Genomic DNA, 459583 nt, shown 5'->3' with positions numbered 1-459583 from the left:
TGCTGGGTTGCCTGGGTTGCTGTCGTGTTCGTGGTCATGCCTCCTACTGTTCGCCGCTCCGGTGGCCTCCGGCTTGGATATTCCGGCACTCTTCGGCGAGCCAGGCGGTGGGGCTGACGCCGGTGTACTGGTGGAAGTCCCGTACCAGGTGGGAGTGGTCGTAGTAGCCGCAATCGGCCGCGATCCGCGCCAGGTTCGGCGAGGCTCCCTCGGTGACGCCGCGGACGACGATGCTCTTCGCGTGCTCGAAGCGCATCAGCCGGGCGGCCTGCTTGGGGCTCAGGCCGGTCTCGGCCCGGAAGAGCGTGGTGAGGCGGCGCGGACTGAGCGCCACATGCTCGGCCAGCCCGTTCAGGGTGCCGGCCCCGCGGTGCCGGGCCAGCCAGGCCCAGGCCTCCCCGACCTCGGGCCGCACCCGCCCGCCCTCCTCCGAACGGGACACCTGCCCTCTCAAGTACGAGGCGAGCAGGGCGAACCGCGCCTCCCACCCCGTCTGCTCCAGCAGCCGCTCATGAAGCTCCGCACCCCGCCGGCCCAGCACATCCGTCCCCGACACGACGATCTGGTCCGCGAGCGCACCCGCCGGCAGCCCGAGCAGCCTGCGCGCCGCCAGGGGATGCAGGGCCAGCTGGATGCCTGCCTCGTGCTCCGGCTGGATCACATACGCCGGGCGCTGGTGCAGCCCGCCCATCACGATGTCGGTGCGTACCGCGTCGTCGCCGCGCGCCTGCTCGGGGGTGAGCCCGCTGGTCACGGGCCCGTCCAGCGAGAAGATCAAGGTCAGAAACGGTGAGGGCAGCCCTCGGTGCAGGGCGGGCTGCACCCCTCGGGAGCGGTAACCCACCGCGGACACGACCAGGCCCGAGAGCCCGGGCGCACCCCGCACGAACTCCCGCACTGCCTCGCCGTCCCACCCCGATCCGTGCGCCATACGGCCAGTATGCGAGGCCCGACCCGGGCTTGCCGAGTGGGCGGGAATCACCGCTGCCCGCCCGCTGTTGCCTGCCAGAGCAGGCACCGCAGGACGCCCCAAGGAGGCCGAACGTGTACGGCGACTCAGCTACGGTCCGCAAGATCCTCACCGAGCTCGGTGACACCTGGGCGGTCGTCGGACTGTCGACGAACGAGCGCCGGGCGGCCTACGGAGTCGCCGACGTCCTGAAGCGCTACGGCAAGCGCATCGTCCCCGTACATCCGAAGGCCGAGACGGTCCACGGGGAGAAGGGGTACGCGTCGCTGGCGGACATCCCCTTCGACGTGGACGTGGTCGATGTGTTCGTCAACAGTGACCTGGCCGGTCCCGTCGCCGACGAAGCCGTCGCCATCGGTGCGAAGGCCGTGTGGTTCCAGCTGGGCGTCATCGACGAGGCGGCGTACGAACGCACTCGCGCGGCGGGGCTCGACATGGTCATGGACCGCTGCCCAGCCATCGAGATTCCGCGGCTCGGCTGAGACCGGCATTCCGGCTCGCCTGAGACCGGCCACCCCTCGGCCGAGTCCGGCGAGCCATCAGCCCGTTCTCAGCGATTCTGGCGCGAGGTCACGGTGAACTGCGCCCCGTCGGGATCCCGGAGCACCGCCTCCGTCGGGGGCACCTCCGTGTGTGAGGTGCCGACCCGGACGACGGTGCCGCCGTGGGCCCGCGCGGCGGCGACGCAGGCCTCGACGTCGGGGACCGCGAAGTGGATCTGCCAGTGCGGCCGGATCGTGGGATCGGGCGCCGCCTCCACGGCGCCGGAGTGGATCCGCGCCACGACTCCGCCCTCACTGCGCAGGACGACCTCGTCCGCCTCGTAGTGGACCTCGCAGCAGCCGGGCTTCTTGGAGGCCCACTCGAGGACCTCGCCGTAGAACATGGCGGCGTCGAAGGCGTCGCGGGTGTGCAGTCGTACGAAGGCCGGGGCGGCCCGGCGCCAGGACTCCCAGCCGGAGATCAGCCGGCCCTCCCAGATGCCGAACACCGCTCCGTCGCGGTCCGCGAGGAGTGCGGCCCGGCCCGGCGGGAACGCGATCGGGCCGACCGCTGTCGTCCCGCCGCGTTCCTGCCCCCGGGCCACGGCCTCGTCCGCGCTGGACACGGCGAAGTAGGGGGTCCAGGCGACGGCCATCTGCCACATGGACGCCACGGGCGCGATTCCCGCGACCGGCACCTCGTTGGCGTAGGCGATGCGGAACCGGTCGCCCAGCGGGATCGACCGGAACTTCCAGCCGAAGACCGCGTGGTAGTAGTCCTCCGCGGCGGCTTCGTCGCGTGCCGTGAGGCTGACCCAGCACGGGGCGCCGAAGACCGACTGACTGGTGATGACATCGTCTTGGACTGTGGTGTCACGGTTCATGGCCGTTCCGTCCTGCGTTCCTGGCTTCCTGACCGGTGTACTCAGCCACCGGTGCCGAATCGCTCCCAGACGCGGTGCTCGCCCAGCAGCCGGGTGATCTGTTCCAGGGCGCTCGTGCCGCTCTGCGCGGACACGACGCCCGGCGCACCGGCCGGGACGCCCGCGGCATCGAGGGCGGTTTCGGCACCCGCCCAGCCGCCGATGGCCTTCCCGTGCCGGTAGGCCTCCGACAGCATCAGAAGCACCCGCGGGTCCGTGGTTGCTTCCGTACCAGCATCCCCCGCCTTGGCGTCTCGCGCTCCATAGGCGTCGGCGCCGGGTCCCGGAGCGCCCGCCAGCAGGACGGCGTCGTACTCCACTGACCGGGCCGTCGCGAAGGTGCGCTGCACCTGGACGGGCTCGCCCTCCGCGTCGAGCTTGCCGCCGGCGGGGGCGATCACCAGCGGGACCATGCCCGCGTCGAGGACGGCCCGGCGCACGGTGCGTACGCCGTCGAGGTCGCCGCGTTCGTCGGTGACGATGCCGATGACGCGCCCGTCCAGCGGCCAAGTGTGGCCCAGCTGGGAGAGGGCGGGGCTGGGTTCGGCGTCCGTCAGCGGAACGGTGGCCTCGGGTGCGGGCAGGCCGAGGCCGGTGGCGACCTGCTCGCACAGTTCGGGGTCGATGTTGGCGAGCACCTGGAGCCCGCGCTCCTTGACGGCCTGCTCGTAGCACTTGCCCAGCTCGAAGGTGTACGCCGCGATGATGTGCTCGCGCTCCACCGGGGACATGCTGCGCCAGAAGAGCCGGGGCTGGCTGAAGTGGTCCGAGAAGGAGGCCGGGGCCTCGCGTTGCTTCCGGCCTGTCGGCACCTCCACGGGCGTCTCGATGTACGCGCCGGTGTCGGCGCCCGCGAGGAACGGGCAGCCTCCGTCGAGGGAGTTGGGCCGGTAGGGCGCGGCTCCGGTGTGGACGGCCGTCTGGTGCATGCCGTCCCGGTGCATGTCGTTGACCGGGGTGTGGGGGCGGTTGACGGGGAGCTGTGCGAAGTTCGGCCCGCCGAGGCGGCTGATCTGGGTGTCCAGGTAGGAGAAGAGCCGGCCGGCCAGCAGCGGGTCGTCGGTGATGTCGATGCCGGGCACGAGGTGGCCGGGGTGGAAGGCGACCTGCTCGGTCTCGGCGAAGAAGTTCGACGGGTTGGCGTTCAGCGTCAGCAGGCCCACGGGCTGTACGGGCGCCAGTTCCTCCGGGACGATCTTCGTCGGGTCGAGCAGGTCGATGCCCTCGAAGGTCTGCTCGGCGTTGTCTGGGAAAGTCTGGATACCCAGCTCCCACTGCGGGTAGGCGCCCGCCTCGATGGCGTCGGCGAGGTCGCGCCGGTGGAAGTCCGGGTCGATGCCGTTGATGAGCTGCGCCTCCTCCCACACCAGGGAGTGCACGCCGAGCTTCGGCTTCCAGTGGAACTTCACCAGCGTGGTGGCGCCCTCGGCGTTGACCAGCCGGAAGGTGTGGACGCCGAAGCCCTCCATCATGCGGAACGAGCGCGGGACGGCCCGGTCGGACATGTTCCACAGCGTGTGGTGGGTGGCCTCGGTGTGCAGCGTGACGAAGTCCCAGAACGTGTCGTGGGCGCTCTGCGCCTGCGGGATCTCGCGGTCCGGGTGCGGCTTTCCGGCGTGGATGATGTCCGGGAACTTGACCGCGTCCTGGATGAAGAACACCGGGATGTTGTTCCCGACGAGATCGAAGGTGCCCTCGCCGGTGTAGAACTTCGTCGCGAAGCCCCGGGTGTCGCGCACCGTGTCCGAGGAGCCGCGCGAGCCGAGCACCGTGGAGAACCGTACGAACACCGGGGTCTCGGCCTCGCCGGTGAGGAAGGCCGCCTTGGTGACCTTCGCGGCGGTGCCATAACTCCGGAAGACACCGTGCGCGGCGGCCCCGCGCGCGTGCACGACCCGCTCGGGGATGCGCTCGTGGTCGAAGTGAGTGATCTTCTCCCGCAGATGGTGGTCCTGCAGCAGCACCGGCCCGCGCTCACCGGCCTTCAGTGAGTGGTCGGTGTCGTAGAGCCTGGCTCCCTGGGCCGTCGTCAGGTAGGCGTCACCCTGGGCGTTGGCGGACGGGTCGGCGCCGGTGGTCTGTCCGGTGGGGCTGACCGTCTCGGGGGCGCTCTGGTCGGGCTTGGGCGGGAGGGGTGCGTGGGGTTCGGTCGGTTCGGCGACCGACGGCGTGTGCGGTCCTGGCTTGCCGGGGACGCCGTCCGCCGGGCCGTCTTCGCGCAGTACGTCGGCGGCCTTGTGCGCAGCGGTCTTCAGCGGGTTCTTGTCGCTCATCGCACTTCCAACTGTCGGGGAGTGGTCTGCGCCGCCTGGGTACCCGCGACCGGCCCCCTGAACCAACCGGACCTCGGCTGACCCCGTGCCGCGCGGAGCGCTCAGTCCTCGCCCAGGACGATGTTGCTCTGCAGGTCGCCCGGCTCCTGCTCACCCCGCTCGTCCCGGCGGGCCCCGCGAGCGGCGGGGACAGGGCGCGTACCGTCTTCGGTCCCGCGCTCCGTGATCTCCGGCTCGACGCCGGACGGCTCGAGGTCTGCACCGGTGCCGGTTTCCATGGGGGCACCTCCTACGTCAAGTGCTCGTGACTGCGAGTACCCGGCGCCCGCGTTCGAAACGGGCGGTGCGTTCCGCGCCCGGCCGGAGCGGAGGCTTCGGTCCGCGGTTCGGGGGGACTCGGGGCGCATGACCGAGAAGGCAGACATCCGCGGCTCGTACTGGATCGACACGGCGCCCGGTGAGACGTATCCGCCGCTCGAGACGGATGTGACCGTCGACGTGGCCGTGGTCGGCGCGGGCATCGCCGGACTGAGCGCTGCCTGGGAGCTCGCCCGCGCCGGGCGCAGTGTCGCGGTCCTGGAGGCCGACCGGGTCGCCGCGGGCGTCACCGGCCACACCACAGCGAAGCTGTCCGCCCAGCACACGCTGATCTACGACCGGCTGCGCCGCACCCGTGGCCCGGAGGCGGCGCACCTGTACGCACGCTCGCAGACCGAGGCGATCGAGCACGCGGCGGCCCTCGTCGACGAGCTGCGCATCGACTGCGACTGGGAACGCAGGAGCGCGTTCACCTACACCCGCGACGAGCGCCGGGCCGGCGAGATCCGTGCCGAGGCGGAAGCCGCCCGCGAGGCCGGACTGGACGCCGAGTTCGTGACCGAGACCGGTCTGCCGTACCCCGTGGCGGGCGCGGTACGGGTCGCGCACCAGGCCCAGTTCCACCCGCGCAAGTACCTCCTCGCCCTCGCCGACGATCTACGGGCCCGGGGCGCCCACATCCACGAACGCACCCGGATCCTCGGCCTCGAAACGGGCTCCGCCTGCCGTCTCACGGCCGAGACCGGCGCACAGGTGACCGCCGGCGCGGTCGTGATCGCCACGCACTACCCGGTCTTCGACCGGGCGCTCCTGTTCACCCGGCTCTCCCCGCGCCGCGAACTCGTCGTGGCCGCACCGATCGCGGCGGACCGGGACCCCGACGGCATGTACATCACGCCCGAGGAGGACACCCGCTCGGTCCGCACCGCCCCCTACAAGGACGGCCAACGGCTCCTGATCGTCACCGGCGAACACTTCACCCCCGGCACCGGCGACACCGACAAACGCTTCGCCCGCCTCACCGACTGGGCCGAGGAGCACTTCCCCGACATCACGCCCACCTACCGCTGGGCCACGCAGGACAACGACTCCACCGACACCGTCCCGCTCGTAGGCCCACTGCCCCCACTCTCCCGCCACGCGTACGTGGCGACCGGCTTCGGCGGCTGGGGCCTCAGCGGCGGCATCATGGCCGGCCGCCTCCTGTCCGGCCTCATCACCGGCGACCGCCCACCGTGGGCCGAACTGTACGATCCGCGCCGCCTGCGCTCCGTACTCCGCGAGGCCCCCGCCTTCCTCAGGCACCAGGCAACCGTGGCCCGCCACTTCGTAGGCGACCGCATCCCCCCGTCCCACGCGGACTCCCTGACCGACATCGCCCCCGGCACGGGCGCCGTAGTCCGCCACGGCGGCCAACGCTGCGCTGTGTATCGCGACGAGGACGGCAGCCTGCACTCCGTCTCCGCGAGGTGTACGCACATGGGGTGCCTGGTCGCGTTCAACGCGGCAGAACGCGCCTGGGAGTGCCCGTGCCACGGCTCCCGCTTCGACACGGACGGCAGGGTGGTACAGGGCCCGGCGACGCACGCCTTGGAACAGCGCGAAGTCCGCGAGGCGGAGCCGCAGGAGGACTGACGGTTCCTGTGCGATACCGCGCCCCTAAGGAGGCCGCAGGCCTTCTTAGGGGCGCGGGGAACTGCGCGACCAGCCACGACGAACCCGCAGCGTCAAAACTGCCCTACGCAGCGCAGCTAGTGCCGCATCAGGCAAGGTTCGCCCTGTCGTGATGTGTCGCCCGCGCAACTGCCCCGGCCAGCCCGCCGGGTTCGGGGACCAACGCCTCGAGGGAGGCAGATGAGGGTAGGCTCCTCTCGTCAGGCCCATCTTGCCGTCGAAGATCCGATTGATGAAGCGCTTTCGAATTGAGTAGCACCGAGCGCGGGGCAGCACCCGGGACGGAGAGTGCTGCTCGCATGTATGCAGCACCGACTCGACGTCCTCCGGGTGTTACGCCACAGTCCCTGCCCTCGGCGTGGCTCGTCGCTTCTTCCACCGGCCCCACGTCGAGGGGGACGTGTCGTGGTCCTTCTGCGTGGCCTGGGTCGGATCCTTATGCTCCGCCTTTGCGGCGGCGAGGTGCGGCCGAGCGAGACGGCGTCGAGCGCATGTGGTCGCGTACCGGCGCCAGCAGGCCGGCGAGAGCCTTGACGTCGTCGCGCGAAAGCGGCTCGAACAGGAGGCCGCTGACTACCTCGACGTGACCCGGCAGCACCTTCGCAAGCAGCGCACGCCCGGCATCGGTGATGGTGACGGTGATGCTCCGCTCGTCGTCCGGCGAGGGAGCGCGGATGACCAGGCCCTTCTTCTCGAGCAGATCCACCTGGTATGTCAGGCCGCTGCGGCTGTAGACGACGCCGTCGGCCAGGTCGGTCATGCGGTGACTGCCCGTCGGCGAGTCCCCGAGGCGGGCCAGGAGCTGGAACTGCACATAGCTGAGTTCGCCGGCCTCGCGCAGCTGCTGCTCGACGGCATGCCGGAGCAGGCTGGTCACCTCGATGAGGTCGAAGTAAGTGCCGAGCTGCACGGGGTCGAGCGACGGCGGTGAATCAGGCATGACCGTAGTCTACTGCTTCGAATTCGAAGAGTGTGGGGTGCCGACTTCCAGTTATCGCAGGCGGCGTTGGAACCGAACTTCTCCGCGTGTTTCGATGCCATCCCGGCCGGGTGTATTGAGCCGGACGCGAGGGACTCACGGGTCTGATGTCGTGACCTCGTGCGCGCACGGTGTGGGCAGTGTTGGGCCCGGCTGAGCACCGCAGAACATGGAGATCGGGCAGTGGTGCGGCGCAGGGTTACGAGCAGAAGGACGGCGCCGCCGCCCACAGATCTCGAGGACCGGCCATGAACATCCCTTACCTCGCGCAACGTCGTCCGCGGCCCTCCCCGGTGACGGCACGACGGCCCGGCCGCGAGGAGGAAGCCATGAACACGATGCCGGGATGAACACCGCCGCGTGGAGCCCGGTGTCTCTGGCCGTCCTGTGCGCCGGCGTCGGCTACGGGCACCCGACCCGCTTGCTCGCGGACTGGGTGGCGGAGGCTGTGTGCCGATCACTGGCGGCCGGAGGTGCGCGCGCCGAGGTGGAGGTGCTGGAGCTGCACCGGCTGGCGCCCGACCTCGCTCAGCACTTTGCCCAGCGCCGCGCCAGCCTCGACCTGCGAGAGGCGATCGCGGCGGTCGTGGCGGCCGACGGGCTCGTGGTGGCGACCCCGGTGCTCGCCGCCTCCCCGAGCGAGGTATTCGACTCGTTCTTCGCCGTCCTCGGGGACGGAATCCTCTCCGGCATGCCGGTGCTGCTGGCGCTCAACAGCGGCTCCCGCCGGCAGCCGCCCGACCTCACGCAGGTGCTACGCAGGCGCCTGACCGACGTGCACGCCGACCCCGTGCCCACGATCGTCGTCGCCGACCCCGCCGACTGGCCGGCCACGGCGCGCAGCGACGCGGCGCGGCTGCGCGCGTGCATCGACCAAGCGGCCGCCGAACTCGCCGTGGCGATGCGCTCGCACCGGCAGTGATCGACAACACTTGCTTCGAATTCGAAGTAGAGGTATCGTCATCACAGTTGCTTCGAATTCGAAGTAATATCGACCGTAGTGAAGGTGAGAACCGAAATGAAGGCAGTACGTTTCCACGAGTACGGCGACCCGAGCGTCCTGAGCTACGAGGACGTGGAGCAGCCCGTCCCCGGGGCCGGTGAGGTCCGGATCCGCGTCGCCGCGACGTCGTTCAACGGCGTCGACGGCAACATCCGCGGCGGCTTCATGCAAGGCCCCATCCCGGTGGTGCTGCCGCACACTCCCGGCCTCGACGTCTCCGGCACCATCGACGCGCTGGGCGAGGGCGTGGACGGCATCGCGGTCGGCGACGACGTCATCGGCTTCCTGCCGATGGACGGGAACGGCGCCGCCGCGCAGTACGTCATCGCCCCGGCCGAGGTCCTGACGCCGGCGCCCAAGAGCATCCCCCTGCCCGACGCCGCAGCGCTGCCGATAGTGGGCCTGACCGCGTACCAGGCGCTGTTCGACCACGGCAAGCTGACGGCCGGGCAACGGGTGCTGATCAACGGCGCGGGCGGAGCGGTCGGCGGCTACGCCGTGCAGCTGGCCAAGAACGCCGGAGCCCACGTCATCGCCACAGCCAGCCCACGCAGCAGCGAGGCGGTCACATCGGCCGGCGCCGACGAAGTCATCGACCACACCACCACCAGCGTGAGCGCGGCGGTGACCGAACCGGTCGATCTCGCACTCAACCTCGCACCGGTCGACCCGGCCGAACTCGCCGCGCTCGTCACACTGGTCCGTCCGGGCGGGGGCCTGGTCAACACCACGGTATGGATGCCCGCGCCCTCCGACCAGGAGCGCGGCGTGCGCGGCATCGACCTGTTCGTCCGCAGCGACGCCGACCAGCTGGCGCAGCTGGTAGCGCTGATCGACCGCGGCGAGCTGCGCGTCGACGTCGCCGAGCGGGTGCCGCTGGCCGAGCTGCCGGCACTCCACGCCCGGGCCGCCGAAAACGCGGTGCACGGCAAGGTCATCGTCGTCCCGCCCGTCGCCTGACGCCGATCCTCCACCGAAAGGAAAAGGCCATGGCACTGAGTTTGGAGTTCACCTCCGACGTCGCCCGCCGCGCCATCGCCGACCGCATCCGCGTCCTCAAGTCGATCTGAGCCGGCACCGAGCGCGCTCACCCCGTGCCGCAGGAGGGGTATGCAAGCGCTCCATACAGGTGGCCCCTGATCCTCACCTGACTGACCCTTGAAGGAGACGATTCCGATGATCCCCGACGACGACCCGTCCCGCTCGCTGACCGTCGCGAACCCCGACGATCCCGGCACGACGTACATCTCTCTGGTGGGCAACACGTACGCCATGCTGGTCACCGGCGAGCAGACCAACGGCCAATACTGCCTGATCGACATGCGCATCCCCGACGGCGGCGGCCCACCGCCGCACCGGCACGACTTCGAGGAGATGTTCACCATCCTCGAAGGCGAGATCGAGTTCACCTTCCGCGGCGAGAAGCACACCGTAAGGGCCGGGTCCACGGTCAACATCCCGGCCAACGCCCCGCACAACTTCCGCAACGCTTCGGGGGCGCCGGCCCGCATGCTGTGCATGTGCACCCCCGCAGGCCAGGACGAGTACTTCACGCGCATCGGCGATGTCGTCGCGGGCATGGACGCGCCGCCGCCACAACTGTCGGAGGACGAGCTCGCGGAACGCCGCCGCCGCGCGGCCGAGTTGGCCTCGACCTACCGGAGCGAGTTCCTGTGACTCGCAGGGCCGGCAAGCCCAGCACCGGTCGACAGGGGGAAGTTCCCCGCTGAGCTGGACAGCCAGTACCAGATCGTTCGGGGCCGCCGACGACCGCCTCGAGGTCGTCAACCGGGCGAACGTTGCCTGATGCGGAGCTAGTCGTGCGCAGGCCGACCGCTCAATCGGTGGTCGGCCAGATTGAGCGCCTCGTCAACAACCCGGCGCAAATGTCCATCCCGCAGGGAGTAGATCACCCGCCGCCCCTCCTTGCGCGTGCTCACCAACCCCGCCAACCGCAGCCGCGCCAAATGCTGACTCACCGCCGGCCGCGCGGCCCCGCACCGCTCCGTGAGCGAGGTGACATCGGCCTCGCCGTCGGCCAGCGCGTGCAGCAGCGCAAGCCGAGTCCGGTCTCCGAGGAGGGCCAGAACCTCGGCGGCAAGGGCGAACTGCTCCTCGCCCGGGCTACGCGGATGCGCATCCTGCGCAGGTGATAGGTGCATGCGTGCGCTCATACGCACATAATGGCTCCGTGGACCTCGCCGAGTCCACTCCCGCGTACGGAAAGGGGACCCTTGTGAGCGCCGAGCACCACACCCACGGCCATCCCGAGCACAGGCATCACGGGCACGGACGCAAAGGGCGCGACCACGAGCACGGGCATCGCGGGCGCCTCGCCCGCCCCCTCCACCGGCTGAGCCACCTCCTCAAACCCCACTCCCACCAGACCACCGACAAGGTCGACACCGCCCTGGAGACCTCCGCCCGCGGCATCCGAGCCCTGTGGATCTCCCTGGCCGTGCTCGGCGTGACCGCCACGGCGCAGGCGGGCGTCGTCGTGGTCTCCGGCTCGGTCGCGCTGCTGGGCGACACCGTGCACAACGCCGCCGACGCGCTCACCGCCGTACCCCTCGGGATCGCCTTCGTACTGGGCAGGCGCGCGGCCACACGCCGCTTCACATACGGCTACGGCCGGGCCGAGGACCTGGCCGGCCTCGTGATCGTGCTGACGATCGCCGCATCCGCGGTCTTCGCGGGCTGGACGGCGATCGACCGCCTGCTCGACCCGCGCCCGGTCGGGCACATCCCGGTCGTAGCCGTCGCCGCCGTCATCGGCTTCGCGGGCAACGAATGGGTGGCCCGCTACCGCATCCGCGTCGGCCGCGACATCGGCTCCGCCGCACTCGTCGCCGACGGCCTGCACGCCCGCACCGACGGCTTCACGTCACTCGCCGTCCTCCTGAGTGCGGGCGGCGCGGCGCTCGGCTGGCAACTCGCCGACCCCATCGTCGGGTTGGCGATCACGGCGGCCCTGCTGCTGGTGCTGCGCGACGCCGCACGCGAGGTCTTCCGCCGGGTCCTGGACGCGATCGACCCGGCGCTGGTGGACCGGGCCGAGCGAGCGCTACGGGAGGTCCCGGGCGTACAGTCCGTCGGCGAACTCCGGCTCCGCTGGATCGGCCACCGGCTACGGGCCGAGGTGGCGGTGGTCGTGAACGGCGACATGACCGTACGCGAGGCGCACCGCGTAGCCGTCGAGGCCGAGCACGCCCTGCTGCACGCCATCCCCGGGCTCACCGCGGCCACGGTCCACGCCGACCCCTCCCCCACCCCCGGCGAGACGGATCCCCATCTGGCCCTGGCCCACCACGCGACCGCCTGACCAATGGGATCAGGGGATCAGGCGACGCCGAGCCCCTCCAGCACCACGGCGTTCGGCAGCTCCGCGAACGCCTTCCCCGGCACCAGCAGCTTCCCGCGCCGGCGGCCGCTGCCGACCAGGACGTACGGCAGATCGACGACCGCCGAGTCCACAAGGACCGGCCAGTCGCCCGGCAACCCGAGCGGCGTGATCCCGCCGTACTCCATGCCGGTCTCCCCGGTGGCGATGTCCATCGGCGCGAACGACGCCTTGCGCGCGCCCAGTTGACGCCGGACCACGCCGTTCACATCGACCCGGGTCGCGGAGAGCACGACGCAGGCGGCGAGCGTGCTCTCCCCGCCGCGCTTGCCCGCGACGACCACGCAGTTGGCCGACTGGTCGAGCAGTTCCGGACCATAGTGCTCGAGGAACGTTGCGGTGTCGGCCCACTCCGGCCTGGTGTCGACGTACACGATCTGCTCGGCGGGGACGTTGCCGCGCCAGTGGCGTACGGCGTCGGCGACCGGGCGGGTCAGTTCGTCCAGGCAGTCGGGCGCGGGCGTTGCGTTGTCGAAGTGGCCGATGGGTGCGCGCATGACCGCACGCTAACAGGGCGGCCGGGGCCGCGCGCCGACGTCGCCTCAGCGCACGGGCGGGACCGAGACGGCCAGCATCCACTCCGTGGGGACGTCGCCCTGGTTGCCGTAGGTGTGCGGGGCGTCGGCCTCGAAGGTGGCGCTCGCACCGGCCGGGACGCGGTACTCCGTGCCGTCGACCGTGAGGGTCAGTTCGCCTGCGGTGACGTGGACGATCTCGACGGTGCCGACGGGGTGCGGGTCCGAGGTGCTGCTCTCGCCCGGCATCACCCGCCAGTGCCACATCTCCAGTGGGCCGGGCGCCTCGGTGCCGGCGAGGAGCCGGCTGTGGCTGCCCGCGTCGGTGTGCCACAGCCGGACCACCTGCTCGGCCGGGACGATCCGCACCTTCGGTCCCTGTTCGTAGTCGAGCAGGGTGGTGATGCTGACGCCGAGCGCGTCACCGATCTTGATCACCGTGCCGAGGCTGGGGTTGGTGCGGGCCTGCTCGATCTGGATGAGCATGCCGCGGCTGACGCCGGCCCGGGCGGCGAGCACGTCCAGCGTGAAGCCGCGCACCGCGCGCCAGTGCTTGACGTTGCGCGCCAGGGACTGGGTCAGCAGATCGAGGTCCGACACATCACGTCCAATAACTTGAGTTCAACATTCTGCATGACAGAGTTCAATATCTTGCACTACGGTGTGGTGCACCCGTTCGTTCACTGCACAGTACTGCGAGGCATTCGATGACAGCAGTCTTCGCCCTGGCCACCAGCCTCCTGTGGGGGCTGGCCGACTTCGGCGGCGGGCTGCTCACCCGACGTACGCCCGCGCTGACCGTGGTGGTCGTCTCGCAGTCGATCGCCACCGTCGTGCTCGGCGCGGTCGTCGTGGCGACGGGCGCCTGGAGCGAGGCGGGCCCGCAGCTGTGGTTCGCGGTGGCGGCGGGGCTCGCCGGGCCCGTCGCGATGCTCGCCTTCTACAAGGCGCTCGCCCTGGGCCCGATGGGCGTCGTCTCACCGCTCGGCTCGCTCGGCGTCGCCGTCCCGGTGGCCGTGGGCCTCGTCCTCGGCGAACGCCCCGGGCTGCTGCAGTTCGCGGGGATCGCGGTCGCCGTCGTGGGCGTCGTACTCGCGGGTGGCCCGCAGTTCAAGGGCGCCCCCGTACAGCGGCAGGCCGTGCTGCTCACCCTGCTCGCGGCCTTCGGCTTCGGCGCGGTGATGGCTCTGATCGCCGAGGCCTCGACCACGCTGACCGGCCTCTTCCTCGCCCTGTTCGTCCAGCGGGTGACGAACGTCGTCGCGGGCGGCACAGCCCTCTACGTCGCCGTCCGCCGCGGCACCGAGACTCCCCCGAAGGTCGCGCCGTCCGCGCTCCCGGCCCTCGCCTTCGTCGGCCTCGCCGATGTCGCGGCCAACGGCACCTACGCACTGGCCGCCCAGAACGGCCCGGTCACCGTGGCCGCCGTACTCGCCTCGCTCTACCCGGTGGTCACGGCCCTGGCCGCACGCGGCTTCCTCAGCGAACGGCTACGCGGCATCCAGGCGGCGGGCGCAGGCCTGGCCCTCGTCGGCACCGTGCTGCTCGCGACCGGCTAGAAGTCGGCGCGTACGTCAGCAGAGCGGTTGCGCGGCGTCCAAGCGGCGGGCGCAGGCCTGGCCCTCGTCGGCACCGTGCTGCTCGCGACCGGTTAGGAGTCGGCCCGTACGTCGTCGACGGCGCCCTCCGCGCCCAGCGCGGCGAGGCGGGCCGCGGCCTCGGCGTCGAGTTCGGTCAGCGCCAGCAGCTGGTCCGGGGTCACGCCTTCGGGAATCGGCACCGGCGCCGGCGTACGCAGGGGCGGCTGCCAGCCGTCGCCCGGCGACCAGCGCCGTACGACGCGTGCCGGCGCCCCGGCGACGACCGCATGGTCGGGCACCACGCCCCGTACCACCGCCCCCGCCGCCACCACGACGTTCCGCCCGATCCGCGCCCCAGGCAGGATCACCGCCCCCGTCCCGATCCAGCAGCCCGAGCCGATCTCCACCGCCTCCATCCGCGGCCACTGCTTGCCGATCGGCTCGTGGGGATCGTCGTACGAGTGGTTCGTGGACGTCACGTACACATACGGCCCGAAGTAGCAGTCACTGCCGATCGTGACCGTCGTGTCGGCGATGACATGGCTGCCGCGGCCGAGCACGACACCATCGCCGATACGCAGAATGGGATCGGGGCCGAGGTCGAGGTCGGGCATCAACCCTGCGGTCAGCGTGACCTGTTCGGCGACGATGCAGTGGGCGCCGAGATGGATCCACGGTTCACCGAAAACGGTGCCGAGCGGGAAGGCGAGCCTGGTACCTGTTCCCATCGCACCGAAGCGGAACCGCCCCGGGCTCTCGGCGCTCACGGAGCCCGTGCGCTGCACCCAGGCCCAGCCCGCATGCACGGCGCGCTGGACGAGGCGGCGCCGCCATGACGAGAACGTGTTCCTGCTCCTGGGCACCCGCTCACCGTACTCAGCGGGCGCCGCACTCAAGAGGCCGTACGCCTGTGATCTTCGCCCCACCCGGCCATGCGAACCGATGGCTTACGGTGCCGGTAGCGACGAGACGAGGAGTTTGACGATGACGCACAAGGCGCTGATCGCGAGCGTGGGCGGCAAGGATCCGAAGGTGGATCCGGAGGCGTTCGCCGCCCCCACGTCCGTGGTGCTCGGCGATGTGACGCTGCACGCGGGCGCCAGCGTCTGGTACGGCGCGGTACTGCGTGCCGAGTTCGAGCCGATCGTCATCGGCACGGGCAGCAACGTCCAGGACAACTGCACCCTCCACGTCGACCCCGGCTTCCCCATCACCATCGGCGAACGCGTCTCGATCGGCCACAACGCCGTGGTGCACGGCGCAACGGTGGAGGATGGCTGCCTGATCGGCATGGGCGCCACCGTGCTGAACGGCGCGGTGATCGGGGCGGGTTCGCTGGTCGCCGCCCAGGCACTGGTACCGCAGGGGATGCAGGTGCCGCCGGGCTCACTGGTCGCGGGCGTACCAGCGAAGGTACGACGCGAGCTGACGCCGGAGGAGCGCGAGGGGATCGCGCTGAACGCGGCGGTTTATACGGAGCTGGCGCAGACGCACCGGGATGTGGGCGCCTCGTAGGGGTGCGGGCGGCGCCCCTTAGGGGCGCGGGGCTGTGACATTTTGCGGCTCCGCCGCGTGGGCGCGACCAGCCACAACGAACCCGCAGAGGCGCACCGAGCAGGGACGTCAGCCCGACGCCCGCGGCGAAAGCGTCGCGGTGAACGGCGTGACGGGCCGCTCCAAACGCTCCCCGTCCACGGCAATATCAACCGCCTCGTTGTAGAAGGCAAGCCGCCCCTTGATGGCAGCCACCGCAGGCAACGGCTCCGGATAACTCCACACGATGTTCGCAGGCACCTCGGCGTCACCCGCCCACGACCAGTACTCGGCGGTCCCCTTATAGGGACACCCCGTGCTGTGATCGGTGGGCCCGAAGAGGTCGAGCCGAACATCCTCGCGCGGGATGTAGTACCGCACCGGCAGCCCGGTCTCGAAGAGCAGCACCGGCCGGCGAGTGTCGGCGACGAGAGTGCCGCCGATCTCGACCTGGACGTGGCGGCTGCTGACGAGGGCATCCACCCGATGGTGCGGATCCTTCGGATGGATGAAGATCTCTTCCTCCTCCTCGAACCAGCGGTCAAGCCCCCGCCCGCTGCGCTCGGCCCACTCAAAGGCGATATGACCGGCCAGGTCCTCGGCCGGGTAAGTCCAGGCCGCGTTCTCGAAGAGTTCGCCGTCGATCTCCAGGTCGTAGAAGATCTGCGATCCGGAGTGCTTGCCCGTACGCGGGTTCTTCGCCGGCCGAAGCAGATCCTCGCGTACCTCCTCGCGGGGAAACGCGTACAGCGGGACGGGCCAGTCGGGCTCCCAGACGAGTACGGGATGGCGGCTGTCTACGACGGTGACCTCGCCCTTGCGGCCACGGACCCAGCGTTCGCCGGGCTCCCACAGGAAGCCCTCCGGAGTGGTCCGTACGGATCGCATGGTGAACAGCACACTCATTACCCCATGCTCACCGAGGTCCCCGCCGAGGACAACAAATCGAGGCCAAAGAAAGAGGCCAAAGAAAAACACGGCCATATCGGGCCGAACAACTTCTCCGGCGCCGGTGATCGCCTGGGTTGCGTCAAGTCGAAGATCATGTACCGGTCAGCCCCTATGCTGACTGAGCGCACCGTTTCACGCGTGCAGAGTTGCGTTCACCGCAAGGAGCATGCCCATGGGCACCACAGAGGCCGCACATTCACCGTCCGACACCGAAATCCTGAACGGCCCGTCGGGCGTATCGGCCGGCCCCATGGTGCCGCGCCTCGCCCTGGGTTCACGGCTCCGCCAGCTCCGGGAGGAGCAGAACATCTCCCGTGAGACCGCGGGCCACGTCATCCGCGCCTCACAGTCCAAGATCAGCCGACTGGAGACCGGCCGCCACGGCTGCAAGCTGCGGGACGTGGCCGATCTGCTCACGCTGTACGGAGTCACGGACCAGGCCGAACGCGCCACCCTGCTGGCCCTCGCCCAAGAGGCCAACACCCCCGGCTGGTGGCAGGCCTACAACGACGTGGTGCCCAGCTGGATGCAGGCCTACCTGGGCGTCGAGCAGGCGGCCACGCTCATCCGGAGCTTCGAGGTACAGCGGGTTCCCGGCCTGCTCCAGACCCCCGACTACGCCCGCGCCGCCCTCCGTCTCGACCACCCGGACGCCTCCGCGGACGAGCTGGACCGGAGGGTCACCCTGCGGATGACCCGCCAGCGGATCCTGCGCCGCCAGCCGCCGCCTCAGCTCTGGGCCGTGATCGACGAGGCGGCGCTACGTCGCGCGGTGGGCGGTACGCACACGATGCGCGCCCAGCTCCAGCACCTCATCGAGGTCTCCCAACTCCCGCGGGTGACCGTCCAGATCATGCCGTTCCGCGCCGGTGGGCATGCCGCGTCCGGCGGTCCGGTCAGCATCCTGCGCCTGCCCGGCGGCCAACTGCCCGACGTGGTCTACCTCGAGCAGTACGCCAGCGCCCTCTACCCCGACAAGCCCGCCGAGATCGAGTACTACTGGGGCGTCATGAACCGCCTGGTCGTACAGGCCCAGTCCCCGGAGACGACCCCCACGATCCTGCACCGGATCTTCAAGGAGACCTGACCTCCGGACCCGTGCGTTGAGGCGCCCCTGAAGAACGCAGTCCTTCAGGGGCGCGACTGGCGGGCCTCAGCTCTTCCGAGCGACGCCCCCGTACTGGTGCACCTCCGCCGGGAGGCCCCACGCGCTGGTGTCGGGGCGCCAGCGCGAGCAAGACGCGACACCGGGTTCGAGCAGTTCCAGACCGTCGAAGAAGCGCGCGATCTGCTCGGGGCTGCGCAGGATGTACGGGATCGAACCGCCCTCGTTGTACTGCTGGATGGCCGTGACGTACTCCTCGCTGGTGTTGGTGCTGTCGTACTGCACCAGGTAACTGCCCGGAGGCAGGGCGTCCACCAGTTGCCGCACGATCGAGCGGGCCTCGTCGTAGTCCTCGATGTGCCCCAGGATGCCCATGAGCATGAGAGCGATCGGCTGGTCGAAGTCCAGCGTCTTCCCGGCCTCCCGCACGATGGTGGCCGGATCGCGCAGGTCGGCGTCCACGTAGTTGGTGACGCCCTCGGGAGTGCTGGTGAGCAGCGCGCGGGCGTGTGCGAGCACCAGAGGGTCGTTGTCGACGTAGACGATCTTGCATTCGGGGGCGACCCGTTGGGCGATCTCGTGGGTGTTGTCCACATTGGGCAGCCCGGTGCCGATGTCCAGGAACTGCCGGATGCCTTCCTCGGCGGCCAGATGCCGGACGGCGCGGGCCAGGAAGTACCGGGCGGCACGGGCTCCGGTCTCGATCCCGGGGAAGATCTCGCGGAACGCGTCACCGGCTACGCGGTCGACCTCGTAGTTGTCCTTCCCGCCCAGCCAGTAGTTCCAGATGCGGGCCGACTGCGGCACAGTGGTGTCGATCTTGGAGAGCGCCTCCGGGTCGGAGATGTTCGGCTCATCAGTCATGGACGCTCCTGTGAGTGGTCGGTGCGGGGACCGCGCCCCCGTTTGAACAGACGTATAGGCAATAGGCGAATACCAGCCGTGGCGCCCACGTTATTCCTCACGGCTCGGCGCGGGTAAGTTCACCGGTCGCCAACTGCCCATGTTTCGCTGATCATTGGCTGGATTCCCGCGTATCGAAGGGCGGGGGCGTACGCATCCGGCCATCCCGTCGTACGCCACAGTGCGGGGCGCCCCGGAGAGGACCCCGGGGCGCCCGCCCAGCGCCGCGATGGCCGCTTTCTTACATCGCAGCGATGCCGGCCTCGTCTCCAGAGGGGGCGAGAGAGGCAAGCCCGTGGCCCTGGTGGCCTTCGCTCGCGAGCCGTCCCTTCTGGCTCACGCCCGGTCCCGGGGCCCTCACCGCCAAAGTGGGCCGGTGACGTGAAGAACCATAGTGGCCTGTGTGACGGGTGGGGCAACATCGCTGGGTACGGCGTCAGTTCCTCGTAAGGACCGGGGCGGCAGCGGGCGGGATCGATCCCACCGTTCCGGGAAGGGGTGGGACTTTTCTCCTAGCGACCGTCCAGGCGGCTGATCCCACCGTCGCCGCCGATCCGGTGGAGCGCGCGGGCCCGACGGCGGGCGTCGCGGATGCCCTGCATGGCGGCCAACTCGATCCGGTGGGACTCGGCGGTCAGTTCGGGGCGCCGACGTTCCCGCCGAATCAGCACGGTCGTCGCCCAGGCGACGAGGCCGAGCAGCGCGACTCCGACGATCACCACGAGCACCATCGCAACCCCCGTTCACGACCGGCCTCGCGCTTCCGGAGGCCTGGGAGCGCGGAACGCTCCACGCTCCCCATCGTGCGGACTCCCCGGGTACGAATCACCGCTGGCCGTCGGCAGCTTCGTACGCGGGGATCTGCCGGGACTCGGCAACCAGCCCGCGAACGAACTCAGTTGTTCGGGCGCAGCGTCCAGACGACGGTCATCTCACCGGTGACGGCGCCGTCCTCCCGCTGGATGGCGACGGTCACCGGGAACTCGGGGCGCCGGCCCTCGTCGAGTTCGGCGATGACGTCGGCGGCGGGGCGGCCGAGCGTCGCCGTGGCCGTGACGGGTCCGCGCGCGAGCTTCTTGTACGCGATCTCGGCGCTGACGGCGAGCGGTACGGCGCGCGAGAGCTGGTCCCCGAACGCGGCGAGGACGACAGCGCCGCTCGCCGACTCCCCCAGCGTGAACATCGCTCCGGCGTGCGGCCCGCCGACGTGGTTGTGGAACTCGCTCTGGTCGGGCAGGGCGAGAACGGCCTTCTCCGGCGTGGTCTCGAGGTACTCGAGATTCAGGGTCCGGACCATCGGCACCGTGGCGGCGAGCATCTCGCCGATCGACATCTGGTCTGCGCTCATGCGCGTCACGTTACCCGCGAGTAGCCTTCCCGGCCAGAAGCCGACGATGTGATCGCAGTATCGTTACCGCCCATGTGGCCAGGAGAGCAGCCGCCAGGCGGTGGGCAGCCCAACCCCTACCAACAGCCCGGCTATCAGCAGCCGAACCCGTATCAGCAGGGCCAGCAGCAGCAGAGTCAGTGGAACGCCCCCACCGCCCCGATGAGCACGCCCGCGCCGCCCCAGGGCAGCGGTGGTGACAACAAGACGAAGCTCGTCGCCATCCTCGCGGCCGCCGCCGTCGTGGTCGTCTCGGGCGTCACCGGATTTGTACTGCTCGGCGGCGACAAGGCGGACAAGCCTGAGCCGACTCCCGCCAACTCCCGTGCGGAGCCGACCAGTTCGGGCAACGCACGCGGATCGTCCGGGGAACAGCCGACCGTCGCAGGCTGGAAGGCCGTGGTGAATCCCAAGACCGGCATCGCCTTCGACGTGCCGCCCGGCTGGGAGCTCGAGTCCCCCGACTGGGTCTCGTACGTCGCCGAGAACGGTGATCCCGAGGAGAGGCCTCTGGTCGCCATGGCGGCCCCGGCATTCCTCAAGTCGAAGTGGTGCGCATCGGACGAGGACAGGAACGGCACTGAGGACTACACGCCGCTGGCAGGCACCGGCACCCGGGGCAACAACGGCGCCAAGAGCACCGAGGAGATAGCCCGCGCCGACTCCAGCTCCTGGGTCTACGGGGCGTACGCGCAGCCGGAGAAGGCGATCATCGACTCCGATGCCGTGAAGCCGTGCACGACGAAGTCTGGCATTACGGGCAGTGTGGGCTCGGCGTGGTCCACGGGCGTGAAGAAGTCGGGGAAGTGTGACAGCGACAGCAAGTCGACCGTCTTCGGCTTCAAGAACGCCGAGAACGACTTCGTCTCATGGTCGTTCCATGGGGCAAAGGGCGTATCCGGGGAAGCATCGGACGCAACGGTGAGGAAAATCCTCAGCACCGTGCGGCTGTACGAGGACCCGTCGCAGCCCTGACCGGTACCTCGCTGACGATAGTCAGTGACAAAAACGTGTCCCCGCGCCGCTAGGGTGGGCGCACATGTGGCCAGGACAGCAGCCGCCCGGGGGCGAGCAGAACCCGCAGGACCCGAATCAGAATCCGTATCAGCAGCCGGGGTACCAGCAGCAGCCGAATCCGTATCAGCAGCCCGGATATCAGCAGCAGCCCAACCCCTATGCGCAGCAGCCCGGTCAGCAGGGCTGGCATACGCCCGTTGATCCGCTGGGGGCTCCCCAGCCACCGCAGGGCGGTGGCGGCGGCAACAAGACGAAGGTCGTCGCGATCGTGGCGGCAGCCGCGGTCGTCGTCGCGGCCGGCGTCACCGGTTTTCTGGTGCTTGGCGGCGACAAGGACGACACGGCGAAGGACTCCGACAAGAAGGCTCCCGCCACCTCGGCCCCCGCTTCCAAGAAGCCGAGCGCGCCGGCGTCCGGCGGTGCGGACAATCCGCGCGGCAGCGAGAGCGAGAAGCCGACCGTTCCCGGCTGGAAGGTCGTCGTGAACCCGCGGTTCGGCACCAAGTTCGACGTGCCCGCCGACTGGGAACTCGAAAGCGCGGACACCAGCGTGGGCTTCGAATGGGAAGAGAAGGGCAAGCTGGACCGGACCACCGTCACGGCTCCCGCCTCTCTCAAGTCCAAGTGGTGCACGGACGACTCCGACAAGGACGGCCGCGAGGAGGACACCTCTCTCGCCACCGCCGGAACGCGCGGTGAGAACGGCGCCACGAGCACGGCTCAGGCCGCCGAGACCCGGGTTCCTTGGTGGATCTTCGGCGGCTATACGCAGCCCGACAAGAAGAGCGTGAAGCCCGGCAAGCCGAAGCCGTTCACGACGACTTCGGGCCTGAAGGGCAGCGTCGCCACGGCCTATTCGCAGAACACGCCGCAGAAGGGCAAGTGCGCCACCGACGGCAAGGCCATCACCTTCGCGTTCAAGAACGGCGACGGCGATTACGTCACCTGGAATCTCTACGGCGCCAAGGGCGTTGACGAAGAGCTTCCGGAGGCGACGATTCAGAAGATCCTCCTGACGGTGCGTCTGACGGAAGACGCTCCCACGGGTTCGTAACTCGACTGGCCCTGCGGGGCTTTGAGGTGTCCCCGGCCTTCTGGCGCTGAATGCGATTGGCAAGTCGGGGCGGTGACGCGATAGTTCACGAGTGACCAGTTCCGCCGCCGCCCCGAAACGTCTGCGCCGCCCGACCTGGGCGGGCCGGAACTACACGCTGCTGACGGCTGCCTCGGTCGTGACGAGCCTCGGCAGCCAGGGCGCGCTGATCGCGGCGGCGTTCGCCGTACTCGACGCGGGCGGCGACGGCGGCGACGTGGGCCTGGTGGCGGCGGCCCGTACGCTCCCGCTGGTGCTGTTCCTGCTGATCGGCGGCGCCGTCGCGGACCGGCTGCCCCGGCACCGGGTGATGGTCGCGGCCAACACCCTCAACTGCCTTTCGCAAGGGGCCTTCGCGGTCCTCGTGCTCGCCGGGGAGCCACAACTCTGGCAGATGATGCTCCTGACCGCGCTCGGCGGCACCGGCCAGGCGTTCTTCGGCCCCGCGGCCGAGGGCATGCTGATGTCGTCCGTCAGCGGTGATCAGGTCGCCCGCGCCTTCGCGTTGTTCCGGCTGGCCACGCAGGGGGCCGGGCTCGGCGGCGCCGCGGTCGGCGGGGCGATGGTGGCGGTGATCGGCCCCGGCTGGGTGCTCGCGGTGGACGCGGCGGCGTTCGCGGTCGCCGGGGCGCTGCGGGCCTTCCTCGACGTGAGCCACATACCGCCGCGCGAGCCGGGCGAGGGCCTGCTCGCCGATCTGCGGGACGGCTGGCGCGAGGTCGTCGGCCGGCCCTGGCTGTGGTCGATCGTGGCCCAGTTCTCCGTCGTGGTGGCCGTGGTCGGCGCCGCCGAGTCGGTGTACGGGCCGCTGGTCGCCCGGGACAGCCTGGGCGGGGCCGGCCCGTGGGGGCTGGCTCTCGGCGCGTTCGGCGCAGGGAACGTCGGCGGCGCGATCCTGATGATGCGCTGGAAACCACGCCGCATGCTGCTCGCGGGCACCCTCTGCGTCTTCCCCCTGGCCATGCCGTCGGCCGCGCTCGCGGTGCCGCTGTCGGTGGCCGGGCTCTGTGCGGTGATGTTCGTGAGCGGGGTGGCCCTCGAGGTGTTCGGGGTTTCCTGGATGACCGCACTGCATCAGGAGATCCCCGAGGACCGGCTCTCCCGAGTCTCGGCCTACGACTGGTTCGGCTCCGTTTCGATGGTCCCGCTGGCCACGGCCCTCGCGGGCCCGGCGGAGGAGGCCTTCGGGCGTACGGCGTCCCTGTGGGGCTGCACCGTGCTGGTCATCGTGGTGACGGCGGCGGTGCTGTGCGTGTCGGACGTACGGAACATGACGCGCCGTACGAAGGAAGTGGTGCAGGGAGCGCCGGCGATAGGTGAGCCGGCCGGCTCGAAGGGCCCGGCGGACGCATCCTGAGGGACCCGCTGCGCAGGCCGCGTCAGCCGATGCTGAACGCGCCGTCGGGCGGCTCGGGTGACGGGACGGCATCCTCGTCCCGTACGGGTTCGGCGTCCCCCATGAAGTCGCGCAGCGCGGCTCCGTGTTCGATACGGGCCGGGAAGGCGTCGGAGGCCGTACGGCGGGCGAGGGTGGCCGAGTCGACGGGCCGATGGGCGGCGACGAGGATCGCGTTGCCGAACCGGCGACCGCGCAGCACACCCGGCTCGGCGATCAGCGCCAGTTCCTCGAACACCGTGGAGAACGTGGCGAGTTGGGAGCGCAGGAAGGCGAAGGGCGCGGTGTCGGCGAGGTTCGCCAGGTAGACGCCGTCGCGGCGCAGGACGCGCTCGGCCTCTCGGGCGTACGCCACCGAGGTCAGGTGCGCCGGGACGCGTGAGCCGCCGAAGACGTCGGCGATCAGTACGTCGACGGAGTCGGAGGCCGCGCTTTCGCTTTCCAGCCAGGCGCGGGCGTCTGCGGCGTGCAGTCTGATGCCGGCGTCGTCCGGGACGGGGAGGTGCTCGTTCACCAGGTCGAGCAGTCCCCCGTCGGCCTCGACGACGTCCTGGCGGGAGCCCGGCCGGGTCGCGGCGACATACCGGGGCAGGGTGAGCGCGCCGCCGCCGAGGTGCAGCACGTCGAGGGGGCGCCCGGGTGGGGCGAGGGTGTCCAGGACGTGCCCGAGCCGTCGGGCGTACTCGAACTCCAGGTGCGTCGGCGCGTCGAGATCGACGTACGACTGCGGAGCGCCGTTCACCGTCAGCAGCCAGGCGCGCTTCCGGTCGACGTCCGGGAGCAGCTTGGCGGTTCCGTGGTGTACGGGGCGGGTAACGGGTATCCGTTCATCCACGGGGTGCCTCCGGCGGTTGGGCGGTTGGGTTCGTTGTCGACTGACGGTTCGTCGTGGCTGGTCGCGCAGTTCCCCGCGGGGTGCCTCCGGCGGTTTGGCGGGTGCGGGTTGAGTGTGGCTGGTCGCGCAGTTCCCCGCGCCCCTTAGGTGCGTGGTGGGTACGGGGCCGCGGACCGGTGCGTCAGCCCGTCGCCAACAGGGCATACGGCCCCTTGCTGATACAGGGCGCAGGTATGCCCAGACAGAACCTACGCGACGGGCATACGCACCGGCCCACGTCCCCTCCCGCCGGCGGGAAGCTGCCGGTTTCGTGGTGGCTGGTGTGCATGATGACGGACGGCTCGGGGAGCGCCCCTCAGGGGCGCGGGGAACTGCGCGACCAGCCACAACGCACCCGCAGCCGCGACACGACTGTCACCCCCACCCCGGTAGGCACCCACCCACCGCCGAAGGCACCCACCCACCCCGCCGGAGGCAGGGGGCCTGGGGGCGCAGCCCCCAGTTTCGGGAAGGGGCGGGGCTGGGGAAAGAAAACCCTCCCCCAGCCCGCCCCGAACGGTCAGCCGACCGACGTCACCGTGCCCGCACCAACCGTCCGCCCGCCCTCGCGAATCGCAAAGCCGAGCCCCGGCTCCAGCGGAACATCGCGGCCCAAAGACACCGTCATCGAGACGGTCTCACCGGGCCGAGCAACAGCCCGCTCACCAAGATCGACGTCACCGACCACATCCGCGGTACGGATGTAGAACTGCGGCCGATACCCGCTGGACACCGGCGTCGTACGCCCACCCTCACGCGTCGACAGAACGTACACCTGCGCCGAGAACCGCCGACTGGGCACGACGCTGCCAGGCGCCGCGACGATATGCCCACGCCGCACCGCGTCCCGCGGAACACCGCGCAACAGCAACGCCACGTTGTCCCCGGCCTGAGCCTCCTCCATCGGCTTGCCAAAGGTCTCCAGACCAGTGACGACGGTGTCCACGGAAGCCCCGAGCACTTCGACCCGGTCACCCACCCGAATCGTGCCCCGCTCGACCGCACCGGTCACGACGGTGCCCCGCCCGGTGATGGTGAGCACGTTCTCGACGGGCAGCAGAAACGGCGCGTCAAGATACCGCTCGGGCATCGGGACGTACGTGTCCACGGCGTCCAGCAGAGCGTCGATCGCCGCCGTCCAACGCGGCTCCCCCTCAAGCGCCTTGAGCCCGGAGACCCGTACAACCGGTACGGAGTCACCCCCGTACCCGTGCGCGGAGAGCAGCTCGCGAACCTCCAGCTCGACGAGGTCAGTGAGCTCCTCGTCACCGGCGTCGGCCTTGTTGAGGGCGACGACGATGTGGTCGACGCCCACCTGCCGGGCGAGCAGCACATGCTCGGCGGTCTGCGGCATGATCCCGTCGAGCGCGGAGACGACGAGGATCGCGCCGTCGAGCTGCGCGGCCCCGGTGACCATGTTCTTGACGTAGTCGGCGTGGCCCGGCATGTCGACGTGCGCGTAGTGCCGGGTGTCGGTCTCGTACTCGACGTGCGCGATGTTGATGGTGATGCCGCGCGCCGCCTCCTCCGGCGCCCGGTCGATCCGGTCGAACGGAATGAAGGTGCCGGAGCCGCGCTCGGCGAGGACCTTGGTGATGGCGGCGGTCAGGGTGGTCTTGCCGTGGTCGACATGGCCCATCGTGCCGATGTTCAGATGCGGTTTCGTCCGGACGTAAGCCGTTTTGGACATGGCGATACCTCGAAGCCTCTCAGTGGTGGAACCGAGTGATGGTCCCGGCGATGCGGGACGGGGACCCCAAGGAACTTGCCGACCCTCCCCCTGCGGGGTCCGCCGGACGATCCGGAGAGGGTCAGCTTCGGGCGCCGTCGACGGCAGCCACTGTGGTCACGACGGCAGCCTTCGGGGCATCCGCGAGTGCGGATGCTGCGAGGAGGAAGGCGTGCCGGAACATGGGGAGATCATTGCTGACGTATCGGCCCACGTCGAATGATTTTCGGCGGCCGGGAGGCGGACGTGAGCCGGGGGCTCACCGGTGTTTCTGCTGGTCCGTCAGGGGCCGATGTTCTTGAGTGCCTCGCGGACCGAGAGCGGGGAGAGCCGGTCCTTCTCGCGAGCGACGAAGGCCCGTACCGCCTCCGGGTCGGTCTTGGCGTACTCGCGCAGGCACCAGCCGATCGCCTTGCGGATGAAGAAGTCACGGTGCCCGGACTGGCGGACGCAGTACGTGAAGAGGCGTTCGGTGTCGGTGGCGTCCTTGTAGCGGAGCTGGTGGAGGAGGGCCGTACGGGCGATCCACAGGTCGTCGTCCTCGATCCACGCGTCCATGTCGGCCCGCAGCTTCGGGTCGGCGGCGACCAGGCCTCCCACCACGTGGCAGGCGAGCAGGTCGACGGTGTCCCACCAGGGGACCGTGGAGACGAGGTGGCGGGCCACCGGCAGGAAGCCGGACGAGAGACGTGTCACATGGCGGCGCAGATAGTCGACTGCGAAGTAGTGGTACTCGCGTTGCGGCAGACGCCAGCAGCGGAGTGCCACCGCCGTGCAGTCCGCCTCGTCGGGGCGGGGTGTGCCTGCCAGCACGATACGGGAGAGCGCGCGGCGATCCGGCGTGGTCAGGCCGAGGAAGGGCGCGATGTCCTTCATGTACGCGCGCAGCGACTCGGCCCGCTCCGGATCGGCCGCCGCCGCGTAGGTGACAGTGAGCCGCTCCAGGAGAGTGTCCGCGACGGCGCTGCGGGGCGGCTCCGAACAGCCGTCTGACGTTCCGGTAGCTGTGACGCCCATGAGACGAACCATACGGCGATCACACATGTCGGTCAGTTAGTGTCGCCGGATGCTCGATGCCACCACCCGCTCTGGGGGCACCGCGACGGCTGCTCCCCCGGCCGCCGCCACGGAGCTCGGCTCCGCCGAGTTCGCCGCCCCCGCGCTCGCAGCCACGCCCACCGGTCTTGCCGCGCGCTGCACGAGAGCACTGCTCTCGCCGTGGTCCCGGCTGTCCCTGCTCGTGACGCTGCTCATGGCCGCGGCCGCGACCGTGCTGCTCTTCCAGCCGCAGAAGCTGCTGGCGGACGGCTGGCCGCCACAGCTGAACGGTGCCGCGGCGGCCGTGGTGTTCGCGGTGGCGTACGGGCTGTGCACGGTCGCTTTCGTGCCCCGGCCGCTGCTCAATCTCGCGGCGGGCGCCCTCTTCGGCTCGCAACTGGGGCTCGGGGCGGCGCTCAGCGGCACGGTGCTGGGGGCGGGGATCGCGTTCGGGCTCGGCCGGATCCTCGGGCAGGACGCGCTGCGGCCCCTGCTGCGCGGACGCTGGCTGAAGCTGGCCGACGGCCAGCTCAGCAGGCACGGCTTCCGCTCGATGATGGTCGCGCGGCTGTTCCCGGGGGTGCCGTTCTGGGCGGCGAACTACTGCGCGTCCTTCTCCCGTATGGGCTACTTCCCCTTTCTCCTCGCCACGGGCCTCGGCTCGATCCCGAACACCGCGGCCTACGTCGTCGCCGGCGCCCGCGCCTCGACCCCGACGTCCCCGGCCTTTCTGATCGCCATGGCCTGCATCGCTCTCCCGGCCCTGGTGGGGGCGGCCATCGCCTGGCGCAAGCGTCACCATTTCAGCTCAAAAAGGGCGTGAGTCGGTGGGTTGGAGAAACCAACCCACCCCCTAGGCTGGCCGTATGAAGAACGCCCGCCCCTGCTCGATCGCCGACACCCTGGCTCTCGTCGGCGAGAAGTACTCCCTGCTCGTCCTGCGCGAGGTGACCCTGGGCGCCACCCGCTTCGACCAGCTGGTCCGCAACATCGGCGCCCCACGCGACGTACTCACGACCCGCCTGAAGCGGCTGGTCGACGCCGGGATTCTGGAAAAGGTCGCCTACAGCGAGAGGCCCCCGCGCTTCGAGTACCGGCCCACGCAGGCCGGCCTGGAGCTGGAGCCGGTGCTCCTCACGCTCATGGCATGGGGCGACCGCCATCTCAACGCCGACGATCGCCCCATGGTGCTCGAACACACCGCTGACAACGGTTCCGTCGGCGGCCACGAACTGGTCCCGGTCGTCGTCTGCGCCGAGTGCGGCAAGGAGGTCCGGCACGAGGACTTGGCGGCCCATCCGCAGACCCCGGGCTGGACGGTGACGGGGCCCGCGGTGGCATAGAGCCGCGCTTACGTGCCTTTACGCTCCCTGATTCACGTCTACGTTCCCTGATACACGTCGAGCCGCCCGCACATCCCGAACTTGCCGTACGCCGACGGCTGTTCGGCGCGTACGGCCGCGTCGGCGAGGTGGGACACGTCGCCCTTCTCCAGCCGGTCGAGCTGGTCCCCGGTGGCCGCGGCAGCCGCCTGTGCGCCGCGTTCCCAGCGCTCGCGCCAATCGGCGAGCCGGGGCCGTACGAGCGCGGCGGCGGCCCGATGGAACGCGGCCAGCGCCTCGGGTCCGTCCGCGTCGCGCAGCGCCCGGTAGCCCTCGAGGGCGAGGTCACGCCGGGCGCGGGCGATGCGCTCCCGCTCATCCTCGGGCGCGTCCGCCGGGATGACGGTGGCGGCGGCGTAGGCCTCCGGGTCGGTCAGGTACTTCGGGGGCAGCGTGAGCACCGCGTCCCCGGCCTCCGGCAGGCCGTTGTTCTGCATGAGGACGGTGATGCGCAGGTCGTCCTCGTTGACGAGCCGGTGGATGGTGCCGGGCGTGAACCAGGCGACCGTGCCGGGTGCGAGGGGCGTCACCTCGTATCCGGACGTCGTCAGGGTCTGCACCGCGCCGCGCCCGCCGGTGACGACGTACGCCTCCGAACAGGTCAGGTGCAGATGGGGAGTTCCGCCGCAGACCCCGTCCGCGGCGGGCCAGTCATAGACGGACAGATGCGAGACGGCGACGGCTCCGGGGAGTCCGGTGAAGCCGGGCGCGGGGCTCACCACGGGTGCTCCTTCAGGTACTTGGCGATCTCCTCCCGCTCCCATGCGCCGTCGGCGACGACGACGCGGTAGCGACGGGTGAGGGTGTCGCCGGGCGCGAGTTCCAGTTCGTCGAAGAAGGCGAAGGAGGGGGCGACGGCCGCGAAGGGCTCGTTGCGGACGAACCAGTGGGCCGGGTGGGCTCCGCCCTCGCCGGTGTGGTCGTTCTCCGGGGCGTGCGCGAAGACGAGGGTCGCGTGGCCGTCGGTGACGTCGTGCTCTCCCGAGTACGCGAGCCAGGGCGCCTGTTGACCCATCATCTCGGGCCCTTCGCTGTCGGGCCCGATGATGCGCCCGTCCCGGAAGGCCCGAGGACCGCGCCAGAAGAGGCCCGTATAGCCGGCCATCTCCCGCCCGGCCGTCGTGGGACTGCCGAACCGCAGGGGCTCGGCCCGCCGGTTGGTGACGGCGGTCGTCCAGGTCAGCGCCCAGGACCCGGACGCGGGGTCGACGTCATGCACCTCGATACGGCGCTCTTCGTCCGCCCAGAGCGTGCCGTCGTACGGATGCCAGGTGAGCCGCTCGGCGATCACAGTACGGCCACTGTCGGTACCGACCTCGTCGAACTTGACGTGCGCCATCGACCCGACGCGCTCCGGGAGTTCGAGGTACCCCTGCCCGTGCACATACGAGTTGCCGCCCCACAGGTTCGCCCCCGACAGATGCGAGGCGGTCATCTGGAGGCCCTTGTGCCAGCGGTGGTCGTTGGGCCGGTAGTCGGTGACAACGTTGCCCGCCAGGGTCCTGAGCGGATGCACGTACGGCTTCGGGGCCTCCCAGGCCGCCTCGGGGCCGTACACATAGCTGAACAGCTCGACGCCGGTGGTGGGTTCGGTGATCGTGATGCGGTCGCCGTGGGCGTGGACGACGCGCAGGTTGTTGTCCTGTGCGGTCATGCCGGTACCTCCTTCTCGTGCGTCGCCGGTGCCCAGCCGGGGGCGCCGCCGTGCAGGGCGGTGTAGTAGGGGTCGCCGGGGCCGATCTCTCCGGCCCGTACGGTCCTGTCCGTGAACGCCGACTTGTAGAGCGCGGTGATCAGCTCCAGGCTGGTGCGCCCGTCGGCGCCGCTGCTGCGCGGACGCTCGCCCGCGCGCATGCTCGCGACCAGCTCCCGCAGCTGGGCCAGATGTGAACTGGGCTCGTCCGGGCCGAAGTTGGTCCAGGCGGCCACGTCCTCGGCCGGGGCGTCCGGCGCCGGGATGACGCGCCAGTTGTCGTTGCTGTGGCCGTAAAGGTGGGTGAGTTCGACCGTCGCCCGCTCGCAGTCGATGCGTATGCGACTGACCTCGTCCGGGCTGAGCACACTGTTGACCACGGTCGCGAGAGCACCGCTCTCGAAACGTACGAGCGCGGTTGACACATCCTCGGTCTGCACGTCGTGCACCAGGCGTCCGGCCATGGCCCGTACCTCGGTCCACGGGCCGAGCAGATCGAGCAGCAGATCCATCTGGTGGATTCCATGCCCCATGGCGGGCCCGCCGCCTTCGGTCTGCCACTTTCCGCGCCAGGGCACGGCGTAGTAGGCGGCGTTGCGGTACCAAGTGGTCTGGCAGTGCGCCACGAGCGGCCGGCCCATCGCCTGCTCGGCGATCAGCTGTCGTACGTGTCTCGATCCGGAGCCGAAGCGGTGCTGGAAGACGATCGAGGCGTACGGCCCGCCGTCCAGCCCTTCCTCGGCCTCCACCGCGTCGTAGTCGGCGAGCGACGGCACAGGGGGCTTCTCGCACCACACCCAGCTGCCGGCCCGCAGCGCGGCGACGGTCTGCGCACGGTGCAGGGTCGGCGGGGTGCACACGGAGACGAGGTCCGGGCGCTGCTCGGCCAGCATCCGGTCGAGATCGGTGTACGCGTGCGGGACGCCGCCCTCCGCGCAGAACCGCTTGACCGCGTCGGCGTCGATGTCGACTGCCGCGACGATCTCCACCTCGCCCTCGGCGGCGAGTGCGGCGAGGGCGGGCAGGTGGCTGCCGGCGATGGCTCCGGTACCGACGATCGCGGCCTTGATGCGGCGGCCGTCGAACGCGGCCGCGGGGCTCTGCTCGGACGAGGTCCGAAGCGAACTCTGCTGCGGGATCGTCTCGCTGGGGGTGGCGTCGCGGGGGGTACGCATCTGCGTGATCAGCACTCCATCGGACGTGATGTTCGGCTCTGGCGGACGCCCGCCGACCCCGGTTGGCCACCGATTTTCAGCAAGCGCTTTCACTCCTCGCGGAAACGTAAGCGCCGAGGTCGGGGCAGGTCAACACCCTGTCCACCGTTGCAGAGCGTGCACTGCTGGGCGGCGCGCGGGGCGTACGCCGGTGCGCGCTGGGAAGGGCCCGGCCGCCCGCACTTTCATCGCGGGACGCTACGCTGCCCCGGTCGCGTCTGATCACCACATACGGCAACACGGCGCGTACGTCCGCCTATTCGCTCCGCACCCGCCCTCAGCACTTGGATCACGTAACTTCATGTCTTGGTTTGAATCCCTCATCCTCGGACTCGTCCAGGGGCTGACCGAATTCCTGCCCATCTCCTCCAGCGCACATCTGCGGCTGACCGCGGCCTTCGCAAGCTGGGACGACCCGGGGGCGGCCTTCACCGCGATCACCCAGATCGGCACGGAGACCGCGGTACTGATCTACTTCCGCAAGGACATCGCACGGATCATCAAGGCGTGGTCCCGCTCGCTGGTCGACAAGACGATGCGACAGGATCACGACGCGCGGATGGGCTGGCTGGTGATCATCGGCTCGATTCCGATCGGTGTGCTGGGCGTCACGCTGAAGGACCAGATCGAGGGACCGTTCCGTGATCTGCGGATCACCGCGACCACGCTGATCGTGATGGGCATCATCCTCGGCATCGCGGACCGTCTCGCGGCGCGCGAGGAGGCCGGCGGCAAGCACCGCGTACCCAAGGAGCGCAAGTCGCTCCAGGAGCTGACCGTCAGGGACGGGCTCATCTACGGCATGTGCCAGGCGATGGCCCTCATCCCCGGCGTCTCCCGCTCCGGCGCCACCATCAGCGGTGGCCTGCTGATGAGCTACAGCCGCGAGGCCGCGGCCCGCTACTCCTTCCTGCTCGCCATCCCGGCGGTGCTCGCCTCCGGCCTCTTCGAGCTGAAGGACGCGAGCGAGGGCGGGCATGTGTCCTGGGGGCCGACGATTTTCGCGACGATCGTCGCCTTCTTCGTGGGGTACGTGGTCATCGCGTGGTTCATGAAGTTCATTACGACCAAGTCCTTCATGCCCTTCGTCTACTACCGCGTGGCCCTTGGTCTGGTCATCATCGTGCTGGTCAGCATGGGTGTCCTGAGCCCGCACGCGGCGGAGTCGGCGGGCTGACGTCCGCCGGGCCGGCCGTGGGCGTGACCAACCACATACGTTCTGGGTAGTCGTCTGGTAGCGGGCTGTCAGTCCTTGCCCCTACGCTTGTTCGCATGTCCCCCGATTCCGTGACCCCTGGTTCCGTGCGGTCCGCTGCCGCGCTGAATGAGCAGATCCGCGACCTCTGGATACGGTCGGGCGGCACGTTGTCGCCTCAGGAGCGGGCGGAGTATGAGGCGCTGGTGGTGCAGTGGGCGGAAGCGGTTCGGCTGCCGCCGTTGGTTGAGCAGGGGGCCTAGTAGCTCGGGGCGCTGAGGTTGTGTGGCGGCTGCCGGCTCGTTGTGGCTTGTCGCGCAGTTCCCCGCGCCCCTTCAAGAAGCGGCTGCGCCGCTCTTGAAGGCGCGGACCGCAGCGGTGAAGACGCGGACCCCAGCGGACACCGCGCGCCCCGCGGCGGATCCGCAGATGCCATCGCCCCGTCCCGCCGCGCCCCGCGGCGGCAATGTCACCGCCCCGCGCCCCTTCGGGCCCGAGTTCAGCGGCCGCCCGCCACCCGTAGCACCGTCCCCGTCGCGTACGACGCCTCCGGGGACAGGAGCCATGCGATCGCCGCGGCGATCTCCTCTGCGGCGCCTGCCCGGCGGAGGGGGATCGTCGGGATCAGGCGGGCTGGGCGGTCCGGGTCGCCCATCGCCGCGTGCATGTCGGTTTCTACGAGGCCCGGGGCCACCCCGTTGACGCGGATTCCGTCCGGGCCGAGTTCCTTCGAGAGGCCCATGGTCAGGGTGTCGATCGCCGCCTTGGTCGCCGCGTAGTGGACGTACTCTCCGGGGCTGCCCAGCGTGGCCGCGCCCGACGACACGTTGACGATGGCGCCGGTGCCGCGGGGCACCATGTCGCGGGCGGCGCGGCGTGAACAGAGCAGTGTGCCAAGGAGGTTGACCTCCATGACGCGGCGCAGGTCTGCGGTGTCCGTGTCGACGAGGCGGCCGAGCGGGCCGGTCACGCCTGCGTTGTTGACCAGGCCCGTCACCGGGCCCAGCCGGTCCGCCGCCGTGTCGAAGAGCGCTTCTACGTCGCTCTCGTCGGAGATGTCGACCCGTACGGTGACGCAGCGCGTCCCCGCCTCGCGTACGGCCGTGGCGGTGCGCTCGGCAGCGGCGTCGTCGTTCGCGTATCCGATCGCCACGTCGTGTCCGTCCGACGCCAGTCGCAGGCAGGTTGCGGCGCCGATTCCCCGGCTGCCGCCCGTGACGACCGTGACTGGACGAGACATCTGGGCTCCCTCATGATCAACGCGTGTGCGCCGCCAACGATCGCAGATCCGCCGGGATGTCGGCACATGAGGCCCTGCGTACCGGTTCGACCGTACGGACGGCACACGGCCGGTGAATATCACCGCACACCCCTTGGCGATGTCCGCCCCGTGGCCAACACTGAGCCGATGACTCAGCGTGTGGAACTGGCGACGGTGATGGACCGGCTCGCGGTCGACGGACTGATCACCGAGTACGCGGTGGCGGTCGACGACGGGGACTGGCAGGCGTACCGGGGCCTGTTCACCCCGGACGGGCGGGCGGACTATCGGTCGGCGGGCGGTATCGAGGGGGATGCGGCGGCGGTCGCCGGGTGGCTGGCGCAGACCATGGAGCTGTTCCCGATGCGGCAGCATCTGATCGTCAACCGGCTCCTGCGGTTCGGGCTGCTTGAGCATGACATCGGTGACACGGCGCAGGTGCGGGCGGACTTCGTGAACCCGATGCGGTTCGCCGGTCACGACGGCGGCTCCGCGGCGCCGGACTTCGTGTGTGGCGGCCGCTACGACTTCGAGCTGCTGCGTACGGACAGTGGCTGGCGACTGCGCGGCGTGGTCGTCCACGAGAAGTGGCGCCGGGTACCGCAGAACCATCAGGAGCCCGCCGCGACCTGAGGGGTCCGCCCTTACGGAGATCGTCCCCGTCGCGCACACTGGAGGTAGGCAAACAGAGGTACGCACCGGGCGTCGGGGGGCCGAGGGAGGCGCTGCATGCAACTGTCCGCCACTGACTGGCGCCGGCGTCTGGATTCCCCCCGGTGGCGCGGCGCCGCTGCCGCACTCGCCGGGGCCCTGCCCATGCTGAGCTTCCCGCAGCCGTCCCTGTGGTGGTTCGCGTATGTCGCGCTGGTGCCGTGGATGCTGCTCGTGCGCTCGGCGCCGACGGCGCGACGGGCGGCGTACGACGGCTGGCTGGGCGGGTTCGGTTTCATGCTGGCCGTGCACCACTGGCTGCTGCCGAGTCTGCATGTCTTCACGTTCGTCATAGCGGCTCTGCTCGGCGCGATGTGGGCCCCTTGGGGCGTGCTGGTGCGCCGGTTCCTGGCGGGTGTGCCCTCGCCCGGCAGGGTAGTAACGGCGCTGTTCGTGCTGCCCTCGGGCTGGCTGATGGTCGAACTCGTGCGCTCCTGGGAGGGCTTGGGCGGGCCGTGGGGCATGCTCGGCTCGAGCCAGTGGAACGTGGAGCCTGCGCTGCGGCTCGCCTCGGTCGGCGGGGTGTGGCTGCTCAGCTTCCTGATTGTCGCCGTGAACGTCGCGGTGGCCGTCCTCATCGCGATACGCGCCTCACGCCTCCCAGCCCTCGCCGCACTGGTGGCGACGGCCGTCGCCACCTCGGCGGCCTGGGTGTGGTCGCCGCGCCCCGACGTCGACGACCAGGTGCGGATCGCCCTGGTGCAGCCAGGACCGATCAACGGCGTCGGGGGCGCCGAGAAGCGGTTCGCCCGCGAGGAGGCGCTCACCCGCCAGCTGGCCGGGCAGGACGTGGACCTCGTCGTCTGGGGCGAGAGCAGCGTCGGCTACGACCTCACCCGACGGCCGGACCTCGCGAACCGCATCGCCGCGCTCTCCCGCCAGGTGGGCACCGACATCATCGTGAACGTGGACGCGCGCCGCTCCGACCGGCCCGGGATCTACAAGAGCTCGGTGGTCGTGGGTCCCGAGGGCCCGACCGGCGACCGCTACGACAAGATGCGGCTGGTCCCCTTCGGCGAGTACATCCCGTTCCGTTCTGTCCTCGGCTGGGCCACCTCCGTCGGCAAGGCCGCAGGTGAGGACCGCAGGCGCGGCACGGAGCAGGTGGTGATGAGCGTCGGCAACGGGCTGAAGATGGGCCCGATGGTCTGCTTCGAGTCGGCGTTCCCCGACATGAGCCGCAATCTCGCGCGCAACGGCGCCGACGTGCTGCTGGCCCAGTCGTCGACCTCGACGTTCCAGCAGAGCTGGGCGCCGGAGCAGCACGCGTCGCTGGCGGCGCTGCGGGCCGCCGAGACGGGCCGCCCGATGGTGCACTCCACGCTCACCGGCGTCTCCGCCGTCTACGGCCCGAGCGGCGAGCGGGTCGGCGACTGGCTCGGCACGAGCGAGAGCGCCTGGGAGGTGTACGAGATACCGCTGGCCGACGGCGTCACCCCGTACGCCCGCTTCGGCGCGTGGCCGGTCTACGCGGCGCTGCTCATCCTCGTGACCCTAGGCGCCACGGAGGGCATTCGGTCGCTGCGGATCAGGCGGGCGGCTCCTGAACCGCGCGTACCACCCGCTCACACAGCTCATGGGTCGCCAGCGCGTCCCGGGCGCTGAGCACCTTCCCTGCGCGCACGGCGTCCAGGAAGGCGAGCACGGCCTGCTCTATGCCGCGCTGCCGGGACACCGGCACCCAGTCACCACGCCGCCGCACGGTCGGCTGGCCCTTGTGGTCGATGACCTCGGCGAGATTGACGACCTGCCGCTTGGTGTCCTGACCCGACACCTCGAGGACCTCCTCGTTCGAGCCGCTCAGCCGGTTCATCACCCCGAGCGCCGTGAACCCCTCCCCCGCGAGCACCAGCACCACGTGGTGCAGCAGCCCGCCCTCGACCCGGGCTCGTACGGTCACATCGTCGACCGGGCCCGGCACCAGGAACCGCAGTGTGTCCACGACATGGATGAAGTCGTCGAGGATCATCTTGCGGGGCTGCTCCGGCAGGCCGACGCGGTTCTTCTGCATCAGGATCAGCTCGCGCGGATGGTCGGCGCACTGGGCGTAACCGGGTGCGTAGCGCCGGTTGAAGCCGACGGCCAGGCTGGTGTCCCGCTCCTCCGCGAGCCGCACCAGGCGCTCGCTGTCGGCGAGTTCGTACGCGATCGGCTTGTCGACAAACGTCGCGACGCCCGCCTCCAGCAGCTGTCCCACGATCTCGGGATGCGCGGCGGTGGGCGCGTGCACGAACGCCGCGTCGAGGTCCTGGGCGAGCAGGTCCGAGAGGTCGGTGTGGCGGCGCTCAGCCGGGATGTGCAGGCTGTCGGCGACCCTGGTGAGGGTGGCGGGCGTCCGCGTGTGCAGGTGCACTTCGACGCCCGGCTGGGTGGTGAGCACCGGCAGATACGCCTTCACCGCGATGTCGCCGAGTCCGATGCAGCCGACCTTCACAAGGGTCTCCTCAGGGTCCTCAGGGGCGCCTATGCGGGTGTCTCACGGGTGCGTGCCCGGTCCGAAGCATACGGCGGCTGTGGTGGCCGCCAGTCGGCGATCGAGTCGAAGCTCCGCAGGAAGAGGCCCGGTCCGGCCTTGGAGACCACCGCGATCGCGGCATTGCGCAGGACGATGCCCGGGCGGCTGCGCATCATGTTGAGGCGGGCGGCGCCGACGGCCTGGCGGACGATGGCGGTCGTACGCGGCTTACGGTCCGCCGTGTACGTGGCGAGGTCGGGCCCCTCGAGGTCGGCGCGGTGGGCGAGTACGACGGCGTCCTCGATGGCCTGGTTCCCGCCCTGGCCCAGCGTCGGCGGCATGGCATGCGCGGCGTCGCCGAGCAGGGCGACCCGGCCGCGGTGGAAGGCGGGCAGGGGCTCGCCGATGTGGTGGACGTCGTGGCGCAGGACGTCTTGGGGGCGTGCGGCGGCGATGACGGCGGGGATCGGGTCGTGCCAGTCGCCGAAGAGCCGGACCAGTTCCGCGCGCTCATCGTCGGGTGCCCGTCCGCCGGCCGGGACCATGGCGGCTGCGTACGCGTAGACCCTGCCGTCCTTGAGCGGATGCGTGCCCCAGATACGGCCCCGGCCCCAGGTCTCGTGCGAGGCGAAGACGGCGCCCGGCACTGGGATGACGAGCCGCCACGTCGTGAACCCGGAGTAGACCGGCCCGCCGTGCTCCGGGAACAGGGAGCGCCGTACGGCGGAGTGGATGCCGTCCGCGCCGACGACCAGCTCGGCCTCCAGCTCGCCGTCGGGTGTGGCGACGCGGGCAGGGCGGCCGACATCGCCGGCGTCCCCGGGGTCGCCCGGGTCGATGAGGCTCGCCGGAGCGGTGGTGCGCACGGTGCCTTCGGGGAGCTGTGCGGCCAGGTGGTCGATGAGTGCGGCCCGGTGCAGCATGACGAGCGGCCCGCCGAAGCGTTCGGTCATGGCCGCCGCGCTGGTGCGCATGAGCCAGCGGCCTGACGGGGTGCGCAGGCCTCCGTCGCCCTGCCAGGCGGCCAGTTCGCGGATCTGATCGCCGAGTCCGATGACGTCGAGGGCGCGGAGGGAGTTGGGCGCGAGGGAGATTCCGGCGCCGACGGGTTCGAGCGAAGCGGCCCGCTCCAGGACGGTGACCCGCCAGCCGCGCCGGTGCAGCGCCACCGCCGCGGTCAGGCCGCCGATGCCGCCGCCCACGACGACCGCGCGGGGTGCCTGTGCCATGTCTCCTCCTGCGGTTCCGGCTGTTCTCAAGGCTGCTGAGGTCTGCGATACCGACGTCACTACATCTGTAGTGACCGACCGCGTCGACCGTACTACAGGTGTAGTGCGACCGGTAGGTTGGACCTCATGCCCGTACGCAGCACCGGCCCGACCCGCGCCGAACTCATCACCGACACCGCCATCGACCTGCTCGCCGAGCGCGGCATGCGCGGCCTCACGCACCGCGCGGTCGACGAGGCGGCCGGGCTGCCGCAGGGATCCACGTCGAACCACGCGCGTACGCGGCTGGCGTTGCTGGAGGCCGCGGTGCGCAGACTCGCGGAGCGCGAGGCGCAGGTGCTGGCGATCCACGAGATGCCGGACCCCCGGGGCGGGCGTGACGCGCTCGTCGAAGCCCTGTCCCTGGCGGTGCACCGCTCCCTCACTGGCCATCGTGAACTGGTCGTCGCCCGCTACGAGTTGGCCCTGGAGGCAACGCGCCGCCCGGAGCTGCGCGCGTTCTACGACGCACAGGGACAGCTCTTCCGGGACGCCCTGACCACCATGCTGACGGCAGTGGGTTCACCGTCCCCGGCGCGGCATGTCCGGTCGCTGGTCGCCTGGTTCGACGGCTTGATGTTCGCCTGCGTGGCGGGCTCGTACCACGCGGAGGTGCCGAGCCTCGACGAGGTGCGGGAGGGGTTGCGGGAACTGCTGGAGGGGATGCTGGGTGGCTGATCCGACCGAGGCCGGCGAAATCCCCTGGCGCCGCGTCAACGGGCGGGCGAGGATGCGCAGATGACGACTGAACGCCGTGAGCCCGCCACCACCGCCGACGAGCGCACGATGCTGGAGGGCTGGCTGGAGTACCACCGGCAGACCCTCGCCTGGAAGTGCGAAGGCCTCACCGACACCCAGCTCAGGACCGCCTCCGCGGAACCGTCCGAGCTGACCCTGATGGGACTGGTGCGGCACATGGCGGAGGTGGAGCGCGGCTGGTTCCGCAAGGTGCTCGCGGACGAGGACGCCGGGCCGATCTACTACACCGAGGAGGACCGGGACGGGGAGTTCCACCTCTCCGAGACGGACACCTGGGAGGAGGCGTACGCCACCTGGCAGGCCGAGATCGACGTCGCCCGGCGCAACGCGGCCCGATTCGGCCTCGACGACATCTCCGAGGGCAAGCACCGGCGGACCGGCGAGCGGTTCAACCTGCGCTGGATCTACACGCACATGATCGAGGAGTACGCCCGCCACAACGGCCACGCCGATCTGATCCGTGAGCGCATCGACGGGTCCACCGGCGACTGAGGCACCTGGACCGGCCCGAGGCACCCTCGGGCCGTTCACCCGTGCGGGGCATCCTGCGCTCCTCCGCTCCCCAACGGGCCCCGGACACAGCAGAGTTGCGCGGGTGCATCGTACGACCACCACCGCAACGCTCCTCGTCACCGTGGCCGTCTCGGCCCTCTCCGGCTGCGTGACCATCCAGCACCCGCCCGCCCCGGGTGCGCCGGACCCTTCGAGCCGCCCCTCGGCACGGCACCCCGAGGTCGAGTCCGACCAGCACCTCGTGCAGGCCCCGGCGCAGGAGGCCCTGGAACGCGTAGGCCCACCCCGTCGGCCCTCGACGCCGACGGCAACGCCCCGCCCGGCAGTGCCCCCATCCCCCACGACCGCCCCGCGCCAGACGCCCTCGGGCCCACCGAAGACCCCTGAACCCCAGCGCCCCGAACAGCGCCCCACGCAGCGCGACCTCCCACGCATCCCGGACCGGCCGGGCAGGGCGAACCCGGGTGTATGCGACCTCGGCCGAAAGTACGGCAGATGGCAGCCGGACAGCCCAGAGGCGACCATCTGCCGGGACACGTACGGGAGTTGAGCCCGAGGTTGAGGCCGGTGGTCAGCCCAGGTCCGGGATTCGCCAGTCGATCGGGGTGTGGCCCTGCCGGGCGACCGCCTCGTTGATCTGGGTGAACGGGCGCGAGCCGAAGAACTTCTTCGCGGACAGGGGCGAGGGGTGCGCGCCCTTCACCACGACGTGCCGCTCTTCATCGATCAGGGGCAGCTTCTTCTGGGCGTAGTTGCCCCACAGCACGAAGACCGCCGGGTCGGGCCGGGCGGCCACCGCTCTGATCACCGCGTCCGTGAGCTTCTCCCAGCCCTTGCCCTTGTGTGAGTTGGCCTCGCCGCCACGGACCGTGAGGACCGCGTTGAGCAGCAGGACGCCCTGCTCGGCCCACGGCATCAGAAAGCCGTTGTCCGGGATGGGCGTGCCCAGCTCCTCGTGCATCTCCTTGTAGATGTTCCGCAGCGATGGCGGGACCTTCACCCCTGGGCGGACGGAGAAGCACAGGCCATGCCCCTGGCCCTCGCCGTGGTACGGATCCTGGCCGAGGATCAGTACCTTCACCCGCTCGTACGGTGTGGCGTCGAGCGCGGCGAAGACCTCTTCGCGCGGAGGGTAGACGGGACCCTTCCCGCGCTCCTCCTCGACGAACTCGGTGAGCTCCTTGAAGTAGGGCTTCTGCAGCTCTTCGCCCAGGACGCCGCGCCAGGACTCGGGCAGCATGGCGGTGTCGGTCACGTGAACTTCCTCCGGTTTGCGGTCACTTGCCGACCACAGAACCTACCGCCACCCACTGACAACCGGCCTCGGAGCCGGGGCCGGCCGCGGACGACCGGCCCCGGAACACCCGACGGCTACCAGCTGGTCTTCCAGTACAGCTCCCACATCGCCATCATCGTCGCCGGGTCGATGGAGTTCTCGGCACCGGCGATCTCCTCGTTCGCGGCCACGAACGACTTGCCCTGCCACAGTGGCAGCAGCCGCGCGTCGTCGACGAGGATCTGCTGGGCCTTCTCGAACTGGGCGGCCACGGCGCCCCGGTCGCTCTCGCGGCGGGACTCGGGGATCAGCTGGCCCGTGATCTCGGGCGACTCGTAGGGGGTACCGAGCGCGTTCTGCTCGCCCACGAAGGGCGCGATGAAGTTGTCGGCGTCGGGGAAGTCGGGGTTCCAGCCACGGCCGAACACCGGGTACTCGCCGTTCTGGTAGCCCGGGGCGTAGGTCTTCCAGGGGCGGCTCTTCAGCGTGACGGTGAACAGGTCCGAGGCCTCCAGCTGCCGCTTCAGCTCCTCGAAGGCCGGCTTGGTCTGGGAGCCGTAGCGGTCGGTCGTGTACCAGAGGGTGAGCGGGACGCGCTCGGTGATGCCGTCCTGCTCGAGGATCCGCTTGGCCTTGGCGGCGCTGGGCTTCCCGAAGTCGTCGAAGAAGGCCGTGGTGTGGCCGACCAGGCCCTTGGGGATCATGGAGTACAGCGGCTCGACGGTGTCCTTGTAGATGTTGTGGACGAGCGCCGGGCGGTCGATGACCTGGGCGATCGCCTTGCGGACCGCGGGCCTCTTGGACCACGGGTCCTTGGGGTTGAACACCAGGTAGCTGATCTCGGTGGTGGGGTTCTCGACGAGCTGGAGCCCCGTGTCGTCGCCGCTCTCCTGGATGTCCACGACGTCGGTGGCGCCGAGACCGCGGTAGATGACGTCGATCTGCTTCTTCTTGAGGGCGTTGACGACCTGGGACGACCCCGGGAAGTACCGGATGGTCACGGCGCTGTTCTTGAGCTTCGCGATGCCCTTGTAGCTGTCGTTCTTGACGAGCTGGGCTTCCTTGCCGTCGTCGTAGGACTCCAGGCGGTACGGTCCCGCGCCGGTGACCCCGCCGTCGCTGCGGAGCTTGTTCGCGGGGTAGTCCTCGGGATCCACGATCGACATAGCGGGCGTGGAGAGCACGAAGGGGAACGTCGCGTCGGGCTGGTTCAGACGGAAGACGACCTCGAGGTCACCCTTCGTCTCGACTCGGTCGAGGGTGGTGAGCAGACCGGCGGGACCACCATTGAAGTTGATCTTCTTGATCCGGTCGATGGAGTGCTTGACGGCCTTCGCGTCCAGCGTGTGTCCGTTGGAGAACTTCAGGCCCTCCTGCAGCTTGCAGCTGTACACCGAGCTGGAGCTGTCGGTGAACCTGCAGCTCTCGGCGGCATCGGGCTCGGGCTCGGACGCGCCGGTGGGGAAGTTCAGCAGCGTCTGGTGGACGTTGCGGAACAGCTCCCAGGAGCTGTCCCAGGCGGCCGCCGGATCCAGGGTGCTGGGCTGGCTGGTCGTCCCCACGACGATCGGCTTCCCGTCGTCGGAGGAGTCCGAGGAGAAGACACCGCATCCGGCGACCAGGGCTATGGACGTGATCGCCCCCATCTGACGCAGGTACCTGTCCCGCTTGAACACGCGCACGCTCCTCGATCGGCCATACCACAAGGGTGGCCAGACGATACCGCAGCGCCGGGCCCCATGGGACGTCGCCCTGGCAGTGCCCTTGATCAGCGGCTATGTCCGTGCCGTGTGGGAATGGTGTTCATCTTTCGCACGACCGACAATGGCGGGCGCCCGCGCGGCTTCGCACCGGCCGCACAGGCGCCCACCGTGACCGTCAGCCGACCCCCGCGTTGAGGAAGATCCCGCCGTCGACGACGAGCGTCTGGCCGGTGATCCAGTCCGACTGCTCCGAGGTCAGGAAGGCGGCGGTGCCCCCGATGTCCGAGGGCATGCCGAGCCGACCGAGCGGGTAGCCCGCGGCCGCCTCCTCCTCGCGGCCCTCGTAGAGAGCCTTGGCGAACTGGGTCTTGACCACGGCCGGGGCGATCGCGTTGACGCGCACCTTGGGCGCGAACTCGTGCGCCAGCTGGACGGTCAGGTTGATCATGGCGGCCTTGCTGATGCCGTACGCGGCGATGAAGGGCGAGGCCGAGACGCCGGCGACGGAGGAGATGTTGACGATCGCGCCGCCGTTCTCGCTCTGCCAGGCCCGCCACGTCTGCTGGGCGAAACCGAGCGCCGAGATGACGTTGGTCTCGAACACCTTGCGCGCGACATTGAGGTCCAGCTCGGCGATCGGCCCGAAGACCGGGTTCGTACCCGCGTTGTTGACTAGGAAGTCGACGCGGCCGAACGCCTCCATGGTGCGCTCGACGGCGGCTGCCTGGTGGGCCTCGTCGTGGGCCTTGCCCGCGACGCCGATGACGCGGTCGGCGCCGAGCTTCTCCACGGCCTCCTTGAGCGCGTCCTCATTGCGCCCGGTGATGCACACCCGGTCACCGCGGGCGACCAGCGCCTCGGCGACGCCGTAGCCGATACCGCGGCTCGCGCCGGTGATGAGCGCGACCTTGCCCGAGAGTTCCACAGTCGTCATGTCTCTTTTCCCCGGCTCTAGTTGAGCGGTCCGCCGGCAACGTACATCACCTGTCCGGAGACGAATCCGGCGTCGTCACCCGTGAAGAAGGCGATCGCATTCGCGACGTCGTCCGGCCGGCCGACGCGCTGTACGGGGATCTGCGTGGCGGCCGCGGCCTGGAACTCCTCGAAGCCCATGCCGACCCGCTCGGCGGTGGCGGCGGTCATGTCGGTGACGATGAATCCGGGCGCGACGGCGTTCGCGGTGACACCGAACTTGCCGAGCTCGAACGCGAGCGTCTTGGTGAAGCCCTGCAGACCGGCCTTGGCGGCGGAGTAGTTGACCTGACCGCGGTTGCCGAGCGCCGAGGACGAGGAGAGGTTGACGACGCGGCCGAACTTGGCGTCCACCATGTACTTCTGGACGGCCCGCGTCATCAGGAAGGCGCCGCGCAGATGCACGTTCATGACCGTGTCCCAGTCGGACGCGGACATCTTGAAGAGGAGGTTGTCGCGGAGCACGCCCGCGTTGTTCACGAGGATGGTCGGCGCACCGAGCTCCTCGGCGATCCGCGTCACGGCGGCCTCGACCTGGGCCTCGTCGGAGACGTCGCAGCCGACGGCGATCGCCTTGCCGCCGGCGGAGGTGATCTTCTCCACGGTGTCCTTGCACGCGGCCTCGTCGAGGTCGATCACCGCGACGGCACGCCCCTCGGCGGCCAGGCGTACGGCGGTCGCGGCGCCGATTCCGCGCGCGGCACCGGTGACTACTGCGACCCGCTGCTCAGTGGTGGACATGGCTGGTTCTCCTCGCCTTTGAAAAGCCTCATACGGTACGCCCCTGCAGTGAGCGACCGCTTAGTACCCTCAGCGCCAGTGACGCTAGAAGCCCTGGCACTCGGTGTCAACGGAACACCACGCACATGTGATCCATCACCTCACCAGCAGTTGGAGAAGCCGCTCGACCTCGGCTTCGGGATCCGCGGTGAGCCCGGTGTGCACGGGCCCCGGCTGGACGACGGTCGAGCGGGGCGCGATCAGCCAGCGGAAGCGCCGCCCCGCGTCGTCGCGCGCCGCCTGCCCCGCCGCCGCTCCCCCGGCGCAGACGCCCTCGACGGCGCTCAGCGCGGCGCGTACGCCGGCCACGTCCGCCGCCGGGTCGAGCGCCCGCAGCTTGCCCTCGTCGAGATGCATGCGGGCAGCCACGTACGACTTCGCGCGGCAGTACACCAGCACGCCCGCGTTGAAGCACTCCCCCCGCTCGACGCGCGGCACGACGCGCAGCAACGCGTACTCGTAGACGTCACGACCGTCGCGCCCGCCCGTTTCGCGCCCGCTCACTTCGCCCTCACCTCGCCGGTCTCGATGCGCTCATGAATCGTGGCGGCCCGTGCCAGCAGCGGCTCCGCGTACGCGCGCCTGAGTGCGTCGGACGAGTCGAACCCCGGCTCGTCCGTCAGCCAGACCTCGGGGATCTCGGCGGTCACCTCGGCGAGCAGTTCCTCGGTGACCAGCGGCGCCAACTGAGCGGCGGCGGAGGCGATATCGGGGCCGAAAGGCGCGAGGGCGTGGTCGGTGGCGTCGTACGGCCTGGCCGCGGAGGCGGGTGCGCCGGGCCAGTTGTGGTGCCAGATCATGGTGGCGCCGTGGTCGATGAGCCAGAGTTCGCCCTGCCACATAAGCAAATTGGGGTTACGCCATGATCGGTCGACGTTGTTGACCAAGGCGTCGAACCAGACGATCTTCCCGGCCTCTTCAGGGCTCACCCGGTGCGCGAGAGCGTCAAAGCCGATCGCGCGGGACAGGAAGTCCATCCCGAGGTTCAGCCCACCGCTCGACTTGAGCAACTCCTGCACTTCCTCGTCCGGTTCACCGAGTCCGATGACCGGATCGAGCCCGATCGTGACCAGTCCGGGCACGCGCAGGCCCAGGCGCCGGGCGAGTTCACCGCAGACGACCTCCGCGACGAGGGTCTTCCGCCCTTGTCCGGCGCCGGTGAACTTCATGACGTACGTCCCGAGATCATCGGCCTCGACGAGGCCGGGCAGCGAGCCGCCCTCACGCAGGGGCGTGATGTAGCGGGTCGCGGTGACCTCTTTCAGCATTTTCCCAGGCCACCCGTCTCTTCAGGCTTACAACGAAGAGCATAGTAATCAAGGGTGATCGCGGGCCAGGGTGTGCTCTCCGCGCCTGCTGGCTTCGCTCTAGCTGCCTTCGCTCCTGCTGGTTTCGGCGCACAACCTCGTATGAGGCAGTGCCGCTCGCGCATGGCTCTACGACCGCGGCGTTTGGTGAGGTGGACGACACGGGGCGACGTGGGTTCAGGGGGCTCGGTAGCGCCGTCGCGTTGCCCGTTTACGTGTAAGGAAACCCCTTGTGGACAAGCTTCGTGTGCTGATCGTCGGCGCTGGAATCTCCGGTTTGGCGCTGGCCAAGGTGCTGCTGGACCGCGGATTCCTGGTGGACGTCGTCGAGCGCCGCGCCGACGACGGACTGGCCCTCGGCAGTGGCCTCTACCTGCCGGCGAACGCCGTGCGGGCGCTCCAGGCCATCGGGGTGGGGGACGAGGTGGCCAAGCGGGCGGAGCCCGTGGCGCGGCAGCGGCTGCTCGACCACCGCGGGCGGCCGCTCGCGGAGTTCGAGGTGGAGCGGATCTGGGGCGGGGTCGGACCCTGCCTGGCGATCACCCGTGACGATCTGCGTGAGGTGCTGTGCACGGCCGTCGCCAGCACCGTCATCCGCTACGACACCGAGGTGACCGCGGTGGCCGACGACGGGACCGTGACCTTCGCGGACGGCGCCACCGACGCCTACGACCTGGTGGTGGGCGCGGACGGCATCAACTCCGCTGTGCGGCGCTCCCTCTTCGGCGGGCCGGAACCGCGCTTTCTGGGGCAGGTGTGCTGGCGGTTCATCGCCGATGACACCGCGATCCCGGCCATCACCGAGTGGACCGGCCGGATGGGCACCAAGGGCCGTACGTTCCTGACCGTGCAACTCGGTGGCGGCCGCGTCTACTGCTACGCCGACATCAACAGCCCCGTTCCCGCGGCTCCGGACGGCGATTGGCGCGGGCTCTTCACCGACTTCGGCGGTCCGGTCCCCGAGCTGCTGGAGCAGGGCGAGGACGCGTACTTCGCCGCGCTGTACGAGAGCGAGAACCCCGTCTGGACGCGTCACCGCGCCGTCCTCGTCGGCGACGCCGCGCACGCCTTCTCCCCGAGCATGGCCCAGGGCGGCGCGATGGCGCTTGAAGACGCCCTGGTACTCGCCGACACCCTCACGACCACGCGTGACGTCACCACGGCCCTCGCTGCGTACGAGACCCGGCGCGCGCCGCGGGTGGCCTGGGTGGTGCAGCAGAATCACCGCCGCGACAAGGCCCGCAACCTGCCCACCCCACTGCGCAACTTCACCCTCCGCCGAGCCGGAGAGCGCATCTTCAGGGCCAACCACGCCCCGCTGCACGCCCTGCCGTAGCTACTCGTGGCTGAGGTCGCCGATGAATTCGGTCAGCAGGGCGGTGAACTGCTGCGGTGCCTCTTGGTGCGGAGCATGGCCGACACCGGGGATGACCTGAACCTCGCCGCGCCACAGCGCGGGAATGTTCAGCATTCGCAGGTAGTCAAGGCTGACCAGCTGCTCGTCGGCGCCCTGCACGATGGCGAGCGGCCGGCGGAGCGCTGAGACGATCGCGATCTCATCCGCGAACCGGCCCGCCCCAGCACTGGACCCGAGCCCGGCGCGCGCCGCGCCGTCGGTGGCCAGGATGTCGGATACGAAATCGCCGGTGTCCAGCGTCGAACCAGGCGCGGTGAAGCATTCCGCGGCCAGCTTTGCCTCCGATTCACTGACGTGCGCGCTGAAGAGGGCGCCCATCGCCGGGTTCGGCAGGAACGCCTCCGCCATCTCTGCAGGCGATGCGACCGGCGGCGCACCGAAAACGACGAAGCCACACGCATCCGACAGCTCAGGCGCGGCCTCCATCACGATCTGCCCGCCCATGCTCCAGCCGACGACGACCGCGTCGGAGACACCGAGTTCCTTGGCGAAGCCGATGAGCACGGCCGCGTATCCCGGCAGCGAATAGTCGGCCAGGACTCTGGCCGACTCGGACTCCCCATGACCGGGCAGGTCCAGCGCAATGCAGCGGAACCGCCGGCCGAATTCACCAGTCATCACCGGCAGCCAGGTCCTGGCCGAAGCCGAATTACCGTGAACGAAAATGACCGTCCGGCCATCATCACTGCCCAGGTCGGCACCGCCCAGGTCGGCCGGACTCTCCAGATAACTAATCCGCTGTCCATCGATTTTGACGCTCTGCCGCTTCACTCGATGCCTCTCGGTTGCACTGGCCGTTTTTTGAATACCTCGATCGGGAGATCGCTGCTTGCCCCGTCAGAGGAAAACTCGAGCAATATCAAGCCACTTCTGCGCATCCTCGCCGACCGCCGTGAGGTCGGTCTCGGCTCGGGATCTGCGCTGGGTGACGCGAAGGCAGAAGTCGAGGGCGCTGCCCTGCACCCGCTGCATGGCATCTTCCGGGCCCCACACCCAGGTTTGGCCATCAGGACCAGTCAGCTCGACACGGAGCGGCTCGGCCGGAACAGGCAACTGGGCGGCATAGAACGACAGTTCTCGCCCTATCACTCCCAACGAGGCCACATGCCGGAGCCGACCCGTGGGACGGCGCGAGACACCCAGTGCATCGAAGATGTCCTGCCCGTGAGCCCACGTTTCCATGAGTCGAAGCGGCACCATGAGCGCTGCGGTCAGCTGCGATCCGTACCACGGAAACGCATGGCCATCTGGAATGTCACGTAGCGCCGCCGCCACCTCGGTTCGGCCGGCACGCCATTGTTCCAGCAGTGCTGATCGCGGTTTTTCTGCTCCCGCGGCGGCGTCGAGATCGGCGTATTGGCTGCCTGCGGCTTCTGCCTGTTTGAGCACGGCGCCGAACGCATCGGGGGTCCGTAAGGCGATAAGGAGGTTCGCATCAGCTGCTGCAAGATGAGCGATCTGGTGGGCGATCGTCCAGCCCGCTGCCGGCGTAGGCGTGGACCAGTCAGTCTGCGCTGATACCAGGGCGTCCAGTTCATCGCCTTCAGCCACCAAGTCGGGCAGAGCGAGGTCGTGTTCTACGCCGGAGAGGTCAAGGCCGTAGTCCAACATCCGTGTTGCCTTTACACATTGACGGCAACGGGATTGTCCCGTTGGGTGCGGTCGCGGAAACGTCCGGGTGAGATTCCGTACTCCCGGCGGAATGCGGCTCCGAACGCGAATTCCGTCGAGTAGCCGACCTGGCGGGCTATCGCCGCAAGCGGTGCCTTGGTTTCCCGGAGGAGCCGGGCGCCGTAGCTCAGACGCCAACTGGTCAGGTAGGTCATGGGCGGTTTTCCGACCAGCGCGGTGAACCGTTTGGTGAACGCTGTCCGCGACATTCCGACGGTCTCGCCGAGCTGCTGTACCGTCCACGGCTTGTCCGGGCTCGTGTGGATCTCACGCAGCGCGACAGCGATGGCGGGATCGTCGATCTCCGGCCGTTCCACATCGCGATTCTGCTCGAGCCACTGACGCAGGACATGGGTCAGCAGTAGGTCCAGTAAGGCGGCACGGGCCGCCCTGCTCCCGGGTCGCGTATCGGACATGTCCACAGCCAGGAGATTGGTCAGCGCCCCCAGTTGTGAGGTGCGGCCATGGTCCGCCGACACCGCGATGACCTCAGGTAGCGCTCTGAGGAAGGGGTGTACTTCTCCATGGTCGAGCCAGTAGGCGCCGCAGAGGATCTCGACCTCGGCCGGACCAGGATCGTGCGGGACCACCCGCGGCAGGTTCTGGAGCAGGCATGGTGCGTGGCTCAGTCCACGCTCGGCTCCGAACGGGCTGAGCACGACATCGCCCGCCTTGAGCGCCCGTGGCCGACCGTTGGCCGTGATCAGCCATGCGCTGCCCCGCAGGAGGATGTGGAAGCCGCTGCCTGCGAAGGCGGGAAACCGTATGCCCCAAGAGCCCGCCCCCCTGACCCGGCAGGCCCGGGCGTGCCCGATCCGCACGCTCCCGATCGCCTCGCTGAGGATGTCCGTACCCGCGTCGGTATGGGCATGAGCGATGGAGACTGCACGGGTGGAATTCTCTTGGTCCACGACTTTCTCGTCTTTCATCTGCGCCGGGCCCACAACGGCCCAGGTCCGCCCCTGCCTCCGTAGCCTAGGAAGATTGGTATGGCGGGCACTTGAACGACTGCGCCGTCAGAGCAGAACATCTGCGCCATGTGGCGATCACCGATGTGGTGACCGTCAGGGTTGGTGCGTGACGCTCACCTGCACGGTCAGCTGGCCCCTGTTGTCCTCGAGACAGGTCCCGTCGCCGTCGTTGATCCGCAGTTGCAGGGTGCCGTTCCCGGCCGCCTGGAAAGTCAGCTTCCGCCCAACGGCGTGAACGGGGACGTTCTTCGCACCCTCCAGGCGTGTCAGCAGGGTGCCGAACGGCAAGTCGGGCTTGATCTTGCAGCTCTTCGCGAAGTCCAGCGCCCTGTCGGTGTTCGCGTCGTAACCGGCCGGCCCGGTCATGGGCATGTTCCGGTGGTCGACCGTCCACGTTCCCGAAGCGAACCGCACGCTGACGCGGTCTCCCCGCTGGACGGACACCGCGGTCACTCCCTGCCAGCCGGTTGTGGACTGGATGACCTGGCTGGTGGTCGTCGTCTTGGGCGCCTTCTCGGGCGGCAGCACCCCGGCGATGAAGAGACCGCTCGTCGCGAACCCGGCCAGTACGACCACGCCGGTCATGGCCCACAGCAGCCGCTTCGGTCCGCTCGACCGGGACGCGGGCCGGTGCGCGGGCGTGAGTGACGTGGTGTGCCGCGCCGTCGGCACGGTCTCCCCGGCCGGGACGGCCAGCCCCCGGCCGCTGGTCACGGTATCGGCGTCGGTCAAGGACACCGGAGGCCGCGCCACGCGCATCGTCGCCGATGGCAGCGGCCCGGCGTCCGCCTCGCCCGCCGCGACGCGCTGCAGCGCGGACCGTACGACGGCCGCTGGCGGGCGCTCGTCCGGGGACTTGCCCAGCAGTGCCTCGACGATCGGGCGGAGCGGGCCGAGCCGCTCGGACAGGGCGGGTTGCTCGTACGCCACCGCGTGGAGCGTCGCGGGCCGCGCCGGTCTGCGGAACGGGGACTGCCCGCCGCAGACCGTGGCCAGAGTCGCGCCCAGTGACCACAGGTCGGAGGCCGGTCCGACCTCCGCACCCATCACCCGCTCCGGCGCCATGAACTCCAGGGAGCCGACCAGTTCGCCGGTGGTCGTCAGGAACTCGCCGTCGTCCAGGGCCGCGATACCGAAGTCGGTCAGGACGGCGTTGCCGTCACGGCGCAGCAGTACGTTGGCCGGTTTCACGTCGCGGTGCAGGGTACCGGCCGCATGTACGGCCTCCAGCGCGGCCAGCAGTTGCAGGCCCAGGGCGGCGGCGTGCTGCGGTGTCAGCGGTCCGGTCTCGTTGATCCGTTGGGCCAGCGAGGGACCGTCGACGAGTTCCATGACGATCCACAGCCGGTCCTCGGACTCGACCAGATCGTGGACGCCCACCACGTGCGGGTGCGGCACGCGTGCGACCGCGCGCGCCTCGCGGATCGCGCGGCGCATCCGAACGCGGTGCTCCTCGTCGCCGTGGATGAGGATATGCAGTTCCTTGGCCGCGACCGGACGGTCCAGCAGCTGATCGTGCGCGCGCCAGACCGTGCCCATGCCGCCTCTGCCGAGGACGTCGTGGAGCAGATATCGACCGGCGATCAGCCGTCCTGATGCGCGTTCCGCACGCGTCCCCACCTGGTGATCGCCATCTCCGGATATCACGTGCTCTCTCACGTTCCCCTCCCGGCGAACTGGGCGTCCGCCGGTCACCATTCGCTCGAATGGAGCCGAGCATAGAGGAGTGCATGACCTCACATGTCGTCAACTGTCATGCAGAGCAAGACCCTTGCGGCAAAGTCCCGGACCGCGTGCACATACACGTATGGCTCCGCATCACCGGAGTATGGCTCCCCCCGATCGACCGCTGGTTGAGTCAAGCGCGGCCAAGCCCTTTGCCCGAAAAAACGGACATCGTCGGGCGACATGACACAGCATCATGAGGAAAGACCAGACAACACAATGACCGGGACAACGCCTCGAAATCCGTGGGACGCACTGGTTCCCACCTACGAGCGGTGGATGGAGCCTTGCTCGGCGGTGCTCGCGAAGGCGGCACTGGACCAGGCCGCGCTGAGCGCGGGCTCGGCTGTTCTGGACGTGGCCGCGGGCACGGGCGCGTTGGCCGTCGCGGCGGTCGAGCGTGGACACAGCGTCGACGCGATCGATACGTCGTCGTCGATGGTGGGCCGCCTGACCGAGCGTTTGAGGCCGTACTCCGGATGTTCCGCCGAGGTGATGGACGCACGGGACCTGCGCTACGGCGACGACGTATTCGACGCGGCGTTCTCGATTCTCGGCGTGCTGGACTGCGGAGCCCAAACGGCGAATGCGCTCGCCGAGATGGTCAGAGTGGTACGTCCTGGCGGCATCGTCAGTGTGGCGCAGTGGGCGGCCCCCGTGGGAGCTCCGTTCCTCGCACCCCTGGCCCGGGCCGTCAACCGCCTGAACGACCCCGGGCTGGGCGAGTTCGTGGCCCCGTTGAGCGAGTATCTGAAGCAATCGGAAATCGAGCACGCGCTGAGCCGAGCCGGATGCGATGACGTCCGCGTGGAGACCATCCAGGTGCCGTGCGTCATGCCCAAGCCCGAGACATTCGTGGACGAGCTGCATCCGATCTTTCGCATGCATCCTCAGTACCTCGCCGCGGTTTCCCTCCATCGGGACCGCTTCCGGATGCTTCTGGCCGAGGAAGTGCGCGCCTTGGAGACCGGAGAACACGGCCACCCCATCGCACGAGCCCATATCGCGTCAGCCCGTGTCACTCACGACGCCGCCCAGGCCAAACCGTCCCTCATCAAGCCGTCCATCATCGAGGCGCCACACGATCTCCCCGGTCGCCGCGAATCCGCTCGTCATGGATGAGACGAGCGGATGAAGGTCGCCGCTTTGGCACCTCACTTCGCACCTCCGTCACGCCTGGCCGGCGTTGCCGCGCCGCTTCGGCGTCTCGAAGTCCACGGCCATCGCCGATTGTTCAACAGCCTTCAGGGAGGCTTGTCCAATGCCGATCGACGAACTGAGCGGCGCCGTCCAGTACGTGATGGATCTCTTGGGCATCTTCGCCTTCGCCCTTTCCGGGGCGTTCCTCGCGGTGCGCAAGGACTTCGACATCTTCGGGACGGTCATCCTCAGTGAGGCGGCGGGCCTCGGCGGCGGCCTTTTCCGAGACATGGTCCTCGGGGTCACCCCCGTCGCCTTCACCGACCTCGGCTACTTCTTCACACCCTGCGCCGCCGCGGCGATCGTGTACTTCGGCCACCGCCTCGTCCACGACGACAAAGTGCGAGAAGGCAAGCTGTTCGACGCATCCGACGCGGCCGCACTCGGACTCTTCAGCGTCACCGGCACGGTCAAGGCGCTCGACCATGGCTTCAACATTCCCGCCGCCGTCACCCTCGGCTGCGCCAGCGCCTTCGGAGGCGGCGTGCTCGCCAGTCTCCTCGCGCTGGAAATGCCGACGCTGCTCCGCTGGAACCACGACCTGTACGCGCTGCCCACCCTCGCCGGCGCGACCTCGACCGCCCTGCTGCACCACACCGGACTGCTCAATGTCGGCACCGCCATCGGCACCGCGCTGTTCGCCTTCGCACTGCGGCTTCTCGCCCTACGCTACAACTGGCGCACCCCGCGATCCAACTTCTGGCGCAACCCGTTCGCGGGAATGCGGCAACAGCCGCCGCCCGCGAACCCGGACCCCGCCCCACCGCCCCCACCAGCCATCGAAGCCGACACAGTAACGCTGCCACCCATGGACGCGGACCAATTGATCCAGCGCAGAGACGACACCCTCCGCTTGAAACGACGCCCGGACCCCCGGCTCCTCCTCAACCGCCCCGCGAAACGGAAGACTGACGACCGGGAGCAGACGTCCCCAAAGCAGCCGTCAGAGGACTGACCGAGCGTTCGGGCCTACGCGCTGGGCCCGGTCGTCGCCCCGCGCCCCAGACCGACGGCACGCGCATGGCGTACGAGACCGACGGCGCCCTCCGCGTCGTACGCACCGACACGCACTGGACGAGTGGTTCCTCGGACATCCGGACGTGTCGCCGGAGAATGGCGAGCGCTGTTCCCTGGTGGCGCTGCTCGCGGCGGGCCGTCCGCACAGGGTGCCGCAGCCGCCCGGTTCGACCCGTTTGGTCACACAGGAAGGCGTGATAGATACGCTCCTCCGGCTTGATCTCGATTTCATCAAGAACTCAAGCACCTTATGAACGACCCTCGTGACGTGCGCGTACACCTTGATGTGGATCAGCGCACTCCGCGTTGGTCCGCAGCACATCTGTACATCTGTGGAAGGGACCGCCACATGTCCAGCGAATCACTTCAGTCCGCTCAACCCGCGCCGGCGATCTGTCGTCGCACCATCCTGGCGGCGCTCGGCGTGGCCGGCGCCACCGCCGCGTTGACCGCGTGCGGAGGCTCCGACGACAGTTCGTCCGGCTCCTCGGGCGCTTCCGAATCATCCAGTTCCGCCGGCTCGGGCGGCGGCGGCGAGGCCCTGGCCAAGACCAGTGAGATCCCGGAGGGCGGCGGCAAGGTGTTCGCCGACCAGAAGGTGGTCGTCACCCAGCCGACGGCCGGCGAGTTCAAGGCCTTCTCGACGGTATGCCCGCACCAGAACCAGCAGATCAACGCCGTCGACAAGGGCCTGATCACCTGCCCCGCGCACGGCAGTCAGTTCAGCGTCACGGACGGCAGTGTCGAGAAGGGGCCCGCGACCAGTGCGCTGACCACCGCGAACATCAAGGTCGAGGGAGACTCGATCATGCTCGCGTGATGGTGCGCGGCCTTTTGAAGCAGGCCAGCACCTCGTCCGTGGTGGTGATGGTGGCCACCAGGGCGAGCGTGTTACGGATCATCGCGGGGGTGTAGTCGGAGGGCACCCCCGCGATGGCGTCCCTGGGCACGACGGCGGTGTAGCCGCGGTTGACGGCGTCGAACACGGCGTTGGGTATGGCCACATTGGCCGAGACCCCGGTGACGATCAGCGTCCGGCAGCCCAGGTTGCGCAGCAGCGGGTCCACATCGGTGCCCGCGATCGGCGACAGCCCGTGCAGCCGCCGTACGACGAGATCCTCGTCCGCGACCTCGATGGGTGCCGCGACACGCACCGCCGTACTCCCCGACAACTGCTGCACCGGCAGCCGCTCGGCGGCCCGGAACAGCCGGGCATTGTGATTGGCGCCCCGCCCGTCCGGCCGACGCTCGGCGATCGCATGAATCACCTGCACCCCGCACTCGTGCCCCGCCGCGACCAGCTGGGCGATACGGGCCAGCACCCCCGACGCACGAGCCTCCTTGGCAAGTTCGGGCAACGCACTGTCCGGCCCGACGACCCCCTGCTGACACTCGACGGTCAGCAAGACCGTGCTCGCAGGGTCGAGAATCTCCCTGAGCTCTTCGTACGAAGGCATGACTCCCCCTGTCGCGGAACACGGACCGCGGAAAACGGCTGGCGCTGCGGTGGCGGGCGAGCGTAGCGACCATTGCGTGAGGGCGGAAGACACCGCATGATTTCCTGACGCCCAGTCAGAAACGAGGGATGCACGTGACCACCACGCAACGCCGGGGCCGCAAGATCATGATGACCCCCGAGGAACTGGACGAGTTCCTGAGAACCCAACGCACCTGCCGAGTAGCAACGGTCTCGGAGGACGGCGCCCCCCACCTGAGCGCCCTCTGGTTCGGCTGGGACGGCACGTCCCTCTGGCTCTACTCGATCACCCGCAGCAAACGCTGGGCCGACCTGCGCAGGGACCCCCGCATCGCCGTGGTCGTGGACGCAGGCGAGGAGTACGGCGAGCTACGAGGCGTAGAGCTCTCGGGCACAGTCGACTTCATAGGCGAGGCCCCACGCACAGGCGAACCATGCCCCGAACTGGACGAACCGGAGCGCCTGTTCGCCCAAAAGAACTTCGGCCTGGAAGAGATGCCCCACGACGGCAAACACGCATGGCTCCGCCTGACTCCGGGGTCAATCAAGTCCTGGGACTTCCGCAAACTGGCGGCGCTTTGATGAGAGACGGTTCCGGTAGCGCCCCGTTAAGGGGCGCGGGGAACTGCGCGACAAGCCACAACGAACCCGCACCCGACCCAAAACCCCCTTGGGGGGCCTGGGGGCACAGCCCCCAGTTCCGGGAAGGGGCGGGCTTGGGGAAAAAAACCTACGAACCCCCAGCGGAGCGCAACGCCTCAACGGCCGCCCGAACAGAAGGCCGCCGATCCCCATCGGCACGCCACACCGCATACACATGCCGAGTAACCCGCTGCCGAACCGGCACAGCACGCACCCCCTCCGGCACAACCCCCCGCCCAAGCCGAGGCGCAACACAAACCCCCAACCCCGCAGCGACGAGCGCCAGTTGCGTCTGATGCTCCTCGGCCCGATGCGCGACAACCGGCTCAATCCCCTTGGCCCGAAGCGTAAAGAACAGCCACTCGTGGCAGAACTCCCCCTCGGGCCAGGCAATCCATTCATCGCCGGCGAACTCCTCGAGATCCACCTCATCCCGCCCGGCAAGCGGATGCCCCGCGGGCATCGCCACATCCGCCGCATCCTCAAGAAGCGACGCTTTGACCAGCCCCTCCGGCACAGGCAACGGCTTGTTGTACCAGTCGAGCACAACGGCCATGTCGACATCCCCCCGGACGACCGCGAAGACGCCCTCTTCGGGCTCCAACTCCCGCGAGCGAACCCGTAGCCCAGGATGCTCAGCCCGCAACGCGGCAAGCGCAGCGGGAAACAGCCCGCGAGCAGCCGTAGGGAACCCGCTGAGCCGCAACTCCCCCACCACCTGGCCCCGCTGCGCCTCCAGATCGGACTGCGCAAGCTCGACCTGGGACAGAATCCGCGCGGCATGCTCGGCGAGCAGCCGCCCCGCGTCGGTGAGCCGCACCCCCCGCCCGTTCTTGACGACGAGCCGCTGCCCCACCTCCCGCTCCAGCTTGGACATCTGCTGGGACACGGCCGAGGTCGTGACATGCAGCCCTTCGGCCGCACGACTCACCGAACCGTGCCGGGCAAGGGCATCGAGGGTACGCAGGCGCTCCAGGTTCAACACCTAAGCAATGCTACGAGATACCGGCCAAAAAATCTCACTTGTGCTACGAGATCCCCAAGGCCATCGTGGACGACATGAGCGCCGCCACCTCAAGCCGCACCGGCACCCGCACCCGACCACCAGACATCCCCGCACCAACCCCCCGCCGCACCCTCGACTGGCGCCTCCGCTTCGCCTTCCTCTCCCTCATCTGGGGCTTCAGCTTCCTCCTGATCAAGGTCGGCACGGAAGGCTACGCACCCTTCCAAGTGACTCTGGGCCGACTGGTGTTCGGCACCCTGGTACTCGCGACCGCACTGGCCTGGAAGCGCGAGCGGCTGCCACGCGGGACGCGGACGTGGGGGCATCTGACGGTCACGGCGTTCTTCCTCAACGCCCTCCCCTTCTCCCTGTTCGCGTACGCCGAGCTGACGATCCCATCCACGCTCGCCGGCATCTGCAACGCGACCTCGCCCTTGTGGGGCATGGCCCTGTCGCTCGTCGCCCTCTCCGAGGACCGCCCCACCCGCCGCCGGGTCGCCGGTCTCGGCATCGGCTTCCTCGGCGTGCTCACGGTGCTCGGCGCCTGGCAGGGCTTCCAGGGCCTGGACGCCACGGGCACGGCGATGGCCCTCCTGGCCTCCCTCAGTTACCCGATCGGCTGGATCTACCTCAGACGCACCCTGGCCGGCTCCAGCCACTCGAACCTCTCGCTGACCGGCGCCCAACTCCTGCTCGCGACCGTCCAGTTGGCCGTGGTCACGCCGCTGTTCACCACTTTCCCGACCCGCTTCGCGGTCCTGCCCCTGCTCGCGATCGTCGCGCTCGGCGCGCTGGGCACGGGCGTCGCCATGCTCGTCCAGTACGGCCTGGTCGCCGAGGTCGGCCCGACGACGGCCCAGATGGTCACGTACTTCATCCCGGTCATCGCCACCGCCGCCGGCGTCGCGATCCTCGGCGAGTCGCTGACCTGGTCGACACCCGTGGGCGCGGCCATCGTGCTGGCGGGCGCGGCTCTCACGCAGTCCAGGCCCAAGGCACGTATGCAGTCCAGACCCAAGTCGCCTTCCTAGGCCGCGAGTTCAGCCGTAACGCCGCGCGGGCGCCGGGTCGATGGCGGAGGCGACCGCGTCCGCGAGCGGCCCGATGTCCTGCGGGGCGAGCGTCGAGACGGTGATCCGCAAGCCGGGCGGCGAGCTCACCCGGAAGCCGGCGCCCGGCGCGACGGCCCAGCCGGAGTGCAGCAGCCGTGCGACGGGGCCGGTCTCGTCCGGCACGGGCACCCACACGTTCATCCCGCTGCGCCCGTACGCCTCGATGCCGCGCTCCGCGAGCGCGCCGATCAGCGCGTCCCGCCGCCGCCCGTACGCGGCCGCCACCGCCCGTACATCCACCGCATCGCTCGCCCACAGCCGTACGACGGCCCGTTGCAGCAGATGGCTCACCCATCCCGGGCCGAGCCGTTGCCGCCCTTGGACACGGTCGGCGGTGACGGGATCACCGGTGAACACGGCGAGCCGCAGGTCGGGGCCGTATGCCTTGGCGACCGAGCGTACGAAGGCCCAGTGGTGGGTGACTCCGGCCAGCGGGTGCAGGGGCAGGTCGACGATGCGATGGCCGTGGTCGTCCTCGATGAGCAGGGTCTCGGGGTGCTCGCCGATCACAGAACGCAGGGCACGCGCGCGCGTGGCGCTCACGGCGGCGCCGGTCGGGTTCTGCGCGCGGTCGGTGACGATCAGCGCGCGGGCACCCGAGCGCAGCGCGCCCCGTACGTCGTCGGGCAGCGGCCCGTCGTCGTCGACGCCGACCGGGAGCGTACGCAGCCCGAGCGCCGGGGCCAGGTCGAGGACGCTGCGCCAGCCGGGGTCCTCGACGGCGACCGCGTCTCCGGGCCTGAGGTGGACGGCCAGTACGCGCTCGATGGCGTCGAGCGCTCCGGAGGTGACGGTGACGGGGCCGTCCGGCACCCCGTCCGCGTCCAGGTCCGCGCGCGCGAGGCGCGCCAACTCCGCGTCCACGGCGGCCTCTCCGTAGAGCACCGGCTCGCGGTCCGCGTGGGCCGCTGCCGCCGCGAACGCCTCGGTGAGTGCGGGCAACAGGGCGGGATCCGGGCTTCCGTCGGACAGGTTCCGCACCCCGGGCGGCACCTCCAGGCGGGAGAGCTCACGGGCCGTCGTGACCGGCTTGCGGCGTACGCGGCTGCCGCGCCGGCCCGCGGTCTCGATGACCCCACGCTCCCGCAGCGTGCGATACGCGGCCGCGACGGTATTGGGATTCACGCCCAGCTCTTCCGCCAACTCCCGCATGGGAGGCAGCAGTTGGCCGGGCTCAAGACCTCCCGCGCCCACCGCACGCTCGACGCTGGCCGCAATCTCGGCTGCACGTCTTCCTTCGATCCGATACTCTCCTAGCACAAAGCAGATTATGCACTAGTGCAATACGCGACGCAAGCGTTGCGCACCGAGCACGCGAGCGACCGAAGCAACGAACGACACGGAGAGCTGGAGACACCCATGACGCAGACGGCCCCGCGGCCCGCCGCCTACACCCCGACCGACCGCACCGTCCCCACCCGCTCCCGCGAGCGTGCCGCGTACGACCACGAGACCGTGCACTCGGTACTCGACGAGGGGTACGTCTGCCATCTGGGCTTCGTCCGCGACGGAGCACCGGTCGTGCTGCCTACGTTGTACGGCCGGATCGGTGAGCGTCTCTACGTGCACGGCTCGACGGGTTCGCGTCCGCTGCGGATGGCGGGCAAGGCCGAGCCGGGGCTTCCGGTCTGCCTCACGGTCACGCATGTCGACGGTCTGGTGCTGGCCCGTTCGGCCTTCCACCACTCGCTCAACTACCGCTCCGTGGTGGTACACGGGATCGCCCACCAGGTGACGGACCCCGACGAGAAGCGCACGGCCCTCGACGCCCTCGTCGACCAGGTGGTCTCGGGCCGCTCGCAGGACTCCCGGCCCGCCAACGCCAAGGAGTTGGCTGCCACGTCCGTACTCCGACTCGACCTCGACGAGGTCTCCGCCAAGCTCCGCACGGGCGGCCCCAACGACGACCCCGAGGACCTGGACCTGCCGCACTGGTCCGGAGTGGTGCCGCTCCGCAAGGAATACGGCACCCCCGTACCGGCCGACGACCTGACCCCCGGCGTCGAACTGCCCGATTACTTGACGACGCTCTGAGGCTCCTCCTCAGGCGTCTCGGACACTTCCTGCGTGCGCTCCGCACCCCCTCGCGCCTCCGCCACCGCCAGCCCCGCGACCGACCCGAGCATCAGCAACGTACCCACGAGCGTCGCCGCGGTGAGCCGCTCGCCGAGCAGCCCCACGGCCAGTACCGCCGCGCTCACCGGCTCCAGGAGCATGATCACGGAGACGGTGGCCGAGCGGACGACGGCGGCCCCCGCGAAGTACAGGGCGTATGCGAGGGCGGTCGGGATAGCGGCGATGTACGTCAACAGAGCCACCACCTGGGCGAGTTCGGCGGTGCGCGGCACCAGGCCCTCGGCGAGGCCGAAGGGCAGCAGGCACAGCGTCGTGACGGCGAACGCGCCCAGGGTGGTGGAGGACGCGTCGGCCCCGCCGTCGCGCCCCCACCACCGGGTCAGCAGCGTCATCACGGAGTACCCGGCGGCGGACACGAGCGCGAGAGTGACACCCCAGGGCCGCACCGTCGCACCCTCGCCGCCCAGCACCAGCACCGCGAGCCCGGCGAGCGCCCCGATGACGGCGGCGGTCCCGCCCCGCCCGAGCCGCTCGCCCATGGTCAGCCGCGCCCCGAGCGCGATGAGCACGGGACCGGCGCCGAGGGTGACGACGGTGGCCACGGCGAGCCCGGTCGCCTCGACGGCTGCGAAGTACGCGGTCTGGAAGACGGCAAGGCCGAGCCCGGTGATCCCGATTCGCAACAGGGTCGTACGAGGACGAAGGCGCGGCCGTTCGGTGCGGCGCGGCCGGGGCCGCAGCAGCCGGGCGGCGAGGAGCAGCAGGAGTCCGCCCGCACAGCGCCAGAACGACAGGGCGATGGGGCCCATGTCGCTTGCCCGGTAGACGAGTGAGGCGGCCGCGCCCGCGGTGCCCCAGGCGGCGCCGGCGACGGTCAGATAGAGGAGGCCTCGCCCGATGGGCAGGCCGGAAGCAGCATTCGACACGTGTTCTCTCCGCAGATACGCAGTTCGGAAAGGACCACGTCACGCGGGCAGCTCAGTGGGGAGCTCGGCGGCGCGTGGAAGGTCCTCGGACTCGTCTGCGGGCAGCACCGTTCCGCCCGGCCGTCGGCCGGGCGTGGATTCCGGAGGGCCCGCCTCAGGCGGCCGGGGGAGGAAGAACGAGTGCGTCTGATGCGTCCGAATGCATGATCGGCAGCCTAGGAGGCGCTGCCCCGCGCCGACAACTCCTTTTCGGTGTCGCCTCCGCCGCTGATCACCGGCCCGTCCGATGCCTTGGCGGGCGTCGACGACTGCGCGATGAACGCGCCGAGCAGCACCACCGCGCCACCCACGAGCTGCGGCGCCGACAGGTGCTCGCCGAGCAGGATCCAGGCGAGGACGGTCGCGATGACCGCTTCGAGGCAGGCCACGACGCCCGCGACCTGCGGGGAGAGCCGGCGCACGGCCAGCACACCGGTGACGTACGCGAGAACGGTGGCGATGAGGACGATCCAGGCCAGCAGATATCCGGCGGCGACCGTCGTGCCGTTCATGTTCGCGCCGCCGCCGAGGACCGACCAGTCCATGCCCCAGGGGCGTGCGACGAGCGTCAGCACGATCGCGCCGATGAGCAGGCCGTACGCGATGACACCGAGCGGGTCAGGGGCCTGATCACCCGCGTCGCCGCCCTGGTCGGACAGAACGAAGTAGCCGACCTGGCAGCAGGCCGCGCCGAGCGCCAGCAACAGTCCGAGGAGGTCGAAGCTCAGCCCCGCCCACACCTCGACGACGCAGGCGAGCCCGCCGACGGCCAGAACGACTCCGAGCGCGGCGGCACGCGTCACCGGCCGCCGCTGCACGAACCGCACCCAGCCGAGAACCAGCGCCGGCGCGAGGTACTCGACGAGCAGCGCGACGCCGACGGGGATACGGGAGATCGCCGCGAAGTAGCAGGCCTGGACACCGGCCACGGCGAGCAGCCCGAACCCGGCGAGCAGCGCGGGGCGCGTGCGCAGCAGCCCCCGGTGGCGTACGGCGAGCGGCAGCATCACGATGGCGGCACCCGCGACGCGCAGCCACACCACGTGGAGCGGGTCGAGGCCCGCGTCGATCAAGGGCTTGGCCGCGACGCCGGAACCCCCGAAGGCGACCGCCGACACGAGCGCGAGGCTCAGGCCGACGCCTCTTCTCCGGGTGCCGTGACTGCTCTCAGACGTACGCATCGGCACATGATGACAGGCGATGACAGGAGCGTCATCCCCACTGACACCTGTCTCGACGGCTGGACGCACACGACTGCGGACGTACCCCCGGAAACCGCCGCAGGGCATCCCTCGAGCACCGACCGCGGCCACTCAGGAGAACGTCAGGGAACCTCAAGGAACCTCAATACGTAGCGACGCTACGGGCTCGTCTCGACGCCCGGCCCCACCGCCGCGTCGAGACGGGCCCGTAGCGTCGCTACGTCGATGCCCGCCCGTCCCAGCACCTCAACAGCGCGGGACTCGGGATCGGCGACGATGGCCGCGAGCAGATCGATCCCGTCCGCCGGATCGCCGCCACGCCGCGCGGCGAGCGCGCACGCATGCTCCATGGCACCGGCCGCCACCGGGGACCAGCCGTCCTCCCGTACGGTCGGCACGGCACCGGAGTCCTCCACGCCGGTCTGCCAGCGCAGCCCGTAGCCGATGCTGCGCTGTACGAGATAGCCGAGCAGCCGCGCGATCCGAGGCCCGTCGTCGACGACCGCACGCACCTCGGGATCGGACTCCAGGAGCGTATGCAGCAGATGAGCCGTGTCGATCTGCCGGTCCCCGTCCCGCAGCGCCCTTCTGCGCGCACCGGCGACCACCGCCGCCAGCTCCTTACTGAGCCCGGCCTCGATGTCCATGCGGTTCAGGCCATGATCGGCGGCCTGTTGCCGGGGAATACGGGGTTGCACACCCCTTACCCCATCAGTCCCGTCGAGCCGAGTCATCCTCGCCGGGAAGCATTTTCGCGTCCGACACAGGTTGGGCGGGCGTAGGCGGATTCTCCTCCTTACGGATGACATCACGCCCTTGTCCCTGACGGAGCGCGCGCCGTCTTGCCTCGCACCCCACGCGCGACCACCCTGCCCCGGCGCACATCCGCCGGGTCTTCGGATTTCCTGACGGTTCATCAGTATTGAATGTTGCGGGCCCTGCGGCTACGTTCCGCGACACCGTAGCTGCGCCCTGCGCAGCGCCTGACACGAAGGGGTGGTCGCATGGCCGAAGTCAGCGCGGAAGCACGGATCGAGGCGCCCGCCGAGAAGGTCTGGGCGCAGCTCACGGACTTCTCCTCCTACAAGGAGTGGAACTCCACGCACACCAGCTTCCCCAAGGGCGGCCCTCAGGTCCTCGAAGTCGGCGGCACCTTTGAGGAGCACATGAAGCTGATGAGTTTCCCCGCTGAAGTCAACTGGACCATCGAGCAGTTGGAGCCCGCCCGTACGCTGGCGATCCGCGGCAAGGGACCGATGTCCGTGACCGTCGCCACGCGCTACACGCTCACACCGGACGGCGAGGCCGCCACCAAGGTCCGTATCGACGGGGAGTTCACCGGCGCCGCCGTCTCACTGATGGCGGGCAAGCTCAAGGACTCGGCCACGGCCGCCCTCAATGAATCGCTGCGCAAACTGGGCGGGTTGGTCACCTAGAGCCACGCCACAACCGGCTCGGTCGCCGCCAACACATGCCGAAGGGGGTACTTCGCCGGCGAAGTACCCCCTCTACACGCCATCGGACATCGGACCGTGATCATCGGTCCTCATCCCGTCAGTCCTCGTCGGCGAGGATCAGATACAGCTTCTTCCGGGCGTCGTTGATGACGGAGAGCGCCTTCTCGCGCTGCTCCTTGCTGCCGGTCTTCCAGACCTGGCCGAACGCCTCCATCAGGCCGAAACCGGCCTGCCGGATGTCGCTCAGCGCCTCCCAGTCGACCCCGCGCCCTGCTTCTTCCCAGGGCGCCTCGGGACCCTCGTCGGCCGCGGTGCGGCCGGCCTCGGTGAGCGAGAACAGCTTCTTGCCGCCCTCGGTCGCGCTGGTGATCAGGCCTTCGTCCTCCAGCAGTTGGAGGGTGGGGTACACCGAGCCGGGGCTGGGCTTCCATGCCCCGCCGCTTCGCTCGGCGATCTCCTGGATCATCTCGTAACCGTGCATGGGCCGGTCCTTGAGCAGAGCCAGGATCGACGCGCGTACGTCGCCGCGCCGCGCCCTGCCTCGCGGTCCACCCCGTCCGCCGCGGCCACCCCAGGGCCCCGGGCCGAAGCCCGGCCCAAAGGGACCGAAGGCGGAACGGAACCCTTCGAAACCTCCCCGGCCATGCGGGCCGGGTCCACCGTGTCCACGTCCGGGACCAGGCCCGAAGCCCGGTCCGAATTCCTCTCCATGGGAACGCATCGCCATCACTCCATTCCATCGTTGATCGATCGCGATGCGTCAACGATATATCGGAATAGCTCGCCTGACAAGCCCCGCCCGGCACCGATCACGTCCACACCCCGCCACAGAAAGAGCCAGTTTCCGGTCCACTCACCCCGAATTGGCCTTGGCCTGCGGCTTCGATCCGCGCTTAGCGTCGGCGTCATGCGGATTCGAATCGTCGACGCCTTCACCGACCGCCCCTTCGCCGGCAACCCGGCCGGGGTCCTCCTCCTCAACGCCTTCCCCGACGACGCCTGGCTCCAGAACGTGGCCCTGGAGGTCAACCACGCGGAGACGGCCTTCGCCCACCCCCTCCCCGAGGGCGGCGAGGCCGACTGGGCGCTGCGCTGGTTCACGCCCGTCACCGAGGTCGCGATGTGCGGCCACGCGACCCTCGCCACCGCCCACGTGCTGGCCACCACGGATGCCGCCGAGGGGCCCGTACGGTTCGCGACCAGGAGCGGCGTACTCATCGCCACCACGAACGACGACGGGTCCATCACGCTGGACTTCCCGACCGCGCCACTCACTCAGGTCGAGGTCCCGGCGCGCCTGGCCGAGGCCCTGGGCGCCGAGCCGCTCAGCGCCCACGACACGGGGCCGAACGTCGGCGACCTCCTTGTCGAACTGGCCGACGAGAAGACCGTCCTGGGCCTCGCCCCCGACCACAAGGCCCTCGCCCGGCACTCCGAGCGCGGCATCATCGCCACCGCCCGTGCCGAAGACCCGTCACAGGGCCATGACTTCGTCTCGCGCTGCTTCTTCCCGAGGATGGGCATCGACGAGGACCCGGTCACCGGCAGCGCCCATACGGCACTCGCCCCCTACTGGTCCGAGCGCCTCGGCCGCCCCGACCTCACCGGCCTCCAGGCATCCCCGCGCTCGGGCCTGGTCCGCACCCGCCTCAACGGCGACCGCACCCTGCTCACGGGGCGCGCGGTCACCGTCATCGAGGGCGAACTCCACGCGTGAACAGCGCAGAAGGGGCGTACGAGATCCCGTACGCCCCTTCACATCGACTCAAGCGGTGGGCAGCCACCCCACCTTGCCCGCCAGCAGCGCGTACCCCACGAATGCCCCGATGTCGAGCAGGGAGTGGGCGACCACCAGCGGTCCGACGCGGCCCCAGCGGCGGTACAGGTAGACGAAGACGACGCCCATCACCATGTTTCCGATGAACCCGCCGATGCCCTGGTAGAGGTGATACGAGCCGCGCAGTACGGAGCTGGCCATCAGCGCGGCTACCGGCGTCCACCCCAACTGGTCGAGCCGGCGCAGCAAATAGCCGACGACGATGACCTCTTCGAGGACGGAATTCTGCACCGCGGAGAGGATCAGCACCGGGTACTTCCACCACACATCGGGCAGCGATTCCGGCACCACGGTGAGGTTGAAACCGAGGCTGCGGGACGCCAGGTAGAAGGCGATGCCCGTGCTGCCTATAACCGCGGCGATCGCCGCGCCACGGCCGAGATCAGGCCACGGACGGCTCCGGTCGAAGCCGATGGTGCGCAGCCCCGCCCCCTCGCGGAGCAACAGGTGCGCGACGAGCAGGACCGGCACCAGCGCCGACGCGATCCCGAACAACTGCCAGGCCAGATCAAGCCAGGGACGCCCCGGTGCCGCCGAGGCGTTCAGATTGGCCGCCTGATCCTTCAGGCCGCCGGGTTTCGTCACCGACCCGACAAAGCTGATCAGCGCGGAAACCCCGCTCGCACCGAGTGACACCCCGAGCACGAGCAGCGTCTCGTCGCGGAAAATTCGCCGCGTCGGCCGCTCCGCTGGAAAAGAATCGGCCACCGACCCCGCCTCCGCCTGCACACGTGCCTCCAGTTGTGTAATCCCGTCCCATGCCCATCCTGGCCCCGCTAAGGTCTCGAAAGAAGTTACGAAGATCGTGCGCGAGGCCGTCGATGGACGGACGCCGTACGGGGCGTACCTCCCTTTCAAGCCACGTGAAACGGCCGCCGTACGGCTCACGGCTCACGCAGGTCGAGCAAGGGAGGGCACCACCGCATGGGACGTCACAGCTTGCCCGACCGGCCCGGGAGGAGGACAACCGCCCCCCGTCCACGCACCCGACGCCGCAAGGTGGCCATCGCGGCGGTGCTCGTTCTCTCCGTCGCCGCGGGCACGGTTGCGGCGATCGAAGGCGGGCTGCTGTCCTTCCGGCCGACCTGCCAGGACAGCGCGGTGCGCCTCAGGGTCGCGGCGGCCCCGGACATCGCCCCCGCCCTCAAGTCCGCGGCCGACTATGTCCACGCCAAGGACGTGACCTCCGACGGCCACTGCATGGACATCGAGGTCACGGCCCAAGAGACGTACGAGATCGTGGACGCCCTGCGGTCGAAGGACACGAGCGGCACCGACTTCGAGATATGGGTGCCCGACTCGAGCCTGTGGGTCGACCAGATCACGGCGGACACGAAGGCGACCCTGGTGACACAGTCGGGCTTCGTCGCGTCGTCGCCGGTCGGCATCGCGATGGTCCCGTCGGCCGCGAAGACGCTGGGCTGGCCGGAGAAGACGTACACCTGGACCGAGCTGACCGGCGCGGCCCTGCAGGACGACTCGCTCAGACTCGGGGCGGGCGACCCGGCGCGCAGCGCCACGGGCCTGCTCGCCCTGACCCGGCTGACCAGCGCCGCCGGACAGACCACGGACGGCGGCACCCAGGCGGCCGCCCTGGCCCAGGCGCTCTCGCAGCGCACCGCCGAGAGCGACAGCCAGCTCCTGGAAACCCTGCCGCGCGACCTGTCCGGCACCGAACAGGGAAACCCGAAGCGCAACCAGGCCCTGATCCTCTCCGAGCAGGCGGCGTTCGCGTACAACACGGAGGCGGACGGCGGCGACGACCTCCAGTTGTTCTATCCCGAGGACGGATCGCCGCACCTCGACTACCCGTTCACGCTGGTCGACGAGACCAGGCTGACCACGGACGAGAGCCGTGCCGCGCTGCGTTTCATGACGCTGCTCGGCGAGCCCGAGGGACGCCGGATCCTGGAGAAGCACGGTTTCCGTACGGACGACGACGAGACCCCGGACGCCCTGGTTACCCGTGCGGGAGGGCGGGCCCCGCAGCCGTATGCCGAGACGGCGGCCCAGCCGGCCTCGGCGAGGGAGGTCCAGGAAGCCCTCGGGATGTGGACGATCACGGTGCAGAGCGCCCGGCTCACCACGGTCGTCGACGCCTCCGCGTCCATGGCGAACCCCGTTCCGGGCACCGACCGCTCCCGGATGGACGTGACGAAGGCGTCCCTGCTGCAGGCTCTGGCCACCTTCTCGCCGGAGGACGAGATCGGCCTCTGGGAGTTCTCCACGAAGCTCGACGGCGAGCGCGACTACCGCGTCCTCGTCCCGACCGAGCGGCTCGGCGACCGTGCCGGCGACGGCACCCAGCGCGCCCGGCTGTCCGCGGCCTTCAGCGACCTGGAGCCGGTGCCGGACGGCTCCACCGGCCTGTACGACACCACGCTCGCCGCCTACAAGGAGGCCATCGCCTCGTACGGCAAAGGCAAGTTCAACGCGCTGGTGATCCTCACCGACGGGGTGAACGAGGACCCGGGCAGCATCTCGCGCTCCGAGCTCATCTCCGAGCTCCAGAGGCTCACCGACCCTGAGCGCCCCGTGCCTCTGATCGCGATCGCCGTGGGCCCGGACGCCGACAAGGACGAGGCCGACCAGATCGCGAAGGCGACGGGCGGTTCGGGCCACCTGGTCACCGACCCGTCCGAGATCCACTCGGTGATCCTCAAGGCCATCGTGCTGGCGGGCAGCCGGAGTTGACCGCCTCAGCGGGATCGCGGGCTTGCCAAGCGGTTCCGCCGACTCGCGAAGCCGGATCGCGGCCTCACCCCAGCGGGACCGCCGGCTCCGGCAGCCCCACCGGCCAGGTGTGCACCGGCTCACCGAGGTGCATCAGCTCGCAATAACGTTTCGTCATGGCCGCCAGCGCCGCCTCCCGGCTCATGCCGGTCTCCAGCGCCCGGTGGAACGTACTGGCCTGCCAGGACGCCCCGTTCACCCGACGTCTGCACCTCTCCTCGATCACCCCGAGGCAGAGGTCCCGGTCGGCCGGCTCGACACCCCACGCGTCCAGGCCCGCCTCCGCGAGCGGCAGCAACTCGTCCAGCACCAGCTGCACCGCGGGCACCCGCGTCGTCCCGCCGTAACGGCCGCGCCTCGGCCACTGCAGGTGTGCGTCGATGCCGTACCGGCACGCGTGGTCGAAGTTGGACGCGGCGGCCTCGAAGGGCAGCCGCGTCCACACGGGCCGGGCTTCCTCGGCGAGGGCGCGTATGAGCCCGTAGTAGAAGGCCGTGTTGGCGATGACGTCGGTGACGGTGGGACCGGCGGGCAGGACACGGTTCTCGACGCGCAGATGCGGGACGCCGTCGTCGATGCCGTACACCGGGCGGTTCCAGCGGTAGATGGTGCCGTTGTGCAGCACGAGTTCGCCGAGCCGGGGTATGCCGCCGTCGTCCAGGACCTGCTGCGGATCCTCGTCGTCGCAGATCGGCAGCAGCGCCGGGAAGTAGCGCAGGTTCTCCTCGAAGAGGTCGTACGCCGACGAGATCCACCGCTCCCCGAACCAGGTGCGCGGACGGACGCCCTGGGCCTGCAACTCGGGCGGACGGGTGTCGGTGGACTGCTGGAACAGCGGCGGCCGGGACTCGCGCCACAGCTCCCGGCCGAACAGGAACGGGGAGTTGGCGCCGACCGCGACCTGCACGGCGGCGATCGACTGCGCCGCGTTCCACACGTCGGCGAAACGGCCGGGCGTGACCTGGAGGTGCAGCTGCACGGAGGTGCAGGCGGCTTCGGGGGCTATGGACGCGGACGTACAGCTGAGCCGCTCGACGCCGTCGATGTCGAGTGTGAAGTCCTCGCCGCGGGCGGCCACGATCTGATCGTTGAGCAGGGTGTAGCGGTCCACGTCGGAGAGATTCGCGGAGACCAGATCGTCGCGGGCGAGCGTGGGCAGAATGCCGATCATCACGACGCCCGCGTCGACCTCGTTCGCTTTGCGATGGGCATATGCGAGCGAGGTGCGCAACTCCTCCGCGAGGCGGTCGAATACGCGGCCTCCCAATCTATGTGGGGCAATGTTGACTTCCAGATTGAACATGGCGAGTTCTGTTTGGAAATCACGGCTGGCTATACGTTCAAGTACTTGAGCGTTCATCATGCGCGGCATACCGTCCGGTCCCGCGAGATTGAGCTCGATCTCCAGGCCCATGAGGTTCTTCGGGCGGTCGAACCGCTCCTGAGCCAACAGCCGCTCGAGCCCCGTCAGGCACTGCCGGAGCTTGCCGCGGTAGCGCTGCCGATCGGACAGTCCGAACGACGCTGCCTCGACCTTCTCCCCCATCGAAGCGTCCCTCCTCGACTGGGCAGCCCGACGAACCGGCCGCTGAGGTGTCCCGGGTCACGGGGGATGATGCCCAGGCAATGCGATCGATAACGTCCTGGACAGGCCTGTCGGCCGCTACCCTGAGCGCAGGATCTCCGGGCACATTCACGCGGCATGAGGCAGAACACGGTTTTCAGCCGGGCGATGGCCACTTCTTCGGCGCGTTGCGTTCTCGTGAAAAACGCCGACGACATTTGGCCGACCGTTTCGGTGAGGTATCCCGAGGTCGTCGCCTGGCATCCATGGAGAATCGGGAGGAAAGGCACTTATCGACGACCGAATTGTGCCTGGCCCTTAATCTGCGCAACGGCTAGACGAAACACTGCCAGAACGTGCGTCGTATAAACTTCTCGAACGAGGCAGAGAGTCGGCGCTCGTGGTCGCCGGACCTGTCGTCACAGTGACGCCATTCACCTAGTGGTGAACCGCGCAGCGTCTGATGTGTGCGATCGCAAAGCGATAGCAGAGCCTCATTGCGAGCGTACGCGCCAGACGCCGCGCGACAGGCGCCGCGGTGATCCCACAGGCCGGGAACCCCCGCCCCTCTGCCCACGAGTGCTGACAGCGTCGTCCGCCCCCGTCCTCGCGCCATCTGTGCCTGTCGAATGAGAGGCGACCCACCATGCCGCTGCATGTCCCTCCGGCTCCCGCGCCCGCTGTACGTAGCGTCCTCACAGCCCTCGGTTCCCCCACCGCCGTCCGCGAGGCGCCCACCCCGTCCCTGCGCAACGCCCAGGGTCCCGCAACCACCGACCTGCCGCTGCCCGTCCACGTGCTCGACCGGATCACCCCGGAGGGCGCCTCGGCCACCCGTCTCGCCGGGTGGCGCTTCCTCATCCGCTGCGGCGGGTCCGCCGTGGCGGCCGCCGAGACCAGGCTGACCCCTGACGGCTGGGCCTTCTCCCACTTCTTCGAGGGTCCGTACGTCGCGGCCACCGAGCATGCGCTGCGCCAGGCCGAGTCCATGACGCAGTCGCAGTCGTACCAGGCCCGCCTGCTGTCCGTACCCGAGCTCTACATGCTCACGCTCTGGCTGCACGGCGACTGCACCGCGGACGGCGCCGAAGGTCACCCCGCCGCCACCGATCTCCTGGTGCCCCTGGCGCCCGCGCCGCCCGGCATCGCAGCACATCGCCCACACCGCGTGGCCGAACTGCTGCCCGTCCTCACCAACCGGCTCACCCCCGCCGCCACTCCCCCGCTGCTCGGCTCACCCGCCTGAGCGCACCCGGCTTCCGTGCCCCGCGGCCCCACTCGGGTCGCGGGGCACACTGCTGCGCGCAGTGATGTACTGGCGACGCAGCGCAGACCCGGCCCATTCTGACTAGACCTATCCGACCATTGAGAACCACCCGAACGGGCAGCCCGGTTGGAATGAACCATCCGCACGAGTGGTGCGTCTTCAACCTGTGAGGAGCGTCACCGCGAAATCCCTGCGGGCTGACGTTTATAGGGCAACACTGGGTTCCGTACCGACTGACAACGGGGGGCGGCCATGAACACCACGTCTAGCCGCAGCACAGACAACAAGACGATCACCGATCTCACTGCCGAGACTACCCAGCGAAAGATCCCATCAATGTGCCAGCACAAGCCACCGTGTCCGACAGCCGACTCCGCCGACCGGGAAGCAGCGCTCCTCGTGGCGCACCACCCGGAGCAGGGATGGAGCCTGCTGTGCAACGGCGTCCTGCTCTTCGAGGACACCGGTGAGCTCCTGCCGGACGGGCGGATCATCGACCCTCACCGACCGGTGATCAGCGCGCAGGTGATGACCGCCGCCTGAGCCGCGCGGCCCACCGCGGGCGACGCCAGCACGCTGCTCAGCCATATTGCTCAAAAAGTTCGGACATACGAGGGGCCGGCCCGGGAGCTCCCGGATCCGGCCCCGACGCGTGTCCGCACCCGATCACACGTCTACTCGTCTGCTCGCCTACTCGTCGTAAGCGTCCAGCGGCGGGCAGGAGCAGACCAGGTTCCGGTCGCCGTACGCCTGGTCGATCCGCCGCACCGGCGGCCAGTACTTGTCCGCGGCCGACACTCCGGCCGGGAAGACGGCCTCCTCGCGGCCGTACGCGTGCTCCCACGTGCCGCCGAGCACGGCCGCCGTGTGGGGGGCGTTCCGCAGCGGGTTGTCGTCCGCCGGCCACTCCCCCGAGCCGACCCGCTCGATCTCCGCACGAATCGCGATCATCGCCTCACAGAACCGGTCGAGTTCGGCCAGATCTTCGCTCTCGGTTGGCTCGATCATCAGCGTCCCGGCCACCGGGAACGACATGGTCGGCGCGTGGAACCCGTAGTCGATCAGTCGCTTGGCGATGTCGTCGACGCTCACGCCGGTCGCGTTGGTCAGCGGCCGCAGATCGATGATGCACTCGTGCGCCACCAGCCCGCCGGGACCGGTGTAGAGCACGGGGTAGTGCGGTTCCAGCCGCTTGGCCACGTAGTTCGCGCTCAGCACGGCGACCTGCGTGGCCCGCTTGAGTCCCTCGCCGCCCATGAGGCGTACGTACGCCCAGGAGATCGGCAGAATCCCAGCGGAACCCCAGGGAGCGGCCGAGATCGGGCCGACGCCCGTCTCGGGGCCCGCGGCGGGCTGCAGGGGGTGATTCGGCAGATACGGCGCGAGATGCGCGCGTACACCGACCGGGCCGACGCCCGGACCGCCGCCGCCGTGCGGGATGCAGAACGTCTTGTGCAGGTTGAGGTGCGAGACGTCACCGCCGAAGCGGCCCGGCTTGGCGAGGCCCACCAGCGCGTTCAGGTTGGCGCCGTCCACATACACCTGGCCGCCCGCGTCATGCACCTGCGCGCAGATGTCGGCGACATGCTCCTCGAAGACGCCGTGCGTCGAGGGGTACGTGATCATCAGCACCGCCAGCTCGTCGCGGTGCTGCTCGATCTTGGCGCGCAGGTCCTCGACGTCGATCTCGCCGTCGTCGGCGGTGGCCACGACGACGACCTTCATGCCGGCCATGACGGCGCTCGCCGCGTTCGTGCCGTGCGCGGAGGACGGGATGAGGCAGACGGTGCGCTGCTCGTCGCCGTTCGCGCGGTGGTAGCCGCGTACGGCGAGCAGGCCGGCCAGCTCGCCCTGCGAACCGGCGTTGGGCTGGAGCGACACCTTGTCGTAGCCCGTGACCTCGGCGAGCTGCTCCTCCAGCTCACGGATGAGCGTGAGGTAGCCCTGCGCCTGCTCGGCGGGCGCGAAGGGGTGCAGCTGCCCGAACTCCGGCCAGGTGACCGGCTCCATCTCAGTGGTGCCGTTGAGCTTCATGGTGCAGGAGCCGAGCGGGATCATGCCGCGGTCGAGCGCGTAGTCACGGTCGGCGAGGCGCCGCAGATAGCGCAGCATCGCGGTCTCGGAGCGGTGCTGGTGGAACACCGGGTGCGTGAGGTACTCGTCGGTGCGCAGCAGCGCGGCGGGCAGCGTGTCCTCGGCGGAGGCGTCCAGGGCCTCGATGTCACCCTCAACACCGAACGCGGTCCAGACGGCGCCCAGCTGGGTCCGCGTGGTGGTCTCGTCGCAGGCGATGGACAGCTGGTCGGCGTCGACGAGGCGCAGGTTGACCCCGCCCTCGCGCGCCGCCGCGACGATCTCGGCGGCCCTGCCCGGCACCCGGACGGTGAGCGTGTCGAAGTACGCCGCGTGGACGACCTCGACTCCGCCCGCCTTCAGACCGGCGGCGAGGATCGTGGCGTACCGGTGAGTGCGCTGCGCGATCGACCTGAGGCCCTGCGGGCCGTGGTAGACGGCGTACATCCCGGCCATCACGGCGAGCAGAACCTGAGCCGTACAGATGTTGCTGGTCGCCTTCTGCCGGCGGATGTGCTGCTCCCGCGTCTGCAGGGCCAGCCGGTACGCGGTGTCGCCGTCCGCGTCCAGTGAGACCCCGACGAGACGGCCCGGCAGGTTGCGGGCGAACTTCTCGCGCACCGCCATGTATCCGGCATGAGGCCCGCCGAAGCCCATTGGCACGCCGAAGCGCTGCGTCGTACCGACCGCGATGTCCGCGCCGAGCTCGCCCGGCGAGGTGAGCAGCGTCAACGCCAGCAGATCGGCGGCGACGGTCACGATCGCGCCCAGGTCATGCGCCTGCTCGATGACGGGCTTGATGTCCCGTACGGCACCGGAGGCGCCCGGGTACTGGATGAGCACGCCGGTCACACCGCGCTCGGCGACCTCGGCAGGAATGCCCTCAGCGAGATCCGCGACGACGACCTCGACGCCGATCGGCTCGGCGCGCGTCTCGATGACGGCGATGGTCTGCGGCAGCGCGTCGGCGTCGACGAGGAAGACGCCGTTCTTGACCTTGCCCACGCGCCGTGACAGCGCCATGGCCTCGGCGGCGGCGGTGCCCTCGTCGAGCAGCGAGGCACCCGACGTCGGCAGGCCCGTGAGGTCGGCGACCATGGTCTGGAAGTTCAGCAGCGCCTCAAGGCGGCCCTGCGAGATCTCCGGCTGGTACGGGGTGTACGCGGTGTACCAGGCCGGGTTCTCCATGACGTTGCGCAGGATCACCGGCGGCGTGAACGTGCCGTAGTAGCCGAGCCCGATCATCGAGTCGAGGACTTCGTTACGGTCCGCGAGGGAGCGCAGCTCGGCGAGAACCTCGGCCTCGGAACGCGCGGCCGGCAGCCCGAGCGCCTCGGCGTCCTTGATCACATCCGGCACCGCGGCGGCCGTCAGCTCCTCGAGCGAGCCGTACCCCACCTGCGCGAGCATCTTGGCCCGGGCCTCGGTGTCGGGCCCTATGTGGCGCTGCTCGAAGGGGATTCCCCGTTCGAGCTCGGAAAGCGGAATGCGATGGGCGGTCATGTACGGAGGCCTCCTGGTCTGAAACGACCTTCGAGGGCACCACGGAGCGGGTGCCCGGACGGCCTCCCCCTCTGTCATCTCAACCTGAGAGCTTCACCGGCCCGCCGGCGTACGGCGTCCCGGCTTTCACCGTCGGTGAGAGCGGAAGCCGTCAAACACCCGCTCTGCTTTCCAGAGTGGCCTCGTCCGCGCGGTACGTGGGCCTGAGAGATTCCGGGGAGGATTTGCTCCTTCGGCGCCTCCGATGATGCCTTGGAGGACTCTCCCGCACGGGGTCAGCGGCCGTTGACAGCGTACCAGCGGGCATCCCCCGAGTGGCCGCCCGCCGCAAAGTGCCCTTTCGTAGTGCGTATGGATGCGTACTCCTGACGGATGAGTTGCGAGCAGCTGGAGGGCCCGTGCAGACCGACATCGATCCGCGCAACCTGATCGGCCGCAAGGCCTTCGACCGCGACGGCCACAAGATCGGCACCGTCGACGAGGTCTATCTCGACGACGCGACCGGTACGCCGGAGTGGGCGGCCATACGCACCGGCCTGTTCGGCAGGGACGCCTTCGTGCCCCTGGAGCCCAGCGAACTGGTCGAGGGCGCCCTGCGGATCCCCTTCGACCGCGCCCTGATCAAGGACGCCCCCGACTTCGGCGTCGGCCGCCACCTCTCACCGGAACAGGAACTCCAGCTCTACCACCACTACGGCCTCGACGTGACACCCCCGCCTCCCCCACCGGACCGCGACTTCGGCCACTTGGCAGGCTCGGACGAGTCCTGAAGCTCCGCTCCACTGGAGGCCAGTTCGACGGCTGCGGGTCAGTCCGCTTGCGAGGCCTCCTTGGGTCTTCGTCGCACCAGCGGGAGCGGTTCCGCAGGCTCCAGCTCCGGATCGTCGACCCGGAAGGTGCGTACGCGCCCAGGCTCGGAGTCGGGCGTCTCGAACCGCACCGTGACCCGCCCGATCCCACTGCCCTGCACCCACCCGTGCCCGAACTCCGCATGCCGTACGTCATGCCCCGCGGCCCAGCGCCGCAAGGCGGGCGCCTCTTGCTCCCCGGCCGACTCCTGCGGCTCGTCGTGCGCCGGATGCTCCGGCTCCCCCTCGTGTGCCCGTGCCTCCTCCTGTGCCTGAACCTGGGCGAAGAGATCCTCCTGCGTGTAGTCGGCAAGCCCCGAGACCCCGACTCCCAGCAGCCGTACGCCTCCTGTGGTGTCCACGGACTCCAGCAACCTCGCGGCCGCCTCCCGCACCACCGAGGGGTCGTCCGTGGGCCCCCGCAGCGTCTCGGAACGGGTCAGCGTCGAGAAGTCGTACCGCCGCACCTTGAGCACGATGGTCCGCCCCGACAGATGCGCGCCACGCAGCCGCCGCACACACCGGTCGGCGAGCCGCTGCACCTCCATCCGCACCCGCACCCGGTCATGGATGTCCACGTCGTACGTGTCCTCGACAGACACGGACTTGGTGTCCCGCTCGGCCACCACGGCCCGCTCGTCGTGCGCCAGCGCCATGGCGTACAGCCCGGTCCCGTGGGCCTTCCCGAGGAGCCGTATGACCTCGTCCTCACCTGCCTCGGCGATCTCCCCGACCGTCGTGATCCCGGCCCGCCGCAGATGGTCCCCGGTGGCCGGCCCCACCCCGGGCAGTATGCGCACCGACATGGGAGCGAGCAGTTCGCGCTCCGTCCCCGGATCGATCACCACCAGCCCGTCCGGCTTGGCCTGCTCGGAGGCGATCTTCGCCAGCATCTTGGACGCGGCGAGCCCCACCGACCCGGTCAGCCCGGTGACGGCCCGGATGTCCGCGCGCAGCTTCGCCCCCGCCAGCCGCGCCGAAGCCTCGTCCCAGGCTGCTCCCCCGGCCTCCAGATCGACGAACGCCTCGTCCAGACTCAGCGGCTCCACCAGCGGCGACAGCTCCCGCAGCAACCCCATGACCTGCTCACTGATCTCCCGGTAGAACCCGAAACGGGGCACCAGATACGCGGCGTTCGGCGCCAGCCGCCGCGCCTGCGCCATGGGCATCGCGGAATGGACCCCGAAGACCCGGGCCTCGTACGAGCAGGTCGCGACCACACCGCGCGGCCCGAGCCCACCGACGATGACCGCTTTCCCGCGCAGGCTCGGCTTGGCCGCCTGCTCCGCCGAGGCGAAGAAGGCATCCATGTCGAGATGCAGGATCGTGGGCGCGGTTCTCACATCTCCGATGCTGCCCTACGCCACTGACAATGGCCTCGTACGCAGGAACCTTCGCCTCTCGGTGCGCAGATCCCGGGCCCTCGATATGTGGGCCCTTCTGGACCGCTCGCTCAGACCGCGCGGTTGCGGCGCCTGGCCAGTTCATCGGCGGGATGGTGCCCGACGAGCGTCTCGCCCGTGTCGACGCGCTCCCCGTGCAGCTGCGAAAGCGCGCTCTCCACGTCCCGCCAGACCACTCCCACGGCGATCCCGAAGATGCCCTGCCCACCCTGGAGCAGCGCATGGACCTCGTCGGGCGAGGAGCACTCGTAGACCGTCGCCCCGTCGCTCATCAGCGTCATGCGCTCGAGGTCACGGAATCCGCGCTCCCGCAAGTGCTGGACGGCGGTACGGATGTTCTGCAGCGACACACCCGTATCGAGAAACCGCTTGACGATCTTCAGGACGACGACGTCCCGGAAGCTGTACAGCCGCTGCGTCCCCGACCCGTAGGCGGGCCGCACACTCGGCTCGACGAGGCCCGTCCGGGCCCAGTAGTCCAGTTGCCGGTAGGTGATGCCCGCGGCGGCGCAGGCCGTGGGACCGCGGTAGCCGATCTCCTCGGAGGTCACCCCGCTATCGCCCGACACCGGTTCCGGCCGCTGCTGCGGAGCATGATCGGCCACGCCGCCCTGCTGGGGATACCCCCTGCCCGGGCCGAGCCGAGAGCTTGGGGGAGGGTACGGGCCGCTCTCCACCGGACTGCGTCCGGGGGCGCCCCCAGCCGTACCGTCGCCGCTGCTTCTCACGCCGACCTCCGTCCCCTTGACCTGCCTTCTCGACGGTAGGCAGTCACCGGGGGTGCGTCAACGACCACCGCACTCGGCACGCCGAGTGATAATCACCCTAAGAGTGGTTTCCCGTGCCTCACCGCGGGGAAAGGCTAGCCGAATGCTCTCGGCGCGACCCCCGCACGCCCTGTCGTCCGGCGGCCCCGGAGGGTCACGGGATATGCGTCCCGAAGCCGGGGCCCAGGTGGTGCGGGCCGGGCCGGATCACTGGCTGTTGGTGCCGAAGTCCTCGGGCGAGATCTGGTCGAGGAACTCGCGGAACTTCTCCACCTCGTCCTCCTGCTCGTCCGGAATCGCGATCCCCGCGTCGTCCAGCACCCCGTCGCTGCCGTAGATCGGCGTTCCGGTGCGCAGCGCCAGCGCTATGGCGTCGGACGGCCGGGCGCTGACCTCGACCCCGCTGGCGAACACCAGCTCCGCGTAGAACACACCGTCCCGTAGGTCTGTGATGCGTACTTCGGTGAGCTCCTGGCCGACGGCCTCCAGCACGTCCTTGAACAGGTCGTGGGTCAGCGGTCGCGCGGGAGCCATGCCCTGCTGTGCGAAGGCGATCGCCGTCGCCTCCCCCGGCCCGATCCAGATGGGGAGGTAACGGTCGCCTCCCACTTCACGCAGGAGCACGATCGGTTGGTTGGAGGGCATTTCGACCCGGACACCTACGACGTCGAGCTCGTTCACACAGCAACCCTAGGCCGTGCTCGGCATCTTTGGGTAGTCGAGCACGGAACGGGCGGCCGATCCGGCCTCGGCACAGGCCTCCGGTTCAAGGCAGCCGTACGCCGAGCGCGGACTGCACCAGCGCGGCGTGCAGCTTCACCGCGAGTCCCGCCAGCTCCTTGGTGCGCGCCTCCGCATGTGCCCTGGTCTGCGGATTGCGGTGCAGACGCAGCGGGGCTACGACCTGGACGACGAGCCCGGCCTCACGGTCGGCGGCGGCCTTCACGGCGCGCAGATGCCGCGGCTCGATCCCGAAGCGCCCGAGTTCCACGACAAGGCCAGCCACGGTCACCGCCTCGGCGTCGTAACCCCCTTCCGGCAGCGGCGTGATGAGGCCGTACGACTCCCACTCGTCGAGCTCCTGCTCATCGATCTCGGCGGCGGCCAGCAGCTCGGCCCGCCCGATCCGCGCCGCGGTCAGCCCCTCCGGCTCGTCGGCAGGCTCCCCGTCACGCTGCCGCCCCAGCGACGGCAGCTGCACCGCCTCACCACGCTCCATGGCGTCCAGATGTTCGCGGATCACCTTCAGGGGCAGATAGTGGTCCCGCTGCATCCTCAGTACGTGGCCCAGGCGCTCGACGTCTTCCGGGCTGAACTTCCGGTATCCCGACGGGGTCCGCTGCGGCTCGATGAGCCCTTCCGACTCCAAAAAGCGGATCTTGGAGATGGTGACTTCGGGGAACTCCTCGCGCAGCACGTTCAGCACCGCGCCGATACTCATAAGCCCACAGGCGGCGGCGCCGTTCTCGGCACCGCCGCTCGGTGTTCGAAGCATGGCCCTTCCCTGGGGTCCCCCGGACGGATTCTGGGGGAGGGTCAGATTCCTCGCTGGCTCGCATAGAAGACCAGCCGGTACTTGCCGATCTGTACCTCGTCGCCGTTCGACAGCGAGACGGAGTCGATCCGCTCCCGGTTGACATACGTGCCGTTCAGGCTGCCGACGTCCGCCACGGTGAAGGTGCCGTCCGGCTGCCGACGGAACTCCACATGGCGACGCGACACGGTCACGTCGTCCAGGAAGATGTCGCTCTGCGGGTGCCGGCCCGCCGTGGTCAGGTCGCTGTCCAGCAGGAAGCGGCTGCCCGAGTTGGGGCCACGGCGCACCACCAGGAGCGCCGAGCCCAGCGGCAGCGCGTCAACGGCCGCCTGCGCCTCGGGAGAGAGCATCGGCATCTGTGTCTGGCCGGTGGCCTCGGCGTCATAGGATTCGATGCCCGAGATGGAGATCGTCGAGGTGGTCTCCGAGGGGCGCTCGGCTGCCGCTCCGGCCCGCAGGGGCGCGCCACAGTTGGAGCAGAACCGGCTGTTCTCCGCGTTGCGATTCCCGCACCTCGTGCACACCAGGGCCGACATGGACGGATCCTCCTGCCGCGGCTGTCCTGCCTGGGCATTGGACGCGTACGGATCGGGGGAGAACCCTCCACCCGCACTTGAGGTTGACGGTTCCCCGAAACCTATGCGGCCGGACTGGGCAGGGTCAACAGACGGCGCGCCCTGACCACCGGGAATGTCACCACCCTGGCCACCGAGCTGATCTCGGAACAGCGGGCGGTCTCCCTGCCCTTCGGCATCCTCATGGCGCGACGCGCGATGCCGGGCAGTAGCACTGTCGCTGCCCTCTTTCGCGCTCTTGCCAAACCACTTCGCAAACAACTTCACGGGCGATTCCCCTTGACCGAAACAGACCCGCCCGTGGGGCAGGACGAACCCTGATTACACACACCGGTCGAGCCGGACATCTTCACAACGTCGGCATCCACCAGACAGTTTCCACCACGCACCACCCATTCGGTGCGTCGACCCCCCGCAACGTCATGCCCTCGACGAGCGGCCCGCATGCGCCCCCGCCTCACTGGGAGGACGACCGAGCGTAGTCAGGCTGCTTCGCCGGTCGCAAGGCATCAACGATGATCTTGTTGGAGCGTTCCACCGTGACAGTGGCCTGCTCCTTCTCCAGAGTCTGCACCACTCCGCCGGGGATGTTGAGTGCCGGTTCGAGGTCCTGCGGCTTGCCGATGACCTTGAAACGATAGGGCGCGCTGATCTTGTTCCCGTCGACGCTCACTCCGCCTCCGCTCGCGTCCGTCAAGTAGGTGCTGGCGACGACCCGTACGCCATTGACCTGGATCGCCTCCGATCCGGCCGCGCGCAATTCCTGGATCGCGTCGAGCAGCATGTCGGCCTCGACCGTCCCCTTCGTGTCGTCGATGGTCAGCGTGATGCCGGGCCCCTGCGCCGCCACGGTGCCCGCGAGTATGCCGAGCTGCTTCTCCTTCTCGACCGTCTGCTTGCGGGCCTCCTCGGCCTGGTCCGAGCTGTTCTCCAACTCGGTGCGCTGATCTTCGAGACCCTGCTTCTCCTCTTCCAGACGCTGAGTTCGGTCATCCAGTTCATCGAGGATGCGTACGAGATCTTCCTGACGCGCGCCGCGCAGCGCGCCGTCGCCGTCGCTGTTGGACGCCACCTGAACGGCCAGGCCGAAGCCAAGACCGAACAGCAGGAGGGCGACGATGAACTGCGCACGCGAGAGACGTGGCGGCCACAGACCGTTCACCAGCCGCTGACGACCGGACAGTGGAGGCTCGGGCTGCTCCGGCTCGGCCTCCGGTGACTCGGAGGCTTCGCGTTCCGGCTCCTGACTCGACGTCTGAGGGGCCTCGCCGTTCGGCGTCTCCCGGGCCTCAGACTGCACCTCTTCGGGCAGCTTCTTGCGCAGTGGGTTCTCGAGGGCCGCCTTGGGGGCCTTCTCGGTGGTCTTGTCGGTCTCGTCCTGGTTACTCATCTGCCTCACGCCCGGAATACGTGCCGGCGGATCGCCGCGGCGTTGGAGAAGATGCGGATGCCGAGGACGACCACGACGCCCGTGGAAAGCTGAGCGCCGACGCCGAGCTTGTCGCCCAGGAAGACGATCAGCGCGGCCACCACGACGTTGGAGAGGAAGGACACCACGAAGACCTTGTCGTCGAAGATGCCGTCGAGCATCGCGCGCAGCCCGCCGAACACGGCGTCGAGCGCCGCGACCACGGCGATCGGCAGGTACGGCTCGACCACCGCCGGAACTTCGGGACGGACCAGCAATCCAGCCACGACTCCCACGACGAGGCCCAGTACGGCGATCACGATGTGCCCTTCTCTGTGCTCGGTTCTGCTGTTCGTACGATCACGCTCGGCGCGGCGGGCAGCCGGACGTCGTCCTCGACGGAAAGGGCGGTCCGGATCCCGTAGCTCTCGTGCAGCGCCTCCAGATACAGCCCGTCGGCACTGCTCTCGAATGCGCTGCTCAGCCCCTTGCCGTCGCCCACCGCAAGCACCGTGTACGGCGGCACCATCGGCTTGTTGTCGACCAGTATCGCGTCGCCCGCCGCCCTGATCGCGGACAGCGCCGTCAGCCGCTGCCCGTTGATCGAGACGGCTTCGGCACCCGATGCCCACAGCCCGTTGACGACCCGCTGCAGATCGCGATCCCGTACGCGCCCGGTGTCGGAGAAGCCCGATGTCTCACGCGCGTCCCCGTCACCGCTCTGGTCGGCTGCCTGCGCGTCATCGACGACCAGCTTCACGCCGGGACCGTGCACTTCGACTGCTCCCGACAGGATGCCGACCAGCTCACCCCGTTCACCACCGTGCTGCTTCAGCGCCTCACGCTGCCGAGCGCCCACGTCGTCACGCAGTTCGTCGACATCGTCCTCGAGCTCGTCGGCCACCGCGTTCTCATGGTCGATACGGTCGATGAGTTCCTCGCGCTCCTTCGCGACAACCGGAGCCTCGATCCGCGCCTGTGCCGCCCCCACGGTGACCACCAGGGCCGCCAGTACCAGTCCGACCGCGAGACCGACCTTGGCCCGCAGGGTCTTCGGCATGCCGCCGGCATTCTCGGCCTTCTTGCGGGCTGCCGCCTCCGCATACCCCTCGTCCAGGCTGTGGTCCATGACGTTGGTGAGGAGCGACATGGAGGCGTCCGGCCGCGGAGGGCGCGTGGGGGTGCTCCGAACGGGGGGGTGCTGCGGCATGCCGCACATCGTCGCACGTCGCGACCGCCACCTCCGAATGACCCCGTCGACGTGCCGAACGGGCCCCATGGGGGCGCCGTTCGGCACGCGCGCGTGCTCAGCGCCCGGCGCTGTCCACCACGGACGACCACTCGTCGAGCAAGGCCTGGGCGGACGCGTCGTCGGGTCCCTCGGCCCACAGATGCGTGGCTGCTTCCGCAGGGTCGGGCAGCACCATCACCCAACGCCCGTCGGTCTCCACGACCCGTACGCCGTCAGTTGTATCGACAAAGCGATCCCCGGCGGCCTCCACGACCCGGCGCATCACCAGGCCCTTGACGGCCCAGGGAGTCGCCAGATCGCGCTTGAGTACGTGCGCCCGCGGAATCCGCGCGTCGATCTGGCTGAGAGTGAGCTGCGTGCGCGCCACCAGACCGATGAGCCGTACGAAGGCCGCCGTACCGTCGAAGACGCTGCTGAACTCCGGCACGATGAACCCGCCGCGCCCATCGCCCCCGAAGATCGTCGAGTCGTCGCGCCCGACCCGTGTCAGATCATCCGGCGAGGTCGTCGTCCAGTCGACCTGAGTCCCGTGGTACGCGGCGACCTGCTCGGCAATCCTTGTGGTGGTCACCGGCAGTGCCACCCGCCCACTGCGCCGCTCGGCGGCAACCAGGTCGAGCATCACCAGCAGCGCCCGGTCGTCCTCGACGATCCGCCCCTTCTCGTCGACGAGCGAGAGCCGCTCACCGACCGGGTCGAACCGCACCCCGAACGCGGCCCGCGCCGAGGCCACGATCTCCCCGAGCCGCACCAGCCCCGACCTGCGCGCATCCGCTGTCTCGGTCGGCCTTGACTCGTCGAGACCTGGATTGATGGTCAACGAGTCCACACCGAGCTTGCCCAACAGACTCGGCAGCACCAGTCCGGCGCTCCCGTTCGAGGCATCCACGACCACCTTCAGCCCGGATTCAGCAATCCCAGTGGTGTCGACATTCCGGAGCAAGGATCCGGTGTACGAGTCGAAGACGCTGGCCGGAAAATGCAAGTCCCCGATCTCGCCCGGGAACGCACGCCGGTACTCCTGCCGCGCAAAAACCCGGTCCAGCTTGCGCTGACTCGCCTGCGACAGATCCGCCCCACGCCCGTCGAAGAACATGATGTCGACCGAGTCCGGAACCCCAGGCGTCGTCCGGATCATGATCCCGCCGGCACTGCCCCGCGCGGTCTGCTGCCGCGCCACCGGCAGCGGTACGTTCTCCAGGTCCCGTACGTCGATGGCGCTGGCCTGAAGTGCCGAAATGACCGCCCGCTTCAGCGCACGAGCACCCCTGGAGTGATCGCGGGCCGTGGTGACCGTGGAGCCCTTCTTGAGCGTCGTCGCGTAGGCCCCCGCGAGTCGCACGGCGAGTTCCGGAGTGATCTCCACGTTGAGAATCCCGGAGACCCCGCGGGCACCGAAGAGATGTGCCTGACCGCGGGACTCCCAAATGACCGACGTATTGACGAAGGCGCCGGCCTCGATGGTCTTGAACGGGTAGACGCGTACGTTCCCCTGCACGATCGATTCTTCGCCGACGAGGCACTCGTCACCGATGACGGCGCCGTCCTCGATACGCGCGGCACGCATGATGTCGGTGTTCTTTCCGACGACACAGCCGCGCAGATTGCTGTGCTGGCCGATGTACACGTTGTCGTGCAGAACGGCCTTGTGCAGAAAGGCTCCGCTCTTCACCACGACGTTCGAGCCGACGACGGTGTGCTCACGGATTTCGACGTCGGCCTCGACCTTGGCGTAGTCCCCGATGTACAGCGGCCCCCGCAGCACTGCGTCGGGATGCACCTCGGCGCCCTCCGCCACCCACACGCCGGGCGAGATCTCGAAACCGTCGAGCTCGACATCGACCTTGCCCTCCAGGACATCGGCCTGTGCCTTCACATAACTCTCGTGCGTACCGACGTCCTCCCAGTATCCCTCGGCGATATAGCCGTAGATCGGCTTGCCCTCCTTCATCAACTGCGGGAAGACATCGCCGGACCAGTCGACGGGAACATCAGCCTCGACATAGTCGAAGACTTCGGGCTCCATCACATAGATGCCCGTATTCACGGTGTCCGAGAAAACCTGGCCCCAGGTCGGCTTCTCCAGGAAGCGCTCGACTTTGCCTTCTTCGTCGACGATCGTAATGCCGAATTCCAGCGGATTGGGTACCCTCGTCAGACAGACTGTGACGAGCGCGCCCTTTTCCTTGTGGAAATTGATCAACTCGGTGAGATCGAAATCGGTCAGAGCATCACCGGAGATCACAAGAAATGCATCGTCCTTCAACGCCTCTTCGGCGTTCTTGACGCTGCCGGCAGTACCGAGTGGCTTCTCCTCGTTGGCATAGGTGAGCTCCATTCCGAGCTCTTCACCGTCGCCGAAGTAGTTCTTGACGAGCGATGCCAAGAACTGAACAGTAACGACGGTTTCGTTGAGTCCATGCCGCTTGAGCAGCCGCAGCACATGCTCCATGATCGGGCGATTGGCCACGGGAAGAAGCGGCTTGGGCATGCTCGAGGTCATAGGACGAAGGCGTGTGCCTTCGCCTCCGGCCATCACGACGGCCTTCATGTCGGAAGCGTCCTCCTTGAAGAGATGACGGTCTAGCCGACTTCACCCGTCCCAGATTGTCCCGCACATTCGGTCTGCGGGCCATCAGAGGCCACTACGACTGCCCATTCGGCGAGCTCAATCGGCCATGGCGTCCGCGCGGACAAGGCGGCGGACCTGAACCACGTAGAGGATCCCTGCCCACCAGTAGAGCGTTGTACCCCATCCTGCGAACGCCCATCCGAAAATAGCAGCGAGTGACGCGATCCATCCACTTCCGTCACTGAGCAACAGCAACGGGAAGGCATACATCAAGTTGAACGTAGCTGCCTTCCCAAGGAAGTTCACCTGCGGCGGCGGATAGCCATGGCGCCTGAGGATGCCCACCATCACCAGCAGAACCAGCTCTCGCGCCAACAGGACGGCCGTCAACCAGAGTGGCAGAATCTCGCGCCAGGTGAGACCGACCAAAGTCGACAGAATGTAGAGCCGGTCGGCCGCGGGATCGAGCAGCCGGCCGAGACTGCTGATCTGGTTCCAGCGCCGGGCGAGCTTGCCATCCAAATAATCGCTGATCCCGCTCAGCATGAGCACCAGCAGCGCCCACCCGTCGCTCTTGGGCCCGCCGAACTCAGGCCGGAGGATCAACCACAGGAAGACGGGCACGCCTACAAGGCGCGCCATGCTGAGGATGTTCGGGATGGTGAGGACCCGATCTGTCTGGACGCGGGTCTCCTGGACCTCCACCCGGGGGCCTCCTGTGGGAGCGTGCCAACGTTGCCACCTGACCTTACCCGCAGGCATCTCCCTGCGGCGCGGAGGGGGTTCGGGTAGCACCCTGGAAACAAAAGAGCTCCGGTCGTTGGACTTATCGTCCAACGACCGGAGCTCTAAAGGGAGTTCGGCGGTGTCCTACTCTCCCACAGGGTCCCCCCTGCAGTACCATCGGCGCTGTAAGGCTTAGCTTCCGGGTTCGGAATGTAACCGGGCGTTTCCCTCACGCTATGACCACCGAAACACTATGAAACACGCAACCGGCAACCGTCCTGTGGCCCAGGACAGGGGTTGTTCGTGGTTTCAGAACCAACACAGTGGACGCGAGCAGCTGAGGACAAGCCCTCGGCCTATTAGTACCAGTCACCTCCACCCGTTACCGGGCTTCCAGATCTGGCCTATCAACCCAGTAGTCTCCTGGGAGCCTTAACCCCTCATAGGGGGTGGGAGTCCTCATCTCGAAGCAGGCTTCCCGCTTAGATGCTTTCAGCGGTTATCCCTCCCGAACGTAGCCAACCAGCCATGCCCTTGGCAGAACAACTGGCACACCAGAGGTTCGTCCGTCCCGGTCCTCTCGTACTAGGGACAGCCCTTCTCAAGACTCCTACGCGCACAGCGGATAGGGACCGAACTGTCTCACGACGTTCTAAACCCAGCTCGCGTACCGCTTTAATGGGCGAACAGCCCAACCCTTGGGACCGACTCCAGCCCCAGGATGCGACGAGCCGACATCGAGGTGCCAAACCATCCCGTCGATATGGACTCTTGGGGAAGATCAGCCTGTTATCCCCGGGGTACCTTTTATCCGTTGAGCGACGGCGCTTCCACAAGCCACCGCCGGATCACTAGTCCCGACTTTCGTCCCTGCTCGACCCGTCGGTCTCACAGTCAAGCTCCCTTGTGCACTTACACTCACCACCTGATTGCCAACCAGGCTGAGGGAACCTTTGGGCGCCTCCGTTACTCTTTAGGAGGCAACCGCCCCAGTTAAACTACCCATCAGACACTGTCCCCGATCCGGATCACGGACCCGGGTTAGACATCCAGCACGACCAGACTGGTATTTCAACGACGACTCCCCCACCACTGGCGTGGCAAGTTCACAGTCTCCCAGCTATCCTACACAAGCCGAACCGAACACCAATATCAAACTGTAGTAAAGGTCCCGGGGTCTTTCCGTCCTGCTGCGCGAAACGAGCATCTTTACTCGTAGTGCAATTTCACCGGGCCTATGGTTGAGACAGTCGAGAAGTCGTTACGCCATTCGTGCAGGTCGGAACTTACCCGACAAGGAATTTCGCTACCTTAGGATGGTTATAGTTACCACCGCCGTTTACTGGCGCTTAAGTTCTCAGCTTCGCACGCCCGAAAGCGCACTAACCGGTCCCCTTAACGTTCCAGCACCGGGCAGGCGTCAGTCCGTATACCTCGCCTTACGGCTTCGCACGGACCTGTGTTTTTAGTAAACAGTCGCTTCTCGCTGGTCTCTGCGGCCACCCCCAGCTCACCGTGCAAAACGGATCACCAAGAATGGCCCCCCTTCTCCCGAAGTTACGGGGGCATTTTGCCGAGTTCCTTAACCATAGTTCACCCGAACGCCTCGGTATTCTCTACCTGACCACCTGAGTCGGTTTAGGGTACGGGCCGCCATAAAACTCGCTAGAGGCTTTTCTCGACAGCATAGGATCATCCACTTCACCACAATCGGCTCGGCATCAGGTCTCACCCACAAGTGCGACGGATTTGCCTATCGCACGGGCTACACCCTTACCCCGGGACAACCACCGCCCGGGCTGGACTACCTTCCTGCGTCACCCCATCACTCACCTACTACCAGATCGGGTCACCGGCTCCACCACTCCCCTCAACTCCGAAGAGATCAGGGCGGCTTCACGGGCTTAGCATCACTGGATTCGATGTTTGACGCTTCACAGCGGGTACCGGAATATCAACCGGTTCTCCATCGACTACGCCTGTCGGCCTCGCCTTAGGTCCCGACTTACCCTGGGCAGATCAGCTTGACCCAGGAACCCTTAGTCAATCGGCGCACACGTTTCCCACGTGTGAATCGCTACTCATGCCTGCATTCTCACTCGTGAACCGTCCACAACTCGCTTCCGCGGCTGCTTCACCCGGCACACGACGCTCCCCTACCCATCACAGCGGGCGTTGGCCCTCATGCTGCAATGACACGACTTCGGCGGTACGCTTGAGCCCCGCTACATTGTCGGCGCGGAATCACTTGACCAGTGAGCTATTACGCACTCTTTCAAGGATGGCTGCTTCTAAGCCAACCTCCTGGTTGTCTCTGCGACTCCACATCCTTTCCCACTTAGCGTACGCTTAGGGGCCTTAGTCGATGCTCTGGGCTGTTTCCCTCTCGACCATGGAGCTTATCCCCCACAGTCTCACTGCCGCGCTCTCACTTACCGGCATTCGGAGTTTGGCTAAGGTCAGTAACCCGGTAGGGCCCATCGCCTATCCAGTGCTCTACCTCCGGCAAGAAACACACGACGCTGCACCTAAATGCATTTCGGGGAGAACCAGCTATCACGGAGTTTGATTGGCCTTTCACCCCTAACCACAGGTCATCCCCCAGGTTTTCAACCCTGGTGGGTTCGGCCCTCCACACGGTCTTACCCGCGCTTCAGCCTGCCCATGGCTAGATCACTCCGCTTCGGGTCTTGAGCGCGCTACTATGTCGCCCTGTTCGGACTCGCTTTCGCTACGGCTCCCCCACACGGGTTAACCTCGCAACACACCGCAAACTCGCAGGCTCATTCTTCAAAAGGCACGCAGTCACGAGAATGAAGACAAGTCTTCATTCCGACGCTCCCACGGCTTGTAGGCACACGGTTTCAGGTACTATTTCACTCCCCTCCCGGGGTACTTTTCACCATTCCCTCACGGTACTATCCGCTATCGGTCACCAGGGAATATTTAGGCTTAGCGGGTGGTCCCGCCAGATTCACACGGGATTTCTCGGGCCCCGTGCTACTTGGGTGTCTCTCAAACGAGTCGCTGACGTTTCGACTACGGGGGTCTTACCCTCTACGCCGGACCTTTCGCATGTCCTTCGCCTACATCAACGATTTCTGACTCGTCCTGCCGCCGGCAGACGACAGAAGAGAGATCCCACAACCCCGTACACGCAACCCCTGCCGGGTCTCACACGTATACGGTTTAGCCTCATCCGGTTTCGCTCGCCACTACTCCCGGAATCACGGTTGTTTTCTCTTCCTGCGGGTACTGAGATGTTTCACTTCCCCGCGTTCCCTCCACACCGCCTATGTGTTCAGCAGTGGGTGACAGCCCATGACGACTGCCGGGTTTCCCCATTCGGAAACCCCCGGATCAAAGTCTGGTTGACGACTCCCCGGGGACTATCGCGGCCTCCCACGTCCTTCATCGGTTCCTGGTACCAAGGCATCCACCGTGCGCCCTTAAAAACTTGGCCACAGATGCTCGCGTCCACTGTGCAGTTCTCAAACAACGACCAACCACCCGTCACACACCACAACCGTGATGCTGCACCGGGGCCGGCAACCGAAGACAACCGGGCTTCCGCCCGTGCCTTCAGACACCCAACAGCGTGCCCGACACCCTCGCCACTGCCCGTTCCGATCCACGCCCGAAGGCAGTACTAGGAAGAGAAGCTGGTCGAGTGTGCCGAATAATCAACGTTCCACCCATGAGCAACCACCGCAGAACATTCGCCTGCGTTGTGGCCCTGGACGCCGACTCCAGTGGAGTGGGCGCCTAGATGCTCCTTAGAAAGGAGGTGATCCAGCCGCACCTTCCGGTACGGCTACCTTGTTACGACTTCGTCCCAATCGCCAGTCCCACCTTCGACCGCTCCCTCCAGACAAGCTGGTTGGGCCACGGGCTTCGGGTGTTACCGACTTTCGTGACGTGACGGGCGGTGTGTACAAGGCCCGGGAACGTATTCACCGCAGCAGTGCTGATCTGCGATTACTAGCAACTCCGACTTCATGGGGTCGAGTTGCAGACCCCAATCCGAACTGAGACCGGCTTTTTGAGATTCGCTCCACCTTGCGGTATCGCAGCTCATTGTACCGGCCATTGTAGCACGTGTGCAGCCCAAGACATAAGGGGCATGATGACTTGACGTCGTCCCCACCTTCCTCCGAGTTGACCCCGGCGGTCTCCCGTGAGTCCCCAACCCTCCGAAGAGGTTGCTGGCAACACGGGACAAGGGTTGCGCTCGTTGCGGGACTTAACCCAACATCTCACGACACGAGCTGACGACAGCCATGCACCACCTGTACACCGACCACAAGGGGGGCACCATCTCTGATGCTTTCCGGCGTATGTCAAGCCTTGGTAAGGTTCTTCGCGTTGCGTCGAATTAAGCCACATGCTCCGCTGCTTGTGCGGGCCCCCGTCAATTCCTTTGAGTTTTAGCCTTGCGGCCGTACTCCCCAGGCGGGGCACTTAATGCGTTAGCTGCGGCACGGACAACGTGGAATGTTGCCCACACCTAGTGCCCACCGTTTACGGCGTGGACTACCAGGGTATCTAATCCTGTTCGCTCCCCACGCTTTCGCTCCTCAGCGTCAGTATCGGCCCAGAGATCCGCCTTCGCCACCGGTGTTCCTCCTGATATCTGCGCATTTCACCGCTACACCAGGAATTCCGATCTCCCCTACCGAACTCTAGCCTGCCCGTATCGACTGCAGACCCGGGGTTAAGCCCCGGGCTTTCACAACCGACGCGACAAGCCGCCTACGAGCTCTTTACGCCCAATAATTCCGGACAACGCTTGCGCCCTACGTATTACCGCGGCTGCTGGCACGTAGTTAGCCGGCGCTTCTTCTGCAGGTACCGTCACTTTCGCTTCTTCCCTGCTGAAAGGGGTTTACAACCCGAAGGCCGTCATCCCCCACGCGGCGTCGCTGCATCAGGCTTGCGCCCATTGTGCAATATTCCCCACTGCTGCCTCCCGTAGGAGTCTGGGCCGTGTCTCAGTCCCAGTGTGGCCGGTCGCCCTCTCAGGCCGGCTACCCGTCGTCGCCTTGGTGAGCCATTACCTCACCAACAAGCTGATAGGCCGCGGGCTCATCCTTCACCGCCGGAGCTTTTAACCTCCACTCAGGAGAGTGGAAGTGTTATCCGGTATTAGACCCCGTTTCCAGGGCTTGTCCCAGAGTGAAGGGCAGATTGCCCACGTGTTACTCACCCGTTCGCCACTAATCCCCACCGAAGTGGTTCATCGTTCGACTTGCATGTGTTAAGCACGCCGCCAGCGTTCGTCCTGAGCCAGGATCAAACTCTCCGTGAATGTATTCCCGTAATCGGGGATGACACCACGAGAGCGGAACCCCCCGCGGAATAAACGGGAAGGGTTCACAGCGTCCTCGCTGTGTTCTTTTTCAAAGGAACCTCGCCACCAGGAACAATCCCGGTGGCGGGGTATCAACATATCTGGCGTTGATTTTTGGCACGCTGTTGAGTTCTCAAGGAACGGACGCTTCCTTTGTACTCACCCGAGATACCTAATCTCGCGGCTTTCCTCCGGGCGCTTCCCTTCGGTGTTTCCAAACTCTATCAGGGTCTTACCGTCTCACTGACCATGGTACTGCGGGCATGCAGAACCAGGCCCCGAGATAGGATCTGACAAGTTGGATGCTGCCGGGCAAGGACGCTTGGCCGCGTCGCCCGCCTCAAGCAGGGGTACGACCCTACAGCGGGCTCGGGAGTCTGCGCAAATCGTTTGTGCGGGGTCCTACGGTCGCCAACCGGGACCTCTCCGGCGGACCGGGACTTCTCATGACTTACGCTGCTGAACAGTGCGCCAGCCTGTACAAGCAGTGACGACCCATATGAATCTTCGCCCCTGGGAGGCCTCCCCATGACCACTGTGACGTCCCCGCTTGCAGGGCGTGCCATCGGGCTCGCAGCCGTACCCGATCCCGTCTTCTCCGGAGCGATGGTTGGGCCTGGCACTGCGATCGATCCCGTACGTGAGCCCTCCGAGGCCGTCGCCCCCATCGACGGCGTGGTTGTCTCGCTGCATCCGCACGCCTTCGTCGTGGTCGACGAGCAGGGCCACGGCGTACTCACGCATCTCGGTATCGACACTGTTCAGCTGAATGGCGAGGGCTTCGAACTGCTGATCAACAAGGGTGACACTGTGCAGCGCGGGCAGGCCATGGTCCGCTGGAACCCGGTTGCCGTCGAAGCGGCCGGCAAATCCCCGGTGTGCCCCATCGTTGCGCTCGAGGCTGCGGCCGAGTCTCTCTCCGACCTCAACGTTGACGGCGATGTGAAGGCTGGCGACGCTCTCTTCAGCTGGCACTGACTTCAGTGCTGTCATGAACGACAGGCAGGACGACCACCGCGGTGGCGGGACCCGCCGCTCTATCGGAGACAGGTGACATGGAGACAACGCTGCGAGGGGTCGGCGTGAGCCACGGTGTGGCGATCGGCGAGGTTCGGCACATGGGGACGGCGGTTCTCGAGCCGCCTGCCAAGCAGATCCCGGCGAAGGACGCGGAGCGCGAACAGGGGCGCGCCCATAAGGCCGTCGAGGCCGTGGCGGCCGATCTGATGGCGCGCGGCAATCTGGCGGGCGGCGAAGCCCAGGCGGTGCTCGAGGCCCAGGCCATGATGGCTCGGGACCCGGAGCTCATGGCCGATGTCGAGCGGCGTATCACTGTCGGAAGCACGGCGGAGCGCGCGGTGTACGACGCCTTCGCCGCGTATCGCGCTCTGCTTGCGGGTGCTGGCGAGTACCTCGCCGGTCGTGTGGCGGACCTCGACGATGTGCGGAATCGTATCGTCGCCCGTCTGCTCGGTGTTCCGATGCCGGGCGTCCCGGACAGTGACGAGCCGTACGTCCTTATTGCTCGTGACCTTGCACCTGCCGACACTGCGCTGCTGGATCCGGCTCTGGTCCTCGGTTTCGTCACCGAGGAGGGTGGGCCCACCAGCCACAGCGCGATTCTGGCGCGGGCGCTGGGCGTGCCCGCCGTGGTCGCGTTGCCGGGTGCGGGTGAGCTCGCCGAGGGCACGATGATCGCGGTGGACGGCAGTACCGGTGAGATCTTCGTGAACCCGAGTGCCGAGAAGAAGGCGGCCATGGAGGCCGCGGCCGCCGAGCGCAAGGCGGCGCTTGCCGCGTCGACCGGCCCCGGGGCCACCTCGGACGGGCACAAGGTGCCGCTGCTGGCCAATGTCGGTGGTCCTGCGGATGTGCCGGCGGCGGTCACGGCGGGTGCGGAAGGTGTCGGTCTGTTCCGTACCGAGTTCCTCTTCCTTGATGACAGCAAGAGTGCGCCGTCTGAGAGCAAGCAGGTAGAGGCATATCGCAAGGTGCTTGAGGCCTTCCCTGAGGGTCGTGTCGTGGTGCGTGTGCTGGATGCGGGTGCCGATAAGCCGCTCGACTTCCTGACACCGGCCGACGAGCCGAACCCGGCACTGGGCGTGCGTGGTCTGCGGACGCTGCTCGATCACCCGGAGGTGCTGCGTACGCAGCTGACGGCGCTTGCGAAGGCTTCCGAGGGACTGCCGGTCTATCTCGAGGTGATGGCGCCGATGGTCGCGGACCGTATCGACGCGAAGGCGTTCGCGGAGGCGTGCCGTGAGGCCGGGCTGCAGGCGAAGTTCGGTGCCATGGTCGAGATTCCGTCGGCCGCTTTGCGGGCGCGGTCGATCCTGCAGGAGGTCGAGTTCCTGTCGCTGGGCACCAACGATCTCGCTCAGTACACCTTCGCCGCCGACCGTCAGGTGGGCGCGGTGTCCCGTCTTCAGGACCCGTGGCAGCCCGCACTACTTGACCTGGTCGCGCTGTCCGCCGAGGCGGCGAAGGCCGAGGGCAAGAGCTGTGGTGTCTGCGGCGAAGCGGCGTCGGACCCGCTGCTCGCTTGTGTGCTGACCGGTCTGGGGGTCACCTCCCTTTCCATGGGTGCGGCGTCGATTCCGTACGTCCGGGCGACGCTGGCGAAGTACACGCTGGCGCAGTGCGAGCGTGCCGCGGCGGCGGCGCGCGCATCGGACACCGCCGAAGAAGCGCGCAAGGCTGCTCAGGCGGTGCTGTCCGGCGAGTAGGACAGCACCGTTACCCCGAGCAGTGATCGAGGGGTGCCCCACCTACGGTGCGGCACCCCTCGCCGCGTTCAGTGCGTGTGTGCCGTCGCAGGGCCGTCGTCCCTCAGGTCGGGTGGCACGCAGTAGTCGACGCCCGATTCCGGGGAGACGAGGTCGCCGGATTCGATGTCGGTGCAGTAGGCGTCGAAGACCTCTCCGGCGGTCAGCGGTTCCAGGCCTTCGCCGCGCAGGCGCCAGCCGCAGACGCGGTCGGTGGCGTCCGGGGCGCTGGTGCGCATGACGAGGCCTCCAGCGCTCTGGGTGGCGATACCGACGGCCAGGACGGTGGTGAATTCGAGGGCCTCGGCCTCGTCGAGCTGGGGTGTGCCTTCCTCGTCGTCGTCGGCATGGAGCACGGCGGTAAGTGTTTCCGGCGCGGTCGAGACGCTGCACACGAGATGGCGCTGGCCGGGGCCCGTGCTTTCGAGGATGCGCACGAGCAGGTCGGAGGCTCGGATGAAGGCCGCACGGCCGATGTCCTCGCCGCAGGACGCGCAGTTTCCGATGCGGGACAGGAGCGTGGTCGCGTACTCCCAAGTGGCTTGTCGGACGGCCTCGTCGACGAGGTCCGGGACGAGCTCGGCGAGGGGTTGTCCCTCGTACGGGAGGGTGGCGCCCGTCGAGGCGAGCTCCGCTGTGAAGCGGGTGCGGCTTGTCGGGGCGTCGGGTTCCAGGCCGTGCTCGGCGCAGAACTCCGCGTACTCCTCGGGGTCGAAGAGTGCCACTGTGGTGTGGCCGCCTTGGGAGGACAGTGTCCTGAGCAGGGATTCCACCTGCTGGAGGTAGCTCTCGTGGTCGGCGAAGGTGAACGTGCGGTAGCGCCGCATCGCCGTGAAGTCCTGTTCGTCCGTCAGCAGGCCGATGGTGCCGGCGATTTCGCGGCGCAGTACGCGTCGCATGCTGTGGTGCTGGATGTGCGCCATTCTTTCCCCCTGAGTGCAGTCGATCAATGCTCACTCACCGTAACCGGCGGCACTGACAACGGCCGTCGGGCGAGGGGGTCACGCACCCGGTTGTGCGACAAATGCGCTGGTCAGTGCCCTGATTCTGCGCGCTTGCGGGCCAGGTCCTGGTAGAAGCGGAGCAGCTCCACACTGTCCACCGAGCCCACGTTGACGGCCTTTTCGAGGGGGGCGCCTTGGAGCAGGCGCTTGACCGGGACCTCGATGCGTTTGCCTGTGAGGGTGTGCGGAATGCCGGGCACCTCGATGACCTCGTCGGGGACGTGGCGGGGCGAGAGCTGTTCGCGGATCGTCTGCTTGATACGTCCGAGGAGGGCTTCGTCGAGTACGGCGCCCGGCGCGAGGTGGACGAACAGGGGCATCCAGTATCCGCCGTCGGGCTGTTCGACGCCGATGACCAGGGATTCGCGGATCTCGGGGAGGCGTTCCACGGCTTCGTAAATGTCGGCCGAACCCATGCGCACGCCTTGGCGGTTGAGCGTGGAATCGGAGCGGCCGTGGATGATGACCGAGCCGCGGGAGGTGACGGTGATCCAGTCCCCGTGGCGCCAGGCTCCGGGGTACACGTCGAAGTAACTGTCGTGGTAGCGGCTGCCGTCGGGGTCGTTCCAGAAGTGGATGGGCATGGACGGCATCGGGTTGGTGACGACCAGCTCGCCGACTTCGTCGGTCAGGGGTTTGCCGCTGGGGTCCCAGGACTGGAGGTCGGTGCCGAGGCAAGGTGCCTGGAGTTCCCCGATGTACACCGGGAGCGTGGGTACGCAGCCTGCGAAGCAGGAGCAGACGTCGGTGCCGCCGCTGACGGAGGCGATCCACAGGTCGGCCCCGCTCTCCGCGAACTCGTCGTGCAGCCAGCGGAATCCGTCGGGGGGGAGGGGCGAGCCGGTGGTGGCGACGCACTGCACACGGGAGAGGTCGAAGTCACGGGCGGGGTGCACGTCCGCCTTGCGGCAGGCCATGGCGTACGCGGCGGAGGTGCCGAAGAGCGTGGTTCCCGTGAGTTCGGCGATGCGCCACTGGGCGGCCGTGCCCGGGTAGCCGGGGCTGCCGTCGTACAGAACGATGGTGGTGCCCGTCAGGAGGCCGGAGACGAGGAAGTTCCACATCATCCAGCCGGTGGAGGTGTACCAGAAGAAGCGGTCCTCGGGGCCCAAGTCGCAGTGCAGGCCGAGCTGTTTGAGGTGCTCGACGAGGATGCCGCCCTGGGACTGGACGATGGCCTTGGGGAGGCCGGTCGTGCCGGAGGAGTAGAGCACCCACAGGGGATGGTCGAAGGGAACCGCTTCGAAGACGGGTTCCACGTCCGCGGAGGTGAGCGCGGACCACTCCAGGGCGCCTTCGGGAGCCTCGGTGCCGAGGAGTGGGATGTGGATCACGGCGCGCAGCGTGGGCAGTTCGCGGCGCAGCTCGGCGACGGTGTCGCGGCGGTCGTGCTCCTTGCCGCCGTAGCGGTAGCCGTCGACGGTGAACAGGACGACCGGTTCGACCTGCTGGAAGCGGTCGAGGACGCTGCGGGCTCCGAAGTCGGGCGCGCAGGACGTCCAGACGCCGCCTACGGCGGCCGTGGCGAGCAGGGCGACGACGGCCTGCGGAATGTTCGGGAGGTAGCCGCTGACGCGGTCTCCGGGGCGTACGCCGAGAGTGCGCAGCTCGGCGGCCAGGGAGCCGACCTGGCGGCGCAGTTCGGACCAGCTGACGGGGCGCGGTTCGTGGGTTTCGTCGACGTGGAGGAGGGCCGGGGCGTCGGCGCGGGTCTCGGCCGCGCGCAGGGCGTGCTCGGCGTAGTTGAGCGTGGCCCCGGGGAACCACTGGGCTCCCGGCATCGAGCGGTCGCCGAGCACGCGCGCGTAGGGGGTCGAAAACCGTACGTCGAACCAGTCGGTGACGGCCTTCCAGAAGGTGTCCAGCTCGTCCACCGACCAGCGGTGCAGGGCCGCGTAGCCGCCCTCGGAGGGGGCGCCGTGGTGCTGGGCTGCCCAGGCCTGGAACTTGGTGATCTGTGCCCGGGCGATGCGTTCCCGGTCGGGCTGCCAGAGCGGTGAGGCGTTCGCTGAGGACATGAGGCGGCTCCCGGGGACTGTGCGCGTCTTATGCGTGTATCACACACGGGCTGGGGTGTGCGCGTCACGCGGCTGACACGGACGATGCCATGTGATCGACTTCCGCACCAGAGCGCGCCACGGATGGTCCGGGTCGTGAAGATGTGGTCCTGTCGCAGGTGAACGGCAGTTGAACGACTCACACATGCGGGCAGGTCAATGGCAGGCTGAGCAGCATGGACGGTCGTGACCTGGTGCGCTCGGTGAAGGCGGTCGGCTCTACGGGGGCGTCCCAGGGGTGGCGTACCGTGCGGGCCGCATGGCGCAGAAGGCGCGCCGACGCCTCCGGGCTTGCGCCCCGTGGTGCCGAGCGCGCGCGGGTGCCCGGGCCGGTGCTGGGCGTGGAGCCGGGGCCCGGCGGCGGACTGGTCCGGTTCACCCGGTCGGAGCTGCGCATCACCGTCGCCGTGAACGGAGCCGTCTTCTGGGGCTGGGACGGGGCCGGACCGGAGCCGTCGTACGCGCTCGTCGGCCGCTCCCCCAAGGCGGACCCGAGGGCCGTTCTGGAGCCGGACAAGAACGGCGGCTGGCGGGTGGTGGCCGAGCGCGTGACGGTAGTCGTCTCGCGGAACGGCGCCGTGGAGGTGCGTACGCCGGGCGGGGTGACCCTGCGCCGCGATCTGCCGCCCCGATGGTGGGAGCCGGTCGGCGGGGGCGCCGCGCGGTGGATGCAGCGGTCCGAAGTGGCCGCGGACGCACGGTTCTTCGGGCTGGGCGGTCGCGCGTCGGGACCGCGGCTGCGGGACGGCACGTACCGGCTGTGGAACACCGACCCCGGCCTCTCGTTCGGTCCGGGCGACGATCCGCTGTACATCACCATGCCGGTGCAGATGGTCGTGGCCGATGCCGGCACGCATCTCGTGTTCCACGACAGCACCTGGGACGGCACCGTGACCTTGCGCGAAGGTGAGGAGGGCGCGGGATCCGGGCACGACCGGGCCGGGACGAGCGAGCTGCGGATGGACGGCGGGCCGCTGCGCTGCTGGGTGATGGTGGGCACCCCCGCGCGCGTGCTGCGTACTTGGGCGTCGCTCACCGGGGCCGCCGCGCTGCCGCCCACGTGGGCGCTGGGGCACCATCACGCGCGGTGGGGCTTCGGCAGCGAGCAGGAGGTGCGGCGGATCGTCGCCGGATATCAGGAGCGCGGGCTGCCGCTGGACGCGGTCCACCTCGACATCGACCACTTCGACGCGCACCAGGTGTTCACCGTCGACCGGGAGCGCTTCCCCAAGCTGCCGATGCTCGCCAAGGAGCTGCGCCGGGACGGGATCCGGCTGGTGTCGATCGTGGATCCGGCGGTCAAGGCCGAACGGGGCAACGCGGTGTACGACAGCGGGTCCACGGTGGACGCCTTCGTGCGGGACTCCGCGGGAAGGCCGATACGCGGTGTCGTCTGGCCCGGCGAGTCGGTGTATCCGGACTTCACGCGCGCGTGGGTGCGCCAGTGGTGGGGTGAGCTCTACGAGGAGCGGCTGGCGCAGGGTTTCGCGGGCTTCTGGCACGACATGAACGAGCCGGTGTCGTTCACGGCCTTCGGGGAGAACACCCTGCCTCGCTCGGCACAGCACGACCTGGAGGGACGCGGCGGCGACCATCGCGAGGCGCACAACGTGTACGCGCTCTGCATGGCGCGGGCCGGCTACGAAGGGCTGCGCGAACTGACGCCCGGAGAGCGCCCGTTCACGTTCTCGCGCTCTGGGTGGGCCGGAATGCAGCGCTACGGAGGGACCTGGTCCGGGGACGTGGCCACCGGCTGGCCGGGGCTACGGGCCTCGTTGTCGCTGGTGGTGGGGCTCGGACTGTGCGGGGTGCCGTACTCGGGCCCCGATGTGGGCGGATTCGACGGCAACCCCTCGCCCGAGCTTTATCTGCGCTGGTTTCAACTGGCCGCGTATCTGCCGCTGTTCCGTACTCACGCGAGTCTGCGGGCCGGGCGCCGGGAGCCCTGGGAATTCGGCGACGAGATCCTCGAGCACGCGCGCGTGGCGCTCATCGAGCGGCGGCGGCTGCTTCCGTACTTCGTGACGCTGGCGCATCTGGCGCACCGTACGGGGGCGCCGTACGTGCGGCCGGTGTGGTGGAGCGCGCCCGAGGACAGGGCGCTGCGCGACTGCGACGACGCCTTCCTGCTGGGCGACTGCCTCCTGGTGGCCCCGGTGCTGGACCCGGGGACGGACCGGCGCGCGGTGCAGTTGCCGCGCGGGTGCTGGTACGACACGGAGACCGAGGAGCGCTACGAGGGGCCCGCTCAGGTGCTGCTCGATGCCCCCTTGTCGCGCATTCCGGTCCTCGCGCGCGCGGGTGCCGTAGTTCCCGTACGCGGCGCCGACGGCGGCCTGGAGCTGGAGGTGTGGGCGCCCGCCCCTGGAGGTACCGGAGGCGGGCTCGTGGTTCCGGACACGGGCGACGGCTGGGACGAACCGGAGATCGAGCGGTATGTGACGCGCTGGGAAGGAAAGCACGTGATCGTCGAGCAGGACGGGGAGGACGGCCCGAGCGAGCCGTCACGCCCCCTACGGGTTCGCGGGCTGGGGGCCCTGTGAAGCGCTCCTGAACAGCCCTTCCAGCGCCCTGGACGACGCGTCAGATGTACCGGCCTTCGAAGAACGCCCGAGCTGCCAAGGTGTGCAGAGGGAAGGCGAGTTCGGTCGCCGTACGGAGCAGGTGCCAGCCCTCGGTCTCGTCCGTCGCGGAAGGCGGTGGCAGTGTGGCGGCCGGGCGCTCCGGAAGCAGGCCGAAGAGCAGGAGGTGCCCGTCGGGCGAGCTCATCGCGTCGGCGAGCCGTACGTCGTGGGCTGCCGCATCGATGCCCGTCTCCTCCTTGAGCTCGCGGACGACGGCATGCCGCCAGTCCTCCCGGTGGTCGATGAACCCTCCGGGCAGGGCGATTCCCCCGCGCGCGGGGGCGATGGCTCGGGTGATGACGACCAGGGCGGTGCCCCTGACGTCGTACACGGGCTGAAGGGCCACCGCGACGGGCAGCGGATTGCGGTAGGCCACGGCGCCACAGGAGGTGCAGGTGCGGGGCCAGCCGGAGACGCCCACTCCGTAGGGCGCTCCGCAGCTCGAACAGTGGGAGTCCGGCGCGGAATCGGCGGGCGGGTTCTGGGTCGGGGACACGCCGCGGACTGTAGCCGATCATCACATGGGCCCCTCCGGAGGGCCCGCTCCATGGGAGGAGATGGGAGACGGCCGGAACCACCCCCGTGAGCCCCGGCCGCCCCTACCGATACTCCGACGCCCAGGAGGCCCCAGCGGTTCTCCTGATGCACGGACCTGTCCGCCGACTGATGCACGGACCTGTCCGCCGACGCCCTGCCCAATCGGCGCGCCCCATGCCACACTTCTGACGAGCCGTCAGATATGCAGCACTGGAGGGATCTTGTCCCACACCCGCACACCCGTGGTCCCTGGCTGGTTCGCCGGCGAGGGAGATGACTTCCGGCTTCTGGGTACGCGCTGTTCCGCCTGTGCATCGGTGTTCTTCCCCCGAGAGGACGCCTTCTGCCGCAACCCGGGTTGCCCGGGCGGCGAACTGGCCGAGATTCCGCTGTCCCGGAGGGGTCGTATCTGGTCGTACACGGACAGCCGGTACCGGCCACCGTCACCGTATGTGTCCGACCCGGAACTCGAATGGCAGCCCTACGCGTTGATCGCTGTGGAGCTGGAGTCCGAGCGGATCGTGGTGCTCGGACAGGCGGTTCCCGGGGTCACCGTCGCCGATCTGACGGTGGGCATGGAGGTGGAGGTCGTCCCGGGCGTGCTGAACGAGGACGCGGAGACGACCTGGACGACCTGGCACTGGCGGCCGACGGGGGTGGGGGCATGACGGGTGACGTGGCGGTGCTCGGCGCGGGCATGCATCCCTGGGGCAAATGGGGACGCGGTTTCGTCGAGTACGGGGTGACGGCGGCGCGTGCGGCACTGGCCGACGCGGGGGTCCAATGGCGGGACGTCGGCTCGATCGTCGGCGCGGACACGGTCCGTGGCGGCTATCCGGGATACGTGGCGGGGGCGACGTTCGCGAAGGCGCTGGGCTGGCAGGGCGCCCGAGTGGCGAGTGTGTACGCGGCGTGCGCGTCGGGGGCACAGGCCGTCAACACGGCGCGGGCGCAGATCCTTTCGGGTCTCGCGGACGTGGTCCTGGTGGTGGGAGCGGACGCCGCTCCCAAGGGGTTCTTCCGGCCCGCGGGCGGGAATCGGCCCGACGATCCGGACTGGCTGCGGTTCCGGGTCCTGGGGGCGACGAATCCGACGTACTTCGGGCTGTACGCGCGGCGTCGGATGGCCGTGCATGGGGACACTCTGGAGGACTTCGCGCAGGTCAAGGTGAAAAACGCCGCCCTGGGGGCGCTGAATCCGAACGCGCGGTACCGCAAGCGGGTCACCGCCGAGGAAGTCGCCGCCTCGGCCGTCGTCGCCGATCCACTGCGGCTGCTCGACATCTGCGCCACCTCGGACGGGGCCGCTGCGCTGGTGCTGTCCAGCATGGAATTCGCGCGCCGTCATGGAGCCGCGGATCCGGTGCGGATCCGCGCGGTGTCCACGGTGACGCCGCGCTTCCCCAACACGGTGCTCGATCTGCCGGACATCGCGACGGACTCGGCGGTCGCGGTGGAGCCGGCGCCCGAGACGTTCCGCGCGTCGATCGCGCGAGCGGCGTACGAGGAGGCGGGCATCGGTCCGGAGGATCTGTCGCTCGCCGAGGTCTACGACCTGTCCACGGCCCTGGAGTTGCAGTGGTACGAGGACCTGGGGCTGTGTGGGGAGGGCGAAGCCGCCAAGCTGCTCAGAGAGGGTGCGACGGCCCCAGGCGGGCGCATACCCGTGAACGTCAGCGGCGGACTCGCCTCTTTCGGGGAGGCCGTTCCGGCCCAGGCCATCGCCCAAGTCTGCGAGCTCACCTGGCAGTTGCGTGGTGCCGCGGGCGAACGGCAGGTCACCGGCGCGCGGGTGGGGATCACCGCGAACCAAGGGCTGTTCGGGCACGGATCGTCCGTGATAGCCGTCCGGTGAGGGCAGGGTGCCGGTACGGGCGGACTGAGGTGGACTTCCGTACGCTGAGTGACCGGCCCGGAATCCTGCGTGAACAGCTCGTGAACTGGGCTTGGGCGCCTGCCGGAAGCGTCATTATCCTTCCGTGCGCTCCTGGACGGATACTCTCCGCTTCGCCTTCCAGCCGATCGTCAACCTGACGACCGGAGGGGTCGCGGCGCTGGAGATACTCGCCCGCCCGGAAGCCGGTGACGTCCTCGCACAGGCCCGCCGTGATCCCGAACTCGACGGGCGGCTGGCCGCGTTGGCGATCCGGGCGGCCTCTCGTCAGGAGACGCTGCTCCCGCTCCACGTCAACGTGTTCGCGGGCACCCTCGCCGACCTGGGAGGGCTCGCCGGGCTGCGGGAGGCCGTGCGCGAGGCGGGGCGCATGCCGTGGGAGGTGACGGTCGATGTCGGCCCGCCCTTCACGCACGTGCCGCACCGGGCGCTCATCGAGGCTGTCACGGCGCTGCGCGGCGAGGGCTTCCGGATCTGCGCGGACGGCATCGGCGATGGCGACGTACCCCTTCGGCTGCTCGCGGATCTCGCGCCCGACCTGGTCAAGCTCGATGCTTCCCTGCTGACGCGTCCTGCGGTCGTACGGGCGATGCGGACCCTGTGCGAGCAGCTCGGCGCGCTGCTGTCGATCGAGGGCGTCGAGACGGAACTGCAGTGTTCGGCGGCGCTGTCGGCGGGCGCGCAGCTGGCTCAGGGCGAGCTGTTCGGTCCCCCGGCACGCCGTCCGGCAGCGGACGTATACGTTCCGGCGCTCTCCCAGGCCACCGCGGCGACGCCTCCGTACGGGCCTTCGGTGCGGCAGTTCGTACGCCCCGCGGCGCTGTTGCCCGCAGGCGCGTCCGCAGGGCAGGTGCGGGCGCTGCTGACCGGGTCGCCGGAAGTGTCCGGGGTGCTGCTCGTGGACGCGGCCGGGGTCCCGGTGAGGTCGGTGCACCGTTCCCGGTTCCTGCTGTCGCTGTCGGGCCGCTACGGGCATGCGCTGTACGCCGACCGGCCGGCCGCCAAGCTGGGCGATCCGCCGCGTACGGTCGGCGTGGACGCCACCGCGTGGGAGGTCCTCGACGTGGTGGCGGACGGGGACCGCGACCGTACGTCCGATGACGTGGCGGTCGTCGACCGACTGGGGCGGTGCGTGGGAGTCGTACGACTGGCCGATCTGGTACGGGCGTTGGCCGAGAGCCGCGTCGAGGAGGCGGCCGGGCTGAACCCGCTGACGCGGCTGCCGGGTTCCGACGCGATCACCGCGGAGGTGGACCGGCGGATCGCACAGGGGCGGATCTTCGCGCTGAGCTGGCTGGATGTCGATGGCTTCAAGCAGGTCAATGACGGTGCGGGGTTCGCGGCGGGCGACGAGCTGATCCGCGGAGTGGGGCGGGCGCTGCAGGCCGCGGCGTCCGAAGCCACGCGCGTGGGGCACATCGGCGGCGACGACTTTCTCGTGCTGACAGATCCGGAGGGGCTCGATCCGCTGGCCATATCGGTGCTCGACACGCCGTGGTCGGCCGGTGGCCTCGCCGTCACGCTGTCGCTGGCCACAGTGCTGTGTGCTCCGGGGAGCTTGACCGACCACCGCCAGGCGGCCGCGTGTCTGGCGCCGCTGAAGCAGGCAGCGAAGTCGCTGCGGGGCGCGAGCTGGGTGCTGGGCCACGCGGGCCTGCCCGGCCATGAGATCCGGCGCGGCTCGGGGGCGGCGCCCGCACAGGCCGGATGCGGGGCCGGCGGGCCGGGCCTGGGCTGAGCAGTTTTTGCGCCACCGTGTCCGCCGGGCCCGGCAGTTGACCCGTGCGGCACCGCCGTACAGCGGTTGCGGAACCCGACCGTCCCGGGTCAGGCAGTCTTGCGGGCAAGAACCGTTGCCGCCCGCGACCTTGACGGTCGTTGACCACCGGTGAACACTTCCGGATGTCAGTCGGCGTCGCCGCATTCCGGCGTATCACGCACTGCGCCGCGCGGGCCCTCGCCTGCGCCAACGGGTCATCCCCCAGGGCGATTCGGCTGCCACGGCACGCTCGTCACGGACGCCGGGCGGGGCGCGGGACTCTCCCTGCCTTCGGCAGAAGTAGCCATGGGAAACGCACCCTGCACGGTGGTCCGGGGCCGATCGCCCCGGGCGAGGGCCTAGGAGCCGCCATGAGCAATGGAGACATCTTCGTCGGTGAGATCATCGGCACAGCCATCCTGATTCTGTTCGGCGCCGGAGTCGTCGCCGCCGTCGTACTGAACGGCTCCAAAGCGAAGGACGCGGGCTGGGTCGTCATCGCGTTCGGCTGGGGCTTCGGTGTGATGGCCGGGGCGTACACCGCGGCCCCGCTGTCCGGCGGGCATCTCAACCCGGCGGTGACACTCGGCATCGCCATCGACACCGGGGACTGGGACAAGGTCCCCATCTACGTCGTCGGACAGATGATCGGCGCGATGCTCGGCGCGGTCCTGTGCTGGCTGGTCTACCTCGCGCAGTTCCAGGCCAACGCCGAGGAGAAGAAGTCGCAACCGACGCTCGGGATCTTCTCCACGGCACCCGCAATCCGTAATCCCATGGCGAACCTCATCACGGAGATCATCGCCACCATCGCTCTGGTTCTGCCGATCCTGGCCTTCGGCCTGACCAAGGGTCTCGGCGAGTCCGGCACCGCGATTCTGATCGTCTCCTTCCTGGTGGTCGGCATCGGCCTGTCGCTCGGCGGTCCCACCGGATACGCCATCAATCCGGCCCGTGACCTGGGGCCGCGCATCACCCACGCCCTGCTCCCGATACCCAACAAGGGCACCTCGGACTGGGGTTACGCGTGGATCCCGGTGGTGGGGCCGCTGATCGGCGGGGCGCTTTCGGGGCTCATCTTCAACGCGGCCTTCTGAAGAATCCGACGAAGGGGACGTCATGACAGACAAGTTCGTCGCCGCAATCGACCAAGGCACCACCTCGAGCCGCTGCATCATCTTCAACGAAGCCGGCGCGATCGTCGCCGTCGACCAGCGTGAGCACCGTCAGATCTTCCCGAAGCCGGGCTGGGTGGAGCACGACGCCACCGAGATCTGGTCGAAGGTGCAGGCCGTGGTGGCCGGGGCGATCGCGAAGGCCGGGCTCCGCGCCGACCAGCTCAGCGCGCTGGGCATCACCAACCAGCGGGAGACAACAGTCCTTTGGGACCGCGCCACAGGCAAACCCGTGCACAACGCGATCGTGTGGCAGGACACCCGTACCTCCGCGCTCTGCAACGAGCTGGGCGGCTCGGACGGGCAGGACCGTTTCCGCGAGCAGACCGGCCTGCCGCTGGCCAGTTACTTCTCCGGACCGAAGGCGGCCTGGCTGCTGGACAACGTGCCGGGGCTGCGGGCTCGCGCCGAGCGGGGCGAGATCGCCTTCGGCACAATCGACTCCTGGCTGATCTGGAACCTCACCGGCGGCACGGACGGCGGCCGTCACGTCACCGACGTGACCAACGCCGGGCGCACCATGCTGATGAACCTCGAGACCCTCCAGTGGGACGCCTCGATCTGCTCCGCGATGAACGTCCCCGAAGCGATGCTCCCGGAGATCAAGTCCTCCTCCGAGGTGTACGGGACTGCCGTGGGCCAGCTCGGCGGGGTGCCGGTCGCCTCAGCGCTCGGCGACCAGCAGGCGGCGGTCTTCGGGCAGGCCTGCTACGACGTGGGCACGGCCAAGAACACATACGGAACCGGCAGCTTCCTGCTGCTCAACACCGGGAACCGGCCGGTTCCTTCGAAGAGCGGGCTGCTCACCACCATGGGCTACAAAATCGGCTCCGAGGCGCCCGTGTACTGCCTGGAGGGCTCGATCGCGATCACCGGCGCCCTGGTGCAGTGGTTCCGCGATCAGCTCGGCATCATCCGTACGTCGGACGAGATCGAGACGCTGGCGGCGAGCGTCGAGGACAACGGCGGGGCGTACATCGTGCCCGCGTTCTCGGGCCTGTTCGCGCCCTACTGGCGCTCCGACGCACGCGGAGTCGTCACCGGTCTCACGCGGTACGTCACGAAGGGGCACCTCGCGCGCGCGGTGCTCGAAGCGACGAGCTGGCAGACCCGTGAGGTCGTGGACGCCATGTTCCAGGACTCCGGGGTGCACATCACGACCCTGAAGGTGGACGGCGGCATGACCAAGAACAACCTTTTGATGCAGCACCAGGCGGATGTGCTCGGGGTACCGGTGATCCGTCCGAAGGTCTCCGAGACGACCTGCCTGGGCGCCGCTTACGCGGCGGGCCTCGCGACCGGTGTCTGGAACGACCTCGACGAGCTGAAGTCGCATTGGGCGAAGGACGTCGAGTGGACCCCGTCGATGGAGGACGCGGTGCGCGAGCGTGAGTACCACAACTGGCGCAAGGCGGTGGAGAAGAGCTTCGGCTGGCACGAGGACGGCCCAAGCTAAGCGCTCCGCGGGAAGTGCGGTTGCGGAACTGCGGGCCCGTCGTGGCTGGTCGCGCAGTTCCCCGCGCCCCTGAAGGGGCGCGGTACAGCACCGGAACTCGGCAAGTCCGCTGAGACTACGGCCCGTACCCCAGTCGGCGGGGGTACGGGCCGTACGCGTGGCAGGCCGGGCTCGGCCTTCAGGTGGTGACGGTCTGGCGGCGCTCGGCCGCGTACGCCATCGCGTGCTGGACGACGCCGATGAGGACCTCCTTGACGGACTCCCGGTCGCGCGCGTCGCACAGCACGACCGGCACGTCGGGGTCGAGGTCGAGGGCCTGGCGGACGTCTTCGGTGGGGTAACGGGCGGCGCCCTCGAAGCAGTTGACGCCCACCACGAAGGGGATGGAGCGCCGCTCGAAGTAGTCGACCGCGGCGAAGCAGTCCTCCAGGCGGCGGGTGTCGGCGAGTACGACGGCCCCCAGGGCGCCGGTGGAGAGCTCGTCCCACAGGAACCAGAAGCGGTCCTGTCCGGGTGTCCCGAAGAGGTACAGGACCAGGTCCTCGCGGAGCGTGATGCGGCCGAAGTCCATGGCGACCGTGGTGGTGTTCTTGCCCTCCACGCCGCTGGTGTCGTCGACGGGGCGGCCGGCCTCGGTGAGTACTTCCTCGGTCCGCAACGGCTTGATCTCGCTGACCGCGCCGACCATCGTCGTCTTGCCCACGCCGAAGCCGCCCGCCACCAGGATCTTGAGCGTGACGGGCTCGACTGGGGCCTTGCCGCGCTCAGAACGCCCGAAGATCATCGATCTTTTCTCCTGCTTCAGTGGTGTCGTACGGGGATGGGGCGGGGGGTGGACCATATCCGCCGCCTCCAGGTGTTTCGATGACCAGTACGTCGCCGGGGCCGACGTCCGCCGCGTCGCTTCCGCCGAGTTCGGTGACCGTGCCGTCCGCGCGTTCCACGCGGTTGGCGCCCAGTGCTCCGGGCTCACCGCCCGCCATGCCGTAGGGCGGGACCCTACGGTGCTGGGAGAGCGTGGAGACGGTCATGGGCTCGTGGAAACGGATGCGGCGTACGGCGCCGTCTCCGCCGCGCCACCGTCCGGCCCCACCGCTGCCGCTTCGTACGGCGAACTCGTCGAGCTGGACGGGCAGTCGCCACTCCAGCACCTCGGGGTCCGTGAGCCGCGAGTTGGTCATGTGGGTCTGGACGACGGATGCGCCGTGGAAGCCGTCACCTGCGCCGGAGCCGGAGGCCACGGTCTCGTAGTACTGGTGGCGCTCATTGCCGAAGGTGACGTTGTTCATGGTGCCGGAGCCCTCCGCCTGCACTCCGAGGGCTCCGTAGAGGGCACCCGTGATGGCCTGCGAGGTCTCGACGTTGCCGGCGACCACGGCGGCCGGGGGCTCGGGAGCGAGCATTGAGCCAGGGGGCACGATGATGTCCAGGGGGCGCAGACAGCCGTCGTTGAGCGGGATGTCGTCGGCGACCAGGGTGCGGAAGACGTACAGGACGGCGGCGTTGACCACGGAGAAGGGTGCGTTGAAGTTGGTGTCGAGCTGCGGCGACGTACCGGTGAAGTCGACGGTGGCGGAGCGCTTTCCGCGGTCTACGGAGATGCGCACCCGGATGACGGCGCCGGAGTCGGTCTCGTAGGTGAACTCGCCGTCTTCCAGGGCGTCGATGACCCGGCGTACGGATTCCTCGGCGTTGTCCTGGACGTGCTTCATGTACGCCTGGACGACGTCGAGGCCGAAGTTCTCGATCATGCGGGCGACTTCGTCGACGCCCTTCTGGTTGGCGGCGATCTGGGCGCGCAGGTCGGCGAGGTTGGTCTTCGGGTTACGCGAGGGGTAGGGCGCCTCCGTGAGCAGCCGTCGTGTCTCCGCCTCGCGGAGGTGGCCGCCTTCCACGAGCAGCCAGTTGTCGAAGAGGATGCCCTCTTCCTCAATGGTCCGGCTGTTGGCCGGCATGGAGCCGGGGGCGATACCCCCGATCTCGGCGTGGTGGCCGCGCGAGGCGACGTAGAAGAGAATCCGGTCACCCTCCGTGTCGAAGACCGGAGTGACCACCGTGACGTCGGGGAGGTGGGTGCCGCCGTGGTACGGATCGTTGACGGCGTACGCGTCCCCGGGGCGCATCCCTGAGCCCCGGCGGCGGATGACTTCCTTGACGCTGGTGCCCATCGATCCCAAGTGCACAGGGATATGGGGGGCGTTGGCGACCAGGTTGCCTTCGGGATCGAAGAGCGCGCAGGAGAAGTCGAGGCGCTCCTTGATGTTGACCGACTGGGCGGTGGACTCCAGGCGGGCACCCATCTGCTCGGCGATCGACATGAAGAGGTTGTTGAAAACCTCGAGGAGAACAGGGTCGGCTTCCGTGCCGAGATCGGAACTCTCCGTGACCGCCACGCGTTCCATGATCAGATGCCCGTCGTCGGTCATGGCCGCCTGCCAGCCGTCGTCGACGACGGTCGTCGCGCTGGCCTCGGTGATGATCGCGGGGCCGGTGACGGTTTCGCCGGGGGGCAGTTCCTCCCGACGGTGCAGGGGTACGTCGCGCCAGGCGCCGCCCGTGTGGAGGCTGACGGTCTCCGGGGTGCCGGGGGCCGAGTACGGGGTGGCGAGGGCGGAGAGATCGGGGGGTTCGGTGAGACCGGTGGCTTCCACGGAGAGGGCTTCGACGACGACCGGACGGTCGAGGGTGAAGGAGTATGTGGCGCGATGGCGGTCTTCGAAGGTGCGGATCATGGTGTCGGGCTCGGTCAGCTCGACGACGAGTGCCGTGTCCGTGCCGTCATAGCGCAGCTGGGCCCGGCGGATGACCCGGATGCGGTCCTCGGGGACGTCCTCGGCGAGGAGTTCGGCGCGGGCAGCGGCCTCCAGGTCGTCCGCGGTCTTCAGGACGCCGGGCATCGAGGACGCCTCCAGGGGGGCCTCGACGGACTGTTCGCGCATGGCCGTCGTGTCGGCGAGCCCGATGCCGAGCGCGGAGAGCACACCGGCCATGGGTGGCACGAGGACGGTGCGGATGCCGAGCGAGTCGGCGACCATGCAGGCGTGCTGCCCTCCCGCGCCGCCGAAGGTGGTGAGCGCGTACCGGGTGACGTCGTGGCCCTTCTGCACCGAGATCCGCTTGACGGCGTTGGCGATATTGGCGACCGCAATCTGCAGGTACCCCTCGGCGACCTGCTCGGGGGTGCGGTCGTCGCCGGTCCTCTCCCGGATCTCGCGTGCGAGGGCGGCGAACCGTTCGCGGACCAGGGCGTCGTCGAGCGGCTGGTCGCCGTCCGGGCCGAAGACCCTTGGGAAGTGGGCGGGTTGGATGCGGCCCAGGGCCACATTGGCGTCGGTGACGGTGAGCGGGCCGCCGTTCCGGTAGCAGGCGGGCCCCGGGTCCGCGCCCGCCGAGTCCGGCCCTACGCGGTAGCGGGAGCCGTCGAAGTGGAGCACCGAACCGCCGCCCGCCGCGACGGTGTGGATGTCCAGCATGGGCGCGCGCAGCCGTACGCCGGCGATCTGGGTGGTGAAGACGCGTTCGTACTCGCCGGCGAAGTGCGAGACGTCCGTGGAGGTGCCGCCCATGTCGAAGCCGATGACTCGGTCGAAGCCGGCGAGCTGCGACATCCGCGCCATGCCGACGATGCCGCCCGCGGGCCCGGACAGGATGGCGTCCTTGCCGCGGAACTGTCCGGCCTCGGCGAGCCCTCCGTTGGACTGCATGAACATCAGCCGCACGCCCCGCAGTTCATCGGCGACATGCTGGACGTAGCGGCGCAGCACGGGCGAGAGGTAGGCGTCGACGACGGCCGTGTCGCCGCGCGGGACGAGCTTCATCAGCGGGCTGACCTCGCTGGACAGCGAGATCTGAGGGAAGCCGATACGGGTGGCCAGCTCGCCGATGGCCTGCTCGTGGGCGGGATGAAGGTGGCTGTGCATGCAGACGACGGCCAGGGCGTGGATTCCGTCGTCGTACGCCTCCTGGAGCGGCCCGGCGAGGGCGTCCAGATCGGGGGCACGCAGGACGGTTCCGTCGGCGGCGATGCGCTCGTCGACCTCGACGACCCGTTCGTAGAGCAGCTCGGGCAGCTCGATCGCGCGGGCGAAGATCCGCGGACGGTTCTGGTAGGCGATGCGCAGGGCGTCCCTGAAGCCGCGGGTGACGACGAGGAGGGTGCGCTCGCCCTTGCGCTCCAGAAGGGCGTTCGTGGCGACGGTGGTGCCCATGCGGACGGCATCGATGGGGCCGTCATCGCGGAGGAGTTCCCGTACGCCTGCGACGGCGGCGTACCGCGCCGGGTTGTCGGAGAGGAGCTTGTGCGTGAGCAGGCGGCCGTCGGGGCGACGCGCGACGATGTCGGTGAACGTGCCACCTCGGTCGACCCAGAACTGCCAGCCTGTCACTTCTGCTCCCCGCTTCCGCGCTGCTCAGAGCGCCCGGAGCCCGCTGATCACGTCGCGCAGAATACTCTCGTCCGGCAGCTCGGCGGGGGGTACCGGACGCGTCACATGGACCATTTCGTCAGCCACGAGATCTCCTATGAGGACACGTACCACTCCGATGGGGAGGTCGAGTTCGGCGGCGAGTTCAGCGACCGACTGCGGGGTGTCGCGACAGAGTCCGACGATGTCCTCGTGCTCCGGGGACAGCGTCTGGGCCCCCGCCTCGTCGGCATGCGGTTCCGTCACGACGACCGCGATCAGGTCGAGGCGGTGCTGGGCCGCGCTGGTGGTGCGGCCGCGTGTCATGGCATACGGACGGACCACCGGTCCGGCCTCGTCGTCGAACCAGTGGGACATCCCCTGACCGTCTCCGCTCATGCCATCCCACTACCCGCCTGCGGGCAGATCGGTGCGCGGAGCCTGTGCCAGATGTGCGCCGACCCTCTTGACCAGCAACGTCATCTCGTACGCGACCTGCCCGACATCCGAATCGGCGTCCGAGAGGACGGCGAGACAGCTACCGTCGCCGGCGGCGGTGACGAACAGGAACGCGTCGTCGAGCTCGACGATCGTCTGCCGGACACTGCCCGCCTCGAAGTGGCGGCCGACGCCCTTGGCGAGGCTGTGGAATCCGGAGGCCACGGCGGCGAGATGCTCGCTGTCCTCCCTGGTCAGGTCCTTGGAGACGCCGGTGGGCAGACCGTCGCTGGAGAGCACCAGTGCCTTGCGGATGCTGGCGACGCGGTCCACGAGGTCGTCGAGGAGCCAGTTGAGTTCGCCGGACACCTTGTTGGTCCTGATGTGGCCGGCGTCCTTCGGTGCGGTCATCGACCGTCCCCCTTAGTCGTTCCTTGTGCTGTGCCGCCCTGGGCCCCGTCGCCCGCGGCGTTCTCCCCACGGCCGCGCTGCCAGCCGCGCTGGAGCGAGGCCATGCGGTTGCGTACCTGGTCGGCGTCGCGCTCGGTGCCTTCCGTGCCGCTCCCGGTGCGGGACGCGTCGCGCTCGGCACGCCGGTCGGGTCCGTCCTTCAGCTGCGGGGCCAGATTGGCCTGCCGTACGCGTCGGGGCAGTGGGCCGGTGTCGCCGCCTGAGGGCGGGGCGCCGGTGCGGCTGCCGCCCGTCGCGCTGCTGCGACGCGACTCCCGCTTGGGGAGGGGCGGGGCTTCGCCGGGCTCACCGCCTCGGGCCGAGGCTTCGGTGCGTTCGGCTCCGCGTGTGGGCGCATCACCAGGCTCAAGGCGGCGGCCTCCCGATTCCAGGCCTCGGCCGACTGGCCGGGTGCTGCCCGAGGGCCCGGTGTCACGGTCCGAGGTTCTGCCGAGTGCGGCGTCGCGGTCCGGTGTCCCGCTGGGCCCGGCCCCACCGCCCGCCGGCGCTGTATCGGCGTCTGGCGCGGCCTCGGAATCGGGCTCGCGCCGACGGCGGGGGAGCGGATCCGCCGCTTCCCGACGTGACGGCAGCCGATCGGCATTGGTGGTTCGCGTGCGCTTGGGCAGCTCCGCCGGCGCGCCCGGCCGTGCGGACGTCCCCTCGGCCGATTCCGCCCCTTGCGTCGATTCCTCGGCGTCAGCGCGTTCCAACGGCTCCACGCGCCGCGGCTTCGTCTGGGTGACGGGGCGGCCGTGGGAGCTGACGAGTTTCGGGGCCCGGCGGCGCGGGAGCGGCACGGGCTCGCCTGGGTGGTCGCCATCGCCCGGGCGAGCCGACTCCCCAGGGGTCTCGCGCGCCTGCTGGTGCTGCTCCACGGGCACGCCGGCGATGGAGCGGCGCGGGCGGAAGATGCCCCCGCGCTCGCTGTCCTCGTCATCGAGACCGGCCGGGAAGTCGTCGATGGCGTCCAGATCGACGGGAGACTCCAGCTCGATGGGCCCGTCCAGAATGGAGGCCGGCAGGCCCGGAAGCTGGACCGGTACCTGGGAGAGCGCGGCCTTGCGGTTGTCGTCGCCCTCCTTCGGCTGGAGCGCCCGGTCGAGCCGGAAGCCCACGCCGTTGGTGTCGGGCACATCCTCCGTGAGCAACGCGTCGGGGATGAACACCACGGCGGTGGTCCCGCCGTACGGGGACGGCTGCAGGGAGACGCGTACGTTCTGCCGCTGGGCGAGGCGGCTGACGACGAAGAGTCCGAGTCGGTCGGTGTCCGACAGCTCGAACTCCGGGGTCTCGGCGAGCCGCAGGTTGGCGTCGAGGAGCGCTTCCGGCGCCATACCCAGACCGCGGTCGTGGATCTCCAGCGTGAAGCCATTGGCGACGCGTTCGCCGAGCACCTGGACCGCGGTGTGCGGGGGCGAGAACACCGTGGCGTTCTCCAGGAGTTCGGCCACGAGGTGGGTGAGGTCGGCGACCGCGGGACCGGTGACGGCCATGCGTGGCAGCCGGCGTACCTCGATACGTTCGTAGTCCTCGACCTCGGCGACGGCGGCGCGGACGATGTCCATCAGCTGGATGGGCTTGCGCCACTGCCGGGAGGGGGCAGCGCCGGAGAGGATCACCAGGCCTTCGGCGTGACGGCGCATGCGGGTGGTCAGATGGTCGAGGCGGAAGAGATCGGCGAGTTCGTCGGTGTCCTCGGTCCTGCGCTCCATGCTGTCGAGCAGGGTGAGCTGCTTGTGCAGCAGGACCTGGCTGCGGCGGGCGAGGTTCACAAAGACTTCGGAGACGCCGTCACGCAGTTCGGCCTGCTTGACGGCGGCCTCGACCGCGGCGCGCTGGAGGGTGTTGAGGGCCTGGCCGACCTCGCCGATCTCGTTCTTGTCGTACTCCAGGCGCGGCACCTCGGTCTCCACGTCGACCTGTTCGCCCGCGGACAGCCGGCGCATCACGCTGGGCAGGCGCACCCCGGACGCCTCGTGGGCCTCCAGTCGCAGCCCGCGCAGGTCGCGGATGAGGCCGCGGCCGATGCGTACGGAAAGGAAGAGCGAGACCAGGAGGGCGATCAGGCCGAGGACGCCGGCGACGGCCGCCCTGACGATGACGTCGACGGCGATCGGCTGGACACGGTCCTGGTAGCGGTCGCTCGCCTCGTCGTTGAGCGTGCCCAACTCGTCGAGGACGTTGCCGGCTTCGGTGTCCCAGCTCTTCGCGGTGACGCCACGGGGCTTGCCAGCCTCGGAGGAGATGACGGCTTGTTCGGCCGCCCGCAGTGGGGCGGGCGCGGCGTTCTTCCAGAACAGCTCGTAGCGTTCGCGGTCCTCGGAGGGGAGCTGCGGCAGGTTGGTGTCGTACAACAGCTCGCGCTGTGCCACGAGGTCGGAGATGTTGCGGACCTCCTCGGCGGAGAGCCTGCCGACGACCAGCGCCGAGCCGAGCAGGGCGTCCTCTCGGGAGAGCAGTTCGCGCGCGAGGGCGACGTTGACGAGGGCGCGGGCCTGCTTGTCCATGTCCACGTCGTCGACCACATGAACGTTTGAGAGCACGTCGAAGCAGGGCTCGACGAGGCTGTTGTAGCGCTGCAGGGCCTGGGATCGGGTGACGGTGCCCTGTTCGACGCTGCGGCGCAGTGACTCGACGCCCTCCAGGGAATCCAGCATCGCCGTCAGCCGCCCGCCGGTGTCCTCTCCCATCGCGTCCTGCACGTCGGAGTTCTTGGCGTTTCTGCGGATCTCGGCGATGGCGTCGTCGGTGGCCGCCCGGCTGCGGCGGAGTGCGGCGAGACCGTCGGAGGCACGAGGGTCAGCGAGATAGACGAGGGTCTGACGGCGTTCCTGCTGCAGGACGCTGACGGTGTCCTCGGTGGGATAGGTGACCTTCTCCACGACGGACGAAGCGTCGAACAGCTCACCTGCCTCGCGCCCGGTGAGGAACGTAGCGAAGCCCCAGATCGCGGTCAGGGACACCAGCGGCACGATGAGCAGCGCCACGATCTTCCGGCGGATGGACTTCCCGCGAAAGCGCATGGCCTCCCCCAGCTCGACCCCCTCCGGACGGGGGTACACATGTGCGTCAACAAACGGCGCGAGCCTACTACCGACACACGGGGAACTCGAAGACCCGTCCGGACGGAGTCCTTCCGTTTCATCGATGCGACAGGAACAAGACATCCGCAGTTGTCCGTTCATTGGGGGAGATTGCCTCCCCGAATCCGGCACAGAACGCCGGACGCCAACCTCCCAATAGGCTTGGTCAGTTGGCTGAAATTTTTCGCCGGTTGGGAATCTTCGGGGTACGTCGATCGTCTTTCTGTATGGGAGTTGGGGACGGAATCGGCTCAGGCGCCGCATGCCGCACCCAGGTGGCATAAAACGGCGTAAGCCGGGCAGCCGTGTGACGTTGATGGCTCGTGACACGAAGCGAGGGGCTGCTGGGCGGTGGGGAGTGACAAGTTGATGGGCACGGCAGAGCGGCGCGAGGCACCCGAGCTGAGCGGCGGGGCGGTGGCGGTGGCGGAGCGGGACGCCCAGGCAGAGGCGCCGGATCGCGACATTCCGGCACAGCGGGAGCAGGAGGCGGAAGAGCGGACGTACTACCGGCAGTTGTGGGTCGAGGAGCCCGCACGCAAACCACGACTGCCCGATCCGGTGCGTACGTCCGCCGTGCGAGCCGTCATCATCATCGCCGTCACCTTGGTCCAGGCGATGGTGGCCTTCCTGTGCACGCTAGCCGGTTCCTGGCTGGCGTTCCCTATGGTCCTGAGCAGTGTGGCGAGCACGGTGGTCGCCACGTGGGGCGCGCTGGACGTGTGGGTGACCCGGCAGGTGTGGCTCCAGCGGAACGGCGTGGTGTCGACACCGAGCAGCACGGCGCGCGCCCTGCGACGCGAGCGGCGCAAGGCACGGCGCCAGGAGCGGGCATCCGAGCGCGCCAAGGAGCGGATACGCCGGCGGGGTGGCGCGGGGCAGTTGTCGCACTCCTGATGTGCTCCCGATGAGCTGGTCCGGAACTCCGGGCCACGCCCATCGGTGAGGTGACGGCCGCCTCCACCATGCTTGCCCCACGCGCCACTTCGCGCTTGGCCCGCATGAAGGGCCGCGGGCGGTCACAGCCGCGCAACGGCGGTGCACTTCGGTCGGACCAGAAGTCGCGCTGCGCCAGGGCACGGTCTGGGTCAGCGACCACCACCCGTACGTCCCGCAGGCGGAGTTGGGCGGCATCAAGCAGTCCGGCGTGGGGCGGGCACTCGGCCCGGCCGGTCTCGCCGAGTAGCGCGAGGCGAAGCGCATCTGACGGACGACGAATCCCAGCGCACAGGGTTGGTTCGGGTAGCCACGCGTAAGATCCGGAGCTCGTACGTCCGTATGATTCTGGCCACGTACATCACCAACAAGTCCCAGAGCCAGAGGACAACGATCAGGTACGACACCGACCGCGTACGGCCACGTCCCCCCACGAGCCGCGCTCCCCTCCCCTCCGGGACAGCTCCCCCACTCCCCAGGAGTCCGCGCATGACAGCCACCGCTCAGCCACCCGAGCAGCACAACCACGACGATTCCGAGCTTGCCGAGTTCGGGTACAAACCCGAACTCAAGCGCACGCTCGGGAACTTCCACACCTTCGCCGCAGGTATCAGTTACATATCGATCCTCACCGGCACCTTCCAGCTCTTCTACTTCGGTTTCGCGAGCGGCGGTCCCGCCTACTGGTGGTCCTGGCCGATGGTGTTCGTGGGCCAGTTCATGGTCGCCCTGTGCTTCGCCGAGCTGGCCGCCCGTTATCCCGTGGCCGGTTCCGTCTACAACTGGTCGAAGAAGGTGGGTAATCCACATATCGGCTGGCTGGCGGGCTGGATGATGCTGCTCGCCTCGATCGTGTCGATCGCGGCCGTGGCGCTCGCCTATCAGTTGACGCTTCCTCAGATCTCCTCGTTCTTCCAGTTCGTGGGCGACGGCACGGGCACATACGACGTGGCGACGAACGCGGTGATCCTTGCCGCGGTGCTCATCCTGTTCACGACGCTGGTCAACGCCTTCGGCGTGAAGCTGATGGCCACCATCAACACGGCGGGCGTGTTCATCGAGCTCCTCGCCACCGTCGTCCTGATCGTGCTGCTGGCCGTCAACATCACGCGCGGTCCGCAGGTGGTGACCGAGACTCAGGGCACCGGATCGGGCCAGTCGTTCGGCTACCTCGGTGCGTTCCTCGTGGCCTCGCTGGCGTCCGCGTATGTGATGTACGGCTTCGACACGGCCGCTTCGCTCGGCGAGGAGTCGCTCGACCCCTCGCGCAACGCGCCGCGTGCGATCATCCGCGCCATCGTCGCCTCGTTCGTCCTCGGCGGGCTCATCCTGCTCTTCGCGCTGATGAGCGTTTCCAGCCTGCGGGGCGAGAAGTTGTCCACGGACGGCCTGCAGTACGTCGTCCTCGATGTGCTCGGCTCGACAGCCGGCAAGGCGATGCTGTGGTGCGTGCTGATCGCGGTCACCGTCTGCGCCCTGGCCGTACACACGGCGGCGATCCGGCTGGCCTTCGCGATGGCCCGCGACAACAACCTGCCCGCCGCGTCCCTGCTGGCCAAGGTCCATCCGCGGTTCCAGACACCGGTGCTCCCGGCCGTCATCATCGGGATCCTCGCGCTGGCGATCCTGGTGGTCAACATCCGGCAGCCGCAGATCTTCACCGTGGTGACCAGCATCGGCATCATCATGATCTACCTCGCGTACCTGATGGTCACAGGACCGATGCTGGTGGCCAGGCTGCGCGGCAAGTGGCAGCCCGCGGGCGACGGCAAGTTCTCGCTCGGCCGCTGGGGACTGCTCGTCAACATTCTCGCCGTGATGTGGGGCACGGCCATGACGGTCAACCTGATCTGGCCCCGCCCGGAGGTCTACAACGCGACCGCCCCCTACCACTGGTATCTGCGCTGGGGCGCCGTCCTGTTCGTCGGCATCGTCGCCGCGGGCGGCTTCGCCTACTACTGGTTCGTGCAGCGGCACCGCACCGGCGTGCTCGCCGAGCACCAGTTGCAGCAGACAGCGCCCGGGCAGCCCGCCGCGGCGCCGGCGTCCGAGTAGGCGGGACCGACCGCGCCCCTACGCGGTGCTTGTCGGTGCCGGGCGCTTGAACATGCGCGTCGCCGTGATCTCGCTGTGTACCGACTCCCCCTCTCCGGCCGGTGGCTGCTGCGGCAGCCCCGGCCGGAGGTGTTCCTCGACGCTGATGTACTTGAGGCCGGCGCGGAGGTCTGCGTCGTTCCGCAGCCGGATCACCAGGGGGAACTCCGCCAGCGCGGTCGTGTCGAACAGGCCGGTGGTGTAGAGGAGTTGGACACCCAGCGCGTCCGAGACGGCCCGTTGGAGTTCCAGCAGGTACGTCGCGTTGGCGCGGCCGATGGGGTTGTCGAGGAACAGCGTGCCCGCGTGACGGTGCTTGTCGCGGCCCCGGTCGTTCGAGCGGAGGGCGGCCATCGTGCAGTACAGAGCGATGGCGGCGGTGAGCAGCTGACCGCCGGAGAACACATCGCCCATCTGCCCGACGGGGACACGCTCGGCGCGCAGTACGGCGTCCGGCTTGAGGATCTCGACGGCGACGCCCTTCGGCTGGAGTGCCGCGCCGACGCCGCGAAGTAGCAGCGACATGCCGTCGCGGCGGAGGTCGGAGTTCTTCTTGACGGCCGCGCGGGTCGCCTCGTCGATGACCTCGCCGAGCCGCTCGGTGAGCGTGGCCTGGTCCGGCTCCTCGAAACGGATGCGCAGGAACTCCTGCCCCGACCACTCGCCGAGCCCTTCAGGAAGACGGGACAGCCGCTGGGCGGACCGGAGCGTGGCCAGCGCGGACTCCACGAGCCCCCGCAGCCGGTCCACGATCGAGTCCCGGTTCCGCTCCAGCTGCGCCAACTCGTCGGTCAGGACCCGGAGTCGGGGCGCGAAGGCGTCCGCCCACTTCTGGGCGTGCTCGGGCAGCGCGGCGGCGGGCAGCTCGCGGATCTGCTGCCGAGCCGGGGTGCGGACCTGCTCGTAGCGTGTCGAGTTGGCATGCCGTACGAGGACATCGCTCGCTTCGCGTACAGCTGCCTCTGCGGCGGAGAGGTCCGCGGCACAGCCCCGCAGGGAGCGGCGGGTCTCGGCGGCGGACTGCCGGGCCTCGTCAAGGGTGCCCGGGTACGGCTCGGGCTCCTCCTGCTCCTCTTCCGTCGGGTGCTCGCGCAGGAGGTCCCGTAGGAGAGCGGCTGTCTCGTCGAAGCCGCCGACCGCGTCCTCCGCGGCTCGGTGGGCGCCGAGGAGTTCGGAATGGGCCTCGCGTGCCTGGCTCAACGCCTCGGTTCGGGAGGCGAGTTCGGCCGTGGCGGTACGCAGCAGGCTCTGCGCGTGCTCGGCGTCGCGTGGGACCAGCTCCTCGGGCAGCTCGGTGTGAGCCTCGCCGTCCTCGGGAGCGTGCCGCTCGGCCTCACCGCGGAGCCGGCCCAGCTGCTCGCTCGCGGTCGACATACGGGTCTCCAGCAGCTGAACAAGCTCCTCGGCGCGGGAGACGGCGGCCTGCCGGGACGGCCCGTCGGAACCGTCCGGGGACTCCAGAAGCTGGGCCGCGCGTGTACGCACCTTGTTGCTGAGCCGGTCCAGCTCGGCGAGCGCGGCGCTCTCGTCGCTCTCGGCCCGCGCCTGCTCGGCACGCAGATCGGCGCCGACGCCGACCTTCTCGTAGAGCTGCGACGCGGCGCGGTAGGCCTCGCGGAGGGCGGGGAGCGAGGGCTTGGGGCCGCCCTCCGCCGCTCCCTCTTCAGGTACGTCGTCGGGGACGCCTGCGATCTCCGCGCGCTCGGCGCGCAGGGTGCGGGCCGTGCGGCGGGCGTCGTCGGCGGCACGCTGGGCGGCGCGCCGGTCCTCGTCGGCGGCGCGGGCCCGCTCCAGGCAGGACTGGGCGCGGGCCTCCGACTCGGTTGCCTCGTCGGCGAGTTCGCGCAGTCTGGCCTGCCAGCCGGCCCGTTCACGCAGCCGGAAGGCCAGTCCGGCGAGGGCGTCGGCGGCACGCCGGGCCCTCTGCGCGGCGTCCTGGCGCTCGTCCCGTACCCGGGCGGCGTCCGATGCGGCCTCGTCGGCCTCGGCCCGTACGGTGCGCGCCTCGGCGAGTTCGGCGTCGGTTTCTTCGGCGAACGCGCGCGCCTCGCCGGCCGCCGCGGCGAGTTCGGCGAGCCGGCCCGCCGGGCATCCGGTGCGCCAGGAGGCTAGGCGCGCTGCCAGCTCGCGGTCCTTGGCCAGCCGGGCCGCCAGCTCCCGGATCTCCTCGTCCCGTTCGGTCGCGCGCGTGCGCAGCGTCTGCCGTTCCTCGTCGGCGGCGTGTTCGTCGTGCATGGCCGGGTTCGGCGGTACGAGGAATACGTCGCTGCGCCCGCCGTCGCCCGCGTCGTGGGCCGGTGTCGGGGCGAGCAGCGCGGCGGCCGTGCCGACGGCCACGGCGGACCGGGGCAGCAGTGCGGCATCGGTGAGGGCTTCGCGGGCGCGGGCGTGGGTTTCCGGGTCCGTGATGATGACGCCGTCGACCAGCTCGGGCCGGGCGATCAGCACGCGCGCGTGGTCGACGGGATCGACGGCCTGGGCGAGATAGCGCCAGCCGGGGAGCGCGGGGATGCCGCGCTCGCCCAGGTACTCCACGGTGGCCAGGACGTCCGGTCCCGGTGGCAGCAGCCCGCCGTCACCGAGGGCGCCGAGAATCCGCGCATCGTCGGCCGCCGCGGTGCGCAGCTCGAAGAGCTGCCGCTCGGCGGAGGCCACCCCGTCGTCGAGCAGCTCCCGCAGTTCGTCGGCGTAACGGTCCAACTCCTCGGCGGTGAGGGGACCTTCGGCCATGGGTCGGGCGGCGGTACCGCGGCCCTGGGCGGCCGCCGCATCCCGGCCGGCACCGGGCACACCCGCGCCATCGGCCGAGCCCGGTGCGGAAGCCACACCCGGCAAGGGATCTGCAGAGCCGTCCGCGCCCGCTCGGGGCATCGGCACCGCGGCGCGGCCCGGACCGGAGGCACCCGCTCCTGGGAGGCTCAGCAGTTCGGCCAGCCGTTCCTCGCTCGCCAGGGATTCGGCGGTTCGCCGCTCCGCGTCGTACGCGCGCTCGGCGGCCGTCGCGGCATCCGCCGCGCGGGCAGCCGTGAGTTCGGCGCGGGACTCGGTCGCCGCGGCCTCGCGGGCGTGTTCCGAGGCGCGGCGGGATGCCTCGCGTGCGGTGTCCCAGGCGGCGACGGCGGACTTCTCGGCGTCGCTGGCCTCCAGGGCCGCGCGCGCGGGGTCGGCGTCGGGGGCGGTGTCGTCGAGCCATCCGGCGCGTACCGCCTCGGCGGTTTCCTGCTCGACCTCGCCGAGCCGCTCCCGCAGGTGACCGGCCTCGCTGCGGGCGCGCTGCGCCTCCGTGGCGGCGGCCGTCGCGTCGCGGTGGGCGGCCTCGCCGGTCTCCTGGAGCGCGGCGGAGCGCTCCTCCTGCTCGACCGCGACCGCCTCTGCCCCTTCGGCCGCGGTGTGCAGCGCGCGGACCAGGTCGACGGCGGCCTTGGCGCGCGCGGCGAGCGCCGGCGCGGCATCCCGCTCGGCCTCGCGGATCGCGGCCGCCACGCGCGCGGAGCGGTCCGCCGCGGCCCGGTGGCGCAGCACCGCCTCGGCTGCCTGCCAGGCGGAGTGCAGCGTGCGCGCGTCGGCGAGCTCGCGCTTCTGCGCCGCCGCCGCCTTCTCGGCGCCCGCGAGTGCCAAGGATGCGTGCCGGTAGGCGAGTTCGGCCGCGATCAGCGCGCTCTTGGAGCGGGCGCCCTCGGCCTCGGTCACCGTGTGCGCGGCGTCGGTGACCCGCTGGGCGAGATCGGCAGCCCGGGCCCGCTCCTGTACGGCGCGCGCGGTCAGCCGCCGGGCCAGCGTGCGCGTACGCCGCTCAGCGGCCGCGTGGATGTCCCGCGCGCGCGAACGTGTCCCGGACGCCTCCACGATCCGCCCGAGCAGGTCCACGGACCCCGCCGTGAACTCCCGCTCGGCAATCAACTCGGCCCGCCGGCCCAGCTTGTTGCCGAACCCGCTGACCAGGTCCGCGAGCCCGTCGGTGTCCCGGGTGTCGGTGACCGCGCGCAGCAGCAAATCGGTGAAGTCGGAGTCCTTCTTGACCGCGAAAAGCCCGGCCGCCTCACCTTCGTCGGAGTTCATCTCCCGCTGGTAGCGGAAGAGTTCGGGATCCAGGCCGAGATCCCCGAGGTGCTCGTTCCAGCGGTCGTGGATCTCCTCCCAGTGCACCTCCAGATGCGGATACGCCTTCCCCGCCTCCGTGATCGCGTCCCGGAAACCCTTCATCGTGCGGCGCCGCCCCTGCGCCCCGGACACACCCTCCACGTGCGGCCGTACGGCGGTGGCCTCGGCGACCGGCAGATTGTCCAGGCTCAGCCCGGGGCCGGGCCGGAACGAGTACCACGCCTCCGCGAACTTCCTTGGATCGTTGGAGACTTGGCGCCCGCGCCACTCGCTCACCTTGCCGACCACGACGCACTCACCGGTCAGCGTGTGCTGCCACTCCAGCGCCACATGCCCGCAGTCGTCGGCGAGCAGGAACTTCCGCAGCACACCCGAACTGGCCCCGCCCAGCGTGTTCCGGTGCCCCGGCAGCATCACCGAGAAGATCAGCTTGAGCAGTACGGACTTGCCGCCGCCGTTCTCCAGGAAGAGCACGCCCGCGGGCGCGGGACGGCGCGGCGGCCCGGCCGGCTCCTCCTCGAAGAACTCCGCCTGGGTGGGCGCGGGGTCGGGCACGGGCTCGCCGACACCCCGCAGGTCCAGCACGGTGTCGGCGTAGCGCGCACCGGCCGGCCCGATGGAGTAGAGGCGGACCCGGGACAGCTCGTACATGGCGGCGGACTCTCGTAATCGGACGTCGTCGGAAGGGGGTTGGGCTCGGTCGGGGTCGGGCGTGGTCGAAGTCGGAGGTGGTCGAAGTCGGAGGTGGTCGAGGTCAGGGGTCGTCGAGGTCAGGAGGCGGCGTCAAGGACTGGAGTGGAACGGCAGCCCCGCGTCGGCCGCCAGCTCCAGGTCGTCGGTGTCCTCGGCGGGCAGCAGGGTCGCGGTGCCGTCGGTGACCGGCACGATGCCCAGCTCGAGCAGCTCGGCCATGGCGGCGCTGCCCGCCATGTCGCGCACCTGGAGCTGGTAACGGGCGGTCGTACGGTACGTCCCTCCGCCGTCATCCCCGGTGCGCTGCAGAAACCCGGAGTCGGTGAGGAACGCCACGGCCTTGCCCACTATGCCGGTGGTCGAACCGGCGAGGCGGCGTGCGTCCTTGGTCGCCCCGGTCGCGCTGCGTCTGGCCCAGATCCGCCAGGCCGCCTCGAGGCCGGGCGCGTCGGTGGCCGGGTCGGTGTTCTCGCCCTGCTCCTCGGCCCGCTCCTCCAGGCGCCGGCAGGCCTGCCGTACGAACGCGTCCACTCCGTTGACCGAAACCCGCCCGATGTAGCCGTCGTCGGCGAGGTCCTCGGGCCGCGGAAACGCCATCGCGGCCACCGCGAGATGTGCGAGCCCGTGCAGGAATCTGTCCCCGGCGTCCGCCGAGGCCCGTCGCGCGTAGTCCCCCATGCGCACGGCGAACACCGAGTCCTCGGCCGCGGTCACCGCCATTCCCGCGCGCGGGGACACCTCCAGCACGACCAGCCCGAGCCCCGCGGCAACGGCGTCGGCGAGCCGGGCGAACGCCGGGACCTCGCGATAGCGCCGCAGCAGTTCGGCGTACTCCTGGTCGCGGGCGGGCTGCAGCTTGGGCTGCAGCCCAAAGGCTACGAGCCGGGCCGCGTCGGCGGCGTCGGCTGGAGTGACGGCGGCGGACGCCGGGGCGGCGACGGCCTCCGGCTCACTCCACTCGACGTGCTCGGTCACGGCTTCGGCTCCTTGTTCAGAGGTACGGCGGCGAGAGCGCCCCGGTAAGGGGCGCGTGACATATGCGGCTCCGCCGCATGGGCGCGACAAGCCGCCGACGGCCCGCAGTCAAACGACAACCCGCGCTTCATCGGCCGTCCAAGCGGAGCGTCGCCGTCCCCACGATCAAATCCGCCCCACCGAACTCCGAGTCGTCCAATTCCGTCCCGTCATCCACCGAGAACAACAACTTCTCCTCCCCCTGCCGATAGGCGGTCCCCACCGGCGGACTGGCCGCGTGCACGGCCAACAGCGCGACGAGGTAGGGCAGTTCAGGATCCTGACGCCGGGCTTCATCCAGCAGCCCGGACAACCGCCGCGGCGCATCCGCCGGCAAGTCCAGCAACTCCATGGCGGCAGCCAGCTGCTCCTCGCTGAACCGGCTGTCGTCCGGCGTAGCGATCAGATCCGGCTCCGGCATCTCCGCCCCGAGATGCTCCCGCTCCATGGGGGGCGTCAGCAGTATGTCGACCAGATCCCCGACCCGTACGGACACCGGAGTGCGCAGTCCCGTCCCGCGTGCGAAGAACGCGTCCGTCACGCGCAGCGCCTGCTCCACGGGCAGGGGCAGCACCGGCGCCACAAGGTGCCCGTACAGGTCGATCCCCGACGTCGCCATGGGCGCGGCGAAGGCCTGTCGGTCCTGCTCGGCGCGGAACAGCGGGCCGGCCGCCAGGAGGCGGGACTGCAGCTGTGTATGGCGGCGGATGCAGTCCTTGACGATGTCGACGAGTTCGGCTGCGCGGCGCTTGTGGTCGGGGTCCTCGGACTCGTCGCGGGCCTTGCGGATGTTGGTGAGGATCGCGTTCTCGTGGCGATAGCGGTCGGCCACGTGGTCCAGCGCCTCGGCGATCATGTCGGGCACGGCCTGCAGCCAGTCCACCGCGCGGACGTTGCGCCGCGTCGCGTCCAGGGCCTTGCGGAGTGTCTCGGAGTACTGCACGGTCCGGTAGCGGGCCTGTTCGGCGGCCAGTTGTGCGTCGGCGAGCCTGCCGCGGCTGATCAGCACCTCCAGCTTGACCTCGGCGGCGATCTGAGCGCTGGTGACGTCTGTGTCGAGGGCGCCCACGAGGACGTTGACCGCCTCGTCCGTCGTACGGAGATACACGCTCCCTCCGTAGCCGGGCACCTCCTCGATCAGCTTGAAGTCGTAGTCGCGGCGCACATAGGAGCCGTCGGGCGTGAACGTGCCGTACACGGCCCGGAAGCCGCGGTCGACGCTGCCGACGTTGATCAGGTTCTCCAGGACCCAGTGGGCCACCCGCTCGTGCTCGGCGACGGGGCGGCGCGGGGCCTGCGCGGCGATGCGCGGGATGAGCCTGGCGACGATCTGGTCGTGGTCGGCGCCCGTGTCGAAGTCCATGTTCAGCGTGACGAGGTCGATGGCCGCGAGGGCGACCTCCGCCATGCCGTACACGGAGTACTCACCCGCGAGGTTCGCCTTGCGCACGTCGAGGTCGTGCAGGGGGGCGGTGCAGGCGAGCGCGCGCAGGCGCCGCGCCAGCCCCTCGTCGGCGGCCGGGCCCGGTGCGGGGCGCGGCCCCGCGCTGAGCTGGGGCGGAACACGGTCCGTCGAGGCAGGCGAAGTCACGAGGCAAAGACTAGGTCCTGGGTCTGACAACGCCCCAAACGCCCAAGAAGGGCGCCTGCGTCACCCGAGTTTCCCGCCCAAGAGGGGCGCCCGCGTCACCCGAGTTCCTTCTCCGCCACCCGTTGCCCGTAGACCTCCACGACCCGCCTGCGCGAATCGGCCAGGTAGGCCGCGAGCAGTTGCTCGGCCTCGTCCCGGTCGCCGTTCTGGAGGGCCGTGAGGATCTGGCCGTTGCGGGCGAGGTACGGCTCGTGCAGCCGTCGTGGGTCGTCCACCAAGTGGAAGGCGAGCCGGAGTTCGGCCAGGACCCCGCTCATCAGCTCGTCGGTGCGGGCGCTTCCGGCGAGCGCCACCAGCTCCCGGTGGAAGCGGATGTTGGCCGTACCCAGGGCCTTCCAGTCCTTCTCACTCATCGCCTCCTGCCCGTCCGCGACAGCCCGGGCGAGACCGTCCACGGCGTACGGCGGTTTGCCGAGACCTCGGACGACGGCGCATTCGACGAGGCCCCGGGTGCGGTAGATGTCCTCGACGTCCTCGACGGTCGGGACCCGTACGAAGACACCGCGGTTGAGCTCGTGCATCAGCAGGCGTTCATGCGTGAGCAGCCGGAATGCTTCGCGCAGGGTGTTGCGCGAGACGCCGAGGGCGCCGCCGATGCTTTCCTCGGACAGCCGGGTGCCGGGCGGGAAGAAGCCCTCGGCGATCCGGTTCCTGAGGATGTCCGATACCCGCTCCGCGGTGCTGGTGCGTCCCAACAGTGCGCGATCGTCCGCCAGTCCGTTCAATTCGGCCATCCCCGGATTCAACCGCAGACACAAGAACGAAACAACACAGGTATTGAGGGATTGTTCAACGATCCCTTACCTTGCTGGAATAGGCGCCGCCCGCTCGCCCCGGCACCGACGGCTTTCGCACGCCGGTTCAGCACCCCAGCGCTTCCGCACGGCACGGCTCATCAGCACTGAAGCACGAAGGAGATCCTGTGAACCGCACTCAACTCCGGCACCAGGATGCGCTCGACGAGCACGCGCACGCGTGGAGTCCCCGCGAAGCGCGCGCCCTCTTCCGTACGGGCCTGTCGGGCCCCACCGCGGGCTGCGCGGCGGGCCACACCCAGGCGAACCTGATCTCGGTGCCCGCCGACTGGGCATACGAGATGCTGCTGTTCTGCCAGCGCAACCCGAAACCCTGCCCTGTCCTCGACGTCACCGACGCCGGCTCCTGGACCACCGTCCTCGCCCCGGGCGCGGATCTGCGCACCGATCTGCCGCGCTACCGGGTGTGGGAGCACGGCGAGTTGGTGGAGGAGCCCACGGACGTGCTGGACCACTGGCGCGGCGACCTGGTGTCGTTCCTCATCGGGTGCAGCTTCACCTTCGAGTGGGCGCTGACCGAGGCCGGCGTGCCGCTGCGCCACATCGAGCAGGGGCGCAACGTCTCCATGTACGTGACGAGCCGTCCGTGCCGTCCCGCGGGGCGGCTGCACGGCCCCATGGTGGTGTCGATGCGCCCGGTGCCGCCCGCACATCTGGCCGCGGCGATCCGGGAGAGCAGTCTGCTGCCCGCGGTGCACGGCAGCCCGGTCCACTGCGGCGAACCGGGCGGGCTCGGCATCGGGGACCTGGGGCGCCCCGACTTCGGCGATCCCGTGGACGCCGGTCCCGACGACATCCCGGTGTTCTGGGCCTGCGGGGTGACGCCGCAGGCCGCGGTGATGGCCTCGCGCCCGCCGTTCGCGATCACCCACGCACCGGGCCAGATGTTCATCACCGACGCCCGCGACGAGCAGTACCGCGTGGCCTGACGCGAGGAATCGAAGTCCGGCGCCGCGCCGCGCCCTTCAGGGTCGCGGGATTGTGACATTGCGCGACTCCGTCGCCTGCGCCCGACCAGCCACGACGGACCGCTCCTACGAACCGCCCAGCCCAGCCCACGGAGCGTTACGCCACGTCGGGCTGTTCCGTCGTCACCGACAGCGCCGCCAGCGCCGACGCCACCGCATGAGACGCGCTCAGGTCGAGCCGGGCGCTGGTGCCGCGGGCGCGGTGGCTGATCTCGTCGGCGGCGAGGGTGAGGAGTTGGGGCAGGAGGTCGGTGCAGCGGCGGGCCACCCAGCCCGTGCCCGCGGTGGCCATCCACCACAGGCTCGCCGAGCGGGTGGGTGCGGGGAATTCGGGCTTCTCAGAAGGTGCGTACCCCGTCGCGATGCCCGCCTCCGCGAGCAACGCGTGGAAGCGTACGGCGAGTTGCCGGTGCCCCCGCTCCCCCGGATGCAGCCGGTCCGCACTCCACATGGCGCGCTCCTCGAGCCACGCCCCTTCCGCGGCGTGGAGATGGACGGCGCCGTACCGCTCGGAGAGCGCGTGCACCACCGTGTTCACGGCCCGCTGACGGCGTGCGAGCGGCCGGGCCAGCGCCCCGGGCAGCCCCAGCATCGCGCCGGGGTCGGGCAGGCAGGCGGTGAGCAGCATCGCCCCCTGCCGGGTGAACGCCGCGTACACCTCGTCGAGCCGCGCGGCCACCGCGTGGATGTCGAAGGTGCACCTCAGGGTGTCGTTGACGCCGATGACGACCGAGGCGACGTCCGGCCGTACGGCCAGCGCGGCAGGGGTCTGGCGCTCCAGGACGTCGCGCGTCTGGGCGCCGCTGACCGCGAAGTTGACGAACTGTGCGGGCGCGTCGGCGGGGGCGATCCCGTCGGCGAGCAGTGCGGCCCAGCCGCGCCACCCTTCGCCGACGGGATCGCCCACTCCTTCGGTCAGGGAGTCCCCCAACGCCACGAACCGCAGGGGTCTCATGCCACGCCCTCCCGGGCCCTTCGCGCGGAGGAGGTGCCCGCCTGGGACGAGGCCCGGTCGACGCGTACGGCCGCGTCGTGCGCCGTGAGGAACGCCTCTACAGCGGCCGACCAGCTGAAACAGGCGGCACGCGCGCGTGCCGCCTCCCGGCGCTCGCCCTCGGGACGGTCCAGCAGCAGCCGCACCTTGTCCGCGAACGACTCTCCGTTGTCGGCGGCGGTGGCTCCGGCGGAGCCGATGACCTCCGGGAGTGCGGAGGAGGCGCTGGCGACGACGGGCGTGCCGCAGGCCATCGCCTCCAGGGCCGCGAGCCCGAACGTTTCGGCGGGCCCGGGGGCCAGGCATACGTCGGCGGAGGCCTGAAGGCCGCCCAGGAGCGCGCGGTCGCCCACATGCCCCAGGAAGGTGACCGGCAACCGCCGCTCGCGCGCCCGCTGTTCGAGCCGGGCCCGCAGCGGCCCGTCTCCGGCGACGACGAGCACCGCGCGCTCCCCACGGCGCAGTAGCGCCTCCAGGGCGTCCAGCGCGGTGCCGGGCCGCTTCTCGACGGACAGCCGGGAGCACATCACCAGCAAGGTCTCGTCCACGCGCGCGTGCCGGGCGCGCAGCCCCGGGTCCCGCAGCGAGGGGTGCCGGCCCTCCAGGTCGACGCCCAGCGGGGCGCGTACGACATTGCGGGCGCCGATGCGGACGAACTCGCGCTCCGCGAACTCCGTGGTGCACACCACGCGTGCATAGTGGTGCGCGGTACGGAGGTTGAGGGCGTCGGAGGCCCGCCGGGCGATGCCTTCGGACAGGCCCCAGGTGCGCAGTACGCCGTCGGCGGTCTCGTGGGAGACCATCACGGCGGGCACCCGGGCGCGCCGCGCCCAGACGCCGGTCCAGCGCAGCGTCGTACGGTCGGAGACCTCGAGCCGGTCGGGCGCGAGCTCCTCCAGGAGTGCGGACACGCGCTTCTTGTCGGTGAGAACGCGGTAGCCGCCGGTCCCGGGCAGCAGCGGCCCTGGCAGGGTGATCACCCGGCCCTGCTCGGTCTCGCGGTCGGTGGCGCGCTCTCCGGGCACGATCAGCACCGGCTCGTGCCCGGCCTCCCGGTAGCCGGCGCCCAGCTCCCGCAGCGCGGTCCGCAGGCCGCCCGAGGCGGGGGCGACGAAGTTGGCGAGCCGGACGATCCTCAGCGACTCGCTCATGCCGCCACCGCCGTCCGGCCGGTGAGCACGTCGGCGTAGTGCCCGATGAGCTGGTCGCCGACGGCCGCCCAGGTGCGGCCCTCGACGGTACGGCGCGCCTCGGCGCCGTACGCGGCCCGCAGCGCGGGATCGGCGGCGAGCGCCGCCACGGCGTCGCGTACGGCGCCCTCGTCGCGCGGCGGGACGAGCAGCCCGGTGCGCCCGTGGGCCACCAGGTCGAGCGGTCCGCCCGCGGCGGGGGCGACCACGGGAACACCGCTGGCCATCGCCTCCTGCACGGTCTGGCAGAAGGTCTCGAAGGGTCCGGTGTGTGCGAAGACGTCCAACGAGGCGAAGATCCGGGCGAGTTCGTCACCGGTGCGACGGCCCAGGAAGACGGCACCGGGAAGTGCCCCCGTCAGACTCGGCTGGCTCGGGCCGTCGCCCACGACCACGACGCGTACGCCGTCCAGGCCGCAGACCCCGGCGAGGAGTTCGACCTGCTTCTCGGGGGCGAGCCGGCCGACGTAGCCGACGATCAGCTCGCCGTTCGGCGCGAGTTCACGACGGAGTGCGTCGTCCCGGTGTTCCGGGCGGAACCGGACGGTGTCCACGCCGCGCGGCCACAGTCGTACCCGGGGCACACCGTGCGCCTCCAGGTCGCGCTGGGCCGCGCTGGAGGGGGCGAGGGTCCGGTCGGCGGCGGCGTGGACGGAGCGGATGCGCCGCCAGGCGGTGGCCTCGCCCGCGTGCACATAGGTACGGGCGTAGCCCGCGAGGTCGGTCTGGTAGACGGCCACGGCGGGGATGCCGAGCCGGGTGGCGGCCGCCATTCCGCGGACGCCGAGGACGAAGGGGCTGGCCAGGTGGACGAGGTCGGCGCGGTGTTCGGTGATGGCGGCGGCGACACGGCGGCTGGGGAGGGCGACGCGGACCTGGGGGTAGCCGGGGAGCGGTAGGGAGGGGATTCGGACGACGGGGCACGGCGCGAGGGCGTCGGGCCCGTTGCCGGCGGCGGTGGCCGGGGCGACGACGAGGGGAGCGTGACCGCGGTCGACGAGGTGTCGGGCGGTCTGGAGCGCGCAGTGGGCTACGCCGTTCACGTCGGGGGGAAAGGACTCGGTCACGATGACGACACGCATACCCGTGTTGTCGTCGTGCTGGACGTGGCCGCGTCAACGTGGATCTTTCCGGAATGGGAACGTCCCATGAGCGTTGCGCTGCGTGCGCCCCCGGATCACGCCCCGGTCACGCCCCGGCATCCAGCCTCGTACCAACGGGCTACGGGCGGGCGACAACACGCTCACACGACGGTCGCATCCCGCACCGCGCCGCGGAGGTGCGCGATCTCACACGTGGACTCTCCAGACGTGGACGTTCCAGCCTTCACACGGCAGTCGCGTCCGGGCCGATTCTGCTGCGGACCGCCGTCTGCACCTCGGCCTCCTCGGCCGGATCGGCGGCGAGCCGACGGAGCTGGTCGACCACCCGGGCGTCACCGGTCTCGGCGTGCCGGGCGGCCACTTCCCGGGTCGTCTCCTCGCAGTCCCAGAGGCATTCGACGGCGAAGCCGGCGGGAAAGGACGGATCGGTGGCGGCCAGCGCGCGAGCCGTCCGCCCGCGCAGATGCGATGAGGCCGTCTCCCGGTAGACGTGGCGCAGCACGGGGGCGGCACAGGCGATACCGAGCCGTCCGGTGCCGTCGACGAGGGTGTACAAGGTCGACGCGTCCGGCCCGTCCCCTCGTACGGCCTCGCGCAGGGCGCCCAGCACCAGTTCGCTGTCCTGTGCGCCGCCTCGGCAGGCGAGCACGCGTCCCGCGGCCTGTCCGAGCGCGTCGGGCCGGTGCGCCCACCGTCGCGCCCGCTCCACGGCCGCGACGCTGCGCATTCGCTCGAAGGCGTCCACGGCTGCGTCCACGACGAGTCGCGAGCCAGCCGCCTGGGCGGCCTCGATCAGGTCCAGTACGTCGGGATCGTGACTGTCGGCGAGATAGCGCAGGGCCGTGCAGCGCGCGCCGTCGTCGCCGTGCCGGGCCGCGTCGATGATCTCCGCGCGGTCCTCGGGTCCTGCGACGGCGGTGAGGCAGCGGGCGGCGGGGACATGGAGCGCGGCTCCGCGTTCGACGCCCTGCTGGGCCCATTCGAAGACGGCCCGCACGCTCCAGCCGGGTCGGGGCCCGGAGGGTCGCATCTGCCGCTGCCAGCGGTCGAAGGAGCCTGCTTCTTGGGCGGCACGCACGCGTGTGGCGATGGATGCGCGGGGGTCCTCGGCCCACAATCGCCAGGGCCGGGGTTCGAAGGCGTCGCGCACGGCGGCGGCGAGTTCGGCCTCGCCTTCGGGGTCTGCCGGGAATCTGGCGAGGACGGGCGCCGCGAGGGCGCGCAGTCCGGCGTCGTCGTCGCGGAGCGCCAGTTCGTCCAGGGCCCAGGCCCAGTTGCTGCCGTGGGCGGCGTACCGCCGCAGCAGTTCGAGCGCGTCCCGCCTGCCGTACGAGGCGAGATGTCCGAGCACGGCGAGCGCAAGGCCCGTGCGTGACTCGTCCGTGTCGAGGATGTCCTCGGCGTCGAAGAGGTGGGCCTCGATCTCGTCCAGCTCGCCGTTCAGGTCGAGATAGAGACGGGCGTAGTACAGGGAGCGGTTCTCCACCTGCCAGTCGTGGCGGGGGTCGTGCAGCACACACGTGTTGAGCGCGGCGAGCGCCTCGGGGCGCGGTGCGGTGAGCGCGTGCAGCGTGCCGTCGCCGCGGCCCCTCTGGAGCAGGCCGAGCAGCGTACCGCTGGGCGCTATGACCGGATCGAACATGGGAAACAGCCTCACATCAAGCGTCGGCGCAACCGGGGATCGTGCTTTACCTGGTCGCGTGACAACACGTCGGGACGCCCGTCGTTTCTTGCTTGCTGTAGACCATCTTCCTCTGCCTCTCGTCGGTGCCCGTAAGGGCCGCATCACGGCCCGCGCGGTGCGGCAACACCTGCCCAGCCATCGCGTCCGTGAATCACGACGTCATGATGACCCAGCGGTTCTCGCTACCGCGACCGCATTTCCGGCGGCTGGGTACCGCCTCCCCCAAAATCGTTGTTGCGCCTGGTCAGGATGGTGCTTCAGTTCACTCCGAACAGGCCGAGCAGCTCGGCCTTGCCGAACATCCGTGCCGTGTCCACGGCGGACGGCGTGCCCGCGGAAGGGTCGGCGCCGGCGTCCAGAAGGACCCGGACCACCGCGTCCTCGCCCTTGAAGACCGCTCCGGCGAGCGGCGTCTGACCCCGGTCGTTGATGCGGTCGGCCTCGGCGCCGCGCTCCAGGAGGGCACGTACCGCTTCCGCGTGGCCGTGGTAGGCGGCGAGCATCACAAGGGAGTCGCCGCGGTCGTTGGTGAGGTTGGCCGGGACGCCCGCGTCGACATACGCGACGAGCGCCTCGGTCTCCCCCCGGCGCGCAAGATCGAAGATCCTGGTCGCCAGCTCCACGACCTCGGGGTCGGGGGCTTCACTCATCGCCGGACCACCTCTCGCTGCGCAAACTCGGGGACTTCGGGTCTCGTACGGCCATGAGCGGTGCGTCCGTACGAGTGATTCGCCAGCGTACTGGCTTGACCGGCCACATGACCGGTCCCGGCCGAGGCGAAGATCACCGCGAAGCCTCCGGCCGACCTCTGATGACCGGGTGTCCGCTGGTCCAGGACCATCAGGGCGAAACGAAGGGGAAATTCACCTAGTTGCGCCTTTTGTCCTACGGATACATGCTGTGACCCTGGAAGTACTCATGGTGACTGTCCCTATCGACGTCCCAATCGACCAGGAGAACCATCATGATCCTGTCCATCTCAGGTGTCGTCTTGCTCGGCGTCATCGTGTTCCTCTTCTTCCGCAAGGACGGCCTCAAGGTCTCGCACATGCTGGTGTGCGCGCTCTTCGGGTTCTATCTGGCGAGCACGGCCGTCGCCCCGAGCATCAAGGCGGGCGGCGAGAGCCTGGCCAGCATCCTCGGCGGCATCAAGTTCTGACCGCCCCTCCCTCCGCGCGCATCGTCAGGAGACAGCAGTGGCCCGGCGCCCTCTCCCTCGCATTCTCAGCAACGGCAGCGACCGGATCGTTCGCGGCCGAGAGCTGGCCCGATCGGCCGCCGAGAGTGCCACCGACGTTCTCCACCCGCTGATCACGATCACCCGAGGACTGCGTCGGCTGGCGACGGCGGGGCGGCACAGATGGTCCGGCACCCCAAAGGACCGGCGCGGGCCGCTGCTGTTCCTGCTGGCCGCGATCGTGCTGGTCGTCGCCTTCCTGCCGTTCGGGCCGCTGCTCGCCACGATCACCATCATGGCGGCTGCCGCCTGGCACGGCCGGGACCGCACCGGGTCCCGGCCGGCGGGCCCCGACGAGACGCAGACCAAGCGCCTGGAGTCGCTCTACGAGGCGCTCGTCCCGTACTTCTCGGTCCCCGAGGACCCCGCTCCCCTGTTCACCCACGGCGGGGACTGGTCTAAGGCCTTCGTCTCGTACGCGTTCGACGGCACCGGCCGCGTTTCGCAGCTGACGATCCGCTACCCGGCGTACTTCACGGACGGCGAGGCGGCCTCCCGCGCGCGTATCGAGCAGTTGCTGCATACGAAGTCGGGGCGTGGCCGGGAGTACCGCTTCGAATGGGACGAGGAGGGCAACCAGCTCGCCGTCACGGCCCTGCCGCCGCTTCCCGTCGACATCGGCGCTCAGCACTTCGTCACGGCTCCGGGCGAGACGGTGCTCGGTTTCACCGACCCGGCGGGCGTCCAGCGGACGCTTCCTGTCATCTCCGGTGCCGGCAGGCGTGACGTTCCGCCGGTCGTCTGGCGGACCGGTGTGCGCTCGACCGAGCCGCATCTTCTCGCGGTCGGCGGTCCCGGGAGCGGTACGACCACCCTCCTGAGGTCGATCGCTCTGCAGGCCCTCCGGCATGGTGATGCGCTGATCGTCGAGGGCGGCGGCGCGGGCGAGTACGCGTGCCTCGTGGGCCGCGTCGGCGTACTGGCCGTCGAGTGCGAACTGACCGGTGCCCTGGCCGCTCTGGAGTGGGCGGCGCACGAGACAGAGCGGCGTCTCATCGCGTTGAACCGGGCCCGTCAGGCGGGCCAGCCCCCGCCGGAGGACACCCGGCGTCCGCTCTGGCTCCTCCTGGATCGCCCGACTGTGCTCGGGCAGCTGGCGGCGACGGAAGGGCGCCGGGATCCACAGTCCCTTCTCCAGGTGCCGTTGCGGCACGGACGTGCGGCCGGTGTGGCGGTGGTGGTGGCCGAGCAGTTCGACGGCATGGAGTGCCTCATCGAGCCAGTACGTCAGCACACGCGCGCGCGTGTGCTGCTCGGCCCGGCTTCCGCCGCGCAGCTCGAAGCGGTGCTCGGGACGCGTCCGTCCACCACACCCACCCCGACCGTGCCCGCCGGACGCGGCTACGCCCGGCTCGGCACGGCCCCGGTGCACCGCCTCCAGGTTCCGGCGACCCCGGACCCGTACGACGAGGCGACGAGCGAGGCGCACCGCCAGGCGGTCCTTAGCCTCCTACCGGAGCGCACGGCCCCGGCGGACCCGGAGCCCGCGGAGCCCGCCGACGTCACGGACATCACGGCGGGAGACCGTACGGGTCCCGAGGCGGGCGCAAAGGTCACGAAGGTCACGGCGGAAGGCTGACGGGTCGCGGCGGAAGCAAGCGTCACGCCACGAACGTGCGCGGCGTCTCCGTCGCCCCGTTCCCTCCCGTCTCCACCAGCCGGGCCGCCGCGGCCAGGCGCGCCGCGGCCTCCTCGGCCACCGCGCCGCCGACCGTGAACGGCAGTCGCACATAGCCCTCGAAGGCGCCGTCCACGCCGAAGCGCGGACCCGAGGGCACCCGTACGCCCACCCGCTCGCCGGCCTCGGCCAGACGCGAGCCCGACAGCCCTCCGGTGCGCACCCACAGCGTGAGGCCGCCGTGCGGCACCTCGAACTCCCAGCTGGGCAGCTCGCGGCGTACGGCGGCCACGAGCGCGTCGCGGTTCTCGCGGGCCTGGTCGCGGCGCACGTCCACGGCCTTTTCCCAGCCCCCGGTGCTGAGCAGCCAGTTGACGGCGAGCTGTTCCAGTACGGGGGTGCCCAGATCGGCGTACGCGCGTGCCACGACCAGGCTGCGGATCACATCGGGTGCCGCCCGTACCCAGCCGATCCGCATACCGGCCCAGAACGCCTTGCTGGCCGAGCCCACCGTGATGACCGTCGATCCGCCCGGGTCGAAACCGCAGACGGGGCGCGGCAGTTCGAGCCCCTCGTCCAGATGCAGCTCGCTCATGGTCTCGTCCACGACCAGCACGGTGCCGGCCGACCGCGCCGCGTCCACGAGCCGCCGCCGCTGGTCCTCGCCGGCGAGCGCGCCGGTCGGGTTGTGGAAGTCGGCGACGACGTACGCGAGCCGGGGCGCCGCGTCGCGCAGCACCTGCCGCCAGCGGTCCGTGTCCCAGCCCGTGAGCCCCTCGGCCATGGCGACCGGCACCAGGCGGGCTCCCGCCTCCCGCATCAGCTGGAGGATGTTGGCATAACTGGGCGACTCGACGGCGATGCGTTCACCGCGCCCGGCGAAGAGGTGGCAGATGGCGTCGATGGCTCCCATGGCGCCGGTGGTCACCATGATCTGCTCGGGCATGGTGGGGATGCCGCGCGCGGTGTAGCGCTCGGCGAGCGTCGTGCGGAGCGCCGGCAGCCCGGCCGGGTAGTCGCCGTGCGTGTGGGCGTACGGCGGCAGCTCCTCCAGGGCGCCCTGCACGGCACGGGTGAGCCAGGGCTCGGGCGCGGGCAGGGACGCGGTGCCGAGGTCGATCATGGAGCCGAGCGCATCGGGCGGCAGTGGTTCGAGGCCGCGGGCGGGCAGCGGATTGCCGGCCGGTACGGAGGTCCAACTCCCCGCTCCCCTACGGGACTCCAGGAACCCCTCGCTACGCAGCGCCTCATAGGCGGCGGCCACGGTGGTGCGGCTGACCGACAAGGAGAGGGCCAACTCGCGCTCGGCGGGCAATCGCGCGGCTACAGGGACGCGTCCTTCGAGCACGAGCAGCCGGATGCCGTCGGCGAGGGCGCGATAGGCGGGCGGACGGCGTGTGCCGGGACCGGCAGGGCGCTCCTGCTGCGAGTTGAGCAGCCGCGCAAGCTGCGCGGCACCGACCGCCGAAGTCCACTGCGCCATGATCCTCAGTCCACCTTCCCCGAATTGGCCACGGATGGCATTCCACTACCAAGCCACAGGGTGCCATGAACCAGGCCACTACCACCATCCAGCAGCTACGCCTGCTGGTGTTCGCCGTCCCCTCGGCAGGCGGCAGCACCGTCGTTGCCGCGGGTCAACCGAAGCGGGCGATACTGCGCGGGTGACCACGCGGATACGTCATCCCTACCTCGACCACCCCGGTCCGATCGCCTTCGCCCACCGGGGCGGGACGGCGGACGGCCTGGAGAACACCGTGGCCCAGTTCCGGCGCGCGGTCGAGGCGGGCTACCGGTACATCGAGACGGATGTGCACGCCACCGCCGACGGCCGGCTCGTCGCCTTCCACGACGCGACGCTGGACCGGGTGACCGACGGGGCGGGCCGGATAGCGGACCTCCCCTGGGACGAGGTACGGCACGCGCGCGTGGCCGGTGCCGAACCGGTGCCCCTCTTCGAGGAGCTGCTGGAGACGTTCCCCGACGTCCGCTGGAACGTCGACATGAAGGCGGAGCCCGCCCTGAACCCGCTGCTCGACCTGATCGCCCGCACCAACTCCTGGGACCGCGTCTGCGTCGGCTCCTTCTCCGAGGCGCGCGTGTCCCGCGCCCAGCGCCTGGCCGGTCCCCGGCTGGCCACCTCGTACGGCACCCGGGGCGTCCTGGGGCTGCGTCTGCGCTCGTGGGGCGTCCCCGCCGCGCTGCGCCTCTCGGCGGTCTGCGCGCAGGTGCCCGAGTCCCAGTCGGGGGTCCCCGTGGCCGACCACCGCTTCGTACGCGCCGCGCACGCGCGCGGGCTGCACGTTCACGTGTGGACCGTCAACGAGCCCGAGCGGATGCACCGTCTCCTGGACCTCGGAGTCGATGGCATCATGACCGATCACATCGAGACGCTGCGCGGGGTTCTCAAGGACCGCGGCACCTGGATCTGACGGGCTCCCGGCGCACCGCGCGGCGTCCGCGTACGGGGACTGCGACGGGGAAGCGAGGGCACGGGTGGGCACCGACACCGTGCGGACGGGGGCGGCCGACGACGCGGCCGGGCGACGCCGCGAACAACACGGCTGGTACTTCTACGACTGGGCCTGCTCTGTCTATTCGACGAGCGTCCTGACGGTGTTCCTCGGCCCCTACCTGACGTCGGTCGCCGAGTCGGCAGCGGACGCGGACGGCTTTGTGCACCCCCTGGGGATCCCGATCCGGGCGGGTTCCTTCTTCGCGTACTCCGTGTCCGCGTCCGTAATCCTGTCGATCTTCGTGATGCCACTGGCGGGCGCGGCGGCCGACCGCACCGGGCGCAAGAAGCCGCTGCTTGCGGCCGCCGCCTATGTGGGCGCCGCGGCCACCACCGGCATGTTCTTCCTGGACGGCGACCGCTATCTGCTGGGCGGCTTCCTGCTGATCGTGGCCAATGCCTCGGTGGCCGTCTCGATGGTGCTCTACAACTCGTACCTCCCACAGATCGCCCCGCCCGAGGAGCGCGACGCCGTCTCGTCCAGGGGCTGGGCCTTCGGTTACGCCGCGGGTGCGCTGGTTCTGGTGGCGAACCTGGTGCTGTTCACGGCCCACGACAGCTTCGGCATCTCGGAGGCGATGGCCGTACGCATCTGTCTGGCTTCCGCGGGCATCTGGTGGGGCGCCTTCACGCTCGTACCGCTCAAGCGGCTGCGCGACCGCCGTGTTACGTCTCCGAAGGGGACGTCCGCGAACGGCTGGCGTCAACTGGCCGCCACCGTACGGGACATGCGGAGCAAGCCCCGGACACTCGCCTTCCTGCTGGCCTATCTCGTCTACAACGACGGCATCCAGACGGTCATCTCACAGGCCTCCGTGTACGGCTCCAAAGAGCTGGGCCTCGGCCAGTCGACCCTCATCGTCGCGGTGCTTCTCGTCCAGCTGCTGGCCGTGGGCGGGGCGCTCGGCATGGGCCGGCTCGCGCGTACGTACGGCGCCAAGCGCACGATTCTCGGCTCGCTCGTGGCGTGGACGGTGACGATCGGGGCGGGTTACTTCCTGCCCGCGGGCTCGTCCGTGTGGTTCTTCGTGCTCGCCGCCGGGATCGGACTCGTACTCGGCGGAAGCCAGGCGCTGTCCCGCTCACTGTTCTCGCATCTGGTACCGCCGGGCAAAGAGGCCGAGTACTTCTCGGCATACGAGATGAGCGACCGCGGCATGAGCTGGCTGGGCCCGCTTGTGTTCGGTCTCACATACCAGCTGACCGGAAGCTATCGGGACGCGATCATCTCGCTCGTGGCCTTCTTCGTCATCGGATTCGTGCTGCTCGCGCGGGTTGCGGTGCAGGAGGCCGTGCGGGATGCCGGCAACCCGGTTCCGGACCGGATCTGAGCACGTTTGCCGAGGTCCAGAGCGGTATCGCGCCCCGTCAGGGGCGCGGGGAACTGCGCGACCAGCCACGGACGGCCCGCAGCCTCCGAACCGTATTTCCAGCGGAGCGTCCGTCACCGATTTAGCACCTGGGGCCAAAGGCCGGTAGTGTACGCGTTTGGCCTGCCAGGCGTACCGTTACTGCGCGTCAAAGATGCCGAAACGGTGGGTGACATCTGCTCTCAGATGTGACAAACCGGGCGCTGGTGGGTACAACAAGGGGCGGCTACGACGGCGACGCATGACCCGCAACGGGAATCTTTACCGCCGACCGGACGTTGACCGGATGACGACGACAGCGACACCTGTCCTGTGGGCGACAAGCCCGGGAGGCACGATTCATGAGTGAGCGAGCTCTTCGCGGCACGCGCCTCGTGGTGACCAGCTACGAGACGGACCGCGGCATCGACCTGGCCCCGCGCCAGGCCGTGGAGTACGCATGCGAGAAGGGTCATCGCTTTGAGATGCCCTTCTCGGTGGAGGCGGAGATCCCGCCGGAGTGGGAGTGCAAGGTCTGTGGGGCCCAGGCACTCCTCGTGGACGGTGACGGCCCCGAAGAGAAGAAGGCCAAGCCCGCGCGCACGCATTGGGACATGCTGATGGAGCGGCGCACACGCGAGGAACTCGAAGAGGTCCTCGAGGAGCGGCTGGCCGTTCTCCGCTCCGGTGCCATGAACATTGCGGTACATCCGCGGGACAGCCGCAAGTCCGCGTAGCCCCTCCGGGGGTTGGGCGGCATAGAGAGCGCACCCAGGACCGCGGGTGCCGTGCATTTGCGTGCACGGCACCCGCGGTTCTGTTGTGTTTTTGCGTGCGGCTGAGCGGAGTGGTGGGTTGCTGTCCCTGGGGCTGCGCCCCAGACCCCCCTTCGTCCTAACGGGCTCGTCCTCAAGCGCCGGACGGGCTGATTTTCAGCCCGTCCGGCGTTTGAGGACGAGGGCCCAGCGCGCGGAGCCTTGAGCGCAGCCCCAGCGGGGTCCAGGGGCGAGCCCTCGAGGGGATTCGGGGCGGAGCCCCAGGAGGGGGTCCAGGGGCGCAGCCCCGAGTGGCGGGGCTTCGGGGCGCAGCCCCGAGGATGGGACGGGTAGGGGCGGCGGGGGCGAAGAACCCGGGCCTCAGCCCGTCAGTGGCGGGCGCGCCCCCGGCTCGCCCTCAGGCCCGGGGCCCCGGCGCTCGTCATCGTGGATGACCTCGCCCGGAACGACCTTGCCGTCGGGGCGGTGCATGCGGGCCTGCTGGAAGGCGTCGCCCAAGGTGCCGGTGGTGGCTTCGCGGAGCTTGCGTTCGAAGGTGCGCTCCGCGTAGCGGCTCAGGGACTTCTGGACCGGTGGGATCAGGAGGACCAGGCCGAACGCGTCGGATATCAGGCCGGGCAGCATCAGAAGCAGGCCGCCCAGCATCATCAGACCGTTGCCTTCACTGCCCCGCTCGCCCTGCGGCAGCACCCCACTCTGCTGCTGTTGCAGCGTCTCGCTCAGGGCCCGGAAGGCCCGGCGTCCGGCCCGCTTGATGACCACGGAACCCAGCACGAAACCAGCCACGAGCAGCAGGAAGACGGCCCAGCCGCCCGCCGCGCCCGCCACCACGGTCAGCAGCCAGATCTCCAGGACCAGCCATGCGGCGATGCCGAGCGGGAGGAACGTACGCAACCGGGACCGCCGCGGTCGCGCGGGGTACGTCGGAGTCGGAGCGCCAGTCGTCATGCGTCCAGTGTGCCTGGCCGGGGCTCAGAGCGGGATAAGGGGGAGATCAGCTCCGTCTAAGACCCTGCGGATCAGGGGGACTTGCGGCCCAGGAACCGCCCCGCCCGCTCCCCCACACCCCACGTCGTGACCCGCCACAGCGCCTCGACGAGGATGTCTCGGCTCATCTTCGAGTCGCCAAGTTCGCGTTCTACGAAGGTGATGGGGACCTCGACGACGTGGTAGCCGGACTTGACGGCGCGGCGTGCCAGGTCGACCTGGAAGCAGTAGCCCTGGGAGGCGACGTCGCCGAGGCCGAGGCCTTCGAGGGTCTCCCGGCGGAACGCGCGGTAGCCGCCCGTGACATCGCGGAGCGGTACGTCGAGCAGGACGCGCGAGTACAGGCTGCCGCCGCGCGAGATGAACTCACGGGACTTGGGCCAGTTCACGACCCGCCCGCCCGGCACCCACCGGGAGCCGAGGACCAGGTCGGCGCCCTTGAGCGCGGTGAGCAGCCGGGGCAGTTCCTCGGGCTGGTGCGAACCGTCCGCGTCCATCTCGACCAGTACGCCGTAACCGTGCTCGAGCCCCCAGCGGAAGCCCGCGAGATAGGCGGCGCCGAGACCCTCCTTGCCCTTGCGGTGCAGCACATGGACGTGGTCGTCCTCGACGGACAGTTCGTCGGCGTGCTTGCCGGTGCCGTCGGGGCTGTTGTCGTCGGCGACCAGGACGTGCGCCGTGGGCACAGCGGCCCGCACTCGGCCCACGATCGCCCTGATGTTCTCCACCTCGTTGTAGGTGGGGATGATCACCAAGGTGGTGCCGAGCGGACCGAACTGTCGCCCACCGCCGTCGTTCACAGCTTCCCCTTAAGACATCCGTGCGAGGGGCTCCACCCTAGCGAGCGCCCTCTTCGGCGGAGTAGGGGTGGCGGCACGGGAGACCTGAGAGGGGAAAGGTACTGCGGATCGGGACCCGGCGCCCTTCGGGCCGACCTGGGACCCGCTGGCTGCGGGTCGACCTAGAGCCGTTGTCTACTGAGCGCCGGGCCCCACCCGGGTCACACCTGCCGACCGGCGGAACCTTCCCCCGCCCCCGTGGCGCGAGCGCTGGGCCTGGCTCCCAGTTGTGGTGCGCCGGTGCGGCACACCACCCCTGACACAGCGGCGCTTCGAGGGCTGCTCGGAACCTCCGCGGTCGGACGTCCGGTGGTGGACCCGGCCGAACCTACCCGCCACCCGCCGCTTTCTGTCAACAGCCGTTCGAGCTGCGGACTTTCGCTCAACTGCCTGGTCAGCGCCGAGGACACGCAGGTCGCACCCCGCAGCACCCGGTGATGACCGGCGCCGAGCCGCCCCGCCACATCACCCCTCCGGCCGTACGAACACGGTGCGGCCCCCGACGACGGTCCGCAGACAGACTGGAAGGGGTGTCCCGGGCGTCAGGTCGGGCAGTCCGGGGGTGCCGGAGCGGGGGTCGGTCGACCAGCGGGCGACCCGGTCGTCCGGGGCCTGGACGACCAGCTCCTCGGCGCGCCACACGGCGTAGTCGGCGGGTGCGCCCGGCACCAGAACGCCCGCCTCGTCCCGGCCGATCGCCCGCCAGCCGCCCCGCGTATGGGCCGTGAAGGCGGCGCGTACGGAGATCCGGTGTTCCGGTGTGCGGTGGAAGGCCGCGGCACGGACGGTGCCCCACGGGTCGAGCGGGGTGACGGGACTGTCGGAGCCGAAGGCGAGGGGCACGCCGGTGCGCAGCAGGGCCGCGAAGGGGTTGAGCGTACGGGCCCTTTCGGCGCCCAGGCGCTCGGCGTACATGCCGTCCTCGCCGCCCCACAGCGCGTCGAAGGCGGGCTGGACGGAGGCGGTGAGGCCGAGTTCGGCGAAGCCCGCGATGGTCTCCGGAGTGAGCATCTCGGCGTGCTCGACGCGGTGCCGGGCTGCCCGGATACGCGCCAGGCCGACCTTCTCGGCGGCGGCACGCGTTCCCTCGACCACGGCGGTCACGGCGGCGTCCCCGATGGCGTGGAAGCCGGCCTGGAGCCCCGCCTCCGTACAGGCCACCACATGGGCGGCGACATCGGCAGCGTCCAGGTAGGAGGTACCTGTGTGGCCGGCGTCCGCATACGGCCCGTGCAGGCAGGCCGTGTGGGAGCCGAGCGCGCCGTCGACGAAGAGGTCGCCCGCGGCGCCGATCGCGCCCAGCGAACGGGCCTTCGTGACGTCCTGCTCGGCCCAGTAACCGACGACCCTCGGCCCGGCCTCCTCCGCCGCGAGCCGCAGCAGCCCGGTGAAGTCGTCCTCGGAGGAGATCTCCGGTCCCGCGCACTCGTGGACGGAGCCGATACCGAGCGAGGCGGCGTGCGCCAGCGCGGCACGCTGGGCCTCGGTGCGCTGGGCGGGGGTGACGGCTCCCAGCGCCGCGGCGCGGACGGCGTGGTGGGCGTCCCGGGTGAGGGGTTCCCCGGCCTCGAAGCCCGCCTTTTCCCGCACTCCTGGCGTCAGATCCAGCAGGGCCGTGGTCACGACGGCTGAATGCACGTCGATGCGGCTGAGGTAGAGGGGGCGACCGCCGGTGGCCTCGTCGAGTTCGTCCCGCCAGGGCGGGCGCCGCTCGGGCCAGCGGGCGGCGTCCCAGCCGTGGCCGAGCAGGACCCGGTCGCCGGGGCGGGCCGCCGCGAATTCCCGTACGCGATCGAGGGCCGCCGCCAGGGAGGGCGCGTCGGACAGATCGAGGCCGGTGAGGGCGAGCCCGGTGGCCGTGCTGTGCACATGGGCATCGGTGAACGCCGGGGTGACCAGGGCGCCTTCGAGGTCCACCACCTCGTCGGCCCCGTCCGCGAACGCGTCGGCCGCGCCCTCGGATCCGACCCAGGCGACCTGCCCGCGTTCCACGACCATCGCGGTGGCGAACGGGTCGGCGGGGCTGTGGACTTCGCCGCCGCGCAGCAGCACGGTGCGGGGGGTGGCGGTGCTCTCACTCATGGAGAACAGTCTCGCGCCTCGGCGCCCGCACCCCACTTCCGGGGTTCGGCCGGGCTCGTACGAGGTTCTGCCGGGACTCAGATCCTGGGTGGCCGTGCCTCGTACGGCGTCGACAGGACGACTGTCGTACGGGTCGACACGCCGGCCAGCGAGCGGAGGCGGGCGAGCAGTTCCTCGAGCTCGTGGGGGGTCGAGACGCGGACCTTGAGGATGTAGTTCTCGTCGCCCGCGACGCTGTGGCAGGCCTCGATCTCGGGGACGCCGGCCAGGCGTTCCGCGATGTCGTCCGGGGCACTGGGGTCGAACGGTTTCACCGAGATGAAGGCCGTCAGCGGCAGCCCGACGGCCTCCGGGTCGACGACCGCCGCATAGCCGCGGATCACGCCGCGCTGCTCAAGCCGGCGCACCCGCTGGTGCACGGCCGACGTGGACAGACCGGTGGCCTTGCCCAGGTCGGTGTAGCTCATCCGCCCGTCCTCGACGAGCAGCTGCACGATCTGTCGGTCGAGCTCCTCCATGGCAGGAACCTACAGGGCCCTTGATCCCCACGGGTACCTCAGCGGCGCAGGTCATGCCCGGTTTGTGATCTGAGGGGGCAGAGCCGGCGATCTGTGCGGGGACAAATCCACCGCGTCCGGCACCTGCGGGCGGCATGTGACGAACGCCACAGCATGGCCACGGGTTCCGTGATGGTCTCGTGATTACCGCCGAGACGGGACGGGAAGTGCTTGCTGTGGTCGAGGCCGCAGCGCCTTGTCGGCCCACCCGAGGGGGAGAAAATCTATGCAGAGTTTGAAGCGCCCCGGTCGTTCCGCACACAAGCGGCAGCAGCCGGTCGTCGAGCCCGCGCCGGAGGGTGTTGAACCGGCTGAGGACGAGCTCGACGCGTACGACACCTTTGAGATGTACCGGGTCATCTGCCCGGACTGCGCCCAGCCCATCGCGCTCCTCGCGGACGAGGAGGTGCTGCCGGAGCACGCGCTGTGCGCCACGCCGTGGAACCCGTTCGGGCTCACGGTCTGTGCCGGTACGGGGCGTGCGGCGGCCGAGGCCCGGCCTGCCGACGAGTCGATGGAGGCTCAGGAGCAGGACACCGCGCTGCTGTTGACGCTGCCTCAGGGGCTCGACTGGCGTACGCAGCCCTTCTCGCACGTTGGCGGCCCTGGCTCGCGGCCCATCCGGGTGCCGGTGATGCGCAGGCGCTCCGCTGGGTTGGGCAGTTTCTAAGCTGTGGGTTCGTTGTGGTTGCTCGCGCAGTTCCCCGCGCCCCTAATGGGGCGCTGGTCGCGCCCCCGCGGCAAGGCGCACGTCGATACAGCCCTGCGGCCTTTCGCGACACCGGTCCCGCCACGCAGCAAAGCCGCACATCGATACAGCCCCGCGGCCCTTCGCTGCCCCGGTCCCGCCCGCGCGGCGAAGCCGGACCTTGGCACTGCCCCGCGCCCCTGACGGGGCGCGGTAGACCCCCGTACGGGCTCCGCCGTGAACTGACGGGCGAATTCGTTGCTGGTGACTTGTCCGGGCTCGGTGCGTTGGCCCGGGTATGACCTCCACTTACGCAGAGACGAGTCGGCGCCGCAGGATTATCGTTCCGGCAGCCGCGGAGTCGGCTTCCAAGAGCTCGTCGCAGGAGAGCACGCAGAAGCAGCCTGAGAAGCCGCAGGCGAAGACACCGCAGGCGCAGCCGCCGCAAGCTTCGCGGCAGCAGCCCCAGGATCCGCCCATCTACCGTGCCCTGATGCGTACTTGGGCCAAGCGGGGGCGGACCCTGCCGGGGCGGCACGACCCCGAGTGGGCGCGGCTTGTCGCGCCCTCGGCCATGTACGGCTATGGGTACGGGCGGTTGTTCACCGTGACTCGGGACCAGCGAGGTGACGGGCGATGACCATCCGCTGGATCTGATTGGTGCCCTCGACGATCTGCAGCACCTTGGCCTCGCGCATATAGCGCTCGACGGGGAAGTCCGCGGTGTAGCCGTACCCCCCGAGTACCTGGACGGCGTCCGTGGTCACCTTCATCGCGGCGTCCGTGCACAGCAGCTTCGCCATGGCCGCCTGTTTGGAGAACGGCCGCCCCGCGTCGCGCAGCCGGGCGGCCGCGAGATAGAGCGCCCGGCCCGCCTCGATCTGGGTCGCCATGTCCGCGAGCATGAAGCGCAGGCCCTGGAAGTCCGCGATCCGCCGCCCGAACTGCTCGCGCCCGGTGGCATACGCGACCGCCTCGTCCAGCGCCGCCTGGGCCACGCCGATCGCACAGGCCGCGATGCCGAGCCTCCCGGAGTCGAGCGCGGACAGGGCGATCGCGAAGCCCTGGCCCTCGTCGCCGATGCGCCGGTCGTCGGAGATCCGCACCCCGTCGAGGTGGATCTGAGCCGTGGGCGACCCCTTGAGGCCCATCTTCTTCTCCGGCACCGCCGCGCTCAGCCCCTCGGCGTCCCCGGGCACCAGGAACGCCGTGATGCCACGCGTCCCCTCGCCACCGCTGCGCGCGAACACGGCGTAGAAGTCGGCGATCCCGCCATGAGTGATCCAGGCCTTGGTGCCCGTGAGCAGCCAGTCATCCCCGTCCCGTACGGCCTTCGTGCGCATTCCGGCGGCATCGGATCCGGAGGACGGCTCGGAGAGGCAGTACGCCCCGAGGAGGCCGCCGCCGAGCATGGCCGGCAGATGCTCGACCTGCTGTTCCTTGGTGCCGTAGTGGGCGAGGGCATGGCAGGACAGCGAGTGCACGCTGACGCCGAGGCCTACGGTCAGCCGGGCCGCGGCGAGCTCTTCGAGGACATGGAGGTAGACCTCGTATGGCTGGTCACCGCCGCCGTATTCGGAGTCGTACGGAAGACCGAGCAGCCCCGACTCGGAAAGCAGTGTGAAGACCTCCCGCGGGAAGTGGCCGGCGTCTTCCTCCTCGGCCGCCTTGGGGGCGATCTCGCGCTGCGCGATGTCGCGGACGAGGGAGATCAGATCCCTGGCCTCGTCCGTGGGCAGTTGCCGGTCCACCGGCTGCGGGGCGCGGTCGGGCATGGCGACGCTCTCCTCCCTGTTGGGCACTTCGGCGAACGCCGACCTTGGATGCGGCGGGTCCACCAGGTCTCACAGTGCCCAGCCGATGCTGTCCCTTCCGGGTCGCGGACGGTCCTGACCAGCGGCTGTGCGCTGTGAGTATGCCCGATCCGCGTCAGCGCGTCACCGGTTAACGGTCGTTAATTAGAACACATCTGGATTGGTCCGAACCATTGACGCACTGGTCTAGTCCTCCTACTGTTCCCCCAGCGACGAACGCGTTCATGCCAAGCGGTACGGTCCTGCCCGAACACCCCTCGGCAGGGCCGGCACCACTCCCCCCACGCTCCCCTCCCCCACGAGGAGACCCGATGCTCAGACCGCAACGTCCCCACGCCCGCTTCCGGACACTCCTCTCCGCCCTGTGCTGTGCCGTCCTCGGTGCGGGACTGCTCGCCGGCGCGGGCCCCGCAACGGCCTCGCAAGAGGCCAAGCAAGATGCCAAGACGTCAGACTCGGCAGGGAAATCGCCAAGCAAAGCCGCCGACGGCTCGAAGGTTGTCGGCTACTTCGCCGAGTGGGGCACCTACCAGCGCCAGTACCTCCCCAAGAACATCGACACGTCCGGCTCGGCGGACAGGCTCACCCACATCAACTACGCCTTCGGCAACGTCACCGGCGGCAAGTGCGCCATGGGCGACTCCTACGCGGCGACGGAACGGACGTACACCGCGGCCGAGTCCGTCGACGGTGTCGCCGACACCTGGGACCAGCCCCTGCGGGGCACCTTCAACCAGCTGCGCGAGCTGAAGAAGAAGCACCCGGACCTCAAGATCCTCTGGTCCTTCGGGGGTTGGACCTGGTCCGGCGGCTTCACCGAGGCCGCCAAGAACCCGGCCGCCTTCGCCCAGTCCTGCTACGACCTGGTCGAGAACTCCAAGTGGGCGGACGTCTTCGACGGGATCGACATCGACTGGGAGTACCCGAACGCCTGCGGTCTGACCTGCGACACCAGCGGCCGCGAGGCGTACGGGAACCTGATGTCGGCGGTGCGCGCGAAGTTCGGCGGCTCCTCGCTGGTCACGGCGGCGATCCCGGCCGACGCCACCAGCGGCGGCAAGATCGAGGCGACGGACTACGCGGGCGCCGCGCAGTACGTCGACTGGTACCTCCCGATGACGTACGACTTCTTCGGCGCCTTTGACGCGACCGGTCCGACGGCTCCGCACTCGCCGCTGACCTCGTATCCGGGGATTCCGAAGGCGGAGTTCCACTCCTCCGCGACGATCGCCAAGCTCAAGGGGCTCGGCATACCGGCCTCGAAGCTGCTGCTCGGCATCGGCTTCTACGGGCGCGGCTGGACCGGTGTCTCCCAGGACGCGCCCGGCGGCTCCGCCACCGGCCCGGCGGCGGGGACGTACGAGCAGGGCATCGACGACTACAAGGTGCTCAAGTCGAAGTGCCCGGCGACGGGAACGGTCGGTGGCACGGCGTACGCCAAGTGCGGCAGCGACTGGTGGAGTTACGACACCCCGTCGACCATCGCCGGGAAGATGGCCTACAAGAACGAGCAGGGCCTGGGAGGCACGTTCTTCTGGGAACTGAGCGGTGACACCTCGGACGGCGAGCTGATCAAGGCGATCAACTAGCTTGTTCCGTACGTCGCTTGGGGCGGGGGTCGGCGGACCCCCGCTCTTCGCTCAGACCTGGCGGGCGGCCTCAGGTGCCGGGCACGAGGGGTCGAGGTCCTCGATCACCCGAAGGGCGCCGCCAAGCATCTTCACCAGCAGTTCGCGCATCATGTCGCGTGGAAGCGCCTGGTGGTCGATCCAGTCGAGGGTGGCGCCCTCGACGCTGCACAGCCAGCCGAGCAGCGCCGTGCGGGGCAGCGCGGCGACCTTGCGCCTGCCGTACGCTCCCTCGGCGATGGTCTCGATGATGGCTTCGCGTACCCCGTCGCGGATGGCGAGGACCTCGGCGTCGAAGCCGACGCCGCCAGTGATGATCGCGCGGTACGCGGCCTGGTGCTGCTCGGCGTACCGCAGATAGCTGTCGATGGTGCGGTGCACCCGTTCCTCGGGCGGCAGTTCGAGGCCGCCGGCCGCGCGGGAGATCAGGTCGGCCACCGAGTCCTCGATGATCGCCAGGTAGTAGCCGCGCTTGGACTTGAAGTAGTAGTAGATCAAGCCCTTGGCGACATGTGCCTGCTTGGCGATGTCGTCCATCGACAGGGTGTCGTAGGACGTGTCGGCGAATAACTTCCGCCCGATGGCGATGAGTTCGGCACGTCGGGCCAAGGAGCGGTCGGTGCCGCGTGTGGGTGGGCGGTCGCCGTGCCGTTGACTTTGGTTCAATTCCAGCCCTGGTCTTCAACTGCCTCCGAAACTTTCGCAGGCAGTATGGCAGACCTCCACCACCTGCCCGTTCGACTCTCTTCGACTGCTGTCGCAGACCCGCAGGCCAGCCGTCAGATCATTCCGAGCTGTGTGACGAGCATCGCGAGCACCACCACGAGGGTCCAGCCGGCAAGGTGCTCGACGATCTTCGGGCCGTCGTCGTCGGGGCCGCCGGTACGGGTCTGAGGGCGTCCGGTCTGAAGGCGTCCGGCGGTGGCGGAGTTCGCGGTCATGGCAGCTCGCTCGTATCGGCTTCGGGTCGGTGGACTCCCCGCGTCCCGGAGGTCACGGGGTGGTCCACCTTGCCACCCGAATCGGCCTGTGCGGGAGAGAGCTTGGTCACGTCCTGAATGACCAGACCCCCAGGTCAGCGCTCCGGTCAGCGGATGCCGACCGCCGCCAGCGCCTTCCGCTGGCGTGCCGTGGGCTGCGCCGGGAAGTAGAGGTAACAGACGCCGCCGGTCCCGGAGACCACCTTCCCGGAGGCGTTGTGCCTCTTGGTGCGGAGCCAGATGTTCTCCCAGGCGCGCCGCTGGTAGACCCGCCGCACCGCCTCGTTGCTCGGTGAGTTCGGGTCGTTGGCGATCACGTCGCCGTCGGCCGTGAACCCGATGACGGTCATCAGATGGCCCGCGGTGCCGTACCCCGCTCCGGGCAGCTCGGACTCGAGGAACGACTGGGAGGTGATGACCGGGATGCCCGCCGCGATCAGCGTCTCCAGATCGCCGAGTGAACCGAGCCGCGTCACCACGCCCTGGAGGTCCTTGTACGTGGCGGCGTACGCGGCGTTGAAGGGCCAGTTGCCACAGCCCTCGTACTGGTAGTCGTAGGTGAACCGGGCGGCATGGCACACCTGCGGATCCGCGAAGTCGGGATTGACCCAGGCCAGGTCCTCGGCCGTGGGCTTACGCCCCCAGTACTCGATGATCATCTGCGAGGAGGTGGGGCTGCACCAGGCCTCGCCGCCGTTGTCGTACTCCGGGTACTGGCCGATGTGGGTTTCCTGCGAGTACCGCGGGACCGTCAGCTCCTTGGCGAGTGCGGGCTTAGAGGCCGGGACGGTGAAGCGGTCCGGGATGTCGGAGCCCATCGCGCCGAGCCGCCACACGGTGGGCGTGATCTTCACGCCGGGCTTGCGGTACAGGGTCAGCCGCAGCCGGTACGAGTCGAGGCGCAGGCCGGAGGCCGGGTCGTCGATGGCGAAGGTGTCCGTCCAGACGCTGCTCTTGTCGTCGCTCTGGTCGTCCACCGAGGTGCGCCTGATGTCCTGGTCGCCGGCCGCCCAGCGGCCCATCACGTACCAGGGGGTCTTGGTGCCGTCGGAGTAGGTGCCCGCCAGCTCGATCTGGAGCCAGGTCCCGGCCGGAGTGCGCGCGTTCCAGGAGGCGATGACCTCGGTCGAGGGCACGGCGAGACGGTGGACGGGCGAGGTCCAGCGCGCGTACTCCCAGGTGGACGTCTTGCCGGTGTGCGGGTCCGCGTAGTCCGTGCGGCCCGCGGGGGTCGCGATCACCAGGCCCGGACGCTTCCCGGAGACGGCGCGGGTGCCCTTCGCGGTGCCGGCGCGCCAGTCGGCGTACGAGGTCCAGGCGCGGTTGTCGACCTGGCGGGACGGCGCCTTGGACGGGGCGTGCGCGGTGCGGGCGGAGGAGCCGGTGGCGGCTGCCGGGCTTGCGGCGCCCGCCGCTGCGGCGGCCATCGCCACGGCCAAGAGGCTTCTGCGGGAGGGCTGTTGGGCTCTGGTCATGTGCGGGCGACCCCCAGGTTTCCGGAACGGGCGAGTCCTTGAGTGCGGGTGTGCGGCCCACTATGGAGGGCCGTGCTGTGTGCTGCCAGCACTTCAGGGGTCGTGGCACCGATCAATATTGGTCACAACCATTGGCACAACGATCGGGAAATACCCTGGCAATGTGCACACCTCGCCCGATGCCCTCGCCTCCCGTCTCCGCCGACTGCCGCCTTCCTGCGGCCCTGTCCGCCTGATCGGCGTCGACGGGCACGCGGGCTCCGGAAAGACGACGTTCGCGGGACGGCTGGCCGAGGCGCTGGGCGGCGCACTCGTACTGCACCTCGATGACATCGCCACGCACGAGGAGCTGTTCGCGTGGACGGAACGGCTGCTCCGCGACGTCGTAGAGCCGCTGACCCGCGGTGAGCGGGCGCGCTACCGGGCGTACGACTGGCAGGCGCGCCGCTTCGGGCCGGTCCGCGCCCTGCCGCCCGCGCCCGTGGTGCTCGTCGAGGGCGTGGGCGCCGGACGCCGAGCGTTGCGGCCGTTTCTCGCGTGCCTGCTGTGGATGGAGTCCGGGCCCGAGGAGGCCTGGGCACGAGGTCGGCAGCGGGATGGTGCGGAGCAGAGCGACTTCTGGGAAGGGTGGGTCGTCGCCGAGCGCCGACACTTCGCCGAGGACCCTTCTCGGCCCTTTGCCGATCTCTTGGTGCGGGGGTTTTCAGAGGGGTTTGAGGTGCTTAAGGGTCCTGCTGGGACTGCTGGACCAGACCAGATTGTCACGCACGGTGACGGGTCATCGCCTGTGTGCTGAACCTGTGAAGAGGCGTGTCCGAGAACTGCCCCAAGTGCTTCAACTCGGCTTGACCGGGGGGCCGTACAGGTCTTACGTTTCCAATGTGCGGCTCTTCGGAGTCGCCGACAGACGCGAAGCCCCCGGTTGTTCCCCCGTGATCGGGGGCTTCGTTCTGTCCTCATTCCGGATTCCGGACGCACTTCGACATGTTTCGCTCACCCTCGGTCACCGAGCTGAGTGCGCCCCATGTGCTCCCACCTCGAAGAACCCGTCGTGCGGGCACTCTTCGGCCGGGCCCCACCCCGCGGGTACGATGCCTCTCGGTGCGACATTCGGACGGCTGCTCTCCGCACCGAACGCGCAACTCCCGTCCACAGCACAGCGGTTCGACGAAGGCTGCCGACGGGCACCGGCCCGACCGGCACTCAACGGGGGCACGGTATGTGGGGGACGTGATGGACTTCGGCACGCAGGGCCCCGAGGCCCCGGCCGACCTCGCCTGGCTGCGAGGTGTGGACGCCTACACGATGGGGGCCTATCCGCAGGCGGAGGAGGAGTTCCGCGCGGCGGTCCGGATCGATCCGGGGATGGCCGACGGCTGGCTCGGGCTGCACGCACTGCGCATCGACACCACCACGGCGCTGCTGCGGATGTTCCGGCACCGCGAGCGCTTCGGAGAACAGCGCGCCCGCCACCGGCGCACGCTCAACTCCTGGTACTGGCTGGGCTGGTGGGTGCAGCCCGTCCTGGAGAGCCCGCGTGATCTGCTGCTCGCGCACGCCTCGCACTGGCTCGACGGCCGCCATGTCCCGGAGCTGGACCGGGCGCTCGCGGGACTTCCGCCGGTGGACGCCGACCGGCAGGTGCGGTTTCTGCACGCCTGCCGGGCCTACCTCGTCAAGGACTGGGAGCAGCTGGTCCGGCACACCGACCCGCTGATCGACGATCCGATGCTCGGCATCGAGGCCGGCCTCTTCGGCGGCATGGCGCGCGTACGCCTGGAGATGTACGGGCAGGCCGAGCCGCTGCTGTCGGCCGCGCTGATGCGTTGTCGCAGCGAGCAGCCACAGCGCAAGGAGCTGCGGTACTGGCTGGCGCGGGCGCACGAGGGAACCGGACGATCGGCGGCGGCGCTGCCCCTGTACCGGGCGGTGCACCGGGTCGATCCCGCCTTCATGGACACCTCGGCGCGGCTCGCGGCGATCTCCGAGGGCGACGGGTACGACGACGCGGCGGATCTCGCGGCGATCACGCTCACCGGCGTCCAGGACATGATCGACGGACCGGATGGTGTGGACGCACTGTTCGGTCCGGAGGGCCGGGATCTCAAGCTTTCCGAGGCCGATCTGCCGCCGCCGGGCGGGCTGTCGCCGGATGCCGACACGGTTCGCGAGAAGGCCATAGTGCCGGTCCGGCCTTCGCATCCGCCGACCGGCCCCACCGATCCCGCGCTGCTCGAGGAGGCGCTCGCCGAGCTGGAGCGGATGGTCGGCCTGGAGCCGGTGAAGCGCCAGGTGAAGGCGCTGTCCGCGCAGTTGAACATGGCGAGGCTGCGGGCCGGCCAGGGTCTGCCCGTGCAGCCGCCGAAGCGGCACTTCGTGTTCTCGGGACCCTCCGGCACCGGCAAGACCACGGTGGCCCGCATCCTGGGCCGGGTCTTCTACGCGCTCGGGCTGCTCGGCGGCGACCACCTCGTGGAGGCCCAGCGGGCCGACCTGGTGGGCGAGTACCTCGGCCAGACCGCCGTGAAGGCGAACGAACTGATCGACTCCGCGATCGGCGGCGTCCTCTTCGTCGACGAGGCCTACTCGCTGTCCAACTCCGGCTACGGCAAGGGCGACGCCTACGGCGACGAGGCGCTGCAGGTGCTCCTCAAGCGCGCCGAGGACAACCGCGACCATCTCGTGGTGATCCTCGCCGGGTACCCGGAGGGCATGGACCGCCTGCTCGCCGCCAACCCCGGGCTTTCGTCCCGCTTCACGACCCGCGTCGACTTCCCCTCGTACCGTCCCCTCGAACTCACCTCGATCGGCGAGGTGCTGGCCGCCGAGAACGGAGACGTATGGGACGAGGAGGCGCTCGACGAGCTGCGCTCCATCAGCGGGCATGTCGTCGACCAGGGCTGGATCGACGAACTCGGCAACGGCCGCTTCCTGCGCACCCTGTACGAGAAGAGCTGTGCCTACCGCGATCTGCGGCTGTCCGGCTACACCGGCGAGCTGACCCGCGACGACCTGTCCACCCTGCGCCTGCCGGACCTGATGCAGGCGTACGGAGAGGTGTTGTCGGGCCGCGGGCCCCAGGATCCGTCGGCGCTGTGACCGAGCGGCCCTCGGGGGACCAAGGCTGTTGCGGGAACTTGTGACACTTGCACGTGCAAGTGTCACAAGTTCCCGCAACAGCCCCCCCTACCCCTCAGCTCGCCAGAGCCTCCTCAGGGGCACCGCTCGGGACGGGCTCCGCCAGCGTCGTCACCTGCTGAGTCTGCTGGATCTCCGGAGCAGTCCGGTGTGCCGGGTCGCGTACCTCGCCGACCAGGAGTTCCAGTACGTCCTCCAGGGCCACCAGGCCGAGTACGCGGCCCGAGGCGTCGGCGACCTGGGCGAGGTGCGTCGCGGCGCGGCGCATCACGGTCAGGGCGTCGTCCAGCGGGAGCTCCGAGCGCAGGGTCGTCATCGGGCGCCAGATCTGCTGCGGCACGGCCCGGTCGGAGTCCTCCAGGTCGAGAACGTCCTTCACGTGCAGATAGCCCATGAAGGCGCCGTTCTCCGCGCACACCGGGAAACGGGAGTAGCCGGTGCGGGCCGTGAGCGCGACGACCTGGCCGGGGGTGACCGAGGGTCCGACCGTCACCAGTGACTCGCTGTCCAGGAGCACATCCGTGACCGGGCGGGAGCCCAGCTCCAGGGCGTCCTCCAGGCGCTCCTGCTCCTCGGGGTCGAGGAAGCCGGCCTGGCCTGCGTCCTCCACCAGACGGTTGAGCTGCTCGCTGGTGAAGACGGCCTCGACCTCGTCCTTCGGCTCGACGTGGAAGAGCCTGAGGATCACTCGGGAGCAGGCGCCGAGGCCCGAGGTGACCGGCTTGCACAGCCGGGCGAAGGCGACCAGACCGGGGCTGAGCCACAGCGCGGTCTTCTCCGGCGCGGCCATCGCCAGGTTCTTCGGCAGCATCTCGCCGACCACTAGGTGGAGGAAGACGACCACGGCGAGAGCGATGACGTAGCCGAGGGGGTGGATCGCACCCTCGGGCAGGTGCACCGCGTGGAAGACGGGTTCCAGGAGGTGGGCCACGGTGGGCTCGGCGACGGCGCCCAGCGTCAACGAGCAGACGGTGATGCCGAACTGGGCGGCGGCCATCATCTGCGGCAGGTTCTCCAGGCCGTACATGACCTGCCGGGCGCGGGCGGTGCCGAGGGGTTCGATCTGGCTGCGGCGTACGGAGACGAGGGCGAACTCGGCGCCGACGAAGAATCCGTTGGCGAGTACGAGCAGGGCGGCGAAAAGGAGTTGGAGCATGCTCATCGGACGGCCTCCACCACGGCGTCCGCGGTCTTGACCAGGCGTACTCGCTCGGCCCGGTAGTGCCCGACCTGCCGCACCGACAGGCGCCAGCCCGGGAGTTCGGCCTTGTCACCGGGGGCCGGGATGCGGCCGAGCAGATCGGCGACGAGGCCGGCGACGGTCTCGTACGGGCCCTCGGGCACGTCGAGGCCGATGCGCTGGAGGACGTCGACGCGGCAGCTGCCGTCGGCGTCCCAGGTGGGGCGGCCGTCCTCGGGCGGGGCCACGGCGAGTTCGGGCAGGTCGTGTCCGTCGTGCTCGTCGCGGACCTCGCCGACGAGTTCCTCGACGATGTCCTCCAGGGTGACGACTCCGGCCGTACCGCCGTACTCGTCGACGACGACCGCGATGGGCTGCTCGCTGCGCAGCCGCTCCAGGAGGGGCTTGACCGGCAGCGTCTCCGGGACGAGCAGCGGGGCTTGCGCGATCCGGGCGACGGGCGTGCGCAGCCGTTCGTGTGTGGGCACCGCGAGGGCGTCCTTGAGATGCACCATGCCGACGATTTCGTCGATGCGCTCCCGGTAGACGGGGAAGCGGGACAGGCCGGTGGCGCGGGTGAGGTTGACGACGTCCTCGGCGGTCGCGGAGGACTGCAGGGCGCTGACCTTCACGCGCGGGGTCATGACGTGCTGCGCGGTGAGGTCGGCCAGCGAGATCGTACGGACGAAGAGGTCGGCGGTGTCCTGTTCCAGGGCGCCGGCCCGGGCGGAGTGCCGGGCCAGCGAGACGAGTTCGCCGGGGGTGCGGGCGGAGGCCAGCTCCGCGGTGGGCTCGACGCCGAAGACGCGGACGAGCCGGTTGGCGACGGCGTTCAGGCCGGCGATCACCGGCCTGAACAGACGCGAGAACAGGTACTGAGGTCCCGCGACGAAGCGCGCGACCTGCATCGGCCTGGACACCGCCCAGTTCTTGGGCACGAGCTCGCCGATCACCATCTGCACGGCCGAGGCCAGCAGCATGCCGACGACCACGGAGACACCGGGTACGGCGCCGTCGGGGATGCCGATCGAGGTGAACGGGCCGCCCAGCAGCTCGGCGAGCGCCGGTTCGGCGAGCATGCCGACGACGAGGGAGGTGATGGTGATGCCGAGCTGGGTGCCGGAGAGCTGGAAGGACAGCTCCTTGAGCGACTCGACGACCCGGTGGGCCCGTCGGTCGCCCTCGGCCGCGGCCTTCTCGGCGTCGGGGCGCTCCACCGTGACGAGGCCGAACTCGGCCGCCACGAAGAAGCCGTTGGCGAGGATCAGGAGGAACGCCGCCGCAAGGAGCAGCAGGGGGATGGTCATGCCGCCGCCTCGATAGGCCGGGAGGGGGCGGCGCAGGTACTACAGGACGATCCGTCCATCGCTGGAGGGAGTCACTCCTCGAGTAGCAGGAGCCCCTGACTTCCGGGGCGGAACATCAGGGGCGGAGGCGCAACGAAAACGCGTCCGGCACCAGATTAATCAAGACACCGGCGAAAACGGCAGGGTGAATTCCTGCGATCAGCCGTGATGTTCGCCGGAGCGGCCGTCGCCCGGTTCGTCGTGCGGTTCGTCGACCTCGCCGATCGCCTGGGCCTCGGCCAGCGCCCGCAGCATACGGGCGTCCCTGATCGCCCGCTGCTTCGCGATGCCCGGCTGGATGCCGAGCGCGGGCAGGCTGGTGCCGTCGCTGAGGTTCAGGAACACCCACGGGTCGCCGGGACGCAGGTTGACCTGCACAATCTCCGCCCAGGCAAGGTGCCGTCGGCTGGCGATGTTGACGACGGTGACCCCGGACTCATCGGCGACGACTTTCGGCCGCGAGAGCAGGACGAGCACCCCACAGAGCAGAGCCCCGGTGAAGACGAAGCTGAGGCGCTCCCCCGGGCTGAGCGTCTCCAGCAGCATCGCGACCGTCGTGATGACCACGAAGATCGTGACACCGGCGCTCAGCAGGACGGCACGGGTGCGTCCCGGCCGGAACGTGACGGGCAGAGCGGGCAGATCCGACATGGGCGTGCTCCGGATCCCGGTCAGAGACGGCAGGCGTGGATGGCCGTGGTCAAGATGGCTCGGGCGCCGATGTCGTACAGGTCGTCCATGATCCGCTGTGCTTCCTTGGCCGGAACCATCGCCCGGACGGCGACCCAGCCCTCGTTGTGCAGCGGCGACACCGTCGGCGACTCCAGACCCGGGGTGAGGGCCACGGCCTTCTCCAGCTCCTCGACGCGGCAGTCGTAGTCCATCATCACGTACGTCCGGGCCACCAGGACGCCCTGCAGTCGGCGCAGGAACTGCTGCACCTTCGGCTCCTCGCCGTCCGTCCCCGTACGGCGGATGACCACGGCCTCGGACTTCATGATGGGCTCGCCGATGACCGCGAGGCCCGCATTGCGCAGCGAGGTGCCGGTCTCGACGACGTCCGCGATGACCTCGGCGACGCCCAGCTCGATCGCGGTCTCTACGGCGCCGTCGAGGTGTACGACGGAGGCGTCGATGCCGTGGTCGGCGAGGTGCTTGGCGACGATGCCCTCGTACGAGGTGGCGACCGTCATGCCGTGCAGGTCGGTGACGCCGTTCGCCGTGCCGGGCTTGGTGGCGTAGCGGAACGTGGAGCGGGCGAAGCCGAGCGGCAGGATCTCCTCGGCGTCGGCCCCGGAGTCGATGAGCAGATCGCGGCCGGTGATGCCGATGTCGAGCTGCCCGGAGGAGACGTAGATCGCGATGTCGCGGGGGCGGAGGTAGAAGAACTCGACGTCGTTCTCCGGGTCGACGATCCGCAGTTCCTTGGACTCCCGGCGCTGCTGGTAGCCGGCCTCATGCAGCATCTCCGCCGCAGGGCCTGACAGGGAACCCTTGTTGGGGACGGCGATGCGCAGCATGAGGTCGGCTTCCTTTGTTCGTTCGTACGGTGCGGGAGTTGGGGTTGCGCGATTACGGCGTGACGGCTCAGAGGTGGGCGTACACGTCGTCCAGGGAAATGCCGCGGGCGACCATCATCACCTGGACGTGGTAGAGCAGCTGCGAGATCTCCTCGGCGGCCGCTTCCTTGCCCTCGTACTCGGCGGCCATCCAGACCTCGGCGGCCTCTTCGACGACCTTCTTGCCGATGGCATGGACGCCCTTGCCGACCAGCTCGGCGGTGCGGGAGGTGGCGGGGTCGCCGTTGGCGGCCTTGTGCTGGAGCTCGGTGAAGAGCTCCTCGAACGTCTTCTTGGACATGGTGGCGCCCACTTTACGCGCAGCCGCCCGTTCCTCAGCGCCAGGGTTCGGATACTGAGCGCAGTGTGGCCGCGGTCGCGACGGCGGCCGTCACCGCCTCGTGTCCCTTGTCCTCGCTGGAGCCCGCGATACCCGCACGGTCGAGGGCCTGTTCCTCGGTGTCGCAGGTCAGCACGCCGAAGCCGACCGGCACGCCGGTGTCCACGGAGACCTGGGTGAGGCCCTGGGTCACCCCCTGGCACACGTACTCGAAGTGGGGGGTGCCGCCGCGGATGACGACGCCGAGGGCGACGATCGCGTCGTAGCCGCGGCCCGCGAGGACCTTGGCGACGACCGGGAGCTCGAAGCTGCCGGGGACGCGCAGGACGGTCGGCTCGTCGATGCCCAACTCGCGCAGTGCGCGCAGGGCGCCGTCGACGAGACCTTCCATCACCTTGTCGTGCCACTGTGCCGCGATCACCGCGACGCGCAGGTCGCCGCAGTTGCGTACGGACAGTTCAGGTGCACCCTTGCCGCTCACGTGTCTCCTTGAGTGTTCTCTTACTGGTTGCCGCAGGGGGACACGGTGGTCGTGTCCAGCCAGGGCAGGTCGTGCCCCATCCGGTCCCGCTTGGTGCGCAGGTAGCGGAGGTTGTGCTCGCCCGCCTTCACGGGCATCGGCTCGCGGTCGGTGACCTTGAGGCCGTGGCGGACGAGGGCGTCGGTCTTGTCGGGGTTGTTGGTCATCAAGCGGACGCTGCGTACGCCGAGATCCTCCAGGATCTGCGCGCCCGCACCGTAGTCCCGGGCGTCCGCGGGCAGGCCCAGCTCCAGGTTGGCGTCGAGTGTGTCGCGACCGCGCTCCTGAAGCTCGTACGCCCGCAGCTTGGACAGCAGCCCGATGCCGCGCCCCTCATGGCCGCGCAGGTAGACCACCACTCCCCTGCCCTCGGCGTGGATGCGCTCCAGGGAGGCCTCCAGCTGGGGGCCGCAGTCGCAGCGCAGTGAGTGGAAGATGTCGCCGGTGAGGCACTCGGAGTGGACGCGGACGAGTACGTCCTCGCCGTCGCCGATCTCGCCGTGGACGAGGGCGACATGCTCGACGCCGTCAACGGTGGAGCGGTAGCCGTACGCCGTGAACTCGCCGAAGGCGGTGGGCAGTTGGGTCTGGGCCTCGCGGCGGACGGTGGGCTCGGAGCTCTGGCGGTAGGCGATGAGGTCCTCGATGGAGATGATGGTCAGGCCGTGCTTGCGGGCGAAGGGGATCAGCTCGGGCAGGCGCAGCATCTGGCCGTCCTCGCCGGCGATCTCGACGATGGCGCCGGCCGGGCGCAGGCCCGCGAGCCGGGCGAGGTCGACGGCGGCCTCGGTGTGGCCGTTGCGGGCGAGGACGCCGCCGGGCTTGGCGCGCAGCGGGAAGATGTGGCCGGGGCGGACGAAGTCACCGGCCTGCGCCGTACCGCTCGCCAGCAGCTGGAGTGTGGTGGCGCGGTCGGAGGCGGAGATGCCCGTGGTGACGCCGTGCGCGGGGGTGGCGTCGACGGTGACCGTGAAGGCGGTGCGCATCGACTCGGTGTTGTGCTGCACCATCTGCGGCAGTTCGAGCCGGTCGAGCTCGTCGCCCTCCATCGGCGCGCAGATCATGCCCCGGCACTCGCTCATCATGAAGGCGATGATCTCGGGGGTCACCTTCTCGGCGGCGATGACGAGGTCGCCCTCGTTCTCCCGGTCCTCGTCGTCGACGACCACGACCGGTCGGCCCGCCGCTATGTCGGCGATGGCCTGCTCGATGGGGTCGAGGCTGAGGTCCTCGAAGCCTTCGGTGCTGTACAGGATCGGTGCCGCAGTCATGCGGGGGCTCCTTCCAGGACGGGCTGCGCGCTCTGCCGCGAGCGCAGCCACCAGTCGCGCATGCCCCACAGGACGAGTGCGCCGTAGATGATGTAGACGAAGCCGGAGAAGGCGAAGCCGTTGGCGAAGTTGAGCGGCACGCCGACCAGGTCGACGAGCAGCCAGGCGAACCAGAACTCGACCATGCCGCGCGCCTGGGCGTACATGGCGACGATCGTGCCGACGAAGATGTACGCGTCCGGCCAGGGGTCCCACGAGAGGGTCGGGTACGCGGTGAAGAGCCCGCCGACCGCGAGGGTGCCGAGCGCGGCGCCGCCCACCAGGTAGGCCCGCTCGCGCCAGGTGGCGAACCGTACGGCCACGGACCCGTCCTGCGCCTTCCGCTCGCCGCGGTTCCACTGCCAGAAGCCCCAGGCGGCGACGGCCATGACGATCACCTGCTTGCCGGCGCTGCCGGAGAGGTGGGCGGTGGCGAAGGCCGTGAGGAGGATGGCGCCGGCCAGGAACTGGGCGGGCCAGGTCCACAGGGAGCGTCGCCAGCCGAGGGCGAGGGCGATCAGACCAATGGTGTTGCCCATCATGTCCGCCCACTTGATGTGCTGTCCGAAGACGGTGAAGGCCTCGGAGTTCAGCCAGTTCACCGCCCGGCCCCCTGGCTGCCGAGCAGTCGCTCGACGTACTTGGCGATGACGTCGACCTCGAGGTTGACCGGGTCGCCGGGCTGCTTGAGGCCGAGCGTGGTCAGGGCGAGGGTCGTGGGGATGAGGCTGATGGTGAAGTAGTCGGGGCCTGCGTCGACGACGGTCAGGCTGATGCCGTCGACGGTGATGGAGCCCTTCTCGACGACGTAGCGCCGGAGGTCCTCGGGGAGCGAGATCTTCACGATCTCCCAGTTGTCGGACGGCTTGCGCTCGATGATCTCGCCGGTGCCGTCCACATGGCCCTGCACGATGTGCCCGCCGAGGCGGTCGCCGACGGCCATGGGGCGTTCGAGGTTGACGCGGGAGCCGACGGTGAGGGCGCCGAGGCTGGAGAGGTTGAGGGTTTCCGCCATCACGTCGGCGGTGAACTCGTCGCCTTCGTGGTCGACGACCGTGAGACATACGCCGTTGACGGCGATGGAGTCACCGTGGCGCGCGCCTTCGGTGACGACAGGTCCACGCAGTCGGAAGCGGGAGGCGTCGTCAAGATTCTCGACGGACGTGACCTCGCCCAGCTCTTCGACGATTCCGGTGAACACTTCCCGGGTCCTCCTGCCTCTTCGGGCACGGACTCCGGGGCCTGTCGATGACGACAGATATGAACGGACGACGACACCGGGAACGACGCCGAATGAGACGTGTCCCTGGGACACGTCGAAACAGACGGCGACGCGCACGAATGCCCGCCCGCCGCGCACTGCCTCCCATCCGGACTTTAACCGTCGGTCCAGGAATTTCACCTGGTCAACCGGCCGCTGGAAGCGACCGGGTCGCGGACTTTAACCGCCGGTTCGGAGTTTCACCGACCCCGGAGTGCGCTGCTTCTAGTACAGAGCCAGTGTGCCACGCCTGATCGATGCCTACGGACCCGTTTCCTGTGGGGTGACTCACAGAGCATCTCGATGGACTTCACGCCACACTCATGACGGCCCAACTTCCGCACAGGCACGGCGCCTTACTATTGGTCCATACCTATTGACGCACTGTTTGAGTCCTCTTAGGGTCTGCGTTCACCGATCCGCCCCCAAGAGCGACCCGGCGGCGGTGACGGAGGCCCTTGCCCCGCCGCCGGGTCTCCGCCCGGACCGTCACGGGGTGAACAGCTCGTCCTGCGCCCCCTCGCGCGCCATCAGCAAGGCCCCGCGGAGCACCGCCCCGCCTCCGAGCGAGCTGGCCCGCACCTCGGTGGGCAGCGGTGACATCCGCGTGAGCCGCTCCTGGACCCGGCCCGCGAGCGTCTCACCACCCGCCTGCCCGATCTCCCCCGCGAGCACCACACAACCCGGGTCCAGCACGGCGATCACGGAGGCGGCGCCTATGGCCACACGATCGGCGAGCACGTCGAGGAACTGGCCCGCCGCGGCAGTCGTCGGCACCTCACCGGCCGCCGCCCGCACCAGGGCCGCCGCTTGCGGCTCGTGAGGCGACGGGGGCGCCACCACCCCGTACCGCTCGGCGAGTTCGACGATCGCCGCCGCCCCCGCGAGCGAGTGGAAGCCGCCGCCGCAGTCGGTCGCCGACGGCAGCCCCGCGGTTCCCGGGACCGGAAGGAAGCCGATCTCGCCGGTGCCGCCCGAGGCGCCCCGGCGCAGGATGCCGTCGAGGACCACGGCGGCGCCGATGCCATGGCCGAGCCAGAGGAGGACGAAGGTGTCCCGGTCGCGGGCGGAGCCGGCGCGCTGTTCCGCGAGGGCCGCGAGGTTCGTCTCGTTCTCGATGAGGACGCGGGCCGCGAGCCGGTCGTCGAGGGCGGCGACGAGGCGCCGGTGCCACTCGGGCAGGCCGGAGGAATCGCGGAGTTCGCCGGTGGCGGGGTCGATGAGGCCGGGCGCGCCGATCCCCACCGTGTGCAGCTTGTCGGCCCCGGCCTCCTTGGCCGTACGTTCGACCAGCGTGACCGCCTGCTCGACGGCGGACCCGGTGCCCGCCTCGTCCCCGATCGGCACCGAGGCCTCGGCCAGCACCGAGCCCAGCAGATCCGTGACGACCACGGACACGCCCTCGGTACGTACATCCACCGCGGCGAGCTGCGCGAGGTCAGCGACGATCCCGTACAACCGGGCGTTCGGGCCACGGCGCTGCTCCCCCGCCTCTCCCACGACCGCGATCAGCCCGGCGGCCGTGAGGCGTTCCACCAGGTCGGCGACCGTGGGCCGGGACAGTCCGGTGAGTTGCTTCAACTGCCCTGCCGTCAAAGGACCTTCCTGCTGCAGCAGCCGCAGGGCGAGCCGGTCGTTGATGGCCCGGGCGGTACTCGGAGATGCGGGCATGCCGGGATCCTTCCAGATTGGAGGGGCGAGGCGACCAGGGCCCGATATCCGCTATCTATCAGGCAGGGACCCTGATAGTTTACGTCAGCGGATCGGCAGAGCGGCCAGACGCGAGGGAGGGCCCGGGACGTGGGTGAAGTGGTCTACGACAAAAGCGAGTTGAGGCGCGCCCGGTACGCCGTGGCGACGGTCTTCGCCGTGCACGGCGCCGTGACGGGCTCGTTCGCGACCCGCGTTCCATGGATCCAGGACCACGCCTCGGTGAGCGCGGGCCAGCTGGGCCTGGCGCTCGCGTTCCCCGCGATCGGCGCCTCCGTGGCGATGCCGCTGGCCAGCGGGATCAGCCATCGCTTCGGTGCCCGTGCGGCCCTGCGCGGACTGCTCGCGCTGTGGACGCTGGCCCTGGTACTCCCCTCGCTCGCGCCGAACCTGCTCACGCTGTGCGTGGCGCTCTTCGTGTACGGCGCCACCGCGGGCATGGCCGATGTGGCGATGAACGCGCTGGGCGTCGAGGTCGAGACCCGGCTCGACAAATCGATCATGTCCGGTCTGCACGGCTGGTGGAGCGCGGGCGCCCTGATCGGCTCGGCGGCCGGCACACTCGCCGCCCACCTGGGCTCGGACGCCCGCCTCCATCACGCGCTGGCGGCCGTGGCGCTCACCGTGATCGGTGTGGCCGCCTGTCAGGGCGTACTGGATCTGCGGCCGACGGAGGGCGAGGAGGCGCCGCCGCGGTTCGCGCTGCCGCCGAGGTCCGCGCTGCTCATCGGCGCGGTCGGGTTCTGCGCAGTGTTCGCCGAGGGGGCAAGCCTGGACTGGTCGGCGGTCTATCTGCGGGACGTGCTCGGCAGTTCGGCCGGGGTCGCGGCGGCGTCCACGACCGGCTTCACACTCACCATGGCGCTCGCGCGCATCGCGGGTGACAGGGTGATCGACCGCTTCGGCCCGGTCCGCACCGTACGCGTCGGCGGCGTCCTCGCGACCCTCGGCGGACTGCTCGTCGTGGTGGCCGAGAACGCGGCGGTGGCGATGAGCGGCTTCGCGCTGCTCGGCCTCGGTATCGCCGTCGTCGTCCCGCTCTGCTTCGCGGCGGCAGGACGCAGCGGCCCCAACCCGGCCCAGGCCATCGCGGGCGTCGCCACCATCACGTACACCTCGGGCCTGATCGCCCCTTCCGCGATCGGCACGATCGCGGATGCCACCAGCCTGGTGGTGTCCTTCGGCCTGGTGACGGCCCTGACCTTCGGGCTCGTCGCGTTCGCCGGCGTGCTGCGCGCCGGCGCCCGGCAGAGTGCCGAGGTCGCTTCACATGAGCCGGTTCAGCGGGCCAAGTCGTAGGCGTAGTCCGGTGCGAACTGCCCCGGCGCTGCCTGGCAGCCATCGGACTCGCCCGGCAGCTTGATCCACAGGTAGCCGTCGATCCGGGCCTCTCCGGTGTTCAGGGTCGGCGCCCGGCCCAGCTTGAGGCCCGCCGGATCGCACCACTCGCCGGGGGGCGGGGTGCGGCCCCCATTGCGGCTGGTGTCGATGACGGCGCCGAGGCTCGCGGGGCCGCCGAGCGCGTCCAGGGTCTGCCGGACGTACGCGATCTCGCCGTTCGTACCGTTGAAGTTGGCGACGTTGCTGAAGATGCCGTCCGAGCTCTCGGCCGAGGCGGCGCCTGCCTGGCGCAGCCGCCCGGCCATGGTCCCGGCGCCGCGCCAGGTGGAGTGGCCCGCGTCGTAGTACACCCGGGCGTTCGGATTCGCGGCCTTGAGGACGCGGCCCGCGCGGGCCAACGAGGCGAAGCGGGCGCCCCGGTCACCTTCGGACATGCAGTCGGCCAGGGCGATGGCGTCGGGCTCCAGGATCACGACGACCTCGCCGGAGCCGAGCCCTGCCGCGAACTTGTCGATCCAGGCGTCGTACTCGCCGAGGCTGCCCGCCCCGCCCTGGGAGGGCCCACCGCAGTCGCGCTGCGGAATCGCGTACGGCACCACGATCGGGACGCGCCCCTGGGCAGCGGCAGCGGATGTGACTGTACGGACCCGCGAGGTGATGGTGTCCGGAGCGAACTCCGCGAACCACACCGCCTGCGGCTGATTCGCCAGCCGGGACTCTATGACCGCGCGGCGCGGGTCGTTGAGGTTCGCGGCGACCCACTGGAGCGCATGGGAATCGGGGTAGCGGTACAGATTCGTGGACACCGCGACAGGCTTCGGCTTCTTCGCCTCGGGCTTCGGGGCCTTCGACGGCTTGGGGCTCGGCTTGGCCGACTTGGACGGCGAGGGGGACGGCGAGGCGGATTTCGAGGGCGAGGAGGTCGGCACGGCCGGACCGGGCTCCAGATACGGGGAGCTGGTCACCTCCGGGCGGGCCTCGTCGCTACCGCCTCGGTCGTCGAGCGCGGACATCATCCCCGTCGCGGTGCCGACCGCCACCACGGCGGAGGCCACCGACACCATGGCACCGCGCCGGGCCGCGCGTCTGCGCTCGGACCTGCGATCGGCAAGGCGCCGGGCACGTTTGCCTGACACTCGGTGTTCCCCCTTCTTCCCGGTCGAGCGCGTTCCCCCGTTCTGGGGAAGCGTTCGGCCCGTCGGACCTTTAGACACCCTAAGGGTGGGACGCTGCATCCATGGTCCAGTTGGAACATTTCGCGACACCCGTGGACAAGGTCGTATCTCGTTTGCGCACACTCAGCGCAACATGGCCGGAGCGGGACGGCGTCGTGGTCTTCAACCGCGTCTACCTCGCCGTCACCCAGGAGATCGACCGGCACGTGGACACCGGTCAATTCCCCGACGCACAGGCCGCGATCACGCTGGACGTACGGTTCGCGGAGCACTATCTCGCCGCCGTCGAGGCGGTGGCCGAAGAGCGCCGTCCGCCCGCCTGCTGGCGCCCGCTGTTCCAGCTCCGGCGCCATCCCGGCGTACGCCCCTTGCAGTTCGCGCTCGCGGGCATCAATGCGCACATCGGGCACGATCTAGCGCTCGCGGTCGTAGACACTTGTCGTACGCTCGACTGCGAACCCGTCGACTTGGAGGACGAGTTCGAGCACGTGGGCGACATCCTCATCACGCTGGAGGAGCGCATCCGCGAGGATCTGATGCCCGGCCCGGATGTCCTCCAGATCGCCGATCCGCTCACCCATCTGATCGGCTCGTGGAGCCTGGAGCGGGCACGGGACGGAGCGTGGTCGGCGGCTCGCGCGCTGTGGGCCCTGCGCGCACTGCCCGACCTCGCCGACGAATGCGCCCGCCGCCTGGATGCGGCCGTCGGTCTGGCGAGCCGGATGCTGCTCACTCCCCTGCCGGATTGATCCGGCCACACCGGCTCGGCACCGCCGAATTGGGGTACGCGGGCGTTAGGTTGACCGTTGAACTGCCTCATGTGAAGCAACGCGAAGGAGCGTAGCCATGGCCACCAAGTTGGGCCTCTGTCTTCCTCAGGCGCCGCAGTACGACATCGGACGGGACGTACCCGATGTGGCGCGCACGGCCGAGCAGATCGGCTACGAGAGCTTGTGGGTGTACGAGCGCGCCCTGTTCCCGGAGCCCGCGACGCAGGGCCTGTACGGGGTGCCGGGCCTGCCCTGGCCCGAGCACTACCGCAGTGTCCCCGACGCCCTGGTCACCCTGACCTTGGCGGTCACGGCCACCGAGCGGGTCCAACTCGGCACCGGTGTCCTGGTCGTCCCGCTGCACGGCCCGTTCCGGCTCGCCAAGACGCTCGGCACGCTGGACGCGGCGAGCGGCGGCCGGGTGGTGGCGGGCCTCGGCACCGGCTGGTCGCTGGACGAGTACGCGGCGACGGGCGTCGCTCCGTTCGAGGAGCGCGGCCAGGTCATGGACGAGTTCCTCGACGTGTGCCAGGCCGTCTGGGGCCCGGACCCGGTGTCGTACGAAGGCCGCCTCACCAAGATCGCACCGTCCGTGGTCGGACCCAAGCCCGCCCGGCCGATCCCGGTCCTGCTGCCCGCCAACAGCAAGAAGGCGCTGACTCGGCTCATCGACCGCGCCGACGGCTGGATGCCGATCGCCATGGGGGCCGACCAACTCGCCACACAGTGGCAGCAGGTGCAGGACATGGCGGCCGAGCGCGGCCGCACGAAGCCGATCGCGACCTCGGTGCGGGTGAACGGGGTGCAGTACACGGCGAAGGCGTACGACGGCGCCGACCGCGCCCCGTTCCAGGGCAACGTCGAGCAGATCGTGACGGACCTCAAGGCCCACGCGGAGGTCGGCCTCGACGAGTTCTTCCTCGACCTCCAGGCCTCGACGCGGGACGCGCAGGAGCTCAAGGACGTGGCCGCCGAGGTGTTCACGGCGGCGCGGGCGGCCGGGATCTGACGTCCGCGTTTCTGTGAGGCGGCCGGCCCGGTCTCAGTCCTCGGGCAGTTCCACCGGCGCGATCTCGTCGTAGACGTCGCCGGGCCCGGGGTTGGCCGGGTCGGTCGCCCCGCCCAGGTGGTGCATGACGCCCCAGACCGCGTTCAGCGCGGTCTGGACGGCGCCCTCGGCCCAGCCCGCCGTCCAGGAGATGTCGTCGCCCGCGAGGAAGATGCCGCGCTTGTCCTCGGGGAGCCGGTCCTGCATGAAGTGCGTGAACAGGCGCCGCTGGTAGCGGTAGTGGCCGGGCAGGTTGGCCTTGAACGCGCCCATGAAGTGGGGTTCGTTCTCCCAGGACACGGTCACCGGGCTGCCGATGATGTGCTTCCGGATGTCGACCTTCGGATAGATCTCGCCGAGCGACTTCAGCATGACCTCCATCCGCTCGTTCGCGGACAGCGGCAGCCACTTCAGGCTGTCGTCGCACCAGGTGTAGGAGAGGCAGATGACGGCGGGACGGTCCGGACCGTCGTCGAGGAGGTAAGTGCCGCGCGTCATACGGTCGGTGAGGGTCATCGACATGACGTCACGGCCGGTTTCCTCGTCCTTGTCGAGCCAGAAGGGCCGGTCGACCGGCACGAAGAGCTTGCTCGACTCCATGTAGTGAGTGCGCTCGATCGCCGTCCAGTGGTCGATCGGGAAGAGCGAGTCGTCGCAGTCGACCTTGGAGAGCAGCATCCAGGACTGGGCGGTGAAGATCGCCGCCTGGTACGTACGGATGTCGCCGTTCGCGTCCGTCACGGTGATCCGGTTGCCTGCGGTGCGGTTCAGGCGGGTCACTGCGGGCTTCGGGGTCCCCTCGTGCAGTTTCGCGAGCGAGCTCCCGTACGGCCAGTGCACGATCTTCTCCGGCTCGCGTTCCCAGAGCCGGAGCGGGAGTTGGCGGCTGCCGCCGACGATGCCGCGGTGGTGGTCGTCGGCCTCGGTGTAGACGACGCGCAGGATCTCGAGGATCGAGTTGGGGAAGTCGGTGTCCCAGCCGCCCGTGCCGAAGCCGACCTGGCCGAAGATCTCGCGCTGCCGGAAGGACCTGAAGGCGTCGGAGTCGCAGAGGAAGCCGTAGAAGGTCTGGTTGTCGAGCTTCTCGACGAGCTTGGCCCAGATCTCGCGGATGCGCGGGACGTCGCGCTCGCGCATGGCCTGGTTCATGTCGGAGAAGTCGGCGCCCGCTTCGAGGCAGGCGTTCCAGGCCGCCGCGACCTGGCGGTAGACCTCGGGCAGGTCTTCGATGGTCCGGGCGTAGTGGGACTCGCCCTTGAGGTCGACGACCGTCGAAGGCGTCACCTCGGCAAGGGGGTTGGGGAACGGGCGGGTCTCGAGGCCCACCAGGTCGATGTAGTGCTGGAGAGCCGTGGAGGACGGCGGGAAGCGCATCGCGCCCATCTCGGCGGTCAGCGAGGGATCACACCCGTCGAAGCCCACCGTCCGCAGTCGGCCGCCGATCTCGCCGGCCTCGTACACGACGGGCTTCAGCCCCATCTTCATCAGCTCGTACGCCGCCACGATGCCGGACAGGCCGCCGCCGATGACCGCGATCTCGGTGCCGTGTGCGGTCGCCGGGATCTGGCCGAGGCCCGCGGGGTGCGCGAGGAAGTCGTCGTACGCGTACGGGAAGTCCGGGCCGAACATGGTGATCGGCGGCTGGTGGTTGTCTGCGTGCTCGATGGCGTTGGGCACGGTGGACGTCATGGGGGTACGGACTCCTTGCGCGAAAGCTGCTGGGTGAGGCGGGGGTGGGGCGGTCGTTCAGATCGTTCGGCTCAGGGACCCGTAGAGGCCGGGGCGGCGGTCCTTCAGGTACGGGTTTGCCTCGCGGGAGGCGGCCAGCAGCACGGGGTCCACGTCACCGAGGACGAGCTCGTCGCCACGGCCCGCGCGGGCCCGGGCCACCCCGTCGGGGCCCGACAGCGTGGAGAGCCCGACGAACTCGAACTCCCCTTCCACGCCGACCCGGTTGACGTACGCGACGTACATCTGGTTCTCGAAGGCGCGCACCGGTACGACCGACTCGGCGACGAACTGGAACGGGTGCATCTGGGCCGTGGGCACCACGAGGAGGTCCGTGCCGGCCAGGGCGTGGGCGCGGACGTTCTCCGGGAACTCCACGTCGTAGCAGATCATCAGCCCGACGCGGAGGCCGCCGAGCTCGGCCTGGACCACCGGCTCGTCGCCCGGCGTGAAGAGTTCGCGCTCGAAGCAGCCGTAGAGGTGCGTCTTGCGGTAGTTGGCGAGACGCGTGCCGTCGGCGGCGATCAACTGGGCGGAGTTGAAGACGGTCTCGCCGTCCCGCTCCGGGTACCCGTACGCGACCGCGAGCCCGTGCCGCCCGGCGATCTCCGCGACCGCGTCGGCGCCGTCCCCATCGGCGGGCTCGGCGAGCCGGCGCACGTCCGCCCCGATCGCGTACCCGGTCAGGTACATCTCCGGCGCCACCAGCAGCCCGGCCCCCGCGGCAGCGGCACGCCCCGCGGCCTCGTCGAGAACCTTGAGGTTCGCGGCGACGGAGCCGGGGCGTCCGGAGCTCTGGAGCAGGGCGGTGCGCATGGGTGTTCCTCACCGGGGCGGAAGGGGTTCGGGGGCCAGATCGACGGTACGGGCGGGGGCTTCGGGCGGACAAGGAGGTGTTGTTGCGCGTTTGAGGGCGGATCGTTGCGTATGTGGGGGCCGATACGGCGATTCGTTGCGCGAGGCGATTTCACGGTCTTGCCTTCGCCGCTGAAGCTCTGGCCACCAGGATCAGCGCCGTGATCAGGTACGGCACCGCGAACCACGCGAAGGCGGTGCCGTGCGCGGTCACCGAGCCGGCCGCGCCATAGGCACCATAGACAGCGATCGTGGCCATGCTGGTGCCGAGACCGGCGACCGAGGTGAGGGTGGCCCGACCGGTCTCGTCGATGCGGTGCTGGAGGCGGGCGTCGGCCAGTACGGTCGCCAGCTGGAAGCCGCCGAAGGCGAGGGCGACAAGGCCGATGCCCAGCGGAGTACCGGCAGCGGCGCCGGCTGCCAGGGCGAGCGCGGAGCCCGCGAGCAGCCCGGCGAATCCGGCCGTTCCCAGGCGTTCGCCGACCCCGGCCAACAGGCCGCCGACGGTGGCCGCCGCCCAGATCAGCAGGAGCAGATACGGGACCATCTCGTCCGGTACGCCGGTGTCACGCACCAGGAGCGGCGAGTACTCGTCGAGCGCACCCCACACGGCGGTCACGACGGGGACGAGCAGCAGGGCTCCGAGGACGGACCGGTTGGTGCGCGCCTCAGTGAGCCCGGCCCGAAGGGTGGCGGCCCAGCCGTCGCCTCCGGTCGCCGCCTTGTGGTGCTCCGGTAAGCGGGTGGCCATGGCCGCCGCCAGGAGGCAGGCCAGCACGCTCACCGCGCCCACCGCCGGGTAGCCGCCGAACGCGAACACCGGCCCGGCGAGCCCCATCGCCGCCATCACGGCCAGCAGGCCCGCCGCCCGGGCCCGGCCCATGACGCGGGCGTATCGGTCGGCTGCGCCGAGCCGGTCCAGTTCGTCGTAGACCAGGGCCTCCATTGCGCCGGAGCCGAGCGCTTCCCCGGCGCCCCACAGGACAAAGCCAAGCGCGAAGGCACCGTACGACGGGACGAGCACCCACAGGGCGAAGCCGGTGGCGGTGAGCAGCGGACCGAGCCACAGCAGCCGTCGACGGGAGAAGGCGTCGGCCCAGGCACCGGAGGGGACCTCCAGCACCAGGCTCGTGAACGACCACAGGGCGAACAGAGAGGAGATCTGCCAGACCGACAGACCGGTGTCGCTGAACAGCAGCGCGTACACCGGGTAGAGCAGGATCAAGTCATGGAAGAACGCATAGCCGTACAACGTCGCCGCAAGCCGCCGGACGCCGACGGCGGGCACACGCGCAGGTGAGAGAGTCATGAGGCCTTCCCGCAGGGCTGGTTCGGACACCGTGGATACGGCGCCCGAGGCGGCCCTCGGGAGGCACGGCTGCTAGGTCAATGTCGCCAGGTCATGGCACCGATATTAAACGCGCGGGCAATGCTGGCCCAAGGGATAACGGTGACCCGCAAACGGAGCGGTTCGGGGAGCGCCCCATAAGGGGCGCGGGGAACTGCGCGACCAGCCACGAACGACTCGCAGACGCCCACGGCGCCAACGAGGCACCCCCTCCCGCGAAGCCATCCGAGCGGCCCAAGCTCTCCTCACCCAGGCGCACCGGAGGAAAACCGCCGCAACAACGGCGACAACACCAACACGGACTTCGTCCGCTCCACAAACGGCTCCCCAGCAATCCGCTCAAGCACCCGCTCAAAATGCCGCATGTCAGAAGCAAAGACCTGAACCACCGCATCCGCCTCACCGGTCACGGTAGACGCGGCCACGATCTCCTGATACCGCTCAAGACCACGCCGAATGGTCTCGGGCGAAGTGTTGCTACGGCAGTAGATCTCGACAAACCCCTCGGTCTCCCAGCCCAGCGCGGCAGGATCCACCCGAACCGTAAAACCAGTGATCGCCCCGGTGGCCCGCAACCGATCCACCCGCCGCTTCACCGCGGGCGCGGACAGCCCGACCTCCTGCCCGATGTCGGCGTAGGAACGGCGAGCGTCCTCGGCGAGGGCATGCACAATGCGTTCGTCGAGCTCGTCCAGCACAGAGCGTCAGCTCCAGCTGGCGTGCAACGGCATGCCCTCCGCGTAACCGGCGGCGCTCTGGATGCCGACGACCGCCTTCTCGGCGAACTCCTCCAGAGAGCTCGCACCGGCATAGGTGCAGGAGGAGCGAACGCCCGCGATGATCGCGTCGATGAGGTCCTCGACGCCCGGCCGGTCCGGGTCGAGGTACATGCGAGAGGTGGAGATGCCCTCCTCGAACAGGCCCTTGCGTGCCCGGTCGTAGGCCGACTCCTCGCTGGTGCGGTTGCGGACGGCGCGAGCCGAGGCCATGCCGTACGACTCCTTGTACAGGCGGCCGTCGGCGTCCTGGTGCAGGTCGCCCGGCGACTCGTACGTACCGGCGAACCAGGAGCCGATCATCACGTTCGACGCACCGGCCGCCAGCGCCATCGCCACGTCACGCGGGTGCCGGACGCCGCCGTCGGCCCACACATGCTTGCCGTACTTCTTGGCTTCAGCGGCGCACTCCAGGACCGCCGAGAACTGCGGCCGGCCGACGCCGGTCATCATCCGCGTGGTGCACATGGCACCGGGACCCACGCCCACCTTGACGATGTCGGCGCCCGCCTCGATCAGGTCCCGCACACCGGCCGCCGCGACGACGTTGCCCGCGACGATCGGGACCTGCGGGTCAAGGGCTCGTACGACCTTGATGGCGGTGACCATCGACTCCTGGTGGCCGTGCGCGGTGTCGATGACGAGGGTGTCCACGCCCGCGTCGAGCAGCTGCTTGGCCTTGCCCGCTACGTCGCCGTTGATGCCGAGGGCTGCGGCGATGCGCAGACTGCCGTTCGCGTCGGTGGCCGGGGTGTAGAGGGTCGCGCGCAGGGCGCCCTTGCGGGTGAGGATTCCGGCGAGGCGGCCGTCCCGGTGGACGGCGGGCGCGTAACGGCGGTTGGCGGTGTCGAGCGTGTTGAAGGCCTCGCGCGGCTCGATGTCCGCGTCGAGCAGCAGCAGGTCGCGGGACATGACCTCGGCCAGCTGTGTGAAGCGGTCGACGCCGCGGAGGTCGGCGTCGGTGACCACGCCGACGGGCTTACCGTCCTCATCCACGACGACGCCCGCGTTGTGCGCCCGCTTGGGCAGCAGCGCCAGCGCGTCGGCGACGGTCTGGTGGGGCGCGAGAACGATCGGGGTGTCGAGCACCAGATGACGGCCCTTGACCCAGGAGACGACCTCGGTGACGACGTCGATCGGGATGTCCTGCGGAATGACGACGAGACCACCGCGACGGGCCACGGTCTCGGTCATCCGGCGGCCCGCGATCGCCGTCATATTGGCGACCACCAGCGGAATCGTGGTGCCGGTGCCGTCCGGCGACGACAGATCGACGTCCTGCCGCGAGGCGACCGCGGAACGGTTCGGCACCATGAAGACGTCGTCGTACGTCAGGTCGTATGCGGGCTGGACGTCATTGAGGAAACGCACGTGCTGCACATCCCAGTAGTTCAGAGGTGGCCCCCGAGCAGGTCAGCGCGAGGGAAGAGCACGTACCTCATTGTCCCATGGCGGTGTCCACGGCCTGCCCGGGCGGATCATCCAGGCTGGTCGGAGGGCCTCTGGTGTGATCCTCCCAGCACGAGCAGGACGGAGAGCCCGGGCAGCCGGTCCACCGCCTCGGTGAACACGTCCTGCGCGATCTCCCACTCGTCCGGCCGGGCCTTGGCGTACGTACGCCAGTCCGTGACGACGATCAGCAAGCCGCGCTCGGCGCCCGCGGGCCACACGGAGCGGTCGGTGAGGCTGTCGGCCAGGGCGTCCCAGTTGCGGCCGAACCAGTCGGGCAGTTCCAGGGCGCGTACGCAGCGCTCCATGAAGCCCGCCTTGTCGGCGACTCCTGCGAGGTCCAGCGTGACCACGAGGCGGTCCGCCACGTCGTCCGTCATGTCACTACCGCCCTGCCTCGAAGGACTCGTCCGACCCGTAAGGGACAAGAGAGCGCGGTCCGTCGGCGGTCGAACCGCCGACGGACCGCTGAAAGATCAGGGCCCGTCGGGGTCGGCCCGGTCCAGGGCCGGACGCGGTGCGGGCCCCGTCGTCATCAGATGGTCCGCGGCCGACGTGTCGGTCACCAGGCTGGTGACCAGGCCGGAGCGGAGCACCGCGTCGATGGCGGCCGCCTTGCGCTGCCCGCCCGCGATCGCGACGACCTCGGGGATACGCCGCAGCCGGTCGGCCTCGACCGTGATGCACCGCTCCCCCAGGTCCCGGCCGACGCGACGGCCCTGGGCATCGAAGAGGTGCGCGGACATCTCGGCGGCGACACCGAGCGAGGCGTAGTGCGAGCGCTCCTCGTCGGTGAGCATGTCGTGCACCGTGGAGATGCCCGCCTCCCAGGAACCGATCGACACACAGGCGACCGTCACCTTGTCGAAGTACTCGAAGGCGCGGGCGATCCCCGTCTGGTTGCGCAGCGCGGCGGCGGTGGCCACGTCCGGCAGCAGCATCGGCGCGTAGATGGGGTGGGCGTCGCCACCCGAGACCTGGGCGGCCCTGCGCACGGCCTCGACCGAGCCGCGCTCGGCCGTCCCGGCGTCGTACACCCCCGTCAACTGCACCACCGTGCACGGTGGCAGCCGGTCGAGGGCCGCCGCCATGTGGATGGTGGACCGGCCCCAGGCGAGGCCGAGCACATCGCCCTCGGTGACCAGTTCGCCGAGCAGGTCGGCGGCCACTTCGCCGAGGTTCTCCGGGTCGGGCGACTCCTCGGCATCGGCCGGGGACTCCACCACGACAGCGTGCCTGAGGCCGTAACGGGCGCGCAGCGCGTCCGAGCGCTCCGCGTCCAGTTCGGCTGGGACACGGATCTCGATCCTGACCAGATCCCGTTCGAGAGCGGTCTCCAGGACCCGGGCCACCTTGAAGCGGCTGACGCCGAACTCCTCGGCGATCTGGATCTTGGATTTGCCCTCGAGGTAGAAGCGGCGGGCCATGGCCGCCGCCTGCACGAGCTCAGCGGGCCCCATCCGCATGGCTGACCGGCCCGCCGACATACCCGACACGGCGATCTCCTCACTGCTGTTCACACTCTGGACTCGCCGTTCATCCTTGCAGATCCGGCGTCCTTGATCAGCCCTGATGGGCGGCGTTCACGTTCCCTTGGCCTGCCGGTGGCTCAGTGGCCGCACGCCCAGGCCGCCTGGGCCATCACCGCCTCCGCCTGGCTGCGCAATGCACGTACCGCTCCTGCCGGGTCCGACGCCCCGTACACCGCCGAACCCGCCACGAAGACATCGGCCCCGGCCTCGGCGCAGCGCTCGATGGTCTCGGCCGAGACACCGCCGTCGACCTGGAGCCAGAGCTCGAGGCCGTGCTTGGAGATCAACTCGCGGGTCCGGCGGATCTTGGGGAGCATGATGTCGAGGAAGGCCTGGCCTCCGAAGCCCGGTTCGACGGTCATGATCAGCAACATGTCGAGTTCGGCGAGGAGATCCTCGTACGGCTCGATCGGCGTCGCCGGCTTGAGAGCCATGGAGGCGCGGGCGCCCTTGGCCCGGATCTCGCGGGCGAGCCGTACCGGAGCGGCGGCCGCCTCCACATGGAAGGTGACGGAACCGGCACCCGCTTCTACGTACTGAGGCGCCCAGCGATCGGCGTCCTCGATCATCAAATGGCAGTCCAGCGGCGTGTCCGTAGCACGCGCCAGGGACTCTACGACCGGCACACCGAGCGTGAGGTTCGGGACGAAATGGTTGTCCATCACATCCACATGGAGCCAGTCGGCCCCCTCAACCGCCTGTGCCTCCTCGGCGAGGCGAGCGAAGTCGGCGGACAAAATGCTGGGGTTGATCTGCACGGCCATGCTCTAAGCGTGCCATGCCCTCCGGGGGTTGGCGGCATGGGTCCTGGATGGGGGCCGGGGCACCGAAGCCGCGGGGGGTGTGTGGCTGAGCGCTCCCGCGCGGCCGGGCCGCGAATACCGCGACCCCGCACCCCTAAAGAGACGTATGGCCACCTAGTCCGTTCTGCGGGTGTTGCTCCCCGTTCGGTCGTGCCATGCTGGGCGGCCCACCGGCTCGAGAAGCGGCTGCGGGGGTGGCCATGACGGACGTACGAGACCGGCAGAAGGACGTACGGGACCGGCCGAAGCGAGGCATCGCGCACCTGGTCTGCGGGCGGCGGGCCAAGTGGCTGGTGGTGGCGCTGTGGGTGGTGGTGCTGCTGCTGACGGCGCCGTTCGCGCAGAAGCTCACGGACGCCCAGGACAACGACGCGGCGTCCTGGCTGCCAGGATCCGCGGAGTCGACCCAAGTCCTGGAAGCCTCCGAGGACTTCAGGCCGGAGCAGATCCCCGCGATCGTCGTGTACGCCCGCGAGAGCGGCCTCACGGCGCAGGACCGGGCGCAGATCTCCGAGGACGTACGCCAGCTCAAGGAGCTGCGCGAGCATGGCATCCGCGGGGCGGAGACCCGGGGCCCGACGTTCGACCGGGACGCCGATCCCCGGGCGGCCCAGGTCTCCGTGCCGATCACGATGGACGAGAAGGGCTGGGAGCGGATCTCGCCCGCGGTCGACTCGATCCGTGCCGATGTAGGTAAGGGCGGCGCCGGTCTGGCCGTGCACATTACGGGCCCAGGCGGTACGTCCGCGGACTTCTCCGAGGCCTTCGAGGGCATCGACTCGACGCTGCTGTTCTCGGCGATGGCCGTCGTCATCGTGATGCTGCTGCTCACCTATCGCAGCCCGACGCTGCTCCTCGTCCCGCTGCTCGGAGTGATCGTCGCGCTGTTCACCTCGCAGGCGCTGATCTATCTCCTCGCCGAGCACGCGGGTCTGACCGTCAACGGCCAGAGCGCGGGCATCCTCACGGTCCTGGTGTTCGGCGCCGGGACGGACTACGCCCTGCTCCTGGTCGCCCGCTACCGGGAGGAGCTGCGCCGCCACGAGGACCGCCACGAGGCGATGGCGCTGGCGCTGCACCGGGCGGGTCCGGCGGTGATCGCGTCCGGCGCCACGGTCGTACTGAGCATGCTGGTGCTGCTCGCCGCCGAGATGAACTCGACGCGCGGCCTCGGCCCGGTTGCCGCCATCGGCGTCGCGGTGGCGCTGCTCGTGATGCTCACCCTGTTCCCCGCCCTGCTCGTGATCTTCGGCCGGTGGATTTTCTGGCCGGTGATCCCGCACTTCGGCGCGCCCGACCCGACCGAACGCGGCCTCTGGGCCCGTATGGGCCGCCGTATCGCCCGCCGTCCGCGCATGATCTGGGGCGTCACGGCGGCGGCGCTCGCGCTGCTGTCGCTCGGCCTGATCCAGATGCGCGCGGAGGGGCTCAGCAACGCCGACGCCTTCACCGACAAACCCGACTCGATCGTCGGCCAGGAGGTGTCCGCACGCTACTTCCCGGCGGGCAGCGGCGATCCGCTCGTCGTCATCAGCAACCAGGCGCAGGCCCGAGAAGTCGGCCAGGCCGTCGCGGGCACGTCCGGCGTCGTGCCGGAGTCCCTCGGTCTGCCACCGGGCGCGAAGCCCCAGTTCGAGGGCAGGGTCATCTTCGAGGCCACGATGACCGCACCCTCGGACAGCGAGGACGCGAAGGAGACGGTGGAGCGGGTACGGGACGCCGTGCACGCGGTGCCCGACGCGGACGCCCAAGTGGGCGGCGGCACGGCGGCTCTGCTGGACATGGACAAGGCGACGACCCACGACAACATCCTGATCATCCCGCTGGTGCTGGTGGTCGTGCTGCTGATCCTTTGCGTCCTGCTGCGCGCCCTGATCGCTCCACTCCTGCTGATCGGCACGGTGGTGCTGTCGTTCGCCGCCGCGCTGGGGATCAGCGTGCTCGCGTTCCGGTACCTCTTCGACTACGCGGGCGAGACGACGGACTTCCCGCTCTTCGTCTTCGTGTTCCTGGTGGCGCTGGGCATCGACTACAACATCTTCCTGACCACCCGCATCCGCGAGGAGGCGGCCCGGCAGGGCACCCGCCCCGGCGTGGTGACGGGCCTGGCCGCGACCGGCGCCGTCATCACCTCGGCGGGCCTGGTCCTGGCCGGCACCTTCGCCGCCCTCGGCACCCTTCCCATGGTGGCCTTCGCGGAGATCGGCTTCGCCGTGGCCCTCGGCGTCCTCCTCGACACGTTCATCGTCCGCTCGATCCTGGTCACGTCCCTGTTCCTGGACGTCGGCCCGAAGGTGTGGTGGCCCCACCGGCTGGCCCGCGAGGACAGCGGGGCGCCCGCGCCGACGACGGTCAGTGGCGCTCCGGAACCGGCGTCGCGGCCGGGCGGACCATCGGAGTAGCAGTCCCACCGGTCGGCGCCCTATGGCTTCACCGCGATGCGGCCTTCGTCCATGCGGAGCAGGAGAAGCCGGGCGCCGGTCTTCTCCAGGAATTCGTCCACGGCGGCTTTCGACCCCTGCCACCAGCCGTAGTCGTCAATGAGGAGAACACCGCCGCTGACCAACCTCGGGTAGAGATACTCCAGTTCATGCCGCGTCGAGGCGTACCAGTCGGTGTCGAGCCGCAGGATCGAAATGCGCTCGGGGGCCTCGGCAGGAATGGTGTCCTCCACAAGCCCCTGAACGAAATGCACGCGATCACCGGGATACGGAATCCCGTCGAAGCCCTCTTTGACATCCTCCAGGGTCGCGACGGCCCAGATCGGTCGGCTCCTGTCCTGTCGGGCGAGCAGATCCGCGGCGGTTTCCCCGTCCCGGCGCAGGTCCTTGTCGGTCGGCGCCGGCATGCCCTCGAACGTATCGAAGAGGTACAGATGCCGCTCGGTGTCATGCAGTCCGAGCAGGGTGCGGGCGGCCGCCTGCATACTTCCGCCCCGCCACACTCCACACTCGACGATGTCACCGGCGATGCTGTGCCGGCTCACGTAACGGGTGGCCAGAATCAGGGCGTTGAGCCGTTCGGGCGAGGTCATCGTGTAGGGGGAAACGGCCCGGATGATGTCCTTCGCCGTGTCATCGTAATCGGCGGGGAATTTGATACCGGGAGCCGACTCGGGCCTTTGCGGAGACCTCTGCTCGGAGCTTTGCGGGAAGCTGTTCCGGGACAATGCGGGCCTCGAGCGACGGAGTTCGTAACCACTGAGCCGCCGCAGAGTGTCATTCACATCCTTACGCCACGTCATAAAGGCAACGTACGTCCCGAACCAGAAACCGGCAGCTTCACCGCCGCCACGTACGTGCAAACAGCAACGCGTCAGCCGTTCCGCCGGATCAGCGCCAGATACATCGCGTCCGTCCCGTGCAGATGCGGCCACAGCTGTACGTCGGGGCCGTCGCCCAACTCCGGTACGCCGGCCAACTGCGGCCGGGCGTCGAGCAGTTCGGCGGAGCCGTCGTACTGCTTGAGGACGTCGCCGACGACCGCGCGGGTCTCGGCGAGGTGCGGCGAGCAGGTGACGTAGGCGACAACCCCACCGACGCGTACCGAATCGAGCGCCGTGCGCAACAGCCCGCGCTGGAGCGGTGCGAAGTCGTCCAGGTCGTCGGGGCGGCGGCGCCAGCGGGCCTCGGGGCGGCGGCGCAGGGCGCCGAGTCCTGTGCACGGTACGTCCATCAGGACCCGGTCGAAGGAGCCGGGCCGCCACGGCGGACGCGTGCCGTCGGCGGCGATGACCTGGTACGGCCCGGGGTTCCCGGCGAGGGCCCTGGCCACGAGCCCGGCCCGGTGCGGCTGCTTCTCGGCGGCGAGCAGTACGGCGCCGCGCTCGGCGGCGAGCCCGGCGAGCAGCGCCGCCTTGCCGCCCGGTCCCGCGCAGCCGTCGAGCCACATCTGGTCGCGCCCTTCGAGGGGCGCATTGGCGAGGGCGAGCGCCACCAGCTGGCTGCCCTCGTCCTGGACGCCGGCCCGGCCCTCGCGTACGGCGTCGATGGCGCCCGGTTCGCCGCCCTCGGAGAGCCGCACGGCGTACGGCGACCAGCGCCCGGGCAACGCGGCCTCGTCATCGAGTGCCTCGCGGAGTTCCTCGGCCGTGGCGCGTCCGGGCCGGGCGACGAGGGTCACCTCGGGCCGCTCGTTGTCGGCCGCGAGGAGGTCCTCGATCCCGTCGCGCCCGCCTCCGAGGGAGTCCCACAGCGCGGAGACGATCCACCGGGGGTGCGAGTGCACGACGGCGAGATGGTCCTCGGGGTCGTCGTCGTACGGCGGTGCCACCCGCTCCAGCCACCCGTCGAGGTCGTGCTGCGCGACCTTCCGCAGAACGGCGTTGACGAACTTGGCCCGCCCATCACCGAGCACGACCCGGGCGAGCTCGACGGAGGCGGACACGGCAGCGTGGCTGGGAATCCGCGTACCGAGCAGCTGATGCACACCAAGGCTCAGCACATCGAGCACAGGAGGGTCGACCTCACGCAACGGCCGGTCCACACAGGCCGCGATGACGGCGTCGTACGTCCCCTGCCGCCGCAGCGTCCCGTACACCAACTCCGTGGCCAGCGCTGCGTCCCGCCCGTCGAAGTCCCCCTTCTCCCGCGCCTTCCGCAGCAGCGGGGGCAGGACGAGATTGGCGTACGCGTCCCGCTCGTCCACCGCCCGCAAGGCCTCGAAGGCGAGCATCCGCACGGGGTCCTTCTTCGGACGGCGGTGAGGCTTGCCCTGCGGGCGACGACGACGGTCCTGCTCGTTCACGTAAAAGGTGCTCCGGATCTTGGAAGGGCTACCCGTCCAGCGTACGTCGCCCTCTCCACGCCCCCTACTGGCCCCCGACCCGCTCTCCGGAGGCGATCCGCACCCCGCGCGCCCAGTCCGCCGCGCGCATCGGCTTCTTGCCCTGGGCCTGGACCCACAGGAGTTCGACGGCATGCGAGCCGGTGCCGACGTACACGTTGTTCTTGGCGACGGACAGCTCGCCCGGGGCGAGGTCCGTGCGCTCGGGCACGAGCGCGACCTGGATCAGCTTGAGCCGCTCACCGCGGAAGACGGTCCAGGCGCCGGGCGCCGGGGTGCACCCGCGCACGACCCGGTCGACGCGCAACGCGGGCGCGGACCAGTCGATCTCCGCATCCTCGACAGTGATCTTCGGCGCGATCGTGACGCCCTCCGACGGCTGCGGTACGGCCTTGAGCGTGCCGTCCTCGATCCCGTCCATCGTCGCGACGAGCAGCCCGGCGCCCGCGAAGGCGAGCCGCGTCAGCAGGTCCCCGCTGGTGTCGGTGGGCCGTACTTCCTCGGTGACGGTCCCGTACACGGGCCCGGAGTCGAGCCCCTCCTCGATCAGGAACGTGGACGCGCCCGTGATCTCGTCCCCCGCCATCACCGCGTGCTGCACGGGCGCCGCCCCCCGCCAGGCGGGCAACAAGGAGAAGTGCAGATTGACCCAGCCATGGGCGGGAATGTCGAGCGCGACCCGCGGCAGCAGCGCCCCGTACGCGACGACCGGGCAGCAGTCGGGCCCGATCTCCCGCAGCCGCTCCAGAAACTCCGGCTCCCGCGGCTTCCCCGGCTTGAGCACCTCGATCCCCGCCTCCTCGGCCCGCTCGGCGACGGGGCTCGCGACCAGCCGCCGCCCCCGCCCGGCCGGCGCGTCGGGCCTCGTGACGACGGCGACGACGTCATGCCGCCCAGAGGCGATCAGAGCATCCAGAGCAGGAACGGCAACCTCGGGCGTACCGGCGAAGACGAGCTTCATGAGCGGGTTAGGGCCTCTCGGGCGAGGGTGGAAGGGGCAACGCACAAGTCTATGGCGGCGGACGGCGAGCGAGGACGCAGCTCCCACGACTACGGAGGGAAAGCCGCTGGTCCCGTGCCCACGGCGGGAAAGCCGCCAACGGCGAAGCACCCCCACAGGAGACGCCCACCCCTCTCCCCACTGGAAACGGGCGGTGCGCGGGTGGGAGACGAAACCCGGCGAAGCCGAAGGCGAGCCGAAGGCGAGCCGAACAGCGCACCCCCACCCCCCAGGGAGCGCACGAACACACGCTCACGCCCCCACCCGTGACCAGCGGAGCGTAATGGCGTTGGGTCAAGAAAGAGTTGACCACAACGGGCCGCACCAGCGGCCCGATCCTTTTCAACTTCAACGCCGGTTCGAGAGGCTTGTTCATGGCCGACCACGCAACCCACGACGCCCAGGCTCGCGCCAGCCTGCACTTGCTGGTGCGGGACATCGAGCGGGTCCGCCGGCAGGTGGACGCACTGCGCACGCTCACCGCCCAGTTGGGCAACGTCTACCGCCCGCGCCGCTCCGGCCCGTCCACAGGCTTCGTCGTCTACGGACGCGCCCCCGCCCCGACCGTCCGCCTCGCCCAGGAGCTGCGGGACAGTGTCGAGACCCTGGTCACGGCCGCCGTGGACTTCGATCGCTCACTGGGTTTCTCGTGGGACGCGGTGGGCTCCGCACTCGGAGTCACCAAACAGGCGGTACACCGCCGTTACGGTGCACGCCGCGCCACCGCCCAGGCCGCAGCCGAGGCCGAGCGCGCCACGGAACCATCGAGCTCCCGCACAGTCACCGCCAACCCAGCGATGCCCCCGGTCCCCGCGGCCCGCTCCCTGCCGCTACCCACCCAGCCGACGGCCGGCAGCTCCACCCTCCGCGACGAGGCAAGGCCAAACGCCTTCCCAGGCCCCCGCAATGGCTGACCCCCGCCGCCTGATAGCCGACTGAACACCCCCTCCGTCTGCCTCCCGACACCCATCGGGAGGCAGACGCACGTCGGCAGCCGAAGGCGCGTCAACGGACGGAAGCCCACCGACGTACAGAGGCGCGTCGGCGAGCAAAGATCCCCCGACAGGCGGAGGCGCATCGCCTCGCCGCCCTCACCGAACGCTCACCACCACCCGCTCACCCAATGTCCGGCGGATCAATCCGAACCCGCACAACCTCACTCCCCCCTTGAGCCATCCGCGCCGCCTGCGCAACCTTCAGTGCAGAAGCCAGCGCCGCCCCACTCCCCGGTGGCACCCGGATCAACACCCGCTCCCAGCGCTCCCCGACCGGCGGCGCCCCGTTACGCCGAGGCCGCCCCGCTTCCGCGACGGGCAACGGCACCGGCCCCAACACCTCGGCGTCGCCGGGCAGTTCGACCGCGGCCAGAAACCCGGCGAGAGCCTCCGGCGTTCCGGACACGGCGGCCATCCGCGACACGGGCGGGAAGCCCAACTCGGCCCGCTCGGCCAGCTCGCGGACCGCATGGCCGACGGGATCCCAGCGCACCAGCGCCTGCACAGGCCGCAGCGTCGGCTCGGCGACGACCACCACTTTCCCGCCGGCTCCCTGCGCTCGTACCAGCGAAGCCGCCCCGATCCACCGCCGAAGCGCGTCCTCGCCCGCCCGCAGATCGGGCCGCCCCAGCATCGCCCAGCCGTCGAGCAGCAACGCCGCCGCATACCCTCCCTCGGCGACGGGCTCCGCTCCCGGCGTGCTCACCACGAGCGCGGGCGCCCCCGGCACCGTGTCCAGCACCTGCTCGCGCCCCGAGGTCCGCACCGGCACGGCGGGAAACGCCCGCCCCAGCTCCTCGGCGGTCCGCCGCGCCCCCACGACCTGCGCCCGCAGCCGGAACCCGCCACATTCGGGACAGTGCCAGGCCTCCTCGCCCCGCCCGCACCAGCCACAGCGCAAGGCTCCGCCGTCCTGTCCCTCCAGAGGCCCCGCGCAGTGCCGGCACCGCGCGGGTTCCCGGCACTGCGCACACGCCATCCGGGGTACGTAGCCACGCCGGGGCACCTGCACCAGTACGGGCCCCTGCCGCAGCCCTTCCCGTACGACCTGCCAGGCGAGCGTCGGCAGCCGGGCCGCCCGGGCCGCCTCGTCCCGTGCGAGATCCCCGTCACTCACGGTGCGTACGAGAGGAGCCGCCGTCCGCACCTGTTCGCGGTCGGCGACGAGCGGCGCCGCCCAGCCGCTCTCGACGAGCTGCGCGGCCTCGACGGTGCAGCTCCAACTCCCCAGCAGAAAGGCGCACTTGTCATGGGCGGCCCGCAGTAGCAGTACTTCCCGCGCATGCGGCTGCGGCGCGTGCAGCTCGCTGTGGCTGTCGTCCCCGTCGTCCCAGATGGCGACGAGCCCCAGATCCCGTACGGGCGCGAACATGGCGGCGCGGGTCCCCACTACTGCCCGTACGGACCCCCGCCGCACCGCGAGCCACTGCCGGTACCGTTTCTCGGGTCCGGCCTCGGCCGTCAGCACCGCATGCCGCCCCTCCCCCAACAGCGAGGTCAGCGCGGCGTCGACCCGGGCAACCGCCCGCCCGTCCGGTACGACGACCAGCGCACCACGCCCCGAGGCGAGCGTCGCCCCGACGGCCCGCGCGAGCTCGTCAGCCCACTCGGGCCCGGGCAGCGCGTTCCACACGGCTCGCGGTGTCCCGCCCGCCGCGAGCGAGCGTACGAAGGCATCCCCTCGCCCGTACCGCCCCCATGACGCAACGTCAGGCATCTCGGGCGCCGGAAGCGGCGCCGGGGACGCCTGACTCTCCGCGCGCGCGTTCCGGGGCGGCACGGCCAGTTGCAGCACATCGGCCAGACTTCCCGCGTACCGATCGGCCACGGCCCGTGCGAGTCCCAGCAGTTCCTCACTGAGCACGGGCTCGGGCGAGACGACCTGGGCCAGCGCGGCAAGGGGTCCGGAGTAGTCGGACTCGGCGAGCCGCTCCACCAGAAACCCGTCGATCAGCCCGCCACCCTCACGCCGCCCGTCCCGCACACGGTGCCGCCCGGCCCCGAACCGCACCCGCACCCGCACCCCGGGCTGCGCGTCGGCGTCCAGCTCCTCCGGAACGGCATAGTCGAAGTACCGGTCAAGATGCAGCACCCCCTTGTCGACCAAGACCCGGGCAACCGGACGCTCCTTGGCCAACGCGGCACCCCGCCACGTACGAGGCTTGGCGCGCGGCTCCTTCGCCTTCCGCACGCTCTCCCGAATGAGCGCAAGCTGCTCGGGCGGCACACTCCCCGCCCCCTCGCCCTGCCCATTCGCGCTGCTCACACCAGCATTGGTACCAGACGGGACTGACAGCGCCCACCGGCGTCAATGATCACGGTGCCGTCGCGGCGCCTGAGCCAAGGGGGTCCCGGCGCTCGCGCCGCTCGGCCAGCACCACTGACACGGCGGCCAGCCCGGCGACCGCGAGGCCGGTGGCGAGTACCGGAGCAGCAGTGAAGGTGAGAGCGAGGACCACCACCGCGGTGCCCGGCATCAACAGCGCGTGCGCGGCCAGCGCGTGGTGCGGGCGGATGTGCAGCAAGTAGAGGACGAGGAGGAAGACCGCCACGGGAACGGTGACCGCCGCACCCGCCGCGGTGTCCGTGATCTTCGTGTGGTGCGTGACATGGTCGACGTTCACCGCAAGGCCCGCGCCGACAGCGGCCGCCGACCCGAAGATCAGGTAGTGGCCGTATCCCCAGGGAAACGCGGCCCGGTCGGAGGTCAGGAAGAGGGCGGCGGGCTTGGCGAAGTACAGCCACCACAACGCCAGGACGATGAGCAGGCCGCCCGCCGCCACGGTGTAGAGGCCGATGGGTGCCTGCCGAGTGTCCAGGGCCTGCTGCACGGCTGTGGTCGCGGCCAGCACCGACTCGCCCAGGACGATCAGCGTGAACAGTCCGAACCGTTCGGCGATGTGCTCCGGATGCCAGGGTGTCCGCCCAGCGGCCTCCGCCCAGACCGGGACGGCGACGTCGACGACCGCCAGGAGAGCGAACATCGGCATCCGTATGCCGTCCGGCAGGAAGAGCCAGCCGATCCAGGCGCCCTGGATCACGATGAGTCCGACGACATAGCGCAGGGCGGTCGTCCTGCCGTCCGGGTGGGCCCGGGCCGCCCGCAGCCACAGTGAGACCAGGCCCAGGCGCATGACGGTGTAGCCGACGACCGGCAGGGTGAAGTCATGGTCCTCGAAGGCCCTCGCCACGCCGGAGGCAAGGATGAGAACCCCGGCGATCTGGGCGAAGGTCGCCAGCCGGTAGGGCACGTCATCGATGTCGTACGCCGACGCGAACCACGTGAAGCCCATCCAGGCCCACCAAATGGCGAAGAACACGGCGAAATAGCTGAGGACCCCTGTCGAGGCGTGGTCCTCGCTCACCGCATGGTGCAGCTGTGCGGCGACCTGCGCCACGGCGACGACGAAGCACAGGTCGAACAGCAGCTCAAGCGGGGTGGCCGCCCGGTGCGGTTCGTCAGGGTCCCGCGCCGTCAGCGTCCGACGCCATGGTCTGAAGAGCTGGGCGTGTTCGCTCACGCCTCATTCTCTGGGGTACGGCCAGGCCCGCGCGACAGAACGGCCATGTCCGCGCGACAGAATGCCGACCTCTGCTCTTGAGCACCCGAACGCACCGAGGCCCGGCGCCCCTAGGGGACACCGGGCCTTGTACAGAGCCGGAATCTACGGCAGGACCGGGGAATTACAGCCCGGCAGCCCTGCGCAGCGCATCCACCCGGTCCGTCTTCTCCCACGTGAAGTCGTCCAGCGGACGCCCGAAGTGGCCGTACGCCGCGGTCTGGGCGTAGATCGGGCGCAGCAGGTCGAGGTCGCGGATGATCGCGGCGGGGCGGAGGTCGAAGACCTCGGTGATGGCCTTCTCGATCTTGTCGGTGTCGATCTTGGCGGTGCCGAAGGTCTCGACGAAGAGGCCGACGGGCTCGGCCTTGCCGATGGCGTAGGCGACCTGGACCTCGCAGCGGGTGGCGAGGCCCGCGGCGACGACGTTCTTGGCGACCCAGCGCATCGCGTACGCCGCCGAGCGGTCCACCTTGGACGGGTCCTTGCCGGAGAAGGCGCCGCCGCCGTGGCGAGCCATGCCGCCGTACGTGTCGATGATGATCTTGCGACCGGTCAGTCCGGCGTCACCCATCGGGCCGCCGATCTCGAAGCGGCCGGTGGGGTTCACCAGCAGGCGGTAGCCCTCGGTGTCCAGCTTGATGCCGTCGTCCAGGAGGGCCTTGAGCTCCGGCTCGACCACGAACTCGCGGATGTCGGGGGCCAGGAGCGAGTCCAGGTCGATGTCCTGGGCGTGCTGCGAGGAGACGACCACCGTGTCGAGGCGGACGGCCTTGTCGCCGTCGTACTCGATGGTGACCTGGGTCTTGCCGTCGGGGCGCAGGTACGGGATCGTCCCGTTCTTGCGGACCTCGGAGAGTCGCTTCGACAGTCGGTGCGCCAGGTGGATCGGCAGCGGCATCAACTCGGGCGTCTCGTCGGTCGCGTAACCGAACATCAGGCCCTGGTCGCCGGCACCCTGCTTGTCCAGCTCGTCCTCGTCGCCCTCGACCCGCTTCTCGTACGCGGTGTCGACACCCTGCGCGATGTCCGGGGACTGGGCGCCGATCGAAACCGACACTCCGCAGGAGGCGCCGTCGAAGCCCTTCTTCGAGGAGTCGTAGCCGATCTCGAGGATCTTGTCGCGCACCAGCTGCGCGATCGGCGCGTACGCCTTGGTCGTGACCTCACCCGCCACGTGTACGAGGCCGGTCGTGATCAGCGTCTCGACGGCGACCCGGGACTTCGGGTCCTCGCGCAGAAGCGCGTCGAGAATGGTGTCGCTGATCTGGTCAGCGATCTTGTCGGGGTGACCCTCGGTCACAGACTCCGAGGTGAACAGACGACGGGACACAACGCTCCCTGGGGTTGCAGCGGCTGCTGGCTGATCATTTGTGGACACATCGGGGGCTGCGCCCGCTGTCGTCCGGGGGTCAGTTTATCGGTCATGCTCGACCGCGGGTCCACCCCGTCTCGCGACTCGGAAGACCTGTGACCTGCGGCACGGGCATTCTGCCCAACGAGGCGCGGTGTCCGCCAGGTTCCCAGGCGCGATTTCGCCGGTTTTGGAATCCGGCGAAGACCGCCCCGACCGGAACGAATCAGGCGTTCACTCCAGGCGTCGCGCCACGAGATCCCACACCGTCTCGGCCAGAGCTTCCTTGGGCCCGTACGGCACGGGGGTCTCACTTCCGTCCGCGCCGAGCACAACCGCTTCGTTCTCCTCGGAACCGAAGGTCTTGCGCTCCCCCACCTCGTTCACGACGAGAAGATCGCAGCCCTTGCGCTCCAGCTTGGTCCGCCCGTTGGCGAGTACGTCGTCCGTCTCGGCGGCGAAGCCGACGATCACCTGGCCGGAGCGGGCCCGCTCGGCGGATATCTCGGCGAGGATGTCGGGATTACGGACCAGGGTGATCGGATCGGGTTCCTGGCCGTCCTTCTTCTTGATCTTTCCGGCCGCGTACGTCGCCGGCCGGAAGTCCGCGACCGCGGCGGCCATCACCACCGCGTCAGCGTCCGCGGCGGCCTTCAGCACCGCCTCGCGCAGCTGGACGGCCGTCTCGATGCGCACCACGTCCACGCCCGCCGGGTCCGGCATCCCGGTGTTCGCGGCGATCAGCGTGACCCGGGCGCCCCGGGCCGCCGCCGTGCGCGCGAGGGCGTACCCCTGCTTGCCGGAAGAGCGGTTGCCGAGGAAACGGACCGGGTCGAGCGGTTCGCGCGTGCCGCCGGCGCTGACCACGACATGTCGGCCCGCCAGATCGGGAACGCCGACGCCACGCGCCAGCACCCGGCGGCAGATCTCGAAGATCTCCCCCGGCTCCGGCAGCCGGCCCTTCCCGGTGTCGACGCCCGTCAGACGGCCGACGGCGGGCTCGATGACGACGGCACCACGGCGGCGCAGCGTCGCGACGTTCTCCTGCGTGGCCGGGTGTTCCCACATCTCGGTGTGCATGGCGGGGGCGAAGACCACCGGGCAGCGGGCGGTGAGCAGGGTGTTGGTCAGCAGGTCGTCGGCCAGGCCGTGCGCCGCCTTCGCCAGCATGTCCGCGGTGGCGGGCGCCACGACCACCAGGTCCGCCCCCTGGCCGATGCGGACGTGCGGGACCTCGTGCACATCGGACCAGACCTCGGTCGAGACGGGGTGCCCGGAGAGCGCGGACCAGGTCGCGGCGCCGACGAAGTGGAGCGCCGACTCGGTCGGTACGACTCGCACGTCGTGCCCCGACTCGGTCAGTCGGCGCAGCAGCTCGCACGCTTTGTACGCGGCGATGCCACCGCTGACTCCCAGCACGACCTTCGGCTTGTCCACGGTCTCTCCCCGGCTCGGCTCACCAGCGTCTGCAACGTGTACGTACTCATGACACACCACAGGCCCGACAGCCGGGCTGCCGGGCCTGTGGAAAAGCCTGCTGCAATCTGCAGATATTACTTACTGCGCCGGGCCCTCCACGGCCTCCGACGTCAGCAGACCCGCGTTGATCTCGCGCAGGGCGATCGAGAGCGGCTTCTCGTGGACGTGCGTGTCCACGAGCGGACCGACGTACTCGAGGAGGCCCTCGCCGAGCTGCGAGTAGTACGCGTTGATCTGACGGGCCCGCTTGGCCGCGTAGATCACGAGGCTGTACTTCGAGTCGGTGGCCTCGAGGAGCTCGTCGATCGGCGGGTTGATGATGCCCTCGGGCGCGGCAATGGAAGAGGACACGCTCTACCTTCCGAAAGATGGGATGAGATCGAAAACGATCACACTACGTGCATCAAGGCTAGCAGCTCACGCGCCACGTCCTCGACGGAGGTGTTGACCAGGGTGACGTCGAACTCCGACTCGGCCGCCAGCTCGACCTTCGCGGCGGCCAGTCGGCGCTCGATCACCTCGGGCGGCTCGGTGCCCCGCCCGGTGAGTCTGCGCACCAGCTCCTCCCAGGAGGGCGGAGCCAGGAACACCAGTTGGGCCTCGGGCATCGACTCGCGGACCAGACGCGCGCCCTGGAGATCGATCTCGAGGAGGACGGGTTCGCCGGCCTCCAGGCGCTCCATCACGGCGCCCCGGGGGGTGCCGTAACGGTTGCCGGCGAACTCCGCCCACTCGAGAAGCTCGCCGTTGGCGATCAGCTTGTCCATCTCATCGTCGCTGACGAAGAAGTACTGGACGCCATGCCTCTCACCGGGGCGCGGCCTCCGGGTCGTCGCCGACACCGAGAGCCAGACCTCGGGGTGTTCCTTGCGCATATGGGCGACGACCGTGCTCTTGCCGACCCCGGAGGGGCCGGAGAGCACGGTCAGCCGCGGACGTGATTCCGGGGGTACGGGGGTCGTCCCCCGGGATGTTGCAGCCATGCAGCGATTATCCAGGTTCTCAGGAGTGCCCGAGAACGTCAGGCGGCACCGCCGCCGAACTCGCGCTCAAGAGACGCGATCTGGTTGGAGCCGAGGCCACGCACACGGCGGCTCTCGGAGATCCCGAGTCGCTCCATGATCTGCTTGGCGCGGACCTTGCCCACGCCCGGCAGGGACTCCAGGAGGGCGGAGACCTTCATCTTGCCGATGACGTCGTTCTCCTGGCCCTGCTTGATGACCTCGTGAAGGGAGGCGCCGGAGTGCTTGAGTCGATTCTTGACCTCGGCCCGCTCCCGGCGAGCCGCGGCGGCCTTTTCGAGCGCGGCTGCGCGCTGTTCAGGGGTAAGGGGCGGAAGAGCCACGCCTACGTCACCTCGGATGTCGAACTTGTCGGATACGGACCGGTGAGGAACCTAGTCGCCCCACACCTGGGGAGCAACGAGCAACGCTTCTTGCCCGTCTCCACTCGTCGGAGACTAGCGGCCAAGTCCGCCGGAGTCAGCGAGAACAGCGGAAAAGTCCTGGTCAGCCTCCATTGAAACCGACATTTGGTACATAACGCTCCGGATTTGAGGGTGTATTCAGCCGTGGGACGTCCACGAGGACCTCACAGAAGAGTCGCTGAAGCCGCTAGTCCGACGCCACGGCCGCCCTGATGTCCTCCGCGAACCGGTCCGCGGACGCGCGTAGCGCGCCGACGTCGGGTCCGTGACGTAGAACACCCCTGCTGACGTTCGGGACCACATGGCGCACCGCCGCTCCGAAGACGCCCGGAAGGTCGGCCGGGGTCGCTCCCTGGGCACCGATGCCGGGCGCGAGGAGCGGCCCGTTGATCTCGAGGTCGTACGAGGAGAGGTCGCCCAGCGTGGCGCCCACGACGGCGCCGAAGGAGCCCATGGGAGTCTCCCCCGCGTTCTCCGCGGCGAGGTGCGCGAGCATGATCGCGCCGACGCTCCTGCCGACCGAACCGGCCGCGTCCGCCGCGCCCTCGGGCCGTACCGCGTGCTGCACCTCGCCGCCCTCCGGATTGGAGGTGAGCGCGAGCACGAACAGCCCGGCACCGCTCTCGCGGGCGAGCTCGACGGCCGGCTTCAGCGATCCGTAGCCGAGGTACGGCGAGACGGTGAGGGCGTCCGAGAAGAGCGGCGAGCCCTTCTCCAGTAAGGCGGAGGCGTACGCGGCCATGGTCGAGCCGATGTCGCCGCGCTTGGCGTCCATGACGACGAGCGCCCCGGCGGACCGTGCCTCCTCGACCGACTTCTCCAGTACGGCGATACCGCGCGACCCGAAGCGCTCGAAGAACGCGCTCTGCGGCTTCAGTACGGCGACCCGGTCGGCCAGCGCCTCCACGACGGTGCGGCTGAAGCGCTCCAGGCCGCCGATGTCGTCGTTCAGGCCCCAGTCGGCGAGCAGCGAGGCATGCGGGTCGATGCCGACACAGAGGGGGCCGCGCTCGTCCATGGCGCGGCGAAGGCGCGTACCGAAGGGTTCCAGGCTCACGCGGGCTCCTTGACGTCGGCGCCGACCGCGTCGGCGAGGGTGGCGTACGGGCTCGTACGAAGGCGTGCCGCGAGCCCCTTGTGGATCGCGCGGCTCCAGAAGGGGCCCTCGTAGATGAAGGCGCTGTAGCCCTGGACCAGGGTGGCACCGGCCAGGATGCGCTGCCAGGCGTCCTCGGCGTTCTCGATGCCGCCGACGCCCACGAGCGTGATGTCGTCGCCCACGCGCGCGTAGAGGCGGCGCAGCACCTCCAGGGAGCGCGATTTCAGTGGTGCACCGGAAAGGCCACCGGTCTCCTCCACGAGGGTGGGTTCGGATGTCAAACCGAGTCCCTCGCGCGCGATGGTCGTGTTCGTGGCGATGATCCCGTCCAGGCCGAGCTCCACGGCGAGGTCGGCGACGGCGTCGATGTCCTCGTCTGCGAGGTCGGGCGCGATCTTCACCAGGAGCGGGACGCGGCGCTCGGTCACGGTCTGGTCGGCGGCCTCACGGACGGCGCTCAGCAGGGGGCGCAGATGGTCCACCGCCTGCAGATTCCTGAGGCCGGGCGTGTTCGGCGAGGAAACGTTGACCACCAGGTAGTCGGCATGGCGGGCAAGCCGCTGCGTCGACTTCACGTAGTCACCGACCGCCTCGGCCTCGGGTACGACCTTGGTCTTGCCGATGTTGACGCCCACGACGGTCCTGAAGACCGCCTCACGGCCTGCCAGGCGCTCCGCGACGGCCGCCGAGCCCTCGTTGTTGAACCCCATGCGGTTGATCAGCGCCCGGTCCGGCACAAGGCGGAACAGCCGCTTACGGGGGTTGCCGGGTTGCGGCTCCCCCGTGACCGTACCGATCTCGACGTGGTCGAAGCCGAGCATCGACATCCCGTCGACCGCGATCGCGTTCTTGTCGAAGCCGGCCGCCAGCCCGAACGGCCCGTGCATCCGCAGCCCGAAGGCCTCGGTGCGCAGTTCCTTGTAGCGGGGAGCGAGAGCCGCCGCGAGGAACGTACGCAGCACAGGGATGCGGGCGGCGAGGCGGATCCACGCGACGGCCAGGTGGTGGGCCCGCTCCGGGTCCATGCGTTTGAAGAACAAACTGAAGAACAGTGAGTACATGGCGTCAGTCCCGCGCCGCCGTCAGGTGCTCCGCGTGTTCCTGGAGCGAACGGACCCCGACGCCACCGTGGTTGAGCGCGTCGATGCCCTGGACGGCGGCGGCGAGCGCCTGCACCGTCGTCAGGCAGGGCACGGAGCGGGCCACGGCGGCCGTACGGATGTCATAGCCGTCGAGGCGGCCGCCGGTGCCGTACGGCGTGTTGACGATCAGGTCGACCTCGCCCTCGTGGATGAGCTGGACGATCGTCCGCTCGCCGTTCGGGCCGGTGCCCTCGCTCTGCTTGCGGACGACCGTGGCGTTGATGCCGTTGCGCTTGAGCACCTCGGCCGTGCCGGACGTGGCGAGCAACTCGAAGCCGTGGGCGACCAGTTCACGCGCCGGGAAGATCATCGAGCGCTTGTCGCGGTTGGCGACGGAGATGAAGGCGCGCCCCTTGGTCGGCAGCGGACCGTACGCGGCCGCCTGCGACTTGGCGTACGCCGTGCCGAACACCGAGTCGATACCCATGACTTCACCGGTGGAGCGCATCTCCGGGCCGAGGATGGTGTCGACGCCGCGCCCGTGGATGTCGCGGAAGCGCGACCACGGCATGACGGCCTCCTTGACGGAGATCGGCGCGTCCAGCGGCAGCGTGCCGCCGTCGCCGCTCGCCGGGAGCAGTCCCTCCGCGCGCAGTTCGGCGATGGTCGCGCCGAGCGAGATCCGGGCCGCAGCTTTGGCAAGCGGCACCGCGGTCGCCTTGGAGGTGAAGGGGACGGTGCGCGAGGCACGCGGGTTGGCTTCAAGGACGTACAGGATGTCCCCGGCCATCGCGAACTGGATGTTGATCAGTCCGCGGACGCCAACCCCCTTCGCAATGGCTTCCGTTGAAGCCCGCAGCCGCTTGATGTCGAAGCCGCCCAGTGTGATCGGAGGCAGCGCGCACGCCGAGTCGCCGGAGTGGATGCCGGCCTCCTCGATGTGCTCCATGACGCCGCCGAGGTACAGCTCGTGGCCGTCGTACAGCGCGTCCACGTCGATCTCGATCGCGTCGTCGAGGAAGCGGTCGACCAGGACCGGGCGCGACGGGGAGATCTCGGTCGACTCGGCGATGTACGCCTCCAGTCGCGTCTCGTCGTACACGATCTCCATGCCGCGCCCACCGAGCACGTACGAGGGCCGTACGAGGACGGGGTAGCCGATCTCGTCGGCGATGGCCTTGGCGCCAGCGAAGGTCGTCGCGGTGCCGTGCTTGGGAGCCGGCAGCCCCGCCTCGGCGAGTACCTGTCCGAAGGCGCCGCGGTCCTCGGCGGCGTGGATCGCCTCGGGCGGCGTGCCCACCACCGGGACGCCGTTGTCCTTCAGCCCCTGCGCAAGCCCCAGCGGCGTCTGGCCGCCGAGCTGCACGACGACGCCTGCGATCGGCCCGGCCAGGGACTCGGCGTGGACGATCTCCAGTACGTCCTCCAGCGTGAGCGGCTCGAAGTACAGCCGGTCGGAGGTGTCGTAGTCCGTGGAGACGGTCTCCGGGTTGCAGTTGACCATCACGGTCTCGTAGCCCGCGTCGCTGAGCGCGAAGGAGGCGTGGACACAGGAGTAGTCGAACTCGATGCCCTGGCCGATGCGGTTGGGCCCGGAGCCCAGGATGATCACCGCGGGCTTCTCGCGGGGAGCGACCTCGTTCTCCTCGTCGTACGAGGAGTAGAAGTACGGCGTCTTCGCGGCGAACTCGGCGGCGCAGGTGTCGACCGTCTTGTAGACCGGGCGCACGCCCAGCGCGTGCCGGACCTCGCGGACGACGTCCTCGCGCAGACCGCGGATCTCGGCGATCTGGGCGTCGGAGAAGCCGTGCCGCTTGGCTTCGGCCAGCAGCGACGGGTCAAGCCTGTCGGCTGCGGCCAGTTCGTCCGCGATCTCCTTGATGAGGAACAGCTGGTCCACGAACCACGGATCGATCTTCGTCGCCTCGAAGACCTCCTCCTGGGTCGCGCCCGCGCGGATGGCCTGCATGACGGAGTTGATCCGCCCGTCGGTCGGCCGGATCGCCTCCTCCAGGAGGGCCTTTTTGTCGCCGGGCTCTCCGACGAACGTGAACTGCGAGCCCTTCTTCTCCAGCGACCGCAGCGCCTTCTGCAGTGCCTCGGTGAAGTTGCGGCCGATGGCCATGGCCTCGCCGACCGACTTCATGGTCGTCGTCAGCGTCGAGTCGGCCTGCGGGAACTTCTCGAAGGCGAAGCGCGGCGCCTTCACGACGACGTAGTCGAGCGTCGGCTCGAAGGACGCCGGTGTCTTCTCGGTGATGTCGTTCGGGATCTCGTCGAGCGTGTAGCCGACGGCGAGCTTCGCGGCGATCTTGGCGATCGGGAAGCCGGTCGCCTTGGAGGCGAGAGCGGAGGACCGGGACACGCGAGGGTTCATCTCGATGACGATGACCCGGCCGTCCTCGGGGTTCACCGCGAACTGGATGTTGCAGCCGCCGGTGTCGACGCCGACCTCGCGGATGACGGCGATGCCGATGTCCCGCAGGATCTGGTACTCGCGGTCGGTGAGCGTCATCGCCGGGGCGACGGTGATCGAGTCACCGGTGTGCACGCCCATGGGGTCGAAGTTCTCGATGGAGCAGACGACCACGACGTTGTCGTGCTTGTCGCGCATCAGCTCCAGCTCGTACTCCTTCCAGCCGAGGATGGACTCCTCCAGGAGCACCTCGGTGGTCGGGGAGAGGGTGAGCCCCTGGCCGGCGATGCGGCGCAGCTCGTCCTCGTTGTGCGCGAAGCCGGAACCGGCGCCGCCCATGGTGAAGGAAGGCCGGACGACGACCGGGTAACCGCCGAGCGTCTCGACGCCCTTCAGGACGTCGTCCATGGAGTGGCAGATCACCGACCGGGCGGACTCGCCGTGCCCGATCTTCCCCTTCACCGCGTCCACGACCTCCTTGAAGAGGTCGCGGTCCTCGCCCTTGTTGATCGCCTCGACGTTGGCGCCGATCAGCTCGACGCCGTACTCGTCGAGCGCCCCGGCCTCGTGCAGCGAGATGGCCGTGTTGAGGGCCGTCTGGCCACCCAGGGTGGGCAGCAGCGCGTCCGGCCGCTCCTTGGCGATGATTTTCTCGACGAACTCCGGGGTGATCGGCTCGACGTACGTCGCGTCGGCGATCTCGGGGTCGGTCATGATCGTCGCGGGGTTGGAGTTGACGAGGATGACCCTGAGGCCCTCGGCCTTGAGGACGCGGCAGGCCTGGGTGCCGGAGTAGTCGAACTCGGCGGCCTGGCCGATGACGATCGGGCCGGAGCCGATGACCAGGACGGACTGGATATCGGTGCGCTTAGGCACGCTGGGCTCCCTTTTCTGCCATGAGCTCTACGAAGCGGTCGAACAGGTAGGCCGCGTCGTGCGGGCCCGCCGCCGCCTCGGGGTGGTACTGGACGCTGAACGCCGGCTGGTCGAGCAGCTGGAGCCCTTCGACGACCTGGTCGTTCAGGCAGACGTGCGAGACCTCGGCACGCCCGTAGGGGGTGTCGCTGACGCGGTCGAGCGGCGCGTCGACGGCGAACCCGTGGTTGTGCGCGGTGACCTCGACCTTGCCGGTCGTACGATCCTGCACGGGCTGGTTGATGCCCCGGTGGCCGTACTTCAGCTTGTACGTGCCGAAGCCGAGCGCGCGGCCCAGGATCTGGTTGCCGAAGCAGATGCCGAACAGGGGCGTCCCGCGCTCCAGCACGGCACGCATCAGGGACACCGGGTGCTCGGCCTTCTCCGGGTCGCCGGGACCGTTGGAGAAGAACACACCGTCGGGGCCGACCGCGTAGATGTCCTCGGCGGTCGCGGTGGCGGGCAGCACATGCACCTCGATGCCGCGCTCGGCCATACGGTGCGGGGTCATGCCCTTGATGCCGAGGTCCACGGCGGCGACGGTGAACTTCTTCTCGCCGACGGCGGGGACGACGTACGCCTCCTCCGTCGCGACCTCCTCGTACAGGCTGGCGCCCTTCATCTCGGGCGCCTGGCGCACCTCGGCGAGCATCGTGCCCTCGTCGGGGAGTGCGCTGCCGGAGAAGATGCCGACGCGCATGGCGCCGCGCTCGCGCAGGTGACGGGTGAGGGCACGCGTATCGATGCCGGAGATCCCGACGACGTCCTGCCGGGCGAGCTCCTCGTCGAGCGAGCGGCGGGAGCGCCAGTTGGAGGGCACGCGCGCGGGGTCGCGTACGACATAGCCGGCGACCCAGATCCGCTTCGACTCGGGGTCCTCGTCGTTGACGCCGGTGTTGCCGACGTGCGGGGCGGTCATCACGACGACCTGGCGGTGGTACGAGGGGTCGGTGAGGGTCTCCTGGTAGCCGGTCATCCCGGTGGAGAAGACGGCCTCTCCGAAGGTCACCCCCACGGCCCCGTAGGCGCGGCCGCGGAAGATCCGGCCGTCCTCCAGGACGAGTACGGCGGGAGTTCTGGAGGCTCCCATGGTGGAGGTGGTCATCGTGCGCCTTCCCTCTTGTCGCTGTCCTTGTTGATCATCTGGTTCAGGGTCTCGACCCACTCGTTGTGCTCGGCCGCGTGGTCGGAGCGGAACCCGGAGTCGAGCAGTCTGTCGCCGTGCTCCCAGGTGAGGATCAGCAGACCGCCCTCGGTGAGCACCTTGCCCGCGATGCCCTTGTCGAGCCGGGCCTCGCGCAGCGCCTCGAGAGGCACGAAGAAGTCGGCCGCTCCGGGGCGTACGACATCCAGGCCCGTGTCCGTCAGCGTGAGTTCGACCCGGCTGCGGGTGCCCAGACCGTGCGCCACGATGCGGTCGAGCCACTGACCAGCAGTGGTGGAGCCGTGGTAGCGGCCGCTCATCGTCAGCTTCACCGGACCGGGCTCATCCGGGGCCTGGGGCAGCTCGGGCAGGTCGCCCTGGAGCGTGCCGCGCCACTTCCAGCCCTCGCGCATCAGCCAGTAAACGAGGGCGACGAAGAGCGCGAGGCCCACGAGCCAGCCGATGCGAGCGGCCCAGTCGGTCACTTCCGCCGACTTCTGTTCCGCGGCGTACGTCAGGTGCGTCAGTGGTGTCACGCGAGCTTCCCGTCGACGAGCGTTGCGCGGCCCCGCAGCCATGTGTGCGTGACACGGCCCGGCAGCTCACGACCCTCGTACGGAGTGTTGCGGCTGCGCGACGCGAAGCCCGTGGGGTCCACGGTCCCACGGTATGCCGGATCGACCAGCGTGAGGTTGGCGGGCTCACCTGCCGAGACGGGGCGGCCGTGGCCCGTCGCCCGGCCGATCCGGGCGGGCTTGAAGGACATACGGTCCGCGACGCCGGCCCAGTCGAGCAGTCCGCTGTCGACCATCGTCTGCTGGACCACGGACAGCGCGGTCTCCAGGCCGACCATGCCCATGGCCGCCGCTGCCCACTCGCAGTCCTTGTCCTCGTGCGGGTGCGGGGCGTGGTCCGTGGCGACGATGTCGATCGTGCCGTCGGCGAGCGCCTCGCGCAGAGCCATCACGTCGCGCTCGGTGCGCAGCGGCGGGTTGACCTTGTAGACCGGGTTGTACGAGCGGACCAGCTCATCGGTGAGAAGCAGGTGGTGCGGGGTGACCTCGGCGGTGACGTCGATGCCGCGGGACTTGGCCCAGCGCACGATCTCCACCGAGCCGGCGGTCGACAGATGGCAGATGTGGACCCGGGAGTGCACGTGCTCGGCGAGCAGCACATCGCGCGCGATGATCGACTCTTCGGCGACGGCGGGCCAGCCGCCGAGCCCCAACTCCGCCGAGACGACGCCCTCGTTCATCTGGGCGCCCTCGGTCAGCCGCGGCTCCTGCGCGTGCTGGGCCACGACACCGCCGAAGGCCTTCACGTACTCCAGCGCCCGCCGCATGATCACGGCGTCGTCCACGCACTTGCCGTCGTCGGAGAAGACGGTGACGCCGGCCGCCGACTCGTGCATGGCGCCCAGCTCGGCGAGCTTCTTGCCCTCCAGGCCGACGGTGACGGCGCCGATGGGCTGCACATCGCAGTAGCCGTGCTGCTGGCCCAGCCGGTAGACCTGCTCGACCACACCGGCGGTGTCGGCGACCGGGAAGGTGTTGGCCATGGCGAACACGGCCGTGTAACCGCCGCTCGCGGCAGCCCGCGTACCCGTCAGGACGGTCTCGGAGTCCTCACGTCCCGGCTCGCGCAGGTGGGTGTGCAGGTCGACGAGGCCCGGCAGAAGCACCTTGCCTTCGGCGTCGATGACCTCAGCTCCCTCAGCAGAGAGCCCGGCACCCACCTCGGCGATGGTGTCGCCGTCGATCAGGACGTCCTGCGGCTCGCCGCCGAGCACCTTCGCACCACGAATAAGGATCTTGCTCATCTGTCTTACTTCTCCTCGGTACGGGTGTGGGTGACGGCGGGCTCATTGCCGCCCAGGAGCAGATACAGGACCGCCATGCGGATGGAGACACCGTTCGCCACCTGCTCGATGGCGGTGCAACGGTCGGAGTCGGCGACCTCGGCGGTGATCTCCATGCCGCGAACCATCGGCCCGGGGTGCATCACGATGGCGTGCTCGGGCATCCGCGCCATACGGTCGCCGTCGAGGCCGTAGCGCCGTGAGTACTCGCGCTCGGTCGGGAAGAAGGCCGCGTTCATCCGCTCGCGCTGGACGCGCAGCATCATCACCGCGTCGGACTTGGGCAGCGTGCTGTCGAGGTCGTACGACACCTCGCAGGGCCAGGTCTCGACGCCGACCGGCAGCAGGGTGGGCGGGGCGACGAGGGTGACCTGGGCGCCGAGGGTGTGCAGCAGGTCGACGTTCGAGCGGGCGACCCGGCCGTGCAGGATGTCACCGACGATCGTGATGCGCTTGCCGTCGAGGTCCTGCCCGAGCCCGGCGTCGCGTCCGACGAGGCGGCGTCGCATGGTGAAGGCGTCGAGCAGGGCCTGGGTGGGGTGCTGGTGGGTGCCGTCGCCTGCGTTGATGACGGCGGCGTCGATCCAGCCGGAGGTCGCGAGGCGGTACGGGGCTCCGGAGGCGCCGTGCCGGATGACGACGGCGTCGACGCCCATCGCCTCCAGGGTCTGGGCGGTGTCCTTCAGAGACTCGCCCTTGGAGACGCTGGACCCCTTGGCGGTGAAGTTGATCACATCCGCGGAGAGGCGCTTCTCGGCGGCCTCGAAGGAGATTCTGGTACGGGTCGAGTCCTCGAAGAAGAGGTTGACGACGGTGCGGCCGCGCAGGGTCGGCAGTTTCTTGATCGGCCGGTCGGCGACCCGGGCCATCTCCTCGGCGGTGTCGAGGATCAGGACGGCGTCGTCGCGGGTGAGGTCGGCGGCCGAGATGAGATGACGCTGCATCTGTCAGGCTCCGTAAGGCAGTTCAGTTCGGGAGGCGAGGGCCCGGCGGGAGGTCGCAGCCGGGCAGGCAGGCACGCAGAGGCGCGCTCGTGGGCTTACGGCAGGGACGTACGCCGGAGTGCTACTGCTGCGCGCCCGGTGCGGGCTGCTTCGCGCCGAGCAGCACGGTGTCGCGACCGTCCTCCTCGGCGAGCTGGACCTTGACCGTCTCCCGCAACGACGTGGGGAGGTTCTTGCCGACATAGTCGGCGCGGATCGGGAGTTCGCGATGACCCCGGTCGACGAGGACCGCGAGCTGCACGGCACGCGGACGGCCGATGTCGTTCAGCGCGTCGAGCGCGGCACGGATGGTACGGCCGGAGAAGAGCACGTCGTCGACGAGGACGACCAGCCGGCCGTCGATGCCGTCGGCCGGGATATCGGTGCGGGCCAGCGCACGTGGCGGCTTCATGCGCAGGTCGTCGCGGTACATGGTGATGTCGAGCGAGCCCACCGGGATCTTGCGTTCGGTGATCTCCTCGAGCTTGGCGGCGAGCCGCTGGGCGAGGAAGACGCCTCTGGTCGGAATGCCGAGAAGCACCACGTCGTCGGCGCCCTTGGCGCGCTCGACGATCTCGTGGGCGATGCGGGTCAACACCCGCGCGATGTCGGGGCCTTCGAGCACGGCACGGGATTCGGACTGCTGTGTGTCCATACGAGACGGACCTCCTTCTCCGCCTCACGGGACGGACCTTAAAGGACGTCGGAATTGCGCCATCAACGGTACCAGCCCGGCAACGGCCCTGATCACCCCCCTGCAGTCACTCCCTCACCACCTGACGTCACTTCTCCCGGCTCCCGCGGATGGGGCGGGCGGGACCATTCGGCTTGACGGGGAAGAGTAACGCTGCGTAACCTCACAGTGAGTCACCAGCCGCGAAGCAAAACCGCACGTCGACACAGTGTCCGGGGAGCTATATGTCCAGCGAATACGCCAAACAGCTCGGGGCCAAGCTCCGCGCGATCCGTACCCAGCAGGGCCTTTCCCTCCACGGCGTCGAGGAGAAGTCCCAGGGACGCTGGAAGGCGGTCGTGGTCGGTTCGTACGAGCGCGGCGACCGCGCCGTCACCGTGCAGCGCCTCGCCGAGCTGGCGGACTTCTACGGCGTTCCGGTGCAGGAGCTGCTGCCGGGCACCACTCCGGGCGGCGCCGCCGAGCCCCCGCCGAAGCTGGTCCTGGACCTGGAGCGGCTGGCCCACGTCCCGGCCGAGAAGGCGGGCCCCCTGCAGCGTTACGCGGCGACGATCCAGTCCCAGCGCGGCGACTACAACGGCAAGGTGCTCTCGATCCGCCAGGACGACCTGCGCACCCTCGCCGTCATCTACGACCAGTCTCCCTCGGTCCTCACCGAGCAGCTGATCAACTGGGGCGTCCTCGACGCGGACGCGCGCCGCGCGGTCTCCCACGAGGAGGCCTGACCGGCCTCGGCCCCTGAAGAAACGTGCCGCCGGGGTGGCCGGAACCTGAGCGTTCCGGCCACCCCGGCGGCATTGTTTTGGCTTCCGGCCAGCGAAGAACACACTGGAGGGCCCGCAGCAGCCGGTGCTACGGGCCCTCCGTGACGACCTGTGGCGCTACTCGTCCCGGCGCAGCGACGGCTTCAGCTCCTTGAAGCGGCCGAGGAGACCGTTCACGAAGGCCGGGGACTCGTCCGTGGAGAACTCCTTCGCGAGCTGGACCATCTCGTCGAGGACGACGGCGTCCGGCGTCTCGTCGACCCAGATCAGCTCGTACGCGCCGAGGCGCAGGATGTTGCGGTCCACGACCGGCATCCTGTCCAGCGTCCAGTCGACCGCGTACTGCGCGATGAGCTCGTCGATGCGCCGCTCGTACTTCGCGTAGCCCTCGACAAGCTGCATCGTGTACTCACTCACCGGCGGCTGCCGGGTGTCGGTCCGGGAGTGCCGGATCCAGTCCGCGAGGACCGTCAGGACGTCCACGCCGCGCTGATCACCCTCGAAGAGGATCTGGAAGGCGCGCTTACGGGCCGTATTGCGGGCAGCCACGGTTAGCTGTTCACCCGGCCGAGGTAGTCGCTCGTACGGGTGTCGACCTTGATCTTCTCGCCGGTGGTGATGAAGAGCGGCACGTTGATCTGGTGGCCGGTCTCCAGGATGGCGGGTTTGGTGCCACCGGTGGACCGGTCGCCCTGGACGCCCGGCTCGGTCTCCTGGACGCTCAGCTCGACGGCGGCCGGGAGCTCGACGAAGAGCACCTCGCCCTCGTGCTGCGCGACGGTGGCCGTGAAGCCCTCGACGAGGAAGTTGGCGGCGTCGCCGACGGCCTTCCGGTCGACCATGAGCTGGTCGTAGGTCTCCATGTCCATGAAGACGAAGTACTCGCCGTCCATGTACGAGAACTGCATGTCGCGCTTGTCGACGGTGGCCGTTTCGACCTTGACGCCGGCGTTGAACGTCTTGTCGACGACCTTGCCGGAGAGCACGTTCTTGAGCTTGGTGCGCACGAAGGCCGGGCCCTTGCCGGGCTTGACGTGCTGGAACTCGACGACGGACCAGAGCTGGCCGCCTTCGAGCTTGAGCACCAGGCCGTTCTTGAGGTCGTTCGTGGAAGCCACGGTTGCGGAATCTCCTGGACTGACGTGGACGACCCCGGGGCAGGCGCACAGCTCGGAGGCTAGAGCGCGAGCAGCTCCTTGGTCGTGATGGTGAGTAGCTCGGGTCCGCCGTCCGCCTCGGGGCGTACGACGAGCGTGTCATCGATCCGGACACCGCCCCGGCCCGGGAGGTGGACCCCCGGTTCGACGGTGACCGGCACGCAAGCGTCCAGTTTACCCATGGCCGCGGGGGCGAGCTGAGGGTCCTCATCGATTTCGAGCCCGACCCCGTGCCCGGTCAGCGGAGGAAGGCCGTGCCCGTACCCCGCGGAGTCCAGCACCTGCCGGGTGGCACGGTCCACATCGCGGTACTCGGCACCGGGCACGAGCGCCTCGCGGCCGGCCCGCTGGGCGGCGAAGACGAGGTCGTACAGCTCGATCTGCCAGTCGGCGGGCGAGGTCCCGATCACGAACGTACGCCCTATCTCGCTGCGATATCCGCGGTAGTTCGCCCCCAGGCATACGGAGAGGAAGTCGCCCTCCTCTACCCGCCGGTCGGTGGGGCGGTGGCCGCGACGCCCCGAGTTCGGGCCTGTGCCGACGGAGGTCGCGAAGGCCGGCCCGTCGGCGCCGTGGTCGACGAGGCGGCGCTCCAGTTCCAGGGCGAGGTGGCGCTCGGTGCGGCCGACGAGGATCGATTCGAGGAGTTCGCTCAGCGCCTGGTCGGCGATCTCGGCGCCGATGCGGAGACAGGAGAGTTCCTCCTCGTCCTTGACGAGGCGCAACTGCTCGACGGCGCCGCCCAGTTCTGCGAGGCGCAGGCGCGGCACCACCGAGCGGATGGATCTGTGCCGGGCCACTGTGAGGTGGTGCTCCTCCACGGCGAGGGAGTCGGCGCCCTGGCCGACGGCGAGGTCGGCGGCGGCCACGGCGGGGTCGCCGCCGGTGCCGGTGCCGGGGAGGTAGTGGAGGCGTAGCGCCTCGTCGGGCCGCTCGTCGTCCGGGTGCGCGCCGAGGTCGCCCGGGCCCGGGCCCGGGCAGACCATCAGGTCCGCTCCCCTGCCGAGCAGCAGTACGGCGCCGCGGGGGGCTGCGCCCGCGAGGTAGCGGACGTTGGCGGGCCGGGACACCAGCGCGGCAGCGCTGCCGCCGGCCGCACATCGCTCCCGGAGCCGCTCGCGGCGGGCCGCGTACACCTCTGACATGATCCGAGCCTACGAGGGGTGGGCGGAGTGTGCCGGTTCAGGTTGGGCCGGGTGGGGATTGCCTCCGGCGGTTGGGCGGGTGCGGGTGCGTTGTGGTTGCTCGCGCCCACGCGGCGGAGCCGCAAATTGACACAGCCCCGCGCCCCTGAGGTGCGTGGTGGGTGCGGGGCCGCGGTCCGGTGCGTCAGCCCGTCGCCAACAGGGCATACGACCCCTTGCTGACACAGGGCGCAACTGTGCCCAGACCGAAGCTAAGCGACGGACATACGACGCACCGGCCCACGTCCCCTCCCACCGGAGGGAAGCTGCCGGTTTCGTCGGAGTGCGGGCTTCTTCGGCTCGCTTGCTCTTCGGGGGTGCGGGCAGTCGCAGGCTTTTTAGGGGCGCGGGGAACTGCGCGCCCAGCCACAACGCACCCGCAGCCGCGACACGACTGTCACCCCCACCCCGTAGGCACCCAACCCACCCACCCGCCGGAGGCGCCCACCCAGCCGGAGGCAGCGGGGCCTGGGGGCGCAGCCCTCAGTTTCGGGAAGGGGCGGGGCTGGGGAAAGGAAACCCCCCGCTCACCACTGCGGCGGGCTCGCAATCGACCGAGCCAGCACATCGTCAAGCACACGCGCCGTCGCCGGAACGTCAAGCTGGGAGTTGTCGATGATGGGCAGCCCGGACCCGTACCACCCGGCCATCCGCCCATGGATACGGGCAACTTCCTCATCGGTGAGCCGACGATTCCCCGAGCGCTCGGCATTGCGCTCCAGGACGATCTCGAGCCCGGGAAGAAGCACGACGGGCAGCAACCCGGGACCAACGTGCCGCTTCCACCCCCCGAGCCCGACAACCGGCCGGTCAGGGAAGACGGCGTCATCGAGGATGCAAGAGATCCCGTTGGCAAGAAAGTTACGTGCGGCAAAGCCGCAGGTGCGGCGAGCGAGCCGGTACTGCGCCTCAGAGTGATCGTTCCACCCCGACTGCGGATCCGCGAAGCCCGAGCGCACCCATTCCCGTACATCATCAAGACTGATGTGCGCGGTGGGCACCCGCCGATGGTCGGCCCAGTACTTGGCGACGCTCGTCTTCCCGGCCCCGGCGGGCCCGATGAGCAGCACGGCCAGCGTGGTGGACGTGGGATCGGGCGCCCCCGCGGCAGGCGGCGGGCTCGGCATCGCGACAGGCCCACCCGGCGGCAACTGCACATGCCCGGTCGTGTCCGGCAACGGCGCGGGCGCGTGCGGCGGCGCCACGTGATGCTGCGGCGCGGGCGCGTGTCCCGGAGGGTGCGGCGCAGCGGGCCCGGGGGGTCCGGCGAAACCCGGCGGCGGGTTCACGGGCGCGGGCCCCGCGGGGGAACCCATGGGCGCACCCGAGTGCCCGCCCGGGTGTTGCGCGCCCGGCGAAAAGCCGGCGGCCGGCTCCTGCCCCGGCTGGTGGGGCGGCGGCAGCGGAGACCCCACTGCGTGCTGCATCCGGTGCCACTCCGTCTCGTGTCTCTTGGCGCTGGCAGCGGAACACTGCCCGCTCCCTACCGAACGGTACCGTCCCCGGCCGTCGTTTGGTGAACGGCCGGGGTGGGTCCGAAGTGCCCATGCACACAAGGCAAATCGGGTGAAGTGGCCTCCTGCGGAGCTATTCGCCCACTTCGCCGTAGGCGGCAAGGAGGACGGCCGGGTCGGGGCCCTCCAGGACGGTGGGCTTGGCCAGGCCGTCGAGGACGATGAAGCGCAGCAGGTCGCCGCGGGACTTCTTGTCGACCTTCATCGTCTCGAGCAACTTGGGCCACTGGTCGTAGCGGTAGTGCAGCGGCAGGCCCACGGACTCCAGGATGGTGCGGTGCCGGTCGGCGGTCTCGTCGTCCAACCGGCCTGCCAGGCGGCCGAGTTCGGCGGCGAAGTGCATACCGACGGCGACGGCGGCGCCGTGCCGCCACTGGTAGCGCTCGTTCTTCTCGATGGCGTGGCCCAGGGTGTGGCCGTAGTTGAGGATCTCGCGCAGCCCCGACTCCTTGAGGTCGGAGGAGACCACTTCGGCCTTCACCTTGATGGAGCGTTCGATGAGTTCGGCGGTGTGCGGACCGGCCGGACTGCGTGCTCCTTCCGGATCGGCCTCGATCAGTTCCAGGATCCGCGGGTCGGCGATGAACCCGGCCTTGATGATCTCCGCGAGCCCGGACACGAAGTCGTTGACCGGCAGCGAGTCGAGGGCGGCCAGGTCGCAGAGCACCCCGGCGGGCGGGTGGAAGGCGCCCACCAGGTTCTTGCCCTCGGCGGTGTTGATGCCGGTCTTGCCGCCGACCGCCGCGTCAACCATCGCCAGTACGGTCGTCGGGATCGCGATCCAGCGCACCCCGCGCAGCCAGCTCGCGGCCACGAACCCTGCCAGGTCGGTGGTCGCGCCGCCGCCCACCCCGACGATCACGTCGGTGCGGGTGAAGCCGGACTGCCCGAGTGCCTTCCAGCAGTACGCGGCGACTTCGGCTGTCTTGGCCTCCTCGGCGTTGGGCACCTGGATGGCCACCGCGTCGAAGCCCTGCCCGGCCAGATCGGCCCGGACCGCCTCGCCGGTCTCGGCCAGTGCCTCCGGGTGGACGACCGCGACACGCTTTGCCCGCGGACCGATCAACCCGCCCAGTTCGCCGAGGAGTTGACGGCCCACCAGCACCTCGTACGGCTCGGTGCCGGCCGTGCCGCCGACCTGGATCCGGGTCACCGTCTGGTCCTGCTCGCTCATGCCTGCTTCAACTCCAAGGCGTCGAGGACCGCTTGGGCGACCTCCTCGGGAGTGCGGTCGTCGGTGGCGACGACCGCACGGGCGACTTCGGTGTAGAGGTGGCGGCGGGCCTCCATCAGCTCGCGCCACTGGCGCCGCGGGTTGACCGCCAGCAGCGGCCGGGCGGTGTTGAGACCGGTGCGCTTGACCGCCTCCTCGACGTCCATCGAGAGGTACACGACCGGGAGTCCGGCCAGCAGCGCCCGGGTGTCGGGGTCGAGGATGGCGCCGCCACCAAGGGCCAGTACGCCCTCGTGCTCGGCCAACGCCTGGTGCACCGCCCGCTTCTCGATCGCGCGGAAGGCAGGCTCGCCCTCCTCGACGAAGATGTCCGCGATGGTGCGTCCCTCGGCGGCCACGATGTCCTCGTCGGTGTCCCGGTGGCGGACGCCGAGCCGCTCCGCGACCAGCGCACCCACCGTCGACTTGCCCACACCCATCGGGCCGACGAGTACGACCACAGGTCCAGCGCTCATCGGATCGCCAGGTTCTCGAGGTACGAAGTGACGTTGCGCCGGGTCTCGGTCACGCTGTCGCCGGCGAACTTCTCCGCCACCGCGTCCGCAAGGACCAGCGCCACCATCGCCTCCGCGACGATGCCGGCGGCCGGGACCGCGCAGACGTCGGAACGCTGGTGGTGGGCCTTCGTCGCTTCTCCGGTCACCACGTCGATGGTGGCCAGCGCGCGCGGCACGGTCGCGATGGGCTTCATCGCGGCGCGTACACGCAGCAGTTCACCGGTGGTCAGCCCACCCTCGGTGCCGCCCGAGCGGCCCGTGGCCCGCTTGATCCCCTCGTCGGTCTGCACGATCTCGTCGTGCGCCTTCGAACCCGGCACCCGGGCCAGGTCGAAGCCGTCGCCGACCTCGACACCCTTGATGGCCTGGATGCCCATCAGCGCGGCCGCGAGCCGCGCGTCCAGCCGCCGGTCCCAGTGCACATGCGAGCCCAGGCCCACCGGCACTCCGTACGCCAGCACCTCGACCACACCGCCCAGGGTGTCGCCGTCCTTGTGGGCCCGGTCGATCTCCTCGACCATCGCCTTCGAAGCGTCCTCGTCCAGACATCGCACCGGGTCCGCATCGAGCTTCTCGACGTCGGCGGGCTTGGGGTAGACGCCGTACGGAGCCTTCGCCGCGGCCAGTTCGATGACGTGCGAGACGATTTCGATGCCGGCCGTTTCCTTGAGGTACGAGCGCGCCACCGCGCCGAGCGCGACGCGGGCGGCGGTCTCCCGCGCACTCGCCCGCTCCAGGATCGGCCGGGCCTCGTCGAAGCCGTACTTCTGCATGCCCGCCAGGTCCGCGTGACCGGGCCGCGGCCGGGTCAGCGGCGCGTTGCGCGCCAACTCGGCGAGCACGGCCGGGTCCACGGGGTCGGCCGCCATGACCTGTTCCCACTTGGGCCACTCGGTGTTGCCCACCATGATCGCGACCGGCGAGCCGAGCGTCAGCCCGTGCCGGACGCCGCCCAGGAAGGTGACCTCGTCGCGCTCGAACTTCATCCGTGCTCCGCGCCCATAGCCGAGGCGCCGCCGTGCCAGGTGGTCCGCCACCATCTCCGTGGTGATCGGCACGCCGGCGGGAAGTCCCTCCAGCGTCGCGACAAGTGCGGGACCGTGGGACTCCCCCGCGGTCAGCCAGCGCAACCTGCTCAACGGTGCTCCTCGATACTCGCGCCCTGGTACTGCGTACTGCCTGTGCGCACGCGCGTCCTCGCGTACGTCGACGGCGCGACCGGGTGCGCGGCCCTGGCCCGCCACTGCCGATCCTCCCACGTCCGCCGCCAGGAACCCGGCGCAGGTCCATCAGGCGGACGCGACTCGATCAGGTCGTGGCGTCGTTGCGTGGCTGCTGGGGAGCGTACGCACCGAGGTAGTCGGCGCCGCGCGCCCCGTCCGGCACATCGGGTATGGGCGTGATCGGGCCGAGCGCCCGTCGAAGGGCGCGTCCGCGACGCCATTTGACGACCTTGAAAACGACAAAGCCGCCGACTGCCAGCCCGATCGCGGTGTACTGCAGCCAGTCCGGCAGGAAATTCAGCGTGGCCTGGAAGATTTCCGACTTCCAGGAAGCCTGCGTGGTCATGAAGATTCCCCCTCGGTCCCGCCCCCTGCGGAACCGGAAAGAATCTTAACGTCCGGCGAGTGCGTGCTCTCCCGCTTTTCGCATGGCGTCCAGCGGGGCAGGCGTACGCCCCGTCATCTGCTCGACCTGGAGTGCCGCCTGGTGCACCAGGAGGTCGAGGCCGCTGACGACGGCACCGCCGTACGCGGACCAGCGGGCGGCGAGTGCGGTCGGCCACGGGTCGTACAGGACGTCGAAGAGCGTGGCGGGGCGCCCAGGGACGGCGGAGGCGAGTGCGTCGGTGGCGCCCGCCGGGGTCGTGGCGACCACCAGCGGCGCATGCAGCGCCCGCTCGGCGTCCGCCCAGTCGGCGATGCGTACCTCAGTCTCCAGGCGCTCGCCCCACTGCCGCATCTCGGCGGCGCGCGCTTCGCTGCGGACGTACGCGACGATCTCGCCCCTGCAGATCCGCGAGACGGCGGCCAGCGCGGACGACGCGGTGGCCCCGGCGCCGAGGATGGCGGCGGAGTCGACCTGCTCAATCCCGTGCTCGCGCAGGGCGGCGACCATGCCTGGGATGTCGGTGTTGTCGCCGACGCGGCGCCCGTCCTCGGTGAACACGACGGTGTTGACCGCCTCGACCGAGGCCGCCGTCTCACTGATCTCGTCGAGCAGCGGAATCACCGCACGCTTCAACGGCATGGTCAGCGACAGCCCGGCCCACTCCGGTCCGAGCCCTTCGAGAAAGCCGGGCAGTGCGGCCTCGTCGATCTCGAAACGGTCGTACGACCAGTCCCCCAGTCCCAGGGCTGCGTAGGCGGCACTGTGCAGGACCGGGGAAAGGGAATGGGCGATGGGCCTGCCGAGCACGGCGGCACGGCGGGCGTCAGTTGCCCGAGCGCGCATTGAACTTTTCCTTGAGCTTCTGGAATTCGGCATGCGTCTTGGCGAATTCGGTCTTTTCCACACCGTCGGTCGCCACGAAGTAGTACCAGCCGTCATCGGTCGGATCGAGCGTCGCCTTCATGGCGACGTCGCCCGGATTTCCGATCGGGCCGGGCGGCAGCCCCTTGTTCGAGTACGTGTTGTACGGGTCCTTGTTGTTGTTGATCTCCGACTCGCTGATGTCGATATTGCTCTTGTTCTTCAGGTAATTGTAGGTCGAGTCGAACTGCAGGGCCCCGTAGGTTTGCGGGTTGGCGAGGTCGAGGCGGTTGTAGACCACCTCCGCCATCTTGCGGTAGTCATCCCTGGTCTTGCCCTCGGCCTGGACGAGGCTCGCCACCGTGACGACGTCCAGCGGGTTGTCCAGCTTGAGTTCCTCGGCCTTCGCCTCAAGGTCGTACGCGGCGTACTTCTCCTTGGCCTGGGCGACCATCTTCTTCAGGATGTCCTCGGGCTTCATGCCCTTTGCCGCGGCGTAGGTGTGCGGGTAAAGGAAACCTTCCAGCGGGTCCTTGATGTCGTCGTTGTTGTTCGCCCAGTCGGGAAGTCCGAGGCTCTCGTATTTCTCCTTGGCCACGTTCGCCGTGGTGCCCTTTTTGAGTCCGAGCCTCGTGTCGATGTTCGCGTAGACCTGGCTGTTGCGATGACCCGGCGCCACGATCATGTTGTTCTGGCTCTTGGGGTCGAGCATCATGGTCACGGCGCTTTCGGCGGACATCTGTTTCTTGAGGAGATAGACGCCGGCCTGGATCCGCTGGCCTTCGGGATTCGCCGAGTGCGCGGACACGAACGCGTCGACGCTCTTCACGACGCCCGCCGCTTTCAGCTTCTGGCCGATCGCGGCGCCGCTCGAGCCCTCGGCGATCTCGACCATCACCGTCTGGCTAGTGCCCCCACCCGCAAAGTCCGGCGCCTCGCCGAAACGGCTTTGGTAGAACTGGTAGCCGTAATAGCCGGCGCCGCCGACACCACCGACGAGGACGAGCGACACGACCAGGCAGGCGCAGCCATTGCGGCTCTTCTTGCCGGTCTTGCCCTTGCCCTTGCCTTTTCCTTTGCCGCGCTTCCCGTCCGACGGGTCGTCGTCGAAGTCGTCGTCATCGTCGCTGCCGCCCGAGAAGAAGGCGTGCTCGCCCTGATCGGGTCCCGGATCCCAGTCGGTCGGCGGCTCGGGCTCGGCTTCGCGTTCGGGCTGGCGACGGCTCGGCGGCTGGGGCGGCGGGTACGCGTCGGGGGTGCCGTAGTAGTCGGACTGGTAACCCTGACCGCCGTACCCGGCCTGCTGATCCTGACCGCCGTACCCAGCCTGCTGGCCTCCGTACGAGTCGCCGGGACCGGCGCCGTACGGGCTGTGACCGTGCTGCCCGGTGTCCCAACCCCCGTTGCCCTGCTGGCCGTTGTGCCCCTGATACGGCTGACCGTTCTGGTCGTAGTACTGGTGCTGATCCGGGGCGCCGTACGGCTGCTGCTGTCCCTGGGCATAGTGCTGCTGCCCCTGGTCGTAGCCGGACTGCTGCCCGTTGCCCCAGTCGCCGTACTGGTTCTGCTGCTGCGGCTGCTGCGAATAGTGCTGCTGCTGGCCGCCGTACGAGGACTGGGCCGCGTGCCCTTCTTGTCCTCTCCATCCGTCGTCCCCGAACAACGGGTCCTCGGGATGCCACGGTTCGGAGCCCTGGCCCCGGCCATAATCAGTCATCGATCCCCTAGAAGCCGCGAGGCGGCGGTCGCGCGGCGCGTGTGGCCCGGCTCCCCATCCGCCTCTCTGCTGTGCGGAGGCTGTTCGAACACCACCGCATCGCGCGGAACGTTACCGTACCGCGATCAGATGACCACTTCGACGCCATCCCCGGGAGCTTTACCTGACACCCGTTCGGATTCCAGCGCCTGCTGCAGGATGATGACGGCGGCGGCCTGGTCGATGACCGACCTGCCCTTCTTGGCTTTCACGCCGGAGGCACGCAGTCCCTGACTGGCCGTGACTGTGGTCATCCTCTCGTCCACGAGTCTGACCGGAACCGGCGCGACCATGCGGGCAAATTCCTGAGCGAAGGCACGGACCTTGACCGCGGCCGGGCCCTCGCCCCCCTTGAGGGAGCGAGGGAGGCCGACGACGATCTCGATCGGTTCGTATTCCTCGACGAGTTGCTTCAACCGCCGGTGGGCGGCCGGGACATCGCGGCCTGGGACGGTTTCCACCGGGGTGGCGAGGATCCCGTCGGGGTCGCAGGAGGCGACCCCGATCCGGGCGTCCCCGACGTCGATGGCGAGCCGGCGGCCGCGGCGCATGACGCGTTCGTCTCCGCTCACTTGGCCGTCTCGGCCACAAGGCGCTCGACGGCCTCGACGGCCTCGCCGATGGCGGCCGCGTTCTGGCCGCCGCCCTGGGCGAGGTCGGGCTTGCCTCCACCGCCGCCGCCGAGGGTCTTGGCGGCCGTACGGACCAGGTCGCCGGCCTTGAGGCCGCGCTCGCGGGCGGCCTCGTTGGTGGCGATGACCGTCAGCGGCTTGCCGCCCACGGCGGTGAACAGGGCGACCACGGCCGCCCGGTCGCTCGGGATGCGGCCGCGCACGTCGAGGACCAGCTTGCGCAGGTCGTCGGCGCCGGTGCCGTCCGGGACCTGGCCGGTGACGAGAGCGACACCGTGTACGTCCTTGGCGCCCTGGGCGAGGCCGGCGGCGGCCTGGAGGACCTTCTCCGCGCGGAACTTCTCGATCTCCTTCTCGGCGTCCTTCAGCTTGCCGAGCATCGCGGAGACCTTCTCGGGCAGCTCCTCGGGACGGCCCTTGATCAGCTCCTGGAGCTGGGCGACGACCGTGTGCTCGCGGGCCAGGAAGTTGTAGGCGTCGACGCCGACCAGGGCCTCGATACGGCGTACGCCGGAGCCGATGGACGACTCGCCGAGCAGCTTGACCAGACCGAGCTGGGCCGTGTTGTGGACGTGCGTACCGCCGCACAGCTCCTTGGAGAAGTCGCCGATGGTGACGACCCGTACGCGGTCGCCGTACTTCTCGCCGAACTCGGCGATGGCGCCCTGCTTCCTGGCCTCGTCGATGCCCATGACATCGGCGCGGACGTCCAGGTCGCGGGCGAGCACCTCGTTGATCTTCTGCTCGACGTCGGTCATCACGGCCGTGGGTACGGCGGACGGGGAGCCGAAGTCGAAGCGGAAGCGGCCGGGCTGGTTCTCGGAACCGGCCTGGGCGGCCGTCGGGCCGAGGGCGTCGCGCAGGGCCTGGTGCGTGAGGTGCGTGGCCGAGTGGGCGCGGGCGATGGCCTTGCGGCGGCGTACGTCGATGACGGCCTGGGCGGAGGCGCCGACGGTGACCTCGCCGACCTGGACGACGCCCTTGTGGACGTACACACCCGGGACCGGCTTCTGGCAGTCGCGGACCTCGATGACGGCACCGGAGTCGACCTTGATGCGGCCCGTGTCGCCGATTTGGCCGCCGCCCTCGGCGTAGAACGGCGTGCGGTCGAGGACGATCTCGACCTCGTCGCCCTCGGTGGCGGCGGGGGACGAGACGCCGTCGACGAGGATGCCGACGATCTTCGACTCGCCCTCGGTGTCCGCGTAGCCGATGAATTTGGTCTCGCCGGAGTTGTCGGCGATCTCGCGGTAGGCACCCAGGTCGGCGTGGCCGGTCTTCTTGGCCTTGGCGTCAGCCTTGGCGCGCTCCCGCTGCTCCTTCATCAGGCGCCGGAAACCGTCCTCGTCCACCGAAAGGCCCTGTTCGGCGGCCATTTCGAGGGTGAGGTCGATCGGGAAGCCCCAGGTGTCGTGGAGCAGGAAGGCCTTGTCGCCGGAGAGGACCTCGCCACCGGCGGACTTGGTCTCGGTGACGGCGGTGTCGAGGATGTTCGTGCCGGCCTTCAGGGTCTTGAGGAAGGCGGCCTCCTCGGCGAGGGCGACGGTCTCGATGCGCCGACGGTCGGTGATGAGCTCCGGGTACTGCTGCCCCATCACCTCGATCACGACGTCGATCAGGTCCTGGACGACGGGACCCGTGGCGCCGAGCAAGCGCATGTTGCGGATGGCGCGGCGCATGATGCGACGCAGGACGTAGCCGCGGCCCTCGTTGCCGGGTGTGACGCCGTCGCCGATGAGCATCACGGACGTACGGATGTGGTCGGTGACCACGCGCAGGGAGACGTCGCTGTCGTGGGCGTCGCCGTAGCGGACGCCGGTCAGTTCGGTGGCCTTGTTGATGACGGCCATGGAGGTGTCGATCTCGTACATGTTCTGCACGCCCTGCAGAATCATGGCGAGCCGCTCGAAGCCGAGACCGGTGTCGATGTTCTGGGCGGGCAGGTCACCGAGGATCGGGAAGTCCTCCTTGCCGGAGCCCTCGCCGCGCTCGTACTGCATGAAGACCAGGTTCCAGATCTCCACGTACCGCTCGTCGTTGACGGCCGGGCCGCCTTCTTCGCCGAACTCCGGACCCCGGTCGTAGTTGATCTCGGAGCACGGGCCGCAGGGGCCGGGGACGCCCATGGACCAGAAGTTGGGGCCCATGCCCAGGCGCTGGATGCGCTCGGCCGGGACGCCGATGACGTCGCGCCAGATGCGCTCGGCCTCGTCGTCCTCCTTGTAGACGGTGATCCAGAGCTTCTCCGGCTCCAGGCCGTAACCACCCTTGTCCTGGGGCGAAGTGAGCAGCTCCCAGGCGTACTTGATGGCACCTTCCTTGAAGTAGTCCCCGAAGGAGAAGTTGCCGCACATCTGGAAGAACGTGCCGTGCCGGGTGGTCTTGCCGACCTCTTCGATGTCCGGAGTACGAACGCACTTCTGGACGCTGGTGGCGCGGGCGTACGGCGGCTTGACCTCACCGAGGAAGTACGGCTTGAAGGGCACCATGCCCGCGTTGACCAGGAGCAGAGTCGGGTCGTCCGCGATGAGCGACGCCGAAGGGACGACGGTGTGCCCGCGCTCCTCGAAGAAGCTCAGCCAGCGGCGGCGAATCTCAGCCGACTCCATCAGTGGTCCTCATTCCGGTTGTACGAGTACGTCGACCGCTCGACGTACGTCGGGTTCTTGCTGTACTTCGGGTGGTTGCTGTTCTCCAGGGCGGCGACGTGCCGCGGGGAGGGAAGCTCGGGGTTCGCGTTCAGCCCGAGGGCCTCGTCGAGTTCAGCCTCGCGCTGGGCCATGCCGTCGCGGACGTCGAGCGCGAAGTCCTTGAGGCGGTGGCCCGCTTCGATCGCCTTGACCGCGGCCTGGTTCGCGAGGCTCTCGGGCGTCAGCTGCTTGAGCTTGCGGTTGACCTTGGTGGTGGCCCAGGCCCCGGCGGCTGCGCCGGCGGTGAACCAGAACGTACGGCGGAACATCGCTGCGTCAGTCCTTCTTACCCCGGTTGTTCCGGCTGTTCCGCTTCTCCCGTCGCGCGGACGAGACGGTGCGGCCCACGATCACGGTGCGGCGCTCCGGCTTGGCGGGCGCGTCCTCACGTCGGCCGCCGATGGCCCGGCGTACGCCGTACCCGAAGGCCGCGACCTTCACCAGCGGGCCGCCGAAGGTGGAGGCGACGGTCGTGGAGAGCGCCGACGCGTTCGACGTGACCTCCTGGACGTCGGAGGCGATGGCGTCGACCCGGTCGATCTGGGTCTGCGCGGAGCGCACCGCGGCGGAGGCGTCTGCCAGGAGCGGGACGGCCTGGTCGGTCACGTCCGCGACGAGCTTGGTGGTCGCCCTGAGCGTCTGGGCCAGCCTCGCGAGCGCCACCGCGAGGAAGGAGACCAGGATCGCCCAGAAGACGGCCACCAGGATCCCGGCCACCTCTCCACCGGACACTGCGCACCCGCTCCCTGCATTTCGTGCCTGCACATCTGAAAAGTCGTCTCCCGAGCCTATCGCGCTCGGGATGGCGCTCCGTACCGGATTAACGCCCGCCGTCTGCGGATGCGCGAAAGCCCGCCGCCTCGCCGCCGGGAGGGGCGGGAGACGGCGGGCCGACGCGCTGGTGGTGGTGCTACGTCCGCTGTGAGGTGATCAGCGGGCGTAGTACTCGACGACGAGCTGCTCGTCGCAGATCACCGGGATCTCCTTGCGGTTCGGCTCGCGGTCCAGGCGGAAGGCCAGGGCGCGGAGGTTCACCTGGAGGTAGCGGGGGGTCTCGCCGTCGGGGGCGAAGCCACCCTCGCGCGCGACCTGGAACAGCGGCTTCTCGCGGCTGCGCTCGCGGACCATCACGACGTCGTCGGGCTTGACGCGGAAGGACGGCTTGTCGACCTTGTGGCCGTTGACCTCGATGTGGCCGTGGGTGACCATCTGGCGGGCCTGGTAGATCGTGCGGGCGATGCCCGAACGCAGGACGAGCGCGTCGAGACGGCGCTCGAGCTCGATGACCAGGGCCTCACCGGTCTTGCCCTGCGTCTTGGCGGCACGCTCGTAGGCGCGGACGAGCTGGCGCTCGGACACGTCGTACTGCGCGCGCAGGCGCTGCTTCTCGAGCAGACGGACCTTGTAGTCCGAGTTCTGCTTGCGGCCGCGGCCGTGCTCGCCCGGCGGGTAGGGGCGGGCCTCGAAGTACTTGACGGCCTTCGGGGTCAGCGCGATGCCGAGGGCACGCGACTTCTTGACCTTGGGGCGGGACTGATTCGCCACTTCTTTTCCTTTTCCTTATCGGCTGCCTCAGGGTTACGGGAGGTCGCATCCGCAGCCTGGGGATTCCCGTCAGGTCCGCGAGGGACTTGCCGGGCAGCCGCTCCCCTGGTCTGGGCACATACGTGCAGCACACGAACGGCCCACCGACCGGTCCCGGAACTCCGGGTGGTGGTGGGCGGCCCGCGACACCTACAACGGTGCGCGACGCTCCTGGATCAAAAGATCCGGCTGGATGTCCCGCCTGAGGCGCCGACCGGAGCCGGACACGGGACGCAGCACTGTTCAGGAGTCTACAGGGGGTTCAGGACTGCTTCCGACCGAGGTGCTTCCTGGTCCACTCCACCGCGTCGGCATACCGGGCCTCGGCCCCGTGCCTGGTCGGCGTGTAGTACTCCCGCTCCTTGATCGCGTCCGGTGCGTACTGCTGAGCCGCGATCCCCTCGGGCAGGTCGTGCGGATACACGTACCCCTGGGCGTGCCCGAGCTTCGCCGCGCCCTTGTAGTGCCCGTCGCGCAGGTGCGGGGGCACGGGACCGGCCAGCCCCTTGCGTACGTCCTCCATGGCGGCGCCGATCGCCGTCGTCGCGGCGTTCGACTTGGGGGCCAACGCGAGGGCGATGGTGGCGTGGCTGAGGGTGAGCGCGGCTTCGGGGAAGCCGATCATCGCGACGGCCTGGGCGGCGGCGACGGCTATGGGCAGCGCGTTCGGATCGGCCAGGCCGATGTCCTCGCTGGCGGAGATCATCAGGCGGCGGGCGATGAAGCGGGGGTCTTCGCCGGCTTCGATCATCCGGGCCAGGTAGTGCAGTGCGGCGTCCACGTCCGAGCCGCGGATGGACTTGATCAGGGCGCTCGCCACGTCGTAGTGCTGGTCTCCGTCGCGGTCGTACTTCACGGCGGCGCGGTCGACGGTCTCCTCCAGGGTCTGGAGGGTCACTTCCGTCTCTCCCTTGTCGAGCGCGGAGCCGGCCGCGGCCTCCAGGGCGGTCAGGGCGCGGCGGGCGTCACCACCGGCGATCCGCAGCAGGTGCTCCTCGGTGTCCTCGGGAAGCGTGACGGCGTCCTTCAGGCCGCGCTCGTCGGTCAGCGCGCGCTTGATGAGACCGCGCAGGTCGTCGTCCGTGAGCGGTTCGAGGGTGAGGAGCAGGGAGCGGGAGAGGAGGGGGGAGATCACCGAGAAGTACGGATTCTCGGTGGTCGCGGCGATCAGGGTCACCCAGCGGTTCTCGACGGCCGGGAGCAGGGAGTCCTGCTGGGCCTTGCTGAAGCGGTGGATCTCGTCCAGGAAGAGCACGGTCTCCTTGCCGTAGCCGCCGGTGGCGCGGCGGGCTCCGTCGATGACCGTGCGGACCTCCTTGACGCCCGCGGTGATCGCGGAGAGCTCCACGAAGCGCTTGTTGGTGGCCTTGGAGACGACGTACGCGAGGGTCGTCTTGCCGGTGCCGGGCGGGCCCCAGAGGATCACGGAGGAGGGTCCGGCAGGCCCGGAGCCGCCCTCGCCGACCAGTCTGCGCAGGGGCGAGCCGGGCTTCAACAGGTGCTGCTGGCCCACGACTTCGTCCAGGATGCGCGGGCGCATCCGTACGGCCAGGGGACTGCTGGACGGGTCCTTCTCCTGGCGTTCTTCTGCTGCGGCGGTGAACAGGTCGGGCTCCACGGTCAAAACCCTATGTCACGCCACTGACAACGCCCGGGCCGCGGTCAGCCGGTCCGTCCAACTGGTCCGGTCAGCTGGTCCAGAAGTCCCACCAGCGGGTCAGGATCAGCATGCCGATGATCCCGATGTGCAGTACAGGCAGCACCCAGGCGAACTCGCCGAGGAAGCCCCTCAGCCAGCCGGGCGCGGGCAGGAATCCGTGCCGCACGTTGAACGCGGTCACGGTCCAGAACATGACGATCGTGGCGACCCAGGCGAGACAGCACCACAGGCACAGGGAGTTGATGTTGTAGAGCGACTGGTACATGAGCCAGGTGCAGAAGCCGACCCCGAAGAGCGTGCCCGCGTTGAAGGTCAGCCAGTACCAGCGCGGGAACGTGGCCCGGCCCAGCAGGCTCATGCCGACGCCGATCACGATGGCGTAGGTGACCAGGCCCAGCATCGGGTTGGGGAACCCGAAGACCGAGGCCTGGTCGCTCTTCATGATGTTGCCGCAGGAGACGACCGGGTTCAGGCTGCAGCCCGGGGTGAAGTTCGGGTCCTCCAGGAGCTTGAACTTGTCGATCGTGATGATCCAGGAGGCCAGCAGCCCGGCCGCGCCCGTGATCACCAGCAGGAGAGCGAGGGCGCGGCTTCCGCCGACCGAGCGCGGTGGGCCCTCGGAACGTGCCTGGTCGACGGAGACGCCTTCCCTGACTGTCGTCTTGCTCATCACGCCGTTTCCGTAGCTTGAGGGGGGTCGACGGGCACGGTCATTGTGCCGCACGCGCGCGCGTATCCACCGTTCGCTGGGCATAAGGAGGTACGCACAGGGGCCCGGGAACGTTCGCTCGAAACGTCACCCCAGCCGGGCCTCCAGCTCCGCCACGATCTCGTTCACCCCGACGGCTTCCTGCTCCCCGGACTCCATGTCCTTGAGCTGAACGACGCCTTCAGAGAGGTCACGTTCGCCCGCGACTATCGCGTACCGCGCCCCACTGCGGTTCGCGCTCTTCATCGCTCCCTTGAGCCCCTTCCCGCCGTACGAGAAGTCCGCCGCGACGCCGACCTTGCGCAGCTCGGTGACCACCCCGAAGAGCACCCGCCGGGCCTCCTCGCCGAGCGGCACCGCGAACACGCTGGTGGACGCGGGCAGTTGGAGCTCGACACCCTCCGCCTCCAGGGCAAGGACCGTACGGTCGACGCCCAAGGCCCAGCCGACCGACGGCAGCGCGGGCCCGCCGATCATCTCGGAGAGGCCGTCGTAACGGCCGCCGCCACCCACCGCGGACTGCGAGCCCAGACCGTCGTGCACGAACTCAAAGGTCGTCCGCGTGTAGTAGTCCAGGCCGCGCACCAGCTTCGGGTCGTCCTCGAAGGAGACGCCGGCGGCCGTGATCAGCTCACGCACTTCCTCGTGGTACGCCTTGCACGCGTCGCACAGGAAGTCGCGCAGCAGCGGCGCCCCTACGAGCTGCTTCTGCACATCGTCGCGCTTGTCGTCCAGGACGCGCAGCGGGTTGATCTGCGCGCGGCGCAGCGTGTCCTCGTCGAGTTCGAGCCCGCGCAGGAAGTCCTGCAGCGCTGCCCGGTACACCGGACGGCACTCCTTGTCGCCCAGCGAGTTGAGCAGGATCCGGAAGTCGCGCAGGCCCAGCGAGCGGTACGCCTGGTCCGCCAGGATGATCAACTCGGCGTCCAGCGCCGGGTCTTCAGCCCCGATCGCCTCGGCGCCGACCTGGGAGAAGTGGCGGTAACGGCCCTTCTGGGGGCGCTCATAGCGGTAGTACGAGCCCGAATACCAGAGCTTGACCGGCAGATTGCCCAGCTTGTGGAGATTGGCCTCCAGCGCGGCGCGCAGCACGGAAGCGGTGCCCTCGGGCCGCAGTGCGAGCTTGTCGCCGCCCTTGGTCTCGAAGGCGTACATCTCCTTGGTCACGATGTCGGTGGACTCACCGACCCCGCGCGCGAAGAGCTCGACGCTCTCGAAGCCGGGTGTCTCGATATACCCGTAACCGGAGTTCCGCAGCGGCGCGGCGATCGCCTCGCGCACGGCGAGGAACTTCGCGCTGTCCGGGGGAATCAGGTCGTACGTGCCCTTGGGGGCCTTGAAGGTGCTCACGGGAAGTCTCTCGTCACATTCCTCGTCGAGGAGCGGATGTGGGATCCGCTCCCAAGCCAGCCGCCACCTGCCGCAGATACGGATTGGTGGCGCGCTCCTGGCCGATGGTCGTCTGGGGGCCGTGACCGGACAGCACCACGGTCGAGTCGTCGAGCGGCAGGCACACGCGGGCCAGCGAGTCGAGCATCTCGTCCATGTCACCGCCGGGCAGGTCGGTGCGTCCGATGGAGCCGGCGAACAGCAGGTCGCCCGAGAAGAAGATCGGCGGAATGTCCGCCGCCTCGGGCATCCGGAAGGTCACCGACCCCTTCGTATGGCCCGGCGCATGCGCGACGGACAGCTCCAGACCTGCCAGCTCCAGCTTCGCGCCGTCGGTCAGCTCCTTGACGTTGTCCGGCTCCCCCACGGTCAGCTCGCCCAGGAGCGGCATCCCGATGGAACGGCCGAGACCCATCGACGGGTCGTTCATCATGTACCGGTCCTCGGGGTGGATCCAGGCCGGTACACCGTGCGCGCCGCACACCGGAACGACCGAGGCCACATGATCGAGGTGGCCGTGCGTGAGGACGACGGCGACCGGCTTCAGCCGATGCTTCTTGAGCGTTTCCTCGACTCCCTCGGCGGCCTCGTGGCCCGGGTCGATGATCACGCACTCCTCACCTGCGGCGGGGGCGACCAGATAACAGTTGGTGCCCCAGGCCCCGGCGGGGAACCCGGCAATGAGCACGATCGTCCTTCGTTCGTACGGGGGCGGTTGGCTGTGGACCAGAGCCTACCGGCGCTGCCGGAACCACAGCGAACCCATATACGGTACGGGGCACACGCAGGCGGTCGGCTCAGCAGACGCAGGCGTACCACCTGACGTACGAGACGCATGAGGAGAGAACCCGGTGGTCAGCCAGGAACAGCGGCGGCGTCAGCTCGCCCGGGAGAAGTTCTTGCGGCAACAGCAGCGGCGTACGGCCGCGCGGCGCAAGGCACGTGTCCGCAACGCCTCCATCGCGTCGGCGGTCAGTGTGATCCTCGTGCTGGTCGTGGTGGCGACCACGACCGACGCCCTGAAGGGCGACGACACGAAGGACAACGCGAACTCGGAGGTGACTCCGAGCGCCTCCCCCAGCAAGGCGCCGGACCCCTGCGAGAAGCCCGCCGCGGGCAAGGTCAAGCCGCTCAGCTACAAGAAAGAGCCGGCGATGACGATCGACAAGTCGGCGGACTACACGATGAAGCTGCAGACGACCTGCGGCACGATAGACATCGAGATGCCGGCCTCTAAGGCTCCGCGTACGGTGAACTCGTTCAACTTCCTGGTGGGCAAGGGCTATCTGGACCACACCAAGTGCCATCGGCTCGTCCCGCAGGGCATCTTCGTGCTCCAGTGCGGCGACCCCAAGGGTGACGGCACGGGCGGTCCCGGTTACACCATTCCGGACGAGAACCTGAAGGACGAGCGCCTGAAGGGGAACGTGTATCCGGCGGGCACGGTGGCCATGGCCAACCAGTACAACGCGCAGACGAAGGAGGGCCGCGACACCGGTGGCAGCCAGTTCTTCCTCGTGTACCAGGACAGCGAGCTGCCGCCCGACTACACGCCGTTCGGAACGATCTCCAAGGAAGGCATGAAGGTCCTGAAGAAGATCTCGGACGCCGGCGCTCAGCCCGCGGACCCGACGACCGGCACCACCGCACCGAATGCGACGGTCGTGATCAACAAGGCGACCGTGACGAAATCCTGATCGTCGGGTGCCTAATTTCGGTCGCGCGGTATGCGGACAGCCGCCCTGCCGGTCGCCTATGTTGGCCGTGACGAAACTGTGGACGATGCCGGGGGTACAGCCACCCTACGCAGGCATCATGTGGAGGAGGCGCTGTGAGCAGCGACCCGTGGGGCCGCGTCGACGAGACGGGCACCGTGTACGTGCGTACGGCCGATGGCGAGAAGGTCGTCGGTTCCTGGCAGGCCGGTTCTCCTGACGAGGCACTGGCCTACTTCGAGCGCAAGTACGAGGGCCTGGTTGTGGAGATCGGCCTCCTCGAGCGACGAGTGAAGACCACCGACCTGTCGGCGAAAGACGCCTTCGCCGCCATCGACCATATCCGGGAGCAGGTCGACGCCCACCACGCGGTCGGTGACCTGGACGCGCTGCGGGCCCGCCTCGACAAGCTGGTCGAGGCGGTCGAAGCGCGCCGTGAAGAACGCAAGGCCCAGCGGGCGAAGCAGTCCGACCAGGCGCGGCATGCCAAGGAGGCGCTGGTCGCCGAGGCGGAGGAGCTGGCGCAGTCCGACCAGTGGCGGGCCGCCGGTGAGCGGCTGCGGGCCCTGGTGGACACCTGGAAGGGGTTGCCGCGACTGGACCGCAAGTCGGACGACGAGCTGTGGCACCGCTTCTCGCACGCGCGCTCGGCGTTCTCCAAGCGCCGCAAGGCGCACTTCGCGCAGCTGGACGCGCAGCGCGAGGAGGCCCGTAAGACCAAGGAGAAGCTGGTCGCGGAGGCCGAGGCGCTGTCCGGCTCCACGGACTGGGGCCCGACGGCGGCGCGTTACCGCGAGCTGATGTCGGAGTGGAAGGCCGCGGGCCGCGCCCAGCGTGAGCACGAGGACGACCTGTGGAACCGCTTCCGCGGTGCCCAGGACATCTTCTTCGCGGCCCGCAGCTCCGTCTTCGCCGAGCGGGACGCGGAGCAGGCCGAGAACCTCAAGCTCAAGGAGGAACTGGCCCACGAGGCCGAGAAGATCCTCCCGGTGACGGACCTGAAGGCGGCCCGCGCCGCCTTCCGCGCCATCAACGAGCGCTGGGAGGCCATCGGCCATGTGCCGCGCGACGCCCGCCCGAAGGTCGAGGGCCGGATGCACGCGGTCGAGCGGGCCATCCAGGAGTCCGAGGAGACGGAGTGGCGCCGGACGAACCCGGAGGCACGCGCGCGTGCCGAGGGTCTGACCGGTCAGCTCCAGGCCGCCGTGGACAAGCTCCAGCGCCAGATCGAAGCGGCGCGCGCGCAGGGCAACAACGCCAAGGCCGACAAGCTCCAGAAGGAGCTCGAGGGCCGTCAGGCACTGCTGGACCAGGCGCTGAAGGGTCTGCAGGAGTTCGGCGGCTGAGTCCGTCCGGCGGTTTTTCCGCCACTACGTAGAGGGGGCTTCCGTACATTTCGTACGGAAGCCCCCTCTACGTAGTGCTCGTCACGGCCTGCGTGCCGATGTCACCCGGTACACGTCGTACACGCCCTCGACTCCCCTGACCGCCTTCAGGACGTGGCCCAGGTGCTTGGGGTCGCCCATCTCGAAGGTGAAGCGGGAGGTGGCGACACGGTCGCGGGAGGTCTGGACGGCCGCGGAGAGGATGTTGACGTGCTGGTCCGACAGGACGCGTGTGACGTCCGAGAGGAGGCGTGAGCGGTCCAGGGCCTCGACCTGGATGGCGACCAGGAAGACCGAGGACTGGGTGGGCGCCCACTCGACCTCGAGGATGCGCTCGGGCTCGCGGGACAGGGAGTCGACGTTCACGCAGTCGGTGCGGTGAACCGATACGCCACTGCCCCGCGTGACGAAGCCCATGATGGGGTCGCCGGGGACGGGCGTACAACATCGGGCCAGCTTGACCCACACATCGTCGACGCCCTTGACCACGACGCCCGGGTCGGCGCTGGAGCGGCGTTTGCGGCTGCGCCCGCGGGCGGGCGGCACGCTCTCGTCGATCTCCTCGCTGGCGGCCTCCTCACCGCCGAGCGCCTGGACGAGCTTCTGCACGACGTTCTGCGCGGACACATGGCCCTCGCCGATCGCCGCGTACAGCGCGGAGATGTCGGGGTAGCGCATCTCGTGCGCGAGCGTGACCAGGGAGTCGCCGGTGAGGATGCGCTGGATCGGCAGGTTCTGCTTGCGCATCGCACGGACGATGGCGTCCTTGCCGTGTTCGATGGCCTCGTCGCGGCGCTCCTTGGAGAACCAGGCGCGGATCTTGTTGCGGGCCCGCGGCGACTTCACGAAGCCCAACCAGTCGCGGGAGGGGCCCGCGCCGGCCGCCTTGGAGGTGAAGACCTCCACCAGGTCGCCGTTGTCCAGGGTCGATTCGAGCGGTACGAGGCGGCCGTTGACCCGCGCCCCGATGGTCCGGTGGCCGACCTCTGTGTGGACCGCGTACGCGAAGTCCACCGGGGTCGCGCCGGCGGGGAGCGCTATGACGTCGCCCTTGGGCGTGAAGACGAATACCTCGTTACGGGACAGGTCGAAGCGCAGGGACTCCAGGAACTCCGAGGGGTCCTCGGTCTCCTTCTGCCAGTCGAGCAACTGGCGCAGCCACGCCATGTCGTTGATGTGGTCGTCCTTGCCGGCTTTCTTCGGTACGTCGGTGCGCACCTTGGAGGCTCCGGCGGAGGGATCCTGCTTGTACTTCCAGTGCGCGGCGATGCCGTACTCGGCGCGGCGGTGCATGTCGAACGTACGGATCTGGAGTTCGACGGGCTTGCCGTTGGGACCGATGACCGTCGTGTGCAGCGACTGGTACATGTTGAACTTCGGCATCGCGATGTAGTCCTTGAACCGGCCGGGGACCGGGTTCCATCGCGCGTGCACGGTGCCGAGGGCGGCGTAACAGTCCCTGACGGTGTCGACCAGTACGCGGATGCCCACCAGGTCGTAGATCTCCGCGAAGTCACGGCCGCGGACGATCATCTTCTGGTAGACGCTGTAGTAGTGCTTCGGGCGGCCGGTGACGGTCGCCTTGATACGGGCGGCGCGCAGGTCGGACTGGACCTCGTCGGTCACTATGGCGAGGTATTCGTCGCGCTTGGGGGCGCGCTCGGCGACGAGGCGGACGATCTCGTCGTACATCTTGGGGTAGAGGATCGCGAAGGCGAGGTCCTCCAGTTCCCATTTGATGGTGTTCATGCCCAGGCGGTGGGCGAGCGGCGCGTAGATCTCGAGGGTCTCGCGCGCCTTCTTCTCCTGCTTCTCGCGCTTGAGGTAGCGCATGGTGCGCATGTTGTGCAGGCGGTCGGCGAGCTTGATGACCAGAACGCGGGGGTCCTTGGCCATGGCGACGACCATCTTGCGTACGGTCTCGGCCTGGGCCGCCTCGCCGAACTTGACCTTGTCCAGCTTGGTGACGCCGTCAACGAGGAGGGCGACCTGGTCGCCGAAGTCGCGGCGCAGCTGCTCGAGCCCGTACTCGGTGTCCTCGACGGTGTCGTGCAGCAGGCCGGCCATCAACGTGGCCGGGTCCATGCCGAGCTCGGCGAGGATGGTGGTGACGGCGAGCGGGTGCGTGATGTACGGGTCGCCGCTCTTGCGCTTCTGGCCGCGGTGCCAGCGCTCGGCGACCTGGTAGGCCTTCTCGACCTGGCGGAGCGTGGAGGTCTCGATCTTCGGGTCGTTGCTGCGCACTATCCGCAGCAGGGGCTCCAGGACCGGGTTGTACGGGTTGGAGCGCTGGACGCCGAGGCGGGCCAGACGGGCGCGTACGCGGTTGGAGGAGCCGCCGGAGCGGGCTGGCTGGCCGGGCGTGGGGCGGACCGCGGGAGCGCTCGAGGGCGTCGGTGAGGGCGCCGGCCGCTCGCGCTCGGTAGGAGCCGGCTTGGGGCGCGACTGCTCGGCCGCTGTGCCGCCGGGGGCGGGCTGGGCATGCCGGGCCGGCCCGCCGGTGTCGCTTCTCGCGTTCTTCGTGGGCGCGGCCGCGGTGCCCGTCGTCGAGTCGGGCTTGGCGGCTGGGGGTGCCCCCAGGTGTTCAGCCCTGGGAGTCAGTGGCTGGGCCTCGTCTGCCAAGAGGGCTCCTCGTGCGCGATCCGGGTCCCCCGGTCAGGCTCCGGAGATCCCATGGTAGCGATCCCGGGCTCGGGACTTGCCTTCGCCTGGAGAGACGGCCTTGTACTGGAGAAACGCGGGAGGCGGGCACCGGATTCCTCCGGGCCCGCCTCCGCGGTGTCCTACGGGTGTCCCAGGCCTTGCGTACGCCTTGCCTCGGGGTGCCCGGGCGTCGCTCGTACCGCCGCTCGGGCCGTCGCTCAGACCGTGAGGAGCGCCTCCAACGGGGCGCCCGCCAGGGCCGGTTCCAGTCGGCTCCGGCCGCCGAGGAAGCCGAGCTCCATGAGGACGGCCACGCCGGCCACCTCGGCGCCGGCCCGGCGAATCAGCTGGAGCGAGGCTTCGGCGGTGCCGCCGGTGGCGAGTACGTCGTCGACGATCATGACGCGGTCGCCCGCTGTCAGGTCCTCGGCGTGCACCTCGATCTCGGCCGAGCCGTACTCCAGCTCGTACGCCTGGCTGAGCGTCGCTCCGGGGAGCTTGCCGGCCTTGCGGACGGGGATGAAGCCGAGCCCGGCGCGGACCGCCACGGGGGCACCGAGGATGAAGCCGCGGGCCTCCAGGCCGACGACCTTCGTGGCGCCGCTGCGGACGCTGATCTCGGCGAGCGCGTCGGTGAGTGCCGTGAATGCCGCCGGGTCGGCCAGGAGCGGGGTGATGTCCTTGAACATCACGCCCGGCTCCGGATAGTCGGCCACGTCCCGGATGCGGCTGAGGAGCAACTCCGAGATGTCTGTGAGCTCGCTCATCGGCGCTTCCCGGAAGGTCGGCCGCGGCCCCTGTTGCGGGACGACGGCTGGGAACGCTGGCTGCGCGGCGGCCCGACGGCCGCGGGTGCCGCGTCCTCCGGCTCCTCGTCGTCGTACGGCTCGTCGGCAGCCTGGGCTGCCACGGGCTCGCTCTGCGAGGCGGCCGAGGCGCGCTTGGCGAGTACGCGCTTCTTCAGGGCCTTCATCTGCGGCTCGCGCTCCTTGAGGTCGGCGACGAGCGGTGTGGCGATGAAGATCGAGGAGTACGCACCGGCCGCGAGGCCCACGAAGAGCGACAGCGAGATGTCGTTGAGCATGCCCGCGCCGAGCACACCGCCACCGATGAACAGCAGGCCACCGACCGGGAGCAGGGCGACCACCGTGGTGTTGATGGAACGCACCAGGGTGCTGTTGATCGAGCGGTTGGCGACCTCGCTGTAGGTCCAGCGCGTCTGTTTGGTCAGGTCCTTCGTCTGTTCCTTGAGGCTGTCGAAGACGACGACTGTGTCGTACAGCGAATAGCCGAGGATCGTCAGCAGACCGATCACGGTGCCTGGTGTGACTTCGAAGCCGACGAGGGCGTAGATGCCGACCGTGATGGTGATGTCATGGATCAGGGCGACGAATGCCGCGAGCGCCATGCGCCACTCGAAGGCGATCGCCAGATAGATCACCACCAGGACCAGGAAGATCCCAAGGCCTTGCCAGGCCTTGTTGGCGATCTGGTCACCCCAGCTGGGTCCGACGAGTTCGGCGCTGATCTTCTCCGCGTCCAGGTTCATGTCCTGGGCAATTTCCGACTTGATCTGGTCGGACTTGTCCGTGTTCACACCGGCGACCTGGATGCGCAGCCCGCCCGTGCCGAGGCCCTGCACGATCGCGTCGTGGCCGGCCGCCTCCTCGGCGTACTTCTCCGCCTGAGATGCCGAGACGCTGGTCTTCGGGGTGGTGAAGACAGCGCCGCCCTCGAACTCGATGCCCATGTTCAGGCCGCGTACCGCCAGGCCGACGATGGCCGTGATGGTGATCAGGATCGAGACGCCGTACCAGAGCATGCGCTTGCCGACGAAGTCGTAACCGACCTCACCGCGGTAGAGACGGGCGCCGAGGTTGCCGAGCTTCGACATCTCACGCCTCCTTCGGGTCGACGGGAGCGGATACGCGGCGGGAGCGGCGCAGTGGTGGCTTGGCGCCGAGGCGCTTCGGGTCCAGGCCGGACCAGCTGTGGCCGCTCGCGAAGAACTTCTTGCGGGCGAGGATCGTCATCAGCGGCTTGGTGAAGAAGAAGACGACGACCACGTCCAGGACGGTGGTCAGACCCAGCGTGAACGCGAAGCCCTGGACCTTGCCGACGGTGACGACGAACAGCACCGCGGCGGCGAGGAACGACACGAAGTCGGAGACCAGGATGGTGCGCCGGGCGCGCGGCCAACCCCGTTCGACGGCGGGCCGCAGCGTTCTGCCCTCGCGGACCTCGTCTCGGATGCGTTCGAAGAACACGATGAACGAGTCCGCCGTGATGCCGATCGCGACGATGGCGCCGCAGACCGCGGGCAGGTTCAGCGCGAAGCCGATGGCCGGACCGAGCAGCGACATGATCACGTACGTCATGACCGCCGAGACCAGCAGTGAGGCGATGGCGATCAGGGACAGGCCGCGGTAATAGACCAGCAGGTAGATGATGACCAGGGCGAGGCCGATGGCGCCGGCGATCAGACCGGCCTCCAGCTGGTCGCCGCCGAGCGCGGCGTCGACCGTGGTGACGCTCGCCTCCTCGAAGGTGATCGGGAGGGCGCCGTAGGACAAGACGTTCGCCAGGTCCTCGGCGGACTGCTGGGTGAAGCCACCGGAGATCTGGGCCGAACCGCCGGTGATCGCCGCGTTGACCGACGGAGCCGAGACGATCTCGCCGTCGAGCACGATGGCGAACTGGTTCTGCGGCGGCGCCTTGCCGACCAGCGTGCCGGTGACGTCGGCGAACTGGCCCGAACCCTTGTCGTCGAACTTCATCTGGACGATCCAGCCCTCGCCGGTCGTCGACGCGAACTCGGCGCTGGCGTCCTCGACCCGCTCGCCGTTCACGGCGACCGGACCGAGCGCGTACTTGTACTGGGAGTCCGGATCACAGGCGACGATCGGTTCGGATTCCTTGGCCTGGCTGGCCTTCTCGCTCGCCGCCGCGCGGCCCTTCTTCGTGGAGCAGTTCAGTGCGTCCAGCTGCTTCTGCACGTCGGCGGCAGCGGCCTGGCCGGGGTCAGGCGAAGGAGAGGCGTTGCCGCTGGGCGTCGCGGAGGGCGTCGGGTCCGCCTTCTTCGCGTCGTCCTTCGCGGCAAGGCCCTCCGTCACCGCGCGGCCCTGGGTGGTGGCGGTGGGAGTCGGCGAGGGGGACTTCCCGGACGCCGAGGGCGACGGGGACTTCCCGGACGGGCTGGGCGAAGGGGAAGCGCCGGGGTCCGCCGCACCCTGCGCCGGCGCTCCGGTCAGAACCGGGCGGAAGTAGAGCTTGGCGGTGGTACCGACCTGCTCCCGGGCCTGCTCCGAATTCGTGCCCTTGGGGATGTTGACGATGATGTTCTTGTTGCCCTGGGTCTGGACCTCCGCCTCGGAGACGCCCAGGCCGTTGACGCGACGTTCCATGATGCCGACCGCGGTCTTCATGTTGGTCGGGTTGATCGCGTTCTTCTGACCGGGCTCGTTCTGCGCCTCGAGCGTGATGCTCGTACCGCCGGCGAGGTCGATGCCGAGGCGCGGCGTCGTGTGCCCGGAGGCGAACATGCCACCGGTGAGCGCCACGATCGCGATCAGCATCAGGGCCAATGTGCGGCCCGGCCTCCCCTGGCCGCTCTGCTTTCGGCCCTTCTTAGGTGCTGCCACCTTCTCGTTCTCCCTCGTTGTCCGCCCGGCGACGGGGCACCTGCGCGGACGGCCATGAAATGGTGTCGAGATTCCCCGCGAAACAACATGGTCCGGGGACCGCGGTGCGCGAGCGGCGCACTCCGCGGTCCCCGGCCATGACTACTTCGCGTCGGACTCGCCGTCGGACTTCTTCAGCTCTGCGTCATCGGCCTTCTTCGGCTCCTCGTCGGCGGTCTCTTCGGCCGCTTCCTTCTTGCCGAGGTCGATGGGCTGGTCGTCGGAAGAGTCGGCGGGCTCGTCGGTCTCGGTGAGGGAGGAGGCGTCGTCCGGGACGACGGCTTCGTCGGTCTTCAGGTCGTGCTCGACGCCGTGGACGATGCGGTTGTACTCGTCGTCGCTGAGGACGGCACCGATGGCGTTCTTGGCGAAGAGCAGGTCGACACCCGGGCCTGCGTCAAGGAGGACGGTGTCCTCGTTGACCTCCTTCACCGTCGCGTACATGCCACCGATCGTGCGGACGCCGGAGCCTGGCTGCATGTCGTTGCGCATCTGCGCAGCGGCTTGCTGCTTCTTCTTGGCCGACCGGGTCATCAGGAACATGGCCCCGATGAGCACGATGAACGGGAGGAGGGTCACGAGACTCACGGGTCGGAACTTCCTTCATTCGACCGCGTTGCTGAGCGGCCTGATGGATGGGGGTTTATGTGCGCCGCCGACAAGGGCGGCATCGGCGGAGTCTAAGCGAGTCCGCACTCAAGGAACAACGCCCAGCATTGCACCGTGGTTCCAGGTCCGGCGAGTAGGTGCCCCCTCACGCCCCGAACAGGTCCTGTTGTCCGTTTCCACCAGCGGAAGGCCCGGGCCGGGTGAGGCCGAAATGTGCCCATGCGGCCGGTGTGGCGACGCGCCCGCGGGGCGTACGGGCCAGCAGTCCCTCGCGTACGAGGAACGGCTCGGCGACCTCTTCGACCGTCTCGCGCTCCTCCCCCACGGCCACGGCGAGCGTGGACAGGCCGACCGGTCCGCCGCCGAACAGCTTGAGCAGAGCTTCGAGTACGGCCCGGTCGAGGCGGTCGAGTCCTCGGTCGTCCACCTCGTACACGGCGAGGGCCGCCTTGGCGATGTCCCGGGTGATGACGCCGTCGGCCTTGACCTGGGCGTAGTCCCGTACGCGGCGCAGCAGGCGGTTGGCGATACGGGGCGTGCCCCGGCAACGGCCGGCGATCTCCGCGGCTCCCTCGGCGCCGATCTCGACGTCGAGCAGGTGCGCGGAGCGGTGGATGACGCGCTCCAGTTCGGCGGGCTCGTAGAACTCCATGTGTGCGGTGAAGCCGAAGCGGTCGCGCAGCGGGGGCGGCAGCAGTCCCGCGCGCGTGGTGGCGCCGACCAGCGTGAAGGGCGGCAGTTCGAGCGGGATGGCGGTGGCGCCGGGGCCCTTGCCGACGATGACGTCGACGCGGAAGTCCTCCATCGCCATGTAGAGCATCTCCTCGGCGGGCCGGGACATGCGGTGGATCTCGTCGAGGAAGAGGACTTCGCCCTCCTGGAGGGAGGACAGGATCGCGGCCAGGTCTCCGGCGTGCTGGATGGCGGGGCCGCTGGTGATGCGGATCGGGGCCTCCATCTCGGCCGCGATGATCATCGAGAGGGTGGTCTTGCCGAGGCCGGGGGCTCCGGAGAGCAGTACGTGGTCGGCCGTGGCGCCACGCGCGCGTGCCGCGCGCAAGACGAGGTCGAGCTGCTCGCGGACCTTCTCCTGGCCGATGAACTCGTCCAGGTCCTTGGGACGCAGGGCGGCCTCGACGGCCTGGTCCTCACGGTCGGCGGACGCACCGACGAGCCGCTCGGCGGCGGTCTCGTCGGTCGGGTCGTCCCAGTTCATTTGCTCGTGCCTCGGTCTCGTTGTTCGTACGGGCGTGCCTCTTCGCGGAACTCGCTTGCTACCGCGCTCTGTTGAGGGTCTGTAGAGCGGCCTTCAGCAAGTGGCCCACCTGGGGAGCCCCTTCGGACGCCTCCGCCTGGGGCGCGACGGCCGAGACCGCCTCGTCGGCCTCCCGCGTCGCGTACCCGAGTCCGATGAGCGCGGCATGCAACTGCTCGCGCCAGCCTGCGGAGACGGCCGTACCGATGGCCGGACCGCCCGTGCCGAGCGGCTCGCCGAGGCGGTCCTTGAGCTCCAGCAGCAGCTTCTGGGCGCCCTTCTTGCCGATGCCCGGGACGGCCATGAGCGCCTTCTCGTCACCGGTGGAGATCGCGCGGCGCAGGTCGTCCGGGCTGTGCACGGCGAGCATCGCCTGGGCCAGCCGCGGGCCGACTCCGCTCGCGGTCTGCAGCAGTTCGAAGGTCTGCCGCTCGTCGTCGTCCACGAAGCCGTAGAGGGTCAGCGAGTCCTCCCGTACGACGAGGGACGTGGCGAGTTTCGCCTGCTTGCCCATGCGGAGTCCGGAGAGCGTGCCCGGCGTGCACTGGACGGAGATGCCGATGCCGCCCACTTCGACCACCGCGGAGTCGGGGGCGAGGGCGGCGACCGGGCCGCTGACGAAGGCGATCATCGGGGGGCCTTTCGGGCGAGTGACTGGGCCTGCTGCCCGGCCAGTTGGGCCCGGGCCTGAGCCTCGCGGGCCTGGGCGTGGGCCTGTTGGAGGCGGTTGGTCGCCGGGGCGCGCCAGATGTGGCAGATGGCGAGCGCGAGGGCGTCGGCGGCGTCGGCGGGCTTCGGGGGTGCGTCGAGCCGGAGCAGCCGGGTGACCATGGCGCCGACTTGGGCCTTGTCGGCCCGTCCGCTGCCGGTCACGGCCGCCTTGACCTCGCTCGGGGTGTGCAGGGCGACGGGCAGTCCGCGACGGGACGCGCAGAGCATGGCGACGGCACTGGCCTGGGCGGTACCCATGACCGTCCGTACGTTGTGCTGGCTGAACACCCGCTCCACGGCGACGTATTCGGGTCGGTGCTCGTCGATCCACTGCTCGATGCCCTGCTCGATGGCGACGAGGCGGTGGCCGATATCGGCGTCCGAGGGCGTCCGTACGACCCCGACACCGAGCATCGTCAGCGGCCGCCCGGCGACGCCCTCGACGACACCGACGCCGCATCGGGTCAGCCCAGGGTCCACACCCAGTACGCGCACGAGTCGCCTCCCCTGATTGATCTTTGACTGTCGCCAGGCTAGCCGCTGCCACTGACAACAGCGGCGGGCCGGTGGGGACGTATCCCCACCGGCCCGCCTAAACCCGCGGCGCTCGCGGCAGCGTTACGCGCTGGCCTTCTCCATGACCTCGTCGCTGACGTCGAAGTTGGCGAAGACGTTCTGCACGTCGTCGCTGTCCTCCAGGGCGTCGATCAGCTTGAAGATCTTCTTGGCGCCCTCCTCGTCCAGCTCGACCTGCATGGTCGGGACGAAGTTGGCCTCGGCGGAGTCGTAGTCGATGCCGGCGTCCTGGAGGGCGGTGCGGACCGCGACCAGGTCGGTGGCCTCGCTGAGCACCTCGAAGGACTCGCCCAGGTCGTTGACCTCCTCGGCGCCCGCCTCGAGTACGGCACCCAGGACGTCGTCCTCGGACAGCTCGCCCTTGGGGACGATGACGACGCCCTTGCGGTTGAAGAGGTACGAGACGGAGCCCGGGTCGGCCATCGAGCCGCCGTTACGGGTCATGGCGACGCGTACGTCGGAGGCGGCGCGGTTGCGATTGTCGGTGAGGCACTCGATGAGCACCGCGACACCGTTCGGCCCGTAACCCTCGTACATGATGGTCTCGTAGTCGGCGCCGCCGGCTTCGAGACCGGCGCCGCGCTTGACCGCGGAGTCGATGTTCTTGTTCGGGACCGACGACTTCTTCGCCTTCTGGATGGCGTCGTACAGCGTCGGGTTGCCGTCCGGGTCGGCGCCGCCCATGCGGGCCGCGACCTCGATGTTCTTGATCAGCTTCGCGAAGAGCTTGCCGCGCTTGGCGTCGATCACGGCCTTCTTGTGCTTCGTCGTGGCCCATTTAGAGTGGCCGGACATCTGCCTGTCTCCTTCGCGTAACCCATCTCTGTCCGAACGCCAGAGATCCTACAAGGACTCCGCTGTACGGTCCGCGCGCACCATGTCGACAAACAGACCGTGCACGCGGTGGTCGCCGGTCAGTTCCGGGTGGAACGACGTGGCGAGCGCGTTGCCCTGGCGTACGGCGACGATGTGGCCGTCGTGCTCGGCGAGCACCTCGGCCTCGGCGCCTACGGACTCGACCCAGGGGGCGCGGATGAAAACGCCCTCTACAGGATCGCCTTCAACGCCCTTCACGTCGACGGCCGCTTCAAAGGATTCGTTTTGCCGTCCGAAGGCGTTGCGGCGCACGATCATGTCGATGCCGCCGATGGTCTCCTGGCCCGAGCGCGGGTCGAGGATCTTGTCGGCGAGCATGATCATGCCGGCGCAGGTGCCGTAGACGGGCATTCCGGCCCGCACGCGCGCGCGGAGGGGTTCCATCACTCCGAAGAGGACGGCCAGTTTGGAGATGGTGGTGGACTCGCCGCCGGGGATGACAAGGCCGTCGACCTCGGCGAGTTCCTCGGGGCGCCGCACCGCCCTGGCCTCGGCATCGGCCGCGGACAGGGCGATGAGGTGCTCCCGTACGTCGCCCTGGAGGGCCAGGACTCCTATGACGGGTGCTTCAGTCATGGGTGCTTACCAGCCGCGGTTCGCGTAGCGCTCGGCCTCGGGGAGGGTGTCGCAGTTGATGCCGACCATGGCCTCGCCGAGGTTGCGGGAAGCGTCCGCGATGATCTTGGGGTCGTCGTAGAAGGTGGTGGCCTTCACGATGGCGGCGGCGCGCTTGGCCGGGTCGCCCGACTTGAAGATGCCGGAGCCGACGAAGACCCCTTCGGCGCCGAGCTGGCGCATCAGGGCGGCGTCGGCGGGGGTGGCGACACCGCCGGCCGAGAACAGCACCACCGGAAGCTTGCCGAGTTCGGCGACCTCCTTGACGAGCTCGTACGGGGCTCGGAGATCCTTGGCGGCGGCGTACAGCTCGTTGTTGTCGTAGCCCCTGAGGCGGGCGATCTCGTTCTTGATCTGGCGCAGGTGGCGGACGGCCTCGACGACGTTGCCCGTGCCGGCTTCGCCCTTGGAGCGGATCATGGCCGCGCCCTCGGCTATGCGGCGCAGGGCCTCGCCGAGGTTGGTGGCACCGCAGACGAACGGCGTGGTGAAGGCCCACTTGTCGGAGTGGTTGACCTCGTCGGCCGGGGTGAGGACCTCGGACTCGTCGATGTAGTCGACGCCGAGGGACTGCAGGACCTGGGCCTCTACGAAGTGGCCGATCCGCGACTTCGCCATCACCGGGATGGACACGGCGTCGATGATGCCCTCGATCATGTCCGGGTCGGACATGCGGGCCACTCCGCCGTCCTTGCGGATGTCCGCCGGGACCCGCTCCAGGGCCATGACGGCGACGGCGCCCGCGTCTTCGGCGATCTTCGCCTGCTCCGGCGTGACGACGTCCATGATCACGCCGCCCTTGAGCTGCTCGGCCATTCCGCGCTTCACGCGCGCGGTGCCGGTTTCGGGGGCCTGGGCGGGGTTGGAGAGCGTGCTCGACACGGGTTGACCTCACTCGCTGAAAGAGGGTTTCTGCAAACACCGAGGAAACGTGAGGGGACCAGTCCACTGCAAGGGCCAATGGTGAGCGGGTGGCATGTTTTCGCCCCCGCCGCCCTTACCCGTCCCATCCCCGGGGCCAGCCCCGGACCCCGCTGGGGCCTCGCCCCGGACCCCGCTGGGGCCTCGCCCCGGACCCCGCTGGGGCCTCGCCCCAGACCCCTCGGGGCTCCGCCCCAGACCCCGTTTCGGGGGCCAGCCCCCGAACCCCCGCTCCTCAAACTCCCCCAGCTACCGCTGGGGGGACCCCCAAGGGGCTGATTTTTCAGCCCGTCCGGCGTTTGAGGACGAGGCCGTTCAGGCCGATCGGGGGTCCAGGGGGCGGAGCCCCTTGCGGGGTCCGGGGCGGAGCCCCAGGTACGGGACGGGTAGGGGCGGCGGGGGCGAACCCCACGTGCCCAGCCCGCGCCTAACCCGAGCGATCCACCAACGCCGCCGGCGGCTCGTCGTCCATCTCGAAAGCCAGCGGGAACGGCGCGTGCCCGGCCAGCCTGAACCAGCGGACCTTGCGATGGCGGCGCAGGGCGCGGGCAGCGCGTACGGCGTCGTTGTGGAAGCGGCGGGCCATCGGCACCCGACGTACCGCCTGGGCGAGTTCGAGGGCGGCCGCCTCACCGCCGGGGGCCTCACGTACCGCCTCGACCTGCTGTGCCTCCCCGAAAACGGCCCGCAGAGCCTGGCTGAGGTCGCTCTCGGCGACCTCCCGCTGCTCCTCCTCGGCCTGCCGAGCCGCATGCGCCGCTTCGTAGAGCACGATCGAGGCGGCCGGATCGAGCACTCCGGAGGTAGCCAGTTCCTGGGCGACCGACGCACGCCGCAGGAGTTGCGCGTCGAGGGCGGCGCGCGCGGCGTCGATCCGGGCGTGCAGCCGGTCGAGTCGGCCCGCGGTCCAGCTCAAGTAGAGGCCGATCGCCACAAGGGCGACCACGATCCAGATCAGGGTGGAGGTCACGGGCGCACAGGCTACCCGTGCGTGGCGAGGCCTCCGGCGCGGCCCGGGGCAGCACGCGGATCACCCTGGATCAGTCGAGTGCGGCACCCGTCCCGACCACCGTGAAGCGCATGGTGATCGTGTCCTCCGGCACGGCCTCCACGCGGCACCCGAGCCTCTCCTCGATCATCCGCGCCACCGCGTACAGCCGGATGCGCTCCTCCGGGGTGTGGGCCGGAAACGTCGCCCATCCCTGACGGGCCACCTGCGCGCCGATCTCGGTGGCGAACACCGACCGGGCCCGCAGCTCCTCCTCGGCCGTCAGAGGCGTCCTGACGCCCTCCTGCGGCACCTCCCGCACGTTACGCAGTTCCCGCACCAGACGCCCCTCTCAGTCCCGTCCTCAGGCCCGTTCTCAGTCCCGTGCCAGCCCGAACCGCGCCCGCAACCCGCTGCGTTCGTCGGCGGCGACCGCGGCGGCCCCGTCCGTGACCGTCTCGTACACGGAGAGGATGTCCGCCCCGACCGTCGACCAGTCGAAGCGCCGCACATGCGCGCTGCCCCGCTTACGCAACTCCGCTCGGCGCCCGGGGTCAGCGAGCAGCCGTACCGCGGAGGCCGCCAACGCGTCCGCGTCCTCGTTGGCGAACAGCTCGCCCGCCGCGCCCTGGTCGAGGACCTGCGCGAAGGCGTCGAGGTCGGAGGCGAGCACGGGCGCGCCCGCCGACATGGCCTCGACGAGGATGATCCCGAAGCTCTCGCCGCCGGTATTGGGGGCGACGTACAGGTCGACGCTGCGCAGGAACCGCGCCTTGTCCTCGTCGCTGATCATTCCGAGGAACTCGACGCGCGCACGCAGTTCCTTGGGCAGCGACTCGACGGCCTCCTTCTCGTCACCGCGGCCGGCCACCAGGAGACGCGTCCCCGGACGTTCGGCGAGGATCTTCGGGAGGGCCTTCATGAGGACCGGCAGGCCCTTGCGGGGCTCGTCGATGCGGCCGATGAAGCCGATCGTCTCCCCCTGCCACTCGGCCTTGGGCTCGGCCTTCGTGAAGAAGCCGACGTCGACGCCGTTCGGGATGACGACCGCGTCACCGCCCAGGTGCTCGACGAGCGTGCGCCGCGCGTACTCGCTCACGGCGATCCGCGCGCTGATCTTCTCGAGGGCCGCCTGGAGGATCGAGTACGCGGCGACCATCGCCCGGGAGCGCGGGTTGGACGTGTGGAAGGTCGCGACGATGGGGCCCTGTGCGGCCCAGCAGGCCAGCAGGCCGAGCGACGGCGAGGCCGGCTCATGGATGTGGATCACGTCGAACGTGCCGTCGTGCAGCCAGCGTCGCACCCGCGCGGCCGACAGGAACCCGAAGTTGAGCCGGGCCACCGAGCCGTTGTACGGCACCGGAACCGCGCGGCCCGCCGACACGACGTACGGCGGCAGGGGGGTCTCGTCGTCCGCAGGAGCGAGTACGGACACCTCGTGCTCGAGGCGGATGAGGTGCTCGGCCAGATCACGGATGTGGAACTGGACGCCGCCGGGGACGTCCCAGGAGTACGGGCAGACGATGCCGATCCTCACGGGCGCTCCCCGTCGGACGGTTCGGGGCGAGGTTCCAGGTCAGCGAGCCACAAGCGCTGGAGCATGTGCCAGTCCTCCGGATGGTCGGCGATACCCGTGGCGAAGGCGTCTGCCAGCGCCTGCGTCATGACAGACGTCTTCTCGGCCCGGGTACCTGTCTCGGGGACATCTACCGGAGGATGCACTCGGCCCCGCATCACGGGTGAGTCGTCGAACCAGAGCGTCACCGGCAGCAGCAGAGCGCCGGTCTGCTGGGCGAGCAGCGCCGGGCCGGCCGGCATCCGCGTCGTCTCGCCGAAGAACTTCACCTCTACTCCGGAGGCGGACAGATCACGGTCCGCGACCAGGCAGACCAGGCCGCCGTCGCGCAGCCGGCGGGCCAGCGTGCCGAACACGGACGCGTCGTGGGCGAGCACCTCCATGCCGAGGCCCTCGCGATAGGCGACGAAACGGTCGTACAGGGTCTCCGGTTTGAGCCGCTCGGCGACGGTGGTGAAGGGAATGTTCAGATGCGTGGTGACCCAGGCGCCGGCGAGATCCCAGTTGCCCAGGTGCGGCAACGCGAGGATGACGCCCTTGCCGGCTGCGAGCCCATCGGTCAGGTAGTGCAGGTCCTGGGCGGTGAAGCCGCTCGCGATGCGTTCCCGGCTCCAGGCGGGCAGCCGGAAGGACTCCATCCAGTAGCGCAGATACGAGCGCATGCCCGCCCTGGAGAGCTCGGCGAGCCGCTCAGGGCTCGCGTCGGGCACCACGCGCGCGTAGTTGGATTCCAGACGGCGGATCCCCTTACCGCGCCGCTTCCAGGCGATGTCGGCGATGGTCCTGCCGAGTTGTACGGCGACGGGCTCGGGGAGCTTCTTTACGGTGCTCCAGCCCAGGGCGTACGCGCCGTCCGTCAGCCGTCCGCGTACGCCGCTCACGACGTTGCCTCGCTGCTCTGTGAGCTCGTCTTCGAGCTGCTGCGCGAGCTGCCCTGCGAGGCGCCGTCCGAAGCCTGGTCCCGGCCCTGCTCCGAGCCGTTGCCCTGGCCGTCCTGCTGGCCGGCTTCCTGGCCGTTGACAGCATCCGCCTCCGCGGACTCCCTGCGCACCGTCACGACCCGCTGGATCAGCGTGACGACGCTGCCGGCGGCGACGATCCACAGGGCGATGGGCAGCAGCACATGAATACCGGGTACCCCGAACGTCTCGAATCCCGCAAGACCGGCCGCGACGAGTGAGATCACCAGGCGCTCGGCGCGCTCGACGAGGCCGTTGACGGCGACGGGCAGGCCGATCGATTCGCCACGGGCCTTCGTGTACGAGACCACCTGGCCGCTCGCCAGGCAGAAGATCGAGACCGCGCACAGGACGTTGTCGTTGCCGCTGCCCGCGTACCAGAGCGCGAAGCCGCCGAAGATCGCGCTGTCCGCGACCCGGTCGAGGGTCGAATCCAGGAAGGCGCCCCAGCGGCTGGAGCGGCCCATCTGACGGGCCATGTTGCCGTCGACGAGGTCCGAGAACACGAACAGCGTGATGACGATCGTGCCCCAGAAGAACTCGCCCCTGGGGAAGAAGACCAGCGCGCCCGCGACCACTCCAGCCGTGCCGAGGAGCGTGACCGTGTCGGGGCTGACGCCGCGGCGGATCAGAAACGCGGCGAACGGTGTGAGAACACGCGTGAAGAAAGCACGCGCGTACTTGTTCAGCATGGCCTTCCCGAGGGTCGGTGTGGCCGCGCGGCCCCTGCTGGCCACCGGCTGGCCCATCGTAGCCACGCGCGCGCATGGCTGACGGGGCCAGGTCACCCGGACCCGCCACCGCGCCGCCCGTCAGGCACGCGCGCGTGGCTGACGGGCGAGCCCTGAAGGGGGCCTGTCACTATGCCCGTCCGGGTCGCGCGGCCTGATCGGACGCTCATAGCGACAGGCCCCCTGAGCGCACGATCGCGTCCTTTGTATGGACGCGCCGTGACCTGAGTGGAAAGCTCGAAAGGACCGCGGGCGTCACCGGAGCCGCCACACCGCACGCGGCACGCGGGTCCGCATGTCCGCGCCCACACATGACCTCACCGTGCACGGGAGGCAAGGCCATGGGCGACAAGGCGAACGCACACCCCGGAGCCGCCGGCAGGGCTACGGCGGCCGACCACCCCGCGTCCGTACGGAATGTGGTGCTGGTCGGCCACTCCGGATCGGGCAAGACCACACTGGTAGAAGCTCTCGCCCTCACAGCGGGGGCGGTGAACAGGGCGGGCCGCGTGGAGGACGGCGGCACCGTCTCCGACTACGACGAGATCGAGCACCGGCAGCAACGGTCGGTACAGCTCTCCCTGGTGCCCGTCGAATGGGGCGGGTACAAGATCAATGTTCTGGACACTCCCGGATACGCCGACTTCGTCGGGGAGTTGAGGGCCGGTCTGCGAGCAGCGGACGCGGCCCTTTTCGTCGTCTCGGCCTCGGACGGGGTGGACGGCTCGACCCGCATGGTGTGGGAGGAGTGCGCGGCGGTCGGTATGCCGCGGGCCATCGTGATCACCCACCTCGAAGCGGCCAGAGCCGATTTCGACGAGATGACGCGGACCTGCGCGGAGGCCTTCGGCGCCGACGACCCGGACGCCGTACTGCCGCTGTATCTGCCGCTCCACGGAGCGCCGGGCCCCGACGGGCACGCGCCCGTGACGGGCCTGATCGGGCTGCTCTCGCAGAAGCTGTACGACTACTCCTCCGGGGAGCGCAAGGAGTCCGAACCGGGCCCCGACCAGCTGCCGCTCATCGAGGAGGCCCGCAACCGGCTGATCGAGGGCATCATCTCCGAGAGCGAGGACGAGACCCTCATGGACCGCTATCTCGGCGGCGAGGAGATCGACTTCAAGACGCTCGTACAGGACCTGGAGCGGGCCGTGGCACGCGGGGTCTTCTTCCCCGTGCTGGCCGCCGCGCCCGCCGCCGACGGCGCCCGTCAGGGCTTGGGCACGGTCGAGCTGCTGGAACTCATCACCGGCGGCTTCCCGACCCCACTGGAGCCCGAGGCACCCAAGGTCACCACTCCGGACGGCAAACCGCGCGAGATCAAGGCCTGCGACCCGGACGGACCGCTGGTCGCCGAGGTCGTGAAGACGGCCAGCGACCCCTATGTGGGCCGTATTTCGCTCGTACGCGTCTTCTCGGGCACCCTGCGGCCGGACCAGACGGTGCACGTCTCCGGGCACGGGCTGGCCGATCGCGGGCACGAGGACCACGACGTCGACGAACGCATCGGCGCCCTCTCCGCGCCGTTCGGCAAGCAGCAACGCGTCCTCTCGCGCGCCATCGCGGGCGATATGGCGTGCGTGGCCAAGCTGAACCGCGCCGAGACCGGTGACACCCTCTCGGCCAAGGACGACCCGCTGCTCATGGAGCCGTGGGAGATGCCCGACCCGCTGCTGCCGCTGGCCATCCACGCGCACAGCAAGGCGGACGAGGACAAGCTCTCGCAAGGCCTGAGCCGGCTGGTCGCCGAGGACCCCACGATGCGCCTGGAACAGAACCAGGACACCCACCAGGTGGTCCTGTGGTGCCTCGGCGAGGCCCACGCGGATGTCGCCCTGGAACGGCTGCGCAGCCGGTACGGCGTCCAGGTTGATGTCGTACCGCACAAGGTCTCCCTACGGGAGACGTTCGCCGCCAAGTCGGCCGGGCGCGGCCGGCATGTGAAGCAGTCCGGCGGACACGGGCAGTACGCGATCTGCGAGATCGAGGTCGAACCGCTGCCCGGCGGCTCCGGCATCGAGTTCGTCGACAAGGTCGTCGGGGGCGCCGTGCCCAGGCAGTTCATCCCGTCCGTCGAGAAGGGCGTACGCGCCCAGGCCGCCAAGGGTGTGGCCGCGGGCTATCCGCTCATCGACGTACGGGTCACGCTGCTCGACGGCAAGGCGCACTCGGTGGACTCCTCCGACGCCGCGTTCCAGACCGCCGGTGCGCTCGCCCTGCGCGAGGCCGCCGCCGACGCGAAGATCCATCTCCTGGAGCCGGTGGCCGAGGTGTCGGTCCTGGTCGGCGACGACTATGTAGGCGCCGTGATGAGCGATCTGTCGGGGCGGCGCGGCAGGGTCGTCGGCACTGAGCAGGCGGGCGGCGGACGGACGCTCGTACGGGCCGAGGTCCCCGAGATCGAGATCGACCGTTACGCGGTCGACCTGCGCTCCCTCTCGCACGGCACCGCACGGTTCAGCCGACGTTACGCGCGCCACGAGCCGATGCCCGCGCACATTGCGGAGAAGATCCGCGAACAGGCCCAGGACTCCCCCTAGTTGATCTCCCGTAGGGTCGGCGGACAGCTTGGGCTGTCCGCCGACGATTGTCAGTGCCGGGGGCTAGTCTGAGAACCTGATCAAGACTATTGACCTGTTCAACAGGTGTGCGGAGTACGGAAGTCGGGAAAAGCCGCAGCAGCGGAGCATGGCGGCGATGGGGGCGGTCAGTGGCGGACGAGGGATTCGATTTCAGGCCCGGGGCACAGATCCCGCTTCAGGGTGCCGCGGGACAGACGGCGGCGACGTTCGCCCTGGCCTCGGCGGCGTACCGCGACGAACCCGTCGAGAAGATCCTCGAAGCCAACAGCGAATGGCACAAGTCGACGGTCAAGCCGGGCCGCAAGTGGGCGACGATCTGCAAGCCGAACCTGGGCGAGGCATTCGCGCGAGCCGTGCAGCTGAGGATGCTGGGCGGTGCGCGCAAGCCGCTTATCCAGTCGTTCGGCACGGAGCCGCAGGTCGTCGTCGAGCACTGCCTGGCGGCGAACCGCATCCGCAAGGAGCGGGACAGCTGGCTCACCGCCGTGATGGTGCTGACCGGCCTGATCTTCCTGCCCGGTCTGGTCGTCTGGCTGCTGGTCTTCCAGATCCGCCGGACGATCGACAAGACCACCGACAAGCGAGCCTCCGCCCTCGCCACCGCCCTCCTGATCGGCGTGGCCGCCCTCGCCGTGATCTTCCTGATCCGGATGCCGTTCACCGGCTTCTGGGCTTGGTACGCGCGCGCGGCGGTCGTCGCACCCGTCCTCGGCTGGTTCTGGGCCCGGCAGATCTGCGAGCGTACGGCGAAGGACATGCGCGAGCGCTGGGCCAGTCTGCTGTCCGGCGGCGGCGTAGGCGCCAAGATCCCCGAGGCGGTGCCCGGCAGCCCCGGTGAGACCGCCGCCGAGCGGCTGCGCCAAGGGCTGGCCCGGCTCACCGCAGAGCAGCAGTCCAACTCCGTGTTCTACGCGGGCCCCAAAGGCATACTCGGCATGGGCACCCGCTGGGGCAGCTGGCATCTCGCCGAGGATCTGGTACCGAAGGACGCCGACAAGGAGATCCACCCCTTCCGCAGCTGGGACGTCATACGCTCGATCCACGACCAGCTGCGCATGCTGGAGCGCGGACCGCTCAACACCGGGGGTTTTCCCAAGCCTTCGATACGGCACTGGGTGGTCACGCCGATCGGTGAGGGCGCCAAGGAGGTGTCCCGGCCGGGGGGTACGGACGTGGACGCGTATCAGATCAAGAACCACGCCATCCAGGACATCTGCAACAAGCAGCAGTTCGGCAGCGGTGACCGGCACTACCTCGGAGTCCAATGGACGCTCTGGGACGGCCAGTTGATCATCACGATGCTGATCACCGTGACCGTGCTGCACGAGACCTTGCGGATCGAGGTCACCGGTCATGCCCTGGGGCCCGTGCACTCCCTGTTCACCTCGAAGCCCGAGGCCAAGACGAAGGAAGTCGCCAAGACGGTCAAGTTCTGGGAGACGACAGAGCGGAAGCTGCCGCTGGTCGCGACCGACGAGGTGGTACGGCTCGCGGTGCGCGCCCCCTTCACCTGGTATCCGCCGATCCTCGACTGGCTGGGCGGCAAGCTGATCCTCCCCGAACCCTTCGGCCTGCGCCACGCCTGGGCTGCCAAGCCCTGGCGCCACCGCTTCATGGCAGACGACGCCCTGCGCGCCGCGACCCCGATCCTCCGCGTGGTCCACGCCGCGGCTATACGCGTCCTGGACGAGAACGGCGTCAACACCGAAAAGTTCGGCACCCGCTCGGCCTTCCTGAGCACCCAGGTCCAGGACGCGGCGCCGAGCAAGGCGGACGTCTACGACGCGTAGGCCTCCGGCGGTTCAGCGGGAGAGGGGTGCCCGGAGGCAAGGGTGTCCTCTGACACCGGGCGCGGTTCGAAGCTGCGAGTCCGTCGTGGCTGGTCGCGCCCCGGCGGCGGAGCCGCCTATGTCACCGCCCCGCGCCCCTGAAGGGCGCGGTACTGCACCGGTCGTCACCGGGCACCCTTGCCTCCGGGTCCCTCACGACCCGCACTTCCCCCCCCCCCCCCCCGCAGAGCTCTCAGGCCCCCGGAGGCCACGCCTCCGCGAGCATCTTCCGGGTGTCCGCCAGGAGTTGAGGCAAGATCCTGGTGTGCCCGACAACGGGCATGAAGTTCGTATCGCCGCCCCACCGAGGCACAACATGCTGGTGAAGATGCGCGGCAATCCCCGCCCCTGCAACCCCACCCTGGTTCATACCGATATTGAACCCATGCGCCCCCGAAGCGGAGCGCAACGCAGTCATCGCCTGCTTCGTCAGCTCCGCAAGCTCCGCGGTCTCCTCAGCGGTCAGCTCGGTGTAGTCCGCGACGTGACGATAGGGCACGACCATCAGGTGGCCACCGTTGTACGGGTACAGGTTGAGCACCGCGTAGACCTGCTCACCCCGCTTGATGACGAGCCCGTCCTCGTCGGACTTGGCCGGGATCGAGCAGAACGGGCAGCCGTCGTCGGCACCAGGGCCGCTGGGCTTGTTCTCCCCCTGGATGTACGCCATCCGATGGGGCGTCCACAAGCGCTGGAACGCGTCCTGCGTCCCCACCCCGATCTGCTGCTCCGGCTCACTCGTCATGTGGTGCAGCATATGGCTTCACACACCATGCACGGCAAAGGCCCCCGGGAATCCCGGGGGCCCGAAACCCCGCGTCGGCGGGACCCCCATCACACCTGCACGCGGCGCTCCACAACATCAACAAGCTTCGCCAGCGCCTCGTCCCGCGGAATGCCGTTCTCCTGCGACCCGTCGCGATAGCGGAACGACACCGTGTCCGCGTTCATGTCATCGTCCCCGACGATGATCATGAACGGAACCTTCAGCTTCTGCTGCGTCCTGATCTTCTTCTGCATGCGATCCGACGAAGAGTCGACCTCGACCCGCAGCCCCTTCTGCTTAGCCTCGGCAGCGAACTTCTCCAGGTACTCGACATGCGCGTCGCCCACCGGGATACCGACCGCCTGCACCGGAGCCAGCCACGCCGGGAACGCGCCGGCGTAGTGCTCCAGCAGCACCGCGAAGAACCGCTCGATCGAGCCGAACAACGCACGGTGGATCATGACCGGACGCTGCTTGGAACCGTCGGGCGAGGTGTACTCCAGCTCGAAGCGCTCCGGCAGGTTGAAGTCGAGCTGGATCGTCGACATCTGCCAGGTACGGCCGATCGCATCCTTGGCCTGGACGGAGATCTTCGGCCCGTAGAAAGCGGCACCGCCCGGGTCCGGGACCAACGGCAGCCCCTGCTTCTCGGCCACCTCCCGCAGCGTCTCGGTCGCCTCCTCCCAAGCCTCGTCCGAGCCGACGAACTTCTCCGGATCCTTGGTGGACAGCTCCAGGTAGAAGTCGGTCAGACCGTAGTCCCGCAGCAGCTCGAGGACGAAGGTGAGCAGCTTGTCGAGCTCCTCCGACATCTGCTCACGCGTGCAGTAGATGTGCGCGTCGTCCTGGGTGAAGCCCCGCGCCCGCGTCAGACCGTGCACGACGCCCGACTTCTCGTACCGGTACACCGTCCCGAACTCGAAGAGCCTGAGCGGCAGTTCACGGTACGACCGCCCGCGCGCGTCGAAGATCAGGTTGTGCATCGGGCAGTTCATGGGCTTGAGGTAGTAGTCCACGCCCTCGTCGAGCTGCATGGGCGGGTACATACCGTCCGCGTACCAGTCCAGGTGCCCCGAGGTCTCGAAGAGCTTCCCCTTCGTCGCATGCGGGGTGTACACGAACTCGTAGCCCGCCTCCTCGTGGCGACGCCGCGAGTAGTCCTCCATCACCCGGCGGATGATGCCGCCCTTGGGATGGAAGACGGCCAGTCCCGACCCGATCTGCTCAGGAATCGAGAACAGGTCAAGTTCGCTGCCCAGCTTCCGGTGATCGCGCTTCTCGGCCTCGGCGAGGAACTCGAGGTGCGCCTTCAGCTCGTCCTTGGACGGCCAAGCGGTGCCGTAGATGCGCTGGAGCATCGGGTTTTTCTCGCTGCCACGCCAGTACGCGGCGGCGTTGCGCATCAGCTTGAACGCCGGAATGTTCCGCGTGGTCGGCAGGTGCGGCCCCCGGCACAGGTCCTTCCAGCACAGGTCACCGGTCTTGGCGTCGATGTTGTCGTAGATGGTCAGCTCGCCGGCGCCCACCTCGACGTCCGCGCCGTCGTCCGAAGAAGCCGAGCCCTTCAGCCCGATGAGCTCCAGCTTGTACGGCTCGGAGGCCAGCTCCGTACGCGCGGCCTCGTCCGTCACCACACGCCGCGAGAAACGCTGACCGCGCTTCTGGATCTCCTGCATCTTCTTCTCGATGGCCTTGAGATCCTCCGGCGTGAACGGCTTCTCGACGTCGAAGTCGTAGTAGAAGCCGTCCTTGACCGGCGGGCCGATGCCCAGCTTGGCCTCGGGGAAGAGCTCTTGCACGGCCTGCGCCATGACGTGCGCGGTGGAGTGGCGCAGGATGTTGAGCCCGTCCTCGGAGGAGATCTCGACGCCCTCGACGGTCTCGCCGTCCTTCACCTCGTACGCGAGGTCCTTCAGCTCGCCGGCCACCCGCGCGGCGATGATCGTGCGCTCCCCGGTGAAGAGTTCGGCGGCCGTAGTGCCCGTCGTCACCACGCGCTCTTCCCGCTCGGAATCGCGATGGATGATCACACGGACGTCTGACACCGGTCTCTCCTGACTGAAGGGGGCGTGCGCGTCTTCTCCTGCGTACGCAATAGAAGGGATCGTACCGAGCCCACGGCACCCCTCGCGAAAAGGTTGCCTCTCCCCCGGTCTCAGCCCCCGCTCAGTCCCCGCCGCACGTCTCCTCGAAGAAGGCCGTGATCTCCGCGGTCTCCTGCAGCGACTTCATCAGCCGGTCCCGTTCCGCCTCGTCCACCTGCACGGGTGCGACCCCGGAAGCGCCGGTCAGCCGGCGGAAGCCGCCCCGGCTCTCCAGCCGCCCGTGCACCCGTACCGGCAGCCCCAGCAGATGGGCATGGCCCGCGATCCGGTACGCCTCCTCGTCGAGCGTCATCCGTACGTGCGGTATCTCGGCGCCCGCGATGACCCGCAGCCGAACCGTGCCGTCACCGCGAGGCGCCGACCTGCGCATCCGTACGACCGTGCCCGTGATCCGCACCACCACGGACGGTTCCTCGCGCAGATAGCGGGCGCCGGCCTCGCGCAGGACGGGCAGGTCGCCGGGTGAGAACTCGACGGGTTCGGCGGGTGTCGCACAGCCCTCGGGGACTCCGGCGGCGGGCGCCCACTCGACGGCGATCCGGGCGCCCTCGGTGCCCTTCACGAGGTGGATGAGAGCTTCTGTGAGCTCACGGCTGACGCCCGCTTCGACGGCGCTGTCGAAGGCGTCCATGCCGCCGGTGGCGCGTTGGTAGTCGATGGCCTCGCGGGCCGCGTACACCGCCTGGTGGAGCCGGACGGCGAGCGGCCGCCCGGTGGCGACGGGCACTAAGGCGGTCAGTTGCCGGCCGTCGGGCCCGGCCGAGACGAGCAGGTTCTCCAGGGACGCGGCGGCGGGCCTGCGGTGGCGGGCGCCGTAGTAGCCGGCACGCGCGCGTACGGCGAGGGCGCCCGCGAGGAGCATCTGGCGGGCTGCCTTGCGCAGCTGCTCCTCGACGGTCCAGGGGGTGGCGCCGACGGGTCCGGTGGGCACATCGCGCTGCCAGCGGATCTCGTCGCTGGGAACGGCGAGGCCGATCAGTACGTCGCGAGCGGAGGGCGAGCCGCTGCGCGAGAGCGCGAGGAGGGCCTCGCCGAGGAGGTCGTCGCTGTCGGGGAAGGCCCGGCTCTCCGGCACGAGCAGGCTGGTGCCGGCGCCGCCGGGCCCGGGCGGGGTCCAGCGTCCGTACCGTCCGGCGGCTCCGCCACGGCGCTGCCAGCCGTGCCGGTGCAGCAGCGCGCTGAGGACGGCGGGGTCGACCTGGTCGGGCCGGGGCGGCCGGTCCCACTGGCCCGGCGGCTCCACCGGGTGGGGCCTGGCTGGTCGTGCCGGTTCGTCGGTCGGGCGGTGCGTCACGGTCTGCCTCCCGTTCCGACCCGCGTCATGATTTCGCAGAGCGCCCGGTCGTCGAAGATGCGCGAGGTCGGTATCCGCACGGTGGTCCTGCGCCGGCCGGTGATGCGATGTCCGGCGAGGTTGGTCCAGTAGCAGCAGTGCCGCAGATCGAGCCGGTCGTGGCTGGCGCGCAGCCAGTCGTCCTGGGATCTGGGCACCAGCATCACCACCAGTATTTTGTGCACCGAGACCGGGCTGCGGGCGAGCTTCTCCAGGTGGGCGTTGTCGAGCGTGAAGGAGAAGGCCGGGCCCGGGGGGTTCGGCGGGATCTGGTACGTGCACTTGAGCTGCACCTTGATGGTGACTTCGTCGTCGACCGTGTGCCCGGGGGCGCTGTGGCTGACGTGCCAGTCGATGCCGTTGTCGGGAAAGGGCTGGGACAGGGAGCAGCCCGCGGCCGCCGCGACCGCGTGCAGATAGCCGACCTGCAGTGTCTCCATGCAGGCGGTGGTGGCGAGTGTGCCGCGATGCGGTGGTGTCCGCTGAGGCAGCAGCCCGCCCTGTTCGGGCTGCGCGATGGCCATCTCCAACAGCCTTCCGAAACCGGTGAATCCCCGCGACGGGCCGCTGAACTGCAAAGACCCGTATCTCTGTTGTCTCCTCCCGGCGTACGGCGCAAACAGCCCGGGTATCACCGAATCGGACAGGGGAGGGCGTGGACGGTCCGTCAACTGCCGAGGGTGAACGAGGAGTTGCACGCGTATGACGTGCTGGTACGAGGGACCACTGGCCGCGTTCGACACCGAGACGACGGGTGTGGACGTGGAGACCGACCGGATCGTGTCGGCCGCCGTTGTCGTCCAGGACGCTCCCGGAGGCCGGCCGCGGGTGAGCCGCTGGCTGGTCAATCCGGGCGTTCCGGTGCCCGAAGGGGCAACGGCGGTCCACGGTCTGACGGAGGATCACCTGCAGCGCAACGGCCGCTGGCCGTCGCCGGTGATGGACGAGATAGTCAGGGAGCTGGCTGAGCAGAGCGCGGCGGGTCGCCCGCTCGTGGTGATGAACGCGCCGTTCGATCTGACGCTGCTGGACCGGGAGTTGCGTCGGCATCGGGCGTCGTCGCTGGACCACTGGTTCGAGACCGTGCCGCTGCGCGTGCTCGATCCCCGGGTCCTCGACAAACACCTGGACCGCTACCGCAAGGGCCGCCGCACGCTGACGGACCTGTGCGCGCACTACGGCGTGGAGCTGACGGGCGCCCATGACGCGGCGGCCGACGCGCTGGCCGCGATGGATGTCGTACGTGCGGTGGGGCGCCGTTTCGCGGCCCGCCTGGAGCGGCTCTCGCCGGCCGAACTGCACACGCTGCAGGCGGTGTGGCATGCGGCGCAGGCCCGCGGCCTGGAGGCGTGGTTCGCGCGCAGCGGCACCGAGGAGGCGGTCGATCCGGCATGGCCTCTGCGACCGGAGCTCCCGGCGGCGGCGTAAGCCCTGGAGCATGTCATGGCACAGGCCCTTGACATGCGAAAAACCGGTCCGTCTGTGACGGACCGGCTGTCTCCGGGTGGGCGATACTGGGTTCGAACCAGTGACCTCTTCGGTGTGAACGAAGCGCTCTCCCACTGAGCTAATCGCCCGGGAACGCACTGAACCATACAGGTCGAGCGGGGTTCCCATCAAACGGGTTGTTGGTTCGCACCCAGGTACGCGGCCAGCCCCCGCCGTCCCGCCCGCATCATCAGCGCGTGGTTGGCGCGGAAGGCGGGTCGCCCCGGCACGGCGAGGCGACGCAGCAGGGGCTTGGTCACATGGACCTCCTGGTCGTAGCGGGCGCGCGTGCCCGAGCCCTCGGACGTGAGCGTCCAGCGTGCCCAGCCGTCCACATCACCGGTCATCGCGATCTCCAGGACCCCGGCCTCCCGGTCGCGGCGCACCTCCCGCGCGGTGAACACCAGGTCGTACGGGAGCAGCGAACGGATCCGGATGATTCCACTGCGGTCGTCGATCCGTGTCACCTCACGCACCTGCGGCCACCACCGGTCGTAGTTCTCGGCGTCGGCCAGCACGTCGTAGACGTCGTCGGCCGGCGCGGCGAGAACCCACAGGCTGCGGAAGCGGTAGTACGTCCAGTCCATGGCCCGAGTCTGCCCACGGATCCGGTGGTTGCCTCCCGCACTCGCCGGTCGTTGCGCTCGGCGAGTGCGGGAGGGGCTGGGGAGGTGGTGCTAGGCGACGGTCATGAGGGGAGCTTGTCGCCGACGAGCGCCAGGTTCTGGATCGCCGCAAGGCCGTACAGCGCGGTCGCGTTGGTGGACACCCACGCCGCCTCGCTGCCCGGCACCAACGCGGTCGGGCCGTCGATCTTCTTCGTGGACCAGTCGGTGGACTCCTTGTAGTCCCAGGTGTCCCGGCTGTTGTAGAACTGCTGCCACGCGCGCGCGGCCAGCTTGTCGTCCTTCAACTGCACGGCGGCGTACGCGTCTTGACGCGAGTGCCCCTGGAAGAGCAGCAGGGAGCCGAAGTCGGAGCCGTAACGGGCCTTCTGCTCGGCCTTCGTGGCGTTGAAGTAGCGGCAGTAGTCGAGCCACGCCTCCTTGAACTTCGGCATGTCGACCTGGTCGATGAGCTCTGCGTTCAGCTCGACCAGGCCGAACATCGCCGACAAGTGCGAGACGCCGACCTTGGCCTCCTTGTCGATGGCGAACTTCCCGGTGTCCAGGTCGTACAGCGCGTTGCCCTGGACGAAGCCGTTGGGCTGGGCCGCGATGGTCTCCATGGTGGACAGGACGCGTGCCTTGGCCTTCTCCCACTTGGGGCCGCGCCGCTCCCACTCGGTGAGCCAGGCGGAGACCAGGCCGCTCCAGTCGGTGCCGAAGCCGATGGACAGGGCGTTCCTGTCCGGCTCGTACGGCTCGGTGCGGATCTTGCGGATGGGGTCGAGGACGAGGAAGGTCTCGTCGGAGTCGACGTTGGCGTGCATGAGGTCGCCGACGCGTTCGTCGGCGGTGAGGAAGTAGTAGTAGCGGCGGTAGGTGGTGTTGGCGATGCGCTGCTGCTTGGCGCTGTCCGCGTAGTGCTGGACGCCGTGGCGGGTGCCGAGGCCCGCCCATTTGCCGAGGTGGTAGACGTCGACCTCGCCGGTGTGGCGGGTCATGGCCTCGGCGAAGCGGAAGATGTCGGCGCGGCCGGAGCGCATGTACGCGAACCAGAGCCACAGGTCGGGCGAGAGCTCGGAGTTGTCCCAGGCGTAGCCGCCGACGTCGTAGCACCACTGGTGGCGGCTGGGGTCGTAGCTGTGCATGATGTCGCCGTAGTCCCAGAAGCCGTACCAACGGCGCATCTCCACCTGGTCCTTGTAGTAGGTGAAGAGGAAGTCGAGGTGATCCTCGATCTTCGCCTTGGCGGCGGTGGAGCGGTCCGGCTCGGCGAACAGCTTGCCGAAGACGCCTGCCTTGATGAGCTGCTTGGGCGGGGCGGCGAGTTGCGGGGGCGTCCGTACGGCCTCCACCTGCTTGGCCATCGCCTCGGCGCTCGGTGTGGACTCGTGGGCCCAGAAGAGGAGTTCGCTGGTGCGGGCGATGCCGTAGGGGGTGCCGAAGCCGGGCTCGTAGTCCTCGTAGGTGATATTGAGGCCTTCGAGCTGTTCGGGGTACGTGTCCTGGCCCATGCCGTCGTGGTAGAAGCGCAGGTCCATGGGCTGCGCCTCGGGCGACCAGAGCCAGAGCGTGACCTCGGCCTCGTCCGTCTGAGCGTTACGGATGTCGAGCTGGGCGGGGAACTTCTCCCAGAAGTCCCGCAGCCCGAAGGCGAATCCCCCGCTCGCGCCGCCCACGTACCCGAAGCCGCTCGCCCGACGGCCGCCTCCCGCGGGGATCCAGCCGTGGCCCTTCTTGGTGCGCTTGCGCACGCCGAATCCGTCGGCGGAGAGCTGGGACAGGGTGTAGTCGCCCCACTCGGGGATGTATTGCAGCCGAGTGGTCACCCGCTGGTCCCAGGTGGACGGGTCGGGCAGCTTCTTGCCCTCGAACTGGGCCGTCCGCACAGCCGCCCCCGGGTCGCGCCGCAGCCCGGTGATGCCCTTGACCGCCTCGCGCAGCAGACCGGTCCCCTCACCGCCGATGCGGATGTGCCGGTCGTACGCGGCGTCGCGCATCGGCACCTTGAAACGCACACCGATGCCACGGATGAAGTCGCCGCTGGCCTTTCCGGGCTCCTGCTTCCCGTCGAACGTGATCGTGTGCACCATGCGGAACGACTCGGCGCCCGCGTAGAAGTAGAGCCGGATCGAGAACGGCAGCCAACTCCGGCCGCCCTTGCGGTGCTTGCCGTCGATGCGGACGACGGCTCGTACCGGTCCGTCCTGCTCGACCTCCACCTTCCCGATGACGCTCTCGAACCGCTCGTATTTCTCCGCGCCCTGGTCGCCGTCCTCGATCTCGGGCTGGCGCAGCAGTACGAGGCGGCCGTCCTTGGCGATCTCGGTGGAGCCGCGGGTGACGGACTTGACGAGTGTGGAGCCGCTCTTGCCGATCTTCGCGGTGATGACGCCGGTCGATATGTCGATGGTGCCGCCGCTCTTGTCGACGGTGACCTTCTTCTCGGGGGCCGCGGGCGCCCCGGCGCCGAGCGTGAGCTTTCCGGCGCCGACTCCGGTTCCGACCGCGTGGGCGGTCCACTTCAGCGAGCCGTCCGGCCAGTAGCCGATCGGCCAGGACTGGACCGGCACCTCCTTGCCGTCGGCGTCCTTCACCGCGAACGTCTGGTCCTTCTCGTACGCGCCCTTCGGCCAGGGCACGCCCACGGTGGAGCCGGGGGCCGCGCCGAGGCCGCCCTTCTCCAGCCAGTCCAGGGTCACCGGGTCGGCGTCACCCGGCTCGGCTCTAGGTGCGGCGTGCGCGCCCTGGGTGCCCAAGGCCCAGCTGAACTGAGCGGCGGCGCCGGCGACTGCGGCGGCCTTGAGGAGGGACCTGCGGGGGATGGGAGCCATGAGATGCAGCCTTTCCTTTCCGTGCGGGGAAGTCAGGGGCATGACAGAGAGAGGTACGACGCCGGGGGCGCCGACCTTGCTTGAGGTGCGGCCGGTCAGGGGCGCCGGTCGCGCGCCTCCACGGCGAGGGCCGCCGCCGCGACGGCTCCCAGGACGGGGACCGCCAGCGGCGCGACGAACCAGGCGGAGCAGGCCACCATGACCAGTCCGCCGACGAGCAGGAACGACCCGGCGGGGTCGAGGACGGTACGGCGTCCGGCGGCCCCGAGCAGCGCCCGCCACGACGCCCCGGGCTCCCAGACCGCCGCCGCCCGCATCCCGGCGACGACCAGCCCGAACAGGGCGAACAGCCCGACGGCGCCGACGAACGGCCCGCCGGGGATTCCGGCCCGTACGGCCTGCACATCCACCCAGACCGCGAAGGCCGCGACCCAGCCGGCGACGCCCACGAGCCACCCGCGGCGCACGGCCGCCCGGAAGTCGGCGACGAACTCCCGCCAGCCGCCGCCCTGATGCTCCGTACGCCGCCGCAGATGCCTCGCTCCGGCGGCGAACGCGGCGGGGTAGGTGACCAGGGGCAGCGAGGCCAGCGCGATCCACACGCCCGTCAGCAGGCACTCGGCGAAGAGCGCGAACCGCTCGGCGAAGACGGACTCCCGTGGCGTACCACGTGTCTTGGCAGATGCCTGGCTCATCCTGCGCACCTCAGCCCTTCAGACCCGATGTCGCCATGCCGTCGATCAAGTAGCGCTGGAAGGCCATGAAGAAGGCGAGTACCGGCAGGAGGGCGACGAGCGACATGGCGATCATGCCGCCATAGTTCGCCAGCCCTTCCTGGTCGACGAACATCTTCAGGCCGAGCGAGACCGTGTACTTGTCGGGCTCGTTGAGGTAGATCAACGGGCCCATGAAGTCGTTCCAGGAGTTGATGAAAGTGAAGATCGCGCTGGTGATCAGCGCCGGGCGGCACAGCGGGAGCACGATCGACCAGTAGATGCGCAGGTGGCCGCAGCCGTCGAGGCGGGCCGCCTCGTCGAGTTCCTTGGGCAGGTTGCGCATGAACTGCACCATCAGGAAGACGAAGAACGCCTCGATGGCGAGGTACTTGCCCAGCAGGAGCGGCGTGTACGTGTTGATCATGTTCATGTTGCGGAACAGCACGTACTGCGGGATGAGCAGCACGTGGTACGGCAGCAGGAGCGTGCCGATCATCAGCGTGAACATCATGTTGCGGCCCGCGAACTTGATCTTCGCGAAGGCGTACGCGGTCAGCGAGCACGAGATCACGATCCCGATCACCGAACCGACCGCGAGGAAAAGCGAGTTGAGAAAGAACGTGGAGATCGAGATGTCCGCAATGCCCTCGGTGAGGCCGGTGTAGTTGGAGATGATCGGGGAGCCGGGGAAAAGGTCCAGGCTGCCGACGATGTCTTCGCTCTTCTTGAAGGAGCCGCCGATGACCCAGATCACCGGGTAGAGGATGACGGCGAGGATCGCGAGGGACCCGATGTGCCAGGCGAGCGAACCGGGCAGCCTGCGCCGGAAGTTGCCCGCTTTCGTCGACTGTCCCTGAGCCGGCGTGATCTCTGTGACCTGCGCGCTCATGAGGCGCCCTCCTCGTAGTGCACCCAGCGCTTCTGGGACCAGAACAGCACCGCCGTCACCAGGGCGACCGCGACCAGCAGCATCCAGGCCATGGCGGAGGCCAGGCCCATCCGGCTGTTCTCGAAGCCCTGGACGTAGAGGTAACAGGTGTAGACCATCGAACCGTCCGCGGGACCACAGGCGTTGCCTCCGGCTCCGCCGCCGACGATGTACGCCGAGCTGAAGATCTGGAAGGAGTGGATGGTCTCCAGAAGGACGTTGAAGAAGAGGACCGGGGAAATCATCGGCAGCGTGATGTTCCAGAACCGCCGCAGCTTGCCCGCTCCGTCGACCTCGGCCGCCTCGTACAACTCGCGCGGCACCTGCTTGAGGCCGGCCAGGAAGATGACCATGGGGGCGCCGAACTGCCAGACGGTGAGCGCCACCAGGCTGTAGATGATCAAGTCCGGGTCGCCGGTCCAGCCGCCGACGTTCACACCGAAGATCTTCTGCGTGCGGTCGACGATCGCGTCGTCCGAGAAGATCGCCTTCCAGACGATGGCGATGGAGACACTCGCCCCGATCAGCGACGGCGCGTAGAACGCGGCCCGGTAGAAGGCCTGTCCGCGCCGCTTCTGGGCCAGGAGCAGGGCCACACCGAGGGCGGCGAGCAGCTTGAGCGGCGTACCGACGATGACGTACCAGATCGTCACCTGCACCGAATGACGCCAGCGCGGGTCGCCGAACATCTCGGAGAAGTTGTCGAGGCCGATCCACTTGGGCGAGTCGAACAGGTTGTAGTCGGTGAACGCGAAATAGAGCGAGGCGACCATCGGACCCGCTGTGAGCAGCAGGAATCCGGCGATCCAGGGGGACATGAAGAGATAGCCGGCCAGGTTCTCCCGGCGGCCCCGCCGCTTGAGTTCGGCGGGGCGCGGGGATTTCACCGGACCGTGCCGCGGCTCGGAGTCCTTGGACAGGCCCTCCATCGCAGGGGCGTGTGTCACGGTGGTTCCCATCAGCCGCTGAGAGCCGTCTTCGACTCGGTGAAGAACTGCTTGACGGCGTCGTCCACCGACCGCTTGCCCAGGCCGAGTTCCTCGGCGATACGCAGGAACGCCGCCTCACAGATGTCGGCGCCGTTCGGGTGCGGGGTGATGGGCTCCAGGACGCCCGCCGCGACGAGGGACTCCTCGTAAGCGGCTATCTCCTTGTTGACCGGGTCGGTCGGCTTGTACGCGTCGAACTGCGCCTGCGTCGCGGGCACCCCGCGGTCGTAACCCATGATCTTCGCGACCTCGGGATCATGCACCATGAAGTCGATGAACTGGGCGACTTCCTTGGGATGCTGAGTGCGCTTGGAACCGCTGAGCATCAGGGAGCCGAGGTACTGGCCGGTCTTCTTGCCGTCCGTGGTCGGGATCGGGGCGAGGCCGTACTCACTCTTGCCCTCGGAGGTGTAGCGGACCGTGAAGTTGTCCCAGGTGAACTCACCGCCCGCGAGCTCCGCGGCGACCGCGGACTTGGGCTTGATCTGGGCGACCTTCTTCGGGTCGGCGTAAAGGCCGGACTTCACGCCCTTCTCGGCCTTGGTCCACCAGTCCTTGAGATCCGACTCGGTGAACCCGAGGCCGTCCTCGGTGAAGAACGCTTTACCGTTCTGACGCAGATACAGGTCGTAGAGGTACATGACGCCGTACATACCGCTGTCGCCGGCGCGCCCCGTCTTGTCACGGATGCTCTTCATCCCCGCGTCGAAGTCGTCCCAGGTCCAGCCCTGCTCCGGCTTCACGCCCGCCTTGGTGTAGACGGGCTTGTCGATTACCAGGGCCATCGAGTTGGAACCGACCGGAACACCGAGCAGCTTGCCGTCGACCTCGCCGAACTTCTCCAAGCCGGCCCGGAAACCGTCCATGGAGAGGTTGCCGGCCTTGACCTGCTCGCTGAGATCGAGCAGCACATTCTTCGCGTCGTATTTGCGCAGGAATCCGATGGCGTTCTGGAAGACATCGGGCGGATTGCCGCCGGAGGCCTGGGTATTGAACTTCTTCCAGAAGTCGAGGTAGGGCTGAAAGTCCGTTTTTACCTTGATCTTCGGGTACTTCTTTTCGAAGAGCTTGATGGTTTCATTGATCCGCTTGGCGCGGTCTTCAGCACCCCACCACGCGTAACGGATCGTCACCGTCCCGTCCCCGGCGCCGCTACCGCCTCCACAGGCCGTCGCCGTGGCCCCCAGCCCCAGCGCGGCCAGCGAGGCTCCCCCCGCCTTAAGGATCGTACGCCTCTCAACGTTTCTGTTCTGCTGCATGGTTGAGCCTCCCCGCGACGATGCGTCCGCCCCATGAATCGTTTCAAGTAAGCGCTTGCCGCCACAAGTTACGGAGGCCCTCCGGGCGCGTCAATGACCCGGACAGGAATTGATGTGGCCGGGGTCGCGGGCGTGAGGGCTTGAACGGGGCTGGGTGAGCGGGGGTGTTGGACGACGTTGCAGGTGGGGCGGGTGGGGTCGACCCGTCGAACGGGGGGTTACTTGCGGAAGTTGGGGTGCTTGGGGAGGGAGATTCCGGGGCGCGGGCGTGGAGTTGACGGGTGGTCGAGAAGTGTCGAGGGAGGGTGGTGGGTGGTCGAGAGGTGTCGAGGGGGTGGCGGGTGGTCGGGAAGGGGCGAGGGAGGCGGCGGGCGGGCGGGCGCGCGCTTCCGTGCAGCGGGCTCTCGAGACGACGAGGACCGGCGCGAGCCACGGGGTGGGGCCCCGCGCTACGGGAGCCCGCGGCGTACGTCCAGGTGCTGCCCGGCAGCATTGAGGGCAGGAGCCGTAGGACCTGGTCAGCGGCTTGCGGGACGCACGGCCGCGGAGCGTCCGCCGCGTTCGCTGCCGCGTTCAGTGCATCGGGCGAGGTCAGGGACGTACGAGCTGGACTGTCACTGCTGAGCGCCCCGCCGGAAGTCCGGAAGTGCCGCTTAGCGGCACCTGCACCTCCCGGGCGCCCGGGAGGACGTACGCGGCTGCTGAACCCCCGACGCGTCCGGTGGGGGCCTCGACCTGCTCGACCTTGTGGAGCGCTTGGCGCTCCGCGAACGAAGGCGCTCACCTCGGCGAACCCATGGGGGGCGCGCGAGCGCGGGTGGCGAAGCCCCGCCTCCCGCGGCGAAGCCCCGCAAAAACGACGAGGGCGACCCAGCCCGCACCTTCCGCAGACATGGGTCGCCCTCGCACTCGTGGGCGATACTGGGATCGAACCAGTGACCTCTTCGGTGTGAACGAAGCGCTCTCCCGCTGAGCTAATCGCCCGGACGTAAGAAAACATTACCCCATGTCAGGGGGTGCTTCCGACCGCCCGCCGAGCATGCGGAACCCGGCTATTCCTTGATCTTCCACGGCATCACGAAGCCGAACCGGTAGAGGTAGATCCCGGCCAGCACCCCGACGATGACCAGACCGATCGTCGTCAGGATGATGTTGCGTCTGCGCACCTTGGGGTCGAGCGCACGCTGCGTCGCTTCGGTGACCTTGCGCTTCGTCCAGCGGAGCACCAGCTGCGCCCAGACGAACTCGGTGGCCCAGATCGCCATGCCGCCGAAGATCACCAACCAGCCCGGCCCGGGCAACGGCAGCATGATCACGCCGGCCACCACGACCGCGAGGCCCACCACGAACACGCCCACCTGCCAGCTCAGGTGCAGCACGCGTCGCGCCTTGATGAATTCCGGCGCACGCGATCCGAGCGGCGACTCGCCCTTCGTCTCATCGGCCGTCACGACGGCCTCCCCCGTTTCGTCACTCCCCGTATTCATACGGCCAAACCCTACCGGACACAAACCAGTCACTGAAATGGTCGTAGTCGACGAACGCACACTCGGCCGGATGAGCTACCTAAAGACACGCAAAACACTCAGAGGGGTTTACAACGGCACCGTAGGTGGCATGTCGATTTCGCCGACGTGCGAATCCCCGAGCGCACACTGAGCGAAAGGCCCTGGCGCTTATGAACACCACGGTCAGCTGCGAGCTGCACCTGCGCCTCGTTGTGTCGAGCGAGTCCTCACTGCCTGTTCCCGCAGGACTGCGGTATGACACGGCCGATCCCTACGCCGTGCACGCCACCTTCCACACCGGAGCCGAGGAAACCGTCGAGTGGGTGTTCGCCCGCGATCTCCTCGCCGAAGGACTGCACCGGCCCACCGGCACGGGCGACGTCCGTGTCTGGCCGTCCCGCAGTCATGGTCAGGGCGTCGTCTGCATCGCCCTGAGCTCCCCGGAGGGCGAGGCTCTGCTCGAGGCCCCGGCGCGGGCCCTGGAGTCGTTCCTGAAGCGGACGGACGCCGCTGTCCCCCCGGGCACGGAGCACCGCCATTTCGATCTCGACACGGAGCTCTCGCACATCCTCGCGGAGAGCTAGGGCGAGGCTCCGCGCAAGCCGCCCGGCGCCGTCCACTCGGGGAGACGGCACGGGCCCGAACAGCCCCATACGGTATACATCGGCGCCGTCGCCGCGGATTCCGCGGAGGCGGCGTCTACGTATGTGCGCAGAGTCATGGACCAGCCCTCCGTACATCGCGCCCCGCAAGTGCGCCCCAACGCTCGCGTGCCCCGGACCCCGGACCCCGTGCCGCGTGCCGCGTGCCGCGTGCCGCGACCAAACGTACGCTCGACCCAGGACACGGCACCGACGTCGCGGGTCCCGGTCGGCTCCGCCCATCCGGCCACTCGGTGTGGATAGCACCGATTCCCCCGTTTCGCGGAGCCGCTAGCATCGGCCAGCATCGGCGGGCGCACGCCCGACCCCAGGCCAGGGAGCGAAACGTGCTGATCACCCACGACACCCGGTGCGCCCTCGACATCGTGGTCGATCTGGTGAACACCGCACCGGAGGACGACACGGCGGACGGGCTCGCGAGTGTCGCGGATCTGGACGCATTCGTACGCAAGCACGACATCAGCGAAGTCGGGTCACTGTCCGAGCTCGATCTCACGGCCATGCGGAAGATCCGCGGCCGGTTCTGCGGGATCTTCGCGGCACCCGATGCCCGCGCCGCCGCCGTGCTGATCAACGAGCTGGTCGCCGCGGCCGGCACCACACCACGGCTCACCGATCACGACGGCTACGACTGGCATGTGCACTACTTCGCACCCGGTGCGTCCGTCGCGGACCACCTCGCCGCCGACTGCGGGATGGCGCTGGCCTTCTTCGTGGTGGCCGGGGAACAGGACAGATTGCGACGCTGCGAGGCGCCCGACTGCCGGCACGCCTTCGTGGACCTCTCCCGCAACCGCTCCCGCCGCTACTGCGACAGCCGGACCTGCGGAAACCGTCTGCATGTGGCCGCCTACCGTGCACGGCGCAAGGAGGCGGCCGGCTGACGGAGTCCTCGGCGGGTGACGCCAGGGACTCCGCGTACGGCTCAGAGCAGCAGCAGATCGTGCAGCGAAGCCATGAGCAGCAGACAGCCGATCACCGCAAGGAAGATCATCAGCGGTGGCTGGGAAAGCGCGAAGAGACAACCCCGCCGCTCCTCTGGAGGCGCAGCGGTGTCGCTCTGTGTTGTGTCCAGCATCTCGCGGGCGATGATGACGCAGCCGAGACCCTCGACGCGATCAACACGCCCGAAAAATGGGGGAGTTAGGCGAAATCCGTGATGTGACGGTCCAGTATCTGGGATAGACCGCTCCAGCACGTCCGGGATGGACGGCTCCGGCGCGAATTCCGGAGCGGATCGCTCCCTTGACCGCCTGGCTCAGCGCAGCCCACTGCGTCGGCTCACTGTGTCGTTTCAGAGAGCGGTCGATTCAGAGCGTCACATGCCGAACTCAAGGCGTCATATGCCGTGCTTCTTCAGGATGGCCTCGATGTCGCTGAAATCGTCTCCCGACTCGGCGGCGCGGGGCTTGGCCTTGCTCTTGGACTCGGGACGGGTCGCCGGGCTCTTCGCCGGGCCCAGCGAGGGCGCCGAGGCCGAGGGCGCCACCGCATCGCGCTGCGCGGCGCGGGCCGCCTTGCGCTCCTTGCGGGTCCCGCCGCCGCGCCGCTCGACGGCCCGCGTGGTCGTGAACAGCAGCCATGAGGCGCCGAGCACACCGAAGCCCGCCCAGGCCACCGGGCTGAAGGCGGTGTCGGCCGCCCATTCGACGGCCCCGGTCATCACCAGACCGAGGGGCACCAGCGAGTACGCGACAAGGCGAGCCGCCGCGAGGAAACGCTTGCGATACGCGGTGACCGCGGCGATACCCAGGCCTGCCGCGGCGGCGGCGGAACAGACGGTCTCGGCAATCATCCGGTCCTCCAGGGCAGGGCTCGCTCGGGCATGGTCGCTTCGTCCCTTCCATCCTGCACCGCACCGTGCCCGGTATGCCATGGTCCGGGCAGACCTCAGGGACATCTCCGGGTCGGGTCCTCCTCAGGGCCCGGTCCCTTCGTATCTGCGAAGGCCCCGTAAGGGGTCCCCGGCCGCGAGTTTGGGCCTCCTCGGCCACGGCTGGGAAACTGGTGCGCATGACCGACTCCTCCCCCGCGCACTCCGCCGTCCCCGTCCTGGACATCTGGTGCGACCTCCAGTGCTCCGACTGCCGTAGCGCCCTCGACGACCTGCGCGCGCTGCGCGCCCGCTACGGCGACCGGCTGGAGCTGCGGCTGCGGCACTTCCCGCTGGAGAAGCACAAGCACGCGTTCGCGGCCGCGCAGGCCGCCGAGGAGGCCGCGGAACAAGGCCAGGCCTGGCCGTACGTCGAGGCCGTGCTGGACCGGGTCGAGGAGCTGAACCGTAAGGGAGAACCCTTCCTCGTCGAGGTGGCCCGCGAACTCGGTCTGGACGCCGAGGAGTTCGACACCGCGCTGATCGACGGCCGGCACATGCTGATCGTCGACGCCGACCAGGCCGAGGGCAAGGCCATCGGCGTGACCGGCACGCCGACGTACGTCATCGACGGCGAGCGCCTCGACGGCGGCAAGAGCCAGGAGGGGCTGCGCGAGCGCATCGAGGAGATCGTGGACCGGCTGCTGGCCGGACAGCAATCCTGAGCCCAACGACGCATTCCAGCGCGGGTCTCTACAGCAGGTCTTTGTAGAGGACGTACGTGATCGTCTCGTAGGCGAGTGACTCGCAGAGCCGCTCGGCCGGGGCGTTCCCTACGGGGACGTCAATCCGGATCCCGGTCCGTCCGGCGGCGATCGCCTGTGCCTCGGCCAGCAGCAACAACGTACGGCCGTGTCCTCGGCGCCGATACCGTTCGTCGGTCTCCGCGTCGAGGACGTACGCCGTTCCGCCGCGAGCCCCCAGCCGCAGCGTGCCTACCGGCATCCCCTCGTCTTCCAGGACGCTGCACACCATCTCCTCGGGGGCAAGCCCGGCCGACCGCCAAGTGGCGTGGTCCTGGCCGGATTTGGCGCGCGCCTCGGCCTCCGTCATTGGCCGGCCCCGGCTGCCGACGGGCAGTTCGGGAGGAGTGCCGCCGAGCTGCTTCTCCATGATGCGCTCGCGCGACACGTAACCGAGCGCCGTGGCCAGCCGCAGCGCGGGCTCGGCGGCAGCGGGCACCGATACCTCGATCCGCCTGCAGCCCCAGCCGCGCGCCACCTCCTCGGCGGCGAGCGCGGCCACGGTGCCGCGCCCCCGCCGGCGGTCCGGCTCGTCGATCCCCAGCTCCCGGATCTGCGCGACGGACGGCCCGGAGAGGGGGTGGGTCGCGAGGTGTATCGCACCGACGGGACGGCTGTTCACGCAGACCTTGTAGTGGCGTGACAGCGTCCCGTCGGCTTCGCGCTGAAGCGGCTCGGCCGGCCGCAGGGTGGTGGTCATCAGGGATGTTGTACCCACCGTGGATTACCGGTGTCACCGAATAGGTGCGGCTGCGTGTGGACCTTTACGGATCGAGGTCGTCGCCCGCCCGCTCGTCGAAGATCCGCATGGCCTTGGCCGTCACCGGCCCGGGCGCGCCCGGGAGTTCGCGCGCGTCGACCCGGTGCACGGCCTGTACGTCGCGCAGGGTCGACGTGAGGAAGATCTCCTCCGCCCGCTCCAGAACGTCCAGCGGCAGTTCGGTCTCCTTGGCACCCGTCCACTCGACGGTGAGCGCACGCGTGATGCCCGCGAGGCAGCCGGAGGCGATCGGCGGGCTGTGGATCTCGCCGTCGAGGACCACGAAGACATTGGACCCGGTGCCCTCGCACAGCTGCCCCACGGTGTTCGCGAACAGCGCCTCGGTCGCGCCCTGTTCGCGAGCGCGGGCGAGGGCGACGACGTTCTCCGCGTACGACGTGGTCTTGAGGCCGACGAGCGCGCCGCGCTCGTTGCGCGTCCACGGCACCGTGATCACGGCGGTGGAGTCGGCCCGCCGACTGGTCTCGCCGAGGGCGACGACGAGGGTCGGCCCGTGTTCGCCGCGGTCGGAACCGAGCGGGGACAGGCCCCCGGTGTACGTGATCCGCAGGCGGCCCAGCGGCATCGGGTTGGCGTCCAGGACGGCGGCGCAGGCCCGGCGCACCTCGTCGAGGTCGGGTTCGGGCAGCCCGAGGCCGTGCGCCGAGCGGGCCAGCCGGTCGAGATGGCGGGTGAGCGCGAACGGCCGGCCGTCGACCGCCTTGACGGTCTCGAAGACGCCGTCGCCCACGGTCAGTCCGTGGTCGAGGACGGAGACACGGGCCGACTCGATGTCCCGCAGCCCACCGTCGAGCCAGAGCTTCACGTGAGAGTCCCTTCGCTTGCGTCGTACGCCCCAGACGCTACAGCCAGCAGCCGGGCGGCTTTCAGTTCCGTCTCACGCCACTCGAGCTCGGGGTCGGACCCCCAGGTGATACCCGCGCCGGAGCCGAAGCGCAGCACTGCCGCGTCCTTTCCCCGCTCGGCGGACCGGTCCATCCAGAACGTACGGATGCCGACGGCCAGTTCCCCGGTCCCGCGGTCGGCGTCCACCCAGCCGATGCCACCGCAGTACGGGCCACGAGGCGCCGTCTCCAGGGCCTCGATGATCCGCAGGGCACTGGACTTGGGGGCGCCGGTGACGGAGCCAGGCGGAAACGTCGCCTCCAGCAGCTGCGGCCAGCCTGCGTCCTCGCGCAGCTCACCGCGCACGGTCGACACGAGGTGGACAAGGCCCGGGTGCTTCTCGACGACGCACAGGTCGGGCACGGTCACCGAGCCGGTGGCGCAGACCTGCCCGATGTCGTTGCGGACCAGGTCCACGATCATCACGTTCTCGGCGTAGTCCTTCTCCAAGAGGTCGGCCTCGGTGCGTCCGGTGCCCTTGATCGGGCCCGACTCGACGATCCGCCCGTCGCGGCGCAGAAAGAGTTCGGGAGACGCGGTGGCGATCTCGACGCCGTGGTCGCGGAGGCGGAGCGTTCCGGCGTACGGGGCCGGGTTGCCGCGCGCGAGCAGCGCGGTGAGCGCGTCCACGTCGGCGTCCGGGTCGATGGGCGCGGACAGCACCCGGCAGAGGTTCGCCTGGTAGACCTCGCCGGCCGCTATGTGCTCACGGATGCGGCTTACGCCCGCCGTGTACGCGGCGCGGTCGAGCGACGACGTCCAGTCGTCCTTCGCGGGCCCCCGCCACTCCCCCGGCACCGGCGCGGGCACCGGCTCATGGCGTACGTCCCGGAAGCGGGCACACACCAGGCGCCCCTCGAAGTCCGCCGTGACCGCCCAGAAGCCACTCGAGTCCAGGGCCGCGGGGTCACTCGTGACGTCGCGGAGGCCGGTCGCGACGAGGCCGCCGAAACGGGCGAGAGCTGGGAGGTCGTGCACAGGTGCGAGTCTATGGCGGGCGCCGGGCGGGTGACCCGGCCGTGTCTCCCGGCGGGCGCACCGCAGCACGCTGCATAAACGCGTTTTTGTACTGGCCCGGGAATCCGCTAGAGTTCAACACGTCACCGACTCGCGCGAGTGGGCCGGGAAAGACAAGCGGACGTAGCTCAGTTGGTAGAGCGCAACCTTGCCAAGGTTGAGGTCGCCAGTTCGAACCTGGTCGTCCGCTCGCAGGAAGTGGGGGATCTTCCCGAACCCCCGCCCCTGGTGGAGTGGCCGAGAGGCGAGGCAACGGCCTGCAAAGCCGTCTACACGGGTTCAAATCCCGTCTCCACCTCCAAGGACGATTAGCTCAGCGGGAGAGCGCTTCCCTGACACGGAAGAGGTCACTGGTTCAATCCCAGTATCGTCCACTGGTCCGGTTCACCGGGTCCCGCGCGATTAGCTCAGCGGGAGAGCGCTTCCCTGACACGGAAGAGGTCACTGGTTCAATCCCAGTATCGCGCACGTACTACGTACCACCGGCAGGTCTCACCTGCGCGATTAGCTCAGCGGGAGAGCGCTTCCCTGACACGGAAGAGGTCACTGGTTCAATCCCAGTATCGCGCACAAGCCGAAGCCCCCGGCCGTCTCGTACGGCCGGGGGCTTCGTCGTGTGCGCTCCTCGGATGTGGTCAGGAGGAGAAGAGCATGTGGCCGAAGCTCTTGTGGCGCTTGTTGTGGCCGTAGTGACCACCATGGCCGCCATGCGGGGCTCCCCAGGCGGGTGCGGGAGCGGACGGGTAGGCCTGCGGGGCCGCCGGAGCGGGCGGGGGCGGCGGCGCGGGCTGCTGCCACTGGGATTCCAGGCGGGTCAGCGACTCCAGCTCGCCGTAGTCGAGAAAGATCCCGCGGCAGCCGCTGCACTGCTCGATCTGGACGCCATTGCGGTTGTACGTGTGCATTGGCGCACGGCACTTCGGACACTGCATGGTCGGCTCAACTCCTCGCCGGTCGGTACTGCTTCGCCAGGACAGACACTGCCCGGCTTCGGTTCGGTTGCACCTTACGTCGGGAACCCGGGCGCCAACTCCGGCGGGTGCGCTGCCATTCGTTCACAGGAGTCGATCACGGCCACCTCCACCTCGTCGAGCTCACGGCCGGCCGCCATCGCCTTCACGATCGCCAGGGCGCCCGTCTGAACGGTGAGAGCGCGGGCCGGGACGTCCAGGGCGTGCCAGGGGTCGGTGCCCGCGGGGAGGGCGGGTCCCTCGGCCTTCTGGTATGCCGTCAGGAAGCGGGTCCACTCGTCGGGCGGGAGGAGCCCGCAGGCGAACCAGGCGGCGGGGCGCGCCAGATCCCACGCGGGCTCGCCCACTCCAAGGTCGTCGATGTCGATCAGCAGCCAGGAGCCGCCCGGATCGCGGACGAGCTGCCCCAGATGCAGATCACCGTGGCACAACGTGCGGGTATCCGGCATCGAGGCCTCGTCCCGCGCCCAGGCAGGGAGGACGGACCAGGCTCGCAGGACCGGAGCGGCTGCCGGGTGAGGACCGGCCGTATGGAGGCGGGCGACGGCATGAGCCGCCTTCGCCGGGCCGCGCATCGCCGGGAGCCCGGACGGGAGTACGGCCTCGGGCGTCCGATGAAGGCGGGCGAGGAGGGTGGCGGCTTCCTCCCAGGGGGCGGCTTCGGGAGTTTCGGGGTCCACGGGAGTGCCGTACGGCCAGAACGTGACCAGTCGGCCGTGCAGTTCGGCCGCCTTTACCGCGATCGGCGCCAGGAGGACGCCGTCAAGGGCCGGATGCGCGGCGACGGCCATACGAGCCGCGAGCTCCCCAGCGTCGGTACCGGGACCATGCGCCTTAGCCACGGTGTCCGCATGCCGCACGACGGTGCCATCGACCCGATCCGCCAGCACAGAGGAGACCTCGGTGCCGCAGGCACAGACACTCGCACCCGAGTGCACCGCGGCACGCACCTTCGCGGCAAGCCCGGGCAGCACGTCTACGGTCACTCGAATCCCCCTGAGGTCGTACGCAGCCAACTCAACCCCACAAGCCCGGGGCAACCAAGTGAGCGTACGCAGCCGACAAACACCCCCAGAACCGCAACCATCAATTGAGCAACCACAACGGCGAGCAACCAGCTACGCGAGAGCGGCGCCGGTTTAGGCGCAAAGAGGCGCCCGCGCAGCTCCCCAGCTGCGCGGGCGTCTCTGTGCCGTCCGCCGCACCCCCGTCCCCACGGGGTTTCATGGCCGGATGTCCCCGCCCGGACCGCTCTTCCGGGCCTGGGGCGCCGCTCAGCGCCCCAGCATCACGCCCACGGACGACGCTTGTGTGACCACTGCTTCCCAGCCGCCGAAGACGACCACGAGCAGGGTCGCCAGGGGGAGGACCATGGCCGTCGCCACCAAGGGGTGGCGCTGGCCGGACCGGCGGGTACCGAACGCGGCGCTGTGCGCCTTGCGTCCCCGCGTGCGGATCATCGTCCGCGATGCCGTGTCCGCCATGGTCCCTCTCCTGACCTTCTGTTGATGAAGCTCTTGCAGTTGATGAGGCTGTTGTTGCTGATCGATCTCCTGCTGTCTGGCAGCGGCGGGTGACTGACCTCGGGGGACGAGTGCTGCACCCGCCGCTTGACTTCAAATCTAGGTGGGCGGGGCCCATGGGGCGTCATGCCGTCGTATCGATTGCCGGGCCTCCCGGAGGATGACCGATGACCTGCGGAGTACTCCCCTGGGTGGAGACGAGGTCCTAGGTCTCGGGGTCTTCCCGGAGGGGACGTCCGGTCTGCCCTTTCTGCTCCGAGCTGTCCTCCCTGGGCACGGGCTGTTCGACCAGGGCCAGCACCCTGGTCGCCATGAAGCGGGCCGTGCGGACCACCCCTCCGCTGCGGGTGACTTCGCTCACTTCCACCACTCCTCGGCGGACCGCCGTCTCCACCCGGCGCCCCGCGCGGCTCGCGACCACCTCGTATGTACGTGTCGTGTCCCCTGCGTCCACGACTATCTCCACGCGATCACCCTTCACTGGCCCAATCCCCCTTCTGCGACCGATGGTTGGGGATCCCGGCAGCCCAAAGCCGCTGAATTCGCCCGTCCCCTGACCATCTTTCAAGTCTCCCACCCGGCACTGACAATCGGCCGAGCCGCGAGGGCGCGGCCTCTGCGCACGCCCGGCCACGGAAACGTAAGCTGTGCCACGTCAAACGGACCGGGCAGCGGGGATGGACATGGCGATGATGCGCCTGAGGCGCGAGGACCCGCGTGTCGTCGGCTCGTTCAAGATCCACCGACGGCTCGGTGCGGGTGGGATGGGCGTTGTCTATCTGGGCTCCGACCGGCGTGGCCAGCGAGTCGCACTGAAGGTGATCCGGCCGGATCTGGCGGAGGACCAGGAGTTCCGGTCGCGGTTCGCGCGCGAGGTGTCGGCGGCGCGGCGGATCCGGGGCGGATGTACGGCCCGGCTCGTCGCCGCGGATCTGGAGGCGGACCGTCCGTGGTTCGCGACGCAGTACGTCCCCGGGCCCTCGCTGCACGACAAGGTCACCGGGGAGGGGCCGCTCACCGCGGCCGAGATCGCGGCCGTCGGCGCCGCCCTCTCCGAGGGGCTCGTCGCCGTGCACGAGGCCGGTGTCGTGCACCGGGATCTCAAGCCGTCGAACATCCTGCTCTCCCCGAAGGGGCCGCGCATCATCGACTTCGGCATCGCCTGGGCGACGGGGGCGAGCACGCTCACGCACGTCGGTACGGCGGTGGGGTCGCCCGGTTTCCTCGCACCCGAGCAGGTGCGGGGTGCCGCCGTCACGCCGGCCACGGATGTGTTCGCGCTCGGGGCCACGCTGGCGTACGCGGCGACCACCGACTCGCCTTTCGGGCACGGCAGTTCCGAAGTGATGCTCTACAGGGTGGTGCACGAGGAGCCGCAGTTGAAGGGTGTGCCGGACGCGCTGGCCCCTCTCGTACGGGCATGTCTGGCGAAGGATCCGGAGGAGCGGCCCAGCACGCTTCAACTGTCGTTGCGGCTCAAGGAGATCGCGTCTCGCGAGGCGCAGGGGCTGAGTTCCGCCCGGCCGCCCGCGCCGCGCGTGAACGAGGCCGAGCGGCCGACGGGGCGGCTCACGGAGAACCACCAAGACCCGCGCACCCAGCGGCGTACGCAGGGCACTCCCCCGCCGCCGCGGAACAGCACCCCTTCGCGGAACAGCACGCCGTCGCGGAACGGGGCGCGCCCGGTGCCGTCGCGGGGCAACTCGTCGCGCTCCAGCTCAGGCGGCCGGCCTGCGGCGTCACGCAGTGGGGCGGGGCGTTCGGGGCCGCGGTCCACCGGGTCCGGGCGGCGGCCCGCCAATCCGCGGTTGCTGCGGCAGCGGCTGTTCGTGTTCGTGGTGGTGACGCTGCTGGTGGCGCTCGGGATCGCGGCGGCACAGGGCTGCCAAGGGCCGGAGCGCGGGCTCGGCGGTGAGCAGCGGCAACAGGAGCCCGTACAGCCGGAGTTCAGCACGCCGGACGGGCTGATGGCCGAGCGGTACGAGTCGACGCTCGAGATGCCGCCTCAGGACTGAGGCGGCCCGTCGCGACCGCGTAGAAGGCCACCGCTGCCGTTGCCCCCACGCCGGTCTTCGGGTACTCCGGTGCGCCCGCTCACTCCCCTTCCGGGGGCGCCCGTTCCGCAGCATGTGCAGCACGGCCCGTTCGGCAGGTCCCTGGGTGGCTGGAATGCCGTAGGCGCCCTCGTCGCCGAGGTGAGGCAGCGCGGCGGCGACCGTGACGCCCTCCTCGAAGAGTTCGACCACCCGCGGGTTGATGTAGGAAGCCCGGCAGACCGCAGGTGTGTTGCCGAGGTACCCGGCCACCTCGCGTGCCGCCCGGGAAATGGCCTTGCGCCGGGCGGTCTCGCTGCGCGCGACGGGCTGCGAGACGGCCAGCGCCACGGCCGCCATGACGGTGGCGTGCCAGGTGCGGAAGTCCTTGGCGGTGATCTCCAGGCCGGCCAGTTCCTTGAGGTACGCGTTGACGTCCTGGCCACTCACGTCATGCCAGGCGCGCCCCGCCCAGTAGGCAAGGAGCCGGTCGCCGCCGCCCCGGCGCCGCAGCAGTGCGGTGAGCGCTCGGCAGGCGGCGGGGTCCGCGACCGTCTGGGCGATCTCCTTGCCGTGCTTGCCGGTGTAGGTGAACAGGACCGCACCGGCCTGGCAGCGGGAGTGTTCCCGCAGGAGCGTGGTGAGGCCGTAGCTGTTGTTCAGGTCGGTGTAGCGGTCGCTGCCGATGCGGAAGAAGCCGAGGTCGAGCAGGCGTACGGCCGTGGCCAGGACCCGCTGCCGGGTCAGCCCGCGGTCGCGCAAGTGCCCTTCGACAGCCTCCCGTACCGCGGGCAGAGTCTCGGCGACGTCGAGTACGTGCTCGTGCTTGGCCTGCTCCTGCTCGGCACGGAACTGCGGGTGGTACAGGTACTGACGGCGTCCGGCGGCGTCGGTACCCACAGCCTGCAGATGACCATTGGCCCGGGTGCAGATCCACACGTCCCGCCAGGCCGGCGGGATGACCAGCTGCCGGATCCGGGTCAGCTCCGCGGGGTCGCGCAGCGGCTCCCCTCGGGCGTCTACGTAACGGAAGCCGCGCCCATGGCGCAGGCGGCGGTACCCGGGGTCAGTCGGACGGCTGTGGTAGAGACGCACCGCAACCTCCTTGGCCGTACCTGCGGCGAGGAAAGTACCGACTCGCCCAGCGCACGGCCCGCCGGACCTGCGAGCGCGCCCCCGCCTCAAGACGGGGGCGCGCTCGCCTACTTCACTTCATCTCGCTGTGCACCTGGCCACGTCGGCTAGGCGGGCCCGTTACGCATGGACGTGTCCGCGCCGATGTCCGCGCCCGTGGCCGCGGGTGGTGAACAGCCGGTACAGCGCGAGGAGGATGACGGACCCGATGATGGCCGCGATCCAGGTGGACAGATCGAAGAAGCCGTCGATCGAGTCGACTCCGAACATCACCTTGCCGAGGAAGCCTCCAAGCAGGCCTCCGGCGATACCGATGAGCATGGTGACGATGATTCCGCCCGGGTCCTTGCCCGGCATGAGCGCCTTGGCGATGGCTCCCGCGAGCAGACCGATGACTATCCACGCGATGATGCCCATGGCAGAGTTTCTCCCTTGTGTCCGATTCGCCGGACGGGTAACCCATGCGCACGTCACCAAACAGCAGTTGGCGCCGAAACCCGCGAACGCGCAGCCTGACATGGGGCCGAAGAAACTCCCGTTTGCTGTGTCCGCTCCCGTTGTCCCTGGCTGCCCGCAGGGCCTGCTCCAGGGCAGCCGCACCCGCCGTACCGCGAATGAGTGGCGGCCCGGACCGGATTGACCGTCGCGTGGAGGGGTACTCCGACGATCTTGGGAGACCTGCCAGCCGGTCGTAGGTCGGAGGGAGAGCCGTGCTTGATGAGAAGGTCAAGAACGTCTTCGTGATCGGGCTCGACGAGGCCAACCTGCCGACGCTCCGGCAGGTCCCGGGAGCCCGCTCACTGCGCTTCCACCAGCTGCTGACGATCGAGGAACTGCAGATCGGCGAGGTGCATCTGCCCACGCTGATCGAGAAGGCCCGGGGCGCGCTGGACGCATTCGACGGCAGCGTCGACGCGATCGTCGGCTACTGGGACTTCCCGGTCAGCACCCTCGTCCCGATTCTGAGCGAGCGCTACGGCACCCGCAGCACGAGCCTTGAGTCGGTGGTCAAGTGCGAGCACAAGTACTGGAGTCGGCTGGAACAGCAGAAGGTCACCGACCGACACCCGCGCTTCGGCAGGGTCGACCTGAAGGCCGAGCCGCCGCGCCCGCCCGAGAACCTCAGGTTCCCGATGTGGATCAAGCCTGCGCTCTCGTACTCCTCCGAACTCGCCTTCGGCGTCAAGGACGAGCAGGAGTTCCGTACCGCCGTCGCCGAGGTCCGCGAGGGAATCGACCGGATCGGCCGCCCCTTCGAGCACATCCTTGAACGTATCGACCTGCCGCCGGAGATGGACGGTCTCGGCGGCCGGGTCTGCCTCGCGGAGGAGGAGATGTCCGGCGTCCAGGTCGCCGTGGAGGGCTACGTCCACCAGGGCGAGGTGACGGTCTACGGGGTCCTGGACTCCATCGACTACCCGGACTCGCCCTGCTTCCTGCGCCACCAGTACCCCTCGACGCTGCCGCCACCGGTCATCGCGGAGCTCCACGACGTCACCGACCGCGTGATGCGGCGCATCGGCATGGACTCGGCCACCTTCAGCATCGAGTACTTCTACGATCCGCGGACCCGGCAGATCAGCCTGCTGGAGATCAACCCCCGGCACTCCCAGTCGCACGCGGAACTCTTCCAGTACGTCGACGGCGTGCCCAACCACCACTGCATGGTCAGCCTCGCGCTCGGCGACGACCCGCGGATGCCGCACCGCGAGGGCCCGTACGCGATGGCGGCGAAGTGGTACTACCGCTGGTTCACCGACGGTGTAGTACGCCGTGTGCCCGGGCCAGAGGACATCGCCCGTATCGAGCGGGAGATCCCGGGCGTACGCGTCGACGTGGTGCCCGAGGAGGGCACCCGGCTCTCGGAGCTTCCCCAACAAGACAGCTACAGCTACGAGTTGGCCCACATCTTCACCGGCGGGGCGAACGAGGAGGAGCTGCGGGAGAAGTACGACCACTGTGTGGCCGCGTTGGGCCTCGTCTTCGACGACGTCCCGCCCGAGTGACGCGACAGTGACGAGATGCCGCGAGAGTTAAGGAGCACGTCGGTCCCATGCGTTACGTGACCAACCTGCCGTACGCGACGAAGGAAGATGAACACGTCACGATCCCCATGTCCGACGGGGTCCGTCTCTCCGCGCACATCTGGCGCCCCACCTCCTCGGACGACGAGCCGGTGCCCGCGGTGCTGGAGTACATCCCGTACCGCAAGCGCGATCTGACGTCCGTACGGGACTCGATCCACCACCCGTACATCGCCGGGCACGGCTACGCCTGCGTCCGCGTCGATCTGCGCGGCACCGGCGACTCGGAGGGCGTGCTGCGCGACGAGTACCTGGAGCGGGAGCAGGCCGACGCCGAGGAGGTCCTGGCCTGGCTGGCGGAGCAGCCCTGGTGCGACGGCGGCACGGGGATGATGGGGATCTCCTGGGGCGCGTTCGCGGCACTCCAGGTGGCGGCCCGCCGGCCGCCCAGTCTGAAGGCCGTCGTCATCGCCTCCTTCACCGACGACCGGCACGCCGACGACATGCACTACATGGGCGGCGCCCTGCTGTCGGACAACCTGGCCGAGGCGGGCACCATGTTCGCCTACGGCACCTGTCCGCCCGACCCCGCGGTGGTCGGCGACCGCTGGCGCGAGATGTGGCGGGAACGGCTGGAGAACACAGAGCCCTGGGTTCTCCAGTGGCTGCGCCACCAGCGCCGAGACGACTACTGGCGGCACGCCTCGGTGTGCGAGGACTACCAGAGCGTGCGCTGCCCGGTCCTGGCCTCAAGTGGATGGGCGGACGGCTACTCCAACGCCGTGACGCGGCTGCTCGGCAACCTGGACGTGCCACGCAAGGGGCTGATCGGCCCCTGGTCGCACAAGTTCCCCCACCTCGGGGAGCCGGGCCCTGCCATCGGATACCTCCAGGAGGTCGTGCGGTGGTGGGACCACTGGCTCAAGGGCGTCGACAACGGCGTCATGGACGGTCCCATGCTGCGGGCATGGATGCAGGACAGCGTGCCGCCCTCCACCGCGTACGAAGAACGGCCGGGACGCTGGGTCGGAGAGCCGGAGTGGCCCTCTCCGCACATCCGGCCGGTCACGCGTCCGCTCACCCGGCACAGGATCGAACCTCCGCAGGACCCGGCGGCAGACCCGGCACAGCAGCGCGACGGCGACGCGATGACCGTGCAATCGCCGCTGTCCGTCGGCCAGTTCGCGGGCAAGTGGGCCTCGTACAACGCGCCACCGGACCTGCCGTACGACCAGCGTGAGGAGGACGGCGGTTCACTCGTCTTCGAAACCGAGCCGCTGACCGAACGGCTGGAGATCCTCGGCTCACCGAGCGTGGAACTCGATCTGTCGGTGAATGAACCGGTCGCCATGGTGGCCGCGCGCCTGTCCGACGTGAGCCCCGACGGCGCCGCGACCCGCGTCTCGTACGGCCTGCTGAATCTCACCCGCCGCGACGGTACGGAGTCCCCCGAACCACTGGAACCGGGCCGTCGCTACCGCGCCACCATCCCGTTGAACGGAGTGGCGCAGGCGTTCCCGGAGGGCCACCGCATCAGGCTCTCCTTTTCCACGTCCTACTGGCCCCTGGCATGGCCACCGCCGAAGCCCGCGCTGCTCAGCGTCCACGAGAACTGCAGCACGCTCACCCTGCCGGTCCGACCGGTGGACGAACCCGACGACGTACCGCCGAACCCCTTTGCCGAACCCGAGGGCACACCACCGATCGCCACCAGTCAGGTGACGCCGACCGAGGAGCGCTGGGAGGTCAAGCGGGACCTGGTCGGCTACCACGCGGAACTGGAGATCGTGAAGGACCGGGGCACGGTCCGCTTCGAGGACATCGGCCTCGAAGCCGGCCGCCGCGCCTATGAGCGCTATACGGCGGTCGCCGACGACTTCACCTCGGTCGGCGGCGAATCCACTTGGACCATGCGATTCCGGCGAGACAACTGGGACGTACGGGTGGTGACGCACACCGAGCTCACCTGCGACGAGACGGATTTCTTCGTGGACGCGACCCTCGACGCGTACGAGACCGGCCGCCGCGTCTTCTCCCGCACCTGGAACGAGAAGGTGCCGCGTGATCTGCTCTAGAAGGCCGATGAAGATCTTGTTGAGGGGCTGTCCGGTCGGAGGCCGGATGGCCCTCATTTGCTATGTGGTGGCTGGGGCGAGGGTCCAGGCGCCGTCGATGCGGGTGACTCCGAGGTTGATCAGTCGGCGGAGGTTGAGGGCGGCGGCCCGGGTGTGGAGCCACGTGTCGTTCTTGAGGATGCCGCGGTAGCGCAGGCGCCGGTTGCCGTGGTGGACGATCCAGGCGACGGCGCGTTCGACCGGTGGTCTCCAGCGGCGGTAGTCGGCCTGCCAGCCGGGATCGGTGGCGGCCTGGTGGCGGGCGGCCGCTTGGAGGTCGTGGTGCGGGCGGATGGTCAGGATGCGTCCGGCCTTGGCTTTGGTGCACCGCTCGCGCAGGTGGCATCCGGCGCATAAGTCCCCGAAAGAGGCTTTGCGTTGGTGGTGCCGGCCGCCGGGGTCGGACAGGGCCACGGCGTGTCCGGCCGGGCAGGTCACGACGGCGGCTGTGGTGTCGATGACGAAGTCGTCGAGGGTGAAGCCGCCGGGGACGGCCGGCCGCAGCGGGGCGGGCTTGAGGAACAGACGATGTCCTGCCTCGTGGAGTGCCTGTCGGGCGTCGCTGGTGGAGTAGGCGGTGTCGCCGAAGGCGTCCAGCGGCTCATCCTCGTCGGCAAGCAGCTCAAGTCCCACAGCGGCCTCGTGGTGCTCGGCTCCGGCGCCGGGCCGCAGAGCGACGGCGGTGTATAACCCGGTCTCGGGCTCCATGGCCAGGTGGGCCTTGAAGCCGTCCTGCTGGTGGCTGCGGGTTTTGTGGACGTGCCGGGCTTCCGGATCGACAGTGGAGACCATCCGGTTCGGGGCGGTGCCCCGGGTGATACGCCAGCGTCCGTCGCGGCCGTCGGAGTCGCCGGCGGGCTCGACGTCTTGTCCGGCGACCAGGGCCAGGATGCCCACCGCGTTCGCGGCTTTCTCCGCCAGTTGCTGTTCGGGCAGGTGGCCCAGCAGCCGCAGCGCATCTGTGACCAGCGCGTCGACCAGCTCGGCGCGGGCCTGCTCGTCGTTCCAGGCAATCTTCGGTTTGCCCGGGTCGGTGTAGTCGTGCGCGGTGCACTGCACCGCTGCCACCTCGGCCGCTGCGGGGACTTCGCGGATCACCGCGCGGACGGCGGCGATGATCTGGGTGACGGTGTCCTGGGTGGCGACCGCGTCGTCCAGCACAGTGGAGTCCAGCGCCCGACGGTGCTTGCCCTTGAGTACGCCGGTGGCCTTCACGACCTCGCGCACGGCATCGAAGATACGGTTCGGGCGGGCGGAACGGGCCAGCCGACGGCGGAAGTAGGCCAGCAGCGACGGGTCGAAGGCCATGTCGTTGAGGCCGAGCCCACATGCGGCCTTCCACCGCAGGTCGCACCGCAGTTCCTGGACCGTCTCGAAGTCCGACAGCCCGTGCAGGGCCTGCAGCGTGATCGCGGCGGCCAGGATCTGCGGCGGCATGCTCGGCCGTCCGTTCGCCGACGGATACATATCCGCGAACATCTCAGCCGGGAACAGCTCGCCGCGGTGCTCGGCCAAGAACGCGAACACACTCCCGGCCGGGATCAGATCCCGACACGTCGCCCACACGTCCGGCCCGACCATCTCGCCGACCCACTCACCCATCGCCACACAACGAGTCTGGTCCTGCCGCTCACGCGGCAGGACCAGAACCCAACATCTTCATCGGCCTTCTAGGCCCTGTCTCCCCGAGACAGGACCTAGAAGGCCGATGAAGATCTTGTTGAGGGGCTGTCCGGTCGGAGGCCGGATGGCCCTCATTTGCTATGTGGTGGCTGGGGCGAGGGTCCAGGCGCCGTCGATGCGGGTGACTCCGAGGTTGATCAGTCGGCGGAGGTTGAGGGCGGCGGCCCGGGTGTGGAGCCACGTGTCGTTCTTGAGGATGCCGCGGTAGCGCAGGCGCCGGTTGCCGTGGTGGACGATCCAGGCGACGGCGCGTTCGACCGGTGGTCTCCAGCGGCGGTAGTCGGCCTGCCAGCCGGGATCGGTGGCGGCCTGGTGGCGGGCGGCCGCTTGGAGGTCGTGGTGCGGGCGGATGGTCAGGATGCGTCCGGCCTTGGCTTTGGTGCACCGCTCGCGCAGGTGGCATCCGGCGCATAAGTCCCCGAAAGAGGCTTTGCGTTGGTGGTGCCGGCCGCCGGGGTCGGACAGGGCCACGGCGTGTCCGGCCGGGCAGGTCACGACGGCGGCTGTGGTGTCGATGACGAAGTCGTCGAGGGTGAAGCCGCCGGGGACGGCCGGCCGCAGCGGGGCGGGCTTGAGGAACAGACGATGTCCTGCCTCGTGGAGTGCCTGTCGGGCGTCGCTGGTGGAGTAGGCGGTGTCGCCGAAGGCGTCCAGCGGCTCATCCTCGTCGGCAAGCAGCTCAAGTCCCACAGCGGCCTCGTGGTGCTCGGCTCCGGCGCCGGGCCGCAGAGCGACGGCGGTGTATAACCCGGTCTCGGGCTCCATGGCCAGGTGGGCCTTGAAGCCGTCCTGCTGGTGGCTGCGGGTTTTGTGGACGTGCCGGGCTTCCGGATCGACAGTGGAGACCATCCGGTTCGGGGCGGTGCCCCGGGTGATACGCCAGCGTCCGTCGCGGCCGTCGGAGTCGCCGGCGGGCTCGACGTCTTGTCCGGCGACCAGGGCCAGGATGCCCACCGCGTTCGCGGCTTTCTCCGCCAGTTGCTGTTCGGGCAGGTGGCCCAGCAGCCGCAGCGCATCTGTGACCAGCGCGTCGACCAGCTCGGCGCGGGCCTGCTCGTCGTTCCAGGCAATCTTCGGTTTGCCCGGGTCGGTGTAGTCGTGCGCGGTGCACTGCACCGCTGCCACCTCGGCCGCTGCGGGGACTTCGCGGATCACCGCGCGGACGGCGGCGATGATCTGGGTGACGGTGTCCTGGGTGGCGACCGCGTCGTCCAGCACAGTGGAGTCCAGCGCCCGACGGTGCTTGCCCTTGAGTACGCCGGTGGCTTTCACGACCTCGCGCACGGCATCGAAGATACGGTTCGGGCGGGCGGAACGGGCCAGCCGACGGCGGAAGTAGGCCAGCAGCGACGGGTCGAAGGCCATGTCGTTGAGGCCGAGCCCACATGCGGCCTTCCACCGCAGGTCGCACCGCAGTTCCTGGACCGTCTCGAAGTCCGACAGCCCGTGCAGGGCCTGCAGCGTGATCGCGGCGGCCAGGATCTGCGGCGGCATGCTCGGCCGTCCGTTCGCCGACGGATACATATCCGCGAACATCTCAGCCGGGAACAGCTCGCCGCGGTGCTCGGCCAAGAACGCGAACACACTCCCAGCCGGGATCAGATCCCGACACGTCGCCCACACGTCCGGCCCGACCATCTCGCCGACCCACTCACCCATCGCCACACAACGAGTCTGGTCCTGCCGCTCACGCGGCAGGACCAGAACCCAACATCTTCATCGGCCTTCTAGGCCCTGTCTCCCCGAGACAGGACCTAGCCGGTGCTGAGCCGACGCGTCTTCCCCGAGCTCGATGCGGCGATGCGGCCTCAGGGCTGAGGACGGCCCGTCGCGACCGCGTAGAAGGCCACCGCTGCCGCTGCACCCACATTCAGCGAATCCACCCCGTGGGCCATCGGGATGCGGACCCATTCGTCCGCGGCCACCAGGGCCTGGGTGGACAGGCCGTCGCCCTCCGCGCCCAGCATCAGGGCGACCCGTTCCATCCGGTGCGGGGCGACCTCGTCGAGGCTCTTGGCCTTCTCGTCCGGAGTGAGCGCGAGGAGGGCGAAACCCGCCTCGCGGACGGTCTCGAGGCCTTTGGGCCAGGTGTCGAGTCGCGCGTACGGGACGGAGAAGACCGCGCCCATGGAGACCTTCACGCTGCGGCGGTAGAGCGGGTCCGCGCAGTCCGGTGAGAGGAGGACCGCGTCCATGCCGAGGGCGGCGGCGGAGCGGAAGATTGCGCCGATGTTGGTGTGGTCGTTGACCGACTCCATGACGACCACCCTGCGGGCCGTCTGAAGCAGATCGTCGGGGGTCGGCAGCGGTTTGCGCTGCATGGAGGCGAGGGCGCCGCGGTGTACGTGGTAGCCGGTGACCTGCTCGGCGAGTTCGGGGCTCACCGCGTATACCGGGGCGGGGAGTTCGTCGATGACGTCGCGCATGACGTCGACCCACTTGGCGGAGAGCAGCATCGAGCGCATCTCGTAACCGGCGTCCTTGGCCCGTCTGATGACCTTCTCGCCCTCGGCGATGAACAGACCCTCGGCGGGCTCGCGCTTGCGGCGCAGCTCGACGTCGGTCAGGCCCGTGTAGTCGCGCAGGCGCGGGTCGTCGGGTTCCTCAACGGTGATGAGATCGGCCACAGAGCGATACTGCCTTGTCCCGGGTGCGGTGCCAACGGCTTGGACAGAGTTGGGTTACCACGGGTTACGCGGAGGGCTTCGGGCCCACGTTCACCACGTCGCCGATGACGATGACCGCCGGGGGCTTCACGTCCTGGGCGCGTACGGTCTCCGCCACCGTTTCGAGGGTCGCGTCGACCCGGCGCTGGGCGGCCGTCGTACCCTCCTGGACCAGGGCGACGGGCGTGTCCGGGGACTTGCCGTGCGCGATGAGCGTCTCGGCGACCTTCGGAATCGTACTGACGCCCATGAGGATCACCAGCGTGCCGGTCAGCCGGGCCACGGACGGCCAGTCGACCAGGGAGCGCTCGTCGTCGGGCGCGATGTGACCGCTGACCACGGTGAACTCGTGGGCGACGCCCCGGTGGGTGACGGGGATGCCCGCGGCGCCCGGGACCGAGATCGAGCTGGAGATGCCGGGCACGACCGTGCAGGGGATGCCGGCCTCGGCCAGCGCCTGGACCTCCTCCATACCGCGCCCGTAGACGAAGGGGTCGCCGCCCTTGAGTCGTACGACCGACTTGCCCTGCTTTGCGTGTTCAATGAGCGCGTTGTTGATGGCCTCCTGGGCCATGAACCGGCCGTACGGCAGCTTCGCCGCGTCGATCACCTCGACGCTGGAGGGCAGCTCCGCGAGCAGGTCGCGGGGGCCCAGGTGGTCGGTGATGACCACGTCCGCCTCGGCGAGGAGGCGGCGGCCGCGGACCGTGATCAGGTCCGGGTCGCCGGGGCCGCCGCCGACCAGGGCGACTCCGGGGGCGCGGGTGCGGTGGTGTGGGGCCACGAGGGTGCCGTCGTGGAGGCCCTCGACGACCGCGTCGCGGATGGCGGCGGTGTGGCGGGGGTCGCGGCCGCGGGCGTTCGTGGTGAGGACGGCGACCGTGACGCCTTCGCTGTGGCCGGTCGCGGGGGTCCAGGCGGTGGCCGCGTCGGCGTCGTCGGAGCGGACGCACCAGACGCGGTTCGCTTCTGCCTCGGCCGAGGCTCCGGTGTTCGCTTCGTGGTCGCTGGTGGCGATCAGGGCGTACCAGGCGTGGGCCAGGTCGCCCTCCTCGTAGGGGCGCCTGTGCCAGGTGAGCTCGCCGGCTTCTGCCATTGCCTCTACGGAGGGGGTGGCTTCGGGGGATACGAGGTGGATGTCCGCGCCTGCTGCGATCAGGGCCGGGAGGCGGCGTTGGGCTACCTGGCCGGCGCCCAGGACTACTACTCGGCGGCCGGTGAGGCGGAGGCCTACGGGGTAGGCGGGGTGTTCGGCCATGGAGGTGCGGCCCTTCTTGCGGGACATTGCGGGTGGGGTCCTGCGGCTTTGGAGGACCCCCTGACGTGCGGATTTTACGGTGCGGGTGGGTGGGGGCTGGGGTGGGTGGGGTTTCTTTCCCCAGGCCCGCCCCTTCCCGGAACCGGGGGCTTTGCCCCCGGGCCCCCGGGGGTGGGTGGGCACGTGCGGGTGCGTTGTGGGCTGTGCCCACCCGTTCCGCCCTGCGGAACGACTGCCCACAGACTGGCCCGCGGCTACTTCTCTGTTACCCCTGCTGAGTCGAACGTTGCTACCTCGTGCATTGCTCTTGCTGCGCTTTGGACCATGGGGAGGGCCAGTAGGGCGCCTGTGCCTTCGCCCAGGCGGAGGTCCAGGTCTACCAGGGGGCGGAGGCCCAGTTTGTTGAGGGCGGCTACGTGGCCTGGTTCGGCGCTGCGGTGGCCTGCGATGCAGGCTGCCAGGACCTCGGGGGCGATGGCTCGGGCTACCAGGGCGGCGGCGCCGGCGCTTACGCCGTCCAGGATCACCGGCGTACGCAGGGAGGCGCCGCCCAGCAACAGGCCGACCATCGCGGCGTGTTCGAGGCCGCCGAACGCGGCGAGGACGCCGATGGGGTCGGCGGGGTCCGGCTGGTGGAGTTGGATGGCTCGGCGTACGACCTCGGTCTTGCGGGCCAGCGTCTCGTCGTTGATGCCGGTGCCGCGGCCGGTGACCTCGGAGGGGTCGGCGTCCGTGAAGACCGCGATCAGGGCGGCGGACGCGGTGGTGTTCGCGATGCCCATCTCGCCGGTGATCAGGGCCTTGTTGCCCGCTGCCACCAGATCACGGGCCGTGTCGATGCCCACCTCGATCGCCCGCTTGACCTCTTCGCGGGTCAGCGCGGGCCCGGTCGTCATGTCGGCGGTGCCGGCCCGTACCTTGCGGGGTAGCAGGCCCGGGGTGGCGGGCAGGTCGGAGGCGACGCCCACGTCGACGACGCAGACCTCGGTGCCGACCTGGCCGGCGAAGGCGTTGACCACCGCTCCCCCGCCCAGGATGTTGGCCACCATCTGGCCGGTGACCTCCTGCGGCCACGGGGTGACGCCCTGGGCGTGTACGCCGTGGTCGCCCGCGAAGATCGCGACGGCGGCGGGTTCCGGGATCGGGGGCGGGCACATCCGGGACAGGCCGCTCAGCTGGGCGGAGATGATCTCCAGCATGCCGAGGGCGCCCGCGGGCTTCGTCATGCGCTTCTGGCGTTCCCAAGCCTCGCCGAGTGCCTTGGCGTCCAGCGGGCGGATGTTGGAGACGGTCTCGGCGAGCAGGTCGTGCGGCTCCGCGCCGGGCAGGGCGCGGCGGCCGTACGTCTCCTCGTGGACGACCCAGGACAGCGGGCGGCGCTTGGACCAGCCGGCCTGCAGCAGCTCGGGCTCCTCCGGGAACTCGTCGACGTATCCGACGCAGAGGTATGCCACGACCTCCAGGTGCTCGGGCAGGCCGAGAGTGCGGACCATTTCGCGCTCGTCGAAGAAGCTGACCCAGCCGACGCCGAGGCCCTCGGCGCGGGCGGCCAGCCACAGGTTCTCGACCGCGAGCGCGGAGGAGTACGGGGCCATCTGCGGCTGGGTGTGGCGGCCCAGGGTGTGACGGCCGCCGCGGGTCGGGTCGGCGGTGACGACGATGTTCACCGGGGTGTCGAGGATCGCCTCGATCTTCAGTTCCTTGAATTGCTTCGCCCGGCCCTTGGGCAGCGACTTCGCGTACGCGTCGCGCTGACGCTGGGCCAGTTCGTGCATGGTGCGGCGGGTCTCGGCCGAGCGGATGACGACGAAGTCCCAGGGCTGCGAGTGGCCGACGGAAGGCGCCGTGTGGGCCGCCTCCAGGACGCGGAGCAGCACGTCGTGCGGGATGGGGTCGCTGCGGAAGCCGTTGCGGATGTCGCGGCGCTCGCGCATGACGCGCAGGACGGCCTCGCGCTCGGCGTCGTTGTAGCCGGGGGCGGCGGGGGTGGTGGGCTCGTCGCGTACGTCCGCTGCCGCTGCGTTCGCTACGTCCTCTACGCGGGCCGGGGTCTCCTCCTGCTCGCTCTGCTCAGCCTCATCGGATTGCTCTGCCTCGTTGGCCTCGTTGGCCTGGTCGGCGGAGGCCAGGGTGTCCAGGTCCTCTGGCTGTTGGGCTGCTACGGGCTGCTGTTCAAGGGCCTCAGCACCCTCAGTGACCTCAGTGGCCTCAACTGCGGGATCAGGTACGGGAGTTACCTCGGGGGCCGAGGGTTCGGCGGTTTCCGAGGCGACGGGTGCGGGCTCCTCCCCCGCGTCCGGTGCTGCCTCCGCGGGCTGTTCCGCATCCGGGAGCGGCGGGACGCTCATGCCGTGCGGGGGTGTCGGGGCGAGGTGGGGAGTCGTCGGGATGGTGCCGTCAACGGGGACGAACTGGCCGACGGGCTGCTCGGGTTGGGCTTGCTCCAGGCCGTGCGCGGGTACGGCCGCGTCGGCGGGCGTGGCGTGCTGCGGATCGGCGGGGTCCGCGGCCGGGGCGTCGGACTGGGCCGGGGCCTCCACGGGGTCCGCGAACTGCGCGGCCTCCTCGGTGACCACGGGCTGCGCCGACTCGTCCCCGCCACCGACCGGGGCCTGCGGCTCGGCTTCCGCGAACTGCTCGGCGTGATCCGGGAGTTGCGTTTCAACGGCGTGCGCGGGCAGTTCGGGATCGGGCGCGTGCGGGAAGTGCGAGACCGCCGGTGCGGGCTGGAAGTGCGTGGCGTCGGGGTGTTCGGGCGTGTGCGACGCCTGCGCGGGAGCCTCAAGGTGCGCGGGGTCCTCGTGCTGAGCGGCGCCCTCGTACTGTGCGGGTTCCGTCACCTGGCCCGCCTCATCCGAGACGTGGGCCGCCTCAGGAGCGGGCTCTTGCGGGAACTGCCCGGCCTCCGAGCTCTGTTCAGCCAAAGCCTCGAACTCCCCTACGGCGTCCGCGACTTCGGCCGGCCCGTGGATCTCGGACTCAACCGACACGGACTCCGTCACCGGCACGTCGACGGAAGCCTGCATGTCCTCGGGACCCTGCACGGCCTCGGAACCGTAGGCGGCTTCGGAACCGTGAGCGGTCTCGGAACCATCGGCGCCCTCGGGACCTACAGCCCCGTCACCACCCGCCTCCTCAACCACCGGCGGAGCCGCATCCTCCCCAGACTCCTGCCCGACCTGAGGAACCTCACCGCCCCCCACGCCCTCGGAGCCCTGCCCCACCGCGTCGCCCTCCGCACCACCCCGGACGACCGTTTCTGCAGCGCCCACCTCAGCACCGGCGTGTGCCTGGGCTCCCCAAGGCACCGCCCCCTGCAAGGCGAACTCGTCGCGCGGCACGTCACGGTGCTCGGGAGCCTCCGCGGGCGGCCCTGACTGCCGTACGGACATGGGGCCTGCCGGAGCACCGGCCGGACCGCGGTCGGCCAGCGAACGCACCGGGCTCCCGGCACTGTCCGGCGTCGGCGGACCGAGGTGCAGCGGACGCCGTGCCACGGGCGGCTGCGGCGCAGGCGTGGGCGCAGGCGCGGCAACAGGCTCGGGCGCGGACTCGCGCTCGGCAACAGGCTCAAGCTCGTTCACGGGCTCGGAAGCCGACTCACCGGCGGGCTCGGGCTCCGGCAGTCGGACGCCACTCAGGTCGACCGATCCGCTGTCCCGGCCCGACATCTCGTGCGGCCCGGGCTCATGCACCACCTCGGGTACGGGAGCCGGTGGCGGCGGAGGGACCTCGTTGCCCCAGGCGCCCTGGGCGCCCGGCAGCAGCAACAGGTCCTCGTGGTCCTCGGCGGGGGTCTCGGAGAGGTAGGCGTACGCACCCGGCGCCTGGGCGCCCGGCTGCTCCACCATGCCTGCGCTCTCCGGCAATCCCTCGCCCGGAACCTGGCCGGTGTCGGTCATGCGTACCCCTCGCTCGGTTTGTGCTCTACGACCTGCTCGTCCGGAGCGGCGCGGCGACCGCCCGCAGTGAAGAACGAGCGTCTGTGCCGGGCGGCACGAACGGCCAGTCGACAAAGCCATTAACAGGCATTGTCGCTGTCGGCCGGTCACCCTGGCAGCGTGATCCACCACGGTCCGCTGTGGACTGCGCCACGTTGCGCGCCCGCCAGCCCGCCGTACCACGCGGATCCCAATTGGGGCCCGTTTTCCGGACATTGACCGACGATATTTCGGACAAGCCGACGCAGTACAACGGTCGGCCAGCCTACCGCGAGCGGTACGACAACAGGATCACGGGTTGCGAACGGGGAGTCTGCCGGTAAGCAGAAACGCGACGTTCCGCTCCTTCTCCGTCCAGGCCCGCGTGTCCAGTTCGACGGACTGCAGCAGCGCGCACTCGACCTGATAGCCGTGCTCCGTCAGGTCCCTGCCGATGAGTTCGGCCGCGTCGCGGGTCGCGGCGTGCGTGACGATCCGCTGGGGGCGCCGGTCGGCGACGGCGGAGACCACCGCGGCACCCCCGCCCCCGACGCGTACGACATCGGGTTCGGGCAGGTTCTCCAGGATGTGCGGCGCGGTGCCGTGCACGATCTGGAGCGGTACGCCGAAGCGGCGGGCGGCGTCCATGGTGCGGGCGCAGGCGTCCCGGTCGCGGTCCACGGCGATGACCCCGGCCCCGCAGCGCGCGGCCTCGGTGGCGAAGGCGCCGCTGCCGGAGCCGATGTCCCAGACGAGATCGCCCACGCGCGGTCCCAGATGGGCGAGTTGAGCGGCGCGCAGCGGCTCGTTCTCACCCTCGCCGACCGCGCCGCCGTACGCCTCGGCGGGCAGCGCCCAGCCGCGCGGGCCCGCGCCCGGGTCGCGTCCGGCGATCCAGCCGCCGCGCTCGGTCGAAGCTACGGGCCCGCCCAGGACGATGACGACGTTCGGGTCGCGCCAGGTGTGGTCGGCGGCCTTGTCGGACGTGAGCATCGTGACCTGTTCGCGGTCGGTGCCGAGTTCCTCGCAGATGACGAACGTGCGGTGAACTCCCTCGAGGAGCAGGCCGAGTTCGGCCGGTCCGGCGCCGGGCGAGGTGAGGACGGCGACCTTGGTGTGGGCGCGGCACACGTTCACGGCGCGGCGCAGGGTGCGGCGGTGGGCGACGACCACCTGGGCGTCGTCCCAGGGCATTCCGGCGCGGGCGAAGGCGGCGGCGACCGAGGAGACCGCGGGCACCACTTCGACCTCGAGGCCGAACTCGGGGGCGCGCAGGGTGCGTACGACTCCGAAGAAGCCCGGGTCGCCGTCGGCGAGGACCACGGCGGTGCCGCGGTGTCCAGCGATGCGGCGGGCGGCGAGGGCGACGCTGCCGAGCCTGATGCGTTCGGCGGCCGGTGGCACCTCGGGCAGCAACAGATGATGGGCCGCGCCGGCCACCAGGGTGGCGGCACCGAGTGCGGAGCGCGCCGCGTCGGTCAGGGGCGAGCCGTCCCAGCCGATCACCGTGACCCGGTCGGCCATCGTCGTCAGTCTCCTGAAGTCTTCGCAGGTCGTCGAAAGTGGGGGTGTGCGCGGAGCCCCGTGAGCGTACCTGGTGACTTGTGGTGATGTGGGCGGGGGTCGCGGCGGCTGCCCCCTTGGTTCAGTTCCAGTCGGAGTACGTGAAACCGCCGGAGTCGTCGGACTGCTCGCCGACGCCGTCGAGGTCTTCGGGGAGGAGGCTCCACACGATGTAGTCCGTACGAAGGTCGGCCCAGCCGCCGTCCTCCGTGCGGGTCCTGGCTATACAGGCGCCGCGCAGGACGCCCTCGCTGATACAGCCGATCTTCTGGGCGACCTGCTGGGAGGCGGTGTTGTCGGCCGCCGTACGCAGCTCCAGGCGCTCGAACTTCTGGTCGCGCAGCAGCCATTGGGCGGTGGCGAGCGCGGCTTCGGAGGCGTAGCCCTCGCCGCGCGCCCAGGGCGCGATGATGTACGACATCTCCGTGGCGCGTACGTGCCAGTTGGCCTTGCTCAGCTGGATGACTCCGACCAGGCGCTGGGTGAGGAACTCGGTGACGGCGAGATCGAGGCCCCGGCCCGCGGTGCGCTCGACGGGCGCCTCTTCGGTGACCCAGTTGCGGGCCGAGTCCTCGGTGAACGGCTGGGGTACCGGAGTCCAGGCGACGACCAGCTCGTCGTTCATCATCTCCGTGAGGGCGGGAACATCGTCGTCCTCAAGAGGGCGCAGCACCAACCGCTCCGTGCTGAGGGAGACGTCGGGGAAGGTGTTCGTCATGCGCCACTCCGTAACCTTCAGGGACCATCGGGCCTGCTGAACTGCCCAGCATGCAGCATCAGAGCACCCGACCGCACCACGGGGCGGTCAGGAGCACGGGCCGGGGCGCGAGAGCCAGGTCTTTTGGCCCGTAATAGGGTCTGAGCATGCTTGATGCCCTGACGTGGGCGACCGCCGTCGCCGCGCTCGTGCTCGCCGCGTGGTGCGGCTGGGCCGCCTATCGGGACCAGCCGACGAAGGACTGGCACTTCATCGGTATGGCGGTGGTGTCACTGCTCGCCCTGGTGCAGTTGGTGGTCGGGATCGTCCAGTTGGCGCGCGGTGAGAAGCCGGAGCAGGGCACGACGATCTTCGTGTCGTATCTGATCGGCGCGTTCGCCTGTATCCCGGCGGCGGGCTTCATGTCGCTTGCGGAGCGCACCCGTTGGGGCTCGGTGACGGTAGCGGCCGGTGGTGTGGTGCTCGCCGTGCTGCAGGTGCGGCTCTATGACATCTGGGGAGGCTGAGGTGCCTGTGGCCGAGGAGAAGCCGGCGCGGACGCGGCTCATCGGCGGTCCGGGCATGCTGCTGGTCTGGCTGTACGGAGTGATGGTCGTCGGCGCCGTCTCGCGCTCCGTCGTGCAGATCGCGACGGAGTTCGACAAGGCGCCGCTCGCCTACTCGCTGTCCGCGGTCGCCGGACTCGTGTACGGCTTCATCACGTACTCACTCGTCCGCGGCGGCGAAACGGCCCGCAAGGCGGCGCTGGTGTGTTGCGCCGCCGAGCTCGTGGGCGTACTGACCGTGGGCACCTGGACCCTCGCGGACCCCTCCGCCTTTCCCGACGCCACGGTGTGGTCGGACTACGGCATGGGGTACTTGTTCATCCCCGTACTGCTCCCGGTGACGGCGATGTTCTGGCTGCGCAAGGCGCGTACCGAGGAGCAGGGCTAGGCCGAGGTGCCTGCCGGAGAGCAGGGTTAGGCGCTCGCTACGAACGCGCCCGCCGCCACCGGCTTGGCCAGCGTCACCAGCGTGAGCCGCTCGTGGACGCGGCGCCTGGCCACGGCCTCGTAGCCGTGCCGCCGGTACAGCTGGAGGTTGTGCTCGCTGCGGTGCCCGGTGAACAGCTGGAAGCTCTTGACCGCGCCACCTTCGGAGAGCCTCGCCTCGATGGCGTCGAGCAGTCGTCCGCCCAGGCCGTGGCGCTGCATACGCGGGTGAACGATCAGCTTGTCGATACGCGCCGTACCGTCCGCGTCGACGGAGCCGCGCACCGAGGCCACCACCTCGTCGCCGAGCCGGGCCACCAGGACCGTGCCGCTCGCCAGCTCCGCCTTGAGGGAGGCGAGGGTCTGGGTGAGGGGCTCGATGCTGTAGTCGCCGTACAGCTCGGCCTCGCTCTGGTAGCAGAGGAACTGCAGTTTGAGGATCTGTTCGGCGTCCTGCTCGGTCGCCCCCGAGATGGTCACGCTCATGCCCATGTGTGCATGCCTCCCGCTCACCTGTTCCGCCGGTTGTCCCTCACTCCTATCCCCGCGCTCACCAGGGCGCAACCTCCCCCGTGAGCATTCGACGCAGACATCCCAGGCATCTGGAACGTTCCGGACCAAGACTCCCCTGTGAGATACCCAACTCCCCCGCGATCTCCCGGTATGTCAGGTCATGCGGGGACAACAGCGCGGCCATCAGACGCGGGCAGCGACCGGGGAGCCGACGTACGGCGGAGTGCAGGGCGCGGCGCCGGGCCGCGGTGAGCGCGAGCTGCTCCGGGCCCGGCCCGCGGTCGTCGGCGGGCTCGGTGGCGTACGGCTGCTCGATGCTCGCGGTGTGCCGGTTGCGGCGGGCCTCGGTGCGGACGGCGACGCGCAGCCAGTCGGCGGGGTCGGCGGGCGGGCCGTCCTCGTCGAGGCGCTCCAGGAGTCGCAGCCAGACGGCCTGTTCGAGGTCGCCGGGCTCGGTCCCGGAGGCATGGGCCTCCGCGGACACCTCGGCGGCGAGCAGTGGGCTCAGCTCGGCGACCATGCCCGTGGCGGACCTATCCGTGGCCGCCATATCCGGGGCAGACATGTCATGCGTCATATGCGGGACGACGAGGTCGCCCCGGGAGAGGTTGCCCGGAGCGACCGTTTATCACTCCAACTGGTGCCTCGTGACTGAGTAGTTGACCTCAGCCGTTGACGAAGTCCTCGCGGGCGAGGAGTCCGGTGTCCGGGTTGTCGGTGAACACGCCGTCGATGCCGGTCTCGAAGTAGACCTTGAAGGCACCGAAGACATCGCCGTAGGCGTTCGGGTCGGTGCCCTTCCTGAAGTCGGCGGGCAGGAAGGTGTTCTCGTTGCGCATCGTGTACGGGTGCAGGATCAGGCCCGCGGCATGCGCGTCCTTGACGAGAGTGGTCGGCTTGGTGAGCTTGCCGCTGGCGTCCTTCGGGATGATCAGGTCGAGCGTGGGGCCGAGGCCCTGCGCGTACGAGGCGATCCACTTCAAGCCCTCGGGCTTGACGAGGTCGGCGACGGTGCGCGGGTCGCCCGCCTGGACGAAGTCCCAGGGGCGGCTGTTCGCGGAGGACAGCAGCACGACGAGCGGGTTGTCGACCAGCTTGTTCAGCCGCTGGATGCTGCTGGGCTCGAAGGACTGCAGGAACACGGGCGAGTTCTTCTTGTGCTTGCCGTACTTGCGCAGCAGCTTGGCGAGCCGCTCCTCCAAGCCGAGGCCCAGGCCGCGGAAGTAGGTGGGGTGCTTGGTCTCGACGTGCAGCCACACCTCCTTGCCGCGCTTACGGCTCTCGCGCTCGGCCCAGCGCAGGACCTCCTCGAAGGTGGGGATGTCCCAGCGGCCGTCGTACAGCGTGTTGTGCGGGCGGTTGCCCGGGATGCGCTCCTTGGCGCGCAGCGTCTTGAGCTCGGCGAGCGTGAAGTCCTCGGTGAACCAGCCCGTGAAGGACACGCCGTCGACGCTCTTCGTCGTCTTGCGGCCGGCGAACTCGGGGCGGTTCGCGACATCGGTGGTGCCGGTGATGTCGTTCTCGTGGCGGCACACGAGGTGGCCGTCCTTGGTGGGGACGAGGTCCTGCTCGATGACGTGCGCGCCCATGTCGAGGGCCAGTTGGTACGCGCCCAGGGTGTGCTCCGGCCGGTAGCCGCTGGCCCCGCGGTGCCCGATGATCGTCGGCACCGGCAGGCTCTTGTAGCCGCCGCCGTGCCGTTCGGCGGCCGCGGCCGTCCCGGGCAGCCCGACGGCCGCTCCGCCCGCGCCCAGCACCGCGGCCCCGAGCAGCGTCCGCCGTCTGGTGCCCTGCCCCTGCGCGTCCGACCCCTGCGTCCCCATGTGCGCTCCTCCGGTTGCTGCCCTGCACCTGCCAAATCCGGACGATCGTAGGTGCCCTTGGGTGACGGATGGGAGACCTGGGACGGAACACACGGATGATGCTCAGTGTCGTATGAGGTGCGGGAGTTGAGGGAACCCGGACTTCATGGATGCGGCATTTGTCACACATCTCGGGCAGGTGTCGAGCGTGCAACAGCGCGCCACCCCAGGTAAACAAGTAGCGACACTGCGTATCCACTGCGTGAACCCGGTGTGCAACACCCCGGGTGCCGCGAGTATCGTCCTCACCTGCAGAGACTCTTCACTCCCCCTTGACACCGGAGGGCTCGTTGTCCCGCTTTGCGTTCATCAAGGCAGTGCTCGGACCGATCATGCGCCTGATGTTCCGCGCACGAGTGGAAGGCGCGGAGAACATCCCCGGCTCCGGACCGGTCATCCTGGCCGGCAACCATCTGACGTTCATCGACTCGATCGTGCTGCCGCTGGTCTGCAACCGGCAGGTCTTCTTCATCGGCAAGGACGAGTACGTCACCGGGAAGGGGCTGAAGGGCCGCCTCATGGCCTGGTTCTTCACCGGCGTCGGCATGATCCCGGTGGACCGGGACGGTGCGAACGGCGGGGTCGCGGCGCTGATGACCGGCCGGCGGGTCCTGGAGGAGGGCCGGATCTTCGGCATCTATCCGGAGGGCACGCGCTCCCCCGACGGGCGTCTGTACCGGGGTCGTACGGGTATCGCGCGGCTGACGCTGATGACCGGGGCGCCGGTCGTTCCGTTCGCGATGATCGGCACGGACAAGTTGCAGCCGGGCGGGGCGGGGATTCCGCGACCTGGCCGCGTGACGGTTCGCTTCGGGGAAGCGATGGAATTCTCGCGGTACGAGGGGATGGATCGGGATCGGTATGTGCTGCGGGCGGTCACCGATTCGGTGATGGCTGAGGTCATGCGGTTGTCGGGGCAGGAGTACGTCGACATGTACGCAACCAAGGCCAAAGCGGCGTAGCCGCTCCGCTGGGTGGGGCGGGGGCGACTAAGCGTCGGGCGCTACAAGGTGTTTGTCGGCTGCGGGGCCGTCGTGGCTGGTCGCGCCCACGCGGCGGAGCCGCAAATTGAAACAGCCCCGCGCCCTAAGAGGCCTGCGGCCTCCTCAAGGGGCGCTCCCCTGAACGTCGCGTAGTCAGGTAGGCCGTTCTTCCGGTGGTCCGCCATCCAACTGCTCTGCGCCCGAGGCTGGGAACCACAGGACGAAGGTTGAGCCCTCTCCCATTCGGGAGAAGAGGCGGACTTGGCCGCCGTGGGATTCCACTATCTGGCGGACTATGGCTAGGCCCAGGCCCGCGTGGCGGTCTCGGGTGCCGCCGTTGCTTTTTGCTCGCCAGAAGCGGTCGAAGACTCGGGCCTGGTCGTCGTCCAAGATGCCGGGGCCCTCGTCCTGTACGGATGTCCAGAGCCAGCCTTCCGAGCGGCCCGCCGAGACCGTGATGCGGGTGCCGGGCGGAGCCAGTCGTACGGCGTTGGAGAGCAAGTTGCCCATCGCCCGGCGTAGCGCGTCGTGGTCGCCGATGACCGTCAGGCCTGTGGCGAGGCTGCGGTGCAGGACGAGACCGCGCTCGGCGGCGAGCGGTGCGAACTCCTCGCAGGCCTCGCCGGCCGCCGCGGCCAGGTCCACGTCGGCGTCGGCGAGTGCGGGTGCGGTGCGGCGGGCCGTGGCCAGCAGGTCCTCGACCAGGCGGGTCATACGGGTGGTCGCGCGGTCCACGCTGCGGGCGGCGGCTCTGCGTTCCGCCTCGTCGGACTCCTCGGTGGTCAGGACCGCGTCCAGGTTGGCGCGGATGATGGCGAGCGGGCTGCGCAGTTCGTGCGAGGCGTCGTCGATGAGCTGGCGCTGGGCCTGGAAGGCCTCGTCGAGCCGGTCGAGCATGGAGTCGATGGTGTCGGCGAGGTCGCGCAGTTCGTCCTTCGGTCCGTCGAGCCGGATGCGCTGCGAGAGGTCGGTGGCCTGGATGTCGGCGGCCGTACGGGAGATGGCCCGTACGGGACGCAGCACGCGACCGGAGAGGATCCAGCCGATGGCGAGGCTGGTGACGCCGAGGCCGCCGAGGACGACGAAGGAGGAGCGGCGGAGGTTGTCCAGGGTCGAGTAGTTGACCGCGGCCTCGACCTCCTTGAGTTTCACGGCGTCGAACTCGCCCATATAGACGCCGTTGATGTACTTCTTCGCCTGGAACGAATTGCTGACGGGATGTGCCTCGCCGCTGCGCTCGACCACGAAGTACGTCGCGCCGAGGACGAGGGCGGTGAGGACGAACAGCAGGCCGGAGTAGAGGACGGTGAGGCGGAAGCGGATGGTGTGGGTGAAGGCGGGCAGGTGCAGCCTCGCCCGCGCGAGGCGGAGTGGGGCGGTCAGCCGGCCCCGGCGGTGGTGGCCGGTCATCCCGCGTCCTCTCTGAGCCCGTCGTCCTCCCTGAGCCCGGTGTCCTCCTTGAGGCGGTAGCCCTGCCGGATGACGGTCTCGATGAGGGGCTCCTCGTCTCCGGTGATCTTCCGGCGCAGGGAGCCGACCGTGACCCGCACGGTGTTGGTGAACGGGTCGGCGTTCTCGTCCCAGACGTGTTCGAGCAGTTCCTCGGCCGGTACGACGCGGCCGGGGCGGGTCATCAGGTAGTGCAGGACGCCGAATTCCTTGGGGGTGAGGTGGAGTGGGCGGTCCCCGCGGAAGGCCTCGAAGCGGGCGGTGTCCAGGCGGAGTTCGCCGACCTCGACGACCGAGGTGCCGCCGTCCTCGCGGCGCAGCAGGGCGCGGATACGGGCGAGGAGTTCGGGCAGCGCGAAGGGTTTGACCAGGTAGTCGTCGGCGCCCTCGTCGAGGCCGCGGACGCGGTCGGCGAGCCGGTCGCGGGCGGTGAGCATCAGGATGCGCGGGCCGCCCTGGGTCGCCCGTACCGCGCGGCACACCGAGAACCCGTCGCCGTCCGGCAGATTGAGGTCCAGCAGGACGAGGTCGTAGTCGTTCACGGCCAGCTTCTCCGTGGCCGTGTCGACGTCCGGGGCGACGTCGACGGCGTACCCGGCCCTGACGAGGCCGACCTTGAGGGCGACGACCAGGTCTTCTTCGTCCTCGACCACCAGGAGCCTCATGGTGTTCCACCCCTTGCCGCTAGCTTCCGTCGATGATCGCCTGCGCGGCTTCCCTGGCGTCGGCCACGGGGATCGCGAACCCGATGCCTATGGAACCACCGCGTTGCTGGTCCAACGTCGCGATGGCCGTATTGATGCCGATGACGCGGCCGCGGGCGTCTACGAGGGGTCCGCCGGAGTTTCCCGGGTTGATCGACGCGTCGGTCTGCAGCGCCGGGCGTCGCTCGCCGCCTTCGCCGAGCTGTACGGAGCGGTCGAGGGCGCTGACGATGCCGGAGGTGACGGTTCCGCTCAGGCCGAGCGGGGAGCCGATGGCGAGGACGGTGTCGCCGACGCCGGGCCGGGCGCCGGTGGCCAGATCGGCGGCGCGCAGACCGCGTGCCGTCTCGGGTTCAAGAACGGCCACGTCGTTGGCACGATCATCACCGAGCACGTCTGCACGCAGCCGCCGGCCGTCCTGCAACTCGATCGACACCTCGGAACTGCCCGCCACCACATGCGCGTTGGTGAGAATCCGCCCACGCGCGTCGAACACGAACCCGGAGCCCTGACCGTCGTCAGTCTGGATCGACACCACGCTGGGCAGCACCCGCGCGGCAACGGCTTCGAGCCCGCCGACGTTCTGCGCGGCGGCGGGCGCGTCGGACTCCGCCTCGCCGAAGCCCCCGGCGGCGTACCCCGCGGCGCCGCCCGCAAGCACGGCGGCGAGGACGGCCGCGACGACCGGCCGGGGTTTACGGGGCGCCCGCGGGGCCGGCGGCTGCGGGCCTGCGTACGGCGACGCATACGCCTCCGGCGTCCGGCCCGCCTGCGCCGCCGTCCCGAAGGCCGGCGGCGGCCGCCCCGGCACGAACGCGGGCCCGCGGGGCTCGCCAAGGCCCACGTGCGGTGGCTCGACGGGCCCACTCGAGGACGGGGCTCCGGCCTGGGCGCCCGGCTCCACACCGCCGTCCGACTCGGGCGACGGCGCGACCGGTTCCGCGTCCCCGGCGCCCGCACCATCGAAGGGGCCGCTGCGCGCAGCAGCCAGCCCGGGGTACCGACCATCGGCCTCCGGCCTCGACCAGCCGTCGTCAGCTCCGCCGTCACCGTACGGATGATCGCGACCATCGGCCCCGGCCCCCGGAGGGGCCGCGGGTCCCGGGTGGCCGGTGTATCGGTTCTCGGACACGAAAGCTCCTCCTAGGTCACCGCGGACCCTGTGAGGGCACACGGGCACGGGTCTGTTTCAAGTTGCGGCTCGACCAGCGCCCCTCCGGGCACGGGGCGGCGGCACATATACGGCTCCTCCCCCACCGCGGCGCACGACCAGCGCGCTCCAGGGGCGCGGGGCTGTGACATACGCGGCTCTGCCGCTGGGCGCGACCAGCGGCCCGAAAGGGGCGCGGCGCCGCAACACACGCGGTCTGCCGCAGGGCGCGACCAGCGGCCCTGAAAGGGGCGCGGGGAACTGCGCGACCAGCCACAACACACCCGCAGCCTCGGACGGCCCGTCCGGGGCAGCGCCCGTAAGGGGCGCGGGGAACTGCGCGACCAGCCACAACGAACCCGCAGTGTTGAACTGCCTTCCGGGGCAGGGCCCGAACCCCAAAGGGGCGCGGTCCCGCCACCCATGCGCCCCCGCCGCCTGGGCGCGCCCACCCGCAACGGACCCGCACCACCAAACCGCCCTCCCATCGGAGCGCCCCCGCATCACGGCAACCTCGAGAACCACAGCAAAGAAGTCGCTGCGGCGGCCAAAGCCGCAAGCAGCCCGGCCGCGACGAACCACTGCCAGATCTCGCGCTCCTCCGTGCGATGCCCCACGGAGCTGCCGATGTCCTCGTACACCGCCTGGAGTTCTTCTCCGGTCGCGGCCTCGTGGAAGTCGCCCCCGGTGCTGGAGGCAAGGTCCTCCAGTGCGGGCCCGTCCACAGGGACGGGAATGCTGTCGCCCGAGGGCAGCTCAATGGTGCCCCCTTCCGTGCCGTACGCGATCGTCGAGACGGGAATCCGGTCGCCGGCCGCCTCCTGGGCCGCGTCCTCGATGGAGCGCCCCGTGGTGTTGGAGCCGTCCGACAGCAGCACGATGTGCGCGGGCGGCGGGCGCCGCTCGGCCTCCCGGTCGAGCGTGCGGACGGCGTCGCGCGAGGCGACGACGGCCTCGCCAATCGCCGTGCCCTCACCGGTGGTGAGCCGCTCGATGGCGGTGCGCAGCGCAGCCCGATCGGTGGTCGGCGGCACCGCCACATTCGCGGTGCCGCTGAACGGAACCAGCCCGGCGTTGAAGCGCTCGGGCAACCGGTCGACGAAGGCGAGAGCCGCCCGCTGGGCCGCCTCGAAGCGGGTCGGCTCGACATCCGTGGCCTCCATGGAAGCCGAGACATCGAAGGCGACGACGATCGTGGCCCGTTCACGCGGCACCTGCACCTCGGTGGAGGGCCGCGCGAAGCCGACGATCAGCAGGCAGAGCATCGCGCAGAAGGCAGCCGCGGGGACATGCCGCCGCCAGCCGGGCTGCTTGGGCGCGACCTTGTCCAGCAGATCGAGATTGGTGAACCGGACGGCGTACCGGCCGCGCCGTCGCTGCACCACCAGATACACGGCGATCAGCGCCAGCAACGGCACCAGAAGCAACAGCCAGCCAGGCGAACGCAGACTCATGGCAGCTCCCAGAGGACCGATGCGGACGGCGGCGGTGACGGTGACGGCGACGTGGCGCTCACCTGCGCGGACCGGACGTTCACGCGGCACCGCCTCCAGCCCTGCGCCGCTGGGCCGCGACATGACGTACGACATCCCGCACCCAGTCACGGTCCGTACGCAGCCGCAGATGGGCCGCGCCAGACCGGCGTATGGAGGCCTTGATCAACGCCCGCTGTTCCTGCGCCGCCGCGGCGTACCGCTCGCGCAACCGCCGTGCGTTGGTGGAGATTTCCCGCTTGCGACCCGTCTCGGGGTCGACGACGGTGAGCAACCCGACAGCGGGCAGCTCCATTTCGCGGGGGTCGACCGTCTCGACCGCGAGCAACTGATGCCGGTGGGCGATCGTACGCAGCGGCTGCTCCCAGCCCGTCTCCAGAAAGTCGGAGACGACGGCGACGAGTCCCCGCCCCGGCAGAGTGCGCAGCGCGTACAGGGCGTCGGCGAGGCTCTGCCCGGCGACGGGCGGGCCGGATGCCACACGGGGCCGGTCCAGGGCGGCGCGCAGGACTCTGAGGAGGTGGGCGCGGCCGGTGCGCGGCGGGATCCGCCGGATACCGTCGGGCCCGGTGATCTGGGCGCCGATCCGGTTCCCGGCCCGCTCGGTGAGGAACGCGACGGCCGCGGCGGCACCGACGGCCAGGTCCCGCTTCTCCATCTGAGCCGTGCCGAAGTCCATGCTCGCGGAGGCGTCGAGCACGATCCAGGTGGTCAGTTCGCGGTCGGCGAGGGTGAGCCGGACGTGCGGGACGGTGGTGCGCGCGGTGGCGCTCCAGTCCATCCGCCGTACGTCGTCCCCGATGACGTACGGACGGGTCTCGGACACCTCGCTGCCGGGGCCGGGCACCAGCCCTGTGTGATCGCCCTGGAGGAGGCCGTCGGGACGGCGGGTGAAGAGCAACTCCAGGTGTTTCAGGGCCTGTTCGGGGGTGAGTTCGCGCAGGCTCGGGGTGCTGCCGCTCATGCCACATACTCCTGGGGGTCGGGCCCGAGGTCGTGGCGCGGACTGACCCGTGGCTGCTCCACCGCGGCCAGCACCTCGTCGACGATCTCGGCTCCGGTGACTCCGTCGGCGAGCGCGTCGAAGGACAGCACCAGCCGGTGCGCGATGACCTCGTGAGCCAGATCGTGTACGTCCTCGGGAAGGACGTAGCCCCGGCCGCGCAGCAGAGCGAGCGCGCGGGCGGCGGCGACCAGGCCGAGGGTGGCGCGAGGCCCCGCTCCATGCGCCAGCCGGCCGTCGCGGCCCGCGAGTTCACGGGTCGAGACGATCAGCCGTACCGCGTACTCGGCGATCGCGTGGTGCACGAACACCTCGTCGGCGGCGCGCTGGAGCGCGATGAGCCGCTCCGGGGTGAGAACGGGGCGCGCCCGGGGCGGGTCGACGCTCATCCGGTAGAGGATCGCGAGCTCTTCGGACTCGCTCGGGGCGGCGATCTCCACCTTGAGCAGGAAGCGGTCGCGCTGGGCTTCGGGGAGTTGGTAGACGCCCTCGGACTCGATGGGGTTCTGGGTGGCGAGTACGAGGAACGGCTCGGGGACGGGGATGGTGGTGCCGCCGATGGAGACCTGGTGCTCGCCCATCACTTCGAGAAGTGCGGACTGCACCTTGGCGGGGGCGCGGTTGATCTCGTCGGCGAGGACGAAGTTCGCGACGACGGGGCCGGGTTCGACGGTGAAGGTCTCGCTGGACTGCCGGTAGATCCGGGTGCCGGAGATGTCGGACGGTACGAGGTCCGGGGTGAACTGGAGCCTCGCGAACTTTCCGCCCGCGACCTCGGCCAGCGTCTTCGCGGCGAGCGTCTTGGCGACACCCGGCACACCCTGCAGCAGGCAGTGCCCACGGGCCAGGACCGCGGTGAACATCCGCTCCACCATGCGGTCCTGTCCCACGATCACCCGCTTGACCTCGAAGAGCGCCTCTTCGAGCAGCTTGCCTTCACGGCCCTCAAAGCCCTCGCGGTCAAAGCTCTCGCGACCGTCAAGGCTCGCGCGGCCATGATGGCTCGCGTGGTCCTCACGGCTCACGCGATCCTCATGGCCTCCGGGGGACGGGGATGCGGCGGTCATGGGGCGGTCACAGTGCTTCGGCGGGATCGCCCGTGGACTCGGACGGGCTGCTGCCGCCGGTCCCGTCCTTCTCGGGGCAGTCCTCGCGGTCGTAGAGACTGGTTCCGCTGTTCGACGTGCCTTCCTCGACGACGAACTCGACCTTGTCGCGCTTCGGTTCGTCACCGTCGGCGGCGATGGCGACACCGCCTCCGGCCAGGCCCGCGGCGGCCAGCACGGTGACGGCGACGACAACTGTCTTACGGGTACGACGTGTCATGGTCGGTGGCTCCTTCAGCCGTATGGGACGACATCGGGTACGCGACCAAGACCATCAGGTGAAGGCGAAAGCGAGCTTAAAGGAACCCCTGAGCTGGGGATTTGAGCCGTACGCCGGCACAGCGCCCGGCGGTTACGGGTGCTCCGTCCCGCTCTCCAGCTTCTGCCCGCGCAGCAGGAACCACGCCGCCACCGCCGCGCCGAGCAGCACCACAGCCCCGGCGCCCGCCGCGAGCGTGAGCCCGTCGACGAAGGCCGCGCGGGCGGCGTTCAGCAGCGCCTCCGCGTTCGGCAGACCCGCCGTCGCCTCCACCGCGCCGCCCAGGGACTCGTGTGCCGCGGCGGCCACCTCCGGGGGCGTACCGGCCGGAGCCGTGAAACCCGCGTAGACGCTGGTGACGATGGAGCCGAGCAGCGCGATACCGAGGGCGGCGCCGAGTTCGTACGCCGTCTCGGAGACCGCGGACGCCGCGCCCGCCTGCTCCTTGGGCACACTGGAGAGGATCACGTCGGCGGTCACGGTGAACGAGAAGCCCGCGCCGACGCCCACGACCAGCAGCGCACCGCCGAGCAGCGGGTAGCCGGTGGACTGGCCCAGCAGCGTGAGCGTGGCCAGTGCGAGGCCGACCGCGGCGAGCCCGCCCGCGACGACGGCACGGACCGAGTACCGGCGCGCCACCGTGCCCGCGATCAGACCGGCCGCCACCGCGCCCACCGCGGCGGGCAGTTCGGCGAGACCCGCCATCAACGGCCGCATGCCCTGGACGAGTTGCAGATACTGCGAGAGGAAGAACACCAGCCCGGACAGACCGAGAATGGTCAGCAGATCGGCGAGCACGGCCGCCGAGAAGCCACGGTGGCGGAACAGCCGCATGTCCAACAGCGGTGACTTCAGGGTGAGTTGACGGCGTACGAAGCCGAACAGCGCGACGCCGCCGAGCAGTCCCGCGGCAGCCGCCTGCCCGCTCACCCCGTGCGCGGCGGTCTCCTTGACCCCGTACACGATGCCGACCATGCCGACGAGGGACAGGAAGACGCTGGTCAGGTCCCACGGGCCGGGCTCGGGGTTGCGGGACTCGGGCAGCAGCTTCATGCCGACGAGGACGAGGACCGCCATCACGGGGAGGTTGATAAGGAAGACGGAGCCCCACCAGAAGTGCTCCAGCAGGAAACCGCCGGCGATCGGTCCGATCGCCATGCCCGCGGATGCGGTCGCGCCCCAGATGCCGACGGCGAGACTGCGCTCGCGCGGGTCGTGGAAGAGGTTGCGGATGAGGGCGAGCGTGGCGGGCATCAGGGTCGCACCCGCGACACCGAGCAGCGCCCGCGCCACGATCAGCAACTCAGGAGTGCTCGCATAGGCGTTGAGCACGGACACAAGACCGAACGCGACCGAGCCGATGAGCAGCAGCTTCTTACGGCCGATACGGTCGCCGAGGCTGCCCATCGAGACGAGCAGACCGGCGATCACAAACGAGTAGACGTCACCGATCCACAGCAACTGCGTGCCGGACGGCTTCAGATCCTCACTGATGTACGGAGTGGCGAGCCCCAGCACGGTCGCGTCGACGGCCACGAGCAGCACCGCGAGGACGAGCACGGACAGCGCGAGCCAGCGCCCGGGGCGCTTCTCCACTTCCGTCGCCGCCGTCCACTGCTGCGTGCTGGTCATGGTTCCCTCCGAAGTGCGCCGCCGAGCAACAGCTCGACGATCATGTAGTGGACGTCCTTGGCGGCGACCTTGCCGGTCAGGACGACCCAGACGCCGGACGCGATCAGCCCGAACAGCGCCTCGGTGAGCCAGGCCGGGGTGAGGTCGATACGGAACTCCCCGCTCTCCTGGCCACGGCGGAACAGCGCGGAGATTCGGGCGTCGAGCCGCCCCCAGCCCTCGTTCTGCTGCTCGCCCTCGAAGAGCTGGTTCTCCGTGTAGAGGAAGGAGAGCAGTCCGGCGGCGGGCTCGATCTCGCGCACGAGGCGGCGTACGGCCTCGCTCGCGGGCCCCTCGTCGAGCCGCGCCGCGTCCAGCGCGGCCTCGCACTCCTCGATGCCGAGGGCTTCAAGGGCCCGTACAAGCGCGTCCCGCCCCGCGAACTCGCGGTGCAGAGTGGCCCGGCTGATCCCGGCCGCCTTGGCGACCTCGTCCATGGTGGCCGTGGCCTTGCGGGTGAGCAGCGCTGCGGCGCTGCGGAGTACGTGTGCGCGGTCGACAGCCATGAGACGACCATAACCCATATGAGACGTTCATGTCTCATTCAAGGCGTACGTGGCTCATCCATGCCGGTGCTTCGGTGGGATCGGGTGGTGCTCAGTGCCAGGGAAGCTGCCCGCGCCGTTCCCAGTACGCGTGCGGCTCCTCGGCGAGTGCGGCCAGCTGGGCCACCTGTTCGTCGTCGAGGTCGACCACCGCGGCGTGCAGGTTCGAGACGAGCTGATTGACGGTGGCCGCTCCGGAAAGGACGACGCCGGCCCAGGGCTGGTGCAGGACGAGGGCGAGGGCCACCGCGTCGGGGCCGAGTTCCGCCGACTCGGCGATGGAGCGTACGGGTTCGGGGGCGTGCGGGCCGGCGAGGCGGCCGTTGGCCATGGCCTCCTTGACGAGCACGGTGAGTCCGGCGTCGTGGGCCTCGGCGAGGGCGGGTGCGGCGGAGGTTTCCAGGGCGTTGTAGGTGGCCTGGACGGTACGGAACAGGGGCTCGCCGTCGACTGTCACGGCGAGCGCGGTGCGGATGGCTTCGGCCTGGGCCGGTCCGCTGGTGGAGAAGCCGATCGTGATCCCCTGGGCGGCGGCTTCCGCCAGCTTGGCGTGGAGTTCCTTGTCGGTGAGGGCCGGGCTGTCCGGGGTCACGGAGTGGATCTGGTAGAGGTCGAGGCGATCGCCGAGCAGGGCGGCCGTTTCGGCGCGCTGGCGCTCGTACGTGGCCGCGCTGTGGTTCTTGACCTCGTGTTGCTCGGCGTCCGTGCGCCAGTCTGCGGTGTAGGTGTAGCCCCATTTGCTGCCGATGACTACGTCGTCGATGTGGGGGTGGGTGCGGAGCCAGTCGGCGAGGAACTCCTCGGAGCGGCCGTAGGAGCGGGCTGCGTCGAAGTAGCGGACGCCTTGGGCGTAGGCGGCGTCGAGGAGTTCGTGGGTTCGCTCGCGTAGGGCTTCGACGGTGCGGGCGGCCGGGAGGTCTTCCTCCCGGCCGAGGTTGATGTAGCCGGGGCGGGCTACTGCGGCGAGGCCCAGGCCGATGTGGCAGGTGGGGGTGGTGGCGGTCGCGAGGCGGGCGAAGGGCATCGCGGGCTCCGTTCGGTTGGCTCCGGTACGGGTGCGCGACCAACGTAACCCGTGGGGGTTCGCCACCGGGTTTTCTCGCCCCCGCCGCCCCTACCCGTCCCATCCTGCAGGGGCTGCGCGCCCCTTCGACCCCCGCCTACGAGCTCGGTTTGTATGGTGCGTGGGCGAGTGCGGGTTCGTTGTGGCTTGTCGCGCAGTTCCCCGCGCCCCTATCGGGGCGTTGCCCTACCGCTTCTCCTTTGCCGTTGCCCACTCGTGTTGCTTTGCCACGTCTGCCTTTACCTCCACCAGTTGGGTTGCTACCGCGCTCGGGGCTGTGCCGCCCCTGCCGTTGCGGGAGGACAGGGCTCCGGGGACGTTCAGTACTGTGCGGACTTCGGGGGTCAGGTGGTTGGAGATTTTTGCGAACTGGTCATCCGTCAGTTGGTCGAGTTCCTTGTTTTCGGACTCGGCCACCTTTACGCACTCGCCCGCTACCTCGTGTGCTACTCGGAACGGGACGCCCTGCTTGACCAGCCACTCGGCGATGTCCGTAGCGAGGGAGAAACCGGCGGGGGCCAGTTCCTCCATGCGTTCGCGGTTGATGGTCAGGGTTGCCATCATGCCGGTGAACGCGGGGAGGAGGACCTCGAGTTGGTCGCAGGAGTCGAAGACCGGCTCCTTGTCTTCCTGGAGGTCGCGGTTGTAGGCGAGGGGCAGGGCCTTGAGCGTGGCCAGCAGGCCGGAGAGGTTGCCGATCAGGCGGCCCGACTTGCCGCGGGCCAGCTCCGCGATGTCGGGGTTCTTCTTCTGGGGCATGATCGACGAGCCCGTCGAGAAGGCGTCGTGGAGGGTGACGAAGGAGAACTCCTTCGTGTTCCAGAGGATGATTTCCTCGGCGATCCGGGAGAGGTTCACGCCGATCATCGCGGTGATGAAGGCGAACTCCGCGACGAAGTCGCGGGAGGCCGTCCCGTCGATGGAGTTGCCCGAGCTGCCGTGCTCGAAGCCCAGGTCCTTGGCGACCGCCTCCGGGTCGAGGCCGAGGGAGGAGCCGGCCAGGGCTCCCGAGCCGTACGGCGACACGGCCGTCCGCTCGTCCCACTGGCGCAGGCGCTCGGCGTCCCGGGAGAGGGCCTGGGCGTGGGCCAGTACGTGATGCGCGAACAGCACCGGCTGGGCGTGCTGAAGGTGCGTACGGCCCGGCATGGCGACGTCCGGGTGGGCCTCAGCCAGGCCGATCAGGGCGTCCTGGAGGTCGGCGATCAGGCCGCCGATGATGCGGGCGTGGTCGCGCAGATACATCCGGAAGAGCGTGGCGACCTGGTCGTTGCGCGAGCGGCCCGCGCGCAGCTTGCCGCCGAGGTCCGGGCCGAGCCGCTCCAACAGGCCCCGTTCCAGGGCGGTGTGGACGTCCTCGTCGGCGATGGTGCCGACGAAGGAGCCGTCGGCGACATCGGCTTCGAGCTGGTCGAGCCCGGCGAGCATCCGGGTCAACTCGTCGTCGGTGAGCAGGCCCGCCTTGTGCAGCACGCGCGCGTGGGCGCGTGAACCGGCGATGTCGTACGGCGCGAGCCGCCAGTCGAAGTGGACGGACGCGGACAGCTTCGCCAGGGCCTCGGCGGGACCGTCGGCGAAACGGCCGCCCCAGAGCCGTACGTCACCGCTGTTGCTGCTCACTTGCTCTGCTCCTCGGATGATGGTGAATGTGCGACCGCCTCCCCACCCTTGCAGGTGAGGAGGCGGCTGTCAGGTCTGTACGGGCGAGGCTTACGCCAGGTCCCGCTTCGCCGCGATCTTCGACGACAGGCTGTAGATGTCGATGAAGCCCTTGGCCGCAGACTGGTCGAAGGAGTCGCCCGTGTCATACGTCGCGAGGTTGAAGTCGTACAGCGACGACTCGGAGCGGCGGCCGGTGACGACGGCGCGGCCGCCGTGCAGGGTCATCCGGATGTCGCCGCAGACATGCTGGTTGGCCTCGTTGATGAAGCCGTCCAGGGCGCGCTTGAGCGGGGAGAACCACAGGCCGTCGTAGACCAGCTCGCCCCAGCGCTGCTCGACCTGCCGCTTGTAGCGGGCGAGTTCGCGCTCGACGGTGACGTTCTCCAGCTCCTGGTGGGCCGTGATCAGCGCGATGGCGCCGGGAGCCTCGTACACCTCACGGGACTTGATGCCGACGAGGCGGTCCTCGACCATGTCGATCCGGCCGATGCCCTGGGCGCCGGCGCGCTGGTTGAGCTGCTGGATCGCCTGCAGGACGGTGACGGGCTTGCCGTCGATGGCGACCGGGACGCCCGCCTTGAAGGTGATGACGACCTCGTCGGGCTCACGCGGGAGCGCGGGGTTCTGCGTGTACTCGTAGACGTCCTCGATCGGGGCGTTCCAGATGTCCTCCAGGAAGCCGGTCTCGACGGCGCGTCCGAAGACGTTCTGGTCGATGGAGTACGGCGACTTCTTGGTGGTGGCGATCGGCAGGCCCTTCTCCTCGCAGAAGGCGATCGCCTTGTCCCGGGTCATCGCGTAGTCGCGGACCGGGGCGATGCACTTGAGGTCGGGGGCGAGGGCGACGATGCCGGCCTCGAAGCGGACCTGGTCGTTGCCCTTGCCGGTGCAGCCGTGGGCGACCGTGGTGGCGCCGTGCTTCTGGGCGGCGGCGACGAGGTGCTTGACGATGGTCGGCCGGGAGAGGGCGGAGACCAGCGGGTAGCGGTCCATGTAGAGGGCGTTGGCCTTGATCGCCGGGAGGCAGTACTCCTCGGCGAACTCGTCCCGGGCGTCCGCGACCTCGGCCTCGACGGCACCGCAGGAGAGCGCGCGCTTGCGGATGACGTCCAGGTCCTCGCCGCCCTGGCCGACGTCCACGGCAACGGCGATGACCTCGGCGCCCGTCTCCTCGGCGATCCAGCCGATGGCGACGGAGGTGTCCAGGCCGCCCGAGTAGGCGAGTACGACGCGCTCGGTCACGGGTTTCTCCTCACAGTGCATTCGCTGACATGCATGAGTATGCAGGACTCTGCATGGTTCGTCAATCGCGAGGGTCTGACGGGTGCCGTGCGAGAAGACCGCGAGCAAATCTCAGGTTTCGTTTGAACGGGTGAAACCGCTTTCGCGTATCTCCCGCTGAACGCAGGCGCCGCGTTCGTAAACGACAGCTGGAGTACGCCGCCCGGAACGACCACGGGCGGCCGAACCCCCGACCAGAGCGAGGCTTCCGCATGTCCAGGGCTCTCCCGAAGTACAACAGACGCCGGGTGGCGATGATCGGCGGCGCCGCCGCAGTGGTGTTGTCCGGCGCCGTGATCGCCGGATCGGCCTTGGCCGGCGAGACGTCGAACAACAACGGCGATCAGGCCGCCACGAACGCGTCGCCCGGCACCGTGAACTGTCCGGCCGTGGAGGGCAGCCTCCCCGCCGAGATCCCCGCCTCCGCGCAGGCCGAGGTGGACAGCAACCTCGCCCAGCTCGACAACCAGATCGCCGAGGCCAACAAGCGCATCGTCGACACCGTCGGCCAGGGCGGCCCCAACTTCATCCAGAACGCCATCCTCGGCCCGCTCGAGGACAAGCGCGTCGCCGCCCTGAACCGCATCGAGACCGCGATCGGCCGAGCCGCCGAAAAGCCCGAGGGCCTCGAAGCCCTCGCGACCTGCGAGCTCAACACGGGTGGCGCGGGCGACGAGGCCGAGGAGGAGCCGACCGAGGCGCCCACCGACGCGGCGGGCGGGAACGAAGACGGCGCCGGGGACGCGGCCGGTGACGCCGGTAACGAAGAGGATGCGGGCGGAGCCGAGGACGACGCGGGCAACGCCGGTGCCGCGGGCACCATCAGCTGTCCCGAGGTCGAGTCGAGCCTCCCCGCCGAGATCCCCGCTTCCGCGCAGGCCGAGGTGGACAGCAACCTCGCCCAGCTCGACAACCAGATCGCCGAAGCCAACAAGCGCATCGTCGACACCGTCGGCCAAGGCGGCCCCAACTTCATCCAGAACGCCATCCTCGGCCCGCTCGAGGACAAGCGCGTAGCGGCCCTGAACCGCATCGAGACGGCGATCGGCCGAGCCGCCGAGAAGCCCGAGGGCCTCGAAGCCCTCGCGACCTGCGAGCTCAACCAGTAAGTCCTGTGATTAACGACACCGAGTAAGCCCTCCGTGGCTGCCCCGAGCGCTGGGCCGGGGCGGCCACGGAGCCCGTCTGCCCCCTTAGGGAGCCCATCCCTTGGGGGCTCCTTCGCGTTGAGGGGCCGTCGCCCTCCCCCGAGCCCGAGCGTCTGAAGTCGCCGTGGGTTACCGCGGGTCGCAGCAGTTCACCCCTTGCTCCCTGGTCGATTGAACAAGCTGGCGTCCCGCGACGTACCACTGGGCCAAGGGCCACTCCCCCTCTCGCCAGTCCCACGGAGGAACCGTGAGTACGATCGCCGGCGGTCGCGCTGCGCGGCGCCAGACGTTGCGCCGCATCCGCCCTCGCCGCAATCCCGCAGTCCCGCTCCTGCTCGCTGTCTGGGCGGGTGCGGTGGGGGTGGTCTGGCTGTGGTGGAGCAACACTCCGGCCATCGCCAACAACACGGACCGGATTCTCGGCGCCGGCCGGATCACCGGTCTGCTGGCCGGCTATCTGATGGCCCTCGTGGTGTTGCAGATGGCCCGGGTGCCCGCGCTGGAGCGCCGCGTCGGCTCGGACCGCGTCGCCCGCTGGCACGCGATGAGCGGGCGTTACACGCTCTGCCTGGTCCTCGCCCATCTCATCCTGACCATGTACGGCTACGCGCTGCAGGCCGGCCTCGGGTTCTCCGGGATCGTCCAGCAGACCATCGACTCGGTGAACACGCTGCCGGACATGGGCAAGGCCGCGATCGGCACGAGTCTGCTGCTGTTCATCGGCCTGATCTCCATCGGTGGCATCCGGCGCAGGATCCCGTACGACACCTGGTACCACATCCATCTGCTGACGTACGCGGCCGTGTACCTGTCCTTCTGGCACCAGCTGTCCACGGGTAACGACTTCGCCGTCCAGCCCGCAGCGACCACGGCCTGGTACGCGCTGTACGGGGCCGTGACCGCACTGGCGATCTGGTACCGGGTGCTCGTGCCGATCCGGCTGAACCTGCGGCACCGTATGCGGGTCGCGGACGTCGTCGAGGAAGCACCCGGAGTCGTCTCGGTGCTGATCTCGGGGCGCCGGCTCCACCGCATCGGCGCCGAGGCCGGGCAGTTCTTCCGGTGGCGGTTCATGGCGCCCGGCATGCGCTTCAGCTCGCACCCGTACTCGCTGTCGGCGGCGCCCCGCCCCAACATGCTGCGTATCACGGTGAAGGCGATCGGCGACCACACCTCCAGGCTGCGCGAGCTGGAGCCCGGTACCCGCGTATGGGCCGAGGGCCCGTACGGCGCGATGACCGCCTCCCGGCGCCGGAGCGGCAAGGTGCTGCTGATCGCGGGCGGTGTCGGCATCACCCCGATGCGGGCCCTGTTCGAGACGCTGCCCGGCTCGCCCGGCGATCTGACGCTGCTCTACCGGGCCAACAGCACCCAGGACCTGGCCCTGTGGGACGAGCTGGCCGCCATCGCCGACGAGCGCGGCGCCCGGCTCATGTACGCGGTCAACAGCCCGGACGGTGAGCGACCCGACATCTCGGCGGAGACCCTCCGCAGAAAGCTGCCGGACGTCGACAGCCATGACGTTTTCCTGTGCGGGCCGCCCGGTTTCGCACAGCAGGTCTACGAAGCACTCCGCGGCGCGGGCGTACCGGCCCGCCGCATCCATCACGAGTCGTTCGAGATGTGAGCGACGGGAGTCAGGAGCGATGAAGAAGAGTCACCCCATTCGGCGTGCCATGCTCGCCACCGCGGCCACCGTGTCCGGGATCGTCCTTGTCCTCTCGCTGAAGCCGGCGTCGGACCCGTCGTCGGACGCAGCCGCGCCGGGCGGCGGAGCGTCGCCACAGGGCGGCGCTCAGCAGTCGGCCGTCCAGGACGGCACGGTCACCGGAGCCGCCTCCAAGACGGAGTACGGCCCGGTCCAGGTCCGCGTCACCATGAGCGGCGGCAAGATCACCAAGGCCGAGGCCATTCAGAAGCCGCAAGGCGGACGCAGCGACCAGATCAGTGCCGACTCGATCCCCAAGCTGAACCAGGCCGCGGTCACCGCCGGCAGCGCCGACATCGATGCCGTATCCGGTGCCACCTACACCAGCGCCGGCTACAAGAAGTCCCTCCAGTCCGCTCTCGACAAGGCGTCCCAGTCCGGTGGCGGCGGCGGTTCGTCGTCCGGCTCGGCTCAGGCGCAGACGGTCACCGGGGACGCGGTCGACACGCAGTACGGTCCGGTCCAGGTGCGCGTCACCATGGCCGGCGGCAAGATCACCAAGGCCGAGGCGGTCCAGAAGCCCAAGGGCGGGCGCAGCGACCAGATCAGCGCCAACTCCGTTCCCAAGCTCAACCAGGCGGCCGTCGCCGCGGGCAGCGCCGACATCGACGCGGTCTCCGGCGCCTCTTACACCAGCGCCGGTTACAAGAAGTCCCTCCAGTCGGCCCTCGACAAGGCTCCGCAGTCCGGTGGCGGCGGGGCGGCTGCCGGATCCGGCCAGGCCGGTTCGGGCAGTGGCAGTGGCAGCGGCAGCGGGAGTGGCGGGTCCGCAGATTCCGGCAATGACGGTGGCGGCGGTGGGTCCGCCGATGTGGCGCCCGACGCCCGTGTACTGACCGGCGCCGTCGCCAAGACCCAGTACGGCCCCGTACAGGTCCGTATCACCTACAGCGGCGGCAAGATCACCAAGGCCGAGGCCGTTCAGAAGCCGCAGGGCGGACGCAGCGACCAGGTCAGCGCCAACTCGATCCCGAAGCTCAACCAGGCCGCCGTCGCCGAAGGCAGCGCCGACATCGACGCCGTCTCCGGCGCCAGCTACACCAGCGCCGGCTACAAGAAGTCCCTCCAGAACGCCCTGGACCAGGTCGGTGGCTGAGGTGGCGGATCCCGCGCAGGCGCCCCCCGCGGTGCGTCACGCGGAGGAGGTGATGGGCACGGTCGTCTCGTTCGACGTACGCGGGGGCGAAGCGGCGGCCGTGCAGACCGCGTTGGAGGAGGCAATCGCCCAACTCCACGTGGTGGACACCGTGTTCAGCACGTACAAGGAGAACAGTCAGATCTCCCGGCTCGGCCGAGAGGAGCTGACGGTCGAGGAGTGCGACCCGGAGGTCGCCGAGGTCCTCGAACTGTGCGCCGAGGCCGAGCGGTTGAGCGACGGCTGGTTCAGCACGAAGTACGGGGGTGTCGTCGACCCGACCGGTCTGGTGAAGGGCTGGTCGGTCGAGCGCGCGGCCCGGCATCTGATGGCCGCCGGGGTGAGCGGCGTCAGCGTGAACGGCGGCGGCGACGTGCAGTTGCTCGGCACGCCGGGGCCCGAGCGGCCCTGGCGGGTCGGCGTCTCGGACCCGCTGCGTCCGGGCTCGCTCGCGGCGGTCGTCTCAGCGGCCGGCGCCGACGAACTGGCGGTCGCCACCTCGGGCTCGGCCGAGCGAGGCGTACATATCGTGGACCCGGGCACCGGCCGGTCCGCGGTCACGGACCTGGTGGCCGTGACGGTGGTGTGCCCCCGGCTGACCTGGGCGGACGCCTGGGCTACGGCGGCTTTCGCGATGGGTTCCCGCCAGGCTCTCGACTGGCTGGAGTCCTTGCCGGACGTCGAGGCGCTGCTGATCACGGCGGGCGACGAGGTCCGCTGCACGGATGGGCTGGCTCGACGACTCGGGTGACTGAAGCGCCCCTTCAGCAGGGGCGCGGGGCTGTTTCACTGTGCGGCTCCGCCGCGATGGGGGTCCCCCCGCTCGAGCGCAGCCGAGAGTGGGGGAGCGACCAGCAACAACCGGTCGGCGGCCAAGACGCAATCACTTGGGAGTGGGCGCAGCCCAACGAAGGGCGCGCCCCACTCCCGTACGCCTCAGTGGTTGTTCTGAGCCAGCCGCAGCAGGTGATCCGCCAGCGCCTGCCCACCCGTCGGATCCCGGCTGATCAGCAGCAACGTATCGTCACCCGCGATCGTGCCGAGAATGTCGTGCAGCTCCGCCTGGTCGATGGCCGAGGCGAGGAACTGCGCGGCGCCCGGCGGCGTACGCAGGACCACGAGATTCGCAGAAGCCTCCGCAGAGATCAGCAGCTCCGCGGACAGCCGCCGCATCCGCTCCTCCTTCGCCGACTCCCCCAGCGGCGCGCGCGGAGTGCGGAAGCCGCCCTCGCTCGGTACCGCGTAGATCAGGTCGCCGTCGTTGTTGCGGATCTTCACCGCGTTCAGCTCGTCGAGGTCCCGGGAGAGCGTCGCCTGTGTGACGGTCAGCCCGTCGTCGGCGAGGAGCTTCGCCAATTGGCTCTGGGAGCGCACCGGTTGCCGGTTGAGGATGTCCACGATCCGGCGGTGGCGTGCGGTGCGGGTCTGCGGCACGGCAGGCCCGGCGTGCTCGTGATCCTGCGCCTGAGTCATCGTCGTCGTCTCATTCTTTGGCTCGTCCGTCCCCGTTGGCTGCAGCGGCCGCGTCGGCCGCTGCGTCGAGGACGCCGGGCAGTGCCCGGAGAAAGACCTCCACCTCGTCGTCGCCGATGTTCAGCGGCGGCATCAGCCGTACGACATCGGGGGCGGGCGCGTTCACCAGTAGGCCGGCGTCCTGAGCCGCCTGCTGCACCTGGGGCGCGAGCGGCTCGGTGAGCACGATACCCAGGAGCAGGCCCGAGCCACGGACATAGTCGATCATTGGGTGGCCCAGTGCCTCCACCCCGCCGCGCAGCTTCTCGCTCGTCCGCTTCACGTTCTCCAGCAGACCCTCGGCCTCGATGGTGTCGAGAACGGCGAGCCCCGCGGCGCAGGCGACCGGGTTCCCGCCGAAGGTCGTGCCGTGGTGACCGGGCTTCAGCAGCTGGGCGGCGCGGCCGAAAGCGACGGTCGCGCCGAGCGGCAGCCCGCCGCCGAGTCCCTTGGCGAGGGTGACGATGTCGGGCAGGACGCCCTCGTGGGCCTGGTACTCGAACCAGTGCCCGGTCCGTCCGACGCCCGTCTGCACCTCGTCGAGGACGAGGAGGGTGCCGGTGGCGGCGGTGATGGCGCGAACCGCCTTGAGGTAACCGGGGGGCGGTACGACCACGCCGTTCTCGCCCTGGACCGGCTCGACGATCACCAGCGCCGTGTCCTCGGTGACCGCGGCGGCCAGCGCCTTCGCGTCGCCGTACGGGACATGCGTGACGTCGCCCGGCAGCGGCAGGAACGGCTCCTGCTTGCCCGGCTGACCGGTGAGGGCGAGGGCGCCCATGGTCCGGCCGTGGAAGCCGCCCTGCGTGGCGACCATGTGTGAACGCCCGGTCAACCGCCCGATCTTGAAGGCGCCCTCGTTGGCCTCCGCACCGGAATTACAGAAGTACACGCGGCCGTCACGCCCGAAGAGCTGGAGCAGCCGTTCGGCGAGCGCGACGGGCGGTTCGGCCACGAAGAGGTTGGAGACATGGCCGAGGGAGGCGATCTGCTTGCTGACGGCCTCGACGATCGCGGGATGTGCGTGGCCGAGCGCGTTCACCGCGATCCCGCCGACGAAGTCGAGGTACTCCTTGCCGTCGGCGTCCCAGAGCTTGGTGCCCTCACCGCGGACGAGGGGCAGCCGTGGAGTGCCGTAGTTGTCCATGAGCGCGCCCTGCCAGCGCGTGGTCAGCTCCTCATTGCCCCTCACGCCGCGTCCCCCTTTTTCTTGTCGTCCTCGTCCGGCACGACCATCGTGCCGATGCCCTCGTCGGTGAAGATCTCCAGCAGGATCGAGTGCTGGACACGCCCGTCGATCACGCGGGCGGTGTTCACGCCATTGCGCACGGCGTGCAGACAGCCCTCCATCTTCGGGACCATGCCGCTGGCCAGCTCGGGCAGCAGCTTCTCCAGTTGCTTCGCGGTGAGGCGGCTGATCACCTCGTCGGAGTTCGGCCAGTCCTCGTAGAGGCCCTCGACGTCCGTGAGGACCATGAGGGTTTCGGCGCCAAGTGCCGCAGCGAGTGCCGCAGCCGCCGTATCAGCATTGACGTTGTAGACATGTCCGTCGTCCTGGGAACGGGCGATCGAGGAGATGACCGGGATCCTGCCGTCCTCGAGCAGTGCCTCGATCGCGCCTGTGTCGATTGCGGTGATCTCGCCGACCCGCCCGATGTCGACCAACTCCCCGTCGATCTCGGGCTGGTGCTTGGTGGCGGTGATGGTGTGCGCGTCCTCGCCGGTCATGCCGATGGCGAGCGGCCCGTGCTGGTTGAGCAGCCCGACCAGCTCGCGCTGCACGTGTCCGGCCAGGACCATGCGTACGACGTCCATGGCGTCCTCGGTGGTGACCCTGAGGCCCGCCTTGAACTCGCTGACGATGCCGTGCTGGTCCAGGGCCGCGCTGATCTGCGGCCCGCCGCCGTGCACGACGACGGGCTTGAGGCCGGCGTGGTGCAGGAACACGACGTCCTGCGCGAAGGCGGCCTTCAGGTCTTCGTCGATCATGGCGTTCCCGCCGAACTTGATGACGACGGTCTTGCCGTTGTGCCGCACCAGCCAGGGCAGCGCCTCGATGAGGATCTGCGCCTTGGGCAGGGCGGTGTGCTTGCGAGTAGTGCTCATGACGAATACGCGCTGTTCTCGTGGACGTAGTCCGCGGTGAGGTCGTTGGTCCAGATCGTGGCCGTCTCGCGGCCCGCGGCGAGGTCGGCGACGATGTGCACCTCGCGGTAGCGCATGTCGACCTTGTCGCGGTCCTCGCCGACGCCGCCGTGCTTGCAGACCCATACGCCGTTGATGGCGACGTTCAACTGGTCCGGCTCGAAGGCCGCTCGGGTCGTACCGATCGCGGACAGGACGCGGCCCCAGTTGGGGTCCTCGCCGTGGATCGCGCACTTGAGGAGGTTGTTGCGGGCGATGGAACGGCCCACCTCGACGGCGTCGTCCTCACTCGCCGCGTTGATCACCTCGACCTTGATGTCCTTGCTGGCGCCCTCGGCGTCCCGGATGAGCTGCTGCCCGAGGTCGTCACAGACGGCGCGTACGGCCTCGGCGAACTCGGCGTATTCCGGGGTGACTTGGGAGGCGCCGGAGGCGAGCAGCAGGACGGTGTCGTTGGTGGACATGCAGCCGTCGGAGTCGACGCGGTCGAAGGTGACCTTGGTGGCCGCGCGCAGGGCCTTGTCCAGTGCGTCGCTCTCCACGTCGGCGTCCGTGGTGAGGACGACGAGCATGGTGGCGAGGCCGGGAGCGAGCATGCCCGCGCCCTTGGCCATGCCGCCGACGGTCCAGCCGTCCTTCGTCACGACGGACGTCTTGTGGACGCTGTCGGTGGTCTTGATGGCGATGGCGGCCTTCTCGCCGCCGTGCTCGGTCAGTTGTTGTGCCGCTGCCTCGACTCCTGGCAGCAGCTTGTCCATCGGGAGCAGCAGCCCGATGAGCCCGGTCGACGCGACGGCGATTTCCCCGGCGTTATGACCGAGTACTTCGGCGACCTTCTCGGCGGTGGCGTGCGTGTCCTGGAAGCCCTTGGGTCCCGTACAGGCGTTGGCGCCACCGGAGTTGAGGATCACGGCGGAGACGAGGCCGCCCTTGAGGACCTGCTCGGACCACAGCACGGGTGCGGCCTTCACACGGTTGGAGGTGAAGACGCCCGCGGCGGCCAGACGGGGCCCGTTGTTGACCACGAGGGCCAGGTCAGGGTTGCCGTTCTCTTTGATGCCTGCTGCGATGCCGGAGGCGGTGAAGCCCTTGGCAGCGGTGACGCTCACGGTGCGACTCCGATCGTGGAAAGACCCGTGTCCTCGGGCAGCCCGAGGGCGATGTTCATGCTCTGCACCGCGCCGCCCGCGGTGCCCTTGGTGAGGTTGTCGATGGCGCTGATCGCGATGATGCGGTGCGCGGCGGCGTCGTACGCGACCTGGATCTGAACGGCGTTGGAACCGTAGACGGACGCGGTCGCCGGCCACTGCCCTTCCGGCAGCAGATGTACGAAGGGCTCGTCGCCGTACGCCTTCTCGTACGCGGCGCGCACGGACTCGGCGGTGACGCCGTCCCGGGCCTTGGCGGTGCACGTGGCGAGGATGCCGCGCGGCATCGGGGCGAGGGTCGGCGTGAAGGAGACGGTGACGGGCTCGCCGGCTGCCGCGCCGAGGTTCTGGATCATCTCGGGGGTGTGCCGGTGGACGCCGCCGACGCCGTACGGCGACATGGAGCCCATGACTTCGCTGCCCAGCAGGTGCGGCTTGGGCGACTTGCCGGCGCCTGAGGTCCCGGAGGCGGCGACGATCACGGCTTCGGGTTCGGCGAGCCCGGCCGCGTACGCCGGAACGAGGGCGAGCGAGGCGGCGGTCGGGTAGCAGCCGGGTACCGCGATGCGCTTGGACCCCTCCAACGCGGCGCGGCCACCCGGCAGTTCGGGAAGCCCATAGGGCCAGGTCCCGGCATGCGCGGAACCGTAGAACTTCTCCCAGTCCCCCGCGTCCTTGAGCCGGAAGTCAGCCCCCATGTCCACGACGAGAACATCCGGACCGAGCTGCTCGGCAACGGCGGCGGACTGCCCATGAGGCAGGGCAAGGAAGACGACATCATGCCCGGCGAGGACGTCAGCGCTGGTCTCCTGGAGCACACGATCAGCAAGCGCCAGCAGATGCGGCTGCAGCGCACCGAGCCGCTGCCCCGCGTTGGAGTTGCCGGTCAGAGCACCGATCTCGACCTCGGGGTGTACCAGAAGCAGCCGCAGCAGTTCCCCGCCCGCGTACCCACTCGCTCCGGCCACCGCCGCACGTACCGCCATGGAACCCTCCTCCTAGACGGCATGACTATACGCTTCAATGCACGTTTATGCAATCCAATCGGGTGTGTACCGACCACAAGGGACCCTGCTCCTGCGAAAGACTCCGCAGAGTCACTCAGTGATCGCGGGGAGGGGAGAGATGGACGAGGCACCTCCAGTGTTGTGGTTGGGCGGGCCGCCCGGGGCAGGCAAGTCGACCGTGGCACGGCTGCTCGCGCGGCGGCACGGGCTGCGGTGGTACAACGCGGACGCCCACACGTGGGAGCACCGGGACCGGGCGATCGCGGCCGGGCACACGGCCGCGATCACGTGGGAGCGGATGCCGCGCGCCGCGCGGTGGACAGCACCGGTCGAGGACATGGTCGCGATGTCGCTTCATCACGAGCGTGGCCGGATGATCGTCGACGACGTACGCGCGCTCCCGCCCTCGCCCCTCGTCATCGCGGAGGGCACGCCCGTCACACCGCCCGTCACGGGTCCGTCCGGCCGGGCGGTGTGGTTGCTGCCGACGGCCGAGGTCCAGCACGACCGACTCGTCGAGCGGGGTATGGCGCCGGGCGTGGGCGCCTTCCGGCTGTATCAGGCGCTGCGGCGGGAGATCGAAGCGCAGGTCGAGGAGTACGGCGGGCGCAAGCTGATCGTCGACGGGCGTCAGAGCGTGGCGGACACCGTCGCGGAGGTCGAGGCGCTGTTCGCCGACGCCCTGGCCGAATGCCCCGTGGCGGCGACGGCGGCCGAGCGCCGACGACTTCTGCGGTACGCCAACAGAGCCGCCGTCTCCCAACACCAGCAGTTCGACGCCCGCCCCTGGGCCCCGGACGGCGCGCTGAGCACGATGTACGCGTTCGCGTGCGAATGCGGGAACGAGGCGTGCACGGCGGACGTGGAGCTGGCTATCGCCGATTTTCCGCCGCCTCCCGACGACAGTGCCCCGCCGGTACTGGCACCTGGGCACCACGCGATCATGGAATGTGACCGGTCCGGAGGCTGAGTACGCCGGGCTCACAAGGACACGGCAACTCAGGGTCGCCCTCCGTCCGCAGAAGGAGCCGCTCCCTGACACGGCCCTGGGGAGCAACCCCTTCGTTCGCAGGACGCCTGCGGCCCCGGCCGCATGGTCCGCTGGATCGCATGGCGATGAACAGGCGTACGGCGGTGCAGGCGTTGGGGCTCGGTTCCTTGGGGATCGGTTCGTTGGGGTTCAGAAGCGGCCCGGAGGAGCGCAAGGCCGCGATCACTGTGCAGGGCGAGTCGGCCGTCCGTACCAACATCCCGACGGGTCGGGACCGCCGGGCCTCGGGCGGCGCGTTACTGGCCCTGGCGACCCCGACCCCTCCCCCGGCACAGGGCTGGTACGCGACGTACGAGGTCGATGTTCCCGCCGAGGGGCCGTACCGGCTGATGGCGGTGGCCACGGTCCCGGTCGAGCAGCCGCATATCGAGGAGATCGGCTGCTACTTCAAGCTCGCGGTGGGCGACGGGCCCCTCGTGCCGGTCGCCCGCTCGCAGCCGTACTGGTACGAATCGGTGCCCGCATGGGGCGATCTCTCCGAACTCGCCTTAGACGTCGTGGAGTTGGAGCGCGGCCGGAACACGATCACCTTCGTCGTCGACGAGCCGACCGTACTGGCCGACTCGACCGGTTACCGCTTCCTGCTCGACCGCTTCACGCTGACGCCCGTGGCGCACGTCGCACCGCTCGGCATCCAACTCGGGGACCCGGCCCGCAACCTGGGTACGTACCGGAGTGACGAGCCCCAACTCCCGCAACTGACCTTCGTCCTCGAAGCGCGCACGCAACAGCCCCGCACGCTGCCTTTCACCGTCACCGACTACTTCGGCAACGAGGTCGCGCGAGGCCAAGCGACCATCCCGGCCGGCCAGGCGCAGGCATCGATCACGCTGCCGGCACTGCGCCAACTGCCCCCGGGCCACTACCGGGTGACAACCCCCGGCGTCACCGGCTGCTTCGCCCGGCTGCCCGAGCGCCAGCCCGTCACCGGCCCCGGCAACCGCTTCGGCGTCAACACCTACGTCTTCTCCCTCGTCCCGCCCTCCCGTCTCGACGCATTCGCCGCCGCGATGAAGGACATGGGCGCCGGATACGTACGCGACGGAATGTCCTGGCCCGCCGCCGAGCCGCGCCCCGGCACGTACGACACGCAGGTGTACGACAACGTCCGGCGGACCTTCCGCCGCCACGGGCTCGCCACGCTCGACGTACTGACCACCGCCCCGGAGTGGGCGATGACGGAGGCCTCGCTGCCGCTGGCCGCCGATCTGCGGGACGCGTACCGCTACGCCGCCCACCTGGCCGCCGCCTCGCCCGACGCGATCCAGCTGTCGAACGAGCCCGACGTCGACACGACAAGCTCCACCGGCGACCAGCACGCGGCCTTCGTGAAGGCGGCGGCGCTCGGGATCGCGGACGCGGGTCCGGCCACCACGGTCACCGTGCTGCCCGGCATCGCCGACGCGGGCAGCTACTTCCAGATACTCATGCTGCAGAACGACGTGGCCCGCTACGCCGACGCCTGGGGCTTCCACGGCTACCCGGACCCGCGCGACCAGGACGAACCCGAGGTCCCCGAATCGGCCGAAGCACAAAGGGAGTTGCGCCGCCTCTACGGGGCCGCGCGGCAGCCGATGTGGATGACCGAGTCCGGAGTCATGCTCAACGCGCGGCCCGGCAAGGACCTCACTCCGGCCCAACAGGCCGTCCAGGCCCGCTATCTCGTTCACGCGACGGTGCTGAGCCTGGCGGCCGGTACGGGGAAACAGTTCTGGTTCGGCGCACCGCCGATCCACGACGAGGGCGTGTACTTCGGGCTGCTCAGCCGCGACTTCCAGCCCTGGCCCGCCTACAGCGCTCACGCCGCGCTCACCTCGCTGCTCGGCGAGGCGCGGTTCGTGGAGCGGCTGTCCGACTCGTGCCACGTGTTCGCGGCGGGGTCGGAGCGGCGGGTCACGGTGGTCTGGGGGCCACCGGCGGAGGTCGAGATTCCCGTGGTCTCCGGGGGCACGGCCGAGATGTACGACATCATGGGCCGGCGCGTGGGGTCGGTCGGCCCCAAGGGCCGAGTGAGGGTCTCGGAAGACCCCGTCTATGTCGTGCAGGAAGGCGTACGGGACGCCGTGCCGGACCAAGCCGCCGACCACCCTCCCGCCACGCGGGACCTGTCCGTCGCCGAACACATCGTGCTGAGCCAGCGCTTCGACCTCGCCAACGCCGCCCCGAACAAGGCCGACGGCGACGCCCCACCGCCCCTCGGGTACCGGCTGTCCCCCACGACCCGGATGACGGTCGACGTCTACAACTTCAACAACTCACCCCAGACCATCGAGCTGACCGGCCGCGCCTTCGGCGGCTGGACGGTACGGCCGACCCGGCCGCGGGACCGGATCACCGTCCCGCCTCAGGGCCGTACGAGCGTGGGGTTCACGGTCGTCGCCGGGAAGGGGGTGCGCCGAGGCGTGGACTACCCGCTGGTCTTCGAGGCGAAGATCTCCTCCGCGGACGGCGACCGCGACGTCCCGCCCTCCGTCTCGCGGATCCAGCGCAGGTCCCGCGTGCGCGGCACTCCGATCCCGCTCGCGCCTTCCATCGACCGGCTTACGCCGACCGACGGGGCCACGGTCGACGGCCCCGACGTACGCGTGGAGGCCCGGATCACTGACGCGCTCTCGGGCGTGGACGAGGCCCGCGTCGACGTCGAGGTCGACGGCCGACGCGCGCCCTGCCACTACGACCCGGCCACCGGACGGCTGACGGCCGCCCTGCACCTGCGGCCCGGCCGCCACGAGATCTGGGTCCGGGCGTACAACAGGGCGCACGCCCCGGCCCAGGCATCGGTCACCGTGACCGTGCGCGCGTAACCGGTCGGGCCGCTCAGTCCGCGATCATCCGGTTGCCGAACCACCCCCTGCGCGAGGTGTTGCGCTCCCGCTGACGGCGTACGACATAGCGGCCGGGCGCGATGCCGGTGCCTCCGTGCTCGGGGTGGATGAGGTACGCGACGGCCGAGGTGTCGATCATGCCGAGGGAGAGGCCGGTCGTGTCGCGGAGGCCGCCGGTGAAGCGGCAGGTGCCCGGGTCCGCGACGAGGGAGTGCGGATTGCCGCCCGCGGCGCTGCGCAGCAGCTCGATACCTGAGGCGGGGACGTCCTGCCAGCGCGTGTACTCGTGCGTGGAGACGCTGCGCTCGACAAACGCGTACGGGATGACGATCAGGTCGCCCTGGGCCTGGAGGCCGTCGACGACGGGAATGGTCACCTGGCGTTCCAGGTGATCGAGGACGTCGAGACCGGTGAGGTCGGTGAGTTCGGCGAGGGTCATGGTCATGTGCATCACCTTTGGTGTGAGGGCAGCCCGCGAAGGCTGCGTGAAAGTCCTTGTCAGGTACGGGAGTTGAGAGGGTTGAGCGCCGCGAGGGCCGAGAACCGGGGTCCGGGCTTCGGGACGTACGAGCGACCCCGCCACGTCACGTACGGCGCACGAGTCGCGCGTACTGCTCGCCGGACAGCCCATACGTCCAGCCGGCGGCCGAGAGCGGGTCCTCGACGTGGTCGGGCACGCTCAGGCCGTAGCGCCGGCGGCGGCCGTCCGGCTCGACCGAGCCGTTGACGACGAGCAGCAGGCGCGCGGAGACGCCCCAGAGTTCGCGGGGCACGTCGTAGAGGTGGAGGTCGGAGCCGGGGTTGCCGGGGTCGGCGGTCGCGCCGACGAGCCGGAGGCGGGCCTGTTCGATGTAGGCGCCCCAGCCGATGCGTTCGATGGCGCTGCGGCGCACTTCGACGTTGCGCTCGGCGTGGATGCGTTCGACGGTCGGGCCGTTGATCACCCAGTCCGGTACGTGGGTGCCGTGCAGGACGTGGACCGCCGCGCCGTCCGCGAAACGAACGGCCGGTCCGTCCTCGCGATGCAGCCGCAACTCGCCATGGAAACCGTTGGGTTGAGGCTCGGTATGGATCTCGGTGGGCCGCTCGGCCATGACGCACATGCCCTCGCCGGGCCACCACCAGCCTGTCGACCGGGCCAAGTCGACCCACAGGCCGAGCTGGTCCTGGTCGCCGCCCAGGTAGGTGGTCAGCCCAACACGCGCCATGACGTCATAGTGGGCGACCCACGCGGCGTCCTGCTGGCCGTACCAGGCGAGCCCCGGCGAGTCCACGGCCGTAGGCATCAGTTCCGTACGCACCGGAGGGCACACCGAGTCGCGCAGGGTTTCGGTCAGCGCGTCGTACACGAGGGCTTCGACCACGCGCCTCACCGGGACGCCGGCCGCGAGCGCCTCCTCGGCAGCCATGGTGCGTACCGAACCCGCTCCAGACATGGCCCATGCCCACGAGATCAGTGACGAGGACCGGTCGCCGATCCGGTCGTCCATGCGTTCCCGCAGTTCGGACGCCAGGCTGGCGAGCCGCGCGACGAGTGGCCAGTCGGTTCCGCGTACGGGCCCGGCGGCGGCATCCAGCCGCACGGGCCGGAAGCTGTCGTGGTGCTCGAGCATGACCTCGCGGGCCGCCGCCGGGGACGGCACCCAGACGAACTCCGGCGGAGGTTCGCCGATCAGGCGATACAGACCGACGACGGCAGCCTCCGCCCGCGGCCGGTCGGCCGGCAGCGTGGACAAACCGCACTTGAGCCAGTCCGCGCCCAACACGCGCGCCAGAGCGACGCGTTCGGCATCGGATTTGGGCCAGGAAAAGGAAGGCCGTGGAAGGGAAGGCCGGGAAAAGGAACTGCGCGCGTTACGCGCGCCTCGGAGTGATCCCCCTCGGGGACCCGACACGACGCTCACCAGAGAGTGGCGGTGTCCGCCTCTCGAATCATCATGTGGAGGAGCGTGACAGGGGCGGGCAGAGAGACGCAACACCTTTTCCCGTATGTACGGGCGGCCCGGGCATCCTTCGACACCCGAGCCGCCCGCCGGATCACCTCATCCGAACCTACCGAACCGTTCGGATCACCTCTCCTTGATCCTCAGGAACGTGACCGAGTTCCCCGGGAAGGTGTACGTGAACTTGCTGCTCACCCCCTCGAAGGTGGATCTCACCGGGGCAACAGGCGTCTCCGTCTCGGAGTTGACCGCGTCGGGGGCCGCCTTCAGCGTGGTCACGGCGGCTTTCTTCGACGTCTTGAGGCCGCCGAGGTCGATCGCCGTACGGGCGTCCGCCGACTGGGCGTTGACGACCTTGACGATCAGGTCACCCGTCTTGGCGTCCCTGGTCACCACCTGGCGGAACGGCTCGGCCGGCTTGTCGTCGGTGAAGCTGCCCCACTCCTTGCCGTCGAGGAAGAGGGTCACCTGACGGCCGCGGACCTTGATGTCGACGTCGTACGCGCGGCCCGTCTCGATCGATCCGGCCTTGGAGATGAGCGTCGACTTGCCGCCGTCCGAGGCCTGTTCGACGGCGGACTGGGTGTTGTTCCAGCCGCCCAAGTTCCACCAGTAGTAGTTCCCGGTGTCCTTGACGCCGAAGGCGACGAGGAAGCCCTCCTTGCCGGACTTCTTGGTGGCCTTCACATGCAGGTCGTAGTCGTGCCAGGCCGGGTCGCCCGCCGACACCATGGTGTTCTCGGCGGCCTCGTCGCTCTGCACGTACTGCCCGTCCTGGACGGTCCAGCTGCCGCCGCCCGTGTGCGTCCACTTCGAGGCGTCACCGGAGAAGTCGTCGCTGAGCAGCGTCGAACCGTCCGCGGCGGTCACCTTCACATCGTCGTACGCGGCGCTCGTCGCCCATGTCGACAGACCGACCGCACCCGAGATCGGGCCGCTCACCGAGGGCGTACCGGTCGCCTTGGAGGGCACGACCCGGTCGCCGACGTTGCGCATGAACAGCTTCTGGACCTCGTAGTTGGCGGAGTTCCAGGAGGCGTGGTTGTTGAACCAGATCATGTCGGGGCGCCACTGCACGTAGTCCTCGTTGGCGAGCAGCGGGGCGTACGAGGCGAGCTTCACGATGTCCGCATTGCGCTCCAGGCCGGTCATGAACGCGGCTTCGGAGAGGGCGTTCTTGAAGGCGTTGCCCTGGGAGGCGTACTCGCCGAGGAAGACCTTGGGGCCCTTCCTGTCGTACGAGTCGTAGCGGTCGTTGTTCTGCAGGAACCACTGCGGGCTGTTGTAGTAGTGCTCGTCGACCATGTCGACGTTGCCCTCGCGGTTGAGCTTCCAGGCGGTGTCGAAGGTCGAACCGCTGTCGTCCGGGCCGGAGTTGGAGATGACGGTGAGGTCCGGGTACTTCGCCTCGATGGCGGCGCGGAACTGCTTGAACCGTTCGAAGAACTCGTTCGGCAGGTTCTCCTCGTTGCCGACCCCGAGGTGGGTGAGATTGAAGGGCTTCGGGTGGCCCATCTGCGCCCGCTTCTTGCCCCACTCGCTGGTCACGGGGCCGTTGGCGAACTCGATCAGGTCGAGGGTGTCCTGGATGTGGCGCTTGAGCAGCGCGTCGTCATCCGTGGCCTTGTTCTGGCCGCAGCCGGTGACGAGGGCAGGGACGACGGGCAGCGGCATCGCGCCGATGTCCTCGGAGAACTGGAAGTACTCGTAGTAGCCGAGGCCGTAACTCTGGTTGTAGCCCCAGAAGTTGGCGTTCGTCGCGCGCTGCTCGACCGGGCCGATGGTGTCCTTCCACTGATACGAGCGCTTGCGCTGCCAGCCGGAGGCCTCGTCGTATCCTTCCATGCTGCCGGTGTTGACCAGACAGCCACCCGGGAAGCGCACGAAGGACGGATCAAGGGCGGCGATCTTCTCGGCGAGGTCCTTGCGCAGGCCGTGGCCCTTGTAGGTGTCGCGCGGCAGCAGCGAGATCATGTCCAGCGCTACGGGGCCCCCGGCGGCGACCGTGAGGCGGCCGGTCGTGCTCGTACGGGTCGCGGTGAACTTCGCCGTGTACTTCGCCCAGCCGCCGCGCGCGGTGACCCGCCGGGCCTCCGCGAGCGCGCCGTCGGCGTCCGCCAGGGTCACGGTGAGGGCGGAGGCCTGGTCGGCGCGGGCCCAGAGCGAGAAGTTGTAGACCTTGCCCTTCTCGACCGAGATCCCGGTGTTGTAACCGGAGTTGGTGACGGAGGAACCGCCGTCCAGGGACAGGTAGGTGCGGTTACGTTCGTGGAGGCGGCCGTCGTCGTTCACGGTCTTCGCGGTGCCCGTCGTGGCCCAGGAGGTGAGGGGCGTGTACGAGGCGTGGTCGGCTGTCGAGTACTCGAACGACCGGTTCTGCACGAGCTCCGGATATATGCCGCCGTCCGCGGCCCGGTTGATGTCCTCGAAGAAGACGCCGTACATGGTGTCGTCGATCTTCGCGCCCTTGGTCTTCGGGTCGACGGTGATCGCGTAGTCGGTGGTGTCCTCGGCTGCGGCGTTCCCCGGGGCGGCGGGGACGAGGAGCGAGGCGGCCATGATGCCGGTGGCCGTCAGGGCGAGTCTCCAGCGGGTGCGGGTGCGTGACATGGATACTCCGCGGCTCTGGTGTCGGTTGTCTCGGCTGTTCTCAGCGGCACTAGTGGTTCGAAATCTCGGACAATGATCAAGACTTCGAACGGCAAGATAGGGAGGGGGTTGGAGTGAGTCAATGGTTTGCGCAGGACACGTCAGGGAGGCGGACCAGCGTGGATGATTTCTGGCCGGTTGCCGACGTACTGGCGTATCTGGCGGGGAGTTGGCGCGTGGAGCGTTCCGTACGGGATCTTGCGAGCGGGGCAGAAGGGACCTTCAGCGGCACGACGGAGTTCGCACCGCTCGAAGCCGGCGGCCTGCTCCACCACGAGTCCGGCACCTTCGTCTGGCAGGGCGTCGCCCGCCCCGCCGAGCGGACGCTGCGGTTCCTGCCGGGCACAACGCCGAGCAGCGCCGACGTACGGTTTGCCGACGGCCGCCCCTTCCACGACCTGGACCTGGCCTCCGGCCGGCACATCGCCGAGCACCCGTGCGCCGCGGACCACTACCGCGGCGAGTTCACCGTGCACGACGCGAACCACTGGCGAACCGTGTGGCAGGTCGGCGGCCCGGCCAAGGACGTGACCCTGACGACGGACTACACGCGCGAGGGCTGACCCTCGAGCCGCAGGTTCCAGCGTCCCGCCCGGCCGATGAGCGTGACCGTCGACAGGGGGCGGACGTCGATGTTCCAGTACGTCGACGGGGGCGCCTTCAGCGCGTACACGAGTGCGGCGCGTATGACCGCCGGCTCGGCCACCGCGACGATCTTGACGCCGCCGTCGGCGGGCCGGGTGTCGAGCCAGCCGCCCACCCGCTGGATGAAGGCCAGCAGTGACTCACCGCCGTGCGGGGCGGAGCCGGGATCGGCGAGCCAGGCGTCCACGGCGCCGGGCTCGCGGGCCATCGCCTCGCCGAGCGTGAAGCCCTGCCAGCGGCCCATGTCACAGTCCCGCAGGGCGGGTTGGACGAGCGGGGTGTAGCCGAGGGCGTCGCCTGTGGCCCGGCTGCGCGGCGTCGGCGAGCAGTAGCGCAACTCGGCCGCCGCCAACGGCAGCAGCACCGGTGCCGCGCGCTGCACCTCGTCCCAGCCCTCCCGGTCGAGGGGCCGGTCGTCCCCGAACCGCTCGGCGAGCAACGGCGAGCTGCGCGCGGCGGCGACGAACGTGACCCGAAGCTGCATGCGGTGATGGTGAGCCGCACAAGTGCCAATGGCAAGAGACGTAACTCAGGAGTTACCCGAGGTGCCTGGCACCCGGCCCGCGCTTTCGGGGCGCGGTCAGAGCACTGCGTCGAGGGCGGCGCACAACCTGCGTACGCCCTCCTCGATCTCAGCGGTGCCCGCCACTGCCGCGAAGCTCAGCCGAAGGTGTGGGCTGGCCGGTTCGGCACTGAAGTAGGGGCGGCCGGGGGTGACGGCCACGCCCTCGCGCAGGGCGGCGGCGACCACGGCCGCTTCGTCCGCGTTGTAGGGGAGGCGGAACCACAGGTGGTAGCCGCCGCTGGGAATGTGCTTGACGGCGTACTCGAACGGGGCGAGGTGCAGCCGTAGTGCGGTGACCATCTTGTCGCGGCGGTTCTTCAACTCCGTGGCGACGGCCCGCAGATGGCGGGGCCACGCGGGCGAGCCGACGAGTTCCAGGGCCGCCTCCTGGAGCGGGCGCGGCACGAAGAAGGTGTCGACGACCTGGATGGCGCGCAGCCGTTCCAGTACGGGCCCGCGGGCGGCGAGCGCGCTCACCCGGAAGCTCGGCGAGGTCGCCTTGGTCAGGGAGCACACGTGCACGACGACTCCGTCGGGGTCGTCCGAGGCCAGCGGACGCGGCAACGGCCCCGCGTCCTCGTGCACGAGACGCCGTACGAAGTCGTCCTCCACGACGAACGCACCGGCCTCGCGCGCGATCCGCAGCACCTCACCGCGCCGCTCGGGGGCGAGGACGGCACCGGTCGGGTTCTGGAACAGCGGCTGGCAGACGAAGACACGGGCGCCGGTCGCCCGGAACGCGTCGGCGAGCAGGTGGGGGCGTACTCCGTCGGCATCGACCGGTACGGGTACGGGGCGGAGCCCGGCCGCCCGGGCGATCGCCAGCATGCCGGGATACGTGGGCGATTCGACGAGCACGGGCGCACCGGGCGGGGCGAGGGCACGCAGGGCGGTGGTCAGCCCGGACTGGCCGCCCGCCGTGATCAGCACATCAGCGGCGGTGACCGCTCCGCCGATGCCTCGCGCGAACCACTCGCGCAACTCCGGCAGCCCGTCTATGGGCGGGCGCCCCCAGGCGCCTGGGCGTCGGCTCGCCCGGGCCAGCGCGGCGGCCATCGCCCGCTCCGGCTGCAAGGAGGGGTGCAAGTAGCCGCCGTTGAACTCGATGACTCCGGGCGGCGGGGCGGCAAGCGAGACCAGCACTCCGGAGGCGTCGACGGTACGCGGCACGAGTTCGGCGCTGGCATCCGCGGTGAGCGCGAGCTCCTGCCAGGAGGTGTCACCCACGGCCGGCCCGTCGCCCCGCGGCCGAGCCCGGAACGCACCGGCCCCTGGCCGGGTCACCACCAGCCCCTCGGCGGCCAGCTGCGCCAGCGCCCGCGACACGGTCACCGGGCTCACCCGGAACCGCTCGACGAGCGCTCGGCTCGACGGCAGCTTTCCACCGGGAGAGTAGCGGTCCAGCTCGCTTCTCAACTGGTTCGCCAGTTCGCCCACACTGCTACGCTCTTGCATGAGAGCACAGAGTAGCGCTACTACACCGACACCAGTAGCGGTCTCCGCCGCCCGGGCCCGATCGGCCACCGAAGGTCCACAACTGTCACCCCGTGGCGTTCTCCTGGCCGCCCTCGGAGTCACCGCCTTCTCCCTCACGTTCCCCGCCACCGCTTGGGGCCTGGAAGGGTTCGGCCCTTGGTCGCTGGTAGCCGTACGCAGCGTCCTCGCCGCGATCATCGCCGGTATCTGTCTGCTCGCCCTGCGTGTACCGCTGCCCGCCCGCCGCCACTGGCCGGGACTGTCCGTCGTGGCCGCCGGAGTCGTACTCGGCTTCCCCATGCTCACGACTCTCGCCCTGGAGACCTCGACCACCGCCCACGCCGCCGTTGTGGTCGGTCTGCTCCCCGTGACCACCGCGCTGTTCTCGGCCCTGCGCGTCGGCTCCCGCCCTTCACGTGCCTTCTGGGCCGCGGCGCTCGCGGGCTCCGCCGTGGTGATCGCGTTCACCGTGACGCAGAGCGGCGGTGCCCTCAGCAGCGCGGACGCGTACCTCTTCGGGGCGCTGCTGGTCTGCGCGGCCGGTTATACGGAGGGCGGTCGGCTGGCCCGTGTGATGCCCGGGTGGCACGTCATCGGCTGGGCTCTGGTGTTGTGCCTGCCGCTCACGATTCCGGCGGCCACGGTGGCGCTGTCGTACGAGCCCGTACAGCTGACGGCGCACAGCGTGACCGGGCTGCTCTGGGTCGCGGTCGGCTCGCAGTTCCTGGGTCTGGTGGTGTGGTACCGGGGCATGGCGGCGATCGGCATTCCGAAGGCCAGCCAGTTGCAGCTGGCTCAGCCCCTGCTCACACTGGTCTGGTCGGTGCTGCTCCTCGGTGAGCAGCTCACACCCGCCGCACCCCTGGCCGCCGCGGCCGTACTGGTCTGCATCGCGGTCGCCCAGCGAGCACGCGCCTGACCGGCAATACCGGGCTGACCGGCACACACCGGTGGCAACCGGCTCCACCCGCCCTAGACTGAATCCACGGAACGCTACTCCCGTGCGAGACGAGGAGGCCCTCCACATGCGTGCAAGCAAAGGCGACCACCTGCTGGTGCACGGCAGGATCGTCGGACAGCACGACCGGGTCGGGGAAGTCGTCGAAGTACTGGGGCCGGACGGCAACCCGCCGTTCCGCGTCCGCTTCGAGGACGGCCACGAGACCGTGATGTCCCCTGGTCCTGACACCACAGTCCAGCATCACGTCAGCGAGACGAAGACCCAGTAAGAGTCAGGCCCCGTAAGAGTCAGCCCCTGTAAGTCAGTTCAACGCGGCGGCTTCGCCGAATACAGCCGCGTACTGCCGTCGGGCACGACCGGTGGCGGGTGAGCCGCCACCGGTCGCTTTGCGCGTCCTACGCGGCGCCTGGGCCGACGTCCGTCGCGCTGAGCGGGGCCCGTGTGACCGGGGACGACGATCGCTCGTCGGCGCCCACGTCGACGCCGCCGGTGCGAGCGTGACCGTCCATGTCGTCGGTCACGAAGGCGTGGCCGCCGGTGCCGGTGTCGATCGCCGGGCTTCCCGCGCCGATCCGGTACAGCGATCCGTCGGAGGCGAGCAGCGGGTCGACCGCCCTGACGGAGCCGGAGGGCAGGGACACGCCGACGGTCGCCGATCCGGTCGGCCACGCGATGTTCCCGGCGTAGGTCATGCGCACGGGTTTCTTGACCTCGTTGAGCAGCTTGCCCCGGCTGCCCGTGATGACGTTGTCGGCGATGACCGAGTCGACCGGGGCGAGGTTGTAGTTGGCGCCGATCTCGATGTTCGACACGTTGTTCACGAAGGTGTTGTTCACGACGGTCGCCCGGTAGACGCGCCAGTGCGCGTTCAGTGCGCCCGAGGTGTCCACGTCGCCGCCGTCGATCTGCAGCGCGGCGTCGTGGCCGGTGCCGGTCAGGCCGTCGAAGTAGTTGTTGTAGACCTTGTGGTCCTGGCCGTAGATGCGGATGCCGCCGGTGCCCGCCTTGCCCTCCCCGAAGAAGAAGTTGCCGTAGAACTGGCCCCGGTTCCCGTGCCGTTGGGACAGGACGCCCTGTGAGGCGCGGAAGGTGTTGTGGCGGACGACGTTGTCGTTGCTCTTCACGGAGACGATCTCCGGGTCACCGTCGCACCGCTCGAAGAGGTTCGACTCGACAACGGTGAATCCGCTCGACTGGGAGATGCTGCTCTCGCCGATCCGGATGGCCTCCATCTCGTTCTCCGCGCGGGGGCCGATGTCACGGAAGTGGTTGTGGTCGATGCGGTCGTGCTGTGACTGCTGGGTCTCGGATCCGTCGATGGTGATGAAGTTCCCGCGTTGGTGCTTCTCCTCGAACAGGTTGTGATCGATCCGGTTGTGGTGGCTGTTCTCACCCTGGATGATCACCCACTTCAGCGTGGACTCCTCGGTCAGCCGGAAGTGGTTGCGGGTCAGCCGTACGTTGTTCGAGCTGGTGATCTTCAGGGTGTTGCTGTTCGTGAACTTCAGCCCCTGGAACGTGACGTAGGAGGAGTTCGCCACCTCCAGCTGCCCGGCGCCGATCACCGCCTTGCCGCGGTTCTCCGCGACGACGGTGATGGGCTGGGCGGCCGTTCCGTTCTTGCCGGTCATCTTGCCGATCGAGTACGTGCCGTCCGCGAGGACGATGCGGTCGCCGGGCCGCGCCTCGCCGAACGCGCTCTTCAACGCGGTGGAATCCGCGACACGGACCGTACGGACGGGAGCCGGATCTGTCGGATCCGTTGGGTCTGTCGGATCCACGCCGCCGTCACCGCCCCCGTCGGCTCCGTAGATGTCGGTCTCGGTGATGCTGGTCCAGTCGTTGACCGTGTTGCCATGGCCGACGATCCGCACGTACCGGGCCGAGGTATCGGCGAAGTCGTACTTCTGCTGCTCAAGTGTGCTGCCGCTGCTGGTCTTCCGGGCCAGGACGGTCTTCCATGACGATCCGTCGTCGGACAGCTGAATGTCGAAGGTGTGCTTTCTGCTGTTCCCCTGGTGCCAGGCAACGGACGCCGACCCGACGGTCTTCGCCGAGCCGAGGTCGTAGCGGATCCACGCCCCGTCGCCCTGCGACGACCAGCGGGTACTCAGGTTGTTGTCCAGGGTGTTGGCGGGAACGTTGCCGTCATCGGGACTCGCCGTGACGCCCGCGACCTGGATCGGAGAGTCCCCGCCGGGGTCAGTCGGATCGGTCGGATCGGTCGGATCGGTGGGGCCCGTGGGGTCTGTGGGGTCCGTGGGGTCCTCGCCCGCCGCATCGACGTCGTACGTCCGAACCCAGTCGACCTCGAACACGGCCGGGCGCGGACTGCCCTCTTCAGCGAAGTTGTCCAGCTGGATGACGAGGTTCCCCAGGGGCATGTCCTGGATGTTCCCCCGGTCGGCGTTCGCGCCGTCCGCCAGCCGGAACCACTGGACACCGTCGACGTAGCCGACCAGCGCCTTGGACGTCCACTCGAACGCAAAGTTGTGCCACTTCGTCATGTCCACGGGGCAGCGTTTGGGGTTTTCCTTCTTGTCCGACGGGCTCTTCGGGTAGTGCAGGAACGCCGAGAGGCACTGCGCGTCGGGGTCCGAGTACTCGACCCAGTCGTACTCGCCGTTTTCGAGCCGGTTGTCCTCGGTGGGCCAGATCAGGTGCAGCGGATGGTAGGGCTCGCCCTCGGAGCCGGTGTTCCGTGAGCGGGACCGGATTTCCCACCGGCCGTACTGGGTGGGCTCGTGCTGCCTGATCCACCCGGTGTCGCCGTTCGCCTCACCGCGCATGGTCATCATGCCGTCCGCGACGGTGCTGTTCTTCCCGCACCGGCGGCCGTTCTCGCTGTGGCCTTCCCAGCATTGGGGCGTGCCGCCGACGCTGCCGGACGGTACGTCCCACTTCGCGGGGTCGACCGGGCCGGTGTAGTCGAACTCGTCGGATATCGGCAGCGGGTTGCCCCAGCCGTACCGCTTGGCGGCCTCGGTCGAGTCACCGTCGCCACCGCTGCCGCCGTCGCCCCCGTCACCACCGCCGTCGCCGTTGCCGTGCGTGACGTTCAGATCGTAGATCTTCACCTGGCCGTAGTTGTCGGCGCTGCACGGGTCCGAGTTGCCGCAGTTGGCCTGTGTGTACGCGCCGGCCTTGAAGTAGGCGCCGGAGAAGTTCTTCGACAGCGTGGTCTGCAGCACGCCGTTGTAGTAGGCCTTGATCTTGCCGTCGCTGACCACGAACTTCGCCTGGAACCTGGTCCCCAGCTCGTAGTTGTCATCCACCAGCTTGTGATGCTTTGTGTCGCCGTCGGTGACGTAGAGCTTCTTGCCCTCCAGGCGGAAGACGCTGAGGTCGTCGGAGCCGCCGTGGATCTGCCCGGCGACGACGTTCGGGGTCTCCTTGGGAACGTCCGTGATGGCCTGGTCGATCACCATCGTGTGGGTGCCGGATGTGGACGACCAACTCGCCTTGGTCTCCCCCGAGTCCGTCATCTCCCGCAGCTCCGAGCGGGGGTACTTGGAGCCACTGGTGGTGACGCCGTTGACCGGGGCCCGGAACCGGACGGCCGCGCACTCGTCGGCCGTGGTGAACCAGGGGTCGTTCGCGTACGTGTCGAGTTCGGGCTGGTAGACGTTGGTCGGGGACTCCTCCTCGCCCACCGGCAGCCCGATGTACCAGTTCGTCAGGTCCAGCACGTCGGCCGGGTACGCGCAGGAGCCGCCGCCACCGCCGGTGCCGTCGGCTCCGTAGATGTCGGTCTCGGTGATGCTGGTCCAGGCGTTGACCGTGTTGCCATGGCCGACGATCCGCACATAGCGGGCCGAGGCATCGGCGAAGTCGTAGCTCTGCTGCTCAAGTGTGCTGCCATTGCTGGCTTTTCGGGCCAGGACGGTCTTCCACGACGATCCGTCGTCGGACAACTGGACGTCGAAGGTGTTCGTCCTGCTGTTCCCCTGGTGCCAGGCGAGCGACACCGATCCGACGGTCTTCGCCGAGCCGAGGTCGTAGCGGATCCACGCCCCGTCGCCCTGCGACGACCAGCGGGTACTCAGGTTGTTGTCCAGGGTGTTGGCGGGAGCGTTGCCGTCATCGGGACTCGCCGTGACGTTCTTGACCTCCAGCGGAGAGGTGTCAGCCGGCGCGGCCGACGCCACCGGGTAGTACCCGCCCGAGATTCCGACGGCCAACGCGCACACTAAGAGTGCGCGATGTATTCGTCTCATAGATCCTCACTTTGGTTGCAGGAATCCGATCAACCGGAGGCGGCTGATCGGTGGCTGAAGGGTTGTGGTGGAACACCGCGAGGCTGCGCACGGCGATACCGCGTGGCCGGTCAGGACGCCGGCGTCGCCGCCACGGCGGGCGGGAAGGTGGGAGGGACGTAGATCGGGGGCTCTACCGGCCCCGCTGAGGGATCGCCTGACAGCCACACCACACCCCTCGTCAGGACGCGAGGCCGGCGGACTGGGACTCTGGATCCAAAGTCCTTATCGGGAGCGCCATTTCGGGACCGTCTCTCCGGCTGTGGCGATCACTCGGTGGTGTTGATGTTGGTCAGGACGCTGCCGGCGCCGGTGACGGCGTTGTCGGAGGTGACGATGTTCGGCGCGGCCTCGCAGTCGTCCTGGTTGGTCACGTTGATGGCGTAGCCGTCCGCGCCGCCGAGGTCGGAGTCGTGGGCGCGGAAGGGGTTGCCGCAGCCGTAGCCGTCGACGCGGTCGTGGGTCTGGTAGCCGTCTGGGGATGTCTCACAGGAGTGCTCTCCTTATCCGAGTTCTCCCCCTCGGCCTGGCCGTAGAGCGTCACCGGAACCGTGAGGCGTCGTCAGGCGTGACCGTAGACGGCAAGCTTCGGGAGGGGTCCCGAGGAAAAGGGGTAGGGCGGCAGGCAGGCCACGCCCCAGGGGACGTGTGAGCACTCCGTAGCGGGCCTGCTCCTCAATCGTCAGGGCGTCCGCGCCGGCCGCTGGTAGTGGTCGGCAACCACCCGGGCCATGGCCCCGATCTTGTCCTCCCTGACCTCCCTGGCCGCGAAGAACACGTGGCCCTGCGCCTCCGGGTGCTCCTTGGCGAGGGTGAGGTGCCGGGACAGCTCGGCCGGGTCCTGCCAGGGCTCGGGCTGCGCGGGATCCCCGGCCTTGTACAACGCCTCGCCCACATACAGCCGCGTACTGCTGCCCTCGGCGACCTCCGCCCACCAGGGCAGCAGCTTCGCGTAGTCGGCGGCGGCGAAGCCGATGTTCCAGTAGATCTGCGGGCAGATGTAGTCGATCCAGCCCTCGCGCACCCATTTCCTGGTGTCCGCGTGCAGGTCGTCGTACGTCTGCACGCCGGCCTGGGTGTCCGAGCCCTGCGAGTCCGTCGAGGCGTTGCGCCACACTCCGAACGGGCTGATGCCGAACTGTGTGCCCGGCCGGATCTTCTTGACGCGGGCCGCCGTCTCGCGCACGAGTTTGTCTATGTTGTCCCGCCGCCAGGCCGCCCGGTCCTCGAAGCCGCCGCCGTACCGCTCGTACGCCGCGTCGTCGTCGAAGACCTCGCCCTCGACCGGGTACGGGTAGAAGTAGTCGTCCCAGTGCACGGCGTCGATGGCGTACTTCTTCAGCGCGTCGAGCATCGCGTCCTGGACGAAGGCGCGGACCTCGGGCAGCCCGGGGTTGTAGTAGAGCTTCCCGCCGTACGGCACGACCCAGTCGGGGTGCTCGCGGGCGGGGTGCGAGGCGACCAGCTTGGCGGGGTCGGCGTGGTTGGCGATCCGGTACGGGTTGAACCAGGCGTGCAGTTCCAGGCCGCGCGCGTGCGCTTCCTTGACCGCGGTGCCGAGCGGGTCCCAGCCGGGGTCCTTGCCCTGGGTGCCGGTGAGGTACTGCGACCAGGGCTCGTACGGCGAGGGCCACAGGGCGTCGGCGGTGGGGCGCACCTGGAAGATCACCGTGTTGAGCTTGCAGCGTACGGCCGTGTCGAGGTGGGCGAGCAGTTCGGAGCGCTGTTCGGCTGCGGTCAGCCCGGCCTTTGACGGCCAGTCGCGGTTGGTGACGGTCGACAGCCACACGCCGCGCATCTCGCCGGAGCCGGTGCGGCGCCGGGCCTCGGCCTTCTCGTCCTCGTCCGTCTCGCCGCCGGTCGTCGCGGCCCAGGCCGCCGCGCCTCCGGCGGCCGTGAGCCCGGCCAGCATCGCTCCCGCGAACGCCCTTCGTGTCACTCGCCCCATGGGTCCCCCCATACGCACCGGATCGGCCTGCTCACGTATCGCTTCCGGGCAGACAGCATGCCGCACCCGCACGATCGATCATCGGGACCCCGAGAGTAACGTTCACGAATGGAGCAGGCGCCCCCGGGGTCCTGCCACCCCTGTGGAACAGCGAAAGGGACGATGTGACGGACACCTTCGGAGACATCTCACGTGTCGGAGTGGTGGGCTGCGGCCAGATGGGAGCGGGCATCGCCGAGGTGTCCGCCCGTGCCGGGCTCGATGTGATGGTCGCCGAGACCACCGGCGAGGCCCTGGAGATCGGCCGGACCCGGCTCTACAACTCGCTGTCCAAGGCCGCCGAACGCGGCAAGATCTCCGAGGAAGAGCTGGCCGCCACACAGGCGCGGCTCACCTTCACCACCGATCTGGGCGAGTTCGCCGACCGCGACCTGGTGATCGAGGCCGTCGTCGAGAACGAGATGGTGAAGACCGAGATCTTCCAGGTGCTCGACCAGGTGGTGACCCGTCAGGACGCGATCCTCGCCTCCAACACCTCCTCCATCCCGCTGGTGAAGCTCGCCGTCGCCACCTCGCGCCCCGACCAGGTCATCGGCATCCACTTCTTCAACCCGGCCCCCGTGCAGAAGCTGGTCGAGCTGATCCCGGCGCTCACCACCTCCGAGGGCACGATCAGCCGGGCACAGGCGCTGGTCGAGAAGATCCTGGGCAAGCACTCGATCCGGGCCCAGGACCGCTCGGGCTTCGTGGTCAACGCCCTGCTGATCCCGTATCTCCTGTCCGCCATAAGGATGTTCGAGTCCGGCATCGCAAGCCGCGAGGACATCGACAACGGCATGGAGATGGGCTGCGCCCACCCGATGGGCCCACTGAAGCTGACCGACCTGATCGGCCTGGACACGGTCGCGTCGGTGGCCTATTCGATGTACGAGGAGTACAAGGAGCCGCTGTACGCCGCTCCCCCGCTGCTCCAGCGCATGGTCGACGCGGGCCGCCTGGGCCGGAAGTCGGGCTCCGGCTTCTACAGCTACGCCTAGCGGCAGCTTCGTACCGACTACGGTCCGTACGTCCCTGGCCGACGGGCCCGGCTCTCTGCCGAGAGCCGGGCCCGCGCCGTTCACACACCGTGTGCGCACCGGGCCCGCATATGCCCCTCGCACACGCTCCCCAGTGCCCACCAGGGCCGGTTGACTTTCCATGCGCACGTAAGGGATGTGACGACTACTGAAAGGAGCGGACTCGTGACCGCCGACCCGGAGCATCCCGTGGTCCAAGGAGAACTCGCAGAGTTACGCCGTCGCCTCGATGTGGCGCATGCCCGCGTCGAGGGAGGACAGGCGCTGCTCAGTCATCGCGCCGAACAGACCGCCAAGGATCTCGACGACCTGAGCGCACGCGTCGTCGCACTGGAACACACCCGCTGGCCACTGCGCGCAGTCGCGGTCGTCACGGCCGTGGGTGCCCTTGCCGTGGCGGTCTGGCAGGCTCTGGGCCGCTAGGCCACAGGACGCGGTGGGGGGGATCAGGGCAAAGCGTCCTGCCCGAGCCTGAGATGGTGCAGGAGGAGCAGCGCGGCTGCCATGTTGGCGGCCGGGACCTCTCCGCGGGCGACCATGTCGGGGACGAGCTTGAGTGGAACCCATTCCCGACGGTCCGACTCGAAGTCGTCCACGGGGTGTCCGATGTACGCGCCTTCGTCGGCCCAGTAGATGTGGTGCCGGGCGTCGGTGAGCCCGTTGGAGGGCTCGACGCTCATCAGATGGCGCAGGGGTCCTGGCCGCCACCCTGTCTCCTCCTCCAGTTCACGGGCCGCCGCGACGGCGATGTCCTCGCCGTCCTCGACGACGCCCGCCGCGAGCTCCCACCCCCAACTGTCGGTGATGAAGCGGTGCCGCCACAGCAGCAGCACCTCGTTGGCCTCGTTCACCACGGTGGCCACGGCGACGGGCCGCAGCCGTATCAAGAAGTGATCGAGGTGTTGACCGTCCGGCAGCTCTACGTCCGCGAGATTGACGCTGAACCAGCGGTTTGCGTACACAGTTTGTTCGTTCTGTTTCGTCCACTGCACGGTTCTGCCACCTTCCGCCGAGTAGATGGCAATATCGCAGCAGGAGCGTCTTCACAGCAGACTCAGGGCGGTCCGTCGGCGGTCCGCTCGCGGCGGTAGGCGCAGTGCCCGGGGCTCTCCCTACAGCGGTACGCGCAGTGCCCCGGCGATGAGTTCGGCGGCCTCGGAGGTTCCCGCGCAGTCACTGGCCACCAGATGTTCGCGTACCGCCCGCAGTCTGTCGCGCAGCCGCTGGGACTCCATTCCCCGCGCCTGCTCGGCCATTTCGACCGCGGTGACCACCGCCTTGTCCGCATTGCCCTGGCGCAGCTCGATCTGACTGAGCATTGCGAGCCGGTGCACCCGGCCCCGGTCGTGCGCCGGAGTGTCCACGGCCGCCGCGGCGTGCTCCTGAGCGCCGGTCAGGTCACCGAGGCTCAACAGCGCCTCCGCTACTTGTACGTTGACCAGGCCCGGCTGGACATAGCCGGTCTCGTCCGGCTCGTAACCGCGCCGGATGCGTTCGGCGGCCGACTCGGCACGCCGGATGCAGGACAGGGCGCTGCTGCCGTCGCCGAGGTGTGCGTACGCCTTGGCCTGCATCGCGTAGAGGTCGGCGGCGAGCGCCGGTGTGATGTGCCGCCCGGCGGCGCGCAGCGCGGCCTCGGCGAAGGCGACGGCCTGCCGGTACTCGCGCATGAACAACGACTGGTTGACCAGCAGAGCGATGACATACGCGCCAAGTCCCCGGTCACCGCTGGCCTTTGCGAGCCTGAGCGCCTGGTGGAAGTAGCGCTGGGCGAGGCCGTGCGCGTCGGAGTCGTACGCGCAAATGCCCGCGATCGCCACCAACCCGCCTGTCGCGCGGTGGAGTTGGCGGCCGGTGGCGTCGGTGTAGCTGCCTCTGAGCAGCGGCGCGGTCTCGGAGTTGAGGAACCCGACGATACGGCTGCGGGTCGCGACGCCGCCGGCCTTGCGGTACATCTGCTCGTAGTGGGCGCGGGCGGCGCGCAGCATCTCGATGTCGGCCATGCTCACCCGCTGCCGGCCGCCTCGCGAGACGTCGGTGTCCTCGGGCGGGTTCTCCCATTCCCATACGGGCATCACGGCGGGCGTTCCGGTGACGGCGGGCGCGCCGAGGATGTGCGGGCGCTGCTGTTCGTCGGAGCGCCACAGGGCGGTGGCCCGCTCGACGAACCCGGAGAGGGTCGTGCCGTGCGGAGAGGCCGACTCGCCGGGTACGCCGAGGCCTATGTCGTCGAGCGTGACGGGGCGCTGCAAGCGCGTGGCGAGCACCTCGCAGATCAGGTCGGGCACCTGGCCGCGCGGGCGCTGGCCCTTCAACCACCGGGCCACGGCGGTGTGTTCGTAACGCAGCGCCAGGCCACGGCTGCGACCCGCCTGGTTCACATGGGCGGCGAGTCCCGCATGGGAGATCCCGGCCTCGTCGAGAATCGCGTCGAGCAGAGTGTTGGGCTGCATGGAATGCCCTCCGGGTGGCTCGGTGCGGAAAAGCGTAGTGCGTGCGTGTTCACACGGGGTGTGAACGGAGTGCTCGAATCCGCACCGTACGCGCGCTGTTGCGGAGAGTTTCCGGCCGCTTGACTGAAATGCCTCGCAAAGAGGCCCGCCGGGCCGCCGGCTCCCCCTCGTACAGTGCGGTGGCCCGCCTTCGCGCCGTCCGCCCAGCTGCCTGCCCGACACTCCGTGGCTGGGGCGGACGGCGTCGTTCCACTGGGGTGAGCAGTTCCGACTAAGCAGCGGGGGCTGCAAGTTTGTTGTCGACTGCGGGTGCGTCGTGGCTTGTCACGCAGTTCCCCGCGCCCCTAAAGGGGCGCCAGTGCTGGGCGGTCGTTGCGTAGTACCAGTATCGCTACGTCGTCCGTCGTGCTTCCGGCTGTGTGGCGTTGGAGGCTGGTGAAGACGTTTCGCAGTACGTCCCTCGGCTCCATCTGCTGGGTCTTGGCGGCCTCGGTCAGCGCAGCCGTTAGCGGGAAGAAGTGGCCCTTCCCGTCTCTCGCGTCCTCTGCGCCGTCCGTGTGGAGGAACAGGGCCTCGCCGGGGTGGAGTTGGCCGCAGTCGATGGGCGGGAGTTTGTCGGGGAGGGGGAACAGGCCCAGTGGGGTTAGAGGTTCGGCTTGGGCGAACGGTTTCGCTTGGCCTGGGGTCAGGAGGTAGGGCCAGGGGTGGCCGCAGTTGAGGGCTTGGACCGTGCCGTCGGGGCGGATCTCCAGGAGCAGTACGGTGACGAAGTCCTCGGCTACCGGGCTCGGCGGGTCCGTGGCGGAGGCCGCCGGGTGTTCGTGGCGGGCGCGTTCGCGGTGGTGGCGGTCCAGGGCGCGTTCCAGGCGGCGTAGTACGTCGGCGAACTCGGCCTCCTCGTGGGCCGCGTCGCGGAAGCTGCCCAGGAGTGCCGCGACCGTTCCTATCGCGGCCAGGCCGTGGCCCCGTACGTCTCCTATGACCACGCGCACCCCGTGTGCGGTTGCCATCACCTCATACAGATCGCCGCCGACCGCCGCGCTCCGGCTCGCGGACAACTGCCCGGCGGCCAGGGCGAGTCCGTCGAGTCGCGGCGGCAGCGGGCGGAGCACCACTGCCTGGGCGGCGTCGGCGACGGCGCGGGTGCTTTCGAGTTCACGCTGCAGGCGGGCGCGGCGCCCGGCGGTGAGATAGCTGGCCAGGACGACAGCGAGGATGGCCGCGAACGTGCCGCACCGGGTGCCGAGGCTCTCGTCCCTGCCCGCCGTGCCGATCGGCACGAGCGCGAAGGCCGCGCACAGGCCGCCGAGCAGTACGCATGAGCGGCGGCCGGTGCCGGCGCAGGCGATGGCGGGGGCGGCGGCCAGGAGCTGGATCAGCTGGGCCTGGGGCGGAGAGAGGATTTCCCACAGGAGGACGGTGGCGACCCAGAGGCCCGGCAGTACGAGAACGAGTGTCCGCCACGCACGGGAGGCACCGACGCGCGTGCCGCCCCGGGCAATGGTACGGATCATGCCGACGGACCCCCAAGCTGCGGTGCGGCGGTCGCGGGGCCTTCCCTGGTCGGCACTCGTGGGCGGCCGATCGACCGGATCGATTCTGTCGGCGTCTATACCCGAATAGCCCGTTGGCACCGAATTCTCACCCGAATGAGTGAGGGACACCTCCGTGGCTCCGGAAGTGTCCCTCGTCGCAGGTCAGCGGGCATGTGCCGGGGTCACGCCCCGCGCAGCACCGCCCCTGTGCGCTCGCCGGCGAGAGTGATCGCCGCGTCGCGGGCGGCCGAGGCCACCTCGACGGTCAGCGTGCGGTCGTCGGCGCGGAAGCGCAGCGCGTACGCCAGGGACTTGCGCCCCTCGCCGAGCTGCTCGCTCTCGTAGACGTCGAACAGCCGGATGGACTCGAGGAGTTCACCCGCGCCCTCGCGCAGTGCGGCCTCCACGTCGGCCGCCGGAACGTCCCGCGAGACGACCAGCGCGACGTCCTGCGTGGCGACCGGGAAGGCGGAGATACGCGGCGCCTGAAGGGCGCCGGTGCCCGCCTGCTCCAGGAGGTCGAGCTCGACCTCCATGGCGCAGCTGCGCTCCGGAAGGTGCAGCGCCTTGATGACCCGCGGGTGCAGCTCACCGGCGTGACCGGCGAGCGTCTCCTCGCCGTTCACCGTCACGTACAGCGCGGCGCAGCGGCCCGGGTGCCAGGGAGCGTGCTGGTCGGCGCGCACGGTCAGCTCGACGCCGGCCTCGCGGGCGACCGTACGAGCGGCCTCGACGGCGTCCGCCCAGTCCGCCGGACGCCCCTTCCCCCACCAGCCGGCCTGTTCGCGGGCGCCCGCGAGGACGACGGCGACGCGGCGCGGCTGGCGCGGCAGCGCGGAGTTGATCCCGGCGACCTCCTCATCGGTGGGCCGACGGTCGACGGGCAGCCGCTCGGCCGTGTGCTCCTCGCCGGTCGGCCGGAAGACCAGGCCGGTCTCGAAGAGCGCCAGGTCGTGCGAGCCACGGCCGTCATTGCGCCGCAGTGCGCCGAGCAGCCCCGGCAGCAGGGTGGTGCGCATCGCCGGCTCTTCGTCGGAGAGCGGGTTGACCAGCTTGACCAGGGAGCGGCGCGGGTCGTCGGCCTCCAGGCCGAGCTGGTCGAGGACCTCGGTCCCGATGAACGGGTAGTTCAGCGCCTCGACGTACCCGGCCCCGGCCAGCGCCCGGCCGACCCGGCGGTGCAGCCGCTGCCGGTCGGTCAGGCCCAGGCCCGCGGGGGGCTTGGGCAGGGTCGAGGGCAGGTTCTCGTAACCCTCGAGCCGGATGACCTCTTCGGCCAGGTCGTTCGGGTCGGTCAGGTCGGGCCGCCAGGACGGCACGGTGACGGTCAGCCGGTCCTGCCCGTAGACGTCGCAGCCGATCTGCTGGAGACGGCGTACGACGGTCTCGCGGCCGTAGGCGACACCTGCGACCTTGTCCGGGTGGTCCGCCGGGATGGTGATGGTGCGCGGCGCGGAAGGCGCGATGACCTCGGTGACGCCGGCCTCTGCGGTGCCACCCGCGAGGAGCATGAGCAGGTCGACGGTCCGCTGGGCCGCCGCGGACGCGGCCAGTGGGTCGATGCCGCGCTCGAAGCGCTTGGACGCCTCGGAGGCCAGCTTGTGACGGCGGGCCGTACGCGCGATGGAGACCGGGTCGAAGTGGGCGGCCTCGATGACGACTTCGGTGGTGACACCGGCTTCGTCGTCGTGGTCCGCGATCTCCGTGTTGGCGCCGCCCATGACGCCGGCGAGGCCGATCGGCCCGCGGTCGTCAGTGATCAGCAGGTCCTCGGCATCCAGCGTGCGCACGACGCCGTCAAGGGTGGTGAGCTTCTCGCCCGGCTCGGCCCGGCGCACACCGATCGCGCCCTGGACGCGGGAGCGGTCGTACGCGTGCAGGGGCTGACCCAGCTCCAGCATCACGTAGTTGGTGATGTCGACGGCGAGGGAGACCGGGCGCATCCCTGCCTTCTGCAGCCGGCGCCGCAGCCAGATCGGGGAACGCGCCTCCGGGTCGAGACCGGTGACCGTACGCGCGGTGAAGTGGTCGCAGCCGAGCGGGTCGGACACCTCGACGGGGTAGCCGAACTCGTTCGGCCCCGGAACGTCGAGCAGGGCCGGGTCGCGCAACGGCACCCCGTACGCGATGGCGGCCTCGCGGGCGACACCGCGCAGCGAGAGGCAGTAGCCGCGGTCGGGGGTGACCGCGATGTCCAGGACCTCGTCGACGAGTTCGAGCAGCTCGATCGCGTCGGTGCCGACCTCGTGCTGCGGCGGCAGCACGATGATGCCCTTGCTGCCGTCGTCGCCCATGCCCAGCTCGTCGCTGGAACAGATCATGCCGTGCGAGGTCCTGCCGTACGTCTTGCGCGCGGAGATCTCGAAGCCGCCGGGCAGCACCGCGCCCGGCAGGACCACGACGACCTTGTCACCGACGGCGAAGTTGCGGGCGCCGCAGATGAGTTCCTGGGGCTCGCCGGTGCCGTTGGCCTGGCCGACGTCGACGGTGCAGAAGCGGATCGGCTTCTTGAACTCCGTCAGCTCCTCGATGGTCAGCACCTTGCCGACGACGAGCGGCCCCTTGAGGCCGTCGCCGAGCTGCTCGACGGTCTCGACCTCGAGACCGGCAGCGATGAGCTTGGCCTGGACGTCGCGCCCGGTCTCCGTCGCCGGCAGGTCGACGTACTCCCGCAGCCAAGAAAGCGGGACCCGCATCAGATCTCCATCCCGAACGGCCGGGTGAACCGGACGTCACCCTCGACCATGTCTCGCATGTCTTCGACGTTGTGGCGGAACATCAGCATCCGCTCGATCCCGAACCCGAAGGCGAATCCGCTGTACTTCTCCGGGTCCACACCGCAGGCGGTCAGCACCCGCGGGTTGACCATTCCGCAGCCGCCAAGCTCGATCCAGCCCTCGCTGGAGCAGGTGCGGCAGGGGCGGTCGGGGTTGCCGACGGACTCGCCCTTGCAGACGTAGCAGAGCATGTCCATCTCGGCGGACGGCTCGGTGAACGGGAAGTAGTTCGGACGCAGCCGCGTCTTCATGTCGGCGCCGAAGAGCGACTGGACCATGTGGTCGAGGGTGCCCTTGAGGTCGGCCATGGTCAGGCCCTCGTCGACGGCCAGCAGCTCGATCTGGTGGAAGACGGGGGTGTGCGTGGCGTCGAGCTCGTCCGTGCGGAACACCCGGCCGGGGCAGACGACGTAGACCGGCGGCTCGCGGTCGAGCATGGCGCGGGCCTGCACGGGCGAGGTGTGGGTACGGAGTACGACTCCGGACTCGCCGTCGCTGTCAGCACCCTTGGGTCCTTGGACGAAGAACGTGTCCTGCATCTGCCGGGCCGGGTGGTCAGGGCCGAAGTTCAGGGCGTCGAAGTTGAACCACTCGGCCTCGACCTCGGGGCCCTCCGCGATCTCGTATCCCATGGACACGAAGACGTCCGCGACCCGCTCCATCATGGTGGTCAGCGGGTGCCGGGCGCCGGCCGGTACGCGGTCGTACGGCAGCGTGACGTCCACGGCCTCCTCGACCAGCACCCGGGCGTCGCGCTCGGCCTCCAGCTCGACCTGGCGGGCGGCGAGCCCCTTGTTCACCGCGCCGCGGGCCTGGCCGACCCGCTTGCCGGCGTCCGCCTTGGCGTGCGGGGGCAGGGCGCCGATCTCGCGGTTGGCGAGGGCCAGCGGCGAGGTGGGGCCGGTGTGGGCGACCTTGGCCTCATGGAGCGCGTCGAGGGAGTCCGCGGCGGCGAAGGCGGCGAGCGCCTCGTCCCGCATGCGCTCGATCTGTTCCGGTTTCAGTGCCTCGACCTCTACAGGGTCGTACGACTTGTTCGGTGCCGACATCTCTTCCCGTGCTTCCGGTTGGCTGGCGGTGGGTCCCCGTCTGCGACTCGGGGGACGCGTCGTCCTGAAAAGAGGACGCAAGGTGCCAAAGGCCGAGTCTAACGGGGGTGAGGGCCTCTCTCGGACGCCCGGTCCGAGGGGTCCCGCAGGTGTGCGAATGCGCCCGTGGGGCCTCGTCGGCGTTAGAGCAGATACGCCGGGGTGCCCACGGGCAACGTAAATCGGAACTGGGCGCCGCCGCCGGGGGCGCGGCCGACCGTGATGGTGCCGCCGTGGGCTTCGACGATGCCCTTGACGATGTACAGCCCGAGGCCGGTGCCGCCGCGCTTGCTGCCCCGCCAGAAGCGGGTGAAGACGCGGTTCATGGACTCCTCCGGGATGCCGGGGCCCTCGTCGCTCACCGTGAGCGACGTACCGGCGCATTCCCGTTCGCGGGGCGACGGCGCGGGCTCTACGTCAATGGTGACGGTTCCCTCGCCGTGCCGCACCGCATTTTCCAGCAGATTGCTGAGCACCTGGTCGACCTTGTCGGGGTCGGCCCACAGGTCGGGCAGCGGCTGGCTGATACGGAGCAGGAAGCGGTCGGCGGACTGGCCGGAGGCGACGTACGACTGGATGTGCCGGCCGACGGCGACGCCCAGGTCGACGGGCTGGCGGCGCAGCTCGAGGCGGCCGGAGTCGATGCGGGATATGTCGAGAAGCTCGGCGATGAGCCGGGTGACCCGGTTCGCGTCGGCGTCGACGGTCTCCAGCATCAGCTTCTTCTGGTCGTCGGTGAATCGTTCCCACTTGGCGAGCAGCGTCGCCGTGAAGCCCTTCACGGAGGTGAGCGGCGAGCGGAGTTCATGGGCGACCGTGGCGATCAGCTCGGCGTGGCTGCGCTCGGTGCGGCGGCGGGCCTCGGTGTCGCGCAGCGAGACGACGACGCGGCGGACGGGGCCGGTGGGCGCGGTGCGTACGTAGCGCGCGGAGACCAGCACTTCACGTCCGCCCGGGAGCAGCAGATTGCGCTCGGGCTGCGCGACGCGGATCGCCAGACCGCCGTACGGATCGGTCAGCTGCCACCAGCGGCGGCCTTCCAGGTCCTCTAACGGGAGCGCCCACTCCAGCTGCCGGCCGAGCGCGTCGGCGGCGGGTACGGCGGTGATGCGGGCGGCGGCGGCGTTGAAGCAGATGACGCGGCCGCGCTCGTCGGCGATCACCAGTCCGTCGGGCAGGTCGTCGGGGTCGATGCCGAGGTCGGTGAGGTCGGTGAGATCACCGCGCGGGGGCGCGGGCGCGCTGTGCACGTCGCGTGCTCGCAGTGCCCTTTTCGCACCGCTCGTTCCGACACTCATCCCCGTACCCCACCTCTCGGACCTGGCGAGTGGGCCCCCGAGTCCGTCACCCTACTAGCTGTCAGTGACGGAACGGACCCCCTCAGGGACGTGCACCGCGGGTGCGTTGTGCACGGGCGGACGCGTAGAGACATACGGCGGCGGCGGTCGCCAGGTTCAGGCTCTCGGCCTTTCCGTGAATGGGTACGCGCACGACGGCGTCGGTGAGCGCGCGCGTCTCCTCCGGCAGGCCCCATGCCTCGTTCCCGAACACCCAGGCCGTGGGGCCGCCCATGGTGCCGCGATCGAGTTCGTCGTCCAGGTAGTGGTCGCCGACCCCGTCCGCGGCCAGTACGCGTACGCCGGCGCCCTTGAGCCCCGCGACGGCGTCCGCCACGGGTACGCCCACGGCGACGGGCAGGTGGAACAGCGAACCGACCGACGCTCGCACCGCCTTGGGGTTGTAGACGTCGACGGACGCGTCGGTGAGGACGACGGCGTCTGCTCCGGCGGCGTCCGCGCATCGCAGGACGGTTCCGGCGTTCCCAGGGTCCCGCACATGGGCCAGTACGGCGACCAGTCGCGGCGCCGTCTCGAGGATCTCCTCGAACGACGTGTCCAGGAAGTGGCAGATCCCGACGAGCCCCTGCGGGGTGACGGTCGTCGAGATGCCGGCGATCACGTCCTCGGCGGCGAGGTGCACGCGCGCGCCCGCCGCTCGGGCTTCGCCCACGATGTCGGCATACCGCTCCGCGGCGTCGACCGTGGCGAACAGCTCGACCAGTGTGGCCCCTGCGCCGCCCCGATGCCCGGCCGCCTCCCGTACGGCCTGCGGCCCCTCGGCAAGAAACAGCCGTTCCTTGACCCGAAAGTTCCGCTTGACGAGCCGACGGGCGGCGGTGACGCGGGGCGAACGGGGGGAGATCAACTCCGGGGCGGGTGGCATGGGTTCACCTTCGGTGGGATGGCGGGCGGGTGGTGTGGTTTTCTCGCCCCCGCCGCCCCTACCCGTCCCATCCTCGGGGCTTCGCCCCGAACCCCACCAAGGGCTCCGCCCCTGGACCCCGCTGGGGCTGCGCCCCAGACCCCCTTCGGCCTGAACGGCCTCGTCCTCAAACGCCGGACGGGCTGATTGATGCCGGCCTGCGCTGCAAAGTTCCGCCTGGGCGGACGAACTCTCGCGTGGAGATACAGCCCAGGGCGGCGGAACTCTGGCGTGGAGTTACAGCCCAGGGCGGCGGAATCTCCACTGCGGAGTTCAGCCCGGGCCCGGAAAATCCCGGGGGCTGCGACAATTCAGCCCCTCCGGCGATCGCCGAGCACAATCAGCCCCTCCGGCGTTTGAGGAGCGGGGGTCCGGGGGCTGGCCCCCGAACGGGGTCCGGGGCGGAGCACCGAGGAGGGTCAGGGGCGCGCAGCCCCGAGGGGGTCTGGGGCGCAGCCCCGAGGGGGTCTGGGGGCGTAGCCCCCAGCGAGGTCCAGGGGCGGAGCCCCTTGGTATGGGACGGGTAGGGGCGGCGGGGGCGAAAGAACCGGCCCCGGACGCAGCCGGACCCGCAGGCGGTGGACAGCCTGCGGGTCCGGTTGACGTTGCGTACGCGGCTGAAGCCGAGCGCAGCGTCACGCCGCCTTCGGCGCGTTCACGTCCGAAGGCAGCGCCTTCTGCGCGACCTCGACGAGCGCAGCAAACGCGTTGGCGTCATTGACGGCAAGGTCCGCAAGGATCTTGCGGTCGACCTCGACGTTCGCGGCCTTCAGGCCCTGGATGAACCGGTTGTACGTGATGCCGTTGGCGCGAGCAGCCGCATTGATGCGCTGAATCCACAGCTGCCGAAAGTCACCCTTGCGCTTCTTGCGGTCGTTGTAGTTGTAGACCAGCGAGTGGGTGACCTGCTCCTTGGCCTTGCGGTACAGGCGCGAACGCTGACCGCGGTAGCCGGAGGCCTGCTCGAGGATCGCCCGGCGCTTCTTGTGGGCGTTGACTGCCCGCTTGACGCGTGCCACTTGATTAACTCCTTGTAGCGGGGCCGTGGTTGGACTCACACGACCCGAAATCGATTGGGTCCCGGTCAGAGATCAGGTACGCGGCGCGTTCCCGACGTCACTTGCCGAGAAGCTTCTTGATCTTCTTGGCGTCGCCCGGGGCCATCTCGGCGTTGCCGGTGAGGCGACGCGTCAGACGGGACGACTTGTGCTCGAGATAGTGGCGCTTGCCGGCGCGCTCACGGAGCACCTTGCCGGAGCCGGTGACCTTGAAGCGCTTCCTGGAACCGCTGTGCGACTTGTTCTTCGGCATAGCGCCGTTCTCTCCTCGTCAGTGGCGTTCCGATGCCCGGTCGTGAAACCGGGCACGGCGGAACGTCAGATGTATCGGGTTGGCATCCCCGGACTCCCGTCCAGGGACCTGGACCCCAGGACCTGCGTCCTGGAATCAGGCGTCGGCGGAAGCCTCGGCCGGAGCCTCTTCGGCGACGTTCTGCGATTTGCCGGGGTTGGCCTTCGCTTCTGCCTTCCGGGCTTCCTGCGCCTGGCGGGCCTCGGCCATCGCCTCGGTCTTCTTCTTGTGCGGACCGAGAACCATGATCATGTTCCGGCCGTCCTGCTTCGGGTTCGATTCGACGAAACCGAGGTCCTGGACGTCCTCCGCGAGACGCTGCAGCAGTCGGTAGCCGAGCTCCGGCCGGGACTGCTCGCGACCACGGAACATGATCGTGATCTTGACCTTGTCGCCCTGCTTGAGGAACCGGACGACGTGACCCTTCTTGGTGTCATAGTCGTGCGGGTCGATCTTCGGCCGGAGCTTCATCTCCTTGATGACCGTGTGCGCCTGGTTCTTGCGCGCCTCACGGGCCTTCATGGCCGACTCGTACTTGAACTTCCCGTAGTCCATGAGCTTGCAGACCGGCGGACGTGCGTTCGCGGCCACCTCGACCAGGTCGAGGTCGTACTCCTGCGCAAGCTCCAGGGCCTTGGCAAGCGGAACAATCCCGACCTGCTCGCCGCTGGGACCGACAAGTCGCACCTCGGGAACGCGAATCCGGTCGTTGATGCGGGGCTCGGCGCTGATGGATCCTCCTCGGTTAGCACCACACGGCTGTCTGGCAGACAGCTCGCGTACGTCTCTTCAACTGGGACCAACCACCGGGAGCCATGAAAAATGCCCCGGACGGGACGCAGGCGGGGCTCCAATGACAACCGGAGCACCGCCGCGGAGGCCCGCGGGGCGCATATCCTGCGGCTCCATCGTCCGTACGGAACGATGGTCGCCGCCTGACCGGGTGACCCGCCGTCCCGGGGGACGGCCAGGTGGGAGATCGGAGCCTCCACTTGCGGGTCGAAAACGCTGACATGCGGACATGTCTGGGCGCATCCGACCGGTCGTTACACAAGGTTAGCAGCTCCGGAAGGCCCGCGCTAACCAGGTGCCCGGCACCTCCTGCTGTCAAGGAGGCACGCACCTGGCCCTATCGTGTGGAGCATGAGTGACACCCCTCCTGAGAACGCCGGGAACCCCGACTTCGACGCCATGACCCGCGATATCGCCGAGGTCCCGGCGGTCGAGGTGATCGTGACGGTCGCCGTCAACCTGATGAGCGCCGCCGCCGTGAAGCTCGGTCTGACGGAGGAGGGCGAGAAGCACAAGGACCTGGACGAGGCGCGCAAGCTGGTGCACGCCCTTGCCGGACTGCTGGACGCGAGCGCGACCGAGATCAGCTCCTTCCACGCGGCACCGCTGCGCGACGGACTGAAGTCGCTGCAGCTGGCGTTCCGCGAGGCGTCGTCCGTCCCGGACGAACCGGGCCAGGGGCCGGGCGAGAAGTACACGGGTCCGGTCTTCGGCTGAGGCCGACTTCAGAGACGTACAAGAGACGCACGAGAGACAAGAGGCATACGGGACTTCAGGGCCGTACGTAAAGGGGCTCGCCCGGTGGTGTGGCCTCGGTCGGCAGGAGTGCCAGGTCGAGGCCGTGTACCAGGCGGGCCCTCAGTGTGTCGTCGGCGGCCAGGCGGCGGGCGATGGAGCGGGCGGTCACGGCGGGGGGCGCGGACGGGTCCAGTACGAGGGCGAGGGTGCCGTCGGCCTGGCCGGGGCCGAGGTGGGCGCGGAGTACGGCGGGTTCGGCGGCGACGGCTGCTCGTACGGCGCCGGTCACGGCGGGGTCGGTGAGCGGGTCCGTGCTGGTGCGGCCTTCGGCGAGGGCGAGCAGGGTGGGGCCGGTGACTTCGTACGGCACGGGTCCGGCGAGGTCGAGTACGAGGGTGTCGGCCTTTTCGTGGGCGGCGGCCTGGAGTGCCTGGTGCAGGGGTACGGCGACGGGGCGGGCCGCCGGGTCCCAGCGGGCGAGCGACTCGGTGGAGGTGAAGGCGGGCAGGGCGGTCCGGGCGCCGGCCTTCAGCGTGGGGACGGCCATGTCGCTGGTCTTCTCGCGGCGCAGCCCCTTCTCGTCCTCCTCGGTCTCCCCGAGTACAGCCACGACGGGTACGAGGAGCCGGGCGCCCTTGAGTGCCTCCAGGACCGGTGCGTGTGCGGAGCGGTCCTCGGCCCAGGCCGCGAGCGCGGCGGTCAGCCGGGGGTCGGCGGAGCCGTCGTCGTCGGAGAAGCCGGAGTCGGGGATGTTCTTGTTCGCCACGGTCACCGACTCTATGCGGGTGTTGCTCGCATGCTTTCCGCGGCCCCGGAAACATGGTGTTCACGTGGTTCAGGGTTTTCTCAGGGATCCCTTACATGCTTCTGACGTGCGGCTAACCGGAGACACAGCGGCAGGCCACAGCATCGCGGGATGGACCCGCAGACAGCTCGTCGGCCCGGCGCCCGCCCGTCCTGGTACGGGCCTCTCCTCTACACGGCGGTGGCCTCCGTCGTGCTCGTCGGCGTCACGGCCTCCGGGACCACGCATGTGAAGGCGCAGGCGCGCGGCGGCACGGGTCTCGTATCGTCTTCGTCGTCGCCGACCGCGGGCGCGCAGGCAGCGGACGCATCATCACGGACCCCGGAGGCAACAGTGGAATCCGTGGCGACGACGGCGAGCCCGACGCCTACGGTTCCTGCCGTGGACCGGAACGCGCTGCTCGCCGAGGCGATGGAATCCGTGGCCGTCGAGGACGGCGCGCGGGTGTCGGTGGCGGTGCTGGATCCGGAGTCCGGGCAGAGAGCGGTGTACGGGGACGGGTCCTTCGACAGCGCGAGCATCGTCAAGGTCGACATCCTGGCGGCACTATTGCTTCAGGCACAGGACGCAGGGCAGGAGCTGACGGCGACGGAGAAGTCGTACGCGACCGCGATGATCAAGAGCAGCGACAACGTGTCGGCGAGCGAGCTGTGGGACGCGATCGGGCGGGCGGAGGGTCTGGCGGCGGCGAACGAGCGGTTCGGGCTGAGCGGCACCGAGGGTGGGGACGGGACGTTGTGGGGGCTGACGCAGACCACGGCGGCCGATCAACTCGCTCTGCTTCAGCAGGTGTTCGGGGAGGAGTCGGTGCTGAACGAGGCCTCGCGGGTGTATCTGCGGGGGCTCATGGGGGACATCGCGGTGGGTCAGGACTGGGGTGTGTCGGCTGTCGGTTCTGAACCTCAATTCGCCCTGAAGAACGGGTGGTTGCCGCGCAGTCAGACAGGGTTGTGGGTGATCAACAGCATCGGGCGGGTGACGGTGGACGGGCACGCGTATCTTGTCGCCGCGCTGTCGCAGGGCAACTCCACGAAGGCGAAGGGGATTTCGCTGGTGGAGGCTGCGGCCAGGGCCGCGGTGTCGTCGCTGCGGGATGCGGACGTCTAGCAATCGTCTAGTAGTCGGGGTCGCCGGTAGGCGTTGGGCGTGGTTCGCGGCGGCCGCGCCAGAGGATGACCGCGCCGATCAGGAGTGCGCCGCCGAGGGTGCCCGCGACGGGGCCCGTCCAGCCGGACGAGGAGTCGTCGTCCGCGGCGTCCGGGCCCGGGCCGAAGTACTTTTCGCCGTACGAGGCCGAGCGCAGCCCTTCCGGTTTGAGCTTGCCGCCCTGCTTGATGGCGGCCGCGGGGTCGACGAAGCCGAAGCCGCGGGAGTCGTCGCGGCCGCCGCTGGGGGCGTTGCGGGCTGTGTCCTCCAGGAGCTCCTTGATCTGGGCGGGGGCCAGGTTCGGGTGGGCGGCGCGGACGAGGGCGACGGCGCCGGAGACGAAGGCCGAGGCGGCGCTGGTGCCCCAGCCTTCGTAGTACTTGCGGTCCGGGTCGGCGATGACGACGTCGACGCCGGGTGCGCTGACGGTGGCGTACCAGCGGCGGGTGGAGAACGAGGCACGGGTGCCGTACTTGTCGACGGCGGTGGCGGCGATGACGCCCGGGTAGGCGGCCGGGTACGAGATGTGGTCGCCCTTCTCACCGCCGTTGCCGGCCGAGGCGACGACGACGGCGCCCTTCTTCAGGGCGTACTGGACGGCGGCGTCCTCGGTGGCTTCGGGGTGGGCGGACTTGGAGTCGTCGCCGAGGGAGAGGTTGATGACGTCGGCGCCGTGGTCGGCGGCCCAGCGGATGCCTTCGGCGAGGGCGTTGCCGCGGGTGTTGCGGGCCTTGCCGCGGGCCGAGTCGCCGTCTTCGAGGATCACGCGGACGGGGAGGATCTTGGCCTCGGGGGCGATGCCCATGACGCCGTCGGCGTTGCCGGGACCGTGTCCGTTGCCCGCGATGATGCCCGCCATCGCGGTGCCGTGCCGGGCCCAGGCGCGGTCGCCCCGGCCGGCGCCGAAGCCGACCATGTCCTTGCCGTCGAGGACGTTGCCGGCGAGGTCCGGGTGCTGGGCGTCGACGCCCGTGTCGAGGACGGCGACGGTGATGCCCTCGCCCTTGGTCGTCTGCCAGGCCTCCTTGGCGCGCATCGCTTCCAGGGGCCACTGCTGGGCGCGTATCCCGTCGGCGGCGTGGGCGGTGGTGGGTGGGACGAGTGCGAGGGAGGCGGCGAGGAGGGTGGCGAGGACTCCGGTCCTGCGGGCGCCGACGGCTATGGCCTTGCGGGTCATGACGGCTTCTCCGTGGCCGAGTTGACGGTTTTGCGGAGGCCGCGCTCGATGCGGTCGGCGAGGCCTTGTGCGTCGTGGCCGAGGCCCGCCTGGGCGGGCGCTGTGGTGGCGTCGGCCTTCATGGCGTCCTCGGCCGGCTCCGGCTCGGTGACGGCGCGGCCGTCGGCGAAGCCGGAGACTGCGTAGACGACCACGGGGGCGTCGGTCAGGACCGACACCGTCCAGGAGGCGCGCTGGGCGTCGCCGAAACCGGCGGCGACGGTGCCCTTCGCGGCGTACGGGCGGGGCATCAGGTCGCTGCGCTCCGCGAGCCCCTCGTCCTCGAACTGGCTACTCAGGGCGCCCATGGCCGCGGAGTCCGCCTTCGTGAACAGCAGGCCGACGGTCGTGACATGACTGCGGGTCGCGTCGGTGTACGTAGCGCGCAGGAGCCGCAGGCAGCCCACCGGGGCGAGTGCCTTGCGCAGCAGCGGGTCGAAGGCGTCCGCGCAGCCGCTGTCCGGCGCTACGGCGATACGGATCCAGGTCCGGTCGGCTCCGCCCGGCCCAGCGCCCTCCCCCTCCACGGTCGGCGGAAACAGCTCGTCCACGGGAACGCTGTGCCAGAGATCCCCAGCCGCCGCGAACGAATCCCGCGACCCGGCGTTCCCTCCACCGTCCCCGGTCAGCCAACTCCCGGCCACCGCGCCCCCGATGAGCCCGAGCCCAAGCACGACACAGGCCGCGGCAGCCGCGACCCGAGGCCGGGCCCGGGGCCCCACGGGCAGCAACCGCGCGGTGTCATGGTCGTACGTGTCCGGGGGCGCGAACGACACGAAGGGACGCCCCGCGGGAACCCCGACGGGCGCCGGCTCCGGCTCCGGCTTCGCGGGAGGCTCGTCGGGCGGTTCGGCGGGAATGGGCCGAAGCCGCCGCGTGGTCTCGCTGAAGGTCTCCTCAGGCACGCGCCCCGGCCCCGGCGGAACGCCCGGCGGAGCCGGGACACTCGGCCGCGGCGGCGCAAAGGGCCGCTGCGGAAAGCGGGGCGCTGTCCGCTGGGGCCCGACTGTCGCCTTCGCCTCGGCGGCGGGCGCCGACGGCACGGCTGAGCCTCCGGCGTCCCGGGCGGTCGAGCGCGGCTCGGCGGCGGGACGCGGCGGGATGACTGAGCCGTCGACGTAGCTGGTGGCCGAGCGGGGCTCGGTCACTGGACGCGGCGGAGCGGCTGAGCCGTCGACACGGCTCGTGGCCGAGCGCGGCTCGGTCGCCGGAGGCGCGGGTACGACTGAACTGTCGGCGTTCTTCGCGCTCGTGCGCGGCTCGGCCACCGAGCCGCCGACGTCCCGCGCACCCGGACGCCACTCGGCCCCTCCACGCGGCTCCGTGGCCGGACGCGGCGGCACGACCGAACCCTCGCCATAGCTCGTGCTAGACCTCGGCTCGGCCACCGAGCCGTCAACACCCCGCCACGCCGGACGCCGCTCAGCCGCCAGACCCGACGCAGCGCCCGAGCGCTCCCCGCCCCCCACAGCCGGCCCCGGCTCAACCACCGGACGCGGTGGCACAATTGACCCCTCGGCATAGCCCGTGGCGGAGCGCGGCTCGGCCACCAAGCCGTCGACGTTTCGCGCACCCGGACGCCACTCAGCCGCTCCACGCGGCTCCGTGGCCGGACGCGGCGGCACGACCGAACCCTCGCCGCCCCTCGCAGTCGTCCGCGGCTCAGCCGCCTGACGTTGCGAGACGACTGAACCGTCGAGGTTCCTCGAAGCCGGGCGCGCCTCGGGTGAGGAGCCGTCGGCGTTCCGCGCGGTCGGATCCCACTGGGCCGCCGCGTCCGGCGGGACGTCCGTCGCCCCGACGCTCGGCACGGAACCGGTCGCCGGAGGCGGCGTGTCCGGGAAGCGGGCCGATGCCGGTGGAGGCGGTGGGGTCACGGGCGGGCGCGGCTGGCGCTCGTTGGGCCGGAGGTCCGGGAAGCGGAGGGGCCCGACCGGTGGGGGCTCGCGATCGTCGTCACCCGCGGAGGTTCCGCGGTCATCAGCCTCGAAGGTGCGGCGGTCGTCAGCCTCGAAGGTTCCGCGGTCCTCGGCACCCTCGGACGTTGCGCGATCGTCCCCGGTGAGGCCTCGTGGGCGAACCGCGCCGCTCCCCGGCAGTGCCCCCGCGATGCCCGGCCTTCGCGGCGCGGTGTCGGGGTCGCGTCTCGGCAGTGGGCCCGTCGATTCGGCGGCCTGAGGGGCGGTCTCGGCGGGCTCGTCCTCCGGTGTGCCCGGCGTTCCGCTCGGCGGGGTCGATGGGCGCGGAGGGACGGGGATGCGACGCGCTTCCGTGCTCAATGCACCCCCCGTTTCCTCGTGCTCGGGCAACTGGCCCGCCAAAGGAACTCCTCCGGACCGTTCCCTTCCTGCGTGCGCGTCACTCTACGGGCTGACACTGTGCGAGTGGGAACCAGTACGCGGGCCCGCGGCATCTGCCCGGAACGTCCCCCTACCCTCCGGTAATCGCGTCTGGCAGGCTTCGTGGCATGACTGGCCGCGCCGCAGACAGGGTCCGCTACGACCGGGCCACCGCCCATCTCGACGCCCCCGTCGCCATCGTGGACCTGAAGGCCTTCGACGCCAACGCGGAGGATCTGACACGAAGAGCGGGCGGCAAGCCCATACGCGTCGCGAGCAAATCCGTACGTTGCCGGGCCCTTCTCGAACGCGTCCTGGCCCGCGACGGCTTCGCCGGGATCATGTCGTTCACGCTGGACGAATCGCTGTGGCTGGCCCGCTCCGGATTCGAGGACGTACTGCTCGCCTACCCGTCTGCGGACCGCAAGGCCTACGCGGAACTGGCGAGCGACCCCAAACTCGCCGCCTCCGTCACCGTCATGATCGACGACCCGGCCCAGCTGAAGCTGATCGACGACGCCCGGGACGGCGGACGCGAAGTGGTGCGCGTCTGCCTGGAGTTGGACACCTCGCTGAAGCTGCTCGGCGGGCGGGTACGCGTCGGCGCCCGCCGTTCGCCACTGCACTCCCCCGCACAGGTCGCCGAGATGGCCCGTACGGTCGCCCGGCGACCCGGCTTCCGGCTGGTCGGGATCATGGCGTACGAGGGACATATCGCCGGTGTCGGCGACGCCCTGCGCGGACGGCCGCTCCGGTCGCGCGCCATCCGGCTGATGCAGGCCGCCGCCCGCAAGGAACTGGCCCAGCGGCGCGCCGAGGTGGTGCGCGCGGTACGGGCCGTGGCGCCGGACCTCGAATTCGTCAACGGCGGCGGCACAGGCAGCGTCCAGCACACCGCCGCCGAGGACTCCGTCACCGAGATCGCGGCCGGATCGGGGCTCTACGTCCCGCGTCTCTTCGACAACTACACCTCGTTCAGCGGGCGTCCGGCCGCCCTCTTCGCCCAGCCCGTCGTCCGCAGGCCGGGCCTGGGCGTCGTGACCGTCCTCGGCGGCGGCTACCCCGCCTCGGGTGCGCCGGGAGCCGACCGGCTGCCCGAGCCGTACCTCCCCGAGGGTCTGCGATACGACCCTCAGGAGGGAGCCGGCGAGGTGCAGACGCCACTGCTCGGCTCCCCCGCCGACGATCTGCTGATCGGCGACAAGGTGTGGTTCCGGCACGCCAAGGCCGGTGAACTGTGCGAGCGGTTCGAGGTACTGCATCTCGTGGAGGGCGAGACCGTGACGGCGACGGTCCCGACGTATCGAGGCGAAGGCCACACCTTCCTGTAGCCGCACCAGCCACCAGCCGTACGCGGCTACCGCGTGGGCCCCACGCTGCTGCCCACCCCTCCGCTCGTCTCCGCGTCGCCCAACGGCCGGATCCCCTTGGTGATCTTGTCCATGTCGGTGAGCGGCGGCGCGTCCTCCCCGGCGTCGATCACGTACCGCACCATGACCGGCGCACCGGAGCCGACGCTGGACGGGAACGCCAGCGACTGGACGTAACCCCCGGTCCCCTTCTCGGTCTTGACCCGCCAGCGTACGAAGTACCCGGTGCGGCCCGCGACCGCGACCGGCCCCTGCTTGACCAGCTTCTTGGACGTGATGCCGCCGTAGGGGCGGCGGTCGAGCTGGTCGCGGTCGTAGGCCTGGTCCGCCGCCTCCGAGATGTCGTCCTTGGCGAGCGCCTCGGGGGACTCCTCGTCGTTCGCGGTCACCGTGCGCGAGATGACCTTGCCGTGGCGGCACTGTCCGTCGTCGCCCGGGCAGGTGTAGGTGTCGGGCGTGACCATCACGACGTTCTTCTCGGAGACGAACTCGGGTCTGACCCAGCCGTCGAGGAGCGGAAACGTGATGCCGTTGAGCTCGTCCACGACCGTGAGGGGGTCGTCGGCGGACGGTTCGGAGGTGGACTCCGAGGGCGTGGGCGACGGCGGGTCGCTCGTGGGCGCGGAGGACTGGGGTGCCGGGGTGGTGTTCGCCTCCGGGGAGCCGTCGTCCCGGTTCAGGACGACGGCTCCGGTGACGATCGCGGCAACCAGCACGGCTGCCGCGGCGATCATGGCGATGACCTTGGCACGACCGGAGCCGCCACCGGGGGCGCCGGGCGCGGGGGCGAACCCGGGCTGCGCCACGGGCTGTTGGGGCGCCGTCTCGGGGGCACGCATGTGCTCGGTCCACCTGGTCCCGTCCCACCAGCGCTCGACATGCGGCGCCGAGGGGTCGGGGTACCAACCGGGCGGTGGCGTCATGCTCATTCCCGCACTGTAAGCGCCCCTCCACCGTCAGTGCACGGCCCTCTACAGAGGCGTGACGTACGCGCCCGAAATCCCGCCGTCCACGAGGAAGTCGGTCGCGTTCACGAAGGACGAGTCGTCGCTGGCGAGGAAGGCGACCGCCGCGGCGATCTCCTCGGCCTCCGCGAACCGCCCCACCGGGATGTGTACGAGACGGCGCGCGGCGCGCTCCGGGTCCTTGGCGAACAGCTCCTGGAGGAGCGGGGTGTTGACCGGCCCGGGGCACAGGGCGTTGACGCGGATGCCCTCCCGCGCGAACTGCACGCCCAGTTCGCGGGACATCGCCAGCACACCGCCCTTGGAGGCCGTGTACGAGATCTGGGAGGTCGCCGCGCCCATCCGGGCCACGAACGACGCGGTGTTGATGATGGAACCCTTGCCCTGGCGCCGCATGTAGGGGATCGCGGCCTTGCAACACAGGTACACGGAGGTGAGGTTGACCTCCTGGACCCGCTTCCATGCCTCCAGCCCTGTCTCCAGGATGGAGTCGTCGTCCGGCGGCGAGATCCCCGCGTTGTTGAAGGCGATGTCGATCGAGCCATACGTCTCGTACGCCGTCCTGAACAGCGCCTCGACCTGCTCGGCGTCGGTGACGTCGACCTTCACGAAGGTCCCGCCCACCTCCTCGGCGGCTCCCTTGCCGCGCTGCTCGTCCACGTCTCCGCAGACGACATGGGCGCCCTCGGAGGCGAGGCGGCGCGCGGTGGCGAGGCCGATGCCGCTGCCGGCACCGGTGATGACGGCGGTGCGGCCGACCAGGCGGCGGCAGATGCTCTCTTCGGTCACTGTGCGGGACCTTCCGTGCTGATGAAGACGTTCTTGGTCTCGGTGAAGGCGGTGAGCGCGTCCGGGCCGAGTTCACGGCCGAGCCCGGACTGCTTGTAGCCGCCGAACGGGGTCCAATAGCGGACGCTGGCATGGGAGTTGACGGACAGGTTCCCGGCGCGTACGGCCTGGGACACGCGCAGCGCCCGGCCGACGTCGCGGGTCCAGATGGAGCCGGAGAGTCCGTACTCGGTGGCGTTGGCGAGCCGGATCGCGTCCGCCTCTTCGTCGAAGGGCAGCACGACGGCGACCGGTCCGAAGACCTCCTCGACGGCCACGCGCGCGTGCGGCTCGATTCCGGTCAGGACGGTGGGCGGGAACCAGAAGCCGGGGCCTTCGGGCGCGGTACCCCGGATGCCTTCCAGGTCATCGGTGACGTACGAACGTACGCGTTCCAGCTGGACCTTGGAGATCAGCGGGCCCATCGCGGTCTTCTCGTCGGCCGGGTCGCCGACGAGTACGGACTCGACGGCGGGGGCGAGGAGTTCGAGGAAGCGGTCGTACGCCGTGCGCTGCACGAGGATGCGGGTGCGGGCGCAGCAGTCCTGGCCGGAGTTGTCGAGGAAGGACATGGGGGTCGCCGCGGCGGCGGCTTCGATGTCGGCGTCGGCGAAGACGATGTTCGGGCTCTTGCCGCCGAGTTCGAGGGTGACGGGCTTCAGGAGCGCCGAGCCCTTCGCCAGTACCTGTTTGCCCACGGGCGTCGACCCGGTGAACACGATCTTCGCCACGCCGGGGTGCTCGACGAGGGCGTTGCCCGCAACGGACCCTTCGCCCGGCAGGACCTGGAACAGCCCTTCCGGCAGCCCCGCCTCCAGGCCGAGTTCGGCCAGCCGCAGCGCCGTCAGCGGAGTCGTCTCGGCGGGCTTGAGGATGACGGCGTTGCCCGCCGCGAGTGCCGGAGCGGTGCCCCAGGCGGCGATGGGCATCGGGAAGTTCCAGGGCGCGATCACACCGACGACCCCGAGGGGTTCGAGGATCGTGACGTCGAACCCGCCGGCGACGGGGATCTGCCGCCCGGTCAGCCGCTCCACTCCCCCGGCCGCGTAATCGAGCAGATCGCGTACGTTGCCGGCTTCCCAACGGGCGTTGCCGATGGTGTGCCCGGCCTCCCGCACCTCCAACTGGGCGAGTTCCTCGAGGTGTTCGTCGACGACGACGGCAAAGCGGCGCAGCAGTCGGGCCCGCTCGCCCGGCGCGAGGGCGGCCCACCGGGACTGCGCCTTCGCCGCTCGCACGACGGCGGAGTCGACGTCTTCGACACCGGCAGCCGCAACGGTGGCGATGACCTCCTCCGTCGCCGGATTGAGGACCTGGAGCTGATGCTCGTACGACACGGACGGACCTTTCACATGCGTTCGAAGGAGCGGCGCAGCTCCCAGTCGGTCACCGCGGCGTCGAAGGCCTGGAGTTCGACGCGGGCCATGTTGCGGTAGTGGGCGACGACCTCGTCCCCGAAGGCGGCTTTGGCGATGGGGCTGGTTTCCCAGAGCTCGGCGGCCTCGCGCAGGGTGGTGGGGACGTGCTCGTACTCAGCGGTGTAGGCGTTCCCAGCGCACGCCTCCGGCAGCTCGAGCTGCTGCTCTATGCCGTACAGACCGGCCGCGACGAGTCCCGCGACGGCCAGGTACGGATTGACGTCGCCGCCGGGCAGCCGATTCTCGAAGCGCATCGAGCGGCCATGCCCGACCACCCGCAGGGAGCAGGTGCGGTTGTCGTAGCCCCAGGCGACGGCGGTCGGGGCGAACGATCCCGGCTGGAATCTCTTGTACGAGTTGATGTTGGGCGCGTACAGCAGCGAGAAGTCCCTCAGCGCGGCCAGCTGCCCGGCGAGGAAGTGCCGCATGACGTCGGACATGCCGCCGGGCCCGTCCCCGGCCATGGCGTTACGGCCGTCCTTGTCGGCGAGCGAGAGGTGGATGTGACAGGAGTTGCCCTCGCGCTCGTTGTACTTCGCCATGAACGTGAGTGAGACGCCCTCCTGAGCGGCGATCTCCTTGGCGCCGGTCTTGTAGATGGCGTGCTGATCACAGGTGACCAGGGCCTCGTCGTACTTGAACGCGATCTCGTGCTGCCCGGGATTGCACTCGCCCTTGGCGGACTCGACGATCAGCCCGGCGGCCTGCATCTCATTCCGAATACGCCGCAGCAGAGGCTCGATGCGCCCTGTCCCCAGCACGGAATAGTCGATGTTGTACTGATTCGCCGGGGTCAGCCCCCGATAGTTGGCGTCCCAGGCCTGCTCGTACGTGTCCTTGAAGACGATGAACTCCAGCTCGGTGCCGACCTGCGCGGTGTAGCCGAGCTCGGCGAGGCGCTCCAACTGGCGGCGGAGGATCTGGCGGGGCGCGGCGACGACGGGTGCGTCGTTGTTCCAGGCCAGGTCGGCGATGAGCATGGCCGTACCGGCGTTCCACGGCACCTTGCGCAAGGTACTGAGATCCGGGCGCATGGCGAAGTCGCCGTAGCCGCGGTCCCAGGAGGACATCTCGTAGCCGTCGACCGTGTTCATCTCGGTGTCGACCGCGAGGAGGTAGTTGCAGCCCTCCGTACCGTGGTGGAGGACCTCGTCCAGGAAGAAGCGCGCGGCGAACCGCTTGCCCTGAAGCCGCCCCTGCATGTCCGGGAAGGCCAGGACGACGGTGTCGATCTCGCCGCTCGCGACGAGAGCGTGCAGCTCCTCCACGCTGAGCGGTGGTGTGCGGTGGGCCACGGGAAAGGCCTCCTTCGGTCAGCCGAGAGCCATAAGGTATTGCCGAGAACCATTGCTTGGGAAGGGGGCACGGCCATATGTCGCAGCCGAACACGCACGACGTGAACGACCGGCCGGGCGATCAGCTGGCACCCGTCCTGCGACCGGTCCGCGCGGGCAACGGCTTCGAGGAGGCACTGGAGCAGATCCTCCAAGTGGTACGACTCGGCCTGGTGCCCGGTGGTGAACGGCTGCCCGCCGAACGGGAGTTGGCGGACCGGCTCGGCATCAGCCGGGTGACACTGCGCGAGGTACTGAAGGTGCTCCAGGACCAGGGCCTTGTCGAGTCGCGGCGCGGGCGGTACGGCGGCACGTTCGTCAGGCCCAGGACCAAGACGCCCGGCGAGGCCGAGCTGCGGCGCCGGGTCGAGAGCGTGGACATCGAGGACGTACTGCGCTTCCGCGAGGTCCTGGAGGTGGGCGCGGCCGGCCTCTGCGCGACCCACGGCCTGTCCGCCGACCAGTCGGCGCGCCTGCGCGAGGCCCTGGCCCGCACCCACGACGCCCCGCTCGCCGACTACCGACGCCTGGACACGATGCTGCACCTCACGCTCGCCGAACTGTGCGGTTCGCCAACCCTCACCGCCCAGTACGCGGCCGTACGCGCGAGGGTGAACGACCTCCTCGACTGCATCCCCCTCCTGGTACGGAACCTGGAGCATTCCCAGCGCCAGCACACTGCGCTCGTCGAGGCGGTGCTCGACGGGGACGCGGACGGGGCGCGCGAGATGACGCGCGAGCACTGCGCGGGGACGGCGGCGCTGCTGCGGGGGTTCCTCACCTGAGGGGTCCTGTACAGCGCTTCTGTAAAGGTATGCGGACTGTCCATTAACCTCTTCTCTGGGTACGAGCGACAGGGAGCGTGGGGATGGCAGGCAGGCCGCTGATCGGTGTCAGTACGTATCTGGAGTCCGCGCGATGGGGTGTGTGGGAGCTGGAGGCGGCGTTGCTGCCCGTTGGGTACCCGCGGCTCGTGCGGGACGCGGGCGGGCTGGCCGCGATGCTGCCGCCGGACGATCCCGCGCATGCGGCGGCGGTCGTCGCGCGGCTCGACGGGCTGGTCATCGCGGGTGGGCCGGACGTGGACCCCGCGCGGTACGGGGCCGCTCGCGAGCCTCGAACCGGGCCCGAGGCTCGTGAGCGGGACAGCTGGGAACTTGCGCTGATCGACGCCGCGCTGGCCTCCGGCACTCCGCTGTTGGGGATCTGCCGGGGGATGCAGCTGCTGAACGTCGCCCTCGGGGGGACGCTTGTGCAGCACATCGAGGGGCATGCCGAGGTGGTGGGCGTCTTCGGACGCCACACCGTGAAGCCGGTGCCTGGCTCTCTCTACGCCGGGCTGGTGCCCGAGGAGACCTCGGTCCCCGCCTACCATCACCAGTCCGTGGACCACCTTGGGTCCGGCCTCACGGCTTCCGCCTATGCGGCGGACGGGACGGTGGAGGCGCTCGAACGCTCGGGTCCGGGCTGGGTGTTGGGCGTCCAGTGGCACCCGGAGATGGACGACGACGTCCGTGTGATGCGGGGGCTTGTGCGGGCGGCCGCCGCCGCTTGAACGAGGGGTTCCTTTCCCCGGCCCCGCCCCTTCCCGAAACTGTGGGCTGCGCCCTCAGCCCCCCCGCCAGGGGGTGGTGGGTGACACTTCGTGTCGCGGCTGCGGGTTGAGTGTGGCTGGTCGCGCCCACGCGGCGGAGCCGCATATGTCACAGCCCCGCGCCCCTTGGGTTCGTGGTGGGTGCGGGGCCGCGTCGGGGGTGTCCGTCCTCGGACCGGCGCGCGTTGCTGTCGGCTGGTAGAGGGTGCCGGTGTTGGCGCGCCGGCCGCTGCGGGCGCACACCCCCGCCCCGTCCCCTTGCCGCCGCGGGCGGCTGCGGGGCCGTGGGGGTGCGGGCTCCCTCCGGGCGGGCATTCCGGACCGCGGGCTTGCCCGGGGCTCGGGCTCCTTCCGGGCACGGGCTGCTCGGGCGCGGGCGCCTTCCGGGGCGAGGGCTTTTTCGGGTCGATTGCTCGTCGAGGGTGTGGGCAGTCGCAGGCTTTTGCTTTTAGGGGCGCGGGGAACTGCGCGACCAGCCACAACGCACCCGCAGCCGCGACACGACCCCAACACCCCACCCCGGTAGGCACCCACCCACCCACCCACGGGTGAGCACCCCACCCACCCCGCAAACCGACCCCCCGCCGGAGGCGCCCCACCCGCCGGAGGCAGTGGGGCCTGGGGGCGCAGCCCACAGTTTCGGGAAGGGGCGGGGCTGGGGAAAGAAACCGCTCAACCGCCGGAGGCCACCGTCAAAGACAAAAGATCCCGCGCCGGCCCCGTCGGTCGATGCCCCACCGGCCATACCGCCCGGAGGGCCCTGCTGAGGCGCACATCCGCCACAGGAATCGAAACGAGTCGGCGAGCCGACAACTCCTCGCCGAGCGCCAGCTCGCTCAGTACCGCCGGCCCCGCGCCACTGACCGCGGAGGCCTTCACCGCCGTCGTGGACGACAGCTCGATCAGCGGCCGGGCCAGCCCGCCAAGCGCCGACTCCAGGACCTGACGCGTACCAGACCCCTTCTCCCGAAGGATCAGCGGCGTCTCCGCCAACTCCGCAGCCGCCAGCGGCCGCCGCCGCCGCGCCCACGGATGCCCCGGCGCCGTCACCACGATCAGCCGGTCATGGGCGATGACCACCGAGTCGAGCCCGGTCGGCACGGACAACCCCTCCACGAAGCCGAGGTCGGCCTCGTCGGCGAGAAGCCGCTCGGCGACGACGGCGGAGTTACCGGCGAGCAACGACACAGCCGTATCCGGACGCTGAGCGCGCAGCGCGATCAGCCACCCCGGCAGCAGATACTCGGCGATCGTCATACTCGCGGCGACCCGCAACCTCGAGTCACGCCGATCCCGCAGCGCCTGCGCCCCCGCATCGAAGGCCTCCGCCGCCTCCACGATCCGCTGCGCCCAGTCCGTCACCAGCGCACCGGCGTCCGTGAGCCGCGACCCGGTGGGCGAACGGTCCACCAGGGCCACCCCCAACTGCCGCTCCATCGACCGAATCCGGCTGCTGGCCGCCGGCTGCGTGATCCCCAGCTCCCGAGCCGCCCGCCCCAGACTCCCCAGCCGTGCCACGGCGAGCAGCAACTCCAAGGCCCCGAGCTCGGGCACCCGCCGTGCCAGCCCTCCGGAGAAGCCGGGAAACTCCTGTTCAGCCACACTCATAAGCCCACCCTATGTGGGAGCGCCAAGCCCTTAGGGGCTCTCAGGCCTCCGGCGGTTGGGTTCGTTGTTTGGTGCGGGTTGTGAGTGGCTGGCCGCGCCCCTTAGGTCCGTGGTGGGGAAGCTGCTCAACCGGTGGAGGCAATTGCTCTGCCGAGTACTCCCGGTGCCTCGACCAACGAAGGCCCGTACCAAGTCAGATGTCGCCCGCTGACCAGCGCCCAGGCCCGCCCCGGAAACGCCTCAGGCCCGTCCTCAGCCGTGAACCGATACGGCTCATCCGGCAGCACCACCACATACTCGGACGTCTCCGCGGACCTCAACTCCTCAATCGGCACCCGCGGATAGCGCTCCGCATGCCCGGCGTACACGTTGTCCACGCCCAGCCGCGCCAATACGTCACCCGCGAAGGTGTCCCGCCCGAGCACCATCCACGGCCGCCGCCAGATCGGCACAACGGCACGGCGGCGACGCAAGGGCACCGGCAAATCCGCCCACACCGCCTCCGCCTCGTCCAGCCACCGCGGCCGCGCCCGAACCCCACAGGCCTCAAGCACCCGCTCCAGTTCACGAAACGCCTGCGGCACATCCCGCACCTCGGTCACCAGCACCTCGAAGCCCGCCTCCCGCAGGGCGGTCAGATCCGGTTCCCGGTTCTCCTCCTCGTTGGCGATCACGAGGTCGGGCGCGAGCCGTACGATCCGTTCGACGTCCGGGTTCTTCGTGCCCCCGATCCGTACGACATCAAGGTCGGCGGGATGGTTGCACCAGTCCGTCGCCCCGACCAGCAGGCGGGACGGGCCCGGCGAGCCCGGCGCCGAGGCGGCCACCGCCTCCGTGAGGGACGGGACCAGGGACACCACCCTCACCGGCACATCACCCTCACCGCAGTGCGTCCCTCACCGCTGCGCGTCCTCCGCCGCCTCGATGTGGTCCGCGACCGCCACGACCAGCACACGCGTGTCCGGCACGGTCGCCCGCCACCGGTGCCGTACGCCACCGGTCATGTACAGCGTGTCGCCGCGCCCCAGCCGGTACGCGCGGCCCTCCGCCTCGACCTCGACGGCGCCGTCCGCGACGTACATCAACTCGTCGTTGCGGTGCTGGAATTCGCGCCCGGCGTCGTGGTCGCCGCTGAACTCCATGGCGTGCAACTGGTGGTGACCGCGCACCAGGGGGCGTACGAGGGGCTCGTGGGGGGTGAACTCGGAGTCGTCGGAGCGCACGACGTCAACGCTGCGCGCCGGGTCGGCGGCGGCGAGGAGCTCGACGCAGGTCGTCCCGAGGGCGTCGGCGACGCGCTGCAGGGAGCGCATGCTCGGCCGGGCCCGCTCGTTCTCGACCTGGCTCAGGAACGGCACCGACAGCCCGCTGCGCTCGGCGACGACGGCGAGGGTGAGCTCCAGTGCCCGGCGCCGCCGCCGGACGGCCGCGCCCACCCGAAGGGCGTCTTTGTTGTCGTCCATCGCTTCGGCTCCCTCCTGTGCGTCGTCGGTGCGTGGATCGGTGCGGGCGGCTCGGTGACAGCCCGATGCTCGTACGTCTCGTACGGTCTCGTACCTCTCGTACGTCCGGAGTACTACATACGAGGAACGTACGAGCCAATGTCTCCCGATGTTTTGTTTGCACCCTACGCACGTTCGGCAAACCGTTTCATGCGGCCGTCACAAGGCCGTAAACAAAGGGGTGGGCTTCACCGCACCGGAACCGCTCGGTCCCCGCGGGCGAAGCCCACCCCTCAGTGGACTGCTGCCGTACTACCGCATCGCTACGGAGCTACGGAGTCATCCGGCTCACCATGTCCGGGTGCTCCTTGAGCCATGCTTCGACGGCCTCCTCCTCGTTGCCCTGGCCGCGGTCCTTGATCTCGGCCTCCAGGGTGCCGAGTTCCTCCTCGCTCATCTTGAAGTTCTTGATCCACTTCGTGAGCTGCGGGTACTGGCCCGGGAACGCCTTGTTGGTGATCGTGCGGATCGTGTTCCCCTCGCCGAACAGCTTCTTCTCGTCCGACAGCTTGGTGAGCTCGTACTCGCTGTAGGCCCAGTGCGGGGACCACAGGACGGCGATGATCGGCTCCTTCTTGGCGTACGCGCGCTTCAGCTCGGCCAGCATCGCGGGCGTGGAGCCGTCGACGACCTCGTACTCCTTGTCCAGGCCGTAGCCCGGCAGGACGTCCTTCTTGAGCAGGTTCATCTCGCCGGTGCCCGGCTCGATGCCGATGATCTTGCCGCCGAAGGTGTCGGCCTTGCCCTTGAGGTCCGCGAGCGACTTGACGTCCTTCACGTACGAGGGCACTGCGAGTTCAAGCGAGGTCGGCTGGTACCAGGTGCCGAGGTCTGCCAGGTTGGCCTTGTTCTTCTCCCAGTAGTTCGACTGGGCGTACGGCAGCCAGGCGTCGAAGTTGACGTCGATGTCGCCGGTGGCCAGGCCCGTGTAGACGGGGCCGACGTCCATCTGCTTGAGGTTCAGCGTGTAGCCGCGGCGGGCCAGGACGTTCTTCCACAGGTAGGTGACGGCGACGTTCTCGTCCCAGGGGAAGAAGGCGACGTCCACGGGACGCTTCGCCTCCGCCGGTTCGCCGCCCGTGGAGTTCTCGACCGGGGCCAGCTTGTCGACGACGCCGGGGTTGGACTTCAGCCAGGTCTTCACGGCCTGCGGCTGCTTGCCGTCGCCCGCCTTGTTGATCTCCGCTTCGAGGCTGGTGAGCTGCTTCTCGGTCATCTTGAAGTTCTTGAGCCACTGGCCGACGACCGGGTTGTCCGCGGCGAAGCCTTTACGGGAGACCGTATGCACATCGTCGCCCTTGCCCCAGGCGCCCTTCGGGTCCTTGAGCTTCGTCAGCTTGTAGTCGTTGTACGCCCAGTGCGGCGACCACAGCGTGACGACGATGGGCTCCTGCTTGGCGTACGCGCGCTTCAGCTCGGCCAGCATGGCGGGCGTGGAGCTGTCGACGACCTTGTACTCCTTGTCGAGGCCGTACTCCGCCAGGACCTTGTCCTTGAGCAGGCCCATCATTCCGGCGCTGGACTCGATGCCGGTGATCTTGCCGCCGAAGTCCGAGGCCTTGCCCTTGAGGTCCTCCAGTGAGTCGATGCCCTTCATGTAGGAGGGCACGCTCAGCTCCAGGGACGTCGGTCCGTACCAGGAGCCCAGGTCCTCGATCTGCTTGCCGTACTTCTTCCAGTACTGCTCGTGGGTGGTCGGCAGCCAGGCGTCCGTCTGGAAGTCGATGTCCCCGGCGGCGAGAGAGGTGTACATCGGGCCGGCCTCGAGCTGCTTCGTCTCGACCTCGTAGCCGCGCTCCTGAAGGATCTCCTTCCACAGGAAGGTGGAGGCGACGCCCTCGTCCCACGGGATGTAGCCGATGGTGATCTTCTTGCCCTGGCCGACGTTCGAGGAGTCGGCGGCGGTGGTCTCGGAGTTCGTACCGCCGAAGACGCCCATGCCGCCCGCGACCAGCGCGAGCACGACCACACCGATCATGGCTACGGCGGGCCGGGGGCGGTAGGACCAGATATTCAGGCCCTGCGCGGCGCGCAGCCTGGCGAGGGCGCGGCGGCCGAGCGGGGAGACCTGGGTGCCGAGCGAGCTGGTCATACGGTCCAGGTAGATCGCCAGGATGACGATGGCGACGCCGGCCTCGGAGCCCAGGCCCACGTTCAGCTGGCCGAGGGCCTCGTTCACGTCGCCGCCGAGTCCGCCGGCGCCGACCATGCCCGCGATGGCGGCCATGGACAGGCCCAGCATGATGACCTGGTTGACGCCGGCCATGACCGTGGGCAGCGCCAGCGGCAGCTGGATACGCAGCAGGGTGTTGCCGGGGGTGGTGCCGAACGCGTCGGCGGCCTCGACCAGTTCCGTGTCGACCTGGCGGATGCCCAGCTCCGTCATCCGGACGCCGGGCGCCAGCGCGAAGATCATGGTGGCCACGATCCCCGCGGGGGCGCCGGTGCCGAAGAACAGGATCGCCGGGATGAGGTAGATCATCGCGGGCAGCGTCTGCATGAAGTCGAGCACCGGCCGGACCAGGTTGCTCACCCGGTCGGAGCGCGCCGCCCAGATGCCCACGGGTACCGCGATGGCGAGCGCGATGATCGTCGCCACGAGGACGAGCGACAGGGTCACCATCGCGTCTTCCCACAGTTCGACGGAGTCGATGAAGGCGAATCCGAGGAAGGTGAGGACACCGGCGGAGGTGCCGCGCAGCCAGAACGCGATCACGGCGAAGATGCCCGCGAGGAGCAGCGGCTCCGGGGCCTGCAGGACGGCGTTGATTCCGTCGTACGTGCCCTCGAAGATCGCCTTGAGGAAGTCGAAGAGCCACGCCATGTTGCTGAGCAGCCAGTCGACCGTGTCGTTGACCCAGTCGCCGAAGGGGATCCTAGGCATCGGCCTTCACCGCCTTGACAACCTTGTCACGGGGTGTGTCACAGGGCCTGGGCTCGCCTTGTTCGTCGCCCAGGAAGCCGATCAGGCGTTGCCGCGGTACGACTCCGACGAGTTGCTGTGTCTTGTCGAGCACCGCGACCGAGTGCGGCACGCGGGCGCTGATCGCGCAGAGGTCCACGAAGGAGCTGTCGGGCCGCGCGGTCTCGCAGCCGCAGTCCGCCTCGTCGCCCCGCAGGTTCGTGTCCATGACGGCGTCGGCCGTGAGGACGCGGGAGCGGTCGACGTCCTTGGTGAAGGAGGCGACGTAATCGTTTGCGGGGCGGATCAGGATGTCCTCGGCGGTGCCGATCTGGACGATGCGGCCGTCGCGCATCACGGCGATGCGGTCGCCCAGGCGCATGGCCTCGTTGAGGTCGTGCGTGATGAAGACGATGGTCTTCTTGAGCTTCTTCTGGAGCTCGATCAGCTGGTCCTGCATATCGCGGCGGATCAGCGGGTCGAGCGCGCTGAAGGACTCGTCCATCAGGAGCAGGTCGGCGTCTGTGGCCAGCGCCCGGGCCAGCCCCACGCGCTGCTGCATACCGCCGGACAGCTCGTCGGGCCAGGACTTCTCCCAGCCGGACAGTCCGCACATGGCGAGGGCGTCAGTGGCGCGGGACTCGCGCTCGGCGCGCGGTACGCCCTGCACCTCCAGGCCGTAGGCGGCGTTCTCGAGGACGCTGCGGTGCGGGAAGAGCGCGAAGTGCTGGAAGACCATGCTGATCTTCTTCGAGCGGACCTCGCGCAGTTCGCGGTCGCTCAGGGTGGTCAGGTCCTGGCCGTCGAAGAGGACTTGTCCCGCGGTGGGCTCCAGCAGTCCGTTGAGCATGCGCAGCAGCGTGGACTTGCCCGATCCGGACAGGCCCATGACCACGAAGGTCTGGCCCGGTTCGACTGTGAAGGACGCGTCGACCACCGCGGCGGTGGTGCCGTCGGCGCGCAGTGCCTCACGGTCCTTTCCTTCGCGGAGTTGCTCGACCGCTTTCTCGGGTCGTCTGCCGAACACCTTGTAAAGGTGCTCGGCCTGCAGCCTGGATGACACTTGTACCTCTCAGGTCGAACGAATACGGCCCGCCTCCCCCGCCGACGGGCCGTGGAGCGACGCGGGGTCCGCCCACATGGCCCGTCCCCTTCAACTCCCCATTTGTCAGGTGTGGTTGAAAGTGGGACCGGCTTCGCTCCGGCTCGCACCTGCCCTGGGTTGTCTGGACCAAACGCGAAGGTGAACCAGTTCACAGGCTGTTTACGTTTAGCGGGTAGCGGCGTTCCCTTCGCCGGCCGCCCTGCTCCGGACAGTGACTGTCAGTGGCGTACGGCATGATGCGTGGCGTGACGCAGCAGACGCAGACTTCTCGCCGGATCATGCTTCTCGACACCGCCTCGCTGTACTTCCGCGCCTATTTCGGAGTCCCGGATTCCGTGAAGGCTCCGGACGGCACACCGGTGAACGCGGTGCGGGGACTGCTCGAATTCATCGACCGCCTCGTACGGGACCGCCACCCGGACGATCTCGTGGCATGCATGGACGCGGACTGGCGGCCCCAGTGGCGCGTCGACCTGATCCCCTCCTACAAGGCGCACCGCGTCGCGGAGGAGCACGAAGCCGGCCCTGACGAGGAGCAGGTGCCCGACACCCTCTCGCCCCAGGTGCCGATCATCGAGGCGGTCCTGGACGCGCTGGGCATCGCCCGCGTGGGCGTCGAGGGGTACGAGGCGGACGATGTGATCGGCACGTTCACGGCCCGCGCCACGGGCCCTGTCGACATCGTCACCGGCGACCGCGACCTGTTCCAACTGGTCGACGACAAGCGGCAGGTGCGGGTGCTGTATCCGCTCAAGGGCGTCGGCAGCATGCAGCTCACGGACGAGGCGCTGTTGCGCGAGAAGTATGGGGTGGACGGTCCGGGGTACGCGGACCTGGCGCTGCTGCGCGGCGACCCGAGCGACGGACTGCCCGGGGTGCCGGGCATCGGCGAGAAGACGGCCGCCAAGCTGCTGGCCGAGTTCGGCGACCTGGCCGGGATCATGGCGGCGGTCGACGACCCGAAGGCGAAGCTCACGCCCTCGCAGCGCAGACGCCTCGACGAGGCCCGGCCGTACGTGGCTGTCGCGCCCAAGGTCATCAAGGTGGCCGACGACGTGCCGCTGCCGGTGGTGGACACGGCGCTGCCGAGCGCGCCACGCGATCCGGCGGCCCTGGAGGAGCTGGCGGCGCGCTGGGGTCTGGGCGGCTCGCTGCAGCGGCTGCTGGTGACGCTCGGATCATGATCCGTAACGCCCCGCACGTGGCCATTCTCGGGCCGACCTTTCGCCTTTTCCCAAGATGTGGTCATCAACACCCCAAGCTTGGTCATCGACTTATGGAGCAAGAGGTGTTAACTAGGGGAAGGTGCTAACTTAGGCAAGCCTTAGTAATGTTCGGGAGGCCGTCATGGCAGAGCGTCCGGCACGCAGGGTTCCGAAGCCCCACACCGCGCGGGTTGTCCGCACGGAGCGGCTCACCCCGCATATGCAGCGCGTGGTTCTCGGCGGTGAGGGCCTCGCCGAATTCTCCGCGGGCAGCAGCACCGATCATTACGTCAAGCTGCTGTTCGGGGCGGAGGGCGTGACCTATCCGGAGCCCTTCGACATCGCCCGCATCCGCGAGGAGTTCCCGCGCGAGCAGTGGCCGGTGACGCGTACGTACACGGTGCGCGCCTGGGACCCCGAACTGCGCGAGCTGACGCTCGACTTCGTCATCCACGGCGACGAGGGCCTGGCCGGGCCGTGGGCCACGCGGGTCCAGCAGGGCGAGATCGTACGATTCCTGGGTCCTGGCGGGGCGTACGCGCCCGATCCCGAGGCCGACTGGCATCTGCTGGCCGGGGACGAGAGCGCGCTGCCCGCGATCGCCGCCTCCCTCGAGGCGATGCCCGACGGCGCCAAGGTGTACGCCTTCGTCGAGGTCGAGGGCCCGGACGAGGAGCAGAAGATCGCCTCCGACGTGGAGGCCGTCTGGCTGCACCGCGGCGACCGCCCGATCGGCGAGGCCCTGGTCGAGGCCGTACGGGCGCTGGAGTTCCCGGAGGGCCGCGTGTGCGCGTTCGTGCACGGCGAGGCGGCCTTCGTGAAGGAGCTGCGCCGCCTGCTGCGCGTAGAGCACCAGATCCCCCGCGAGCACCTGTCGATCTCCGGCTACTGGCGCCTCGGCCACAACGAGGACGGCTGGCAGGCGGCGAAGAAGGACTGGAACGCACAGGTGGAGGCTGAGCAGGAGGCTACCGAGCCGGCAGCCTACTGACTCTCGTACGCGACCTCCCGAGCACGTGGCTCTTGAACCCGGGGCCCGCTAGACCGAGCGCTGATACGCCCGGAACGTGCGGGTCGACAGCCACACCGCCGCCACCGCCAGGGCGAGGAGAGCGCCGCCCCGGGTGAGTACGTCGCTCCAGTCCGGGTTCTCCGCCATGGCCGAACGGCCCGCCACCATCGCCCAGTCGAGCGGGTTGAAGTCGGCGATGCTCCGCATCCAGCCGGGCATCTGCGAGGGCGCCATGAACGCCGAGGACAGGAACGTCAGCGGCAGCAACAGGAAGGTGTTGATGCCGATGATCGATTCCCGCTCGCGCACCAGCATGCCCACGGCGTTGGAGAGCGCACCGAAGACCGTGCCCAGCAGCGAGGCCGCGACCACCAGGACGACCAGGCCCGCGACCCCGCCCGGATAGTCGGCCCCGCCGAGCTTCCCGAGCAGAATGATCAGCACGGACTGCACGGCGGTCGTCAGCCCCTGCTGTACGACGTTGGCGTTCATCAGGGCGCCGCGGCTGACCGGAGTGGTCAGGAACCGGTTGAGCGTGCCGCGCTCGATCTCTTCCAAAGTGCCCATGCCCGCCCACATGTTGGAGCTGAGCGCGCTCATCACGACGATGCCCGGCACCAGGTAGTCCAGATAGGTGGTCGTGCCGAAGCCGCCGAGTTCGACGACCTTCTTGAAGAGGTTGCCGAACAGGAACAGCCAGATCGCCGGCTGGATCAGCATGAAGACGACGTACGCGGGCTGGCGCAGCACCGACATCAGCTGGCGCTGCGTCATGTACCAGGTCTGGGTGAGGGTTTCGGTGCTCATCGGGCACCTCCGGCGAGGACGAGGCGGTCGGTGGTGTCCGCGGCGGCTTCGGCCTCCGCGTAACGGCGGCCCGCGTAGCGCAGGTAGACGTCGTCGAGCGAGGGGCGGGCCACGGTGGCTGCGGCGACGCCGACTCCGGAGCGCTCCAGTGCGGCGAGCAGAGCGGGTACGGCGGCGGCTCCGTCGGCGGCGCGGACGCTGATCCGGCGGCCGTCGAACAGCACCTCGTGCACGCCGGGCAGTGCGGTGAGTGCGCCCGTCAGGAGCGTACGACCGGCTTCGCCGACCGCTTCGCGCACCTCCAAGTGGACTGCGTCGCCGCGGAGTTCGCCCTTGAGGACGTCCGGGGTGCCCTCGACGACGACACGGCCGCGGTCGACGATGGCGATGCGCTCGGCGAGCCGGTCGGCCTCTTCGAGGTAGTGGGTGGTGAGCAGGATGGTCAGGCCCTCGTCACCGGCGAGGCGGGCGATCTCGTCCCACATCGCCGTACGCGCCTCGGGGTCGAGGCCGGTCGTCGGCTCGTCGAGGAACAGCACCTGGGGCCGGTGGACCAGACCGAGCGCGACGTCGAGCCGGCGCTGCATACCGCCGGAGTAGCCCTTGACCTGGCGGCCGGCCGCGTCCGTGAGGTGGAAGCGGGCCAGCAGTTCGTCGACGCGGTTCTTCAGCGGACGGCCCCGCAATCCGTAGAGCCTGCCCTGCAGCTGGAGGTTCTCGCGGCCGGTGGCCACAGGGTCGGCGCCGGACTTCTGCGCGACCACGCCGATCGCGCGGCGCACCCGGTCCGGGTGGCGCAGCACGTCGTGGCCCGCGACGGTGGCGCTGCCCGAGTCGGGGCGGGCCAGCGTGGTGAGGATCTTGACGGTGGTCGACTTTCCGGCGCCGTTCGGGCCGAGGAGGCCGAAGACGATGCCCGGCTCGACGGTGATGTCCATGCCGCTGAGAGCGGTGACCTCACCGGGGTAGGTCTTGATGAGTTGGCGCGCCTCCACTGCGGGCGCATGCGTGTTCATGACGACTGCTCTCCTGAATGAGCGGATGCGGACGGATCCGCATGAGCGGATGACGACTGATCCGCGTGAAGAGCGCCGGGCTATCCTGGGTGTGCCGCACCTCGATCACCTGGCGTGCCTCACGGCGGAGTCAGTTCGGGGTTGGAGACCCTGGCGGGGCTGCTGCAACAGTCCTGCCGGGGTCTGTTTCACATCTGAGTCACTTCTCGGCGTCGCGGCCCTCCAAGTCCTTGCGGTCATCCAGGTTTTTGGGGTCACGCAGGTCGTCGCGGTCATCCAAGTCCTGCGGAAAGTCCTGGAACTCCGGCGGTGTCTCCCCCGTCTCGTGGAGGGTCCGCCACTCGTTCATCCCGGGCAGGGAGCCGTCCTTCAGCTCCGCGAGGAAGCCACGGACCCACTCGGCCTGCGCCTCGACCATGTGCAGTTGGTACTCGGTCTCCACCAGGAAGATGCGCGGCAGGGACTCATAGAGCTTCTCCAGCGCTCCCCGGCCGCTCGCGGCCTGCACCTCGAGCGTGTTGAGCCGCTCCTCGAGCAGCCGCGTCACTTCGTCGGGGTGCAGCACCCCCATCAGTGAGAGCGCGGTCTCGAAGATCGGGTACTCCCGTGCCGGGACCGCCACCAGGTCCGACATCCACTCGGTCATCTCCTCGCGCCCGGCCTCGGTGAGCCCGTAGATGGTGCGCTCGGGGCGGTTGCCCTGCCGCTGCACATCGGTGACCTCGACGAAGCCGTGCTTCTGAAGGTTCTGCACGACCGTGTAGAGCGAGCCGTAGTTGATCTTCGTGCTGGTGTCCTTGCCCTGGCGGCGCAGGGTCTGGGCGATCTCGTACGGATGCATCGGCTTCTGCCAGAGCGTCGCCAGCACGGCGAGCGCCAGCGGATTGCTGAGCTTCCTGCGCTTGGTCGCCACGCGACTCACCTCGCTCACCCCGGCACCGAATATCCGCAGCCGAACATATCGCGACTCCGGGCGAGGGTCAAGAGACACGATGTATCGCGACTCGACGGCCTTCGCGAGGCGTGAGGACTTCGGCCCCCGGCAGACATGGCCGCGTCATGCGAGCGAAACAGCCGCTCCCTAATTTCTGTCGCCCGACAGGAATTCTGCAGCCCTCCTTCCGTCCGCCCCTTCCGTCCCCAGCTCCCCTGTGCCGAAGGCAGGTGCCACCGTGACGACGACCGCCCCCTCCGACGTCCATTCCGAGCCACCGGACTCCCCCGGCGACGGCTCTCTCGCCGAGTTCGGCTACCGCCAGGAACTGCATCGCAGCCTGGGCCGCTATGCCTCGTTCGCCGCCGGGTTCTCCTTCATCTCGGTGCTGACGACCGTCTTCCAGTTCTTCGCGTTCGGCTACACCTTCGGCGGCCCGGTGTTCTTCTGGGCCTGGCCGGCCGTGCTGATCGGCCAGTTGCTGGTCGCCGCCTGCTTCGCGGAGCTGGCCGCGCGCTATCCGATCTCCGGCGCGATCTACCAGTGGTCGTCCCGCCTCTCCAACCTCACCTTCGGCTGGTTCGCCGGCTGGATCATGGTGATCGGGCAGATCGTGGTGGTCGCCGCAGCAGCGCTCGCCCTGCAGATGGTGCTGCCCGCGATCTGGTCCGGTTTCCAGCTGATCGGCGACGACCCGGCGCCGACATCGGCGAGCGGCGCGGCCAACGCGGCACTGTTCGGCGTGCTCTTGCTGGTCCTGACGACCTTCGTGAACGTCATCGACATCCGCGTGATGTCCCTGATCAACCGCGTGGGCGTCACCGCCGAGATCATCGGCGCCGTCCTGATCATCGTGCTCCTGCTCACCCACTCCGAGCGCTCCCCCGGCATCACCTTCCACACCGGAACGGCCGCCCAGTCCGGCCTGTTCGGGGCACTGCTGGTGGGTTCGTTCGCGGCGGCGTACGTGATGATCGGCTTCGACAGCGCGGGTGAGATGAGCGAGGAGACGCACCATCCGCGACGTACCGCGCCCCGTACGATCCTCACCGCGCTCGGTGCGGCGGGCCTGCTCGGCGGACTGATCATCCTCGGCGGACTACTGGCCGCGCCCAGCCTGACCGACGGCCGGCTCGGCGTCGAGGGCCTGAGTTACGTCCTGACCAGCAGCCTGGGCGACGGCGTGGGCCGGCTGCTGCTCGCCGACGTGGTGGTGGCCATCGCGGTGGCGACCCTCGCGATCCAGACGGCGGCCTGCCGCATGCTCTTCTCCATGGCCCGCGACGGCCAGCTGCCCTTCTCCCGACAGCTCGCGAAGGTCAACCCACGCACGGGTATGCCCAGCGCCCCGGCCCTGGTCGTCGGCGTCCTCGCCGCGGCCCTGCTGCTGCTCAACTTCGCCTCGCCCGAGGCCTTCCTCGCCATCGGCACCACATGCATCGTGATGCTCTACCTCGCGTACGCGATGGTGACCGGACCACTGCTCTGGCAGCGTCTGCGCGGCAACTTCGCAGCCGAAGGAGCCGCCGGCACCGACGAGACGGGCCGCCCGTACTTCTCCCTCGGCCGCTGGGGCGTCCCCGTCAACGCACTCGCCCTGCTCTACGGCCTGTTCATGACGATCAACCTCGCCTGGCCCCGCGCGGAGGTGTACGACCCGGCGGGCGGGCACTGGTACTTCCAGTGGTTCACCGTGCTGTTCCTCGGCGTGACACTCGTCCTCGGTGGCGCGTACCGGGTGTACAAGGCGCGTACGACGGTCGCGGAGACCGCTGCGTACGCTTGACCAGGTGAGACGCAGAAACCGGATTCCGCCCGCTCCCCTGCCGCAGCGTGAAGGGGTGGATCCGGTGCGGGTCCGGTTGCCGGTCGAGGGGGCTTGGGGCACCGTGCGGGAGCATCTGGTGGAGCGGCTCGCGGCGGGGGCCGGCGTGATCGACGGGATGCTCGACGCGGGGCTGATCGTCGGGGCGGACGGGCGGCCGGTGGCGGCGGACGCGGCGTATGTGCCGGGGATGTTCGTGTGGTTCCACCGGGAGCTGCCCGACGAGGTGCGGGTGCCGTTCGAGCTCGATGTGGTGTATCGCGACGAGCACATCGTCGTGGCCGACAAGCCGCACTTCCTGGCCACGACACCACGCGGCAGTCATGTCGCCGAGACGGCTCTCGCACGGCTGCGGCGGAAGCTCGGCATCGAGTCGCTCACGGCGGCGCACCGGCTCGACCGGCTCACGGCCGGGTTGGTGCTGTTCACGGTGCGGGCGGAGGAACGCGGCGCGTATCAGTCGCTGTTCCGCGACCGGCTCGTACGCAAGGAGTACGAGGCGGTGGCCCCGTACCGGGAGTCCTTGGCGCTGCCCCGGACGGTGCGCAGCCGGATCGTGAAGGAGCGCGGGGTGCTGGCCGCCCGCGAGCTGCCGGGCGAGCCGAACGCGGTGACCCTGGTCGAGCTGCTCGAGCACCGTGACGGACGCGCACGCTACCGGCTGCTGCCCCGCACCGGTCAGACCCATCAGCTGCGGGTGCACATGAACGCGCTGGGTGTGCCGATCCTCGGTGACCCGCTCTACCCGGTGGTGACCGGCCCGGTGCCGGCCGGTGACTTCCGGCGCCCGCTCCAACTGCTGGCGCGGGTGCTGGAGTTCACCGATCCGGTCACGGGGCACGGCCACTCGTTCGTGAGTGGCCGGACGCTGGGGGCGTGGTCCTCGTACGAGAACTGGGCGGATCAGTGACGATCGTGACGATCCTGATCCGTCAGTAGCCGCGCCACCAGCGTACGAAGCGCTGCCAGGCGCCGAGGCGGCGCTCTGGGCCGGCCTCCGGAGCCACCGGTTCGGGCCGGGGAGCCTCGGGCTGCGGTGCCGGCGCGGGTTCGGGTGCCGGGGCGGGCGTGGTGACCTGCCAGTCCACCCGCGGCTGCCGCTCGGCGTTGCGGGCGCCGGGCAGTTGCGAGTCGTCCTGCGGCGGCTGCGCCATGAACGTCACCGGGAGTTCCACCAGGTGCCGGGAGGAGATGGACGACGTCCAGCGCAACTCATGCTCGTCGCAGGCGAGTTGGATGTCCGGAAGTCGCATCAGGAGCGCGTCGACGCCGACGTCGGCGATGGCGCGGCCGATGTCCTGGCCGGGGCATTCGTGGGGGCCGCCGCTGAAGGCGAGGTGCGAGCGGTTGCCCTGCATGTTCGCCGTGAGGTCGGGGCGGACGCGCGGGTCGACGTTGCCGGGCGCCATTCCGAGCAGCAGCCCGTCGCCCTTGCGGATGTGCTGACCGCCCAACTCGGTGTCCTGCTTGGCGAAGTAGCCCAGGACGGCGCTGAACGGCGGCTCGTCCCACAGGGACTGCTCGACCGCCTCGGGCACCGTCATCTGGCCGCCGTTGAGCTGGGCGCGGAAACGCGGGTCGGTGAGCACCATGCGCAGCACGTTGGCGATGAGGTTGGCGGTGGCCTCGTAGGCGGCGCACAGCACGAGGCGCAGGTGCTGGGCCACCTCGTCGTCGGTGAGCCCTGCCGGGTGCCTGATGAGGTGGCTGGTGAAGTCCTCCTGGGGCTGGGCACGACGGCGCAGCGTGAGCCGGTTCAGGACGCTCATGAGGTACTCGTTGCTGGCGATCGCCGTCTCGGTGCCCTTGATCATGTCGCGGGCGGCGTGCACGATGCGGTCGTTGTACTCCTCGGGCATGCCGAGGATCTCGCAGAGCACGGCCATCGGGAGGTGCTCGGCGAACTGGCTCACCAGGTCGGCGCTCCCCTCCTCGCAGAAGCGGTTGACCAGGAGCTGCGTCGCGCGGTTGATGTAGCGGCGGATGCCGCGGTGGTCGATGGTCGACATGGCGCCCACCACCGCCCCGCGCAGCCGCAGATGCTCGTCGCCCTCGGCCATGGCGCAGATGGGCTGCCAGGCGAAGAGGGGCATGAGCGGGTGGTCCGGGCCCGCCGAGCCGTCCCGGACGGCGTTCCAGATGCGGCTGTCGCGGGTGTACTGCGAGGGGGTGCGGACCATGTGCAGGTTCTCGGTGTGGCCGAGCACCACCCAGATCGGCACGTCCTGGTGGAGCAGCGCGGGGGCGACGTTGCCGTGTTCGGCGCGGAGTTTCTCGTACAGGGCTCCCATGTCCTCCGCCTCGGGGCCGTACAGGCGGCGCAGTCCGCCGGGGCCCGTGCCGTGGGCGGGACAGCCCGGCGGCGGGCCGGGCGTGGGGTCGTACTGACCGGGGTCGTCCATACCGGTCCGGTAGGGGGATTCAGACGTCACGGTGGTGCTCCGAAACTGGGTGTGTGAGGTGGTCAGGCGGGCGCGGAGGCCATGGCGATCGAGTGGAGGAAGCGCATCAGGGTCATCAGCACGTCACGGCTGGACGCCCTGCGGCGCGCGTCGCACTTCACGATGGGGATCTCCTCGGGGAGGTCGAGCGCGGCGCGCAGGTCCTCCATGGGGTAACGGGGCGCGTCGGGGAAGTCGTTGACGGCGACGACGAACGGCACCCCACGTTCCTCCAGGCGCCCGATGACGTCGAAGCTGACTTCCAGGCGCCGGGTGTCGATCAGGACGACCGCGCCCAGGGCGCCCTCGAACAGCCCGTTCCACAGGAACCAGAAGCGTTCCTGGCCGGGGGTGCCGAACAGGTACAGCACCAGCTGTTCGGTGATGCTGATGCGGCCGAAGTCCATGGCCACGGTGGTGGCCGTCTTGGTGTCCGAGCCGTAGTTGTCGTCGACTCCGACGCCGGCCTGCGTCATGGTCTCCTCCGTGGTCAGCGGCCTGATCTCGCTGACGGAGCCCACCATGGTCGTCTTGCCGACGCCGAAACCACCCACGATCACGATCTTCACGGCGGCCTGCGCCGTGTGCGGAAGATGGTCCTCGGCGCGAGGGCCCGCGACCGTGTCAGAGCTTTTGAAGTCCATGCATCACCGCTTCGAGGAGGGAACGGTCGGGCAGCTCCGAGCGGACGATCGGGGCGCGCGCGTGTACCAGTTCGGCCGTCAGCAGCTCGGTCAGCAGTACGGTCACCACGCTGAACGGCAGATTGAGATAGGCCGAGAGCTCGGCCACGGACAGGGGGGTCCGGCAGAGCCGGAGCAGGGCCGCCTGTTCCGGCTGGGCGGTGGGCGGCGGCACGTCGTCGTTCGCCACGATCAGGGTCACCAGGTCCAGTGCGGCCCGGTCGCCGTCCTCGACCTGGCCGGTGAGGATGTACAGCCTCCCCGGCTGGTTCCCCTCGCCCTGCCCCTCGGCCGGCGCCGCTGCCGCCGCCGCGTCCGGGATCTTCGGGGGACTGTGCTCCGGCGGTTCCTTGGGAAAGCGCCGCCGTCGTTGCGGAGGAGTCATACGGCCGTCCCGTTCCGCCGGGGCGGACTCGTCAGGTGGGCACCGATCCGTACGACGAGGTCGCGCATGCGGTTGCTCATGAGCCCGGCGTCGACGGTCTCGTCGGCGAGGACGGCGAGATAGGCGCCGGGGCCCGCGGCCATCATGTAGAAGTAGCCGCCGTGGATCTCGATGATCACCATCCGCATCCGGCCGTCGGTGTCGGGGATCTCGGTGGCGACGGCCGCGGCCAGACTCTGCAGTCCGGCGCAGGCCGCGGCGACGCGGTCGGCGGCGTCGGGATCACCGCCGTACCGGGCGATGCGCAGGCCGTCGGCGGAGAGCACCACGACCTGCCGGGTCCCGGGCACCCCGTCGGACAGCTCCTTGAGCATCCAGTCGAAGTTGGCTCGCTGCTGGATCACTTGAGGTCCCCCTCGTCTTCGGCCTCGGCAGGGGCCGGAGTGTTCGTCTCGCCTGGTGTCTTGTCCTGGCCGTCCGTGGCGTCCTGGTCAGTGGGGTCGCCCTTGAGTCCGGCCATGAACGCCTCGACCCACAGGCCGGGCTCGGGTTCGTCCTTCTTCGGCTCGGGCTGCGTCTGGGTGGAGGAGCGGGTCCAGTCGATGACCGGGCGGCCCTCCTTGCGCGCGGCCTCCGCCTCCGCCTCGGCCGCCCGGGCCTCGGCGACCCGCTGACTGAACGGGATCTTGACCCGGCTGCGGCGCTGCGGCAGACCGTTCGCCGTCCACTCGGTCACCTCGGGGACGTCGTCCTCCATCGCGGCCACCGAGTCGGGGATACGGGGGCCGGTGGTGGGACGGCGCTTCTTGGGCTTGCGCTCGGGTCCCTCGACACCGCCGAAGTCCACCTTGGGTACGGAGGAGGCGCCGATGCCGTGCGCGAGGCCGGGGGCGAACTCTTCCGTGAGCATGTCGCGGGGCACGACGATCACGGCACGGACACCGCCGTACGCGGACTGCCGCAGCGAGACCTGCATCTTGTACATCTGCGTCAGCCGGCCCACGACGGCCATGCCGAGCCGCGGGCTGTCACCGAGGTCGTTGAGGTCGATGCCGATCTGGGCCTTCTCGAGCATGCCCTCGGCCCGGCGGCGGGCCTCCTCGCTGAGGCTGACGCCGGCGTCCTCGATCTCGATGGCGACACCGGTCTGCACCTCGACGGCGGTGACGTGCACCTTGGTCTGCGGCGGCGAGTAGCGCGTGGCGTTGTCGAGGAGTTCGGCGGCGGCGTGGATGACCGGTTCGACCGACGGGCCGGTGACGTTGACCTTGGCGATGGAGTGCAGCTCGATGCGCCGGTACTCCAGGATCCGGGACATGGCACCGCGCAGCACGCTGTACAGCGGTACGGGCTTGGGCCATACGCGGCCCGGGCGGGAGCCGCCGAGCACGGCGATGGAGTCGGCGAGGCGGCCGATCAGCGCGGTGCCGTGGTCGATGCGCAGCAGGTCGTCGAAGACCTCGGGGTTGCGCCCGTGGTCCTCCTCCATCTCGCGCAGTTCCTTGTTCTGCTGGTGGACGATCGCCTGGACGCGCCGGGCGATGTTGACGAAGGCGCGCTGCGAGGAGTCGCGCATCGCTTCCTCGTGGTCCACGATGCGCAGCAGGGCGCGCAGCAACTCGCGCTGGGATTCGGGGAGTTCCCGGACACGCGGATCCTCCTCGGCGGTTTTACGGATCGCCACTTCGGGGGAATCTCCACAGCGCAGCCGGTACAGCGCGGCGGGCAGCAGCTCCTTGCCGAGGTGGAAGATCTCGTCGTCCTGGGCGGCGATGCGCTGTTCCAAGTAGGCCGTTCGGCGCGCGAGTTCGGCGCGGACGGCTCGTACGACCCGGCCGCGGCGGACCGCTTCGGCGACCGTCGCGATCACCAGGAGCGTCGCGATGCCTCCGCACCAGCCGACGGCGACCCGGGCCGGTTCCGTGACGACGGCGACGGCGGCTCCGGATGCCGCGGCCATCAGTATGGCCGGGAGCAACAGCACTCGGGCGTAAGGAAGTTCACGGCCAACGGGAGGCGATTGAACACTCACCATGTATGCCCTCTAAGACAAATCGGCTGGGGATCGGGGGGAGTTCTCTGGATCTTCAGAACATTGGGGAACAAGCGCACGAATACACCGCAACTCGGTGCGCCGCGGGCGAGCTTAGTCCGACCGGATCATCGCCAAGTCATATTCGGCAAGCACCTGAAATCGCCCGCGCGAGAGGAGTACGCTCGGCCCCATTTATACGCTCCGACGCTATTCGAACACGATGCGTCACCGTGTACGGCCGCACGAAAACCCCTCATCAGAACGGTGAGGCCCAGCCCGCCGAGGCGAATTCCGGCTCAGATTCCCGCGATCCGCAGCGCCGCATCCGCGGTGGCTTCGGCGAAGACCGAGGCGGGCCGGTCGGGGTCGGAGCGATGGACCAGAATGACGCCCTCGATCAGCCCGAACACCAGATCCGTCCGCAGATCCAGCTCACTCTTGGCGAGCGCGCCGCCCGCCTCGGTAGCGGCGATCAACTGCCGGTAGGCGTCCTTGAGTTCGGCCCGTACGGCATGGAAGCCGGCGAAGCGTTCGGCGCGCACCTCGGGCAGCAGATAGAGCCCGCCGAGGTTGTACGGACCGCCGCAGAGCAGCTCGACGTCCGTGCGGCACAGGTCCCACAGCCGGTCCTCGGCCGGAGTCATGTCCTCGGCGAGGAGCTCCCGGGCGAAGGCCAGCGAGGGCGTGACGGTGGACTCCAGGAGCTCGGCGAGCAGTTCCTCCTTGCCGGACACGTAGTGGTACATGGACGCCTGGCGCATGCCCGCACGCTCGGCGACGGCCCGGGTGGTCGTGGCCGCGTACCCACGCGTCGTGAACAACTCCGCGGCGGCGGCGAGCAGTTCGTCACGCGGCGAGAGACCGCTGTCCGGTCGCCGCTCGGCCCGTGGCCTGCCCACTCGTCGTCCGCTGGTGCTCATGCCTTCGATCGTCGCACACGGCCCCGGACGGCGATCTCGGTGAGACATCGGTAACCGGGCGGCAACGCCCGGGCAATGACGCCGACCCGCCCGGCTCCTAATTTCTGTCGGGCGACAGAAATGACGTACGGACATGACGTACGGACATCACGTACCGACGTGACGTGCGGACATGACCGCCCCTGCCTAGCCGGAGGTCCCGTGATGGCGACAGCGACCACGTACGGAGCCCGGGCGCATGCCCGCGCACAGGAAGGCGCCCCCGCCGAGGCGATGCCGGTCGTCCCGGCGAGTTCCTGGCCCGCACCGCCCTGCGCTGCGGGCCATCTGGTGTGGGCGGAGACGGTGGCGGGCGGCAACTACACGCACAAGGTGCTGGCCCGCGGTACGGAGCTACGGCTGACCGACCTCAGGGGCGATGCCTGCGCGCATCTCCTCCTGTTCGCCGCCGACCGCCCCTGGGAGCGACTGAACGTCGCGGACACGGTCAAGGTCCAATGGAACGCCTACCTCGGCGAGGACCGGCTGCTCCTCTCCGACCAGGGCCGCGTCCTCGCGTCGGTGATCGCCGACACCTCCGGCCGGCACGACGCCCTGTGCGGCACCTCCACCCTCGTACGGAACACGCAGCGGTACGGAGACGGGACGCCGCAGTCCGCGTCCCCGGCAGGGCGTGAGCTGTTCAAACTGGCCGCCGCGAAGAACGGTCTGGCATCCCGGGATCTCCCTCCGTCACTGTCCTTCTTCCAGGGCGTGGAGGTACGCGACGACGGCGCCCTCGACTTCACCGGCTCGGCCGGAGAGGGCGCGAGCGTGACGCTCCGGGCCGAGCAGGACGTCACGGTGCTGCTCGCCAATGTGCCCCACCCGGCCGACCCGCGAGCCGACTACACCAGCACCCCGCTGGAGGTGCTGGCCTGGCGCGCCGAGGCCACCGCACCCGGCGACCCGCTGTGGGAGGCCTCCCCCGAGGGCCGCCGAGCCTTCCTCAACACCGCCGAATTCCTTGCCGCCAGGGGGCTCGCATGACCGTCACCACGGCCGTCGTCCCGGCCCGCTCCGCCTGGTCCGCCCTCGTGCGGAGCGGCGAGACGCTCACCATCACCGACCTGCACGGCAACCAGGCCGTCGACTTCCTCGCGTACGACGCCCATGACACGACCGTCCGCTACAGCGCGCCCGACACGATCCACGCCCAAGGCAACATCTTCCTGACCACCGGCAGCGTGCTCATGTCCAACGAGCACACCCCGCTGATGACCGTGGTCGAGGACGAGGTCGGCCGGCACGACACGGTGGGCGGCGCCTGCTCCAAGGAGTCGAACACCCTGCGCTACGGCCACCACACCTGGTCGCAGCACGCGTGCGTCGACAACTTCCTCGCGGAGGGCGCCAAGTACGGCCTCGGCAAGCGCGATCTCGTCTCGAACATCAACTGGTACATGAACGTGCCGGTCGAGAAGGACGGCACCCTCGGCATCGTCGACGGTCTCTCCGCCCCCGGCCTGAAGCTGTCGCTGCGCGCTGAGCGCGACGTACTCGTCCTGGTCTCCAACTGCCCGCAGATCAACAACCCTTGCAACGGCTTCGAGCCGACGGCCGTGGAGATGACCATCGGTGGGGCGGGCGCTCGATGAGCGACGGAGAAACGGCCTTCGACACGCTGCTCGTCGCCAACCGGGGCGAGATCGCGGCCCGGATCCTGCGTACGGCACGGGAGTTGGGACTGCGTACGGTCGCGGTGTACTCCGACGCCGATCGATCGGCACCCCATGTGCGCCTGGCCGACAAAGCGGTCCGGCTGGGTCCGGCGCCCGCCAAGGAGTCATATCTCGACGCCGATCTCGTGCTGAAGGCAGCGAAGGACACGGGTGCCGGAGCGATCCACCCCGGCTACGGCTTTCTCTCCGAGGACGCGGCGTTCGCGCGGCGCTGCGAGGACGCCGGAATCGTTTTTGTGGGCCCGACGCCGGAGCAGCTGGAGCTGTTCGGGGCGAAGCACACGGCCCGGGCGGCGGCGGAGGCGGCCGGGGTGCCGCTGGCTCCGGGTACGGGCCTGCTCGCCTCGGTGGACGAGGCTCTGGTGGCCGCGGACCGCATCGGCTACCCGGTGATGCTCAAGGCGACGGGGGGTGGGGGCGGTATCGGTATGTCGGCATGTCGTTCCGCCGATGAGCTGACCGAGGCCTGGGACCGGGTGCAGCGCGTCGCCGCGGCGTCCTTCTCCTCGGCCGGGGTGTTCCTGGAGCGGCTCGTCGAGCACGCCCGTCATGTCGAGGTGCAGATCTTCGGCGACGGCGCGGGCCGCGTCGTCACCTTCGGCGACCGCGACTGCTCGCTCCAGCGCCGCAACCAGAAGGTGGTGGAGGAGGCGCCCGCACCCGGGCTACCCGCGCACATCCGCGAGCAACTGACCTCCGCCGCCCGGGACTTGTGCGCCTCTGTCGACTACCGCTCGGCCGGAACCGTCGAGTTCGTGTACGACGCGGTGCGCGAAGAGGCGTACTTCCTGGAGGTCAACACCCGGCTCCAGGTGGAGCATCCGGTCACGGAGGAGATCTATGGCGTCGACCTCGTCGCGTGGATGCTGCGTCTGGCACGCGGGGACTTCGATGTCGTACGAGACCCTGGGGCGCCGCGCGGTCATGCCGTCGAGGCCCGCGTGTATGCCGAGGATCCCTCGCGTGAACACCGGCCCAGCGCGGGCCTGTTGACCCGGGTCGAATTCCCGCCGGGCGTACGCGTGGACGGCTGGGTCGAGACGGGCACCGAGGTCACCACGTCGTACGACCCCATGCTCGCGAAGATCGTCGCGTACGGCTCCGACCGTGCTCGGGCTCTGGCACGGCTGGACGAGGCGCTGGCCGGGACCCGGGTCGACGGCATCGAGACGAACCTGGGGCTGGTGCGGGCGGCACTCGCGTCGGACGACTTCCGGACGGCCTCCCACTCGACGGCGACGCTCGCGGGCGTGAGCGATCCCACGCCACGTATCGAGGTCGTCTCCGGCGGGACGCTGACGACCGTCCAGGACTGGCCGGGGCGTACCGGCTACTGGCAGGTGGGCGTGCCGCCGTGCGGGCCGATGGACGACCTGTCGTTCCGGCTCGGCAACCGGGCGCTGGGCAACGACGAGGGGGCACCCGGCCTCGAATGCACCCTGCGGGGCCCTTCGTTGAGGTTCACGCACGCGACGACGGTGTGTGTCACGGGTGCTCCGGCGGCGGTGACCGTCGACGGCGGGACGGTCGCGCAGTGGGAGCCGGTGACGGTACCGGCAGGGGGCGTACTGGAGATCGGCGCTCCTGCCGAGCACGGCCTGCGGACGTACGTACTCTTCGCGGGCGGCCTGGATGTCCCGGCATTCCTGGGGAGCGCCTCGACCTTCACGCTGGGCCGGTTCGGCGGGCACGGCGGGCGGGCCCTGCGGACAGGGGATGTGCTGCACGGAGGCGCGGTCGCATCGTCAGGGGCGGCGGTGCCGGAGAGCGAGCGGCCGGTGTTCGGCGCCGTATGGCAGGTGGGCGCGCTCGAAGGCCCGCACGCCGCACCGGAGTTCTTCACCGAGGAGGACATCCACGACTTCTACGCGGCCGACTGGAAGGTGCACTTCAACTCGGCACGCACGGGTGTACGGCTGGTCGGTCCGAAGCCCCGCTGGGCCCGCACCGACGGCGGCGAGGCGGGACTGCACCCCTCCAACATCCACGACACTCCTTACTCGGTAGGCGCCGTCGACTACACGGGCGACATGCCGGTCCTGCTCGGTCCCGACGGCCCCTCGCTCGGCGGGTTCGTGTGCCCGGCGACAGTCCTCAGTGCGGAGCGCTGGAAGCTCGGCCAGCTGCGTCCCGGGGACACGGTGCGCTTCATGCCGGTGGACGGGGAAGGCGCGGCGCGGCCCGCGATCGTGGACGGGGGCGTGCTGGCGCGGGACGGCGACGTGACGTACCGCCGCAGCGGCGACGACCATCTGCTGGTCGAGTTCGGGCCCATGCAGCTGGACCTGGCGCTGCGCATGCGGGTGCACGCCCTGATGGATGCGGTGGCGGAGGCACGCCTCGAGGGAGTCACCGACCTCACGCCGGGCATCCGCTCCCTCCAGATCCAGACGGACCCGCGCCGCCTCCCCCAGCATCAACTCCTCTCGTCCATACGGTCGTTGGTGGCCACGCTGCCCTCGACGGACCAGCTGGTCGTGCCGTCCCGCACCGTCCACCTCCCCCTCTCCTGGGACGACCCGGCGACCCGCGAGGCGATCGCCCGCTATATGGCCGGTGTCCGCGACGACGCACCCTGGTGCCCCTGGAACATCGAGTTCATCCGCCGGGTCAACGGCCTGGACTCGGTGGAGGACGTGTACCGCACGGTCTTCGACGCCGAGTACCTGGTCCTCGGCCTGGGCGATGTGTACCTGGGCGCCCCGGTGGCCACACCCCTGGACCCCCGCCATCGCCTGGTCACGACGAAGTACAACCCGGCCCGCACCTGGACCGCCGAGAACTCGGTCGGCATCGGCGGCGCGTACCTCTGCGTCTACGGCATGGAGGGCCCCGGCGGCTACCAGTTCGTCGGCCGCACGACCCAGGTGTGGTCCGGCTGGCAGCAACGCGGCGCCTTCGAACCCGGCTCCCCCTGGCTGCTGCGCTTCTTCGACCGCATCAAGTGGTACCCGGTGGCCCCGGACGATCTTCTGGAGCTACGGGCCGACATCATCTCGGGCCGCTTCGTCCCTCAGATCGAGGAGGGAGTCTTCTCACTCGCCGAGTACGAGACATTCCTGATCGAGAACGCCGACTCGATCGCCGAGTTCAGGACCCGCCAGGGCGCTGCCTTCGCGGCGGAACGGGACGCCTGGGAGGCATCGGGCGAGTTCACCAGGGCGGAGACGTCCTCGGCTCCGGCACCAGCAGCGCCGGAGGCGACGGTCCCACAGGGCGGCCACCTGGTCGAGGCCGAATTCGCCGCGTCGGTCTGGCAGCTGAACGTCGCCCAAGGCGACGAGGTGACCATGGGCCAGCCGCTCCTCGCCCTGGAAGCCATGAAGATGGAATCAAGGGTGCACGCACCGATGAACGGCGTCGTGGCGCAGATCCTCACCAGGCCGGGCGCCCAGGTGGAACCGGGCACGGCGCTGATCGTGCTCGCACCTCCGAGCTGACTCCGGCCAGCTGTCTGCGGGCAGGCTTCCCGCCCGTCTGTGGACAGGCGTCGCCGGTCTGTGGGCAGGCGTCCCGCCCGTCTGTGGGCAGGCGTTCCGCAGGGCGGAACGGGTGGGCACAGACGGCCACCGGGCCGCAGCCGACAACGAAACCCTCAGCAAGGAGCACAGATGTCGCCCTCCTTCGTCACCCGAGTCCAATTGGCCTACGCCCGCATCAAGACGGTGGACCGCCCCGAGATCTGGATCGACCTGCGCTCCCAGGCAGAGGTCGAGGCCGAAGCCCGAGCCATCGACACCCGCCTCGCCGCAGGCGAACACCTCCCCCTCGCAGGGCGCCTGTTCGCAGCAAAGGGCAACATCGACGTAGCAGGCCTCCCCACAACCGCCGGCTGCCCTTCCTACGCGTACCAGCCGGAGGCAGACGCCCCGGCGGTCGCCCGCCTACGCGCGGCAGGTGCAATCGCCCTCGGCACCACGAACCTGGACCAGTTCGCCACAGGCCTCGTAGGCACCCGCTCCCCCCACGGCGCCGTGCGGGGCGCCATCGACCCGCAGAGAATCAGCGGCGGCTCCAGCTCCGGCTCAGCCGTAGCGGTAGCGCTCGGCATCGTCGACTTCGCGCTGGGCACGGACACCGCGGGCAGCGGACGCGTCCCCGCCGCATTCAACGGCATCGTCGGCCTGAAACCCACCCGAGGCCTCGTCCCCACGCAGGGCGTGGTCCCGGCCTGTGCCTCCCTGGACTGTGTAACGGTCTTCGCCCGCACTCTCCCGGAGGCGGAAGAGGCCCTGACGCACATGGCCTCCCCACCCGACCGAGAACTCCCCGCACTCCCCCAGCGCACTCCTGGCCCCTGGCGCATAGCTGTCCCATCCCAGGACCAGCTCGGTGAAATGGACGAGGGCTGGCTCGGGGCATATGAGGAAGCGGTGACCCAACTACGTGCCGCAGGCGCCGAGTTGCGCACCATGGATCTCGCCCCCTTCACGGAGGCCGCCACGATGCTCTACGAAGGCGCCTTCGTGGCCGAGCGCTACACAGCCGTAGGAAGCTTCGTCGACAAGTTGCTCTCCGAGGGAGGCCACGGCCTCGATCCCACGGTCGCCGGAATCATCACGCGGGCCCGGGACATCCCGGCCCACCAGCTCTTCGCCGACCAGGACCGCCTGGCAGCCCTGCGCACCCGCGCGCTGGAGTCACTCGGCAACGCGGACGCCCTGCTGCTGCCGACCACGCCGGGTCATCCCACCCTCGCCGAGGTAGCCGCCGACCCGCTGGGCACGAACGCCCGCCTCGGCCGCTTCACCAACTCCACCAACCTCTTCGACCTGGCCGCAGTCGCCGTCCCCGCGGGCCAGGTGGCGGGGCTCCCCTTCGGCGTCATGCTGATCGGCCCCGCGTTCACCGATGAACGTCTCGCCCGCATAGCCCGAATCCTGGAAGTGCCGCCCGTCCGGCTCGCCGTGCTCGGCGCACATCTGTCGGACCAGCCTCTGAACGGCCAGCTCCTCGCCCTGGGCGCCCAGCTGGAACGTACGACCAAGACCGCGCCCGTCTACCGGATGCACGCTCTGACCACCGAGCCGCCCAAGCCTGGCCTGGTCCACGTCGGCGCGAACGGAGCCGCGATCGAGGCCGAGGTCTGGCGACTGCCCGCCGAGGGCCTCGGCCGCCTCACCGCCGCGCTGCCCCGGCCGATGACGCTGGGCCGGGTGACGCTGGCCGACGGCAGCGACGTACCCGGATTCCTGTGCGAGCCGGGCGCACTCGACGATGCACGGGACATCACGGAGTACGGGGGCTGGCGCGCGTACCTGGAGTCGCTCAGCGACTGATACGAGGGAGGCGGTGCCGGCAGACGAACGCCCGCTCACCCCACCGACGAGTAGGCGACGACCCCCCGCAGCAGCCCGTCCACAGCCTTCCGCGCGTTCTTCGCCACGGTGGACCCCTTGGTGCCGGACACCGGCGCCGCCGCCGATATCTGGCCGAGTACGTCGATGACCTGCTTGCACCAGCGCACAAAGTCACCGGCGGGCATCTCGGCCTCGCGGAGCACCTCGTCGAGCCCCTTGCCGGAGGCCCATTCGTACGCCGCCCAGGCGAAGCCCAGGTCCGGCTCGCGCTGGCCGACGCCCTCGGTCTGGCTGATCCGGAACTCCTCCTCCAGGGCGTCCAGGCGGCCCCAGATGCGGACCATCTCACCGAGCGCGGCCTTGGCCTTGCCGGACGGCAGCTTCGGTGCCAGCGCGTCGTCGCCGACCCTGGCCTCGTACACCAACGCCGAGACGCATGCGGCCAGTTCGGCCGGGGCGAGGCCCTCCCAGACGCCGGCGCGCAGGCATTCGCTGGCGAGCAGGTCCAGCTCTCCGTAGAGCCGGGCGAGCCGCTTGCCGTGTTCGGTGACCTCGTCGCCGCGCAGATAGTCGAGCTCGGTCAGGAGGGCGACGATGCGGTCGAAGGTACGGGCGATGGTGTTCGTCCGCCCCTCGATGCGCCGCTCCAGCTGCGAGGTGTCGCGCAGCAGCCGGTGATAGCGCTCGGCCCAACGGGCGTGGTCCTCACGGTCGTTGCACCCATGGCAGGGGTGTGCTTTCAGCGCGGTCCGCAGCCGGGCGATCTCCCGGTCGTCCACGGCCTCGGAGCGCCGCTTGCGATGCCGGTCGGGAACGATGTGCCCGGCCTTCGTACGCAGCGCGGAGGCGAGATCGCGGCGGGACTGCGGAGAGCGCGGGTTGAACGACTTCGGGATGCGCATCCGCTCCAGCGCCTCGACGGGCACCGGGAAGTCGATCGAGGCGAGGCGCTTGACCTGCCGCTCGGCGGTGAGGACCAGGGGCCGCGGCCCGTCGTGGTGCTCGAATCCGCGGTGGCCGTTGGACCGCCCGGCGGGCAGCCCCGGGTCCAGCACCAGCGCCAGCCCCGCGAACTTGCCGGTCGGCACGTGGATCACATCGCCGGGCTTGAGCTTTTCCAGCGCCACGGCCGCTTCCGCTCGCCGCTGCGCCGCACCCTGCTTGGCCAGCTCGGTCTCGCGGTCCTTGAGTTCGCGACGCAGTCGCGCGTACTCGTCGAAGTCGCCCAAGTGGCAGGTCATGGAGGCCTTATAGCCCTCAAGGCCCTCTTCGTTGCGCTGCACCTGCCGGGAGATCCCGACGACCGACTTGTCGGCCTGGAACTGCGCGAAGGACGTCTCCAGGAGTTCGCGCGAGCGGTGCCGGCCGAACTGCTCGACGAGGTTCACCGCCATGTTGTACGACGGCTTGAAGCTGGACCGCAGCGGATAGGTGCGGGTGCCGGCGAGGCCTGCGAGGTGTTCGGGGCTCATGCCGCGCTGCCACAGCACGACGGCGTGGCCCTCGACATCGATACCACGGCGGCCTGCGCGGCCGGTCAGCTGGGTGTACTCGCCGGGGGTGATGTCGGCGTGCTGCTCACCGTTCCACTTGACGAGCTTCTCCAACACCACCGAACGGGCGGGCATGTTGATACCGAGGGCGAGGGTCTCGGTGGCGAACACGGCCTTGACCAGGCCGCGTACGAACAACTCCTCGACGACCTCCTTGAACGTCGGCAGCATGCCCGCGTGATGGGCCGCGATGCCGCGCTCCAGGCCTTCCAGCCACTCGTAGTAGCCGAGGACGTGGAGGTCCTCGGCCGGTATCGAAGACGTGCGTCCCTCGACGAGAGCGCGGACCTTGTGCCGTGCCTCGTCGTCGTTCAGCCTCAGGCCCGCGTACAGACACTGCTGGACGGCGGCTTCGCAGGCGGCTCGGCTGAAGATGAACGTGATGGCGGGCAACAGCCCCTCGGCGTCGAGCCGTTCGATGACTTCGGGGCGGCCCGGTGTCCATACGCGCGATCTCTGCCGCCGCTCGCGCTCCCGGTCGGCCTCGCGCATATTGCGGCCCCGTCTGCGGTCCTGGTACGAGGGCCGGGTCGCCTCCATGCGGGCCAGGCGGGTGAGGTCGGGGTTGACGGCCTTCTTCTGGCCCTCGCCCTCCTCGAAGAGGTCGTAGATACGGCGTCCGGCCAGTACGTGCTGGAACAGCGGGACGGGCCGGTGCTCGGAGACGATCACTTCGGTGTGGCCGCGGACGGTGTCGAGCCAGTCGCCGAACTCCTCGGCGTTCGACACCGTCGCCGAGAGCGACACCAGCGTCACCGACTCGGGGAGGTGGATGATCACTTCCTCCCAGACGGCGCCACGGAAGCGGTCGGAGAGGTAGTGCACCTCGTCCATGACGACATAGCCCAGGCCGAGGAGGGTCTGCGAGCCCGCGTAGAGCATGTTGCGCAGCACCTCGGTGGTCATCACGACCACCGGGGCGTCGGCGTTGACGCTGTTGTCGCCGGTGAGCAGGCCTACCTTCTCGGCGCCGTAACGCCGCGCCAGATCGGTGTACTTCTGGTTCGAAAGCGCCTTGATGGGCGTGGTGTAGAAGCACTTCTTGCCCTGCTGGAGGGCGAGATGGACGGCGAACTCGCCCACGATCGTCTTGCCCGAACCGGTGGGCGCGGCAACCAGCACACCCTTGCCCGCCTCGAGTGCCTGGCAGGCCTCGATCTGGAAGGGGTCGAGGCCGAATTCGTACATCTCGCGGAAGGACGCGAGCGCGGTGGCCTGCTCAACAGCGCGCCGCCGCGCTGCCTCGTACCGCTCGGCCGGTGAGAGATCCTCTGTCATCGTGCTTTCGAGCGTACCGTCAGCCACTGACAACAGGACGATCAATATCCGGATCCGGCCCCGCGCACGGGGAATCCACCCAGTTCAGGGGCGCGAGGCCGGTCCTGGTGCGTGTCCGTCAGGTCACGTCGTCGTAGCCGTTGACCCGGTCCGGTTCGCGCTGGCGGTCGGTGTCCGTCTGCGCCGGCAGTGCGCGGGGGGCCGAGACGGATTCGATCTCGCCGATGTCCTCGGGGGTGAGGTCGAGTTCGGAGGCTTCGTCGTCGTCCGGGCCCATGGCCTCGCGGCGGGCACGGCGGCGGTCGTTCAGCAGTGAGAAGCCGGTCGCCAGGAAGTACAGGATCCAGATCGGCCCGGCCAGTGCCAGCATCGTCAGCGGGTCCGTGCTCGGCGTGGCGATCGCGGCGAACACCGTGATGCCCATGATCATGGCACGCCACCAGCCGGCCATGCGCTTTCCGGAAATCGCTCCGGTCATGTTGAGCATCACCAGGAGCAGCGGCAGCTCGAAGGAGAGGCCGAAGACGAGCACCATGCGCAGGACGAGGTCGAGCAGGTCGTCCAAGGGCAGGAAGTTGTTGATGTTTTCCGGTGTGAAGCCCAGCAGCACCTCCGCCGTGGTGGGCAGCACCCGGTAGGCGAAGTAGGCACCGCCGAGGAAGAGCGGGGCGCCCGTGCCGACGAACGCGTACGCGTACTTCTTCTCGTTCTTGTGCAGACCCGGCGCGACGAAGGCCCAGAGCTGGTAGAGCCAGACCGGCGAGGCCAGCACGACACCGGCCATCAGGGAGACCTTCAGGGCCAGCGTGAAGGCGGTGAGTAGACCGTTGATCGTGATCCGCGCACACTGTTCCTTGTCCGAATTCGCCAGTTCCTCGAACGACTTCTCACAGCCGACCGAACTAAGGATCGGCTCGGTGATGAAGTTGATGATGTCGTTGTAGAAGAAGGCGGCGACGATCGTCACAAGGAAGATGGCCAGCAGACCCTTCGCAAGCCGGTTGCGGAGCTCGCGAAGGTGTTCCACGAGGGGCATCCGCCCCTCGGGATCCTTCTCTTCCTTCTTGCGGGCAGACTTGAGCAACCCACGTTCCCATCTCGTGCAGTGGGCCGGAGGTCACCGGCCCTGCGTCAGCGCTTGGTCGTGTCCGTCGGCTCGGTGACCGGGCGGGAGCTGGTCACATCGCCGGGCGCGGCCTGGATGGTGCGCTGGGCCGGGGGCTGCTGGTCGTCGTGCGGCGGACCTGCCGGGGTGGCGCTGTCGTCCTTGCCCTCGGTCTTCATCGCCTTGGCCTCGCTCTTGAGGATGCGGGCGGACTTGCCCAGCGAGCGAGCCATGTCCGGAAGCTTCTTCGCGCCGAACAGCAGGATGATGACGACGAGGATGAGAATGATCTCGGGGGCTCCGAGCCTTCCGAACATATGTCTTTACCTTCTCACCGAGGCGGCTGGGGCGGGGTTGCCGTCCGACCCGTCGGACACCTGTCCGAGGATCGTGCTGACAGCGATCGTAACGCGCAGGGGTGAACGCGAGGCAATCCCTGTGCGTACTCCCGGTCTGCGGCCCGCGCCTCGTTCTCGGGGCCGCGTCCAGCAGCGTACCTGGCGATGCTGGGAAGTTGACAGGTCAGAATGACTCAAAGCGCCCTGTTGAGGCGACTCACAGCGCATCGACAGAGCGTGCGGCTGTCGCGGACGCCCGCTCCAGGTCCTCCGCCGCACGACCGATCCGCTCCGCGGAGTCGCTGACCTGCCTGCCCAAGCGCTCAGCCTCCAGGAAGACCCGGACGGCGAGCACGCCCAGTACGGCGATTCCCAGGAACCCCACAGCGATCGCGAGCATCGGCCAGAACATGCGCCGAGCCTAGACGGTGGAGTGCAGCCGCAGGGTCCGCACTCCCCCGCCGGTGAGGAGTTCCACGATCCGCTCACCGGCCGGCTTGCGCACCGCCGCCTCGCACTCCGGGCAGGTGAAGGAGTAGAAGGTCGTCTTGGGTGTGGCGCCGATCGCCAAACGCAGGGCGTTGGCGGAGAGTTCGAAGTGGGCGCGGCAGTCGGGGCAGGCGGCCTTGAACACCACGGGATCCACTCTCGTCATGCCCGAGAACGCGGACGTCACAGACATTCCTTGCGTACCAGACATCGCCGACCTGCTCACAGCCCTTGCTCCTGCCTGCCGTACAGCCCGTCCTGAACTCCGTGCGGCGTCTCGGGGACACCCTCCCCCACACTCGCCTCGTCGTACGCCGCGAGCGCCTCGCGTGCCGCCTGCCGGGCGCTGTCCGCGAGCTCGCGCGGTGAGACGATCCGGCCGTCCCGCCCGAGCCGCAGCGCGAGGCGGCGCAGTGTGGCGGGATCGGCGGCACGCAGGGTGATACGGAGCCCGCCGTCGGGGAGTTCATCGGCGCTGTCGTGCGGGTAGTACTCGGCGACCCAGCGCCCGCCCGGGCCGACCTCGACGACCACCTCGGGGTCCTCGGCGGCGGGCTGCACCAGCCCCTCGGAGAGGTCCCGCAGTTCGATCTCGGGCGGCGCGGACGGCTCGTCCAGGATGCGGATCTCCGCGACCCGGTCGAGCCGGAAGGTGCGCCGCGCCTCGGAGCGGCGGCACCAGGCCTCCACGTACGTGTGGCCGACGCTGACCAGGCGGATCGGGTCGATCTCGCGCTCGGTGAGCTCGTCGCGGCCGGGCGAGTAGTAGCGGATCCACAGCCGACGCCGCTCGGAGATCGCCCGGTCGACGTCCGCGAAGACCCCGCCCTCCGACTCGAACGTCACCGAAAGCCGGGCGCTGGCGCCCGCCGTCTCGCCGGCCGCGGCCTCCACCTTGGCGGTGGCCCGCAGCAGTGCCTGCCGGTCGCTCTCACGCAGTCCGGGCAGCGTCGCCACGGCCCGGGCGGCCACCAGCAGCGCGGTCGCCTCGTCGGCGGCGATCCGCAGCGGCTCGGCCGCCTCCGCGCCCAGGGCACCCGGGTTGCGCCACCAGATGCGGTCGCCGTCGGTGTCGATGTCCAGCAGATCGCCGCCGCGGAAGCTGGTCCCGCACAGCGGCAGCACATCGAGGTCGGAGATCAGCTCGTCCTCGGTGATCCCGAAGGCCCGCGCGACATCACTGACGCGCGCACCGGGACGCTCCCGCAGATACGTCACCAGGGACAGCATCCGCCGCGTCTGGTCGATGGCACTCACTGGCCTGACCGGTTTTCCCGCCACTTCTCCTACGCCCCCTCAGCCCTTGGCCACGGCGCGCAGCCGGTCCACGACATCAGACCGCAGCTCGGCCGGTTCCAGGACCACCACATCGGGCCCGAACTCCACGAGCCAGGCGTCCAGGCCATGCCCGTACGGAATCTCCAACTCGTCCCAGCCGTCGCCCAGTTCCCGTACGGAGACGGCCTTCGCGCGCAGCGGATAGCCCGCCCCGCTGCGCAGCCGTATCAGCGCTGAGCGGTCGGCGGTCTCTCCGGCCCAGCTCGCGACGGTCTCCCGCACGGTGACGACGTCGGGCACCTCGGCCGTGAACTTCCCGCTGCGGGTACGGACCTTGCCGGTGATCCGCGACAGCCTGAAGACGCGCTCGGCGCCCCGGTCGCGGTCCCAGCCGGCCAGGTACCAGTGGCCGCGCCAGCACTCCAGCGCCCAGGGCTCGACGATGCGGGGTTCGGGGTGGGCGGCGGTGGCCTTGCGGTAGTCGAAGGCGACGGGGCGGCGGTCGCGGCAGGCGAGCATCAGCGGTTCGAAGGCCGCCTCGTGCACGGGGATGTGCGGTTCCAGGGCGCCATGGGCCTCGTACGGGTCGACGTCCTCGGGCAGTCCGGCCGCGCGCAGCTTCTGCAGGGCGCCGCTGGCCGCGCCCGCGAGGCGGGCCTGCTGCCAGACCTTGGCGACCAGGCCCAGGGCGGCGGCCTCCTCGGCGTCGAGGGTGATGGGCGGCAGCCGGTTGCTGTCCCGGCGGGCGAGATAGCCGACCTCGCCGTCCAGGCTCTCCACTGTCTCGATGACCAGGCCGAGCTCGCGCAGATCGTCCTTGTCGCGCTCGAACATCCGGTTGAAGGAGTCCTCCGAGCCGACCGCGCCGTTGCCCGGCCTGAAGGCCTCCACGTAAGCCTCGATGGAATCGCGCAACTCGCGCTTGCTGAGCGGCCGCCGCGTCCCGAGCAGACACAGCGCCAGGTTCATCAGCCGCTCGGCCTTGGCAATGGCCATCGACGCCCTTCCCTATGGTGCTTCCGATCGATGACCGTACCGCTCCGGAGTGTCGTGGCAAAAGCCGAGGGCCCATGCCTGACAGGCATGGGCCCCAGGTGATCGGGTCCGGTCGGACCACGATCAGACGGCGTACGAAGACCGGGCCGCGAGCCCTCCGCGGACGGACCCCGCCAAGATCAGCCGACGAAGATCAGGCCGCGAGGCTCAGACCGCGACCAGGTCGCAGACGAAGATCAGCGTCTCGCCCGGGGCGATACGGCCGCCACCGGCACCGCGATCGCCGTACGCGAGGTGGGAGGGGATCGTCAGCTGACGGCGCCCGCCGACCTTCATGCCCTGCACGCCCTGGTCCCAGCCGGAGATGACCTGGCCGACGCCGAGCTGGAACTCCAGCGGCGTACCGCGGTTCCAGGAGGCGTCGAACTCCTCGCCGCTGGAGTAGGCCACGCCCACATAGTGGACCTTGACGAAGTCACCGGCCTTCGCGATCGGCCCCTCGCCCTCCCAGATGTCCTTGATCTCGAGCTCCGCGGGGGGCGGGCCTTCGGGGAAGTCGATCTCCGGCTTCTCGATGCTCACGTTTCGGCTCCTGCTGTGTGCGAAAGGCAACTGGGGACAACCCCGACAGTCTTACATCCCCGCACGCCTCACATCTTCGCGAGGATGTCGACCGAGAAAACCAGCACCGAGTCCTTCTTGATGGTGCTCCCCTGCGGCGGCTTGTCGCCGTACCCGAGCTTCGGCGGCACGACGACCAGTACGCGGCTGCCGACCTTCTTGCCCGTCAGGCCCTGCGCCCAGCCCTTGACGACCTGCTGCAGGGAGAACGAGGTGAGCTCCTGCCTGCTGTACGAGGAGTCGAACTCCTTGCCGTCGGCCCAGAGCACCCCCTTGTACTGCACGAGCACGCTGTCGCTCGCCGCGAGCTCCTCGCCGTCGCCCTCCAGGATGTAGTTCGCGACGAGCTTCGTCGGCGCGTCCTTCTTCGGCACCTCGATGGAGGGGGCCTTGCCGTCGGTGTTTGTGCCGACCTTCGGCAGATCGATGTTGGACTGCGCGACCTCGGAGCCCTTGGCGGAGCTCTTCGCGTTGAAGGTGTCCTTGACGTCGAGGACACAGACCAGGGTGTCGGTGCCCTTGACGCCCGCCTGGGCGTTGCCCTGCGCACCGAAGCCCCAGGCCGGCGGCACGGCCATCAGAACGCGGCTGCCGGTCTTCTTGCCCATCAGGGCATAGCGCCAGCCGTCCATGACCTGGCCCTGAGCCAGCCGGACGACGATGGGCGCCTTGCGGTCGAAGGAGTTGTCGAAGACCTTCGCCGTGGTCCAGACCTGGGCCAGGTAGTTCAACTGCACGAAGTCGCCCTCGGCCAGCGTCTTGCCGTTGCCCGCCACGACCGTCTTGACCGCGAGGTCCTTCGACGGATCACCGCTGCCCTTGGCGACGGTCGGCTTCTCGTCGAGCTTCGCACCGGCGGTGATGGCCGGCAGCGGCCCGTCGACGAGCTTCGGCGGCGGGGGCGCACTGGCCGAAGGGGACGCCGAGGGAGACGTACTTTTACTGGCCTTGTCCTTGTCGGCCGTTTCGTCGCCACCGCAGCCGGCAAGCGTGAGCAGTCCGGCGGGAGCGGCAATGAGGAGTGAGCGTCGGCGCACGGTGGGGGCCTCGTATCGGTCGATCTTGCGGTGGGCGTGCGCGCAACTCTACGACTTGAGCAGGGCGCCGTACGAAGAACGTACGGCGCCCTGTGTTGCGTTCCGCAAAAGCGACTGGAAGTGATCGGCCTGGCCTGACGGCTCACATTCCGGCGATGAGCTTCTCCACCCGGTCGTCGACGGAACGGAACGGGTCCTTGCACAACACCGTGCGCTGTGCCTGGTCGTTCAGCTTGAGGTGGACCCAGTCGACGGTGAAGTCCCGCCGCTGCTCCTGCGCCCGCCGGATGAAGTCGCCGCGCAGCCGCGCCCGGGTGGTCTGCGGCGGCACCGACTTGCCCTCGAAGATCCTCAGGTCATTGCAGATCCGGGCGGCCTGCCCCTTCTTCTCCAGCAGGTAGTACAGCCCCCGCCGACGGTGGATGTCGTGATACGCGAGGTCTATCTGCGCGACCCGCGGATGCGACATCGTCATGTTGTGCTTGGCGCGGTACCGCTCGATGAGCTTGTACTTCATCACCCAGTCGATCTCGGTACCGATCCGGTCGAGGTCCTCGGACTCGATCGAGTCCAGCGTGCGGCCCCACAGCTCCAGCACCTGCTCGACGGTGCCGGTGCGGATGCCGCGCCGCTCGCAGAAGTCCACGGCCTTCTCGTAGTACTCGCGCTGCACTTCCAGAGCGGAGGCCTCGCGGCCGCTGGCCAGGCGCACCTTGCGGCGGCCCGTGATGTCATGGCTGACCTCGCGGATCGCCCGGATCGGGTTCTCCAGGGTCAGATCCCGCATCACCGTGCCCGCCTCGATCATGCGCAGTACGAGATCGGTGGCGCCGACCTTGAGGAGCATGGTCGTCTCGGACATGTTCGAGTCGCCCACGATGACGTGCAGGCGACGGTAGCGCTCGGCGTCCGCGTGGGGTTCGTCACGCGTGTTGATGATCGGCCGGGAACGCGTCGTCGCCGAGGAGACGCCCTCCCAGATGTGCTCGGCCCGCTGGCTGACGCAGTACACCGCGCCACGCGGGGTCTGCAGCACCTTGCCGGCACCGCAGAGAAGCTGCCTGGTGACGAGGAACGGGATGAGGATGTCCGCGAGCCGGGAGAACTCCCCGTGGCGGGCCACCAGATAGTTCTCGTGGCAGCCGTAGGAGTTGCCCGCCGAGTCGGTGTTGTTCTTGAAGAGGTAGACGTCGCCCGCGATTCCTTCCTCGTGCAGGCGTCGTTCGGCGTCTACCAGGAGTCCTTCCAGAATGCGCTCGCCGGCCTTGTCGTGGGTGACCAGTTCTGTCACGTTGTCACATTCCGGTGTGGCGTATTCCGGATGTGACCCCACGTCGAGATACAGGCGGGCGCCGTTTCGCAGAAAGACATTGCTGCTGCGGCCCCATGACACGACACGGCGGAAGAGGTACCGCGCCACCTCGTCGGGAGACAGGCGGCGCTGTCCCCTGAACGTACACGTGACGCCGTACTCGTTCTCCAGCCCGAAAATGCGGCGGTCCATGACTGAACATTACGCCTGATGCCCTGTGCTGAAACGAGGTTCGGCTGCACCGTTTCGATCATTTTCCGATGCGACTTCAACCACCGTGACGCTGCCCGCAGCTGCGAGGACCCGCCCCGTGGCCAGCAGAACAGCCAGCGCCACGGCCCCCGCGGCACCCGGCAGTGCGAAACCCCACACCGCCCCGCCCCACTCGACGACCGGCCCCGCGACACCCGTCCCGACCGACATCCCCACCGTGAACGTCGTCACAAGCCAGGAGAACGCCTCGGTGACGGTGCCCCTCGGCGCATGCCGATCGACCAGGACGAACGAGCAGGCGATGCTGGGCGCGAGAAACAGCCCGGAGAGCCCGATCAGCGCCGCCATGGCGACCGGACCCGCTGTCAGCAGCAGAGGCAGGTAGAACACCGCCAGAAGCGCCACAAGCACCTGCAGCCGCCGCCCCGGCGCACCGCTCCACTGCCGCGCCCCGTAGACGGTGCCCCCGACGAGCGCGCCGAGTCCGATGGCCGCCATCAGCCAGCCGTACGTCACATCCCCGCCGTTGTCATCCGCGTACGACATCGCCGCCACGTTGATCGAACCCAGCGCCATCCCAACGAAGAGCAACGCGCCGAGCAGAGCCAGCAGCCCGGCCGAGCGCAAGGCACCGAGCCAGTGCGCCTCACGCGGCGCCGAACGCCACGCGCGCGAAGGCCGCGACACCACCACGGAGAGCGCCCCCAGCACGCCTATGACATTCAGCACAAGCAGCGCGGCCTGCGCCGACCACAGCGACACGCACAGCGTGACCAGCAACGGCCCCACGGTGAACATCACTTCCTGCGCGACGGCATCCATCGCATACGCCGTGTGCACCTGGTCCTCCCGACGCAGGACCGAGGGCCACAGCGCCCGCAGACCACCCTCCAGAGGCGGCGTGAAGAACCCGGCGACGACCATCAGGACGTATGCAAGCGCCAGCGCCTCGATGCCCGTGAAGGCGAACCCCGACATACCGAGCGCGGAGACGAGCGCGGCGGGCAATTGCACACGCGGCTGCCCGTAGAGGTCCACAAGACGCCCGAGCACCGGCTGCCCGACGGCATTCGACACCCCGTACGCCGCGGCCAGTGTGCCGGCGAGGGTGTAGCTGCCGCCCTCGGCGCGGACGAACAGCAGGACGGCGATCGGGGCCACGGCGTTCGGCAGCCGCCCCACAAGTGTTCCGGCCAGCAGCCGGGCTGCATGCCTCGTTCTGAGGATCTCCAGGTAGCGCGCGGCCATGTCACGCCCTTCTCGTAGCCGGTAACAGCTGACGTTGTACGTATAACCCCGTCCGTCATACGTACCATGTGGCCAGTTCACGAGTCCAGCAGAAAGAGCAGGTCGACCGTGGCACGAGGAAGCACACGCCCCACGAGCCGCGACGTCGCCCGGGCCGCCGGAGTCTCCCAGGCCGCCGTCTCCCTCGTACTCGGCGACAAATGGCGCGGCCGAGTCTCCGAGGCAACGGCCGCCCGCGTACGCCAGGCAGCACAGGACCTCGGCTACCGCCCCAACCTCGCCGCCCGCAACCTACGCCTCGGCCAGGCACGCACAGCCCTCCTGGTCGTCCCCGCACTCACCAACGAATTCTTCGCCGCCGTCTACGAAGGAGCCGCCCGCATCGCCGCGAAACACGGCTTCGGCGTCGTCCTCTACCCCTCACCCGAAGGCATCGGCCCAGCACCCGACCCCTTCGCCTCCGCACGAGCCGCCCTGGACGGAGTCATCGCCTCCTCCATGGCCTCCGAAGCCCTCACCGAAATCCTCGGCGACGACCTCCCCCTCGTCATGCTCGACAGCGACCCCGCCGGCAGCCTCGGCGCCACCACCGTCAACCTCGACATCACCGACGGCATGCGCCAGACCACCGACCACCTGCTGACGGTCGGCCACCGCCGCTTCCTGCACCTGGCCGCCGACATCGACTCCTGGACCTTCCACGTACGCGCCCGCGAACTCGCCACCCGCGTAGGACAAGCAGCCGACACCGAAGTACGCACGGCAAAAGCCCCCATCACCATCGAAGGCGCACTCACCGCCGCCGAGAACGCCCTGACCGGCCCCGGCCCCCGACCCACCGCCATCGTCTGCGACGACGACAAACTCGCCGTCGGCGCCTACAAAGCCGCCCGCCGCCTCGGCCTGCGCATCCCCGACGACCTCTCCGTGACCGGCTTCGACGACCTGGCCCTCGCCACAGCGATCGAACCCGAACTCACCACCGTCCACCTCGACGCCGAACTCTTCGGCGAGCGCGGCATGACAGCCCTCCTCGCAGTCCTCGAGGGCGAAACACCACCGGAAGGCAACATCCCCGTCGAACTCGTCGTACGGGGCTCCACAGCGCCACCACGCCCGTCCTGAACGCCGACGCGCCCCGGCCCCGCTACAAGGCGGGGCCGGGGCGCTTCACGTGATGACTGGCGGGCTTACTTCTCCTCGGAGGCGTCCGACCCATCGGCATCGTCAGAACCAGTGGACTCGGCGGCCGCAGCCCCGCCCGAACTGCCCTCCTCCAGCAGACGGACCAGCTGACGGCCCACAATGCGCTTGAACTTGCGCTTCTGCGGACGCGTCCGGTCCAGAACCGCCACCTCCAGCCGCTCCGCCGGAATCTCCCGCTCGCTGCCATTGGTGTCACGCGACAGCGCCTGAACAGCCAGCTTCAACGCCTCGGCCAACGTCATACCGTCCCGGTGACGCTGATCGAGATAGCTACTGATCTGCTCGGCATTGCCACCCACCGCGACCGAGCCATGCTCGTCCACGATCGACCCATCGTGCGGCAGCCGGTAAAGCTGGTCACCCTCGGGCGTCACCCCGACCTCCGCGACCACCAACTCCACCTCATACGGCTTCTCCGCTGCACTGGAGAAGATCGTGCCGAGCGTCTGCGCATACACATTGGCAAGACCGCGCGCCGTCACATCGTCACGGTCATAGGTATAACCCCGCAGGTCGGCGTAACGGACACCACCGATGCGGAGATTCTCGTACTCGTTGTACTTGCCGGCGGCCGCAAAGCCGATCCGGTCATAGATCTCGCTGAACTTGTGCAGCGCACGGGACGGGTTCTCGCCGACGAAGACAATGCCGTCGGCAAACTGCAGCACAACCAGACTGCGACCACGAGCGATGCCCTTACGGGCATACTCCGCCCGGTCGGCCATCTGCTGCTGGGGTGAGACATAGAACGGCGTCGACACCGGCTATCCGTCCCTTTCTGTGGAAGTCACTGGATCACCTGAAAAAGAGGGGCCATGGCCTTCATCACGGGCCGCAGCAGTCAGAGCAACGCGGCACGCGGGCCGTCAGGCTGCTCCAGGCGCCGCTCCAGGATCGAGCGGGCGATCTCGGAGGACTCCTCGTCGGTCAGACGGCGGAACCCGTCCTCGGTGATCACGGTGACGAGCGGATAAATCCGGCGAGCGACATCAGGGCCACCGGTCGCCGAGTCGTCGTCGGCCGCGTCATACAGGGCCTGCACGACGAGCGTCGTCGCCTGCTCCTCGGTCAGATCCTCGCTGTACAGCTTCTTCATGGCACCGCGCGCGAAGATCGAACCCGAACCCGTAGCCGCGAAGCCATGCTCCTCGGAACGGCCACCCGTCACGTCGTACGAGAAGATCCGCCCCTTCCCGCGGTCCACGTCAAACCCCGCGAAGATCGGCACCACGGCCAGACCCTGCATGGCCATGCCGAGATTCGACCGGATCATCGTCGACAGCCGGTTCGCCTTGCCCTCGAGCGACAGCTGCGCGCCCTCGACCTTCTCGAAGTGCTCCAGCTCCAACTGGAAGAGCTTCACCATCTCGACGGCGAGACCGGCCGTACCGGCGATGCCCACGGCCGAGTACTCATCGGCCGGGAACACCTTCTCGATGTCCCGCTGCGCGATGATGTTCCCCATGGTGGCCCGCCGGTCACCGGCGAGCACGACGCCGCCGGGGAAGGTCGTGGCCACGATGGTGGTGCCGTGCGGCGCCTCGATCACACCCTGAGTGGGGGGCAGTTGCCGGTTGCCGGGCAGGATGTCCGGCTGGTGATCGGACAAGAAGTCCATGAAGGACGACGACCCAGGCGTCAGGAAGGCAGCCGGTAGACGCCCGGTGCTACGAGTGTTGGCTTCCACGCGTTTCCTTCCAGGTAATCGGCAGCTCGGTTCATCGCGTCGGGGTCATCCCTCAACAGGCCGAGGCCGGAATTGCAGTTGAAGCACAGTACGCCTCGGACCCTACCCGTCTTGTGGCAGTGATCAACATGTGCGGCAGGTGCAGCCAAACATATGCAGCAGACGCCGCCTTGGGAGGCGATCAGCTCGTCACGCTCGGCTTCGGTGATGCCGTACTGGCGCTTCAGATGGCCCGCTCGACCCTCCGCGGCTCGACACGCCTTGCAGCGCGTCGACAAGCCGTCCGAGGCCGTTGCGTTGCGGTGCCACTCGCTCCACGGCTTGACCTCCCCGCACTTGAGGCAGAGCTTGTGCCCCTCCGGCACCTCTACCTTGGGACGAACCTTCCGCCCCAAGCTCTGCTGACGAGTCCGGTGATAGTCCGATGCGCAGTCTCGACAGTGCCGCTGCAGGCCGTCCAGGTTGGACCGCCTGCGAGCGAAGGCTGCGTACGGCTTGATCTCACCGCACCGCACGCAGCGCTTCACGTCCTCATCGCTTGCCAAGTCGCAATCCCCCCGTAACCTTCGATTCGAAGGTTACTCGCCGCCTTTCTGAACGAATGACCGAACGAAATCCTCTGCGTTCTCCTCCAAGACATCGTCAATCTCGTCCAGGACGGAGTCCACGTCGTCGCTCAGCTTCTCCTGGCGTTCCTTGAGGTCCTCTGAAGCCTGCGCGTCCTGCGTAGTCTCTTCGACCTCTTCGGTGGACCGCGTTGCCTTCTGCTGTCCGCCGCCGGTGTCCTTGGTCGCCATAACCCTCACCCCGCTCGGTTCGACGTTCTTGATCAGACCCTACAAGCAGGGTCCGACATCGGCCCCGCAGTTGCTACAACGTCCGGGCACCACCTTCATGATTCCCTGGCGCCGCTGTTTTCCACCCTGCCTGTGACCTGCAGCTTGTGGGTCCGGCTGGCTGGTTCAGCCGCCGGAGAGGACCCTGACCAGGTCTTCTGCTGTTCGGCAGCGGTCGAGGAGTTCCTTGACGTGATTACGCGTTCCGCGAAGTGGTTCGAGGGTTGGTACGCGTTGGAGGGAGTCGCGGCCGGGGAGGTCGAAGATCACGGAGTCCCAGGAGGCGGCTGCGACGTCGTCGGCGTACTGCTCGAGGCAGCGTCCGCGGAAGTAGGCGCGGGTGTCCTCGGGCGGCTTGGTGCGGGCGCGCTCGACGTCTGTGTCGTCGAGGAGGCGCTTCATCTTGCCGCGGGCCGCCAGTCGGTTGTAGAGGCCCTTTTCGGGGCGTACGTCGGCGTACTGGAGGTCGACGAGGTGGAGTCGTGCGGCGTCCCATTCGAGGTTGTCGCGGCGTCGGTAGCCCTCCATGAGTTCGCGTTTGGCGACCCAGTCGAGTTCGCCGGCGAGGCTCATGGGGTCGCTTTCGAGGCGGCCGAGGACGTCTTCCCAGCGGGTGAGTACGTCCTTGGTCTGTTCGTCCGCGTCGGCGCCGTACCGTTCCTCGACGTATTTGCGTGCGAGTTCGTAGTACTCCATCTGGAGTTGGACTGCGGTGAGTGTGCGGCCGCTGCGGAGGGTGACGAGGCGTTGCAGTGAGGGGTCGTGTGAGACCTGGTGGAGGGTGCGTACGGGCTGGTCGACGGCGAGGTCGACGGCGATGAAGCCGTCCTCGATCATGGAGAGGACCAGGGCCGTGGTGCCCAGTTTCAGATACGTCGAGATCTCGGAAAGGTTGGCGTCTCCGATGATCACGTGCAGGCGCCGGTATTTCTCGGCGTCGGCGTGCGGCTCGTCACGCGTGTTGATGATGGGGCGCTTGAGGGTCGTCTCGAGGCCTACTTCGACTTCGAAGTAGTCGGCGCGCTGGCTGAGCTGGAAGCCGTGTTCGTGGCCGTCCTGGCCGATGCCTACGCGTCCTGCGCCGGTGATGACCTGGCGTGAGACGAAGAAGGGTGTGAGGTGGCGCACGATGTCTGAGAAGGGGGTTTCCCGCTTCATCAGGTAGTTCTCGTGGGTGCCGTAGGAGGCGCCTTTGTTGTCGGTGTTGTTTTTGTAGAGGTGGATGGGCTGGGCGCCGGGGAGCTGGGCGGCGCGTTCGGCGGCTTCGGCCATGATGCGTTCGCCGGCTTTGTCCCAGAGGACGGCGTCCCGGGGGTTGGTGACTTCTGGTGCGCTGTACTCGGGGTGCGCGTGGTCCACGTACAGCCGTGCTCCGTTGGTGAGGATGACATTGGCGAGGCCGATGTCTTCGTCGGTGAGCTGGCTGGCGTCGGCGGCCTCGCGGGCGAGGTCGAAGCCTCGGGCGTCCCGCAGCGGATTCTCCTCCTCGAAGTCCCACCGGGCGCGGCGGGCCCGGTGCATCGCCGCCGCGTAGGCGTTGACGATCTGGGACGAGGTGAGCATGGCATTGGCGTTGGGGTGGCCGGGGACGGAGATTCCGTACTCCGTCTCGATGCCCATTACTCGCCGTACGGTCATGCGGCCCTCCTTGCCCGGCGGCGCCCTCGGTCGGGGGCGCAGCTCAAGTACCGCTGGTTCTCCGGTGCGTGTGCGGTGCCCGTCCCCGCACTGCGCGACTCGGCGGTATGGAAGAGCCTAGAACGCCTTTGCGCTGGTGGGGAGATCATTTGCGTCATTGCTCCGCTCCGGTGATGCCCTGGAAAACAGTCGACTGCGGGTACCCGTTGAGGGCACCCGCAGCCGCCCTGTCTTTTACAGGTACTGACCGGTGTTCGCCACCGTGTCGATGGAGCGTCCGGTGTCTGCGCCCTGCTTTCCGGTGATGAGGGTGCGGATGTAGACGATCCGTTCGCCCTTCTTGCCGGAGATGCGGGCCCAGTCGTCGGGGTTGGTGGTGTTGGGCAGGTCTTCGTTCTCCTTGAACTCGTCTACGCAGGCCTGGAGCAGGTGGGAGACCCTGAGGCCCTTCTGGTTGTGTTCGAGGAAGTCCTTGATGGCCATCTTCTTGGCGCGGCCGACGATGTTTTCGATCATGGCGCCGGAGTTGAAGTCCTTGAAGTAGAGGACTTCCTTGTCGCCGTTGGCGTAGGTGACCTCGAGGAAGCGGTTTTCCTCGGATTCGGCGTACATCTGCTCGACCGCGGTCTGGATCATGCCTTGGACCGTGGCGCCCTTGTCGCCGCCGTGCTCGCCGATGTCCTCGGGGTGGAGGGGGAGGCGTTCGGTGAGGTACTTCTGGAAGATGTCCTTGGCCGCTTCGGCGTCCGGACGTTCGATTTTGATCTTCACGTCGAGGCGGCCGGGCCGCAGGATGGCGGGGTCGATCATGTCCTCGCGGTTGGAGGCGCCGATCACGACCACGTTCTGCAGGCCTTCCACGCCGTCGATCTCGGCGAGCAGCTGCGGGACGATGGTGTTCTCCACGTCCGAGCTGACGCCTGATCCACGGGTACGGAAGAGGGATTCCATCTCGTCGAAGAAGACGATGACGGGGGTCCCCTCGCTGGCCTTCTCACGGGCGCGCTGGAAGACGAGGCGGATCTGCCGCTCGGTCTCTCCGACGTACTTGTTGAGAAGCTCGGGGCCCTTGATGTTGAGGAAGAAGCTCTTGCCCGTGGCCTGTCCGGTCACCTCGGCGACCTTTTTGGCCAGTGAGTTGGCGACGGCCTTGGCGATGAGTGTCTTGCCGCATCCGGGAGGCCCGTACAGCAGGACGCCCTTGGGCGGCCGCAGTTCGTGCTCCTTGAAGAGGTCGGGGTAGAGGTACGGGAGCTCGACTGCGTCGCGGATCATTTCGATCTGGCCGCCCAGACCGCCGATCTGTTCGTAGCCGATGTCGGGGACCTCTTCGAGGACGAGTTCTTCGACCTCGCTCTTGGGTACGACCTCGTAGACGTATCCGGATCGGGGTTCGAGCAGGAGGGCGTCGCCGGGGCGGATGGTGACGTCCAGCAGCGGCTCGGCGAGCCGTACCACCCGTTCCTCGTCGGTGTGCCCGAGTACGAGGGCGCGTTCGCCGTCCTCGAGGATTTCCTTGAGGGTGACGATGTCCCCGACTCGCTCGTACTCCATGGCTTCGACCACGTTGAGCGCTTCGTTGAGCATCACTTCCTGGCCGCGCCTGAGCTCTTCGAGTTCGACGCTGGGGCTGACGTTCACCCGCAGTTTGCGGCCGCCGGTGAAGATGTCGGCCGTGCCGTCCTCGTTCGCCGTGAGGAAGACGCCGAAGCCGGCCGGCGGCTGTGCGAGCCGGTCGACTTCTTCCTTGAGGGCCACGATCTGGTCGCGGGCCTCTCGGAGTGTGTTGGCGAGCCGCTCGTTCTGCGCGGACACGCCGGCCAGGTTGGTCTGCAGCTCGACGATCCGCTCTTCGAGAATTCTCGTGTGTCGCGGAGAGTCGGCGAGCTTGCGTCGCAGGACGGCGATCTCCTGCTCAAGATAGGCAATCTGCCCGGCGGGGTCCTCGGACCCTCGTCCCGGGCGGATGCCGCGGTTCATGTCGTCGTCGTGGGCTGCCACGGTCCTCACCTCCTCCAAGGGGAGCTGGACGCTTCCAGACCCTACCTGGGTGGGTGTCGATTGAAACCCCTAGATCACAAAGACGGTCGGGGTGTGTCCGATCTTCACCCTTGCGCTCTCCCTCACGCCAGGGAAATACCCACTGAATGGGAAGGGAAAGCGGGCGCAGGTAGGGTCTAAGTGTTCAACACCCGTCAGAGCTGGGCCGACTTGCGTTTTATTCCGGTTCGCTCGGCACAGGATCGGCAGGAGTCATGAGCGTTCAGCAAGAGGCCGGCGTCGGCGGCGAGGACCTGGAGGTGTGGATCGATCAGGACCTCTGCACCGGCGACGGCATCTGCGCCCAGTATGCACCCGAGGTCTTTGAGCTGGACATCGACGGTCTGGCCTATGTGAAGGGCTCCGGCGATGAGTTGTTGCAGGCCCCGGGGGCCACAACGCCCGTACCTCTGACGCTTCTGCGTGATGTCGCCGACTCCGCGAAGGAGTGTCCGGGCGAGTGCATCCATGTGCGTCGGGTTTCGGACAAGGCCGAGGTGTACGGCCCGGACGCGGAGTAGTTCGACGGTCACGTCAAGTCACTTTGCGCGCCGGGCCGTTCCGTATGTCTTCTTGGTCACACGCTCTGGGCGCCAGCGGGGACAGAACGGACGAATGCGCCGTTTTTCCACTGCCACTTGGCGCGTTCGTCCACGTCGGGGCAGCAACGTGGGACGTCGGGCGAGGAGTAGCCGAGCAGGTTGGCGGTGACGGTGGCGTCGCGTAGAGCGAAGTCCGTGACGGTGAGGCGCTCTTTCGGGTCAACGAGGGTGGCGACGATGCGGGGTTCGGTGGCGTCGGCGGCCTGAGTGAGTACGTACACGCCGCTTGGCGGGGCGCCCGCGATGGCGTCGCAGTGGACCACGGCGACTGTTTCGGGGCGGCCGTCGCCGTCGAGGTCTCCGGAGACCTTCTGCTGCACGACGACCTTGGTGGGGCCGCACTCCACGGGGTAGTCGACGCGGTTGGGATCGGGGGGCGCGGTGGCGGCGGGGGCGGTCTGTGCGCCGCGTCCGGTCTGGGCGGCGGTGGCCGCGTCGGGCTGCAGGAAGGCGGAGGCCGCGACGACTCCGGCGAGGGCGGTTGCTGTCGCCAGCCAGTGGATCGGGCGGGCGTGGGTGTGTGCCAGTTCCGGGACGGCGGATTGCTGCACGAGAGATGTGTCTCCTGTGAGGGCTGTGCCGGTGGGGTGGCCAGCATGGTGCCATACGTCACAGTGAGCGGGAACGGCGGGGTCCCTAGTTCTGTCGGGGTGTCAACAGAAAAGCGCCGTGGTCGAGTTCCCGAGAGGTCTCGGGAACTCGACCACGGCGGTTGCGCGTTGTATGCGGCACGGGGCCGCCTCAGCGGCCGGTGCCTCCGTCAGCGTTCGGGCCGGCGTAGTCCTCGCCGTATGCGCCCTTGGCGGGGCGGCGGCGGCGCATGGGGGGTTCGACGCCGTCGGCGAGACGGCGGGCAGTGAGCAGGAAGCCGGTGTGCCCGATCATGCGGTGGTCGGGGCGGACGGCGAGGCCCTCGATGTGCCAGTTGCGGATCATCGACTCCCAGGCGGTCGGCTCGTTGAAGCAGCCGATTTCGCGGATGGACTCGACGGTCCGGGCGAGCTGGGTGGTCGTCGCTACGTAGCTGCACAGGATGCCGCCGGGAACGAGGGCCTTGGAGACGGCCTCCAGGCACTCCCAGGGGGCGAGCATGTCGAGGATCACACGGTCGACGTCGGTGTCCGAGAGGTTGTCCTGGAGGTCGCCGACGGTGAGCTGCCAGGCGGGGTGGGGGCCGCCGAAGTAGCGCTCCACGTTTGCCTGCGCGATCTCGGCGAAGTCGGCGCGGCGCTCGTAGCTGTGCAGCATGCCGTGGTCGCCGATGGCGCGCAGCAGGAAGCTGCTGAGCGAGCCGGAGCCGACGCCGGCCTCCACGACGCGGGCGCCGGGGAAGATGTCGGCGAAGGACAGGATCTGCCCCGCGTCCTTGGGGTAGACCACGGCGGCGCCGCGGGGCATGGACAGGACGTAGTCGGGGAGCAGGGGGCGCAGCGCTAGGTAGGCGACGTTCCCCGTGGTGCGGACAACGCTGCCCTCGGGGGCGCCGATCAGCTCGTCGTGCGGGAAGGACCCTTTGTGGGTGTGGAAGTTCTTCCCGGCTTCGAGCGTGAACGTGTAGTGGCGTCCCTTGGGGTCAGTGAGCTGGACCTGGTCCCCGACCTTGAAGGGCCCGCGTCGGCGGGCGGCACCGGTCGGTTCGGACATGTGACCAGCCTACCGGCCTGGGAACGGGCCGTAGACCACGCGCGCGTGTGCTGAGCTCAGCTGGGCCTGGCCATGGCCTTGACGAAAGCGCGCTCGACGTCGGCCGCGGACAGGACGCCGTAGATCTCGCCGGACTCCTCCACCACCAGGTACTCGGTGGCGGGGGTGGCGCGCAGCACGTCGAGGAGTTCTTCGCCCGCGAGTTCGGCGGAGATCCGCATGCCGTCCGTGAGGTCCTGGGCGAGGCCGCTGACCGCGACCCAGGGGCGGCGGTGTTCCGGTACGCCGACGATGGCGGCCTCGCGGACGATGGAGAGGGGCTCACCGTGGGCGTCGACCACGACCAGGGCGCGGGCGCCGGCGTCGTTGGCTCGGCGCAGGGCTTCGGAGAGCGGGGTGTCGGTCTGTACGGGGACGGCGCGGCGGGTGAGGGCGCGGGCGCGGAGCTCCGGGAGGTGTTCCCTGAGGCGGGCCATGCGAAGGCTGTTTCCGGCGCCGGTCCAGATGATCGCTGCGAGGATCGCGGCGAGCAGGGCGTCCATGACGGTGTCCATGCCGCCGATGTCCTGGGCTTCGCCGCCGAGCGCGCCGGACTGGGTGAGCAGGGGCAGTCCGATGAGTACGGAGATGGCGAGGGCGCGGCCGACCCAGGCGGCGGCGATGGTGCCGGTCATCGGCTTGCCGGTGATCTTCCAGACGACGGCGCGGAGCATGCGCCCGCCGTCGAGGGGCAGGCCGGGGAGCAGGTTGAAGGCGGCGACGATCAGGTTGGAGATCATCAGGCCGGCCAGCAGTACGCCGGGGACGGTGCCCGGTTCGACGGTCCACAGGGCGAGGTAGAAGAGGCCGGCGAGGACGAGGGAGAGCAGGGGGCCGACGAAGGCGAGGATGAACTCGCGGCCGGGGGTCTCGGACTCCTTCTCGATCTCGGAGACGCCGCCGAAGAACTGCAGCTGGATGCGGCGCACCGGCAGTTTGAAGCGCAGGGCGGCGACCGTGTGGGCCAGTTCGTGGACGAGTACGGAGGCGTAGAAGGCGACGGCGAAGAAGAGGGACACGAGGTAGCGGGCGCCGCCGAGTTCGGGCAGTACGCGCTCGAGTTGGCCGCCGAAGACCCAGGTGATGAGTGCCGCGACGAGGAACCAGCTGGGCGCGACGTAGACGGGCACGCCGAACGGGCGGCCCATGAGCAGGCCGCCGCCGGGTCCCTTGGCGCGCTGTGGGGGCCGGGGTCCGGGGCCGCCGTCTCCGGCAGGGGGTTGCGCGCCGGAGCCACTGCCGCCGGGGCCGGGGCCGGGATCGTCCGTGCCCTCGCCTCGGCGGGCCGCAGACGGCGCCGTCGGGCCGTCCGGCTGTCCGGCCGGGGCGTCCGCGGCCAAGGACCTCTCGGCGTCCCCTGCCCTGTCGGAGTGACCTGCGGACGGGGGCTGCTTCTCCCAAGCCACCGTGTCCGTCGGGCCATTGATGGGTGTGGTGTCGGTGGGATCGGTGGAGGCCGGGCGGTTGTCGTCGCCGGCCGACTCTCTGTCGGAGCGCGGGTGTGCGGAGGTGGCGTCCGGCACCGCGGGGTGCTCGGTCGCTTCGTCCGTACCGGATCGCGGCTGCCCGCTCCCGCCGCTCTCGTCCACGCTGTCCCCTCGTTCGACGCGTCTCCCGCTCACGATCATGCAGGGCGAGAGGTTCTGCCGTCGATGGTATGCGGCCGTCGCGGTGCGTTTCGCCCCGGCACCCCCACTGTTTCCCGGCCGTTGTGCACACCTGGCAGGTCACTGTGTGTGGCGTTGTCAGTGGCGGGCCGTAAGGTCTGTCGTCATGGAAACCAGTACCGACGACGGCGTCGCGCAACCGGACACCGGCACGGGCTCCGGCACCTCGTCCAAGGCCGCCGTGGCGGTGCCGCCGGCCTCGTTGTCGCCCTCTCGTGCCGGTGACTTCATGCAGTGTCCGCTGCTGTACCGGTTCCGGGTGATCGACAAGTTGCCCGAGAAGCCGAGCGAGGCGGCCACGCGCGGCACGCTGGTGCACTCGGTCCTGGAGCGGCTCTTCGACGCCCCTGCCACCGAGCGTACGGTGCCGCGTGCGAAGTCGCTGATCCCCGGTCAGTGGGACCGGTTGCGTACGGCGAAGCCGGAGCTGGCCGAGCTGTTCGCCGACGCCGACGAGCAGGCGGCGGGCGAACGGCTGGCGCGCTGGCTCGCCGAGGCCGAGCAGCTTGTCGAGCGCTGGTTCACGTTGGAGGACCCGACCCGTCTCGAGCCCGCCGAGCGCGAGCTGTTCGTGGAGGCCCGGCTCGAGTCGGGCCTCAAGCTGCGCGGCATCATCGACCGGGTCGACGTCGCGCCGACGGGCGAGGTGCGGATCGTCGACTACAAGACGGGCAAGGCGCCGAGACCGGAGTACGCCGAGGGCGCGCTGTTCCAGATGAAGTTCTACGCCCTGGTGGTCTGGCGCCTGAAGAAGGTCGTCCCGCGCCGCCTCCAGCTTGTCTATCTCGGCAGCGGTGACGTGCTGACGTACGACCCCATGGTCGCCGACCTGGAGCGGGTCGAGCGCAAACTGCACGCACTGTGGGACGCGATCCGCCACGCCACCGAGACCGGCGACTGGCGCCCGCGCCCCACGAAGCTCTGCGGCTGGTGCGACCACCAGGCGGTGTGCCCGGAATTCGGTGGCACTCCCCCGCCGTATCCCTTGCCGGTGAGGGCGGCAGATCGGGCCTCGGCCGGAGGGCCGGGGGCGGCATCCCAGGAGACACAGCCGCTGCCGGTGACGGCGGCCGACCCGGACTCGGCCCGAGATCCAGGCGTCGCCGCCCAGCAGCCACAGCCGCTGCTGGAGAAGGCGGCCGACCCGGACCCGGCCCGAGATCCAGGCGTCGCCGCCCAGCAGCCACAGCCGCTACCGGCGAGGGCGGCCAGCCCGGACGCAGCCCGAGATCCAGGGGGCGTCCCCCAAGACACCCAGTCGCTGCCAGCGAGGGCGGCCGACCCGCACTCAGCCGAGGGTCCGGGGGCCGTCCCCCGGGAGGCGCAGACCTTGCCGGTCAGGGCGCCCGAGTCCGGCGGAGCCCAACAGGGCAGAATGGGGCCGGACTAGCGAAGGAGACTTACGTGGCCATCCGTGTCCTACTGGTCGACGACCAGCCGCTGCTGCGAACCGGCTTCCGGATGATCCTGGAGGCGGAGCAGGACATCGCGGTCGTCGGCGAGGCCGGAGACGGCCTCCAGGCACTCGACCAGGTACGTGCCCTGCAGCCCGATGTGGTTCTGATGGACATCCGTATGCCGCGGATGGACGGTGTCGAGGCGACCCGGCAGATCACCGGCCCCGGCCGGGACGGCCCCGCGAAGGTCCTGGTGCTGACCACTTTCGACCTCGACGAGTACGTGGTGGAGGCGCTGCGCGCGGGCGCCAGCGGTTTCCTGCTCAAGGACGCCCCGGCCAACGAGCTGGTGCAGGCGATCCGCGTGGTAGCCGCGGGCGAGGCGATGCTCGCGCCGAGCATCACGCGCCGGCTGCTCGACAAGTACGCGGGCCATCTGCCCTCGGGCGACGAGCCGGTGCCGGACACCCTGCACACGCTCACCGATCGCGAGGTCGAGGTGCTGAAGCTGGTGGCCCGCGGTTTGTCGAACGCGGAGATCGCCGCGGACCTCTTCGTCAGCGAGACCACGGTCAAGACGCACGTGGGCCACGTCCTGACCAAGCTGGGCCTGCGGGACCGCGTACAGGCGGCGGTGTACGCGTACGAGAGCGGACTGGTGCGCCCCGGCGCGCAGTGACCGACCGCGCCGACCGCGCACCCCTACACAGCAATACGGCGATGGCCGCACCGTTTCCGAGGAAAGGGTGCGGCCATCGCCGTATACGCAGAGCCGTCGGTCCGGACCGTCAGTCCTTGCTGATCTCCCAGAACCGGAACACGGTCGACGCGTCGAGGCAGTACTCCAGGCCGTACACGTTGTCGCGGACGACCGCGTACTGCTTGGCCTGCCAGATCGGGAGGACCGGGACCTCCTCGGCGACGATGTCCTGGAGCTGCCCGTACTGCTGCTCGGTCGAGGCGCGCTCGCTCAGGGCGGCGGTCTCGGGGATGAGCTGCCCGGTGATCTTGGAGTTTGTGTAGCCGTTGCCGAGGACGTTGCCTTCCCCGAAGAACGGCGCCGTGAAGTTGTCCGGGTCGGGGTAGTCCGGCACCCAGCCCTTCACATACACGCCGTACTTGCCCGCCTCGATGTCCTTCTCGTACTGGTCGTAGGCGACGGACTTCACGCTCGCGTCGAACAGGCCGCTGTCGTTGAGCTGCTTGGCGATCGCCTTGAACTCCTGGTCCGTGGACGGGCCGTAGCGGGTGGGCGTGGACCAGAGGGTGAGCTTCACCTTCTCGGTGACGCCGTCGGCGCGCAGTACGTCCTCGGCCTTGGTGCGCGAGGGGCGGGCGCCGTAGGTGTCGAAGAAGGCCGTGTTGTGGCCGGTGATGCCGGCCGGGATGATCGAGTACAGCGGTGTCGCCGTGGACTCGTAGACCTCCTCGACGAGGGCCTCGCGGTCGAGGAGGTGGGCGATCGCCTTGCGGACGCTCAGCTTGCCCGCGACCGGGTCCTGGGTGTTGAAGACCAAGTGCTGCACCTCGGCGCTGGAGCCCTCGATGACCTCGATGCCCTGGCCGGTGGACGTGTCGTTCTCGATGTCGGCGACGTCCTGGGCGGCGAGTCCGCGGTAGGCGACGTCGACCTTGGTGTCGGTGAGGGCCTTGCGCAGGCCCTTGCGGTCGCCGTGGAAGAACTTGAGGGTCACGCCGGAGTTCCGTACGTCGGCGTTGCCTTCGTAGTTCTCGTTGACCGAGAAGACGGCCTCGTCCTCGCTGAAGGAGTCGAGCTTGTACGGGCCCGAGCCGACGGCCTTGCCGTCCTCGCGCAGCCCGTCCGCGTCGTACTCCCGATGGTTCACGATCGAGCCGGCGCCGGAGGCGATCTTGCTGGGGAAGGTGGCGTCGGGGACCTTCAGCTGGAAGACGACCGTCTTCTCGTCCGGGGTCTCGACCTTGTCGAGCATGGGGAACATGATCGCCGGGCCTTCGGCGTCATTGATCTTCATCATGCGGTCGAAGGAGAACTTGACGTCCTCGGAGGTGAGTTCGTCACCGTTGCTGAACTTCAGACCGTCGCGCAGGGTGCACTCGTAGACCCTGGTGTCCCCGTCCGTGAAGGTGCAGGACTTCGCGGCCTCCGGCTCCGGTTCCGTGCTGCCCTTGGGGAAGCTCAGCAGGGACTGGAAGACGTTGTTGAACAACAGCCAGGAACCCGGGTCGTAGCCGGAGGCGGGATCGGTGGCCAGGACGTCGTCGGTCATCCCGATGGCGATGGACGAGCCGGTGCCTCCGGATTCGCCCCCCTGGGAGCCGCAGCCGGCCAGCAGAGTGCCGGCCAGCGCCGTCGCTATGGACAGAACGGGCCATTTGGTGCGCATGTTCACGAACGTGTGCCTTGTCGTTGGTCGAACGCGTTGGTCAAACGCGTTGGTCGAAGAAACTCGCTGACGCCGTGGTGGGGTCAGCCGCTGACGCCGTGGCCCAGCTCCCAAAGCTGAAGCGTGGCGGTGGAGTTGAGGGCCCGTTCGGCTCCGGTGATGTCGTCCCGTGCGGCGATGTACTGCTTGCCCTGCCACAGCGGCAGCACGGGTACGTCCTCGGCGACGATGTTCTGGATCTCCTCGATGCTCCGCGACGCGGTGAGCCGGTCGGCCTGCCGGCGGGACTCCGGGATCAGGGTGTTACGGATCTCGGGGTTCGCGTAGGGAGAGTTGATGGTGTTGTTCTTGTCGAGGAACGGCGCGAGGTAATTGTCGGCGTCGGGGAAGTCGGGGAACCAGCCCATGCCGTAGACCTCGTACTTGCCCTTCTGCTCGTTGGGGCGGAACGTCGCCCACTTCTCGCCCTTGATGTCGACCTCGAACAGTCCGCTGTCGTTCAGTTGCTTCTTCAGCATCTCGAACTCGTCTTTGGTGGCGGGCCCGTAGTGGTCGACCGTGTAATGCAGGGTCAGCTTCACCGGCGTGGTGACCTTCGCCTCGGACAGCAGGGCCTTGGCCTTGGCGGGGTCGGGCTGGCCGTACTTGTTGAAGAACGAGTTGGCGTGGCCCGTGACGGTGGCCGGCACCAGGGAGTACAGCGGGTCGGCTCCGGAGCCGTATACGTCGGAGACGAGTTCACCGCGGTCGATGACCTGCGCCATCGCCTGACGGACGGCCTTGGACTTCACCGACGGGTCGTTGGTGTTGAAGCCCAAGTAGCGGATCTCCAGGCCGGGCTGCTCGATCAGGTCGATGTCCGTGGACTTGGCGTTCTGGAGCTTCCTGATCAGCGAGGGCGACATAGTGCGGGTCATCACGCTGATATTGCCCTTGCTCAGCGCGGTGCCCATGGCGTCGGGAGTGTCGAACGAGCGCAGTTCGACCTCGTCGTTCTTGACCTTCAACTGCCCCTGGTAGTTGGGGTTCTTGGTGAAGACGGCGTTGACGAGTTCGTCATTCTTGACCTCGGCCTCGAGGGTGTACGGGCCGGAGCCGTCCACCGCGAAGCCGTCGCGCAGCTTGTTCTTGTCGTAGTCGTCGGGGTTGACGATGCCCGCGACCGGCGTGGAGAGCTTGAACGGGAAGGTGGCGTCGGCGGTCTTGAGGTGGAAGATCACCTCGCGGTCACCCTTGGTCTCGACGGTGTCGATGCTCGAGAGCAGGGCGAAGACTCCGCTGTCGGCCTGGATCCGCAGCGCGCGTTCGATGGAGAACTTCACATCGCCCGCGGTCACCGGGTCGCCGTCGGCGAACTTGAGGCCCTCGCGCAGGGTGCACGCGTACCGCTCGTTGCCGGTGTCGGTGAACCCGCAGCGCTGGGCGGCCTCGGGCTGAGGGTCGCCACCGCCGTCGGGCAGGGTCATCAGCGTCTGGATGGTCTGCCGCAGCACGTTCCAGGTCCCGACGTCGTACGCGTATGCCGGATCCAGTGGCGCGGGCGCCTGCTTCGAGGCGGCGAACCGGTCGGTGGTGCCCACGACGATCGCGTCGTCGCCGCCGGCCCCGATGTCGGACCCGCCGCAGGCGGCGAGGACCGGGGCGAGCAGGCCGATCACGGCCGGCAGCACCAAGGTCTTTCGGTTCATGCTCGAAGTTCTCCAGAGCTTTCGATCCGTGAACCGGCGGGCCGGGGTGTTGCAAGCAGGGTCACGGGTGTTACGGCGAGGTTCTCGACTCGAGATTAGTCCGCACCAGCAGTACCTCTCGCCATGACCGGAGTTGACGCCCCATCACGCTGCGAAACCGGGCGCGGACGCACCGAAAACCCGACACCGGAAGGATTCGCGCACGGCTCCATCAAACGGGACACAAAGGCACGTCTCGTACCGCCAGTAAGGGGCTTACGGCATATCGCACGCCTTATGTCGACCCGGCTAGCGGGTGGGGAAGATCACAAGCTCGACAGGGTTGTGCGCCGTAGCAATTCGGCCATTCGGCGAAGATTGAATTACTCGGGTGGCCCGCACACCTAGTTTGTTTCTGACTTTATCTCGGATTCAACTTTTCACGGATGGTGAGCGCTCGTCACATTCCCAACCGCAAGCAGACGCCCAGCAGTCTGCGAAAGGTTCTCAGACCGTCAGCAAGCCGCGCAGGAAGGTCAGGTCGACCTCTTCCAGCGAGGGCACGACGGTGCGCCGGGCGGCCGGGGTGATGGGAGCCACGGAGGGTACGGCCACCACATGGCACCCCGCGGCTTCAGCGGACGCGATGCCCGTCGCGGTGTCCTCGATGACCACGCACCTGGCCGGGTCCGCGCCGAGGCCCGCGGCCGCGAGCAGATACGGGTCGGGGTGCGGCTTGGTGCGCTCGACCTCGTCCCCCGCGACGGTCAGCCCGAAGTTTCCCGGGCCGAGGGAGATCAGTACGCGGTCGATGATGCGGCGGTGCGAGGCGGAGACCAGAGCCGTGGGAATCTCATGCGCGGCCAGCTCGGCGAGCAGCCTCGCTGCCCCCGGCATCAGCGGCAGGGCGCGGGCGATACGGGCCTCGAACCCGTCGTTGAGCAGCACCGTGAGCTCGGCGAGGGTGATGTCGGCTCCGGTGGCCTCGATGAGGAAACCCGCGCTGCGGGTCATGGGACCGCCGACCACGACATGACGCCAGGAGTCGTCGAGCTTGTGGCCCAGGCGTGCGAACACCTCGACCTCGGCGTCCCACCAGAAGTCCTCGGTGTCCACCAGGGTTCCGTCCATGTCGAGGAGCACAGCCTGCAAGGCGGAGCCTTCGGCCGTACGGGTACCGAGTGCGGGGACCGTACTGGTCATACGGGCACACCTCCGAGAGGGACGAGAAGGCCGGCTCCTGGTGAGGAACCGGCCTGCGTTGGACCGACCAGTGTACGACTCTGACGGCGGAAACGCTGCGTTTAACCGACGTGTGCGAGGGCACACTGTAGGCCCGCCGTGGGGCCATCTCAGCGTGCCCTCGCACTCGATCCCTGCGCCCTCGCGAGCCCGCGTCAGTCTCGGCTCAGCGGGCGTTGAAGTACTTCGCCTCCGGGTGGTGGATGACGATCGCGTCCGTGGACTGCTCCGGGTGGAGCTGGAACTCCTCGGAGAGCTCGACGCCGATCCGCTCCGGCTCCAGCAGTTCGGCGATCTTGGCGCGGTCTTCCAGGTCCGGGCAGGCGCCGTAGCCGAGCGAGAAGCGGGCGCCGCGGTACTTCAGGGCGAACATGTCCTCGATCTCGGCCGGGTCCTCCCCGGCGAAGCCGAGTTCGGACCGCACGCGCGCGTGCCAGTACTCCGCCAGAGCCTCCGCCAACTGCACGGACAGGCCGTGCAGTTCGAGGTAGTCGCGGTAGGCGTTCGCCTCGAACAGCTTCGCCGTCTCCCCGCCGATCCTGGAGCCGACGGTGACGACCTGGAGGCCGACCACGTCCGTCTCGCCGGACTCCTCCGGGCGGAAGAAGTCGGCCAGGCACAGCCGGCGGCCACGGCGCTGGCGCGGGAAGGTGAAGCGGGTGCGCTCGTTGCCCGCCTCGTCCAGCAGGATCAGGTCGTCGTCCTTGGACACGCACGGGAAGTAGCCGTAGACCACGGCCGCTTCGAGCAGGTTGTCCCGCTGCAACTGGTCCAGCCAGCCGCGTAGCCGGGGCCGGCCCTCGGTCTCCACCAGCTCCTCGTACGTGGGCCCGTCGCCGGTGCGCGCCTGCTTCAGCCCCCACTGGCCCTTGAACAGCGCGCCCTCGTCCAGCCAGGACGCGTACTCCTTGAGCTGGATGCCCTTGATGACGCGGGTGCCCCAGAACGGCGGCTCGGGGATGGGGTTGTCGATGGCCACGTCGGAGCGGACGGCGCCCTCCTCGGGACGCTCCTCGACCTCCACCGTGGCGGCCCGCACCCGGCGCTGCCTGAGCTCCGGGAGCGTCGCGCCGGGCACTCCGCGCTTGACCGCGATCAGGGCGTCCATCAGCCGCAGGCCCTCGAACGCGTCGCGGGCGTAGCGGACTTCGCCCTCGTAGATCTCGTGCAGGTCCTGCTCGACGTACGCCCTGGTCAGTGCGGCCCCGCCGAGGATGACCGGGTAGTCGGCGGCCATCTTGCGCTGGTTGAGCTCCTCCAGGTTCTCCTTCATGATCACCGTGGACTTGACCAGCAGGCCGGACATGCCGATGACGTCGGCTTTGTGCTCCTCGGCGGCCTCCAGGATCGCGGAGACGGGCTGCTTGATGCCGAGGTTGACGACGTTGTAGCCGTTGTTGGACAGGATGATGTCCACGAGGTTCTTGCCGATGTCGTGGACGTCGCCGCGCACGGTGGCGAGCACGATGGTGCCCTTGCCGGCCTCGTCGCCCTCGACCTTCTCCATGTGCGGTTCGAGGTAGGCGACCGCGGTCTTCATCACCTCGGCGGACTGGAGCACGAACGGCAGCTGCATCTGGCCGGAGCCGAACAGCTCGCCGACCACCTTCATGCCGTCAAGGAGCGTCTCGTTGACGATGTCCAGGGCCGGGCGCTCCTGGAGTGCGTCGGCCAGGTCCTGCTCGAGGCCGTTCTTCTCGCCGTCGATGATGCGGCGCTTGAGGCGCTCGTCCAGCGGCAGCGCGGCCAGCTCTTCGGCGCGGCCCGCCTTCAGCGACTTGGAGGTGGCGCCCTCGAACAGCGCCATCAGCTTCTGCAGCGGGTCGTAACCCTCGGCGCGGCGGTCGTAGATGAGGTCGAGGGCCGTCTGGACCTCCTCCTCGCTGAAGCGCGCGATGGGCAGGATCTTGCTCGCGTGCACGATCGCCGAGTCCAGGCCCGCCTTGACGCACTCGTCCAGGAAGACGGAGTTGAGCAGCATGCGGGCGGCCGGGTTCAGGCCGAAGGAGATGTTCGACAGGCCCAGCGTGGTCTGCACATCCGGGTGGCGGCGCTTGAGTTCGCGGATCGCCTCGATGGTGGCGATGCCGTCCTTACGGGACTCCTCCTGGCCGGTGCAGATGGTGAAGGTCAGGGTGTCGATGAGGATGTCCGACTCGTGGATGCCCCAGTTGCCGGTCAGGTCGTCGATCAGCCGCTCGGCGATCGCGACCTTGTGCTCCGGGGTACGGGCCTGACCCTCCTCGTCGATGGTCAGCGCGATCAGCGCGGCGCCGTGCTCCTGGGCGAGCTTGGTGACCTTCGCGAACCGAGACTCCGGGCCGTCGCCGTCCTCGTAGTTGACCGAGTTGATGACCGCCCGGCCGCCCAGCTTCTCCAGGCCGGCCTTGATGACGTCGACCTCGGTGGAGTCCAGCACGATCGGCAGCGTGGAGGCGGTGGCGAAGCGGCCGGCCAGCTCCTCCATGTCGGCGACGCCGTCCCGGCCCACGTAGTCCACGCAGAGGTCCAGCATGTGGGCGCCCTCGCGGATCTGCTCGCGGGCCATCTCCACACAGTCGTCCCAGCGGCCCTCCAGCATGGCCTCGCGGAACTTCTTCGAGCCGTTGGCGTTGGTGCGCTCGCCGATCGCCATGTAGGCGGTGTCCTGGCGGAACGGGACCGTTTGGTAGAGGGAGGCGGCGCCCGGCTCGGGGCGCGGATGCCGCTCGGCGGGCGTCAAGTCCCGTACGCGCTCGACGACTTGGCGCAGGTGCTCGGGGGTCGTACCGCAGCAGCCGCCGACCAGGGAGAGGCCGTATTCGCGTACGAAGGTCTCCTGGGCGTCGGCCAGCTCCGGCGCCGTCAGCGGGTAGTGGGCGCCGTTCTTGCCGAGGACCGGCAGGCCCGCGTTCGGCATGCAGGACAGCGGGACGCGGGAGTGGCGGGCGAGATAGCGCAGGTGCTCGCTCATCTCGGCGGGGCCGGTCGCGCAGTTCAGGCCGATCATGTCGATGCCGAGCGGCTCCAGCGCGGTCAGCGCCGCGCCGATCTCCGAACCGAGGAGCATGGTGCCAGTGGTCTCGACGGTCACCGAGACGATCAGCGGCAGATCGACGCCGAGGGACTCCAGGGCCCGGCGGGCGCCCAGTACCGACGCCTTGGTCTGCAGCAGGTCCTGGGTGGTTTCGACGAGCAATGCGTCGGCGCCGCCGGCGATCATGCCCTCGGCGTTCTGCTGGTAGGCGTCGCGCAGCACGGTGTACGGGGCGTGACCCAGCGTCGGAAGCTTCGTGCCCGGGCCCATGGAGCCCAGCACCCAGCGCTGCTGCCCGGTCTTCTGGGTGAACTCGTCGGCGACCTCGCGGGCGATGCGCGCGCCGGCCTCGGACAGCTCGTGGACGCGCTCGGCGATGTCGTACTCGCCGAGCGCCGCGTGGTTGGCGCCGAAGGTGTTGGTCTCGACGCAGTCGACGCCCACGGCGTAGTACGCCTCGTGGACGGTGCGGACGATGTCGGGGCGGGTGAGGTTGAGGATCTCGTTACAGCCCTCGAGGTTCTCGAAATCCTCGAGCGTCGGGTCCTGAGCCTGCAGCATCGTGCCCATGGCGCCGTCGGCCACCACCACTCGGGTGGCGAGCGCCTCGCGAAGGGCATCGATGCGGGTCCGGCTGTCGGCGGAGGGGGTTGGCGACGAGGCCATGAAAAGGGCTCCCTGTTGTGCGACGGCTGTCGGCTATGCGGCTCCCGGCGGAGGACGCACCCAGCCAGGGTAGCCGGGAGCGGTTCGGACGGTCAGGGGAGTCCACGGGACGGACGTGCGTTGCGGATGCGGCCCAGGTGAGGTTCCGTCCGGGACGCGTTGACGACAACTGACGGCCACCCAATGGCGAGAGGTCGACAACGACCGATAGTGTTCAGCATTGTCGAACAGCGGCAGCAGAGCCGTATGTCGACGGTCGAAGGGGACGGAGGCAGGACTGCGATGGCACGGAACATCCAGTCGCTCGAACGGGCGGCCGCGATGCTGCGGCTCCTCGCGGGCGGTGAGCGACGGCTCGGCCTGTCGGACATCGCCTCCTCGCTCGGTCTCGCCAAAGGCACCGCCCACGGCATACTGCGCACGCTCCAGCAGGAGGGCTTCGTCGAGCAGGACGCCGCCTCCGGGCGCTATCAGCTGGGCGCGGAGCTGCTGCGGCTCGGCACCACGTATCTGGACGTCCACGAGCTGCGCGCGCGTGCCCTCGTATGGACCGACGATCTGGCCCGCTCCAGCGGCGAGAGCGTCTATCTCGGGGTCCTGCACCAGCACGGCGTGCTGATCGTGCACCACGTCTTCCGGCCCGACGACAGCCGTCAGGTCCTGGAGGTCGGTGCCATGCAGCCGCTGCACTCCACGGCGCTGGGCAAGGTGCTGTCGGCGTACGACCCGGTGGCGCACACCGAGGTCGTAGAGGCCGAGCGCAAGGAGTTCACGGCGCGCACCGTATGCGAGTTGGACGCCCTGGAGGAGGTCCTGGACCTCACGCGCGCGCGTGGGTTCGCGGCCGACGTGGAGGAGACCTGGGAGGGCATCGCGTCCGTCGCCGCGCCCATCCACGACCGGCGGCGGATGCCGGTCGGCGCGGTGGGCGTCACCGGGGCCGTGGAGCGGGTCTGCCCGAACGGGGATGTGCGCCCCGAGCTGATCGCGGCAGTACGGGACTGCGCCCGCGCCGTGTCGCGGGACCTGGGCGCCGGGCGGTTCTGAGCACCCGGAGAAGTGCCGGACGGTTCTGAGCGTCCGTAGAGGACCAGCAGGACCGTAGGAGGGCAAGCAGGACCCAGGAGACCGGCAGGACAGAGGGCCGGGGCATCGACGGTGGATTCGTCGATGCCCCGGCCCTTTGTCGATCAGTAACGATCATGAGGCCTGCGAGAGATTCGGCGACACAGCTCTTGACGTGCCGCGGAGCCTGGGGCAAGACTCGCGTCCATCGGTCGGCATTGTCGAACACCTACCGGCAATACGCGCTAGAGTGTGACAACGCCAAGGGCCGGCACCGCTCTCATCCTTGAGAGCACGGACCACCGGAGGGACCCGGGGTTCGGCATTCCCCTGGACGAAGGACAAAGGAGTCGCGGGTGTCCAGCTCCGACATCTTCATCGGCGAGACCATCGGTACCGCCATACTCATCCTCCTCGGCGGCGGAGTCTGCGCCGCCGTCACACTGAAGGCCTCCAAGGCGCGTAACGCCGGATGGCTCGCCATCGCCTTCGGGTGGGGCTTCGCGGTACTCACCGCCGTCTACACCTCGGCACCCCTCTCCGGTGCCCACCTCAACCCCGCCGTCACGCTCGCCATCGCCATCAAGGACGGCGAGTGGGGCGACGTCCCCACCTACTGGGCGGGACAGCTCCTCGGTGCCATGATCGGCGCGGCGCTGGTCTGGGTCGCGTACTACGGACAGTTCCACGCCCACCTCACCGACCGCGAGATCGTCGGCGGACCGGGCGCACAGGACGTCAAGTCCGTCGAGGCGCGGGAGGCGGCGGCCGGCCCGGTGCTCGGCATCTTCTCCACCGGCCCCGAGATCCGGATGGCCGCGCAGAACCTCGCCACGGAGATCATCGGCACGGTCGTGCTGGTGCTCGCGGTCCTCACCCAGGGCCTGAACGGCGAGGGCAAGGGCCTCGGCACCCTCGGCGCGCTGATCACCGCGCTCGTGGTCGTCAGCATCGGCCTCTCGCTGGGCGGTCCGACCGGGTACGCCATCAACCCGGCGCGCGACCTCGGCCCGCGTATCGTCCACGCCCTGCTGCCGCTGCCCAACAAGGGCGGTTCCGACTGGGGCTACGCCTGGATCCCGGTCGTCGGTCCGCTGATCGGCGGAGCTGTCGCCGCAGGTATCTACAACGTCGCCTTTGCTTAGAGCGGCACGGTCCTTCAGCGCCGTACGTTCACTTGTAGCCGCAAGCGACCCGTAAACCAGCGCAGTGAGCCAGCCTCTTAGACCGCCTCTTTTGACCACGGAATTTCAGGAGCACACCGTGACCGACGCCCACACCGCAGGTCCCTTCATCGCCGCCATCGACCAGGGCACCACCTCCAGCCGCTGCATCGTCTTCGACCGCGACGGCCGGATCGTCTCCGTCGACCAGAAGGAGCACGAGCAGATCTTCCCCAAGCCGGGCTGGGTCGAGCACAACGCCGCCGAGATCTGGACCAACGTCCAGGAGGTCGTGGCCGGTGCCATCGAGAAGGCCGGCATCACCCGCGACGACATCAAGGCCATCGGCATCACCAACCAGCGCGAGACCACGCTGCTCTGGGACAAGAACACCGGTGAGCCCGTCCACAACGCCATCGTCTGGCAGGACACCCGTACCGACGCCCTCTGCCGGGAACTCGGCCGCAACGTCGGCCAGGACCGCTTCCGCCGCGAGACCGGTCTGCCGCTCGCGTCGTACTTCGCCGGTCCGAAGGCACGCTGGCTGCTCGACAACGTCGAGGGCCTGCGCGAGCGCGCCGAGGCCGGCGACATCCTCTTCGGCACCATGGACTCCTGGGTCATCTGGAACCTGACGGGCGGTGTCGACGGCGGCCACCACGTCACCGACGTCACCAACGCCTCCCGCACCCTCCTCATGAACCTGCACACGATGCAGTGGGACGACAAGATCTGCGAATCCATCGGCGTGCCGATGGCGATGCTGCCGGAGATCCGCTCCTCCGCCGAGGTGTACGGCGAGATCACCGGCGGCAAGCTTGGCGACCTGCTCGGCGGCATCCCGGTCGCCTCCGCGCTCGGCGACCAGCAGGCGGCCCTGTTCGGCCAGACCTGCTTCTCCGAGGGTGAGGCCAAGTCGACGTACGGCACCGGCACCTTCATGCTGATGAACACCGGTGACAAGATCATCAACTCGTACTCGGGGCTGCTGACCACGGTCGGCTACCGGATCGGCGACCAGGCGCCGGTCTACGCCCTGGAGGGCTCCATCGCCGTCACGGGCGCGCTGGTGCAGTGGATGCGCGACCAGATGGGCCTGATCAGCACCGCAGCCGAGATCGAGACCCTGGCCTCGTCGGTGGAGGACAACGGCGGCGCCTACTTCGTCCCGGCGTTCTCCGGCCTGTTCGCCCCGTACTGGCGCCCCGACGCCCGCGGTGTGATCGCCGGCCTGACCCGGTACGTCACCAAGGCGCACATCGCCCGTGCCGTGCTGGAGGCCACCGCCTGGCAGACCCGTGAGATCAGCGACGCCATGACCAAGGACTCCGGCGTCGAACTCGCCGCCCTGAAAGTCGACGGCGGCATGACCTCCAACAACCTGCTGATGCAGACCCTCTCGGACTTCCTGGACGCCCCCGTGGTGCGCCCGATGGTCGCCGAGACCACCTGCCTCGGCGCCGCCTACGCCGCCGGTCTCGCCGTCGGCTTCTGGAACAGCACCGACGATCTGCGCGCCAACTGGCGCCGGGCCGCCGAGTGGACCCCCAACATGGCCGCGGAGAAGCGCGACCGTGAGTACAAGAGCTGGCTCAAGGCCGTGGAGCGGACCATGGGCTGGCTCGAGGACGAGAGCTGACCAGCGCTGAAGCGAGCTGACCAGCGCTCCGGGAAGCTCTGACAAGGAGTAAGAATCCGCATGACCAGTCAGTCCACCCTGCAGTCCGTACCTGCCCTCGGTACGCGCCCGGCCTCCGGCTTTCACCCGAGCCGCGCCGAGACCCGGGAGCGGCTCTCCAAGGCGACGTACGACCTTCTCGTCATCGGCGGCGGCATCCTGGGCATCTCCACCGCCTGGCATGCCGCGCAGTCCGGGCTGCGGGTGGCGCTGGTGGACGCCGGCGACTTCGCCGGCGCCACCTCCTCCGCCTCCTCCAAGCTGCTCCACGGCGGTCTGCGCTATCTGCAGACCGGCGCGGTGAAGCTGGTCGCGGAGAACCACTTCGAGCGCCGTGCGGTCTCCCGCCAGGTGGCCCCCCACCTGGCGAATCCGCTCACGTTCTACCTCCCCGTGTACAAGGGCGGGCCGCACGGCGCGGCGAAGCTGGGTGCCGGTGTGTTCGCGTACTCGGCTCTGTCCGCCTTCGGTGACGGCGTGGGTCATCTCCTGAGCCCGGCGAAGGCCGCGCAGGATGTGCCCGAGCTGCGTACCGACAATCTCAAGGCCGTGGCCGTGTACGGCGACGACCAGATGAACGACTCCCGGATGGCGCTGATGACGGTCCGCGCGGCCGTCGAGTCGGGCGCCGTCGTCCTCAACCACGCCGAGGTCACCGGGCTGCGCTTCACCAGGGGCCGGGTGAGCGGCGCCGAGCTGCGCGACCGCCTCGACGGCAGCGAGTTCGGGGTGTCGGCGCGCCTGGTGCTCAACGCGACCGGGCCGTGGGTCGACCACCTGCGCCGGATGGAGAACGCGAACGCGGCGCCTTCCATACGTCTGTCGAAGGGCGCCCACCTCGTCCTCAAGCGGACCGCCCCATGGAAGGCCGCACTGGCCACCCCCATCGACAAGTACCGCATCACCTTCGCCCTCCCCTGGGAGGACATGCTGCTGCTCGGCACGACCGACGAGGCGTACGAGGGCGACCCCGCGGACGTCGCGGTCAACGAGAAGGACATCGCGCAGATCCTGGACGAGGCCGCGTTCTCGATACGTGACCAGCAGCTGTCCCGTGATCTGATCACGTACTCCTTCGCGGGTCTGCGCGTGCTGCCCGGCGGTCCGGGCGACACCTCGAAGGCCAGGCGGGAGACGGTCGTCACCGAGGGCGCGGGCGGCATGCTGTCCGTCGCCGGCGGCAAGTGGACGACCTTCCGCCACATCGGCCGTACGGTCATGAAGAAGCTGGAGTCGCTGCCGGGCCGTCCGCTCGGCGAGGACTTCGAGCCGGTCTCCGAGCTGCCGAAGAAGCTGCCGCTGCCGGGCGTCGCCAACCCGCGCGCGGTCGCGCACCGCCTGCTCGTCGACCACCCGGCGCCGGGTCCGGGCATGGCACCGGAGACGGCCCGGCACCTGGCCACCCACTACGGTTCGCTGGCCTTCGACATCGCCCGCCTCGCGAACGACGACCCGGAGCTCGCCGAGCGGGTCCACCCGGACGCCCCGGAGATCTGGGCGCAGGTCGTCTACGCCCGGGACAACGAGTGGGCCGAGACGGCGGACGACGTGCTGCGCCGCCGTACGACGCTGACGATCCGCGGGCTTGCGACGGACGAGGTCCGCGGCAAGGTGCAGGACCTTCTCGACAAGAAGTAGGGGGCACGCACTCCCCTCCGAGGGGCGACTTCCGTTCAAGGGAGCCGCCCCTCCCCCGTGTCGTACATGTCGTGGATGATCGTCCACGCGGGGGCTCACCAGGGCCGTCGAAGCCCCATAATGAGACATCGGATGTCTGAGCGACATATCTGATCGACAGGGAGGCCCCGCCATGGCAGTCACCGATGAGGCGATCGAGAAGATCAAGGGAATGATCGTCTCCGGCGCGCTGCGCCCCGGCGACCGGCTCCCCAAAGAGAGCGAACTCGCCGCCGATCTGGGCCTGTCCCGCAACTCCCTGCGGGAGGCCGTACGGGCGCTCTCCCTGATCCGCATCCTGGACGTACGGCAGGGCGACGGCACCTACGTCACCAGCCTGGACCCGCAACTCCTCCTGGAGGCACTGAGCTTCGTCGTCGACTTCCACCGTGACGACACCGTGCTGGAGTTCCTGGCCGTACGCCGCATCCTGGAGCCGGCCGCGACCTCGATGGCCGCCCTGCGCATCAGCGAGCAGCAGATCGACGCGCTCACGGCCCAGTTGGACGCGCTGGGCGCCGAGCCCTCGGTGGAGGAACTCGTCGCCTGCGACCTGGAGTTCCACCGCGGCATCGTGCAGAGCTCCGGCAACTCCGTGCTCTGCTCGCTCCTCGACGGTCTCTCCGGCCCCACCACCCGGGCCCGCATCTGGCGCGGGCTGACCCAGGAGGACGCGGTCAGCCGCACCCTGCACGAGCACCGCGCGATCCTCGCGGCCCTGCGAGACCGCGACGCGGAGGCGGCCCGCTCCTGGGCGACGGTGCATATCGCGAGCGTGGAGCAGTGGCTGCGCTCGACTCTGTGAGCAGGCCGCGCGCCCCGTCCGGGACGCGCACGGCGCTCTGCAACCGCTCGATTCACCTCTACGCGCCCCGCCACACCCGCACCAACAGTCCCGTTGCCGGACGTTCTCCCCGTGGGACGCACAGTCCCGCAAGGGGCGAGCAGTACGGAGGTGGAACGCCATGCGTGGGCGGGAAATCTGGACGAGACGCGGACTATGGGTCGGCATCGGCTGTGCGGCGTTGGTCGTGCTGGCCGCCACGCTCAGGTCGGTCGGCACCGGACACGGTGGGCAGGTGCAGTACGACGGCGCCGCGTTCGTCGTGTCCGTCGTCGGCGTCGTGGTGTCCGTCGCGGCGCTGCTCGCGGATGCCCTGCGCCACACGGACGCACCCTCGGATCCCGGCACCGCGTGGCGGCAGACCGCCGACGCCCTCGCCGAGGCGGTACGGGCGCAATGGGCTCAAGAGGCGCGGCTGCGGCGGCTGCAGGACCCGGAGCCGCTGAGCGTCCGCTGGACGCGGGCGGACCGACTGCTCACGGACGACACACAGAACATCCGGCGGGGCCGACCGGTGCCGGAGCCCCGGGACGGCGACAACCGGCTGGGCTCGATCGCCGCGGCCTTCGAGGCGGTGCCGTCCCGGCGCATGGTGGTGCTCGGAAGCCCCGGTTCGGGCAAGAGCGTGCTCGCCGTGTGCTTCACCCTCGACCTGCTGAAGGTCCGCGCTCCCGGCGCGGCGGTGCCTGTGATCTTCCCGCTGGCGGCCTGGGACCCGGGCACCACTGGACTGCGTACCTGGCTCGCCGAGCGTCTCGCCGCGGAGTATCGGCCGCTCGCTGCCACCACCGGCGGCACGACACTGGCCGACGCGTTGCTCGACGCGGGGTTGATCCTGCCCGTGCTCGACGGTTTCGACGAGCTGCCACCGGCGTTGTACGGCACCGCGATGCGCAGGCTCAACGCCGAGCTGGACGACGGTATGCCGGTACTCGTCACCTCGCGGACCACGGCCTGGCGCCGCGCGATCGCGTCCAGTGACGTCCTCACCGGCGCCGAGGTACTGGAACTGCTCGCGCTGGACTTCGCCGAGACGGAGTCGTACCTGGAGCGCACGGCGCGTCCGGTACGGGGCCCCGACGGCCGGCGCGGCACGGTGTGGACCCCCGTGCTGAACTCCCTGCGCGAGGGTCCGCATACCCCGGCGGCCGGCGCGCTCCTGGACGTACTGACCAATCCCCTGATGGTGGCACTGGCACGCACGGTGTACGGCGACATGTCACGCGACCCACAGGAACTCCTCGACGACCGTCGCTTCGGGACCGCGGCCGGGATCGAGGAACACCTCCTCGACGCGTTCGTGCCGGCCGCGTTCGGTCACGGTGTGGTCGACACGCGGTGGCGCGCGACGGATGCCAGACGCTGGCTCTCCTGGCTGGCCCGCGAGTTGGAACGGCGAGAGCCCAAACGGCTCGCCTGGTGGGAGCTGTACCTCTCCGTGCCGCGAGCGCTGCGGGTGTGGGCCCCCGCCCTGCTCGCGCAGCTGCTCACGTTCGCCATCGCCGCCCCCATCCTGCTCTCCAGCGTCGCGGGCGATGTCTTCGTCTTCGACGACGGACCGTCGCTGGCGGCCAATCTGGTCGGCAATCTGATCGGGTTCGCCGGCGGGCTGAGCCTGCTTCTGCCCGCGTCCGCGCGGCGGCGGGCAGGGCGCGCGACCCCGCTCCGGCATCTCGGGGTCTGCGTGGTGATCGCCACCGTGGCCTCCCTCGGGTATGGCCTCAGCGGTGGATCCGTGCAGTTCGGACTTCAGTTCGGCACGGTCACGGACGGCTGGGTGCCCGAGCTGTTCGGGGGTGCGGTCTTCGGAGTGCTGATCGCCTTGTTTTTCGCAGTCGCGGGGCTGGCCCGCCATGCGGCGCCGTTGGGGCTGCCCTGGGCGGGCAGCCCCAACGGTCGGCTCACGGCACGGGCCGGGAGCGCCCTCCTCGCCTTCGCGGGGCTTGTCACGCTGAGGCCGTGGCTGTTCGGGCATGGCATCGGTACGTGGCCGATGGTGGCGGGCACCCTGTGTGTCGCCGCGGCCCTGTGCCTGTGGGCGGCGGCGTCGCGCCAGGGCGGCAGGACAGCCGTCTCCCAGGCCGGAGCGGGCCGTATCGCCCAGCGCTTCCTGACCGGACTGCTCCACGGTTCGGCCGTCTGCCTGCTCATCGGGGTGGCGGCCGGCGCGGTGGTGGGCGCGGTCGGCTACGCGGTCTCCGCGGTGGAGGTCGCAGGGGCGCCCGACCTCGACGGCAAGCGGCTCGCGGGATGGTCGCACCGGGAGACACCCGACGGCAGCCGGACCGTGGAATCCTCGACGAACATCGCCGGGATTCTGGTGTACCCACCCGGGACCGCCCACCCGGCGGCGTACCCGGACGGCAGCCGTCCGCCGAGCTGCGGTCGGTGCGAGTCGTTCGACACCCTGGTGACCTTCCGCGTTGCCGATGGCGACCTGCGGATCCTCGTCGACGGCAGTCCTCCGGCCAATGCGGTGAACATGCTGCCGGAGCTGCCCGAGCAGTCCCGGTCCTGGCTCGCTCAGGGCGCCGCCCGGGATCCGCTCGACCAATTCCTCGCCCCAGGTGCGGCGGGCGGGGTCCTGATCGCGCTGATCGGCGGACCCGCCGCGGGCCTCTATCGTGCTCTCAGCACCCCGTCCGACCTCATCCGGGCAGCCAATCCGCAGGCCACTCTGCGTACGGATCGCATGGCGTCGCTGGCCCGGGCCGGCGTCGTGGCGGTCATGACGGGCGGCGTATGCCTGGTTCTGGCCCGGGCGTTCGCGTCGCAAGGCGGGCTCGACCATGTCGCCGCGCAGATGTGGGTGCCTATGGGCACCGCCGCGCTCGCACTCACCGCTTGGGGCCAATTGGCCGTCGCCCGGGTCTGGCTGGCCATGACGGGGCGGCTGCCGTGGCGGATCATGACGTTCCTCGACGAAGCGCACCGCAGAGGGGTGCTGCGGCAGTCCGGCGCGCACTACGAGTTCCGTCATCTGCGCATGCAGCAACGACTCGCCTCGGCCGCCGAGCCATCCGACGACGGCACCCGGGTCACCGCTTCGCCGTAGGCGGCTCAGTCCCGCTTCTCGCCGCTCGCCGAACCGGGAGATCACCAATGCCACGATGGTGATCGCCCCGTTGAGGAACTGGTTCCACAGGGGGGGGCACACCGCCCAACGCCATGACGTTCACGACGAGTTGCGGGTCAGTACGCCGGTGATGGCGCCGAATAGGGTGCCGCAGACGCGGGTAGCGACCGGGATCGGCTGACCAGCGCGCACTCCCGTATGCCCCAGGCCGTCGTCGGGCTGGTGGGCTCCTCGATCCAGTACGGGTCGTACGGGCGAGCCCGGCCAGCCACGTGAACGCGTCGCACACGGTCATCCGATGTATAGCGCCGACACCGGACAGGGTCCGGCCGCACATTGGAAATTGATCAGAGGTCGAGGTCGGAAACAGCTCGGATGACTGTGGGGTGTTCCGGGGTGGCGAACGGGGCAGTGATGCGTCACTCCCCCATGCAAGGGGGCTGCGGGCGCCCTGCACGCACGCCGTAAGGTTGGGGCGTACGTGAGGGCACGTCGGAAGGAGGCGCTGGGTGATCGAGCTCGAGGGGGTTCCCGAGCTGGTCGACCCGGTCATGGTGGCCGCGTTCGAAGGCTGGAACGACGCCGGCGACGCCGCCTCCACCGCGGTCGCGCATCTCGACAGGGAGTGGAAGGGCGAGGTCTTCGCGGCGCTCGACGCCGAGGACTACTACGACTTCCAGGTCAACCGGCCCACGGTGTGGCTGGACGGCGGCGTACGCAAGATCACATGGCCGACGACCCGGCTCTCCGTGGTCCGGGTCGGCGGCGAGAAACCGCGTGACCTGGTCCTGGTCCGCGGCATCGAACCGTCCATGCGCTGGCGCTCGTTCTGCAACGAGATCCTGGGCTTCGCCCATGAGCTGGGTGTCGAGCTGGTGGTGATCATGGGCGCCCTGCTCGGCGACACCCCGCACACGCGTCCCGTCCCGGTCAGCGGTGTCACGTCCGACGCGGACCTGGCCCGCACCATGGACCTGGAGGAGACCAAGTACGAGGGCCCGACGGGCATCGTCGGCATCCTCCAGGAGGCGTGCACACACGCGGGCGTACCGGCGGTCTCCTTGTGGGCGGCCGTACCGCACTACGTCTCGCAGCCGCCGAACCCGAAGGCGACGCTGGCCCTCCTCAACCGCCTGGAGGACCTCATCGACCTGCGCATCCCGCTGGGTGAACTGCCCGAGGACGCGCGGGCCTGGCAGTTGGGCGTGGACCAGCTGGCCGCGGAGGACAGCGAGGTCGCCGAGTACGTGCAGTCGCTGGAAGAGGCCCGGGACACCGCCGAGTTGCCCGAGGCGTCGGGCGATGCGATCGCCCGCGAGTTCGAGCGCTATCTGCGGCGTCGGGACGGCGGCGGCCCGGCGGCGGGCCAGGCCGGCGGTCACGCCACGGAGAGCGGCGAGGCCGCCCCCTTCCTCCGGGACAACCCGAGCGGCCGTCCCCGGCCGCCGAAACCGCAGCGCCCGGGGGCCGATGACGAGGGCACAGCCGACTCAGCTGACGACTCGTCGGAGGACTGAACCGTAGGAACGGAACCACAAGAGCGGAACCACAAGGGCGGTGCGTACGCGACGCACCGCCCTTGGTTGCTTCCAAAGCCCTCTTTACAGGGCCACCCCGAGGAGCGCGTCCACAGCACGCGATACGACACCGGGGGCGCCCTCGTCGCTGCCGCCCTGTTCCTTTTGCAAGGCGGCCCAGCGGTCGACGGCGATGAGCGCGACCGGCGCGTCCAGGTCGTTCGCGAGGGCCTCGCGGATCTCCTCGACGAGCGCGTCGGCGGCCGGTCCGTCGGGCCGCGACACGGCGGCCCGCCAGCGGTCAAGACGCGCGAGGGCGTCCTGAAGGACCTGGTCGGTCCACTCCCAGTCGGCCCGGTAGTGGTGCGAGAGCAGGGCGAGCCGGATGGCCGCCGGGTCGACTCCGTCGCGCCGCAGCTTCGACACGAAGACCAGGTTGCCCTTGGACTTCGACATCTTCTCGCCGTCGAGCGCGACCATGCCCGCGTGCACATACGCCTGCGCGAACGGGAACTCCCCGGTCAGCGCCTGCGCATGGGAGGCGCCCATCTCGTGGTGCGGGAAGGCGAGATCGGAGCCGCCGCCCTGGATTTCGAAGCCCATGCCCAGGTGGTCGAGGGCGATCGCGACACACTCGATGTGCCAGCCGGGCCGGCCCCGGCCGAGCGAAGCGCCGTCCCAACTGGGCTCGCCCTCCCGGGCGGCCATCCACAACATCGGGTCGAGCGGGTTCTTCTTGCCCGCCCTCTCCGGGTCACCGCCACGCTCGGCGGACAACAGCCGCATCGCGGCGGCGTCCAGCCCGGACACCTTCCCGAAGTGCGGGTCCGCCTCCACGGAGAAGTAGACGTCGCCCTCGAGTTCGTACGCGGCTCCGGCGTCGCGCAGCCGCTCGACGAGCGGGACGATCCCGGGTATCGCCTCGACGGCGCCGATGTACTGCTTCGGGGGCAGCATCCGCAGGGCGGTCATGTCCTCGCGGAAAAGGGCGGTCTCCTTCTCGGCGAGCGCCGCCCAGTCGACGTCGTCACGGGCCGCGCGCTCGAGAAGCGGATCGTCGATGTCCGTCACGTTCTGGACGTAGTGAACCTGCCGCTTGGTGTCGAGCCACACGCGCTGAACGAGGTCGAACGCGTTGTAGGTCGCCGCGTGACCGATGTGGGTCGCGTCGTACGGGGTGATGCCGCAGACGTAGATACGGGCGACGGGTCCGGGATCGAGGGTGATCAGACCCCCGGTCGCGGTGTCGTGGATCCGGAGGTCGCGGCCCTGTCCAGGCAGGGCGGGGACCTCAGAAGCGGGCCAGGCATACATGTCTCGAGCCTAACCGGACGCGTCTTCGGTATACGAACCGCATCGGCCCTGGTGGCCGGGAGGGCCCTCTTGCGTATGGGCGCGTACGGGGCTACCGCGTGCGTCGCGCTGCTACACGGGCGGCCACGGAATCGCGGGCCACTCCCCCGACGGCTCCGGGTGCCGCCCCGAGGTGAGCAGATCGGTGACACGCGCGCGCGTGGCGTCCAGTTCGGCCGGAGTGATGAGCTCGGCAAGGCGCAGGCCCAGCGCCCCGTCGAGGGCCTCCTTGAGCCCTGTGAGGACATCGACGGCCTCAGGGGTGAGCTTCTCCCCCGCCCAGCCCCACAGCAGCGTGCGCAGCTTGTTCTCGGTGTTGAAGGTCACCCCGTGGTCGATGCCGTACAGCCGCCCCTCGGCGGTGGGCAGCAGATGCCCGCCCTTGCGGTCGGCGTTGTTGATCACGGCGTCGAGTACAGCGAGCCTGCGCAGCCGCTCGTCGTCGGCGTGCACGAGCAGCGCCGTACGCCCCTGGCCGACCTCGGCGAACCCGATGGCCTTCCAGCCCTCGCCGGGCTCCTCGCCGTCGACCAGCGCGAGCAGCTCGGCGCCGGGGACCGGCTCGATCCACTGCTGGCACATGCCCTCGCCGTACGGTCCGTCGCGCAGCACGGTGGCAGGGACGAGCCCCCAGCCGGTCGCCTCGGACACCTCGTAGGCGGCGACTTCCCGCTGGGCGAGGGTGCCGTCGGGGAAGTCCCACAGGGGGCGCTCGCCGGCGACCGGCTTGTAGACGCAGGGCTCGGTGCGGTCCTCGTACGTCACATCGCACAGGAGGACCGCATTGGAGGCCTCACGCACCTGGCCGCGCACCGTCAGCTCGCCCTCGGCGAGCAGCTCGGCCGTGCTCACGCCTCGCGGCGGTATCCGTTCTGGCGCGGACATACGTGTCCTTCCGGATCGAGCGGGAGGCTGCACAGCGGGCAGGGCGGCCGTCCCGCGTTGACGACGTCGAGGGCGCGCTTGGCGAAGGCCCTGGCCTGTGCGCCGGTGAGGCGGACCCGGAGCATGGGCGGGCCGTTCTCCTCGTCCTGGAGGAGCCTTTCCTCGGCGGCGGCGAGGTCCTCCTCGGAGTCGGCGTCCAGCTCGACGAGCGCCTGCGCCTCGACGATCATGCGCTGCTCGTCACCGTCCCAGGCCAGCGCCATGGTGCCGACCCGGAACTCCTCCTCCACGGGAGTCTCAAGAGGTTCGGTGTCCGAGACCTCCGTCGGGGCCACCGCCGGGACGGCCGCACTGCCTCCCGTACGTCGTACGACCTCGTCGAGAAGCTCGTCCATCCGCTCGGCGAGCGCCGCCACCTGCGTCTTCTCCAGAGCCACGCTGGTCACCCGGGGCCCGGCGATGGCCTGCAGGAAGAAGGTACGGCGCCCGGGCAGCCCGACCGTACCGGCCACGAAACGGTCCGGTGGGTCGTAGAGGAACACCTGACGGGACACGTCCTGTCTCCATTGGATCGAGTGCTTCTGTCATCGACTGCGTCTGCTGCCGGCAACTGCTGCGCTGCTTCGACCGCTTCACCCTACTGCGGCTGACGATCACGGTGCGCCCGCACTGCCACCGACCGTCGCGTCACCGCCCGGAGGCTCCTCGCGCGGCGCAAGGGAGGCGAAATCACCGGTGTCCCCAAGGCGTACGAGAAACGGCCGCAGTCGTGTGTAGCTGATCGCGGTGATGGAACAGGGTTCTACGGAGATCCGCTGGAAGAGGTCCAGATGAAGCCCCAGTGCGTCTGCGACGAGGGACTTGATGATGTCGCCGTGGGAGCACATGAGGTAGACGGCGTCGGCGCCGTGATCGCGCTCCACGCGCGCGTTCCACTCGCGTACGGCTTCGGCGGCCCGGGTCTGCATCGCCCGCATCGACTCGCCGCCGGGGAACGCCGCGGCGGACGGATGTGTCTGTACGACCTGCATCAGCGGCTCGTCCATCAGCTCGGCGAGCTTGCGGCCCGACCAGTCGCCGTAGTGGCACTCCCCGATGCGCTCATCGGTGTGCGCGTTCAGCTCGGGGCGGGCGTCGAGCAGGGGGCGCAAGGTCTCCTGGCAGCGCTGCAGGGGGCTGGTGACGACCTCGGATATCGGCAGCCCGGCGAGCCGTCCGGGCAGCGCGGCGGCCTGTTCGGCGCCGCGCTCGTCTAGGGCGACGCCGGGCGTCCAGCCGGCGAGCAGACCCGCGGTGTTGGCGGTGGAACGTCCGTGCCGGACAAGGATCAACGTGGGCATGCGCCCCAGCGTAAGCCGCCGCCGGGATGTGCCACGGGTTCGGGGATGTACGGGAGTTCCGCGGGGTCGCTCGTCGGGCTCCACGCGCGCGTGCCCGTACCTGGGTGGCACGCGCGCGTGGATGAGGCGGTTACGCGAACTCGGGTGCCGCCGAAGTCGGTCCGCCCAGGGCGTCGCGGCGCTCCGGCATCTTCAGGGACACCATGCGACGCCAGCCGCCGAGCCGCTCGTACAGGTAGACGGCGTGGATGCCCAGGGCGAGGACGCCGGACTTGGCCTTCGACCAGCCGAGGATGCGCCCCATGTTGGCCATCACGGCGAGGCTGACGTCCCGGTAGATGCGGATCTCGGCGAGCGCGCACTCGCGCAGGGTGCGCTGGATCATCCGGCCGTGGCCCGCCGCCGCGAAGCGCAGCAGTTCCTCGTGGCAGTACGCGAGGTGGTTGTCCTCGTCGTTGGAGATCATCTTGACGGCCCGGCCGAGGTCGGGATGGTCGGCGAAGTGCTTGCGGAGGAGCTCCATCTCCTCAGAGGCACGCTGTTCGGTGACCCTGCTGTGCGCGAGGTAGGTGACGATGTCTTCGACGGTGAGCGCCTGGTCGCCCTTGAGCTTCTCGTGGGCGAGGCCGATGCCGTAGTTCTCCAGGAGCATGGTGTAGTCGGTGGCCGGCGGGACCTCGACGGGTTCGAGGCCGCGCTTCTTCATGAGGGCGTTGAAGATGCGCCCGTGCTTGTCCTCGTCGACGCCATGGCGGGTGATCTTGGGTGCGAGCGCGCGTTCGCTCTCCGGTACGAGAGCCGCGATGCGCGTGTTCTCCCAGCCCCCCTGTGACTCCCCGCTCGCAGCGATGGAACAGAAGAGCTGGAACGACTCGTCGTTGTCGAGGATCTCCTGGAACAGACTCTTGGCCGAAAGCATCAATGCCCCTTCTCTGCAGAACTCCCAGAACTCCGCAAAGAACGAGTCAAATGGGCTGTCAGGGGTGCGGCAACACCTGTGTCGGACAAATCCGCCGAACGATGGACGCCTGAGGCCTCTGCGACGCGTAACCACAGGGGCCGTCGGCGCGTTGTTCCCCGTGACGGCCGTGGCGGGGAAGACCCCCGAGCCCCCACCACGGCCGCGAAAACTCCCCTGACCGATCCGGAGTCACACTCCGGCGATGTCACACTCCGGCCGGTGTCACAGCCCGGCGCGTTCGAGAGCCTCCGTGCCGGCCCGGAGCGAGGCGAGGCGCTCGTCGAGGGTGAAGCCCGCGGGGGACAGAGTCAGGGTGGTGACCCCGGCTTCGGCGTAGGACTTCATCCGGTCCGCGATCCGGTCGACCGAGCCCAGCAGGGTCGTCTTGTCGATCAGCTCGTGCGGTACAGCGGACGCGGCGCCCTGCTTGTCACCGGAGAGGTACTTGTCCTGGATCTCGGCGGCTTCCTTCTCGTAGCCCATGCGCTGGGCGAGCTGGTTGTAGAAGTTCTGCTTGCGGCTGCCCATGCCGCCGACGTACAGCGCGGTGTACGGGCGGAAGGTGTCGGCGAGCGTGGTGACGTCCTTGTCGTCGCCGAGGGCGATCGGCAGCGTCGGGCAGACGTCGAAGCCGTCCATCGTCAGGCCGGCCTTCTCGCGGCCCGCGCGCAGGTGCCGCAGCGCGGTCTCCTCCAGGTGCTCGGCGGAGGGGAAGATCAGCAAGGCGCCGTCGGCGATCTCGCCGGTCTGCTCCAGGTTCTTGGGGCCGATCGCCGCGATGTAGAGCGGGATGTGCTCGCGCTGCGGGTGCACGGTGAGCTTGATGGGCTTGCCCGGGCCGTCCGGCAGCGGCAGCGTCCAGTGCTCGCCCTCGTACGACAGACGCTCGCGGGTCATCGCCTTGCGGATGATCTCGACGTACTCGCGGGTGCGGGCCAGCGGCTTGTCGAACTTGACGCCGTACCAGCCCTCGGAGACCTGCGGGCCGGAGACGCCGAGGCCGAGGCGGAAGCGGCCGCCGGAGAGCGAGTCGAGGGTCGCGGCGGTCATCGCGGTCATCGCGGGCTGCCGGGCCGGGATCTGGAAGATGGCCGAGCCGACGTCGATGCGCTCGGTCTTGGCGGCGACCCAGGTGAGCACGGTGGCGGCGTCCGAGCCGTACGCCTCGGCGGCCCAGCAGACCGCGTAGCCGAGGCGGTCTGCCTCCTGGGCCACGGCGAGATTGTCTGCGTCCATTCCGGCGCCCCAGTAGCCGAGGTTGATCCCGAGCTGCATGGCCGATCCCCTTACTGATCAGTAACGTCCCTTGGTCGGCACCCTAGCGCGCCCTCGGGCCCGGCGGCAGGGAGCACCGGTGGGGGCGGGTCGGGGAACGGGGCCGCAGACGGGTCGGGGGACGGTTTCGCGCTCGGATGATCCTGGTTGTCCACAGGGTCCCCACGCACTGACTTCGGGCCAGTAATCTCAGCCGACATGGAGCAGAGGCATCTCGGCCGTACCGGCCTGCGTGTGTCCCGGATCGGGCTCGGCACCCTCACCTGGGGCCGGGACACCGACGAGCATGACGCCGCGGACCTGTTGAAGGCGTTCTGGGAGGCGGGCGGCACCCTCGTCGACACGGCGGATGTGTACGGCGACGGGGAGGCCGAGTATCTGCTCGGGCAGCTGATGGAGGGGCTGGTGCCGCGCCGGGATCTGGTGATCTCGACGAAGGCCGGGAGCGTGCCGGATCCCGACCGGCGCTTCGACGGTTCGCGCGGGCATCTGCTCTCCGCGCTCGACGCCTCGCTGGCGCGGCTCGGCACGGACTATGTGGACCTCTGGCAGGTCCACGCCTTCGATTCCGGGACGCCACTGGAGGAGACCCTCCAGGCGCTCGACCTCGCCGTCAGCAGCGGTCGCGCCCGCTATGCCGGGGTGTCCAACTTCTGCGGCTGGCAGCTCGCCAAGGCGGCGACCTGGCAGCTGGCGGCGCCCGGGATACGGACCCGGCTGTCCAGTACGCAGATGGAGTACTCCCTGCTGCAACGCGGCGTCGAACGCGAGGTGCTGCCCGCCGCCCTGGACCTGGGCATCGGGCTGCTCCCGTCCTCGCCGCTGGGCAGGGGCGTACTGACGGGCAAGTACCGGTCCGGCATGCCCGCGGACTCCCGCGGCGCGTCGGAGCATCTGGCCCCCTTCGTCGCGCCGTATCTGGACGAGGCGGCGAGCAGCATCGTGGACGCGGTGACGACCGCCGCGGACGGGCTCGCGGTGACACCGCTCCAGGTGGCCCTCGCATGGGTCCGCGACCGGCCCGGCGTCGTCGCTCCCATCATCGGCGCGCGTAACGCACTGCAGCTCACGGCCGCGTTGTCAGTGGAGGCCCTTAGTCTTCCTGACGAGATCTGCCGAGCGCTCGACGACGTGTCAGCGCCGGTACACCGCTACCCCGACCACAACTGGAGCACGCTGTGACCACGGATCCCGCTGCCACGCAGGCCGCTGCCGCGGAGGAAGCCGAGCCGGGGGCGCTGGGCGTCGGCCCGGGGGGCGAGTCGGGTGCGGGGGCCGGGGGGCGCGGGGTGGAGAAGGGGGCTTCGGGCGAGCGGGCGGTGGGCGCCGCCCCCGCTCCGGCTGGGGCCCGGGACGTCGAGGGTAGTACTGCGCCGGAGAGCCCGGCCGGGGAAGGGGAAGCCGCGGCCGGGCGCGGGGGCCCCGAGGGCCGCGTTGCCGCCGAGAGCGCCGCCGGTGAGGGCGAAGCGGCGGCTGAGCGCGGGGACATCGAGGACCGCGCTGGCGCTGGAAGCGCGGGCGATGACGGGGACGCCGCGGGCGACCGAGGCGAGGCTGAGGGCAGCGCTGCCGCCGCCAAAGCGGGTCGTGAGGGTGGCGCCGCGGCCGATCGTGGAGATGCTGACGGCCGCGCCGCGGCCGAGCGCAGCGACGTCGACAGCCGTGCTGGCGCCGCGAGCGCGGGCGGCGTAGCCGCGGCCGACCGTGGAGACGTTGAAGACCGCGCCGCAGCCGGTCGGGGGGATGCTGAAGGTAGCGCTGTCGGCGGAAACGCGGTCGGCGAGGATGGCGCGGCTGTCGGCAGCCAGGCCGCTGAAAGCGGCGCGGCGGCCGACAGCCAGGGCGTCGCGGCCCGCAGTGAGGGCTCCGAGGAGGGGACCTCGGGCGCGGAGGGAGAAGCCGGCGCGGCCAGTGAACTGTCCGAAGCCGAGGCCGAGTTGGCCGCGCAGCGGGAGTTGCGGGAGCGGATCGAGCGGCGGAAGGCCGAGAAGAAGGCCGTCGAGAGCGGGAAGAAGCTGAGCGGGACAGCAGCCGATCTGCTTGCGGCTGTGCGAGCGGTGGAGAGCGGGGAGAAGCCTGGGGGCAGTGTTTTCAGTGAGGCGGAGTCGGCGCCGCGTAGGGGCACGTCCGAGCCGGTGCGGCGGCCAACGCCAGTGACCTCGGCCGCCGCCGCACCGGTGCCGGTCGAGGTCGTCGATGCCGTGCGGGCCGTACTGCTCGAGGGTGGTGCGCCCGAAGCGCTCGCGCCGCAGGTTGCCGCGGCCCTCGGGGAGGGAGCGGACGGTCAACTGCGCGAGGATCCCTGGCAGTTGCTGCGTGTGGCGGGGGTGCGGCCGGAGCAGGCGGACGGGTTCGCGCGGGCGCTGCTCGGCGCGGAGTGCGGGCCCGGCGACGAGCGACGGGGCCGGGCGGTCACCGTATGGCTGCTGGAACAGGCGGCCCTCGTCGGGCACACCGCCCTGGAAGCCCCGGCGCTCAGCACGGCGCTCGCGCAGCGGGCCGTGCCGGATCCGGACGCCGCGGTGCAAAGCGCCATCGCGGAGGGGGACGCGCTGGTGTTCCAGGACGCAGTAGACGAGCCCGGCGCACCCGTGGCGCCCAGCGCGCCCAGGGAGTCCGGTGACGAGGCCGAGGAGGGTGAGCGGGAGCGGCCGGTACGCGTCCTCGTCGGCCTGGAGCGGTACGCGCTCGCGGAGGAGAGCCTCGCCGACGGGCTCGCGCGCGTGGTCAACTCGCTGCCCAAGGAAGACGGTTCGGCCGACGACTGGGAGTCGGCCGCGACTGGTTCCGCCGCCGAACTGATCCGCGCCGTCGCGGGCCACGGCCTCGTGCTCCACACCGGTGGCGAGGCGTCCCGCGCGGAACCCGCGGCCCTGGTCGCCGCGGCCCGGGCGCTGGGGCTGCGGGTGTGCGCGGCCACGCACAGCGTGGACGGACGGCAGCGGTTCGCGACCCTGCTAGCGCGAGCCGAGCAGCGGGAGCCGTCAGCCGAGCCCGAGGAAACCGTGGCCACCGTCGCGGGCCTGCTCTCCGGGGCCGAGGGGCCAGGCCGGGACGCGGACGGGCTGCTGATGACCGACCTGCTGGTCGTCCTCGACGGGCCCCAACTGGACGTGGAGAGCGCGGCGATGCTGGCCGAGTCGCTGCCCGATGGGGCGCGGCTGGTGCTGAGCGGTGACCCCGGCGTCCTGTGGTCGGTGGGGCCCGGGCGGGTCTTCGCCGATCTGCTCGCGGCCCGGGTGTGCCCCCAGGTCGCGTCGCGGACACCGGACCCCGGTCCGATCGGCGAGCTGGTCTCGGGCATCGGCGTGGGCGAGTTGAACCAGGTGGAGGCCCCCGGCAAGGAGGTCGTGATCGTCCCGGTGCGCGACGCCGGCGAGGCGGTGCACCGCACCGTGCAGCTGGTCGCGGACTCGGTGCCGCGGGCGTTCCAGATCCCGGCGGAACAGACGCAGGTGATCACGCCGGGTCATGGCGGCGCGGCGGGCACCCGGGTGCTGAACGCCGCGCTTAAGGATCGGCTCAACCCGGGCCCGGGCCGCTTCGGCGGCTTCGACCCCGGCGACCGGATCGCCTACACGCCCGCTCCGGGCCGTACGGCGCTCGGTCACGTGGTGAAGGCCGACGCCGAGGGACTGCACCTGGAGTGCGACGGCACCCCCGTGGTCGTACCGAAGGAGCGGGTCGAGCAGTCCGTACGCCACGGCTGGGCGCTGACCGCGCACCAGGCGGTCGGCCGGCGCTGGCCCGCCGCGATCGTGGTCCTGCCCGGCGACGCCGCCCAGACCCTGACCAGACCCTGGATCTACACGGCCTTCGGCCGCGCCGAACGCCACCTCTCCGTAGTCCACGGCGTCGAACAGGCCCTCCCCCGCGCGGTGGCGGAAACCCCGGCCAAACCCCGCACCACCCGCCTGCCCACCCTGCTCAAGACCCAGGTCCCAACGGCAGGCTGACCCCGCACGGGTGGTGGCTGCGGCGCTCACAGTGCGCATGACCCGCGCATGCGCACATCACCGTCCGCGGTGCGCTGGGTGGCGTCGGCGGTCTCCGCATGAGCCGCGCACCCGCGCATCACCGTCTGCTGTCCGCTCGGCGGCGTCGGCGGTCTCCGCATGACCCGCGCACGCGTGCGCTTCACCGAAGCGGTGGTGTCGTGCGACTGAGTGAGCGCGATCGCTTCACCGTCCGCGGTGTGCTCGGCGCCGTCGGCAGCCTCCGCACGACCCGCGCACGCGCGCTTCACCGAAGCAGTGGTGTCGTGCGCCCGGGCGAGCGCGACCGCATCACCGTCCACGGTGCGCTCAGCGACGTCGGCGGCCTACGCATGAGCCGCACACGCGCGCTTCACCGAAGCGGTGATGCCCTGCGCCCAGGCGAGCGCGAGCCGCTTCACCCGACGGCCGACGGTTGACCTTGCCGAGGTCGACCCCGACCACCCATGCCGCCGACACCGCACGCGATACCGGCCGGGGACCACCGCCCCGGGCCGACCTGGCGGGGAGGTGGTCTCCCCGGCCGGGCGCCCACGGTCCGCACGGCCGTCGGAACTCCTGCCCGAGCGGCCGAACCGCGCCACGGCTCCCCTCCCAACCCGCACCTCACCCACCAAACACGGATGGCGGCCACAGGCCCAAGCCCGTGACCGCCGCCCCTGCGAAACCCTTCGCGAACCGCTCAGCGATCCGCGTCCAGCGGCTCCAGGTCGTCGTCGTCCAACCCTCCGCGGAGAGCCGGACCGCGGCCGTTCGCGCTGCTGTCGTCGAGGTCATCGACGTCGTCGGGGCCGTCGTCGAGGTCCTCGTCGAAGACCGCGCTGACGTCGAAGCGGCAGACGATCCGCTGGGGATCGGCCCCCTCGAAGGGGGCGTCCAGCCATTCGCCGGGCTCGGCCGGTTCGTCCGCGGCGGTGACCCACAGCGTGGAGTCGCCCTCCTCCAGGCCGAACTCCTTGTGCCGCGAAGCGATTTCGTCCGGCTCGAACTCGCCGAACAGCACACCCAGCGCACCGTGCACGGTGCCGGCCGCTGCGTCGAAGCCCGCGGCCGTCGCCCCCGACTCCTCCACGGCCTCCACCCGCTGGGCCTGCGCCAGCAGCCGCTGCGGCTCCACGACTGCGTAGTCGCGGCGGATCAGCACGCTCAGCGCGTTCGGCTCCTCGGGCCCGGTGTACGGCGGCAGTGCGTCTTCCGTACCGGGGATCTCGAAGGGCGTGACCTCGTCATAGCGCTCGTAGAGGAGCTCGTCGTACTCCTCGGCGGCCGAAGCCAGCTCGTTGAACGCCTCGTAGACGGCCGGGTCGTCCTCCCCCGACCGGCGCTCGACCGCCGCAAGGTGACGGTCGAGCGCAGCCTTGACCGCCTCGGCGGCGGCGCGTACCTCGGCAGCGGTGGGCTGCGCAGCATCAGACATAGTGCAGACGCTATCCGTACCGGGCCTCTGCCCGCACAATAGATGCGATGCCGGAATACGAATTTGTCGACGTCTACGTGCCGCGCGGGGTCTCCCGCAAGGAAACGACGCGTCTGCTGACCGACCATGCGGAGTACGGACACTGGGAGTTGGACCGCCTCAGCCTGCACCCCGACGGCAGCCGCAGGGTGCGGTTGCGCCGGCGGATCATCCGCCAGGTGCGTGCCACGTGGTGACAAGAAGTGGCTGAAACGGAGCGGGCCCCGCGGTCGCGGGGCCCGCTCCGTTTCAGCAGGTGGCCGGCGCCTTCCAGGCTTAGCCACCCGGGTCTTCCAGGCCTGGTTTACGCCGCGGCCCGCGCCTTGCGGTAGAGCACGGCGCCCATCAGCAGCGCGCCCGCGCCCACCGGCAGCGCGAGGCCGATCGGCAGCTCGCTGCCGGTCGCCGCGAGCTGCGCGGAGCCCTTGGGCTGCGCGACGGCCTGGGTGTCCGGGCTGTTCGGCTTCTCGGCACCCACCTGCTCCGTGTCCGCGGACGGCGGCTGCTGCGGAGTGCCCGGCTGCTCCGGGTTGCCGGGGGGCGTCTGCTCTCCGTGGCCGGGAGGCGACGTCTCGTGACCGCCGGAGTTGGCGCAGTCGTTGCCCGCGGCCTCGTTGCCGATACCGGCGACGTTGACACCGTTGCCGCAGACGTTGATGGGCACGTCCACCGGGGCCTGGACATGGTTGCCGGAGCCGATGCCGGAGGAGTCGCTGGTGTGTCCGCCGGCCTGCGAGCCGCCGGAGGAGTTGTTGCCGGAGTTGCCGGAGTTGCCGCCCTCGTTGACGCAGCTGTTGCCGACCGCCGGGTTGAGCAGCCCGACGATGTTCACGGTGTTGCCGCAGACGTTCGCCTGCACATCGATCGGGGCCTCGACGGAGTTCCCCGAGAGCACACCCGAGGAGTCGGAGGCGGAGCCGTCCGAGTCGGCGTGTGCGTAGCCGCCGGTGACGGCCAGGACGCCGGTGGCTGCCGCCACGGTCATCAGGCCCTTGCGGGTGACCTGTCGCATAGCTTTTCCCTGCCTTGTTGCTTCAGGAATGCGCACGCGCCCAGTGCACGTACGCGGAATGCGGAAAGTCGGCGGCCCCGGAGCGCGTGACGCGCACTCCGGGGCCGCGGACTCAGACCCTTATGGGGGTGAGGCCCCTATGGGGTGAAGCGAAACGTCACGCGTTGATGCAGGTGTTGCCGAACGCCGGGTTCAGCAGTCCGACCACAGAGATCGTGTTGCCGCACACGTTCGACTGCACGTTGACCGGCGCCTGAACGACGTTCCCCGAAAGCACGCCGGGCGAGTGCACGGCGGCACCCTGGGCGCCCGAGTCGGCAGCCGCAACTCCCGCACCAGCGAGAACGAGGCCACCGGTGGCAGCCGCAGCGGCGACGACCTTCTTGATCATTATTCCTCCTAGTTGGCAATGCGACCCTGGTCACGGGTCGCACCACCTGTAACGAGGAGGGAGTAATAGGGCTACGAGCCTATGAGCGCATTCACCCTTCTCAGTCAACTCCGCACGCGCTGGCGATTATTGGAGTGTCGTTTCAGCGTTGTAATTACAGACGTACCGAAGGACACGCCTAGTTGGGGAACCTCGTTCAGGAACCCTTGATGAATCGTCAGGACGCCTCGATGAATCGGTCGAGTACCCGCACGCCGAACTTCAGGGCATCCACCGGCACCCTCTCGTCGACACCGTGGAACATGCCCGCGAAGTCCAGCTCCGGCGGCAGCTTCAGCGGGGCGAAGCCGAAGCAGCGGATGCCGAGATCGTCGAAGGACTTGGCGTCGGTGCCCGCCGAGAGCATGTACGGCACGGCGCGCGCGATCGGGTCCTCGGCGGACAGCGCGGTCTGCATGGCGTCGACGATGGCCCCGTCGAAGGTGGTCTCCAGCGCCTTGTCGGCGTGCACGTCCTCCCGCTTCACGTTCGGGCCGAGGATCCGGTCCAGGTCGGCGAGGAACTCCTCTTCGTAGCCCGGCAGATAGCGGGCGTCGACGTGCGCGGTGGCCTGGCCCGGAATCACGTTCACCTTGTAACCGGCGCCCAGCTGGGTCGGGTTGGCGGTGTTCTGCAGCGAGGCGCCGATGAGCTTGGCGATGCCGCCGAGCTTGGCGAGCGTCTCGTCCATGTTCTCCGGGTCGAGCTCGGTGCCGAGGGCGTCGCCCAGCTCGTCGAGGAAGTGCCGCAGTGTCTTCGTCACGCGCACCGGGAACTTGTGCCGGCCGAGCCGCCCGACGGCTTCGGAGAGTTCGGTGATGGCGTTGTCCCGGTGGATCATCGAACCGTGTCCGGCGGTGCCGTCCACGGTCAGCTTCATCCAGTGCATGCCCTTCTGGGCGGTCTCGACGAGATACAGCCGCAGCTTCTCGTTGACGGTGAAGGAGAATCCGCCGACCTCGCCGATCCCCTCGGTCACGCCCTCGAAGAGGTCCGGGTGCTTGTGGACGAGATGCTTCGCGCCGAACTTGCCGCCGGCCTCCTCGTCGGCCAGGAAGGCCAGCACGAGGTCACGGGGCGGCTTGCGTCCGCTGCGCATCCGTTCGCGTACGACCGCGAGGGTCATCGCGTCCATGTCCTTCATGTCGACGGCCCCCCGGCCCCACACACAGCCGTCCGCGATCTCGCCGGAGAACGGATGGTGGGTCCAGTCCGAGGCGTTGGCGGGTACGACGTCGGTGTGGCCGTGGATGAGCAGCCCGGGCCGCGACCGGTCCTCCCCCTCGATCCGTACGACCGTGGAGGCGCGGCCCTTGTGCGACTCGAAGATCTGCGGTTCGAGCCCCACCTCGGCGAGCTTCTCGGCGACGTACTCGGCGGCCCTGCGCTCACCCGGGCCCGAGTGATCGCCGTAATTGCTGGTGTCGATCTGGATCAGCTCGCGGCAGAGGTCGACGACCTCGTCCTCACCGGTGATGCTCCTGGCCGTATCCGACTCACTCACGCTGCTGCCTCCCGGGGTCACTGCTGCCTCTCCCCCTCATCCTCCCTCTCCGTCCCGCCCGCCCCAAGGCCGGATCCGGGCTGTCACACGGGGTTCACACACCGTGGGCCTGTGATCGGGAGCCTTCGGAAGCCTGGTAATGTTTCTTCTGTCGCCGCGGGGCCATCCCCGCACGACCTACACCTTGTCCGGGTGGCGGAATGGCAGACGCGCTAGCTTGAGGTGCTAGTGCCCTTTATCGGGCGTGGGGGTTCAAGTCCCCCCTCGGACACTCGCCAGAGCGATACGCAAACGAGGACCTCGACCTTATGGTCGCGGTCCTCGTTTGCGTGTGCTTGCCCGGCATGACGGCGAGATGTCAGCGGGCGGCTGCGGCGCCGTCGGTCACACGGACTCGACGTCGGTGGTCGCGATCTTCGCGTAGACCTCCGGGCGCTTGCGGCGGATCCGCGTGGCGAGGATCGCGCCGATCGCGAAGACGACCGGAGTGAGTGCGACGAGCGTCCAGTTGACGGAGGCCGGGGCGCTGGTGAAGAGACTGAGGCGGGTGCAGACCAGTCCGGTGATCACGGCCAGGAGGAGTGCGGCGGTCGCGGGTGCGGCGACCGTGCGCAGGCGTCCTGCCCCGCCGGCGCCGGGGTTGCGGCGGAAGAAGGCGACCACGGCGCAGGCCGCGAGCGTCTGCAGCACGAGGATGCCGACCACTCCGGGGGTGTTCACCCACAGCAGGAACTCGTTGTACGGGTGCACGCCGATCGCGGCGAAGACGCCGGTGACGACGACCGCCAGTACGGTCTGCGCGATGCCGGAGACCCAGGGCGAGCCGTGCTTGGGGTGGATGCGGCCCAGGGGGGCGGGGGCGGCGCCCTCGACGGAAAGTGCGTACCCGTAGCGGGTGATGGCGTTGTGGAAGGCGAGCAGGGAGGCCAGGAGACTGCTGACGATCAGGACGCGCTGGAGGTCGGTGGCCCAGTCGCCCACGTAGCGGGTCATGGCGGTGAAGAACATCTCGGCGGGGTTCTGTGCCGCGGTCCCGACAGCTTTGTCGTCGCCGAAGGCCTGGATGATGACCCAGACGATGAAGGTGTAGAAGAGGCCGAGGAAGCCGACGGCCAGGTAGGTGGCGCGGGGCACGGTGCGGTCGGGGTCGCGGGCCTCCTCGCGGTAGAGGACGGTGGACTCGAAGCCGACGAAGGCGGCGATGGCGAGGCCGAGCGGTGCGCTCATCTCCGAGGTGAAGACGTTGGAGGGGGCGAAGGAGGCCAGGCTCAGGCCGTCCGCACCGCCCTGCACGAGGATCGCACCGGCCAGCAGCACCAGGATGGCGGTCTCCGCGATCAGCAGGGTGGCGAGGACCTTGGCGCCCACGCGGATCGACCGGAAGCCGAGGAACCACACCGCGGCGATCCCGGCGAAGGCGTAGACCGGCCAGGGCAAGTCGATGCCCAGGAGGTCGTTCGCGGTGCCGGCGGCGAAGAAGCCGAAGGCGCCGTAGGTGCCGATCTGCAGGGCGTTGTAGGAGAACACCGCCAGCAGCGCCGCTCCCAGTCCGGCGGGGCGGCCCAGGCCGCGGGCGATGTACGAGTAGAAGGCGCCCGCGTTGCGGATGTGCGGCGTCATGGCGGTGAAACCGACCGCGAACAGGCACAGCACGATGCCGACGGCCAGATAGGCGACCGGGGCGCCGATGCCGCCGAAGAGGATGGCGAGCGGGGCGATGCCGGCCATCACGGTGAGCGGGGCGGCGGCCGCCATGACGAAGAAGACGATGTCGGTGACGCCGAGCGTGGCCCGCTGCAGGTGGCCGGTCGGCTCCGGCCCGGGGGTTGTCGGTGGCTGTTGGGGAGCGGTGGAGGTGTGGGGCTCGGTCATGGAGGTCTCCGCGTGATGCGTGAGGGTCGACGGGTGGGTTACTGACCTGGTGCGCGGCCCCAGCCGTGACGGCGCCTTTCGGCTACCGTCCTGCGGCAGGAACCGGCGTGGGGACGTGGGAGCCGTACGTGCGCCGGCCGGCGAGCCAGGTGCCCAGGACGGGCAGGTCCGCCAGCTCGCGTGGCGCGGTCTCGACCGGGTCGGCGGCGAGATGCACCAGGTCGGCCCACATACCGGGGCGCAGGACGCCCCACTTGTTCTCCTCGTACGCCTGGTAGGCGCATCCGGCGGAGTAGGCGGCCAGGGCGGTTTCGGTGTCGATCCGCTCCTGGGGGAGCCAGCCGCCGTCGGGGATTCCCTCGGGCGTCTGGCGGGTCACGGCGGTGGCGATGCCCCGCAGTGGTTCGTGATCGGTGACCGGCCAGTCGCTGCCGAAGGCGATGCGGGCGCCGGAGGCGAGCAGGGCGGCGATCTGGTATTGCCGTGCGCCGCGTTCCGGGCCGATCTTCGGCAGGATGAGTTCGGTCATCAGCCGGTCGGGCTGGGCCCACAGCGGCTGGAGATTGGCGATCACCCCGAATTCGGCGAAGCGGGGGAGGTCGGCCGGGTCGATCATCTGGGCGTGGGCGATGACCGGGCGGCGGTCGCGGGGGCCGTTGGTGCGGGCCGCGGCCTCGATCGCGTCCAGGGCGACCCGGACGGCGCCGTCGCCGAGCGCGTGGATGTGCGGCTGGAAGCCGAGGGCGTCGACCGCGGTGACGGCTTTCGCCAGTTCCGCCGGGGTCCAGTTGGCGATGCCGTGGGAGTGCGGGCAGTCGCTGTACGGCTCGAGGAGAGCCGCCGTGCCGGATTCGATGACCCCGTCCGCGAAGAACTTCACGGTGTGCGCGGTGAGCAGCCCGGGGGCGGCGCCCTCCACACGTTCACGTTCGGCAGCGATCCGGAGGATGTTCTCGCGCCAGTGCTCGGGCCCCAGGAAGTAGCCGAGGTCGGCACGGACGGGAAGCCCCGGGCCACTGGTCGCCGCGGTGATCCAGACGTCGGCGTGGTGGGGTTCGACCCAGGCGTCCTGCATCCATGTCACGCCGGAGGCGGCGAACCGGGCGGCGGTCTCCCGCAGGGCCTCCACCTGCACTTCGTGGGACGGCTGGGGTACGAGGTCGAGTACGGGCAGCATGGCGGGGAACTCCCGCAGGGTGCCCAGCGCTTCGGTGGAGCCTTCCCGGCGCACGATCTCCCCGCCGTCGGGGTCGGGCGTGGCGGCGGTGAACCCGGCCCGGCGCAGGGCCTCGGTGTTCACCCACGCCGTGTGGTGGTCCATCGTGCGCAGCGCCACAGGCCGGTCCGGGACGGCCGCGTCCAGCAGGCGGGCGTCGAACCTGCCGCCGGGGGCGAGCCAGGCGTCGAAGCCGTCGCCGGTGATCCACTCGGCCTCGGGGTGCGCGTCGGCCCAGTGCCGTACGGCCTCGACGATCGCCTCCATGGAGGTGCACTCGCGGACGGGTACTCCGAGCAGGCCCAGACCGCCCATTACCGGGTGCACGTGTCCGTCGCCGAACGCGGGCAGCAGCGCGCCTCCTCGTAGATCGACCACTTCGGTGTCGCTGCCCCGGGCGGCGAGCGCCTCCGGCCCGAGCGCGCTGATCCTGCCGCCCGTGACGGCGAGTGCGTCGACCACCAGGCTTTGGGCGTCCCCGGTCCTGACGGTCCCTTCGGTGAACACGATGTCGGCCTGCATGGTGGCGACGCCCTCCCGTCGTACGGCGAAAACCGAAACTGATTCGGTTTCGGTAATGTAGGGCTCACGCGAACCGCCGGGAAGAGTTTTACTGAAAGTCGTTCGGTAAACTTCCGGTGACATCGGGCGGGCGACCGTGCCGCCTGCGTATCGGTGAGACATACGAAGAGGAGCCCTCGTGCCCAGGCCGCGCACCCCTCTGCTGGACCGCCGACGCATCGGCGCGGCAGCGCTGAGAATCGCCGACGACCAGGGGGCCCTGACCATTCCCGCCCTGGCCAGGGAGCTCGGCGTCGCCCCGTCCGCGCTCTACCACCATGTGTCCGGCCGGGGCGAGATCATCTCGCTCATGCGGGAAGAGCTGGCCCTGGAGACCGACCCCGACGACTGGGACGCGTCACAGCCCTGGGAGCAGGCCCTCGAGGAATGGGCCCGCTCCTACCGCAAGGCCTTCGCCGCGCACCCCGGGGCCGTACCTCTGCTCGCCACCGCCCCGCTCGCCGAACCCTTCATGCACGCGATGTACGAGAAGGTCGCCGAACTCCTGCTGACCGCCGGCTTCAGCGCCAGCCAGGTCATGCCCCTGATCAACGCGCTGGAGAGCTTCGTCCTCGGCTCCGCCCTCGATCTCGTGGCCCCGCCGGTGATGGTCTCCGACGTGACCCGCGAAACCGCCCCGCACCTCACCGCCGTACTCGACGACACCCCCACCGACCACCGCCGCGCCGAACTCGCCTTCGACATCGGTCTCGGCGCCCTGATCACCGGCTTCCGGGCGCTCCTTCCCGGGTGACCAGGCTGGCACCGCCACACAAGCCCACGACCCGAGGAACCGTCATGACCGCCTCGTTCCACGTCCTGACCACCGGCTACGCCGACACACGGGTGGCCGGCACCGTCTCCCTGCTCGTCGACGGCGAGACCGTCGTGATCGTCGATCCCGGCATGGTCGCGGACCGCCGGCTCATCCTGGACCCGCTGGCTCCGCACGGACTCGCCCCCGAGGACGTCACCGACGTGGTCTTCAGCCACCACCACCCGGACCACACGCTGAACGCCGCCCTGTTTCCCGAAGCCCGCTTCCACGACCACATGGCCATCTACCAGGACGACGTCTGGGAGGACCGGAACGCCGACGGATACCGCCTCTCCCCGTCGATCACACTCATGACGACTCCCGGCCACACTGCCGAGGACGTCAGCACCCTGGCGACGACTGACGAGGGCCTGGTGGTCCTGACCCATCTGTGGTGGACAGCCGAGGGACCGGCCGACGACCCCTTCGCGCCCGACCGCGATCAACTGCGGGCGGCCAGGGAGAAGGTCCTGGCTCTCGGCCCGGCCCTGATCGTGCCGGGGCACGGTGCACCCTTCGTGCCGTCGGCGTCGACGCCCCTCTAGCCCGGCCTGTCCCGTAATAGGCCGCGGCAGGAACGTAGTCGGGATCAGTGCCGGGCGAACTGAACCCCGGTCCGTTGCGCGACGTCCGGCCGTATCGCGATCCCGCTGATGGTCAGCCGTTCTCCGTAGATGTCCGTGACTCTGATCGAGCCGCCGCAGCCGCTGCCGTTCTCGGAGAGGAAGTAGTTGTATTCGGTACGGGGCAACTGCCGCCAGCCGTCGCCGGCCCGGACCTCCAGGCGCGCCACCGGGTTGCGGTGGCCGATCGCCTGGATGCCGCACCAATAACGGCTGGACCCGTCCTTGTATCTGATGGAGATCGTGTCGGACGTGCTGGGACTCAGCAGTTGCCAGGTGATCGGTATCCGGCCGACCTTGAGATCGGCGAGTTTGGCGAAGGCCTGCTGACTGAGGTCGAGTTGCCCGGGTGCGCAGGGCAGGGGGCATACGTTGGTGATCCGTACCGTGATCGACTTGCCGTTGGCCGCGCGGACGAGCACGTGCGCGCCGCACGCCCTGGACGTCTCGTAGTCCGTGGCGTTCATGGCCGCGATCATGAGGTCGGGACTCGGGCCGAACAGGCAGGCGCCGTTTCCGTCGGCGGCCTCGTAGGCGGTGGCGACCCCGGTGTAGGGGGTGTTGGGCTGAATCCGCCCTGCCAGCGATGGCGTGTTGGGCGCCGCTCGCGGGGGCCGTTTCGGGGTGGCTTTGGCCGAAGGGCGTGCTGGACGGGTCTTCGCAGCGGCCGTCGGCGTCGGGCTGCCGGTCGCAGTCGGCTTCGCCGACGCGCTCGGGGTGCCCGTCGTGGTGGTGGCTCTCTCCTGGGCGGTGGCTCTGGGTGTGGCCGCGGCGTGCCCTGCCTCCGCCTCGCGGTCGGGGAGCGACCACCCCATGGCCAGGTAGGCGAGAACGGCCGCGGCGGTCACCCCCACCAAGGTGGTGCCCAGCGCAAGCCTGCGTCGTTGCCTGCGCTGACGCGCGTCCTGTCTCGCTGTGTTCATGCCTGTCCGTTCCGAGGATCGAGCCGGTGGTGCACTCCTCAGTGGCCGCAGAGAGCGAAAAGGTTGCCGTCGATTTCTCACTGGTTCCTACGGAGTTCTCACTGGGCCTACGGAGCTCCGCGGCAGCCGTATCCGGACGGCCTGTCAGGGCCACTCCCGGTGAACCGTCCTGTGGCGCGACTGCAACTTTCGGACGACCGGAACCCGCCCTGTCGGCGGGGGTTGTCTCACCGGTCGGCGGAGTGAATGCCTCAACGCGCCGCGCTGGGATGGAGGTGCTGGTCAGGACTAACGAGGAGTAGGCGCATGAGCAAAGTGAGGCCCAGAGCCGTGACAGCGCTGGCGATCGCCGTGGCGACCGTCTCCGGCACCGTGACGGCGGCCGGGGCCGCCGACACCGGGAGGATACGGGCGGACCTTCGTGCCGATGTGAACCGTGACGGTGCGGTCGATGTCTCCGGTGGTTCCGATGTCGCGGGCAAGACGACGTGGAGCAGCGGACGGGGCGCGATCTTCCTGCCGAACATCGGTGACAAGCAGCGGCGTTGCAAGACGAGGACGCCGGACGGCCGCTGGCTGTCCAATGCCCGGCTCGAGGCCTGCAACGACGCCCAGGGCAATGTCGTACGGGCGCCCGAGTACCTGGCGCCGCTGCGCACGGTCCCGGTCGACAACGTCTCGGACGCCGCCACCGGTGGCCTCCAGCTGGTCGGCGCGGGCAAGTCCAAGGTGCGGCTGTTCCTCAAGCGCGGCGACACCTGGACCTACGTCACCCCCGGCACCCGCGTCACCGCCGCCGAACTGCGCGCCGGACTCCAACTCGGCCTGGATGGGCGGGACGTGATCCGGGAGGACTGGGACGGCCGGATCACCGTCAAGTTCACCGTGACCGACGGCGACCGCACCTCCACGGACGAGGTGATGCTTCGCGCCGCCCCGGTCCTGACACAGCATCACCTGCAGCGCGCCGAGCAGGCGTTGGTCGTGGACGGAAACCGCAATGACCCCAACCAGCGGAAGTTCGCCCGAGAGTTCGCCAAGGAAGCGCGCAAGGCCGGTATCACCAAGCCGACGTACAAGTTCAAGGACGGCTCGGACATCTGGGCACAGGACTTCATCGAGCCCGGATACGTCAGCATGCCCGGCCCAGGCGGCAAGCCGCGCGTTCTGCGGGTGATGATGCGGTCGGCGCAGATGGACCGCCCGGCCGGCAAGCAGGTCTTCGAGCTGCGCGGCCCCGGTGTCGGCGTCGCACAGGTCAACAAGGGGAAGTACGACCAGATCAACTCCACCGGCAACCTGGAGACCATCCCGCCGTACGCCCACAACGGCAAGTCGTACCCGGCGGGCCGGATCATCACCGGCCGGCACGGCTCCCGGCTGCCCGCGCACACGGCGTTCCTCGAGGCCCAGCAGGCCCAGGATCCGCTGGTGCTCGACACCGGCTGGCTCGGCATCGGTCACGTGGACGAGTTCGTGCAGTTCCTGCCCGCCGACACCCCGCGCGGCTGGAAGATCGGCATCGCCGACCCGGAGGGCACGCTCGCCCTGCTGCGCAAGGCGCAGCGCGACGGGCACGGCCGCACAAAGGTGTTCTCCATTCCGCGCTCCTACGCCGACGGCCGCATCCCCACGATCGACCAGGCCCTGTCCGACAGGAAGCTGCTCAAGGACAACGCCTACGCCGCCCGGAAGATCAAGGAGAACCTGGCACTGCTGAAGCGCGAGACCGGCGTCACGGACGCCGAGATCGTGAAGATCCCCGCGATGTTCGAGCGCTTCGGCTTCCCCGGACAGGACGAGCCGTCGGACGGTGCCCCCACGCTCGGCGCCTACTACCCCGGAGCCATCAACGGGGTCGTACTCGCCCCCCATAAGTACCTCGCCCCCAAGCAGTGGGGCCCGGTCGTGGGCGGCAAGGACATCATCGCCGAGGCGGTGACCAAGGCGTACGCCAAGGTCGGCACCCGGGTGCGCTACCTGGACGACTGGCGCACCCACCACGTCGGCGGCGGCGAGGTGCACTGCGGCACCAACACGATCCGCGCCGCCGGCACCGCTTGGTGGAGCTCCCCCAAGTAGGCCCGGACCGCAATCCCCCTTACCTATTACCTAGGAGACCCGAGTGAGATACCGGAAGACTCTGCCCTTGCTTGCCGCCGTGGCCTGCTTCGCGACCGCCTGCGGTGGCGCGTCCAGCACCAACCAGGCCGCCCCGTCGGCCAGTTCCTCCGCGGCCGGCTCATCGCCGGCCTCCGAAGCCTCCGAGGAGCGGAACAAGAAGCTTGTTCTGCGCCTGTACTCGGAGGCGTTCAACAAGGACAAGACCGACGTGGTGAAGGAGCTCATCGGCACCGACTACGTGCAGCACGACAAGTCCCTGCCCGGCGGAGCCGACGGGCAGCTCAAGCAGTTCAAGGACCTCAAGGCGAAGATTCCCGGTGCGGTGGCGACCGTCAAGCGCGTGGCCACGGACCGTGACCTGGTGGCCGTGCACTGGCACGCGTCCGCCACCCCGGCGAACGAGGCGACCGGCCAGGCCAAGGTCGACCTGTACCGGGTCAACAACGGCAAGCTGGTCGAGCACTGGGGCATCACGCAGACCGTCCCGGCGAAGACGGCCAACGGGAACTCCCTGTTCAGCGACGTGTACCGGTACCCGAAGGGTGTACCGAACCTGTCCGAGGAACAGGAGGAGAAGAACCGGAGGTTCGCGGTCGACGCGTACCGCAAGCTCTCCGACGGGGACGCGAACGTGATCGACCAGAGCTGGGATCCGCGGTACTACCAGCACAACCCGGCGGTCGCGAACGGAACGGCTCCGCTGAAGCAGTTCCTGCAGCAGGGCACGCAGGGCGACGCCTCGCCCAGCAGCGCCCCCACCGAGGGCGGCGGGACCCGGTTCGGCAACACCCTCGCCGACGGCGACCTGGTGTGGGTCTTCAGCTCCGACTACGTGGTCGCGGACATCTTCCGAGTGATCGACGGAAAGATCATCGAGCACTGGGACGTGGCTGCTGACGAGCAGTAGCCCGGCCGGAAGGAATGATCGGCGGCGGGATGAGCAAGCCTCGTGTGGACCGGCGAGGGGCCAGAACCGGCTGTACGAGCCGATGCCGGTCCACACAGGTGCCGGCATTGATGAGAGCAATCAGCAGGTCCACCGCTTCGTCGCTCACCTGGTCCGGGCGGAGGCTGAGCGTGGTGACGGGCGGGGTCGTCGTCCCGTACTCCGGATCCTCACTGATGCACGCCACCAGCAGATCCCGCGGTACGCGAAGCCCGTGGTGCCGGGCGGCGGCGAGGATGTTGTGGCCGGAGTCGGAGTAGATGCCGATGACGGCGTCCGGTCGCGGATCGCGGTCGAGCAGCCGGCCGACCGCGTCCCGTTCCGCCGTGAAGTAGTCGGGCACGGAGGCGTACTCCTCGACGAGGGCGGGCAGGGCACGTTCGGCGCACCAGGACGCGTAGGCACGCTCGATCAGGTGCGGGTACTCGTCGTCGTGCAGGGGCAGGGAAAGCCCGATCCGCCGGGCGCCGGCCTCGGTGAGGTGGTCGAGCAGAAGGCGCAGGCCCGCGTCGTAGTCGGTTTCGACCCATGCGTCGCCCCAGCGCGGCTGGGGCGGCCGGCCGTCGCAGACCATGGGGATGCCACGCTCCCGCAGGAGAGAACACACCGGGTCGTCGACGCGCGGACCGACATGGATGACGCCGTCCAACGGCGTGTTGAGCCACATCCACGGTGACAACGAACTCGGCATCACCATGAGCAGGTAACCGCGCTCCTGCGCCGCGCCGATGGCGCTCAGCGCCAGCTGTGCGTAGTACGGGATCACGGTGTACGGGACGGGAAGGTCGCCGTACGTCGTCATGGTCAGACCGAGCACTCCGGTGCCGCCGCGGGCCAGGGCACGAGCCGTACCGGCCGGGGCGTAACCGAGTTCGCGTGCCGCCGTGAGCACGCGCTGCCTGGTCGCTTCGGAGAGCCGGCCGGTGCCGTTGAGCGCGTTCGACACCGTGGCCGTGGAGACCCCGGCCCGTGCGGCCACGGCGCCGAGCGTGGGGCGTTGCCAGACACGCGAGCTTCTCATGTTTCCCCAACAGCGCCCGTTGTTCCCCAACAGCCCGTTACGGGTTGTGGTTAACGCTTTAATCACTCAGCGTACCGGCGGCGGCCGGGACAGCCGCCGGGTGCGTCACATGAACATGAAAAGAGGAAGCGGTGGAGGCGACGAATACGCAGGTGCGGACGGGCACCATACCTCCGGTCGTTGCGGCGCGATATGCGCTGTGGACGTTTGTCATCGTCAATTTGGTGATTGTCGAGGCCTTGTTCTTCACGGCCGGGACCGGCAAGAACGGAGTGCTCACGGTCGCCAAGTTCTTCGGCATGCACGCCGCCCTGCTGTTGCTGTGCCAGCTGCTGTTGGTGGCCCGGCTGCCGTGGCTCGACCGCCGTATCGGCATGGACCGGTTGACCGTGTGGCACCGGTGGGTCGGCTTCACCCTGCTGTGGACCCTCCTCACGCACGCCTTCCTGGTGGTGCTGGGCTACGCGACGCTCGATGACGCGCCGATGACGAAGACCTTCTTCGCGCTGGCCGGAGTGCCGGCCTCCCTGTTCGGGATGCTGGCCGCGGCGATCGTCGTCGTGGTCGCCGCGGTCTCCGCCCGACAGGTGAGACGGCGACTGCGGTACGAGACCTGGCACGGCGTACACCTGCTGCTGTACGTGGCGTTGGGGCTGGCGTTCGTCCACCAGTTGCAGGAGCCCACCACCTTCAAGACCTCCGCGTTCGGGACGGCCTACTGGTGGGCCCTGTGGCTGTTCGCGTTCGGTGCCCTGATCACGGGCCGGATCGTGATGCCGCTGTGGCGCAACGCCTATCACCGCTTCGAGGTCGCGGAGGTGGTGCGGGAGTCCGACAACGTGGTGTCGGTGCGCGTCACCGGCCGTAACCTCGACAAGCTGCCGGCCCGGGCGGGCCAGTTCTGCATCTGGCGGTTCCCCGGGCACAACCACTGGTGGCTGGCCAATCCGTTCTCGCTGTCGGCGGCACCCGACGGCCGCAGCTTGCGCCTGACCGCCAAGGCGGCCGGCAACGCCAGCGCAGGCCTGCGGAACGTCCCGGTCGGGAGCCGCGCGTTCGTCGAGGGGCCGTACGGAGCGTTCACCGCGTTGCACCGGACGCGGCCCGGCGCCCTCCTGATCGCCGGAGGAGTGGGCATCACGCCGGTCCGAGCCCTGCTGGAAGAGGAACCGGCCGGTGACGTCGTCGTGCTCTACCGGGTGCGCAGCGAGGACGACGCCGTACTGATCGACGAGGTACGCACGCTGGTCGCGAACCGCGGCGGGCGGCTGCACCTGCTCACCGGCCGCACGGGCGAGACAAGCCCGCCGTTCGAGCCCGACAACCTCCTCGCCCTGGTCCCCGACCTGGCCGAACGCGACGTCTACGTGTGTGGCCCGCCCGCGATGACCTCGACCGTGCTCAGCTCCCTGCGCAGGCTGAAGGTCCCCCAACAACAGGTGCACGCCGAGCGGTTCGGCCTCGCCTGACGCGCGGGAGACAACGGGCAGGCTCGGAGCGCTCCGTGGACGGACCACGGAGCGCTCCGAGCGGACCGGTCAGAACTGACAGGTGTCCATCCAGCGCGTCACCAGCGAAGTGTTGTTCTTGTCGGCTTCGCGGGCGGGACCGCACAGGAACTGACCGAAGCGGGTGTCGGCACGCAGCCAGAGGCTGAAGAAGGACACGATCCACTTGCCCTGCTTGGCCTTGTTGCCGTAGCCCGTCATCGGACACAGATGGTCGCCCGGGACCTCGATGTACAGCTTCTCGGCCCGGGACATGGAGTTGTACCAGGGCACCGCGAAGCTGTTGCCACCCGCGACGGCGTCGCTTTGGCAGGTCATGAAGAACGTGGGATCGGTGACCGCGGAGAAGTTCTGGTTCGGGTAGTACGGGGCCGTGGGCACGCCCGCCCGGAACCGCGAGTCGTCCCGGAGGGCCGCCATCACGCCACCGCCGCCCATCGAGTGACCGGTCGCGCCCAGCGTGCCGTTGACCTTCCCCGATAGCGGGTTGCCGGCGGAGTTACCGAGCGCGAGCAACTGGGTGCCGGCGGCGCTGATCTGCCGGCCGCGGGATGCGGGATCGTCGGCGAGAGTGTTGGTGCCGACGTTGATGACGACGAAGCCCCAGGAGGCGAGCCGGGGTGCGAGCCACCGCAGGTTCTGCTGTGTGCCCTGATAGCCCGGCATCAGTACGACGCTCGGGTACGAGCCTCTGGCCGTCGGGTATGTGACCGTGCCTGAGCCGTACCCCCTTGGGTTGGGAACGGTGTAATTGGCGGTAGCCAGCGGCCCGTTGGGGGCTTCGAGGGAAGCGGTCGTCGGGTCCGGGATCGCGTTGATCGCGGGCTTGCCCTGGGACTGCCGGTCGGCGGCAGCCGGCGGGGCGGTGGCTGTCAGCAGAGTCAGCGCCATGCCGAGGGTGGTCGCCAGGGCGATCAGTGCCGTCAGGGCACGGGGTCGGGACCGTAACGGCGCGTTCCTGTCGGTTGAACAGCTGGATGGACGCATTGCTTTACCTCCGGATAGCGGTGAGAGCGCGGCAACCGGATAGCGAAGTGCGCTACCGGGACTGTTCGAAGAGCCAGTCGATGACCACGTCGTTCTCGTACGTCTGGGGCCATGAGAGGTGTGGGTTCACCGGTGTCGTGCCCGGCGGGTAGCTCGTGAACAGAACGTGACTGCGCGTGGCCCGGGCCTCCCGCAGGAGCGCCCGGGAACGGGCCTCGAACTGCGCCTTCGGCAGATCGTTGGCCCACTCCCCACGCGTGACCCGAGCACCGGCGCTCTCCAGCGCGTTCATCAGCGTCCAGGTGCCGGGCTTGCCGAACCGGCCCTCCCGGTAAGGGACTACCGGGTCGTCGACGGAGTGGTCGGCCCACATCGGGATGTGCGTGATCTTTTCCATGGCGGCCGTCTCGCCCCAGCCGGCCGTGGGCAGGGCCGCCGCGAACACGTCCGGTCGCTTCGCCAGCAGGCTGTAGATACCGCGCCCGCCCGAGGACAGGCCGACGAGATAGAGCCGGGCCGTGTCCACGTTGCGGGAGTGCTCGCTCACGAAGGTGTCGATGAGTTCGCTCAGCGCGGCCTGGACCTTGGGGTCGGTCCAGTCCGTGCCGTCGGGTCCGTCCATGGGACGGGGCAGGGGGATTTGCGGAGAGAGGACGAACGCGGGGTTACGTCGCTGTCGTTCCCCTTTGGCGAACGTGACCGCGATCCGGTTGGAGGTGAGCTGGGTCATGTTGTTGTCCGCGACTTCGCCACCGCCGTGCAGCGTGACGACGAGCGGATACCGCTTGCGCGTCCGAGGGTTCCGTACGAATCCCTCGGGCTGGTACAGCCGGAAGTCCAGCTCAAAACCCGCGGAGTCGGTGAAGGAACCGGCGGCGAAGTCGTCGACCACGGGATTGATCACGTCGTCGTTCCGGCTCGCGAACGGGCCTGCCTTGAGGACCAGTTCGCCTCCCGGGGTGCGTACGTCCTCCATCTGTCTGACGGAGTAGGCGCGGTCGAGCGGAAGGGGGTCGGTGCCGGCGGCCCGCGCGTTGGAGTCGCTCGGGTCGAGTTCGATGATCAGGCGGTCCCCCGGCCGTCCGGGGCGAGAGCGGCCGTCCACGTCGGCGGTGGCGTTGGAGTAGACGCGGGTCACCGTGCGAGCCGCTGTCTGCCCGCCCACCGTGGCCTTCACCTGGAACGCCGAGGGCGGGATCACCGCACCGCGTAAGTCGATGCGATGCGCGTACTGGACGGCGACGGCTGTCACCAGCCAGTTGTTCCTGGGCGTCACGCTCGTGACGAGGTCCGTTCGCAGGACCGGATTGAGCCCGGAGGCCGCTTGTCGCCCTTCAGGTGCGGCTGTCGGGGTGTCGGCGGCCGCGGGGGTTGCCGCGCTCACGGCCGGCGCCGCGACGGCACCTGCGGTGACGGCGAGCACCGTACGTCTGGTGATCCGTCTCATGGGTTCTCTTCTCGGTCGGTGGGACCCAACTGAGGCTTGGGACACCAGAGTTGAAGCACCGGCGTTCGGTGTCCAGCATCAAACCGAGATCGGTCCATGCGTTCAGCGCATCAATGCGAGCGGGCGCACCCCCGAGCCGAGTCAGTCGGTGGCGTGCCGACCGGCGCGGCGCTGGCGGGGCAGGGCCGGCTTGGCGGGGGTGGTGAGCGTGAGCTGGCGGACGAGCTGCTGGAAGGAGAGCAGGGCGGTGACCGGCGGAAGGGCCGCCACCGCCATCGAGACCGGCGTCTTGGGGGCGTGGGCGACGCACAGGCACATCGCGACGGCGGAGAACAGCAGCACCACGGCCCAGGAGTGCGCGGCGCGGCGGCGGTGCAGCGCGGCACGCAGGATGGACAGCGAGGCCACCAGCCACGGTCCGTAGACCAGCAGCGGCCACCATGCGCCCAGCCCATGGGCCCCCGGGGACGCCACCCGGCGCAGGGGGTCGTAGGCGACCAGCGCGCCGAGCACGCTCACCATGGCCACGATCACCGCCGTCAGTGCCGCGATGGTCAGGCTCAGCACCTTCAGCCACGGCCTCTGGAACCAACGGGCGCACCGCACCAGCCTGCTGGGCCGCCGACGGGCACCGCGCTTGCGCGGGACGTGGGGCGCCGCGGAGACGGGCGTGTCGGGAGTGCCGGTCTGGAGCAGCCGGGTCAGGTCCTGGTCGAAGTCCCACTCGGTGTGCAGGCCTTCGGGGAGCGTGGGGTCGAGCACATCCGCTCCGAAGGAGCCCGGGTGGTATCCAGTGCTGTCCAACCCGTCCTCGGGTTTGGGCCAGTAACCGCTCATGCCGTCACCGTGCCCTGCGGGCTCATCGTCGCCATGCACTCCCCAACGAGGGGAAAATTAGCTGGATACGCCCAATTTAAAAGCAATGTACCCATATTGATGCGCTTAATGATCTTCTGATGTGTGGCCTCGGCCGATGTGTGGGCGATCTCTCTCCCGAGGGGCAGATCACGAGGTCACGACGCATGGGAGCCTTCGATGGACAGCCCGAACGGACCTCCCACGTGGCCTCTCGTGGGCGGTGAGTCCAGAGTCGTACTAAGATTTCCGGCTTGTTACGAAGCTGGAGCCGGACAACCCCAGGCAGACCTGCGGACCCGCCAGCGCCCCGGAGGTTTTTCCGGGAACGAGAGGCGAGGTCGCGATGGCAGCCATACACGAGAGCAGTGCTCTCGGTGTGCTCGACGCAGAGATCCGCGAACAGTTCGGCGATACGGCACGTTTCTCCGCGGGCCCAGCGGCCTCTCCCCGCACCCTTGTCGACATCTTCGAGGCCTCCGTCCGCTCGTATCCGGACGAGCTCGCCCTGGACGACGGCACCCGCCCGCTCACGTACCGGGCGCTGGCCGTCGA

General features: G+C 69.6%; 396 protein-coding genes, 8 tRNA genes, 3 rRNA genes, 4 pseudogenes and 2 riboswitches (2 of these 413 cut by a window edge). Of the genes and pseudogenes, 125 read left to right on the top strand and 286 right to left on the bottom strand.

Annotated features, from left to right (window positions below; translation table 11 throughout):
• Together ACQEVY_RS39830 and ACQEVY_RS39825 are read right to left on the bottom strand one after the other, a co-directional pair.
• Positions 1-38 carry the beginning of a VOC family protein gene (locus tag ACQEVY_RS39830; RefSeq protein WP_432954689.1) on the bottom strand. 418 nt of this gene lie to the left of the window's left edge, so the window shows 38 of its 456 coding nt (coding positions 1-38); it begins with the start codon at positions 36-38; its stop codon lies beyond the left edge, outside the window.
• Between the two features lie 5 nt (positions 39-43).
• Entirely contained in the window at positions 44-931 is an 888-nt protein-coding gene (locus ACQEVY_RS39825) for a helix-turn-helix domain-containing protein (RefSeq protein ID WP_432954687.1), read from the bottom strand.
• A gap of 113 nt (positions 932-1044) precedes the next feature.
• Between ACQEVY_RS39825 and ACQEVY_RS39820 the strand changes: the two genes are divergently transcribed.
• Positions 1045-1452: a CoA-binding protein gene (locus ACQEVY_RS39820; RefSeq protein WP_432954685.1), complete on the top strand. Its 408-nt coding sequence runs from the start codon at positions 1045-1047 to the stop codon at positions 1450-1452.
• 68 nt (positions 1453-1520) lie between these two features.
• Here ACQEVY_RS39820 and ACQEVY_RS39815 read toward each other — a convergent pair whose 3' ends face one another.
• From ACQEVY_RS39815 to ACQEVY_RS39805, 3 genes are all read right to left on the bottom strand, one after another.
• Positions 1521-2336, bottom strand: coding sequence for a VOC family protein (locus tag ACQEVY_RS39815; protein ID WP_165342812.1), 816 nt, complete (start codon positions 2334-2336; stop codon positions 1521-1523).
• 41 nt (positions 2337-2377) lie between these two features.
• Complete coding sequence (locus ACQEVY_RS39810; RefSeq protein ID WP_432954683.1) at positions 2378-4648, bottom strand: catalase; 2271 nt, start codon at positions 4646-4648, stop codon at positions 2378-2380.
• Positions 4649-4749: 101 nt separating this feature from the next.
• Positions 4750-4926, bottom strand: coding sequence for a hypothetical protein (locus ACQEVY_RS39805; RefSeq protein ID WP_432954681.1), 177 nt, complete (start codon positions 4924-4926; stop codon positions 4750-4752).
• Positions 4927-5053: 127 nt separating this feature from the next.
• Here ACQEVY_RS39805 and ACQEVY_RS39800 point away from each other — a divergent pair, with 127 nt between their 5' ends.
• Positions 5054-6601, top strand: coding sequence for an FAD-dependent oxidoreductase (locus ACQEVY_RS39800; protein ID WP_432954680.1), 1548 nt, complete (start codon positions 5054-5056; stop codon positions 6599-6601).
• Positions 6602-7076: 475 nt separating this feature from the next.
• Here the strand turns inward: ACQEVY_RS39800 and ACQEVY_RS39795 are convergent, their stop codons facing one another.
• On the bottom strand, positions 7077-7580 hold the full coding sequence (locus ACQEVY_RS39795; protein WP_432954679.1) for a MarR family winged helix-turn-helix transcriptional regulator: 504 nt from the start codon (positions 7578-7580) through the stop codon (positions 7077-7079).
• Positions 7581-7965: 385 nt separating this feature from the next.
• On the opposite strand from ACQEVY_RS39795, the gene ACQEVY_RS39790 reads away from it, so the two are divergent.
• From ACQEVY_RS39790 to ACQEVY_RS39780, 3 genes are all read left to right on the top strand, one after another.
• Complete coding sequence (locus ACQEVY_RS39790; protein ID WP_432954677.1) at positions 7966-8541, top strand: NAD(P)H-dependent oxidoreductase; 576 nt, start codon at positions 7966-7968, stop codon at positions 8539-8541.
• 96 nt (positions 8542-8637) lie between these two features.
• A complete protein-coding gene (locus tag ACQEVY_RS39785) occupies positions 8638-9582 on the top strand; it encodes an NADP-dependent oxidoreductase (protein ID WP_432954675.1) in 945 nt (314 codons plus the stop codon).
• Between the two features lie 216 nt (positions 9583-9798).
• The gene (locus ACQEVY_RS39780) at positions 9799-10299 is read left to right on the top strand and encodes a cupin domain-containing protein (protein WP_432954673.1); all 501 of its coding nucleotides are present in this window, start codon (positions 9799-9801) and stop codon (positions 10297-10299) included.
• 137 nt (positions 10300-10436) lie between these two features.
• On the opposite strand, the gene ACQEVY_RS39775 is transcribed toward ACQEVY_RS39780, so the two are convergent.
• On the bottom strand, positions 10437-10796 hold the full coding sequence (locus tag ACQEVY_RS39775) for an ArsR/SmtB family transcription factor (protein ID WP_165342803.1): 360 nt from the start codon (positions 10794-10796) through the stop codon (positions 10437-10439).
• A gap of 62 nt (positions 10797-10858) precedes the next feature.
• On the opposite strand from ACQEVY_RS39775, the gene ACQEVY_RS39770 reads away from it, so the two are divergent.
• Complete coding sequence (locus ACQEVY_RS39770) at positions 10859-11944, top strand: cation diffusion facilitator family transporter (RefSeq protein ID WP_432955641.1); 1086 nt, start codon at positions 10859-10861, stop codon at positions 11942-11944.
• 17 nt (positions 11945-11961) lie between these two features.
• Here the strand turns inward: ACQEVY_RS39770 and ACQEVY_RS39765 are convergent, their stop codons facing one another.
• Together ACQEVY_RS39765 and ACQEVY_RS39760 are read right to left on the bottom strand one after the other, a co-directional pair.
• A complete protein-coding gene (locus tag ACQEVY_RS39765; protein WP_432954671.1) occupies positions 11962-12519 on the bottom strand; it encodes a YbaK/EbsC family protein in 558 nt (185 codons plus the stop codon).
• Positions 12520-12564: 45 nt separating this feature from the next.
• The gene (locus ACQEVY_RS39760; protein ID WP_432954669.1) at positions 12565-13137 is read right to left on the bottom strand and encodes a helix-turn-helix domain-containing protein; all 573 of its coding nucleotides are present in this window, start codon (positions 13135-13137) and stop codon (positions 12565-12567) included.
• A gap of 107 nt (positions 13138-13244) precedes the next feature.
• Between ACQEVY_RS39760 and ACQEVY_RS39755 the strand changes: the two genes are divergently transcribed.
• The gene (locus ACQEVY_RS39755; protein ID WP_432954667.1) at positions 13245-14096 is read left to right on the top strand and encodes an EamA family transporter; all 852 of its coding nucleotides are present in this window, start codon (positions 13245-13247) and stop codon (positions 14094-14096) included.
• A gap of 92 nt (positions 14097-14188) precedes the next feature.
• Here the strand turns inward: ACQEVY_RS39755 and ACQEVY_RS39750 are convergent, their stop codons facing one another.
• Positions 14189-14980 (bottom strand): acyltransferase, encoded by a 792-nt coding sequence (locus ACQEVY_RS39750; RefSeq protein ID WP_189327705.1) that lies wholly within the window; start codon positions 14978-14980, stop codon positions 14189-14191.
• A 121-nt stretch (positions 14981-15101) separates the two neighbouring features.
• Between ACQEVY_RS39750 and ACQEVY_RS39745 the strand changes: the two genes are divergently transcribed.
• Positions 15102-15632 (top strand): gamma carbonic anhydrase family protein, encoded by a 531-nt coding sequence (locus ACQEVY_RS39745; RefSeq protein WP_432954665.1) that lies wholly within the window; start codon positions 15102-15104, stop codon positions 15630-15632.
• A 108-nt stretch (positions 15633-15740) separates the two neighbouring features.
• On the opposite strand, the gene ACQEVY_RS39740 is transcribed toward ACQEVY_RS39745, so the two are convergent.
• The gene (locus ACQEVY_RS39740) at positions 15741-16556 is read right to left on the bottom strand and encodes a DUF427 domain-containing protein (protein ID WP_432954664.1); all 816 of its coding nucleotides are present in this window, start codon (positions 16554-16556) and stop codon (positions 15741-15743) included.
• 217 nt (positions 16557-16773) lie between these two features.
• Between ACQEVY_RS39740 and ACQEVY_RS39735 the strand changes: the two genes are divergently transcribed.
• Positions 16774-17688 (top strand): helix-turn-helix domain-containing protein, encoded by a 915-nt coding sequence (locus ACQEVY_RS39735; protein ID WP_432954662.1) that lies wholly within the window; start codon positions 16774-16776, stop codon positions 17686-17688.
• Positions 17689-17754: 66 nt separating this feature from the next.
• On the opposite strand, the gene ACQEVY_RS39730 is transcribed toward ACQEVY_RS39735, so the two are convergent.
• The 3 genes from ACQEVY_RS39730 to ACQEVY_RS39720 form a co-directional block, all read right to left on the bottom strand.
• Positions 17755-18570 carry an SAM-dependent methyltransferase gene (locus ACQEVY_RS39730; RefSeq protein ID WP_432954661.1) on the bottom strand — a complete coding sequence of 272 codons (816 nt, stop codon included), beginning with the start codon at positions 18568-18570 and terminating at the stop codon, positions 17755-17757.
• A gap of 551 nt (positions 18571-19121) precedes the next feature.
• On the bottom strand, positions 19122-19340 hold the full coding sequence (locus ACQEVY_RS39725; protein ID WP_432954659.1) for a hypothetical protein: 219 nt from the start codon (positions 19338-19340) through the stop codon (positions 19122-19124).
• A 164-nt stretch (positions 19341-19504) separates the two neighbouring features.
• Positions 19505-19942, bottom strand: coding sequence for a DUF4442 domain-containing protein (locus ACQEVY_RS39720; protein ID WP_432955639.1), 438 nt, complete (start codon positions 19940-19942; stop codon positions 19505-19507).
• A gap of 87 nt (positions 19943-20029) precedes the next feature.
• On the opposite strand from ACQEVY_RS39720, the gene ACQEVY_RS39715 reads away from it, so the two are divergent.
• From ACQEVY_RS39715 to ACQEVY_RS39705, 3 genes are all read left to right on the top strand, one after another.
• Positions 20030-20971 (top strand): hypothetical protein, encoded by a 942-nt coding sequence (locus ACQEVY_RS39715; RefSeq protein WP_432954658.1) that lies wholly within the window; start codon positions 20030-20032, stop codon positions 20969-20971.
• 64 nt (positions 20972-21035) lie between these two features.
• Positions 21036-22067, top strand: a complete 1032-nt coding sequence (locus ACQEVY_RS39710) for a hypothetical protein (protein WP_432954657.1) — start codon at positions 21036-21038, stop codon at positions 22065-22067.
• A gap of 91 nt (positions 22068-22158) precedes the next feature.
• A complete protein-coding gene (locus tag ACQEVY_RS39705) occupies positions 22159-23463 on the top strand; it encodes an MFS transporter (RefSeq protein WP_432954655.1) in 1305 nt (434 codons plus the stop codon).
• A 22-nt stretch (positions 23464-23485) separates the two neighbouring features.
• On the opposite strand, the gene ACQEVY_RS39700 is transcribed toward ACQEVY_RS39705, so the two are convergent.
• The 3 genes from ACQEVY_RS39700 to ACQEVY_RS39690 form a co-directional block, all read right to left on the bottom strand.
• Positions 23486-24337: a spermidine synthase gene (locus ACQEVY_RS39700; protein ID WP_432954654.1), complete on the bottom strand. Its 852-nt coding sequence runs from the start codon at positions 24335-24337 to the stop codon at positions 23486-23488.
• 559 nt (positions 24338-24896) lie between these two features.
• On the bottom strand, positions 24897-26066 hold the full coding sequence (gene tuf, locus ACQEVY_RS39695; RefSeq protein ID WP_432954652.1) for an elongation factor Tu: 1170 nt from the start codon (positions 26064-26066) through the stop codon (positions 24897-24899).
• A gap of 321 nt (positions 26067-26387) precedes the next feature.
• A complete protein-coding gene (locus ACQEVY_RS39690; protein ID WP_432954651.1) occupies positions 26388-27122 on the bottom strand; it encodes a DNA alkylation repair protein in 735 nt (244 codons plus the stop codon).
• Between the two features lie 49 nt (positions 27123-27171).
• Between ACQEVY_RS39690 and ACQEVY_RS39685 the strand changes: the two genes are divergently transcribed.
• Positions 27172-27966 (top strand): TVP38/TMEM64 family protein, encoded by a 795-nt coding sequence (locus ACQEVY_RS39685; RefSeq protein ID WP_432954649.1) that lies wholly within the window; start codon positions 27172-27174, stop codon positions 27964-27966.
• A 43-nt stretch (positions 27967-28009) separates the two neighbouring features.
• Positions 28010-28486 carry a winged helix-turn-helix transcriptional regulator gene (locus tag ACQEVY_RS39680; RefSeq protein WP_432954647.1) on the top strand — a complete coding sequence of 159 codons (477 nt, stop codon included), beginning with the start codon at positions 28010-28012 and terminating at the stop codon, positions 28484-28486.
• Between the two features lie 38 nt (positions 28487-28524).
• On the opposite strand, the gene ACQEVY_RS39675 is transcribed toward ACQEVY_RS39680, so the two are convergent.
• From ACQEVY_RS39675 to ACQEVY_RS39665, 3 genes are read right to left on the bottom strand one after another with little or no spacing between them, the layout of a single operon-like run.
• Positions 28525-29289 carry a cupin domain-containing protein gene (locus tag ACQEVY_RS39675; RefSeq protein ID WP_432954645.1) on the bottom strand — a complete coding sequence of 255 codons (765 nt, stop codon included), beginning with the start codon at positions 29287-29289 and terminating at the stop codon, positions 28525-28527.
• Entirely contained in the window at positions 29241-30179 is a 939-nt protein-coding gene (locus ACQEVY_RS39670) for a PmoA family protein (RefSeq protein ID WP_432954643.1), read from the bottom strand. Before ACQEVY_RS39670 ends, ACQEVY_RS39675 begins: the two co-directional genes overlap by 49 nt.
• Positions 30176-31393 carry a Gfo/Idh/MocA family protein gene (locus ACQEVY_RS39665; protein WP_432954642.1) on the bottom strand — a complete coding sequence of 406 codons (1218 nt, stop codon included), beginning with the start codon at positions 31391-31393 and terminating at the stop codon, positions 30176-30178. Before ACQEVY_RS39665 ends, ACQEVY_RS39670 begins: the two co-directional genes overlap by 4 nt.
• A gap of 340 nt (positions 31394-31733) precedes the next feature.
• Between ACQEVY_RS39665 and ACQEVY_RS39660 the strand changes: the two genes are divergently transcribed.
• The gene (locus ACQEVY_RS39660; RefSeq protein ID WP_432954640.1) at positions 31734-32609 is read left to right on the top strand and encodes an undecaprenyl-diphosphate phosphatase; all 876 of its coding nucleotides are present in this window, start codon (positions 31734-31736) and stop codon (positions 32607-32609) included.
• A 95-nt stretch (positions 32610-32704) separates the two neighbouring features.
• Positions 32705-32890, top strand: coding sequence for a hypothetical protein (locus ACQEVY_RS39655; RefSeq protein WP_328773063.1), 186 nt, complete (start codon positions 32705-32707; stop codon positions 32888-32890).
• 236 nt (positions 32891-33126) lie between these two features.
• Here the strand turns inward: ACQEVY_RS39655 and ACQEVY_RS39650 are convergent, their stop codons facing one another.
• Positions 33127-33867, bottom strand: coding sequence for an SDR family NAD(P)-dependent oxidoreductase (locus tag ACQEVY_RS39650; RefSeq protein ID WP_432954639.1), 741 nt, complete (start codon positions 33865-33867; stop codon positions 33127-33129).
• Positions 33868-34035: 168 nt separating this feature from the next.
• Between ACQEVY_RS39650 and ACQEVY_RS39645 the strand changes: the two genes are divergently transcribed.
• Together ACQEVY_RS39645 and lnt are read left to right on the top strand one after the other, a co-directional pair.
• A complete protein-coding gene (locus ACQEVY_RS39645; RefSeq protein WP_432954638.1) occupies positions 34036-34521 on the top strand; it encodes a nuclear transport factor 2 family protein in 486 nt (161 codons plus the stop codon).
• 96 nt (positions 34522-34617) lie between these two features.
• A complete protein-coding gene (lnt, locus tag ACQEVY_RS39640) occupies positions 34618-36204 on the top strand; it encodes an apolipoprotein N-acyltransferase (protein ID WP_432954636.1) in 1587 nt (528 codons plus the stop codon).
• On the opposite strand, the gene ACQEVY_RS39635 is transcribed toward lnt, so the two are convergent.
• Both ACQEVY_RS39635 and ACQEVY_RS39630 read right to left on the bottom strand, forming a co-directional pair.
• Positions 36128-37033, bottom strand: a complete 906-nt coding sequence (locus ACQEVY_RS39635; RefSeq protein ID WP_432954634.1) for a Gfo/Idh/MocA family protein — start codon at positions 37031-37033, stop codon at positions 36128-36130. The two genes, lnt and ACQEVY_RS39635, sit on opposite strands and share 77 nt — an antisense overlap.
• Positions 37034-37062: 29 nt before the next feature.
• Entirely contained in the window at positions 37063-38283 is a 1221-nt protein-coding gene (locus ACQEVY_RS39630) for an FAD-dependent monooxygenase (RefSeq protein ID WP_432954632.1), read from the bottom strand.
• A 126-nt stretch (positions 38284-38409) separates the two neighbouring features.
• Between ACQEVY_RS39630 and ACQEVY_RS39625 the strand changes: the two genes are divergently transcribed.
• From ACQEVY_RS39625 to ACQEVY_RS39615, 3 genes are all read left to right on the top strand, one after another.
• Positions 38410-39000, top strand: coding sequence for a TetR/AcrR family transcriptional regulator (locus ACQEVY_RS39625; protein WP_432954631.1), 591 nt, complete (start codon positions 38410-38412; stop codon positions 38998-39000).
• Between the two features lie 60 nt (positions 39001-39060).
• On the top strand, positions 39061-39573 hold the full coding sequence (locus ACQEVY_RS39620) for a DinB family protein (RefSeq protein ID WP_432954629.1): 513 nt from the start codon (positions 39061-39063) through the stop codon (positions 39571-39573).
• Positions 39574-39676: 103 nt separating this feature from the next.
• Complete coding sequence (locus ACQEVY_RS39615) at positions 39677-40144, top strand: hypothetical protein (protein WP_432954627.1); 468 nt, start codon at positions 39677-39679, stop codon at positions 40142-40144.
• A gap of 21 nt (positions 40145-40165) precedes the next feature.
• On the opposite strand, the gene ACQEVY_RS39610 is transcribed toward ACQEVY_RS39615, so the two are convergent.
• The 6 genes from ACQEVY_RS39610 to ACQEVY_RS39585 all read right to left on the bottom strand — a co-directional run bounded on the left by ACQEVY_RS39610 (position 40166) and on the right by ACQEVY_RS39585 (position 45593).
• Positions 40166-40849 carry a uracil-DNA glycosylase gene (locus ACQEVY_RS39610; protein ID WP_432954625.1) on the bottom strand — a complete coding sequence of 228 codons (684 nt, stop codon included), beginning with the start codon at positions 40847-40849 and terminating at the stop codon, positions 40166-40168.
• 116 nt (positions 40850-40965) lie between these two features.
• The gene (locus ACQEVY_RS39605) at positions 40966-42546 is read right to left on the bottom strand and encodes an ABC transporter substrate-binding protein (protein WP_432954623.1); all 1581 of its coding nucleotides are present in this window, start codon (positions 42544-42546) and stop codon (positions 40966-40968) included.
• A 202-nt stretch (positions 42547-42748) separates the two neighbouring features.
• Positions 42749-43507, bottom strand: coding sequence for an SDR family oxidoreductase (locus ACQEVY_RS39600; protein WP_328773054.1), 759 nt, complete (start codon positions 43505-43507; stop codon positions 42749-42751).
• 17 nt (positions 43508-43524) lie between these two features.
• Positions 43525-44286: a 3-oxoacyl-ACP reductase FabG gene (fabG, locus tag ACQEVY_RS39595; RefSeq protein WP_432954621.1), complete on the bottom strand. Its 762-nt coding sequence runs from the start codon at positions 44284-44286 to the stop codon at positions 43525-43527.
• Positions 44287-44421: 135 nt separating this feature from the next.
• Positions 44422-44829, bottom strand: a complete 408-nt coding sequence (locus ACQEVY_RS39590; protein WP_432954620.1) for a DUF3037 domain-containing protein — start codon at positions 44827-44829, stop codon at positions 44422-44424.
• A complete protein-coding gene (locus ACQEVY_RS39585) occupies positions 44826-45593 on the bottom strand; it encodes a HipA family kinase (RefSeq protein WP_432954619.1) in 768 nt (255 codons plus the stop codon). Before ACQEVY_RS39585 ends, ACQEVY_RS39590 begins: the two co-directional genes overlap by 4 nt.
• A gap of 271 nt (positions 45594-45864) precedes the next feature.
• Here ACQEVY_RS39585 and ACQEVY_RS39580 point away from each other — a divergent pair, with 271 nt between their 5' ends.
• Complete coding sequence (locus ACQEVY_RS39580; protein ID WP_432954617.1) at positions 45865-46968, top strand: FAD-dependent monooxygenase; 1104 nt, start codon at positions 45865-45867, stop codon at positions 46966-46968.
• On the opposite strand, the gene ACQEVY_RS39575 is transcribed toward ACQEVY_RS39580, so the two are convergent.
• From ACQEVY_RS39575 to ACQEVY_RS39560, 4 genes are all read right to left on the bottom strand, one after another.
• Complete coding sequence (locus tag ACQEVY_RS39575) at positions 46969-47820, bottom strand: alpha/beta fold hydrolase (RefSeq protein WP_432954615.1); 852 nt, start codon at positions 47818-47820, stop codon at positions 46969-46971.
• Between the two features lie 66 nt (positions 47821-47886).
• Positions 47887-48660, bottom strand: coding sequence for a TIGR03084 family metal-binding protein (locus tag ACQEVY_RS39570; protein ID WP_432954614.1), 774 nt, complete (start codon positions 48658-48660; stop codon positions 47887-47889).
• Positions 48661-48671: 11 nt separating this feature from the next.
• Complete coding sequence (locus ACQEVY_RS39565) at positions 48672-49664, bottom strand: AraC family transcriptional regulator (RefSeq protein ID WP_432954612.1); 993 nt, start codon at positions 49662-49664, stop codon at positions 48672-48674.
• 120 nt (positions 49665-49784) lie between these two features.
• Positions 49785-51350, bottom strand: coding sequence for a serine/threonine-protein kinase (locus tag ACQEVY_RS39560; protein WP_432954610.1), 1566 nt, complete (start codon positions 51348-51350; stop codon positions 49785-49787).
• A 249-nt stretch (positions 51351-51599) separates the two neighbouring features.
• Here ACQEVY_RS39560 and ACQEVY_RS39555 point away from each other — a divergent pair, with 249 nt between their 5' ends.
• The 3 genes from ACQEVY_RS39555 (at position 51600) to ACQEVY_RS39545 (ending at position 54453) form a co-directional block, all read left to right on the top strand.
• Positions 51600-52538, top strand: a complete 939-nt coding sequence (locus ACQEVY_RS39555) for a class I SAM-dependent methyltransferase (protein WP_432954608.1) — start codon at positions 51600-51602, stop codon at positions 52536-52538.
• A gap of 139 nt (positions 52539-52677) precedes the next feature.
• The gene (locus ACQEVY_RS39550; RefSeq protein ID WP_432954606.1) at positions 52678-53571 is read left to right on the top strand and encodes a trimeric intracellular cation channel family protein; all 894 of its coding nucleotides are present in this window, start codon (positions 52678-52680) and stop codon (positions 53569-53571) included.
• 411 nt (positions 53572-53982) lie between these two features.
• Positions 53983-54453 (top strand): Rieske (2Fe-2S) protein, encoded by a 471-nt coding sequence (locus ACQEVY_RS39545; protein ID WP_432954604.1) that lies wholly within the window; start codon positions 53983-53985, stop codon positions 54451-54453.
• On the opposite strand, the gene ACQEVY_RS39540 is transcribed toward ACQEVY_RS39545, so the two are convergent.
• Positions 54440-55090 (bottom strand): isochorismatase family protein, encoded by a 651-nt coding sequence (locus ACQEVY_RS39540; RefSeq protein ID WP_432954603.1) that lies wholly within the window; start codon positions 55088-55090, stop codon positions 54440-54442. The genes ACQEVY_RS39545 and ACQEVY_RS39540 overlap by 14 nt on opposite strands.
• A gap of 134 nt (positions 55091-55224) precedes the next feature.
• Here ACQEVY_RS39540 and ACQEVY_RS39535 point away from each other — a divergent pair, with 134 nt between their 5' ends.
• Positions 55225-55692 carry a pyridoxamine 5'-phosphate oxidase family protein gene (locus tag ACQEVY_RS39535; RefSeq protein WP_432954601.1) on the top strand — a complete coding sequence of 156 codons (468 nt, stop codon included), beginning with the start codon at positions 55225-55227 and terminating at the stop codon, positions 55690-55692.
• Positions 55693-55840: 148 nt separating this feature from the next.
• On the opposite strand, the gene ACQEVY_RS39530 is transcribed toward ACQEVY_RS39535, so the two are convergent.
• Positions 55841-56737, bottom strand: coding sequence for a LysR family transcriptional regulator (locus tag ACQEVY_RS39530; RefSeq protein ID WP_432954600.1), 897 nt, complete (start codon positions 56735-56737; stop codon positions 55841-55843).
• A gap of 38 nt (positions 56738-56775) precedes the next feature.
• On the opposite strand from ACQEVY_RS39530, the gene ACQEVY_RS39525 reads away from it, so the two are divergent.
• Positions 56776-57789 (top strand): DMT family transporter, encoded by a 1014-nt coding sequence (locus tag ACQEVY_RS39525; protein ID WP_432954599.1) that lies wholly within the window; start codon positions 56776-56778, stop codon positions 57787-57789.
• A gap of 9 nt (positions 57790-57798) precedes the next feature.
• Here the strand turns inward: ACQEVY_RS39525 and ACQEVY_RS39520 are convergent, their stop codons facing one another.
• Positions 57799-59130, bottom strand: coding sequence for an aminotransferase class I/II-fold pyridoxal phosphate-dependent enzyme (locus tag ACQEVY_RS39520; protein WP_432954598.1), 1332 nt, complete (start codon positions 59128-59130; stop codon positions 57799-57801).
• Positions 59131-59229: 99 nt separating this feature from the next.
• Between ACQEVY_RS39520 and ACQEVY_RS39515 the strand changes: the two genes are divergently transcribed.
• Positions 59230-59904, top strand: coding sequence for a pyridoxamine 5'-phosphate oxidase family protein (locus ACQEVY_RS39515; RefSeq protein WP_432954596.1), 675 nt, complete (start codon positions 59230-59232; stop codon positions 59902-59904).
• Here ACQEVY_RS39515 and ACQEVY_RS39510 read toward each other — a convergent pair.
• From ACQEVY_RS39510 to ACQEVY_RS39500, 3 genes are all read right to left on the bottom strand, one after another.
• Complete coding sequence (locus ACQEVY_RS39510; protein WP_432954595.1) at positions 59886-60872, bottom strand: DMT family transporter; 987 nt, start codon at positions 60870-60872, stop codon at positions 59886-59888. The genes ACQEVY_RS39515 and ACQEVY_RS39510 overlap by 19 nt on opposite strands.
• 215 nt (positions 60873-61087) lie before the next feature.
• On the bottom strand, positions 61088-62098 hold the full coding sequence (locus ACQEVY_RS39505; protein ID WP_432954594.1) for an EamA family transporter: 1011 nt from the start codon (positions 62096-62098) through the stop codon (positions 61088-61090).
• 173 nt (positions 62099-62271) lie between these two features.
• Positions 62272-62811: a Clp protease N-terminal domain-containing protein gene (locus ACQEVY_RS39500; RefSeq protein ID WP_432954592.1), complete on the bottom strand. Its 540-nt coding sequence runs from the start codon at positions 62809-62811 to the stop codon at positions 62272-62274.
• A 306-nt stretch (positions 62812-63117) separates the two neighbouring features.
• Between ACQEVY_RS39500 and ACQEVY_RS39495 the strand changes: the two genes are divergently transcribed.
• Positions 63118-63549 carry a type II toxin-antitoxin system Rv0910 family toxin gene (locus ACQEVY_RS39495; protein ID WP_328773020.1) on the top strand — a complete coding sequence of 144 codons (432 nt, stop codon included), beginning with the start codon at positions 63118-63120 and terminating at the stop codon, positions 63547-63549.
• 118 nt (positions 63550-63667) lie between these two features.
• On the opposite strand, the gene ACQEVY_RS39490 is transcribed toward ACQEVY_RS39495, so the two are convergent.
• The gene (locus tag ACQEVY_RS39490) at positions 63668-64291 is read right to left on the bottom strand and encodes a PadR family transcriptional regulator (protein WP_432954590.1); all 624 of its coding nucleotides are present in this window, start codon (positions 64289-64291) and stop codon (positions 63668-63670) included.
• Positions 64292-64477: 186 nt separating this feature from the next.
• Between ACQEVY_RS39490 and ACQEVY_RS39485 the strand changes: the two genes are divergently transcribed.
• The gene (locus ACQEVY_RS39485) at positions 64478-65287 is read left to right on the top strand and encodes a PhzF family phenazine biosynthesis protein (protein ID WP_432954588.1); all 810 of its coding nucleotides are present in this window, start codon (positions 64478-64480) and stop codon (positions 65285-65287) included.
• Positions 65288-65335: 48 nt separating this feature from the next.
• Here the strand turns inward: ACQEVY_RS39485 and ACQEVY_RS39480 are convergent, their stop codons facing one another.
• Positions 65336-66136, bottom strand: coding sequence for a CPBP family intramembrane glutamic endopeptidase (locus ACQEVY_RS39480; protein ID WP_432954586.1), 801 nt, complete (start codon positions 66134-66136; stop codon positions 65336-65338).
• Between the two features lie 195 nt (positions 66137-66331).
• Here ACQEVY_RS39480 and ACQEVY_RS39475 point away from each other — a divergent pair, with 195 nt between their 5' ends.
• Positions 66332-68101: a substrate-binding and VWA domain-containing protein gene (locus tag ACQEVY_RS39475; RefSeq protein WP_432954584.1), complete on the top strand. Its 1770-nt coding sequence runs from the start codon at positions 66332-66334 to the stop codon at positions 68099-68101.
• Positions 68102-68165: 64 nt separating this feature from the next.
• On the opposite strand, the gene ACQEVY_RS39470 is transcribed toward ACQEVY_RS39475, so the two are convergent.
• Entirely contained in the window at positions 68166-69686 is a 1521-nt protein-coding gene (locus tag ACQEVY_RS39470; protein ID WP_432954583.1) for a glutamate--cysteine ligase, read from the bottom strand.
• 664 nt (positions 69687-70350) lie between these two features.
• On the opposite strand from ACQEVY_RS39470, the gene ACQEVY_RS39465 reads away from it, so the two are divergent.
• Positions 70351-70950: a hypothetical protein gene (locus tag ACQEVY_RS39465; RefSeq protein ID WP_432954582.1), complete on the top strand. Its 600-nt coding sequence runs from the start codon at positions 70351-70353 to the stop codon at positions 70948-70950.
• A gap of 357 nt (positions 70951-71307) precedes the next feature.
• Entirely contained in the window at positions 71308-71514 is a 207-nt protein-coding gene (locus ACQEVY_RS39460; RefSeq protein ID WP_432954580.1) for a DUF5999 family protein, read from the top strand.
• A 147-nt stretch (positions 71515-71661) separates the two neighbouring features.
• Here the strand turns inward: ACQEVY_RS39460 and gcvP are convergent, their stop codons facing one another.
• Entirely contained in the window at positions 71662-74547 is a 2886-nt protein-coding gene (gene gcvP / locus ACQEVY_RS39455) for an aminomethyl-transferring glycine dehydrogenase (RefSeq protein WP_432954578.1), read from the bottom strand.
• Between the two features lie 181 nt (positions 74548-74728).
• A riboswitch (glycine riboswitch) is annotated at positions 74729-74825 on the bottom strand.
• A gap of 120 nt (positions 74826-74945) precedes the next feature.
• On the opposite strand from gcvP, the gene ACQEVY_RS39450 reads away from it, so the two are divergent.
• Positions 74946-75317 carry a PRC-barrel domain-containing protein gene (locus ACQEVY_RS39450; protein WP_328828380.1) on the top strand — a complete coding sequence of 124 codons (372 nt, stop codon included), beginning with the start codon at positions 74946-74948 and terminating at the stop codon, positions 75315-75317.
• Positions 75318-75355: 38 nt separating this feature from the next.
• On the opposite strand, the gene ACQEVY_RS39445 is transcribed toward ACQEVY_RS39450, so the two are convergent.
• From ACQEVY_RS39445 to ACQEVY_RS39385, 13 genes are all read right to left on the bottom strand, one after another.
• Positions 75356-76738: a DNA polymerase IV gene (locus tag ACQEVY_RS39445; RefSeq protein WP_432954576.1), complete on the bottom strand. Its 1383-nt coding sequence runs from the start codon at positions 76736-76738 to the stop codon at positions 75356-75358.
• 110 nt (positions 76739-76848) lie between these two features.
• Positions 76849-77526, bottom strand: coding sequence for a MerR family transcriptional regulator (locus ACQEVY_RS39440; protein ID WP_432954575.1), 678 nt, complete (start codon positions 77524-77526; stop codon positions 76849-76851).
• A 246-nt stretch (positions 77527-77772) separates the two neighbouring features.
• Positions 77773-78246 (bottom strand): bifunctional nuclease family protein, encoded by a 474-nt coding sequence (locus tag ACQEVY_RS39435; RefSeq protein WP_033327106.1) that lies wholly within the window; start codon positions 78244-78246, stop codon positions 77773-77775.
• An 85-nt stretch (positions 78247-78331) separates the two neighbouring features.
• Entirely contained in the window at positions 78332-79060 is a 729-nt protein-coding gene (gene ftsR, locus ACQEVY_RS39430; protein WP_432954573.1) for a transcriptional regulator FtsR, read from the bottom strand.
• A 41-nt stretch (positions 79061-79101) separates the two neighbouring features.
• Positions 79102-79986 carry an FHA domain-containing protein gene (locus ACQEVY_RS39425; protein ID WP_328774399.1) on the bottom strand — a complete coding sequence of 295 codons (885 nt, stop codon included), beginning with the start codon at positions 79984-79986 and terminating at the stop codon, positions 79102-79104.
• Between the two features lie 148 nt (positions 79987-80134).
• Complete coding sequence (locus ACQEVY_RS39420) at positions 80135-81067, bottom strand: DUF881 domain-containing protein (protein ID WP_432954572.1); 933 nt, start codon at positions 81065-81067, stop codon at positions 80135-80137.
• A gap of 5 nt (positions 81068-81072) precedes the next feature.
• Positions 81073-81405 carry a small basic family protein gene (locus tag ACQEVY_RS39415; protein WP_003988855.1) on the bottom strand — a complete coding sequence of 111 codons (333 nt, stop codon included), beginning with the start codon at positions 81403-81405 and terminating at the stop codon, positions 81073-81075.
• Positions 81402-82304, bottom strand: a complete 903-nt coding sequence (locus ACQEVY_RS39410; RefSeq protein WP_432954570.1) for a DUF881 domain-containing protein — start codon at positions 82302-82304, stop codon at positions 81402-81404. The genes ACQEVY_RS39415 and ACQEVY_RS39410 overlap by 4 nt, the downstream gene beginning before the upstream one ends.
• 88 nt (positions 82305-82392) lie before the next feature.
• Positions 82393-84888 (bottom strand): mannose-1-phosphate guanyltransferase, encoded by a 2496-nt coding sequence (locus tag ACQEVY_RS39405; protein WP_328773006.1) that lies wholly within the window; start codon positions 84886-84888, stop codon positions 82393-82395.
• 117 nt (positions 84889-85005) lie between these two features.
• Positions 85006-85614 (bottom strand): CDP-alcohol phosphatidyltransferase family protein, encoded by a 609-nt coding sequence (locus ACQEVY_RS39400; RefSeq protein WP_165344573.1) that lies wholly within the window; start codon positions 85612-85614, stop codon positions 85006-85008.
• 152 nt (positions 85615-85766) lie between these two features.
• Positions 85767-85883: ribosomal RNA gene (rrf, locus tag ACQEVY_RS39395) — 5S ribosomal RNA — on the bottom strand.
• A 91-nt stretch (positions 85884-85974) separates the two neighbouring features.
• Positions 85975-89098 (bottom strand): 23S ribosomal RNA (locus ACQEVY_RS39390).
• Positions 89099-89415: 317 nt separating this feature from the next.
• Positions 89416-90943, bottom strand: a 16S ribosomal RNA gene (locus tag ACQEVY_RS39385).
• The 16S, 23S and 5S rRNA genes sit together here, the layout of an rRNA operon.
• Before the next feature lie 570 nt (positions 90944-91513).
• On the opposite strand from ACQEVY_RS39385, the gene ACQEVY_RS39380 reads away from it, so the two are divergent.
• Both ACQEVY_RS39380 and ptsP read left to right on the top strand, forming a co-directional pair.
• Positions 91514-91963 carry a PTS sugar transporter subunit IIA gene (locus tag ACQEVY_RS39380; protein WP_386355313.1) on the top strand — a complete coding sequence of 150 codons (450 nt, stop codon included), beginning with the start codon at positions 91514-91516 and terminating at the stop codon, positions 91961-91963.
• Between the two features lie 77 nt (positions 91964-92040).
• Positions 92041-93711 (top strand): phosphoenolpyruvate--protein phosphotransferase, encoded by a 1671-nt coding sequence (gene ptsP / locus ACQEVY_RS39375; protein ID WP_432954567.1) that lies wholly within the window; start codon positions 92041-92043, stop codon positions 93709-93711.
• Positions 93712-93779: 68 nt separating this feature from the next.
• Here ptsP and ACQEVY_RS39370 read toward each other — a convergent pair whose 3' ends face one another.
• Both ACQEVY_RS39370 and ACQEVY_RS39365 read right to left on the bottom strand, forming a co-directional pair.
• Positions 93780-94673 carry a hypothetical protein gene (locus tag ACQEVY_RS39370; protein ID WP_432954565.1) on the bottom strand — a complete coding sequence of 298 codons (894 nt, stop codon included), beginning with the start codon at positions 94671-94673 and terminating at the stop codon, positions 93780-93782.
• Positions 94674-94783: 110 nt separating this feature from the next.
• Positions 94784-96772 (bottom strand): acetoacetate--CoA ligase, encoded by a 1989-nt coding sequence (locus tag ACQEVY_RS39365; RefSeq protein ID WP_432954563.1) that lies wholly within the window; start codon positions 96770-96772, stop codon positions 94784-94786.
• Positions 96773-96987: 215 nt separating this feature from the next.
• On the opposite strand from ACQEVY_RS39365, the gene ACQEVY_RS39360 reads away from it, so the two are divergent.
• Positions 96988-99354, top strand: a complete 2367-nt coding sequence (locus tag ACQEVY_RS39360; RefSeq protein ID WP_432954561.1) for a glycoside hydrolase family 31 protein — start codon at positions 96988-96990, stop codon at positions 99352-99354.
• A 40-nt stretch (positions 99355-99394) separates the two neighbouring features.
• Here the strand turns inward: ACQEVY_RS39360 and ACQEVY_RS39355 are convergent, their stop codons facing one another.
• Positions 99395-99931 carry an NUDIX domain-containing protein gene (locus ACQEVY_RS39355; protein WP_432954559.1) on the bottom strand — a complete coding sequence of 179 codons (537 nt, stop codon included), beginning with the start codon at positions 99929-99931 and terminating at the stop codon, positions 99395-99397.
• A 283-nt stretch (positions 99932-100214) separates the two neighbouring features.
• On the opposite strand from ACQEVY_RS39355, the gene ACQEVY_RS39350 reads away from it, so the two are divergent.
• From ACQEVY_RS39350 to glpK (ACQEVY_RS39330), 5 genes are all read left to right on the top strand, one after another.
• Positions 100215-100640: a Zn-ribbon domain-containing OB-fold protein gene (locus ACQEVY_RS39350; protein WP_432955638.1), complete on the top strand. Its 426-nt coding sequence runs from the start codon at positions 100215-100217 to the stop codon at positions 100638-100640.
• On the top strand, positions 100637-101827 hold the full coding sequence (locus ACQEVY_RS39345; protein WP_432954557.1) for a lipid-transfer protein: 1191 nt from the start codon (positions 100637-100639) through the stop codon (positions 101825-101827). Before ACQEVY_RS39350 ends, ACQEVY_RS39345 begins: the two co-directional genes overlap by 4 nt.
• Before the next feature lie 124 nt (positions 101828-101951).
• Entirely contained in the window at positions 101952-103604 is a 1653-nt protein-coding gene (locus ACQEVY_RS39340) for an EAL domain-containing protein (protein WP_432954556.1), read from the top strand.
• A gap of 392 nt (positions 103605-103996) precedes the next feature.
• On the top strand, positions 103997-104722 hold the full coding sequence (locus tag ACQEVY_RS39335; RefSeq protein ID WP_432954554.1) for an MIP/aquaporin family protein: 726 nt from the start codon (positions 103997-103999) through the stop codon (positions 104720-104722).
• A gap of 22 nt (positions 104723-104744) precedes the next feature.
• Entirely contained in the window at positions 104745-106256 is a 1512-nt protein-coding gene (gene glpK, locus ACQEVY_RS39330) for a glycerol kinase GlpK (RefSeq protein WP_432954552.1), read from the top strand.
• A gap of 178 nt (positions 106257-106434) precedes the next feature.
• On the opposite strand, the gene ACQEVY_RS39325 is transcribed toward glpK (ACQEVY_RS39330), so the two are convergent.
• The 5 genes from ACQEVY_RS39325 to ACQEVY_RS39305 are packed head-to-tail and all read right to left on the bottom strand — an operon-like array spanning position 106435 to position 114573.
• Entirely contained in the window at positions 106435-107040 is a 606-nt protein-coding gene (locus ACQEVY_RS39325; RefSeq protein WP_432954550.1) for a GTP-binding protein, read from the bottom strand.
• Positions 107021-110641 carry a hydantoinase B/oxoprolinase family protein gene (locus tag ACQEVY_RS39320; protein ID WP_432954548.1) on the bottom strand — a complete coding sequence of 1207 codons (3621 nt, stop codon included), beginning with the start codon at positions 110639-110641 and terminating at the stop codon, positions 107021-107023. Before ACQEVY_RS39320 ends, ACQEVY_RS39325 begins: the two co-directional genes overlap by 20 nt.
• A 24-nt stretch (positions 110642-110665) precedes the next feature.
• Complete coding sequence (locus ACQEVY_RS39315; protein ID WP_328772993.1) at positions 110666-111058, bottom strand: DUF742 domain-containing protein; 393 nt, start codon at positions 111056-111058, stop codon at positions 110666-110668.
• A 9-nt stretch (positions 111059-111067) separates the two neighbouring features.
• The gene (locus tag ACQEVY_RS39310) at positions 111068-111508 is read right to left on the bottom strand and encodes a roadblock/LC7 domain-containing protein (protein WP_165341412.1); all 441 of its coding nucleotides are present in this window, start codon (positions 111506-111508) and stop codon (positions 111068-111070) included.
• Positions 111505-114573, bottom strand: coding sequence for a nitrate- and nitrite sensing domain-containing protein (locus ACQEVY_RS39305; protein WP_432954546.1), 3069 nt, complete (start codon positions 114571-114573; stop codon positions 111505-111507). The genes ACQEVY_RS39310 and ACQEVY_RS39305 overlap by 4 nt, the downstream gene beginning before the upstream one ends.
• 429 nt (positions 114574-115002) lie before the next feature.
• On the opposite strand from ACQEVY_RS39305, the gene ACQEVY_RS39300 reads away from it, so the two are divergent.
• From ACQEVY_RS39300 to ACQEVY_RS39290, 3 genes and pseudogenes are all read left to right on the top strand, one after another.
• Positions 115003-115530 carry a hypothetical protein gene (locus tag ACQEVY_RS39300; protein ID WP_432954544.1) on the top strand — a complete coding sequence of 176 codons (528 nt, stop codon included), beginning with the start codon at positions 115003-115005 and terminating at the stop codon, positions 115528-115530.
• Positions 115531-115678: 148 nt separating this feature from the next.
• Positions 115679-115819, top strand: a pseudogene (locus ACQEVY_RS39295) (aldehyde dehydrogenase family protein); the annotation flags it as partial.
• Between the two features lie 239 nt (positions 115820-116058).
• The gene (locus tag ACQEVY_RS39290; protein ID WP_432954542.1) at positions 116059-117624 is read left to right on the top strand and encodes an APC family permease; all 1566 of its coding nucleotides are present in this window, start codon (positions 116059-116061) and stop codon (positions 117622-117624) included.
• A gap of 18 nt (positions 117625-117642) precedes the next feature.
• Here the strand turns inward: ACQEVY_RS39290 and ACQEVY_RS39285 are convergent, their stop codons facing one another.
• The 4 genes from ACQEVY_RS39285 to ACQEVY_RS39270 all read right to left on the bottom strand — a co-directional run bounded on the left by ACQEVY_RS39285 (position 117643) and on the right by ACQEVY_RS39270 (position 125856).
• Positions 117643-122415: a hypothetical protein gene (locus tag ACQEVY_RS39285; protein ID WP_432954540.1), complete on the bottom strand. Its 4773-nt coding sequence runs from the start codon at positions 122413-122415 to the stop codon at positions 117643-117645.
• A gap of 132 nt (positions 122416-122547) precedes the next feature.
• Positions 122548-123432 carry a hypothetical protein gene (locus ACQEVY_RS39280; RefSeq protein WP_432954539.1) on the bottom strand — a complete coding sequence of 295 codons (885 nt, stop codon included), beginning with the start codon at positions 123430-123432 and terminating at the stop codon, positions 122548-122550.
• Between the two features lie 127 nt (positions 123433-123559).
• Positions 123560-125062 (bottom strand): hypothetical protein, encoded by a 1503-nt coding sequence (locus ACQEVY_RS39275; protein WP_432954538.1) that lies wholly within the window; start codon positions 125060-125062, stop codon positions 123560-123562.
• Between the two features lie 95 nt (positions 125063-125157).
• The gene (locus tag ACQEVY_RS39270) at positions 125158-125856 is read right to left on the bottom strand and encodes a GntR family transcriptional regulator (RefSeq protein ID WP_432954536.1); all 699 of its coding nucleotides are present in this window, start codon (positions 125854-125856) and stop codon (positions 125158-125160) included.
• A 188-nt stretch (positions 125857-126044) separates the two neighbouring features.
• Here ACQEVY_RS39270 and ACQEVY_RS39265 point away from each other — a divergent pair, with 188 nt between their 5' ends.
• Positions 126045-126866, top strand: coding sequence for a putative hydro-lyase (locus tag ACQEVY_RS39265; RefSeq protein ID WP_432954535.1), 822 nt, complete (start codon positions 126045-126047; stop codon positions 126864-126866).
• 136 nt (positions 126867-127002) lie between these two features.
• Here ACQEVY_RS39265 and ACQEVY_RS39260 read toward each other — a convergent pair whose 3' ends face one another.
• From ACQEVY_RS39260 to ACQEVY_RS39240, 5 genes are all read right to left on the bottom strand, one after another.
• Positions 127003-127860, bottom strand: coding sequence for an SGNH/GDSL hydrolase family protein (locus tag ACQEVY_RS39260; protein ID WP_432954534.1), 858 nt, complete (start codon positions 127858-127860; stop codon positions 127003-127005).
• On the bottom strand, positions 127857-129050 hold the full coding sequence (locus tag ACQEVY_RS39255) for a glycosyltransferase (protein ID WP_432954532.1): 1194 nt from the start codon (positions 129048-129050) through the stop codon (positions 127857-127859). Before ACQEVY_RS39255 ends, ACQEVY_RS39260 begins: the two co-directional genes overlap by 4 nt.
• Entirely contained in the window at positions 129047-130171 is a 1125-nt protein-coding gene (locus tag ACQEVY_RS39250; protein WP_432954530.1) for a glycosyltransferase family 4 protein, read from the bottom strand. The genes ACQEVY_RS39255 and ACQEVY_RS39250 overlap by 4 nt, the downstream gene beginning before the upstream one ends.
• Positions 130172-130415: 244 nt before the next feature.
• Positions 130416-131834, bottom strand: a complete 1419-nt coding sequence (locus ACQEVY_RS39245) for a HEAT repeat domain-containing protein (protein ID WP_432954528.1) — start codon at positions 131832-131834, stop codon at positions 130416-130418.
• Between the two features lie 299 nt (positions 131835-132133).
• A complete protein-coding gene (locus ACQEVY_RS39240) occupies positions 132134-132526 on the bottom strand; it encodes an ankyrin repeat domain-containing protein (protein WP_432954527.1) in 393 nt (130 codons plus the stop codon).
• 314 nt (positions 132527-132840) lie between these two features.
• On the opposite strand from ACQEVY_RS39240, the gene ACQEVY_RS39235 reads away from it, so the two are divergent.
• Together ACQEVY_RS39235 and ACQEVY_RS39230 are read left to right on the top strand one after the other, a co-directional pair.
• On the top strand, positions 132841-133035 hold the full coding sequence (locus ACQEVY_RS39235) for a hypothetical protein (RefSeq protein WP_328772979.1): 195 nt from the start codon (positions 132841-132843) through the stop codon (positions 133033-133035).
• 37 nt (positions 133036-133072) lie between these two features.
• Positions 133073-134692 (top strand): hypothetical protein, encoded by a 1620-nt coding sequence (locus ACQEVY_RS39230; RefSeq protein ID WP_432954525.1) that lies wholly within the window; start codon positions 133073-133075, stop codon positions 134690-134692.
• A gap of 22 nt (positions 134693-134714) precedes the next feature.
• Here ACQEVY_RS39230 and ACQEVY_RS39225 read toward each other — a convergent pair whose 3' ends face one another.
• Positions 134715-136214 carry a PLP-dependent aminotransferase family protein gene (locus ACQEVY_RS39225; RefSeq protein WP_432954523.1) on the bottom strand — a complete coding sequence of 500 codons (1500 nt, stop codon included), beginning with the start codon at positions 136212-136214 and terminating at the stop codon, positions 134715-134717.
• A gap of 181 nt (positions 136215-136395) precedes the next feature.
• Between ACQEVY_RS39225 and ACQEVY_RS39220 the strand changes: the two genes are divergently transcribed.
• The 3 genes from ACQEVY_RS39220 (at position 136396) to ACQEVY_RS39210 (ending at position 139332) form a co-directional block, all read left to right on the top strand.
• Positions 136396-137163, top strand: a complete 768-nt coding sequence (locus ACQEVY_RS39220) for a glycerophosphodiester phosphodiesterase (protein ID WP_432954522.1) — start codon at positions 136396-136398, stop codon at positions 137161-137163.
• 64 nt (positions 137164-137227) lie between these two features.
• A complete protein-coding gene (locus ACQEVY_RS39215) occupies positions 137228-138577 on the top strand; it encodes an MFS transporter (RefSeq protein WP_432954520.1) in 1350 nt (449 codons plus the stop codon).
• A 380-nt stretch (positions 138578-138957) separates the two neighbouring features.
• The gene (locus ACQEVY_RS39210) at positions 138958-139332 is read left to right on the top strand and encodes an RNA polymerase-binding protein RbpA (protein WP_003977404.1); all 375 of its coding nucleotides are present in this window, start codon (positions 138958-138960) and stop codon (positions 139330-139332) included.
• A 399-nt stretch (positions 139333-139731) separates the two neighbouring features.
• On the opposite strand, the gene fxsA is transcribed toward ACQEVY_RS39210, so the two are convergent.
• The 4 genes from fxsA to ACQEVY_RS39190 all read right to left on the bottom strand — a co-directional run bounded on the left by fxsA (position 139732) and on the right by ACQEVY_RS39190 (position 143797).
• On the bottom strand, positions 139732-140319 hold the full coding sequence (gene fxsA, locus ACQEVY_RS39205; protein ID WP_432954518.1) for an FxsA family membrane protein: 588 nt from the start codon (positions 140317-140319) through the stop codon (positions 139732-139734).
• A 71-nt stretch (positions 140320-140390) separates the two neighbouring features.
• Positions 140391-141158 carry a polyprenol monophosphomannose synthase gene (locus tag ACQEVY_RS39200; protein WP_432954516.1) on the bottom strand — a complete coding sequence of 256 codons (768 nt, stop codon included), beginning with the start codon at positions 141156-141158 and terminating at the stop codon, positions 140391-140393.
• Positions 141159-141662: 504 nt separating this feature from the next.
• Entirely contained in the window at positions 141663-143279 is a 1617-nt protein-coding gene (locus ACQEVY_RS39195; RefSeq protein ID WP_432954514.1) for an amidohydrolase, read from the bottom strand.
• Between the two features lie 77 nt (positions 143280-143356).
• Positions 143357-143797, bottom strand: a complete 441-nt coding sequence (locus ACQEVY_RS39190) for an Lrp/AsnC family transcriptional regulator (protein ID WP_165343766.1) — start codon at positions 143795-143797, stop codon at positions 143357-143359.
• A 265-nt stretch (positions 143798-144062) separates the two neighbouring features.
• On the opposite strand from ACQEVY_RS39190, the gene ACQEVY_RS39185 reads away from it, so the two are divergent.
• Positions 144063-144506, top strand: a complete 444-nt coding sequence (locus ACQEVY_RS39185; protein WP_432954513.1) for a hypothetical protein — start codon at positions 144063-144065, stop codon at positions 144504-144506.
• A gap of 620 nt (positions 144507-145126) precedes the next feature.
• Here ACQEVY_RS39185 and ACQEVY_RS39180 read toward each other — a convergent pair.
• Complete coding sequence (locus ACQEVY_RS39180) at positions 145127-146299, bottom strand: acyl-CoA dehydrogenase family protein (protein WP_432954512.1); 1173 nt, start codon at positions 146297-146299, stop codon at positions 145127-145129.
• Positions 146300-146649: 350 nt separating this feature from the next.
• Here ACQEVY_RS39180 and ACQEVY_RS39175 point away from each other — a divergent pair, with 350 nt between their 5' ends.
• On the top strand, positions 146650-147927 hold the full coding sequence (locus ACQEVY_RS39175; RefSeq protein ID WP_432954510.1) for a glycoside hydrolase family 18 protein: 1278 nt from the start codon (positions 146650-146652) through the stop codon (positions 147925-147927).
• 51 nt (positions 147928-147978) lie between these two features.
• Here the strand turns inward: ACQEVY_RS39175 and ACQEVY_RS39170 are convergent, their stop codons facing one another.
• The 3 genes from ACQEVY_RS39170 to ACQEVY_RS39160 form a co-directional block, all read right to left on the bottom strand.
• Complete coding sequence (locus tag ACQEVY_RS39170) at positions 147979-148632, bottom strand: TetR/AcrR family transcriptional regulator (protein ID WP_432954508.1); 654 nt, start codon at positions 148630-148632, stop codon at positions 147979-147981.
• A 113-nt stretch (positions 148633-148745) separates the two neighbouring features.
• On the bottom strand, positions 148746-148907 hold the full coding sequence (locus ACQEVY_RS39165; RefSeq protein ID WP_432954507.1) for an SCO1431 family membrane protein: 162 nt from the start codon (positions 148905-148907) through the stop codon (positions 148746-148748).
• A 146-nt stretch (positions 148908-149053) separates the two neighbouring features.
• Positions 149054-150421: a peptidase C39 family protein gene (locus ACQEVY_RS39160; protein WP_432954505.1), complete on the bottom strand. Its 1368-nt coding sequence runs from the start codon at positions 150419-150421 to the stop codon at positions 149054-149056.
• A gap of 163 nt (positions 150422-150584) precedes the next feature.
• On the opposite strand from ACQEVY_RS39160, the gene ACQEVY_RS39155 reads away from it, so the two are divergent.
• Complete coding sequence (locus ACQEVY_RS39155; protein ID WP_432954503.1) at positions 150585-151217, top strand: uridine kinase family protein; 633 nt, start codon at positions 150585-150587, stop codon at positions 151215-151217.
• Positions 151218-151654: 437 nt separating this feature from the next.
• The gene (locus ACQEVY_RS39150) at positions 151655-153520 is read left to right on the top strand and encodes an AAA family ATPase (protein ID WP_432954501.1); all 1866 of its coding nucleotides are present in this window, start codon (positions 151655-151657) and stop codon (positions 153518-153520) included.
• A 94-nt stretch (positions 153521-153614) separates the two neighbouring features.
• On the opposite strand, the gene ACQEVY_RS39145 is transcribed toward ACQEVY_RS39150, so the two are convergent.
• From ACQEVY_RS39145 to ACQEVY_RS39100, 10 genes are all read right to left on the bottom strand, one after another.
• Positions 153615-154721, bottom strand: a complete 1107-nt coding sequence (locus tag ACQEVY_RS39145; RefSeq protein ID WP_432954499.1) for a hemolysin family protein — start codon at positions 154719-154721, stop codon at positions 153615-153617.
• Positions 154718-156046: a hemolysin family protein gene (locus ACQEVY_RS39140; protein WP_432954498.1), complete on the bottom strand. Its 1329-nt coding sequence runs from the start codon at positions 156044-156046 to the stop codon at positions 154718-154720. Before ACQEVY_RS39140 ends, ACQEVY_RS39145 begins: the two co-directional genes overlap by 4 nt.
• Positions 156047-156244: 198 nt before the next feature.
• Positions 156245-156736, bottom strand: a complete 492-nt coding sequence (locus ACQEVY_RS39135; protein WP_432954497.1) for a PH domain-containing protein — start codon at positions 156734-156736, stop codon at positions 156245-156247.
• A 20-nt stretch (positions 156737-156756) separates the two neighbouring features.
• Complete coding sequence (gene hisG / locus ACQEVY_RS39130) at positions 156757-157605, bottom strand: ATP phosphoribosyltransferase (RefSeq protein ID WP_432954495.1); 849 nt, start codon at positions 157603-157605, stop codon at positions 156757-156759.
• Positions 157606-157672: 67 nt separating this feature from the next.
• Complete coding sequence (locus tag ACQEVY_RS39125) at positions 157673-157945, bottom strand: phosphoribosyl-ATP diphosphatase (RefSeq protein ID WP_031486114.1); 273 nt, start codon at positions 157943-157945, stop codon at positions 157673-157675.
• A 34-nt stretch (positions 157946-157979) separates the two neighbouring features.
• The gene (ribH, locus tag ACQEVY_RS39120) at positions 157980-158465 is read right to left on the bottom strand and encodes a 6,7-dimethyl-8-ribityllumazine synthase (RefSeq protein WP_432954493.1); all 486 of its coding nucleotides are present in this window, start codon (positions 158463-158465) and stop codon (positions 157980-157982) included.
• 20 nt (positions 158466-158485) lie between these two features.
• Complete coding sequence (locus ACQEVY_RS39115; RefSeq protein ID WP_432954492.1) at positions 158486-159775, bottom strand: bifunctional 3,4-dihydroxy-2-butanone-4-phosphate synthase/GTP cyclohydrolase II; 1290 nt, start codon at positions 159773-159775, stop codon at positions 158486-158488.
• A complete protein-coding gene (locus tag ACQEVY_RS39110; protein ID WP_432954491.1) occupies positions 159772-160416 on the bottom strand; it encodes a nicotinamide mononucleotide transporter family protein in 645 nt (214 codons plus the stop codon). Before ACQEVY_RS39110 ends, ACQEVY_RS39115 begins: the two co-directional genes overlap by 4 nt.
• Positions 160413-161015, bottom strand: a complete 603-nt coding sequence (locus ACQEVY_RS39105) for a riboflavin synthase (protein WP_432954490.1) — start codon at positions 161013-161015, stop codon at positions 160413-160415. Before ACQEVY_RS39105 ends, ACQEVY_RS39110 begins: the two co-directional genes overlap by 4 nt.
• Before the next feature lie 151 nt (positions 161016-161166).
• Positions 161167-161297, bottom strand: a riboswitch (FMN riboswitch).
• 267 nt (positions 161298-161564) lie between these two features.
• The gene (locus ACQEVY_RS39100; protein WP_432954488.1) at positions 161565-162746 is read right to left on the bottom strand and encodes an ROK family transcriptional regulator; all 1182 of its coding nucleotides are present in this window, start codon (positions 162744-162746) and stop codon (positions 161565-161567) included.
• A 129-nt stretch (positions 162747-162875) separates the two neighbouring features.
• Between ACQEVY_RS39100 and ACQEVY_RS39095 the strand changes: the two genes are divergently transcribed.
• The gene (locus ACQEVY_RS39095) at positions 162876-164084 is read left to right on the top strand and encodes an MFS transporter (RefSeq protein WP_432954486.1); all 1209 of its coding nucleotides are present in this window, start codon (positions 162876-162878) and stop codon (positions 164082-164084) included.
• Here the strand turns inward: ACQEVY_RS39095 and ACQEVY_RS39090 are convergent.
• The gene (locus ACQEVY_RS39090) at positions 164066-165190 is read right to left on the bottom strand and encodes a glycoside hydrolase family 6 protein (protein WP_432955636.1); all 1125 of its coding nucleotides are present in this window, start codon (positions 165188-165190) and stop codon (positions 164066-164068) included. The genes ACQEVY_RS39095 and ACQEVY_RS39090 overlap by 19 nt on opposite strands.
• A 173-nt stretch (positions 165191-165363) precedes the next feature.
• On the opposite strand from ACQEVY_RS39090, the gene ACQEVY_RS39085 reads away from it, so the two are divergent.
• Both ACQEVY_RS39085 and ACQEVY_RS39080 read left to right on the top strand, forming a co-directional pair.
• A complete protein-coding gene (locus ACQEVY_RS39085; protein ID WP_432954485.1) occupies positions 165364-166050 on the top strand; it encodes a DUF5995 family protein in 687 nt (228 codons plus the stop codon).
• 97 nt (positions 166051-166147) lie between these two features.
• Positions 166148-167080, top strand: coding sequence for an LLM class F420-dependent oxidoreductase (locus ACQEVY_RS39080; RefSeq protein WP_432954483.1), 933 nt, complete (start codon positions 166148-166150; stop codon positions 167078-167080).
• 33 nt (positions 167081-167113) lie between these two features.
• On the opposite strand, the gene ACQEVY_RS39075 is transcribed toward ACQEVY_RS39080, so the two are convergent.
• From ACQEVY_RS39075 to rpe, 8 genes are all read right to left on the bottom strand, one after another.
• Entirely contained in the window at positions 167114-168808 is a 1695-nt protein-coding gene (locus ACQEVY_RS39075) for a flavin monoamine oxidase family protein (protein ID WP_432954482.1), read from the bottom strand.
• 57 nt (positions 168809-168865) lie between these two features.
• Positions 168866-169663 carry a carbon-nitrogen hydrolase family protein gene (locus tag ACQEVY_RS39070; RefSeq protein WP_432954480.1) on the bottom strand — a complete coding sequence of 266 codons (798 nt, stop codon included), beginning with the start codon at positions 169661-169663 and terminating at the stop codon, positions 168866-168868.
• A 151-nt stretch (positions 169664-169814) separates the two neighbouring features.
• Entirely contained in the window at positions 169815-171011 is a 1197-nt protein-coding gene (locus ACQEVY_RS39065) for an MFS transporter (RefSeq protein WP_432954478.1), read from the bottom strand.
• 284 nt (positions 171012-171295) lie between these two features.
• Positions 171296-171748 (bottom strand): Lrp/AsnC family transcriptional regulator, encoded by a 453-nt coding sequence (locus ACQEVY_RS39060; RefSeq protein ID WP_432954476.1) that lies wholly within the window; start codon positions 171746-171748, stop codon positions 171296-171298.
• Between the two features lie 6 nt (positions 171749-171754).
• On the bottom strand, positions 171755-173197 hold the full coding sequence (locus ACQEVY_RS39055) for a GuaB1 family IMP dehydrogenase-related protein (RefSeq protein WP_432954475.1): 1443 nt from the start codon (positions 173195-173197) through the stop codon (positions 171755-171757).
• Between the two features lie 107 nt (positions 173198-173304).
• Entirely contained in the window at positions 173305-173655 is a 351-nt protein-coding gene (locus tag ACQEVY_RS39050) for a barstar family protein (RefSeq protein ID WP_432954474.1), read from the bottom strand.
• Positions 173656-173751: 96 nt separating this feature from the next.
• Positions 173752-174795 carry a sugar-binding transcriptional regulator gene (locus ACQEVY_RS39045; protein WP_328772945.1) on the bottom strand — a complete coding sequence of 348 codons (1044 nt, stop codon included), beginning with the start codon at positions 174793-174795 and terminating at the stop codon, positions 173752-173754.
• Positions 174796-174884: 89 nt separating this feature from the next.
• Positions 174885-175571: a ribulose-phosphate 3-epimerase gene (gene rpe / locus ACQEVY_RS39040; protein ID WP_165340532.1), complete on the bottom strand. Its 687-nt coding sequence runs from the start codon at positions 175569-175571 to the stop codon at positions 174885-174887.
• Positions 175572-175810: 239 nt separating this feature from the next.
• On the opposite strand from rpe, the gene ACQEVY_RS39035 reads away from it, so the two are divergent.
• Positions 175811-178012: an MMPL family transporter gene (locus ACQEVY_RS39035; RefSeq protein ID WP_432954472.1), complete on the top strand. Its 2202-nt coding sequence runs from the start codon at positions 175811-175813 to the stop codon at positions 178010-178012.
• Positions 178013-178032: 20 nt separating this feature from the next.
• Here the strand turns inward: ACQEVY_RS39035 and ACQEVY_RS39030 are convergent, their stop codons facing one another.
• The 3 genes from ACQEVY_RS39030 to fmt all read right to left on the bottom strand — a co-directional run bounded on the left by ACQEVY_RS39030 (position 178033) and on the right by fmt (position 181356).
• Positions 178033-178854 carry a TylF/MycF/NovP-related O-methyltransferase gene (locus ACQEVY_RS39030; protein ID WP_432955635.1) on the bottom strand — a complete coding sequence of 274 codons (822 nt, stop codon included), beginning with the start codon at positions 178852-178854 and terminating at the stop codon, positions 178033-178035.
• Between the two features lie 71 nt (positions 178855-178925).
• Positions 178926-180356 (bottom strand): RsmB/NOP family class I SAM-dependent RNA methyltransferase, encoded by a 1431-nt coding sequence (locus tag ACQEVY_RS39025; RefSeq protein WP_432954471.1) that lies wholly within the window; start codon positions 180354-180356, stop codon positions 178926-178928.
• Positions 180357-180420: 64 nt separating this feature from the next.
• Positions 180421-181356, bottom strand: a complete 936-nt coding sequence (gene fmt / locus ACQEVY_RS39020; protein ID WP_432954469.1) for a methionyl-tRNA formyltransferase — start codon at positions 181354-181356, stop codon at positions 180421-180423.
• Between the two features lie 413 nt (positions 181357-181769).
• Here fmt and ACQEVY_RS39015 point away from each other — a divergent pair, with 413 nt between their 5' ends.
• A complete protein-coding gene (locus tag ACQEVY_RS39015) occupies positions 181770-182309 on the top strand; it encodes a hypothetical protein (RefSeq protein WP_432954467.1) in 540 nt (179 codons plus the stop codon).
• Positions 182310-182511: 202 nt separating this feature from the next.
• Here the strand turns inward: ACQEVY_RS39015 and ACQEVY_RS39010 are convergent, their stop codons facing one another.
• From ACQEVY_RS39010 to pyrR, 15 genes are all read right to left on the bottom strand, one after another.
• Positions 182512-184656 (bottom strand): primosomal protein N', encoded by a 2145-nt coding sequence (locus ACQEVY_RS39010; protein WP_432954465.1) that lies wholly within the window; start codon positions 184654-184656, stop codon positions 182512-182514.
• 49 nt (positions 184657-184705) lie between these two features.
• Positions 184706-185911: a low temperature requirement protein A gene (locus ACQEVY_RS39005; protein ID WP_432954463.1), complete on the bottom strand. Its 1206-nt coding sequence runs from the start codon at positions 185909-185911 to the stop codon at positions 184706-184708.
• A 163-nt stretch (positions 185912-186074) separates the two neighbouring features.
• On the bottom strand, positions 186075-187283 hold the full coding sequence (gene metK, locus ACQEVY_RS39000) for a methionine adenosyltransferase (RefSeq protein ID WP_432954461.1): 1209 nt from the start codon (positions 187281-187283) through the stop codon (positions 186075-186077).
• Positions 187284-187538: 255 nt separating this feature from the next.
• Positions 187539-188741 carry a bifunctional phosphopantothenoylcysteine decarboxylase/phosphopantothenate--cysteine ligase CoaBC gene (gene coaBC / locus ACQEVY_RS38995; protein WP_432954459.1) on the bottom strand — a complete coding sequence of 401 codons (1203 nt, stop codon included), beginning with the start codon at positions 188739-188741 and terminating at the stop codon, positions 187539-187541.
• A 120-nt stretch (positions 188742-188861) separates the two neighbouring features.
• Positions 188862-189134, bottom strand: a complete 273-nt coding sequence (gene rpoZ, locus ACQEVY_RS38990; RefSeq protein WP_033321800.1) for a DNA-directed RNA polymerase subunit omega — start codon at positions 189132-189134, stop codon at positions 188862-188864.
• Between the two features lie 38 nt (positions 189135-189172).
• Positions 189173-189766, bottom strand: a complete 594-nt coding sequence (gene gmk, locus ACQEVY_RS38985) for a guanylate kinase (RefSeq protein ID WP_432954457.1) — start codon at positions 189764-189766, stop codon at positions 189173-189175.
• A gap of 38 nt (positions 189767-189804) precedes the next feature.
• Positions 189805-190128, bottom strand: coding sequence for an integration host factor (locus ACQEVY_RS38980; protein WP_005319887.1), 324 nt, complete (start codon positions 190126-190128; stop codon positions 189805-189807).
• A gap of 268 nt (positions 190129-190396) precedes the next feature.
• A complete protein-coding gene (gene pyrF / locus ACQEVY_RS38975) occupies positions 190397-191266 on the bottom strand; it encodes an orotidine-5'-phosphate decarboxylase (protein WP_432954455.1) in 870 nt (289 codons plus the stop codon).
• A complete protein-coding gene (locus tag ACQEVY_RS38970) occupies positions 191263-192369 on the bottom strand; it encodes a quinone-dependent dihydroorotate dehydrogenase (protein WP_432954453.1) in 1107 nt (368 codons plus the stop codon). Before ACQEVY_RS38970 ends, pyrF begins: the two co-directional genes overlap by 4 nt.
• A gap of 4 nt (positions 192370-192373) precedes the next feature.
• Positions 192374-195682 (bottom strand): carbamoyl-phosphate synthase large subunit, encoded by a 3309-nt coding sequence (carB, locus tag ACQEVY_RS38965; RefSeq protein ID WP_432954451.1) that lies wholly within the window; start codon positions 195680-195682, stop codon positions 192374-192376.
• Positions 195675-196826: a glutamine-hydrolyzing carbamoyl-phosphate synthase small subunit gene (carA, locus tag ACQEVY_RS38960; protein ID WP_432954449.1), complete on the bottom strand. Its 1152-nt coding sequence runs from the start codon at positions 196824-196826 to the stop codon at positions 195675-195677. The genes carB and carA overlap by 8 nt, the downstream gene beginning before the upstream one ends.
• On the bottom strand, positions 196823-197401 hold the full coding sequence (locus tag ACQEVY_RS38955; protein ID WP_432954448.1) for a hypothetical protein: 579 nt from the start codon (positions 197399-197401) through the stop codon (positions 196823-196825). The genes carA and ACQEVY_RS38955 overlap by 4 nt, the downstream gene beginning before the upstream one ends.
• Positions 197398-198684: a dihydroorotase gene (locus ACQEVY_RS38950; RefSeq protein WP_432954446.1), complete on the bottom strand. Its 1287-nt coding sequence runs from the start codon at positions 198682-198684 to the stop codon at positions 197398-197400. Before ACQEVY_RS38950 ends, ACQEVY_RS38955 begins: the two co-directional genes overlap by 4 nt.
• A gap of 5 nt (positions 198685-198689) precedes the next feature.
• Positions 198690-199667, bottom strand: a complete 978-nt coding sequence (locus ACQEVY_RS38945; protein WP_432954444.1) for an aspartate carbamoyltransferase catalytic subunit — start codon at positions 199665-199667, stop codon at positions 198690-198692.
• Positions 199668-199788: 121 nt separating this feature from the next.
• Entirely contained in the window at positions 199789-200361 is a 573-nt protein-coding gene (gene pyrR / locus ACQEVY_RS38940) for a bifunctional pyr operon transcriptional regulator/uracil phosphoribosyltransferase PyrR (RefSeq protein ID WP_432954442.1), read from the bottom strand.
• Positions 200362-200624: 263 nt separating this feature from the next.
• Between pyrR and bldD the strand changes: the two genes are divergently transcribed.
• Positions 200625-201125, top strand: coding sequence for a transcriptional regulator BldD (gene bldD, locus ACQEVY_RS38935; RefSeq protein WP_165340551.1), 501 nt, complete (start codon positions 200625-200627; stop codon positions 201123-201125).
• Positions 201126-201281: 156 nt separating this feature from the next.
• On the opposite strand, the gene nusB is transcribed toward bldD, so the two are convergent.
• The 19 genes from nusB to ACQEVY_RS38840 all read right to left on the bottom strand — a co-directional run bounded on the left by nusB (position 201282) and on the right by ACQEVY_RS38840 (position 220330).
• Positions 201282-201713, bottom strand: coding sequence for a transcription antitermination factor NusB (nusB, locus tag ACQEVY_RS38930; protein WP_328772928.1), 432 nt, complete (start codon positions 201711-201713; stop codon positions 201282-201284).
• A gap of 2 nt (positions 201714-201715) precedes the next feature.
• A complete protein-coding gene (efp, locus tag ACQEVY_RS38925) occupies positions 201716-202282 on the bottom strand; it encodes an elongation factor P (protein ID WP_328772927.1) in 567 nt (188 codons plus the stop codon).
• A 59-nt stretch (positions 202283-202341) separates the two neighbouring features.
• Positions 202342-203466, bottom strand: coding sequence for an aminopeptidase P family protein (locus ACQEVY_RS38920; RefSeq protein ID WP_432954439.1), 1125 nt, complete (start codon positions 203464-203466; stop codon positions 202342-202344).
• Positions 203467-204032: 566 nt separating this feature from the next.
• Positions 204033-204932 carry a Pro-rich N-terminal domain-containing protein gene (locus ACQEVY_RS38915; RefSeq protein ID WP_432954437.1) on the bottom strand — a complete coding sequence of 300 codons (900 nt, stop codon included), beginning with the start codon at positions 204930-204932 and terminating at the stop codon, positions 204033-204035.
• Between the two features lie 160 nt (positions 204933-205092).
• Positions 205093-206193 carry a 3-dehydroquinate synthase gene (gene aroB / locus ACQEVY_RS38910; protein WP_432954436.1) on the bottom strand — a complete coding sequence of 367 codons (1101 nt, stop codon included), beginning with the start codon at positions 206191-206193 and terminating at the stop codon, positions 205093-205095.
• A complete protein-coding gene (locus ACQEVY_RS38905) occupies positions 206190-206708 on the bottom strand; it encodes a shikimate kinase (protein ID WP_432954434.1) in 519 nt (172 codons plus the stop codon). Before ACQEVY_RS38905 ends, aroB begins: the two co-directional genes overlap by 4 nt.
• Complete coding sequence (gene aroC / locus ACQEVY_RS38900) at positions 206705-207889, bottom strand: chorismate synthase (RefSeq protein ID WP_432954433.1); 1185 nt, start codon at positions 207887-207889, stop codon at positions 206705-206707. Before aroC ends, ACQEVY_RS38905 begins: the two co-directional genes overlap by 4 nt.
• Before the next feature lie 169 nt (positions 207890-208058).
• On the bottom strand, positions 208059-208319 hold the full coding sequence (locus ACQEVY_RS38895; RefSeq protein ID WP_432954431.1) for a hypothetical protein: 261 nt from the start codon (positions 208317-208319) through the stop codon (positions 208059-208061).
• 45 nt (positions 208320-208364) lie between these two features.
• The gene (locus ACQEVY_RS38890; RefSeq protein ID WP_432954429.1) at positions 208365-209204 is read right to left on the bottom strand and encodes a shikimate dehydrogenase; all 840 of its coding nucleotides are present in this window, start codon (positions 209202-209204) and stop codon (positions 208365-208367) included.
• The gene (gene mltG / locus ACQEVY_RS38885) at positions 209185-210939 is read right to left on the bottom strand and encodes an endolytic transglycosylase MltG (RefSeq protein WP_432954428.1); all 1755 of its coding nucleotides are present in this window, start codon (positions 210937-210939) and stop codon (positions 209185-209187) included. The genes ACQEVY_RS38890 and mltG overlap by 20 nt, the downstream gene beginning before the upstream one ends.
• Before the next feature lie 125 nt (positions 210940-211064).
• Positions 211065-211529, bottom strand: a complete 465-nt coding sequence (gene ruvX / locus ACQEVY_RS38880) for a Holliday junction resolvase RuvX (RefSeq protein ID WP_432955633.1) — start codon at positions 211527-211529, stop codon at positions 211065-211067.
• 17 nt (positions 211530-211546) lie between these two features.
• Positions 211547-214219 carry an alanine--tRNA ligase gene (gene alaS, locus ACQEVY_RS38875; RefSeq protein WP_432954427.1) on the bottom strand — a complete coding sequence of 891 codons (2673 nt, stop codon included), beginning with the start codon at positions 214217-214219 and terminating at the stop codon, positions 211547-211549.
• On the bottom strand, positions 214219-214569 hold the full coding sequence (locus ACQEVY_RS38870) for a DUF6167 family protein (RefSeq protein ID WP_432954425.1): 351 nt from the start codon (positions 214567-214569) through the stop codon (positions 214219-214221). The genes alaS and ACQEVY_RS38870 overlap by 1 nt, the downstream gene beginning before the upstream one ends.
• A 7-nt stretch (positions 214570-214576) precedes the next feature.
• The gene (locus tag ACQEVY_RS38865; RefSeq protein ID WP_352371125.1) at positions 214577-215032 is read right to left on the bottom strand and encodes a DUF948 domain-containing protein; all 456 of its coding nucleotides are present in this window, start codon (positions 215030-215032) and stop codon (positions 214577-214579) included.
• A 198-nt stretch (positions 215033-215230) separates the two neighbouring features.
• On the bottom strand, positions 215231-215845 hold the full coding sequence (gene rpsD / locus ACQEVY_RS38860) for a 30S ribosomal protein S4 (protein WP_328772915.1): 615 nt from the start codon (positions 215843-215845) through the stop codon (positions 215231-215233).
• A gap of 301 nt (positions 215846-216146) precedes the next feature.
• Positions 216147-217502: a replication-associated recombination protein A gene (locus ACQEVY_RS38855; RefSeq protein WP_328772914.1), complete on the bottom strand. Its 1356-nt coding sequence runs from the start codon at positions 217500-217502 to the stop codon at positions 216147-216149.
• A 70-nt stretch (positions 217503-217572) separates the two neighbouring features.
• Positions 217573-218214: a vitamin K epoxide reductase family protein gene (locus tag ACQEVY_RS38850; RefSeq protein WP_432954423.1), complete on the bottom strand. Its 642-nt coding sequence runs from the start codon at positions 218212-218214 to the stop codon at positions 217573-217575.
• Positions 218215-218340: 126 nt separating this feature from the next.
• Positions 218341-219603 (bottom strand): histidine--tRNA ligase, encoded by a 1263-nt coding sequence (gene hisS / locus ACQEVY_RS38845; protein WP_432954421.1) that lies wholly within the window; start codon positions 219601-219603, stop codon positions 218341-218343.
• Positions 219604-219616: 13 nt separating this feature from the next.
• On the bottom strand, positions 219617-220330 hold the full coding sequence (locus ACQEVY_RS38840) for an MBL fold metallo-hydrolase (RefSeq protein WP_432954420.1): 714 nt from the start codon (positions 220328-220330) through the stop codon (positions 219617-219619).
• Between the two features lie 163 nt (positions 220331-220493).
• Here ACQEVY_RS38840 and ACQEVY_RS38835 point away from each other — a divergent pair, with 163 nt between their 5' ends.
• A complete protein-coding gene (locus tag ACQEVY_RS38835; protein WP_432954419.1) occupies positions 220494-221339 on the top strand; it encodes a peptidylprolyl isomerase in 846 nt (281 codons plus the stop codon).
• Positions 221340-221473: 134 nt separating this feature from the next.
• Positions 221474-222703, top strand: a complete 1230-nt coding sequence (locus ACQEVY_RS38830) for a DUF349 domain-containing protein (protein WP_432954418.1) — start codon at positions 221474-221476, stop codon at positions 222701-222703.
• A gap of 81 nt (positions 222704-222784) precedes the next feature.
• On the opposite strand, the gene ACQEVY_RS38825 is transcribed toward ACQEVY_RS38830, so the two are convergent.
• From ACQEVY_RS38825 to pgsA, 16 genes are all read right to left on the bottom strand, one after another.
• Positions 222785-225364, bottom strand: coding sequence for a RelA/SpoT family protein (locus tag ACQEVY_RS38825; protein WP_432954416.1), 2580 nt, complete (start codon positions 225362-225364; stop codon positions 222785-222787).
• Positions 225365-225603: 239 nt separating this feature from the next.
• Positions 225604-226152, bottom strand: coding sequence for an adenine phosphoribosyltransferase (locus ACQEVY_RS38820; RefSeq protein WP_432954415.1), 549 nt, complete (start codon positions 226150-226152; stop codon positions 225604-225606).
• Positions 226149-227279 carry a protein translocase subunit SecF gene (gene secF / locus ACQEVY_RS38815; RefSeq protein WP_432954413.1) on the bottom strand — a complete coding sequence of 377 codons (1131 nt, stop codon included), beginning with the start codon at positions 227277-227279 and terminating at the stop codon, positions 226149-226151. Before secF ends, ACQEVY_RS38820 begins: the two co-directional genes overlap by 4 nt.
• 1 nt (position 227280) lies before the next feature.
• On the bottom strand, positions 227281-229026 hold the full coding sequence (secD, locus tag ACQEVY_RS38810) for a protein translocase subunit SecD (protein ID WP_432954412.1): 1746 nt from the start codon (positions 229024-229026) through the stop codon (positions 227281-227283).
• Between the two features lie 141 nt (positions 229027-229167).
• Positions 229168-229653 carry a preprotein translocase subunit YajC gene (gene yajC, locus ACQEVY_RS38805; protein WP_432954410.1) on the bottom strand — a complete coding sequence of 162 codons (486 nt, stop codon included), beginning with the start codon at positions 229651-229653 and terminating at the stop codon, positions 229168-229170.
• A 166-nt stretch (positions 229654-229819) separates the two neighbouring features.
• Entirely contained in the window at positions 229820-230890 is a 1071-nt protein-coding gene (gene ruvB / locus ACQEVY_RS38800; protein ID WP_432954409.1) for a Holliday junction branch migration DNA helicase RuvB, read from the bottom strand.
• 58 nt (positions 230891-230948) lie between these two features.
• Positions 230949-231560, bottom strand: a complete 612-nt coding sequence (ruvA, locus tag ACQEVY_RS38795) for a Holliday junction branch migration protein RuvA (RefSeq protein ID WP_432954407.1) — start codon at positions 231558-231560, stop codon at positions 230949-230951.
• Positions 231557-232135 (bottom strand): crossover junction endodeoxyribonuclease RuvC, encoded by a 579-nt coding sequence (gene ruvC / locus ACQEVY_RS38790; RefSeq protein WP_432954405.1) that lies wholly within the window; start codon positions 232133-232135, stop codon positions 231557-231559. Before ruvC ends, ruvA begins: the two co-directional genes overlap by 4 nt.
• Positions 232136-232258: 123 nt before the next feature.
• Positions 232259-233011, bottom strand: coding sequence for a YebC/PmpR family DNA-binding transcriptional regulator (locus ACQEVY_RS38785; protein ID WP_328772901.1), 753 nt, complete (start codon positions 233009-233011; stop codon positions 232259-232261).
• A 48-nt stretch (positions 233012-233059) separates the two neighbouring features.
• Positions 233060-233668 (bottom strand): pyridoxal 5'-phosphate synthase glutaminase subunit PdxT, encoded by a 609-nt coding sequence (pdxT, locus tag ACQEVY_RS38780; protein WP_432954403.1) that lies wholly within the window; start codon positions 233666-233668, stop codon positions 233060-233062.
• Positions 233669-233674: 6 nt separating this feature from the next.
• A complete protein-coding gene (pdxS, locus tag ACQEVY_RS38775) occupies positions 233675-234589 on the bottom strand; it encodes a pyridoxal 5'-phosphate synthase lyase subunit PdxS (protein ID WP_432954402.1) in 915 nt (304 codons plus the stop codon).
• A gap of 466 nt (positions 234590-235055) precedes the next feature.
• Complete coding sequence (locus tag ACQEVY_RS38770) at positions 235056-235598, bottom strand: hypothetical protein (protein WP_328772898.1); 543 nt, start codon at positions 235596-235598, stop codon at positions 235056-235058.
• A 70-nt stretch (positions 235599-235668) separates the two neighbouring features.
• On the bottom strand, positions 235669-235956 hold the full coding sequence (locus ACQEVY_RS38765) for a hypothetical protein (RefSeq protein ID WP_432954401.1): 288 nt from the start codon (positions 235954-235956) through the stop codon (positions 235669-235671).
• 36 nt (positions 235957-235992) lie between these two features.
• Complete coding sequence (locus ACQEVY_RS38760) at positions 235993-237153, bottom strand: glycosyltransferase family 4 protein (RefSeq protein WP_432954399.1); 1161 nt, start codon at positions 237151-237153, stop codon at positions 235993-235995.
• Positions 237150-238073 (bottom strand): phosphatidylinositol mannoside acyltransferase, encoded by a 924-nt coding sequence (locus tag ACQEVY_RS38755; protein WP_432954397.1) that lies wholly within the window; start codon positions 238071-238073, stop codon positions 237150-237152. The genes ACQEVY_RS38760 and ACQEVY_RS38755 overlap by 4 nt, the downstream gene beginning before the upstream one ends.
• On the bottom strand, positions 238070-238900 hold the full coding sequence (pgsA, locus tag ACQEVY_RS38750; RefSeq protein WP_432955632.1) for a phosphatidylinositol phosphate synthase: 831 nt from the start codon (positions 238898-238900) through the stop codon (positions 238070-238072). Before pgsA ends, ACQEVY_RS38755 begins: the two co-directional genes overlap by 4 nt.
• Positions 238901-239223: 323 nt before the next feature.
• On the opposite strand from pgsA, the gene ACQEVY_RS38745 reads away from it, so the two are divergent.
• Positions 239224-241422, top strand: a complete 2199-nt coding sequence (locus ACQEVY_RS38745; RefSeq protein WP_432954396.1) for an elongation factor G-like protein EF-G2 — start codon at positions 239224-239226, stop codon at positions 241420-241422.
• A 170-nt stretch (positions 241423-241592) separates the two neighbouring features.
• Positions 241593-243254, top strand: a complete 1662-nt coding sequence (locus tag ACQEVY_RS38740) for a hypothetical protein (RefSeq protein ID WP_432954394.1) — start codon at positions 241593-241595, stop codon at positions 243252-243254.
• 232 nt (positions 243255-243486) lie between these two features.
• On the opposite strand, the gene ACQEVY_RS38735 is transcribed toward ACQEVY_RS38740, so the two are convergent.
• The 4 genes from ACQEVY_RS38735 to ACQEVY_RS38720 all read right to left on the bottom strand — a co-directional run bounded on the left by ACQEVY_RS38735 (position 243487) and on the right by ACQEVY_RS38720 (position 248021).
• Complete coding sequence (locus tag ACQEVY_RS38735; protein WP_432954392.1) at positions 243487-244050, bottom strand: HIT family protein; 564 nt, start codon at positions 244048-244050, stop codon at positions 243487-243489.
• A 77-nt stretch (positions 244051-244127) separates the two neighbouring features.
• Positions 244128-246104 (bottom strand): threonine--tRNA ligase, encoded by a 1977-nt coding sequence (thrS, locus tag ACQEVY_RS38730; protein WP_432954390.1) that lies wholly within the window; start codon positions 246102-246104, stop codon positions 244128-244130.
• A gap of 121 nt (positions 246105-246225) precedes the next feature.
• Entirely contained in the window at positions 246226-247458 is a 1233-nt protein-coding gene (locus tag ACQEVY_RS38725) for a hypothetical protein (RefSeq protein ID WP_432954388.1), read from the bottom strand.
• On the bottom strand, positions 247455-248021 hold the full coding sequence (locus ACQEVY_RS38720; RefSeq protein WP_344388040.1) for a DUF4365 domain-containing protein: 567 nt from the start codon (positions 248019-248021) through the stop codon (positions 247455-247457). The genes ACQEVY_RS38725 and ACQEVY_RS38720 overlap by 4 nt, the downstream gene beginning before the upstream one ends.
• 178 nt (positions 248022-248199) lie before the next feature.
• Between ACQEVY_RS38720 and ACQEVY_RS38715 the strand changes: the two genes are divergently transcribed.
• Positions 248200-248925 carry a 3'-5' exonuclease gene (locus ACQEVY_RS38715; RefSeq protein WP_432954386.1) on the top strand — a complete coding sequence of 242 codons (726 nt, stop codon included), beginning with the start codon at positions 248200-248202 and terminating at the stop codon, positions 248923-248925.
• Between the two features lie 77 nt (positions 248926-249002).
• On the opposite strand, the gene ACQEVY_RS38710 is transcribed toward ACQEVY_RS38715, so the two are convergent.
• The 9 genes from ACQEVY_RS38710 to ACQEVY_RS38670 all read right to left on the bottom strand — a co-directional run bounded on the left by ACQEVY_RS38710 (position 249003) and on the right by ACQEVY_RS38670 (position 257803).
• Positions 249003-249074 (bottom strand) — tRNA-Val (locus tag ACQEVY_RS38710).
• Between the two features lie 39 nt (positions 249075-249113).
• Positions 249114-249572, bottom strand: coding sequence for an SRPBCC family protein (locus ACQEVY_RS38705; protein ID WP_432954384.1), 459 nt, complete (start codon positions 249570-249572; stop codon positions 249114-249116).
• A 101-nt stretch (positions 249573-249673) separates the two neighbouring features.
• Positions 249674-252424, bottom strand: a complete 2751-nt coding sequence (locus ACQEVY_RS38700; RefSeq protein WP_432954382.1) for a Tat pathway signal sequence domain protein — start codon at positions 252422-252424, stop codon at positions 249674-249676.
• A gap of 95 nt (positions 252425-252519) precedes the next feature.
• Positions 252520-253119, bottom strand: coding sequence for a hypothetical protein (locus ACQEVY_RS38695; RefSeq protein WP_432954380.1), 600 nt, complete (start codon positions 253117-253119; stop codon positions 252520-252522).
• 10 nt (positions 253120-253129) lie between these two features.
• The gene (locus ACQEVY_RS38690; RefSeq protein ID WP_432954378.1) at positions 253130-254029 is read right to left on the bottom strand and encodes a carbohydrate ABC transporter permease; all 900 of its coding nucleotides are present in this window, start codon (positions 254027-254029) and stop codon (positions 253130-253132) included.
• Entirely contained in the window at positions 254026-255027 is a 1002-nt protein-coding gene (locus tag ACQEVY_RS38685; protein WP_432954377.1) for a carbohydrate ABC transporter permease, read from the bottom strand. The genes ACQEVY_RS38690 and ACQEVY_RS38685 overlap by 4 nt, the downstream gene beginning before the upstream one ends.
• Entirely contained in the window at positions 255027-256316 is a 1290-nt protein-coding gene (locus ACQEVY_RS38680) for an ABC transporter substrate-binding protein (RefSeq protein WP_432954376.1), read from the bottom strand. The genes ACQEVY_RS38685 and ACQEVY_RS38680 overlap by 1 nt, the downstream gene beginning before the upstream one ends.
• A 912-nt stretch (positions 256317-257228) precedes the next feature.
• Positions 257229-257300 (bottom strand) — tRNA-Val (locus ACQEVY_RS38675).
• A 68-nt stretch (positions 257301-257368) separates the two neighbouring features.
• On the bottom strand, positions 257369-257803 hold the full coding sequence (locus tag ACQEVY_RS38670; protein WP_432954375.1) for a TIGR02611 family protein: 435 nt from the start codon (positions 257801-257803) through the stop codon (positions 257369-257371).
• A 191-nt stretch (positions 257804-257994) separates the two neighbouring features.
• Here ACQEVY_RS38670 and ACQEVY_RS38665 point away from each other — a divergent pair, with 191 nt between their 5' ends.
• Complete coding sequence (locus tag ACQEVY_RS38665) at positions 257995-258408, top strand: SsgA family sporulation/cell division regulator (RefSeq protein WP_003959770.1); 414 nt, start codon at positions 257995-257997, stop codon at positions 258406-258408.
• A gap of 404 nt (positions 258409-258812) precedes the next feature.
• A complete protein-coding gene (locus ACQEVY_RS38660; protein WP_328772880.1) occupies positions 258813-259370 on the top strand; it encodes a CGNR zinc finger domain-containing protein in 558 nt (185 codons plus the stop codon).
• A gap of 41 nt (positions 259371-259411) precedes the next feature.
• On the opposite strand, the gene ACQEVY_RS38655 is transcribed toward ACQEVY_RS38660, so the two are convergent.
• The gene (locus ACQEVY_RS38655) at positions 259412-259564 is read right to left on the bottom strand and encodes a hypothetical protein (protein ID WP_010988207.1); all 153 of its coding nucleotides are present in this window, start codon (positions 259562-259564) and stop codon (positions 259412-259414) included.
• A gap of 261 nt (positions 259565-259825) precedes the next feature.
• Positions 259826-260281: a hypothetical protein gene (locus tag ACQEVY_RS38650; protein WP_432954373.1), complete on the bottom strand. Its 456-nt coding sequence runs from the start codon at positions 260279-260281 to the stop codon at positions 259826-259828.
• Positions 260282-260499: 218 nt separating this feature from the next.
• Here ACQEVY_RS38650 and ACQEVY_RS38645 point away from each other — a divergent pair, with 218 nt between their 5' ends.
• On the top strand, positions 260500-261024 hold the full coding sequence (locus tag ACQEVY_RS38645) for a DsbA family protein (protein ID WP_432954371.1): 525 nt from the start codon (positions 260500-260502) through the stop codon (positions 261022-261024).
• Between the two features lie 28 nt (positions 261025-261052).
• Here the strand turns inward: ACQEVY_RS38645 and ACQEVY_RS38640 are convergent, their stop codons facing one another.
• The 3 genes from ACQEVY_RS38640 to ACQEVY_RS38630 all read right to left on the bottom strand — a co-directional run bounded on the left by ACQEVY_RS38640 (position 261053) and on the right by ACQEVY_RS38630 (position 263746).
• On the bottom strand, positions 261053-261802 hold the full coding sequence (locus ACQEVY_RS38640) for a GNAT family N-acetyltransferase (RefSeq protein WP_432954370.1): 750 nt from the start codon (positions 261800-261802) through the stop codon (positions 261053-261055).
• 64 nt (positions 261803-261866) lie between these two features.
• Positions 261867-262688, bottom strand: a complete 822-nt coding sequence (locus ACQEVY_RS38635) for an aminotransferase class IV (RefSeq protein WP_432954369.1) — start codon at positions 262686-262688, stop codon at positions 261867-261869.
• Positions 262685-263746, bottom strand: a complete 1062-nt coding sequence (locus ACQEVY_RS38630) for a chorismate-binding protein (RefSeq protein WP_432954367.1) — start codon at positions 263744-263746, stop codon at positions 262685-262687. The genes ACQEVY_RS38635 and ACQEVY_RS38630 overlap by 4 nt, the downstream gene beginning before the upstream one ends.
• Positions 263747-263902: 156 nt before the next feature.
• Between ACQEVY_RS38630 and ACQEVY_RS38625 the strand changes: the two genes are divergently transcribed.
• From ACQEVY_RS38625 to ACQEVY_RS38605, 5 genes are all read left to right on the top strand, one after another.
• Positions 263903-263975: transfer RNA gene (locus ACQEVY_RS38625), tRNA-Gly, on the top strand.
• 37 nt (positions 263976-264012) lie between these two features.
• Positions 264013-264086 (top strand) — tRNA-Cys (locus tag ACQEVY_RS38620).
• A gap of 1 nt (position 264087) precedes the next feature.
• Positions 264088-264159, top strand: a tRNA-Val gene (locus tag ACQEVY_RS38615).
• Between the two features lie 22 nt (positions 264160-264181).
• Positions 264182-264253, top strand: a tRNA-Val gene (locus tag ACQEVY_RS38610).
• A 30-nt stretch (positions 264254-264283) separates the two neighbouring features.
• A tRNA-Val gene (locus ACQEVY_RS38605) sits at positions 264284-264355 on the top strand.
• 65 nt (positions 264356-264420) lie between these two features.
• Here ACQEVY_RS38605 and ACQEVY_RS38600 read toward each other — a convergent pair.
• The 4 genes from ACQEVY_RS38600 to ACQEVY_RS38585 form a co-directional block, all read right to left on the bottom strand.
• Positions 264421-264717 carry a zf-TFIIB domain-containing protein gene (locus ACQEVY_RS38600; RefSeq protein ID WP_432954365.1) on the bottom strand — a complete coding sequence of 99 codons (297 nt, stop codon included), beginning with the start codon at positions 264715-264717 and terminating at the stop codon, positions 264421-264423.
• Between the two features lie 74 nt (positions 264718-264791).
• A complete protein-coding gene (locus ACQEVY_RS38595) occupies positions 264792-265748 on the bottom strand; it encodes an aminoglycoside phosphotransferase family protein (protein ID WP_432955631.1) in 957 nt (318 codons plus the stop codon).
• Positions 265749-266030: 282 nt separating this feature from the next.
• Positions 266031-266240 (bottom strand): hypothetical protein, encoded by a 210-nt coding sequence (locus ACQEVY_RS38590; RefSeq protein WP_328772872.1) that lies wholly within the window; start codon positions 266238-266240, stop codon positions 266031-266033.
• Between the two features lie 244 nt (positions 266241-266484).
• Positions 266485-266760, bottom strand: a complete 276-nt coding sequence (locus ACQEVY_RS38585; RefSeq protein WP_432954363.1) for a hypothetical protein — start codon at positions 266758-266760, stop codon at positions 266485-266487.
• Positions 266761-266956: 196 nt separating this feature from the next.
• Between ACQEVY_RS38585 and ACQEVY_RS38580 the strand changes: the two genes are divergently transcribed.
• The gene (locus ACQEVY_RS38580) at positions 266957-268294 is read left to right on the top strand and encodes a serine/threonine-protein kinase (protein WP_432955630.1); all 1338 of its coding nucleotides are present in this window, start codon (positions 266957-266959) and stop codon (positions 268292-268294) included.
• Between the two features lie 96 nt (positions 268295-268390).
• Here ACQEVY_RS38580 and ACQEVY_RS38575 read toward each other — a convergent pair.
• Together ACQEVY_RS38575 and ACQEVY_RS38570 are read right to left on the bottom strand one after the other, a co-directional pair.
• Positions 268391-269407 (bottom strand): annotated as a pseudogene (locus ACQEVY_RS38575) (DNA topoisomerase IB); the annotation flags it as partial.
• 159 nt (positions 269408-269566) lie between these two features.
• On the bottom strand, positions 269567-269863 hold the full coding sequence (locus ACQEVY_RS38570; RefSeq protein WP_328772870.1) for a GlsB/YeaQ/YmgE family stress response membrane protein: 297 nt from the start codon (positions 269861-269863) through the stop codon (positions 269567-269569).
• Between the two features lie 293 nt (positions 269864-270156).
• Between ACQEVY_RS38570 and ACQEVY_RS38565 the strand changes: the two genes are divergently transcribed.
• Positions 270157-271452, top strand: coding sequence for an ATP-grasp domain-containing protein (locus ACQEVY_RS38565; RefSeq protein ID WP_432954361.1), 1296 nt, complete (start codon positions 270157-270159; stop codon positions 271450-271452).
• Positions 271453-271499: 47 nt separating this feature from the next.
• On the top strand, positions 271500-273545 hold the full coding sequence (locus ACQEVY_RS38560; RefSeq protein WP_432954360.1) for a CocE/NonD family hydrolase: 2046 nt from the start codon (positions 271500-271502) through the stop codon (positions 273543-273545).
• A 60-nt stretch (positions 273546-273605) separates the two neighbouring features.
• Here ACQEVY_RS38560 and ACQEVY_RS38555 read toward each other — a convergent pair whose 3' ends face one another.
• The 7 genes from ACQEVY_RS38555 to ACQEVY_RS38525 form a co-directional block, all read right to left on the bottom strand.
• The gene (locus tag ACQEVY_RS38555; protein ID WP_432955629.1) at positions 273606-275186 is read right to left on the bottom strand and encodes an IS1182 family transposase; all 1581 of its coding nucleotides are present in this window, start codon (positions 275184-275186) and stop codon (positions 273606-273608) included.
• 159 nt (positions 275187-275345) lie between these two features.
• Positions 275346-276926 (bottom strand): IS1182 family transposase, encoded by a 1581-nt coding sequence (locus ACQEVY_RS38550; protein ID WP_432955629.1) that lies wholly within the window; start codon positions 276924-276926, stop codon positions 275346-275348.
• Between the two features lie 149 nt (positions 276927-277075).
• Complete coding sequence (locus tag ACQEVY_RS38545) at positions 277076-277894, bottom strand: TrmH family RNA methyltransferase (protein WP_033324867.1); 819 nt, start codon at positions 277892-277894, stop codon at positions 277076-277078.
• A 64-nt stretch (positions 277895-277958) separates the two neighbouring features.
• Positions 277959-279191 (bottom strand): uroporphyrinogen-III C-methyltransferase, encoded by a 1233-nt coding sequence (cobA, locus tag ACQEVY_RS38540; RefSeq protein WP_432955628.1) that lies wholly within the window; start codon positions 279189-279191, stop codon positions 277959-277961.
• Between the two features lie 254 nt (positions 279192-279445).
• Entirely contained in the window at positions 279446-283093 is a 3648-nt protein-coding gene (cobT, locus tag ACQEVY_RS38535) for a nicotinate-nucleotide--dimethylbenzimidazole phosphoribosyltransferase (RefSeq protein WP_432954358.1), read from the bottom strand.
• A 330-nt stretch (positions 283094-283423) separates the two neighbouring features.
• Entirely contained in the window at positions 283424-284635 is a 1212-nt protein-coding gene (gene cbiE / locus ACQEVY_RS38530; protein ID WP_432954356.1) for a precorrin-6y C5,15-methyltransferase (decarboxylating) subunit CbiE, read from the bottom strand.
• A 121-nt stretch (positions 284636-284756) separates the two neighbouring features.
• Positions 284757-285392, bottom strand: a complete 636-nt coding sequence (locus ACQEVY_RS38525; RefSeq protein ID WP_432954354.1) for a GNAT family N-acetyltransferase — start codon at positions 285390-285392, stop codon at positions 284757-284759.
• Positions 285393-285538: 146 nt separating this feature from the next.
• Here ACQEVY_RS38525 and ACQEVY_RS38520 point away from each other — a divergent pair, with 146 nt between their 5' ends.
• Together ACQEVY_RS38520 and ACQEVY_RS38515 are read left to right on the top strand one after the other, a co-directional pair.
• Positions 285539-285898, top strand: coding sequence for a hypothetical protein (locus tag ACQEVY_RS38520; protein WP_165338325.1), 360 nt, complete (start codon positions 285539-285541; stop codon positions 285896-285898).
• Positions 285879-286325 carry a hypothetical protein gene (locus tag ACQEVY_RS38515; protein WP_432954352.1) on the top strand — a complete coding sequence of 149 codons (447 nt, stop codon included), beginning with the start codon at positions 285879-285881 and terminating at the stop codon, positions 286323-286325. Before ACQEVY_RS38520 ends, ACQEVY_RS38515 begins: the two co-directional genes overlap by 20 nt.
• A gap of 26 nt (positions 286326-286351) precedes the next feature.
• Here ACQEVY_RS38515 and ACQEVY_RS38510 read toward each other — a convergent pair whose 3' ends face one another.
• From ACQEVY_RS38510 to ACQEVY_RS38500, 3 genes are all read right to left on the bottom strand, one after another.
• Positions 286352-286855, bottom strand: a complete 504-nt coding sequence (locus tag ACQEVY_RS38510; protein WP_432954350.1) for a GNAT family N-acetyltransferase — start codon at positions 286853-286855, stop codon at positions 286352-286354.
• A gap of 58 nt (positions 286856-286913) precedes the next feature.
• Positions 286914-287441 carry a sigma-70 family RNA polymerase sigma factor gene (locus ACQEVY_RS38505; RefSeq protein WP_432954349.1) on the bottom strand — a complete coding sequence of 176 codons (528 nt, stop codon included), beginning with the start codon at positions 287439-287441 and terminating at the stop codon, positions 286914-286916.
• A gap of 100 nt (positions 287442-287541) precedes the next feature.
• Positions 287542-288699 carry a glycerophosphodiester phosphodiesterase gene (locus ACQEVY_RS38500; protein WP_432954347.1) on the bottom strand — a complete coding sequence of 386 codons (1158 nt, stop codon included), beginning with the start codon at positions 288697-288699 and terminating at the stop codon, positions 287542-287544.
• 311 nt (positions 288700-289010) lie between these two features.
• Between ACQEVY_RS38500 and ACQEVY_RS38495 the strand changes: the two genes are divergently transcribed.
• A complete protein-coding gene (locus ACQEVY_RS38495; protein WP_432954345.1) occupies positions 289011-289700 on the top strand; it encodes a lysophospholipid acyltransferase family protein in 690 nt (229 codons plus the stop codon).
• A gap of 174 nt (positions 289701-289874) precedes the next feature.
• Here the strand turns inward: ACQEVY_RS38495 and ACQEVY_RS38490 are convergent, their stop codons facing one another.
• The 12 genes from ACQEVY_RS38490 to ACQEVY_RS38435 all read right to left on the bottom strand — a co-directional run bounded on the left by ACQEVY_RS38490 (position 289875) and on the right by ACQEVY_RS38435 (position 303068).
• Positions 289875-291131: a sensor histidine kinase gene (locus ACQEVY_RS38490; protein WP_432954344.1), complete on the bottom strand. Its 1257-nt coding sequence runs from the start codon at positions 291129-291131 to the stop codon at positions 289875-289877.
• A complete protein-coding gene (locus tag ACQEVY_RS38485) occupies positions 291128-291835 on the bottom strand; it encodes a response regulator transcription factor (protein ID WP_432954342.1) in 708 nt (235 codons plus the stop codon). The genes ACQEVY_RS38490 and ACQEVY_RS38485 overlap by 4 nt, the downstream gene beginning before the upstream one ends.
• Positions 291836-291854: 19 nt before the next feature.
• Positions 291855-293006, bottom strand: coding sequence for a S1C family serine protease (locus ACQEVY_RS38480; RefSeq protein ID WP_432954341.1), 1152 nt, complete (start codon positions 293004-293006; stop codon positions 291855-291857).
• A 521-nt stretch (positions 293007-293527) separates the two neighbouring features.
• Positions 293528-294601, bottom strand: coding sequence for a VWA domain-containing protein (locus ACQEVY_RS38475; protein WP_432954339.1), 1074 nt, complete (start codon positions 294599-294601; stop codon positions 293528-293530).
• A complete protein-coding gene (locus tag ACQEVY_RS38470; RefSeq protein WP_432954337.1) occupies positions 294558-295481 on the bottom strand; it encodes a DUF58 domain-containing protein in 924 nt (307 codons plus the stop codon). Before ACQEVY_RS38470 ends, ACQEVY_RS38475 begins: the two co-directional genes overlap by 44 nt.
• Complete coding sequence (locus ACQEVY_RS38465) at positions 295478-296545, bottom strand: AAA family ATPase (protein WP_432954336.1); 1068 nt, start codon at positions 296543-296545, stop codon at positions 295478-295480. Before ACQEVY_RS38465 ends, ACQEVY_RS38470 begins: the two co-directional genes overlap by 4 nt.
• A gap of 49 nt (positions 296546-296594) precedes the next feature.
• Entirely contained in the window at positions 296595-296846 is a 252-nt protein-coding gene (locus ACQEVY_RS38460) for a hypothetical protein (RefSeq protein ID WP_328772852.1), read from the bottom strand.
• A 132-nt stretch (positions 296847-296978) separates the two neighbouring features.
• Entirely contained in the window at positions 296979-298517 is a 1539-nt protein-coding gene (locus ACQEVY_RS38455; protein ID WP_432954334.1) for an MFS transporter, read from the bottom strand.
• Positions 298514-299062: a TetR/AcrR family transcriptional regulator gene (locus ACQEVY_RS38450; protein WP_432954332.1), complete on the bottom strand. Its 549-nt coding sequence runs from the start codon at positions 299060-299062 to the stop codon at positions 298514-298516. Before ACQEVY_RS38450 ends, ACQEVY_RS38455 begins: the two co-directional genes overlap by 4 nt.
• Before the next feature lie 91 nt (positions 299063-299153).
• Entirely contained in the window at positions 299154-300125 is a 972-nt protein-coding gene (locus ACQEVY_RS38445) for an aldo/keto reductase (RefSeq protein WP_432954330.1), read from the bottom strand.
• Positions 300126-300350: 225 nt separating this feature from the next.
• The gene (argH, locus tag ACQEVY_RS38440) at positions 300351-301784 is read right to left on the bottom strand and encodes an argininosuccinate lyase (RefSeq protein WP_432954329.1); all 1434 of its coding nucleotides are present in this window, start codon (positions 301782-301784) and stop codon (positions 300351-300353) included.
• Between the two features lie 90 nt (positions 301785-301874).
• Positions 301875-303068, bottom strand: a complete 1194-nt coding sequence (locus ACQEVY_RS38435; protein WP_432954328.1) for an argininosuccinate synthase — start codon at positions 303066-303068, stop codon at positions 301875-301877.
• A gap of 251 nt (positions 303069-303319) precedes the next feature.
• On the opposite strand from ACQEVY_RS38435, the gene ACQEVY_RS38430 reads away from it, so the two are divergent.
• From ACQEVY_RS38430 to ACQEVY_RS38415, 4 genes are all read left to right on the top strand, one after another.
• Positions 303320-304216 (top strand): hypothetical protein, encoded by an 897-nt coding sequence (locus tag ACQEVY_RS38430; protein WP_432954327.1) that lies wholly within the window; start codon positions 303320-303322, stop codon positions 304214-304216.
• A 286-nt stretch (positions 304217-304502) separates the two neighbouring features.
• The gene (locus ACQEVY_RS38425) at positions 304503-305882 is read left to right on the top strand and encodes a ferredoxin reductase family protein (RefSeq protein ID WP_432954325.1); all 1380 of its coding nucleotides are present in this window, start codon (positions 304503-304505) and stop codon (positions 305880-305882) included.
• A 19-nt stretch (positions 305883-305901) separates the two neighbouring features.
• Positions 305902-307059, top strand: a complete 1158-nt coding sequence (locus ACQEVY_RS38420; RefSeq protein WP_432954324.1) for an FMN-binding protein — start codon at positions 305902-305904, stop codon at positions 307057-307059.
• 52 nt (positions 307060-307111) lie between these two features.
• A complete protein-coding gene (locus ACQEVY_RS38415; protein WP_432955627.1) occupies positions 307112-307849 on the top strand; it encodes an FAD:protein FMN transferase in 738 nt (245 codons plus the stop codon).
• Between the two features lie 185 nt (positions 307850-308034).
• Here the strand turns inward: ACQEVY_RS38415 and ACQEVY_RS38410 are convergent, their stop codons facing one another.
• The 5 genes from ACQEVY_RS38410 to argC are packed head-to-tail and all read right to left on the bottom strand — an operon-like array spanning position 308035 to position 312889.
• Positions 308035-308571, bottom strand: coding sequence for an arginine repressor (locus ACQEVY_RS38410; protein WP_328772843.1), 537 nt, complete (start codon positions 308569-308571; stop codon positions 308035-308037).
• A 10-nt stretch (positions 308572-308581) separates the two neighbouring features.
• Entirely contained in the window at positions 308582-309802 is a 1221-nt protein-coding gene (locus tag ACQEVY_RS38405) for an acetylornithine transaminase (protein ID WP_432954322.1), read from the bottom strand.
• Positions 309799-310716, bottom strand: a complete 918-nt coding sequence (gene argB, locus ACQEVY_RS38400) for an acetylglutamate kinase (protein WP_386344682.1) — start codon at positions 310714-310716, stop codon at positions 309799-309801. Before argB ends, ACQEVY_RS38405 begins: the two co-directional genes overlap by 4 nt.
• Positions 310713-311864 carry a bifunctional glutamate N-acetyltransferase/amino-acid acetyltransferase ArgJ gene (gene argJ, locus ACQEVY_RS38395; RefSeq protein ID WP_432954320.1) on the bottom strand — a complete coding sequence of 384 codons (1152 nt, stop codon included), beginning with the start codon at positions 311862-311864 and terminating at the stop codon, positions 310713-310715. The genes argB and argJ overlap by 4 nt, the downstream gene beginning before the upstream one ends.
• Positions 311861-312889, bottom strand: a complete 1029-nt coding sequence (gene argC / locus ACQEVY_RS38390; RefSeq protein WP_432954318.1) for an N-acetyl-gamma-glutamyl-phosphate reductase — start codon at positions 312887-312889, stop codon at positions 311861-311863. The genes argJ and argC overlap by 4 nt, the downstream gene beginning before the upstream one ends.
• Before the next feature lie 139 nt (positions 312890-313028).
• Here argC and ACQEVY_RS38385 point away from each other — a divergent pair, with 139 nt between their 5' ends.
• Positions 313029-313880: a hypothetical protein gene (locus ACQEVY_RS38385; RefSeq protein WP_432954316.1), complete on the top strand. Its 852-nt coding sequence runs from the start codon at positions 313029-313031 to the stop codon at positions 313878-313880.
• 140 nt (positions 313881-314020) lie between these two features.
• Entirely contained in the window at positions 314021-316765 is a 2745-nt protein-coding gene (locus ACQEVY_RS38380) for a hypothetical protein (RefSeq protein WP_432954314.1), read from the top strand.
• Positions 316766-316778: 13 nt separating this feature from the next.
• Here ACQEVY_RS38380 and ACQEVY_RS38375 read toward each other — a convergent pair whose 3' ends face one another.
• The 3 genes from ACQEVY_RS38375 to ACQEVY_RS38365 all read right to left on the bottom strand — a co-directional run bounded on the left by ACQEVY_RS38375 (position 316779) and on the right by ACQEVY_RS38365 (position 321339).
• Positions 316779-317231, bottom strand: a complete 453-nt coding sequence (locus ACQEVY_RS38375; protein ID WP_432954312.1) for a hypothetical protein — start codon at positions 317229-317231, stop codon at positions 316779-316781.
• A 139-nt stretch (positions 317232-317370) separates the two neighbouring features.
• Entirely contained in the window at positions 317371-318552 is a 1182-nt protein-coding gene (locus ACQEVY_RS38370; protein ID WP_432954310.1) for a DUF6745 domain-containing protein, read from the bottom strand.
• A gap of 303 nt (positions 318553-318855) precedes the next feature.
• Positions 318856-321339 carry an alpha-L-arabinofuranosidase C-terminal domain-containing protein gene (locus ACQEVY_RS38365; RefSeq protein WP_432954308.1) on the bottom strand — a complete coding sequence of 828 codons (2484 nt, stop codon included), beginning with the start codon at positions 321337-321339 and terminating at the stop codon, positions 318856-318858.
• 158 nt (positions 321340-321497) lie between these two features.
• Here ACQEVY_RS38365 and ACQEVY_RS38360 point away from each other — a divergent pair, with 158 nt between their 5' ends.
• A complete protein-coding gene (locus ACQEVY_RS38360) occupies positions 321498-321941 on the top strand; it encodes a DUF6314 family protein (RefSeq protein WP_432954307.1) in 444 nt (147 codons plus the stop codon).
• Here the strand turns inward: ACQEVY_RS38360 and ACQEVY_RS38355 are convergent.
• Together ACQEVY_RS38355 and ACQEVY_RS38350 are read right to left on the bottom strand one after the other, a co-directional pair.
• Positions 321923-322507, bottom strand: a complete 585-nt coding sequence (locus ACQEVY_RS38355; RefSeq protein WP_432954305.1) for a histidine phosphatase family protein — start codon at positions 322505-322507, stop codon at positions 321923-321925. The two genes, ACQEVY_RS38360 and ACQEVY_RS38355, sit on opposite strands and share 19 nt — an antisense overlap.
• Positions 322508-322603: 96 nt before the next feature.
• Positions 322604-324043 (bottom strand): PLP-dependent aminotransferase family protein, encoded by a 1440-nt coding sequence (locus tag ACQEVY_RS38350; RefSeq protein WP_432954303.1) that lies wholly within the window; start codon positions 324041-324043, stop codon positions 322604-322606.
• Between ACQEVY_RS38350 and ACQEVY_RS38345 the strand changes: the two genes are divergently transcribed.
• Together ACQEVY_RS38345 and ACQEVY_RS38340 are read left to right on the top strand one after the other, a co-directional pair.
• Entirely contained in the window at positions 324042-324983 is a 942-nt protein-coding gene (locus tag ACQEVY_RS38345) for a DMT family transporter (RefSeq protein WP_432954301.1), read from the top strand. The genes ACQEVY_RS38350 and ACQEVY_RS38345 overlap by 2 nt on opposite strands.
• Positions 324984-325089: 106 nt before the next feature.
• On the top strand, positions 325090-325293 hold the full coding sequence (locus ACQEVY_RS38340; RefSeq protein ID WP_328772824.1) for a DUF1918 domain-containing protein: 204 nt from the start codon (positions 325090-325092) through the stop codon (positions 325291-325293).
• 127 nt (positions 325294-325420) lie between these two features.
• Here ACQEVY_RS38340 and ACQEVY_RS38335 read toward each other — a convergent pair whose 3' ends face one another.
• A complete protein-coding gene (locus tag ACQEVY_RS38335) occupies positions 325421-329206 on the bottom strand; it encodes a chondroitinase-B domain-containing protein (RefSeq protein ID WP_432954299.1) in 3786 nt (1261 codons plus the stop codon).
• A 757-nt stretch (positions 329207-329963) separates the two neighbouring features.
• Positions 329964-331229, bottom strand: a complete 1266-nt coding sequence (locus ACQEVY_RS38330) for a glycoside hydrolase family 10 protein (protein ID WP_432954297.1) — start codon at positions 331227-331229, stop codon at positions 329964-329966.
• A 164-nt stretch (positions 331230-331393) separates the two neighbouring features.
• On the opposite strand from ACQEVY_RS38330, the gene ACQEVY_RS38325 reads away from it, so the two are divergent.
• Together ACQEVY_RS38325 and ACQEVY_RS38320 are read left to right on the top strand one after the other, a co-directional pair.
• Positions 331394-332266 (top strand): 3-hydroxybutyryl-CoA dehydrogenase, encoded by an 873-nt coding sequence (locus tag ACQEVY_RS38325; protein WP_432954296.1) that lies wholly within the window; start codon positions 331394-331396, stop codon positions 332264-332266.
• Positions 332267-332470: 204 nt separating this feature from the next.
• Positions 332471-332728 carry a hypothetical protein gene (locus tag ACQEVY_RS38320; protein WP_432954294.1) on the top strand — a complete coding sequence of 86 codons (258 nt, stop codon included), beginning with the start codon at positions 332471-332473 and terminating at the stop codon, positions 332726-332728.
• A gap of 23 nt (positions 332729-332751) precedes the next feature.
• Here ACQEVY_RS38320 and ACQEVY_RS38315 read toward each other — a convergent pair whose 3' ends face one another.
• From ACQEVY_RS38315 to infC, 10 genes are all read right to left on the bottom strand, one after another.
• Positions 332752-333297, bottom strand: a complete 546-nt coding sequence (locus ACQEVY_RS38315; RefSeq protein ID WP_432954292.1) for an NUDIX hydrolase — start codon at positions 333295-333297, stop codon at positions 332752-332754.
• A gap of 120 nt (positions 333298-333417) precedes the next feature.
• Positions 333418-334758, bottom strand: a complete 1341-nt coding sequence (locus tag ACQEVY_RS38310; protein ID WP_432954291.1) for a transcriptional regulator — start codon at positions 334756-334758, stop codon at positions 333418-333420.
• A 344-nt stretch (positions 334759-335102) separates the two neighbouring features.
• Entirely contained in the window at positions 335103-336272 is a 1170-nt protein-coding gene (locus ACQEVY_RS38305) for a PP2C family protein-serine/threonine phosphatase (RefSeq protein ID WP_432954290.1), read from the bottom strand.
• A gap of 203 nt (positions 336273-336475) precedes the next feature.
• On the bottom strand, positions 336476-338989 hold the full coding sequence (gene pheT, locus ACQEVY_RS38300) for a phenylalanine--tRNA ligase subunit beta (protein ID WP_432954289.1): 2514 nt from the start codon (positions 338987-338989) through the stop codon (positions 336476-336478).
• Complete coding sequence (gene pheS / locus ACQEVY_RS38295; RefSeq protein ID WP_432954287.1) at positions 338989-340119, bottom strand: phenylalanine--tRNA ligase subunit alpha; 1131 nt, start codon at positions 340117-340119, stop codon at positions 338989-338991. Before pheS ends, pheT begins: the two co-directional genes overlap by 1 nt.
• Positions 340120-340301: 182 nt before the next feature.
• Positions 340302-341456: an ATP-binding protein gene (locus ACQEVY_RS38290; RefSeq protein ID WP_432954285.1), complete on the bottom strand. Its 1155-nt coding sequence runs from the start codon at positions 341454-341456 to the stop codon at positions 340302-340304.
• Positions 341457-341538: 82 nt separating this feature from the next.
• Entirely contained in the window at positions 341539-342381 is an 843-nt protein-coding gene (locus ACQEVY_RS38285) for a TrmH family RNA methyltransferase (protein ID WP_432954283.1), read from the bottom strand.
• A 674-nt stretch (positions 342382-343055) separates the two neighbouring features.
• On the bottom strand, positions 343056-343439 hold the full coding sequence (gene rplT, locus ACQEVY_RS38280; RefSeq protein WP_033323444.1) for a 50S ribosomal protein L20: 384 nt from the start codon (positions 343437-343439) through the stop codon (positions 343056-343058).
• Between the two features lie 97 nt (positions 343440-343536).
• Positions 343537-343731 (bottom strand): 50S ribosomal protein L35, encoded by a 195-nt coding sequence (gene rpmI / locus ACQEVY_RS38275; RefSeq protein WP_124443692.1) that lies wholly within the window; start codon positions 343729-343731, stop codon positions 343537-343539.
• 135 nt (positions 343732-343866) lie between these two features.
• Positions 343867-344502 carry a translation initiation factor IF-3 gene (infC, locus tag ACQEVY_RS38270; protein WP_344393655.1) on the bottom strand — a complete coding sequence of 212 codons (636 nt, stop codon included), beginning with the start codon at positions 344500-344502 and terminating at the stop codon, positions 343867-343869.
• A gap of 411 nt (positions 344503-344913) precedes the next feature.
• Here infC and ACQEVY_RS38265 point away from each other — a divergent pair, with 411 nt between their 5' ends.
• Complete coding sequence (locus ACQEVY_RS38265; RefSeq protein ID WP_432954280.1) at positions 344914-345279, top strand: DUF1844 domain-containing protein; 366 nt, start codon at positions 344914-344916, stop codon at positions 345277-345279.
• A 55-nt stretch (positions 345280-345334) separates the two neighbouring features.
• Here ACQEVY_RS38265 and ACQEVY_RS38260 read toward each other — a convergent pair whose 3' ends face one another.
• Complete coding sequence (locus tag ACQEVY_RS38260; RefSeq protein WP_432954278.1) at positions 345335-346066, bottom strand: SseB family protein; 732 nt, start codon at positions 346064-346066, stop codon at positions 345335-345337.
• 150 nt (positions 346067-346216) lie between these two features.
• Between ACQEVY_RS38260 and ACQEVY_RS38255 the strand changes: the two genes are divergently transcribed.
• The gene (locus tag ACQEVY_RS38255) at positions 346217-347212 is read left to right on the top strand and encodes a serine hydrolase (protein WP_432954277.1); all 996 of its coding nucleotides are present in this window, start codon (positions 346217-346219) and stop codon (positions 347210-347212) included.
• A 7-nt stretch (positions 347213-347219) separates the two neighbouring features.
• Here the strand turns inward: ACQEVY_RS38255 and mycP are convergent, their stop codons facing one another.
• On the bottom strand, positions 347220-348428 hold the full coding sequence (gene mycP / locus ACQEVY_RS38250) for a type VII secretion-associated serine protease mycosin (protein ID WP_432954276.1): 1209 nt from the start codon (positions 348426-348428) through the stop codon (positions 347220-347222).
• Positions 348425-349810, bottom strand: a complete 1386-nt coding sequence (locus tag ACQEVY_RS38245) for a hypothetical protein (RefSeq protein WP_432954275.1) — start codon at positions 349808-349810, stop codon at positions 348425-348427. The genes mycP and ACQEVY_RS38245 overlap by 4 nt, the downstream gene beginning before the upstream one ends.
• A 1124-nt stretch (positions 349811-350934) precedes the next feature.
• Between ACQEVY_RS38245 and ACQEVY_RS38240 the strand changes: the two genes are divergently transcribed.
• Positions 350935-352137: an amino acid deaminase/aldolase gene (locus ACQEVY_RS38240; RefSeq protein ID WP_432954274.1), complete on the top strand. Its 1203-nt coding sequence runs from the start codon at positions 350935-350937 to the stop codon at positions 352135-352137.
• A 26-nt stretch (positions 352138-352163) separates the two neighbouring features.
• Here ACQEVY_RS38240 and ACQEVY_RS38235 read toward each other — a convergent pair whose 3' ends face one another.
• The 4 genes from ACQEVY_RS38235 to ACQEVY_RS38220 are packed head-to-tail and all read right to left on the bottom strand — an operon-like array spanning position 352164 to position 356682.
• Positions 352164-353099, bottom strand: a complete 936-nt coding sequence (locus tag ACQEVY_RS38235) for a DUF2510 domain-containing protein (protein WP_432955624.1) — start codon at positions 353097-353099, stop codon at positions 352164-352166.
• 48 nt (positions 353100-353147) lie between these two features.
• A complete protein-coding gene (locus ACQEVY_RS38230; protein WP_432954273.1) occupies positions 353148-353930 on the bottom strand; it encodes a 3-oxoacyl-ACP reductase in 783 nt (260 codons plus the stop codon).
• Positions 353927-355306, bottom strand: coding sequence for an aldehyde dehydrogenase family protein (locus ACQEVY_RS38225; RefSeq protein ID WP_432954271.1), 1380 nt, complete (start codon positions 355304-355306; stop codon positions 353927-353929). The genes ACQEVY_RS38230 and ACQEVY_RS38225 overlap by 4 nt, the downstream gene beginning before the upstream one ends.
• A gap of 11 nt (positions 355307-355317) precedes the next feature.
• Positions 355318-356682 (bottom strand): glutamine synthetase family protein, encoded by a 1365-nt coding sequence (locus ACQEVY_RS38220; protein ID WP_432954269.1) that lies wholly within the window; start codon positions 356680-356682, stop codon positions 355318-355320.
• 77 nt (positions 356683-356759) lie between these two features.
• Here ACQEVY_RS38220 and ACQEVY_RS38215 point away from each other — a divergent pair, with 77 nt between their 5' ends.
• On the top strand, positions 356760-357506 hold the full coding sequence (locus tag ACQEVY_RS38215) for a FadR/GntR family transcriptional regulator (protein ID WP_432954268.1): 747 nt from the start codon (positions 356760-356762) through the stop codon (positions 357504-357506).
• Positions 357507-357589: 83 nt separating this feature from the next.
• Positions 357590-358276 carry a gamma-glutamyl-gamma-aminobutyrate hydrolase family protein gene (locus ACQEVY_RS38210; RefSeq protein ID WP_432954266.1) on the top strand — a complete coding sequence of 229 codons (687 nt, stop codon included), beginning with the start codon at positions 357590-357592 and terminating at the stop codon, positions 358274-358276.
• A 711-nt stretch (positions 358277-358987) separates the two neighbouring features.
• Here the strand turns inward: ACQEVY_RS38210 and ACQEVY_RS38205 are convergent.
• The 5 genes from ACQEVY_RS38205 to ACQEVY_RS38185 form a co-directional block, all read right to left on the bottom strand.
• Positions 358988-359923 carry a LysR family transcriptional regulator gene (locus ACQEVY_RS38205; protein WP_432954264.1) on the bottom strand — a complete coding sequence of 312 codons (936 nt, stop codon included), beginning with the start codon at positions 359921-359923 and terminating at the stop codon, positions 358988-358990.
• A gap of 125 nt (positions 359924-360048) precedes the next feature.
• Positions 360049-360789, bottom strand: coding sequence for a helical backbone metal receptor (locus ACQEVY_RS38200; protein ID WP_432954262.1), 741 nt, complete (start codon positions 360787-360789; stop codon positions 360049-360051).
• A gap of 30 nt (positions 360790-360819) precedes the next feature.
• Entirely contained in the window at positions 360820-361386 is a 567-nt protein-coding gene (locus ACQEVY_RS38195; protein WP_328772801.1) for a helix-turn-helix domain-containing protein, read from the bottom strand.
• A 310-nt stretch (positions 361387-361696) separates the two neighbouring features.
• Positions 361697-364309: an ABC transporter permease/substrate binding protein gene (locus tag ACQEVY_RS38190; RefSeq protein ID WP_432954260.1), complete on the bottom strand. Its 2613-nt coding sequence runs from the start codon at positions 364307-364309 to the stop codon at positions 361697-361699.
• Positions 364302-365390 carry a quaternary amine ABC transporter ATP-binding protein gene (locus tag ACQEVY_RS38185; protein WP_432954258.1) on the bottom strand — a complete coding sequence of 363 codons (1089 nt, stop codon included), beginning with the start codon at positions 365388-365390 and terminating at the stop codon, positions 364302-364304. Before ACQEVY_RS38185 ends, ACQEVY_RS38190 begins: the two co-directional genes overlap by 8 nt.
• 278 nt (positions 365391-365668) lie before the next feature.
• Between ACQEVY_RS38185 and ACQEVY_RS38180 the strand changes: the two genes are divergently transcribed.
• Positions 365669-366616: a 5'-3' exonuclease gene (locus ACQEVY_RS38180; protein WP_432955622.1), complete on the top strand. Its 948-nt coding sequence runs from the start codon at positions 365669-365671 to the stop codon at positions 366614-366616.
• 163 nt (positions 366617-366779) lie between these two features.
• Entirely contained in the window at positions 366780-367628 is an 849-nt protein-coding gene (locus tag ACQEVY_RS38175; protein ID WP_432954256.1) for a siderophore-interacting protein, read from the top strand.
• 48 nt (positions 367629-367676) lie between these two features.
• Here ACQEVY_RS38175 and ACQEVY_RS38170 read toward each other — a convergent pair whose 3' ends face one another.
• The 3 genes from ACQEVY_RS38170 to ACQEVY_RS38160 all read right to left on the bottom strand — a co-directional run bounded on the left by ACQEVY_RS38170 (position 367677) and on the right by ACQEVY_RS38160 (position 370385).
• A complete protein-coding gene (locus tag ACQEVY_RS38170) occupies positions 367677-368456 on the bottom strand; it encodes an ABC transporter permease (RefSeq protein WP_432954254.1) in 780 nt (259 codons plus the stop codon).
• Positions 368453-369472, bottom strand: a complete 1020-nt coding sequence (locus tag ACQEVY_RS38165; protein WP_432954253.1) for an ABC transporter ATP-binding protein — start codon at positions 369470-369472, stop codon at positions 368453-368455. The genes ACQEVY_RS38170 and ACQEVY_RS38165 overlap by 4 nt, the downstream gene beginning before the upstream one ends.
• Before the next feature lie 199 nt (positions 369473-369671).
• Complete coding sequence (locus tag ACQEVY_RS38160) at positions 369672-370385, bottom strand: PadR family transcriptional regulator (RefSeq protein WP_432954251.1); 714 nt, start codon at positions 370383-370385, stop codon at positions 369672-369674.
• Positions 370386-370644: 259 nt separating this feature from the next.
• On the opposite strand from ACQEVY_RS38160, the gene ACQEVY_RS38155 reads away from it, so the two are divergent.
• Positions 370645-372192, top strand: coding sequence for an amino acid permease (locus tag ACQEVY_RS38155; RefSeq protein ID WP_432954250.1), 1548 nt, complete (start codon positions 370645-370647; stop codon positions 372190-372192).
• A 4-nt stretch (positions 372193-372196) separates the two neighbouring features.
• Complete coding sequence (locus ACQEVY_RS38150; protein ID WP_432954248.1) at positions 372197-373141, top strand: RluA family pseudouridine synthase; 945 nt, start codon at positions 372197-372199, stop codon at positions 373139-373141.
• A gap of 22 nt (positions 373142-373163) precedes the next feature.
• Here the strand turns inward: ACQEVY_RS38150 and ACQEVY_RS38145 are convergent, their stop codons facing one another.
• The 6 genes from ACQEVY_RS38145 to ACQEVY_RS38120 form a co-directional block, all read right to left on the bottom strand.
• Positions 373164-374633, bottom strand: coding sequence for a cytochrome P450 (locus ACQEVY_RS38145; protein WP_432955620.1), 1470 nt, complete (start codon positions 374631-374633; stop codon positions 373164-373166).
• 62 nt (positions 374634-374695) lie between these two features.
• On the bottom strand, positions 374696-375316 hold the full coding sequence (locus tag ACQEVY_RS38140) for a GTP-binding protein (RefSeq protein WP_328772796.1): 621 nt from the start codon (positions 375314-375316) through the stop codon (positions 374696-374698).
• Complete coding sequence (locus ACQEVY_RS38135; RefSeq protein WP_432954246.1) at positions 375297-375740, bottom strand: DUF742 domain-containing protein; 444 nt, start codon at positions 375738-375740, stop codon at positions 375297-375299. The genes ACQEVY_RS38140 and ACQEVY_RS38135 overlap by 20 nt, the downstream gene beginning before the upstream one ends.
• Entirely contained in the window at positions 375737-376144 is a 408-nt protein-coding gene (locus ACQEVY_RS38130; protein ID WP_165344540.1) for a roadblock/LC7 domain-containing protein, read from the bottom strand. The genes ACQEVY_RS38135 and ACQEVY_RS38130 overlap by 4 nt, the downstream gene beginning before the upstream one ends.
• Complete coding sequence (locus ACQEVY_RS38125) at positions 376141-377775, bottom strand: sensor histidine kinase (RefSeq protein ID WP_432954244.1); 1635 nt, start codon at positions 377773-377775, stop codon at positions 376141-376143. Before ACQEVY_RS38125 ends, ACQEVY_RS38130 begins: the two co-directional genes overlap by 4 nt.
• A 296-nt stretch (positions 377776-378071) precedes the next feature.
• Positions 378072-378695, bottom strand: coding sequence for a TetR/AcrR family transcriptional regulator (locus ACQEVY_RS38120; RefSeq protein WP_432954242.1), 624 nt, complete (start codon positions 378693-378695; stop codon positions 378072-378074).
• A gap of 204 nt (positions 378696-378899) precedes the next feature.
• Here ACQEVY_RS38120 and ACQEVY_RS38115 point away from each other — a divergent pair, with 204 nt between their 5' ends.
• From ACQEVY_RS38115 to atzF, 4 genes are all read left to right on the top strand, one after another.
• Positions 378900-379724: an urea amidolyase associated protein UAAP1 gene (locus tag ACQEVY_RS38115; RefSeq protein WP_432954240.1), complete on the top strand. Its 825-nt coding sequence runs from the start codon at positions 378900-378902 to the stop codon at positions 379722-379724.
• A complete protein-coding gene (locus ACQEVY_RS38110) occupies positions 379721-380332 on the top strand; it encodes an urea amidolyase associated protein UAAP2 (RefSeq protein WP_432954238.1) in 612 nt (203 codons plus the stop codon). Before ACQEVY_RS38115 ends, ACQEVY_RS38110 begins: the two co-directional genes overlap by 4 nt.
• Positions 380329-383856 carry a 5-oxoprolinase/urea amidolyase family protein gene (locus ACQEVY_RS38105; protein WP_432954236.1) on the top strand — a complete coding sequence of 1176 codons (3528 nt, stop codon included), beginning with the start codon at positions 380329-380331 and terminating at the stop codon, positions 383854-383856. The genes ACQEVY_RS38110 and ACQEVY_RS38105 overlap by 4 nt, the downstream gene beginning before the upstream one ends.
• 171 nt (positions 383857-384027) lie before the next feature.
• Positions 384028-385695 carry an allophanate hydrolase gene (gene atzF, locus ACQEVY_RS38100; protein ID WP_432954235.1) on the top strand — a complete coding sequence of 556 codons (1668 nt, stop codon included), beginning with the start codon at positions 384028-384030 and terminating at the stop codon, positions 385693-385695.
• Between the two features lie 35 nt (positions 385696-385730).
• Here atzF and ACQEVY_RS38095 read toward each other — a convergent pair whose 3' ends face one another.
• From ACQEVY_RS38095 to ACQEVY_RS38045, 11 genes are all read right to left on the bottom strand, one after another.
• On the bottom strand, positions 385731-388592 hold the full coding sequence (locus ACQEVY_RS38095; protein ID WP_432954233.1) for a DEAD/DEAH box helicase: 2862 nt from the start codon (positions 388590-388592) through the stop codon (positions 385731-385733).
• Between the two features lie 73 nt (positions 388593-388665).
• Positions 388666-389631 carry a twin-arginine translocase subunit TatC gene (tatC, locus tag ACQEVY_RS38090; protein ID WP_432954231.1) on the bottom strand — a complete coding sequence of 322 codons (966 nt, stop codon included), beginning with the start codon at positions 389629-389631 and terminating at the stop codon, positions 388666-388668.
• A 47-nt stretch (positions 389632-389678) separates the two neighbouring features.
• On the bottom strand, positions 389679-389969 hold the full coding sequence (tatA, locus tag ACQEVY_RS38085; protein ID WP_165261740.1) for a Sec-independent protein translocase subunit TatA: 291 nt from the start codon (positions 389967-389969) through the stop codon (positions 389679-389681).
• A gap of 238 nt (positions 389970-390207) precedes the next feature.
• On the bottom strand, positions 390208-390402 hold the full coding sequence (locus ACQEVY_RS38080; protein ID WP_432954230.1) for a hypothetical protein: 195 nt from the start codon (positions 390400-390402) through the stop codon (positions 390208-390210).
• Between the two features lie 9 nt (positions 390403-390411).
• Positions 390412-390690, bottom strand: coding sequence for a hypothetical protein (locus ACQEVY_RS38075; RefSeq protein WP_165344545.1), 279 nt, complete (start codon positions 390688-390690; stop codon positions 390412-390414).
• Between the two features lie 11 nt (positions 390691-390701).
• The gene (locus ACQEVY_RS38070) at positions 390702-391760 is read right to left on the bottom strand and encodes a helix-turn-helix transcriptional regulator (protein WP_432954228.1); all 1059 of its coding nucleotides are present in this window, start codon (positions 391758-391760) and stop codon (positions 390702-390704) included.
• Positions 391761-391775: 15 nt separating this feature from the next.
• A complete protein-coding gene (locus tag ACQEVY_RS38065; RefSeq protein ID WP_432954227.1) occupies positions 391776-392753 on the bottom strand; it encodes a helix-turn-helix transcriptional regulator in 978 nt (325 codons plus the stop codon).
• Positions 392754-392960: 207 nt separating this feature from the next.
• The gene (locus tag ACQEVY_RS38060) at positions 392961-393335 is read right to left on the bottom strand and encodes an FKBP-type peptidyl-prolyl cis-trans isomerase (protein WP_432954225.1); all 375 of its coding nucleotides are present in this window, start codon (positions 393333-393335) and stop codon (positions 392961-392963) included.
• Positions 393336-393403: 68 nt separating this feature from the next.
• Entirely contained in the window at positions 393404-394411 is a 1008-nt protein-coding gene (locus ACQEVY_RS38055) for an FKBP-type peptidyl-prolyl cis-trans isomerase (RefSeq protein ID WP_432954224.1), read from the bottom strand.
• 142 nt (positions 394412-394553) lie between these two features.
• Positions 394554-395915: a Pup--protein ligase gene (gene pafA / locus ACQEVY_RS38050; protein WP_328772786.1), complete on the bottom strand. Its 1362-nt coding sequence runs from the start codon at positions 395913-395915 to the stop codon at positions 394554-394556.
• Positions 395916-395924: 9 nt separating this feature from the next.
• Complete coding sequence (locus ACQEVY_RS38045) at positions 395925-397184, bottom strand: MFS transporter (RefSeq protein WP_432954222.1); 1260 nt, start codon at positions 397182-397184, stop codon at positions 395925-395927.
• Between the two features lie 108 nt (positions 397185-397292).
• Here ACQEVY_RS38045 and ACQEVY_RS38040 point away from each other — a divergent pair, with 108 nt between their 5' ends.
• A complete protein-coding gene (locus tag ACQEVY_RS38040) occupies positions 397293-398309 on the top strand; it encodes a LacI family DNA-binding transcriptional regulator (RefSeq protein ID WP_432954220.1) in 1017 nt (338 codons plus the stop codon).
• 65 nt (positions 398310-398374) lie between these two features.
• Here ACQEVY_RS38040 and prcA read toward each other — a convergent pair whose 3' ends face one another.
• The 6 genes from prcA to arc all read right to left on the bottom strand — a co-directional run bounded on the left by prcA (position 398375) and on the right by arc (position 404552).
• The gene (gene prcA, locus ACQEVY_RS38035; protein ID WP_432954219.1) at positions 398375-399151 is read right to left on the bottom strand and encodes a proteasome subunit alpha; all 777 of its coding nucleotides are present in this window, start codon (positions 399149-399151) and stop codon (positions 398375-398377) included.
• 80 nt (positions 399152-399231) lie between these two features.
• Positions 399232-400077, bottom strand: coding sequence for a proteasome subunit beta (gene prcB / locus ACQEVY_RS38030; protein ID WP_432954217.1), 846 nt, complete (start codon positions 400075-400077; stop codon positions 399232-399234).
• Positions 400029-400622 carry an endonuclease VII domain-containing protein gene (locus ACQEVY_RS38025; protein WP_432954216.1) on the bottom strand — a complete coding sequence of 198 codons (594 nt, stop codon included), beginning with the start codon at positions 400620-400622 and terminating at the stop codon, positions 400029-400031. The genes prcB and ACQEVY_RS38025 overlap by 49 nt, the downstream gene beginning before the upstream one ends.
• A 33-nt stretch (positions 400623-400655) precedes the next feature.
• Positions 400656-400874, bottom strand: a complete 219-nt coding sequence (locus tag ACQEVY_RS38020; protein ID WP_165341550.1) for a ubiquitin-like protein Pup — start codon at positions 400872-400874, stop codon at positions 400656-400658.
• 165 nt (positions 400875-401039) lie between these two features.
• Positions 401040-402551 (bottom strand): depupylase/deamidase Dop, encoded by a 1512-nt coding sequence (dop, locus tag ACQEVY_RS38015; RefSeq protein ID WP_432954214.1) that lies wholly within the window; start codon positions 402549-402551, stop codon positions 401040-401042.
• Between the two features lie 234 nt (positions 402552-402785).
• On the bottom strand, positions 402786-404552 hold the full coding sequence (gene arc / locus ACQEVY_RS38010; RefSeq protein WP_328772780.1) for a proteasome ATPase: 1767 nt from the start codon (positions 404550-404552) through the stop codon (positions 402786-402788).
• Positions 404553-404806: 254 nt separating this feature from the next.
• Between arc and ACQEVY_RS38005 the strand changes: the two genes are divergently transcribed.
• Positions 404807-405112: a ferredoxin gene (locus tag ACQEVY_RS38005; protein WP_328772779.1), complete on the top strand. Its 306-nt coding sequence runs from the start codon at positions 404807-404809 to the stop codon at positions 405110-405112.
• A gap of 56 nt (positions 405113-405168) precedes the next feature.
• Here the strand turns inward: ACQEVY_RS38005 and ACQEVY_RS38000 are convergent, their stop codons facing one another.
• The 3 genes from ACQEVY_RS38000 to ACQEVY_RS37990 form a co-directional block, all read right to left on the bottom strand.
• Positions 405169-405744, bottom strand: a complete 576-nt coding sequence (locus ACQEVY_RS38000; protein ID WP_432954212.1) for a hypothetical protein — start codon at positions 405742-405744, stop codon at positions 405169-405171.
• Positions 405745-405934: 190 nt separating this feature from the next.
• Positions 405935-406837, bottom strand: coding sequence for a tRNA (adenine-N1)-methyltransferase (locus tag ACQEVY_RS37995; RefSeq protein ID WP_328772777.1), 903 nt, complete (start codon positions 406835-406837; stop codon positions 405935-405937).
• Positions 406838-406893: 56 nt separating this feature from the next.
• On the bottom strand, positions 406894-408465 hold the full coding sequence (locus ACQEVY_RS37990; RefSeq protein ID WP_432954211.1) for a site-2 protease family protein: 1572 nt from the start codon (positions 408463-408465) through the stop codon (positions 406894-406896).
• Positions 408466-408649: 184 nt separating this feature from the next.
• Between ACQEVY_RS37990 and ACQEVY_RS37985 the strand changes: the two are divergent.
• Positions 408650-409564 (top strand): annotated as a pseudogene (locus ACQEVY_RS37985) (RecB family exonuclease); the annotation flags it as partial.
• Positions 409565-409947: 383 nt separating this feature from the next.
• Positions 409948-410619 (top strand): response regulator, encoded by a 672-nt coding sequence (locus tag ACQEVY_RS37980; RefSeq protein ID WP_030356234.1) that lies wholly within the window; start codon positions 409948-409950, stop codon positions 410617-410619.
• Positions 410620-410728: 109 nt separating this feature from the next.
• Here ACQEVY_RS37980 and ACQEVY_RS37975 read toward each other — a convergent pair whose 3' ends face one another.
• The 4 genes from ACQEVY_RS37975 to metH form a co-directional block, all read right to left on the bottom strand.
• The gene (locus ACQEVY_RS37975) at positions 410729-412312 is read right to left on the bottom strand and encodes an ABC transporter substrate-binding protein (protein WP_432954209.1); all 1584 of its coding nucleotides are present in this window, start codon (positions 412310-412312) and stop codon (positions 410729-410731) included.
• A 77-nt stretch (positions 412313-412389) separates the two neighbouring features.
• Entirely contained in the window at positions 412390-413994 is a 1605-nt protein-coding gene (locus tag ACQEVY_RS37970; protein ID WP_432954207.1) for an ABC transporter substrate-binding protein, read from the bottom strand.
• A 486-nt stretch (positions 413995-414480) separates the two neighbouring features.
• Positions 414481-415176: an HAD family hydrolase gene (locus ACQEVY_RS37965; RefSeq protein ID WP_432954206.1), complete on the bottom strand. Its 696-nt coding sequence runs from the start codon at positions 415174-415176 to the stop codon at positions 414481-414483.
• Between the two features lie 205 nt (positions 415177-415381).
• The gene (gene metH, locus ACQEVY_RS37960) at positions 415382-418897 is read right to left on the bottom strand and encodes a methionine synthase (RefSeq protein ID WP_432954204.1); all 3516 of its coding nucleotides are present in this window, start codon (positions 418895-418897) and stop codon (positions 415382-415384) included.
• Positions 418898-419179: 282 nt separating this feature from the next.
• Here metH and ACQEVY_RS37955 point away from each other — a divergent pair, with 282 nt between their 5' ends.
• From ACQEVY_RS37955 to ACQEVY_RS37930, 6 genes are all read left to right on the top strand, one after another.
• Positions 419180-419944 carry an IclR family transcriptional regulator gene (locus ACQEVY_RS37955; protein WP_328772771.1) on the top strand — a complete coding sequence of 255 codons (765 nt, stop codon included), beginning with the start codon at positions 419180-419182 and terminating at the stop codon, positions 419942-419944.
• Between the two features lie 374 nt (positions 419945-420318).
• Complete coding sequence (locus ACQEVY_RS37950) at positions 420319-421107, top strand: MIP/aquaporin family protein (RefSeq protein ID WP_432954202.1); 789 nt, start codon at positions 420319-420321, stop codon at positions 421105-421107.
• A gap of 118 nt (positions 421108-421225) precedes the next feature.
• Complete coding sequence (gene glpK, locus ACQEVY_RS37945; RefSeq protein ID WP_432954200.1) at positions 421226-422764, top strand: glycerol kinase GlpK; 1539 nt, start codon at positions 421226-421228, stop codon at positions 422762-422764.
• A 60-nt stretch (positions 422765-422824) separates the two neighbouring features.
• Entirely contained in the window at positions 422825-424441 is a 1617-nt protein-coding gene (locus ACQEVY_RS37940) for an FAD-dependent oxidoreductase (protein ID WP_432954198.1), read from the top strand.
• A 172-nt stretch (positions 424442-424613) separates the two neighbouring features.
• Positions 424614-425285 carry a FadR/GntR family transcriptional regulator gene (locus ACQEVY_RS37935; RefSeq protein WP_432954197.1) on the top strand — a complete coding sequence of 224 codons (672 nt, stop codon included), beginning with the start codon at positions 424614-424616 and terminating at the stop codon, positions 425283-425285.
• 160 nt (positions 425286-425445) lie between these two features.
• Positions 425446-428379 (top strand): NACHT domain-containing protein, encoded by a 2934-nt coding sequence (locus ACQEVY_RS37930; RefSeq protein WP_432954195.1) that lies wholly within the window; start codon positions 425446-425448, stop codon positions 428377-428379.
• Positions 428380-428394: 15 nt separating this feature from the next.
• Here ACQEVY_RS37930 and ACQEVY_RS37925 read toward each other — a convergent pair.
• Positions 428395-428550: pseudogene (locus ACQEVY_RS37925) on the bottom strand (ABC transporter permease); the annotation flags it as partial.
• A 359-nt stretch (positions 428551-428909) separates the two neighbouring features.
• Between ACQEVY_RS37925 and ACQEVY_RS37920 the strand changes: the two are divergent.
• Positions 428910-429917 (top strand): PAC2 family protein, encoded by a 1008-nt coding sequence (locus ACQEVY_RS37920; protein ID WP_432954193.1) that lies wholly within the window; start codon positions 428910-428912, stop codon positions 429915-429917.
• Positions 429918-430001: 84 nt separating this feature from the next.
• On the opposite strand, the gene mshC is transcribed toward ACQEVY_RS37920, so the two are convergent.
• The 6 genes from mshC to ACQEVY_RS37890 all read right to left on the bottom strand — a co-directional run bounded on the left by mshC (position 430002) and on the right by ACQEVY_RS37890 (position 435731).
• Positions 430002-431231, bottom strand: coding sequence for a cysteine--1-D-myo-inosityl 2-amino-2-deoxy-alpha-D-glucopyranoside ligase (gene mshC / locus ACQEVY_RS37915; protein WP_432954192.1), 1230 nt, complete (start codon positions 431229-431231; stop codon positions 430002-430004).
• Positions 431232-431342: 111 nt separating this feature from the next.
• The gene (locus tag ACQEVY_RS37910; protein ID WP_432954190.1) at positions 431343-432155 is read right to left on the bottom strand and encodes an SCO1664 family protein; all 813 of its coding nucleotides are present in this window, start codon (positions 432153-432155) and stop codon (positions 431343-431345) included.
• The gene (locus tag ACQEVY_RS37905; protein WP_328772763.1) at positions 432119-432709 is read right to left on the bottom strand and encodes a DUF3090 domain-containing protein; all 591 of its coding nucleotides are present in this window, start codon (positions 432707-432709) and stop codon (positions 432119-432121) included. Before ACQEVY_RS37905 ends, ACQEVY_RS37910 begins: the two co-directional genes overlap by 37 nt.
• A gap of 99 nt (positions 432710-432808) precedes the next feature.
• Positions 432809-433495, bottom strand: coding sequence for a histidine phosphatase family protein (locus ACQEVY_RS37900; RefSeq protein ID WP_432954188.1), 687 nt, complete (start codon positions 433493-433495; stop codon positions 432809-432811).
• A 130-nt stretch (positions 433496-433625) separates the two neighbouring features.
• Entirely contained in the window at positions 433626-434414 is a 789-nt protein-coding gene (locus tag ACQEVY_RS37895) for a ferritin-like domain-containing protein (RefSeq protein WP_432954186.1), read from the bottom strand.
• A gap of 264 nt (positions 434415-434678) precedes the next feature.
• A complete protein-coding gene (locus tag ACQEVY_RS37890) occupies positions 434679-435731 on the bottom strand; it encodes an LLM class F420-dependent oxidoreductase (protein WP_432954184.1) in 1053 nt (350 codons plus the stop codon).
• 198 nt (positions 435732-435929) lie between these two features.
• On the opposite strand from ACQEVY_RS37890, the gene ACQEVY_RS37885 reads away from it, so the two are divergent.
• Both ACQEVY_RS37885 and ACQEVY_RS37880 read left to right on the top strand, forming a co-directional pair.
• Positions 435930-436913 carry an aldo/keto reductase gene (locus tag ACQEVY_RS37885; RefSeq protein WP_432954182.1) on the top strand — a complete coding sequence of 328 codons (984 nt, stop codon included), beginning with the start codon at positions 435930-435932 and terminating at the stop codon, positions 436911-436913.
• A 305-nt stretch (positions 436914-437218) separates the two neighbouring features.
• Entirely contained in the window at positions 437219-439687 is a 2469-nt protein-coding gene (locus ACQEVY_RS37880) for a helix-hairpin-helix domain-containing protein (protein WP_432955618.1), read from the top strand.
• Between the two features lie 26 nt (positions 439688-439713).
• Here the strand turns inward: ACQEVY_RS37880 and ACQEVY_RS37875 are convergent, their stop codons facing one another.
• Both ACQEVY_RS37875 and ACQEVY_RS37870 read right to left on the bottom strand, forming a co-directional pair.
• Positions 439714-440028: a hypothetical protein gene (locus ACQEVY_RS37875; protein WP_432954180.1), complete on the bottom strand. Its 315-nt coding sequence runs from the start codon at positions 440026-440028 to the stop codon at positions 439714-439716.
• Between the two features lie 380 nt (positions 440029-440408).
• Complete coding sequence (locus ACQEVY_RS37870) at positions 440409-441143, bottom strand: hypothetical protein (RefSeq protein ID WP_432954178.1); 735 nt, start codon at positions 441141-441143, stop codon at positions 440409-440411.
• Between the two features lie 47 nt (positions 441144-441190).
• Here ACQEVY_RS37870 and ACQEVY_RS37865 point away from each other — a divergent pair, with 47 nt between their 5' ends.
• On the top strand, positions 441191-441379 hold the full coding sequence (locus ACQEVY_RS37865) for a DUF5703 family protein (RefSeq protein WP_033323315.1): 189 nt from the start codon (positions 441191-441193) through the stop codon (positions 441377-441379).
• A gap of 107 nt (positions 441380-441486) precedes the next feature.
• Here the strand turns inward: ACQEVY_RS37865 and ACQEVY_RS37860 are convergent, their stop codons facing one another.
• The 3 genes from ACQEVY_RS37860 to ACQEVY_RS37850 form a co-directional block, all read right to left on the bottom strand.
• Entirely contained in the window at positions 441487-442194 is a 708-nt protein-coding gene (locus ACQEVY_RS37860) for a chaplin family protein (RefSeq protein WP_432954176.1), read from the bottom strand.
• 157 nt (positions 442195-442351) lie between these two features.
• A complete protein-coding gene (gene chpH / locus ACQEVY_RS37855; protein WP_328772755.1) occupies positions 442352-442585 on the bottom strand; it encodes a chaplin ChpH in 234 nt (77 codons plus the stop codon).
• 217 nt (positions 442586-442802) lie between these two features.
• A complete protein-coding gene (locus tag ACQEVY_RS37850) occupies positions 442803-444128 on the bottom strand; it encodes a M20/M25/M40 family metallo-hydrolase (protein WP_432954174.1) in 1326 nt (441 codons plus the stop codon).
• Positions 444129-444314: 186 nt separating this feature from the next.
• On the opposite strand from ACQEVY_RS37850, the gene ACQEVY_RS37845 reads away from it, so the two are divergent.
• Positions 444315-444399, top strand: a tRNA-Leu gene (locus ACQEVY_RS37845).
• Positions 444400-444512: 113 nt separating this feature from the next.
• Here the strand turns inward: ACQEVY_RS37845 and ACQEVY_RS37840 are convergent.
• A complete protein-coding gene (locus ACQEVY_RS37840) occupies positions 444513-446000 on the bottom strand; it encodes an APC family permease (RefSeq protein ID WP_432954172.1) in 1488 nt (495 codons plus the stop codon).
• Between the two features lie 82 nt (positions 446001-446082).
• Positions 446083-447738 carry an amidohydrolase gene (locus ACQEVY_RS37835; protein ID WP_432954171.1) on the bottom strand — a complete coding sequence of 552 codons (1656 nt, stop codon included), beginning with the start codon at positions 447736-447738 and terminating at the stop codon, positions 446083-446085.
• 178 nt (positions 447739-447916) lie between these two features.
• Here ACQEVY_RS37835 and ACQEVY_RS37830 point away from each other — a divergent pair, with 178 nt between their 5' ends.
• Both ACQEVY_RS37830 and ACQEVY_RS37825 read left to right on the top strand, forming a co-directional pair.
• Positions 447917-448531 carry a TetR/AcrR family transcriptional regulator C-terminal domain-containing protein gene (locus ACQEVY_RS37830; protein WP_432954169.1) on the top strand — a complete coding sequence of 205 codons (615 nt, stop codon included), beginning with the start codon at positions 447917-447919 and terminating at the stop codon, positions 448529-448531.
• A 44-nt stretch (positions 448532-448575) separates the two neighbouring features.
• The gene (locus ACQEVY_RS37825; protein ID WP_432954167.1) at positions 448576-449139 is read left to right on the top strand and encodes an MBL fold metallo-hydrolase; all 564 of its coding nucleotides are present in this window, start codon (positions 448576-448578) and stop codon (positions 449137-449139) included.
• A gap of 44 nt (positions 449140-449183) precedes the next feature.
• Here the strand turns inward: ACQEVY_RS37825 and ACQEVY_RS37820 are convergent, their stop codons facing one another.
• Complete coding sequence (locus ACQEVY_RS37820; RefSeq protein WP_432954165.1) at positions 449184-450140, bottom strand: expansin EXLX1 family cellulose-binding protein; 957 nt, start codon at positions 450138-450140, stop codon at positions 449184-449186.
• Between the two features lie 306 nt (positions 450141-450446).
• Between ACQEVY_RS37820 and ACQEVY_RS37815 the strand changes: the two genes are divergently transcribed.
• A complete protein-coding gene (locus ACQEVY_RS37815; protein ID WP_432954163.1) occupies positions 450447-452222 on the top strand; it encodes a protein-arginine deiminase domain-containing protein in 1776 nt (591 codons plus the stop codon).
• 43 nt (positions 452223-452265) lie between these two features.
• Entirely contained in the window at positions 452266-453171 is a 906-nt protein-coding gene (locus ACQEVY_RS37810; protein WP_432954161.1) for a nuclear transport factor 2 family protein, read from the top strand.
• On the opposite strand, the gene ACQEVY_RS37805 is transcribed toward ACQEVY_RS37810, so the two are convergent.
• Entirely contained in the window at positions 453134-454231 is a 1098-nt protein-coding gene (locus ACQEVY_RS37805) for a LacI family DNA-binding transcriptional regulator (protein ID WP_432954159.1), read from the bottom strand. The two genes, ACQEVY_RS37810 and ACQEVY_RS37805, sit on opposite strands and share 38 nt — an antisense overlap.
• Positions 454232-454398: 167 nt before the next feature.
• Here ACQEVY_RS37805 and ACQEVY_RS37800 point away from each other — a divergent pair, with 167 nt between their 5' ends.
• Positions 454399-455700 carry a ferredoxin reductase family protein gene (locus ACQEVY_RS37800; protein ID WP_432955617.1) on the top strand — a complete coding sequence of 434 codons (1302 nt, stop codon included), beginning with the start codon at positions 454399-454401 and terminating at the stop codon, positions 455698-455700.
• A gap of 69 nt (positions 455701-455769) precedes the next feature.
• On the opposite strand, the gene ACQEVY_RS37795 is transcribed toward ACQEVY_RS37800, so the two are convergent.
• From ACQEVY_RS37795 to ACQEVY_RS37785, 3 genes are all read right to left on the bottom strand, one after another.
• On the bottom strand, positions 455770-456630 hold the full coding sequence (locus ACQEVY_RS37795; RefSeq protein ID WP_432954157.1) for a triacylglycerol lipase: 861 nt from the start codon (positions 456628-456630) through the stop codon (positions 455770-455772).
• Between the two features lie 148 nt (positions 456631-456778).
• The gene (locus ACQEVY_RS37790) at positions 456779-458173 is read right to left on the bottom strand and encodes a prolyl oligopeptidase family serine peptidase (protein WP_432954155.1); all 1395 of its coding nucleotides are present in this window, start codon (positions 458171-458173) and stop codon (positions 456779-456781) included.
• 141 nt (positions 458174-458314) lie between these two features.
• A complete protein-coding gene (locus ACQEVY_RS37785) occupies positions 458315-459010 on the bottom strand; it encodes a DUF2637 domain-containing protein (RefSeq protein WP_328772741.1) in 696 nt (231 codons plus the stop codon).
• Positions 459011-459374: 364 nt separating this feature from the next.
• Between ACQEVY_RS37785 and ACQEVY_RS37780 the strand changes: the two genes are divergently transcribed.
• Positions 459375-459583: the start of a Pls/PosA family non-ribosomal peptide synthetase gene (locus ACQEVY_RS37780; protein WP_432954153.1), read on the top strand. It continues 3667 nt past the right edge of the window; only the first 209 of its 3876 coding nucleotides appear in the window; it begins with the start codon at positions 459375-459377; its stop codon lies beyond the right edge, outside the window.

Source organism: Streptomyces sp. CA-288835 (assembly GCF_050936385.1).
In the GTDB taxonomy this organism is placed as follows: domain Bacteria; phylum Actinomycetota; class Actinomycetes; order Streptomycetales; family Streptomycetaceae; genus Streptomyces.
The sequence above is the reverse complement of the archived record's forward strand: the minus strand, read 5'-3'. Positions and strand labels throughout refer to the sequence as shown.

Excerpts from the sequence above, each read along its gene's own strand:
- aroB (WP_432954436.1), bottom strand. The coding sequence starts at position 206,193 with ATGAGCGAGCAGGACCAGACGGTGACCCGGATCCAGGTCGGCGGCACG.
- mshC (WP_432954192.1), bottom strand. The coding sequence starts at position 431,231 with ATGTATGCCTGGCCCGCTTCTGAGGTCCCCGCCCTGCCTGGACAGGGC.
- ACQEVY_RS39675 (WP_432954645.1), bottom strand. The coding sequence starts at position 29,289 with ATGGGAGCGGGAGGAGATCGCCAAGTACCTGAAGGAGCACCCGTGGTG.
- ACQEVY_RS38165 (WP_432954253.1), bottom strand. The coding sequence starts at position 369,472 with ATGAACACGCATGCGCCCGCAGTGGAGGCGCGCCAACTCATCAAGACC.
- pyrR (WP_432954442.1), bottom strand. The coding sequence starts at position 200,361 with ATGGACACACAGCAGTCCGAATCCCGTGCCGTGCTCGAAGGCCCCGAC.
- ACQEVY_RS38655 (WP_010988207.1), bottom strand. The coding sequence starts at position 259,564 with ATGCTGGACACAACACAGAGCGACACCGCTGCGCCTCCAGAGGAGCGG.
- ACQEVY_RS38745 (WP_432954396.1), top strand. The coding sequence starts at position 239,224 with ATGGGCGACAAGGCGAACGCACACCCCGGAGCCGCCGGCAGGGCTACG.
- argC (WP_432954318.1), bottom strand. The coding sequence starts at position 312,889 with ATGGCGGTACGTGCGGCGGTGGCCGGAGCGAGTGGGTACGCGGGCGGG.
- ACQEVY_RS39300 (WP_432954544.1), top strand. The coding sequence starts at position 115,003 with ATGGGCACGGCAGAGCGGCGCGAGGCACCCGAGCTGAGCGGCGGGGCG.
- ACQEVY_RS38170 (WP_432954254.1), bottom strand. The coding sequence starts at position 368,456 with ATGAGCACCGAAACCCTCACCCAGACCTGGTACATGACGCAGCGCCAG.
- ACQEVY_RS39235 (WP_328772979.1), top strand. The coding sequence starts at position 132,841 with ATGATCCTGTCCATCTCAGGTGTCGTCTTGCTCGGCGTCATCGTGTTC.
- ACQEVY_RS39485 (WP_432954588.1), top strand. The coding sequence starts at position 64,478 with ATGCGGATTCGAATCGTCGACGCCTTCACCGACCGCCCCTTCGCCGGC.
- ACQEVY_RS39720 (WP_432955639.1), bottom strand. The coding sequence starts at position 19,942 with ATGTCGATCGGCGAGATGCTCGCCGCCACGGTGCCGATGGTCCGGACC.
- ACQEVY_RS37860 (WP_432954176.1), bottom strand. The coding sequence starts at position 442,194 with ATGCGACAGGTCACCCGCAAGGGCCTGATGACCGTGGCGGCAGCCACC.
- ACQEVY_RS39370 (WP_432954565.1), bottom strand. The coding sequence starts at position 94,673 with ATGGCGCACATCCAGCACCACAGCATGCGACGCGTACTGCGCCGCGAA.
- ACQEVY_RS39380 (WP_386355313.1), top strand. The coding sequence starts at position 91,514 with ATGACCACTGTGACGTCCCCGCTTGCAGGGCGTGCCATCGGGCTCGCA.
- gcvP (WP_432954578.1), bottom strand. The coding sequence starts at position 74,547 with ATGACCGCCCATCGCATTCCGCTTTCCGAGCTCGAACGGGGAATCCCC.
- ACQEVY_RS38720 (WP_344388040.1), bottom strand. The coding sequence starts at position 248,021 with ATGGCCATCGCGCAGCCCGAACAGGGCGGGCTGCTGCCTCAGCGGACA.
- atzF (WP_432954235.1), top strand. The coding sequence starts at position 384,028 with ATGTCGCCCTCCTTCGTCACCCGAGTCCAATTGGCCTACGCCCGCATC.
- ACQEVY_RS39210 (WP_003977404.1), top strand. The coding sequence starts at position 138,958 with ATGAGTGAGCGAGCTCTTCGCGGCACGCGCCTCGTGGTGACCAGCTAC.
- ACQEVY_RS38680 (WP_432954376.1), bottom strand. The coding sequence starts at position 256,316 with ATGCAGCAGAACAGAAACGTTGAGAGGCGTACGATCCTTAAGGCGGGG.
- ACQEVY_RS38905 (WP_432954434.1), bottom strand. The coding sequence starts at position 206,708 with ATGAGCGCTGGACCTGTGGTCGTACTCGTCGGCCCGATGGGTGTGGGC.
- ACQEVY_RS39805 (WP_432954681.1), bottom strand. The coding sequence starts at position 4,926 with ATGGAAACCGGCACCGGTGCAGACCTCGAGCCGTCCGGCGTCGAGCCG.
- ACQEVY_RS38180 (WP_432955622.1), top strand. The coding sequence starts at position 365,669 with ATGCGTGGCGTGACGCAGCAGACGCAGACTTCTCGCCGGATCATGCTT.
- ACQEVY_RS39585 (WP_432954619.1), bottom strand. The coding sequence starts at position 45,593 with ATGCTGAAAGAGGTCACCGCGACCCGCTACATCACGCCCCTGCGTGAG.
- ruvB (WP_432954409.1), bottom strand. The coding sequence starts at position 230,890 with ATGAACTGGGACGACCCGACCGACGAGACCGCCGCCGAGCGGCTCGTC.
- ACQEVY_RS39465 (WP_432954582.1), top strand. The coding sequence starts at position 70,351 with ATGCCGCTGCATGTCCCTCCGGCTCCCGCGCCCGCTGTACGTAGCGTC.
- ACQEVY_RS39115 (WP_432954492.1), bottom strand. The coding sequence starts at position 159,775 with ATGACTGCGGCACCGATCCTGTACAGCACCGAAGGCTTCGAGGACCTC.
- ACQEVY_RS38065 (WP_432954227.1), bottom strand. The coding sequence starts at position 392,753 with ATGGCCATTGCCAAGGCCGAGCGGCTGATGAACCTGGCGCTGTGTCTG.
- ACQEVY_RS37890 (WP_432954184.1), bottom strand. The coding sequence starts at position 435,731 with ATGCAGCTCGGGATCAACCTCGGCTACTGGGGCGCCGGAATGGACGCA.
- ACQEVY_RS38515 (WP_432954352.1), top strand. The coding sequence starts at position 285,879 with ATGACATCTGGGGAGGCTGAGGTGCCTGTGGCCGAGGAGAAGCCGGCG.
- ACQEVY_RS38080 (WP_432954230.1), bottom strand. The coding sequence starts at position 390,402 with ATGTTCTGGCCGATGCTCGCGATCGCTGTGGGGTTCCTGGGAATCGCC.
- ACQEVY_RS38705 (WP_432954384.1), bottom strand. The coding sequence starts at position 249,572 with ATGGACTGGACGTACTACCGCTTCCGCAGCCTGTGGGTTCTCGCCGCG.
- mycP (WP_432954276.1), bottom strand. The coding sequence starts at position 348,428 with ATGACCCGCAAGGCCATAGCCGTCGGCGCCCGCAGGACCGGAGTCCTC.
- ACQEVY_RS39730 (WP_432954661.1), bottom strand. The coding sequence starts at position 18,570 with ATGACTGATGAGCCGAACATCTCCGACCCGGAGGCGCTCTCCAAGATC.
- ACQEVY_RS39195 (WP_432954514.1), bottom strand. The coding sequence starts at position 143,279 with ATGAGTGAGAGCACCGCCACCCCCCGCACCGTGCTGCTGCGCGGCGGC.
- ACQEVY_RS37965 (WP_432954206.1), bottom strand. The coding sequence starts at position 415,176 with ATGACCAGTACGGTCCCCGCACTCGGTACCCGTACGGCCGAAGGCTCC.
- ACQEVY_RS37865 (WP_033323315.1), top strand. The coding sequence starts at position 441,191 with ATGCCGGAATACGAATTTGTCGACGTCTACGTGCCGCGCGGGGTCTCC.
- ACQEVY_RS38075 (WP_165344545.1), bottom strand. The coding sequence starts at position 390,690 with ATGTCTGGTACGCAAGGAATGTCTGTGACGTCCGCGTTCTCGGGCATG.
- ACQEVY_RS39550 (WP_432954606.1), top strand. The coding sequence starts at position 52,678 with ATGCCGATCGACGAACTGAGCGGCGCCGTCCAGTACGTGATGGATCTC.
- ACQEVY_RS38145 (WP_432955620.1), bottom strand. The coding sequence starts at position 374,633 with ATGGACGACCCCGGTCAGTACGACCCCACGCCCGGCCCGCCGCCGGGC.
- ACQEVY_RS38550 (WP_432955629.1), bottom strand. The coding sequence starts at position 276,926 with ATGGGTGAGTGGGTCGGCGAGATGGTCGGGCCGGACGTGTGGGCGACG.
- ACQEVY_RS39190 (WP_165343766.1), bottom strand. The coding sequence starts at position 143,797 with ATGGAGGAGCTCGACCGACAGATCGTGCAGCTGCTCGTCGAGGACGGG.
- ACQEVY_RS39160 (WP_432954505.1), bottom strand. The coding sequence starts at position 150,421 with ATGACCAGAGCCCAACAGCCCTCCCGCAGAAGCCTCTTGGCCGTGGCG.
- fmt (WP_432954469.1), bottom strand. The coding sequence starts at position 181,356 with ATGAAGCTCGTCTTCGCCGGTACGCCCGAGGTTGCCGTTCCTGCTCTG.
- ACQEVY_RS38375 (WP_432954312.1), bottom strand. The coding sequence starts at position 317,231 with ATGACCATGACCCTCGCCGAACTCACCGACCTCACCGGTCTCGACGTC.
- ACQEVY_RS38445 (WP_432954330.1), bottom strand. The coding sequence starts at position 300,125 with ATGCCCTTCGCCCGCCTCGCGACCGCCACCACCCCCACCTGCCACATC.
- ACQEVY_RS39765 (WP_432954671.1), bottom strand. The coding sequence starts at position 12,519 with ATGCGCGCACCCATCGGCCACTTCGACAACGCAACGCCCGCGCCCGAC.
- pheS (WP_432954287.1), bottom strand. The coding sequence starts at position 340,119 with ATGTCGGCACCGAACAAGTCGTACGACCCTGTAGAGGTCGAGGCACTG.
- ACQEVY_RS39540 (WP_432954603.1), bottom strand. The coding sequence starts at position 55,090 with ATGCCTTCGTACGAAGAGCTCAGGGAGATTCTCGACCCTGCGAGCACG.
- ACQEVY_RS38665 (WP_003959770.1), top strand. The coding sequence starts at position 257,995 with ATGAACACCACGGTCAGCTGCGAGCTGCACCTGCGCCTCGTTGTGTCG.
- ACQEVY_RS38290 (WP_432954285.1), bottom strand. The coding sequence starts at position 341,456 with ATGAGTGTCGGAACGAGCGGTGCGAAAAGGGCACTGCGAGCACGCGAC.
- ACQEVY_RS38265 (WP_432954280.1), top strand. The coding sequence starts at position 344,914 with ATGAGTGACACCCCTCCTGAGAACGCCGGGAACCCCGACTTCGACGCC.
- ACQEVY_RS39460 (WP_432954580.1), top strand. The coding sequence starts at position 71,308 with ATGTGCCAGCACAAGCCACCGTGTCCGACAGCCGACTCCGCCGACCGG.
- ACQEVY_RS38945 (WP_432954444.1), bottom strand. The coding sequence starts at position 199,667 with ATGCAGCGTCATCTCATCTCGGCCGCCGACCTCACCCGCGACGACGCC.
- ACQEVY_RS38415 (WP_432955627.1), top strand. The coding sequence starts at position 307,112 with ATGGGCACGGTCGTCTCGTTCGACGTACGCGGGGGCGAAGCGGCGGCC.
- ACQEVY_RS38125 (WP_432954244.1), bottom strand. The coding sequence starts at position 377,775 with ATGGTGAGTGTTCAATCGCCTCCCGTTGGCCGTGAACTTCCTTACGCC.
- ACQEVY_RS39080 (WP_432954483.1), top strand. The coding sequence starts at position 166,148 with ATGGCCACCAAGTTGGGCCTCTGTCTTCCTCAGGCGCCGCAGTACGAC.
- ACQEVY_RS39680 (WP_432954647.1), top strand. The coding sequence starts at position 28,010 with ATGAAGAACGCCCGCCCCTGCTCGATCGCCGACACCCTGGCTCTCGTC.
- ACQEVY_RS39365 (WP_432954563.1), bottom strand. The coding sequence starts at position 96,772 with ATGTCCTCAGCGAACGCCTCACCGCTCTGGCAGCCCGACCGGGAACGC.
- ACQEVY_RS38555 (WP_432955629.1), bottom strand. The coding sequence starts at position 275,186 with ATGGGTGAGTGGGTCGGCGAGATGGTCGGGCCGGACGTGTGGGCGACG.
- ACQEVY_RS39690 (WP_432954651.1), bottom strand. The coding sequence starts at position 27,122 with ATGGGCGTCACAGCTACCGGAACGTCAGACGGCTGTTCGGAGCCGCCC.
- ACQEVY_RS39075 (WP_432954482.1), bottom strand. The coding sequence starts at position 168,808 with ATGACGTCCACCGTGCCCAACGCCATCGAGCACGCAGACAACCACCAG.
- ACQEVY_RS37930 (WP_432954195.1), top strand. The coding sequence starts at position 425,446 with ATGCGTGGGCGGGAAATCTGGACGAGACGCGGACTATGGGTCGGCATC.
- ACQEVY_RS37940 (WP_432954198.1), top strand. The coding sequence starts at position 422,825 with ATGACCAGTCAGTCCACCCTGCAGTCCGTACCTGCCCTCGGTACGCGC.
- ACQEVY_RS37895 (WP_432954186.1), bottom strand. The coding sequence starts at position 434,414 with ATGCTTTCGGCCAAGAGTCTGTTCCAGGAGATCCTCGACAACGACGAG.
- ACQEVY_RS39655 (WP_328773063.1), top strand. The coding sequence starts at position 32,705 with ATGTCCCCCGATTCCGTGACCCCTGGTTCCGTGCGGTCCGCTGCCGCG.
- ACQEVY_RS38215 (WP_432954268.1), top strand. The coding sequence starts at position 356,760 with ATGTCGCAGCCGAACACGCACGACGTGAACGACCGGCCGGGCGATCAG.
- ACQEVY_RS39285 (WP_432954540.1), bottom strand. The coding sequence starts at position 122,415 with ATGTACGAGCTGTCCCGGGTCCGCCTCTACTCCATCGGGCCGGCCGGT.
- ACQEVY_RS38380 (WP_432954314.1), top strand. The coding sequence starts at position 314,021 with ATGGCGATGAACAGGCGTACGGCGGTGCAGGCGTTGGGGCTCGGTTCC.
- ACQEVY_RS39685 (WP_432954649.1), top strand. The coding sequence starts at position 27,172 with ATGCTCGATGCCACCACCCGCTCTGGGGGCACCGCGACGGCTGCTCCC.
- ACQEVY_RS37995 (WP_328772777.1), bottom strand. The coding sequence starts at position 406,837 with ATGTCCGAACCGACCGGTGCCGCCCGCCGACGCGGGCCCTTCAAGGTC.
- ACQEVY_RS38510 (WP_432954350.1), bottom strand. The coding sequence starts at position 286,855 with ATGGGCATGAGCGTGACCATCTCGGGGGCGACCGAGCAGGACGCCGAA.
- ACQEVY_RS39620 (WP_432954629.1), top strand. The coding sequence starts at position 39,061 with ATGACGACTGAACGCCGTGAGCCCGCCACCACCGCCGACGAGCGCACG.
- ACQEVY_RS38350 (WP_432954303.1), bottom strand. The coding sequence starts at position 324,043 with ATGCAAGAGCGTAGCAGTGTGGGCGAACTGGCGAACCAGTTGAGAAGC.
- ACQEVY_RS38560 (WP_432954360.1), top strand. The coding sequence starts at position 271,500 with ATGCGTTACGTGACCAACCTGCCGTACGCGACGAAGGAAGATGAACAC.
- secF (WP_432954413.1), bottom strand. The coding sequence starts at position 227,279 with ATGTCGAAGCTCGGCAACCTCGGCGCCCGTCTCTACCGCGGTGAGGTC.
- bldD (WP_165340551.1), top strand. The coding sequence starts at position 200,625 with ATGTCCAGCGAATACGCCAAACAGCTCGGGGCCAAGCTCCGCGCGATC.
- ACQEVY_RS39785 (WP_432954675.1), top strand. The coding sequence starts at position 8,638 with ATGAAGGCAGTACGTTTCCACGAGTACGGCGACCCGAGCGTCCTGAGC.
- ruvA (WP_432954407.1), bottom strand. The coding sequence starts at position 231,560 with ATGATCGCCTTCGTCAGCGGCCCGGTCGCCGCCCTCGCCCCCGACTCC.
- ACQEVY_RS38670 (WP_432954375.1), bottom strand. The coding sequence starts at position 257,803 with ATGAATACGGGGAGTGACGAAACGGGGGAGGCCGTCGTGACGGCCGAT.
- pdxT (WP_432954403.1), bottom strand. The coding sequence starts at position 233,668 with ATGACTGAAGCACCCGTCATAGGAGTCCTGGCCCTCCAGGGCGACGTA.
- ACQEVY_RS39490 (WP_432954590.1), bottom strand. The coding sequence starts at position 64,291 with ATGCGTTCCCATGGAGAGGAATTCGGACCGGGCTTCGGGCCTGGTCCC.
- carA (WP_432954449.1), bottom strand. The coding sequence starts at position 196,826 with ATGACCACCTCCACCATGGGAGCCTCCAGAACTCCCGCCGTACTCGTC.
- ACQEVY_RS38195 (WP_328772801.1), bottom strand. The coding sequence starts at position 361,386 with ATGGACGACAACAAAGACGCCCTTCGGGTGGGCGCGGCCGTCCGGCGG.
- ACQEVY_RS37820 (WP_432954165.1), bottom strand. The coding sequence starts at position 450,140 with ATGAACACAGCGAGACAGGACGCGCGTCAGCGCAGGCAACGACGCAGG.
- ACQEVY_RS39650 (WP_432954639.1), bottom strand. The coding sequence starts at position 33,867 with ATGTCTCGTCCAGTCACGGTCGTCACGGGCGGCAGCCGGGGAATCGGC.
- ACQEVY_RS39065 (WP_432954478.1), bottom strand. The coding sequence starts at position 171,011 with ATGACTCTCTCACCTGCGCGTGTGCCCGCCGTCGGCGTCCGGCGGCTT.
- ACQEVY_RS38600 (WP_432954365.1), bottom strand. The coding sequence starts at position 264,717 with ATGCAGTGTCCGAAGTGCCGTGCGCCAATGCACACGTACAACCGCAAT.
- ACQEVY_RS38460 (WP_328772852.1), bottom strand. The coding sequence starts at position 296,846 with ATGACACGTCGTACCCGTAAGACAGTTGTCGTCGCCGTCACCGTGCTG.
- ACQEVY_RS38520 (WP_165338325.1), top strand. The coding sequence starts at position 285,539 with ATGCTTGATGCCCTGACGTGGGCGACCGCCGTCGCCGCGCTCGTGCTC.
- ACQEVY_RS38345 (WP_432954301.1), top strand. The coding sequence starts at position 324,042 with ATGAGAGCACAGAGTAGCGCTACTACACCGACACCAGTAGCGGTCTCC.
- ACQEVY_RS38570 (WP_328772870.1), bottom strand. The coding sequence starts at position 269,863 with ATGGGCATCATCGCGTGGATAGTCATCGGTCTGCTCGCGGGAGCCATC.
- ACQEVY_RS38500 (WP_432954347.1), bottom strand. The coding sequence starts at position 288,699 with ATGGGGACGCAGGGGTCGGACGCGCAGGGGCAGGGCACCAGACGGCGG.
- ACQEVY_RS39795 (WP_432954679.1), bottom strand. The coding sequence starts at position 7,580 with ATGCCTGATTCACCGCCGTCGCTCGACCCCGTGCAGCTCGGCACTTAC.
- ACQEVY_RS38005 (WP_328772779.1), top strand. The coding sequence starts at position 404,807 with ATGAGCGTTCAGCAAGAGGCCGGCGTCGGCGGCGAGGACCTGGAGGTG.
- ACQEVY_RS38110 (WP_432954238.1), top strand. The coding sequence starts at position 379,721 with ATGACCGTCACCACGGCCGTCGTCCCGGCCCGCTCCGCCTGGTCCGCC.
- ACQEVY_RS38205 (WP_432954264.1), bottom strand. The coding sequence starts at position 359,923 with ATGAGTGTGGCTGAACAGGAGTTTCCCGGCTTCTCCGGAGGGCTGGCA.
- ACQEVY_RS39180 (WP_432954512.1), bottom strand. The coding sequence starts at position 146,299 with ATGCCCGACCGCGCCCCGCAGCCGGTGGACCGGCAACTGCCCACGGAC.
- ACQEVY_RS38485 (WP_432954342.1), bottom strand. The coding sequence starts at position 291,835 with ATGAGGCTCCTGGTGGTCGAGGACGAAGAAGACCTGGTCGTCGCCCTC.
- ACQEVY_RS39175 (WP_432954510.1), top strand. The coding sequence starts at position 146,650 with ATGCTCAGACCGCAACGTCCCCACGCCCGCTTCCGGACACTCCTCTCC.
- ACQEVY_RS39150 (WP_432954501.1), top strand. The coding sequence starts at position 151,655 with ATGGACTTCGGCACGCAGGGCCCCGAGGCCCCGGCCGACCTCGCCTGG.
- ACQEVY_RS39740 (WP_432954664.1), bottom strand. The coding sequence starts at position 16,556 with ATGAGTGTGCTGTTCACCATGCGATCCGTACGGACCACTCCGGAGGGC.
- ACQEVY_RS39165 (WP_432954507.1), bottom strand. The coding sequence starts at position 148,907 with ATGACCGCGAACTCCGCCACCGCCGGACGCCTTCAGACCGGACGCCCT.
- ACQEVY_RS38285 (WP_432954283.1), bottom strand. The coding sequence starts at position 342,381 with ATGCCACCCGCCCCGGAGTTGATCTCCCCCCGTTCGCCCCGCGTCACC.
- tuf (WP_432954652.1), bottom strand. The coding sequence starts at position 26,066 with ATGTCCAAAACGGCTTACGTCCGGACGAAACCGCATCTGAACATCGGC.
- cbiE (WP_432954356.1), bottom strand. The coding sequence starts at position 284,635 with ATGGCCGACCGGGTCACGGTGATCGGCTGGGACGGCTCGCCCCTGACC.
- ACQEVY_RS39420 (WP_432954572.1), bottom strand. The coding sequence starts at position 81,067 with ATGAGTAACCAGGACGAGACCGACAAGACCACCGAGAAGGCCCCCAAG.
- ACQEVY_RS38640 (WP_432954370.1), bottom strand. The coding sequence starts at position 261,802 with ATGACCACCACCCTGCGGCCGGCCGAGCCGCTTCAGCGCGAAGCCGAC.
- gmk (WP_432954457.1), bottom strand. The coding sequence starts at position 189,766 with ATGGCTGCAACATCCCGGGGGACGACCCCCGTACCCCCGGAATCACGT.
- ACQEVY_RS38645 (WP_432954371.1), top strand. The coding sequence starts at position 260,500 with ATGACCGACTCCTCCCCCGCGCACTCCGCCGTCCCCGTCCTGGACATC.
- ACQEVY_RS38310 (WP_432954291.1), bottom strand. The coding sequence starts at position 334,758 with ATGCAGCCCAACACTCTGCTCGACGCGATTCTCGACGAGGCCGGGATC.
- ACQEVY_RS38140 (WP_328772796.1), bottom strand. The coding sequence starts at position 375,316 with ATGGACTTCAAAAGCTCTGACACGGTCGCGGGCCCTCGCGCCGAGGAC.
- ACQEVY_RS37885 (WP_432954182.1), top strand. The coding sequence starts at position 435,930 with ATGGAGCAGAGGCATCTCGGCCGTACCGGCCTGCGTGTGTCCCGGATC.
- ACQEVY_RS38330 (WP_432954297.1), bottom strand. The coding sequence starts at position 331,229 with ATGGGGCGAGTGACACGAAGGGCGTTCGCGGGAGCGATGCTGGCCGGG.
- ACQEVY_RS39645 (WP_432954638.1), top strand. The coding sequence starts at position 34,036 with ATGACTCAGCGTGTGGAACTGGCGACGGTGATGGACCGGCTCGCGGTC.
- ACQEVY_RS38190 (WP_432954260.1), bottom strand. The coding sequence starts at position 364,309 with ATGCCTAGGATCCCCTTCGGCGACTGGGTCAACGACACGGTCGACTGG.
- ACQEVY_RS39555 (WP_432954608.1), top strand. The coding sequence starts at position 51,600 with ATGACACAGCATCATGAGGAAAGACCAGACAACACAATGACCGGGACA.
- ACQEVY_RS39495 (WP_328773020.1), top strand. The coding sequence starts at position 63,118 with ATGGCCGAAGTCAGCGCGGAAGCACGGATCGAGGCGCCCGCCGAGAAG.
- metH (WP_432954204.1), bottom strand. The coding sequence starts at position 418,897 with ATGGCCTCGTCGCCAACCCCCTCCGCCGACAGCCGGACCCGCATCGAT.
- ACQEVY_RS38850 (WP_432954423.1), bottom strand. The coding sequence starts at position 218,214 with ATGAGCAAGACGACAGTCAGGGAAGGCGTCTCCGTCGACCAGGCACGT.
- ACQEVY_RS38920 (WP_432954439.1), bottom strand. The coding sequence starts at position 203,466 with ATGTCAGAGGTGTACGCGGCCCGCCGCGAGCGGCTCCGGGAGCGATGT.
- ACQEVY_RS39755 (WP_432954667.1), top strand. The coding sequence starts at position 13,245 with ATGACAGCAGTCTTCGCCCTGGCCACCAGCCTCCTGTGGGGGCTGGCC.
- ACQEVY_RS39090 (WP_432955636.1), bottom strand. The coding sequence starts at position 165,190 with ATGGTGTCGGTGGCCTCCGCCGTGGTGGCGGTCGGCACCGCGACGGGG.
- ACQEVY_RS38450 (WP_432954332.1), bottom strand. The coding sequence starts at position 299,062 with ATGGCTGTCGACCGCGCACACGTACTCCGCAGCGCCGCAGCGCTGCTC.
- ACQEVY_RS39410 (WP_432954570.1), bottom strand. The coding sequence starts at position 82,304 with ATGTGCGGCATGCCGCAGCACCCCCCCGTTCGGAGCACCCCCACGCGC.
- ACQEVY_RS38590 (WP_328772872.1), bottom strand. The coding sequence starts at position 266,240 with ATGGCGGACACGGCATCGCGGACGATGATCCGCACGCGGGGACGCAAG.
- ruvX (WP_432955633.1), bottom strand. The coding sequence starts at position 211,529 with ATGCGCCGCGGCCGCCGGCTCGCCATCGACGTCGGGGACGCCCGGATC.
- ACQEVY_RS38385 (WP_432954316.1), top strand. The coding sequence starts at position 313,029 with ATGGACGAGGCACCTCCAGTGTTGTGGTTGGGCGGGCCGCCCGGGGCA.
- ACQEVY_RS37815 (WP_432954163.1), top strand. The coding sequence starts at position 450,447 with ATGAGCAAAGTGAGGCCCAGAGCCGTGACAGCGCTGGCGATCGCCGTG.
- ACQEVY_RS38690 (WP_432954378.1), bottom strand. The coding sequence starts at position 254,029 with ATGAGCGCGCAGGTCACAGAGATCACGCCGGCTCAGGGACAGTCGACG.
- ACQEVY_RS39250 (WP_432954530.1), bottom strand. The coding sequence starts at position 130,171 with ATGCGTGTCGTCATCGTGACCGAGTCCTTTCCCCCCGACGTGAACGGC.
- ACQEVY_RS37805 (WP_432954159.1), bottom strand. The coding sequence starts at position 454,231 with ATGAGAAGCTCGCGTGTCTGGCAACGCCCCACGCTCGGCGCCGTGGCC.
- ACQEVY_RS38210 (WP_432954266.1), top strand. The coding sequence starts at position 357,590 with ATGGCAGGCAGGCCGCTGATCGGTGTCAGTACGTATCTGGAGTCCGCG.
- cobA (WP_432955628.1), bottom strand. The coding sequence starts at position 279,191 with ATGGCCGAACACCCCGCCTACCCCGTAGGCCTCCGCCTCACCGGCCGC.
- ACQEVY_RS39255 (WP_432954532.1), bottom strand. The coding sequence starts at position 129,050 with ATGAGCGAGTCGCTGAGGATCGTCCGGCTCGCCAACTTCGTCGCCCCC.
- ACQEVY_RS39015 (WP_432954467.1), top strand. The coding sequence starts at position 181,770 with ATGGCCGACCACGCAACCCACGACGCCCAGGCTCGCGCCAGCCTGCAC.
- ACQEVY_RS38455 (WP_432954334.1), bottom strand. The coding sequence starts at position 298,517 with ATGACCAGCACGCAGCAGTGGACGGCGGCGACGGAAGTGGAGAAGCGC.
- ACQEVY_RS38240 (WP_432954274.1), top strand. The coding sequence starts at position 350,935 with ATGACTGGCCGCGCCGCAGACAGGGTCCGCTACGACCGGGCCACCGCC.
- alaS (WP_432954427.1), bottom strand. The coding sequence starts at position 214,219 with ATGGAGTCGGCTGAGATTCGCCGCCGCTGGCTGAGCTTCTTCGAGGAG.
- ACQEVY_RS38890 (WP_432954429.1), bottom strand. The coding sequence starts at position 209,204 with ATGCGCGCTCGGGCAACTGACGCCCGCCGTGCCGCCGTGCTCGGCAGG.
- ACQEVY_RS38355 (WP_432954305.1), bottom strand. The coding sequence starts at position 322,507 with ATGCAGCTTCGGGTCACGTTCGTCGCCGCCGCGCGCAGCTCGCCGTTG.
- fxsA (WP_432954518.1), bottom strand. The coding sequence starts at position 140,319 with ATGACGACTGGCGCTCCGACTCCGACGTACCCCGCGCGACCGCGGCGG.
- ACQEVY_RS38915 (WP_432954437.1), bottom strand. The coding sequence starts at position 204,932 with ATGCAGCACGCAGTGGGGTCTCCGCTGCCGCCGCCCCACCAGCCGGGG.
- ACQEVY_RS38135 (WP_432954246.1), bottom strand. The coding sequence starts at position 375,740 with ATGACTCCTCCGCAACGACGGCGGCGCTTTCCCAAGGAACCGCCGGAG.
- ACQEVY_RS37970 (WP_432954207.1), bottom strand. The coding sequence starts at position 413,994 with ATGAACCGAAAGACCTTGGTGCTGCCGGCCGTGATCGGCCTGCTCGCC.
- ACQEVY_RS39710 (WP_432954657.1), top strand. The coding sequence starts at position 21,036 with ATGTGGCCAGGACAGCAGCCGCCCGGGGGCGAGCAGAACCCGCAGGAC.
- ACQEVY_RS38115 (WP_432954240.1), top strand. The coding sequence starts at position 378,900 with ATGGCGACAGCGACCACGTACGGAGCCCGGGCGCATGCCCGCGCACAG.
- ACQEVY_RS39670 (WP_432954643.1), bottom strand. The coding sequence starts at position 30,179 with ATGACCGCACAGGACAACAACCTGCGCGTCGTCCACGCCCACGGCGAC.
- ACQEVY_RS38475 (WP_432954339.1), bottom strand. The coding sequence starts at position 294,601 with ATGTCGCGGCCCAGCGGCGCAGGGCTGGAGGCGGTGCCGCGTGAACGT.
- ACQEVY_RS38410 (WP_328772843.1), bottom strand. The coding sequence starts at position 308,571 with ATGACTCAGGCGCAGGATCACGAGCACGCCGGGCCTGCCGTGCCGCAG.
- ACQEVY_RS37795 (WP_432954157.1), bottom strand. The coding sequence starts at position 456,630 with ATGGCGCTGACTCTGCTGACAGCCACCGCCCCGCCGGCTGCCGCCGAC.
- ACQEVY_RS39570 (WP_432954614.1), bottom strand. The coding sequence starts at position 48,660 with ATGTTGGACTACGGCCTTGACCTCTCCGGCGTAGAACACGACCTCGCT.
- lnt (WP_432954636.1), top strand. The coding sequence starts at position 34,618 with ATGCAACTGTCCGCCACTGACTGGCGCCGGCGTCTGGATTCCCCCCGG.
- ACQEVY_RS39260 (WP_432954534.1), bottom strand. The coding sequence starts at position 127,860 with ATGAGACCCCTGCGGTTCGTGGCGTTGGGGGACTCCCTGACCGAAGGA.
- ACQEVY_RS38505 (WP_432954349.1), bottom strand. The coding sequence starts at position 287,441 with ATGTCTGCCCCGGATATGGCGGCCACGGATAGGTCCGCCACGGGCATG.
- ACQEVY_RS37790 (WP_432954155.1), bottom strand. The coding sequence starts at position 458,173 with ATGAGACGGATCACCAGACGTACGGTGCTCGCCGTCACCGCAGGTGCC.
- ACQEVY_RS39145 (WP_432954499.1), bottom strand. The coding sequence starts at position 154,721 with ATGAGCATGCTCCAACTCCTTTTCGCCGCCCTGCTCGTACTCGCCAAC.
- ACQEVY_RS38685 (WP_432954377.1), bottom strand. The coding sequence starts at position 255,027 with ATGGGAACCACCGTGACACACGCCCCTGCGATGGAGGGCCTGTCCAAG.
- ACQEVY_RS39470 (WP_432954583.1), bottom strand. The coding sequence starts at position 69,686 with ATGGGGGAGAAGGTCGAGGCAGCGTCGTTCGGACTGTCCGATCGGCAG.
- ACQEVY_RS38785 (WP_328772901.1), bottom strand. The coding sequence starts at position 233,011 with ATGTCCGGCCACTCTAAATGGGCCACGACGAAGCACAAGAAGGCCGTG.
- ACQEVY_RS39405 (WP_328773006.1), bottom strand. The coding sequence starts at position 84,888 with ATGAAGGCCGTCGTGATGGCCGGAGGCGAAGGCACACGCCTTCGTCCT.
- ACQEVY_RS38305 (WP_432954290.1), bottom strand. The coding sequence starts at position 336,272 with ATGATCCGTACCATTGCCCGGGGCGGCACGCGCGTCGGTGCCTCCCGT.
- ACQEVY_RS39665 (WP_432954642.1), bottom strand. The coding sequence starts at position 31,393 with ATGCGTACCCCCCGCGACGCCACCCCCAGCGAGACGATCCCGCAGCAG.
- ptsP (WP_432954567.1), top strand. The coding sequence starts at position 92,041 with ATGGAGACAACGCTGCGAGGGGTCGGCGTGAGCCACGGTGTGGCGATC.
- ACQEVY_RS39245 (WP_432954528.1), bottom strand. The coding sequence starts at position 131,834 with ATGTTCGATCCGGTCATAGCGCCCAGCGGTACGCTGCTCGGCCTGCTC.
- ACQEVY_RS38120 (WP_432954242.1), bottom strand. The coding sequence starts at position 378,695 with ATGAGCACCAGCGGACGACGAGTGGGCAGGCCACGGGCCGAGCGGCGA.
- glpK (WP_432954552.1), top strand. The coding sequence starts at position 104,745 with ATGACAGACAAGTTCGTCGCCGCAATCGACCAAGGCACCACCTCGAGC.
- ACQEVY_RS39030 (WP_432955635.1), bottom strand. The coding sequence starts at position 178,854 with ATGACGTGGCGTAAGGATGTGAATGACACTCTGCGGCGGCTCAGTGGT.
- ACQEVY_RS38735 (WP_432954392.1), bottom strand. The coding sequence starts at position 244,050 with ATGCTGCACCACATGACGAGTGAGCCGGAGCAGCAGATCGGGGTGGGG.
- ACQEVY_RS39515 (WP_432954596.1), top strand. The coding sequence starts at position 59,230 with ATGACGCAGACGGCCCCGCGGCCCGCCGCCTACACCCCGACCGACCGC.
- ACQEVY_RS39335 (WP_432954554.1), top strand. The coding sequence starts at position 103,997 with ATGAGCAATGGAGACATCTTCGTCGGTGAGATCATCGGCACAGCCATC.
- ACQEVY_RS38420 (WP_432954324.1), top strand. The coding sequence starts at position 305,902 with ATGAAGAAGAGTCACCCCATTCGGCGTGCCATGCTCGCCACCGCGGCC.
- ACQEVY_RS37870 (WP_432954178.1), bottom strand. The coding sequence starts at position 441,143 with ATGTCTGATGCTGCGCAGCCCACCGCTGCCGAGGTACGCGCCGCCGCC.
- ACQEVY_RS39545 (WP_432954604.1), top strand. The coding sequence starts at position 53,983 with ATGTCCAGCGAATCACTTCAGTCCGCTCAACCCGCGCCGGCGATCTGT.
- ACQEVY_RS39225 (WP_432954523.1), bottom strand. The coding sequence starts at position 136,214 with ATGGCGCAGTGGACTTCGGCGGTCGGTGCCGCGCAGCTTGCGCGGCTG.
- ACQEVY_RS39050 (WP_432954474.1), bottom strand. The coding sequence starts at position 173,655 with ATGACGGACGACGTGGCGGACCGCCTCGTGGTCACGCTGGACCTCGCA.
- ACQEVY_RS39810 (WP_432954683.1), bottom strand. The coding sequence starts at position 4,648 with ATGAGCGACAAGAACCCGCTGAAGACCGCTGCGCACAAGGCCGCCGAC.
- ACQEVY_RS38255 (WP_432954277.1), top strand. The coding sequence starts at position 346,217 with ATGGACCCGCAGACAGCTCGTCGGCCCGGCGCCCGCCCGTCCTGGTAC.
- ACQEVY_RS39815 (WP_165342812.1), bottom strand. The coding sequence starts at position 2,336 with ATGAACCGTGACACCACAGTCCAAGACGATGTCATCACCAGTCAGTCG.
- ACQEVY_RS39745 (WP_432954665.1), top strand. The coding sequence starts at position 15,102 with ATGACGCACAAGGCGCTGATCGCGAGCGTGGGCGGCAAGGATCCGAAG.
- ACQEVY_RS37935 (WP_432954197.1), top strand. The coding sequence starts at position 424,614 with ATGGCAGTCACCGATGAGGCGATCGAGAAGATCAAGGGAATGATCGTC.
- ACQEVY_RS39085 (WP_432954485.1), top strand. The coding sequence starts at position 165,364 with ATGGTCCAGTTGGAACATTTCGCGACACCCGTGGACAAGGTCGTATCT.
- ACQEVY_RS39775 (WP_165342803.1), bottom strand. The coding sequence starts at position 10,796 with ATGAGCGCACGCATGCACCTATCACCTGCGCAGGATGCGCATCCGCGT.
- ACQEVY_RS38970 (WP_432954453.1), bottom strand. The coding sequence starts at position 192,369 with ATGTACTCACTGTTCTTCAGTTTGTTCTTCAAACGCATGGACCCGGAG.
- ACQEVY_RS38895 (WP_432954431.1), bottom strand. The coding sequence starts at position 208,319 with ATGACCACGCAGGCTTCCTGGAAGTCGGAAATCTTCCAGGCCACGCTG.
- ACQEVY_RS39630 (WP_432954632.1), bottom strand. The coding sequence starts at position 38,283 with ATGGCACAGGCACCCCGCGCGGTCGTCGTGGGCGGCGGCATCGGCGGC.
- ftsR (WP_432954573.1), bottom strand. The coding sequence starts at position 79,060 with ATGCTTCGAACACCGAGCGGCGGTGCCGAGAACGGCGCCGCCGCCTGT.
- argB (WP_386344682.1), bottom strand. The coding sequence starts at position 310,716 with ATGAGCACTACTCGCAAGCACACCGCCCTGCCCAAGGCGCAGATCCTC.
- mltG (WP_432954428.1), bottom strand. The coding sequence starts at position 210,939 with ATGACTGATTATGGCCGGGGCCAGGGCTCCGAACCGTGGCATCCCGAG.
- pgsA (WP_432955632.1), bottom strand. The coding sequence starts at position 238,900 with ATGGGCCAGCCGGTGGCCAGCAGGGGCCGCGCGGCCACACCGACCCTC.
- dop (WP_432954214.1), bottom strand. The coding sequence starts at position 402,551 with ATGACCGTACGGCGAGTAATGGGCATCGAGACGGAGTACGGAATCTCC.
- ACQEVY_RS39315 (WP_328772993.1), bottom strand. The coding sequence starts at position 111,058 with ATGAGCGGAGACGGTCAGGGGATGTCCCACTGGTTCGACGACGAGGCC.
- ACQEVY_RS39270 (WP_432954536.1), bottom strand. The coding sequence starts at position 125,856 with ATGGCCGAATTGAACGGACTGGCGGACGATCGCGCACTGTTGGGACGC.
- rpe (WP_165340532.1), bottom strand. The coding sequence starts at position 175,571 with ATGGCCGTGCAGATCAACCCCAGCATTTTGTCCGCCGACTTCGCTCGC.
- pafA (WP_328772786.1), bottom strand. The coding sequence starts at position 395,915 with ATGGACCGCCGCATTTTCGGGCTGGAGAACGAGTACGGCGTCACGTGT.
- ACQEVY_RS39185 (WP_432954513.1), top strand. The coding sequence starts at position 144,063 with ATGCAGAGTTTGAAGCGCCCCGGTCGTTCCGCACACAAGCGGCAGCAG.
- ACQEVY_RS38175 (WP_432954256.1), top strand. The coding sequence starts at position 366,780 with ATGGCAGAGCGTCCGGCACGCAGGGTTCCGAAGCCCCACACCGCGCGG.
- ACQEVY_RS38365 (WP_432954308.1), bottom strand. The coding sequence starts at position 321,339 with ATGTCACGCACCCGCACCCGCTGGAGACTCGCCCTGACGGCCACCGGC.
- ACQEVY_RS38105 (WP_432954236.1), top strand. The coding sequence starts at position 380,329 with ATGAGCGACGGAGAAACGGCCTTCGACACGCTGCTCGTCGCCAACCGG.
- ACQEVY_RS38340 (WP_328772824.1), top strand. The coding sequence starts at position 325,090 with ATGCGTGCAAGCAAAGGCGACCACCTGCTGGTGCACGGCAGGATCGTC.
- ACQEVY_RS39345 (WP_432954557.1), top strand. The coding sequence starts at position 100,637 with ATGACGGGTGACGTGGCGGTGCTCGGCGCGGGCATGCATCCCTGGGGC.
- tatA (WP_165261740.1), bottom strand. The coding sequence starts at position 389,969 with ATGTTCGGAAGGCTCGGAGCCCCCGAGATCATTCTCATCCTCGTCGTC.
- ACQEVY_RS37955 (WP_328772771.1), top strand. The coding sequence starts at position 419,180 with ATGGCACGGAACATCCAGTCGCTCGAACGGGCGGCCGCGATGCTGCGG.
- ACQEVY_RS39240 (WP_432954527.1), bottom strand. The coding sequence starts at position 132,526 with ATGAGTGAAGCCCCCGACCCCGAGGTCGTGGAGCTGGCGACCAGGATC.
- ACQEVY_RS39135 (WP_432954497.1), bottom strand. The coding sequence starts at position 156,736 with ATGTCGGATCTGCCCGCTCTGCCCGTCACGTTCCGGCCGGGACGCACC.
- ACQEVY_RS38235 (WP_432955624.1), bottom strand. The coding sequence starts at position 353,099 with ATGACGCCACCGCCCGGTTGGTACCCCGACCCCTCGGCGCCGCATGTC.
- ACQEVY_RS38045 (WP_432954222.1), bottom strand. The coding sequence starts at position 397,184 with ATGGCCGCGCGCTACCTGGAGATCCTCAGAACGAGGCATGCAGCCCGG.
- ACQEVY_RS38650 (WP_432954373.1), bottom strand. The coding sequence starts at position 260,281 with ATGATTGCCGAGACCGTCTGTTCCGCCGCCGCCGCGGCAGGCCTGGGT.
- ACQEVY_RS38020 (WP_165341550.1), bottom strand. The coding sequence starts at position 400,874 with ATGGCGACCAAGGACACCGGCGGCGGACAGCAGAAGGCAACGCGGTCC.
- ACQEVY_RS38490 (WP_432954344.1), bottom strand. The coding sequence starts at position 291,131 with ATGACCGGCCACCACCGCCGGGGCCGGCTGACCGCCCCACTCCGCCTC.
- ACQEVY_RS39780 (WP_432954673.1), top strand. The coding sequence starts at position 9,799 with ATGATCCCCGACGACGACCCGTCCCGCTCGCTGACCGTCGCGAACCCC.
- ACQEVY_RS39735 (WP_432954662.1), top strand. The coding sequence starts at position 16,774 with ATGGGCACCACAGAGGCCGCACATTCACCGTCCGACACCGAAATCCTG.
- ACQEVY_RS39290 (WP_432954542.1), top strand. The coding sequence starts at position 116,059 with ATGACAGCCACCGCTCAGCCACCCGAGCAGCACAACCACGACGATTCC.
- ACQEVY_RS39325 (WP_432954550.1), bottom strand. The coding sequence starts at position 107,040 with ATGATCTTCGGGCGTTCTGAGCGCGGCAAGGCCCCAGTCGAGCCCGTC.
- ACQEVY_RS39305 (WP_432954546.1), bottom strand. The coding sequence starts at position 114,573 with ATGCGCTTTCGCGGGAAGTCCATCCGCCGGAAGATCGTGGCGCTGCTC.
- ACQEVY_RS38715 (WP_432954386.1), top strand. The coding sequence starts at position 248,200 with ATGACGTGCTGGTACGAGGGACCACTGGCCGCGTTCGACACCGAGACG.
- ACQEVY_RS39825 (WP_432954687.1), bottom strand. The coding sequence starts at position 931 with ATGGCGCACGGATCGGGGTGGGACGGCGAGGCAGTGCGGGAGTTCGTG.
- ACQEVY_RS38870 (WP_432954425.1), bottom strand. The coding sequence starts at position 214,569 with ATGTTCCGCCGTACGTTCTGGTTCACCGCCGGCGCAGCCGCCGGGGCC.
- ACQEVY_RS38470 (WP_432954337.1), bottom strand. The coding sequence starts at position 295,481 with ATGAGCGGCAGCACCCCGAGCCTGCGCGAACTCACCCCCGAACAGGCC.
- ACQEVY_RS38950 (WP_432954446.1), bottom strand. The coding sequence starts at position 198,684 with ATGAGCAAGATCCTTATTCGTGGTGCGAAGGTGCTCGGCGGCGAGCCG.
- ACQEVY_RS39100 (WP_432954488.1), bottom strand. The coding sequence starts at position 162,746 with ATGCCCGCATCTCCGAGTACCGCCCGGGCCATCAACGACCGGCTCGCC.
- pheT (WP_432954289.1), bottom strand. The coding sequence starts at position 338,989 with ATGCGGGTCCCGCTTTCTTGGCTGCGGGAGTACGTCGACCTGCCGGCG.
- ACQEVY_RS39035 (WP_432954472.1), top strand. The coding sequence starts at position 175,811 with ATGACGGACGTACGAGACCGGCAGAAGGACGTACGGGACCGGCCGAAG.
- ACQEVY_RS38700 (WP_432954382.1), bottom strand. The coding sequence starts at position 252,424 with ATGGCTCCCATCCCCCGCAGGTCCCTCCTCAAGGCCGCCGCAGTCGCC.
- ACQEVY_RS37900 (WP_432954188.1), bottom strand. The coding sequence starts at position 433,495 with ATGCCCACGTTGATCCTTGTCCGGCACGGACGTTCCACCGCCAACACC.
- hisG (WP_432954495.1), bottom strand. The coding sequence starts at position 157,605 with ATGCTGCGCATCGCCGTCCCCAACAAGGGTTCCCTGTCAGGCCCTGCG.
- ACQEVY_RS39140 (WP_432954498.1), bottom strand. The coding sequence starts at position 156,046 with ATGACCATCCCCCTGCTGCTCCTTGCGGCGGCGTTCCTCCTGATCCTC.
- ACQEVY_RS39360 (WP_432954561.1), top strand. The coding sequence starts at position 96,988 with ATGGACGGTCGTGACCTGGTGCGCTCGGTGAAGGCGGTCGGCTCTACG.
- ACQEVY_RS38525 (WP_432954354.1), bottom strand. The coding sequence starts at position 285,392 with ATGACGAACACCTTCCCCGACGTCTCCCTCAGCACGGAGCGGTTGGTG.
- chpH (WP_328772755.1), bottom strand. The coding sequence starts at position 442,585 with ATGATCAAGAAGGTCGTCGCCGCTGCGGCTGCCACCGGTGGCCTCGTT.
- ACQEVY_RS39800 (WP_432954680.1), top strand. The coding sequence starts at position 5,054 with ATGACCGAGAAGGCAGACATCCGCGGCTCGTACTGGATCGACACGGCG.
- ACQEVY_RS39715 (WP_432954658.1), top strand. The coding sequence starts at position 20,030 with ATGTGGCCAGGAGAGCAGCCGCCAGGCGGTGGGCAGCCCAACCCCTAC.
- ACQEVY_RS37835 (WP_432954171.1), bottom strand. The coding sequence starts at position 447,738 with ATGCAGGCCGACATCGTGTTCACCGAAGGGACCGTCAGGACCGGGGAC.
- ACQEVY_RS38695 (WP_432954380.1), bottom strand. The coding sequence starts at position 253,119 with ATGAGCCAGGCATCTGCCAAGACACGTGGTACGCCACGGGAGTCCGTC.
- ACQEVY_RS39660 (WP_432954640.1), top strand. The coding sequence starts at position 31,734 with ATGTCTTGGTTTGAATCCCTCATCCTCGGACTCGTCCAGGGGCTGACC.
- ACQEVY_RS39725 (WP_432954659.1), bottom strand. The coding sequence starts at position 19,340 with ATGGTGCTCGTGGTGATCGTCGGAGTCGCGCTGCTCGGCCTCGTCGCC.
- rpmI (WP_124443692.1), bottom strand. The coding sequence starts at position 343,731 with ATGCCGAAGAACAAGTCGCACAGCGGTTCCAGGAAGCGCTTCAAGGTC.
- ACQEVY_RS39475 (WP_432954584.1), top strand. The coding sequence starts at position 66,332 with ATGGGACGTCACAGCTTGCCCGACCGGCCCGGGAGGAGGACAACCGCC.
- ACQEVY_RS37840 (WP_432954172.1), bottom strand. The coding sequence starts at position 446,000 with ATGACCGAGCCCCACACCTCCACCGCTCCCCAACAGCCACCGACAACC.
- cobT (WP_432954358.1), bottom strand. The coding sequence starts at position 283,093 with ATGACCGACACCGGCCAGGTTCCGGGCGAGGGATTGCCGGAGAGCGCA.
- ACQEVY_RS39790 (WP_432954677.1), top strand. The coding sequence starts at position 7,966 with ATGAACACCGCCGCGTGGAGCCCGGTGTCTCTGGCCGTCCTGTGCGCC.
- ACQEVY_RS39310 (WP_165341412.1), bottom strand. The coding sequence starts at position 111,508 with ATGACCGCACCGAAGGACGCCGGCCACATCAGGACCAACAAGGTGTCC.
- ACQEVY_RS37910 (WP_432954190.1), bottom strand. The coding sequence starts at position 432,155 with ATGTCCGCGCCAGAACGGATACCGCCGCGAGGCGTGAGCACGGCCGAG.
- ACQEVY_RS37825 (WP_432954167.1), top strand. The coding sequence starts at position 448,576 with ATGACCGCCTCGTTCCACGTCCTGACCACCGGCTACGCCGACACACGG.
- ACQEVY_RS38430 (WP_432954327.1), top strand. The coding sequence starts at position 303,320 with ATGTCCAGGGCTCTCCCGAAGTACAACAGACGCCGGGTGGCGATGATC.
- fabG (WP_432954621.1), bottom strand. The coding sequence starts at position 44,286 with ATGTCCACCACTGAGCAGCGGGTCGCAGTAGTCACCGGTGCCGCGCGC.
- ACQEVY_RS37785 (WP_328772741.1), bottom strand. The coding sequence starts at position 459,010 with ATGAGCGGTTACTGGCCCAAACCCGAGGACGGGTTGGACAGCACTGGA.
- ACQEVY_RS38820 (WP_432954415.1), bottom strand. The coding sequence starts at position 226,152 with ATGAGCGAGCTCACAGACATCTCGGAGTTGCTCCTCAGCCGCATCCGG.
- ACQEVY_RS38580 (WP_432955630.1), top strand. The coding sequence starts at position 266,957 with ATGGACATGGCGATGATGCGCCTGAGGCGCGAGGACCCGCGTGTCGTC.
- ACQEVY_RS39625 (WP_432954631.1), top strand. The coding sequence starts at position 38,410 with ATGCCCGTACGCAGCACCGGCCCGACCCGCGCCGAACTCATCACCGAC.
- ACQEVY_RS39070 (WP_432954480.1), bottom strand. The coding sequence starts at position 169,663 with ATGCGCACCGCCCTGCTCCAGAGCTCCGGACGCCCCGGCTCCGTCGCC.
- ACQEVY_RS39600 (WP_328773054.1), bottom strand. The coding sequence starts at position 43,507 with ATGACGACTGTGGAACTCTCGGGCAAGGTCGCGCTCATCACCGGCGCG.
- ACQEVY_RS39125 (WP_031486114.1), bottom strand. The coding sequence starts at position 157,945 with ATGTCCAAGAAGACGTTCGAGGAGCTCTTCACCGAGCTCCAGCACAAG.